Source organism: Shewanella sp. NFH-SH190041 (assembly GCF_024363255.1).
Classification (GTDB): Bacteria; Pseudomonadota; Gammaproteobacteria; order Enterobacterales; family Shewanellaceae; genus Shewanella.
The window spans coordinates 978,460-1,439,832 of record NZ_AP026070.1; the positions used below are offsets into that span (position 1 = coordinate 978,460).

The 461,373-nt window shown below is 47.1% G+C and carries 381 protein-coding genes, 4 tRNA genes, 4 pseudogenes, 2 riboswitches and 1 other annotated feature (2 of these 392 cut by a window edge); of the genes and pseudogenes, 220 read left to right on the forward strand and 169 right to left on the reverse strand.

Annotated features, from left to right (window positions below):
* The 15 genes from ftsH to nlpI all read left to right on the forward strand — a co-directional run.
* Positions 1 to 733, forward strand: the final stretch of a protein-coding gene (ftsH, locus tag NFHSH190041_RS04365) for an ATP-dependent zinc metalloprotease FtsH (RefSeq protein ID WP_261924081.1). Its footprint begins 1,250 nt before the window's first position; the window shows 733 of its 1,983 coding nt (coding positions 1,251-1,983); the start codon falls outside the window, past its left edge; the stop codon is at positions 731 to 733.
* A gap of 227 nt (positions 734 to 960) precedes the next feature.
* Positions 961 to 1,803 carry a dihydropteroate synthase gene (gene folP / locus NFHSH190041_RS04370; protein WP_261925036.1) on the forward strand — a complete coding sequence of 281 codons (843 nt, stop codon included), beginning with the start codon at positions 961 to 963 and terminating at the stop codon, positions 1,801 to 1,803.
* Between the two features lie 42 nt (positions 1,804 to 1,845).
* Positions 1,846 to 3,180 carry a phosphoglucosamine mutase gene (glmM, locus tag NFHSH190041_RS04375; protein WP_261924082.1) on the forward strand — a complete coding sequence of 445 codons (1,335 nt, stop codon included), beginning with the start codon at positions 1,846 to 1,848 and terminating at the stop codon, positions 3,178 to 3,180.
* A 196-nt stretch (positions 3,181 to 3,376) separates the two neighbouring features.
* Positions 3,377 to 4,159, forward strand: a complete 783-nt coding sequence (gene tpiA / locus NFHSH190041_RS04380) for a triose-phosphate isomerase (RefSeq protein WP_261924083.1) — start codon at positions 3,377 to 3,379, stop codon at positions 4,157 to 4,159.
* Position 4,160: 1 nt separating this feature from the next.
* The gene (gene secG, locus NFHSH190041_RS04385; protein WP_261924084.1) at positions 4,161 to 4,496 is read left to right on the forward strand and encodes a preprotein translocase subunit SecG; all 336 of its coding nucleotides are present in this window, start codon (positions 4,161 to 4,163) and stop codon (positions 4,494 to 4,496) included.
* A 10-nt stretch (positions 4,497 to 4,506) separates the two neighbouring features.
* Positions 4,507 to 4,593 (forward strand) — tRNA-Leu (locus NFHSH190041_RS04390).
* 89 nt (positions 4,594 to 4,682) lie between these two features.
* Positions 4,683 to 4,759: transfer RNA gene (locus tag NFHSH190041_RS04395), tRNA-Met, on the forward strand.
* A gap of 164 nt (positions 4,760 to 4,923) precedes the next feature.
* Positions 4,924 to 5,379, forward strand: coding sequence for a ribosome maturation factor RimP (gene rimP, locus NFHSH190041_RS04400; RefSeq protein ID WP_261924085.1), 456 nt, complete (start codon positions 4,924 to 4,926; stop codon positions 5,377 to 5,379).
* 27 nt (positions 5,380 to 5,406) lie between these two features.
* On the forward strand, positions 5,407 to 6,906 hold the full coding sequence (gene nusA / locus NFHSH190041_RS04405) for a transcription termination factor NusA (protein ID WP_261924086.1): 1,500 nt from the start codon (positions 5,407 to 5,409) through the stop codon (positions 6,904 to 6,906).
* Between the two features lie 24 nt (positions 6,907 to 6,930).
* Positions 6,931 to 9,582, forward strand: a complete 2,652-nt coding sequence (infB, locus tag NFHSH190041_RS04410; protein WP_261924087.1) for a translation initiation factor IF-2 — start codon at positions 6,931 to 6,933, stop codon at positions 9,580 to 9,582.
* A gap of 102 nt (positions 9,583 to 9,684) precedes the next feature.
* Positions 9,685 to 10,113, forward strand: coding sequence for a 30S ribosome-binding factor RbfA (gene rbfA, locus NFHSH190041_RS04415; protein ID WP_261924088.1), 429 nt, complete (start codon positions 9,685 to 9,687; stop codon positions 10,111 to 10,113).
* Positions 10,113 to 11,063: a tRNA pseudouridine(55) synthase TruB gene (gene truB / locus NFHSH190041_RS04420; protein ID WP_261924089.1), complete on the forward strand. Its 951-nt coding sequence runs from the start codon at positions 10,113 to 10,115 to the stop codon at positions 11,061 to 11,063. Before rbfA ends, truB begins: the two co-directional genes overlap by 1 nt.
* 101 nt (positions 11,064 to 11,164) lie before the next feature.
* Positions 11,165 to 11,434, forward strand: a complete 270-nt coding sequence (rpsO, locus tag NFHSH190041_RS04425; protein ID WP_261924090.1) for a 30S ribosomal protein S15 — start codon at positions 11,165 to 11,167, stop codon at positions 11,432 to 11,434.
* Between the two features lie 346 nt (positions 11,435 to 11,780).
* Complete coding sequence (gene pnp, locus NFHSH190041_RS04430; RefSeq protein ID WP_261924091.1) at positions 11,781 to 13,880, forward strand: polyribonucleotide nucleotidyltransferase; 2,100 nt, start codon at positions 11,781 to 11,783, stop codon at positions 13,878 to 13,880.
* Positions 13,881 to 14,103: 223 nt separating this feature from the next.
* Entirely contained in the window at positions 14,104 to 15,015 is a 912-nt protein-coding gene (gene nlpI, locus NFHSH190041_RS04435) for a lipoprotein NlpI (RefSeq protein ID WP_261924092.1), read from the forward strand.
* 181 nt (positions 15,016 to 15,196) lie between these two features.
* Here nlpI and NFHSH190041_RS04440 read toward each other — a convergent pair whose 3' ends face one another.
* The 7 genes from NFHSH190041_RS04440 to NFHSH190041_RS04470 all read right to left on the reverse strand — a co-directional run bounded on the left by NFHSH190041_RS04440 (position 15,197) and on the right by NFHSH190041_RS04470 (position 25,704).
* Positions 15,197 to 17,719 carry a cytochrome c3 family protein gene (locus tag NFHSH190041_RS04440; RefSeq protein ID WP_261924093.1) on the reverse strand — a complete coding sequence of 841 codons (2,523 nt, stop codon included), beginning with the start codon at positions 17,717 to 17,719 and terminating at the stop codon, positions 15,197 to 15,199.
* A gap of 360 nt (positions 17,720 to 18,079) precedes the next feature.
* Positions 18,080 to 19,345, reverse strand: coding sequence for an ATP-binding protein (locus tag NFHSH190041_RS04445; protein WP_261924094.1), 1,266 nt, complete (start codon positions 19,343 to 19,345; stop codon positions 18,080 to 18,082).
* A 108-nt stretch (positions 19,346 to 19,453) separates the two neighbouring features.
* Entirely contained in the window at positions 19,454 to 20,167 is a 714-nt protein-coding gene (locus tag NFHSH190041_RS04450) for a response regulator (RefSeq protein WP_261924095.1), read from the reverse strand.
* Positions 20,167 to 20,571, reverse strand: coding sequence for a DUF3019 domain-containing protein (locus tag NFHSH190041_RS04455; RefSeq protein WP_261924096.1), 405 nt, complete (start codon positions 20,569 to 20,571; stop codon positions 20,167 to 20,169). The genes NFHSH190041_RS04450 and NFHSH190041_RS04455 overlap by 1 nt, the downstream gene beginning before the upstream one ends.
* 29 nt (positions 20,572 to 20,600) lie before the next feature.
* On the reverse strand, positions 20,601 to 21,467 hold the full coding sequence (locus NFHSH190041_RS04460) for a MipA/OmpV family protein (protein WP_261924097.1): 867 nt from the start codon (positions 21,465 to 21,467) through the stop codon (positions 20,601 to 20,603).
* Positions 21,468 to 21,575: 108 nt separating this feature from the next.
* Complete coding sequence (glnD, locus tag NFHSH190041_RS04465) at positions 21,576 to 24,197, reverse strand: [protein-PII] uridylyltransferase (RefSeq protein ID WP_261924098.1); 2,622 nt, start codon at positions 24,195 to 24,197, stop codon at positions 21,576 to 21,578.
* A gap of 1,024 nt (positions 24,198 to 25,221) precedes the next feature.
* Positions 25,222 to 25,704, reverse strand: coding sequence for a YcxB family protein (locus tag NFHSH190041_RS04470; RefSeq protein WP_261924099.1), 483 nt, complete (start codon positions 25,702 to 25,704; stop codon positions 25,222 to 25,224).
* A 139-nt stretch (positions 25,705 to 25,843) separates the two neighbouring features.
* Here NFHSH190041_RS04470 and NFHSH190041_RS04475 point away from each other — a divergent pair, with 139 nt between their 5' ends.
* Entirely contained in the window at positions 25,844 to 26,575 is a 732-nt protein-coding gene (locus NFHSH190041_RS04475; RefSeq protein ID WP_261924100.1) for a pseudouridine synthase, read from the forward strand.
* A 178-nt stretch (positions 26,576 to 26,753) separates the two neighbouring features.
* On the opposite strand, the gene thiE is transcribed toward NFHSH190041_RS04475, so the two are convergent.
* The 19 genes from thiE to pepA all read right to left on the reverse strand — a co-directional run bounded on the left by thiE (position 26,754) and on the right by pepA (position 51,697).
* Entirely contained in the window at positions 26,754 to 27,407 is a 654-nt protein-coding gene (gene thiE / locus NFHSH190041_RS04480; protein WP_261924101.1) for a thiamine phosphate synthase, read from the reverse strand.
* Positions 27,404 to 28,351, reverse strand: a complete 948-nt coding sequence (thiM, locus tag NFHSH190041_RS04485; protein WP_261924102.1) for a hydroxyethylthiazole kinase — start codon at positions 28,349 to 28,351, stop codon at positions 27,404 to 27,406. The genes thiE and thiM overlap by 4 nt, the downstream gene beginning before the upstream one ends.
* The gene (locus NFHSH190041_RS04490) at positions 28,351 to 29,076 is read right to left on the reverse strand and encodes a TenA family protein (RefSeq protein WP_315972967.1); all 726 of its coding nucleotides are present in this window, start codon (positions 29,074 to 29,076) and stop codon (positions 28,351 to 28,353) included. Before NFHSH190041_RS04490 ends, thiM begins: the two co-directional genes overlap by 1 nt.
* Entirely contained in the window at positions 29,076 to 30,194 is a 1,119-nt protein-coding gene (locus NFHSH190041_RS04495) for an ABC transporter substrate-binding protein (protein ID WP_261924103.1), read from the reverse strand. The genes NFHSH190041_RS04490 and NFHSH190041_RS04495 overlap by 1 nt, the downstream gene beginning before the upstream one ends.
* A gap of 123 nt (positions 30,195 to 30,317) precedes the next feature.
* Positions 30,318 to 31,148: an ABC transporter permease gene (locus NFHSH190041_RS04500; RefSeq protein WP_261924104.1), complete on the reverse strand. Its 831-nt coding sequence runs from the start codon at positions 31,146 to 31,148 to the stop codon at positions 30,318 to 30,320.
* The gene (locus NFHSH190041_RS04505) at positions 31,141 to 31,899 is read right to left on the reverse strand and encodes an ABC transporter ATP-binding protein (protein ID WP_261924105.1); all 759 of its coding nucleotides are present in this window, start codon (positions 31,897 to 31,899) and stop codon (positions 31,141 to 31,143) included. The genes NFHSH190041_RS04500 and NFHSH190041_RS04505 overlap by 8 nt, the downstream gene beginning before the upstream one ends.
* Positions 31,896 to 32,720, reverse strand: a complete 825-nt coding sequence (gene thiD, locus NFHSH190041_RS04510; protein WP_261924106.1) for a bifunctional hydroxymethylpyrimidine kinase/phosphomethylpyrimidine kinase — start codon at positions 32,718 to 32,720, stop codon at positions 31,896 to 31,898. The genes NFHSH190041_RS04505 and thiD overlap by 4 nt, the downstream gene beginning before the upstream one ends.
* A 46-nt stretch (positions 32,721 to 32,766) precedes the next feature.
* A riboswitch (TPP riboswitch) is annotated at positions 32,767 to 32,864 on the reverse strand.
* A 304-nt stretch (positions 32,865 to 33,168) separates the two neighbouring features.
* Entirely contained in the window at positions 33,169 to 34,722 is a 1,554-nt protein-coding gene (locus NFHSH190041_RS04515; protein ID WP_261924107.1) for an MFS transporter, read from the reverse strand.
* 236 nt (positions 34,723 to 34,958) lie between these two features.
* Entirely contained in the window at positions 34,959 to 36,896 is a 1,938-nt protein-coding gene (locus tag NFHSH190041_RS04520; protein WP_261925038.1) for a BCCT family transporter, read from the reverse strand.
* A gap of 244 nt (positions 36,897 to 37,140) precedes the next feature.
* On the reverse strand, positions 37,141 to 37,695 hold the full coding sequence (locus tag NFHSH190041_RS04525; RefSeq protein ID WP_261924108.1) for a YbhB/YbcL family Raf kinase inhibitor-like protein: 555 nt from the start codon (positions 37,693 to 37,695) through the stop codon (positions 37,141 to 37,143).
* Positions 37,696 to 37,761: 66 nt separating this feature from the next.
* A complete protein-coding gene (locus tag NFHSH190041_RS04530; RefSeq protein WP_261924109.1) occupies positions 37,762 to 38,097 on the reverse strand; it encodes a hypothetical protein in 336 nt (111 codons plus the stop codon).
* Positions 38,098 to 38,212: 115 nt separating this feature from the next.
* The gene (locus NFHSH190041_RS04535) at positions 38,213 to 38,974 is read right to left on the reverse strand and encodes an IS5 family transposase (RefSeq protein ID WP_261922116.1); all 762 of its coding nucleotides are present in this window, start codon (positions 38,972 to 38,974) and stop codon (positions 38,213 to 38,215) included.
* Between the two features lie 192 nt (positions 38,975 to 39,166).
* Positions 39,167 to 40,561 carry a cytochrome-c peroxidase gene (locus NFHSH190041_RS04540; RefSeq protein WP_261924110.1) on the reverse strand — a complete coding sequence of 465 codons (1,395 nt, stop codon included), beginning with the start codon at positions 40,559 to 40,561 and terminating at the stop codon, positions 39,167 to 39,169.
* A 348-nt stretch (positions 40,562 to 40,909) separates the two neighbouring features.
* Positions 40,910 to 42,211, reverse strand: coding sequence for an NAD(P)/FAD-dependent oxidoreductase (locus NFHSH190041_RS04545; RefSeq protein ID WP_261924111.1), 1,302 nt, complete (start codon positions 42,209 to 42,211; stop codon positions 40,910 to 40,912).
* A gap of 644 nt (positions 42,212 to 42,855) precedes the next feature.
* A complete protein-coding gene (locus NFHSH190041_RS04550; RefSeq protein ID WP_261924112.1) occupies positions 42,856 to 45,735 on the reverse strand; it encodes a valine--tRNA ligase in 2,880 nt (959 codons plus the stop codon).
* 15 nt (positions 45,736 to 45,750) lie between these two features.
* Positions 45,751 to 46,215 (reverse strand): DNA polymerase III subunit chi, encoded by a 465-nt coding sequence (locus tag NFHSH190041_RS04555; RefSeq protein WP_261924113.1) that lies wholly within the window; start codon positions 46,213 to 46,215, stop codon positions 45,751 to 45,753.
* A gap of 204 nt (positions 46,216 to 46,419) precedes the next feature.
* A complete protein-coding gene (locus NFHSH190041_RS04560; RefSeq protein ID WP_261924114.1) occupies positions 46,420 to 47,937 on the reverse strand; it encodes a BCCT family transporter in 1,518 nt (505 codons plus the stop codon).
* 21 nt (positions 47,938 to 47,958) lie between these two features.
* Positions 47,959 to 49,950 carry a CocE/NonD family hydrolase gene (locus NFHSH190041_RS04565; RefSeq protein ID WP_261924115.1) on the reverse strand — a complete coding sequence of 664 codons (1,992 nt, stop codon included), beginning with the start codon at positions 49,948 to 49,950 and terminating at the stop codon, positions 47,959 to 47,961.
* Between the two features lie 238 nt (positions 49,951 to 50,188).
* A complete protein-coding gene (pepA, locus tag NFHSH190041_RS04570) occupies positions 50,189 to 51,697 on the reverse strand; it encodes a leucyl aminopeptidase (RefSeq protein WP_261924116.1) in 1,509 nt (502 codons plus the stop codon).
* Positions 51,698 to 52,066: 369 nt separating this feature from the next.
* On the opposite strand from pepA, the gene lptF reads away from it, so the two are divergent.
* From lptF to NFHSH190041_RS04585, 3 genes are all read left to right on the forward strand, one after another.
* A complete protein-coding gene (gene lptF, locus NFHSH190041_RS04575) occupies positions 52,067 to 53,179 on the forward strand; it encodes an LPS export ABC transporter permease LptF (RefSeq protein ID WP_261924117.1) in 1,113 nt (370 codons plus the stop codon).
* Positions 53,176 to 54,234 (forward strand): LPS export ABC transporter permease LptG, encoded by a 1,059-nt coding sequence (gene lptG / locus NFHSH190041_RS04580; RefSeq protein WP_261924118.1) that lies wholly within the window; start codon positions 53,176 to 53,178, stop codon positions 54,232 to 54,234. Before lptF ends, lptG begins: the two co-directional genes overlap by 4 nt.
* A 253-nt stretch (positions 54,235 to 54,487) precedes the next feature.
* Positions 54,488 to 55,438 (forward strand): hypothetical protein, encoded by a 951-nt coding sequence (locus tag NFHSH190041_RS04585; RefSeq protein WP_261924119.1) that lies wholly within the window; start codon positions 54,488 to 54,490, stop codon positions 55,436 to 55,438.
* A gap of 126 nt (positions 55,439 to 55,564) precedes the next feature.
* Here the strand turns inward: NFHSH190041_RS04585 and NFHSH190041_RS04590 are convergent, their stop codons facing one another.
* The 5 genes from NFHSH190041_RS04590 to NFHSH190041_RS04610 form a co-directional block, all read right to left on the reverse strand.
* Entirely contained in the window at positions 55,565 to 57,892 is a 2,328-nt protein-coding gene (locus NFHSH190041_RS04590) for a J domain-containing protein (RefSeq protein ID WP_261924120.1), read from the reverse strand.
* The gene (locus NFHSH190041_RS04595; RefSeq protein WP_261924121.1) at positions 57,889 to 58,656 is read right to left on the reverse strand and encodes a DUF1266 domain-containing protein; all 768 of its coding nucleotides are present in this window, start codon (positions 58,654 to 58,656) and stop codon (positions 57,889 to 57,891) included. Before NFHSH190041_RS04595 ends, NFHSH190041_RS04590 begins: the two co-directional genes overlap by 4 nt.
* A 22-nt stretch (positions 58,657 to 58,678) precedes the next feature.
* A complete protein-coding gene (locus tag NFHSH190041_RS04600) occupies positions 58,679 to 60,352 on the reverse strand; it encodes an Hsp70 family protein (protein WP_261924122.1) in 1,674 nt (557 codons plus the stop codon).
* Between the two features lie 719 nt (positions 60,353 to 61,071).
* Positions 61,072 to 63,297, reverse strand: coding sequence for a tetratricopeptide repeat protein (locus tag NFHSH190041_RS04605; protein WP_261924123.1), 2,226 nt, complete (start codon positions 63,295 to 63,297; stop codon positions 61,072 to 61,074).
* The gene (locus NFHSH190041_RS04610) at positions 63,294 to 64,061 is read right to left on the reverse strand and encodes a DUF1266 domain-containing protein (protein ID WP_261924124.1); all 768 of its coding nucleotides are present in this window, start codon (positions 64,059 to 64,061) and stop codon (positions 63,294 to 63,296) included. The genes NFHSH190041_RS04605 and NFHSH190041_RS04610 overlap by 4 nt, the downstream gene beginning before the upstream one ends.
* Positions 64,062 to 65,118: 1,057 nt before the next feature.
* Between NFHSH190041_RS04610 and NFHSH190041_RS04615 the strand changes: the two genes are divergently transcribed.
* The 3 genes from NFHSH190041_RS04615 (at position 65,119) to NFHSH190041_RS04625 (ending at position 67,487) form a co-directional block, all read left to right on the forward strand.
* The gene (locus NFHSH190041_RS04615) at positions 65,119 to 65,769 is read left to right on the forward strand and encodes an RNA ligase family protein (protein ID WP_261924125.1); all 651 of its coding nucleotides are present in this window, start codon (positions 65,119 to 65,121) and stop codon (positions 65,767 to 65,769) included.
* The gene (locus NFHSH190041_RS04620; protein ID WP_261924126.1) at positions 65,766 to 67,037 is read left to right on the forward strand and encodes an AAA family ATPase; all 1,272 of its coding nucleotides are present in this window, start codon (positions 65,766 to 65,768) and stop codon (positions 67,035 to 67,037) included. The genes NFHSH190041_RS04615 and NFHSH190041_RS04620 overlap by 4 nt, the downstream gene beginning before the upstream one ends.
* Before the next feature lie 108 nt (positions 67,038 to 67,145).
* Entirely contained in the window at positions 67,146 to 67,487 is a 342-nt protein-coding gene (locus tag NFHSH190041_RS04625) for a DsrE family protein (RefSeq protein ID WP_261924127.1), read from the forward strand.
* Between the two features lie 20 nt (positions 67,488 to 67,507).
* Here the strand turns inward: NFHSH190041_RS04625 and NFHSH190041_RS04630 are convergent, their stop codons facing one another.
* The 5 genes from NFHSH190041_RS04630 to NFHSH190041_RS04650 all read right to left on the reverse strand — a co-directional run bounded on the left by NFHSH190041_RS04630 (position 67,508) and on the right by NFHSH190041_RS04650 (position 71,023).
* Entirely contained in the window at positions 67,508 to 68,017 is a 510-nt protein-coding gene (locus NFHSH190041_RS04630; RefSeq protein ID WP_261924128.1) for an RDD family protein, read from the reverse strand.
* Positions 68,018 to 68,051: 34 nt separating this feature from the next.
* Positions 68,052 to 68,303, reverse strand: coding sequence for a DUF2960 domain-containing protein (locus NFHSH190041_RS04635; RefSeq protein ID WP_261924129.1), 252 nt, complete (start codon positions 68,301 to 68,303; stop codon positions 68,052 to 68,054).
* Between the two features lie 185 nt (positions 68,304 to 68,488).
* Positions 68,489 to 69,564, reverse strand: a protein-coding gene (locus NFHSH190041_RS04640) for an IS3 family transposase (protein WP_261921927.1) whose coding sequence is annotated in 2 segments (ribosomal slippage) — positions 68,489 to 69,312 and positions 69,312 to 69,564 — 1,077 coding nt in all. Because the reading frame shifts where the segments join, the coding sequence is not laid out codon by codon here.
* Between the two features lie 105 nt (positions 69,565 to 69,669).
* Positions 69,670 to 70,011 (reverse strand): GNAT family N-acetyltransferase, encoded by a 342-nt coding sequence (locus NFHSH190041_RS04645; RefSeq protein ID WP_261924130.1) that lies wholly within the window; start codon positions 70,009 to 70,011, stop codon positions 69,670 to 69,672.
* Positions 70,012 to 70,315: 304 nt separating this feature from the next.
* Positions 70,316 to 71,023 (reverse strand): hypothetical protein, encoded by a 708-nt coding sequence (locus NFHSH190041_RS04650; protein WP_261924131.1) that lies wholly within the window; start codon positions 71,021 to 71,023, stop codon positions 70,316 to 70,318.
* A gap of 135 nt (positions 71,024 to 71,158) precedes the next feature.
* Here NFHSH190041_RS04650 and NFHSH190041_RS04655 point away from each other — a divergent pair, with 135 nt between their 5' ends.
* Positions 71,159 to 71,713, forward strand: a complete 555-nt coding sequence (locus NFHSH190041_RS04655; protein WP_261924132.1) for a recombinase family protein — start codon at positions 71,159 to 71,161, stop codon at positions 71,711 to 71,713.
* Positions 71,714 to 72,243: 530 nt separating this feature from the next.
* Here NFHSH190041_RS04655 and NFHSH190041_RS04660 read toward each other — a convergent pair.
* The 8 genes from NFHSH190041_RS04660 to NFHSH190041_RS04695 form a co-directional block, all read right to left on the reverse strand.
* Positions 72,244 to 72,759: a hypothetical protein gene (locus tag NFHSH190041_RS04660; RefSeq protein WP_261924133.1), complete on the reverse strand. Its 516-nt coding sequence runs from the start codon at positions 72,757 to 72,759 to the stop codon at positions 72,244 to 72,246.
* Positions 72,749 to 73,252 (reverse strand): Mov34/MPN/PAD-1 family protein, encoded by a 504-nt coding sequence (locus tag NFHSH190041_RS04665; protein ID WP_261924134.1) that lies wholly within the window; start codon positions 73,250 to 73,252, stop codon positions 72,749 to 72,751. The genes NFHSH190041_RS04660 and NFHSH190041_RS04665 overlap by 11 nt, the downstream gene beginning before the upstream one ends.
* Complete coding sequence (locus NFHSH190041_RS04670) at positions 73,224 to 75,029, reverse strand: ThiF family adenylyltransferase (protein WP_261924135.1); 1,806 nt, start codon at positions 75,027 to 75,029, stop codon at positions 73,224 to 73,226. The genes NFHSH190041_RS04665 and NFHSH190041_RS04670 overlap by 29 nt, the downstream gene beginning before the upstream one ends.
* The gene (locus NFHSH190041_RS04675) at positions 75,007 to 76,212 is read right to left on the reverse strand and encodes a metallohydrolase (RefSeq protein ID WP_261924136.1); all 1,206 of its coding nucleotides are present in this window, start codon (positions 76,210 to 76,212) and stop codon (positions 75,007 to 75,009) included. Before NFHSH190041_RS04675 ends, NFHSH190041_RS04670 begins: the two co-directional genes overlap by 23 nt.
* An 888-nt stretch (positions 76,213 to 77,100) precedes the next feature.
* The gene (gene gmtX, locus NFHSH190041_RS04680) at positions 77,101 to 77,775 is read right to left on the reverse strand and encodes a gamma-mobile-trio protein GmtX (RefSeq protein ID WP_261924137.1); all 675 of its coding nucleotides are present in this window, start codon (positions 77,773 to 77,775) and stop codon (positions 77,101 to 77,103) included.
* On the reverse strand, positions 77,768 to 80,359 hold the full coding sequence (locus NFHSH190041_RS04685) for an integrase family protein (protein ID WP_261924138.1): 2,592 nt from the start codon (positions 80,357 to 80,359) through the stop codon (positions 77,768 to 77,770). Before NFHSH190041_RS04685 ends, gmtX begins: the two co-directional genes overlap by 8 nt.
* A 7-nt stretch (positions 80,360 to 80,366) precedes the next feature.
* Positions 80,367 to 81,830, reverse strand: a complete 1,464-nt coding sequence (gmtY, locus tag NFHSH190041_RS04690) for a gamma-mobile-trio recombinase GmtY (RefSeq protein ID WP_261924139.1) — start codon at positions 81,828 to 81,830, stop codon at positions 80,367 to 80,369.
* 232 nt (positions 81,831 to 82,062) lie between these two features.
* Positions 82,063 to 83,553, reverse strand: a complete 1,491-nt coding sequence (locus NFHSH190041_RS04695; RefSeq protein ID WP_410010850.1) for a carboxypeptidase M32 — start codon at positions 83,551 to 83,553, stop codon at positions 82,063 to 82,065.
* A 179-nt stretch (positions 83,554 to 83,732) separates the two neighbouring features.
* Between NFHSH190041_RS04695 and NFHSH190041_RS04700 the strand changes: the two genes are divergently transcribed.
* Positions 83,733 to 84,377 (forward strand): DUF2913 family protein, encoded by a 645-nt coding sequence (locus NFHSH190041_RS04700; protein ID WP_261924141.1) that lies wholly within the window; start codon positions 83,733 to 83,735, stop codon positions 84,375 to 84,377.
* A gap of 113 nt (positions 84,378 to 84,490) precedes the next feature.
* Here the strand turns inward: NFHSH190041_RS04700 and NFHSH190041_RS04705 are convergent, their stop codons facing one another.
* Entirely contained in the window at positions 84,491 to 85,786 is a 1,296-nt protein-coding gene (locus NFHSH190041_RS04705; protein ID WP_261924142.1) for a DEAD/DEAH box helicase, read from the reverse strand.
* A 287-nt stretch (positions 85,787 to 86,073) separates the two neighbouring features.
* On the opposite strand from NFHSH190041_RS04705, the gene NFHSH190041_RS04710 reads away from it, so the two are divergent.
* From NFHSH190041_RS04710 to NFHSH190041_RS04720, 3 genes are read left to right on the forward strand one after another with little or no spacing between them, the layout of a single operon-like run.
* Positions 86,074 to 87,138 (forward strand): ABC transporter substrate-binding protein, encoded by a 1,065-nt coding sequence (locus tag NFHSH190041_RS04710; RefSeq protein WP_261924143.1) that lies wholly within the window; start codon positions 86,074 to 86,076, stop codon positions 87,136 to 87,138.
* A 4-nt stretch (positions 87,139 to 87,142) separates the two neighbouring features.
* Positions 87,143 to 88,147 (forward strand): FecCD family ABC transporter permease, encoded by a 1,005-nt coding sequence (locus tag NFHSH190041_RS04715; protein ID WP_261924144.1) that lies wholly within the window; start codon positions 87,143 to 87,145, stop codon positions 88,145 to 88,147.
* On the forward strand, positions 88,135 to 88,884 hold the full coding sequence (locus NFHSH190041_RS04720; RefSeq protein WP_261924145.1) for an ABC transporter ATP-binding protein: 750 nt from the start codon (positions 88,135 to 88,137) through the stop codon (positions 88,882 to 88,884). Before NFHSH190041_RS04715 ends, NFHSH190041_RS04720 begins: the two co-directional genes overlap by 13 nt.
* Here the strand turns inward: NFHSH190041_RS04720 and NFHSH190041_RS04725 are convergent.
* The 8 genes from NFHSH190041_RS04725 to NFHSH190041_RS04760 all read right to left on the reverse strand — a co-directional run bounded on the left by NFHSH190041_RS04725 (position 88,881) and on the right by NFHSH190041_RS04760 (position 99,152).
* Positions 88,881 to 89,600, reverse strand: coding sequence for a substrate-binding domain-containing protein (locus NFHSH190041_RS04725; RefSeq protein ID WP_261924146.1), 720 nt, complete (start codon positions 89,598 to 89,600; stop codon positions 88,881 to 88,883). The two genes, NFHSH190041_RS04720 and NFHSH190041_RS04725, sit on opposite strands and share 4 nt — an antisense overlap.
* A gap of 256 nt (positions 89,601 to 89,856) precedes the next feature.
* Positions 89,857 to 91,125 carry an Nramp family divalent metal transporter gene (locus NFHSH190041_RS04730; protein WP_261924147.1) on the reverse strand — a complete coding sequence of 423 codons (1,269 nt, stop codon included), beginning with the start codon at positions 91,123 to 91,125 and terminating at the stop codon, positions 89,857 to 89,859.
* Between the two features lie 185 nt (positions 91,126 to 91,310).
* Positions 91,311 to 92,585, reverse strand: coding sequence for a permease (locus NFHSH190041_RS04735; protein ID WP_261924148.1), 1,275 nt, complete (start codon positions 92,583 to 92,585; stop codon positions 91,311 to 91,313).
* A gap of 125 nt (positions 92,586 to 92,710) precedes the next feature.
* Positions 92,711 to 95,848: a hypothetical protein gene (locus tag NFHSH190041_RS04740; protein WP_261924149.1), complete on the reverse strand. Its 3,138-nt coding sequence runs from the start codon at positions 95,846 to 95,848 to the stop codon at positions 92,711 to 92,713.
* A 63-nt stretch (positions 95,849 to 95,911) separates the two neighbouring features.
* Positions 95,912 to 96,502, reverse strand: a complete 591-nt coding sequence (gene lpoB / locus NFHSH190041_RS04745; RefSeq protein WP_261924150.1) for a penicillin-binding protein activator LpoB — start codon at positions 96,500 to 96,502, stop codon at positions 95,912 to 95,914.
* Positions 96,503 to 96,525: 23 nt separating this feature from the next.
* On the reverse strand, positions 96,526 to 97,911 hold the full coding sequence (locus NFHSH190041_RS04750) for a COG3014 family protein (protein ID WP_261924151.1): 1,386 nt from the start codon (positions 97,909 to 97,911) through the stop codon (positions 96,526 to 96,528).
* Between the two features lie 62 nt (positions 97,912 to 97,973).
* Entirely contained in the window at positions 97,974 to 98,189 is a 216-nt protein-coding gene (locus tag NFHSH190041_RS04755) for a SlyX family protein (RefSeq protein WP_261924152.1), read from the reverse strand.
* A gap of 3 nt (positions 98,190 to 98,192) precedes the next feature.
* Positions 98,193 to 99,152: a WD40 repeat domain-containing protein gene (locus NFHSH190041_RS04760; RefSeq protein WP_261924153.1), complete on the reverse strand. Its 960-nt coding sequence runs from the start codon at positions 99,150 to 99,152 to the stop codon at positions 98,193 to 98,195.
* Between the two features lie 232 nt (positions 99,153 to 99,384).
* Here NFHSH190041_RS04760 and fkpA point away from each other — a divergent pair, with 232 nt between their 5' ends.
* A complete protein-coding gene (gene fkpA / locus NFHSH190041_RS04765) occupies positions 99,385 to 100,191 on the forward strand; it encodes an FKBP-type peptidyl-prolyl cis-trans isomerase (protein WP_261924154.1) in 807 nt (268 codons plus the stop codon).
* 61 nt (positions 100,192 to 100,252) lie between these two features.
* Here the strand turns inward: fkpA and NFHSH190041_RS04770 are convergent, their stop codons facing one another.
* Entirely contained in the window at positions 100,253 to 101,227 is a 975-nt protein-coding gene (locus tag NFHSH190041_RS04770) for a CorA family divalent cation transporter (RefSeq protein ID WP_261924155.1), read from the reverse strand.
* A gap of 144 nt (positions 101,228 to 101,371) precedes the next feature.
* On the opposite strand from NFHSH190041_RS04770, the gene NFHSH190041_RS04775 reads away from it, so the two are divergent.
* Positions 101,372 to 101,743, forward strand: a complete 372-nt coding sequence (locus NFHSH190041_RS04775; protein WP_261924156.1) for a YacL family protein — start codon at positions 101,372 to 101,374, stop codon at positions 101,741 to 101,743.
* 46 nt (positions 101,744 to 101,789) lie between these two features.
* On the opposite strand, the gene NFHSH190041_RS04780 is transcribed toward NFHSH190041_RS04775, so the two are convergent.
* Positions 101,790 to 102,419: a response regulator gene (locus NFHSH190041_RS04780; protein WP_261924157.1), complete on the reverse strand. Its 630-nt coding sequence runs from the start codon at positions 102,417 to 102,419 to the stop codon at positions 101,790 to 101,792.
* Complete coding sequence (gene narQ / locus NFHSH190041_RS04785) at positions 102,412 to 104,121, reverse strand: nitrate/nitrite two-component system sensor histidine kinase NarQ (RefSeq protein ID WP_261924158.1); 1,710 nt, start codon at positions 104,119 to 104,121, stop codon at positions 102,412 to 102,414. Before narQ ends, NFHSH190041_RS04780 begins: the two co-directional genes overlap by 8 nt.
* Before the next feature lie 243 nt (positions 104,122 to 104,364).
* Between narQ and nrfA the strand changes: the two genes are divergently transcribed.
* Positions 104,365 to 105,765 carry an ammonia-forming nitrite reductase cytochrome c552 subunit gene (nrfA, locus tag NFHSH190041_RS04790; protein ID WP_261924159.1) on the forward strand — a complete coding sequence of 467 codons (1,401 nt, stop codon included), beginning with the start codon at positions 104,365 to 104,367 and terminating at the stop codon, positions 105,763 to 105,765.
* A 74-nt stretch (positions 105,766 to 105,839) separates the two neighbouring features.
* Here nrfA and NFHSH190041_RS04795 read toward each other — a convergent pair whose 3' ends face one another.
* On the reverse strand, positions 105,840 to 106,181 hold the full coding sequence (locus tag NFHSH190041_RS04795) for an FKBP-type peptidyl-prolyl cis-trans isomerase (RefSeq protein ID WP_261924160.1): 342 nt from the start codon (positions 106,179 to 106,181) through the stop codon (positions 105,840 to 105,842).
* Positions 106,182 to 106,570: 389 nt separating this feature from the next.
* Between NFHSH190041_RS04795 and glnK the strand changes: the two genes are divergently transcribed.
* The 4 genes from glnK (at position 106,571) to aroG (ending at position 110,944) form a co-directional block, all read left to right on the forward strand.
* Positions 106,571 to 106,909, forward strand: a complete 339-nt coding sequence (glnK, locus tag NFHSH190041_RS04800) for a P-II family nitrogen regulator (protein ID WP_261924161.1) — start codon at positions 106,571 to 106,573, stop codon at positions 106,907 to 106,909.
* A 12-nt stretch (positions 106,910 to 106,921) separates the two neighbouring features.
* Positions 106,922 to 108,172, forward strand: coding sequence for an ammonium transporter (locus NFHSH190041_RS04805; protein ID WP_261924162.1), 1,251 nt, complete (start codon positions 106,922 to 106,924; stop codon positions 108,170 to 108,172).
* 188 nt (positions 108,173 to 108,360) lie between these two features.
* On the forward strand, positions 108,361 to 109,698 hold the full coding sequence (locus NFHSH190041_RS04810; protein WP_261924163.1) for a tetratricopeptide repeat protein: 1,338 nt from the start codon (positions 108,361 to 108,363) through the stop codon (positions 109,696 to 109,698).
* A gap of 181 nt (positions 109,699 to 109,879) precedes the next feature.
* Complete coding sequence (gene aroG, locus NFHSH190041_RS04815; RefSeq protein WP_261924164.1) at positions 109,880 to 110,944, forward strand: 3-deoxy-7-phosphoheptulonate synthase AroG; 1,065 nt, start codon at positions 109,880 to 109,882, stop codon at positions 110,942 to 110,944.
* Positions 110,945 to 111,008: 64 nt separating this feature from the next.
* Here the strand turns inward: aroG and NFHSH190041_RS04820 are convergent, their stop codons facing one another.
* Entirely contained in the window at positions 111,009 to 111,185 is a 177-nt protein-coding gene (locus NFHSH190041_RS04820; RefSeq protein ID WP_261924165.1) for a hypothetical protein, read from the reverse strand.
* A 294-nt stretch (positions 111,186 to 111,479) separates the two neighbouring features.
* On the opposite strand from NFHSH190041_RS04820, the gene NFHSH190041_RS04825 reads away from it, so the two are divergent.
* Together NFHSH190041_RS04825 and NFHSH190041_RS04830 are read left to right on the forward strand one after the other, a co-directional pair.
* Entirely contained in the window at positions 111,480 to 113,264 is a 1,785-nt protein-coding gene (locus NFHSH190041_RS04825) for an ABCB family ABC transporter ATP-binding protein/permease (protein WP_261924166.1), read from the forward strand.
* A gap of 65 nt (positions 113,265 to 113,329) precedes the next feature.
* Positions 113,330 to 113,554, forward strand: a complete 225-nt coding sequence (locus tag NFHSH190041_RS04830; protein WP_261924167.1) for a hypothetical protein — start codon at positions 113,330 to 113,332, stop codon at positions 113,552 to 113,554.
* A 62-nt stretch (positions 113,555 to 113,616) separates the two neighbouring features.
* Here the strand turns inward: NFHSH190041_RS04830 and NFHSH190041_RS04835 are convergent, their stop codons facing one another.
* Positions 113,617 to 113,814, reverse strand: a complete 198-nt coding sequence (locus NFHSH190041_RS04835; RefSeq protein WP_261924168.1) for a hypothetical protein — start codon at positions 113,812 to 113,814, stop codon at positions 113,617 to 113,619.
* 360 nt (positions 113,815 to 114,174) lie between these two features.
* Here NFHSH190041_RS04835 and NFHSH190041_RS04840 point away from each other — a divergent pair, with 360 nt between their 5' ends.
* The 5 genes from NFHSH190041_RS04840 (at position 114,175) to NFHSH190041_RS04860 (ending at position 120,022) form a co-directional block, all read left to right on the forward strand.
* The gene (locus NFHSH190041_RS04840; RefSeq protein WP_261924169.1) at positions 114,175 to 114,918 is read left to right on the forward strand and encodes a ferredoxin--NADP reductase; all 744 of its coding nucleotides are present in this window, start codon (positions 114,175 to 114,177) and stop codon (positions 114,916 to 114,918) included.
* Between the two features lie 189 nt (positions 114,919 to 115,107).
* Complete coding sequence (locus NFHSH190041_RS04845; protein WP_410010851.1) at positions 115,108 to 116,127, forward strand: Fe(3+) ABC transporter substrate-binding protein; 1,020 nt, start codon at positions 115,108 to 115,110, stop codon at positions 116,125 to 116,127.
* Positions 116,128 to 116,262: 135 nt separating this feature from the next.
* The gene (locus tag NFHSH190041_RS04850; RefSeq protein ID WP_261924170.1) at positions 116,263 to 117,912 is read left to right on the forward strand and encodes an ABC transporter permease; all 1,650 of its coding nucleotides are present in this window, start codon (positions 116,263 to 116,265) and stop codon (positions 117,910 to 117,912) included.
* Positions 117,909 to 118,937 (forward strand): ABC transporter ATP-binding protein, encoded by a 1,029-nt coding sequence (locus NFHSH190041_RS04855; RefSeq protein ID WP_261924171.1) that lies wholly within the window; start codon positions 117,909 to 117,911, stop codon positions 118,935 to 118,937. The genes NFHSH190041_RS04850 and NFHSH190041_RS04855 overlap by 4 nt, the downstream gene beginning before the upstream one ends.
* A 149-nt stretch (positions 118,938 to 119,086) precedes the next feature.
* The gene (locus NFHSH190041_RS04860; protein WP_261924172.1) at positions 119,087 to 120,022 is read left to right on the forward strand and encodes a Dyp-type peroxidase; all 936 of its coding nucleotides are present in this window, start codon (positions 119,087 to 119,089) and stop codon (positions 120,020 to 120,022) included.
* Between the two features lie 70 nt (positions 120,023 to 120,092).
* Here NFHSH190041_RS04860 and argR read toward each other — a convergent pair whose 3' ends face one another.
* Entirely contained in the window at positions 120,093 to 120,563 is a 471-nt protein-coding gene (gene argR, locus NFHSH190041_RS04865) for a transcriptional regulator ArgR (protein WP_261924173.1), read from the reverse strand.
* A 296-nt stretch (positions 120,564 to 120,859) separates the two neighbouring features.
* Here argR and mdh point away from each other — a divergent pair, with 296 nt between their 5' ends.
* Positions 120,860 to 121,795 carry a malate dehydrogenase gene (gene mdh, locus NFHSH190041_RS04870; RefSeq protein WP_261924174.1) on the forward strand — a complete coding sequence of 312 codons (936 nt, stop codon included), beginning with the start codon at positions 120,860 to 120,862 and terminating at the stop codon, positions 121,793 to 121,795.
* A gap of 123 nt (positions 121,796 to 121,918) precedes the next feature.
* Here mdh and NFHSH190041_RS04875 read toward each other — a convergent pair whose 3' ends face one another.
* Positions 121,919 to 122,704 (reverse strand): SDR family NAD(P)-dependent oxidoreductase, encoded by a 786-nt coding sequence (locus NFHSH190041_RS04875; protein ID WP_261924175.1) that lies wholly within the window; start codon positions 122,702 to 122,704, stop codon positions 121,919 to 121,921.
* Positions 122,705 to 122,834: 130 nt separating this feature from the next.
* On the opposite strand from NFHSH190041_RS04875, the gene folX reads away from it, so the two are divergent.
* The 5 genes from folX to NFHSH190041_RS04905 all read left to right on the forward strand — a co-directional run bounded on the left by folX (position 122,835) and on the right by NFHSH190041_RS04905 (position 128,405).
* Positions 122,835 to 123,221, forward strand: a complete 387-nt coding sequence (gene folX, locus NFHSH190041_RS04880) for a dihydroneopterin triphosphate 2'-epimerase (protein ID WP_261924176.1) — start codon at positions 122,835 to 122,837, stop codon at positions 123,219 to 123,221.
* A 108-nt stretch (positions 123,222 to 123,329) separates the two neighbouring features.
* Positions 123,330 to 124,124, forward strand: a complete 795-nt coding sequence (folM, locus tag NFHSH190041_RS04885) for a dihydromonapterin reductase (RefSeq protein WP_261924177.1) — start codon at positions 123,330 to 123,332, stop codon at positions 124,122 to 124,124.
* Between the two features lie 167 nt (positions 124,125 to 124,291).
* Positions 124,292 to 125,590, forward strand: coding sequence for a PAS domain-containing methyl-accepting chemotaxis protein (locus NFHSH190041_RS19650; RefSeq protein WP_315972968.1), 1,299 nt, complete (start codon positions 124,292 to 124,294; stop codon positions 125,588 to 125,590).
* A 335-nt stretch (positions 125,591 to 125,925) separates the two neighbouring features.
* Positions 125,926 to 127,821, forward strand: coding sequence for a peptidase U32 family protein (locus NFHSH190041_RS04900; RefSeq protein WP_261924178.1), 1,896 nt, complete (start codon positions 125,926 to 125,928; stop codon positions 127,819 to 127,821).
* Between the two features lie 209 nt (positions 127,822 to 128,030).
* On the forward strand, positions 128,031 to 128,405 hold the full coding sequence (locus NFHSH190041_RS04905; RefSeq protein WP_261924179.1) for a PH domain-containing protein: 375 nt from the start codon (positions 128,031 to 128,033) through the stop codon (positions 128,403 to 128,405).
* 87 nt (positions 128,406 to 128,492) lie between these two features.
* On the opposite strand, the gene NFHSH190041_RS04910 is transcribed toward NFHSH190041_RS04905, so the two are convergent.
* From NFHSH190041_RS04910 to yjjX, 4 genes are all read right to left on the reverse strand, one after another.
* Positions 128,493 to 128,894 carry a SufE family protein gene (locus tag NFHSH190041_RS04910; RefSeq protein WP_261924180.1) on the reverse strand — a complete coding sequence of 134 codons (402 nt, stop codon included), beginning with the start codon at positions 128,892 to 128,894 and terminating at the stop codon, positions 128,493 to 128,495.
* Between the two features lie 44 nt (positions 128,895 to 128,938).
* Positions 128,939 to 130,150, reverse strand: coding sequence for an aminotransferase class V-fold PLP-dependent enzyme (locus tag NFHSH190041_RS04915; protein WP_261924181.1), 1,212 nt, complete (start codon positions 130,148 to 130,150; stop codon positions 128,939 to 128,941).
* Positions 130,151 to 130,338: 188 nt separating this feature from the next.
* Positions 130,339 to 130,881 carry a GNAT family N-acetyltransferase gene (locus tag NFHSH190041_RS04920; RefSeq protein ID WP_315972969.1) on the reverse strand — a complete coding sequence of 181 codons (543 nt, stop codon included), beginning with the start codon at positions 130,879 to 130,881 and terminating at the stop codon, positions 130,339 to 130,341.
* Between the two features lie 34 nt (positions 130,882 to 130,915).
* Positions 130,916 to 131,482: an inosine/xanthosine triphosphatase gene (gene yjjX / locus NFHSH190041_RS04925; RefSeq protein ID WP_261924182.1), complete on the reverse strand. Its 567-nt coding sequence runs from the start codon at positions 131,480 to 131,482 to the stop codon at positions 130,916 to 130,918.
* 313 nt (positions 131,483 to 131,795) lie between these two features.
* Between yjjX and NFHSH190041_RS04930 the strand changes: the two genes are divergently transcribed.
* The 4 genes from NFHSH190041_RS04930 to NFHSH190041_RS04945 all read left to right on the forward strand — a co-directional run bounded on the left by NFHSH190041_RS04930 (position 131,796) and on the right by NFHSH190041_RS04945 (position 139,292).
* Positions 131,796 to 134,348 carry an acylase gene (locus tag NFHSH190041_RS04930; RefSeq protein WP_261924183.1) on the forward strand — a complete coding sequence of 851 codons (2,553 nt, stop codon included), beginning with the start codon at positions 131,796 to 131,798 and terminating at the stop codon, positions 134,346 to 134,348.
* A 470-nt stretch (positions 134,349 to 134,818) separates the two neighbouring features.
* Positions 134,819 to 136,096, forward strand: coding sequence for an aromatic amino acid transport family protein (locus NFHSH190041_RS04935; RefSeq protein WP_261924184.1), 1,278 nt, complete (start codon positions 134,819 to 134,821; stop codon positions 136,094 to 136,096).
* 89 nt (positions 136,097 to 136,185) lie between these two features.
* A complete protein-coding gene (locus tag NFHSH190041_RS04940; protein ID WP_261924185.1) occupies positions 136,186 to 137,553 on the forward strand; it encodes an L-serine ammonia-lyase in 1,368 nt (455 codons plus the stop codon).
* Between the two features lie 431 nt (positions 137,554 to 137,984).
* On the forward strand, positions 137,985 to 139,292 hold the full coding sequence (locus NFHSH190041_RS04945; protein ID WP_410010865.1) for a dicarboxylate/amino acid:cation symporter: 1,308 nt from the start codon (positions 137,985 to 137,987) through the stop codon (positions 139,290 to 139,292).
* Positions 139,293 to 139,356: 64 nt separating this feature from the next.
* Here NFHSH190041_RS04945 and NFHSH190041_RS04950 read toward each other — a convergent pair whose 3' ends face one another.
* Both NFHSH190041_RS04950 and NFHSH190041_RS04955 read right to left on the reverse strand, forming a co-directional pair.
* Positions 139,357 to 139,770 (reverse strand): META domain-containing protein, encoded by a 414-nt coding sequence (locus tag NFHSH190041_RS04950; protein WP_261924186.1) that lies wholly within the window; start codon positions 139,768 to 139,770, stop codon positions 139,357 to 139,359.
* 121 nt (positions 139,771 to 139,891) lie between these two features.
* Positions 139,892 to 140,857 carry a GGDEF domain-containing protein gene (locus NFHSH190041_RS04955; protein WP_261924187.1) on the reverse strand — a complete coding sequence of 322 codons (966 nt, stop codon included), beginning with the start codon at positions 140,855 to 140,857 and terminating at the stop codon, positions 139,892 to 139,894.
* A 115-nt stretch (positions 140,858 to 140,972) separates the two neighbouring features.
* Here NFHSH190041_RS04955 and NFHSH190041_RS04960 point away from each other — a divergent pair, with 115 nt between their 5' ends.
* The 3 genes from NFHSH190041_RS04960 to NFHSH190041_RS04970 are packed head-to-tail and all read left to right on the forward strand — an operon-like array spanning position 140,973 to position 143,989.
* Entirely contained in the window at positions 140,973 to 141,512 is a 540-nt protein-coding gene (locus NFHSH190041_RS04960) for a GNAT family N-acetyltransferase (protein ID WP_261924188.1), read from the forward strand.
* Positions 141,513 to 141,551: 39 nt separating this feature from the next.
* Positions 141,552 to 143,621, forward strand: a complete 2,070-nt coding sequence (locus NFHSH190041_RS04965; RefSeq protein WP_261924189.1) for an EAL domain-containing protein — start codon at positions 141,552 to 141,554, stop codon at positions 143,619 to 143,621.
* A complete protein-coding gene (locus NFHSH190041_RS04970) occupies positions 143,621 to 143,989 on the forward strand; it encodes a hypothetical protein (protein ID WP_261924190.1) in 369 nt (122 codons plus the stop codon). Before NFHSH190041_RS04965 ends, NFHSH190041_RS04970 begins: the two co-directional genes overlap by 1 nt.
* A gap of 276 nt (positions 143,990 to 144,265) precedes the next feature.
* Here NFHSH190041_RS04970 and metK read toward each other — a convergent pair whose 3' ends face one another.
* The gene (gene metK / locus NFHSH190041_RS04975; protein WP_261924191.1) at positions 144,266 to 145,417 is read right to left on the reverse strand and encodes a methionine adenosyltransferase; all 1,152 of its coding nucleotides are present in this window, start codon (positions 145,415 to 145,417) and stop codon (positions 144,266 to 144,268) included.
* Positions 145,418 to 145,912: 495 nt separating this feature from the next.
* On the opposite strand from metK, the gene tkt reads away from it, so the two are divergent.
* The 10 genes from tkt to NFHSH190041_RS05030 all read left to right on the forward strand — a co-directional run bounded on the left by tkt (position 145,913) and on the right by NFHSH190041_RS05030 (position 159,318).
* On the forward strand, positions 145,913 to 147,910 hold the full coding sequence (tkt, locus tag NFHSH190041_RS04980) for a transketolase (RefSeq protein WP_261924192.1): 1,998 nt from the start codon (positions 145,913 to 145,915) through the stop codon (positions 147,908 to 147,910).
* Between the two features lie 174 nt (positions 147,911 to 148,084).
* Complete coding sequence (epd, locus tag NFHSH190041_RS04985) at positions 148,085 to 149,098, forward strand: erythrose-4-phosphate dehydrogenase (protein WP_261924193.1); 1,014 nt, start codon at positions 148,085 to 148,087, stop codon at positions 149,096 to 149,098.
* Between the two features lie 73 nt (positions 149,099 to 149,171).
* On the forward strand, positions 149,172 to 150,347 hold the full coding sequence (locus tag NFHSH190041_RS04990; protein WP_261924194.1) for a phosphoglycerate kinase: 1,176 nt from the start codon (positions 149,172 to 149,174) through the stop codon (positions 150,345 to 150,347).
* A 110-nt stretch (positions 150,348 to 150,457) separates the two neighbouring features.
* Positions 150,458 to 151,525, forward strand: coding sequence for a class II fructose-bisphosphate aldolase (fba, locus tag NFHSH190041_RS04995; protein WP_261924195.1), 1,068 nt, complete (start codon positions 150,458 to 150,460; stop codon positions 151,523 to 151,525).
* 297 nt (positions 151,526 to 151,822) lie between these two features.
* Entirely contained in the window at positions 151,823 to 152,569 is a 747-nt protein-coding gene (locus NFHSH190041_RS05000; RefSeq protein ID WP_410010866.1) for a YdiY family protein, read from the forward strand.
* Between the two features lie 247 nt (positions 152,570 to 152,816).
* Positions 152,817 to 154,289: a sodium:proton antiporter NhaD gene (nhaD, locus tag NFHSH190041_RS05005; RefSeq protein WP_261924197.1), complete on the forward strand. Its 1,473-nt coding sequence runs from the start codon at positions 152,817 to 152,819 to the stop codon at positions 154,287 to 154,289.
* 285 nt (positions 154,290 to 154,574) lie between these two features.
* A complete protein-coding gene (locus NFHSH190041_RS05010; protein ID WP_261924198.1) occupies positions 154,575 to 155,249 on the forward strand; it encodes a helix-turn-helix domain-containing protein in 675 nt (224 codons plus the stop codon).
* The gene (locus NFHSH190041_RS05015) at positions 155,242 to 155,775 is read left to right on the forward strand and encodes a hypothetical protein (protein WP_261924199.1); all 534 of its coding nucleotides are present in this window, start codon (positions 155,242 to 155,244) and stop codon (positions 155,773 to 155,775) included. Before NFHSH190041_RS05010 ends, NFHSH190041_RS05015 begins: the two co-directional genes overlap by 8 nt.
* Positions 155,776 to 155,961: 186 nt before the next feature.
* Positions 155,962 to 157,386 (forward strand): WGR domain-containing protein, encoded by a 1,425-nt coding sequence (locus tag NFHSH190041_RS05020; protein WP_261924200.1) that lies wholly within the window; start codon positions 155,962 to 155,964, stop codon positions 157,384 to 157,386.
* Between the two features lie 435 nt (positions 157,387 to 157,821).
* Positions 157,822 to 159,318, forward strand: a complete 1,497-nt coding sequence (locus NFHSH190041_RS05030; RefSeq protein ID WP_261924201.1) for a hypothetical protein — start codon at positions 157,822 to 157,824, stop codon at positions 159,316 to 159,318.
* Positions 159,319 to 159,334: 16 nt separating this feature from the next.
* On the opposite strand, the gene NFHSH190041_RS05035 is transcribed toward NFHSH190041_RS05030, so the two are convergent.
* From NFHSH190041_RS05035 to NFHSH190041_RS05060, 6 genes are all read right to left on the reverse strand, one after another.
* Positions 159,335 to 161,569, reverse strand: a complete 2,235-nt coding sequence (locus tag NFHSH190041_RS05035; RefSeq protein WP_261924202.1) for a PAS domain-containing protein — start codon at positions 161,567 to 161,569, stop codon at positions 159,335 to 159,337.
* 115 nt (positions 161,570 to 161,684) lie between these two features.
* The gene (locus NFHSH190041_RS05040) at positions 161,685 to 162,287 is read right to left on the reverse strand and encodes a TatD family nuclease-associated radical SAM protein (protein ID WP_261924203.1); all 603 of its coding nucleotides are present in this window, start codon (positions 162,285 to 162,287) and stop codon (positions 161,685 to 161,687) included.
* Between the two features lie 229 nt (positions 162,288 to 162,516).
* Entirely contained in the window at positions 162,517 to 165,675 is a 3,159-nt protein-coding gene (locus NFHSH190041_RS05045) for an efflux RND transporter permease subunit (protein WP_261924204.1), read from the reverse strand.
* A gap of 2 nt (positions 165,676 to 165,677) precedes the next feature.
* Entirely contained in the window at positions 165,678 to 166,892 is a 1,215-nt protein-coding gene (locus NFHSH190041_RS05050; protein WP_261924205.1) for an efflux RND transporter periplasmic adaptor subunit, read from the reverse strand.
* A gap of 222 nt (positions 166,893 to 167,114) precedes the next feature.
* Entirely contained in the window at positions 167,115 to 168,344 is a 1,230-nt protein-coding gene (gene srmB, locus NFHSH190041_RS05055) for an ATP-dependent RNA helicase SrmB (protein WP_261924206.1), read from the reverse strand.
* Between the two features lie 88 nt (positions 168,345 to 168,432).
* Positions 168,433 to 169,140 (reverse strand): tRNA1(Val) (adenine(37)-N6)-methyltransferase, encoded by a 708-nt coding sequence (locus tag NFHSH190041_RS05060; protein ID WP_261924207.1) that lies wholly within the window; start codon positions 169,138 to 169,140, stop codon positions 168,433 to 168,435.
* A gap of 477 nt (positions 169,141 to 169,617) precedes the next feature.
* Here NFHSH190041_RS05060 and brnQ point away from each other — a divergent pair, with 477 nt between their 5' ends.
* The 5 genes from brnQ (at position 169,618) to NFHSH190041_RS05085 (ending at position 175,130) form a co-directional block, all read left to right on the forward strand.
* A complete protein-coding gene (gene brnQ, locus NFHSH190041_RS05065) occupies positions 169,618 to 170,961 on the forward strand; it encodes a branched-chain amino acid transport system II carrier protein (protein ID WP_261924208.1) in 1,344 nt (447 codons plus the stop codon).
* Between the two features lie 172 nt (positions 170,962 to 171,133).
* Positions 171,134 to 172,012: a site-specific tyrosine recombinase XerD gene (gene xerD, locus NFHSH190041_RS05070; RefSeq protein ID WP_261925042.1), complete on the forward strand. Its 879-nt coding sequence runs from the start codon at positions 171,134 to 171,136 to the stop codon at positions 172,010 to 172,012.
* 132 nt (positions 172,013 to 172,144) lie between these two features.
* Positions 172,145 to 172,870 carry a bifunctional protein-disulfide isomerase/oxidoreductase DsbC gene (gene dsbC, locus NFHSH190041_RS05075; protein WP_261924209.1) on the forward strand — a complete coding sequence of 242 codons (726 nt, stop codon included), beginning with the start codon at positions 172,145 to 172,147 and terminating at the stop codon, positions 172,868 to 172,870.
* Between the two features lie 101 nt (positions 172,871 to 172,971).
* On the forward strand, positions 172,972 to 174,696 hold the full coding sequence (recJ, locus tag NFHSH190041_RS05080; protein ID WP_261924210.1) for a single-stranded-DNA-specific exonuclease RecJ: 1,725 nt from the start codon (positions 172,972 to 172,974) through the stop codon (positions 174,694 to 174,696).
* 182 nt (positions 174,697 to 174,878) lie between these two features.
* Positions 174,879 to 175,130, forward strand: a complete 252-nt coding sequence (locus NFHSH190041_RS05085) for a hypothetical protein (RefSeq protein WP_261924211.1) — start codon at positions 174,879 to 174,881, stop codon at positions 175,128 to 175,130.
* A gap of 13 nt (positions 175,131 to 175,143) precedes the next feature.
* Here the strand turns inward: NFHSH190041_RS05085 and NFHSH190041_RS05090 are convergent, their stop codons facing one another.
* Positions 175,144 to 176,043: a LysR family transcriptional regulator gene (locus NFHSH190041_RS05090; RefSeq protein ID WP_261924212.1), complete on the reverse strand. Its 900-nt coding sequence runs from the start codon at positions 176,041 to 176,043 to the stop codon at positions 175,144 to 175,146.
* A gap of 152 nt (positions 176,044 to 176,195) precedes the next feature.
* On the opposite strand from NFHSH190041_RS05090, the gene NFHSH190041_RS05095 reads away from it, so the two are divergent.
* Positions 176,196 to 176,630, forward strand: coding sequence for a carboxymuconolactone decarboxylase family protein (locus NFHSH190041_RS05095; RefSeq protein WP_261924213.1), 435 nt, complete (start codon positions 176,196 to 176,198; stop codon positions 176,628 to 176,630).
* Here the strand turns inward: NFHSH190041_RS05095 and NFHSH190041_RS05100 are convergent.
* Complete coding sequence (locus NFHSH190041_RS05100) at positions 176,627 to 177,772, reverse strand: putative sulfate/molybdate transporter (RefSeq protein WP_261925043.1); 1,146 nt, start codon at positions 177,770 to 177,772, stop codon at positions 176,627 to 176,629. The two genes, NFHSH190041_RS05095 and NFHSH190041_RS05100, sit on opposite strands and share 4 nt — an antisense overlap.
* 469 nt (positions 177,773 to 178,241) lie before the next feature.
* On the opposite strand from NFHSH190041_RS05100, the gene NFHSH190041_RS05105 reads away from it, so the two are divergent.
* From NFHSH190041_RS05105 to NFHSH190041_RS05150, 10 genes are all read left to right on the forward strand, one after another.
* Positions 178,242 to 179,210: a YbgA family protein gene (locus NFHSH190041_RS05105; RefSeq protein WP_261924214.1), complete on the forward strand. Its 969-nt coding sequence runs from the start codon at positions 178,242 to 178,244 to the stop codon at positions 179,208 to 179,210.
* Between the two features lie 21 nt (positions 179,211 to 179,231).
* Entirely contained in the window at positions 179,232 to 180,797 is a 1,566-nt protein-coding gene (phrB, locus tag NFHSH190041_RS05110) for a deoxyribodipyrimidine photo-lyase (RefSeq protein WP_261924215.1), read from the forward strand.
* A gap of 108 nt (positions 180,798 to 180,905) precedes the next feature.
* The gene (locus NFHSH190041_RS05115; RefSeq protein WP_261924216.1) at positions 180,906 to 181,637 is read left to right on the forward strand and encodes a nuclear transport factor 2 family protein; all 732 of its coding nucleotides are present in this window, start codon (positions 180,906 to 180,908) and stop codon (positions 181,635 to 181,637) included.
* Positions 181,634 to 182,449, forward strand: a complete 816-nt coding sequence (locus NFHSH190041_RS05120; RefSeq protein ID WP_261924217.1) for an SDR family NAD(P)-dependent oxidoreductase — start codon at positions 181,634 to 181,636, stop codon at positions 182,447 to 182,449. Before NFHSH190041_RS05115 ends, NFHSH190041_RS05120 begins: the two co-directional genes overlap by 4 nt.
* Positions 182,446 to 183,822 carry an NAD(P)/FAD-dependent oxidoreductase gene (locus NFHSH190041_RS05125; protein WP_261924218.1) on the forward strand — a complete coding sequence of 459 codons (1,377 nt, stop codon included), beginning with the start codon at positions 182,446 to 182,448 and terminating at the stop codon, positions 183,820 to 183,822. Before NFHSH190041_RS05120 ends, NFHSH190041_RS05125 begins: the two co-directional genes overlap by 4 nt.
* Positions 183,819 to 184,910, forward strand: a complete 1,092-nt coding sequence (locus NFHSH190041_RS05130) for a DUF1365 domain-containing protein (RefSeq protein ID WP_261924219.1) — start codon at positions 183,819 to 183,821, stop codon at positions 184,908 to 184,910. Before NFHSH190041_RS05125 ends, NFHSH190041_RS05130 begins: the two co-directional genes overlap by 4 nt.
* 220 nt (positions 184,911 to 185,130) lie before the next feature.
* A complete protein-coding gene (locus tag NFHSH190041_RS05135; protein WP_261924220.1) occupies positions 185,131 to 186,405 on the forward strand; it encodes an SAM-dependent methyltransferase in 1,275 nt (424 codons plus the stop codon).
* Positions 186,402 to 187,010, forward strand: coding sequence for a DUF2878 domain-containing protein (locus NFHSH190041_RS05140; protein ID WP_261924221.1), 609 nt, complete (start codon positions 186,402 to 186,404; stop codon positions 187,008 to 187,010). The genes NFHSH190041_RS05135 and NFHSH190041_RS05140 overlap by 4 nt, the downstream gene beginning before the upstream one ends.
* A 110-nt stretch (positions 187,011 to 187,120) precedes the next feature.
* Positions 187,121 to 187,585, forward strand: coding sequence for a chalcone isomerase family protein (locus NFHSH190041_RS05145; RefSeq protein WP_261924222.1), 465 nt, complete (start codon positions 187,121 to 187,123; stop codon positions 187,583 to 187,585).
* Between the two features lie 65 nt (positions 187,586 to 187,650).
* A complete protein-coding gene (locus NFHSH190041_RS05150; RefSeq protein WP_261924223.1) occupies positions 187,651 to 188,172 on the forward strand; it encodes a DUF3833 domain-containing protein in 522 nt (173 codons plus the stop codon).
* A gap of 112 nt (positions 188,173 to 188,284) precedes the next feature.
* On the opposite strand, the gene NFHSH190041_RS05155 is transcribed toward NFHSH190041_RS05150, so the two are convergent.
* Positions 188,285 to 188,629, reverse strand: a complete 345-nt coding sequence (locus NFHSH190041_RS05155; protein WP_261924224.1) for a DUF3634 family protein — start codon at positions 188,627 to 188,629, stop codon at positions 188,285 to 188,287.
* 798 nt (positions 188,630 to 189,427) lie between these two features.
* Between NFHSH190041_RS05155 and NFHSH190041_RS05160 the strand changes: the two genes are divergently transcribed.
* From NFHSH190041_RS05160 to gabD, 5 genes are all read left to right on the forward strand, one after another.
* Entirely contained in the window at positions 189,428 to 190,528 is a 1,101-nt protein-coding gene (locus NFHSH190041_RS05160) for a polyamine ABC transporter substrate-binding protein (protein ID WP_315972970.1), read from the forward strand.
* 104 nt (positions 190,529 to 190,632) lie between these two features.
* On the forward strand, positions 190,633 to 191,760 hold the full coding sequence (gene potA, locus NFHSH190041_RS05165) for a polyamine ABC transporter ATP-binding protein (RefSeq protein ID WP_261924225.1): 1,128 nt from the start codon (positions 190,633 to 190,635) through the stop codon (positions 191,758 to 191,760).
* Positions 191,761 to 191,765: 5 nt separating this feature from the next.
* A complete protein-coding gene (locus tag NFHSH190041_RS05170; RefSeq protein ID WP_261925045.1) occupies positions 191,766 to 192,686 on the forward strand; it encodes an ABC transporter permease subunit in 921 nt (306 codons plus the stop codon).
* Positions 192,686 to 193,501 carry an ABC transporter permease subunit gene (locus NFHSH190041_RS05175; protein ID WP_261924226.1) on the forward strand — a complete coding sequence of 272 codons (816 nt, stop codon included), beginning with the start codon at positions 192,686 to 192,688 and terminating at the stop codon, positions 193,499 to 193,501. Before NFHSH190041_RS05170 ends, NFHSH190041_RS05175 begins: the two co-directional genes overlap by 1 nt.
* Positions 193,502 to 193,688: 187 nt before the next feature.
* Positions 193,689 to 195,137 carry an NADP-dependent succinate-semialdehyde dehydrogenase gene (gabD, locus tag NFHSH190041_RS05180; protein ID WP_261924227.1) on the forward strand — a complete coding sequence of 483 codons (1,449 nt, stop codon included), beginning with the start codon at positions 193,689 to 193,691 and terminating at the stop codon, positions 195,135 to 195,137.
* Positions 195,138 to 195,208: 71 nt separating this feature from the next.
* On the opposite strand, the gene NFHSH190041_RS05185 is transcribed toward gabD, so the two are convergent.
* Both NFHSH190041_RS05185 and ric read right to left on the reverse strand, forming a co-directional pair.
* The gene (locus tag NFHSH190041_RS05185; RefSeq protein ID WP_261924228.1) at positions 195,209 to 196,228 is read right to left on the reverse strand and encodes a methyl-accepting chemotaxis protein; all 1,020 of its coding nucleotides are present in this window, start codon (positions 196,226 to 196,228) and stop codon (positions 195,209 to 195,211) included.
* A 627-nt stretch (positions 196,229 to 196,855) separates the two neighbouring features.
* On the reverse strand, positions 196,856 to 197,551 hold the full coding sequence (gene ric, locus NFHSH190041_RS05190) for an iron-sulfur cluster repair di-iron protein (RefSeq protein WP_261924229.1): 696 nt from the start codon (positions 197,549 to 197,551) through the stop codon (positions 196,856 to 196,858).
* Positions 197,552 to 198,037: 486 nt separating this feature from the next.
* Here ric and norR point away from each other — a divergent pair, with 486 nt between their 5' ends.
* The 3 genes from norR (at position 198,038) to NFHSH190041_RS05205 (ending at position 203,668) form a co-directional block, all read left to right on the forward strand.
* A complete protein-coding gene (gene norR, locus NFHSH190041_RS05195) occupies positions 198,038 to 199,567 on the forward strand; it encodes a nitric oxide reductase transcriptional regulator NorR (RefSeq protein WP_261924230.1) in 1,530 nt (509 codons plus the stop codon).
* 188 nt (positions 199,568 to 199,755) lie between these two features.
* On the forward strand, positions 199,756 to 202,014 hold the full coding sequence (locus NFHSH190041_RS05200; protein ID WP_261924231.1) for a nitric-oxide reductase large subunit: 2,259 nt from the start codon (positions 199,756 to 199,758) through the stop codon (positions 202,012 to 202,014).
* Positions 202,015 to 202,435: 421 nt separating this feature from the next.
* Positions 202,436 to 203,668: a dicarboxylate/amino acid:cation symporter gene (locus NFHSH190041_RS05205; RefSeq protein ID WP_261924232.1), complete on the forward strand. Its 1,233-nt coding sequence runs from the start codon at positions 202,436 to 202,438 to the stop codon at positions 203,666 to 203,668.
* A 76-nt stretch (positions 203,669 to 203,744) separates the two neighbouring features.
* On the opposite strand, the gene NFHSH190041_RS05210 is transcribed toward NFHSH190041_RS05205, so the two are convergent.
* The 3 genes from NFHSH190041_RS05210 to tsaA (NFHSH190041_RS05220) all read right to left on the reverse strand — a co-directional run bounded on the left by NFHSH190041_RS05210 (position 203,745) and on the right by tsaA (NFHSH190041_RS05220) (position 205,849).
* The gene (locus NFHSH190041_RS05210; protein WP_261924233.1) at positions 203,745 to 204,779 is read right to left on the reverse strand and encodes a hypothetical protein; all 1,035 of its coding nucleotides are present in this window, start codon (positions 204,777 to 204,779) and stop codon (positions 203,745 to 203,747) included.
* Between the two features lie 164 nt (positions 204,780 to 204,943).
* The gene (locus tag NFHSH190041_RS05215) at positions 204,944 to 205,282 is read right to left on the reverse strand and encodes a DUF1904 domain-containing protein (protein WP_261924234.1); all 339 of its coding nucleotides are present in this window, start codon (positions 205,280 to 205,282) and stop codon (positions 204,944 to 204,946) included.
* Positions 205,283 to 205,375: 93 nt separating this feature from the next.
* Positions 205,376 to 205,849 carry a tRNA (N6-threonylcarbamoyladenosine(37)-N6)-methyltransferase TrmO gene (gene tsaA, locus NFHSH190041_RS05220; RefSeq protein ID WP_261924235.1) on the reverse strand — a complete coding sequence of 158 codons (474 nt, stop codon included), beginning with the start codon at positions 205,847 to 205,849 and terminating at the stop codon, positions 205,376 to 205,378.
* Between the two features lie 434 nt (positions 205,850 to 206,283).
* Between tsaA (NFHSH190041_RS05220) and NFHSH190041_RS05225 the strand changes: the two genes are divergently transcribed.
* Entirely contained in the window at positions 206,284 to 207,045 is a 762-nt protein-coding gene (locus NFHSH190041_RS05225) for a phosphatase PAP2 family protein (RefSeq protein ID WP_261924236.1), read from the forward strand.
* Positions 207,046 to 207,312: 267 nt separating this feature from the next.
* Here NFHSH190041_RS05225 and NFHSH190041_RS05230 read toward each other — a convergent pair whose 3' ends face one another.
* Entirely contained in the window at positions 207,313 to 207,681 is a 369-nt protein-coding gene (locus NFHSH190041_RS05230; protein WP_261924237.1) for a hypothetical protein, read from the reverse strand.
* Between the two features lie 221 nt (positions 207,682 to 207,902).
* Positions 207,903 to 208,811: a DMT family transporter gene (locus tag NFHSH190041_RS05235; protein WP_261924238.1), complete on the reverse strand. Its 909-nt coding sequence runs from the start codon at positions 208,809 to 208,811 to the stop codon at positions 207,903 to 207,905.
* 457 nt (positions 208,812 to 209,268) lie between these two features.
* On the opposite strand from NFHSH190041_RS05235, the gene NFHSH190041_RS05240 reads away from it, so the two are divergent.
* Positions 209,269 to 211,503, forward strand: coding sequence for a TonB-dependent hemoglobin/transferrin/lactoferrin family receptor (locus NFHSH190041_RS05240; protein ID WP_261924239.1), 2,235 nt, complete (start codon positions 209,269 to 209,271; stop codon positions 211,501 to 211,503).
* A gap of 101 nt (positions 211,504 to 211,604) precedes the next feature.
* On the opposite strand, the gene NFHSH190041_RS05245 is transcribed toward NFHSH190041_RS05240, so the two are convergent.
* Positions 211,605 to 212,435 carry a CPBP family intramembrane glutamic endopeptidase gene (locus tag NFHSH190041_RS05245; RefSeq protein ID WP_261924240.1) on the reverse strand — a complete coding sequence of 277 codons (831 nt, stop codon included), beginning with the start codon at positions 212,433 to 212,435 and terminating at the stop codon, positions 211,605 to 211,607.
* Between the two features lie 223 nt (positions 212,436 to 212,658).
* Between NFHSH190041_RS05245 and NFHSH190041_RS05250 the strand changes: the two genes are divergently transcribed.
* Positions 212,659 to 213,543: an alanyl-tRNA editing protein gene (locus NFHSH190041_RS05250; RefSeq protein ID WP_261924241.1), complete on the forward strand. Its 885-nt coding sequence runs from the start codon at positions 212,659 to 212,661 to the stop codon at positions 213,541 to 213,543.
* A gap of 66 nt (positions 213,544 to 213,609) precedes the next feature.
* Here the strand turns inward: NFHSH190041_RS05250 and NFHSH190041_RS05255 are convergent, their stop codons facing one another.
* On the reverse strand, positions 213,610 to 213,798 hold the full coding sequence (locus tag NFHSH190041_RS05255; RefSeq protein ID WP_261924242.1) for a hypothetical protein: 189 nt from the start codon (positions 213,796 to 213,798) through the stop codon (positions 213,610 to 213,612).
* A gap of 211 nt (positions 213,799 to 214,009) precedes the next feature.
* On the opposite strand from NFHSH190041_RS05255, the pseudogene NFHSH190041_RS05260 reads away from it, so the two are divergent.
* Positions 214,010 to 215,392: pseudogene (locus NFHSH190041_RS05260) on the forward strand (aminotransferase class V-fold PLP-dependent enzyme).
* 99 nt (positions 215,393 to 215,491) lie between these two features.
* Here the strand turns inward: NFHSH190041_RS05260 and NFHSH190041_RS05265 are convergent.
* Both NFHSH190041_RS05265 and NFHSH190041_RS05270 read right to left on the reverse strand, forming a co-directional pair.
* The gene (locus tag NFHSH190041_RS05265) at positions 215,492 to 217,834 is read right to left on the reverse strand and encodes a putative bifunctional diguanylate cyclase/phosphodiesterase (RefSeq protein ID WP_261924243.1); all 2,343 of its coding nucleotides are present in this window, start codon (positions 217,832 to 217,834) and stop codon (positions 215,492 to 215,494) included.
* Between the two features lie 6 nt (positions 217,835 to 217,840).
* Positions 217,841 to 218,707 carry a transporter substrate-binding domain-containing protein gene (locus tag NFHSH190041_RS05270; protein WP_261924244.1) on the reverse strand — a complete coding sequence of 289 codons (867 nt, stop codon included), beginning with the start codon at positions 218,705 to 218,707 and terminating at the stop codon, positions 217,841 to 217,843.
* Between the two features lie 974 nt (positions 218,708 to 219,681).
* On the opposite strand from NFHSH190041_RS05270, the gene NFHSH190041_RS05275 reads away from it, so the two are divergent.
* Positions 219,682 to 220,805, forward strand: a protein-coding gene (locus tag NFHSH190041_RS05275) for an IS3 family transposase (protein ID WP_261921917.1) whose coding sequence is annotated in 2 segments (ribosomal slippage) — positions 219,682 to 219,934 and positions 219,934 to 220,805 — 1,125 coding nt in all. Because the reading frame shifts where the segments join, the coding sequence is not laid out codon by codon here.
* 155 nt (positions 220,806 to 220,960) lie between these two features.
* Here NFHSH190041_RS05275 and NFHSH190041_RS05280 read toward each other — a convergent pair.
* Positions 220,961 to 221,037 (reverse strand) — tRNA-Ile (locus tag NFHSH190041_RS05280).
* Between the two features lie 337 nt (positions 221,038 to 221,374).
* On the opposite strand from NFHSH190041_RS05280, the gene tpx reads away from it, so the two are divergent.
* Positions 221,375 to 221,875, forward strand: coding sequence for a thiol peroxidase (gene tpx / locus NFHSH190041_RS05285; protein ID WP_261924245.1), 501 nt, complete (start codon positions 221,375 to 221,377; stop codon positions 221,873 to 221,875).
* Positions 221,876 to 221,994: 119 nt separating this feature from the next.
* Here tpx and NFHSH190041_RS05290 read toward each other — a convergent pair whose 3' ends face one another.
* The 5 genes from NFHSH190041_RS05290 to rpsU all read right to left on the reverse strand — a co-directional run bounded on the left by NFHSH190041_RS05290 (position 221,995) and on the right by rpsU (position 228,468).
* On the reverse strand, positions 221,995 to 223,464 hold the full coding sequence (locus NFHSH190041_RS05290) for an MFS transporter (protein WP_261924246.1): 1,470 nt from the start codon (positions 223,462 to 223,464) through the stop codon (positions 221,995 to 221,997).
* A gap of 455 nt (positions 223,465 to 223,919) precedes the next feature.
* Entirely contained in the window at positions 223,920 to 225,764 is a 1,845-nt protein-coding gene (gene rpoD / locus NFHSH190041_RS05295) for an RNA polymerase sigma factor RpoD (RefSeq protein WP_261924247.1), read from the reverse strand.
* Between the two features lie 147 nt (positions 225,765 to 225,911).
* Positions 225,912 to 227,633, reverse strand: coding sequence for a DNA primase (gene dnaG / locus NFHSH190041_RS05300; RefSeq protein ID WP_261924248.1), 1,722 nt, complete (start codon positions 227,631 to 227,633; stop codon positions 225,912 to 225,914).
* 168 nt (positions 227,634 to 227,801) lie between these two features.
* Positions 227,802 to 228,245 (reverse strand): GatB/YqeY domain-containing protein, encoded by a 444-nt coding sequence (locus tag NFHSH190041_RS05305; RefSeq protein ID WP_261924249.1) that lies wholly within the window; start codon positions 228,243 to 228,245, stop codon positions 227,802 to 227,804.
* A gap of 7 nt (positions 228,246 to 228,252) precedes the next feature.
* Positions 228,253 to 228,468, reverse strand: a complete 216-nt coding sequence (gene rpsU / locus NFHSH190041_RS05310) for a 30S ribosomal protein S21 (RefSeq protein ID WP_006080725.1) — start codon at positions 228,466 to 228,468, stop codon at positions 228,253 to 228,255.
* A 323-nt stretch (positions 228,469 to 228,791) separates the two neighbouring features.
* On the opposite strand from rpsU, the gene tsaD reads away from it, so the two are divergent.
* Positions 228,792 to 229,805: a tRNA (adenosine(37)-N6)-threonylcarbamoyltransferase complex transferase subunit TsaD gene (gene tsaD / locus NFHSH190041_RS05315; RefSeq protein WP_261924250.1), complete on the forward strand. Its 1,014-nt coding sequence runs from the start codon at positions 228,792 to 228,794 to the stop codon at positions 229,803 to 229,805.
* Positions 229,806 to 230,205: 400 nt separating this feature from the next.
* A complete protein-coding gene (locus tag NFHSH190041_RS05320; RefSeq protein WP_261924251.1) occupies positions 230,206 to 231,162 on the forward strand; it encodes a Preprotein translocase subunit SecY in 957 nt (318 codons plus the stop codon).
* Between the two features lie 48 nt (positions 231,163 to 231,210).
* Here NFHSH190041_RS05320 and plsY read toward each other — a convergent pair whose 3' ends face one another.
* Positions 231,211 to 231,816, reverse strand: coding sequence for a glycerol-3-phosphate 1-O-acyltransferase PlsY (gene plsY, locus NFHSH190041_RS05325; protein ID WP_261925046.1), 606 nt, complete (start codon positions 231,814 to 231,816; stop codon positions 231,211 to 231,213).
* Positions 231,817 to 232,134: 318 nt separating this feature from the next.
* On the opposite strand from plsY, the gene folB reads away from it, so the two are divergent.
* From folB to NFHSH190041_RS05345, 4 genes are read left to right on the forward strand one after another with little or no spacing between them, the layout of a single operon-like run.
* A complete protein-coding gene (gene folB / locus NFHSH190041_RS05330) occupies positions 232,135 to 232,488 on the forward strand; it encodes a dihydroneopterin aldolase (protein WP_261924252.1) in 354 nt (117 codons plus the stop codon).
* 18 nt (positions 232,489 to 232,506) lie between these two features.
* A complete protein-coding gene (folK, locus tag NFHSH190041_RS05335; protein ID WP_261924253.1) occupies positions 232,507 to 233,001 on the forward strand; it encodes a 2-amino-4-hydroxy-6-hydroxymethyldihydropteridine diphosphokinase in 495 nt (164 codons plus the stop codon).
* A gap of 25 nt (positions 233,002 to 233,026) precedes the next feature.
* Positions 233,027 to 233,827 carry an undecaprenyl-diphosphate phosphatase gene (locus NFHSH190041_RS05340; protein ID WP_261924254.1) on the forward strand — a complete coding sequence of 267 codons (801 nt, stop codon included), beginning with the start codon at positions 233,027 to 233,029 and terminating at the stop codon, positions 233,825 to 233,827.
* A gap of 58 nt (positions 233,828 to 233,885) precedes the next feature.
* A complete protein-coding gene (locus NFHSH190041_RS05345) occupies positions 233,886 to 234,716 on the forward strand; it encodes an SAM-dependent methyltransferase (RefSeq protein WP_261924255.1) in 831 nt (276 codons plus the stop codon).
* A gap of 137 nt (positions 234,717 to 234,853) precedes the next feature.
* Here NFHSH190041_RS05345 and NFHSH190041_RS05350 read toward each other — a convergent pair whose 3' ends face one another.
* Together NFHSH190041_RS05350 and NFHSH190041_RS05355 are read right to left on the reverse strand one after the other, a co-directional pair.
* Positions 234,854 to 235,120 carry an Lpp/OprI family alanine-zipper lipoprotein gene (locus NFHSH190041_RS05350; protein WP_261924256.1) on the reverse strand — a complete coding sequence of 89 codons (267 nt, stop codon included), beginning with the start codon at positions 235,118 to 235,120 and terminating at the stop codon, positions 234,854 to 234,856.
* Between the two features lie 189 nt (positions 235,121 to 235,309).
* Positions 235,310 to 236,539 (reverse strand): multifunctional CCA addition/repair protein, encoded by a 1,230-nt coding sequence (locus tag NFHSH190041_RS05355; RefSeq protein WP_261924257.1) that lies wholly within the window; start codon positions 236,537 to 236,539, stop codon positions 235,310 to 235,312.
* A gap of 243 nt (positions 236,540 to 236,782) precedes the next feature.
* Here NFHSH190041_RS05355 and NFHSH190041_RS05360 point away from each other — a divergent pair, with 243 nt between their 5' ends.
* A complete protein-coding gene (locus tag NFHSH190041_RS05360; RefSeq protein WP_261924258.1) occupies positions 236,783 to 238,441 on the forward strand; it encodes an ExeA family protein in 1,659 nt (552 codons plus the stop codon).
* The gene (locus tag NFHSH190041_RS05365; RefSeq protein WP_261924259.1) at positions 238,441 to 239,409 is read left to right on the forward strand and encodes a general secretion pathway protein GspB; all 969 of its coding nucleotides are present in this window, start codon (positions 238,441 to 238,443) and stop codon (positions 239,407 to 239,409) included. Before NFHSH190041_RS05360 ends, NFHSH190041_RS05365 begins: the two co-directional genes overlap by 1 nt.
* 120 nt (positions 239,410 to 239,529) lie before the next feature.
* Here the strand turns inward: NFHSH190041_RS05365 and hemL are convergent, their stop codons facing one another.
* From hemL to NFHSH190041_RS05385, 4 genes are all read right to left on the reverse strand, one after another.
* Positions 239,530 to 240,822 carry a glutamate-1-semialdehyde 2,1-aminomutase gene (gene hemL, locus NFHSH190041_RS05370; protein ID WP_261924260.1) on the reverse strand — a complete coding sequence of 431 codons (1,293 nt, stop codon included), beginning with the start codon at positions 240,820 to 240,822 and terminating at the stop codon, positions 239,530 to 239,532.
* Between the two features lie 392 nt (positions 240,823 to 241,214).
* On the reverse strand, positions 241,215 to 242,144 hold the full coding sequence (rbsK, locus tag NFHSH190041_RS05375) for a ribokinase (protein ID WP_315972971.1): 930 nt from the start codon (positions 242,142 to 242,144) through the stop codon (positions 241,215 to 241,217).
* An 18-nt stretch (positions 242,145 to 242,162) separates the two neighbouring features.
* The gene (locus NFHSH190041_RS05380; protein WP_261924261.1) at positions 242,163 to 243,164 is read right to left on the reverse strand and encodes a GRP family sugar transporter; all 1,002 of its coding nucleotides are present in this window, start codon (positions 243,162 to 243,164) and stop codon (positions 242,163 to 242,165) included.
* A gap of 36 nt (positions 243,165 to 243,200) precedes the next feature.
* Entirely contained in the window at positions 243,201 to 244,400 is a 1,200-nt protein-coding gene (locus NFHSH190041_RS05385) for a PfkB family carbohydrate kinase (RefSeq protein WP_261924262.1), read from the reverse strand.
* 1,211 nt (positions 244,401 to 245,611) lie between these two features.
* Between NFHSH190041_RS05385 and NFHSH190041_RS05390 the strand changes: the two genes are divergently transcribed.
* Together NFHSH190041_RS05390 and erpA are read left to right on the forward strand one after the other, a co-directional pair.
* Positions 245,612 to 246,388 (forward strand): DUF6776 family protein, encoded by a 777-nt coding sequence (locus NFHSH190041_RS05390; RefSeq protein ID WP_261924263.1) that lies wholly within the window; start codon positions 245,612 to 245,614, stop codon positions 246,386 to 246,388.
* 20 nt (positions 246,389 to 246,408) lie between these two features.
* A complete protein-coding gene (erpA, locus tag NFHSH190041_RS05395) occupies positions 246,409 to 246,759 on the forward strand; it encodes an iron-sulfur cluster insertion protein ErpA (protein WP_261924264.1) in 351 nt (116 codons plus the stop codon).
* A 74-nt stretch (positions 246,760 to 246,833) separates the two neighbouring features.
* Here the strand turns inward: erpA and NFHSH190041_RS05400 are convergent, their stop codons facing one another.
* Entirely contained in the window at positions 246,834 to 247,214 is a 381-nt protein-coding gene (locus tag NFHSH190041_RS05400) for a DUF2750 domain-containing protein (protein WP_261924265.1), read from the reverse strand.
* 305 nt (positions 247,215 to 247,519) lie between these two features.
* Between NFHSH190041_RS05400 and NFHSH190041_RS05405 the strand changes: the two genes are divergently transcribed.
* On the forward strand, positions 247,520 to 249,847 hold the full coding sequence (locus NFHSH190041_RS05405) for a winged helix-turn-helix domain-containing protein (RefSeq protein WP_261924266.1): 2,328 nt from the start codon (positions 247,520 to 247,522) through the stop codon (positions 249,845 to 249,847).
* A 108-nt stretch (positions 249,848 to 249,955) separates the two neighbouring features.
* Here NFHSH190041_RS05405 and NFHSH190041_RS05410 read toward each other — a convergent pair whose 3' ends face one another.
* Both NFHSH190041_RS05410 and NFHSH190041_RS05415 read right to left on the reverse strand, forming a co-directional pair.
* Positions 249,956 to 251,062: an anhydro-N-acetylmuramic acid kinase gene (locus tag NFHSH190041_RS05410; protein WP_261924267.1), complete on the reverse strand. Its 1,107-nt coding sequence runs from the start codon at positions 251,060 to 251,062 to the stop codon at positions 249,956 to 249,958.
* 6 nt (positions 251,063 to 251,068) lie between these two features.
* Entirely contained in the window at positions 251,069 to 252,481 is a 1,413-nt protein-coding gene (locus NFHSH190041_RS05415; protein WP_261924268.1) for a peptidoglycan DD-metalloendopeptidase family protein, read from the reverse strand.
* 124 nt (positions 252,482 to 252,605) lie between these two features.
* Between NFHSH190041_RS05415 and tyrS the strand changes: the two genes are divergently transcribed.
* On the forward strand, positions 252,606 to 253,802 hold the full coding sequence (gene tyrS, locus NFHSH190041_RS05420) for a tyrosine--tRNA ligase (RefSeq protein ID WP_261924269.1): 1,197 nt from the start codon (positions 252,606 to 252,608) through the stop codon (positions 253,800 to 253,802).
* A 14-nt stretch (positions 253,803 to 253,816) separates the two neighbouring features.
* Here tyrS and NFHSH190041_RS05425 read toward each other — a convergent pair whose 3' ends face one another.
* The 7 genes from NFHSH190041_RS05425 to gltB all read right to left on the reverse strand — a co-directional run bounded on the left by NFHSH190041_RS05425 (position 253,817) and on the right by gltB (position 263,299).
* Entirely contained in the window at positions 253,817 to 254,236 is a 420-nt protein-coding gene (locus tag NFHSH190041_RS05425; protein WP_261924270.1) for a hypothetical protein, read from the reverse strand.
* A gap of 163 nt (positions 254,237 to 254,399) precedes the next feature.
* Positions 254,400 to 254,873: a nuclear transport factor 2 family protein gene (locus tag NFHSH190041_RS05430; RefSeq protein ID WP_410010867.1), complete on the reverse strand. Its 474-nt coding sequence runs from the start codon at positions 254,871 to 254,873 to the stop codon at positions 254,400 to 254,402.
* 94 nt (positions 254,874 to 254,967) lie between these two features.
* Positions 254,968 to 255,354, reverse strand: coding sequence for a DUF2721 domain-containing protein (locus NFHSH190041_RS05435; RefSeq protein ID WP_261924271.1), 387 nt, complete (start codon positions 255,352 to 255,354; stop codon positions 254,968 to 254,970).
* 22 nt (positions 255,355 to 255,376) lie between these two features.
* On the reverse strand, positions 255,377 to 256,345 hold the full coding sequence (locus NFHSH190041_RS05440; RefSeq protein WP_261924272.1) for a cobalamin biosynthesis protein: 969 nt from the start codon (positions 256,343 to 256,345) through the stop codon (positions 255,377 to 255,379).
* Between the two features lie 77 nt (positions 256,346 to 256,422).
* Positions 256,423 to 257,115 (reverse strand): 5'-methylthioadenosine/adenosylhomocysteine nucleosidase, encoded by a 693-nt coding sequence (locus tag NFHSH190041_RS05445; protein WP_261924273.1) that lies wholly within the window; start codon positions 257,113 to 257,115, stop codon positions 256,423 to 256,425.
* A gap of 264 nt (positions 257,116 to 257,379) precedes the next feature.
* Positions 257,380 to 258,846 (reverse strand): FAD-dependent oxidoreductase, encoded by a 1,467-nt coding sequence (locus tag NFHSH190041_RS05450; protein WP_261924274.1) that lies wholly within the window; start codon positions 258,844 to 258,846, stop codon positions 257,380 to 257,382.
* Positions 258,847 to 258,850: 4 nt separating this feature from the next.
* A complete protein-coding gene (gltB, locus tag NFHSH190041_RS05455; RefSeq protein WP_261924275.1) occupies positions 258,851 to 263,299 on the reverse strand; it encodes a glutamate synthase large subunit in 4,449 nt (1,482 codons plus the stop codon).
* A gap of 413 nt (positions 263,300 to 263,712) precedes the next feature.
* Here gltB and NFHSH190041_RS05460 point away from each other — a divergent pair, with 413 nt between their 5' ends.
* The 3 genes from NFHSH190041_RS05460 (at position 263,713) to oxyR (ending at position 266,625) form a co-directional block, all read left to right on the forward strand.
* Entirely contained in the window at positions 263,713 to 264,705 is a 993-nt protein-coding gene (locus NFHSH190041_RS05460) for a TIGR01212 family radical SAM protein (RefSeq protein WP_261924276.1), read from the forward strand.
* Positions 264,706 to 264,977: 272 nt separating this feature from the next.
* Complete coding sequence (locus tag NFHSH190041_RS05465) at positions 264,978 to 265,343, forward strand: Hpt domain-containing protein (RefSeq protein ID WP_261924277.1); 366 nt, start codon at positions 264,978 to 264,980, stop codon at positions 265,341 to 265,343.
* Between the two features lie 376 nt (positions 265,344 to 265,719).
* Complete coding sequence (oxyR, locus tag NFHSH190041_RS05470) at positions 265,720 to 266,625, forward strand: hydrogen peroxide-inducible genes transcriptional activator OxyR (RefSeq protein ID WP_261924278.1); 906 nt, start codon at positions 265,720 to 265,722, stop codon at positions 266,623 to 266,625.
* A gap of 262 nt (positions 266,626 to 266,887) precedes the next feature.
* Here the strand turns inward: oxyR and NFHSH190041_RS05475 are convergent, their stop codons facing one another.
* Positions 266,888 to 267,958 (reverse strand): adenylate/guanylate cyclase domain-containing protein, encoded by a 1,071-nt coding sequence (locus NFHSH190041_RS05475; RefSeq protein ID WP_261924279.1) that lies wholly within the window; start codon positions 267,956 to 267,958, stop codon positions 266,888 to 266,890.
* A gap of 222 nt (positions 267,959 to 268,180) precedes the next feature.
* Complete coding sequence (mutH, locus tag NFHSH190041_RS05480; RefSeq protein ID WP_261924280.1) at positions 268,181 to 268,849, reverse strand: DNA mismatch repair endonuclease MutH; 669 nt, start codon at positions 268,847 to 268,849, stop codon at positions 268,181 to 268,183.
* An 827-nt stretch (positions 268,850 to 269,676) separates the two neighbouring features.
* Here mutH and rppH point away from each other — a divergent pair.
* From rppH to NFHSH190041_RS05530, 10 genes are all read left to right on the forward strand, one after another.
* The gene (gene rppH, locus NFHSH190041_RS05485; RefSeq protein WP_261924281.1) at positions 269,677 to 270,195 is read left to right on the forward strand and encodes an RNA pyrophosphohydrolase; all 519 of its coding nucleotides are present in this window, start codon (positions 269,677 to 269,679) and stop codon (positions 270,193 to 270,195) included.
* A gap of 21 nt (positions 270,196 to 270,216) precedes the next feature.
* Positions 270,217 to 272,466, forward strand: a complete 2,250-nt coding sequence (gene ptsP, locus NFHSH190041_RS05490; protein ID WP_261924282.1) for a phosphoenolpyruvate--protein phosphotransferase — start codon at positions 270,217 to 270,219, stop codon at positions 272,464 to 272,466.
* A 71-nt stretch (positions 272,467 to 272,537) separates the two neighbouring features.
* Positions 272,538 to 273,338 carry a sulfite exporter TauE/SafE family protein gene (locus NFHSH190041_RS05495; RefSeq protein ID WP_261924283.1) on the forward strand — a complete coding sequence of 267 codons (801 nt, stop codon included), beginning with the start codon at positions 272,538 to 272,540 and terminating at the stop codon, positions 273,336 to 273,338.
* Between the two features lie 45 nt (positions 273,339 to 273,383).
* Entirely contained in the window at positions 273,384 to 274,190 is an 807-nt protein-coding gene (gene lgt / locus NFHSH190041_RS05500; protein WP_261924284.1) for a prolipoprotein diacylglyceryl transferase, read from the forward strand.
* Entirely contained in the window at positions 274,190 to 274,984 is a 795-nt protein-coding gene (gene thyA / locus NFHSH190041_RS05505; protein WP_261924285.1) for a thymidylate synthase, read from the forward strand. Before lgt ends, thyA begins: the two co-directional genes overlap by 1 nt.
* 121 nt (positions 274,985 to 275,105) lie before the next feature.
* Positions 275,106 to 276,281: a Na+/H+ antiporter NhaA gene (gene nhaA, locus NFHSH190041_RS05510; protein ID WP_261924286.1), complete on the forward strand. Its 1,176-nt coding sequence runs from the start codon at positions 275,106 to 275,108 to the stop codon at positions 276,279 to 276,281.
* On the forward strand, positions 276,278 to 276,661 hold the full coding sequence (locus NFHSH190041_RS05515; protein WP_261924287.1) for a hypothetical protein: 384 nt from the start codon (positions 276,278 to 276,280) through the stop codon (positions 276,659 to 276,661). Before nhaA ends, NFHSH190041_RS05515 begins: the two co-directional genes overlap by 4 nt.
* 68 nt (positions 276,662 to 276,729) lie before the next feature.
* Positions 276,730 to 277,638 carry a transcriptional activator NhaR gene (nhaR, locus tag NFHSH190041_RS05520; RefSeq protein WP_261924288.1) on the forward strand — a complete coding sequence of 303 codons (909 nt, stop codon included), beginning with the start codon at positions 276,730 to 276,732 and terminating at the stop codon, positions 277,636 to 277,638.
* Between the two features lie 59 nt (positions 277,639 to 277,697).
* On the forward strand, positions 277,698 to 277,937 hold the full coding sequence (locus tag NFHSH190041_RS05525) for a succinate dehydrogenase assembly factor 2 (RefSeq protein WP_261925049.1): 240 nt from the start codon (positions 277,698 to 277,700) through the stop codon (positions 277,935 to 277,937).
* A 58-nt stretch (positions 277,938 to 277,995) separates the two neighbouring features.
* Entirely contained in the window at positions 277,996 to 278,505 is a 510-nt protein-coding gene (locus NFHSH190041_RS05530; RefSeq protein WP_261924289.1) for a protein YgfX, read from the forward strand.
* A gap of 99 nt (positions 278,506 to 278,604) precedes the next feature.
* Here NFHSH190041_RS05530 and nadB read toward each other — a convergent pair whose 3' ends face one another.
* Positions 278,605 to 280,215 (reverse strand): L-aspartate oxidase, encoded by a 1,611-nt coding sequence (gene nadB, locus NFHSH190041_RS05535; protein WP_261924290.1) that lies wholly within the window; start codon positions 280,213 to 280,215, stop codon positions 278,605 to 278,607.
* 172 nt (positions 280,216 to 280,387) lie between these two features.
* Between nadB and rpoE the strand changes: the two genes are divergently transcribed.
* The 12 genes from rpoE (at position 280,388) to NFHSH190041_RS05595 (ending at position 291,068) form a co-directional block, all read left to right on the forward strand.
* Positions 280,388 to 280,966 (forward strand): RNA polymerase sigma factor RpoE, encoded by a 579-nt coding sequence (rpoE, locus tag NFHSH190041_RS05540; protein ID WP_261924291.1) that lies wholly within the window; start codon positions 280,388 to 280,390, stop codon positions 280,964 to 280,966.
* 18 nt (positions 280,967 to 280,984) lie between these two features.
* Positions 280,985 to 281,620 (forward strand): sigma-E factor negative regulatory protein, encoded by a 636-nt coding sequence (locus NFHSH190041_RS05545; RefSeq protein WP_261924292.1) that lies wholly within the window; start codon positions 280,985 to 280,987, stop codon positions 281,618 to 281,620.
* A 17-nt stretch (positions 281,621 to 281,637) separates the two neighbouring features.
* Entirely contained in the window at positions 281,638 to 282,570 is a 933-nt protein-coding gene (locus NFHSH190041_RS05550; protein WP_261924293.1) for a MucB/RseB C-terminal domain-containing protein, read from the forward strand.
* A 4-nt stretch (positions 282,571 to 282,574) separates the two neighbouring features.
* Complete coding sequence (locus NFHSH190041_RS05555; RefSeq protein WP_261924294.1) at positions 282,575 to 283,048, forward strand: SoxR reducing system RseC family protein; 474 nt, start codon at positions 282,575 to 282,577, stop codon at positions 283,046 to 283,048.
* Between the two features lie 316 nt (positions 283,049 to 283,364).
* A complete protein-coding gene (gene lepA / locus NFHSH190041_RS05560) occupies positions 283,365 to 285,161 on the forward strand; it encodes a translation elongation factor 4 (protein WP_261925050.1) in 1,797 nt (598 codons plus the stop codon).
* 153 nt (positions 285,162 to 285,314) lie between these two features.
* Positions 285,315 to 286,229, forward strand: coding sequence for a signal peptidase I (gene lepB / locus NFHSH190041_RS05565; RefSeq protein WP_261924295.1), 915 nt, complete (start codon positions 285,315 to 285,317; stop codon positions 286,227 to 286,229).
* Positions 286,230 to 286,234: 5 nt separating this feature from the next.
* Positions 286,235 to 286,915: a ribonuclease III gene (gene rnc, locus NFHSH190041_RS05570; protein WP_261924296.1), complete on the forward strand. Its 681-nt coding sequence runs from the start codon at positions 286,235 to 286,237 to the stop codon at positions 286,913 to 286,915.
* Positions 286,912 to 287,925: a GTPase Era gene (era, locus tag NFHSH190041_RS05575; protein WP_261924297.1), complete on the forward strand. Its 1,014-nt coding sequence runs from the start codon at positions 286,912 to 286,914 to the stop codon at positions 287,923 to 287,925. Before rnc ends, era begins: the two co-directional genes overlap by 4 nt.
* Before the next feature lie 13 nt (positions 287,926 to 287,938).
* Positions 287,939 to 288,625, forward strand: a complete 687-nt coding sequence (recO, locus tag NFHSH190041_RS05580; RefSeq protein ID WP_261925051.1) for a DNA repair protein RecO — start codon at positions 287,939 to 287,941, stop codon at positions 288,623 to 288,625.
* A gap of 95 nt (positions 288,626 to 288,720) precedes the next feature.
* On the forward strand, positions 288,721 to 289,458 hold the full coding sequence (gene pdxJ, locus NFHSH190041_RS05585; protein ID WP_261924298.1) for a pyridoxine 5'-phosphate synthase: 738 nt from the start codon (positions 288,721 to 288,723) through the stop codon (positions 289,456 to 289,458).
* Positions 289,459 to 289,653: 195 nt separating this feature from the next.
* Positions 289,654 to 290,031, forward strand: coding sequence for a holo-ACP synthase (acpS, locus tag NFHSH190041_RS05590; RefSeq protein WP_261924299.1), 378 nt, complete (start codon positions 289,654 to 289,656; stop codon positions 290,029 to 290,031).
* Positions 290,032 to 290,549: 518 nt separating this feature from the next.
* Positions 290,550 to 291,068 carry a DUF962 domain-containing protein gene (locus tag NFHSH190041_RS05595; protein ID WP_261924300.1) on the forward strand — a complete coding sequence of 173 codons (519 nt, stop codon included), beginning with the start codon at positions 290,550 to 290,552 and terminating at the stop codon, positions 291,066 to 291,068.
* Positions 291,069 to 291,202: 134 nt separating this feature from the next.
* Here the strand turns inward: NFHSH190041_RS05595 and NFHSH190041_RS05600 are convergent, their stop codons facing one another.
* Positions 291,203 to 292,489, reverse strand: coding sequence for an HlyC/CorC family transporter (locus tag NFHSH190041_RS05600; protein ID WP_261925052.1), 1,287 nt, complete (start codon positions 292,487 to 292,489; stop codon positions 291,203 to 291,205).
* Between the two features lie 106 nt (positions 292,490 to 292,595).
* A complete protein-coding gene (locus NFHSH190041_RS05605; protein WP_261924301.1) occupies positions 292,596 to 293,384 on the reverse strand; it encodes an inner membrane protein YpjD in 789 nt (262 codons plus the stop codon).
* Between the two features lie 261 nt (positions 293,385 to 293,645).
* Between NFHSH190041_RS05605 and ffh the strand changes: the two genes are divergently transcribed.
* The 8 genes from ffh to NFHSH190041_RS05645 all read left to right on the forward strand — a co-directional run bounded on the left by ffh (position 293,646) and on the right by NFHSH190041_RS05645 (position 300,380).
* Complete coding sequence (gene ffh / locus NFHSH190041_RS05610; RefSeq protein ID WP_261924302.1) at positions 293,646 to 295,019, forward strand: signal recognition particle protein; 1,374 nt, start codon at positions 293,646 to 293,648, stop codon at positions 295,017 to 295,019.
* 237 nt (positions 295,020 to 295,256) lie between these two features.
* Positions 295,257 to 295,508, forward strand: coding sequence for a 30S ribosomal protein S16 (gene rpsP, locus NFHSH190041_RS05615; RefSeq protein ID WP_261924303.1), 252 nt, complete (start codon positions 295,257 to 295,259; stop codon positions 295,506 to 295,508).
* 20 nt (positions 295,509 to 295,528) lie between these two features.
* Positions 295,529 to 296,059, forward strand: coding sequence for a ribosome maturation factor RimM (rimM, locus tag NFHSH190041_RS05620; protein WP_261924304.1), 531 nt, complete (start codon positions 295,529 to 295,531; stop codon positions 296,057 to 296,059).
* A 15-nt stretch (positions 296,060 to 296,074) separates the two neighbouring features.
* Positions 296,075 to 296,836 (forward strand): tRNA (guanosine(37)-N1)-methyltransferase TrmD, encoded by a 762-nt coding sequence (gene trmD / locus NFHSH190041_RS05625; protein WP_261924305.1) that lies wholly within the window; start codon positions 296,075 to 296,077, stop codon positions 296,834 to 296,836.
* A gap of 18 nt (positions 296,837 to 296,854) precedes the next feature.
* Positions 296,855 to 297,205: a 50S ribosomal protein L19 gene (gene rplS / locus NFHSH190041_RS05630; protein WP_261924306.1), complete on the forward strand. Its 351-nt coding sequence runs from the start codon at positions 296,855 to 296,857 to the stop codon at positions 297,203 to 297,205.
* Between the two features lie 425 nt (positions 297,206 to 297,630).
* A complete protein-coding gene (locus NFHSH190041_RS05635) occupies positions 297,631 to 298,722 on the forward strand; it encodes a 3-deoxy-7-phosphoheptulonate synthase (protein WP_261924307.1) in 1,092 nt (363 codons plus the stop codon).
* A 15-nt stretch (positions 298,723 to 298,737) separates the two neighbouring features.
* Positions 298,738 to 299,880 carry a bifunctional chorismate mutase/prephenate dehydrogenase gene (tyrA, locus tag NFHSH190041_RS05640; protein WP_261924308.1) on the forward strand — a complete coding sequence of 381 codons (1,143 nt, stop codon included), beginning with the start codon at positions 298,738 to 298,740 and terminating at the stop codon, positions 299,878 to 299,880.
* 167 nt (positions 299,881 to 300,047) lie between these two features.
* Entirely contained in the window at positions 300,048 to 300,380 is a 333-nt protein-coding gene (locus NFHSH190041_RS05645) for a hypothetical protein (RefSeq protein ID WP_261924309.1), read from the forward strand.
* A 121-nt stretch (positions 300,381 to 300,501) separates the two neighbouring features.
* On the opposite strand, the gene NFHSH190041_RS05650 is transcribed toward NFHSH190041_RS05645, so the two are convergent.
* Entirely contained in the window at positions 300,502 to 302,352 is a 1,851-nt protein-coding gene (locus NFHSH190041_RS05650) for a chorismate mutase (RefSeq protein WP_261924310.1), read from the reverse strand.
* Between the two features lie 270 nt (positions 302,353 to 302,622).
* A complete protein-coding gene (gene hpf / locus NFHSH190041_RS05655) occupies positions 302,623 to 302,976 on the reverse strand; it encodes a ribosome hibernation-promoting factor, HPF/YfiA family (protein ID WP_261924311.1) in 354 nt (117 codons plus the stop codon).
* A 310-nt stretch (positions 302,977 to 303,286) separates the two neighbouring features.
* Here hpf and NFHSH190041_RS05660 point away from each other — a divergent pair, with 310 nt between their 5' ends.
* A complete protein-coding gene (locus tag NFHSH190041_RS05660; protein ID WP_261924312.1) occupies positions 303,287 to 303,952 on the forward strand; it encodes a cytochrome b/b6 domain-containing protein in 666 nt (221 codons plus the stop codon).
* Positions 303,953 to 304,074: 122 nt separating this feature from the next.
* On the opposite strand, the gene NFHSH190041_RS05665 is transcribed toward NFHSH190041_RS05660, so the two are convergent.
* Positions 304,075 to 304,596, reverse strand: a complete 522-nt coding sequence (locus NFHSH190041_RS05665) for a c-type cytochrome (protein WP_410010852.1) — start codon at positions 304,594 to 304,596, stop codon at positions 304,075 to 304,077.
* A 119-nt stretch (positions 304,597 to 304,715) separates the two neighbouring features.
* Between NFHSH190041_RS05665 and trpR the strand changes: the two genes are divergently transcribed.
* Positions 304,716 to 304,991 carry a trp operon repressor gene (gene trpR, locus NFHSH190041_RS05670; RefSeq protein WP_261925054.1) on the forward strand — a complete coding sequence of 92 codons (276 nt, stop codon included), beginning with the start codon at positions 304,716 to 304,718 and terminating at the stop codon, positions 304,989 to 304,991.
* A gap of 7 nt (positions 304,992 to 304,998) precedes the next feature.
* Here the strand turns inward: trpR and NFHSH190041_RS05675 are convergent, their stop codons facing one another.
* Both NFHSH190041_RS05675 and slyD read right to left on the reverse strand, forming a co-directional pair.
* Positions 304,999 to 305,358, reverse strand: coding sequence for a hypothetical protein (locus NFHSH190041_RS05675; RefSeq protein WP_261925182.1), 360 nt, complete (start codon positions 305,356 to 305,358; stop codon positions 304,999 to 305,001).
* Between the two features lie 415 nt (positions 305,359 to 305,773).
* Complete coding sequence (slyD, locus tag NFHSH190041_RS05685; protein WP_261924313.1) at positions 305,774 to 306,358, reverse strand: peptidylprolyl isomerase; 585 nt, start codon at positions 306,356 to 306,358, stop codon at positions 305,774 to 305,776.
* Positions 306,359 to 306,818: 460 nt separating this feature from the next.
* Positions 306,819 to 306,940 (forward strand) — a sequence feature (Thr leader region).
* A gap of 31 nt (positions 306,941 to 306,971) precedes the next feature.
* On the opposite strand from slyD, the gene thrA reads away from it, so the two are divergent.
* From thrA to thrC, 3 genes are read left to right on the forward strand one after another with little or no spacing between them, the layout of a single operon-like run.
* Positions 306,972 to 309,632 carry a bifunctional aspartate kinase/homoserine dehydrogenase I gene (thrA, locus tag NFHSH190041_RS05690; RefSeq protein ID WP_261924314.1) on the forward strand — a complete coding sequence of 887 codons (2,661 nt, stop codon included), beginning with the start codon at positions 306,972 to 306,974 and terminating at the stop codon, positions 309,630 to 309,632.
* A complete protein-coding gene (gene thrB / locus NFHSH190041_RS05695) occupies positions 309,629 to 310,579 on the forward strand; it encodes a homoserine kinase (protein ID WP_261924315.1) in 951 nt (316 codons plus the stop codon). Before thrA ends, thrB begins: the two co-directional genes overlap by 4 nt.
* A 23-nt stretch (positions 310,580 to 310,602) precedes the next feature.
* On the forward strand, positions 310,603 to 311,910 hold the full coding sequence (thrC, locus tag NFHSH190041_RS05700; RefSeq protein WP_261924316.1) for a threonine synthase: 1,308 nt from the start codon (positions 310,603 to 310,605) through the stop codon (positions 311,908 to 311,910).
* 134 nt (positions 311,911 to 312,044) lie between these two features.
* On the opposite strand, the gene nfo is transcribed toward thrC, so the two are convergent.
* Entirely contained in the window at positions 312,045 to 312,926 is an 882-nt protein-coding gene (gene nfo, locus NFHSH190041_RS05705) for a deoxyribonuclease IV (RefSeq protein WP_410010853.1), read from the reverse strand.
* An 80-nt stretch (positions 312,927 to 313,006) separates the two neighbouring features.
* Between nfo and NFHSH190041_RS05710 the strand changes: the two genes are divergently transcribed.
* Both NFHSH190041_RS05710 and NFHSH190041_RS05715 read left to right on the forward strand, forming a co-directional pair.
* Positions 313,007 to 315,106, forward strand: coding sequence for an ATP-binding protein (locus NFHSH190041_RS05710; RefSeq protein ID WP_261924317.1), 2,100 nt, complete (start codon positions 313,007 to 313,009; stop codon positions 315,104 to 315,106).
* Positions 315,103 to 316,197 carry a response regulator transcription factor gene (locus NFHSH190041_RS05715; protein ID WP_261924318.1) on the forward strand — a complete coding sequence of 365 codons (1,095 nt, stop codon included), beginning with the start codon at positions 315,103 to 315,105 and terminating at the stop codon, positions 316,195 to 316,197. Before NFHSH190041_RS05710 ends, NFHSH190041_RS05715 begins: the two co-directional genes overlap by 4 nt.
* Positions 316,198 to 316,456: 259 nt before the next feature.
* On the opposite strand, the gene NFHSH190041_RS05720 is transcribed toward NFHSH190041_RS05715, so the two are convergent.
* The 3 genes from NFHSH190041_RS05720 to tal form a co-directional block, all read right to left on the reverse strand.
* Complete coding sequence (locus NFHSH190041_RS05720) at positions 316,457 to 316,639, reverse strand: DUF3545 family protein (RefSeq protein ID WP_261924319.1); 183 nt, start codon at positions 316,637 to 316,639, stop codon at positions 316,457 to 316,459.
* Between the two features lie 268 nt (positions 316,640 to 316,907).
* On the reverse strand, positions 316,908 to 318,545 hold the full coding sequence (gene pgi, locus NFHSH190041_RS05725; protein WP_261924320.1) for a glucose-6-phosphate isomerase: 1,638 nt from the start codon (positions 318,543 to 318,545) through the stop codon (positions 316,908 to 316,910).
* Between the two features lie 19 nt (positions 318,546 to 318,564).
* Positions 318,565 to 319,521: a transaldolase gene (gene tal / locus NFHSH190041_RS05730; RefSeq protein ID WP_261924321.1), complete on the reverse strand. Its 957-nt coding sequence runs from the start codon at positions 319,519 to 319,521 to the stop codon at positions 318,565 to 318,567.
* A gap of 967 nt (positions 319,522 to 320,488) precedes the next feature.
* Between tal and NFHSH190041_RS05735 the strand changes: the two genes are divergently transcribed.
* From NFHSH190041_RS05735 to NFHSH190041_RS05750, 3 genes are all read left to right on the forward strand, one after another.
* Positions 320,489 to 321,937 carry an alanine/glycine:cation symporter family protein gene (locus tag NFHSH190041_RS05735; protein WP_261924322.1) on the forward strand — a complete coding sequence of 483 codons (1,449 nt, stop codon included), beginning with the start codon at positions 320,489 to 320,491 and terminating at the stop codon, positions 321,935 to 321,937.
* A gap of 215 nt (positions 321,938 to 322,152) precedes the next feature.
* Positions 322,153 to 322,926, forward strand: coding sequence for a peroxide stress protein YaaA (gene yaaA / locus NFHSH190041_RS05740; RefSeq protein ID WP_261924323.1), 774 nt, complete (start codon positions 322,153 to 322,155; stop codon positions 322,924 to 322,926).
* Positions 322,927 to 324,191: 1,265 nt separating this feature from the next.
* Positions 324,192 to 324,488, forward strand: a complete 297-nt coding sequence (locus NFHSH190041_RS05750; protein ID WP_261924325.1) for an ArsR/SmtB family transcription factor — start codon at positions 324,192 to 324,194, stop codon at positions 324,486 to 324,488.
* Positions 324,489 to 324,749: 261 nt separating this feature from the next.
* Here the strand turns inward: NFHSH190041_RS05750 and NFHSH190041_RS05755 are convergent, their stop codons facing one another.
* Both NFHSH190041_RS05755 and rpsT read right to left on the reverse strand, forming a co-directional pair.
* Positions 324,750 to 325,634 carry an IS1595 family transposase gene (locus NFHSH190041_RS05755; RefSeq protein ID WP_261925010.1) on the reverse strand — a complete coding sequence of 295 codons (885 nt, stop codon included), beginning with the start codon at positions 325,632 to 325,634 and terminating at the stop codon, positions 324,750 to 324,752.
* A 201-nt stretch (positions 325,635 to 325,835) separates the two neighbouring features.
* The gene (rpsT, locus tag NFHSH190041_RS05760; RefSeq protein WP_261924326.1) at positions 325,836 to 326,102 is read right to left on the reverse strand and encodes a 30S ribosomal protein S20; all 267 of its coding nucleotides are present in this window, start codon (positions 326,100 to 326,102) and stop codon (positions 325,836 to 325,838) included.
* Between the two features lie 248 nt (positions 326,103 to 326,350).
* On the opposite strand from rpsT, the gene murJ reads away from it, so the two are divergent.
* The 7 genes from murJ to NFHSH190041_RS05795 all read left to right on the forward strand — a co-directional run bounded on the left by murJ (position 326,351) and on the right by NFHSH190041_RS05795 (position 334,718).
* On the forward strand, positions 326,351 to 327,919 hold the full coding sequence (gene murJ, locus NFHSH190041_RS05765) for a murein biosynthesis integral membrane protein MurJ (RefSeq protein WP_261924327.1): 1,569 nt from the start codon (positions 326,351 to 326,353) through the stop codon (positions 327,917 to 327,919).
* A 102-nt stretch (positions 327,920 to 328,021) separates the two neighbouring features.
* Positions 328,022 to 328,957 (forward strand): bifunctional riboflavin kinase/FAD synthetase, encoded by a 936-nt coding sequence (ribF, locus tag NFHSH190041_RS05770; RefSeq protein ID WP_261924328.1) that lies wholly within the window; start codon positions 328,022 to 328,024, stop codon positions 328,955 to 328,957.
* A gap of 39 nt (positions 328,958 to 328,996) precedes the next feature.
* Positions 328,997 to 331,819, forward strand: coding sequence for an isoleucine--tRNA ligase (ileS, locus tag NFHSH190041_RS05775; RefSeq protein WP_261924329.1), 2,823 nt, complete (start codon positions 328,997 to 328,999; stop codon positions 331,817 to 331,819).
* 28 nt (positions 331,820 to 331,847) lie between these two features.
* Positions 331,848 to 332,342, forward strand: coding sequence for a signal peptidase II (gene lspA, locus NFHSH190041_RS05780; RefSeq protein ID WP_261925056.1), 495 nt, complete (start codon positions 331,848 to 331,850; stop codon positions 332,340 to 332,342).
* A 35-nt stretch (positions 332,343 to 332,377) separates the two neighbouring features.
* Positions 332,378 to 332,797, forward strand: a complete 420-nt coding sequence (gene fkpB / locus NFHSH190041_RS05785) for an FKBP-type peptidyl-prolyl cis-trans isomerase (RefSeq protein ID WP_261924330.1) — start codon at positions 332,378 to 332,380, stop codon at positions 332,795 to 332,797.
* A gap of 38 nt (positions 332,798 to 332,835) precedes the next feature.
* Positions 332,836 to 333,765 (forward strand): 4-hydroxy-3-methylbut-2-enyl diphosphate reductase, encoded by a 930-nt coding sequence (gene ispH, locus NFHSH190041_RS05790; protein ID WP_261925057.1) that lies wholly within the window; start codon positions 332,836 to 332,838, stop codon positions 333,763 to 333,765.
* A 191-nt stretch (positions 333,766 to 333,956) separates the two neighbouring features.
* Positions 333,957 to 334,718 (forward strand): IS5 family transposase, encoded by a 762-nt coding sequence (locus NFHSH190041_RS05795; protein ID WP_261922116.1) that lies wholly within the window; start codon positions 333,957 to 333,959, stop codon positions 334,716 to 334,718.
* Between the two features lie 247 nt (positions 334,719 to 334,965).
* Here NFHSH190041_RS05795 and NFHSH190041_RS05800 read toward each other — a convergent pair.
* A pseudogene (locus NFHSH190041_RS05800) lies at positions 334,966 to 336,005 on the reverse strand (IS481 family transposase).
* 777 nt (positions 336,006 to 336,782) lie between these two features.
* On the opposite strand from NFHSH190041_RS05800, the gene pilV reads away from it, so the two are divergent.
* The 5 genes from pilV to NFHSH190041_RS05825 are packed head-to-tail and all read left to right on the forward strand — an operon-like array spanning position 336,783 to position 342,763.
* Positions 336,783 to 337,322, forward strand: a complete 540-nt coding sequence (pilV, locus tag NFHSH190041_RS05805; protein WP_261924331.1) for a type IV pilus modification protein PilV — start codon at positions 336,783 to 336,785, stop codon at positions 337,320 to 337,322.
* Between the two features lie 18 nt (positions 337,323 to 337,340).
* Positions 337,341 to 338,309, forward strand: a complete 969-nt coding sequence (locus NFHSH190041_RS05810) for a PilW family protein (RefSeq protein WP_261924332.1) — start codon at positions 337,341 to 337,343, stop codon at positions 338,307 to 338,309.
* 11 nt (positions 338,310 to 338,320) lie between these two features.
* Positions 338,321 to 338,752, forward strand: a complete 432-nt coding sequence (locus tag NFHSH190041_RS05815) for a pilus assembly PilX N-terminal domain-containing protein (RefSeq protein WP_261925058.1) — start codon at positions 338,321 to 338,323, stop codon at positions 338,750 to 338,752.
* A gap of 2 nt (positions 338,753 to 338,754) precedes the next feature.
* Positions 338,755 to 342,339 carry a pilus assembly protein gene (locus NFHSH190041_RS05820; protein WP_261924333.1) on the forward strand — a complete coding sequence of 1,195 codons (3,585 nt, stop codon included), beginning with the start codon at positions 338,755 to 338,757 and terminating at the stop codon, positions 342,337 to 342,339.
* A gap of 16 nt (positions 342,340 to 342,355) precedes the next feature.
* On the forward strand, positions 342,356 to 342,763 hold the full coding sequence (locus NFHSH190041_RS05825; protein ID WP_315972972.1) for a type IV pilin protein: 408 nt from the start codon (positions 342,356 to 342,358) through the stop codon (positions 342,761 to 342,763).
* 22 nt (positions 342,764 to 342,785) lie between these two features.
* On the opposite strand, the gene NFHSH190041_RS05830 is transcribed toward NFHSH190041_RS05825, so the two are convergent.
* Positions 342,786 to 343,310: a GspH/FimT family pseudopilin gene (locus NFHSH190041_RS05830; RefSeq protein WP_261924334.1), complete on the reverse strand. Its 525-nt coding sequence runs from the start codon at positions 343,308 to 343,310 to the stop codon at positions 342,786 to 342,788.
* Between the two features lie 82 nt (positions 343,311 to 343,392).
* Positions 343,393 to 343,902, reverse strand: coding sequence for a GspH/FimT family pseudopilin (locus NFHSH190041_RS05835; protein WP_261924335.1), 510 nt, complete (start codon positions 343,900 to 343,902; stop codon positions 343,393 to 343,395).
* 166 nt (positions 343,903 to 344,068) lie between these two features.
* On the opposite strand from NFHSH190041_RS05835, the gene NFHSH190041_RS05840 reads away from it, so the two are divergent.
* Positions 344,069 to 344,407 (forward strand): P-II family nitrogen regulator, encoded by a 339-nt coding sequence (locus tag NFHSH190041_RS05840; protein ID WP_261924336.1) that lies wholly within the window; start codon positions 344,069 to 344,071, stop codon positions 344,405 to 344,407.
* Between the two features lie 173 nt (positions 344,408 to 344,580).
* Here NFHSH190041_RS05840 and NFHSH190041_RS05845 read toward each other — a convergent pair whose 3' ends face one another.
* From NFHSH190041_RS05845 to NFHSH190041_RS05890, 10 genes are all read right to left on the reverse strand, one after another.
* On the reverse strand, positions 344,581 to 346,296 hold the full coding sequence (locus tag NFHSH190041_RS05845) for a proline--tRNA ligase (RefSeq protein ID WP_261924337.1): 1,716 nt from the start codon (positions 346,294 to 346,296) through the stop codon (positions 344,581 to 344,583).
* 80 nt (positions 346,297 to 346,376) lie between these two features.
* A complete protein-coding gene (locus NFHSH190041_RS05850; protein WP_261925060.1) occupies positions 346,377 to 347,012 on the reverse strand; it encodes an acyltransferase in 636 nt (211 codons plus the stop codon).
* Positions 347,013 to 347,102: 90 nt separating this feature from the next.
* On the reverse strand, positions 347,103 to 347,369 hold the full coding sequence (locus NFHSH190041_RS05855) for a DksA/TraR family C4-type zinc finger protein (RefSeq protein ID WP_261924338.1): 267 nt from the start codon (positions 347,367 to 347,369) through the stop codon (positions 347,103 to 347,105).
* A gap of 355 nt (positions 347,370 to 347,724) precedes the next feature.
* Positions 347,725 to 348,438 (reverse strand): tRNA (N6-threonylcarbamoyladenosine(37)-N6)-methyltransferase TrmO, encoded by a 714-nt coding sequence (gene tsaA / locus NFHSH190041_RS05860; RefSeq protein WP_261924339.1) that lies wholly within the window; start codon positions 348,436 to 348,438, stop codon positions 347,725 to 347,727.
* An 81-nt stretch (positions 348,439 to 348,519) separates the two neighbouring features.
* Complete coding sequence (gene rcsF, locus NFHSH190041_RS05865) at positions 348,520 to 348,879, reverse strand: Rcs stress response system protein RcsF (RefSeq protein ID WP_261924340.1); 360 nt, start codon at positions 348,877 to 348,879, stop codon at positions 348,520 to 348,522.
* 111 nt (positions 348,880 to 348,990) lie between these two features.
* Positions 348,991 to 350,256: an amidohydrolase family protein gene (locus NFHSH190041_RS05870; protein ID WP_261924341.1), complete on the reverse strand. Its 1,266-nt coding sequence runs from the start codon at positions 350,254 to 350,256 to the stop codon at positions 348,991 to 348,993.
* An 18-nt stretch (positions 350,257 to 350,274) separates the two neighbouring features.
* On the reverse strand, positions 350,275 to 351,774 hold the full coding sequence (locus NFHSH190041_RS05875; RefSeq protein WP_261924342.1) for an amidohydrolase: 1,500 nt from the start codon (positions 351,772 to 351,774) through the stop codon (positions 350,275 to 350,277).
* A gap of 74 nt (positions 351,775 to 351,848) precedes the next feature.
* The gene (locus NFHSH190041_RS05880; protein ID WP_261924343.1) at positions 351,849 to 352,739 is read right to left on the reverse strand and encodes an amidohydrolase family protein; all 891 of its coding nucleotides are present in this window, start codon (positions 352,737 to 352,739) and stop codon (positions 351,849 to 351,851) included.
* Positions 352,740 to 352,837: 98 nt separating this feature from the next.
* Positions 352,838 to 353,299: a hypothetical protein gene (locus tag NFHSH190041_RS05885; RefSeq protein ID WP_261924344.1), complete on the reverse strand. Its 462-nt coding sequence runs from the start codon at positions 353,297 to 353,299 to the stop codon at positions 352,838 to 352,840.
* Positions 353,300 to 353,510: 211 nt separating this feature from the next.
* Complete coding sequence (locus NFHSH190041_RS05890; protein ID WP_261924345.1) at positions 353,511 to 353,906, reverse strand: H-NS family nucleoid-associated regulatory protein; 396 nt, start codon at positions 353,904 to 353,906, stop codon at positions 353,511 to 353,513.
* 365 nt (positions 353,907 to 354,271) lie between these two features.
* Here NFHSH190041_RS05890 and NFHSH190041_RS05895 point away from each other — a divergent pair, with 365 nt between their 5' ends.
* The 5 genes from NFHSH190041_RS05895 (at position 354,272) to NFHSH190041_RS05915 (ending at position 359,308) form a co-directional block, all read left to right on the forward strand.
* Entirely contained in the window at positions 354,272 to 355,021 is a 750-nt protein-coding gene (locus NFHSH190041_RS05895; RefSeq protein ID WP_261924346.1) for an electron transfer flavoprotein subunit beta/FixA family protein, read from the forward strand.
* A complete protein-coding gene (locus NFHSH190041_RS05900) occupies positions 355,022 to 355,957 on the forward strand; it encodes an electron transfer flavoprotein subunit alpha/FixB family protein (protein WP_261924347.1) in 936 nt (311 codons plus the stop codon). It begins immediately after the preceding gene.
* Positions 355,958 to 356,036: 79 nt separating this feature from the next.
* Positions 356,037 to 356,232: riboswitch (Lysine riboswitch) on the forward strand.
* Positions 356,233 to 356,335: 103 nt separating this feature from the next.
* Complete coding sequence (locus NFHSH190041_RS05905; protein ID WP_261924348.1) at positions 356,336 to 357,895, forward strand: Na+/H+ antiporter NhaC family protein; 1,560 nt, start codon at positions 356,336 to 356,338, stop codon at positions 357,893 to 357,895.
* Between the two features lie 170 nt (positions 357,896 to 358,065).
* Positions 358,066 to 358,644: a thymidine kinase gene (locus tag NFHSH190041_RS05910; protein ID WP_261924349.1), complete on the forward strand. Its 579-nt coding sequence runs from the start codon at positions 358,066 to 358,068 to the stop codon at positions 358,642 to 358,644.
* A 205-nt stretch (positions 358,645 to 358,849) separates the two neighbouring features.
* Positions 358,850 to 359,308: a DUF1097 domain-containing protein gene (locus tag NFHSH190041_RS05915; protein ID WP_261924350.1), complete on the forward strand. Its 459-nt coding sequence runs from the start codon at positions 358,850 to 358,852 to the stop codon at positions 359,306 to 359,308.
* Positions 359,309 to 359,405: 97 nt separating this feature from the next.
* On the opposite strand, the gene NFHSH190041_RS05920 is transcribed toward NFHSH190041_RS05915, so the two are convergent.
* Positions 359,406 to 360,710, reverse strand: a complete 1,305-nt coding sequence (locus NFHSH190041_RS05920) for an amino acid permease (RefSeq protein WP_261924351.1) — start codon at positions 360,708 to 360,710, stop codon at positions 359,406 to 359,408.
* 281 nt (positions 360,711 to 360,991) lie between these two features.
* On the opposite strand from NFHSH190041_RS05920, the gene NFHSH190041_RS05925 reads away from it, so the two are divergent.
* The 3 genes from NFHSH190041_RS05925 to NFHSH190041_RS05935 all read left to right on the forward strand — a co-directional run bounded on the left by NFHSH190041_RS05925 (position 360,992) and on the right by NFHSH190041_RS05935 (position 363,578).
* Positions 360,992 to 361,372, forward strand: coding sequence for a Rid family detoxifying hydrolase (locus tag NFHSH190041_RS05925; protein WP_261924352.1), 381 nt, complete (start codon positions 360,992 to 360,994; stop codon positions 361,370 to 361,372).
* A gap of 194 nt (positions 361,373 to 361,566) precedes the next feature.
* Positions 361,567 to 362,841, forward strand: a complete 1,275-nt coding sequence (locus NFHSH190041_RS05930) for a serine dehydratase subunit alpha family protein (RefSeq protein WP_261924353.1) — start codon at positions 361,567 to 361,569, stop codon at positions 362,839 to 362,841.
* Between the two features lie 83 nt (positions 362,842 to 362,924).
* Positions 362,925 to 363,578 carry a transcriptional regulator gene (locus NFHSH190041_RS05935; RefSeq protein WP_261924354.1) on the forward strand — a complete coding sequence of 218 codons (654 nt, stop codon included), beginning with the start codon at positions 362,925 to 362,927 and terminating at the stop codon, positions 363,576 to 363,578.
* Here NFHSH190041_RS05935 and xseA read toward each other — a convergent pair whose 3' ends face one another.
* The gene (xseA, locus tag NFHSH190041_RS05940) at positions 363,579 to 364,916 is read right to left on the reverse strand and encodes an exodeoxyribonuclease VII large subunit (RefSeq protein ID WP_261924355.1); all 1,338 of its coding nucleotides are present in this window, start codon (positions 364,914 to 364,916) and stop codon (positions 363,579 to 363,581) included. It abuts the gene before it with no gap.
* A 120-nt stretch (positions 364,917 to 365,036) separates the two neighbouring features.
* On the opposite strand from xseA, the gene guaB reads away from it, so the two are divergent.
* The 6 genes and pseudogenes from guaB to NFHSH190041_RS05970 all read left to right on the forward strand — a co-directional run.
* The gene (guaB, locus tag NFHSH190041_RS05945; protein ID WP_261924356.1) at positions 365,037 to 366,509 is read left to right on the forward strand and encodes an IMP dehydrogenase; all 1,473 of its coding nucleotides are present in this window, start codon (positions 365,037 to 365,039) and stop codon (positions 366,507 to 366,509) included.
* 115 nt (positions 366,510 to 366,624) lie between these two features.
* Positions 366,625 to 368,202 carry a glutamine-hydrolyzing GMP synthase gene (gene guaA / locus NFHSH190041_RS05950; protein WP_261924357.1) on the forward strand — a complete coding sequence of 526 codons (1,578 nt, stop codon included), beginning with the start codon at positions 366,625 to 366,627 and terminating at the stop codon, positions 368,200 to 368,202.
* 307 nt (positions 368,203 to 368,509) lie between these two features.
* A pseudogene (locus NFHSH190041_RS05955) lies at positions 368,510 to 369,172 on the forward strand (tyrosine-type recombinase/integrase); the annotation flags it as partial.
* 169 nt (positions 369,173 to 369,341) lie between these two features.
* Positions 369,342 to 373,877 (forward strand): ATP-binding protein, encoded by a 4,536-nt coding sequence (locus tag NFHSH190041_RS05960; protein WP_261924358.1) that lies wholly within the window; start codon positions 369,342 to 369,344, stop codon positions 373,875 to 373,877.
* Positions 373,878 to 374,271: 394 nt separating this feature from the next.
* Positions 374,272 to 375,395 (forward strand): IS3 family transposase gene (locus NFHSH190041_RS05965; protein WP_261921917.1). Its coding sequence is split into 2 segments (ribosomal slippage): positions 374,272 to 374,524 and positions 374,524 to 375,395, totalling 1,125 coding nucleotides; the frame shifts between segments, so codons are not numbered across the junction.
* Between the two features lie 62 nt (positions 375,396 to 375,457).
* Positions 375,458 to 376,437, forward strand: a pseudogene (locus NFHSH190041_RS05970) (IS3 family transposase); the annotation flags it as partial.
* Between the two features lie 206 nt (positions 376,438 to 376,643).
* On the opposite strand, the gene NFHSH190041_RS05975 reads toward NFHSH190041_RS05970, so the two are convergent.
* Positions 376,644 to 377,561 (reverse strand): GGDEF domain-containing protein, encoded by a 918-nt coding sequence (locus tag NFHSH190041_RS05975; RefSeq protein ID WP_261924359.1) that lies wholly within the window; start codon positions 377,559 to 377,561, stop codon positions 376,644 to 376,646.
* Between the two features lie 148 nt (positions 377,562 to 377,709).
* On the opposite strand from NFHSH190041_RS05975, the gene tadA reads away from it, so the two are divergent.
* Positions 377,710 to 378,168 (forward strand): tRNA adenosine(34) deaminase TadA, encoded by a 459-nt coding sequence (gene tadA / locus NFHSH190041_RS05980; RefSeq protein WP_315972986.1) that lies wholly within the window; start codon positions 377,710 to 377,712, stop codon positions 378,166 to 378,168.
* A 364-nt stretch (positions 378,169 to 378,532) separates the two neighbouring features.
* On the opposite strand, the gene NFHSH190041_RS05985 is transcribed toward tadA, so the two are convergent.
* Together NFHSH190041_RS05985 and mltF are read right to left on the reverse strand one after the other, a co-directional pair.
* Positions 378,533 to 378,655, reverse strand: a complete 123-nt coding sequence (locus tag NFHSH190041_RS05985; protein WP_261924361.1) for a hypothetical protein — start codon at positions 378,653 to 378,655, stop codon at positions 378,533 to 378,535.
* A gap of 274 nt (positions 378,656 to 378,929) precedes the next feature.
* Positions 378,930 to 380,354 (reverse strand): membrane-bound lytic murein transglycosylase MltF, encoded by a 1,425-nt coding sequence (gene mltF, locus NFHSH190041_RS05990; RefSeq protein ID WP_261924362.1) that lies wholly within the window; start codon positions 380,352 to 380,354, stop codon positions 378,930 to 378,932.
* Between the two features lie 245 nt (positions 380,355 to 380,599).
* Here mltF and purL point away from each other — a divergent pair, with 245 nt between their 5' ends.
* The 7 genes from purL to cydX (NFHSH190041_RS06025) all read left to right on the forward strand — a co-directional run bounded on the left by purL (position 380,600) and on the right by cydX (NFHSH190041_RS06025) (position 392,030).
* Entirely contained in the window at positions 380,600 to 384,478 is a 3,879-nt protein-coding gene (gene purL / locus NFHSH190041_RS05995; RefSeq protein ID WP_261925061.1) for a phosphoribosylformylglycinamidine synthase, read from the forward strand.
* A gap of 1,425 nt (positions 384,479 to 385,903) precedes the next feature.
* Entirely contained in the window at positions 385,904 to 387,460 is a 1,557-nt protein-coding gene (locus NFHSH190041_RS06000; protein WP_261924363.1) for a cytochrome ubiquinol oxidase subunit I, read from the forward strand.
* A gap of 12 nt (positions 387,461 to 387,472) precedes the next feature.
* On the forward strand, positions 387,473 to 388,612 hold the full coding sequence (gene cydB, locus NFHSH190041_RS06005) for a cytochrome d ubiquinol oxidase subunit II (protein WP_261924364.1): 1,140 nt from the start codon (positions 387,473 to 387,475) through the stop codon (positions 388,610 to 388,612).
* Between the two features lie 18 nt (positions 388,613 to 388,630).
* On the forward strand, positions 388,631 to 388,747 hold the full coding sequence (gene cydX / locus NFHSH190041_RS06010) for a cytochrome bd-I oxidase subunit CydX (protein WP_261924365.1): 117 nt from the start codon (positions 388,631 to 388,633) through the stop codon (positions 388,745 to 388,747).
* 448 nt (positions 388,748 to 389,195) lie between these two features.
* On the forward strand, positions 389,196 to 390,752 hold the full coding sequence (locus NFHSH190041_RS06015) for a cytochrome ubiquinol oxidase subunit I (RefSeq protein ID WP_261924366.1): 1,557 nt from the start codon (positions 389,196 to 389,198) through the stop codon (positions 390,750 to 390,752).
* Between the two features lie 11 nt (positions 390,753 to 390,763).
* Positions 390,764 to 391,903, forward strand: a complete 1,140-nt coding sequence (cydB, locus tag NFHSH190041_RS06020) for a cytochrome d ubiquinol oxidase subunit II (RefSeq protein ID WP_261924367.1) — start codon at positions 390,764 to 390,766, stop codon at positions 391,901 to 391,903.
* Positions 391,904 to 391,922: 19 nt separating this feature from the next.
* Positions 391,923 to 392,030 carry a cytochrome bd-I oxidase subunit CydX gene (gene cydX, locus NFHSH190041_RS06025; RefSeq protein ID WP_261924368.1) on the forward strand — a complete coding sequence of 36 codons (108 nt, stop codon included), beginning with the start codon at positions 391,923 to 391,925 and terminating at the stop codon, positions 392,028 to 392,030.
* Positions 392,031 to 392,088: 58 nt separating this feature from the next.
* Here the strand turns inward: cydX (NFHSH190041_RS06025) and NFHSH190041_RS06030 are convergent, their stop codons facing one another.
* Positions 392,089 to 395,202: an efflux RND transporter permease subunit gene (locus tag NFHSH190041_RS06030; RefSeq protein ID WP_261924369.1), complete on the reverse strand. Its 3,114-nt coding sequence runs from the start codon at positions 395,200 to 395,202 to the stop codon at positions 392,089 to 392,091.
* Positions 395,199 to 396,317, reverse strand: a complete 1,119-nt coding sequence (locus NFHSH190041_RS06035; RefSeq protein WP_261924370.1) for an efflux RND transporter periplasmic adaptor subunit — start codon at positions 396,315 to 396,317, stop codon at positions 395,199 to 395,201. Before NFHSH190041_RS06035 ends, NFHSH190041_RS06030 begins: the two co-directional genes overlap by 4 nt.
* Positions 396,318 to 396,940: 623 nt before the next feature.
* Between NFHSH190041_RS06035 and NFHSH190041_RS06045 the strand changes: the two genes are divergently transcribed.
* Both NFHSH190041_RS06045 and NFHSH190041_RS06050 read left to right on the forward strand, forming a co-directional pair.
* Positions 396,941 to 397,096 carry a hypothetical protein gene (locus NFHSH190041_RS06045; RefSeq protein ID WP_261924371.1) on the forward strand — a complete coding sequence of 52 codons (156 nt, stop codon included), beginning with the start codon at positions 396,941 to 396,943 and terminating at the stop codon, positions 397,094 to 397,096.
* 61 nt (positions 397,097 to 397,157) lie between these two features.
* Positions 397,158 to 398,045, forward strand: coding sequence for an autotransporter outer membrane beta-barrel domain-containing protein (locus NFHSH190041_RS06050; protein WP_261924372.1), 888 nt, complete (start codon positions 397,158 to 397,160; stop codon positions 398,043 to 398,045).
* A 121-nt stretch (positions 398,046 to 398,166) separates the two neighbouring features.
* On the opposite strand, the gene NFHSH190041_RS06055 is transcribed toward NFHSH190041_RS06050, so the two are convergent.
* The 3 genes from NFHSH190041_RS06055 to NFHSH190041_RS06065 all read right to left on the reverse strand — a co-directional run bounded on the left by NFHSH190041_RS06055 (position 398,167) and on the right by NFHSH190041_RS06065 (position 401,792).
* On the reverse strand, positions 398,167 to 398,724 hold the full coding sequence (locus NFHSH190041_RS06055) for a chalcone isomerase family protein (protein ID WP_261924373.1): 558 nt from the start codon (positions 398,722 to 398,724) through the stop codon (positions 398,167 to 398,169).
* A gap of 40 nt (positions 398,725 to 398,764) precedes the next feature.
* The gene (locus NFHSH190041_RS06060) at positions 398,765 to 399,244 is read right to left on the reverse strand and encodes a DUF2947 domain-containing protein (protein WP_261924374.1); all 480 of its coding nucleotides are present in this window, start codon (positions 399,242 to 399,244) and stop codon (positions 398,765 to 398,767) included.
* An 85-nt stretch (positions 399,245 to 399,329) separates the two neighbouring features.
* Entirely contained in the window at positions 399,330 to 401,792 is a 2,463-nt protein-coding gene (locus NFHSH190041_RS06065) for a 6-hydroxymethylpterin diphosphokinase MptE-like protein (protein WP_261924375.1), read from the reverse strand.
* A 415-nt stretch (positions 401,793 to 402,207) separates the two neighbouring features.
* On the opposite strand from NFHSH190041_RS06065, the gene pseB reads away from it, so the two are divergent.
* The 15 genes from pseB (at position 402,208) to NFHSH190041_RS06145 (ending at position 416,375) form a co-directional block, all read left to right on the forward strand.
* Positions 402,208 to 403,203 (forward strand): UDP-N-acetylglucosamine 4,6-dehydratase (inverting), encoded by a 996-nt coding sequence (pseB, locus tag NFHSH190041_RS06070; RefSeq protein ID WP_261924376.1) that lies wholly within the window; start codon positions 402,208 to 402,210, stop codon positions 403,201 to 403,203.
* Positions 403,200 to 404,348, forward strand: a complete 1,149-nt coding sequence (gene pseC / locus NFHSH190041_RS06075; RefSeq protein ID WP_261924377.1) for a UDP-4-amino-4,6-dideoxy-N-acetyl-beta-L-altrosamine transaminase — start codon at positions 403,200 to 403,202, stop codon at positions 404,346 to 404,348. The genes pseB and pseC overlap by 4 nt, the downstream gene beginning before the upstream one ends.
* Positions 404,345 to 405,049, forward strand: coding sequence for a pseudaminic acid cytidylyltransferase (gene pseF / locus NFHSH190041_RS06080; RefSeq protein ID WP_261924378.1), 705 nt, complete (start codon positions 404,345 to 404,347; stop codon positions 405,047 to 405,049). The genes pseC and pseF overlap by 4 nt, the downstream gene beginning before the upstream one ends.
* Entirely contained in the window at positions 405,046 to 406,095 is a 1,050-nt protein-coding gene (gene pseG / locus NFHSH190041_RS06085; protein ID WP_261924379.1) for a UDP-2,4-diacetamido-2,4,6-trideoxy-beta-L-altropyranose hydrolase, read from the forward strand. Before pseF ends, pseG begins: the two co-directional genes overlap by 4 nt.
* Positions 406,096 to 407,145 (forward strand): pseudaminic acid synthase, encoded by a 1,050-nt coding sequence (pseI, locus tag NFHSH190041_RS06090; protein WP_261924380.1) that lies wholly within the window; start codon positions 406,096 to 406,098, stop codon positions 407,143 to 407,145.
* A complete protein-coding gene (locus NFHSH190041_RS06095) occupies positions 407,130 to 407,777 on the forward strand; it encodes a GNAT family N-acetyltransferase (RefSeq protein ID WP_261924381.1) in 648 nt (215 codons plus the stop codon). The genes pseI and NFHSH190041_RS06095 overlap by 16 nt, the downstream gene beginning before the upstream one ends.
* On the forward strand, positions 407,774 to 408,004 hold the full coding sequence (locus NFHSH190041_RS06100; protein ID WP_261924382.1) for an acyl carrier protein: 231 nt from the start codon (positions 407,774 to 407,776) through the stop codon (positions 408,002 to 408,004). The genes NFHSH190041_RS06095 and NFHSH190041_RS06100 overlap by 4 nt, the downstream gene beginning before the upstream one ends.
* Positions 408,004 to 408,753: an SDR family NAD(P)-dependent oxidoreductase gene (locus NFHSH190041_RS06105; protein ID WP_261924383.1), complete on the forward strand. Its 750-nt coding sequence runs from the start codon at positions 408,004 to 408,006 to the stop codon at positions 408,751 to 408,753. The genes NFHSH190041_RS06100 and NFHSH190041_RS06105 overlap by 1 nt, the downstream gene beginning before the upstream one ends.
* Positions 408,750 to 410,294 carry an AMP-binding protein gene (locus NFHSH190041_RS06110; RefSeq protein ID WP_261924384.1) on the forward strand — a complete coding sequence of 515 codons (1,545 nt, stop codon included), beginning with the start codon at positions 408,750 to 408,752 and terminating at the stop codon, positions 410,292 to 410,294. Before NFHSH190041_RS06105 ends, NFHSH190041_RS06110 begins: the two co-directional genes overlap by 4 nt.
* An 18-nt stretch (positions 410,295 to 410,312) precedes the next feature.
* Positions 410,313 to 411,467 carry an acyl-protein synthetase gene (locus tag NFHSH190041_RS06115; RefSeq protein WP_261924385.1) on the forward strand — a complete coding sequence of 385 codons (1,155 nt, stop codon included), beginning with the start codon at positions 410,313 to 410,315 and terminating at the stop codon, positions 411,465 to 411,467.
* Positions 411,446 to 412,891, forward strand: coding sequence for an acyl-CoA reductase (locus tag NFHSH190041_RS06120; RefSeq protein WP_261924386.1), 1,446 nt, complete (start codon positions 411,446 to 411,448; stop codon positions 412,889 to 412,891). Before NFHSH190041_RS06115 ends, NFHSH190041_RS06120 begins: the two co-directional genes overlap by 22 nt.
* A gap of 338 nt (positions 412,892 to 413,229) precedes the next feature.
* Positions 413,230 to 414,225 (forward strand): LicD family protein, encoded by a 996-nt coding sequence (locus NFHSH190041_RS06130; protein WP_261924387.1) that lies wholly within the window; start codon positions 413,230 to 413,232, stop codon positions 414,223 to 414,225.
* Positions 414,226 to 414,310: 85 nt separating this feature from the next.
* Entirely contained in the window at positions 414,311 to 415,069 is a 759-nt protein-coding gene (locus NFHSH190041_RS06135; RefSeq protein WP_261924388.1) for a class I SAM-dependent methyltransferase, read from the forward strand.
* A complete protein-coding gene (locus NFHSH190041_RS06140) occupies positions 415,066 to 415,662 on the forward strand; it encodes an HAD-IB family phosphatase (RefSeq protein ID WP_261924389.1) in 597 nt (198 codons plus the stop codon). The genes NFHSH190041_RS06135 and NFHSH190041_RS06140 overlap by 4 nt, the downstream gene beginning before the upstream one ends.
* Positions 415,638 to 416,375, forward strand: coding sequence for an NTP transferase domain-containing protein (locus tag NFHSH190041_RS06145; RefSeq protein ID WP_261924390.1), 738 nt, complete (start codon positions 415,638 to 415,640; stop codon positions 416,373 to 416,375). Before NFHSH190041_RS06140 ends, NFHSH190041_RS06145 begins: the two co-directional genes overlap by 25 nt.
* 93 nt (positions 416,376 to 416,468) lie before the next feature.
* Here the strand turns inward: NFHSH190041_RS06145 and NFHSH190041_RS06150 are convergent, their stop codons facing one another.
* On the reverse strand, positions 416,469 to 417,965 hold the full coding sequence (locus NFHSH190041_RS06150; protein WP_261924391.1) for an aldehyde dehydrogenase family protein: 1,497 nt from the start codon (positions 417,963 to 417,965) through the stop codon (positions 416,469 to 416,471).
* A 465-nt stretch (positions 417,966 to 418,430) separates the two neighbouring features.
* Here NFHSH190041_RS06150 and NFHSH190041_RS06155 point away from each other — a divergent pair, with 465 nt between their 5' ends.
* Entirely contained in the window at positions 418,431 to 419,528 is a 1,098-nt protein-coding gene (locus tag NFHSH190041_RS06155; RefSeq protein WP_261923720.1) for an ISAs1 family transposase, read from the forward strand.
* A gap of 107 nt (positions 419,529 to 419,635) precedes the next feature.
* Here the strand turns inward: NFHSH190041_RS06155 and NFHSH190041_RS06160 are convergent, their stop codons facing one another.
* The gene (locus NFHSH190041_RS06160) at positions 419,636 to 420,010 is read right to left on the reverse strand and encodes a hypothetical protein (protein ID WP_261924392.1); all 375 of its coding nucleotides are present in this window, start codon (positions 420,008 to 420,010) and stop codon (positions 419,636 to 419,638) included.
* A gap of 1,297 nt (positions 420,011 to 421,307) precedes the next feature.
* Here NFHSH190041_RS06160 and NFHSH190041_RS06165 point away from each other — a divergent pair.
* The 7 genes from NFHSH190041_RS06165 to NFHSH190041_RS06195 all read left to right on the forward strand — a co-directional run bounded on the left by NFHSH190041_RS06165 (position 421,308) and on the right by NFHSH190041_RS06195 (position 431,579).
* Complete coding sequence (locus tag NFHSH190041_RS06165; protein WP_261924393.1) at positions 421,308 to 421,505, forward strand: formate dehydrogenase; 198 nt, start codon at positions 421,308 to 421,310, stop codon at positions 421,503 to 421,505.
* A gap of 15 nt (positions 421,506 to 421,520) precedes the next feature.
* Positions 421,521 to 424,373 carry a formate dehydrogenase subunit alpha gene (locus NFHSH190041_RS06170; protein ID WP_261924394.1) on the forward strand — a complete coding sequence of 951 codons (2,853 nt, stop codon included), beginning with the start codon at positions 421,521 to 421,523 and terminating at the stop codon, positions 424,371 to 424,373.
* A gap of 26 nt (positions 424,374 to 424,399) precedes the next feature.
* The gene (fdh3B, locus tag NFHSH190041_RS06175; RefSeq protein ID WP_261924395.1) at positions 424,400 to 424,969 is read left to right on the forward strand and encodes a formate dehydrogenase FDH3 subunit beta; all 570 of its coding nucleotides are present in this window, start codon (positions 424,400 to 424,402) and stop codon (positions 424,967 to 424,969) included.
* A 298-nt stretch (positions 424,970 to 425,267) separates the two neighbouring features.
* On the forward strand, positions 425,268 to 426,248 hold the full coding sequence (locus NFHSH190041_RS06180; protein ID WP_261924396.1) for a formate dehydrogenase subunit gamma: 981 nt from the start codon (positions 425,268 to 425,270) through the stop codon (positions 426,246 to 426,248).
* A 580-nt stretch (positions 426,249 to 426,828) separates the two neighbouring features.
* The gene (locus tag NFHSH190041_RS06185; protein WP_261921717.1) at positions 426,829 to 427,779 is read left to right on the forward strand and encodes an IS30 family transposase; all 951 of its coding nucleotides are present in this window, start codon (positions 426,829 to 426,831) and stop codon (positions 427,777 to 427,779) included.
* Positions 427,780 to 428,187: 408 nt separating this feature from the next.
* Positions 428,188 to 429,771 carry a methyl-accepting chemotaxis protein gene (locus NFHSH190041_RS06190; protein ID WP_261924397.1) on the forward strand — a complete coding sequence of 528 codons (1,584 nt, stop codon included), beginning with the start codon at positions 428,188 to 428,190 and terminating at the stop codon, positions 429,769 to 429,771.
* A gap of 341 nt (positions 429,772 to 430,112) precedes the next feature.
* Positions 430,113 to 431,579 (forward strand): C69 family dipeptidase, encoded by a 1,467-nt coding sequence (locus NFHSH190041_RS06195; RefSeq protein WP_261924398.1) that lies wholly within the window; start codon positions 430,113 to 430,115, stop codon positions 431,577 to 431,579.
* Between the two features lie 195 nt (positions 431,580 to 431,774).
* Here NFHSH190041_RS06195 and NFHSH190041_RS06200 read toward each other — a convergent pair whose 3' ends face one another.
* Positions 431,775 to 433,406 carry a methyl-accepting chemotaxis protein gene (locus NFHSH190041_RS06200; protein ID WP_261924399.1) on the reverse strand — a complete coding sequence of 544 codons (1,632 nt, stop codon included), beginning with the start codon at positions 433,404 to 433,406 and terminating at the stop codon, positions 431,775 to 431,777.
* 1,160 nt (positions 433,407 to 434,566) lie between these two features.
* Complete coding sequence (locus NFHSH190041_RS06205) at positions 434,567 to 434,866, reverse strand: hypothetical protein (RefSeq protein WP_261924400.1); 300 nt, start codon at positions 434,864 to 434,866, stop codon at positions 434,567 to 434,569.
* Positions 434,867 to 434,904: 38 nt separating this feature from the next.
* Here NFHSH190041_RS06205 and NFHSH190041_RS06210 point away from each other — a divergent pair, with 38 nt between their 5' ends.
* Entirely contained in the window at positions 434,905 to 436,788 is a 1,884-nt protein-coding gene (locus tag NFHSH190041_RS06210) for a hypothetical protein (RefSeq protein WP_261924401.1), read from the forward strand.
* A 94-nt stretch (positions 436,789 to 436,882) separates the two neighbouring features.
* Here the strand turns inward: NFHSH190041_RS06210 and NFHSH190041_RS06215 are convergent, their stop codons facing one another.
* Positions 436,883 to 437,191 carry a DMT family transporter gene (locus tag NFHSH190041_RS06215; RefSeq protein WP_261925062.1) on the reverse strand — a complete coding sequence of 103 codons (309 nt, stop codon included), beginning with the start codon at positions 437,189 to 437,191 and terminating at the stop codon, positions 436,883 to 436,885.
* 713 nt (positions 437,192 to 437,904) lie between these two features.
* On the opposite strand from NFHSH190041_RS06215, the gene NFHSH190041_RS06220 reads away from it, so the two are divergent.
* The 4 genes from NFHSH190041_RS06220 to NFHSH190041_RS06235 all read left to right on the forward strand — a co-directional run bounded on the left by NFHSH190041_RS06220 (position 437,905) and on the right by NFHSH190041_RS06235 (position 443,929).
* The gene (locus NFHSH190041_RS06220) at positions 437,905 to 439,557 is read left to right on the forward strand and encodes a methyl-accepting chemotaxis protein (protein ID WP_261924402.1); all 1,653 of its coding nucleotides are present in this window, start codon (positions 437,905 to 437,907) and stop codon (positions 439,555 to 439,557) included.
* Between the two features lie 887 nt (positions 439,558 to 440,444).
* On the forward strand, positions 440,445 to 442,097 hold the full coding sequence (locus tag NFHSH190041_RS06225) for a methyl-accepting chemotaxis protein (RefSeq protein ID WP_261924403.1): 1,653 nt from the start codon (positions 440,445 to 440,447) through the stop codon (positions 442,095 to 442,097).
* A gap of 549 nt (positions 442,098 to 442,646) precedes the next feature.
* A complete protein-coding gene (locus NFHSH190041_RS06230) occupies positions 442,647 to 443,003 on the forward strand; it encodes an Arm DNA-binding domain-containing protein (RefSeq protein ID WP_261924404.1) in 357 nt (118 codons plus the stop codon).
* Positions 442,943 to 443,929: a tyrosine-type recombinase/integrase gene (locus NFHSH190041_RS06235; protein WP_261924405.1), complete on the forward strand. Its 987-nt coding sequence runs from the start codon at positions 442,943 to 442,945 to the stop codon at positions 443,927 to 443,929. Before NFHSH190041_RS06230 ends, NFHSH190041_RS06235 begins: the two co-directional genes overlap by 61 nt.
* A gap of 84 nt (positions 443,930 to 444,013) precedes the next feature.
* Here NFHSH190041_RS06235 and NFHSH190041_RS06240 read toward each other — a convergent pair whose 3' ends face one another.
* From NFHSH190041_RS06240 to NFHSH190041_RS06285, 10 genes are all read right to left on the reverse strand, one after another.
* On the reverse strand, positions 444,014 to 444,964 hold the full coding sequence (locus NFHSH190041_RS06240) for an IS30 family transposase (protein WP_261924406.1): 951 nt from the start codon (positions 444,962 to 444,964) through the stop codon (positions 444,014 to 444,016).
* A gap of 504 nt (positions 444,965 to 445,468) precedes the next feature.
* Positions 445,469 to 447,973, reverse strand: a complete 2,505-nt coding sequence (locus NFHSH190041_RS06245) for a DEAD/DEAH box helicase (protein ID WP_261924407.1) — start codon at positions 447,971 to 447,973, stop codon at positions 445,469 to 445,471.
* A gap of 14 nt (positions 447,974 to 447,987) precedes the next feature.
* Positions 447,988 to 448,914, reverse strand: coding sequence for a DUF1837 domain-containing protein (locus NFHSH190041_RS06250; protein ID WP_261924408.1), 927 nt, complete (start codon positions 448,912 to 448,914; stop codon positions 447,988 to 447,990).
* A 66-nt stretch (positions 448,915 to 448,980) separates the two neighbouring features.
* Complete coding sequence (locus NFHSH190041_RS06255; RefSeq protein ID WP_261924409.1) at positions 448,981 to 449,382, reverse strand: hypothetical protein; 402 nt, start codon at positions 449,380 to 449,382, stop codon at positions 448,981 to 448,983.
* A gap of 273 nt (positions 449,383 to 449,655) precedes the next feature.
* Positions 449,656 to 450,033, reverse strand: a complete 378-nt coding sequence (locus tag NFHSH190041_RS06260) for a hypothetical protein (RefSeq protein ID WP_261924410.1) — start codon at positions 450,031 to 450,033, stop codon at positions 449,656 to 449,658.
* Positions 450,030 to 450,494, reverse strand: coding sequence for a hypothetical protein (locus NFHSH190041_RS06265; RefSeq protein ID WP_261924411.1), 465 nt, complete (start codon positions 450,492 to 450,494; stop codon positions 450,030 to 450,032). Before NFHSH190041_RS06265 ends, NFHSH190041_RS06260 begins: the two co-directional genes overlap by 4 nt.
* Before the next feature lie 169 nt (positions 450,495 to 450,663).
* A tRNA-Arg gene (locus NFHSH190041_RS06270) sits at positions 450,664 to 450,739 on the reverse strand.
* A gap of 181 nt (positions 450,740 to 450,920) precedes the next feature.
* Positions 450,921 to 451,412 carry a hypothetical protein gene (locus tag NFHSH190041_RS06275; RefSeq protein ID WP_261924412.1) on the reverse strand — a complete coding sequence of 164 codons (492 nt, stop codon included), beginning with the start codon at positions 451,410 to 451,412 and terminating at the stop codon, positions 450,921 to 450,923.
* Between the two features lie 52 nt (positions 451,413 to 451,464).
* Positions 451,465 to 452,802, reverse strand: a complete 1,338-nt coding sequence (locus NFHSH190041_RS06280) for a 6-hydroxymethylpterin diphosphokinase MptE-like protein (RefSeq protein ID WP_261924413.1) — start codon at positions 452,800 to 452,802, stop codon at positions 451,465 to 451,467.
* 12 nt (positions 452,803 to 452,814) lie between these two features.
* Positions 452,815 to 454,104, reverse strand: coding sequence for a flagellar assembly protein FlgT (locus tag NFHSH190041_RS06285; RefSeq protein WP_261924414.1), 1,290 nt, complete (start codon positions 454,102 to 454,104; stop codon positions 452,815 to 452,817).
* Positions 454,105 to 454,557: 453 nt separating this feature from the next.
* Here NFHSH190041_RS06285 and NFHSH190041_RS06290 point away from each other — a divergent pair, with 453 nt between their 5' ends.
* The 3 genes from NFHSH190041_RS06290 (at position 454,558) to NFHSH190041_RS06300 (ending at position 456,385) form a co-directional block, all read left to right on the forward strand.
* Entirely contained in the window at positions 454,558 to 455,196 is a 639-nt protein-coding gene (locus NFHSH190041_RS06290; RefSeq protein ID WP_261924415.1) for a FlgO family outer membrane protein, read from the forward strand.
* A complete protein-coding gene (locus NFHSH190041_RS06295; protein WP_261924416.1) occupies positions 455,193 to 455,639 on the forward strand; it encodes an LPP20 family lipoprotein in 447 nt (148 codons plus the stop codon). Before NFHSH190041_RS06290 ends, NFHSH190041_RS06295 begins: the two co-directional genes overlap by 4 nt.
* Positions 455,640 to 456,133: 494 nt before the next feature.
* The gene (locus tag NFHSH190041_RS06300) at positions 456,134 to 456,385 is read left to right on the forward strand and encodes a GNAT family N-acetyltransferase (RefSeq protein WP_261924417.1); all 252 of its coding nucleotides are present in this window, start codon (positions 456,134 to 456,136) and stop codon (positions 456,383 to 456,385) included.
* Between the two features lie 124 nt (positions 456,386 to 456,509).
* On the opposite strand, the gene NFHSH190041_RS06305 is transcribed toward NFHSH190041_RS06300, so the two are convergent.
* Positions 456,510 to 457,460: an IS30 family transposase gene (locus tag NFHSH190041_RS06305; protein ID WP_261921717.1), complete on the reverse strand. Its 951-nt coding sequence runs from the start codon at positions 457,458 to 457,460 to the stop codon at positions 456,510 to 456,512.
* A 118-nt stretch (positions 457,461 to 457,578) separates the two neighbouring features.
* Between NFHSH190041_RS06305 and NFHSH190041_RS06310 the strand changes: the two genes are divergently transcribed.
* Complete coding sequence (locus NFHSH190041_RS06310; RefSeq protein WP_261924418.1) at positions 457,579 to 457,713, forward strand: hypothetical protein; 135 nt, start codon at positions 457,579 to 457,581, stop codon at positions 457,711 to 457,713.
* 185 nt (positions 457,714 to 457,898) lie between these two features.
* Here the strand turns inward: NFHSH190041_RS06310 and flgN are convergent, their stop codons facing one another.
* The 3 genes from flgN to flgA all read right to left on the reverse strand — a co-directional run bounded on the left by flgN (position 457,899) and on the right by flgA (position 459,419).
* A complete protein-coding gene (flgN, locus tag NFHSH190041_RS06315; protein ID WP_261924419.1) occupies positions 457,899 to 458,318 on the reverse strand; it encodes a flagellar export chaperone FlgN in 420 nt (139 codons plus the stop codon).
* A complete protein-coding gene (gene flgM / locus NFHSH190041_RS06320) occupies positions 458,318 to 458,641 on the reverse strand; it encodes a flagellar biosynthesis anti-sigma factor FlgM (protein WP_261924420.1) in 324 nt (107 codons plus the stop codon). Before flgM ends, flgN begins: the two co-directional genes overlap by 1 nt.
* A 76-nt stretch (positions 458,642 to 458,717) precedes the next feature.
* Positions 458,718 to 459,419 (reverse strand): flagellar basal body P-ring formation chaperone FlgA, encoded by a 702-nt coding sequence (flgA, locus tag NFHSH190041_RS06325; RefSeq protein WP_261924421.1) that lies wholly within the window; start codon positions 459,417 to 459,419, stop codon positions 458,718 to 458,720.
* A 197-nt stretch (positions 459,420 to 459,616) separates the two neighbouring features.
* Here flgA and NFHSH190041_RS06330 point away from each other — a divergent pair, with 197 nt between their 5' ends.
* Both NFHSH190041_RS06330 and NFHSH190041_RS06335 read left to right on the forward strand, forming a co-directional pair.
* A complete protein-coding gene (locus NFHSH190041_RS06330) occupies positions 459,617 to 460,537 on the forward strand; it encodes a chemotaxis protein CheV (RefSeq protein WP_261924422.1) in 921 nt (306 codons plus the stop codon).
* A 61-nt stretch (positions 460,538 to 460,598) separates the two neighbouring features.
* Positions 460,599 to 461,373, forward strand: the 5' portion of a protein-coding gene (locus tag NFHSH190041_RS06335; RefSeq protein WP_261924423.1) for a CheR family methyltransferase. The gene runs 59 nt beyond the window's last position; the window shows 775 of its 834 coding nt (coding positions 1-775); the start codon lies at positions 460,599 to 460,601; its stop codon lies off the right edge, out of view.

A 461,373-nucleotide genomic window follows, 5' to 3' on the forward strand; every position in this document is an offset into this window, starting at 1 on the left:
CAAACTGATGACGGCTTACCACGAAGCAGGTCACGCGATTGTGGGTTATCTGATGCCAGAACATGATCCTGTGCATAAAGTGACAATTATTCCTCGCGGCCGAGCCTTGGGGGTAACGTTCTTTTTGCCAGAAGCGGATGCCGTGAGTCAGAGTCGCCGGAAATTGGAGTGTCAGATTTCTGTTGCCTATGGTGGCCGGATGGCAGAAGAGCTTATTTTCGGTGAAGAAGCGGTATCTACCGGTGCATCACAGGATATCAAGTATGCGACATCCATTGCCCGTAATATGGTGACCCAATGGGGCTTCTCTGAAAGACTTGGACCTTTGTTGTACGCTGAAGAAGAAGGCGAGGTGTTTCTCGGTCGCTCTATGGCAAAATCAAAGCATATGTCAGATGAGACAGCTGCGATTATTGACTCTGAAATTAAGGTTATCATTGACCGCAACTATCAGCGCACTAAGCAGATCCTGACGGATAACATGGATATTCTGCATGCAATGAAAGATGCCTTGATGAAGTACGAAACCATTGATTCTCCTCAGATTAAAGATTTGATGGCGCGTCGTGATGTGCGTCCACCTGCAGATTGGCAGGATGACAACAACAATAGTAACCACAATGGTTCATCTCAAGGTGGTCAGCAGGATGTGACTGTTGAAGAAGCTGAAGTCGCGAATACTGATGTTCCTGAATCAGACATCAAAGCGCCGGGCGAAACGCCAGCAAAATAAGTATTGCGCTGGTGCCATAGCGTAGTCATTGAAAAGAAAACCCCGTAATGGGGTTTTCTTGTTTTTACCGTTTGGTGCCAATCGAGTTTTGTGGGATTGGTAAGATGCAATGTCAGTTGCGTCTTACTCAATTATCAGGAAAAGTGCTGCTCAAACGGGCGGATAAATTTATAGCGTTGTAGTGAGCTGATAAGCCATCACTGGAACGGGAGTGTAGGGTAATGAATATGTATCGATTAACCGCGCACGGTAAAACCTTGTTATTGGATAAACCTGTGGTGATGGGGATTTTAAATGTCACCCCGGATTCATTTTCTGATGGTGGGGATTTTGCTGCATTTGAAGCTGCTTGTCGGCATGCTGATGAAATGGTGGCTCAAGGCGCAGGTATTATTGATATTGGTGGTGAGTCAACTCGTCCTGGCGCCGCCGAAGTGAGTCTGAGTGAAGAGTTGGCCCGGGTTATCCCACTCGTTAAATACGTTGTCGCCAACCACGATGTGTGGATTTCTGTTGATACCAGTAAAGCTGAGGTGATGCGTCAAGCTGTGGCTGCCGGTGCGCATCTCATCAATGATGTGAGGGCATTGCAAGAGCCAGGAGCTTTACAGGCTGCAGCTGAATTGAATGTGCCGGTCTGCTTGATGCATATGCAGGGGCAACCGGATTCAATGCAAGCGGCGCCGCTATATAACAATGTACTGGATGAAGTTGAAGCGTTTTTACATGCTCGTGTTGAGGCTTGTATTGCAGCGGGTATTTCTCGAGAACACTTGCTACTGGATGTTGGTTTTGGCTTTGGTAAGACCTTGGAGCATAACTACCAGTTGTTAGCGAATTTGGATAGATTCCACCAAATGGCGCTGCCTTTGCTGATAGGATTGTCAAGAAAGAGTATGATCGGCAACTTACTGGGTCGTGCACCGAAAGATTGCCTCGCAGGCAGCTTGGCCGGTGCGATGCAGGCGTTGCAACTAGGAGCTCATATTATTCGGGTTCACGATGTGGCACAAACCTGCAATATGGTTGAAGTTTTTCAGGCCTGTAAGCAGCAGCGCCGCAATGATTAATGATACACACTATCACAAGCAGCAAGTGGTAAGGATTGAATAATGAGAAAGTTTTTTGGCACGGACGGCGTTCGGGGAAAAGTTGGCGCGGGTAAAATGACGCCAGAATTAGCATTGAAACTGGGTTGGGCCGCAGGCAGGGTGTTGAGTCGGGCCGGTACGCGTAAAGTTATCATCGGTAAAGATACCCGCATTTCCGGCTATCTGTTTGAGTCTGCCCTTGAAGCTGGTTTGTCTGCCGCGGGATTAAATGTGATGCTGATGGGACCAATGCCGACGCCGGCGGTTGCTTATTTGACTCGGACTTTCCGGGCTGAAGCTGGGGTGGTGATCAGTGCATCTCATAATCCTTATTATGATAATGGCATTAAGTTTTTCTCCACCGATGGCAGTAAGTTAGACGATGCTGTTGAATTAGCCATTGAAGCTGAATTGGAAAAACCGTTGACCTGTGTGGAATCCCAATTGTTGGGGAAAGTGTCTCGTATTGAGGATGCCGCTGGACGTTATATTGAGTATTGCAAGGGTAACTTCCCTGCGGATCAGACCCTTGAAGGCTTAAAAATTGTGGTGGATTGCGCCCATGGTGCAACTTATCACATTGCCCCGAGCGTATTTCGGGAATTGGGGGCTGAGGTTGTCGCCATTGGTGTTAAGCCCAATGGGATCAATATTAATGATAATGTTGGCGCCACATCTATGGGGGCCATCAGTGCTGCGGTAGTGGAGCACCAAGCTAATCTGGGTATTGCTCTGGATGGTGACGGCGATCGCATCATGATGGTGGATCGTCATGGCAATGTCGTTGATGGCGATCAAGTACTTTATATTCTGGCCTCTGATGCCCAGCAGCGCGGTCAGCTTAAAGGTGGTGTTGTGGGCACCTTGATGTCCAATTTGGGGTTGGAGCTGGCGCTGAACGCAAAAGGTATTCCATTTGCTCGCTCTAAAGTGGGCGATCGCTATGTGATGGAATTGCTGAAAGAAAAAGGCTGGCGTATTGGCGGCGAAAATTCTGGTCATATTTTGGACTTAGACCATGGCACAACCGGCGATGGGATCGTGGCTGGTATTTTGGTGCTGGCAGCTATGCAGCGGCAACAAAAAGTCTTTGAAGAGATGACCGCAGGGCTGACCATGTTCCCGCAAGTGCTTGTGAATGTCCGTTTTGAAGGACAGGATGATCCATTGCTGCATCCTGACGTGATTGCTGCGAAAGAGGCGGTGGAAGCCGAGTTGGGTGAAACTGGGCGTGTTTTACTGCGTAAATCAGGCACAGAGCCACTGCTGCGAGTAATGGTTGAAGGTGAAGATCGCGATACAGTGACTCAGCTAGCGAATCGAATTGCTGATGCCGTTCGCAGTGCAACAGCATAACGCGGCAATATGCTTGTGTGATGCTACGCGATATAACGGTGAGATTTTCGCCGTTATGTCGCGAAAGGCAATAAAAGCATTTCTCTCAGTATAAAAATCAAGCATTCTCGCGGTTTAGCATAAAAATAACGGTTTTTAGCCTTGTAACTTAGATCCCGGTTCGCTATTATTCACGCCGCTTTCAGAGGAGACAGAGATGGCACTCAGACGTCCAATGGTTGCTGGTAACTGGAAAATGAATGGTGATGCGCACTTGGCGCAGGAGCTATTTAAGAAATTCGCTACCAAGCTCCAAGATGATTCAGCAGAAGTGGTTTTATGTCCACCTTCAATATATCTGGAGAGTGTCAGGCAGTTGCTGGAAGCTAACAAGGAAGCCTTAAATGGTTGCCTCGTTAGAATGGGTGCTCAGAACCTGAGTCAGCATGATTTTGGTGCTTATACAGGTGAAGTATCTGGCAAAATGTTAAAAGATGCCGGATGCCGGTATGTGATTATCGGTCACTCAGAACGCCGCCGTATGTATGGTGAAACCAGCGATATTGTTGCTGAGAAGTTCGCTGCGGCACAAAAGCACGGCTTAACGCCAATACTGTGTGTTGGTGAGTCCGGTCCAGCGCGGGAAGCAAGACGTACCTTTGAGGTCATTGCTGAAGAGTTGGATGTGGTTATCGAGAAAAACGGCACCATGGCTTTTGATAATGCGATTATCGCTTACGAGCCATTATGGGCAGTAGGGACAGGTAAGAGCGCGACCCCAGAGCAGGCACAGGAAGTACACGCGTTTATACGCAAGCGTCTCTCTGAAGTGTCTCCATACATTGGAGAGAACATCAGGATTTTGTACGGTGGCAGTGTGACCCCGGGGAATGCAGCTGATTTGTTTGCTCAACCTGATGTTGATGGTGGACTGATAGGCGGAGCTAGCTTAAACTCTACCGAGTTTTTAAGTCTGTGTTCCATAGCGATGAGCGCGTAATATGTTTAATGTTCTGATAGTTGTTTACTTGCTGGTAGCGATCGCCTTAGTTGGCTTGATTTTGATTCAGCAAGGTAAAGGTGCTGACATGGGTGCTTCTTTTGGCGCCGGTGCATCAGGAACCTTATTCGGTTCAAGTGGTTCAGGTAACTTCCTGACTCGCAGCACTGCGATTCTGGCCATTGCGTTTTTTGTACTGAGTTTAGTTATTGGTAACTTGAGTGCAAACCACGTAAAACAAGCTGATTCGTGGAGCGATTTGGGCACATCCGTTGAGCAAGTGAAAGATCATGCGCCTCAACCAGCCCAACAGTCACAGGAAAAAATTCCAGACTGATAACGATTTTGCCGAGGTGGTGGAATTGGTAGACGCGCAGCCTTGAGGTGGCTGTGACCTAACGGTCGTGCGGGTTCAAGTCCCGCTCTCGGCACCAACCATAAAATCATTGAGCAGTTAATATACAGTTGACTTGCTTAGTGATTGCAAGTTTTGGCTAAAGCCAATATACTTGCTCCCAGTTGACGCGGGGTGGAGCAGCATGGTAGCTCGTCGGGCTCATAACCCGAAGGTCGTCGGTTCAAATCCGGCCCCCGCAACCAGCTCCCAGTTTCCAATCTTATATAGATTTGTTACTGTTCACAGGTTCTTAAATAATAGCCTCGTACTTACGGGGTTTTTTGTTATTTGGACTTTGACATTGGCCGTATTCAGGCGGCAGATTACTGGGGCTTTTATAGCCCTTTTTTGTTTTTTGGGGGTCAGCTTGGCAACATTGGAAAACAGACTGGCAGACATGCTCAAGTCACCGGTCGAAGGGCTGGGATACCAGCTTTGGGGCATCGAATACATTCAGGCCGGCAAGCATTCTACGCTGCGCATTTACATTGACAGTGAGAATGGGATCAATATTGAAGATTGTGCCGAAACCAGCCGTCAAGTCAGTGCTGTGCTTGATGTTGAAGATCCGATTTCCCACGAATTTACCCTTGAAGTTTCATCCCCTGGCGTAGACAGACCCCTGTTCACCTCTGAGCAGTATGCCCGCTATGTTGGTGAAGAAACCAAGGTTCAGTTGACTATGCCGGTAGATGGTAGTCGCAATATGAAAGGCACCATCGTCAAGGTTGAAGGACAAATGCTTACTTTGACAGTGGATGGTAAAGAAAAAATCGTTGCCATTGACAACATTCGCAAAGCCAATCTGATCGCGAAGTTTTGATGGTTTCAAGGTGAACGAGGCAAGACGATGAATAAAGAGATTCTGCTGGTCGCTGAAGCGGTATCCAACGAAAAAGCGGTACCGCGCGAAAAGATTTTTGAAGCGTTGGAATTTGCGCTGGCAACGGCAACTAAGAAAAAATACGAGGGTGACATCGATGTACGCGTCGCCATTGATCGTAAAACCGGTGATTATGATACTTTCCGCCGTTGGCAGGTTGTTGATGACAACGGTGAGCCACTGGAAAATCCATTTCGTGAGATCACGCTGGATGCTGCCCGTTATGACGAGCCAGAGATTCAGGTGGGTGAATATGTTGAAGATCAGATTGAGTCTGTAGTCTTTGATCGTATCACGACTCAAACCGCCAAGCAGGTTATCGTACAGAAAGTACGTGAAGCTGAACGTGCTCAGATTGTTGAGCAGTTCGAAGACAAAGAAGGCGAGCTGATCACCGGCGTAGTGAAGAAAAGTAACCGTGACAGTGTCGTGGTTGATCTGGGCAATAATGCCGATGGCGTATTGTACAAAGAAGATTTGATCAGCCGTGAAAGCTTCCGGCCAGGTGACCGCGTGCGTGCTCTGCTGTATGCTGTGCGTCCAGAAGCCCGCGGTGCTCAATTATTCCTGACCCGTACTAAGCCGGAAATGCTCATCGAGCTGTTCCGTGTTGAAGTACCAGAAATTGCCGATGAAATGATCCAGGTAATGGGTGCTGCCCGTGATCCTGGTAGCCGTGCCAAAATCGCCGTGAAATCTAACGACAAACGTATCGATCCTATCGGTGCTTGTGTGGGTATGCGTGGCGCACGGGTTCAGGCTGTTTCCAATGAATTAGGCGGTGAGCGTGTTGATATCGTGCTGTGGGATGACAATCCAGCTCAGTTCGTGATCAATGCCATGGCGCCGGCAGATGTGGCCTCTATCATCGTAGATGAAGATCACCACGCTATGGATATTGCCGTTGAGTCAGATTCATTGGCTCAGGCGATTGGTCGTAACGGCCAAAACGTACGTTTAGCCACTCAGCTGACTGGTTGGGAACTGAACGTAATGACAGTAGATGACATGAATGCTAAGCATCAGGCTGAAAGTGCCAAAGTAGTGGCTCTGTTCACTTCATCTCTGGATATTGACGACGATTTTGCTCAGGTACTGGCTGATGAAGGTTTCACTTCTTTGGAAGAGATCGCCTATGTACCTGCGTCTGAACTGCTGTCTATCAACGGTCTGGATGAAGAGACTGTTGAAGTATTGCGTGAACGCGCTAAAGCAGCAATTTCTACCCGTGCTCTGGCACAGGAAGAAGCTCTGGATGGGGTTAAACCAAGTCCTGAGTTGCTGGCGCTTGAGGGAGTTGAGCGACATTTAGCATTTACTCTGGCGAGTAAGGGCATTGTGACGCTTGAAGATTTAGCCGAACAAGGCATTGACGATTTGATCGAGATAGAAGAATTGACAGAAGAAAAAGCAGGTGAGCTGATTATGGCCGCCCGTAATATCTGTTGGTTCGGCGAAGAAGCATAGTCGATCAACAGGGGGATTTAACAGATGGCAGAAACTACGTTAGAAAAACTGGCCTCAGAAGTAGGCAAAGATGTTGATCGATTGATTGAGCAATTCTCTCAGGCTGGTATCTCAAAGTCCCAAAACGACAGTGTAACAGAGCTTGAGAAGCAAACCCTGCTCGAGTTTCTGAAAAAAAAGCACGGCGGTGACGCCGTGCCCACCAAAATGACACTTCAACGTAAAACTGTTTCCACACTGAGCGTAGCGAGTAGTGGCGGACAGTCTAAAGACGTTAAAGTGGAAGTGCGTAAAAAGCGCACTTTTGTAAAACGCGATGATGTGGCGATGAAGGCCGAAGCTGAAGCGAAAGCTAAAGCAGAAGCTGAAGCTAAAGCAGAAGCAGAAGCTAAGGCAGCAGCAGAAGCTAAGGCAGCAGCTGCCGCTAAGGCGGAAGCCCGTGCTAAAGCAGAGGCAGAAACCAAAGCCAAGGCAGAAGCCGCCACAAAAGCCAAAGCAGAGGCGCAAGCCAAAGCTAAGGCTCCTGAATCAGATGAAGCACGTGAGGCCCGTTTGGAAGCAGAACGTATCAAAGCAGCTCAGGCCGAAGTCCTGAAACGCAAGCAGGATGAAGAAGCAGCTAAAGCTGCTGAAATAGCCCGTAAGTTGGCTGAAGAAAATGAAAAACGCTGGGCGGAAGAAGAAAAGCGCCGCCAGGAAGCTGAAACCCGTGATGACCACCATATCACCACATCTAAAGTTGCTCGTGCAGCTGAAGATACTTCTGATATGGATGAGGAAAAGCGCGGTCGTCGCAGCCGTAACAAGAGCGGTGCGAAGAAGCGTGGCGGTAAAGATGCCCGTGACGGCCGTGAAAAGCATATGCGCGGCAAGGTTGCACCTAAGTCTATGGCCCATGGCTTTAACAAGCCTGTTGCCGCTGTGAACCGTGAAGTTCGTATCGGTGAAACCGTTACTGTTGCTGAACTGGCACAGAAAATGGCGGTTAAAGCGACCGAAATCATCAAGCAGATGATGAAGATGGGCTCCATGGTTACCATCAACCAAGTTCTGGATCAGGAAACTGCCCAGATGGTTGCGGAAGAAATGGGCCACAAGGTTATTCTGCTGCGTGAAAACGAGCTGGAAGAGCAAGTACTGGCAGACCGTGATGCAGACAAGCAGGTTGAGCCACGTGCTCCTGTTGTTACTATCATGGGTCACGTTGACCACGGTAAAACCTCTTTGCTGGACTATATCCGTCGCGCCAAAGTGGCTGCTGGAGAAGCCGGTGGTATTACCCAGCATATCGGTGCATACCATGTTGAAACAGACAACGGTATGATTACCTTCTTGGATACTCCTGGCCACGCTGCATTTACTGCAATGCGTGCCCGTGGTGCCAAGGCGACCGATATCGTGGTACTGGTTGTTGCTGCGGATGATGGTGTGATGCCTCAGACCATCGAAGCGATTCAGCACGCCAAGGCCGGTAACGTGCCTTTGATTGTTGCTGTGAACAAAATGGATAAGCCTGAAGCCGATCCTGACCGCGTGAAGACTGAGCTGTCTCAGCACGGCGTGATGTCTGAAGATTGGGGCGGCGACAACATGTTTGTTTACGTTTCAGCGAAGGCCGGTACCGGTGTTGATGAACTGCTGGAAGCTATTTTGCTGCAGTCTGAAGTACTGGAACTGAAAGCGGTACGTGATGGTATGGCATCCGGTGTTGTGGTTGAGTCCAAGCTAGATAAGGGCCGTGGTCCAGTCGCGACTGTACTGGTTCAGGAAGGTACCCTGCGTCAGGGCGATATCGTTCTGTGCGGTCTGGAGTACGGTAAAATCCGTGCGATGAAGGACGAAAACGGTCTACCTATCACTGAAGCGGGTCCTTCTATTCCGGTAGAAATCCTCGGTCTGTCTGGCGTACCGTCTGCCGGTGATGAAGCTACAGTGGTGCGTGACGAGCGTAAAGCCCGTGAAGTAGCACTGTACCGTCAGGGTAAATTCCGTGATGTGAAACTGGCCCGTCAGCAGAAAGCCAAGCTGGAAAACATGTTTGCAAACATGACTGAAGGCGAAGTAAATGAGCTGAACATTGTACTGAAAGCTGATGTACAGGGTTCTTTGGAAGCGATTGCTGACTCTTTGGCCAAATTGGCTACTGATGAAGTGAAAGTGAACATCATCGCTCGCGGTGTTGGCGCACTGACAGAAACTGATGCCACCTTGGCAGCTGCTTCTAACGCCATCATGGTTGGTTTTAACGTACGTGCCGACGCTCAGGCTCGTAAGACCATCGAAGCAGAAAGTGTTGATCTGCGCTACTACAGCGTAATCTACGATCTGATCGATGAAGTTAAGTCTGCTATGAGCGGTATGCTGGCCCCTGAATTCAAACAGGAAATCATTGGTCTGGCTGAAGTTCGCGATGTGTTCAAGTCACCTAAGCTGGGCGCAATTGCTGGCTGTATGGTTACCGAGGGTATTGTTAAGCGCAGCGCACCAATCCGCGTACTGCGTGAAAACGTGGTAATCTACGAAGGTGAACTGGAGTCTCTGCGTCGTTTCCGTGATGACGTGGCTGAAGTTCGCAACGGTATGGAATGTGGTATCGGCGTGAAGAACTACAACGACGTTCGTGTAGGCGATCAGATCGAAGTGTTCGAGACCGTAGAAGTCGCACGTACCCTGTAATTTAGAGTATTTGACAAGGGCGGCCGATATTGGCGCCCGGTGTTACTTCAGGAAAACCTGAGGTGGGCCGGGCGGTGATATGGCCGCCCTTTGGTAATTATTATGGCAAAAGAATTCAGTCGTACACGCCGCATCGGTCAGCAGCTGCAGCAAGAGCTGGCCATGGTGTTGATGCGTGAAATGAAAGATCCTCGTATTGGCATGGTGACAGTGAATGACGTTGAAGTGTCACGTGACCTGAGCTTCGCCAAGGTGTTTGTTACCTTCTTTGAAGACAATGCCGATGCGGTGGAAGAAAAACTGGCAGCGCTTATTGTTGCTGCGCCTTATATTCGTACATTGGTGGCTAGTCGTATGAAACTGCGGGTAATGCCTGAACTGCGATTTGTATACGACGCTTCTTTGGTAGAAGGTATGCGTATGTCTAATCTGGTTAGCCAAGTGATCAACTCTGATAAGGCCAAAGCGGAAAAGTTTGGTCATAGTGATGAGGCTGACGATAAGGCTGAGGACAACGGAGAGCAAGCCTGATGGCCCGCCGTCCAAGAGGGCGTCTGGTTGACGGTATTGTGCTGTTGGACAAACCGACCGGAGAAAGCTCCAACCATGTATTGCAGCGGGTAAAGCGGATTTATAACGCCGCCAAAGCTGGGCATACTGGTGCACTGGACCCACTGGCGACCGGTATGCTGCCAATCTGCTTGGGAGAGGCGACTAAGTTTTCGTCTCACCTGCTGGATGCCGATAAGCGTTATCTGGTGACGGCAAAGCTGGGCCAGCGCACAGATACCAGTGACAGTGATGGTGAAGTGGTGCAGACCCGCCCACTGACCTTTACTGAGCAGCAATTGATGGATGCACTGGATCACTTCCGTGGCGATACCATGCAGGTACCGTCCATGTACTCGGCGCTGAAATACCAAGGCCAGCCTTTGTATAAGTATGCCCGTGAAGGTAAAGAAGTCCCCCGTGAAGCCAGACCTATCACTGTTTTTGAGCTGAATTTTATCAAGCTTGAAAATGATGAGCTGACGCTGGATATCCATTGCTCCAAAGGCACCTATATCCGCACCATCATTGATGATTTGGGTGAGATGCTGGGCTGTGGCGCCCATGTGATTATGCTGCGCCGCACAGCCGTTGCCGGTTACCCCTATGACAAGATGGTGACATTGGCGCAGCTTGAAGCGCTGTTGGCGCAGGCCCAGGAGCAAGAGATTGCACCACGGGAATTGCTGGATCCACTGTTGCTGCCCATGGACACTGCGGTCAGTGATTTACCAGAAATTAATGTCCCAGACGTTTCAGCTCCTTATCTGATGCATGGTAACCCGGTACAGGTATCTGGCTTAAAGCCCGATACACTAGTGCGGATCACGTTGGGTGAGGCCCGCCGCTTTGTCGGTGTTGGCCAGATGAATGATGATGGTCTATTGGCTCCCAAGCGCCTTATTGTGCTGCAGGAACCTGCCCGGGACTGATGATTATGGTTGCGCCGGGCATGAGTTCTGGCTAAAATACCGCTCCCTTCGGCTGAGTTAGTGATCGGCTGAAGATAAACATTGATATCTTGGAGAGACTCATGTCACTAAGTACTGAAGCGAAAGCAAAAATCGTTGCCGAATTCGGCCGCGGTGAAAACGACACTGGTTCTACTGAAGTTCAGGTAGCTCTGCTGACTGCACAGATCAACCACCTGCAAGACCACTTCAAAGAGCACATCCACGATCACCACTCTCGTCGTGGTCTGCTGCGTATGGTTAGCGCTCGTCGTAAGCTGCTGGCTTACCTGAAGCGTACCGAGAACGAGCGTTATGTTGCTCTGATCCAGAAGCTGGGTCTGCGTCGCTAATTGCGTTTCGCTCCAAAAAGGAGGCTTCTGCCTCCTTTTTTGTTGTTTTAAGGCCACTGCTAATCGCGGTGGCCTTTTTTATTATTTCAATTTGAGCGATACCTCGGTGAAATGCCTAAAGTGCGATATTTCTGACCAGCGCTTACGGGTATATTGCAATTAACTGATATTATCTGTGCCCACGCTATCGGTTAATGCCGTCTGCACGCTATCGGTTAATGCCGTCTGATTGATACATAATTTAAAATAAGCGCTTGACTCATCCCCCGAACCCTTTATCTGCCGCGGAAAGTTGCAGTATACTTACGCGCGTAATTCAAGGTCATTAAATTAAGGAATGGGTCAAGTGAATCCAATTGTAAAGAGTTTTGAGTATGGTCAGCATACTGTCACCCTGGAAACAGGCGTAATTGCACGTCAAGCCGATGCTGCTGTTCTGGCTAGCATGGGCGATACCACTGTACTGGTTACTGTGGTTGGTAAAAAAGAAGCCGATCCAGGCCGTGACTTCTTCCCTCTGACTGTAAACTATCAGGAAAAAACTTACGCAGCTGGTAAGATCCCTGGTGGTTTCTTTAAGCGTGAAGGCCGTCCATCTGAAGACGAAACCCTGATTGCCCGTCTGATCGACCGTCCAATCCGTCCACTGTTCCCTGACGGCTTCACTAACGAAGTTCAGGTTATCATTACAGTGGTCTCAGTAGACCCTCAGATTGAGCCGGACATTGTTTCTATGATCGGTACCTCTGCTGCACTGGCGATTTCAGGTATTCCATTTAATGGCCCACTGGGCGCTGCCCGCGTTGGTTATATTAATGGTGAATATGCCCTGAACCCAAGTGTTAGCGAGCTGGTTGGCAGTGAGCTGAATCTGGTGGTTGCTGGTACTCAAGCTGCTGTTCTGATGGTGGAATCTGAAGCCAAAGCACTGCCAGAAGAAGTGATGCTGGGAGCAGTGGTATATGGCCATGAGCAGCAACAGGTTGTGGTTAATGCTATCAACGAGTTTGCCGCAGAAGCCGGTAAGCCACGTTGGAACTGGACTGCTCCTGAAAAGAACCAGACACTGGTTGAACAGATCAAGGAACTGGCTGAAGCTGGCATGACCGCAGCTTACCAGATCACCGCCAAGATGGAACGTCACGACGCAGTTAGCGACGTGAAAAAAGCTACTATCGAAAAACTGCTGGAAAGTAACCCAGAGCTGGATGTACGTGAAGCTTCTGATCTGCTGGGCAGCCTGGAAAAACAAGTTGTACGTAGCCGAATCATCGCTGGTATGCCACGTATCGATGGTCGTGAACCTGATATGGTGCGTGCGCTGAGTGTTATGGCTGGTGTACTGCCACGTACCCACGGTAGTGCGCTGTTTACCCGTGGTGAAACTCAGGCTCTGGTAACTTGTACTCTGGGTACTGAGCGTGATGCGCAGAAGATCGACTCTATCATGGGCGAGCGCACTAACCGCTTTATGCTGCACTATAACTTCCCACCATACTCTGTGGGTGAAACCGGTATGGTTGGCTCGCCTAAGCGCCGCGAAATCGGTCACGGTAAGCTAGCATGGCGTGGTATTCATGCGGTAATGCCATCTGCTGAAGAATTCCCATATTCTATCCGTGTAGTGTCTGAAATCACTGAATCTAACGGTTCTTCTTCTATGGCGTCTGTATGCGGTACTTCTCTGGCGCTGATGGATGCTGGTGTGCCTATCAAGACTTCTGTAGCAGGTATTGCTATGGGTCTGGTGAAAGAAGGCGATAACTTTGTGGTACTGTCTGACATTCTGGGTGATGAAGATCACCTGGGTGATATGGACTTTAAAGTTGCCGGTACCCGTGATGGTGTGACTGCACTGCAGATGGACATCAAGATCGAAGGTATCACCAAAGAGATCATGGAAATCGCACTGCAGCAAGCATACGGTGCCCGTGTACATATTTTGAATGTGATGGATCAAGCGATTGAAGCGCCACGTGATGAAATCTCTGATCACGCACCACGTATTACTACTATCAAGATCAACCCTGAGAAGATCCGTGATGTGATTGGTAAGGGCGGTGCAACGATTCGAGCGCTGACTGAAGAAACCGGCACCACCATTGAGTTGGAAGATGATGGTACTGTGAAGATTGCTTCTACCAACGGCGAAGCGACTAAAGAAGCTATCCGTCGTATCGAAGAAATCACCTCTGAAGTTGAAGTGGGTCGCATCTACAAGGGTAAGGTTATCCGTATCGTAGATTTCGGTGCTTTCGTGAACATCCTGCCAGGTAAAGACGGTCTGGTTCACATCTCTCAGATTTCTGAAGAGCGTGTGGCTAATGTATCTGACCACCTGCAACTGAACCAGGAAGTGGACGTTAAAGTGATGGAAGTGGACCGTCAAGGTCGCGTTCGTCTGTCCATCAAAGAAGCTAAGGCGAAAGAGCCTGCTGCTGAATAATCCGGCTTAATCCGGTAAAAAGGAGACCCCATGGGTCTCCTTTTTTGTTTTTTACGGCTCTGAATGCTGATTTTAAAGATGATTTTGCATTAACTGCTGATGGCACACTAGTTAGGGGGTTGCTATCATGATGGCTGTAACCGCAACAGCCTGAATATTGCAAACAGGCAAACAGATGTCCGGCGGAATATCTCCCGGCCGGCACCCATTCAAGGTGAACAGGATGAAGGTAAAGTTTCCCACCCTGCTGCCAGCATTGATGCTGGGTATGAGTGTATTAATAACCGGCTGTGCCAGCTCTCCAGAGCGGGCTGATATGCAGGGCAAGCTGGTTGTGACGCCAGTGGGACCTGAGTATAAAAATGAAGTGACGCTGGCCAAGCTCAATGAAATTCTTGGGGCAATGGAACTGACTAAGGATCAGCGGGCTCGATTCCTATATGAACGCGGCGTCGTATATGATGCTTTAGGGTTGCGATTATTGGCTCGAATTGATTTCCATCAAGCATTGAAAATTAATCCAAGACTGGCTGATGTTTATAACTTCATTGGTATTTATTACACCCAGGAAGGTGAATTTGAAAATGCCTATGAAGCGTTTGATGGCGTATTAGAATTGGCGCCTGATTATGATTACGCTTATCTGAATCGGGGAATTGCACTTTATTACGGGCAGCGAGATAAATTAGCACTAGCCGATTTGCGCAAATTTTACAGTTTGGATCCGAGTGATGGTTACCGGGCATTGTGGCTGTATCTGGCTGATGTGAAAGTGCATCCACAAACGGCATTGCAGACGTTGGCACAAAATAGTGAGCATCTAACAGCAGGGCAATGGCCTACTGAACTGGTTGATTTCTATTTGGGTCGGATCAGTAAAACCCAGTTGTTTGATGCTGCTAAAGTGGGTGTGCAATCAGAAGAAGCCTATGCCCAGCGTTTATGTGAGGCATATTTTTATCTGGCGAAGTGGGAAATGGCTCGCGGGCATGATCAGCAGGCGGCCAACTATCTCAGACTGGCATTGGCCACCAATATTTATGACTTTGTTGAGCACAGATATGCTCAGCTTGAGTTGCAAAAATTGGCTGAAAAGCAACAGGATGCTGAAAAATCAGCTGCGGCTAGTCATTAATGATGTCCGGGCGTTGTAAAATTTGCTTAGTGCCAATCTGGGTGAATGACAGTGGTAATGGACTGTCGTAGCTGCAATGCTGTGTTAGGTATACAAGTGTTTGATGACAGAAATCTGATAGCCCAATAGCACCTAGATTGAGCGGATAATGAACAGGGTGGCAGCGATGCTACCCGGTTTTTTATTGCTTGGAGACTGAAGGTGACTTGTCAGTGGTGGTTTGCTGTAACTGTTGTTGCAGTTTTTTTAACTGGGGAGTGCTAATTGTCCGAGGGGGCAAATTGTTAAGGTAATTCAGCGCCTGTTGGGCTTTGCCACTGCGCTGCAATGTCATCAGGTATACCAAGAGATATTGTGGTTGCTGTTTTGACAGTATGACAGCTTGTAATAACGCCTGTTCGGCCGTTTTCCAGTTCTGGTGGCGTACTGCCTGTAGTCCCGTGGCATAGTGCAGCGCGGCAGATTCAGGGTTGTGCTTTAACCCTTGGTGGAGGGTTTGGGCCGATAGTGCCAACTGTTCCTGATGACGATATAACTCTGCAAGATGGATATAACTGGCGGCAAAAAAGGGACCGATAAGAATGGCACTTTGTAGCGTGGTGATAGCCTGATCTATATGGCCATTGGCCAGTAATTGCCGCGCTTGATTAATTCGTCCTTCCGCACGCCAGGCAGACTGAGCATTAGCTTGCGCCAGCTCTTTTGCTGCCAGCGTTGCCTGCGGCGGCTGTAAAACCCGGGCCGCTGCGATGCGCACTGCAGTAATGGGATCTTGCAATAAAGGCGTGAGTAATTGTTGGCGAGCCTGAGCCGATAAGAGGCCACCTTGTGTTGCTGCTGCTTGACGCAGTAGCGGGTCGGGATCGTGTAGTAATGTTTGTAACCACTGGCCGTTGATACGGTTGTGGGTTTGGGGAAGTAACTCAAGGGCACTGGCCCGATTGATGGCCGGTAACTGGCTATCCATGATTATCTGGCGGTGCGCAGCGGGACTGATGGGCTGACCACTACGCAGTGTCAGCAGTAATTGCTCTGTTGCCGTCAGGCGGGCTCTTCCCGGGTAATATTGTGTAATTTTCTCAGCAAGCCACTGGGCGGACTGATAGTGACACTGCTGACAGGGATTGGGCAGATTCAATTGGGCTGTCAGTTCCGGCCGGGGGATCACAAAGCTGTGATCCCGTCTGTCATCAACCCCCATATAACGTCGTTGCGGCATATGACAGCTGACGCAGAGATTGGCGTCTGTGTCTGTCATCTCCTTGATATTGCCCTTATGTAGCAGATGAGGTGGTTGATTATATTCGGCGCTATGACATTGGAGGCACAAAGCATTACCTTCCACTTTGAGCTTCATGGTATGAGCCTGATGGCAATCGAGGCAATTGACCCCTGCTTGGGCCATCTTACTTTGCATAAATGAGCCATAGACATAAACCTCAGCATCAATCTGACCATCAGCAAAATAGAGTGGTGGGTTTGGCAGTCTGGGGCTGAACTGATCAAGAAATTGTTTATCAGGCCTGAAGCCGTCTTGCAGCGGTGCCCTGAGGGCATGGCAAGCAAAACAGGTCTGCATAAAACGGTTATCCCTCGGCGGCCCTTGCCAACGGGCAACACTATCACTGGGTTTACGCTGCCACTGGCCTTGATTGCTGTGACGCATAGGCTGATTTGCGGCACTGAAGTGAGTAGGATCTTGGCTGTGCTTGGTCAGATCCCCATGGCAGGAATAGCAGCCAACATTTATTCCCTGCCACTGGGTGGCAAAGCTGTCAGTGGCGGGCTGATAACGTTTTTGCAATGCGTCTGAGTGGCACTCAGCGCACATGCCATTCCAATTGTGAAGTGGTTGAAGCCAGTGCAGCCGGTCTGCGCGATCAATATTTTGCTCTGGGTAAAGTACAAACCAGCGCTGCCCGCCTTGTTCTTGGGGGCGGCTGTCCCACGCAAAGGGTAATACTTGAAATTGTCCCCGCTCGGTTTCGACCAGATACTGTTGTAGTGGATAAAAACCAAAGCTGTATTTGATGTGATAGTGTTGGGTGTCGGCGGTTGCCGCGGCATTAGCTGGGGGCGCTGTTGTATTTATTTGTAGGGGATCTTCTCGGGGAATGTTATGGCGGTCAGTATCAGTAGTCGTATCTCTGACAGTTGATAGTTTGCTGTCTCTCATATGTTGAGGGCTGGGCTCAATATTGGGCTGTGTTAATGCGGCCCAGAATTGTCCATTACGGCGAAAAAACTGCGCCTGCAAATCCCTATGCTGAGCTTGAGCATGATTGAAATCCCCCAGCACTGTCTGCGTATTTGCTTTGGCCATAGCGTGGGCATGATCCGATGCGAGCCAGTCATGGCTTTGCTGCTGGTGACACTGTTGACAGGGCGCTGCAGCGCGGTTTTGTTGGCCATAAGCGTTATTGGGCAATGATTGGTTTGTGGGAGCAACAGCTTGCTCTGCTGATTGTACCAGCGCGGTGAAAGCTAATTGAGATGGGGTTGTGGCCGTTTGTGATGAAAGCGAGGAGGAGTGCTGGACTCTGTGTGCTGTAACAGAATCAGTCGCGGCGGCACAAGTTGGCAGCAGTAACAGACTCAGTACGCTGATATAGCGTAATGGTTTCTGCTTTCTTCTGGTTTGTTGGACATTGGCTTGTTGATGACTTTGGCAAGCCGAAAAATGGGCCAGTATATTGGGCTGCATATCGGCCGATGCGGTTGTGCGTGAGTGGCTGTAAAGCGTAAACCGCCATTGAATCAGCAAACACTTTAACAATCGTGCAAGGTGAGCCACCTGATACCATCCTGGGCAGTCTGCTTGGCGATAAGACGCTTTTGCTAATGAGGCGCTTTAGGCTTAGCGGCATATAACAAGCAGACTATCATCCTGTTATATAAATGATTTTATGGTATCAGGCTTGGATAATATTTGCCCATATAAATCGGCACGTCGTTTTTGGCCAACCCCTTAGCTGAAGCATGGGGATAATACCGATTTGAATTTAAGCCATAGCGTGCAAAGCGGCATAAAACCCGTTTTGCACGCTACTGTGCGGTGGGGGTATCAGCTTTGAGTTTTAGGCCAGCAGAGAGAGAAGCAGGTATAACCGGGATGGCTAGTCAAGATAACCTTACCAGATTCCCGATCCATGATGCGGGTGATAATTGCCAATCCCAGCCCATAGCCTTTATCTTCATTGCGGTTATGTTTACTGCGGTAGTAAGGCTCAAAGATTTTTTCCTGCTCTTCAGCTGGGATCCCACGGCCATCATCAATCACCGACAGACTGATTTGCTCATCTGTTTCCTGCAGTTCAATACGAATATAGCTGGCCGCATAACGTTGGGCATTGGTGATCAGGTTCTGTAATGCTCGCTCAATCAGAGCCGGCTCTGTAGCTATAGTGACATCATCCCGGGGGGATTCAAACATCATGGGCAGCTCAGTCAGTGGTCTGAGCCGGTCAATAATCTGGCGGCTTAGTGCGACCAGATTGCATTGTTCCAGTACAATGCCGGTCTGGGCTGATTCTAAGCTGGCATAGGTGAGCATTTCTCCCAGCAGTGTATCAATTTCACTGACGTCTTCATGCATATCGGCCAGAAATAGCGCTCGCTGTTCATCAGATTTTTCCGGTTTGCAGTATGACGGCAGCAGTGCCAGAGCAAATTTCAGCCGGGCCAGTGGCGTACGGATCTCATGGGATACGGCGTTGGACAGGTGTTTTTGGTTATCGATCAGTTTACTGATCTGCTTGGCCATCTGGTTAAAGGTTCTGCCCAGTGACATGACCTGGGAGCTTTGGGGCAACCGGATACGGGTATCCCATTTTGCATCGCCAAATTCTGCGGCGGCTTTTTCCAGCTGTTTGATATCTCGGGATAATGGCCGGATCCACAATAAGATCACCAAGGCCAGTAACAGGTAAAATAAGAAGGTGAAAACCGCTTGCCAGCGGGATAGGGCTGGCAGATGAATTGGCCCAATCATCAATACTTGATTGCCCACTGCAATAAACTGGCGCTGGTTATTGTTTTCGCCCACCGTAGTGAGCACGTGTCCTGGGGTCAGTTTACTGCTGATGTTGAGTGCTACCGCCTGCTTATTGAGTAGTACCATGGGTTGGTGGGTATCTTGACTGGCTCGGTTAATATAATCAGCCCGCTGTGACTCGGGTAATTGGCTGATGACATTGGCCATTAATACTAAGGGCGCGTTTTCAGCTTCATGGCTACCAAAGCTGGTCTCCCACAGGCTTTCCAGTGTCCAGCCCAGTCCTAGAATGGTCAAGCTCATTAACAGATACAGGCTGATAAACAGGCGTTTCATATCAGAGGCTCTGTGTTAACTCGGTATGTGACCGAGAGATCAAAACGGCTAACGGGGCTGTGCAGCCCCGTTAGATGATATTGCTAATGCGACACTTGCCGCACCGGATTAATTGTTCCAAGCTTCTGGGGCAAACAGGTAACCCTGCCCCCAAACAGTTTTAATCCTAAATGGGGTTTCAATATTATCCCCCAGTTTTTTCCGCAGTCTTGAAATGCGCACATCGATTTTGCGATCTTTGCCATCAAAGTCGATATTGAGCAGATACTGATAGATAAATTGACGGCTTAACACCTGACCGGCTTGTGAGGCCAGCAGCCACAGCAGTTCAAACTCATGGCTGGTCAAATCGACTGTTTTCTCGCCCAAACGAATAGCCTGAGTGTGAGGGTCGATGCTTAGCTTACCAAAGTTCAGACAGTGGGATTCAGCCTGGATAGGCTTAGTGTGGCGGCGCAACAGGTTATTGATGCGGGCGACCAGCAATGCAGGATCAACTGGCTTAACCACATAATCATCTGCACCCAGCTCCAGTCCTTTAATCTGATCTTCATTGGTGCCCAGCGCACTCATCAGCAGGATAGGGCCGGCGAAATAATCAGGCAGCTTTTCGCACAGAGACAGGCCATCCATGCCAGGCAGCATGATGTCGAGCAAAATAATATCAGGCTTATAATTGATCAGGCGGGTTAATACTGTATCGCCGCGGCGTTCAACTTCTACATGCATTCCCTGCTCTTTGAGGTAGTCCACAATCAGATTGGACAGACGAATATCGTCTTCTACTAAAAGTACGCGATAGGGAGATTGAGGGGTGGTCATTAGAATAAACTCCAAGGGTTGCGATAGCGCCGGCGTGTCGGTGGTTCGCGCAATTGAGTCACCTGCAATTTCACTCGGGCTAAAGTTTGGTTGTTTTGTTTATCAACCATTACAAACTGAATGTCTTTACGTGTATCCACGTTCAATGTCAGTGAATGTACCTCTTTTGTGTCATTACACCAATCAGCAAACTGTGGTGTATCCGACAAAATGCAGATTAATTTATTTCCCGTCCCGCGCCAGTGCAGCTCAACATTCATATGACAGGGTTTTCCTTCGCCAGCAATACAGATCTGGGGAGAAATCTCCAAGGCAGCATCGGCATAAGCCGAGCCTATCCCAAGCAGACACAAATTACTGAATAAAGCCAACTGCGTCAGCCGGCGCTGAAGATAGGAACCCAAAAGGCCTCCCTTTAACGTTTTCACTGTCATTAAAACCTGTAGGCAGCACCCACAAAAAGGCTGTGGCTGTAGTCTTGTTTGAGCAGAGGGCTGTTCGCAATACCAGTGCCAAAGCGGGTATAGCGTCCGAGCAGCAGCATTTCCAGGTGCTCGGTCAGGGGATAACTGAAATTCAGTTCGACTGATCGGTTCCAGGTACTGCGGCCGTGGAAATGTTCACTCCAGTAAAGATTTTCACTGGGGCGGACGCCATAGTAGTAATTCACGACCTCGTGGCTTTTCCAATCCAGCGCCAGGGCAAGATCCACCTTTAACTTGCGTAACTGCCAGTTTGTGAACCATTTTATCTGGGCCTCACTGCCATGGTGCACCTTGAATAGATCGTGGGCAAGGGCTAAGCGGAAATTTCCTGCTTTAGTGTAGAAAAATCCTTCAATTCCACCCAGATAGGTAAAATTTCGGCCTTCTAATGACTGAATTTGCAGTGGTGTTTCAGGCGGCAAATGATACGGGTGGGGTAACTGCGTTGGTTGGCTTAATTGATAACCGGTGCCGGTGAAAATATTGGAGGGATCCCAGCGTTCAAACCAAGCTCTGTCGCTGCTGAAACTACCCATCAGATTAACACTGTAATGGGTTTGATCGGCGAGAGTGTAGCCCAGTAGGCCGTTATCAAAGAAAAACCTTTCCCCATAGTAGGCAATGCTAGGGATCAGATAAATCGGGATATCATCAAATTGATACAGGGGATTGCTTTTTTCCCCCCAGCCGGCTGCGATACCCAGTTGCCATTGGCCTACAGGGACGGTGGCCGGAGTGCGGCCAGATGACGCAGGTGCTGCCATTACCTGAAATGCCAGCAACCAGCCTGATACGAGTGCAATAAATTTTGACATGGTCAGATTAAAGGAAAACTACCGTTAACAAAGATGCCAGAGACTAGCATCTTATCGCGGGGGCCACAGCGTCTAAATAGATTGAGTTACAAAGTGTTACCTGTGTCACTAGTGCACTTGTCCCATCGAGTCTTTTAAAAGATGAGTCAATGTTTGACGTTCGCTGTCACTGAGGCTGGTGCCCTCACGGTTGGAAACGGAAAACACATTATCGGTTTTTTCACCGACAGTACTGATGCGCGCAGAGTGGATATTGAGCTCCATCGTTTTAAAAGCATCGGCGATGCGGCTCATAATTTGCGGGGTTTCTAGGGCGGAAATATTCAGCAGGGTGCGGCCGGGCAAACGGGTGTGAAGAAATTCCACATCCGGGCGGGAATCAAATACTGCGGTATGACGCTTTGCTTTGCGTCTGGCGGGGACAGGTTTACCCGCCAGTACCTGTTGCAGCCGACGAACGACCTGTTGCCTACGGGAGGCCGGTTGTAGCGGTTCGTCATTGTAATCGAGGATTTTCAGCGTCTCGACCACATAGCCATAACGGGTGACCGAAATTTGCGCCTGTTTCACGGATACCTTTAGCCCAGCGAGGGTGTTGAACAGAGAAACAAACAGGCCGGGTTTGTCTTGGGTATAAACAAACAGATCACTGCAGCCTTTATAAATTTCGCCATCGAGTAGCAATAGCGGGGTGGTTTGGCGATCCTGATGGTAATGGTAGATAGCTTGGGTGTAACGGGTGATATCGGTTGCATCAGCATTTGCAAAAAAAGACAGCGGCATCTGCTTCCAAAGCTGCTTGAGATCTTCGCTTGATAATTGAGGCAGCTGCTCGGCTAATAGGGCGGTGGCATCAGCTTTACGTTCGCGGATCAAGGATCTCAGTTCGAGCATATTTTCCAACCCGTTACGCAGTGCCCGGCGGCAGGCCTGAAATAGATCTTTTAGCAGCGTGGCACGCCAGTCATTCCACAAATTGTTATTGGTGGCCTGAATGTCTGCCACTGTCAGGCAATAGAGGAGTTCCAGTCGAGTCTCTGTTTTAACCTGGCGGGCAAAATTGCTGATCACTTCCGGGTTATAAATGTCCATCCGTTGCGCGGTGATGGACATCAGCAGATGATTCTCGACCAACCAGCTGATGGTTTTCTCTTGCGAGGTTTTCAGGTTGTGAAAGCGGGCAAAATGGGCAGCATCTACCGCGCCGAGTTTAGAGTGATCGCCCCCGCGACCTTTGGCCAGATCATGGAACAGTGCCGCAAATAACAAGGTATCTTTATTGTCCAGACTTCGGTACAGACTGCCGACATTGCGTAGTGACTCATCCTCCAGACCTTTGGCAAATTGATACAACTGTTTTAGCAGTCGATGGGTATGTTCATCGACCGTATAGGCATGGAAGAGATCAAACTGCATCTGGCCGACAATCTCTCTCCATTGGGGTAGGTAAGCGGCTAACAAGCCGTATTGATGCATCAGGGTAAAGGCTTTTCCCAGTCCATCAGGGTGACGAAATAGCGCCACAAATTCCTGGCGGCAATCCTGAAAATCCTGCAAATCTCCTAATAGTCGCCGCCGCACTTGGCGCACAAGGCGCAGGGTTTGTGGGGTGATGCCTTTGACCTGGTTATCGTGCTCTGCAATCAGACGAAACATCACCAGAATTTGGCGCCGATGGATAAAGACGTCATTGTCCCGGGCACGGATAAAGCCATCTTCCAGCTCAAATCTGTCATTTAACGGGGTGATGATCCCCGGGGTGTCGGTGGGCAGAATATTGCGGTCAAGATGCGCCATCAGCATCTGATTAAGCTCCCGTACTCGGCTGCTAGCGCGGTACAACTGACGCATCATCTTTTCAATGGCGGTATTATTCTGTCCACCAAAGCCCATGCGCCGGGCAACTTCAGACTGGTATTCGATAAGTAAACGGTTTTCCCCGCGACCTACCGCCATATGTAACGCCCAGCGAACCCGCCAGAGAAAATTTTGGCACTCCATTAACTCGGAGTATTCATCCGGGGTGAAAAACTCAAACCGTCTAAGGGTATTGCTATCGGCATTGCCAAACTCTTTGTTGGCGACCCATTGCAAGGTTTGAATATCCCGCAGCCCGCCTGGGCTGGTTTTTAAATTTGGCTCTAGGCTGTAGCCGCTGCCACTGGCTTTTTCGTGCCGCTGCTGCTGTTCAGCCCGTTTGGCGAGGAAAAACTCGGTACTGGAATAAATGGCATCACTGTGCAGCGCTTGAAGAATGTCATGACTGTGGTTTTGGGGGCCACACAGCGGGCGGATCTCCATCATGCTGGTGGCCTGAGCAATATCAGTGCGGCATAAAGCTAATGCCTGACTCATGGGTAATACGCCATGGCCGACGGCAATGCCGATATCCCATAGTTGGGTGATAAAGGCAGATAAGCGGTTTTCGAGTTCCGGGTTCAGCGCGCTGTGGTGTAGGATACAGATATCAATATCCGAAAAAGGATGTAAGGTTTGTCGACCATAGCCGCCGACGGCATTAAGTGAAAGATCTGGGTGTTGCAGTTGGTGCTGTTGCCAGAGTTGACGCAGCAAGGCATCAAAAAAATCACTGCGGGCCTGGAGAATATCGGCAATGGCGTAATGGGAAATATGGCTGTCTAGGTATTGGTTCTGTCCGCTGATGGCTTGTTTGATATCGGTCAGTTCCGTTAACGCCAGTGTGTCGATACCGCTAGACAGTACATTCATCTTAATCCCTGATGGCTGGCCCCAGTTGGGGCGGTATTTGTTACAGGTTATGGAAAAATGACAGTTAACTCAACCTGATTACTCGGTTGTACGGTTATTGGGGCGGATATTGCATTTCTGTGTAAAGGTTAATGCTCGTTCAGTGTGGAATTATCGGAATGTCGGCGTAATGTGTTATTGATTTAACACTTTAGAGGCCAGCAAAAGTATTTTATGTGATTCAGCTCTAAAATCTGTCATTTGTGTGATGCTTGTTGTGAGTCGATAAAGCATAGAGCTGATTTCTGTCAGGTAATTCACGGTCATTTTTTTACCATCGTGACCTAATTCTCAATATTTTGCCAAGTGTGAACTGTATCAATAATTTTGGGATGATTCTGTTTAAGTGTATGATATATATAACTTTAAATTTATTTAAGCATTTAATTGATAAGCTGATTTATATGTCAATAACTCTGTATATTAATGATTTTTAACGGATAATTATTTGCCTACAGCAGATTTTCAGGGCAAAGTCTGGCTCCATTCGAATGGCGTTGATTTTATCGTCTTCATTTCATAAAATTCGCCGCAGCTGCATAAAAATGTATAAGCCGTTTTAATTATTGATAATAGTTGTTTAGATAACTGCATAAATAAAAAGAATTTTTACGGACTTACTAACACTGGTGCGTGGGTTTTATGCAAAAATAGCACTGAATTAATATTTGTGTGTTGAGATGGGTATAAATGGAGTTTTTCTTGCCGGTATTGCGGCTGTTACAAGCCGATAAGCTTGATTTGCATACCCTGGCTCGATACCTGTCAGAGACAGCCGTGAAAGGCATTTAATTTACAAGTTTTGGTCCTGGTTAATTAACGCTTCACCACAGACCGCCGGCCGATGCCCCCCAGCGTCGGCTTTTTTATACCAGGCAGCCGTTGTTACTCAAGTTACTATCACTAAGATGCTACTCATCAAGATATTAACGTTGAGGAGTCAACGGCTGTCGATGCTTACCCACTGCTGCATAAGGTGACATTATTATTTTGGCTGTTGCGTCTTAGCTGAAATAAATTCATCCGCAGCGGGTGATAAGATGCGTCGGGAAATATAGCTACGCCCCTTACCTATGTGCAGTAGGTAGCCTTGGTCAGTCCGGCTGATATGATCAACTTGTTGCCAGGGAATCGTTTGGTTGACAAAAGCCGAGTGGATGCGCACGCCGTCGTTATCCATATCAAAATTTACTTCATGATTGGCGGCTTTACTCATCATTTGCCGCCATAGCCACCAAGGGCGGCGGAATTTTACGCTTAAGCCTTCAATGATGCCCAATCCTAAAAACAGATAGCCAATCAAGGCATCAGTCGGCAGTGCCTGCAGCGCAAAACCAATGACAACAAAACCGATAGCTTTCAGATAGGGTTTCCAGCCTTGATTTGGGGTAACCGATTGATCGAAACATTCTTCGTAATGGGAGCGGTCCAGCACAAAGGTGGTCTGGAATTGAAACACGTCACTCATATGGCAATACCGGGACAATTTTTTGGCAGTATATCGACTCCCGGGGGAAATAGGGAGCAGTGGCTGAGCCTTACGCTTGGTTTCATGTCCGCGCGTCGGGATAATACGACTGATACAAAATAGTGATGACGGGGATAAGGTGGAAACAAAACGCTCAAGGTTGGATAGATTGCTGGCAAAGACGCTGCAGATCCCTCGTAAACAGGTACGTCAGCTGCTATTGAGCGGCAGGGTGATGCTGGATGGCATACCCGCCAAGGATATGGATGTGCTGGTGGATGAGTTCAGCCAATTGACCTTTGATGGTGTTGCGCTGCGTGATGATGCGCCACGCTATGTGATGGTTAACAAACCCATCGGCGTTGTCTGTGCCACTAAAGATGATATTCATCCCACAGTGCTTGAGTTACTGCCCCAGGCTGAACGAGAGGGGCTACACATTGTGGGGCGGTTAGATCTTAATACGTCAGGCTTGGTGCTGCTGACCAATGACAGTCGTTGGTCCCGGGCATTAATGTTGCCTCAGGCCCATGTACCTAAAGAGTATTTAGTGACCTTAGCCAATCCATTGGATACAGATTATGCCCCGGCTTTTGCGAGCGGGTTTTATTTTCAATTTGAGGATATCACTACCGCGCCAGCACAGTTGGATATCCTCAGTGAGCGCCAGGCCAGAGTTGTGTTGACGGAGGGGAAATATCACCAAATTAAGCGCATGTTTGGCCGTTTTCGCAATCCGGTAATGGCATTACATCGCAGCCGGATTGGCGCTCTGCCATTAGATTCAGCGCTATCCAGTGGTCAATGGCGTCATTTGACCCCAGAAGAAGTGCAGTTGGCGTTGGGGATGGACGCTTCCTCACCTAAGTAAGGTGTGCTGGAGCGTTAAGCAGATTTTTTTGTGATATCAATGCCCTGAGGCGCTTTTGCTACATTGATATCACAGCTGCTTTGTTATCACCTTTGCACTGATTTGTGCTCAGTGCTTACATGATTCGCTTACCTACCTCACTTACATGATGTCAGTACTGTCAGCATGCTTGTTTTTATCAGCTAGTCGCACTGGATTGTATCTGTGCCAGCAGTGCAGCGGCGGCCTGTCGCGGGTTGACGGCATGGCAGATAGCAGACACCAATGCGATACCGGCGCAGCCGCAGGCAGCGACTACAGCAATATTGTCAGATTGAATGCCACCTATGGCAACCAGAGGCAGACGGGATTGGCTGACAGCATCTCGCAGGCCACTTAGGTGCCAGATATGCCGGGTATCGGTTTTGGTCGCACTGGCAAACACTGTGCTGATCCCCAGATAATCCAGTGGCAGAGCTTGGGCTGTGGCCAGCTGCGCCGGGCTTTCGACCGTTAGCCCAAGTATTTTATCCGGCCCCAGTAAGTTCCTCGCCATTGGCGCTGGCATATCCGATTGTCCTAAATGCAGGCCATCAGCGTTCACAGCCAGGGCGACATCCAGCCTGTCATTGATGATAAGTGGCACACCTGTGCCATGCAGTATCTTTTTTGCCAGCGCCGCCCGCGCAATAAAGGCGCGGATATCACCGTGTTTTTCCCGAATTTGCACCATGGTCACGCCGCCACTGACAGCCTGCTCAATGACCTTGGCTAATATGGCGTTATCTTGGTGTTCATCTGTGACAAGATATAGCTGGTAAGGGTTGTGACTGATGTTGTTAGCCGGGTTCATTGTGATGCTCCTGTGATAGCAGTTGTGATGCTCAGGCTATCGAGTGACAATTGCTGCAGCTTCAGCCGAGCCAGCATATCCGCAGGACTTAACTGATATAGGGTATCGAGCAAGCGTTGCTGAAAAGTTCCGGGCCCTGGGCAGTTTGTTCCTGCTAACTCACCGGCCACGCCCATAATTGCTGCGGCTGTTAACGCCGGACAAAGGCGGTGACTGTTATTTGTGTGATTGGCACTGAACGCGGCAAATGCGCCGGTCAGCGCACTGAGGGTGCAGCCCATACCTGTCACACTGGGCATAATGGCATCACCATTGCTGAGGCTAAAACATTGCGGGCCAATAATATAATCAGTCTCGCCTGAGATGGTGATAGTGCAGCCATAATGCGTCCTGAGGGTTAGGGCAGCATCTAGTGCGGCATCACTGCGATGGCAGCTGTCGACCCCTTTGCTACTGATCAAGGGGGGTCTCTGCGTCAGTTGGCTGGCTAAGGCGATAATCTCTGAATTATTAGCGCGGATAATAAAATCTTCTCCCAGTGGCGCGGCAATGTCACACAGGGTTATTGCGGCCTGAGTGCGTAAGTCACTGGCACCACAGCCGACAGGGTCCAGCACTAAGGGGCGATGTTTAGCCACTGCTTGCCTAGCGGCAAATATCATGCGTTCCAGCCAGAGTTGGTCCAAGGTGCCGATATTGATCACCAAGGCGCCACAGATAGCTAATAACTGACTCATCTCCCGGCGACTGTGGGCCATAATCGGGCTGGCTCCCAGAGCCAGCAGGGCATTGGCCGTATTGTTCATCACCACATAATTGGTGATATTCACCACCAATGGTTTTAGCGCGCGTAGCTGCAATAGCTGCTGGCCGATATCGTTAGCTATGTCAGATACATGTCCTTGAGTGTCACCATCAGGTTGAGATGTCTTTACGGTATCCATTACGCCGACTCCTGGGGTTTGTTATCTGGACGGGGATAGGTAGAAGGGGGAAGCTGCGTTAGTTGCTTAGCAGCATCCAGGCTCTGTTGCCAAAAGGCGGCTTCCATCCGGGTGGCGGTATGGAAAATGCGGCAGAGACTTTGGCCGCGCTCACTGTGCAGTGGTACATCGCTTAGGTAGCTATCTAGCAAGACTTTGCTTTGGCGAACATCCTGTTGAAAGGTTGCACCACAGTAGATATCTAACCAGTCCTGATAAGGGTGATCTCCGGATGTGGACTGCTCATGTAATGCCTGCCCGATTTCGCCATACCCTAGCCCACATGGCGCTTGCGCGACCATCAGTGCTAAACGATCGGCGGCCATGCCGGTATCAAGTACAAATCGGGTATAGGCAATAGTTCCCGGTGCTTCGCGCAATTGTTCTATCTGTTGCTGGGTCAGGCCTTGGGCGCGGCAGTAAGCCAAATGGTGGGCGATTTCTTGCTCTATCAGTCCACGCAGAGAAGGCAGGGCTTCCTGCATCTGTGCCAAGCTGGTGGACTTGTAGATCTGCAGGGCATAGGCGCGGGCATAGTGGAGTAAAAATAGATAATCCTGCTGTAAATAATCTAGATAAGCCTTAGTTGGTAGAGTGCCGTTACCAAGCTGGCAGATAAATTCATGTTGGGTATAAGCGGCCCAGTCATTGCCACAGGCTGTGATCAGATCCTGACTATTCATCATTACTGCTCCTGCAAAATATAATCATGGGCAGCAGGAACCTGGCTAATAATGCCGTGTTTGGCCATAAAGCGGGCGTAGTCGTTATAACGGGCCAGCGATACCGCGCCAGGCCGACGGGCAAAATGGCTTAAGGTATCTTGCCAGGCTTTATGGTTTAGCTCGGTATTGAGCGTATCTGGGGCATAACTTTGAAATAGCTGCCAGGCTTTTTCTGGATGATTGATGATAAATACCGTAGCTTGTTCCAAAGCTCGGTTAAAGCTGGCAATAACACTGGCAGGAAGCCCAGGTTTTTTGCCAACAAAAATCAGTTCTGAAAATGGGGGAATACCGTGCTCTTCAGGGTAAAAGGCATGGGCTGGATAGCCCTCTAATCGCAGTTGGTTTAACTCAAAGTTACGTTGGCCGCCCCAGATTGCATCCACCCTGCCCGAGGCCAGCGCTGCAGACAAGGCCCAGCCGACATTAACCGTTTTGACACTGCCGGGTGTCACGCCCGCACTTTGCAACATGGTATCGATACTGGCCTGCTCGTTACCGCTAATTGATACGCCGATGGTTTTGCCTGCCAGTTGAGACAAAGAGGTGATATTGGATTTATCCAGTACAATCAGCGCATTGAGTGGCGTTGAAATCAAGGTGCCGACCTGTTGCAATGGCAGGTGCTGAGCGGCGGCTTCAATCAAGGTGTTGGGATAACTAACCGCCAGATCCACTTTCCCGGCTGCCACCAGTTTATCTGGCACTGAGGGATCGGCCGGCTCACTGATATTGACTTTTAACCCCTGTTTGGCAAACAGTCCCAGTTGCTGGGCAATAATGATTGGGCCATGGTTAGGATTAATAAACCAGTCCAGCATTAGGCTGATAGGTTTGAGTTGCGTTGCTGTGCCTTGCTCATTAGCAGCCGTTGTTGGGGCTGTCTGGGAGGCTGCCAGCGCTGAGAGTGGTTGGAGGCTGCACAGTGACAGCGCCAGCAAGAGTGCTCGCCAATGGCGGTGATGCAGTTGTTGGCATTGTTGCGTCAAGGTGGTGACTAACCGAATAATGGCATGTGCGATCACTCTGTTGCTGAGAATAGCGCTGTTGGCGAAAAAGACACTGGGAGGATTATTCATTGTTTTTATCTCTACTGTTTTCCGTACTTTTATCTGTCGTTTTATCTGTATAAGTAAGCTTGTTATTGAGTATGGCCAAAGGCGGTTATCCGGCTCGCGTAGCTTGTTTTGTAACTCGAACAGTTATTTATCCGCCCAAGGGATCAAGCGGCGCAATAACAAGTCACTGCCGAAGTACAGCAGCACTGAGCACAGCGCTAAGATCACCAGTGCGGCAAACATTTCACTGACCTGCATTCTGGCGTTGGCTTGGAGCATCAGATACCCCAGCCCTTCACTGGAGCCGACCCATTCACCTGTAACAGCTCCGATAGGGGCGATAACCATGGCAATACGCACGCCAGAGGCCAGTGCTGGTAATGCTGCGGGCAGGCGAATATGCCATAACATCTGCCAGCGACTGGCGCCTAAAGTACGGGCCAGATCGACAAACCCTGTGGGGGTTTGGCGCAGGCCGTCATAGCAACAGGTGGTGACCGGGAAAAAGATGATAAGTGCCGTCATGACTACCTTGGAGGTCATGCCATAGCCCAGCCACAGCATCAAAAGTGGTGCGATAGCAAAAACCGGAATGGCCTGACTGGTGATTAATAGCGGCAGTAGCCAGCGGCGCAGCGGATTAAACAGTAGCATTTGTAGCGCAAAAACCAGCCCCATCAGCAGTCCGAGTATGACCCCGAATAACATCTCTAACCCGGTGATTTGGGTGTGGTGCCACAGTACCGCGGCGCGCAGCAGCAACTGACGGCCAACGTCTAACGGTCCGGGCAGAATAAAGGCCGGGAGTTTGAACAGCCATACGATGCCCTGCCATAGCAGCAGTAATATAACCACACTGATCACTGCCCGCCCTAAAGCGGCGAGGGGCAATTTACTCCGGCGCTTGCTGTCGGCTCCCACAGCGGTTTTGGCCGCGTTTGTCCCTTGAACCGGGTAACGTAAGGTGTCAGTCATGGGCCTGCTCCAACTGGGTGAGTAGTTGCTGTTGCAAGTTAGCTAGCGCAGCATCGAGCGGCCGAGGTGTCGCTGTGTTCGGCAGTGTGATGGGCGTCATTGTTGCCGGTCGTCCTGCCATCAGATACAAGTCATCTGCTAAGCGCAGTGCCTCTTGGGGATCATGGGTGATAAAGAGTACGGTTTTGCCCCGCAGCAGCGTTGCCGCTAATGCCTGCAGCTGGTGGCGGGTTACGGCATCCAGTGCGGAAAAGGGCTCATCCATCAGTACCACATCGCGATTTTGCAGCAGAGTGCGGACCAAGGCGACCCGTTGGCGCATTCCGCCGGAGAGCGCAGATGGTCTGGCATCGAGCACTTGGCCTAAGCCAACTTGTTGTAACAGCGCGGTGGCGCGTAGATATAACTGCTGAGTAGCTGCTTTATCACTTGGCTGAAACCGGCTGATAAGACAGGCATTATCCAGCACGCTAAGCCAGGGCAGCAGTAAATCCTGCTGCGCCATATAGGCGACCGGGCCGCATTGTGGCAGGCTGCCGCTGATAACTGGATGAGCGGCCGAGTCCGTTGTGCTGCTATCCAGTAAGCCAGCCAACAGGCGCAGTAAGGTCGTTTTACCACAGCCACTTTGCCCGACGATGGTGGTCCAGCAGCCTGCACGCAATTGAAAATTGAAGTTTTCCAGTAGCGCGGTGGCCTGCCCGGGAAACCGCAGTGTCAGATGGTCAAAAACAATCTCTGAACGGCTCATTGGCAGGTATCCTGGCGAAAGAAGTGATTTACTGGGCCGTGACCGGTACCAATCTGCAATTTGTCAGCAGCTTGAAGTGCGCCGGTGAGATAGTGTTTGGCGCTGGCGACAGCTGTCGTCATGGTTTGCCCTTGGGCCAAGAAAGACGCGATAGCCGCAGATAGGGTGCAGCCGGTGCCGTGGGTATTACGGGTGTTGATGCGCTGAGCTTCAAAGCATTGGATCTGCTGTGGCCCAATCAGCCAATCACAGCTTTGCTGACTGCTGGTGAGGTGACCGCCTTTAAGCAGTATATGGCCACAGTGCTGATCACCACAGTACTGCTGTAAGCGAAGGATAAATGTTTGCAGCTCCGCGTCTGTGCTGGGTTCATTGCCGCCCAGAATCGCAGCGGCTTCTGGCAGGTTAGGGGTAATGATATCGGCCAGAGGCAAGAGTTGCTGCTTGAGGGAATCAATTGCATCGGCAGCCAATAGGTGATCGCCACTGGTGGCTACCATCACGGGGTCAAGGACAATATGGGCTGGCTGATATTGGTGCAATTTGGCTGCAACCGTTGCGATCACATCTTTATCCGCCAGCATACCGATTTTTACGGCGATAACAGCTAGATCGCCAAAGATACTGTCAAGTTGGCGGCCGACAAAGTCAGCTGGCACGGGCATTACGGCATCAACGCCGCGGGTATTTTGTGCTGTGAGTGCCGTGATCACTGAGCAGGCGTAACCCCCTGTCGCAGAAATGGCTTTTATATCGGCTTGAATACCGGCACCACCACCACTGTCTGAGCCAGCAATGGTCAAGGTAATTGATGTAGTCAAAAAAGTGCTCCCATAAAATGGGCGCAGGGAGAAACAGGATGGAGGGACTCCAGGATGCTTAGTTCCCTACGCCAGTGTTAACTGGATCAGGTTCAACGGGTCCCGTAGTTACGGTCTCAGCCTAAGGCTCCCCGACTAAATCACATCAAACTGATGTGGCGGATACACCTTACTCCTGTGATCCATCTCAAGCAATATTTGCCGTCAGACAGTGGTGGTTTAACCAGCTGTCAAGTTCATCTGTAGCCTGAAAATGGGAGCTGTAACAGAAAACTCGCATAAAGAGATAAGCGTGGAGATGACTGCTGGAGTTTATGCTGGTGGCTTTGGTGCCCAAGAGTGCACTCTGAGCGCGATATGAGTGAAAAATGAAGGGCGAGTACAACTTGTTGAGGATAGCTGCCGGGCAGTATTGGCCGCCCGGCAAGATTTCAGTGGTGAGGGGGAATTATGCCGTTGCGGTTGAGGCCGGTGCTGCGCGCTGCAGAGTCAGCAGCCAGCGACCATAGAGGTAGATCCCAACTGCCGAAAGAGTGCCAATCGCGGCGATAATATACCAAGCCATGCCAATATCATGGGCTTGATAAAGGGTTTGAGTCAGCTGTTGGGCTGTTTGCCCGGTATAGCTGACCAAAGTCGTAAAGGCTTCGCCCTGAGGAATGGCCGCGACTTCTGTGGCGCTCATGCCCTCTTGCTCCAGCATTTGGCGGGAAAACTTCTCTTTCGAGGCATAAATTTCATATAACTTAGGGCCAAAATAGCCTTCTAGTCCCCAGCCTATGCCCTGGGGCAGCATCACAAAGCCCAGATACATGGCTTTTTTCCCCTCCGGGGCGATATTGCCCATAAACTCATTCTTTTTCGGTGAAATCATCATTTCCCCGAGGGAGAACATGGCAATTGCCAAGACCATCATCCAGGCGGCATTGGTGTAACCGATCAGCACAAAGGCAAGGATACTGAGCAGACACCCAGCTAACATCGCGGTGGTGATGCGGTATTTGGCCGTTAGCGCCGCAACCAGAAAACAACTGGTCATAATCATTCCGGCATTAAGGTTCAGCATGCCCTCTGGCATCACTTTAGTGCCGTCATTATTCAGCCCGAGCCAGAACTGTAAGATACCGTTGCTGGTGCCTTCTGGTCCAAACAAACTGGTGACAATCACACTGGTATCGACCCATTCGGCAATATGGATAGGTAACACATCAAACAGCGCATTAAACAGGAACCAGAAGCCGGAAAAGACCAGCATGTAATAGAGCACAATCGGCTTTTTCAGTTCATGCCAGGCATCTTTCCACAGGGTATCTTGCTGGATTTCTCCCGCTTTGATTTTTGCCGCACGGGCTAAGCGCTCATCTTTGCCCGGCTCTTTGTAGGCCAGCAAAAACAGGAAATTGAAGGAAATAATTGCAGCGCAGGCATAAAACACATTGTCCCATGACAACTGACGCATATGTACTGCAACCAACGGACCGAGAAAGCCGCCGATATTGACCACCTGATAGAATATCCCCCAGGCCATGGATGAGTTATCCCGCCTTGTTGCCAGCACTAAAGTGCCCTGAATACCGGGTTTAAAGATACCTGTGCCGGTTGCCAGTAACATGGCTCCCCAGAAAAAGCCCCAGAAACTGGGGAAAAAGGCCATACACAGATAACCGGCAATTTTGATAATGGTGGAGGCAAAAATGGTTTCTTTATAACCGACTCGATCTGAGATGCCGCCGGTAAAAACAGGCACAAATGTTTGTAGAATTGCCCAGCAAGAAATAATAATGCCGTAATCGGACAGGGTGATGCCTAAGCCGCCAGCGGACTCGGGCGCTTTGGCATAGAGTCCGGCACTGGCTTTAACACCGTAATAGGCGATACGCTCAACCAGTTCCATGCCGCCAACCAGCCAGAAGACATAACTAAAACTGGCGATGGAGGCCCACATCCCCAACTGTTTTACTTCGCGCAGATCATTTTCTGCACCGGGATTTTGCTTTGTCATAACCGTCCTTTGTTGTTGTTATTTTTCCGGGATGCCAACTGCAGTGGTGCAATCGGCGTATGCACTGTAACCGTTTGGGCATGAAAAACCAAAACGACCATGGTTAGATTTTGACCTTGATCAGGCGTTTGGCTGACTGACGGGATGGGACTGAAATAATCGGGAAATCATGAAAGTACGATGCCCGGCAGGGCTGTTATAGGCGCTGCCGGGCGTATGGATATTGACGGAATCTATCAGGAAGGTTTTACCTGATTGTCATTGATAACAAGTGCGTCGTTGTCAGCATCAGCCTCTTTTTCCCGCATTAAATCGTTAAACAGATAACGGGCTTCCTGCGCTTGTTCAGAGGCGGCCAGTTTACGTTCTTTGGCGGCAATGGCTTCGGCGGTCAGACGTTGCAGTTCCTCAATCATGTCATCTGGCGCATCACCCAGTTCAATCCCAGATTCACCCCGCGACAGTGCTTCTTTACGAATTTGTTTTTTCAGCGCCCAGATAGCGTTAAGGGCTTCTCGCTCTGCTTCTGCCGCTTCGATGGCGGTGTCACGGCGCTGTTCAAATTTTGCTAACGCTGTGCCTTCTCGGCTCCAAGGGTCCACTTCTGGCAAGTCTTCAATATTGATCACAGGGTCGATATAACCTTCCTGATGGGTCAGGTCGAGGTTAGCGGCTTTGACCCCGGAAATCATCAGCATTACGGCAATCACCAGTAGGGGTAAACCACCGACAATCGCGGCTGTCTGCAAGGTAGCCAGTCCCCCCATAAACATCAGCACTGAAGGCATAAAGGACAGGGCAAACGCCCAGAACAGCCGGTTCCACCGCAGCGGATCTTCTGTAACATTGTTTTGCACCACTGACGCCAGAATATAAGAAATGGAGTCAAAGGTGGTGGCGGTAAAGATCACGCATAACATGGTAAATACGGCGATAACGGCATAACTAAAGGGGAGTTGCTCTAGGATGGCAAAAATCGCGGTAGTAGGGCCTTTATCGGCCAGAATGCCGACCACATCCAGCTGACCGGATAATTGCAGTGACAAACCATAGTTACCAAGGATCATAAAGTAGAGGGCGCAGCCCAGTGAGCCGAAGAAAATCGAGCCGGTAACCATTTGCTTAATGGTGCGGCCGCGAGAAATTCTGGCGACAAATAGCCCCATGCTAGGGGCAAATACCAGCCACCAAGCCCAGTAAAAGATGGTCCAGTCCTGAGGGAAGTGGGTATCAGCAAAGGTGCCATAACCACCAAAGGGTTCTGCCCAAGTGGCCATAACAAAGAAGTTGGATAGCATGCGGCCGATGGAGTCTAAGCCAGTTTCTAACATAAAGATGGTGGGCCCGACGCAGAGGATAAAGGCCAGCAGGGCCAGTGCACTCCAGAAGTTAATATTGGACAGTACCTTAATGCCTTCATCCATGCCTTTATAGGATGAGTAGGCAAATAGCGCGGTACAGATCATCAATACGCCGATCTGAGTGGTGGTGGTGGAAGGAATACCGAACAGGTAGCTGATGCCTTCATTGATCAGCGGCGCAGCTAGCCCCAGTGTGGTAGCGGCCCCGCCAAGCAGACCGAAAATAAACAGTACATCGATAACTTTACCGGTTTTGCCATGGCTGCGAGCTTCACCGATAACCGGCATTAACGCGGCAGAGACTTTCAGTACCGGCTGTTTACGGACATAGAAGAAGTAAGCAATCGGCAGCGCCGGGATCAGATAAATTGACCAAGCGATAGGCCCCCAGTGGAAAATCCCGTAAGTGGCGGCCCAACGTACCGCCTCTTCACTGCCGGGCGCTAACTGGAAGGGGGGACTCATATAGTAGTAGGCCCATTCAATACAGCCCCAGTAGAGGATACTGGCACCAATGCCACCACAAAACAGCATGGCTGCCCAAGAGGCGGTGGCAAACTCTGGCTTTTCATCAGCATCGCCCAGTTTAATCTGGCCGATATCAGAAAAGACAATATAAATCATAAAGAAAAATGCACTGAGCCCCAAGGCAAGATAGGCAAAACCTAATTTATCCGTCATAAAGGCTTTAGCAACAGCAATCCAGTCTGCTCCCTCTGCTGGGAATAATGCTAAGGGAATAACGACTGCAAATAATAATCCCAAGGCGCCAAAAAAAGTTGGTTTATCTATTAATTCGAAGTGTTTTTTTATCATCGCTGCTTAATCCTATTCCACAGCTGGAAGGTTTTACTGTATAGGGAGAAAAGTTAGTGAGATGTCCTGTATACCGGAGATCTGTGACATAGTTAACTATTAAGAGGTATTTTTGTCGAATTAATTTTGCGCGTAACGAGTGGTTTGTGTGATGCGGGTCAAGTGGATGTAACAGTTTGTTTTGTTTGTGATTATTATGTTTGCAGCAACCATTGTGGCTGCTGCAAACCAGAGGCTAAGCTTAGCGAGCGTTAGTCGGTGCGGTGAGATCCGCTTTGGCTATCACATGTTGCAGAATATTATAGCCAGCCAGTGCTGGAGAGGCGTTGGCAGGTAATTTTATATCAGCAGTATTGAGTGCATACAGGGTGATTTTATATTGGTGTGGTTGAGCATGTGGTGGTGGGCAGGCACCGCCGAAGCCTTTAAAGCCAAAGTCATTGGTGACCATGGATGCACCTTTAGGCAAGTTTTTACCCCCAGTCACCCCGGCATTGGCTGCTAAATGACGGGCATTGGCTGGAATATTCACCACAACCCAGTGCCACCATCCGCTGCCGGTTGGTGCATCAGGATCATACATGGTCAGGGCGAAACTCTTGGTGCCTTGTGGTACATCACTCCATTTCAGTTCCGGTGAGACGTTTTGGCCGGTACAACCCCATTGGTTAAAAATCTGTTGATTTTCAAATGTTTTACCATTGGTAACTGTATTGCTATTTAGTGTCATCGCTTGACTAGCAAAGGCGGGTACCGTCAGCAGCAGGGCTGCTGCTAATGTTGTGAGTTTTTTCATGGCTCCTCTCTGAATATCATGTGATAAAAAAACAAGGCCACACAGGATGGCCGGGGAAAAATCAGATTATTTTTGCACTGGTAATTGCACTGGCCCTAAGCCAATGCGACATTTGGCAAAGCCTTGTTGCCAGCCATTGAGATAGTCGGTTTTACTGCCGGGGACTTTAGGCGCATCCACCCAACCTGTTTCGGGCGTTCCCTGATTCTGAAATGCGGCTTTACAGCCCATGGCTTGGCCATAGGTGCTCATATCCGGGTAGGTGGGTTGGGCATTGGCTGTGGTGGATACTTGTGGCAGCGGCGCTACAGGTGCGCTGGCAGTTGCCTGAGGGGCTGATTGACAGGCGCTGAGTAATAACGAGGCAGCCAGTGTCATACCGGCAAGAGGGATCAGTTTCATAGTCGCATCCAAACGGCGTATTTTTTTCTAGTGTAACGCCACTTTTGCGATAGAGATCAAAGATGAAAGGGATTTAATTGCTAGGGTCTGTTGACGTTTGCTGTTCATTTCTCACTCAGCAATACATCGGTAGCCACATAAGCATGAATGCCAGCGATACCATACTGGCATAATTCCGTTCCAACTTATCATAACGGCTTGAAATAGCACGATAATGCTTAATCCTAGCAAAGGCATTTTCCACCAAATGACGATACCTATATAAGCACCAATCCATTGTATCCTTACCAATATCTTGCCCGTAATTACGCCTAGCTATCACAGTTTTTCCTCCTTTGCGTTGAACAAAAACGCGGAAAGATTCACTGTCATATCCTTTATCGCATACAATAGTATCTATCTCCCCCAGTTGTTCTACGAGACTTTCTGCAAGAACAATGTCATTTCGCTGACCTTCTGATAAATCAAAACAAATGGGCAAACCTCCGCTATCGACAGCTAAGTGGATTTTTGTTGTATTCCCACCTCTGCTTTTACCTATTTGCTCAGAGAAATTTGTAGCAGCGCCTGTGCTGTGCTGATGTGCACGAATAATTGAGCCATCGAGGAACACCCATTCGAAGTCTGCCATTTTTGCTAACTGACTGAAAAGATGATTTAAAATACCTTTTTTAGACCAAAGGTTAAATCGTCTATATACTGAGCTCCATTCACCAAATCCCGGAGGTAAATCTCGCCAAGGGATCCCCGTTCTCATACGGAAAAGTATCCCTTCAAAGGTCATTCTATGTTCAGATTTATTGTAGATACGACCAGTACTTTTCATTATCTGTAGTAGCAGTTCCCATCTTATGTCAGTTAATATTGTTCTCGGCATGCTTTGGGGTTGTGGTTTGTTTTTGGCGAAAGAGATTATAACCCCTCTGCATGTTGCTCAAAAATCATCCTCGAAACGTCAACACGCCCTAGAAAAGCCCATACAACTCTTTCTAAATGTGATAACTGTCAGACCCTGATGGATGGTGATGATTTCAGCCAGACTGATACAGATCAGTCTGGCTTAGTTGATTTATAGCTGTTTACCCTGATATTGGCCGGTTAAGGTTTTCAGGAAAGCGGTGATATCAGCCACCTCGGTTGGTGTCAGGTTGACGCCTGACTGGTATTTTCCCATCTGTACGACGGCTTGATCTAGGGTTTTGGCACTGGCATCGTGGAAATATGGCTCAGTCAGTGCAACGTTACGCAGTGTTGGCACTTTGAATCTGTGCATATCTGCAGCGTTACCTGACACATTGAAACGGCCGTTATCCACTTGGGTTAGTTCAGTACGGGTAGCAAAATAGTCACCGTCAACCCCCATGATTTCAAAGGATTGCCCACCCATTGCCTGACCACTGTGGCAGGTATCACAGTGGTACTCTTTAAACAGAGCAAATCCGTGTTTTTCCTGCGCAGTCATGGCACTATCATCCCCTTTCAAATACAGGTCAAATCGGCTATTAGGGGTGGTCAGGGTCTTTTCAAACTCAGCAATGGCGTCAGTAATATTGTTGGCGGTAATGCCGTCCGGGTAGATATGGGCAAACGCATTGACCATAGTCCGGTCTGACTGCAGTTTATCTATAATCTGCTGCCAGTTATCACTGCCCATTTCTTTGGGGTTCATCGGTGGGCCACCGGCCTGGGCTTGCAGATCGGCAGCACGTCCATCCCAGAACTGATGAATATTAAATACTGCGTTGTATACGGTTGGGGCGTTAATTGGCCCTTTGTGACCGTGGATACCGGTAGAGGTGACCAAGTGATCAACCCCGCCGGTGTTCAGCCCGTGACAGGTCGAACAAGCTACGGTGTTGTCACCTGACAGTCGGGTGTCGTGATAGAGGACTTCGCCCAACTTGGCTTTAGCCGGATTGACGTGAAATACCGTCTGGATTGGCTGTACAAACTCATTTCTGTGAGCTGGAGCGGCGGCAGGGTTTGGGTAATGCTGCTCGCGGCTTTGTTTAATCCAACTTTGCATGATCTGCTGTTCCTGATCAGACAGGCTAGAGCGCCAGTGCAGAGCGGTAAAACGGTGTGGCGGCATGGAACCATCGCTAATCACTGCCTGCAGTTTTGCCAATGCGGTGATAGAAACGGGTTGATTATCGGCCATATCAGCCAATACTGGTTTTAAATCAAAGTGCTTCAGACCCAGTTTAACATCCAGCTCCATTAGCTGATGTACCCCGGGGACCGCGGCATAAAAAGGCATTGGCGTACCAGCACTGTGACAATACTGACAGCCATTGTCTGTCATTACCCGGTAAGCCTGTTTAGCCAGTGTTGAACCGTTGAATTGTTGCGGCATCTGTTCGGCGTGCAGATCGCGATCGAAATTATCAACCAGCGCCACAGTGCCTAAATACCCTGCGACCATGATAGCTGCGACCGAGAGTGCGACTTTTTTCTTGTTCACATATCCCCCTATTTTTTGCTGCAGTTTTGTACTGCGGTTTATGGCGGCGGACAATACGGACTTGTTAGGGGGGATTCAAAGGGGAAAAATCGCATCTAGCGATAGAGAAAACCGATAAAACAAAGGTAAAACAATTATATTTTTACCTGAACAAACAGTTAGGAAAAGTTTGTTGTGAAAATGTGTGAATTAACAGAAAAGTAATCTGCATATTTATTGTTATAGATCAATATATTCCAGATATAACACAGCACCTAAATAGGTGCTGTGGATCACATTTTTTACCTGGTGCCTCTGAGTTTCACCAAAGGCGGCAAGTCAGATTAAACAGCTCTGCTGATGGAGGTATTAATGCAGTTTCATTCTCGGTCTAACCACTTTCAGCAGTCGCTCGGCAATAAAGAGCGCAACGGTGCGACCCAGGCCATGAATGGCCATCTGATGCATCCGGTAGAGGGAGATATACATCAGGCGGGCGATCTTACCTTCAATAAACATGCTGTTTTTGCTCAGATTTCCCATCAGGCTACCTAAGGTGCTGTAACGGGACAGGTTAACCAGAGAGCCTTTATCATGGTAACGGTAGGCTGTTAGCGGTTTTCCGGCTAAATCAGCTGGCAGGTTACGCCCAAGTAGATTCGCCATTTGGTGAGCTGCTTGAGCACGGGGAGGTACCCAGCTGCCGTCTTCTTGTAAGAAGCCACAACAGTCGCCCAATACATAAATGTCGGGTTGATCTTTGCAACGTAACTGGGCGTCGACAATAACCTGATTAGCGCGGTTCAGTTCAATGCCTTTGATATGTTTGAGGTAATCCGGTGCTTTCACCCCAGCGGCCCATAGCATCATATCCGCTTTAATTTCTTTACCATCACTGGTGATAAACCCTTCTGCGGTAGCTTGGTTGATACGGGTATTTTCCATCACATCGACACCCAGCAGACTCAATTCCCGTCTAGCTGATGCGGCGAGTTTTTCAGGCAGGGCAGGCAAGATCCTTGGGCCGGCTTCAATCAGGGCAATTTTCAGTTTGTCACTGGTCATTTTACCCAGACCATAGCCTTTAAGCAGCTCAGCGACATGGTAAAGCTCTGCTGACAGTTCCACACCGGTTGCCCCTGCGCCGACAATCGCAATATGCAGACTATCTTTTTCATCAGATTGGTGCAGACGGGTGAAATTATCGAGTAGTTCCAGATGAAACTCTTGTGCTTGTGGGTGGGTATCCAAGAAGTGGCAGAACTCTTTTACCCCTGGGGTACCAAAGTCGTTGGTCACCGCGCCGACAGCCAGTACCAAACGGTCATACCCCAGCTTCTGCTCAGCACTTAGCAGGCGACCTTCGATATCATAACGGGGTGCCAGGGTGATGGTATGAGCCTCAGCATCTAAATCACAAAACTCACCTAATACAAATTGATAGCCGTGTTTCATGGCATGGGCGGAGTAGACAACACCATCGAGATCACAGTCTAGTGAGCCAGTGGCAACTTCATGTAACAGGGGTTTCCAGATATGGCTGCGGGACTTATCGACCAAGACAATTTCAGCTTTGCCTTTTTTGCCCAATTTATTACCAAGCTGCGCTGCCAGTTCCAGACCACCTGCGCCACCGCCAACAATTACAATCCGGGGTTTATGTGTTGTCATACTGCGGTTACTCCGCCTTGCTGCTAACTTTCTATAGCGTTAATACTGCCCCTAAATGTGAATTATGTCACGTCAATAATGCTGTATAAGGCGTTAATTTGATTAAAAATGGTTCATTGTCATGGCGAATGTTGAAATATCATGCTAGGCGGTATTTATTTTAATCAATCTTATGTGTTTGATAGGTGATTTACCGCATTTCACTTTGATGCTTGCAGTGATATTTGTCACGTTTTTGTGGGTGTTAGGGCTAAATCAATTCACAAAATTAACTTTTGTCCAGCTATCTGACCATCTTGTGCTCATATTAGGTTTTCGTTTTAGCGCCGGAATTGATTACCCCATTGGTAAGAGGCCATTGAAGACTGAGTGTGATTCGGGGGCATGCTGTTGGCATTAACTGGCATCTGTGTATGGCACTTGTGGCTTGCACTGAGGTCGGTGCTAATGATGGGCAAGTTATGGGTGAATTAGTTGTGCGCGAGTTAGTGATAAGCTTGGGGATGAATAGCAAGAAGCATAGGTAGTGATGGATAGATAGAATAACCCTTGCAACCCACGGTATTGGGTGGGAAATAAAAAGGGCTGCCTTACGGCAACCCTTATTTATCAGATGGCGGTATCGCTACCGCTAAACAAGCTGATTAGGCTTCCAGTTTAGCCAGTTCTGCCTTTTGTTCGTTTAGCTTATCCATATCGCGGGTAAAGTCGGCCAGTTTGGCACGCTCTTTTTCGATTACCGCAGCAGGGGCTTTGGCAACAAACCCTTCATTAGACAGCTTGCCTTCAATGCGCTTGGCATCTTGAGCCAGTTTTTCCAGCTGTTTGTCGATACGGGCCATTTCAGCGGCAACGTCAATCAGACCTGCCATTGGGATCAGCAGCTCCATTTCACCAACCAGCTGGGTGGTGGACATAGGTGCAGTTTCACCGTCAGCCAAAATGGTCATGGATTCAAGTTTGGCCAGTGTCTGGAAGAAGGCTTGGTTGGCTTCAATGCGTGCCTTGTCTTCAGTGCTGACATTACGCAGCAGGGCAGACAGAGGCTTGGATGGGGCAATGTTCAACTCGGCGCGGATATTACGTACCGCAACGATCACTTTTTTCACCCACTCCAGATCTTCCATTGCAGCGGCATCAACCTTGGCGGCATCAAACTCAGGGAAGCTCATCAGCATCAGAGTTTCGCCTTCCACGCCTGCCAGTGGCTTCACGCGGTGCCAGATGGTCTCAGTGATGTATGGCATCAATGGGTGCATCAGGCGCAGCAGTTGTTCCAGTACAGTCACCAGTGTATGGCGAGTGCCACGCAGCTGAGCTTCAGTGCCATTGTTCAGTACCGGCTTGGTCAGCTCCAGATACCAGTCACAGAACTGGTTCCAAGTGAACTCATAAAGGGTGTTGGCGGCCAGATCGAAACGGTAAGCTGAGATATGCTCATCGAAGGTTTTCACGGTTTCGTTGAACAGACCGATAATCCAGCGATCAGCCAGTGACAGCTCCATATCGCCGCCAGACTTTCCGTTTGGAGAATTAGGGCCACAGTCCTGCTCTTCAGTGTTCATCAACACATAGCGGGATGCATTCCACAGTTTGTTACAGAAGCTACGGTAACCGTCCAGACGCTTCATATCCCAGTTGATATCACGACCGGTAGAGGCCATGGCTGCCAGCGTAAAGCGCAGTGCATCGGTACCGTGAGCTTCAATGCCCTCGGCAAATTCTTTGCGGGTGCTCTTTTCAATCTTAGCGGCCAGTTGAGGCTGCATCATGTTGCCGGTGCGCTTGGTCACCAGGGACTCAAGATCAATACCGTCAATCATATCCAGTGGATCCAGTACGTTACCCTTGGACTTGGACATCTTATTGCCCTGTTCGTCACGGATAAGACCAGTCACATAAACCGTTTTGAATGGTACCTGTGGCTTGCCGTCATCATCTTTGATGAAGTGCATGGTCATCATGATCATCCGGGCAACCCAGAAGAAAATGATGTCAAAGCCGGTCACCAGCACATCGGTAGGATGGAAGGTTTTCAGCTCTTCAGTGTTTTCTGGCCAGCCCAGAGTAGAGAAGGTCCACAGTGCAGAAGAGAACCAGGTATCCAGAACGTCATCATCCTGACGCAGGGTTACATCGTTGCCAAGCTTGTGCTTGCTACGTACTTCAGCTTCATCACGGCCAACATACACCTTGCCGGTTTCGTCATACCAAGCTGGGATACGGTGACCCCACCACAGCTGACGGGAAATACACCAGTCCTGGATATCGCGCATCCAAGAGAAGTACATGTTTTCGTATTGCTGAGGTACAAACTTGATATCACCGTTTTCAACGGCTTCAATGGCGGTTTTGGCCAGTGGCTTAACGGACACATACCACTGATCAGTCAGCAGTGGTTCAATCACCACGCCAGAGCGGTCACCGTAAGGGACTTTCAGGCTGTGTGGCTCAATTTTTTCCAGCAGACCCAGGGTGTCAAATTCAGTAACCACAGCATCGCGGGCTTTGAATCTGTCCATGCCGGCATAACGCTCAGGCAGGCTGGCATCCAGTTCACTGTTCAAGGTGCCATCAGTGTTAACCACTTCAGCCACAGTGCGGATGGCGGCATCCTGAGTCAGAATGTTGAACATTGGCAGCGCGTGGCGCTTACCCACTTCATAGTCGTTAAAGTCGTGGGCTGGGGTGATTTTCACACAGCCGGTACCGAACGCCATATCAACATAATCGTCAGCCACTACTGGAATACGGCGGTTAACGATAGGCAGAATGATCTCTTTACCGATCAGTGACTGGTAGCGCTCATCATCAGGATGAACCGCTACTGCGCTGTCACCCAGCATGGTTTCTGGACGGGTGGTGGCAACAATCAGGTAATCTTTACCGTCAGCAGTCAGGGCGCCGTCAGCCAGTGGATAACGGAAATGCCACATATGGCCCTGTTTTTCTTTGTTTTCCACTTCCAGATCGGAAATTGCGGTGTGCAGCTTTGGATCCCAGTTCACCAAGCGCTTGCCGCGGTAGATCAGGTCATCTTCGTACAGACGAACGAAAACTTCTTGTACCGCTTTGGACAGACCCGCATCCATGGTGAAGCGTTCACGATCCCAATCGACAGATGCACCCAGACGGCGCATCTGACGGGTGATGGTACCGCCGGACTGTTCTTTCCACTCCCACACTTTATCCATAAAGGCATCGCGGCCCAGATCATGCCGGCCTTTGCCTTCTTCGGCTTCCAGTTTGCGCTCAACCAGCATCTGGGTAGCAATACCCGCGTGGTCAGTACCAACCTGCCACAGGGTGTTTTTGCCTTTCATGCGTTGGTAGCGGATCAGGGTATCCATAATGGTATCCTGGAACGCGTGGCCCATGTGCAGACTGCCGGTTACGTTCGGTGGCGGGATCATAATGCAGTAATTGCCGTTACTCTGGTCACCGCTTGGCTTGAAATAGCCTTTCTCTTCCCAAACTTGGTAGAGCGCCTGTTCAATAGACTGGGGATTGTATGTTTTTTCCATGGGAAATTACGTTTCTCAAACTGATTTAAGAGGCTCTGTTGCCAAATCCTGGGTGCTGAGAGGGATCCCAAGCGCCCGGTATTGCTTGTAGCGGTGTCGGGCGATGGCCTTCAGGTCATCATCACTGGCAACGAAATCGATAATGTGGTCAAAGTTTACCGCAAATGACGGGCTTTGGTCTGCAAGATTAATCAGTACTTGACGCAATTTATTCGGGCCAAGATTATCAAACCCAATCTCAACCGGTGCGCCGGTAGACGGGCCCTCGCCTTTGAGGTTATGGGGCACAAAGCTGTCCGCTTCAAACTGCCATAATTGCTCATCAATGGCGTAAGCCTGGGTTTTGTCATTGCAGTGGATATATACCTGAGCACCGTCGGCATAATGCAAGCGGGCCATTTGGCAGGCCGTCAATTGAACCTTTTCTGTAGCGTTTAGCACTGCATCGCGTTGGAGCAGATAGAAAATGGCCTGACTCATCGGCTGTTTTTGACCTTGTTATCCTTTGACATAAGGGCGGGATTTTACACCTTTTGTGGCAAGGTTAACAGAATAAGGCGCGTTCAGCTGCTGAAAGCATCTGAACGCGAGAGCTATGCACACAGAACCGGGTTTGAGGTGACCTGATATTTGATGGATTCATTTACATATTTCCAATTTAATCAATCTATTATTTTTATTATATTATTTGTCAATAGCTAAGGGGTTTTTTAGCCAATAAATTAATGTAAAACTGCAAGCTAGAGTAATTAATGCAGCCGGTAACCCTCCGAGATTAGAGAGTTGTTTAATGCCGGTGATGCCGACAGTACTGATCATAATCCAAGCGACTAAACCGATGAGGGTACCCCAGAGTATTTTTATGGGTAATGCCGTTCTTTCATCTGACTCTGAAGTAAAGTTTTTTGTGCATAAGTCACCAATGGCATCTGTACTGGAGTCAGCAGCGGTAACATAAGAGATAAATGCAATAAAAATTAAGAAAAATGAAGTAATACTACTCATAGGTAATTGCGCCATAATATAATAAAGTAGTTGTTCAATACCTTCATTATTTAAAACGCTATGTAAAGCATCATTAGAGATAACATCAAAATATATTGCCGTTCCGCCAAAGACAGATACCCAGAGTAATATAAATAAGCTTGGGAAAATGAGATTTATCTGAATAAATTCTTTTACCGTATACCCTCTGGCAATTTTACCAAGAAACATAGCTGTAATGGGCGCCCAGGCAAACCATACGGCCCAGTAAAAAACACTCCATGATTGTGGCCATGGGTCATCAGCAGCCTGACCTGTAAATAAGCTTAAGCGGAAAAAATTTTGTAAATATGCTCCTAAGCCTTCAGTACCAATTGATAATATATATATTGTCGGGCCGAATATGAGGACAAATATAAATAATGCAATTAACATCCAGAAGTTTGCTTTAGATAAGCGTGCAATCCCTTTATTTAAGCCACTGGCGGCTGAAAAAATAAAAGTGACTACAAGTATTAAAACAAAAGCGCCTAATGTGATTGCGTTTCTATCGATATTAATAAACTGGCTAACACCCCCTAATAGTGTTAGTGCACCTGTTCCTAATGATGATGCCATTCCAACAACCAAAGAATATAGGGCAAGTGCGTCAATAATATCAGAACATCTTGGTGTTAATACTTTACCAAATACGGGGTGTAGAGAACTGGAAATAGAAAAAGGTAATTTTAGATTATAAAATGTCAGGGCGAAAATCAGCGCCGGGACACAATAAATAGCATAAGGGGTTGGTCCCCAGTGTAAAAACATGGCTGAAAAGGCAAATAATGCCGCATTATCACTATCAGGTTCAATGCCTAAGCTTTCAGGCGGGTTATGTAAATGATAAATAGGTTCTGCTGTAGTCCAAAATAATACGCCAACTGCCAAGGTTGTACAGAGAACAATCATAAACCAGCGTGGTTTAGTGACTTTTGGGGTACTGTTTTTACCGCCAATACGAATATTGCCTAATCGAGAGAAGTAAGTGAAAATAATAAGCGCTAATAGATAAAAACTGCCGAGACTAAACAGCCAAGAAAATAACTCTAATACAGTGTTGTTTAATGATGTCGTTACATGGGTGAATTGTTTAATATCTATGACGCTAAGTAATAAGGCACCGATTAAAATAAAGAAAGTAGGAAAAAATACAAGTGGTCTTATATTTTTAAACATAGACTACTCCAATTGTTTTTATTATATATAATTTCTTTTTATAACTTCGTTAAATTCTTTTTTAAAGACAACTTCGTTATTATGTTTAGTAACCCAATATGCATTTATGTAAAAATTATTATGATCACAAGTCATGATATAATTCGCATTCAGACCTGTTCGCCATCCATCTCTCCCCATTTCCACATGCAGGGTAATATCATTTTTTGCGCTGTATGGATCTTGTGGATGAATTGATAAAAACTGATGAATATCAAACTGAACTTCACTTTGGGATGAGTTAAAAAATTGGCAACCAAAATCATCATATGTTTCGAGTGTTGTTATGCCAGTTTTATGATCTTTTTTTATGATTCTTTCGCTATTTGATGGCGTTCGTTGTTCTCCTGCAAACTGGATTGCGCGGTTGTAAGTGGGGATACGGTTAGTGGGGGTTTGGGTGGAATTTAGTGGGAGTGTAATTGAGCTAAGGGTAGGGTTTAATTTAAGTGTTGCATCATATTCACATGGCCAGGTTAATGGCCAATAGGCAGTAGATACCGCGATTCTAAGTTTATGGCCTTTAGGGATGATATAAGCGATATGATATAGCAGCACTTCAATCTGATATTCATAGTTTGGTTCTAAAACTTCAGGGAATTCGTGGCTATTGCGATGGGCTAAATTGAGTAGTCCGTGAGTGATCCGTGTCACCCCCCCACAAGGATGCACATCACAAATACGGATGATTAAATGGCCATTCGGGGCAGAGCTTGATAAAGCAAAATTAGCTTTTATTTGCCCTGCAATTGGTAATTCATCTTTTAACTTATCCGTTTCGAATACGACTGAACCTGCATCATCATGGCGTTGATCTGCAGACTGTTCCATTTCGAGTCGAATACCAACACACAGCCGACCGCTATCTAGACCGACATCTTGTGGTGAGTGGATTAAAATAGGGGCACTTTCTTTGGGCGTGGTTTGTAGCGATTTATCACTCAAATAATAGGTGAGATATTGTGTATTAGGTGATGGCCAAGTGGGTTCACTAACCCATTTCCCTGGTCGGATATTGTAATCTCGGCATGGCAGGACACTTTCCTGTAAGTAATATTGCAATTCTGGCTCACTATCGATGCCATTATCTATTTTTTTCAACCAACGATCCCACCATCGCACTGATTCTGCAACATAGTCCATTTGTGGATTTGGATAAGCAATATTGGGATATTTATGTGCCCAAGGGCCAATAAGTCCTTTTTTCGGGACAGTTAAATGACTGAGTAGTGTAAAAACGGTATTGCGATAGTTATCAGCCCAGCCGCCGATAGCGTACACGGGAATTTTGATTTTAGAATAGTCTTCGCATACTGAGCCATGCTTCCAATAATCATTACGGGTTTGGTTCGTTATCCATGGTGTGGCTAAAAAAGGCATGTGGTTGAGTCGGTTAAGCCAGATCGATTTCCATGTATCGCCAACCAGTTTAGGATCGGGACTGCGCGCTTGGGCATACGCCCAGAAAAAAGCGGCCCAATCCATATTGTCATTTAATAAACAACCACCTAAAAAGTGAATGTCATCACGAAAGCGATCATCGGTTGAGCATTGGGTAATAATGGCCTTAAGTGCGGGGGGATTCAGTGCTGCTATTTGTAGTGCGTTAAAGCCCCCCCAAGAAATACCAACCATACCGACGTTACCATCGCACCAGGGTTGCTTGGCAAGCCAATGAATTACGTCGTAGCCATCTTGTAACTCTTGGGCAGAATACTCATCTTCAAACAACCCCTCTGATTCACCACAGCCCCGTAAATCAACACGAATACACGCATAACCATGGGCAGCGGTTTCCGGCATCGTAATTTCATCACGGATGACGGTGCCGTCATTTTTGCGGTATGGTAAAAACTCTAAAATTGCAGGAACGGGATTCGTGTCGGCATCGCGGGGCATCCAGGCGCGAAATGCCAAACGGGTACCATCAGGGAGAGAAAGCCAAGCGTGGTGAATTTCTTTAACCGAATCCATTCGACAACCTTAACTATTATTTAAATTTTCAATTACAAACCTAACATCTAATGTGATATGAAAGTTTGACCTTGGTCATTAAAATAACCTATTTCATGACGTTGATGCCTTTGAAGGAATGGTTGATAGTCTTGCGCCGATGAGATTGTTTTGACCATTGGCGGCTCATATAGATAACACTTCGAAGACAATAAAAAAGCGAAGCCTAAGCTTCGCTTTTTTGGGTCTCCAAAGATGGTTACTCGTCGTTACCCGCACCGGCACGGTTAATCACGAACTGGGTCAGCAGGGGCACAGGACGGCCGGTTGATCCTTTATTTGCACCACTGTTCCACGCGGTACCCGCCACGTCCAAGTGAGCCCAGTTGTACTTCTTGGCAAAACGGGACAGGAAACAAGCTGCGGTAATGGCGCCTGCTGGACGACCGCCCAAGTTAGTCATATCGGCAAATGGGCTTTCCAGCATATCTTGGTACTCATCCCACAGTGGCATACGCCATGCGCGGTCACCAGACTGCTCACCGGCGTTAAGCAGTTCATGAGCCAGAGGATTATGGCCAGAGAACAGACCTGAAGCGTGTTTACCCAACGCGATCACACAGGCACCGGTTAAGGTGGCGGTATCGACAACCAGCTCAGGATCAAAGCGCTCGACATAGGTCAGCACATCACACAAAACCAGGCGGCCTTCAGCATCCGTGTTTAACACTTCAACAGTCTGACCAGACATAGTGGTGAGAATATCGCCCGGACGGTATGAATTGCCCGATGGCATATTTTCACAACCGGCGAGCACCCCAACCACATTAATAGGCAGATTCATTTCACAGATGGCACGCATGGTACCCAGAACGCCGGCAGCGCCGCCCATGTCATATTTCATCTCATCCATGGCTTCTCCGGGTTTTAGGGAGATACCGCCGGAATCGAAAGTCAGCCCTTTACCGACCAGTACAATCGGCTTTTCAGTGGTATTGACCGAGCCCTGATAATTCAGCACTGTCATAATGGATTCATTTGCACTGCCACGGCCAACAGCCAGATAGGCATTCATGCCCAGCTCAGCCATTTGTTCTTCACCGACAGTGGTGACTGTCAGTTTGTCAAATTGCTCGCCCATTTGGCGCGCCTGGGAAGCCAAGTAAGCAGGATTGCAGATGTTAGGTGGCATATTGGCCACATCACGACAAAGTTGCACACCCGCAGAAACGGCATTGCCATGCTCGATGGCACGCTCACCAACAGTTAATTCACGGCGAGTTGGGACATTGAAGACCAGTTTGCGCAGTGGGCGGCGGTATTCACCTTTGCGGCTTTTCAGTGCATCAAAGCTGTAGAGGCTGGCATTGGTGGTTTCGACGGCCTGGCGGACTTTCCAATAGGTGTCGCGGCTTTTGACGTGTAATTCGGTTAAGAAGCAGACGGCTTCCATGGAACCGGTTTCATTGAGGGTGTTGATAGTTTTGGCGATGATTTGCTTATATTGACGTTCATCCAGTTCGCGTTCTTTGCCACAACCTACCAGCAGTACGCGTTCGCTGAGAACATTGGGAACATGGTGCAGCAGTAGCATCTGACCGGGTTTCCCCTCTAAATCGCCCCGTCGCAGTAGATTGCTGATATACCCTTCGCTGATCTTATCCAGCTGCTCTGCAATTCCGGATAACCGCCGCGGTTCGTATACACCCACCACGATACAGGCTGAGCGTTGTTTCTCGGGGCTACCGCTCTTTACGCTAAACTCCATGAGCACTCCTAGATTCTTAAAGACAAATTTTTTTATTTATTGGATAATACCGCTTTGTGTCCAAATCTGGCACAGGGCAAGAGATATGCTGAGTTGTTTGCCTGAAAAACAGGCAGTGTGTGCAACGCGGCGGTATCCCATGGCAATGCGGGTTATCCATACCACTGTTCCCGACGGCAAGGGAGTCTTTGTCGGGCGGTGCCGACCCTGGTACTCCCAATGACTGCACTCCGAGATGCCATATGAATTGACAGACTTTATTTGCCCGTCAGCATGGGAGTTGGTCAGAAAACTATCAAAAGTAAACAGTTTACATGAAAGTCTGTCTGATACCAGCAAAAAGATAAGTTTAGATACCGGATTCAGCCTGTGATTGTATTTAGATATCTGATTCGAGAAGTTTTAAAGGCGCAAATCGCGGTACTTTTGGTACTGTTAACCATTTTTCTTAGCCAGCATTTTGTGCGAGTGTTGGCTGATGCCTCCGACGGTGACTTTCCCGGGTCACTGGTGTTGACCCTGTTGGGTCTAAATTTACCCAGTCTGACTGTACTGGTATTACCCCTCAGTCTTTTCCTTGGCATTCTGGTGGCCCATGGCCGCATGTACGCTGAAAATGAAATGGTGATTTTCCACGGTGTGGGGATCAGCGAATGGTATGTCACCCGAGTCACTTTGGTGCTGGCGGTGGTCAATATGATCATCACGGCTTGTCTTTCGCTCTATGTTGCGCCTTGGGCTGAAGAAACGCAAAACCAGGTACTGGAGCAGGCACAATCTGAAGCCGGTTTGGCCGCGTTGGTGCAGGGGCGTTTTCAGACCAGTCCTAATGGCCGCGCCGTATTGTTTGTGGAAAAAATCGGCAAAGATAACAGTTTGAGCAATGTGTTTGTTGCCCAAATGCCGGATCCCCATGATGAATCTGATGCGACTAATTTGGTGGTTGCCCGGAGCGGCAAAGTGGTGGAAGAAAGCTCAGGTAGTCAGCATCTGGTACTGAATGATGGTACTCGTTATCAGGTCACACCGATGAAACGTGATTATCAGGAGATCAATTTCGGCGGCTATGGCATGCAGATTAAAGAGCAGGAAGTGGATCAGCGCCGGCGGAAAATGTCAGCCCTGCCCATTGGCAAACTGATGCAGCTTGATACCCCGGAGGCTACGGCTGAATTTAACTGGCGTTTAGCGATTCCTTTGGCCATTCCATTAATGACCTTAATTGCAGTGCCATTGGCGCGGGTGAATGTTCGTCAAGGTAAGTTTGCCAAACTGCTACCGGCTATCTTGTTGTATCTAGGCTATTTCGGCTTGATGGTGGCGGGGCGCAAGGCGCTGGAGGATCAGGTGATACCCAGTTACTTCGGCATGTGGTGGATCCATATTATCGCCCTGATAATAGGTTTAATGCTGCTGGGTAAAGAGCGACCTATGGGGCTGAAGATATTTAGCTTCTTCAAACGTAAGAGGGCTGCACAGTGAAGATCCTTGACTGGTATATTGCTCGGGTGCTGTTGAGTACCTCTGCGCTGTGTCTGCTGGTGCTTACCGGGCTTTCTGGCATTATCAAGTGGGTGGATCAGCTGCGTCATGTGGGACGTGGTGCATACACCATGATGGATGCTGGCATTTATGTGCTATTTTTGATCCCCCGTGATGTGGAGATGTTTTTCCCCATGGCGGTATTGCTTGGGGCCTTGATCGGTATGGGGATGCTGGCATCCAATTCTGAATTGGTGGTGATGCAGGCCTCCGGTCTGTCCCGGCTGCAGATCACCATGTCAGCGATGAAAACTGCTGTACCTCTGATGCTGATGGTTATGGCATTAGGCGAGTGGGGTGCTCCAGTTGCTGAGCAAAAAGCCAATGATATGAAAGCAACCCTGATCTCTGGTGGTAGCATGATCCAGTCACACCGGGGCATTTGGGCTAAAGACGGTGATTTATTTGTCAATATTGGCGAAGTGGTGGACACCAATGTGCTGGCCAATGTTACCCAGTATAAGTTTGATGGTACCCGAGATTTAACCAATGTGATCCATGCGGATAAAGCGGTGTTTCAGCGGGGCTATTGGTTGATGACGGATGTGACCCGAACGGATTTGACCGCTGAGCGGGTGACACGCCATCATCTCAAACAGCTCGATTGGTACTCGACGTTGACGCCGGACAAGCTCAGTATTGTGTCGGTAAAACCCGAGGCATTGTCTATCGAAGGCTTGGTGGATTATCTCGAATACCTGAAAATTAATCATCAGGATCCCAGTCGTTATGAGTTGGCGCTGTGGCGTAAAATTATGCAGCCGGTCACCGTGGCCGTGATGATGTTAGTGGCCTTATCATTTGTATTTGGTCCGCTGCGCAGTGTGACCATGGGGGCGCGGGTGTTGTTAGGCGTTGTTGCTGGCTTTAGTTTCTATATTTCTAACCAAATCTTTGGCCCCATGAGTATGGTGTTTTCCTTGCCGCCAGCGGTAGGGGCTATCGCTCCGAGTTTACTGTTTACCGGTGTCGCACTGTATTTCATTCGTCGTTGACCAGACCACATTGGCCATACCAGCCATTTTGAGCTGAATAAAGCGCCCACTCGGGCGCTTTATTGCTGGTGAATTTGGGTTATCCATCACTTACTGACTCGATGAAAACTTGTTCCTACTTTTACGTCCTCAACCAGAAGTGCACTTAATCAGAACATAATTCAATGTGAGTTAGCTGATGCTGCAGTCACTTCCTTTAAGGTCACTTTTCTTAAGGTCACTTCCTTTAAAGTTACAGTCCCTTGGAAATATTATGTTAAAACGAATACTGTCATTATTACCTTTGGCCATATTGGCCGGGTTATTATATTTTCCAGCATCGCTGTGTCTGGCGCAGCAAGATGACCCTTGTCGTGGTGAGGCACTAAAGCAGGCGAGAGCCACAGCCAAGACAGCTTATGATCATCATGATATTGCCGGGGCTATTACGCGACTCAATGGCGCATTAAAAAAATGCACTTTGCAGGGTATGCATCAGCAGTCAGACGCCGGTTTACAACAAGGATTGTGGTTAATTAGCGATTTGATGTTTTACCAGCATAAAGCCGGAGATCAACTTGGCTGTTTAACCTTGGGGGATGAGGTATTTAATACTTGGTTGATCAGTGAACCCGATCGCTATGGCGCCAAAGTAACCCGGGCGTTAGAGGCGAATATTCGTCAGTGCCAAGACAAGTTAGCGCAGGAGTATCCAGCTCCAACCCAGTGTCCGGTTAAAGGCTATGAGGCGATGTGGGCGATTCCCGAGCGGTGGAAAAAACAAGATGACTTGCTGTATGAAGTAGCTTGTATCGGTTTTGTCGCTAATACCCCTCAACTGTTTAGTGATATGCGTGATGGGCCTAAATTTCAAAGCGAAGGAATGAAGGGTATTGCTCGTTTTAATCTGCTCTATAGTGAGCAACTCCAAGGTGAAATGACTGAGGCGGTACAAACAAAGTTTGCTGCAGGGGAAAAGGTGTTGCGCCCCGACTATCGGATTGACCCTTTATATGTTCAGCAACAGGGTCAGCTATGGGGCGGTGAGTGGTGTTATCGGCCGCAACAGGTTGGCTTTGGGGCGAAGGCGGGAGATATATTTATCAATCTTGATGCCTTTGGTTGCCCAAGTGGTAGCGCATCACTGACTTATCGTTTGCTGTTGTCACTGCATTATCCGTTTAACCTCACGCTTCAGCGGGGAGATATCTTTGCGCGGCATTAAAGCTAGCTGGGTTAGTTAGGTTAAAAAAACCGCGTCAGTCAGGATGTCGACGCGGTCTTCAGTGAGCTCAAGCTAGTTTAAGTAGTGTCAGTTAGCTTAAATCGAGTGAGATTTGGCCGCTTGGGTTTAATCTGCTCGGTCTTTTTCTTTCTGCCAAAAACGGCCCAAGAAGTTAGAGAAGATGGGGCGATGTACCATTTCAATTACACCGCCATTACGGAGCCGTTCTAGTGCGGCTTTAGCCTCAGTATTGCCATTATCAATGGCTTTTTGGTACCAGTACTCGGCTAGTTTCTCATCCACCTCGGTACCGCATCCTTGCTGATATATTTGTGCTAGTTCAAATTGGGCATCTGCCCAGTCTTGGTCAGCGGCTGCCTGATATAACGTCAAGGCCCGTTGCAGATCCTGCGCGACGCCTAAGCCGTTTTTAAAGATACCGGCTAATTTATACTGAGCTGCGATATAGCCTTGCGTGGCCGATTCTTCGAACCAATGTCTGGCGATGACATAATCTTCTGCAACAAAATCACCATTGCAGTACATGATGGCTAAGTTATATTGCGCAATCATATCACCCTGCTCAGCAGCCAGCTGGTATAGCTCAAATGCTTTACCTTTGTGTACCATCACGCCCCAGCCATGATCACACATATAACCGGCATTAAGCTGACTGATGGCATGACCTTGCTCTGCAGCCTTTGAAAACCAATTGAAGGCTGCGGTTAAGTTTTTTTTGACACCATTGCCATCTCGGTAAGCGATACCCAACTCAGCTTGAGCCTCTGGATGTCCATTTTCGGCTGCTGTTAGATACCATTGATTTGCCATATATTCTTGCCGGCATGCCCTACCATATCGATACTGTATATCCGCCAGTTTTTGGGTGTATTCTGCTTTTTTATTGGGTTGGCGAAGATAACAGAGATAAGCCTGATATTGATTGTGTTCCTGTTGGAAATAATCACCTATGGCTGCCAGCGGCTGATTGCTGTCTGGGATCATGTCATATTGCTGTAGAGCGTTTATCCACTCCTGTGGCATATTAGGATAGCGACGTAGCAGTTGTATCCACTGACTCTGATCCAGTGCTTCAATCCGCTCCTGAGTCGGCATTAACAGGATGCGCTTTTCTAGTACATCAATAATCTCCGGGTTTGTATTCAGGTACTCTAAAATATATTTTAACTGGGCACTGGCCAGAGTACACCAACGCTGCCAATCGGGATGCCTTAGCTTTTCATCAATATTTTGTTGCTCTAGAATGCTGAGAATGTGGCGGATTTGCGATACTGTGCCCAGTTGTTCGATAAGATTATGGCTGAACATTAATTCAGGCAGACTGGCAGGAGAAAGCAATTTTGCATCTATTTGGTTCAGGGTTATTAGCGGATTACCCAGTAGCTCCAGATAAAGTAGCTGTAATTGAGTATCATCTGCTGCAGGTTTCAGTTGTCGCTGCAGACGCCAGTATGCCGCACGTTTTCGTTGCCAGTGCTGAACCACTAATGCCATTGCCAGTGCCAGAAGTGGATCTTGTTTAAGGTTTGCCTGTATTACCAGCTGGGCAACGCTGGCATATTCAAATTGTGCCTGCAGTTTATCGAGACAGAGGTTGACGTCATAATACCAGCCTTTTTGCTGACACAATTGCGCCAGCATACGCCAGATTTGGGGAATATATTCTTCTTGAGCTGCAAAACTAGCATCCAGTATTTGACGCAACACGGCGTCCGGACATTGTCCAATGGCACTATATAGGCGTAACATACTGATACGATAGGTTTCACAGTCCACTTCTGGTAAAGGGGCCCGCAGCAGCTGGCGCAGCGCATTAGTATCCCGGAAACTCAGTGCCCGAGCTAATGGTACCAAATGTTGTTGTATTGATTTTTGTTCGCTATCCGTCATGGTGCTGAGCACGGCAGGTTCCATCAGACAGTCTTGTTGGGTCAACTGATACAGGTAGTCACCTAAATTTTCAGTGTCCGGTTGCTGACGAAAGCCATCCCATTCAAAGGTTTGCCATAGCAGTTCGTACACTTCCCCTATCATCCAGTCGCTGCAGGGGAGCATGGTATCCAGTACTTGACGGAAAATAATCTGTTGGCGGTTTAATGAGACCAGCGGATATTGTTCTACCCAGCGTTGCCATTGCGCTATATCAAAGCGGGTGACAGGATTATCTAGCAAGGTTTCTAGCTCTATGATCAGTGGATCCTTGTCAGTGTTTTCCTCCGCACGATCCGTTACCGGCCCATTTGTTGCTGTTGTAGTCGCCTCTTCATCGGGTTGGGCTGCCAGTTTCAAGGCGGTTTCATAGGCGAGGCGTAGTGCCTGAAATGCCTGAGGATCCTCTTCCGGATGTGTGGTTTTCAGTTGTTGGCGGTATGCCGTTTTAATTGCCTGGGTATCTTTGGTCGGAGCCAGTTGCAAGGTGTGCCAAATTGTCATGCCGCGTCTTCCTGGTTAAAAAGTTCAGACAGTGAAATAGGCACAGCTAATTCAGGTAGTGGTGTGTGCCAATCGAGTTGATTGAATAGGGGTTGGTAGGGAAGTAAATCTTGATAGAATTCATCGTATTCATAGCCCAGCCCCTGATTGAGTAATTTATCTCCCCAGTTTTCCAATGGTCCTTGACGAGTTTTATTGCCGAATAGCCAATAGTTACGGCCTAAAATACTGGCTGCTAGATATTGTTCCCAACTGTGGTAAAAATATTGTGCTCGTTGTGCGGTTAGATTTAATAGAAAACAGGTTTCATCATGAGTTAATTGCTCACAGAAATAACAAGCACGGATTAAATATCCAGCCCGACTGTAATCCCATGCCCGAATCCCACCCAACCCACAGTGGTGATAGAGTAGATCGGCAAATTGTGCCGTAGTACGTATTTTGTCATCTTGCTGATCATCAATATATTCCTGCCATTGATCCGATCCGGCAAAATGGATGAAATCTAGCTCTGATAGCAGTGAATCCCCATGAACTTCTGCATGGATTAATCGCATGATCGTATGGAGAAACTCTTCCCGGCTGGATATTCCCCAGCCATTGTTCAGGTCATTGAGCCAGTCAGCTTTGTCTGGATGGTCTTTGCGTAGCCCCAAGGCCATAAAATCGTAAACATCATCATCGACGATACTTTGTGAAGTGGTCAGCGCCATCCACCATTGGCAATGGGGCAGGCTGGTATCAAATTGGTTATATTTTTGCATAGTACTTTTTGTGTTGGATAAATCAGAAATTGTCTGACAGAGCGGCGTCAATTTGCTGCCGAGTCTTATTGATCAGTTGAATATCTTGGCTGATGAGCGCCTGATTAAATGACAGGATTAGTTGACTCAGATAGTCTCGTTCATCACCGAGTGCCTGTTCATACAGACGGTTGAGCTTTTCGTTAAAGGCGATATTTTCCAGTTGATCCCTTGGATGGGTTTTTAGGCGGCTGAGCTTGTCCAAGCTTTGTTGTTTTTCGCTGTCTGTCATGCCATTGGGGTGCTGGACAATCACCTTGGTTGTGGTTTGATTGGTTGAGACCACGGTAACATTGACTTCCAGCAGGCCATTAATGTCATAGCTAAAACGCACATCAATGGCCTCATAACCAGCCTTGCCAGCGGGGACATCAATGCTGAAACTATCGATAAGAATATTGTGGGTTACCCAGAAGGATTCTCCTTGGAATACAGCAATATTGATGCGGCGCTGGTCATCATGGGTGGTATAAAAACGCTCCTCTCGGGAGCAGGGGATCACGGTATTACGTTCAATAATGGGACTAAACAGGCCGGACTGAGTATCACTGACGGTCTCAATCCCTAAGCTGTAAGGACAGACATCGGTCAAAATCACCTCTTCGATGGATTTATCCCGCAGACGACAAGCCGCCTGCACCGCCGCGCCCATGGCAACCACCAGATCTGGATCCAGTGTTTGTTTGATAAAGCGGCCAAACAGCCGGGTCGCCATCTGGTGAATGTCTTTTAGCCGGGTTGCACCGCCGACAAAAATGATGTCATCAATTTCATCAATGCTAATACGGGCATCTTTCAGTGCCTGTTTTATGGGCTTAGCAATGCGGGTCATTACTGGTTGCCAGATTTTCCCCAGTTCATCATTATCGAAACTCAGCTGGCAGGAAAATGGTGCTGGCAACTGCACATCCAATTGAGTATGTCGCTGTTTTTTACCTTGCTCACAAGCGGCCGCAATGATGGCTTGCTCTGCCAGTACTGTCTCTTCGCGATTTAATTCGAGTTTGCTGTAGACGGCATCCATTAAAGCTGCGGTGAGATCCTCTCCACCCAAGAAGTTATCGCCGGTGGATGCATGTACTTCGATAAAGGTATCGGCTTGTTCAACAATGGTGACATCAAAGGTGCCGCCGCCAAGGTCAAAGATCAGATAGCGTTTATTGGCACTGCTGTCGTTAATGCCATACGCCAGACTGGCGGCGGTAGGTTCATTGATAAGACGTACCGCATTGAGTCCGGCAAGTTCAGCACTGTGACGCACTTCTTTACGTTGATGATCATTAAAATAGGCTGGCACGGAAATGACCACATCGCGGATAGGCTGCTGTAGATGTGTTTCAGCATCCTCCTTTAATGACTTAAGTATCAAGGCACAGAGCTCTGTTGGGCTGTAATCCTGCCCGGCCAGAGGGTATTTTTTATCTGTACCTAAATACCGTTTGAAAGTTGCAACTGTGTCTGCCGGATAGGTCACCAAACGGCTATGGGCGGGCTCGCCGACTAAAATGGTTTGATCCGCGGCAATACTGACAACAGAAGGCGTGAGATATTGATGGTAGATATTGGGGATCAATTCTGCTGCACCATTACGGTAAACGGCAATAGCACTGTTTGTTGTACCTAAATCAATACCGATAGCGAAAGCATCTTGTTGCAATGTGGTTATCCTGAAGGGGAAATTGCCAGTATATTCCCGTTATTCAGCAAGGCTAAAGCAGGATATTATTATAAGAATGCGTTTGCTGATTTACTGGGCATTAAGTTAATTAAATATCATGGAATTGATTGTTTGTTATTGCTTAAAGGCTATCAATTTATCATTGGTGGCTGGCTAAGTTGAGCTTGCTAAAACGTGAACTGACTATTTTGTTTTTATTTTAATAATGGCAAACTTTGCTGGTCTAGTGCTTTATTACTATCCTGATTTGTTGTGTGTAACCTCTTTTATCTCTCTTACTTATTTTTGTTATATATAATTGATTTTATGTGGTTTGCAGATTCAGGATTTGTTTTTAATTGCCTATTTTTAGGTAAATAATAACACTATGATTTGTCTGGTTAATTAAGTTTTTAGTTAAATTGAATGCTTTTAAAAGCATAAATCTTATACTTTGCCGCAAAACTGATAGTTGTCTCATTAATTGACACTGATGCTAACGCAATGACCATTTTAGGAATATCACTTGAAATGTTTTATCTTTAGTTGAAAAAATAAATCTTTATATAAATCCTACCAATTGTTGCAAAAAGCAGCTTGAATGGTCAGTAGAATGCTCGCAAAGTGATGTGGCAAACGTTATTAACACTATGGTATGCCATGTCCACTCAAAATAAGCTTAGAATCATACCGGCAGTTCAGGAGAGCTGCCGGTGATATTAATGCCGATGCATAATCTTATTCAGTATCTTAAATACTTTGGGTTTATTGCTTGTCGTGGGGGGTGGAATTGTGATTTTGGCCAGTAACTGTAATTCAGTCACAGCATCCTCACAGCCTTGGGCAGCGGCTTGTTGATACCAGTGCCGGGCTAATATTTCATCAGTTTCAATACCTTGTCCGTAATGATATAGCTGACCAAGCATAAACTGCGCGGAACGATGTTGTTGGGCGGCAGATTGCTCATACCAGTGCAGAGCCTGCCGGTCATCCCGTAAGACATATTCTCCCTTGTGGTACATATTGGCTAGGTAATACTGTCCCAGTCGGTGCCCGGCCTTAGCGGCTTGTAGATAATATTTAAATGCTTTTTGCAGATCCTGTGGCGTGCCTTGGGCCTGCTCAAATTGTCTGCCGGCATGGACCATAGCATCAATGTTGCCTTGCGCTGCGGCTTGGGTATACCAGTTTAGTGCCTGAGCGTCATCTTGTTCGACATCTTTGCCCTGGTGATAACGACAGGCCATTTCATACTGCGCGTCAGCGTGACCATTTTCTGCTGCTAATATGAGCCAATTGACTGCATCTTGGGGGGTATCGCTGTGTTGTGCGCAGTTGTATTGATATAACGCCAGTTTCTGCCGGATTTCCGGCGTTTTGCGGGGTTCTTTGATATACCAGCAGTAGCCTGTGCGCTCATCATGATGTTGATAGTAAAAATCACCGATAGCGGCAAAGGGTTGATGACAGTCGGGGAGTATTTTTTGTTGTTTTAATGCCGCCAACCATTCTGATGGTAATGCCGGGTAGCGGTATACCAATTGTAGCCATTGCCCCTTGGTCAAGGTAGCAATTAAATCTGCTGTGGGGGCAAGAGATAGTTGTCCTTCTAACAGGGCAATAATTTGCGGGGATGCATTAAGATAATCCAGCAATTGTTGTAACTGTAAATGTGCCAGTTGAAACCAAATCCGGGTGCCCTTGGTACTGTAATTGCCGATAGTTGCTGCAATGACCTGTTCAATATGATCTATGGTGTCTTGAGTGGCGGAGATAATCTGGCGAATATGAGCAACCGTACCCTGTTGTGAAATAAGGTGGATGCTCAGCATTTGCTCAGTCATACCTTGAGGCGATAGTCGTTGCTCATCGATCTGGATATGGGGTAACAAGCCTTGGCCAAGTAAATCTTGATATAGCAGGTTAAGCTCCGCTTCATCATGGTCTTTTTCAGCTGGGATAAGGCGACGCTCATGGCGCCAATAGGCTAGTGGCTTGGGGTCCCAGCGTTGTACCAGATGGGCCAGTGCTAATGCTAGCTGGGGGTCTTCACTGAGATTCCATTGCATGAGTAAAGTCGCAACGGTATTGAATTCATTTAAAGATAACAGCCTATCGATACAGGCATAAAAGGAAATATGCCACTGCTGTTGCAGACAGGCATAAGTCAATTGCTGCCACGTTTCGATGCTGACCCCATCATCATTGGCTAGTAGCTCGGTCACCATAGGTAAAAACAAGTTTGCGGGCCAGTGATTAGCCGCAGAATAAAGCCTAAGCAGATTGGCTTGCAGTGTGCGACTAAGGTTAACGGGCATAACGTGATGTTGCCGCAGTAATTGTCTCAGACTCGCGATGTCTTGATCATGTAAGGCTCGTGATAAAGGGGTGAGCACTGACAGCAGGGCATATTGCTCAATATGACTCATCTGGGGCAGTGAAGCGATATCGACTAGAGCGACTTGTCGTCTTAGCTGTTGCAGGCTTGGGTTTTTATTATCGTTTTGCCCGTGTGTTTGGCTGCGCCAATCACAGGTTTGCGTCAAAATGTCATATATGTCACCAATCAACCAATGGTTGTATGGTGCTAGGCTGTTAATCAATTGCTGAGTAATGACCTGCTGGCGAAGGGGGGAAACTAATTGATATTGTTCACGCCAACGCTGCCATACTGCGGGGTTACAGCGTCTGGCTGGATCTTGCAAAATGATATTGGCTTTAAAAACGAGCGGATCCTGTCGTAAGGTCAGGGGAGCCTCTATCGAAGTTTGGCTATCTGCTTGTTGTAGTGCCTGTTTCAATGCAGTTTCGTATGCATATCCCAGCCGCTGCAGTATGGCAGAATTATTCTCTGATGGCGTATGTTTTAATCGTTCACAGTAAGCTGATTTGATTGCCCGAATATCTGTGGTCGGTTCCAGTTGCAGTGTTTGCCAGATACTCATGCAGCACGTCTCGGCATTAATAGGGTGGATAGGGATTCAGGCATGGTCAGATCTGGCAGAGGGGTGTGCCAATCTAATTGCCGGAAGAACTCCTGATATGGTGCTAAATCGCGGTAATAGGTGTCATATTCATAATCAATTCCGCGGTTGAGTAATTTATACCCCCAATCTGCCAGTTTTCCGTTGCGGGTTTTATTGTTAAATAGCCAGAAATTACGGCCTAAAATGCCGCATTTGAGATATTGCTGCCAATTGCTGTAATGACGTTGAGCCTGACGGGCCGCAAGGTTGAGCATGTAGCAGGCTTCATCTTGGGAAAAATGTTCACAATAGTAACCGGCGCGGATCAGAAATCCTGCTCGGGTATAATCCCAGCCTTTTAAACCGCCAATACCGCAGTGGTGGTAAAGAATGTCGACAAACTGCGCCCGAGTCAGCTCAATATCATCGGTAATATTACGGATAAAACTATGCCATTGAGAAGGAGAGGCAAAATGTTTTAAATCTAACTCTGTCATCAATTCTTCACCATGGATCTCTCCTTTGATCAAGCGCATGATCATCACCAGAAAATCTGCTCTATCTTCAATTCCCCAGCCATTTTGTAGTCCCTGCTGCCATTCTTCGATATCTGGATTATCTTTGCGTAAACCAAGCGAAAAAAAATCATAGATATTGGCATTAGTAATAGTATGAGGGGCACTTAATGCCATCCACCATTGGCAATGCGATAAACTTTGATCATAAAGATATTGATTCTGCATAAATAATAGCTGATATATAAAAAATAATGGTAAGCAGCATCTAGCTTAAGTTAGTGAATCCATCGAGATGTTTGCTTCCTTGCAGGAGATTAAGTCACAACCGCTCTGAGTGGATAAAACATGAACATTAATCGATAACACGATACTCACGTAATAGGGTAATACTCATAAACCATATGTTGAGTGGAGAACGTTTCCGTCTTTCTGCCTTGGCTTAAATAAATTTGCTTACGCGTTTTTAAGCTTGGAATATTCAACAATACGGTGTGCCGCGATAGTTGTTTTCATGTTTGAGTAAACTGTTATCCAACAGATAAATTGATTCCTAAGCTTATTATTGACGACCAATATTCAGTCATTCTGAAACAGAGATGAAATGACTATGGAGTTAATCACACTGTGTCAATAGATAGCCTAAATTATGAGCTTGCGTTTGATGTTTTACGTTAATTATCTGTTTTTTAAATATTTCAAAGCTATTAATTTAGTTGCTTTGTTTAAATGCCTATTGTCTGCCGCTTGTGGGCTAAGCGGTGAACCCAGGTTAGTAAAGGGGACAGTACAGCGTTATCCCGTTGAGGTATGCAATTAACATTTATCCTTGATAGGTCTTTCCTATATCGATAGTACGAATCTGATAGTGCGGATAACAACGGATATTCTGAGTCGCTAATGAATCAGTGAGCATAGGTTATATCTACTATTTTATGACCTCGATAATAATACTTGTATGAGGAAAGTATTTTAATTGAACGATGGTGGCGATTTTTCAAGCTGATATTGGCAATCGGTGATTTTAATGTTTTTTTCAAACATAACGTTATCCCCTCTATTTAATAACATAGGCTATTAAATTCGTTGGAGTAGGCAACAAGTTTCAGCAATAAAAGCAATATACATTTATGTTACTGCGCAGTAGTATTGGCGATAATTTGATTTAGAGGCTGAAAGCGCTACTTTCGGTTGAGTTATGTAATTTGTTCTGTGTGTCTTGAGATTGTGAGTGACCTGTTTATTTAGGCGGGCTGCGCACACCCTAAAAATATCACTGGAACAAATGATGTCTATCACAAAATTTAAATATCCTCGCACAGTGCATTTACCTTGGTCAGCGGGTGTTGATGCTGACGATATCCGCTGTATCGATACTCGACAATTTATTGGCCGAGAAGTTGTTATTACTGAAAAAATGGATGGTGAAAATAGCAGCCTGTATCGCCATGGTTGCCATGCCCGTTCACTTGATAGCGTTAACCATCCGTCCCGGGATTGGCTGAAACAGTTTCATGCCGCTATCGCCGCTGATATTCCTCCACAATGGCGTATTTGTGGTGAAAACCTGTATGCCAGACACGCGTTGGCGTATACCCGTTTACAAAGTTATTTTTACGGTTTTTCTATTTGGGATGAGCAAAATATTTGCTTAAGTTGGGATGACACTCAGCTGTGGTTTTCGCTATTGGGCATTGTCTCACCTCGGGTGTTATATCGAGGCCCGTGGGATGAAAAATTTATCCGCACTTTGACAATAGATACCCGCCAGATGGAAGGTTATGTTGTACGCTTGGCCGATGCCTTTCACTATGATGCGTTTGCTGTATCTGTCGCAAAATGGGTGCGGGCCGGCCATGTACAAACAGGTAAGCACTGGATGTATGCTGAAGTGGTCGCCAATGGCTTAGCGCCGGTTACGCAGGAGGCGCAATGAAGACTTGGTTAATGGGTCTTGCTTGTGATGCGACCCCTTCCATGGCGCAGTGTTGCGCCCAGTTAGCGCCCATCATTCCTCAATTATCGGATTTGGCCGGTATTGCTCAGGATAGCCGATGGCACGGGGAAGGTGACGTGATGCGTCATAGTGCGATGGTAATGGATGCCTTGTATGGGTTATTGGCCGGTCCGGCTGCGCATATACGAGGAGCACGGCGTCAGGCATTGATTCTGGCGGCGGCGCTGCACGATATTGGTAAACTCACCTGTAGTAAGAGGGTGTTGCGAGACGGCATAGCTTATATTGTCAGTCCCGGTCATGAAGCGGCTGGGCGCAATTTACTGGCTTTTTTACTGCCTGAGTTACCCTTGTCCTTTGACGTTATTTGGTCAGTCCTCGGATTGGTGGGAGAGCATCATCAGCCCAAATTATTGGTGATAAAAAATAAAAATCGCGGCGAATATTTAGCGCTGTCACGCCGGGTCGATACTGAGTTGCTTTATTGGTTAGAGCAGGCTGATATGCGCGGGCGAATTTGTGCGGATTTACCCGCACAGTTAAGCCTGTTAGATGAATTTGAACTGTTCGCCCGGGAATACGGGGTATGGGGGCATGCCTTTACCCCTACAGTACTTCAGCAGCCATTACAGCGGGAGAACGACGCTGCGCAGCAATATGTGTGGGCGAGAGGCATTCGCTGGTTACAGCAAGACAGTATCAGCCTTGCCGAAGAGGCTTTGGCGCGCGGATACCAGCATAAAACTCATCATGCCAGATTGGTCATCCTTTGTGGTCCCAGTGGCGTGGGTAAATCCAGTTTTGTCGCGCAGCACTACCGGGATTGGCAGGTAATATCCCTTGATGCCATCCGCGAAGAGTTATTTACCGATCGTCAGTTACAGCAACACAATCGGCAAGTACTGAATGTGGCTCGGACGCGTTTAAAGCAAGGTTTGCGCTGTGGGGCTGATATGGTGTGGGATGCAACATCTCTGCGGCAAGATTTTCGTCAGCAGCTGATAAGCCTGGCGGAGGATTATCATGCTTTAGTGACTCTTGTGGTATTTATTGCGCCTCGAAGCCGGGTATTGCAGCGTAATCGGCAGCGCCGAGTTGCGGTTCCTCAAGCTGTGATGCTGCAACAGTTCGCCCGTTATGAATTCCCACAGGTAGATGAAACGCACTGTTATCAGGTATGGGATGAGCAAGGCCAATTGTGCTGGCAAAGCGGTTATTTTGTCCCTGCAGAGATGGCTGAAATCTAATGCGATGATGAATTAAATGACAGTGAGCCCTTTTTGTTAGCCAAGTGGCATTCTCTGTTTTCATATCCCTATATGGTGGCAAGAATTATTGTCAGATGGGGACAAGATATGCTGAAGATAATTCTGCATGTGAATGAAAGCAGCCAATGGCATAGAGCTATCAATAATATCAATAACTTATTAAAGGTGGCGGCAACGATAGAAATAGAGCTGCTGGTGCATGATGAGGCTATTGAACATTTATTAAAGGCAACCTTGGCACAGAATACAGATGCTGACGTGTTACAAAGGCTGATCCTGCAGGGCGGTTGTGTGGCAGTTTGCCATAACACCATGATGAAAAAGGGACTGGTTGCTGGAGATCTATATGATGCTGCAGTAGTAGTGCCAGCCGGTGTGTATGAGCTGGCACTGAAACAACAACAGGGATTTGCCTATATCAAGCCTTAAATGAATGGGGCTGTATTAACTTAGGCACCATGCCAGTTTCGCAGCTGATTCGCTGCTTGAGAAAGTACCACCACCTCTGAGCGAGTCATGCTGTCTTGCAGTGCTAGCTTATCTCTGGCCAGTAAAATAGCCAGATTACCCAACCCCAGCAGGGACCAGACAATTCTGGCATAGGCGGTGATCAGGCTAAGGTTACGGCCATCGGGATGTTGTACCTTCAGACGCCAAGCACGCATGCCCAGTGTTTGCCCGCCACGACTCCAGAACAAGGCATAAAAGCTGGCCACACAGATTACGAGGTAAAGCTGGTATAAGCCGTGGTAGAGCGGGTTGCGATTGAGCAGATCGGATAGATGTCCGTAGCCTTGCATATCAATCAAACCACTGCCTGCCAGTAGGGCAAATAGGCCAAAGCCTAAGGTGCCACAAAAGACATACACGGCAATCGCCAGCAATAAGTCATACACCATAGCCCCGAGACGGCGGAAAAATCCTGCCCGGGGGAAGTTAGCGTGCTCTGGATTATACATAGTGTCGTCCCTGTAATATGCGGCCAAGGCCCGTTTAGGCGTCCTGCTCATCCCTGACAAAATGGATATTGGTCAGGCCCATTCTGGCAAATTCGTTGGTACGAAAATCTCTTACGGCTTTACTGCCCTTAGAGGTCATAGCAACTTGTTGCTCCATCGCGAGAAAACGATCCAGATTTATGCCTTCTGCTGCCGCGGCTGCTTCATACATATCATGGTATTTGTCGTAGGCGAAGTTAATGACTTTTTCTTCGCCTTTGAAGGTATAGGCCACCTGACGTGCCATTGGTGCTCCTTAACGGAATGAGGAAATTGACGGGCAGTATACCTGAAATTGCATTTGGGATCGGCTCGGGTTTGTTTCTGTTAGGGGGAATATCATGTAGCTGGAGTTATCACAGTAGCTACTCAAGCATTTGGTTGTGTTGCTATGGTAGTCCTCCCTTTTTTAACCGCAGTTTAAAGTAGAGGCTAAGCAGCCATCAGTGGTGGCCTGCCATTGTTTGCTTTGTGTGGTCGTTCATGATTGTAAAACCAAAGCCACTTTGTTGCGTAGTCTTGTACCTCGTCTATTGAGTCGAAAAGATGCTTGCTGACCCAACTGTATCGAATTGTTTTGTTGTGCCTTTCTATGTAAGCGTTCTGCTGGGGCTTACCTGGCTGAATATATTCAATCCGAATGTTGTGTCGCTTAGCCCAATTGACAAACTCACCGCTAATGAACTCAGGCCCATTATCACAACGGATAATTGAAGGCTTTGGCCGCTGCTCCAAGAGTTGATTTAGCGTCCTAATAACTCGTAATGCTGGCAATGACAATCCCGCTTCAATCGCCAAACCTTCACGATGATAATCATCGATAACGTTGAATAAGCGGTAGCGTCGGCCATCGGCTAATTGATCATGCATGAAATCTACAGACCAAACTTGATTCGGCCGCACGGGTTCTTTTAGAGGCTCTGGGGCATGGCGTTTTAGCCGTCGTTTGGGGCGAATACGCAGGTTTAACGCCAACTCGCAATAAATACGATATACGCGTTTGTGGTTCCAGAGTTTGCCTTTCACATTGCGCAGGTAATCAAAGCACAGACCAAAGCCCCAGTCATTTTCATCTGTCGTCAGCTGGATAAGCCAATCGGCAATATCCGCATTTTCATCTCGAAGGACTGATTGGTAGCGGTAGCAACTTTCACTGACACTGAAAATGCGACACGCCATTCGAATACTGATGTCTGAAGCCGCCACAGACTGCTGAGCAAGCACTCGCCGCTCACTGGGCTTCACCACTTTTTTGCCATGGCTTCCTGAATGATTTCGGCTTTGAGGCGTTCTTCTGCATACATTTTCTTGAGCCGCCGGTTTTCGTCCTCAAGCTCTTTCATGCGTGCCATGAGTGACGCATCCATGCCACCATATTTTGCACGCCATTTGTAAAAGGTCGCACTGCTCATGCCATGCTCACGACAAAGCTCTGGAACGGGCGTTCCTGCTTCAGCTTGCTTGAGGATGTTAATTATCTGACTGTCTGTGTATCGCGATGTTTTCATGTCGAATCTCCTACGTTTTACCTTACGAGAAAATTCTACTTTTGGCTGCTGTTATTTTTCGGGGGGACTACCCTATGGCGAAACCCGTGTTGAGCCCAGTAACTATCAGCCCCCTGTACCGCCACCAAAGAGAGCGTGGGCAGTGCCAATTGATAGGCTTGTATGATTTAATTGCTTCAGCATGGCTTGACCGGCTCCTAGTCCCTGAGCCTGGGGAGCCAATGCCATATCGTGGAGGTAGAGGGTATCAGGCTGAGAGATTTGTGTTGGGAGTTGTTGATTTAACGCCGGTGGAGCACCACGCCAAGGGTGTGCCAGACAGTAACCCACAACCCGATGATGGTATTCACTGATAAAACAGGTTGAGGGAGAAAGATGCCATTTGCTTTGCATAACACTTAAGGGTTCAGGGTCAAAAGCGTGGTAACAGGCTTCTTGTATGGCCATGATTGCGGGCCAATCACGGTGTTCTACCGCTCTAATTAACATAATGACTTAGCTAAAGGTGCTTTAGTTACAAAGCTTACCATTATAGCGATGTTACGAAACAAAAGCAGCGTGCTCACTGGTAAGCTATTGAGTTTGATGTAATTTGTTTCACTTTGTGAGGGTCGCAGCTATGGATGAGGCGCGAATGTCGCTACAAGCAATGTATATATTTATAGCACTAAAAATACTAATAATATAAAGTATTGTTTTAATTTGTTAAAATATCATAAAGATATAGTACACATCTATAAATATACTAAAACTACCTTTTAAATCTCTTCCTCAGAGAATTATAACTGCATGCTTGTAGCCTACCCAATCCATGTTCTTCTCGATTATTATTAAGGCACTCTAATCGTTCAAGAAAATCATTATAAGCACTATTGTAATTCATAGGTGACTGCTTATCCAAATACTCATTCAAGATCGAATCTAACAACTCCCCAACTTTTAAATTGATCTTGGAATTGTAGTTACCACTAAATGCATGCCGTGGTAAAAGTGATTTCTTTTCACAACCATTTTCTAAATACAACTTTATCCATCGAGTCAAAGTTCTCCAATTTGGCGGACGATCATCCATGATTTCTAGTGACCTCTTTTCAATATAAGGTTCTAACTGTTTTGCGGTGAATGCAGGTATCCTTTCATCAATAACACCTTTCACGTAGGAGTATCTCCTTTCTAACTGTTCAAACGCTTGAGTTGTTGTCGATTTCTTGGCAATTATTTTATGTTTATCCAATGACACGCCGACAAGGCATTGTGGTAATTCATTTCGTGTCATTACCTTTAACTTTCCTTTCTCCAAAAGTATCTCAACGTCTTTCTTTGTAAAGGAAAATATAGATTTATTATCAATATCTTGGAGTGCTATATCTTCATGCCCATGACCAATCACTTGAAAGAATGCTTTCTTTTCTCCCACCATAATTTTAACGAGAACAAGATCGGGGTCTTGAAAATTCATACATCCTCCTATACTCAAATAGAGCATACCCTAACTGAACGACAAGAAAATCTTCGAAGTCTGTTCATTTAGGGTGGTTAATCTGATAAATCAACACTATATTCAATAAGTCTAGAACCTAAATGAGCAAGTGCCATGGCAAAGGTGGGATATGCCCGTGTATCGACGCAAGACCAATCACTAGAGCTCCAAATTCGGATATTGAAAGATGCTGGGTGTCGGAAGATTTTTTCTGACACAGCACCAGGTAGCGACACTCGCAGAAAGGGACTCAACGACTTAAAGCAATATCTTCGTGCTGGAGACACGCTGCTCGTTACCCGTATTGACCGAATCGCCAGATCAGTCTTAGACCTTCAGCAGTTAGTTGTTTATCTCAAGGAGCAAGAAATCGAACTGAGAGCGACCGAACAACCAATTTCCACTGATTCTGCCGCCGGGAAAGCGTTTCTAGATATGCTAGGAGTATTCGCTGAATTTGAGCTCAACATACGGAAGGAAAGACAGTTAGAGGGCATCGCTGCCGCTAAAGCGGCGGGTAAATACAAAGGTCGCAAACCCACAGCTACTCCTATCAAAAACCAGATTATTGTTATGCACCAAAACCATGAGTCGATTTCGAATATAGCTAAGCATTGCAACGTTTCACGAAATACCGTTTACAAAATCATTCGTGAGCAGTTTAAATAGCCTTTGGACAAAAACGGGTTAGGGTTGGTGCTCTAAGATGTCCACTTCGGATATGTTGAATTAGGGGAAAAGAAAGGCTTAAAAGTGTCTACAGAGTAGGTGGCTATCACTTTGGAGGAGATATGACTTTTTATAGCGGTGCAGATGCCCCCCAAAAAATAACAAAGACCAACTTGAGGCTGCCTTTCGGGGTTAGGTTAACGGCGGTAAGTTTAGTCAGCTTTTACCGCCGCGCACGGAGGTGGTGGAGTTTATTACATGATTTTCCTTTTTGTAGCAGCGCAGGTGCCGATTCACACCCAATAAATAGGCAACTCTCACCAAGGAGTTCCTAATGACCTCATGACCTTGGCGACTGCCTCTAACTGCTCCGGCTCTTCCGCTATAACCTCTAATGGTGTCTGTCATCACTCTCACCCCAAGAATCTTCGATAGTTTGTAATACCAAATGAAAAGTGTGTTGAAGTCCTCCATCTTGACGTATTTCTCGAACGTAGTTATCGGGGTTATGGTGAGATTACTACTGAAGTTTACGAACCTTGTGTTTGCCGGCTTGGTTTAGCCTTTACCGAGCTGGATACCTGCCCTTCAAACTTCTTCAAAAAGCCATCTACATTCAGCCCTGCAAAGAAAGATAGGGCATATAACAACTTCTCTGGGTGCTCAACTGAAGTCGAACCTACCGCGAAAAGACCCGCAGAGATAACCAGGTAAGTGACGTAACCCATCAGGCCGGATGCAAATGGCCGGAATAGATACCAAACAACCCATACCGCATCCCATTGCTTTCTGACGCTGTAATTCAGATACACAGCTCGCAAGCAATAGAGAACACCTCCTGTAGTTGCAACCAAAACACATCCAATAACTTGCTTACTCGACACAGCCCAAGGAGGAACAGCGTTAGTAGCAGTCATATACCAATACCCTATAGGTGCCATTAGTAGCATAAGAAGATAGGCACCGACAGCGATAGCACTGCATAAGCATTTTCCTGTGTAGGTTTTAGATTGTGCTGGCTGTTCTTGTTGGGTTTCACTTTGCATTAAATCGATATTCCTTTTTACCGTCTGTTAAAGCGACATAGCTTTGTTCGATCCCCGTGGTTCCAAGAATAAGCATGATGAAGTAATTAAGCTGATGCTCAGAGTCTAGAAAGGTGCTTCGAATCGCTTGGGTATCATCCCAAGAAGGTGTTGGGTTACCACAAGGGTGAGTATGCCAATCACCAAGGTAGTGAAGCCCGTTTTTGAAGTGCTTTTGTATTGTCTTATTGGCTTCCCGCTTATTCCAGGAAAAGCCAAAGCGAGATCTCTTGTCAGCTCTGCTAGGGGAGGAAGCCGATAAGACCGTCACCACTCCTGTGCATATTTTCCCAAAAAGAAAGCCACCTGCCTCAGTTTTATTCCCAGTTTGCTTGTACTTATACAGTTCAGCAATGGCGTTTTCCGAAAATTGCACCGATAGACCCGTAAAAGATAGGGAGGTGAACTCAATCGGCGCAGTCTGACTAGACGACTTTAAGGATTTTTGAGCCATCTCCTATCTCTCCATACTTTTGTTCCCAGCCTTGATTCCATTCGCCATCTAATGATTGCAGAAGCTTCTTACTTCCAATCCATACTCGATAGCTGTCATCCTGAATTCCCTCACAAGCAAGCTCAGTGACAGTCTCTACTATCATGCTATGCCCGAAGCTAAGCTCTACGCCGCCGTATGGCTGGAATACACCACCGCAGAAATGCGTTTCCTTGATGGTTCGATGCTCAAACTTGGCACAACTCTCCAGTAGCCTTCCGGTATTATCAAATAGAGAGCCATAGCTAAAGCCCCCCGCCTTGTTTACATAGCAATGGGTAGCTACAGCATGTGGTTCAGTGAAACAGAAAACAACACTGCACAATAGACTACTGTCTTCTATCATCCCATGTATGGCCTTATCTGATGCCCACTCTGCTGTTGCGCTAATGACCAAATCACATTTCGTTGTTAGTGCTTCTACAGCCTTATCGTCAACGAACCATTCACGACTCCCTGCGTATAAAACATCGACCCAAGGGTAGTTCCTCTGAATATGATTCTTGCATGCTTCAGCCTTATTGGTGCCTACGTAGTTCATACCAAGAAGGTGTCTGCCGACATTGGCTGCCTCAAGTGATTCTCCATCGCACAACACAAATTTACTGAACCCAGCTTTAATTAGTAGGGGGAGTAGACTCGAACCGATAGAACCAAGCCCGATAATGCCAATGGTAGTTCCACTGGTTGTTCGGATAGATGGGTTTGAGTCTCTACCTAGAACCCATGATGGGTCTCTGCGCTCTACCTCCATTCCACGGATACCCACCTGTGCGCACCTGGCTTCAAGGTTTCGAAAATGGATACGATCATCCCTAAAGCCGTTACCTGCTTTTACTGGTGGCAGATAGCGCTGTCCGGCATTACCTCTTGTGTTGATCCCGCTCAAACATCTCATCGCAGTGATGATTGCTCCATTGGGGGTGTTGGTCTGCACTAGGAATGCTGGGTTTAGGCGATTGGAACTTAAGATATATGAGATTGCAGTAATCGCTTCGGTGTAATCGGCACACTGGGTTTTCAGTATCGATAAAATCTCGCCAAGTGTCTTGGGGTACTCCGATGGTTTCCAAGCTTCATGCAAATTAATAAGGAACGTGGTAGAGCAGAGCTTTCGGCTCGGTTTCAGACCAATGTTAGTTAGCCAGCCCTTAAGCTCATCTTCAGTATCAGCAAATATGACACCTTTGGAGCTGTCATACGCTACATGGATCTGTCGAGATGTAACGTTTTTGACCTTACATATACTGGTCGCTTTCTTTTCTTTTAGTGGGGACGTAAAAGAGCGCCCCCAGTAGCTAAGCATACCAGCACTGAAGTCCTCATCGAGTTCACCGGAGATTGTTTGTTCCAGCAACGAGTGACTGTGATTGATTAGGTGCTCGACGTATGTAATGTCTTGCGGGTCAAAGGTAACCTCTTCACCCCATACGCATAGCCTCCCTTGCTCCTCAATGTGAGGGTACTTTAAGACCTCCAGTTTAGGGTGAGTGAAGATGTGAGGGACGCTGAAAGGGAAAGTAGATCGTGCCGCCACAATCAATTGAATTGCCTTGCTGCTATCAGGGTGTCTGATATCAGTTTGGATGCGCCAATTGGCTGTATACAGGCTTGAGGAAATCCCCAAGTTCTGCACTTCACTTTCAGATAGTCGCTTAGCCGAATACCTGTCAGAAAGGAACTCACCTAACACTTCAATTGAAGCTGACCGACAATTAGGCATAGGTGCTTTTTCCACCCTTCTTAACCGCATCTGGATTGGCAACTTTAGAAAAGTCACGCTTTTCAGCTTTCGTCACCTTCTTCGGCCTGCCCGTTGAGAAGGTAATCATGAGTGAATTAGGATTCCCTTCATCATCAACCCCCTCTTCAGCCACGGCATAAAACTTATACCCATCATTATCCTTTAGGATCTTCTCGTACTCATCTCTTGCAAGCTGCGAAGGAGGAGTCTTCTCCCCGAACTCTTGACTACTGCAAAGAACTACTGCGTTCTTGTTTGCCTTGCTTAAAGCTGCGTGTGCAGACTTGTTCAGCTTAGGATCATCGCAATTAGATTCGCTGTCATTGGATAGTGAGCGCCAAGAGCAATGATGTGGAGCCAAAAGAACATCGTATGCAAGCTCGTTCAGTTGACCAGCAGCCTCGAGTTTGTCATGAAGCACTTCCCAGCACTTAACTTCAGCATCTCCGCCAATGAGAAATGAGTGAGTATAGGACACATCGTATCCGTAATTTGCGTCGTAGATGGCATTACTTAAATCGAAGCGGATGATTGCACTGGAGTTGTTCTTTGAAAGCTCTTCTTCGTCTTCTGCCACCTCTTGCTTGTCAGCAGGCGCAAGCAAGAATGCATTGAGAGAGCCGTCATCTATGCCGGACATACGGGCGAATGAAGTGAATAGATCGGCAACAATATGTGGGATATCATCAGTTTTGCCATCTTCATCTGATGAAAGGAGAATGATGCGGTTACCTGCACCGCCAATATACCCGCCATCCCGATAGAGTTGAACTCGACGCTTAGCTTCTCTATTGAATACTTTGGCATCGTCACAAAGAGGGTTGTTGCCATTTGCTCCTTTTGCTGTTGCTCGACGAAATACACGAGGTGATGACCAAATTTCGTTGATGATAATTTTATTGGATTTATCACTCCAGTCTTCCGGATCACCAGTATGGAACATGGTGTTAAATCCGGTTATGTGGTCTGCGTCTGGGTGAGTAAGAACAAACACATCCACATAAGGGCGACCATCTTCGTCAGTGTTCAAGCGCTCTCTCAGGCGCTCTTCTAAGTAGTTGTAGCTAGAGCCTGATCTCCTATAGCAGTCAATCAAGATCTTTTTTTTATTTTTGGTGGTGATTAGGGTCATGTCACCGTTGCCAACGGGAAAAACCTCTATTGATGGTGCTGTCATAAATGTGCTCCATAAAGAAGATGAGAGAAGAATGAATACGTCGTTTGATATGCATATCAGACCATTAGAAAAAGTGAAATACAACTCTTGACAAATACTGATTTAAGGATGTTTTTTTGTTTTTAATCAGCAACTTACGAGGCAGTAAGCCGTAATGAGTTTCCCAGCCTGATAGGTGTAATGGTGTTAGCTAAAGAAGTTGATTTGTTGATGCAGGGGGATGAAAAGCGAAAAACGTGACCCACCTCACACATAAGATTTGCGGTTTGGTTGGAATTTATTAATAGGTATCTGAGAGCACTGCTATGCAGTGCAGGTGCCTATTCACATCCAATAAATAGGCAACTCTCACCGCGGAATTCCTAACAGGCATTACAACGAGGGGTGTGGAAACGACAGTAACGGATATTTGTATTACGAGACTGCTCGTTTATCTGAATGATGAGATGTGTCGTTATCTCGCTATACCAGCAACATGAATAGAAGAAATATTATCACTAACACGTTGGATAACTGACAGTTTTATGATTGTAATCAATATTTCCGTGAACTGTGTTGAGAAGGTGGCAGGCGCAATTCCTGTTTTATCCGATTTAACGGGATAACCGGTTCATGTAAGTAACTTTGGGGCACTTCTGAGTCTCTAAGTGCCATCTGTGAAGGTACGGGACAGAAATGTGTCAGAGCGGATCGTCCTGGCACGAGTTGGTAAAACTAAGCAGCCATTGTAGGGTAAGAGCACAATCCTTTTAGTCCATCAAAATTGTTGAAACACTAAAGAAAGTACTCTTTGCTTAAACTTACCCAGACGGAGTTTATCGGTACCACGTTCAATTGGTTCGGGAGTACTGTTGAGCTCGGGTAAAATGAATGTGTTTTGGTGAGAATTCAAGATCCTTGCTTTTCGAGAAGTTTATTCAATACATGCACATAGCCTCTGCGGTAGATCTCGTGCCCATATTTGTCTTTCACCTGCCCTGTTGGCGTTACAACCCATTCCATTGCCAGGATTTTTTCATCCGAAATGGCATCTCGAATAGCTTCTAATTCTAACGGAGTCATTGCGCTATTTTGATGCTGTTTTTCACTGTCTAAGTGAGTATGAGATTGATTTATTGGCTGTGTTCTGTCGATAACGATATCGGCGTTTGCTTTGAGTACATTAAGTTGATCGCGGTATTTGTTTCGCTCTGCAATCAAAGAGCCGACTACGGCACGGATCACGGGATCATCAATGGAATCGAGTATGTGCTGATCATTGCTGTTTAAAAGTTGCTTTTGCCTAACCGAGAGAGGCTTCTTACGCGTAGTTCCACTATACGCGGCCCAGGCATCTATCAATTGCTGAAAATGCTTACCTGTTCGATTACGGATGGTCTGAGTTGAGGGGCCACCTTGAGCTTTAGACAACCTACCAATAGTCACGATGGAAAAGTCTAACGGTTCGATTTGGCTCTGCTCAGCAAGTACGGCGCTAAGTGTCCTCAATGCCGACTCTGTGCGCGTTGTTGCTTGTGAGCACAACTCTTCAAGAACAATGTCCGGATGGATGAGTTCAGCCATTATCGTCTAATCCCTTCGTATTTTTTCCCGTTAAATCGGCAAGCCTTAGAATATTGATGCCCGTTTTAGTTTCAATGCCTTTTACTCCAGCCTCGAGTAGCCCTGCATCTTTCAGATATGCCTCCGTGTCTAAATAACCTGCAATTCGAGCCATTGCGCTGTATCTATCCTGTTCACCAGTGGCGTTGAGCATCGCATTGACCATGGCATTGCCAGCCAACAACTGGGTTTCATCATCAAGTTGCAGTAAAAACGGCATATAACCCGATTTCATCAGCATATTGTTGAGCTTGTCACTGCGGTGAGCAATGGCGGTGGTTTTCCTGAGGTCGTCACGTAAATCTGTATAGAGTTCCGCATCATCACAAATCTGAATCAGCTGCCTAAATTCGGACTCGGTATCCAAAAAACTAAAGAATGGCGAAATATCTTCTGGTGAGCCCAATGCTACTACTTTGTCTTTGGCATCCCCCACCTCTCGCTGCTCTTCCAATGCCAATACTTTCCGGATGATCTGAAAGCACGCGACGAGATCTTTACAATATTCATCGGCATCGCTTTGTTGCCTTTCAAGGCGGCGCTCAAGCACATGCAAATATTGGTATTTAGTGAATGCTTGTCCATTAATTTCACAAAAATATTCTTCATCAAGTAGCAAGGATTGCTGCTGTTCGAGCTCTGCTGCTATTTTGGCTGACTCTGAGGCGTGATAGCTAAGGTTATTGAAATGCGCAGTTAACGCAGGTAGATAGCGTAAGTCTGTGATGAACCAACGGCAGCGAACACAGTTTTCTAGGCCATGTGGTACCGGACCATAAAGATCCGCTTGATTTCGATTAGCTCGCTTTAGCCGCTCTCCGCCATTCCAACAACCAGGGATTGGGGTGTTCTCAGCTGAGGGTTGGGTATTGCCACCGGCTAAGCAGATCCCGATGGCTTTTTCTTGCCAACCTGCGGGGTTGCGAACCCGAAAAATATTCTTCAACGCTTCCAAATCCTGATATGACGTCTGTAGCCCTATCGCTTCAATTGATTGAGTGGCAAGGAATGTTTGTAAACTCTGTTGATCTTTTTCGGTAATCTTGTCCTCGGCCTGTTTCATCTTTCTAGCCATCATCACAGCACTAACTTTGGTGTAATGCAGTGTCATAATAAGACGACTATGTCCCACCAAAAGCTTTGAAAGAATGGGCGTTGGGATCTCGCCTTCGAGGGTATAACAGGTGATGAGCGAAACGCGCAGCGAATGAAGTGGAAATAGTGCCTTACGTGGATTCTTCGGATCAACAAAATGCACTTTGCCACCATCCGTTAAGGTGTGACCGGCTTTATAAACATCCTCTTCTAGCTTTCTGAGCAATTCAAGCCAGAGGGTACTGATAAACCCTGCTGTCAGGGGAAATGCTCTTTCTCGCTCAATTGGAGCGGATGCATTGCGAAAAAGAAAACAAATATTACCAATCTCATCTCGCTGCGTTGTCGATTTGGTGCTGCCAAAGTGCTTGTAATCTAAATCATAGATTGAAGTCTGCTTGGTGATTGGATTGTACTTTTCTTGCCAATTGCGTAATTTTTCAAGCCAATACAGTACATCTTCATTCTGCCAAGGGATGACGTAACCTCGCGTGATTTCATCTTTGTTTCTATCGGCCGTTTTATTAGTATTGATGTACAAACCCGTCATGATATCACCGATGTCCGGCGTGACGATTCTGTGCATTGCACCTTTCCGCCATGGCCGTTTTTCATTGCCTTGAACAAAATCGTGTTTCTTGTTGGGCACCCATTGGCTACGCTCGTATCGCCAAGTATCCGCTTCGCCAGAATCTAACATTCGAACTTGATACGTCCTCAGTGGCAATTGCAGCTTCACAAAGAGCATCATGGCTCGCACTGGTGACCAAATCAAATGAAGCGATTCTCCCGCTTTGTAATGCTTTAAAACGCCATTGACTCGCATTGAACGATCTTTATCAAGCTTGAACTCACGCCAAACACAATCGTGATCACTTGGGTCGATCATCGCTTTATCGACAATAAACCAATCTCTAGTATGTCTGCCGTTAAGCAAAAAAGCATCGGATTGTTCGATTGCCCAACACCAATCTGAAAAGTCTCCTCTTAAATCAGGACAAATTATTTTTCGCAGTTTTTTGATGTAGTAAAACGGCAGAGTGTTGTAAACCGTTTCTTGATTGTTGATTGGATTGCTTTCTTTGCGGAACGGATTTTTAAACATCGGCACTGGTTCATCATTATCATCCGGCTGGGAATAATATGTCTCCAGTACCCAGTCGATAAATGTGCAAACCTCATTGTTTTGCCTAACTCGGTAACTCTCTGATAAATCAATTTTTGATAGAAATTTATTGTAGTCCTGTGCGCCCATATCAAATAGCTCAACAGGGTCTGTAATGAATTGAGGCACTAAATACTCTTCCAGAAAACGGGTTAATGCATTCCGTTTATGGTCAATGCCGTATTTCTTTCCGTGCAACCATGTTGCCGCCAATTCACGCCAGGTCTCCCAACCAGAGCCATTATTTTGCGTGAACCAAGCAAATTCATAATCGGTTGATCTCATCCATCACCTATCGAAATTTTGGGTATTTGCCCGCGAACAAACCATCAGGGTCGATATCTTCAAACCCCGCTTTCATGATCTCTTGCCAACTCAGTTCGACATCTTGTCGAAATATCGTATGTTCTTGCCTATCTAAGCGGGTCATTGCCTCTTCACACGCTTCTGTGACATCACGAATGCCTGGCTGTGTATAGACCGATTGCGATAACAGTGAAGCGTGATGAAGTGCTTTTTTGATCAGTAATGGATCAACTTTCGCATTCGATAACCGGCGTCCATATGCATGCCGGTGGGCATGTGGCGAACGGCCAGTTGGTTTAGAAACGGCTTGCTGTATTCGCGTCATCGCCGCTTTATAACTTTGATTAAACGCATTCAGCGTAAGTGACTGGCCGAGATGATGTTTTGAAAAACTAACAAATGCATACGGATGCGTTCGCTCTAATGGAAGTAAGAACAGCAAATATTTCCGCCATAGCTTTGCAAACAGCTCACCATAATAAGCTGGAAACCAATGCAGATGAATGAAATTATCACTGTCATCTACCACTCTGGTTTTCCAACCAATTCGCGCCGTGCCTGTTAGCTTATTGCGTGGTTTAAGATGATATTTCTCAGCTAAATACACCGCTCTTGTTGTCTGTCGCTTTCGACCTCGCCAGTTGTTTGGTGCTTTCCCATCTTCTGGGTGATAGAGCCTTACAATCACGCTGTTGATGTTTTCAGGATCATGAAAAACGTCATCAACCCACAAATGCAACGCATCGCTTTCTCTCACGCCAGCGCCATGCATCAATAACAAAATCAATTGGTCTCGTACTGCAACTCGCACATCTCTCGCAGAGCCAACACCATCGATAAAGAAAGACTTAAACAAATTTTCGGGAAAGGAAATGGCGTCACCATCGACTTTCAGTACATCTTGTTTTCCGCGCACTTTTCTGACTTTTTTGAGCATATCTGTCAGTGCGTTATTTTTGATGTGACCAAGAAAATTATGCTGATTTTTTTTAAACCAAGCGGCGTAATTCAGACGTTCTTGATGACTTGTGGCTTGCTCAAATGGGTTGATGCTTTGGCTTTGGTTGTGGATCACCAACCAGTCGGTTAAACCGTTCAGTGATGAAAGAAGCTGATTCACGTTAGAGACTGATCGCGGCAACCAATAAAGCTGTGATGGGTCACTCCCATCCTTACCTATGGTTCCTGTCGATAGCTTTTGAACAAACGACAGAAATAATTTGCTGGGCTCTGAAAACAACCCTTTGTTCGCTTCCATATATTCGAGAAGCAACTGACAAGAGAACACGACACGGTTCATCCAAGGAAGACTATTTCGGTGAGATTGACTGATGACGTAATCAAGTAGAGGTTCAAATACCCCTTGATGCGTCAACAAAACGGGAACTTCAAGAACGGTGCCTGAATGATCCGTTTTGATTTGAGCGGTGACTTTTACGATCCCAACCATAAATCTACTTTGAACAAATCAGTTTTAGTAGTTTTAGTACAATGAACGCTATAAATCTAATAAAAAAAGCCAGAGTAAGAAACTAACCTCACTCTGGCTCATAGCTACATATAGTATAGTTTTATCTGCTATAGATATAACTTATGGGTTCAGCGACAGCGAATTAAGGGTAAACAAAGGCGGGATAACCGCTGGCAGTCGATTTACCACCAAGGGTTATCCCTATATTGCGTTAAGCGTAACGTCGCGCCAGATGGGCCAGCAGGCTGTCGGCGGACAGTGCCTTGCCAGTAGCGGATAAGATTAATGCCTCTGTGCTCATCAAACTGGCGTGTTGCCAGATCCTGCGCTGCAGAAAAGCAAAGATGTCATTGATTTGCCCCTGTGCCAGCAGGGTATCCATATTGCCCAGCTGTTGTTCCAGTGCATCTCGCAATTGGGCGGCAATCATGGCCCCCAGAGTGTAACTTGGGAAATAGCCTAGCTCGCCCACGGTCCAGTGGATGTCTTGCATGCAGCCATCTTTATCATTGCCCAATGTACTGACGCCTAACATTTGGCTCATATTGGCATGCCAGAATTCAGGTAATTCGGCCACTGTCAGGTTTCCTGTCACCAGAGCCTGCTCGGCTTGGTAACGTAGCAGGATGTGACATGGGTAGGTCACTTCATCGGCATCAACCCGGATAAGTCCCGGGGTCACCCGACTAAAGCCATGTTGCAGTTGCTCTAGGGTAAAATGGGTTCCAAGGTGCTGGTTTATCAGGGGATGTAGCTGCTGTAAAAAGCCGTGACTACGACCCAGTTGCATTTCAAAAAACAAGCTTTGACTTTCATGGACCGCCATAGAACGTGCCATGCCGGCCGGTTGGCCCTGCCATGTTAGCGGTAGCCCTTGCTCATATCTGGCATGGCCAGTTTCATGTATGGTGCTCATTAACGCAGCACTGAAATCTGATTCATCATAGCGGGTGGTAATGCGGGTATCACCCGCGGCACCGCAGGAAAATGGATGGGAACTGCTATCCAGCCTTCCCTGATTAAAGTCAAACCCCAGCAGTGTCATTACCTGACGGGATAATTGCTGCTGTGCTTGAGCTGGATAGTGACCATTAAGATGTACGGGCTGCTCATTGACCTGTTTTTGCTGAACCTGTTGGATAAGACCCGGTAATTGTTGTCGCAATGGGCTAAATAGCGCATCGAGCTTGGCGCTGGTCATGCCGGGTTCAAATTTATCCAGTAAGGTGTCATAGGGGGCTATGCCCAGCGCTTGACTGCGGATCTCTGCTTCTTGGCGTACTAAGGCGATTACCTTTTCTAAATTGGGGCGAAAACCGGCCCAGTCATTATTTTGCCGTTGCGTGCGCCAGGCATGTTCACAGGCCAGCGCCGCACGGGTTTTGGTTTCGACCAGTTCAGCGGGGATCAATGTTGCCTGCTGCACTGTTCGAGTCATTTCCGTTAGATTGGCTCGTTGATTATCGGTGAGGGGCTCATCAGTGGCGGCGTTGATGGCTTCATTTAACCAAGGTGCCGTGCGCAGTTGATGAATATGACCACTGAGGCTGGCCATCGCTTCAGCCCGCTGTTGACTGCCTGCTGGTGGCATCATGGTGGCCATATCCCAGTCACCCAGGGTATTGAAGTGTTCAAAATGGCTGATAGTGGCAAAATGCGCACTTAAACGAGCGTATTGTGTGGTTGTTGTCATGGCTAACATCCTGAAAAACTAGCTAAATCGATATGATATTGTCCGCAGCCGTTGTGGCATGAGCGCCAGTGTAGCACAGGGACAGCTCTGGCAAATGTGTGCTGAATTGCTCCCCATGGTTGTAAGTGCTGACAGTTTTTTAACTGATAGGGTAAAATCACCCTCCCTGTGTAACGTCCTGACATTTTATGACATACAAGCAAGCGATATTATTAATGGCCCGCGAAGGCTTAGACGCCCTGGCGCAATCTGCGTTGGCCCGTAAACAGCCTACTCCTGCCCAGGAAAGTCACTTTTTGTGTAACTGGATGGCCGATGCACTAAAAAAGAAAACTTACCCTAAATTTCTGGCCGCTGATTTAACTGCTTGGGTGCGCGATGGCCGAAGTTTGGGCGCCGGTGCGCAGTTAAAACAATTGCTGCAGCGCATTGTTTATCAGTACGGTCAACTGGAAGGGGACAATGTGGCGCTGGGGCTGGCATTGCGTGGGTGGCTGGAACAATTGAGCGCAGATGAAGTGTTGGTGATCACTGATACGCCAGTAACGGCCAAATTAAAGCTGGATAATGATGGTTTGCCCAGCGTTATTATTTCTGCGCCGGAATTTGCCCAGTCGCTGGCGGGGGATGAACTGGTTAAGCCGCTGACACTGCATATCCGTGCCGATGAGCCTATGCTGGCTGAGACGGCGTTGTCCAGTGGTTTATTGCTCAGCCAAGGGGATAAGAAAGCCAGTTTGATCAAACACCATAAGGCTTATCGACTGTATCCCGGCAATGAACTGCCGAGTTTGGCGCTGTTGATCCCCGCGCAGGTTATGCCAAGCTGTTGATAATGCATCAAGAGCATATCTTTTTCTCTGCATAAGCAGATACAAAAATGCCTCCGTGATGGAGGCATTTTTATGACTAAACTTGGCAGTTACTTACGGCAGAAAAGGTGGCGTTACTTCAGTTTTTTCGGTTTGATACCGCTTGAGCCAACTTTCACTTTGACCCGGCGGCCAGACATGCTCTTTTCTGCAGAGATCTGGGCAACGGCTTCATCATCACGCAGTTTTTTGCTGAAGCGACGGCGTTGCAGGTGTTTTAGCAAGGACTCGCGGCGGGATACTTCATAACCCGGTACGGTAATGCGTTTGATACGCTGGCCGATCAGCTTTTCAATATCAGCCAGCATGCGTTCTTCTTCCCGGCTAACAAATGAGATAGCGACCCCGGATTTCCCGGCCCGGCCAGTACGGCCAATACGGTGAATATAATCTTCAGCTAAAAATGGCAGGTCGTAGTTCACCACGTATTCCAGTGCTGGAATATCCAGCCCTCGGGCGGCAACTTCAGTGGAAACCAGTACTCTGAGTTTGCCGTCAACAAAGTCTTTCAGTGCCCGGCGACGACTGCCATGGGCTTTTTCACTGTGGATTACCCCGGTAGGAATACCGTCCATATTCAGCTCTTTGGCCAGCTGTTCACAGTCTTCCCGTGTAGCGGAAAACACCAGTACTTGATGCCAGTTTTTACGACCGATCAGCTCTGACAGCAGTTCACGCTTGCGGCGCTGCTCCACCGGATAAATTACCTGGCTAACTGTGCTTGCGGCAGTGTTGTGTTTATCTGCCGTAATCATTTGGTAGCCGGGCATGATCTCATCAGCCAGTTTACGTACACCGCCAGAGAAAGTGGCAGAGAACATCAGTGTCTGGCGCTGCTTATTACATACCTGCAGTACCCGTTGGATGTCTTTGATAAAACCCATATCCAGCATACGGTCAGCTTCATCCAATACCAGATATTCAATTTCTGACAGGCTCAGGTTACAGGCTTGCAGCTGCTCAAGTAGACGGCCTGGGGTTGCAACCAGAAAGTCGGTTCCCTGTTTTAGCTTACGGGCTTGAGATTCAGCACTTTTACCACCTGTCATCAAACGGACATTGATTTTCAGGTATTTGCTGTATGCCTTAAGGTTATTAGCGATCTGCTCTGCCAACTCCCGAGTTGGGGTCAGGATCAGTGCCCGTGCCCGGCCGCTGGTGAGCGGCTTGGGTTGATCATGCATTTTCTGCAGGATAGGCAGGGAGAAGGCTGCAGTTTTCCCTGTGCCGGTCTGGGCGCTGGCCAGGACATCCTGACCCCGGCGAACAGCCGGAATTGCCTGGCGCTGAATAGGCGTCAGGGTAGTGTAGCCGCAGTCAGATACGGCATTGAGTATCTCTGGGGCAAAACTGAAGGATTCAAAGTTCATCTACTTATCCCATTATTACGAAAATGGTGGCAAAAATAGCCCAAGGTGAGGGCGGGCGCGGAGTATAGCAAATTTCTGCTGTGATACGTACCACTGATGTACTTTTTAACCAGTGATGATGGCGATTGACATCATCAGTTTGAATTTAGTTGTTTGTCGAGCCAAGTATTATCGCGATATGACAGAGCTTGATAACGATATGATTAGGGAAGATGAGTATTTTCTTGTCAGCCGCTAACATCGATATATAATTAAGTATATATCGAAAACTTCATGTTCGCTTTATCATGTCCAATATCAAAACATTTTCTGCCGCTGTATTTTTGTTCATCGGCTTGCTAAGTCATAGTGCTATGGCATCTCAGCAGGTAACCGATCAACTTGGGCGCAGCGTTATCTTGCCAGACCATATCAGCCGAGTTGCTGTTTTACAGCATCAAACCCTTAATATTCTGAATCAATTGAATGCTCTAAATGATGTTGTTGCGATTCAATCCAGCTGGAAAAAATCTCTTGGCGCTCATTATGTGAGATTGGCCCCTCAATTAGCCTCCTTACCCATGCCTGGTGACTTAACCCAAGTGAATATTGAGAGTTTATTGGCGACTCAACCTCAGGTTGTTTTTGTGGCCAATTATGCGCCTCAAGAAATGATCGAGCAGATTGAAAAAGAGGGCGTGCCTGTTATTGCTATTTCACTGCGACAGGCTCCGACTAGTGAGAAGAGTAAACTTAATCCAACCCTGAGAGATGATAAGTCAGCTTATGATAATGGTTTAAAAGAAGGTATTCGGCTGATTGCGCAAATCGTTAATAAAAAAGCAGAAGGCGAAGAACTTATAAAGGCTACGTTTGCGAATCAACATTTGATTCAGCAACGCTTAGCCAACATTCCTGCTCAGGAAAGGGTACGGGTTTATTTGGCGAATCCAGATTTATATACCTATGGGAAGGGCAAATATACTGGTGTGATGATGGAAAGATCTGGTGCATATAATGTCGCAGCAGCAGATTTAAAAGGGTATCAATCCGTTTCAATAGAACAAATATTAGCATGGGACCCTAAGACTATTTTTGTTCAAAATCGCTTTCCCAAAGTCGTTTCTACAATAAAAGCCGATCCTAACTGGCAATGGATCAGCGCGGTTAAAAATCAGAATATATATCTTATGCCCGAGTACGCGAAAGCCTGGGGTTATCCTATGCCGGAAGCAATTGCCCTAGGTGAATTATGGATGGCTAAAACGCTATATCCTGCTCAGTTTGAAGATATTGATTTAGATAAAAAAGTTCATGATTACTATCAGCATTTTTATCGTGTGGCATATCAAGAAAATAAATTAAACGATTAGTGTTATGTTAAGTTCATTTTCTTCTTTTAAAATGATTAATATCGTATTGATTATAATAATGATATTAATCATTTTATTTTCCTTGACTTTGGGGCAATATCCTATTTCATATAGTCAGTTGGCTTTATATGGGATAGGTAAACAGTCTCTTTCTCCGCTAGATGAACATATTATTTGGTCAATTCGATTGCCACGAATTATTATGGCATTAGGGGTTGGCGGGGCACTTGCCTATTGTGGTACAATCTTACAAGGGGTGTTTCATAATCCTTTAGTTGATCCCCATATTATTGGTGTTACTTCAGGTGCTGCTTTTGGTGGAACGTTAGCTATTTTATTAGGTTTTTCTACCTTTGGCTTAATGAGTTCGACATTTTTCTTTGGGCTTTTAGCATTAGTTGTTATTTATATTTTAGCGGAAGTATTAGGTAAGAATGATCGTTTAATGCTTATTTTACTCGGCATTGTGTTGAGTGGCGTATTTGCTGCATTGGTAAATTTAATTCAATATCTTGCTGATACAGAAGAAAAATTACCTAGTATTATTTTTTGGCTTCTAGGCAGTTTTTCGACTGTAAATTGGCATAAGGTTGGTTTAATGTGGTTTCCATTATGTATTGTGGGAAGTGTTCTTTACCGCTTACGTTGGCGAATCAATATTTTATCTCTTGGCGATTTAGAAGCTAATGCCTTGGGTATTAATGTTTCAACACTGCGTTATTGTATCTTATTATTAACAGCAATTATTATTGCTGCGCAAGTTGCTGTAAGTGGTAGCATTGGGTGGATTGGTTTAGTTGTCCCTCACCTGGCCAGAACTCTTGTTGGTGCGGATCACCGCAGGTTATTACCAACCGCATTTATTTTGGGTGCAATCATCATGATGATTGTGGATGATATTGCGCGTACATTGAGTCAAGCAGAAATTCCTTTAGGAATAATAACCGCATTATTTGGTGCGCCGCTTTTTATTATATTGCTGGCGAAAGAACGGGCATGGAAGAAATGATAATGCTATCGGTAAAGAATCTCGTTTTTGGCCATAATACTTCATTATGTACGCCAATTTCGTTTGAGCTTGCTCAAGGCTGTGTATTAGCTGTTCTTGGCGCTAATGGGCGAGGCAAAACGACATTATTACACACTTTACTTGGTTCTCTCTCGCCCCAGTCTGGTGAGCTCTATTACCATGCAAAGTTGGGTTATGTACCTCAAAGTTGCCAGTTGAATTTTGCTTATACAGCATTAGATGTCGTATTGATGGGGTTGGCTCAAACCATAGGGCTGTTTTTTCATCCTAGCAAGTCTGATGAGGATAGGGCCTATTATTTATTGCAGCAATTTGGAATTGAATCACTCAGCACGAAAATATTTAATCAGCTATCGGGTGGGCAACAGCAGTTAGTATTATTAGCTAGAGCATTAATTGCTGATGCTGAAATAATATTATTAGATGAACCAACATCAGCTTTAGATTTTTCTAATCAGAAAAAGGTTTTACAATGTATTTTAAGGTTAGCTAAACAAGAGGATAAGTGCATTATTTTTACCACTCATGATCCATATCATGCGCAGTTAGTTGCTGATGATTGTTTGCTTTTATTACCAGAAAAACAATGGGCATTCTCACCCAAAGATGAGATCCTTAATGAGCAGATGTTACATAATCTCTATGGCGTGCCATTGAAAAAATTTGACATTTCTTCAAGCCAGAAAGCAATTTTACCGCTTTTTGATATCCACTAGAGAAGTGTTTTATAACCATATAACGTGAAGATCTCTTGGCATTGGGTGGAGCACAAATAATCTACAATGGGTGCAATCATTTTTTGTTGGTAAGCTAACCCATAAATAATATCGATATTGTCTTTGTCAGGGATGGATATGCTAGTTAGCGCTGAATGTTGGGCAATGATATTACGGTAGTGATTATAACCAATGAAAATATCCGCATAATTGTTCTCTAATAGCCAAGTTGCCGCTATATGATCAGGCGGAATTGCTATGGTGTTTATTCCTCCAACAAGGGGTAATACCCTATGTTTAAGTTTGTTCCCTAATCCTTGTTGTTGCTGTTCTATTTTGTCAAATAACTGCCAAGTATAATCGCCAGAGGGATCTGTTATAGGAGTAGAGGTTGCAATTCTTAATGTTGAATGCTGCAAGTAACTTAACCAATTGACTTCTTGTTCAAAATATTGCTTTTTAATTGTAAGACATAAACTATTACGGGTTAAATCTCTGTAATAGGAGAAAATTCCTTTGTTAATTATTCTTCTACAGTGTGCTTGATTGGCTGATAAGAATAAATCACAAGGGGCTCCTTGTTCGATTTTTTCTCGTAATAATCCTGCTGGACCAAAATGTAAGATAATTGATTTTTGTGAAATAGCTTCTAAGCTAGGCGCTATTTCTGTTAATACGCTTTTTAAGCTACCTGCAGCATAAATTATAATTGGCATAAATGCTTAAATTTAAATGATGATTTTAATCATATCCTAAAGTCATCCAGAAATACTACCAGTTACTGATTTTTAAATGTAAGTCAATACTCAATACCATGTACTTGTAATGTTTTTATATTTTTTTTACTTGTTACGCTACTGAATATATTATTCATTAAAACAGGCTATGAAAATGAGATGATTCTTTAGATGAATAGAACAAGCCATCAGAATATTCTGATGGCTTGGTAATACGAAAGGCTTTTATTGATACTTAATGTGCTATTAAGCTGTAGAGCAGATAAGCGTTAAGCGCCAAAACCAGTACTACGATTACCTGACCTAAGCGTTGCATCCATACTGGGTTGTGGAATTTCCCCATCAGGTCTTTGTTAGCGGTGAACATTAATAGTGGAATTAACGCCAGTGCAATACCAAAGCTCAATACAACCTGACTCATCACCAGAATTTCTGTGGTATTGAGTCCGAGGGCGATAACCACAAATGCTGGTGCCATGGTGATGGTACGGCGTAGCCACAATGGAATGGCAAAGCGGACAAATCCTTGCATTACCACCTGACCGGCGAGCGTACCAACCACGGAGCTCGAAATCCCAGAGGCAATTAGTGAGATACCGAATAGTAGTGCTGCACTGTGCCCAAGCAGAGGTGTCAGGGTCATATAAGCGGTTTCAATTTCAGCCACATGTTGATTGCCGGAGTAATGAAATACCGCAGCTGCCATGGCAATAATGGCGATATTAACAAAGCCTGCGACAGTCATGGCTAAAATGACATCGGTACGGGTTGAGCGCAGACGTTGATGGGTGCTAGCCCGGGTCTTTTCGCCAAATAGGGCTGAGTGCAAGTAAATGACATGGGGCATCACTGTCGCCCCTAAGATACCGGCTGCTAAGTAAATTTGTTGCGGATTACTGAACCCCGGGATCAACATACCCTGCATAAAATCGGTGGCAGCAGGTTTAGCCATATACAGTTCAGCAATATAGATACCGGCGACCAGCAGCAATAATGCACCGATGATCAATTCCAGAGGCTTTTGGCCTTTCCGACTAAACAGTAAAATCCCCATGGTTAATACTGCAGTGATCCCCGCCCCTTCCAGCAACGAGACACCAAATAACAACTGGAAGCCCACCGCAGCGCCGATAAATTCAGCCAAATCAGTTGCCATGGCAATGACTTCAGCTTGTAACCAGTAAGGCACCACCGCCCAGCGGGGAAGACGGTCACGCAGATGCTCTGCCAAGTTTTTACCGGTGACAATACCAAGTTTGGCAGAGAGGTACTGGATAACCATGGCCATCAGGTTGGCCCAGAGCACAACCCAGAGCAGTTTGTAACCGAAACTGGAACCCGCTTCGATATTGGTGGCGAAGTTACCGGGATCGATATAACCGATGGCGGCGATAAAAGCAGGACCCAGAAGCAGTAGCTTGTGTTTCAGCTGAGTGATGCGTGGTGCGGGAGTGGCGTCGGGTGATTGCGAAACCGGTACTGTCTGCTGGGTTAAAGTCGCCATAACGTATGTATCCTGAAGTATCAATTGAGCCAGTCTATTTTAAATCTAAATGAGAATCAATATCATTTAGATGATTCGATAGATCAACTCGTTCGCTTTTTCAGATACACCCACTGAGAGTGGCACAATACCGGTATGCTATTCATTGTAAGGCCTTACGTTTCACGTGCCGACTATATTTGCTGTTACATCGTCATGGTGTTGCCATTTACTTGGCGGCCCAGGCGGTAGTACCAAAGTGACAATGGGATGAAAATCAGATTCATCAAGGTGGTTATATTCCAGCCAAATCCAGCTTGATGCAGAGTATGCAGACTTTCTCGCGATAGCTGCCAGCCAAACGCCCAACATAGCCAGTCAATTAACAATCCTGTCAGTAAGATGGCAATAAAGAGTAGGGCCACCATCCAGCGCGCGGGTGTTTTGCCGTAATAATTGCGATACACCCGGGTCATCGGGATGGTTAGCACATCAGCCAGAATAAAGCCCATCACGCCACCAAAGGAGATGCCCCCGTGCCACAGTGCGGCCGCTAACAGTAGATTACCGACAGAGCAGACATAGGCCAGTACCGCCACCGCAATACCGATCACCACATCCAGTGCTGAATGCAAGGCCGCTGGCAGTTGACTGTTATTGCCAATAAATAATTCCCGCCACCAGTTATCCGGCATCAGGGCTATCAGGAGGGATGAAATCACCACTCCGATGAGGATCTCTTTGCCAATCATGGCGATATCCATTTGGAAAAAACCGGCACTGCGGCGAACCTTGGCCATCAACGGGCTGGGCGTTGAGCTGGTTGCTGGCGACGGTGATGCAGAGGATTGCGCTGCATGATTGCTGTCATGCCTCATCGGCATTGCCATATCGCAATGCTCTGGCATAGACGGTGATGTCGATGACATCGCTGACATATCCATGCCGCAGTCCATGGTTGTCGCTTCCTGTGTATGATGCATCGGCATATCACAATGAACGGCTTGAGGTGGCGTATTGTCAGCCAGTTTGGCTCGCAGGGCTCGCTCCTGGGCGGCAGGATAAGCTTTAAACAGCAGTGCCACCAGAATAATCAAGATGATGCCGCCGGTGATCTCTCCCCAAAGAAACTGCCATCCCAGCAGAGAAACCAGCACAATAAACATTTCCAGAATTAGGTTCGTACTGGCAACCAGAAATGCCATGGCATTGGCCAAACTGGCTTTTTTAATCAGCAGGGTTCTTGAAAGAGAGGCTGCGGCATAAGAGCAAGAAGAAGAGACCATGCCCAGTAGCGTGGTCAGCAGTAGGCTTTTAGGCGTGGTGCGTCCGAGGTGGTGTACCACAGTATCGACCGGCAAAATATGACGCAAAACGGATGAAAGCATTAGCCCAAACGCTAGTGGCCAGTAGATTTGCCACACCATACCGGTAAAGGTGTCAGCAATATGCAGCACAGATTGCAGTAGATCAGTTGCCACATTTCCCCCTTATTTATACCACCCCGGCATGAGCTTGCCTGGCGGTGTTCAATCTTTTAAGAGGTATCCTATGCCTGCCCTTTAGCCTACTCAACTAAATTAACATGCCTTAAATTTAATCTGATTCAGTCATTTATTTCACTTTGTTGTAAAGCCGGAATGGCAGGAGCAAACGCTTGGCGCAGCAACAGACACTGTTGAATCCAAGTGATATGGGCACTGACAGCTTGATACAGGGGAGGCGGTAAAGGCTGGCGCTGCAGTTGCTGCAGTTGGTACAGCCCGAGATGACTGCAGTTCGCTGGTGTTAATCCTGCGGCAATATCCAGCGGTAAATTAACTTGGTCGGTTTGCGCTGATGCGTGTTTTGCGTTATGGCCGCTAAGAGCCGCTATACGCATATCACTGCTGGCGGCACTGAGTAACTGTTGCTCTGGTGGATACAGATTAGCCGCAACGGCTTGCCGAAGTGATGGCGACATAGTTGACAGTTGGGCCAGTAGCTCACGCTTTATTTTGGCACTGGGGATGACGGCCTGTAATACCTTTTGTTGTTGCAGGCTAAGTGGGTGATCGCCATAGCGGCGAATAAGCTTGTCCACTGCGGGGTAGTCAAATCGTTTCAGTTGCTGCAGTACGGCAAAACGTTGTGCTGCAGACAAGCGTGGCAAGTGTTGACTGCCGACAGGGCGGGCTAACAGACTGGCCAGATGCGCCAGTTCTCCAGGTCGGTTTGCTAAGGTGATATAGGTATTGAGCCAGGCTTGTTGTAACTGGGGCTGAGCTGAGGTTTCCATCGCCCGCTGTAAGCAAAGTTCTGCTAATGCTGTCATCGCATGGGCAGCATCACTGCCATGGTGGGGCTGGGTAGCCGCCAAGAGTTGATACAGGGTGGTGATTTGTCGAGTTAACAGGGCCGTTAAGGCGGGGTCGGTTATCTGTGGCGCATTGACCAGTAAGGCGGCTAGATAGTGTTTAGCCGGATAATGGCCATCGAGGACATTATGCCACAGGCTGCGCCATAGCTGTTGCGCGACCTTGGGATCACTAAACTGGCCTAAACGGTTAAAACTACGCCCGAGAGAATGTTTATCCGGTATGACACGGATATCACTATTATCGGTTAAATCCGGCCAGATAAAGTCTGGGCAGAGCCGGTTTTTGGCGGCCTGTACTTGGGTTTGCGCACCATTAAGTGCTACGTCTATGTGCCGATTGAGGTGAATGCCAGCTCTGTCTGTCACAAATAAGCCGATAGACAAGGGCTGTCGGCGCAATGCTTGGTCGTTCTCTGGTTGCTGCGTGATGGTGAGTTTTGTGATTACGCCGCCCTCACATTGCAGCGATGCCTGGATAATACTGCGCCCCTGACGGTAAACGGCATCTTGTAGCCAAGGGCGAATATCCCGGCTCGTTGCTTTTTTTGCCGCTTGGATAAAGTCAGTATTGCTACTGGTTTGCCCGGTACCGCGGGCAAGATAGTATTGCAGCGTCTGGTTTAGCCCTTGCGTACCAAGTTGCGATAACAAGTGTTTAAGCGCCATGGCCGGTGAGTGCTGCATCATGCTGCCGCTATCAGGCAGGGTATATGTTGGCATGACTGCCGTTTGCAATACCCAGTCGTTGTCAGTTTTTGTGTTGATGTCAGTATCAGAGGCTTTCTGGGCCTGGCTATTCATGTCCCTACTTGCCACGATAGCAGCGCTGTTATTGATGTTATTTGTGCTTGTGTTTGTACTTGTATTTGTGTCGATATCAATCTTTAGCGCTTGGGCGGCATGCTGAGGGCGGTGCAGGTGGTTTTTATCTGAAGCGGGTTCCACCGCTTGCTGCGCCAGATTAAGGGCGAGCGCCTTGCTAAGCGGGGCATCGAGCCATTGGCTGTAGGCTCCGGTGGGGGTGGTTAGCTGTCCAAACCATTGACGTAACAATGCCGTATCTCGCTTGAGTAGTCCGTCGCGGTAGAGTCTGGTTGCATCAGTGTCAGGCCGGGCGTCTTTGGACGTGTTGTTAGCAGGCGCTGGCAGTGATAAAGCGCTGACCCCAGCTGTGGATAGGGTGCCAAGATGCCAGTTAGCCGGTAGCAATATTTGGTCGTATTTGCCAAAAGGTAAAGGCTGTTGCAAACGCATTTGTAGCTGCTGAATACGTTTGGCACTTTGTTGCAGTAATAAGCGGTTCCAAGTGGGGGCTTCTGTGGGAACAGGCGCTTTTGGTGCCAGTGGGGGCGACGTTGTTAATCCGCTTTCTAAGCTTGAGTCAGTCTCAGGTTGTTTCGAGGTCGCTGTGGCATTGGTATTGGTAACCTCTGGCTCAGATATAACAGTGCTAGTTACATCAGCAGTTATTTGCTGCTGATGTAAAGCAGGTTTAGCTGTTGCTGGTATTGGCAATAATCGATGGGCATCACTTGCCGTGAGATATAGGCCCAATTGAGGCTGCGTATTCAGGGCACTGCGAACAAAGGGCCCAGTATAGAGGCTTAGTCCTGCTGGCGGCAGACTCGCAGCGCTGAAACTGTGGCACTGTTGTTGGAGCTGGGTCTGAGGCTGAGACGTCATTTGAGATTGCGACTGGGGCGCGGAAAGTGAACAGGATGTTGGTGTGGAAATACTGATCACTTGCCAGTTAGCTGGCGCGGTAACATCCAGCTGAAAAGCGGCACGTAGCCCAGGGCTGTCAAATAAAGGTAAAAAGTTACCGGCTCCAGTGGGCCGAAATTTTGGATAGAGATAATGGTGCTGATCTCGGGGATCAGTGATGATATTTAGCCCCGGCTGCTGTTTACGGTAATGGCCTTTAAATAACAAGCTGACATTATTACTCCCTCGTGTCAGTAAGGCGGCAGGCAAAGTCAGTTGTCGGCCATCGTAATCCGGATACAGGGCTGCGCCATTAATACTGACTTGGCGAATTTGCATCTTGCCTAAGTCCAATTGTAGCGACTGCGGGGGGCGTTTTAGGTTAAAGCGAATTGTTGCCTTACCATCAAACCCGCTGGTACTGAGCGTTAGACGATAATGGTAGCGAATATCACTCAGTAACATTGCGCGCTGGCGAGCCTGTATCTGTATGGCGTCGGTGGCGGTTTTATCTGTTTCTTCTTTTTGCAGCTGGTGGCGATTATGCTGCAAAACCCCATTTTGTGTGGTTGGGGCGCAGCCAGATAGTAACAAGGTTGTCAGTAGCGCCAGCATAGCTGTTATGGCGGACACGTGAGGGTAAAAGAAGTAAGACAAAACAGAATAACGCAGTGATGACATAGAGATATAGCCGGCCGGGTAGGCTTACCGGGGTTTTAAACCCGGTAAGAAAATGCAGTGAGATTATAGCCCGAGGAAGGCTTTGGATTTGACTTTACGGATCTCTTTTTCGTCTGACCATTCGATCAATCCGGTATCGAGATCCATCAGTCGCATGGTCATTTTGTAATACACATCCTTGGTGCCGCCAGCTTGTTTAACAATGCTGGATAGATTGCCATACAGCATATATTGTGCCCCGATTTGGCGGCCGAAGCGAATCGCAGTGGAAGGATCGACCATGCCGGAATTGTGCTGATAATCCAGTTGCTTGCGCACAGCATCAACGCGGGTCATATCGATAAAGCGGAATTTGCCGGAACGTAATAGTTTGGTGCTGATGGAATCCGTTACTGACTCAGTATCAATGTGCTCAGAGGTTTTGTTTTTAATACCGTCAACAAAGATGACAGGTCGCTGGGCACTGAGGCTCTGTACCGGTGGAAATTCCAACATACTGTCAACCATTTTGGCCGTAATGGCTTGCAGATCGGCTGAGCCGAAGTGTTCGTTGACTGTCTCGACCTCGTTGGCATCTCCGTATTCCACTTTAGACTGACAGGCGGTAAGTCCGATGACCGCGGTCAAGACAAAAATCAGTTTAGCGTGTTTCATTTTTGTTTTCCGTTAATTAACAATCAGATGATTATTGAATAAAAATGGGTGTAATTGCCAGTGTTCATCGCCCAGACCAAGGTGGTTTTCCCCGGACTGACAGTAATGGTCTGTGCCTGTTGTCGGGTAAATTGCACTTGGTACTGTCCCGGAGGTAAAGATTGCTCAGCAATACCCACTTGTCTTGGCAAACTGAGCCAACTGCGGCGGTCCGCCTGCTCCGAGACGAGGTTAGCAATTTGACTTGCCACAGCCAATAAATCGGTTTGCCGGGCAGATTGTTGATTGATTTGTGCTTTAGCATAGGCCCGTGAGGCTTGGCGCAGCCAAATAGCGGGCAGTTGTTCCCGTAAGGCTGTTATTGCCAATGGCGCCAGATCCACCAGTGGTGCGAGCACTAACGGTTGAGGTAATCCGCTCACCTGTGGTAAAGGGGCTGGAGTCAAAGGTGTGGCATAGGTAGGCAGAGCAATACTTTGCCAGTAGTTATCCACCCTAAAAGGAACAGTAAAGGCTTGCTTAGCCGGGATAAATCCTTGCTCGTACAGCATGATCAGATGACCATTTTTATGTCGGGGCGGTTGGTGTTGAAGATAGTTTGCCGCTGTTGGCCACAGAGATTGCCACTGGCGGTACTCTGGCATTCCCAATTGTTGCGCCAGTTGCAGTAATGCCCGCTGTAAAAAGGCATTATCCGGTGAGAGTCTGATGGCCTTGCGATAGTCGATAAAGGCATCATTGGGTTGGTTGGCCAGCGCATAGATAAGTCCTGTTAGGGTATAGCTATAGGCATTAAGTAAATTATTGCGCTCATCGCTGGCCTCAGTCAGTCGGGCAAGCTGGGCATTAACCTGGCCATTATTTATATCCTGCGCTGGTTGAGAATTGGCATACCGTTCGGCGGTCAGTGCTTGCAACTCTCCTGCGCGACGCACTTCCACTAAGGCGCCAGGCATATCCTTGTCAAAGAGATAATTTAACGCTTGATACTGGTGCAGCATAATGCGTTCAAATGGATTGCCGTGGTAGGGAATGGCGTTGTCGTTGAGCAATACTGCACCTGAATTTGCCCCCAGCGCAGAGAGGCTGATATAGGCCCTACCATCCTCACGTTGGTAATCAGCAATCGCCTGATTAAAGAGACGCTTGCTATGTTGAAAATCACCAGCGATTTGAACGCTGCGACCTGCCTCCTGCGCATAAAGCAGCGCATCATTACCATTGAGACCCGCACTTAGGCGTGGCACAGCCTGTTGTGGTGCAGGGCTGTCTAATAAGGGGCGAATATCGGCCATCTGGCGAGGATAACTGGTAAACAGACTGCTCCCCGCACAACCAGATAAAAATATTGTGGTCAGTAAGAAGAAAAACCAGAAAGAAAAGCCGAATAAATGGTGGTGTCTGCGCATGGGGTCCTTATGCGTTACTTCTGTCCTCAATCCGGCCAATATAATGGTTTTTAACCTTGGGGTTAATAGTGAGGAGGGGGTGTTTCTTCTGCTTGGGTGGCAATATTGCTTGGTTCCATCGCCAACAGTTTATCGACAATCAGCTGCATCTGGTATTGCTGCCGCGCAACCAAGTCATTGAGTTTAATCACTTCCTGATTCAGTTCTTCAATGGTGGCATCCTGGAAGGCAATTTTGGTTTCCAGCTCATCAATTTGGGATTGTAATGCGTTATTCATCCTTTACCTCTTCGCGGATGGCAGCGGCCAAGTTTCCAGCAAGCCATTGCTGCTGATGCTGATAACTCGGTCCGGGGCAGATTTGGCAACAGAGTATACAACGGCGCTATTGATTTGCCCCCTTTTCGTTACCTTCGCCTGCCAACTGGCCACTTTTTTACCATTTTGACTATGCCAGAGGATGATTTCCCGGCTCGGTGTCCCGGTTAACAGTCGGGCGCCATCATCAATAAAGCGGGCGCAGGAGAAGATTTGTTGTCGCACCGGAATGTGCAGTTGACTGATCGTATGGCCGGAGCGGTTATCGATAATCAGGGCCGTATTCATGCTGTTGGCGGCAAAACTAAAGTGGGCATTGTTGCTGATGGCAAGGCGACTGATGCGAGAGCCAAGTTGCCAGGTGTGTAATGCTTGGCTGGTATCCGTTTGCCAAAGCCATACCTGACCATCTTGACTACCACTGAGAGCGAGACGGCCATCGGGGCTGAGCGCAACGGCGCTGATGCTATCACTGTGACGGTTGAAAGTGCGAAATGCCTTTTGTCCCGGTGTGATAAACAGGACCTGGCCATCGGGTAATCCGGTTAACAAGCTACCGTTGTTGGCGAGGGATAAGGTCTGTGATCTGGCTGGTAAGATCCACTGTTCAACCATGCGCCGATCATCCAATTGCCATAGTGTGATGTTATTGCGACTTATGCCTGCGCCATACTGGCCATTGGCAGAAATGCTGACATTTAGGGCGGCTGCTTTAGGCGCACTGAGGGAGGAGGCTACGGTACGGGATAATAATTGGGATTGCAGTGATATGCCCTTTGCTGTGCTGAGGAGTGCTTGAGTACCGTTATCGTTGAGGCTGGCAGCATAAAGTGGCTGACTGGTTAACGATACGCTGTTGATCGATGAGGGGCGGCAGGCAGTCAGTGCCAGCGTTGAAAAAAGCATCAGTTGTAACATTTTCATCTTTGCCTCCGAACTTTCACGAAATCCCGCGGTCAGTGGATAGCGGCCGCAGAAAAAGTGCGGCATGATGAACAGAATGTCATTGGTATAACAGGGTTAACTAGTATAAAGTGACATCCGGTTGTGTCAGGTCAAAATGCTGTTGGTATGGACGCCACTTACGTATTTTGAGGTGGCATGCACACCCTATTATTGATTATTTTAACGGCAAACGGATGCTGAGGAAGCGTTAATGAAAGCGATTTATAAATTATCACTGGTTGCTCTGGCGGTAGTTGGATTGGCAGGCTGTAATCAGGAGAAGGCAGAAGCACAGCAGGCTCAAGCACCTGCGGCTCAAGTGCAGACTGGCGCACAACAAAAAGGCGCATTGGCAACCCAGGAGCAGAAAGAATCATACAGCATCGGTGCTTCGCTGGGTGACTATATGGCCAACTATATTGCCGAGCAGGAATCTCTGGGCATGCCAGTTGACAAAAAACTAATTGTTCAAGGCTTTACCGATGGTTTGGCCCAGGAACTGCTGCTGAACAAAGATGAAATGCAATCTGTGCTGCAGAATATGGATAAAACCCTGAACGAGAAGCGTATGGCTCAGGCTCAGGAGTTGGCGAAAAAGACCATGGATGAAGGTAAAAAATTCATGGCAGAAAATGCCCAAAAACCTGGCGTAAAAACCACTAAATCAGGTCTACAGTATCAGGTAATCACTGAAGGTAAAGGGCCTAAGCCAAAAGCAACCGATACCGTGATTGTTGATTATAGCGGGACTTTGGTTGATGGCACCGAGTTTGATAGCTCTTACAAGCGTGGCGAGAGCATCACTTTCCCATTGGATCGCGTTATCCCAGGCTGGACTGAGGGCCTGCAGCTGATGCCTGTGGGTTCTAAGTTTAAGTTTGTGATTCCACCAAAACTGGCTTATGGCGACCGTGATACCGGCTCTATTCCTGCCAACTCAACACTGGTATTTGAAGTTGAGCTGAAAGGGATTGAACCTGCTCACCATGCTGATGCAGCTAAACCAGCCACAAAATAAAAGCTGAGTTGTGATCAAAAAAGGCGCTGAAAGCGCCTTTTTTTGTGGGGGCTTAACACCATTAACGTCGTAACCAACGGAAGCGGTACAACAATAAAATTTGTATCAGCAGTAATCCACCGAGCCCGAGACAGAAATAGGCGAATGCTTTGGGATCGTTGACGCCAGGAATACCGCCGATATTGACACCCAGCAGCCCGGTAAGAAATCCCAGTGGCAGAAAAATACTGGTGATAAGCGACAGTAGATACAATCGCTGATTAAGTTGCTCTGTTTGTCGGCTAGCCAGCTCTTCATGGGTGACAATTGCCCGATCCCGAATCGCATCTAAATCTTCAATCACCCGCTGCAGCGTACTGTAGATTTCATGCATATGTATTTTTTCCTCTGCTGACATCAAGCAGGGGGTGTCGACTACCTTCATAAAGGCTTCTTTCTGTGGCAATAGATGTCGACGTAAGGCGATGGCTCGTCGTCTCAACTCAGCTAGCCCAGATCTGGCTTGGGACGGCGTATCATGCTGTAGCACCATGTCTTCTAGATCTGCTAATTGATCTTCTAATGCATCAATCAGTTCAAGTTTGTTGAGCGTTAGGCGGCGACACAATTCTAAGACGAAACTCCCCGGTTTGGTGGGGCCTTGCCCTTTGATAAGGAGATTGGCCATATCGCCAATAGCATTAAGTTGCCGATCGCTGGTGGTGATGATGCGATGGTTATCAGCGTAGATGCGCAGGGCGATCATGTCTTGGGCTGGACTTTCCTGTTCCAGATTAATACTGCTTAAAGTCATCATCAGTCGTTCTGGGGAAATATCCACCCGGGGACGCGGGGTTGGTGTCAGAAGAGCCTGTACATCGAGTTGTGGTAAATCTGCATTATTCACCCATTGACGGGCGATGGGATTTTGGTAATTCATATGCAGCCAGAGAATTCCCTGGCCAGGTTGCCATTGTTGCACCTGCTCTTCAGTCAGTTCCGTTACTGTGCCCTGCTGTGTATCCAAGAGTAAACTGAGTAAAAAGCCGTTTGGCATAGCTATCTCACTGTCATTATAAAGTTTGTTAGGGTAACGCCCCAACTTAGTCTCTTTCAAGAAAATCTTATGTTGCTCACCGTAGGCGGCGCGGTAGGGTTACGGTAGAATTGCAACAATCAGCTAACTGTAGAGAGATAACCGATGGAATATGAGTTTCGCCGTAATTCCCTTGATGGCACCGTGCTGGCTCTGTTCAGTATGGATCATGAAGTGATCGGCCGCTGGCTGACTGAAGAGTTGGGACAGAACACGACTGCGATTGCTGAGCTGCTGGATGTGATTGCCGCGTTACAACAGAATCGGCGCAGCCAGTTTCGACTGGTTGGGCGGGATTTGACCTTGGAGTTGGATACTGAGCAGGCTTGGATCCGGGCCAATGTGCTGGGATATGAACAGGATTTCGAGTTAGAAGAGGCGATGTCGCTGTATGACTGTGAGTCTGAAGCGGGATGTGGCCTAGAGGATTTTGAGCAGGTACTGCTTAGCTGGCAAGATTTTTTGGCAGGCCGTTAATAGAGAGGGCCGCAAGGAGCGGCCCTGTTATGTTGAATTTTTTTGATTAGTGGTTTAAATACCTGACGGCCATTTCAGTACGGGACTTGGCATTGGCTTTACGCAGCAGGTTTTTGACATGGACTTTAACTGTCCCTTCACTGATGTGCAGTTCTTCGGATATGGACCTGTTGCTCATTCCTTCTGCTAAATGTTGCAGGATCTGCAGCTCCCTTGGCGTCAGGCTGTCAATCCAATCTTGTTGTTCGGAATTATTGTTTAACTCAAACAGGTAATCGGCCACATCATCGCTGACGACCCTATGTCCCTGCATGGCATTTTTCAGCTGCTCCAGCAGCAAATCTGGTTCGGTATCTTTTAACAGATAACCGTCGGCACCTGCACGCATTAATCGAATAACATCCTGTTTGGCATCTGACACAGTTAGGATCACGATTCGGGAGGTAACACTCTCTTGTCGTAAAGCTGTCAGGGTATCCAAGCCCGTCATGCCCTTCATATTCAAGTCAAGCAGTACTATATCCGGTTCATCTGTACTTACTGCTGATAATGCGTCCAGCCCATTTCCGGCCTCCCCGAATAAAGTGAAATCTTCATCGGAGGCAATTAGCTGACATATCCCCCGCCGCAGCAGGGGATGATCGTCAACAACTAGTACGGAATAAGGCTTACTCATATGATGAGATCTCCTGAGGTGGAAAACGGAGACATACTGTAGTGCCTCCTTTGTTATTGCTGGTAAATTCTACTTCACCGGCCAATTTTGCAGCACGCTCGTGCATAATGCCGATACCAAAATGCTGCTCCCGCTCTTTGAGGTGGGTCAGGCCGATACCATCATCACTGATGGTGATCTCTAGCATGCCATCATCTGCGCTATAACAGCAAATGCTAATATGACTAGCTTTGGCATGTTTGATGGCATTTAGTGTTGCTTCACGGGTTAATTGCAGAATATGTATATGCTGATTAGCCCCTAATTGCTGTGATGGTAGGCGGTAATCTAAGGTGATTTCTGCCTGACTCTGCGCCCGTAATGGGGTGAGCATCCCCTCCAATGCGCCGCTCAGATTAGGTTCTTTGATGGTTAAGCGGAAAGTTGATAACAGCTCCCGCAGTTGCAGATAAGCTGTGTTAATTCCCTCGTTAATTTCATTGAGCTGTTGTTCAACGGTTGCTTTGTCATGGCCTTTGGTAATGGCTTTGCGTAGGAGGCTGATTTGGATTTTTAGAAAAGAGAGTACTTGTCCCAGAGAATCGTGCAATTCGCGGGCAATAATGCTGCGTTCTTCCATCAATGCTAATTGCTGTCGCTGTTCTACGGCATTGTGGATCAAAATTGAGCGAGCCAACATCATGGCATAATTATTTAATAGCGCTTGGTTGGGGCTGTGATGATCAATGATGTCTAAAAATCCCAGCTCAGTGCTGTCAAATTTCAGTGGATAACGGTAATCAACCTGGGCTGATGCAGGCCAGCCAGCTTCATCGGTAACAATATCTTCGCTGCCATCATCATATTTCAGCACCAAACGAATATGTTGCAGTTGCTGGTGTTGACGTAACTCGCTCAGGGCATCAGCTAAGGTAAGATGATCAACTGGCCGAGTGTGTAGTATGACCAGACTTTGATAAAGAAAACTCAGTTCATTGTGCGCTTGAGTCAGTGCTTGGGTTTTTTCTGCCACCTGATGTTCCAGATTATGGTACAGAGCCGATAATTCCCGGGCTGTTCCTTGTAGTGCATCACTCAGTGCCGTCAGTTCAATATATTCCGTTTTCGGCATCGCCAGTTCAAATTGCCCCCGGGAGATTGATTGGGCTGAGCGCATCATCTGTTGCAGCGGCATGACGACACGTTTGCGGGTATAGCGCACTGCAATCAGTGCGACCACGAGCATCAGTCCTAGGCCGATAAGTTGACTGACGGCCAGAATTTTTAATTTAAACTCAGCATGGTGTTCCATTTCTCTAACAAGCAAATCTATGGTACTGACAAAATTTTTCAGCGATGCGGCATATTCGCGGGCGTTTTCATGCTCAATATACCCTTTCATGATTTGCCACTTTTTTTCCACTAAATGGTATTGATCGGATAGGGCTTTGGGCGCTGACCAAGACACAGCATGTTCTAACTCAGGGGAATAGAGCGTTTGTTCAAATTGTTGTACTTTTTGTTGGGTTTCTGGACTACCTGAGTTGGCAAAAAACATTAAGCGATAGCTTTGCATCCGCAGTGAGCCGGATGCATTGATGGCTCGGGCATCACCCAAGCTGTAAGCCAGATTGGCAATGGCAAAAGTTGCTAGCCCGCTGGAAAGCAAGATGAGCACCAGCATTACCCCTAAAATGGTAGAAGTTAGACTGCCTTGTTTCATGGGTTACCTTTTATTTACGGATTAGCATACAGCTTGTTTCTATCCGGCTAATTATATTAGAAAACGCTTCATTACATTCACAAAAAATCCAAAACGTGATCCGACACTTGACGAGATATTGATCTGGCGCAAATTCCATCATGGTTATCTCTATGTAGGTATATTTTTGTTGTGTTTGTCTCTTTAACGTTAGTGCTGCAGGGTCGTGTTGCACCAAACAATAATACAAAACACGGAGATGAAATGATGAGAACGTTAGCAGGTAAAAGCATTGCAATTAGTGCACTTTTTGCCGCCGGATTTATGGCCGCAGGCGTGATGGCTAGTGACCAAACTGAGCCTCGCAATGAAGTGTATAAAGATAGATTTAAAAATCAGTATGCAAGTTGGCACGATACGGCCAAAAGTGAAGAGATCACCGATGTGCTAGCGCAGGATCCAAACTTGGTGATCCTGTGGGCGGGTTACGGCTTTGCTAAAGATTACAATAAAGCACGTGGTCATATGTATGCGGTAACTGATGTCCGCCATACCCTGCGTACCGGTGCGCCGAAAAGCGCAACCGATGGGCCGATGCCGATGGCATGCTGGAGCTGTAAGAGCCCAGATGTCCCGCGGATGATAGAAGAACAGGGCGAAGATGGTTATTTCAGTGGCAAATGGAGTAAAGGCGGCGCTGAAATCGTCAATACCATAGGCTGCAGTGACTGCCATGAAAAAGGTTCGCCTAAATTACGAATTTCTCGACCATTTGCTGAACGTGCATTGGATAGTATTGGCCGGCCGTTTGATGAAGCATCCCGTAAAGATAAACAGTCTATGGTCTGTGCCCAGTGCCATGTGGAATATTATTTTGAGAAAAATGATGCCCATAAAGGTTGGGTAAAATTCCCGTGGGATCAGGGGGTCACTGTTGAAAATATGGAGGCTTACTATGACGCCTTACAGTTCGCTGACTGGACCCATGCTTTGTCAAAAGCACCGATGCTCAAAGCTCAGCACCCTGGTTATGAAACTTGGATGCAGGGCGTACATGGCAAGAATAATGTCAGTTGTACTGACTGTCATATGCCAAGGGTGACCAATGATAAGGGACGTAAATATACCGATCATAAAGTGGGTAACCCCTTTGACCGTTTCGATGAGACCTGTGGTCGCTGTCATACCCAAGATAAAGATTTTATTCTGGCCATTACCCAAGACCGGCAGCAGAAAGTTAAAGCACTGCAGCTAAAAGCGGAAAAACAATTGGTTCAAGCGCACTTTGAAGCGGCAGCTGCTTGGCAGGCTGGTGCGACAGACGCGGAAATGGCTGCTGTATTGACGAATATCCGTCATGCTCAATGGCGCTGGGATTATGCGATTGCATCCCATGGTGTGGCAGCCCATGCGCCGGAAGAAGCGTTGCGAATTTTAGGGTCTGCGGTTGATAAAGCGGCTGATGCCCGAGTGCAACTGGCGCAGATTTTGGCGCGCCATGGTGTGACTCAGCCAGTCAGTATTCCAGATATTTCTACCAAAGCGAAAGCTCAGACGGTACTTGGTATGGATATGGAGAAAATGCGGGCAGAAAAAGCCCAATTTATTAAAAATGTGGTTCCCGAGTGGGAGAAGCAAGCTCAGCAGCGGGAAGCCGCATACTAACTTCTGATACTGATCCCCAACTCAGCATCATTTGCCCCATCTGCGGATGGGGCTTTTTTATGCTTGCGCCGGGATTACTCGTCGCGGGTTAACACTTCCAGCAGTTCAATTTCGAATACCAGATCAGAGTTAGCCGGGATTTTATCGCCAATTTGACGCTCGCCATAGGCTAAATGTGCAGGTACCGTCAGCTTACGCTTGCCACCAACCTGCATGCCCATAATGCCCTGATCCCAGCCTTTGATAACCCGACCTGTGCCAATGACAACTTGCAGTGCGCGGCCGCGGTCGTAGGATGAGTCAAATTGGGTGCCGTCGGTCAGGCAACCACGGTAATTTACGGTGATCAGTGCGCCTTTTACTGCAGCCTTGCCTTCGCCAACAGTTAAATCTTCAATAATCAGTTCCTGAGTCATGCTATTTATCTCGGGTAAGAAAAAGTGCCGCAGTGTATCACGAAGCCTGCATTTGCGCCCAGTGAGGCTCAGCGGTGTTATTTATCCTCGCGATTTGAGCGCAGTAAGCCATTGTGTTTTTTCGGTCTTAATCTGTCTTTGCTAACGCTTATTTTTGTCACTGTTTTAGGTGAAATACTGAGCCTTAGTAGTGTGCGCAGGGGTCGCCTGCGATGCTCTCAGTGCTAAAACGCTGGTGCAGAGCCGGTTATTTTTGCACCAAGATGGTGCTTGATAATAACCCGTTATAACTTTTGTGATTATTAAGTTGTTGAAAATTAGTTAGTTATATACCTGGCCTGATGTTTGTAACGCTATGACGGACAGGGATAACAGCACAGGGAGAGAGGATGAAACTGGTTAGCGCAATTATTAAACCGTTCAAGTTGGATGATGTCCGTGAAGCGATTGCCGGAGTGGGCATTGAGGGGATGACTGTCACTGAAGTTAAAGGATTTGGGCGTCAAAAGGGTCATACCGAGTTATATCGGGGCGCCGAATATCAGGTGGACTTTTTACCTAAGGTGAAGTTAGAAGTCGCGACCCGAGATGAAAATCTTGAGCATCTGTTGGAAGTGATCACCCAGGCGGCCCGCACTGGCAAAATTGGCGACGGTAAAATTTTTGTCCGGGAGTTAGAGCAGGCTATCCGTATCCGAACCGGTGAGACAGACACAGAAGCATTATAAGGGAGCAGACAGATGGACGCGTTAACGCAATTGGGCCTGACGGTCACGGAATTAAGATTTGCCTTGGATACATTTTATTTTCTTTTGTCCGGGGCGCTGGTGATGTGGATGGCGGCAGGATTTGCCATGTTGGAAGCTGGGCTGGTGCGCTCAAAAAACACGACGGAAATCCTCACTAAGAATATCTGCCTTTACTCTATTGCCTGCATTATGTATCTGCTGGTGGGTTACCACATTATGTATGTCGATAATGCTGAAGCGGGTTGGCTACCGAATTTTGGCACGCTAATCGGTACCCAGGCGGCAGATGCGGATCATGCGATTGAGTCTGACTTTTTCTTCCAGGTGGTTTTTGTGGCAACGGCGATGTCGATTGTCTCCGGTGCGGTGGCAGAGCGGATGAAATTGTGGGCTTTTTTACTCTTTACCGTGGTGCTGACCGGGGTGATTTATCCGGTGGAAGGTTACTGGACTTGGGGTGGCGGTTTTCTGGCTGAGGCAGGTTTTGTCGACTTTGCTGGCAGTGGCATTGTGCATATGGCTGGCGCCAGTGCGGCGATTGCCGGGGTCCTTTTGCTCGGGGCAAGAAAAGGCAAATATGGACCTAAAGGACAGATTAATCCCATTCCCGGCTCTAACTTACCCTTAGCAACTTTGGGTACCTTTATTTTGTGGATGGGCTGGTTCGGCTTTAACGGTGGGTCTCAATTGTTGGTCTCTGATGCTGATAATGCTTCTGCGGTGGCGAAGATTTTTGTTAATACCAATTCCGCTGCCGCTTTTGGCGCCGTGGCCGCATTACTGGTGTGTCGATTTATCTGGAAAAAGGCTGATCTGACCATGATCCTCAATGGCGCGCTGGCCGGGCTGGTGGCGATTACGGCCGATCCTTTATCACCGTCGTTGGCGATGGCTGCTGTAGTGGGCACGGTTGCCGGAGGATTGGTGGTGTTTTCGATAGTGGCACTGGATAGAGCACGGATTGATGATCCTGTTGGGGCGATTTCAGTCCACGGTGTAGTGGGCTTTTTCGGCTTGATGTTAGTTCCCTTGTCGAATGGGGAGGCCAGTTTTGCGGCGCAGCTGCTTGGCGCTGGCGTCATTTTTGCCTGGGTATTTGTCGCCTCGCTGTTGGTGTGGGCGGTGCTGAAAATGACCATGGGCATCCGGGTATCAGAGGAAGAGGAATATCAGGGCATGGATGTTTCTGACTGTGGCATTGATGCGTATCCCGAGTTTGTTTCTGTGAAAAGTACCACTTGATGGCCCCAGCACGACAATAACAACCACAGCCATGATGTGTTATAGGCCGGGACGGCATCACTGTTCCGGCCTTTGTTTTGTGCTGCTTGCGCGCAGTATTTCCTCCTGTGCTTAACTCAATATTGGGTTAAGCGAATTGAGCTAAGAGACGCTTCGAGTTCAGAGCTGCACGAAGCGACGGGGGAAAGATGAATAGCAATGGCATTGTTAGCAAGTCCTGTCGTTTGTCAGTTATAACTGTGGCGTTACTTTGGCTTTGTGGCTGTCAGACATTGCCTGAGCGCGGCCCGCAGCAGATTAACCATCTGTTTTATGATGAAAGATTTTTGGCCGTCGAGCTGCCGGTGGCTCCTGACACTATGTTGGCCTTGCCTGAAGCTGCACAGCAGTTGGTTCGTCAGGCATATCATCGGGACTTGGAATTATCTCGCCTGACTCACAGCGGTCGATTCAGTGGCCGGCACAGTAATGACGCGCATATCTGGTTAGGACGGTATATCAATGCCGTATCTCGTAACCAAGCCGTTTATTCTTCTGCTCTTTCAGCCCCATCTGAGCCACATAGCCGAGCAGATCATCGAGGTGTTGCCTCTGATACCCAGGTGCCTGAGGAAGTGGCATTTCGTTACCGAGATAATCTGACTCAAGGCGCGGCGCAAACATTTGCCAGCCGGGAAGGTAATTGCCTTTCTCTGGTGCTGATGACGGCCGCATTGGCACAAACCTTGGGGGTGAAGGTCACTTTTCAGCAATTGGATATTGAACCGACTTGGGATAGAGCCGGGACATTTTATTTAATTAATGGCCATATCAATATCAAACTGTTGCCTCCTAAGCGCCATGATGTGATTTCGCTGAGTCAATCTAGTGTCTTGGTGGATTTTCTGCCCCAGCGGGCGATTCGCGGTTACCGACGACGGGAAATTGATTTAGCGACGGTTTCGGCCATGTTTTATAACAATTTAGCGGCTGAGGCACTGGTGGCGGGACAATTGGATAATGCTTATGTGTTGGTTAAACGCAGTCTGTTTTATCAGGCGGATTTTGTCCCCGGGCTTAATACACTAGGGGTGATATACCGCCGCGCAGGAATGGATACGGCCGCGGAGCAGGTTTACCGGCATGTACTGGATTTTGCCCCGCAATCTCTGAATGTTCTAAGTAATCTGGCGTTATTGTTGTCAGCGCAAAATCGCTTGAGTCAATGGGCTGAAGTGCACCGCACACTTGAGCTTATCCGGTTGAAAAACCCCTTTTATTACTATGATATGGCACAGTTGGCTTATCGCGAGCAGCGTTACCGCAAAGCGCAGACCCTGTATCGGCGAGCTATTGCGCTGGCGGACTACCGGGCTGAGTTTTTCTTTGGGTTGGCGCAAACGTATTGGCAATTGCAACAGCCGGAAAAGGCGCGTAGTCAGATGAAAAAAGCGCTGTCTTTAAGTCAAGACCCGCATCAACGCCAACAGTATCAATCTAAGCTAAGGGCGATAGATAAAGTGATGACTGCCACAGGGGCAAGCTGAATATATTTATTGCTTATAATGTATTTGTTATTTATTTAATTAAAAACAAATAGTTAAACTTGTTTTGTTGATATTTTACCAACTTAATTGCATTGTCAGGGTGGGGTGGTTAAATTAACAGCAAATAGTGTGAGTAATAGCATGACTGACAGCAGATAAATGCAATGGAGACGCATAGAGCATGACTTACCAGAATGACGATGTACGGATTAATCAGGTCAAAGAATTATTGCCGCCGGTGGCGATTTTAGAGCGATTTCCAGCCTCGAAGGCAGCATCTGCCACTGTGTATAACAGTCGTCAGGCTATTCATAATCTGTTAACCCATGTTGATGACCGACTGTTGGTGGTGATTGGCCCTTGTTCAATTCATGATCCTGACGCAGCGCTGGAATATGGTCAGAAACTCTTGGCTTTGCGCCAACGCTACCAAGATCAATTGGAGGTGGTGATGCGGGTCTATTTTGAAAAACCCCGTACCACGGTTGGCTGGAAAGGGTTGATTAATGATCCATATTTGGATGGCAGTTATCAGCTCAATGATGGGCTGCGCCGGGCGAGAAGTTTGCTGCTGGCATTGAATGACAGTGGATTGCCTACCGCTGGCGAGTTTCTTGACATGATCACGCCCCAGTATCTGGCTGACTTAATGTGCTGGGGAGCGATAGGGGCGCGCACGACAGAATCTCAGGTTCATCGGGAGTTGGCATCCGGTCTGTCGTGTCCAGTGGGATTTAAAAATGGCACCGATGGCACTATCAAGATAGCTATCGATGCGATTGGTGCCGCGTCGGCACCACATCATTTTTTGTCAGTGACCAAGTATGGTCATTCAGCCATTGTTTCCACCTTGGGAAATCCGGACTGTCACATCATCTTGCGTGGCGGTCGGCAACCTAATTACCACAGTGATGATATCGCCAAAGTCTGTGCTGAGCTGCAACAGGCTGACTTGACGGCGAATATTATGATTGATTTCAGCCATGCCAATAGTTGTAAAGATTACCAACGCCAAATGCTGGTGGCCGCAGATGTGGCTGGTCAGATTGCTGCCGGGGAGCAGTCTATTTTTGGTGTGATGGTGGAAAGCCATTTGGTTGCCGGGCGACAGGAACTGACCACAGGACAGGCGCTGAATTATGGTCAGAGTATTACTGATGCCTGTATTGGTTGGGAAGATACCGAAGTGTTGCTGGCACAGCTTAATGACAGTGTATTGGCGAGGCGTGCAGGCAAGTCTTGTTAAGGTTAACTGGGGATGCAGTGCGTCCTGCACTGCATAATCATGTCACAGCCCTGTGAGATTAAAACTATTTGTTTGACTGATTAGCGAGGTACTCATTGGCTTTGGCAAGGCTGCCAAAAGAGGCGATCAAGTTGCTTTTTCCTTTTTCCCGGATTTCCGGGTTGTCCGATTCAATCATCATCCAAACCCAAGTTTTGATCAGTGGTAATGGCGGGTATTGAACATTTGTAGAATCCAGCATAAATCATCCTTCAAATCGTTGATTGTAATCAATTTTTAATTTTTATTGCCGTCTATGTAGCAAGGTGTTGACGGCGTGAGCAAAGGGTATCAGATTCTTTGCGAAGGGATAATAGCCTGTGATGTAAATATTTCTACCCGATAGGAACCTACATTGTAAACCACTGAGGTAAAGGGTCATAAAGAAGTTAAAAATCAAAGGTAAAGAGTTGTTTTTAGCCATTTCTACCAGACGATGTTTGTCATAATAAAAATGCTGAATTGACAGCAATATCACATTTCTGGGGTGAAGATTATGCGTCCTTCCCGTTACCTTGATGTGCCTGCCGATAAGATCCATTGGCAGGTGCTTGGGTTGTTATGGCCTTATCTGTTGGAATTTCGTTATCGGGTTGCTTTGGCGCTGGGGTGCCTTATCGCCGCAAAATTAGCCGCCATTGCCATGCCGTTTGTGTTGAAAGATTTGGTGGATACCCTTGATAGCAGTAAGACACCTGCGGCGTTGGCTGTGCCGGTGGCACTGGTGCTCGCCTATGGAGGCTTACGCTTTTTATCCGTCATTATTGGTGAAGTGCGCGATACCTTGTTTGGCCGGGTGACAGAGCGGGCGATTCGGCGGTTGGGGTTAACCGTGTTTACCCATTTGCATCGGCTAGATTTGGCTTTTCATCTTGAGCGACAGACTGGCGGGCTGTCCCGAGATATTGAACGTGGTATTTCCGGTGTGTCGTTTCTGATGCGCTTTATGGTGTTCAATATTGGCCCGACTTTGCTGGAAATTGCCTTGGTGGTGGGCATTTTTGGCGTGAACTATGGTTGGCCATTTGCTTTAGTCACCTTAGTTGCTGTGCTGGCTTATGGCACTTTTTCTGTTATCGCCACTGAATGGCGCACCGGTTATGTGCGTGATGCGGCGCTGGCGGATTCCACTACGAATACCCGGGCGATAGATAGCTTACTGAATTATGAAACGGTCAAGTATTTCAATAATGAAGCTTATGAACAGCAGCGTTACGATGAGGCGTTGGCGCAGTGGGAAAAGGCTAAGCGTAATAACCGATTATCTTTGTTTGCGCTTAACGCCGGTCAAGCACTGATTATTGCTTCGGCTATGACCGCCATGATTGGGTTGGCGGCTTATTACGTGGTTAACGGCCAGATGACTCTGGGAGATTTTGTGCTGGTTAATGCCTTTATGATGCAGCTGTTTATGCCGCTAAATTTTTTGGGATTTGTCTACCGAGAAATACGCGGCGCACTGGCCAATATCGAACGGATGTTTTCTCTGTTGGATGTTAGGCCCGCTATTGTTGATCTTCCTACCCCCTTGATTTGTCCGGATGGGCCGGGAGAGATTGTATTTGATCGTGTGAGCTTTTGTTATGGTCAGCGGCAGGTGCTAGATCGCGTCAGTTTTACTGTCTCTCCCGGGGAAACGCTTGCTGTGGTTGGGGATAGCGGAGGTGGCAAGTCGACGCTACTCAAGTTGCTGCTGCGTTTTTATGAAGTGGGTAGCGGGCGTATTTTACTTGATGGGGTCGATATACGGCATGTATCCCAACAACAACTGCGTCGTCAGATCGCTGTGGTGCCACAAGATACTGTATTGTTTAATGATACCTTGGCAAACAATATTCGTTATGGCCGCCCTGATGCGTCGGATATAGCCATTGAGCATGCGCTGAATCTGGCACAATTGCAGCACTTTGTTACCCGTTTGCCCGAGGGGTTGGAAACCAAAGTCGGTGAGCGGGGAATGAAGCTCTCCGGAGGGGAAAAACAGCGGGTGGCAATTGCGAGGGCAATATTGAAAGGTGCGCCAATTTTGCTATTTGATGAGGCTACTTCGTCCCTTGATAGCCGGGCAGAGCAGGCTATTTTAACCGCAGTTAAAGCCGCAACGGCTGGACATACAGCATTGATGATTGCCCATCGTCTATCAACGGTAGTGGATGCTGACCGAATTTTAGTGCTCAAAGATGGCCAAATTGCTGAGCAAGGAGATCATTGCAGTCTGTTGGCGCAACGGGGGCATTATTACCATCTGTGGCAGCTACAGCAGCATAGGCGTGATGAGTGAGCCTTTGTTACTAAGATATATTCAGATCAGGTTCAGCTGGTGTTCGCTACAGTGAGCTTAGCTTAGTGAAACAGGGAATGGATACCATGCTATTGGATGTTGCGATTGAAGGTGGTGATAGGCTTGGGCAGTTTGATTGGTGCCAAATTAGTCAGACATTGGCGCAGCGCGGCTTGAGTCATCAGGCGCTGGAAAATGTGTATGCGCAATTGCAGGCTGATATCAGAGTCTCTACCCGAGGACTAACATTGGCAAAGTGTGAGCAGCAAGCGGCAGTGAATAAATGCTGACAACATCATCGGGATAGGCATTCCCGCCGGGAAGTCATCGCTAACCGGCGGGAGGGTGATGTTTACAGGTGAAGCTTACCTGCTTGCCAAGCATCACAAGTCAGGGGTGACGGTGGCGCTGGGGTAAAAGCAGGCTTTAGACGGATAATTTTTCCATCACGGTAGCAAAGCATTTCTCCTTCCAACTCAGTGAAACGCAGACAGGTCCGGCAACTGGCACCGGCTGATTGGCATAACGACGTGGATTGAATGCTATTCATTTCTCATTGCACCTTTTGTAGGGACAGTGTTACTCGCAAAATACCTTTTTTTGTGAGCTGACTCATGAAAACGGGGTGATAATATCCATGCTGCTGTGCAAATTCAAATCAATTTCATCACTTTATTTGAATTAACTCACATTGTTTTATTAATGTTTTTTGCATGTTTATTTATGTGTAATTTTCGTGTTTTTATATTGTAAATTTTAGTCTGGTTGTTTTTTCATCGTCATTGTTTTGCTACGCGGTGAAAATATGGCTGTAAAGTTCCATGGTCAGAAAACCCATATTTAAATGGGGTGTTTGTCTGGCTGATAAAGGCATATGCTGGCAGGTAACAATGACTTAATTGGGGGTTATATGTGGACAACCGGAACTGTAATTGAGCGGATTGATTGGAATGACAGACTCTTTTCTCTGCGAATTAAATCCGAACTGGCACCTTTTAAAGCCGGGCAGTTTATTAAGCTCAGTCAGGTGCAAGGGGATAAACGTATTGCTCGGGCTTACTCTCTGGTCAATGCGCCTGGCGCGCCTTGGCAAGAGGTGTTGGCCGTGACGGTAGAAGAGGGGCAACTCTCACCAGCACTGCATGAGTTGGCTGTTGGTGACAGTATCGATATTACCCCCAGTGCCAATGGCTTTATGACACTGGATGAATTACCAGAGAATATGGGACGACATCTTTGGTTGCTGGCCACCGGTACTGCAATCGGGCCTTTTATTTCAATGTTGGAAACGCCAGCACCTTGGCAAAGGTTTGAACAGATTGTGCTGGTTTATGGTGTGCGTTTGGCTGAAGATTTAGCCTATTGGACTCGGCTAGAGGAGCTAGCGGCGCTTTATCCAGGTCAATTGGTGCTGGTTCCTTGTGTAACGCGAGAGGCCGTTAAAGGGGCTCTTGGTTGTCGTATTCCAGCTGGCTTAGCTGATGGCAGTATCGAGCAACAGGCTGGGATTAACATCAATGCCCAGGATGCTCAGGTGATGCTGTGTGGTAACCCGGAGATGGTGGCTGATGCGTTGATTGAACTACAGGGGCGGGGCTTGGTGAAGAACCTACGCCGGACACCGGGTCAGATTACCATGGAGAAATACTGGTAACGCTTCACAGAGAGTGTTTGGCTTAGTTCAAGTTACATCACGCTAGGGGTGACTATCTTTTTGTCAGTAACACCTTATATGTTAATCAATTGTTGAACACCTGATTGCCTTTCTGTATCCTGCTTTGATTGAGAACGATTATCATTGTCCCCGGGTTGCTGTCGCGCCGCCCGGTTACAGGAGCAGGGAATGAGCAGAGCAAGAACATTGATCATGGCAGGGGCTTTCTTCCTCGCCGGTGGGGTATCGCTGATAGCACAGGCTACTGAGAAGGTAACAGTATATTCGTATCGGCAGCCATTTTTGATTGAGCCTCTGTTGCAGGATTTTACGGATAAAACCGGCATTGATGTTGAACTGGTCTTTGCCAAAAAAGGCCTCACTCAGCGCCTCGCCCGTGAAGGGCGGCTATCGCCGGCGGATCTGGTGCTGACATCGGATTTTTCCCGTTTGATGACATTGGTTGAGCGGGATTTGACCTCGCCGGTTAATAGCTCTGTGTTACAGCAAAATATTCCGGTGCAATTTCGGGCTGGGGATAATCAATGGTTTGCTTTAACAATGCGGGTTCGTAATATCTACTCTTCCAAAACACGGCTGGGGAAACTGGCGATCAATTATGAAGATTTAGCTAACCCAGAATACAAGGGCAAGATCTGCAGTCGCAGTGGTAAGCATCCTTATAATATCGCTTTAGTAGCCTCTATGATTGCCCACCATGGTGAAGCGGAAACCAAAACTTGGCTCACTGGGCTCAAAGCCAATCTGGCGCGCCGTCCTCAAGGTAATGACCGCGCTCAGGTTAAGGCCGTCGAGCAAGGATTATGTGATTTGGCATTGGGTAACAGTTATTACCTTGGCAAGATGATTAATAATCCTAAGCAGCGAGCTTGGGCCGATGCTGTTGAAATTAACTTTCCTAATCAAACTGGCCGTGGTGCCCATATCAATGTATCAGGGATGGCGTTAACCAAATATGCTCCCAATCGCCCAGCTGCGGTGAAGCTGATGGAGTATCTTGCATCTGATCGTGCGCAGCAGCGTTATGCTGAAGCGAATTATGAATACCCGGTTAAACCTGGTGTGACAGAATCTGCGTTGGTCGCATCCTGGGGCGCGTTTCGTCCAGACAATTTACCTATTCAGGCACTTGCGGATTATCACAAGGCGGCGGTGCGCCTGCTTGATGAAGTCCGTTTTGATCTCTAAATGCGCTGCATTGAAGGTGCATCAACATGTTGGTATAAGCGTATTCGTGCAGCCGGTTATTGATGTACCGGGCGTTCGTGATGGTATCAGCCTTATTGCGGGGCTGATGGCGCAATATCACAACGGAGCAGATCTGTGATCCCCGCATTGCCTCGGCGTTGGTCGCTACTTAGCTTTGGGCTGGCACTTTTATTATTGCTGCCGGCGTTTGCGTTATTGGGGCAGGCGCTATTGGGACAGGCCGAGCTTGGTCGCGATAATGTCTTTGCTCACCTATTAGCGACAGTGCTGCCCAGTTATATTGCTAATACTCTATTGTTGATGTTACTGGTGTGTATTGGGGCGTTGTTGTTGGCCATTCCAGCCGCTTGGCTAGTTGCTCGCTGTGACTTTCCCGGGCGAGGTCTATTTCAATGGGGGCTCTTGTTACCACTGGCCATGCCGGGGTATCTGGTTGCTTACGTTTATACCGATATGCTCGATTATGCCGGGCCGGTGCAACAATGGCTGCGAGCCATGTTCCATTGGCAGTCTGCTGACGATTACGTTTTCCCTTCCGTGCGCTCCTTGGGTGGGGCTGCTTTTATGCTGGCGCTGGTGTTGTTTCCATATATTTATCTTTTGGGGCGCACCGCATTTATGGAACAATCGCTCAATTTGTTGCAGGCGACTCGGGTGATGGGGTGTCGCCCTTGGCAAAGTTTTTGGCGTTTTAGTCTTCCAATGGCAAGACCCGCATTGGCGGTGGGCGTGGCATTAGTTGCAATGGAGACGGCTGCCGATTTTGCCACTGTCAGTTATTTTGCTGTACCTACCTTAACTACAGCTGTGTATGACACTTGGCTGGAATATGGCAGTTTAACTGCTGCGGCCCGTTTGTCCTTGATTATGCTGCTGGTGATTTTTGTCTTGATTGGCTCTGAGCGCTACGCCAGGCGTCGGCAGCAGCTATTTCAGAAACCCGCTGCGACCCCATTGCCCCGTTATATGTTGCAGGGGCATTTGGCATTATTGGCCAGTGGTTACTGCGCGTTATTGCTGCTACTCGCCTTTGGATTGCCGTTTATGGCGCTGCTGCGTTATGTCTGGCTATATTGGGGCGAAACCCAAATGATGCAGTTTTTTCACTATGGGTTGAATAGCCTATTGCTCGCGCTTGGTGTCAGTGTTTTGTGTATCGTTATGGCATTAGCGTTACTGTTTATTCGTCGCGTTAGCCCCAGAGTCGAGGACCAATTGCCAGTGCAGTTAGCTGCAACGGGGTATGCCCTTCCAGGAACCGTGCTGGCCATCGGGGTGCTAGTGCCTTTAACCCTGACTGATTTTGCTGTTAATGATTTGGCTGATTGGTTGGACGTAAGGGGACCGGGCTTGGTGTTGAGCGGTTCGATTCTGGCGCTGATTTTTGCGTTTTGTGTGCGCTTTTCTGCCATCGCCATCGGCAGTGTGGAGAGCAGTTATCGCCGCATCGCCCCATCATTGGATATGGCGGCTTTAACCTTGGGGCTGCGACCGGCAGCGCTATTTTTTCAGGTGCATTTACCTTTGCTGTGGCGGGGCATTTTTGCGGGCATGCTGTTGGTTTTTATTGAGGCGATGAAAGAATTACCTGCAGCGCTGTTACTGCGGCCGGTGGGGTATGAAAATCTGGCCACCTATGTATATCAGTTTGTCTCTGATGAGCAGCTGGAGCTGGGGGCCGTTGCGGCAGTTGTTATTGTGCTGTTGGGGCTGGTGCCTTTGGTGTATCTCAACCATTCTCTGGAGCGAAGCGAACATTCATGATGGCACTGTCGATTAGTGGCGTAAGCTGTGAATATCAAGGTTTTTCGGTACTCAAACGGTTAGATCTTGAGGTTAAACGTGGCGATATTCTCGCACTGTTAGGCCCCAGTGGGTGTGGCAAAACGACTTTATTGCGGGTGATTGCTGGGCTGCAGTCTATCAGTGGCGGACAAGTCGATATCCTTGGGCACTGTGTTGATGACGGTACACAGTGGCTACCCAGTGAACAGCGTGGCATTGGCATGATTTTTCAAGATTATGCGCTTTTTCCACATCTGGATGTGGCGGAGAACATTCTGTTTGGGGTGAGGAATGTGGGCAAGGCTGAGCGGCAGAGGTTACTGGATGAGATGCTGGCACTGGTGAAATTAACCGGTCTAGCCGACCGTTATCCCCATGAGTTATCGGGTGGGCAGCAGCAGCGAGTTGCGATTGCCCGGGCGTTAGCGTATCAACCGAAACTCTTGTTATTAGATGAGCCTTTTTCCAACATTGATGCTCAGGTGCGCACTGAGCTGATCCAGGAACTGCGTGAGATCCTGATCCGTCGTGGTATTACGGCGGTGTTTGTGACCCATAGCAAGGATGAAGCCTTTGTATTTGCCGATAAGTTGGCGCTGTTTAAAGACGGACGCATTGTGCAGCAGGGCAGTGCGGAGAACTTATATTGGCAACCTGCAGAAAAATATGTCGCAGACTTCTTGGGGAGTGGAAATTATATGCCGGTTCAGGTGCGGGATAGTTTCCACGTTGATACTCCGCTAGGCCCTTTGGTGAGCACCAGTGCCTTACCCCATCCGGCCGCATACAGTGGTGAGCTTTTGCTGCGGCCTCAGCAACTAAAGTTGGAGCCGTCTGAGCAGGGCGTTGGCGTGATCCGGCAAAGGCGCTTTCTTGGGAACGTGTGCCACTATCAAGTTGAGATTGATGCACTCTTGTTGGAAGTGCGTAGCCAATTAACCCAATTGTTGCCAGGGCAGAAAGTGATGTTACGCACCGATGCTCATCCCTTAGTGATTTTTTGACAGGAATATGCCGTGTTGTAACTTGATTTTGCTAACCTGTGGATATGTATCACACTTTTTCATCTTAATGTGCTGTCTGTTTCAATATTGCGGTAAAGTTGCCTCTTAATGTTACTGAAGATAATGTAATGCACAAAGGTGAGACAAAAATGGAAAATCAGGTTATGTCACGGGAACAGCTAGGAATTTGCGCCGAAGGAAATTTGCACAGTGTTTACCTGATGTTGAATGCCAATGATGGGGTAGAACAGCAGCTTCGACCCAGTATCGCCAATATTGCTCATTATATTCATGAATTAACGGATCAGTATGCTGACTGTGCCTTTAATGGTTTTGTTGCCGTAGGTGCGAATTACTGGGATACGCTGTATCCGGCGTCTCGTCCGGCAAAGCTGAAGCCCTTTCCGGCAATGGAAGCCGGTAACCGTGATGCACCTGCACTGGAGCACGATCTGTTTGTCCATCTGCGGGCAGATCGATTAGATGTGCTGCACCTGGTAGCTAGTGATGTTTGCTGCATGTTGGAAGATTTAACTGAGCTGGTGGATGAAGAGCGGGGATTCCGCTTTATGGATAGCCGGGATTTAACCGGCTTTGTGGATGGCACGGAAAACCCTAAAGGGCTGCAGCGTCAGGCGGTTGCTTTAGTCGGGGATGAGGATAATGCCTTTGCCGGTGGCAGTTATATTCATGTACAGAAATATGCTCATAACCTGACAAAATGGCAGCGTCTAGCTGTAAAAAAACAAGAAGATATTATTGGGCGTACTAAGCAGGATAATATTGAATATGCCTCTGAAGATAAGCCATTAACCAGTCATATAAAGCGGGTGAACCTGAAAGATGAGCAGGGGAACGCAATGGAGATTTTGCGTCAGAGCATGCCTTATGGCTCAGTTAAGCAACAGGGGTTGATGTTTATTGCAACTTGTCGGACACCAGAGCATTTTGAAAAAATGCTGCAATCTATGGTTCATGGCGATGGGGAAGGAAACCATGATCATCTGATGCACTTTACCAAAGCGATGACCGGCTCATCCTTTTTTGCACCATCGTTAGATTATCTGCTCAAATACGCGGAATAATGTTTCTTTAGATGATAAAAAACGCCCCAAACGGCTTATCAGTTTGGGGCGTTTTGCTATTTGTTGCGAATTAATCATTGTAGTTAAACAGATTTTTTACGGTTTCTAATGTGTCTTCAATATCATCAATATTAGACGGACAGATGAAAATTGTATCATCACCGGCAATGGTGCCTAAAATGCCTTCCGGTTTACCAATAGAGTCTAATAGGCGGGCAATTAATTGTGCGGCTCCTGGACTGGTTCTAACCACAATCATGGTTTGGTTATGGTCAACGTCAATAACCAAATTTTTGACCGGACTGCTTGCTGTGGGAACGCCTAGCTCGGCGGGCAGGCAATAAACCATTTCCTGTTTGGCATTGCGGGTACGCACTGCGCCAAACTTGCTCAGCATGCGGGAAACTTTTGATTGGTTAATATTGCTGAACCCTTCTGCCTGTAGAGCATTGACGATCTCGCTTTGAGAGCCAAATCGCTCCTCTTTTAGCAGGGCTTTAAATACTTTGATGAGTTCATCTTGGTTTTTGCTACTGGCCATAACTGTCTTTTTGTTATTCATATAAACAGATTTATTGTGAATATTTTCAGCAATAGTGTCAATGTGATAGCAGTTACAGTGAATAAAAATTCATTCTAAATATAGCTGATCATTTAGTTCTCCGGATGTTAGAGAATATAGATAAATTTTTGTGTTAATAAAAATTAAAAATACAGGGTGTTTGGTGAAAAATTGGTGTGTTTGATTGAAATTTTTGTGTTGCTGCAGTAATGTCAGCGTCAGGAAATTAGATGTATATCACATATATCAATAATGGAATATAGACGGAGATAACGATGAAAGTTGCTGTTCTAGGTGCTGCTGGTGGTATTGGTCAGGCGTTGGCATTGTTGTTGAAAGCCCAATTGCCTGCTGGCTCACAGTTATCGCTCTATGATATCGCGCCCGTGACTCCAGGAGTGGCGGTGGATTTGAGCCATATTCCGACTAACGTTGAGGTGAAAGGATTTGCCGGGGAAGACCCAAGCTCTGCTTTGGATGGGGCTGATATTGTGCTGATTTCAGCCGGTGTCGCCAGAAAGCCGGGGATGGATCGTAGTGATCTGTTCAATATTAATGCTGGGATTGTTCGTAACTTGATTGAAAAAGTTGCCAAAGTTTGCCCTAAGGCACTGATTGGTGTTATCACTAACCCGGTGAATACAACCGTTGCGATTGCAGCTGAAGTGTTGAAGCAGGCTGGTGTTTACGATCCTAAGCGTTTATTTGGTGTCACGACTCTGGATGTTATCCGCTCAGAAACCTTTATTGCGCAGGCCAAAGGGTTGAAAGTAGAGGATGTACAGGTCAATGTGATCGGCGGTCACAGTGGCGTGACAATTTTGCCACTGCTGTCTCAGGTTAACGGCGTGACTTTCACTGATGATGAAATTGCGGCGTTGACTCACAGGATCCAAAATGCGGGCACAGAAGTGGTTGAAGCAAAAGCCGGTGGTGGGTCAGCTACCTTGTCTATGGGGCAGGCGGCATTCCGATTCTGTATGTCTTTAGTTCGTGGCTTGCAGGGGCAGACTAATGTGGTTGAATGCGCCTATGTCGATGGTGGCAGTGAGCATGCTCAATTCTTTGCTCAACCTGTGTTGCTGGGGCGAAATGGGGTTGAAAAAGTGCTGCCCTATAGGGCATTGAGTGAGTTTGAAACCCAGGCCAGAGATAGCATGTTAGATACCTTAACAGGAGATATCCAATTAGGCACTGACTTCATGAAATAGTGTCAAGTACAGTGACGATTTCAGCCTATTGTTAAGAACATAAAGGCTGATGTAAGGGGCACAAGGTTAAGGAAAAGCGAAGATGCTTGTCATATTCGCTTTTTTCTTGTCTGGGATTGAAGGTTACCAAGGTATCGATTCTCCCTGCCAGTCTAAAAAAGGGAGAGGAGCGTCAGTTAAGGGACTATGGTGCAGGGGGGCGAGGAATTGACAAAGATGTTGAGCCGTTTGCGCAGTTGTGCGTAATTGCTGCGAGACAATATTGTGCTGAAACGGTTTAGATAATTTGGTATCTACCGTGCCAGGATGGTAGGCCAGCATTCTGAGCCCAGGCCAGTGATGAGCGTATTCGATGGCGGCCGTTTTTATTAGCATATTTAAAGCCGCTTTACTGGCTCGATAGCTATACCAACCACCTAGGTGGTTATCAGTAATACTACCAACTCTGGCGGTTAAAATGGCAATAGCAGCACGTGGGGTAAGAAGCCATGGCAGCTGTTGCAGGCACAGCGCCGGTATCACGCTATTGGCATAAAAAAGCTTGTTCAGATTGTCGGCGGATAAGTGCTCCAATCGTTTTTCTGCCATTGTATCTTGGCCTTGGAGTATGCCAGTACAGATGATGGCGCGATCAAATAAGCCATGTGTTTGGCATTGCTGCAAAGCAGTCGCAAGTTCAGAGGCTTGCCAGTTACATTTGATACTGTGTATTCGACGATTAAGGGCGAGCGGTTGGGGCAAAGGTGTGTGACTTAGGGTGGTAATGTTGATATTGGGATATTGCAGATATTGTTGGCAAAGTGCCTGACCAATTCCCCCGGCTGCACCGATAATCAACACTTGGTTTAGCTTTGTATTAGGCGATGCTAAGTGGTTGTCTGTAGAGTGGTTATATGTCACATTTGCCATGAGTATTCCCTGAGCCTTGTTGCTTTAATAGCAATACGTGAGCAGACGGTCACAGGGATCGGTTTGAAAGCTGTGCAGATTGACTGGCATTACAGGGATAAGTATTCATCAGCGTTACAGGGGAGCAAATATGCTATTTAGTCAAGCCATTATTAATGTTACGAATCTACGGCTGAGAACATATATTGGTTTTAATCCGGAGGAGCAGCGTAAGCAGCAGGATGTGGTCATTAATATGGAAATACATTATCCGGCGGTCAAATCGTTTGCTTCTGATGATGTGGCGGATGCGTTGAATTACAAAGTCATTACCAAAAAAGTGATTCAGCATGTTGAAGAAGGCCGCTTTCAGTTACTGGAACGTTTAGTCGCTGATGTACTGAATATTTGCATGGAGCATCCCAGTGTGACTCTGGCGCGGGTAACCATAGATAAGCCTCATGCCCTCAGGTTTGCTGACTCAGTCTCCCTGACTTTAGAAAGCCGACGTGAATGCAATACTAACGACAAGGAATAACGCAATCGCGTATTAATAACATGGGTTCAAAGCAAAAGTTGAATATTGATTAGTTGGGGACTCAGGGGCATTGACATGAATCGCCTGGCTAATTTCAAGGATGAATAAATGACAGCGGATAATCAGTTAACTCACCCAGTATTGATTACTGGGGTTGGGCGCAGAGCCGGTTTTTTCCTTGCTCGTACCATGCTAGAGACCGGGCAAGCTGTTATCGGTACTTATCGTTCCCAACGGGCTGAAATAGAGCAGTTGCTAGCGATGGGGGCACATCTTTATCCAGTGGATTTTTGTTGTCAGTCGCAAGTTGAACAATTTATTGCGGTAATACAACGAGATGTCCCCGTGCTCAGGGCTATTATCCATAATGCATCACAGTGGTTACCTGATGATGTTGCTCTTTCTCACCACGAAATTATGCAGCAGATGATGCAAATCCATGTCAATGTGCCCTATCAAATTAATATGGCGTTAGCGGAAAAATTGATGGCCAGAGCAGATTTCTTTACTCATTCAGCGCCAAATAGTGTTACCTATCGTGGTGAAGTCCCTGATTCTGCAGCAATTGGTTGCGCTGATATTATTCATATCAGTGATTTTATTGTCAGCAAAGGCAGTCAAAAACATATTGCTTACGCTGCCAGTAAAGCTGCGCTGGATAATTTGACCTTGTCTTTTGCCGCGCAGTTGGCACCCAGTGTGAAAGTGAACAGTATTGCGCCGGCGTTATTGCGTTTTAATGATGGTGATACAGAAGCTTATCGACAAAAAGCTCTGCAAAAGGCGCTATTACCTAAAGAAGGATCGTTTGACGAGTTATTCGCCATGGTGCAGTTGCTAATGGAGAGCCGTTATATCACCGGCCGGGTGATGCCGCTGGATGGCGGACGACATCTTAAATAACTACAGCGAAAGTTTGATTGCCGGTTGAAAATATCTTAATTCCCCTGTGCACTGAAAAATCCCTGCTATCCTAGATTTACAGGATAAAGACAGCGTCAGCAGTTACATGCGGCGTGTTGTAGCTGGCAGGGAGTTCACCTGTTGGCAAATCAAAACAGGGTCAGTGCATGTTTAATTTCAATTCCAAACATCAACAGTCAGTCGATGAAAGCCTACTGCAGAGTGAGTCAATCATTCATTCCATTAAAGAGAGTGTGGCGACAATTGAATTTATGCCTGATGGCACTATTTTGGACGCCAACAGTCTGTTTCTTGGCGCTGTAGGCTATTCGCTGGAGGAGGTAAAAGGTAAACATCATAGAATGTTTTGCCCTCCTGAAGTCATTAACAGTGCGCAGTATCGCACGTTCTGGAGCGAACTGGCCCAGGGAAAAGCTTTTTCCGGGGTATTTTTGCGCAAAAATAAAGCTGGGGATGAAATGTGGCTACAAGCGACCTATTTCCCCATCAAAGTGAAAGGTGTTGTTACTAAGGTAATGAAAATTGCTGCAGATATTACCGAGCAGAAACACCACTCTGACAGTCAGGCAGCCATTTTTACCGCGTTAGATAGATCCCAAGCCATTATCGAATTTACCCCAGAGGGCATCATTCTCAATGCCAATGTTAATTTTCTTAATACCGTGGGCTACACCAAAGAGCAGATTGTAGGTAAACACCATAAAATATTTTGCGATGAGCAGTTTTATATTGATAACCCTACTTTTTGGGCGGAGCTTGCCAGTGGACAACCTAAAAGTGGGATGTTTCAGCGTCGCGGAGCCACAGGTCAAATCATTTGGCTGGAGGCAACCTATAATCCCATTCAGAGTGAGTCTGGCAAGATAGTTAAAGTGATTAAGTTTGCCTCTGATATTACTGACCGAGTGATGCAGGATATTGCTGTGCGTGAGGCGGCGGATGTGGCTTACTCCACTTCGGAGGAAACTGCAAAAATTGCGATGCAGGGAGCAGGCCTACTGCACTCCAGTGTGGAAACATCCAATATTATTGCTGAACAGGTGAATAAAACAACAGAATCTATTAATTTGCTTAACGAACAGTCAAAAAGTATTGAGGCAATTGTGTCAACGATCAGTTCAATTGCAGAGCAGACTAATTTATTGGCATTGAATGCTGCAATTGAAGCCGCCAGAGCCGGAGATCAAGGCCGCGGGTTCGCCGTAGTAGCAGATGAAGTTCGTCAATTGGCTGCCAGAACCAGCCAATCTACCGATGAAATTGCCACTGTTGTGGCAGAAAACCGCAATCTTACCACTGGTGCCACGGCGATGATGAACGAAGTCGCTCAAACCGCTGAAAACGGTAAACAGCAAATTGCCGAGGTGACCACTGTGATGGATGAGATCCGTAAAGGGGCTGAAAATGTGTCATCCACAGTATCTGGATTATCATCAACTGGTTGACATAACTGATTGCAACTGAATGTGAACTATCACAACAAGACACGATTAGTCGCTAAATAGGCTCTTGATAAAATTTCGTTAACTAAGAGATATGCCCTTTGGCCCGCCGCGCCTTTATCCGAGCCGGCGGGTCTTTTATTTTTTACGTTATGCTTTGCAATCAGTGGCTTGGGGTTGCCTGGGGTTGCTTGGTTGTGAGATTCATGTTCATGAGGACTTTGGTTTAGGAATCCATCTTAGAAGCGATTACTGCTTTGGCATTTTCTGTTACCCGATCACCGCAAAATGGTACAATTCACGGTTTGGTTCAGTACCGATAACCTTTGAGCGTGATTATGTCCGGGGCTTTTGTGTCTACTTCAGAAAATCTTTCCCATCTTTCCAATCGGTTGGAGCTGTTGGCTCCGGCTAAAAATGCAGATTTCGGTATCGAAGCCATTAAGCACGGTGCTGATGCGGTCTACATTGGGGGGCCAGCATTCGGCGCTCGAGCTGCCGCTGGTAACAGTATTGAAGATATTGCTCGGCTGTGTTGTTTTGCCCATCAATATCATGCTCAAGTGTTTGTGGCTCTGAATACCATTTTATCTGATGCGGAGTTAGCAGAAGCTGAAGCGCTGATATGGCAGATTTATCAAGCTGGTGCTGATGCCCTGATTGTTCAGGATATGGGAATTTTGTCCCTTAATCTCCCCCCCATTGCTCTGCATGCCAGTACTCAGATGGATAACCGAGATGCGGAGAAAGTGGCCTTTTTACAGCAGGTTGGTTTTACCCAGGTGGTATTGGCGCGGGAATTGTCTTTAGAGCAGATCCAACAAATCGCGCAACAAACTAATGTGCAGATTGAATTTTTTATTCATGGCGCATTATGTGTTAGCTACAGTGGTCAGTGTTATATCAGTCATGCCTTTACCCGCCGCAGTGCCAACCGGGGAGAATGCTCCCAGATGTGTCGCTTGCCTTGTAATTTAAAAACCCGCCATGGGGAGTCAGTAGCAGAAAATGCACATCTGTTGTCTTTGAAAGACAATAATCAGACTGAGAACCTGGAAGCATTAATTGATGCGGGAGTGCGCTCATTTAAGATTGAAGGTCGACTCAAAGATCTGAGCTATGTCAAAAATGTTACGGCCCATTATCGCCGGGAGTTGGATGCCATTATTGCTCGTCGACCAGAGCTTTATGCGTCATCCCATGGGCGGGTTGAAACCGGCTTTAGTGCTGATCCGGATAAAAGTTTTAACCGAGGTAAAACAGATTATTTTGTGCAGACCCGTCACCGAGATGTGGGAAATTTCAGTACACCGAAATATCTGGGGCAATCTGTTGGCCGGGTAATGAGTGTAGGGCGAGATTTTATCGATGTTCAATCTGATGCTGTGTTTGCCAATGGTGATGGGTTATGTTATTTCGCCCCTAGCCGGGCAATACAGCTGCAAAGTGATGATATGTTGCGTGGTATGCGCATTAACCGCGCTGATGGTTTGCGACTGTATCCGGCACAGATGCCCAAGGATCTACAACTGGGCTGTGAATTGTTCCGTAACCATGATAAGGCATTTGAAGATTTATTGGGGCGGGAGTCGGCTAAGCGGCGGTTAGCGGTGACTATGCATCTTTCCGACACTGATGATGGTGTGTGTTTGACCGTTAAGGATACATTTGGCTTTAGTGCTCAAGCGCAAATTAGCTGTGATAAAACGCCAGCTAATGATAGGCAGAAAACTGAAGCAAGCATACGTAAACAGTTGGCAAAACTCGGCAGTACTGATTTTGTTGCAACAGATATTGAGATTGCGACGGTGCAGCTATGGTTTATTCCTGCTGGGGCATTAAATGGGTTACGTCGTGAGGCGATTGATGCGCTTAATGCAGCTCGATTGGTAGGTTATCAGCGTCCTGCGCCGGGTCAATATCATGCTGATGCTCGTTATCCGGCTAAGCATCTTAGCTATCTAGGCAATGTTGCGAATCAGGCCGCGAAAGCATTTTATCTGCGTCATGGTGTGATGCAGGTAGAAGAGGCATTCGAACTTAATCGGGTTAAGGAAGATGTGCCATTGATGACGACAAAACACTGTTTACGCTACAGCTTTAATTTGTGCCCGAAACAACGTCCTGAATTAAAAGCTGAGCCTATGGTACTGGAAATGGGAGGGGATACTCTCAAACTGGTATTTGATTGCCATACATGTGAAATGATGGTGGTTGGACATAGCAAGCAGTAAGCCTTATTCACTCACTGAGCTAAATTGACGGTTTAACCTGTGATTATAGTGGCGCAGGTTAATCGTCTCGGGCAATCAATTTGCCCCTAAATAGCCGCGATTTTAATCGCGGTATTTTTTGCCGGATATGATCGACCAAAGCGTAGTTAGTGAGTTTATTGCGATACACTGTCTCTTCGTTATCGCTAAGCATATCGGCAGGAGAAGATATGGGATTATTGGATGCCCTGATGGGCAATGCTTCTGAAGTGGATTTAATTGAACTACAGCAGGAATTAGAGCCAATCCTAGCAAATGATGAAGAGTTAGCCTTAGCATATAAACTCATCCGGGATATGTTTGTGTTTACTAACAAACGGCTTATTTTGATTGATAAACAGGGCGTGACTGGGAAAAAAGTCACCTATCAGTCGATTCCCTATAAATCCATTACCTATTTTGAAGTGGAAACTGCCGGTCGGTTTGATTTAGATGCAGAGTTGAAACTGTATCTTTCCGGCCAGAGCCAACCGTTAGTAAAAGAATTAAAACGGGGCACAGATGTGGTGGGAATACAACGGACCATCGCAAATTTTGCGCTGTAGTTTGCTTAGCTGTGTAACGCTAGTTTGGTCTTTACCCACCCCTGCGGGTTATGCTCAGTGCTGCAGGGGTGGGTTTGTGTTAGTCGGTTAATTGCCTGTCAGCATTTTGGCGGCCATTGCCGTTAAGCCACCGGTTCGAGAGGGGCTTAGCTGCCCGGCTAAGCCCAGTGCTGCAAAATATGTTTGGGTATCAAATCCGGCAATTTCCGCTTCTGTTTTGCCTTGCAATTGGGCTAGCAATAGACCCGCAAGCCCTTTAACGATACGGGCATCACTGTCTATCAGCCAGTAATGGTGGTTATCAATACAATGATGGTACAGCCAAGCTTGGCTTTCACAGCCATTAACCTTAGCGTTGTCCTGTTTCCATTCATCCGCTAACTGGGGAATATGTTTGGCCAATAACATAATTTGGCGGTATTTCTCTTGCCAGTTATTGGCTGTGATAATGGCTTGGTGGGCACTGTGTATTGGTGCCATGTCAAACATAAATAAAGCTGGTGGTGGCAATAAAGCAGTCATGGTATGTGGTATCAACTGAGTAAATCAATGACCCCTTTCAGGGCAGTAATAAAGGTATCAATATCTTGGCGTCGAGTATAAATCCCCACCGACGCGCGGCAACAACCTGTGATATTCAAGCTGTTCATCAGCGGTTGGGCGCAATGGTGCCCACAACGTATCGCGATGCCCTGTTGGTCCAGCAATATGCCAACATCTTGATGATGCTCGCCCTTTAGATTAAACGCCACGGCGCCAGTATTATCGGGGTGGGCAGCATATAGGGTAATTTGTGGTACGCTTTGCAGCTGTTGTTGCAGATAGTTAAAAACCTCCTGTTCCTGCAACTTGGCCGTGGCGGGCAGGGCCATGATAAAGTCGATTGCCGCGCCGAGCCCGATAACTTCGGCAATCGGCGGTGTACCGGCTTCAAGCCGATTGGGTAACGCGCCATAAGTGGAGCCACTGAAGCTAACTGTTTCAATCATTTCGCCGCCTGTCATCAGGGGCTGTAATTTATCCAAATAAGCGTAATGTCCCCAAAGCACCCCAACACCGGTCGGGCCATACATTTTATGACCAGAAAAGGCATAAAAATCACAACCTAGCGCCTGTACATCCACTGAGAGATGGGCAATAGCCTGTGCGCCGTCCACCGCAAGCAACGCGTTATGTTGATGGACTAACGCTGCCAAGACGGCAATATCATTAACTGTACCGAGCACGTTGGATACATGACTGATAGCAACCAATTTTACCGGGTGGTTGACCAGTAGATGTGTAAGCTCTGTGTAATCTAATCTGCCTTGGGGTGTCAATCCAATCGGCATTACCTTTGCGCCAGTGCGTTTGGCCAGTTCCTGCCAAGGGACAATATTAGCGTGGTGGGCTGCGCTATCGACCAAAATCACATCGTTATTAGCCAGCATGCCACTTAGCCCCTGGGCAAGCAGATTTAGGCTATGCGTGGTACCTGAGGTATAGATAATTTCTTCTGCGCGCGGTGCATTAATAAAGTTCGCGATCTTATGGCGCACCGCTTCATAAGCAGTTGTTGCTCTGGCCGACAGTTGATGAGCTCCTCGGTGTACGTTGGCATTATTGCTACGGTAATAATGATCCATGGCCTGCAAAACGGACTCTGGCTTCTGGCTGGTAGCTGCGGTATCCAGATAGCACAGCGGGTAGCCATTAAGGCTCTGTTGCAGGGTCGGGAAAAGGGAAGTTAGTGGGGCATTTATCACTGTCGGCGGTACCGGTTAATATCAAAGCGCAGCGATCTTGTGGGATTTACGGACACATTGCAAGTCCAGTCCGGTTTGAGTGTCATGGTTGCCGTGGCCGCAGGAGATACTGGTCTCTCTTTACCATGGCAATATAACTATTTCTGCGCGGTGGGTAGCAGATGAGATTTGAGATATGTGCGAACAGATTATGGTGTTAGCGTCAATAACATTGGTAGTTCGCAGGCATCATGGCCTGTATGACCCAGGGGAGCGGGTAAATGTTGAAACCCTAATGATAAATAGAGTTTCAGCGCGCCTTTTAGGGGCGCGGTGGTTTCCAGATAACAGTAGCGGTATCCCCGCTGGCGGGCAAAAGTCAGGGCATGCTGAACGAGTAATTTCCCTATTGCTTTGCCGCGTAGCGTGGGCAAAAAATACATTTTCTGTAACTCACAGTAGCCTGACTTGGTATCAACCCCAGCTAAGGGCGCGATTCCCGCGCCACCCAGAATATGTCCATTGAGACAAATAACCCAGTAACAGGCATCAGGTGATGGGTAACAGGCATTGAGGTTATCTAAATTGGGGTCTGCCACACCATAGCCTTTGGCTGCACTGAGGCCAAATTCACTCGATACCGTGCGGATCACTTCCGCCATCGCCGCATTATCATTTGCTGTCAGGCACCGTAACAGATATCCCCCCGGCAATATTATCGGTTTGACTGGATTGACTGGGTTAGCGTCCATTTGTCTCTCCTGTTGGGGCTGTGTGGATGATGGGTCAGCGCTGCGGCGGTGAGGGTAATTCTCCCCGGTATAATCCCGGATGTAGCAGTGGTGCCATGGCCAATAAAATAGCTTGGGTATAAATGCTGGCCCGGCTCGCCTCCCCCCGGGTTAGCAGACCAATGGCACCACCGGCCTGTTTAATATTATGGGTGTGAAATAGTCTATCCATCACAGCTCCTAATTCCTCACCATTGAGCAAATCGTCAAATACTTGCTGTGGCAGGGGCAGGTTAGCACTGCGGCCGACACTACGTCGACCATCGGCATCGGCCAAAGCTATATAGGCAAAAGTCGCCGGCCCATCGGCAAAATTATCAACGCCGCCTTCCATCGTCAGATAATAATCTGCTGCTTGCTGTGCACAGCAATAATCCAGTCGGTTAAGGGCCCCCTGACGGGTTTTCTCTTCCGTGAGTGGTTGAGCAGGGACGCCAGAAGGAGCATTGATACCATGACAGATCAAAATAGCGTGGGGAAAATATTGTGCCATGGCATCTCTTGCAGCCTGAATTTTTACCGGGTTTTGTGATCCGACCAGTAGGTTGATTGTGTTGTTCATATTGGATTCTTTCTTTTTGATAGTGGACGGGTAGGTAAAAGGTTGTTCTAATGTTTTTGTAGTGTAATGGATGCGTTTTTTTTTAGTAAAGTTAATAACTTTAATCAATACACTGCATTTTGCATCAACAGCTTTGCTGTTGCGTTCGGGTAACCGACATGACGTTATTCCGATTGCTCCCCAGATTTGGCGTATGGCGGACTGGCAGATAGGGGTTAAAGCCTATTTATCTCAATACTCGCTATCCCACGACGGGTATGCAATTACGGGCAGTCGGAATAGTGACGTTACACCAATAAAGAGATAATAAAAAATGGAATTCAACAAACTCAAGTTGGCAATGGGGATTGCCATAACCTCTATGCTTGCTGCCTGTGGCAGTGATTCAGACTCTACGCCCCCCACGCCAGTCAACCAATTAACCACATTTGCCCCGGATGGACTGTTACAGGCTGATATCCGACGTACCACCTATGGCGTCCCTCATATTAAAGCGAACAACTTAGAAAGCCTGGCATTTGGTAGCAGCTATGCACAGGCACAAGATAATCTTTGTATTTTGGCCGATGGCTTTGTTAAAGCTAACTCCCAACGCTCCCAGTATTTTGGTCCCCATACATTGGATTTCACCACGGGACTACCTGCTCAAGCTGATAATGCTAATATCATCTCTGATTTTGCTTATAAGGCCCTGAAAATCAGGGAACTTGCAGAGCAGAAATTACCATTAATGAGTGAAAATTCCCGGGCAATGATCTCAGGGTTTGTTCACGGTTATAATCAATATCTGGCGGATATCACAGCAGCGAAAGCGGAAAATCCAGATCCATTCTGTGCCGGTAAGCCTTGGGTGCAGCCAATTACAGACGTCGATTATCTCACTTATGTTTTTTCCATTACCGTATTGCCCGGTGCTGCCAATTTCCTCGATCTGATCTTTTTTGCCAATCCTGGAGATGGGGATGAGTATCTGCCGCGTCCTGTGGCAGTGGTGCCCCAGCAGGCTGATTTTGTTGCCCAGTTAGCTAAGTCACTAAAGGCGGGTATGGCATCATTGACCACGCCAGAGCCTAATCAGAGTGAGCTTGGCTCGAATGGTTGGGGGCTGGGGCGGGATAAAACCGAAAATGGTCGAGGTATGGTGTTGGGTAACCCGCATTTCCCCCACACCGGCAATTTACGTTTCTGGCAGTCCCATACTCAAATTCCTGGCCACATTAATATGATGGGGGGATCGTTAGTCGGTATGCCCGGGTTGGTAAATATCGGCTTTAATGAAGCATTAGCCTGGACCCATACCTTCTCAACTGCGGAGCATTTTGTGGTGTACCAGCTGACTTTGGACAGTACGGACAGGATGCGTTATCTGGTGGATGGCAAAGCACATCACATCACCAAAGAGAGGGTAACGGTGAATGTGAATATGGGTAATAACACCATAGTGCCATTTGAAAAAGATATTTACCTGACCAATAACGGGCCAATGATGGAAGCTCCGCCAGCAAAGGCACCATTTGGCTGGGATGATAGCCATGCCTTTATGGTACAGGACGTCAATATGGGCAATATGGATCCCTTGGATCACTGGTTGGCCATGAATCGGGCAACAGATTTGGCGTCATTTAAACAGACCTTCGTGGACTATGACGGCATGATTTTCAATAACACCATGTATGCTGATAAGGCCGGGAATACTTTTTATATTGATGACTCAGCCGTGCCTGGGCTATCTGATGCTGCAGTTGTATTGCTACGTACCTCTCCTGAGTTGAAAGCCCTGCGAGAACAAGCTGGCTTTACAATTTTACCGGGAGACACGGCGCTATTTAATTTTGATGGTGCCACTCCCCATAACTTAGTGCCTAAGCTTGAGCGCAGTGACTTTGTGCAAAACTCTAATGATTCTTTCTGGTCTACTAACTTGGCACAGCCGCTGAGCTATTACTCACCCATGTATGGTGAAGAAGCCGGTCAGCTTAGTCTGCGCACGCGACTGGGGTTGAAGATGATGGAAGATGCCGCAGGCAGTGATAAGAAGTTCAATTTAGATGAGCTGTCAGCCATGCTGACCAATAACCGGGTATTACTGCCAGAGTTAGTACTGACTGACTTATTGTCTCAGTGTCATGCCCAGGGAAGTGAGCCGGTACAGATCAGCGATAGCAAGAGTATTGATATCACAGGGGCATGCATCGCACTACAACAGTGGAATGGTGCGCAGCATAATCACAGTATCGGTGGGGCGTTGATCCGTGAGTTTGCCCTCCTGTTTGATGAAAAGACTATGTTTGTGGTGCCGTTCGATCCTGCTAATGCGGCGACAACGCCTCATACCCTTAATCCTGATGGCAGTGCGCTAGTAGCTTTGGCTCGCGCTTATGCCAACTTAACGGAAGCCGGATTTAGTGCTGATGCGCCACTGGGGGATGTGCAGTTTGTTGAGCGCTCAAGGCCCGAGGGCACAGCTTCAGGGCATAAGTTGCCTTGGCCTGGCAGTCACCATGAAGAAGGCGGCTTTAATGTTTATGCTACCTGGCTTTCCGGTGATGACACCTTAATCCCGCAGCATACTTACCCAAGCAGCTTAGATGTCGTGGACAACAAGCCATTGGCGTCTGGTCTTACGGCCGAAGGCTATCCGATCCGTTATGGTTCTAGCTGGATGTTTGTGGTGGGCTTTACTGATACTGGGCCTAAAGCGGAGGGGATTTTGACATACTCTCAGAGTACTAACCCGTGGCGGCCAGAATTTACCGATCAGTCTGAATTCTATTCCGAGTATGGTAAGTTGCGGCCTTTGTTGTATACCGAAGATGAGATTACGGCTGGGCAAATTTCACACATGATGCTGGAAAAACAGCAGTAAGATAAGCTTTGTCGGTATTAAAAATCCCCGTTCTGAAAAGATGGGGATTTTTTTACATTTGTTTTTCATTAGGTCGGAGAGTGAGCTAGTTACATCCTGTTTTCATTTCTATCTCTCATTAACACCTTATAACGTGACTAATATCACGTTAATTTTCGCCTTTGTTTATTGTTGTCACAAAAAACAAAATTAATCGATCTGTATCACGTTTTATCTCAGGTTGATTTAATCCGAAAGTTTTATAAAAAAACGCCTTGGTGAATAAGATGTATCAATAGTGGTGATATTATGATTGTTTGTGTTTGTGGATTGATATTTCTTACTGCGAAATAATAGATCCCGATCCCAATATCAGTTGATTCTTAAATTCCTTTACCGAATATAGGGATAGATCAACTTTTCATCTTGCTAAATCCTTATCCTTGTCGCCGAAATCAATTATTGCTGGCGACAGCGTTAAGGTAACTTTTATGCAAAATAAAGCTATCAATTTACAGGACAGCAAAGCGGCAAAGAACGCTAAATTGCCCTGGACTTCCCAGGATACTACCTGGATGTTAAGTCTATTCGGTACCGCTGTGGGTGCCGGTATTTTGTTTTTGCCAATTAACGCCGGTATGGGTGGCTTCTGGCCGCTGGTGGTCATGGCACTGATCATTGGCCCGATGACTTATCTGGCTCACCGGGGGCTGTCCCGTTTCGTTTGTACTTCCCGTATTGAAGGCAGCGACATTACTCAGGTGGTGGAAGAGCACTTTGGTAAAGGTGCTGGTAAAGCCATCACAGTGTTATATTTCTGTGCTATTTACCCAATCGTACTGATTTACGGCGTCAGTATTACCAATGTGGTAGACAGCTTCATAGTTAACCAGTTGCATTTTGCACAAGTACCACGCTGGTTACTGTCTGGTATTTTGATTATCGGTATGATGTCTGTGATGGTCGCCGGTAAGAACCTGATGCTGAAGGTCACTCAGTTGCTGGTTTACCCATTGGTGATTATTTTGGCGTTCTTGGCGCTGTATATGGTACCGCACTGGAAAATTGATGCCCTGCTGACCTTACCTTCTGGTGGTGAGTTTATCGGAACGATCTGGCTGACGATTCCAGTACTGATTTTTGCCTTCAACCACTCGCCAGCGATCTCCCAGTTTGCGGTATCCCTGAAGCGTGAGCATGGTGAAAATGCGTCTCGTAAGGCTGATGTGATTTTACGTAACACCTCTATGATGCTGGTTGGCTTCGTGATGCTGTTCGTATTCTCTTGTGTGCTGTCACTGTCTCCAGCTCAGCTGGCAGAGGCTAAAGCGCAGAACTTACCGATTCTGTCTTACCTGGCAAACGTATATGACAGTGCCTTTATCACTTACTTTGCACCATTTATTGCTTTCATCGCCATTGTGTCTTCTTTCTTCGGCCATTACATGGGCGCCAGTGAAGGGATGCGCGGTATCATTACTAAGCAGATGGAATCCGCTGGTAAAGAGATTGATGACAAGAAACTGAATAAAGGTATTCTGGCTTTCATGTTCATCACTATCTGGGGTGTTGCGATTATCGACCCAAGTGTGCTGACCATGATTGAAGCTCTGGGTGGTCCAATTATTGCCGCCATCCTGTATCTGATGCCAATGTATGCGGTTTATAAAGTTGATGCACTGAAAGCGTATCGCGGCCGTATTAGCAATATCTTTGTCATCATCGCCGGTCTGGCATCCATGACAGCAATTTTGTACGGCATGCTGTAAGTATTAGAGCAAGTGATTTACCAGATTTAACAGTTCCTAAGGATCGGGTTGTTTAATCCGATCCTTTATTATTTTTCGGGATGACATTTATGTTTAGTGCATTTGATATTTTTAAGATTGGCGTCGGCCCTTCCAGCTCCCATACTGTGGGACCGATGAAAGCTGCCAAAGAATTTATTGATGATCTGCGCAGCCAAGGAACACTGCGGGATATCACCCGAATCACCGTAGACGTATACGGGTCTTTATCGCTGACGGGTAAAGGACACCATACCGATATCGCCATCATTATGGGGTTGGGGGGAAATAGCCCTGAAACCGTTGATATTGAAGCAATTCCTGAGTTTATTCAGCGAGTGGAACAGACCGGCCGCCTGCCGGTAGGGCTGCATTGCCATACCGTAGATTTTCCTCTGGGTGCCTTGGTCTTTCACCCAGAAGCTCTGCCTTTGCATGAAAATGGCATGAAGATCCATGCCTGGATTGGTGAACAGTTGGCATACAGTAAAACCTACTACTCCATCGGGGGGGGATTTATTGTTGATGAAGAGCATTTTGGTAAAGAAGATGAGACAGAGTTGGCTGTCGCATATCCATTTCATAATGCCGAAGAATTGCTGTCCCAGTGTAAAGAGCATGGTCTGAGCATCAGCAAGTTGATGCTGGAAAATGAAAAGGCTTTCCGCAGTGAAGAGGAAATTTACTCAGGTTTTGGCCGGGTATGGAAAGTGATGCTTGAAGGGATTGAGCGTGGTTGCCATACCGAAGGTATTTTGGCCGGTCCTTTGAAAGTGCCGCGTCGTGCGCCAGCGCTTTATCGCCAGTTGGTGACCGGTGAACGTCTGTCTTCAGATCCTATGGTCATTATTGATTGGGTCAATATGTTTGCCTTAGCGGTGAGCGAAGAAAATGCCGCAGGTGGCCGGGTTGTCACTTCGCCAACCAATGGTGCCGCAGGCATTATTCCAGCAGTATTGGCGTATTTTGATAAATTTATCCACAGTGTGGGCCAGAAGGAATGCACTAAGTTTTATCTGGCGGCTGCGGCCATTGGGTCGTTGTATAAGCGCAATGCCTCAATCTCAGGTGCTGAAGTCGGTTGTCAGGGCGAAGTGGGCGTTGCTTGCTCCATGGCGGCGGCTGGTTTGGCGGAGCTAATGGGAGCAAGTCCTGCTCAGGTATGTATTGCTGCTGAAATTGGTATGGAACACAACCTAGGGCTGACCTGTGATCCAGTGGCCGGTCAGGTGCAGGTGCCTTGTATTGAACGTAATGCTATTGCGGCGGTAAAAGCAGTTAACTCTGCCCGGATGGCGATGCGTCGTAACAGTGAGCCGACTGTAAGTCTGGATAAAGTCATTGCCACCATGTATGAGACAGGTAAGGACATGCTACCGAAATACCGGGAGACCAGTCAGGGTGGCCTGGCGATTAAGGTACTAAACGTGTGCGATTGATCGCCTAATTTATGATGAAAAGCCTGGCCGTGTTGCTGGGCTTTTTTATGGGAGTGAAGCTTTAAAATTCAGTCTGGACTTATCTGGTTTGATCTGTCGCACTGGTAGTCAAATAGAGAAATAGGGTTGGATATGGCGCAAAAGGTGATAAAACGACCTTTCATGTCGCATTAATTTTAATGAATCATCAAAAAAACAGGCAATAATTTCAATATTCTATTGGCATATCTGGATTCATAGCCTCTGTGATCCGAATCAGACGGTGCAGATAAAGCATTATGCTAGACTGTCGCACCCGCAGATTATGCTGCGGTTGAGATAAGCCGGCACAGTTCGGTCTGCGATGTGGTACTCACCAAGGATGGGGTGAACCTCCTTTCAATAAATGAAATCAGGGTAAAATGATGAAGAAAACCTCCTTCCTCTCCCGGATGTTGGCACCACTTGGCCGACTCTGGAAACTTTGGATGTCAATTCCGCTTTGGCTGCAGATTCTTGTCGGTATGGTACTGGGGATAGGTGCCGGACTGGCATTGGGCGATCAGGCTACTTATTTAAAACCTATTGGCACTTTGTTCGTTAATACCATCAAAATGTTGATTGTGCCGCTGGTCTTCTGCTCTTTGATTGTTGGGGTAACCTCAATGCAGGATACCGCCAGAATGGGGCGTATCGGCTTTAAATCATTTGGCTTCTATCTGGGCACGACCTCCATTGCGATTTCAGTGGGGTTGCTGGTTGGCTACATTATGAAGCCAGGTGCCGGGGTGCACATTACGGCTGAACACGCCGTTGCCAAGGTGCAACAAGCGCCATCGGTAATGGATACATTAATCAATATTGTCCCTACAAACCCTGTGGCCGCATTGGCGAATGGCCAAATCCTGCAAGTAATTGTATTTGCAGTGGCGCTGGGCATTGCTTTGGTGTTGATTGGCGACCATGGTAAGCCTGCGGTACGACTGTTTGAGAGTTTGGCTGAGGCCATGTACAAGCTGACGGATATGGTGATGAAAGGTGCACCATATGGGGTTTTTGGTCTGATGGCTTGGGTGGCTGGTGAATATGGCATTGAAATGTTGATGCCGTTAATTAAAGTGATCATTGCTGTCTATATCGGTTGTATCCTGCATGTGGTGGGTTTTTACAGCTTGATTCTGAAGGTGTTTGCTGGACTGTGTCCGCTGCAGTTTTTTAAGGGGATCAGCAATGCAATGGCTGTGGCATTTACCACCTCAAGCTCAGCAGGTTCTTTGCCTGCCAGTATGAAGTGTGCCAGTGAGTATCTGGGCGTTAACAAGAAGATTTCCAGTTTCGTACTGCCCTTAGGCACCACGATTAATATGGATGGTACGGCCTTATACCAAGGGGTGACTGCCTTATTTGTGGCTCAGGCATTTGGGATTGATTTAACTTGGGTAGATTACCTGACCATTATTTTAACCGCGACTTTGGCTTCTATTGGTACAGCTGGTGTGCCGGGGGCGGGTTTGGTCATGTTGACTCTGGTGCTGACGACGGTCGGATTGCCATTGGAAGGGGTCGCCTTGATTGCTGGTATTGACCGTATCTTGGATATGGCTCGCACCGTGGTGAATGTGTCTGGTGATTTAGTGGCAACAACCGTGATTGCTAAATCAGAAAATGAACTGGATGAAGAGCACTACAATGCAGATATGGAGCAGAGTGTATTGATTGCTGAGCAGAATGAAGCGGCAGAAAACAGCGCTGCTGGGTAAGATAATATAGGATAACATAATAAAAAACCGCCTGAGGGCGGTTTTTTTATTACTGAAATAAGCGTTAAAGTTTGGTCAGCGTCAGCAGCACTTTACCATTTTCCCCTTTCAGCTCCAGAATACCTTGATTCATTTGCGCTGTTTGCACCATAGGCATTGCCTGGTTGACCATTTGCTCTTGAGCCATCAGAGCGTCAACGCAGGCTTTCATTGTTGTGCCACCTGGATTTAGGGTAAGTTTGTCACCTTGTAAACTGTATTGGCCGAAGAAGTTATTACAGCTATTGTTGCCTGATAATTTACCATCGGCGGCAAAGTTCAGTTCAGCAGGACTGTAATCAACGGTTGGTTGTCCCATTACGGACTCAATTTTCCAGTTACCAACCAATTGCAGTGGCGCAGAGGGAGATTGTTGAGCACTTTGACAACCGGCCAGCGCAGCCAGCATAGTGCCGACCAGTAAGGTTTTTTTAATCATGTCTGGGTTCCAAAAATACTTCGATGGCATAGTGTGACAAGTTTGCTGATAAAGCAAAAGCGGATTTTTCTATAATTAATCACTCTGTTACCACATTTTTGATGCACATTTTGCTAGCTGGTTAACCCTGTTTTGCCAGTGTTGCTATAGGTTTATGCCGCAAGGGATGGCTGGAGAGTTGTTGTTTCACTTCAGCCATGACGTCAGTGAGGCGGGTCTGGCTACCTGGTTGAAAATAATGGCTGGCACAGTTGAGTGCTAAGCCTTCTTCCAGCGCATCGAGCTGACGTTTAATTCGGCTGAGCATAATGTTGAGATCAGACTCGGCATAGACAAAGGCTAATACGATAAATTGTTGGGGCGAGTCGTGCGCTACGATATCGGCAGCCCGAACTGCACTTTGTAGTAGGTTTCCCAGTAGTGCATGATGACGGTCACTGATATTATCACTGGGCAGTAATTCAAACATCATCACACCGGCATTAGCCCCAAAACGCCGCCCCAAACTTAATTGGCGTGGTGCCATCATAATAAAACCATAGTGATTGAGCATGCCGGTTTTGGCTTCTCGCATTGATAGCGCCTCAATGCGGTGGCTTTGGCACAGTAGAGATAAGTCCTGTTGCAAAAGTAGCTGGAAAGGTTCAATCATCTCCGCTGTCATTCCGGTATCGTCATTGATTTCCGGTTGTAGTACGCAGAGAAAACCAAAATGTTCACCATCAGGCCAAATCAGTGGCCGAACAATTAACGGTATTGCTTCTTGATTAGGTGTCACGTCCGTTTCTTGAGTTAACTGCGGTGCTGCATAACGAACTGGATTTGCATGTGGAAATTGCTGTTGTATCTGGCGCATGATGGGATTGTTTGCTGCTAGCAATGTACCGGCTGTGTAGCACTGCGATGATCCATCAGGGGGCGTTACTATGATTTCATTCCCTTGTGATGTGGTTTGTATCACCAGCACATCACGGGCGTGGAAATAACGTTTCAGCAGGGCGCACTGATTGACCCAGCGAACCAGATCTAACTGAATATGGGTGTATTCCAGTACGCTGATCCCGGTATTGATAGTATCTGGCAGCATAGTGAATCCCTACATGGCTGAAAGGTTTCACTAAGTGTGGGTGGGGGGGCTGATTTTCGCAAATAGCGGTAACAAGCTTGTTATAATTGCTGCTTTAATTCAGCGGATACACTGTGTGATAGAAATTTCAGCTGCGCAAACGCATGATATTGCGGCGCTTGTTGCCCTTGAGAAAACTTACCTTAATGATGAATTGTCGTCTGGCAGCGAAATGTTAGAAGGGGCGGCGTTGTCTCGCCAAGATTTCGAGCAATTGATACGTCAGGGACTGATTGCGGTAGCGCGTGATACCAGGTGTACAACCCCTTTGGCAATTATTGGTTATGCCGTCACTGGGCCATGGCAATTTTTCCAGCAGTGGCCACTTTATCGCAGAGCACTACAGCATAGCCATCAAGCTGGGATCCGTAGCGATAATAGTTGTCAATATGGTCCTGTGTGGGTCAATGAACAGTATCGGCGGCAGGGAATATGTCGAGCATTGCAGCAGTGGTTGGCTAGCCAGTTACGGGGCCGGTATCAGAGTATGCTGACGTTGATCGCTGAGGCGAATGAAGGGTCTTTTATTGCTCATACCCGCCACGGTGATATGCAAGTGATTGATTTTATGGATTATGAAGATAGGGGTTATTATTTGCTGCAGTATCGAATGTAATCCCAGTGTGGGAGGGTAAAACGCTATAGCTAAGGCTTGTTGGTTGTTTTTATTTTGGTTTCTCGGGCGTATGATATTATTTTTCTCTCCCAGACCATCATCATGCGAGCTTATGTGCAACTCAGTGGCAACCGCTTTTTTCTGGCTGCCAGAGAATCGTTTGTCGCCCTGCTGCCGTTTATTTTAATTAGCTCCAGTGTTGCACTGCTGCAGGTTTTATTGCAGCAGTGTTTCCCGGCATTGCAGGGGAGTACTTTTGCCCAGGAATTGGACAGTTTTAGTCTGACATTGTCCATGTTGTTTCCTCTGCTAGCGATGGTGTCCTTGTCCATCCATTTTGGTAAATATCTGAGTCTTTCCGGGCTGACTGTTGTGACACTGTCGCTGATGGTGTTATTGGCTATCCATGCCCATATTCATCCTGACAGTAGTTTTGCCGATTATGCCCGGGAAGTGATTAACGATCCTAAAGCGATACTGTTACCCGTTGCGGCTGCTTATATATTGCATTGGCTTCAGGCGGCTAAGTGGCTAAAGTTGCCGGGAAACCATGGTCTGAATGCCTATCTGGCTGAGCATTTGGATTTGTTGCTGCCAACGGTTGTGGGCTTTATCTTATTAATGGCTGTCACCATTCTATGTGCTTGGGTGGCGGATGCCGGAGAAGCGTTATTTCGCTTGTTTTTGTCTCACCTTGGTGCGGCCGGTCAGTTGCTCTGTATGGGTTTGCTACGAGGGCTGCTGTGGAGTGTCGGGATCCATGGCGACAGTGTGTATATGCTATTTCCTAAAGTGATAGAACAGATGCCTCAGGTTGCAACCGGGCTGAATAACCGCAATCTAGTCGATCTGTTTGCCGGTATCGGTGGCAGTGGTGCAACCCTGTCACTGCTGCTGGCGATTTTCTGGCGGGGACGGGGACATGGGCTTCGAGTTGCCCGGGTATCACTGCCATTTTCAATTTTTAATATCAATGAGCCATTATTATATGGCTTACCTGTGGCCTTTAACCCCAGATTATTGTTGCCGTTTCTGTTGTTACCTTGTCTGAATATGCTGTTGGTGTATGCCGCGTTGTCATTTGGCTGGTTGCAGTTTAATGGGCAGGCTTTTCCTTGGGTGACGCCCCCCTTACTGAATGCCTGGATCAGTAGCCAAAGCATCGGGGTTGTTGCATTCCAAGCCGGTCTAATTTTATTAGGCGTGTTGGTGTATGCGCCATTTATCCGTTATGCCAATTGGCAGGATGACTGGGGACAAGGTGCCGATTATTTGGCCACCAGGCTGGGTTTAAAAGCGGATATGGCTCGTCAGTCAGAAGCGGGCTATTTTGCCGCGCAGTCGGTGTCATTACAGCAGGCTGATGACAGCAGTAAAATTATCGAGCGGGTATTGGCGGGTGAATTGCAGGTACATTATCAGCCAAAACTGGCACTGGATAATGGTCATGTGGTGGGATTTGAAGCGTTATTGCGGCTAAAAGAACCCGATGGCCGTATGAGTGGGCCATTTTTTATCGATACGTTTCAACAAGCCGGTTATGCCTTTATTTTGGATCGGTTTGTGATTGAAACTGTTGCTGGGGCGCTACAACAGTGGCAAAAGCAGCAGTTTTATCCCACGGTATCCATCAACCTAGATCCTCACAGTTTACTGGGAGAACAAGTATTACCCTGGTTGGAAAGCCAACTGGGGGCAATGGCGAAACAGGTGGAAATTGAGATTTTGGAAACTGCCTTTATTGGTGATGTGGCCAAAGTTAACGCCAATATTGACCGGTTGCGTGCGCTTGGTTTTCGTTTTTTACTGGATGATTTCGGCACCGGTTATTCCAGTTTAGGGTTACTGACCAAAATTCATCTTGATGGGGTTAAATTAGATCGCAGCATTTTAACCCGCATCAGTGAGGATAAAGGTGGGTTACTGTATCGGCAAATATGTAGTTTGTGTCTTAGCCAAGGTTTGGCTTTGGTGGCCGAAGGGGTGGAAACAGAAACTGAGGAGCAGTTTGTCCGGGGTGCTGGCGTTGATGTGGTGCAGGGGTGGCGTTATGCCAAGGCCATGCCTGCAGAAGATGCACGAACTTATATGTTAAACAGGAATGGCTAATGAAACCAAGTTCTGCCAGTGAGTTGCTGGCGCCTTATCAATCACTGCAACTATCTGCCTGGGATAATCTCCGTTTAGCCGCCAGTGTGCTCAGTCTTGCCGGGCTGTCTTACCAGACAATGCAGGTGGTGGTGAGTCATGCCGCGAGTACTGATGAGGCGATGCCACAAAAGCCTCGATATTGGCTTAAATGTGGTGATGAATTGCTAGATTGTGGCCGCATTAATGATTATGCCGCCAGTATGGCATGGCTGACATCGACGCCAACGTTGAGTGAGTGCCAGCAGCTTGCGGTCAGTGTCTTGGATCTGGAGCGAATCGCGTTATTGTGTATGCAGAGCGCTCATTTTGATCATTGTGCTTTTTAAATATGGCTCTGGGGGGCGTTTTAAGCGCTGCAGTTTTGATGGTGTGAGATTGAGCGTGGGTGACGCAAGCTTGGGTAAAAATAGCGAGAAAAGCGTGTCTATGATGGCTGGTTACTGCGACTTAAATAGGCGGATAAAGATGTCTAACAGATTAATTTGTTGATAGATAATATCTGATATGTTCCCAAGTCAATCTGTCAGTGACCTGAGCAATAAAAAAACCGCCTTAAAGGCGGCTTTTTTATTAATGCGGTCGATATGACCGCAATTAATGCATTACAGACCGGCGTCAGCGCGCAGTGCTTCAGCTTTGTCAGTGCGTTCCCATGGGAACTCATCACGACCGAAGTGACCGTAAGCGGCGGTAGCCTGATAGATTGGGCGAGCCAGATCCAGCATTTCACGCAGGCCGTATGGACGCAGGTCGAAGTGACGACGAACCAGATCAACCAGCAGAGCTTCAGCAACTTTAGCAGTGCCGAAGGTTTCAACACTGATAGAGGTTGGCTCAGCCACACCAATAGCGTAAGACACTTGGATTTCACAACGCTCAGCCAGACCAGCAGCAACGATGTTCTTCGCTACATAACGGGCAGCGTAAGCCGCACTACGGTCAACTTTTGATGGGTCTTTACCAGAGAAAGCACCACCACCGTGACGTGCCATACCACCGTAAGTATCTACGATGATCTTACGGCCAGTCAGACCACAGTCACCCATAGGACCGCCGATAACGAAACGGCCAGTTGGGTTGATAAAGAATTTAGTTTCTTTATTCAGCCACTGAGAAGGCAGAACAGGTTTGATGATGGTTTCCATCACGCCTTCAACCAGATCTTTTTGGCTGATTTCTTCACTGTGCTGAGTAGACAGTACCACAGCATCAATGCCAGTGACTTTGCCATCTTCATAGGCGAAAGTTACCTGGGATTTTGCATCTGGACGCAGCCAAGGCAGGATGCCTTCTTTACGTACTTCAGATTGACGCTTCACCAGTGCGTGAGCATAGGTGATAGGTGCTGGCATCAGCACGTCAGTTTCGTTGCTGGCGTAACCGAACATCAGACCTTGGTCACCGGCACCCTGTTCTTTAGGGTCAGCACGGTCAACACCTTGGTTGATGTCTGGAGATTGCTTGCCAATAGCGCTCAGTACGGCGCATGAGTTGGCATCAAAGCCCATATCGGAATGGATATAACCAATTTCGCGAATGGTTTTACGGGTCAGTTCTTCAATATCAACCCATGCAGTGGTGGTTACTTCGCCACCAACCATCACCATACCGGTCTTTACATAGGTTTCACAGGCTACGCGGGCCTTAGGGTCTTGAGCCAGAATCGCGTCCAATACTGCATCAGAAATTTGGTCAGCGATTTTATCTGGATGTCCTTCTGAGACAGACTCAGAGGTAAACAAGTGCTTTGCCATATCGGGAAAAATCTCGTTTTGAATGTAAAAATCTGTGTGGACATCTACCTATAAACGTGTAGATGCATCTCCATCTAGACGGCTATTCTAGTTTAATTCCTGCCGGTAATCATCCCCCGAATATTAATTTTCCCTGAGATTGTGACCTACCGGGAATTTTCACTGTGAAAGCTAATTTGTTTATTCCTTATTTATTAATGCCTTAACTGGATTTTAGGTGAGTGAGCTGGGTGTGTTAATCCGTAACAGTGGAAATACGGCTGGCAATATTTGTTGGCAGAAAAAATTCACACTTGGACGGGCAAAGGGTTAATGCGACGCAATTTAATTTGCGTCTGGCTGTATACATGGGAGAAAATACGCGACCACATCAGGACAGTCCCAGCAGGGACATCTATGGAGCACCATCTCATTTTGCAGGTATTGTTGTGGCGGCGAACAGGACGCACGGCCGGACAAAATGAAATGGTGTTTCAACAATAAGCAGGAGAGAGCATGTCTTCCCGTAAAGTACTCGCTAACGCTATCCGTGTGTTAAGTATGGATGCCGTTCAAAAAGCCAACTCAGGACACCCTGGCGCACCTATGGGTATGGCGGATATTGCCGAAGTTCTTTGGCGTGATCATCTGAAACATAACCCAGTTAACCCACAATGGGCCGACCGTGACCGGTTTATCCTGTCAAATGGCCATGGCTCAATGCTGATTTACTCCCTGCTGCACCTGACAGGTTATGACCTGTCCATTGACGATTTGAAAAACTTCCGTCAGCTGCACTCCAAAACCCCAGGCCACCCAGAATACGGTTATGCCCCAGGTGTCGAAACCACAACTGGCCCACTGGGTCAGGGCATCACCAATGGTGTTGGTATGGCGCTGGCAGAAAAAGTGCTGGGCGCTCAATTTAACCGTGACGGTCATAATGTGGTGGATCACCATACTTATGTCTTTATGGGCGACGGTTGTTTGATGGAAGGGGTTTCCCATGAGGCCTGCTCTTTGGCGGGTACCTTGGGGCTGGGCAAACTGATCGCGTTTTGGGATGACAATGGCATCTCTATTGACGGTCATGTTGAAGGTTGGTTCAGCGATGATACTCCAGGCCGCTTTGAGGCGTATGGCTGGCATGTGATCCGTGATGTTGACGGTCATGACGCGGATGCAATCAATGCTGCCATTATTGCCGCGAAGGCGGAAACCAATAAGCCAACATTGATCTGTACCAAGACTATTATCGGTTTTGGCTCACCAAACAAATCTGGCAGTCATGACTGCCATGGTGCGCCACTGGGTGATGCGGAAATTGCTGCAGCTCGTGAGTTCCTTGGTTGGAGTCAAGGGCCATTTGATATCCCTGCTGATATTTATGCGCAATGGGATGCCAAAGCTGCAGGCCAGCAGGCTGAAACTGCTTGGGACAGCAAATTTGCGGCTTACGCGGCAGCATACCCTGAGTTGGCCGCTGAGTTAAAACGCCGTCTGAGCGGTGAGCTGCCAGCTGACTTTGCTGTAAAAGCACAAGCTTACATCGAAGATTTGCAGGCAAACCCTGCGAATATCGCGTCACGTAAGGCATCGCAAAATGCACTGGGTGCATTTGGTAAACTGCTGCCAGAGTTTTTAGGTGGTAGTGCGGATTTGGCGCCATCTAACCTGACTATGTATGCTGATTCTAAGTCTATTACGCCGGAAGATGCGTCAGGAAACTACCTGCACTATGGTGTACGTGAATTTGGTATGACTGCCATCATTAATGGTATCGCTCTGCACGGTGGTTTTGTACCTTATGGTGCAACCTTCCTGATGTTTATGGAATATGCCCGCAATGCGATGCGTATGGCGGCATTGATGAAGGTGCAGAATATCCAAGTCTATACCCATGACTCTATCGGTCTGGGTGAAGATGGTCCGACTCACCAGCCAGTCGAGCAGATTGCATCGCTGCGTCTGACACCGAATATGAGCACGTGGCGTCCATGTGATCAGGTTGAGTCTGCTATCGCTTGGAAGTTTGCCATTGAGCGTAAAGATGGTCCGACAGCGCTGATCTTCTCCCGTCAGAATCTGACTCAGATGCCACGCAGTGCTGAGCAGTTGGCTGCAGTAGAGAAAGGTGGTTATATCCTGGTGGATTGTGACGGTACCCCAGAAGCCATCATTATCGCCACTGGCTCAGAAGTTGAACTGGCAGTAAAAGCTCAGGCTGAACTGACTGCGGCTGGTCGTCGGGTGCGGGTAGTGTCTATGCCATCAACCGATCGCTTTGATCTGCAAGATGCAGCTTATAAAGAAGCGGTATTGCCAGTAGCCGTGACTGCCCGGGTAGCCGTGGAAGCCGGTATTGCTGATTATTGGTACAAGTATGTGGGACTGAACGGCCGTATTATCGGTATGACCAGCTTTGGTGAATCTGCGCCAGCCGGTCAGCTGTTTGAAATGTTTGGCTTTACCGTTAACCATGTCGTTGATGCAACAAAGAGCGTTTTGGCTTGAGTTAACAATTCAACTAAGTAGTTGATGATGCAAATGCTAATCTGTGTTGAAATAGCGCACGGATAACATCAGGCGGCTTACCCTGACTTGTCGGGGTAAGCCGTTGTTGCATTAATACCCTGTGAATAACCAGATACGGGGGCTGTGTTCACAGGAAGGGGGCATAACAGCAAGATGATTCGGGTTGCAATTAATGGTTACGGTCGTATAGGCCGGGCGGTACTCAGGGCGTTATATGAGTCGCAGCGCCGACACCAAATTCAGATTGTTGCCATCAATGAACTGGCCAGCCCAGATGCCATAGCCCACTTAACTCGCTACGACACCACTCATGGGCGTTTTCACTTGCCGGTCAGCCTGACTCAGGGGGGGCTGCAGGTAGGGCAAGACAGTATCGCCTTGCTGCATGAAGCCGATGCTTCAGCGCTTCCCTGGGATAAATACCGGGTGGATATTGTGCTGGAATGTACCGGGATATTAACCGACAGAGCCCAGTGCAGTGCACATTTAACCGCGGGTGCGCGCAAAGTGCTTATCAGCCACCCCGCTTCTGCTGATGTCGATGCCACCATTGTTTATGGCGTTAACCATTCATCCCTTCTTGCTCACCATACCCTTGTTTCCAATGCTTCCTGTACCACCAATTGCCTTGTGCCCGTTATTGATGTGCTCGACAGAGCTTTTGGGGTGAAAAGCGGCGCCATTACCACCATACATGCGGCCATGAACGATCAGCCGGTGATTGATGCTTTTCACGATGACTTGCGCCGTACCCGGGCAGCAGGGCAGTCAATTATTCCTGTGGATACCAAGCTGGCACGGGGTATTGAGCGCATTTTGCCCCATATGCGCAATAAATTTGAAGCCATTTCGGTGCGGGTACCGACAGTGAATGTCACCGCGATTGATTTGTCTGTCACCTTGGATGCAAGAGTCGATATCGACACGGTAAACCGTGAATTAAAAGCCCAGGCCAGCGGCCGCTATGCCGGCATAGTGGCCTACACACAGGCGCCTTTGGTGTCTTGTGATTTCAACCATGATCCCCACTCTTGCACTGTTGATGCGACCCAGACCCGGGTCAGTGATGGCCATTTGGCTAAGCTGCTGCTCTGGTGCGATAACGAATGGGGCTTTGCCAACCGGATGTTGGATACCGCACTGGCTATGAGCCAGGCCGGAGAATAAAACAATTTTTTCAGAGCTGCCGCGGCGGCTCTTTAAGTTAATTTTGTATTTACCATTTAAGGAAGTAGCTGTTATGGCAATTATCAAAATGTCTGATCTGGATCTGCAAGGTAAGCGCGTACTTATCCGTGAAGATCTTAATGTACCGGTAAAAGACGGTGTGGTGACTAGTGATGCACGTCTGCGTGCTTCATTACCCACTATCCGTTTGGCGTTGGAGAAAGGCGCGGCAGTGATGGTGATGTCCCACTTGGGACGACCAACTGAAGGCGAATTTAATGCTGAATTTTCTTTGCAACCTGTGGTGAATTATCTGGCTCAGGCATTGGACTGCCCTGTTCGTCTGGCGACAGATTATCTTGATGGGGTTGAGGTTGCTCCCGGTGAAGTGGTGGTGTTTGAAAACGTTCGCTTCAACAAAGGCGAGAAGAAAAATGATGAAGCACTAGCTAAGAAAATGGCGGCGCTGTGTGATGTCTATGTGATGGATGCTTTTGGTACCGCTCACCGCGCCCAAGCATCTACCCATGGTGTGGGGATGTTTGCGCCCGTGGCCTGTGCCGGCCCTTTGTTGGCAGCAGAGCTGGACGCACTGGGCAAAGCTATGGATAATCCCGCCCGTCCGCTGGTTGCTATTGTTGGTGGCTCTAAGGTATCGACCAAACTGACGGTACTGGAAAGCTTGTCTGGTATTGTGGATCAGTTGGTTGTGGGTGGCGGTATTGCTAACACCTTTATTGCTGCGGCCGGTCATCAGGTGGGTAAATCCCTTTATGAAGCTGACCTTATCGATGAAGCTAAGCGTCTGGTAGACAATGCCCAGCGTCGTGGTGCGGATATCCCGGTACCCACTGATGTTGTTGTTGGTAAGGAATTTAGTGCTGATGCCGTTGCCACACTTAAGCCTGTGGCTGACGTTGCTGCCGATGATATGATTTTTGATATTGGCCCGGACAGCGCCAATGTGCTGGCAGAGATCATTGCCAAAGCAGGCACCATCGTCTGGAATGGCCCGGTTGGGGTATTTGAATTTGATCAATTTGGTGATGGCACCAAGCGCATTGCCCAAGCGATTGCAGATGCCAATGCATTTTCTATTGCCGGCGGTGGTGATACGCTAGCCGCTGTAGATAAGTATGATATTGCAGAGAAAATTTCTTATATCTCTACTGGCGGCGGAGCATTCTTAGAGTTCCTGGAAGGTAAGGAGCTGCCTGCGGTAGCCATGTTACAGGCCCGCGGTGAATAACCCCTGCTACTTGAAACAATAATAAGGGCCGGCCATTGAGCCGGCCTATTGATGGATTGATGAATTTAAAATGGTGATAAACCTATCACCTCACTTATTTGGAGCAGAAAATGGCCTTAATTTCCCTACGACAACTGTTGGATCATGCCGCAGAGCATGGCTATGGTGTACCGGCATTTAACGTCAATAACTTAGAGCAGATGCGTGCCATTATGCAGGCCGCTGAAGCGACTGACAGCCCGGTTATCGTACAGGCATCAGCCGGTGCCCGTAAGTACGCCCGTCCACAGTTTTTGAAGTATTTGATGACAGCGGCGCTGGAGCAGTATCCAGATATCCCTGTCTGTATTCACCAAGATCACGGGACTCACCCTGATGTGTGCCAGCGTTCAATCCAGCTGGGCATGAGTTCAGTGATGATGGATGGCTCGCTGATGGCAGACGGTAAAACGCCGGCTTCTTATGATTACAACGTTGATGTTACCCGTAAGACAGTTGCGTTTGCCCATGCTTGTGGGGTATCCGTTGAAGGTGAAATCGGCTGCTTGGGCAGCCTTGAAACCGGTAAGGCCGGTGAAGAAGATGGTATTGGTGCTGAAGGTACACTGAGCCATGATCAGATGCTGACCAGCCCAGAAGAAGCGGCCCGCTTTGTGGCGGATACCCATGTGGATGCATTAGCGATTGCTATCGGTACCAGCCATGGTGCTTACAAGTTCAGCCGCAAGCCTACCGGCGATGTGCTGCGTATTGACCGCATTAAAGAAATCCATGCCCGTATTCCTAATACCCACTTAGTGATGCATGGCAGCTCTTCTGTGCCGCAGGAGTGGCTGAAAATCATTAACCAATATGGTGGTGATATTCCAGAAACCTATGGTGTGCCGCTGGAAGAGATCGTTGAAGGCATTAAGCACGGGGTGCGCAAGGTTAATATCGATACCGACCTACGTTTGGCCTCCACTGGGGCGATTCGCCAGTTTCTGGCCGAGCACCCAAGTGAGTTTGATCCGCGCAAATTCCTGAAGGCATCTATGGATGCGATGGCGGGGATCTGTACCGAGCGTTATGATGCATTTGGCTGCGCGGGGATGGGGTCAAAAATCAAGCCTCTGTCACTGCAGGCCATGTATAAGCGTTATCAGACCGGTGAGCTGGATCCTCAGATCAACTACTGATGCAATGTTGAGGCTGAAACGGTACCTACAGTTACAGCCTTTAATATGATTAAAAAAGCCCGCTGATGCGGGTTTTTTATTGCTTTAAATTCAGGCTGTTTAAGGAAAGCATAGTGGTTTCAACACATCATTATTGTCCTGCAGGCTATACAGAACCGTGTTGCTAATGTTGATGTAATTTGTTGAATTAATGTGCTGTGTTGGTTTTAATGGCTGCCATTGATAGCAAAGGACATGGTGATATTGATGCAATGGATAAGCGGGAATAGAGGGCCGGGACAGTCGGTTTTTGGGGCGATGTTATTGGGCGTGAGTGGATTAGGGCTGCTATCCGGCGGTGCGATAGCTGCTGATGATTTTGTACCAGGCGATAAGATTTTTAGTGGTGATGCTGAATTGGGCGGTACGCTGACCACAGGGAATAGCAAGAGTGCTTCGATAAAGGGCCGATTGGATATGAAGCATGAGTTAGGGCAGTGGGAAAATAAATACTTGCTTGAAGCCCTATACAGTGAAAATGATGATGGTGACAGTGAAGATAGTACGGTGACGCAAACCTATCAGGCCGGTATTCAAGGAAATTATCGTTTTGATCCCCGCCGCTATTTGTTTGCTAACGGCAATTATTTCCGTGACCCTTCTACCGGCTATAACTACACAGTGACCACAGCATTGGGATATGGTCATCGGTTGCATCACAGTGATAATGCTTTTATTGATGTGGAAATTGGCCCAGGTTATCAATATCAGCGGCTGATTGGGGCCGAAGCGGCAACGAGCGGCGTGAACTCAGAGGACAGCTTAGTGTTACACAGCGTGCTGGCAATGGAATACCAGATTGCTGAAGGATCGGTTTTAAAGCAGAAATTTACTGCAGATTACGGCGATAAAATTTTAGCGCGTTCTGAAAGTGCGATTACCGCGCGGATTATCGGGGCGTTGCGGATGAAGTTTGCCGTGACCGTCAGGTATGACGATCAACCGTTGGCGGGTAAAAAAAGTACTGATACGGAAACGACTATGACGCTGTTGTATGGGTTCTAACTGTTTTTAGTGGAAAATCGGTGCCTTGATTCGGTGCTTTGATAAGGAATAAGAGTTCAGCGTTTTTTATCAATGTAACATGTTGATACTCTTGTTGCTGCACACCTGTTTTAATAGCGTAAATATAAGGTAATTATTAATTATTTTTAACTTAATGATGTTCATCACCCTGTCCCCGGTCATGTTTGTTGCGGGGTTACTGTGGTAGCGTGACGCCCCTGATTTAAAGGGGGAGTCCCACAAGTTTATGAACTTAGCTGTTTTTTCGTCCGCCCGCCCTCGGGCTGGACGTATGCTGGCGTTTCTCGCTGCACTAATCTCATTATGCTGTCTGCCGGGCACTGCCTTGGCAGCAGAACACACTCCAGTCAATATGACGGCTATGCCAGCGGGTATTATCGCCCTTGCACTGTTTGTGCTGGCCTATGTGATGGTGATTGGCGAAGAAAAGCTGCATATCCAGAAGTCTAAGCCGGTACTGCTGGCTGCTGGCCTTATCTGGGGTCTGATCGGCCTGACTTACAGCGGTATTAATCAGTCTGAAATGGCTGAAGCGGCTTTTCGTCACAACCTGTTAGAGTATGCCGAGCTGTTTTTGTTCCTGATGGTGGCGATGACCTATATCAATGCCATGGAAGAGCGCGGCCTGTTTGATGCGTTACGCGGCTGGATCATTAACCGGGGACTGACTCTACGTCAGGTATTCTGGCTGACCGGTTTTATGGCTTTTTTCATTTCGCCTGTGGCAGATAACCTGACAACAGCGCTATTGATGTGTGCCGTGGTGATGAAAGTGGGTAAAGGTTACCCCAAATTTATTGCCATGGCCTGTATCAATATTGTGGTTGCGGCTAATGCGGGTGGTGCCTTCAGTCCATTTGGTGATATCACCACACTGATGGTATGGCAAAAAGGTGTGGTGCAGTTTGGTCAGTTCTTTGACCTGTTTGTACCATCCCTGCTGAACTTTGCCGTGCCGGCATTCATTATGAGTTTGTTTATTGGCAGCCATAAACCTCAGGCTGAAAATGAACAGATCTTTATGAAGCGTGGTGCGCGTCGTATCGTTGTGCTATTCCTGCTGACTATCTGCTGTGCCGTATTGGCTCACTCTGTACTGGGTATGCCACCGGTACTGGGGATGATGTTTGGTCTGGGTCTGCTGCAGTTTTTCGGTTTCTACCTGCGCCGCAGCTTTGATAAGGCTCGTGATCAACAGTTGGCTACGGCTCAGGCGCAAGGGAATAATACCTTGGTCGCTGAGCTGCAATCCCGTCAACCATTCAATATTTTCAGCCGCATAGCCTTAGTGGAATGGGATACCATGCTGTTCTTCTACGGGGTGATGTTGTGTGTTGGTGGTCTTGGCTTTATGGGCTATCTGGCTGTGGTTTCACACGTGATGTATGAGCACTGGAATATCACTTGTGCTAACGTGGTTGTCGGTGTGTTGTCCTCTGTGATTGATAATATTCCGGTGATGTTTGCTATTTTGACCATGGATCCTGTGATGAGTCACGGCCAATGGCTGCTGGTGACCATGACTGCAGGTGTCGGTGGTAGTCTGTTATCTATCGGTAGTGCTGCGGGTGTGGCATTGATGGGGCAGGCCAGAGGGGTATATACCTTTGCCTCGCATCTGAAATGGACGCCTGCGATTGCTTTGGGCTATATCGTCAGTATCTTGGCGCATATGTGGATGAATGCCAGTCTGTTTTAAGTCCTTCTCATCAGACCAGTAAGAGATTATCTGCTGTTTAACTTGATGAGATAAAAGGATTTATTTCAAGCTGGGGGCTAATGCCTGTGATTTTCAGGTGATTTGACCCCCAGCTTGATGATTTTTGCAAACCTGTTCACGCTTCCGGCGTTTATTGCCCAGTCTTTTTTTACCTGCCGTTATACTAGGCATCTATCATCTATTCAGAGAATTCAACAAATGCAACTCGGGGGCTGTTGGTTAAACAGCGAACGTCAAATTTTGATTACGCAGTCCACAGGAGAGGTGTTTGAGCTGACTGCGGACGAATTTACTATCCTGCGTCTTTTGGTCGACCATCAGGAAAAAGTGGTTTCTAAAGCACTCTTGCTGCGGGAACTGACAGGTCACGCCAATGCTGAACTTGAATTAGTCGATATTATTTACAATCTCCGTAGTTATTTAGGAACTGAATATGCGGGGCTCATTGAAACTGTGGCTGATCAGGGCTATATCCTGCATACTCGGATTAAGCGACACTCTAGACCATTGAGTGATAGTCCCTTTAAGACGATGTCAGTGCTGGTATACAGTTTCCTTACCGGTGTTATTTTATTGCTGATGTTCTGGATTTACTCTGAAGTTGACCACCCTTATTGCATTGACAGTTATTTTGCAGAACAAGTGCCGGTTGGCAATGGGCATGCGGTGGAGTTTTCCTATTACCCTATTGATTACCATCAGAAAAAAATACTCAAACCTCAGATGGAACATTTTGTCAGGCAGTTAAAAGCCTGTCAGTTTGTGCCTTGGGATACGGTTTCTCTTTCGGTATCTGTCGACGGCATGCTTACCAATATTATGCTGCTAAAACAAACGGATAAACGGCCTAAACTTGACAATATTAAGCTGTTTCAAAAAGGGGTGGAGTTAGATTTTATTAACCCTGTTTGGCTCAAAGAGGTAGGTGTCTGTGGTTAGCGGGAGACTGACGTTTGGCCGCCGGGTAAAACTTTGGCCAATTATGATGATGGTGGTGGTAATCGCTGCCGGTATTATTGCCTTAAATAGCTTGGTTAAGGCTAAAGATGAATTGCACCTGAGCTGTGAAGCCCGTTTTTATAAGCCATTTTTGACTGGAGATGTTCCCCGAAAAGTTTCTCTCGATGTGCTCAGTAAAGATAAAAAAGTGGTTATCCGGTATAACTATTTTGTCGGTGATAACCCTGCGGGAAGCATTGAGCTTGTAGGTAAATTGCTGCAGTTGGAAGTGGCCACCATGAGTTATAAGATGAAAATTACTCAGGGAACGGTGAAAAATAATATTGAAAGTGAAAAGTTACCTATTCATTTACAGCAAGTATTAGATAGTGGCGGACAAATTTTTGCTAATGGCGGTGGGTTTGATTTGACCTTGAAAATGTCTGAAATGGATATTGATAAAGGTTACGCCGTGGTACGGTTTGATCCAGGTAACAATATTTGGGCTTGTCGTATCAATCCGTAAAAACTCGGTTTATATTGTCGGTTAATTAAGTTATTGCTTAATTGTAAGTGTAATTAAATGCACAGCTGATATTAAATAAATACTTAAGAATCAAAATATTAAGTCGCTTTAATTTTTAGCGTACTAAGAATTAAAACATATTTATTATTTGATCTTTTTGTATTTATTTTTATTGGTTTATTTTGTATGAGTAAAGAAATATATCTGGAACTGTCAGAAGATAATGGCAGCAGCCACAAGTTTTATAAAATTCTGATCAGTGACTGTGATGTGACAATTGAATATGGCCGTATTGGTAACCCGGGCCGCAGTAGCACTAAAACATTTTCCACTCTTAATGAAGCTGAAATTTATGCCAATAAACAGGCCAATGCCAAAAAGCGTAAAGGCTATGAAGATGCGGTGCAAGGGCAGCGTGCTGCTAGACCAATTCGCGCGGTAGCTCAACGACCTACCCAAAGCGCTGCCACATCAGGTCGCCGCACTAAGCCAAAACAATCTGCCCCTGTCATTGCCCAATATCATACTGAGATTACTGCATTTGGTATTTTTGTCGATCAGCAGCACATCTATATTGGTGATGAAACTGGACGGGTGAGTGTGCTGGATCATGATTATCACTTACTGCGGGAATATCAACTGCCTTCTGGGACCAAGTGTATTGTGGCGGATGGTGCGAACGTGTTTGCTGGTACCAATCAGGGTCAGGTATATGAAATTACAGGTAAAATAGCTCGATTAGCCTATGACTGCCCCGGTAATGCGGCTATCTATTGGATGGATTTGTGTGATGGGGTACTGGCGGTATCTGATAATGAAGGTGGCCTGTTTGTCTATGACTATGAAGGGGAGCCACTGTTTCATAAATCCACTAACAATGGCAGTGCGTGGCTGGTGCGGGTGGATGAGAGCAGTATCTATCACGGTGGTCAGCATCTGGCGCGTTATGCGATGGATGGCTCTCAACTGTGGCAGAGCGATATTCGCGGCATTCTATTTGGCTATCAGACCGAAACCTGTATTTATGCGGCCGCTCGCGGGCATGTGGCCATGGTGGATAAAGTACATGGCTCTGTTGTGCGTAAATACCCAGTAGATTGGGCACCGAGCAACTGTACCAGCCAAGATGGTATGCAGGTGTTTGCTCAAGAAAACCGTAATCTGGTGGCGTGGAAAAAATCGGGCGAAAAACTGTTTGAATTGGCATCACCAAACTCTGGTATGAGTATGCAGTATTTTGCGGAAAAACTGTTTGTGGTGGGAAATACCGGTCTGGCTGTGGTGGATGTCAGTGAGGCCAGTATCGCGGCAGCCCAAGATAACCAGTTACCTGAGGTAAAAACCTTCCGCGCATCAAGGCAGGCTTTGCCCGAGGTGGACAGTACCGCGTTGGAACTTGCCGCCGGTTCTGAGCAAGGCATAGAGTTAGTCTGTATTCGGGACGGTAGCCATTTGCGGGTGAGGGTCGTGACCCCGGGTTATGATCACGCAATGAATTGCCAATTCCCGAAAAACTTGCGGGTAGAGGGACGACGTTTCTTGGCCGAGCGGGTTGAGCTGAGCCGAAGTGGCACTTTCTATCGTATTAGCGGCAATATTTTTGCCCTGTAAGCTGTACTTGGATGGCAGTCGGCAACATGTCGGTTGCCTTAATCATCCCTTGAACGTGAATCAGTCGTTTTACGTCTAAGTTGGAACTTGTTTTTGCCGGAACAATCTACACTGATATTTGACTAGGGTTGTTGATCTTGTCAGTTTGTTTTTGCAGCAATTTGAGTTGTTTTTATACAAGGCAGAGGCTTTGATATGTAGTTGTGCTACTTGATAAGCCGATATCGCAGTAGAAAGACATCTCAAACGCTGCCCGAAGGGTTCGGCTAAAAGCGTTTTTTGCTTAGCATGCTATACGGTAAACCACTTACCGCGATTAACACGCTTTATCTCGAACAAAATTTAACTATGAAAAGTCAACAGACCCTAGCTTCATGAAAACCTGACCGTTATTGTTTATGAAGCGGCCCCAGTTCTGTATAGGATCCCCTCATTTTGTCCAGCGTTGAATTGAAACAGGAAGAAGCCCTGTCCATCAAAGTTACTCATCTTATCCGCTCCGGCACAGATTGCCGGGTCGATCTGTATTTTTCTCTGCCAAATGAACTTGGGATCAATCCTAAAAGTTTTGATGAACAGGAGTATTTTCACAGTGGGATCACCGGTCGCCGCTCTTATTATTCAGGTGGGCTGCATGTTCCCTTGGTTCAAGGGCGCTTTGTTAGCCTGAATAAACGCACTATTGAGGAGTTTCGGTTGTATTTGAACCTCTTTGCTTATCAGTTTGCGGTCGCGGTGGAAAATGATGCCAAGGAGCTTAAACATCTGACTGATGCTGAGACTTTTTATCCTTCGGTGATGGAATTGGCACGGCAAACGGAGCAGACTCTAAAGCGTTTTCGCCGTAATGAGCCGGCGGATGAAAAGTGGAAGTCCTATTTTGAAAATGCCGATAACTATCTGTCTTGGTTCTGTGAGCAACAGCTCCTTAAGTTGATGTCCAGTCGCCCCCGCTCCAGTGGTTACGGAGAGATGCGCGATGCGATTTTTCAGCTGTGTCGCAATGAAGCCCAATATCGAGCTGACCGGCATTATAACTCTAATGGGACAGTGCAAGATGCTAACCGTATTTCTAATAAGATGTTACTACTACGCCGTTTAATCCAACGCGGGGTGGTATTAAAAGAAGAGCAGAAAAGCTTAGGTACAGGGTTAAAAAAAGCTACTACAGGATTGGCAACCGGATTGGTGATGTTGGTGGTTTCAGCGTTAATTCTGAAGGCGCGGGGTTTTCTCAGCGGGCTGACAATTGCCATGTTGTTTTCCATTGCGGTGATTTATGCTTTTCGGGAAATTTTTAAAGATGATATCCGCAATGCCATGTGGCGAAGATTGCAGCGTGGGCGGCCCAAATGGAGCCGGTTGCTGCGGGATACGACCAGTGGACAAGTTATTGGTAAACAATTAGTTTGGCTGGATTTTATGCGTAAGCAGGATTTACCTGCTGCGGTTGATAGCATTTTGAAAAGTCGCCATCGGCAGAATAAAGTGGATGCGGAAATTCTGCACTATGGTGTCAGTACCCGGGCTTTTAAAGAGGGATTTTTAGCGGGTTACGATATTTTGCAGGAGCAAGTCAGTTTTTCTTTAGTGCCTTTTGCTCGTTATCTGGAACGTGGTAAAGCTAAGGTATATCAAGAAAAAGACAGTAAGGTCAGTTATGAGTCGGTGGAGCGGCGTTATCAGGTTAATGTTGTGATTGCAGTGCGTAAGGGGCGAACTGCAGCAAAATACGCCAGATACAAAATTATTATGAACCGGTCCAACATTGTTGAGATCACCCGCAGTGGCGTGCCGGATGATATTCCAGCATTGGATTATCCGCCGGTTGCCGCCAGTCTTAATCCTGGTTCCTTATCTGCTGAGCGGGTTGCTGCAGAAGACAGTGATAAGGAAAAGGTGGCGCCAATGATTGACCATCCACAGCCATAGCGTAATTCCCGCCTCCTCACCCAGCATGCATATCTGGCCGGGTATAGGCCTGGCAGATATTTTGCTCTTTACTCTGCCTGGCGCGTCTAAGCGCCACCTCTGCATGGCGCAGTAACTGCTCTAGTGACTGTTGAGGCCGATTGGCCGCAATACCGATGCAGACCCCTTCAGCGAGCCCTTTATCCGTTAATCTATCTAATATTTCTCGCGCATAGTCATGGGCTTTGGCTGCAGCTGTGTCTGGCATAACGGCGATCAGTTTGCCGATTTGCCAACGTGAAAGTTGCACATGGCGCGGCAGTTCCCGCAGTAGTTGAATTTCGACCTGCTGTTGTTGCTGCTCCAACTTATCGATGTCACTGAGATGGCTGAGCATGCCTGCTGGAGAGATATCCAGTAGCAGTAAACAGGCTCTATTCCGTTGCGCCACTGACAGGGCGTTGAAATAGTGTTCCAGATTGGTCAGATCCAGCAATACCGTACTGCGATGGGGTTGCTCTCCCGTATGGTTGATTAACGCGCGAGGGCTGGCCTGACATAATCGGCAGCAAACATATTCAAGTTCCCCTTCAGGCGTGAAGGTCGTTGTCATATTGGCTTGTAAGCCATGGCTGTCCTGCCCAAGGTGGCTCAGATTGACTTGCCCTTGCCAGTGTCCCTGACTGTTTAGTTGCTCGCAGATACGTTGCCATTGCCCGTGAGAATTATCCAGCAAGTCAGCTAATGGGGTGCCAGAAATGGCCTCTAGCTGCAGCAATTGTTGGAACTGACGGTTGAATTTGATAATGCGACTGTCGGCCGTGGTCAATGCTATGGCCTGATCTGTTTCTGCGAGTAGGCGGTAAAGGTTAGCTTCATTTCTGGTTTGAGTGAGCTCAGTGATATTGTCGATATTAATTAATAGGTAATGGCTGCGTTGATCCGGTAGCAATAATTTACGAATACGGATTCTGATGGTACCATCTTGCTGACTAAGCTCAATTTCGCCCTGCCAGTACCCGGTAGCATCCAGCAGGGAGGCAATATCGGAATATCTACGATGTTCCAGTTGCAATGCCCATTGTAAACTGCGGTCTTCCAAGTCATTTTCACTCAGGTGTAGCGCTTGGGCTGCAGCCTGATTGGCGCGAATAATCCGGCCCGTGTCACCGGTTATCATCCACCCAGCATCAGTATTGAATAACCCCTGACTTAACTCGATACTCAACTGTCGTGAGCGTTGCTCCAGTCGATATAAATGGCTGAGGACAATTGCAATTCCCGCAAGTAGTGTTATTAAGAGCGCCCCGGTGATCAGGATTTGCCGCCAATGAGTAAAGCGGGCGCTGATATCCTGATTGGCAATATAACTGAGCAGATAATATTCCCGCTTCGTTTCATACTGGGTGGCCAGCTCGACTTTCAAGTAAACATAGGTGGCATGTTCATCATGGTATTGGCCAAAATGACTCTGACTCATTTTTTGCCATAGTGTTGGGTGGGTTTGGCCGATGGATTCGCCGTGGCTGTCGGGTAAATGTAACAATGTATCTGATACGTTGCCCTCATACAGCAAGCCTTGCGAGCCCAGCACAATTAACGGGTTATTGATGCCAGTAAATGCCGGTGTGATACTGGCTATGCTACGGCTGATGGAGTTGTAAGTGACCAGATAGCCATTGATCCCCTGGTGACTGTTATCCAGCCAAGCCAGCTGGTACATGTAAGGTTCTAACTTACCATTTATGGTGATAAATTCGATGGGTGAGGTATAGATCTCCCCTTGTCCCATGGTGCGATTATTGCCAAGTAATGAGGCGGGCAAGCGACTGGTACCGAAAATATCACTGGTGGCAAATACCAGTTTGCCCTCCGGGTTATACAGGGCGATACCGATAAGATCTGTCATATTTTGTTCTAAATTGTGCCAGTGATCTTGCACCAGTTGTTGGGTAGCCGCATTGGGACGGGCTAAGTATTGCCGTAATAGTTCACCTCGGGCAAAGGTGCGGGTACGGAATTTAGCAAAGGTCACTTTGTCTGTTAACAGGGTACCCAGGGTCTGCAGTTCACCATATCGTTGCGTTGCCCATTCCTGCTGTAACCGCTGCTCACCTATGGTCAGGACGATGTTGGTCAGGAGCACTGCAGCCAGTAGCAGCATGCCTAATTGACTGCTGATCCCCAACAGTCGCTGGCGGGACCAGTGGGTACCTTGTGCCGGGATCAGCAGGGGGTGATGTGGTGTATTTCCCAGAATTTTTTTCAGCATTTTTTGTTATAACAGCAGGGGATTGACAGCATGTTAACACGAAATAATTTACTGTCAGCAGTCTGTTACAACAATTCACTACCGATCACGATATTATCCGGTAGCCGGCGATGTATCAGGCCAGTGTACCTAAGCTCCGGAGTTTGAAACGACAGCCCGACTGTTCGACGATGTTGCGACAGGCAGCAATATCAACGCCATCTAGACCATCAATCGCGGAGACATATACCTGATTGATATAAAATGGCGCCTGACGGATAAAGTCATTCACCGCTTGCCAGGAATCTCTCAATCTTGGCTGGCAATGGCGTCGATATAACGTTTCTGTGTGGGCATTAAGTGAGACAGATAGACTGTCTACAGACTGACTTAATAGGGGCAGAATATTGCGGCGATGAAATAGATTGCCTAACCCATCGGTATTGACCCTCACTCTTCCGCCCCGGCGTTTGATCTCTGCGGCAACGGTTAGCAAGGTAGGTAAATTGAGTGTGGGTTCACCATAGCCACAAAAAACGTATTCCTTAAATGCAGTGACATCACCAAGTAGTGGGATCAACATTTCAGCATCGGGTTGCTGGTGAAGTGCCAGTTGATAGTACCGGATTGCTGTGGAGCCTGATTGTTTGGGGCAGAATTGACAGCGCAGGGTACAACGGCCAGTAATGTTTAAGTAACGGTTTTGACCAATATCATAAACCAGTGTATCAGGGGTCATCGGTAAAGCCTGTTAAGCGATTATTGTTATATTTCTGCAGTGTAAACGCTTGTTATTTATGCTGCCGGTGGACAGATCGCAAAATGGGTTAATTTATCAGCAATATCAGCAAGTTTAGAAAAACCCCTGATTATTCAGTGGATGAATCATACAAACAGGCCGGGTTGTCGCCCGGCCTGTTGATAGATTTACCATGTGTTGCTTTGCTTTTTTAGTCTCGCAGAGTAATTCAACTACGATGCGGCGTAGTATCAGATACCTGCTGTTGACGACCATGCCAATACCAGTGCCAAACTTTGCTGCCGGTGCGGCGGATATCTTCCAGTACGAGATACAGTACCGGTACCAGAATCAAAGTCACCAGAGTTGAGAACAGAATGCCGAAGGCCAGTGAGGTGGCCATTGGGATCACAATTTGTGCCTGCAGGCTTTTCTCCATAATGATGGGAATGAGGCCAGCAAAGGTGGTCATGGAGGTGAGAATAATGGCTCTGAATCTGTGACAGCCTGCCTCAATGACCGCGTCAGCGGTTTTCTGTCCTTCCTGTCGCGCACGATTCACAAAATCGACCAAGATCAGCGAGTCATTCACAACGACCCCGGCCAGCGCGACAATGCCGCACAGACTGAGCACATTCAGTGACAGCCCGAGAATAAAGTGGCCAATCAATGCGCCAATCATGCCGAAGGGAATAATGGACATGATGATCAGCGGCTGACTATAGGATTTCAGTGGAATAGCCATGAGGGCGTAGATGGCAAACAGAGTAAAAATAAATCCCTGCATCAGGCTGAGCAGCGCGCTTTGCTCATCTTGGCTAGCACCATCCAGTTCAGTACTGATGGCCGGGAACTGCTGTTTAAGCTGTGGCAAGTAAGCTTGCTGGATTTCCCGTACCACTTTTGCCGGTTCAGCTTTGTCTTTGTTTACCTCGGCAGTCACTGTAATGGCCCGTTGCCCGCCTACCCGGGTGATGGCTGAGTAGGAGTCTCCTAACTCAATATCGGCAACATTATGAAAAGGCAAAGCAATACCGGATGGGGTGCGGATCATCATATTTTCCAGATGCCCTATGGTGCGGCGCTGCTCTAGCGGATAGCGCACCATCACTTTGATCTCTTCTTTGTTGCGCAGGATACGTTGGGCTTCATAGCCATAGAAACCGTAACGAACCTGTCGGGCTAAATCGGAGAGGGTCAGCCCCAGTGCCTCTGCTTCCGGGCGGATCTGTAGGCTGATCTCCTGGGTGCCGGAAGAGAAGTTATCGGCAATATCATATACCCCTTGGTAGCCGGCCAGTTTTTGCTTCAATGCATCGGCTGCTTGCTCCAGCGCAGCCAGATCATTTGATTGCAGGCGAAACGCTATATCACTGCCATTATCGCCGGTCGCGGCGTTCATATTGATGGCTTTGACGCCGGGTAACGGCGGCAGTTCCGCGCGCCAAGCATCAGCGATCGCGACACCATCAATTTCACGCTCTTCACCTTTGGACAGCTCGGCAAAAATAAAGGCCTCGGTTTGGGAGCTCATATTAATAAAGCTGTGTTTTACCATGGGCTCACCATATTCATCGGCCATGGCCTCATTCATGCGGTATAGCGCATCTTCAATGCCTTGTATGGTGCTGAGGGTATTGAGCTCTGAGCTACCCGGCTCCATCTCCAGTTGTACCTGAATAAAATCTGATGGCAGATCGGGGAAAAATACCCAGCGCACTTTGCCGCTTAGTACTAAGGCAAAGGAGAGAATTAATACCCCGATAAAGGTGGCTAGCACGTTATAGCGCTGGCGCAGGGCAAACTGTAAAAAGCGGCGATAATCTTGCTGGATAAAACGCTGTACAGCGGCATTGAATTTGTCTTTGCGACGGCCAAGCCAGTTTCGTGGCGCGCCCGTTGGACGCATTTTCATATGGGCCAAGTGGGCGGGCAGGATCAGTTTGGACTCGACCAGAGAAAACAGCAGACACAACACCACCACAGCCCCAATGGATTGCCAGATAATCCCTTGGGGGCCGGAAACCATCAGCATGGGCATAAAGGCTGCAACCGTGGTTAACACCCCAAAGGTGGCGGGCATGGCCACTTTTTTTGCCCCGCGGATAACATTGTCCAGCGAATGGCCTTTGCGCTCCATTTCACTGTAGGCACTTTCGCCGATCACAATGGCATCATCCACCACAATGCCGAGTACTAAGATAAAGGCAAATAACGTCAATAGGTTGATAGTGAGCCCTATGGGCTCCAACGGCATTACCAAAAGCGTGCCAAGGAAACAGACGGGCAGTCCCATCATGACCCAGAAGGCTAATTTGAGGTTCAGAAATAGCGCCAGAATAAAAAATACCAGCATGGCCCCAGTAAACATATTGGACAGCATCATATTGAGCCGACCTTCCAAGTAGTGGGTCATATCGCCCCAGCTATCGAGTTTGACCGAGTCAGGCAATGTCAGGCTGCGTTTGGCGACGTATTCTTTCACTTGGGATGAAATCGCCAGGGCGTTTTGATCATCTACGCTTTTAATTTCAATAATGGCGGCGGGCTTGCCATTAAAGCGGGTATATTCCAGCCGCTCTTCAAATCCATCTTTAATAACGGCAACTTGAGGCAGCATAATCCGGCTGCCATCGGGACGGGTGCTGACAACAATATTGGCAAAGTCATCCCCGGTGTAGGCCTGCCCTTTGGTGCGTAGCAGAATATCACCGTCTCTGGCACGAATAGCCCCTCCGGGAAGATCCAGTGACGATGCCTGAACGGCTTGGGCAACTTGAGCAAAGGTGAGGCCATATTCCCGCAGTTTACTTTCCGATAGCTCAATGCCGATTTCATAATCCCGTACCCCGACAACTTCTGCCCGGGTAATGGCGGGTAATTGGGTAATTTCATCACGGATGGTTTTGGCAAACTCTTTCATTTCCATCAGCGTCATATCGCCGTAAACCGATAACCACAGTACGCTTTGCTGCGGTTTTATCTGATAAATATCCGGTTTTTCAATATTGGCGGGAAAGGTGGATATGGCATCTAGCCGCAGTTTTACTTCATCAAGCACATCGAGCGGATCATAACTTTCATCCACTTCTATGGTGACATTGCCATAACCGTCGGAGGCCACAGAGGTCAGCTTGCTGATGCCATTGACATCCTCCACGGCCTCTTCAATTTTAATAGTGATGCCTTCTTCGATCTCTTGTGGTGCTGCACCGGGGTAAGCAACAGAAATGCGCAGTAAATTAAGCTCGAAGCGGGGAAAAATTTCCTTATTGATGGTTATGGCGCTAAATAGCCCACCAAGTAGCAGAATGATCATCAGCAGATTGGCCGCCACATTATTGCGGGCAAACCAGGCGATGATGCCTTTTTGGGTATCAAACTGCATGATTACTCCTGTGGCTCAGCGGCGGCCAGATGGCCTGAAGGCTGGATCGGGGCATCTTGCATGCCGGAATGGTCCTTTTCGCCGACAATGGCCACTTGTTGGCCATTATTGAGATTGGTCGAGGTGGTATAGGAGATCCGCTCCCCCGGGCGAATGCTGTCCTGAATATAGATATGCTCCATATCGGTACGCACCACATTGACGGGGCGGATTTCAATGCGGTTATCTGCTGTCACTAACATGACTTTGCCGTTGCGGACTAAGTGGCGTGGAAGTTTGACGATATTTTCCAATGTCTTGCCACGGATAACGGCATTAACAAAGGTACCGAATTTCAGCGGTAATCCTTGGGCGGCATCTGGCTGTCTGCGGTAGGGGTCGTGGATTTGTGCAACCAGATAGACCATGCGGTTATCGGGGTCGATAACCCCTTCACTGCGGATAATCTGGCCGTCCCAACTGACTTTTTGGCCTGCCAGATCTGTACTTAATGCCACTCGGGTATCAGGTCGCTCAAGGGATTCGAGATAGGCGAGATCGCCATTGGCAATAGGCAAGCGGATTTCAGCTGTATCGGTACTGTAAAGCTCGCCCAGTTGAGTGCCTAACGTGACATATTGCCCCAGATCCGCATTGCGCGTGCGCACTAAACCATCAAATGGGGCGCGGATCACTGTCCGTTGTAGATTGCGCTTAGCTCTATCCAGTGCCGCTTCGGCATATGCAACATTGGCCTGTTCTTTCTGAAGTTGGGGTTTGCGCAAGCCCAACTGTGGGGCAACACCGCTATCGAAATCGCGAAATTCAATTTTAGCCACTTCACCCCGGGCGATCTCTTCTTCCAGCGCGGCCCTGGCTTGGGCTAGATTCGCCTCTGCTTGGGCTAAATCCGCCTGATAATCAGAGGGCTCTATCATGGCCAGTTGTTGGCCTTTGACCACCATACCGCCGGTGACAAACTCTGGCGCTATGGTCAGAATACGCCCGTTAACTTCAGCCACCAGTTGGGTTTTATGTTTGGGGTTGACCACACCATATGAGGGCAGATCTAAGGAGACCTTTGCAGGAATTGCCTCTCGGGCATCCACCAGTGACAGCGGTTGAGCATCGGGCTTTTTTTCCGGCTGTTTTTTTGTGGCCATCAGCGCGGCGGCTAGCACAATAAACAGCAGGATAATAAGCAGCGGAGACAATCTCCTGAGTAGCGTTTTTAGCATAACGGTCGCGGATCCATGCGCAGCAAATAAGGTAATGCTGTTTACGTTAGCAGAGGTACAGGCGGTGATGAATCATTTGTTGTAAACAAAATGTTTCTGCTCCGGCCTTGATAGGCGATAGCTGGCAATATCAGTTAAAAGGTTGATGAGGATAATAAAACAGGCTGCACCAATATTATTGAGCAGCCTGTTATTTATTGATCATTTCTCAGTGAGTAAGGATTATTTTTTGGCGTTCTTTTTCGCGCGTTTTACTGCCGCTTTGGCTTTTGCCTTAGGCTTTTTCTTGGTCGGTACTTTAGCTTCTTTATGCTTAGGGCGCAGACCTTCAATTACCCGGCGCTTGAGTGGCTGCTCAATGTAACGCTCAATCTTACCGAGAATACGCATATCATGGGCTTCGACCAGTGAAATTGCCGTGCCTTTATTGCCGGCGCGGCCGGTGCGACCAATTCGGTGCACATAGACATCCGCCGAGTGTGGCATATCAAAGTTGATCACATGGCTGATATCGTCGATATCAATACCACGGGCTGCTACGTCGGTGGCCAGCAGAACTTTTACTTCCCCTTTGGTAAAGCGCCCCAGTGCCTGGAAGCGACGTTTTTGCTCCATATCGCCGCGCAGGAAGGCTGCGGGGATACCGGCTTGTTGCAGCACGCCTTCCAGTGAGGCAACGACGTCACGGGTTTTACAAAATACGATGGTGCGGGTGGCATCTTCACGGCTTAACAAGTTACACAGCAGCGCCAGTTTATGTTCACGGTTATCGGCCAGGTGCACCCACTGATGGATTTTGGCTTTTTCGCTGCGCGGCAGTTCTTCTGCTTCTACCCGAATTGGGTCGGTCAGCAGTTCGCTGGCAAATTTTTTCACCCCATAGCCTTCCAGGGTGGCTGAAAACAGCATGTTCTGTTTGCGGCCCTGGGCTTCGATGGCCAGTGTTTGTACCACTTGGCTAAAGCCCATATCCAGCATGCGGTCAGCTTCATCGATAATCAGCACTTCGACTGCGGTAGCATCGAATTTCTTTTTATCCAGGTATTCCACCAAGCGGCCCGGCGTTGCAACCAGCAGATCGATATTTCCAGCTAATGCTTCTTCTTGCGGGGCGTAAGGTACACCACCGGTAATAATGCCAATATCTAGCTCAAGTCCGGTGGCCAAATGGCAGGCATAACGGTGGATCTGACTGGCCAGCTCTCGAGTCGGGGTCAGGATCAGTACCCGAGCTTGACCCGGATGACGGCGTGGAAAGTCAATCAGGTGCTGCAGCGCAGGCAGCAGGAAGCTGGCGGTCTTACCTGTGCCAGTCGGTGCACTGGCCAAAATATCCCGCTGCTCTAATGCCATTGGCAGAGTCTGTTTCTGAATGGTGGTTGGGGTGGTGTGCCCCATGGCTTTTAATGACTCCAGCAGGCTGTGGTCAAGGTCGAAATCTTCAAATTGCATCTGCAGCATCTCTTAATTTAACGGGCGCCATTATATCGGCTGTTGGTGTGAACACCAATGAAGTCGGCAAATTGTGCCATTTCAGTGCTCAGAGGTTGAGGTAGAAATCCCGGGTCAGGGAGATCATTTGTTCGCTGTATTGGTTATTTCGCTCGCGGATCACCAATTGTTCTGTCTGACATTCGGGTATGGGCTGGCGCCCCAACAGCAGTAATACCCGATTAGCCGCTTTTCCTTGTACTGATATCAATTCGCACCGGCGGATTAGGTGCAAATTTGGCTGAGTTGTCAGTGCGCTGCGAAAGGCGCTGAGACTTTGAGTCGGCAGGATCAGGCTGGCTTGACCTTTGTTGCTAAGTAGACGGCTGATGGCCTCAAGTAGCTCAGTAAACCCCAGTGTATCAGTATGACGTGCCATTGCCCGGCCAGTTTTGACCGATTTAGGGCCGGTTTCAAAATAGGGCGGATTACAGATGATGTGATCCGCTAAGGCATTATGCGGCAAAACAAATTGCTGTATTGCTTGATGATGTAATTGCAGCCTAGCAGCCCAAGGGGAGGCGGCAAAGTTGGCTTGGCAAGCTTTCGCGGCAGTGTCATCAATTTCAATGGCGCTGATATGAGCTTGGCTCCGCTGGGCGGCCATCAGACTGAGCAGTCCGCTACCTGCACCAATGTCAAGAATTGTGCCGGCATCAGTGAGCGGCGCCCATGCTCCGAGTATCACGCCGTCTGTGCTGACCGGCATGCCGCAGCCAAAATCCTCAATATGAAATTGTTTGAATGTAAACGCCATTACTGCCGCCGCTGAAAAATGAACGGCGGATTTTAGCCACATGTGCCAATAAGTACCAGTCTATTTTCTGTCACATAGTGAACTTAAGTGTTGGAGGTAAGTGATTTCCAGTGGGAAGGCATAAAATATCTATTAAATGTTATCAGTGTTTTTATTTTGATTTTATTTGGTTGCGTAAAAAATGTATCTTTCGAAATATCAGGTGCAATGCTTGTGTTGTTAGGTTTGTTTTGATAAATGTGACCCGGTTGGAAATCGTTTTAAGTACGCTTTTTCGACTAGCAGGAAGCGAATTATGGGGTTGGACGGCATATTTTGATTTTTAAAATGTAAATTTGCGCAAAAACTCTCCGAGGATGGTCTGAAATTAAGTGTAATTTGGTGTAATTATAAGTTTACAGTCAGTTGTTTAACTGGCTAGATGGCTGGTCAATGTGATGCCAATCACTTAAGTTTGTTAAAAATCAAAATAATAAAATGGGGATAATTGTGCAGAATAAGCAGATGACAATTGGAGATACGGTTGGCCTTGGGTTTATGACCTTTGCCTTCTTTTTAGGGGCAGGGAACCTGATTTTCCCTCCTTTCGCCGGTAACCTTGCTGGCGACAATATGCTACCGGCCATGATTGGCTTTTTGTTGACAGCGGTAGGAATGCCATTAATAGGTTTAATTGCGGTGGCCAAGTCCAATGGCAAAGTGATGGGACTACTGCCTGCCGCTGTTGCCACTGTACTGGCGGTGGTAATTTATCTGATTATCGGCCCGGTATTTGCCGCCCCGCGTACTGGCCTAGTGGCTTACGAAATTGGCGCTAAGCCATTTATTACCCATGTTGATGCTGTGATTCAATTGGGCAGCTTGTCGCTAAACCTGCCACAGCTTATTTATACCTTTGGTTTTTTTGTTATCACCATGCTGGTGTCACTCTATCCGGGAAAGTTGCTCGACAGTGTTGGTAAGGTATTGACGCCCGTATTGATTTTCCTGCTGGTGGGATTAGCCGTATCAGTGTTTATTTTACCGGGCGCTGAGATTGGTGCGCCTCAGGGAGAGTATGCCCAATATCCATTGAGCAAAGGGATTATGGAAGGCTATAACACCATGGATACCTTAGCATCACTGATTTTCGGTATGTTGATCATCGATATTTTGCGTAAAAAAGGTATTACTGAACCTAAGTTGCAGACCCGTTATTTGGTGCGCGCCGCCCTGATTGCTGCCGGTGGCTTAGCCTTTGTGTATTTGTCACTGTTTTACTTGGGGGCAACGGCCGGCGATATAGCCAAAGGGGTGGATAATGGTGGTGAATTACTAACCCGTTATGTCACTGCTGAATTTGGGCCAGTTGGCGTAGTGCTGTTGGCCAGTGTAGTGACATTAGCCTGTTTGACGACGGCGGTTGGTCTGGTCAGTGCTTGCTCTGAATACTTCAATGAACTGTTGCCGAAAATCAGTTACCGTACTTGGGTGGTCTCGCTGAGCTTGGTGTGTGCCGTTGTTGCTAACGTAGGATTGAGTCAGCTTATCCAGATCAGCATTCCGGTATTGGTGACCATTTATCCGGTTGCCATTGCTTTGGTACTGGTCACTTTCCTTACCAGCTTGTTTGCTCGCCCAGCATTGTCACACCGTGTAGTGTTGAGTGTTGCCTTAGTATTTGGGGTGATTGATGGCTTGAAAGCGGCTGGCGTCAATATGTCTGCATTTGATTTTCTGCCACTGCATGCCGAAGGAATGGCGTGGGTATTGCCAACAGTGATCACCGTGGTGGTCTGTTTGTTAGTGAAAAAGGGCCCGCAGCAGCCACAGTCAGCCTGATTGTTCTGGTATTTTTGAGCTTAACAGAGATAATAAAAACGGCGCACAGAGCGCCGTTTTTATTTGCAACCATATCAAATGGATAGTTCCCGTGGCACAAAATAATGCACTGAGCCAGAAAACCGCAGCTTTGGTCGAGCAGGCCGATACAGGCTTAACTCAGGCAGGCCTGATGCTGATTGATGGCTTTTTAGATGAACTCTGGTCTACCAGCGGACTGAGTGATAACACCTTATCTGCATATCGTTCGGATCTGCGTTATCTGACGCTGTTTTTGGCCAGTCATCAAACCCCCTTAGCTAAGGCGCTAAAAGCTGATGTGCGTGCGTATTTAGAGTGGCGTCAGCAGGCCGGTTTTGCCAAATCCAGTAGCGCCAGAGTATTGAGTGCACTAAAGCGTTTTTATGGTTATTTGTTGGCAAAATCCCTGATTAATCATGATCCTTGTGCTGAGCTTAAATCGGTTAAAGTGGGGCAGAGGCTTCCGGAGACCCTATCCGAGCATGATGTGGAGCGATTACTGGCCGAGCCGGATACCGAAGATACGCTGGAGTGTCGCGATCAGGCCATGTTAGAGCTCCTGTATGCCACCGGGCTGCGGGTGACTGAACTGGTGCGTTTAACCATGGATCAGATCAGTTTGCGCCAAGGGGTTGTGCGGGTTGTTGGGAAAGGGGGAAAAGAGCGCTTAGTACCTATGGGCGAAGTCGCTATGGCGGCGTTAGCGCGGTATTTATCCCATGCCCGTACATTACTGTTGGGGGCATCTCAGAGTGATATTGTGTTTCCCTCTAGCCGGGGGCAGATGATGACCCGGCAGACTTTTTGGCATCGAATCAAGCTCTATGCCCGCCGGGCTAATGTTCACCCTGAGTTATCTCCGCATACATTGCGGCACGCATTTGCCACCCATTTACTTAATCATGGGGCGGACTTACGTGTGGTTCAGTTGTTGCTGGGCCATAGTTCACTCTCAACCACGCAGATTTATACCCATGTGGCAAAACTGCGGTTGGCTCAGTTACATCAAGCGCACCATCCCCGCGGCTAAAAGGTAAATTTTTTTACGCTTTAGCCGATACACATTCTCACAGGGGGCAGGTTGCTTTTCTGTTGATCTGCCTGTAACTTTTCTGCCCCATGTGGGTCTTATATAACGACCCTGACAGAGAAAGGACAATACATGACATTTACCCGTGCGATTTCATTAACTGCCGCTTTGATGCTCAGCCCTATGTTGGTGAAGGCTGCAGAGCTTCCCAATGCCGCGGCCATTAAACAAAAGCTCAGTGATAACCTCGGGCTTGAAGTGGTTGAAGTGCAAAAGGCGCCACTTGATGGGCTGTATCAGGCCATTACTGACCGTGGGGTGATTTATGTCAGCAAAGATGGCTCAAAGCTGTTTCACGGTAATATCTATGATATGGACCAGGGAATGACCAACCTGACTGAAGCGGCATTGGCCGGTCCACGCAAAGAGATGATCAAGCCTTTTGAAAAAGACATGATCGTTTATAAAGCGAAAAATCAAAAACATGTGGTGACAATCTTTACTGATGTGTCCTGTGGTTATTGCCGTAAGCTGCATAACCAGATGGACCAATATAATGATTTAGGCATTACTGTGCGTTATCTGGCATTCCCGCGCCAGGGAGTGCCATCGGCTAATGCTGATGATATGCGCTCAATCTGGTGTGCAAAAAATCCACTGCAGGCGATGAATGATGCCCAAAATGGGAAAAGTGTGCCGCTGGTTAAGTGTGATGCCAAGATTGCTGAGCAGTATAAGCTTGGTGGCACTATCGGGGTTTCTGGCACACCGGCAATTGTACTGGAAGATGGCAGTTTAGTACCTGGTTATCAGCCACCGGCCGATTTGTTGCGAACCCTTGAATCCCGCGGCGAATAACACGCTGGACGATATGACCAATCGGCAAAAAAGGTGAGCTAGCAGCTCACCTTTTTGTTATCTTGACGCCATCTATTTCTGCTTAAAGGGTTTGAGCTGTTTTGATCCAACATATTGTCCGCCGTCCTCATGTGGATGACAGTCACCTTTCTGCGGCGCTGCCGCCGCTATTACGCCAACTCTATGCCCGACGTGGGGTTTCCCCTGAAGAATGCCATCTGGAGCTCTCCGCGTTATTGCGGCCTGATGCTATGGCAGGGCTGACTCAGGCTGCGGTCATTATTGCTGATGCGATGGCCGCAGAGCAGTCCTTGCTGATCGTGGGGGATTTTGATGCCGATGGCGCAACCAGTACTTCAGTTTGCTTGTTGGCCTTACGAATGATGGGCGCTGGCAAGGTGGATTATCTGATCCCTAACCGGTTTGACTATGGCTATGGTTTGAGCCCGGAAATCGTTGCCGTTGCGGCCAGTCGCGGCGCCGATGTTTTAATCACCGTGGATAATGGCATTTCATCTATCGACGGGGTTGCCGCTGCCCAAGCCGCTGGCATGAAGGTTGTGGTAACCGATCACCATTTACCTGGGCAAGAGTTGCCTAAAGCTGATGCAATCGTCAACCCTAATCAGCCCGGGTGTCACTTCGCCAGTAAGTCCATAGCCGGGGTTGGGGTAGCATTTTATCTTATGTCGGCGCTGCGGGCTGAATTGCGCCAGCGGGATTGGTTTTCTAAACAGCAGTTGGTGTTACCTAATTTAGCGGAGCTACTGGATATTGTGGCATTGGGCACCGTGGCTGATGTAGTGGCACTGGATAGCAATAACCGCATTATGGTTTCAGCAGGGCTGAAACGGGTTCGGGCTGGCCGCTGCCGCGTGGGGATCACCGCATTGCTGGAAGTTGCTCGCCGCTCGCCTGAGCGGATGGTTGCTGCTGATTTTGGTTTTGCTGTGGGCCCGAGACTTAACGCGGCCGGACGGCTGGATGAAATGGCTCTGGGGGTAGAAACCCTCTTGTGTGAGGATATCTATCAAGCGCGGCGTATGGCGGCTGAACTTGATGGCCTCAATGCCGAGCGGCGGGAGCTGGAAAACGGTATGCAGCAAGAAGCCCTGAAGCACTTATCGGCGGTGGCATTAGATGAAGCCAGTTTACCTTGGGGGATTGCGCTGTTTCAGCAAGATTGGCATCAAGGGGTGATTGGGATTTTGGCTTCGCGCATTAAAGACAGGTATCACCGGCCTGTGATTGCCTTTGCGGATGCCGGAGATGGCATGATTAAAGGCTCTGCCCGCTCCATAAAAGGGCTGCATATGCGTGATACGCTGGAGCTTATCAACAGTCGTTATCCCAGCATGATAGTGAAATTTGGTGGCCATGCCATGGCTGCGGGACTGACTATTGCCGCGCAGCGTTATAGTGAATTTGCCGCGGCATTTGATTCTGCGGTACACGAATTATTAGAGCCTGAGCAATTGCAGGGGGAAATATTCAGTGATGGTGAGCTGTTGCCGGAGCAGATGACCCTGGAAATTGCCCAGATGTTGCGGGAAGGCGGGCCTTGGGGACAGGGTTTTGAAGAGCCGGTATTTGATGGCTGTTTTAACCTTATTCAGCAGCGGATTGTGGGAGAAAAACACCTGAAAATGGTGGTGGAGTCTCCCTGTGGCCGGGTGATGTTGGATGCGATCGCCTTTAATGTGGATCTCAATCAATGGCCTGATGCGTCAGTGAAGCAGGTTCAGTTGGTGTATAAGCTGGATGTTAACGAGTTTAGGGGAAATCAATCGGTGCAGTTGTTGGTAGAGCAGTTAGCCCCCTGCTGAGCGGATGCCATCTACTTAACACGGGGTAAATGCAGAGATAATTGTGCAAGCAATGGAACGATTATCCCAGTCTTAATAGACACTAAACAATGCCAGCAATTTGGTCGGTACCTGACCACTCGCAAAATGCATGTCATGGGCTATCCTTAAAGTTTACACTTTAATTTATAAGGATAATTTTTATGGCGTTGCGGGCATTTTTCAGTTTAGCGCTGGTGCTTGTTTTGTTAGGTATGGCCATCAGTGCCAGCCGGGGGCTAAATTCTGTGTCCGTTGAGCATTGCTATGACGTGGTTGCCCATAACCAGAAAGTTTTAGGTAATCTGGCACCTGTTTATCCAGCAATGATGGCCCGTTGTAAAGTGGCTTCTGATAGTGAACGGGCATGCCAGATGGCTGCGGATAGTCATCTGGCGCTGACACAATGTAGCTGATGGAGGCAGCAGATTAGTGTGCGGCTTTCAGCTGCTCGACCATAAAGTCAATAAATGCCCTGAGTAGCGGCTTGGGGTATTTCCCTCCCGGATAAACGGCGTAAATTTCGCCACTGCCATCTTCATATTGTGACACCTGCCATTCTGGCAGACAGATTACCAATTTACCGGCTTTGACCAAGTCTTGCGTCATCCAGCTGGAAAGTAGCAGCAGACCTGCCCCATGTTCAGCTGCCCGCAGAAGTGGTGTGCCGCCTTTGGAGCTGAGATTTCCCTGTACTGGAATGCGGTGATGGGTTCGTCCACGGCTGAAATGCCAGTAATTACGCTGGCGGTCTTGGCTTAATAACAGACAGTTATGTTGGCTAACCTCTTCTGGTGTCTGCGGCATTCCATAGTGGGTAAGGTAATCCGGCGCGGCATAGAGCTGTGTGCGATTAGGCATAAGATGTCTTGCGCGCAAACCACTGTCTGCTGGCCGGCCTATGCGGATTGCCAGATCAATTTTTTCCCGGGTGAGATCCACCATACGGTTATCCAGATTAATTTCAATATTGGCATTGGGATAGCGCTGCAGAAAAGGCGCCAGCATTGGGCTGATGATTTGGGAGCCGAAGCTTTCAAATACGGAAATCCGTAAAGTTCCACTGATTTCCCGGCTATTTTGTCGTAGCGCTGCCACCAGATTATCCGCATCTTCCAGCAGTAAACTGGCTTGTTCGACAAAATGTTCGCCTTCTTCCGTTAAGCGCAGTTGTCGGGTGCTGCGGTGTAATAATGTCACCCCGAGCTGATGTTCCAGGTTATCAATACTGCGGGCAACGGAAGAAGGCGCCATATGCAGCACAATACCGGCTTTAGAAAAGCTGCCACTGGCCAGTACCTGCAGCAGAATACGAATTAACTCAAGCATGAATGAATTCTCCCTCATTTAGGGTTTATTTTTGCAATTTATGCAAAGTTGTTAAGCATGCAGATTGGATTCTCACCCGGCTGGGATTGTTTCACAATGAAAACATCAAAGGCCTGGGATGACCGGACCGTGAAACTATGAGGATCCAACTTATGAGTAAACGTATCAATATTGCCACAGTACAGGGAAAAGCAATTCAGGCTATGATGGGGCTAGAGACCTATTTGGCAGGGACAACCTTGACTGCTGGCATGAAAGAGTTAATAAAAGTCCGGGCATCTATGATCAATAAATGTGCCTATTGCATCCAAATGCATACGACTCAGGCATTAGAGCAAGGAGAGGATCAGCAGCGGCTATTTGCGCTGGCCGCTTGGCAGGAATCACCATTGTTCACTGATATTGAACGGGCCGTTCTGGCATTAACCGATGAAATTACATTGATTTCAGTAGAAGGGGTGACCGATGAGGTTTATCAAAATGCCCTTTCCTGTTTGGGAGAAAAGGGCATTGCGGAAGTGATTATGCAAGCGGTCACTATTAATGCCTGGAACCGCATAGCCTTATCACTAAAAATGGTCCATTAACTGGCTGGCCGCAGCTGTATAGCGGCTTTCCGGCCGTATTCCAGCACAATACCAACCACCAGACCCACGGCAACATTGACACTGATGCTGACCAAAGCGGTAGCTAGAATGACAAAGATACAGTATGGGCGGCCATCAAGCAGACGTTTTGACCATGCCAGTTGTGCTCCCGCTGTTGCCAGCAGACTGCCCAGTACCGCCATAGGGATCATTTCCAGCCATTGGCTGACGGTGTGGCCCCAGCACAGCGCGATTAATAGGCAACTGGTGCCGAATAATGCTGGGGTTCGCCAGGTTCTGGCGCCAAAGTGAGTTTGTACCGCCATGCCGCCTGCGCCATGGCACATTGCTGCTGACCCTAATGGTGCCAGCAGCAGATTTGCCAGCCCTGAGGTAATGGCAAACCGTTTGGGAGAAAAGCGAGCTGCATCCTCCGGGAAGGTTTCTTTGGCCAGTAGTGAAGCGGCAATAATGGCGTTGGTCAGTGTCATGGCTAATTGGGGTAGCACTAGGGTACCGGTTGCATGTAACCAGTCACTTGGCGCAGGCCAGCTTAAGTGAAAACCGCTTTGGGCCAGAGAGGTATCAATCCCTACTGCACCACCAGTATAAGCTTGCCAAATCATCCCCAGTGCGAGCACAGAAGGTACCATCAGGTATTTTAGTGGTAGCCAGCGACTGACAAATAGCAGCAGTAGCGCAGACAGCCCAAGCCACAGGGTATTGTCCATCATACCGTAGCCTAACCAGATCAATTTCAACCCGATAGCCAGTTGGATACCGACGCTGACAGCTTGGCTTACCTGACGAGCCAGCCACTGAATAGTACCACTGAAGGCTAAGATCAACATAATCAGCCCCATAATCATGGCACTTGCCTGCATCATGCCTGGGCTTAGCCCTATGCTGATCACCAAGGCGGTAATGACTTTCATTGGCTGGGTAGCGACTGGCCGACGATAAACAATGGCAGTTAGTAGAGCGAACAGGCCAAAGCTGAGGAAAATCCCCGGTGCTGAAAATTGGTTTAGCGCAATAAGACCCAGCGCGAGGGGCAGGAAGGTGCCGAGATCGGCAAAAGCGCCGCTAATATCACCCAAGAGTCGATGGAACTGGGTAAAGCGGTGAGAATTGAAAAGCATAAAGGTTGCCTGGTAGAAGAAAATACTGCGGTAATAGCGATAAAGATGATGAAAACGCAATTTTAGTGCCATTTTTTTTATAAAAATACCGATTTTTCCGAGTTAAAATCCACAATAACAACCAGGGAATTGGACAGAGTGACCCATAAGCGATTATTTACCTGCAACTTTGTCCCAACCTAGCGTGAGGTAATGACCCATTTATAATGATTTTGTGACGTTTCGATGGGCATTAAAGGCAGTTTTTTATCACCGGCTAACTCAGGCGCTGCTTAGGGCTTGCTGCAGCCTCTTGCCGTTAGCTAATTGAGCTGATCCCGGGTGACGTTCTGCTTAATCGTCGGGCTGGATAGGTATCGGCATATTGACTTGGGAAAAATTTGGTTTTTTTGATGAAAAATGGCTGTACTTCCTGCTGATCCCTGTACAGGATTAAACCGTATTGGGTACATATACAGGGAGAGATAATATGTACAGTTTTGACCCGCAACGCATTCAACTTGGTATTAGTGCTTGTTTACTTGGTCAGGAAGTTAGATTTGACGGTGGCCATAAACGCTCAGTGTACTGCAGTAAAGAGTTAAAACCCTTCTTTGATTTTCAACCTATTTGCCCGGAAATGGCCATTGGCATGGGGGCGCCTCGAAAAAGTATTCGCCTGGTTAAACATGAAGATATGCTGCGATTGCAAAGTGCCGATGCCAGTATTGATGTGACTGAGCAAATGCAGCAGTTTAATCGTCAGACATTGCCGCAATTAGGCCATCTCAGCGGCTATTTACTGTGTGCTAAATCCCCGACATGTGGCATGGAGCGGGTTTTGGAATATAAACCTGGTACCAACAATGCCACTAAATCCGGTATAGGCGCTTTTGCCCGAGAACTCATGGCCCATTATCCGGAGTTGCCGGTGGAAGAATCCGGCCGCCTGCATGATATGGTGATCCGAGAGAATTTTTTTACCCGGGTGTATGCCTACCATGATTGGCAAAAACTCCGGGCCAGCGGGCTGAACAAGCATAAAGTCGTGACTTTTCATGCCAGATACAAATATCTGCTGATGGCTCATAGCCAAACTATATATCGAGAACTGGGTCCCTATGTGGCGGATATGGGCAGTGATGACGCTATTGCATTTGAACAACAGGCGCAGCAATATTTTGCCCGCTTTATGGCAGCACTGAAATGCCATGCCAGTCGGCGTAACCACACCAGTACCTTGCAGCATATTCAGGGGTATTTTAAAAAGGTGCTTTCCAAGTCCCAAAAGGCTGAGCTGACTGAAGCCATTTTGGCTTATCGAGAAGGCCTGCAACCTCTCTTGGTGCCAATTACGCTGATCAATCACTATTTGCGTGAATACCCGACTCCCTATATTGAAGAGCAGGTTTACCTTAATCCTCACCCTCAAGCACTGCGCCTAAGATACGGTTATTAAATAGTGAAAGGGACCGGCACTATGGATAATGAGCAGGTGAGCTCTGAAAGTATGGATACCGGCGGTTGCCATGCGCGGCCTAATGCCTTGCTTTGGCTGCGGCAAGATTTACGTTTACATGATAACCCTGCGCTGCACTTGGCTTGTGATTATGCCCGCAAGCACAATGGCTGCGTATCCGCCCTGTATATCGCTACCCCTCGACAATGGCAAATACATGATGTTGCACCGATTCAGCTGGATTTGATTGAGCGGCAACTCAATGGGTTGGCGGCGCAATTAGCGACTTTAGGTATTCGTCTTACTTTGTTGCAGTGCGATGATTTTGCCGCTGTGCCGGCATTACTGACTGACTTTTGTCGCCAGCAACAAATTGCTGTGGTGTTCGGACAGTTGGACCCAGAGTGGAATGAGTGTCAACGGGACGCTGCGGTCAAACAGATGCTGACACAACAAGGTATGAGTATACATTTGTCTCAGGGGCATTGTGTGTTAGCTCCGGGTACAGTGCTTAATCAAAGCGGTCAGATGTATCGGGTATTTACGCCCTTTTCCCGGGCCTGGCGCCGGCAGGTTCAGCAGGTCATGACGCCATACTCGTTAGGTGGTCGGTTACCGTTATTGGGGCTGCCAGCACCAGTTGCTGCGCCATTGGCGTTGTCTTCTCCTTTGCAATTACCCGGTGATAAAGGTGATAGCAGCCATTGGGCCGTGGGTGAATCGGCCGCACGGCACCAGCTTGAGCGTTTTTTAATGGATAAGTTAAGCCATTATGCCCATAACCGAGACTTTCCTGCTTACCATGGCACGGCGCAAATTTCCCCCTATTTGGCTATTGGTATGTTGAGCCCAGCTCAATGTTTGGCTGCGACGCTTGCTGTCAGTCCTGATGCCTTAATTGAGCCATCCAGTGCCGGTTACTCTTGGGTTACCGAGCTATGTTGGCGAGAGTTTTACCGTCATTTGCTGGTGGCATTTCCTCGCTTGAGTCGGGGGCAAAACTTTAACCCGAAAGCGAATGGTATCCGCTGGCGTAACAATGTGGATGATTTCAAACGCTGGTGTCGAGCAGAGACGGGTTACCCCATTGTTGATGCTGCAATGACGCAACTTTACCGTACGGGGTGGATGCACAACCGCTTACGTATGGTGGTGGCCAGTTTTCTCACCAAGCATTTGTTGATTGATTGGCGTTGGGGAGAGGCTTACTTTCGCCGGCAGTTAATTGATGGTGATTTAGCTGCCAATAATGGTGGCTGGCAATGGGCTGCAGGTACCGGCTGTGATGCCCAACCCTATTTTCGAATCTTTAACCCTATGAGTCAGAGTGAAAAATTTGATCCTGATGGGCATTTTATCCGTAACTATTTGCCGCAGTTGGAACAGTGCACCAATAAGGCATTGCACCATGCCAATGTACATCAAAGTCAGCAAGCCGATTTATTTAGCGGTGAGATACATAAAGCGCTGGATACCGACAATAAAGAAACTGGCATGTCATATCCGCGGCCGATAGTTGATCATCAGCACGCCAGACAACGGGCATTGACGGCGTATTCAGTAATGAAACAGGTTAAATCGGCTTAGTTGCGTCGATGGGGTTGGGTGTAAAGCAGATGGCTTTACGTATCAGGCTAACTCATTTATGAGGTCACTCACTAACTCAGTAACAGCCATATCGGATAGGGAGGGTAAATGATGACAGCGCCCAAAAATCATGACAGTTGCACAGAGAGTGGTCGGGCTGAACATTGCCATTCTACGCGACCGTTTGATGTCAACGAGGTGAGCCCAGAAATGGACTTTGCCAGGCTGATACGACGCTACGCGCCATTAGCCTCTCAGCCTACGTCTATGGCGGGGCATGGTCAGGCTAATGGTGCCAAAGCCAGCCATGTTAAGGACGATACTGAAGTGAATTGGACTGGATACCGTGCTGATACCGCCGATATTGATGGTGCGAGTATGCTGGCCGAGCGTTTTATTCAGCTCTACCAGGTGATGGATCATGAGTACCTGCAGCAGAGCGATCTAGCCCTGTTGCAACAGGTTTACCATGCTAAGGTGGTTTTTACCGACCCGTTACACACCATCGAATCGCGTAATGCTTTGCTGCAGTACCTACAAGGCATGTATGTCAACGTTATTCACTTGGCATTTGATATTCACCAAGTCATTTATCAAGGTGAGCAAATTTGCTTGCAATGGCATATGCAATTTGCTCACAAGCGCTTGAATTCAGGAAAATTGATTACTGTGCCGGGAATGAGTTGGTTAGGCCATAACGGTAATGAGTTCGCGGATGAGCCAAGCAAATGGCAGATAACGGCACACAGGGATTATTTTGATGTCGGTGCTTTGTTATATGAGCATGTTCCCCTACTTGGCGGGGCAATAAGGACATTAAAGCGGCGTATGGCAATATGAATGAAGCAACAAATATAAGTAAAAGGGTACTTATCACCGGCGCCAGTTCGGGTATCGGGGCGCAGTTAGCAAAAGATTATCTTGCCGATGGCTGGACAGTTTATGGTTGTGGTCGCAGTTCTGCCCGTCTGATGGCGATAACCGGTATTGAGCCGTTGGTATTTGATATTACGGTGCGAGAGGGCGTACAAAGTGCCGGTCGGCGACTTGCCAATCTGTTACAGAAGCAGCCTTTGGATATGATTATTCTTAATGCAGGGGATTGTGAATACATTGATGATCCACTGGCATTTGATGACAAGTTGTTCGAGCGGGTGATCCGCACCAATCTGATTGCCACAGGTTATTGTCTCAATGCGTTTTTGCCGTTGATCAGTCCTCAAGGACAACTGGCGTTGATGAGTTCCAGTGCTGCTTACCTGCCATTACCTAGGGCCGAGGCCTATGGAGCATCAAAAGCTGGGCTAAATTATTTGGCGCGTACCTTGGCGGTGAGCTTTGGGGCGAAAGCAGATACAGCGGCTATATCCGTAAGTCTTATTTGTCCAGGTTTTGTCGCTACAGCATTAACGGCAAAAAATGATTTTCCCATGCCCATGTGTCTGAGTGTGGAGCAGGCATCCGCTTATATTCAGGCGGGGTTAGCTGCTCGACAGGCTGAAATTCATTTTCCCCGCCGCTTTACTTTCGCCTTAAAACTCCTGGCATTGTTACCCGCAGGTTTATGGCGTTATTTGGCGGGAAGGGCATTGGTCAATACCTCAGGCCATGCAGGTCGGCAGGTGAAAAATAACAAGGATGTGACCCAATGAAGCATATAGCCATTATTGGTAGCGGTATTGCCGGGCTGACTTGTGCCCATTTGCTCAGTAAGCATCACCGGGTGACAGTATTTGAAGCTAATGATTATATTGGCGGCCATACCGCAACGGTGGATATTGAACTCAATGGCCGGCAATGGGCCATTGACACCGGATTTATTGTTTTCAATGATCGAACCTATCCCAATTTTCTGAACCTGATGAAAGGCATTGATATCACCCCGATGCCAACTCAGATGAGTTTCAGCGTGCAGAATCTTAATTCTGGACTGGAATACAACGGCCATGGTTTTTTTAGTCTGTTTGCGCAAAAACGCAATTGGCTGCGTCCCGCATTTTGGCGTTTTTTAGCTGAGATAGTTCGATTTAACCATAAGGCGAATGGGTTGTATCAAGATGAGCGTGAACACGGTGTTGTCATGGATGCCGATTACACCTTAGGCCAGTTCTTGCATGATGCCGGTTTTTCTCGCTTTTTTGCTGAGCACTATATTTTGCCTATGGGGGCAGCGATATGGTCTGCCAGTTTAGATGATATGCAGGCATTCCCGTTGGCGTTTTTTATCCGTTTTTTCCACCACCATGGCTTATTGAATATCACTAACCGCCCCCAATGGTATGTGCTTAATGGTGGCTCGCGCAGCTATATTCCAGGGCTGATAGCCCCCTTTAAAGAGCAGATCCGCTTAAATACTCAAGTACTGGGGATCCGCCGCTTGCAAGATGGTGTTGAGGTGCGAAGTCGATTTGGTGTTGAAAAGTTTGATGATGTGGTACTGGCTTGTCACAGTGATCAAGCATTAGAAATGCTGACCGATGCCAGTGACCATGAACGCAGTATTTTAGGCGCCATGACTTATCAGGATAATGAGGTTGTGTTGCATACTGACCGCGGCATGCTGCCACAGCGCCGGGCGGCTTGGGCCAGCTGGAATTATCGTCTTGACGGTGATAGCAGCCGTCTCGCCTGTGTGACTTACAATATGAATATTCTGCAGCGATTGCCTGCACAGGCTCCGACTTTCTGTGTCACTTTGAATCAGACTGATGCAATTAAACCAGATGCAATATTAAGGTGCTTTACCTATGCCCATCCGGTATTTACTCGAGCAAGTCAGATTGCCCAGTTGCGCCGAAATGAAATTTGCGGTCAGCAACATACTTATTTTGCGGGTGCTTATTGGCATAACGGTTTTCATGAAGATGGCGTCAAAAGCGCGCTTGAGGTGTGTCGCAAATTTAATCTGGAGCTGGATGCTGAAGGGCGCGTTTGTGAGCTGACATCTCAGGGCCAGCTCAGTGGGGAGGAGAATCTGTCTGAGCCCCAGCAAGCATCAAAACATGATGGGAAAACGGCGGCATGAAGGTTGCGGATGTGCCTCCTCGCTGTGGCATTTATACCGGTAGCGTACATCATCTTCGCCGCCGACCTAAAAAGCATAGTTTCAGTTATCCTTTGGCCATGATGCTACTCGATCTGGATGAAGTGTCTGGGTTGGAAAACGTTTCTTGGGGCTTTTCTTGCCGCCATTGGGCACCGATGCAGTTTTGCGCAGCAGATTATCTTGCGGTGGTTGTCCGGAATAAAAATTTATGTACTAACCAATCATCTCGAGTCGACACACATGCGCTTACAGACGAGTATCCACGAAAAGTAAAGACTGACTTACTTCATAGTGCTTCCTCTGATATTAACCGATTACAGGCAACCGATGGGGATGATATCAAAGCATTAAAGCGACGGGTGTTGGATAAAGTCAGGCAGTTGGGCGGTAGCCAGCGGTGTGAGCGGGTATGTTTTGCTGGGCAGGTACGCCATTTCGGCATTTATTTCAGTCCTGTGAATTTCTTTTTCTGTTATGCCAATTCAGCGGGCGCCAATGGGGAGAGACATGAGGATATCACCCACTGCCAGCCGGTATATCTATTGGCTGAGGTGAGCAATACCCCCTGGAATGAACGTCATTATTATTTAGTCCCACTACAGGATACTGAGATGCTGCAGGATAAGCGTTTTCATGTATCGCCATTTATGGATCTCAACATGCGTTATCTCTGGCAAGTTGCCGCGCCGGGAGCGCAATTACGTATCGGTATTGCCAATTACCCTAAGTGCTCGGATTCTGCTGGTGGCAGAAGTGATAACAGGCGTACCGATGCTAACAACGTTGAGCTAGGCATTCAAGCAAGGGATGGTCGTGCTACAGCTGAAACGGCAGCGGCTAGTTGCGCGCCGCCACATTTAGCAGCGCTTGAGCAGGAGCCTAAAGCTGTGTTTCAGGCTGAGGTGAACTTGGCTTATCGGCCATTTGATCGCGTAGGGGTTCGCATGTTGCTGCGCCGATTTCCTTTGATGACGGTCAATATTGTGCTGGGGATCTATTGGCAGGCAGTTAGGCTATGGCTTAAAGGCATTCCTTTCATTTCCCATCCGGGGCGTTCGTCTCAATGATATAAGCCCGCATACCGTGACGCGAATCGGAGTCAGTAAATAGAAAATTGCGCTGAAATATCGCAGCAGCCTTGATCCGTATTTCTCTGTTAAGGGTATTGTCATTTCACTGCCGTAGCCATTATTCATTGACCTTGATGTGATGATTAGTAAAAGGGCTGCACACATTGGATTTGACCGCGTTTGGGATAGCAAAGCCACAATAACAAGGAGTTTGATTATGGAGAGCACTGTCACCGCTTTGCCTGATAACGGCAACCGTTGGCACCGACTGGCACGGCGCACTTTATTGACTGCATTAACGCAGTTGAAGTTTGGCCAGCTGACCTTGCAAGAAGGTGAAGTGTATCAGGTGTTTGGTGATGTAGATGCTCCCCTGAAAGCCCGCGTGATTGTGCACGATACTGCTTTTTACAGCAAAATATTAGTGGGCGGATCGATTGGAGCGGCCGAAGCCTATATCGATGGGTTGTGGGACAGTGACGATTTATCCTCTGTGGTACAAGTGTTCGCAGCTAATTTATCTTTGCTTGACGGTATCGAGCGTAAGTTAGGCTGGTTGACGTCAATTGCGGATGTGATTAGCCACCGCCTTAGACGTAACTCCAGCCAAGGTGCGAAGCGTAATATTTTGGCCCATTACGATTTAGGTAATGAGTTTTACCAACTATTTCTCGACCGAGACATGCTGTATTCCAGTGCGGTTTTTGCTGGCAATAATAACGCTTATCACCAATTAGGCGCCGACGATTTGGCTCAGGCGCAGCAGCAAAAAATGCACGCCGTATGTGAGCAGCTTGATTTACAGCCTGGCCAGACCCTACTGGAGATTGGCACAGGTTGGGGGGCGCTGGCCATTTATGCCGCCAGTCATTATGGCGTTCATGTTACTACCACAACGATCTCAGATGCTCAGTATCAGTATGCCAGTGAACGTATTGCTGCCGCTGGGCTGACAGATAAAATTACGCTGCTAAAACAGGACTACCGTTTGCTGCGGGGGCAATATGATCGGATTGTCTCGATTGAAATGATTGAAGCTGTGGGGCATGAGTACTTGCCCGGCTTTTTCCGTCAGCTTAACACGCTATTAAAAACTGATGGTCGTCTGTTGTTGCAGGCGATTACCATTGCTGATCAACGCTATGATCAATATCGCCGGGGGGTGGATTTTATCCAGAAGTATATTTTCCCTGGCGGTTGTCTCCCCTCTATCAGCCGCATGAGCCAACTATTGACGGCACAAACAGATATGGGCATTTGGTCTGTTAAGGATCTGGGGCTGGATTATGCCCGCACATTAAAATGTTGGCATGACAGATTTATTGCAATGCTCCCTCAAGTGCGACAGTTGGGGTATAGCGATGAGTTTATCCGGATGTGGCGCTTTTACCTCAGTTACTGTGAAGGGGGCTTTTTGGCAGGCACAACCAGCACTGTACACTTGGTGGCCGTTAAACCTGGTTATCGACAATCACAGGCAATCGCGCAATGACGGTTAGCGACCGCAGTTTTGTTCTGCTCAATGCCATTATGTTTCAGCTGGCCTGGTGGACGCTGGTATTGTGGGGGAATAGTGCGCTTTGGTTTGGTGTATCACTCTTGGTTGTTCATTTTTTGTTGTCACCGCAACGCCGGGCTGATGTTAAATTGTTATTGGGTGTCACCTTGATGGGGGCCGCCGTAGATTTTTGCCTTATCTGGCTGGATGTATTGCGTTTTACCGATCTACCCTGGTGGTTATTAGCGTTGTGGATGCATTTTAGTCTCACCTTTAATGCCAGTTTACAGTTTTTACAGCGTTGGCCGCTTTGGAGTCATATGCTGCTCGGGGCAATCTTTGGCAGTGGTAGTTATCTCGCCGGGGCAACACTGGGCGCGGTGATACTGCCTTTAGGGGCGGGTTTTAGTGTTATCGCTTTGGCCTTGTGTTGGGCGCTCTTATTGCCAGCTGGTGTGCGCATCGCGGCGTTATCCCGATATGATGTTCATTTGGATGGGGCTGATGGGCGGTATGATTTTCACCAGATTCAGGCAAATTCATCTCAGTATAAACCGCAACACAAACACCGCCAGCAAGATGGTGCGGGGCAATCATGACTCCCAAGCTGCTGGTTATATTTATAATCTTGTGGATTGGATTCAACGTTTCTACTGTTCAAGCCTTACCAGATCCTCAAAATAATCGATCTCAACAATTCGCTATAACAGTGTCAGCCCAAGCTAAAGCGGGTATCGCTCAATGGTCGCAATGGCAGCAAGTGGGCCATGGGACGATGCAGTGGCTATGGTGGACCTTGTATCAGGCCCGGCTATTAACCCCGGATGGCCAGTATATGCCCGGGCGTTATCCGCTGGCATTATCACTGCAGTATCAGCGAGCGATTAAGGCTAATGATCTTGTTCGCGCTACAGTTGAGCAATGGCAGCAACTTGGTTTTGCCGATAAAAATATTGCTATCTGGCAGCAGCAGTTACAGGGATTGTGGCCGGATGTACGTGAGGGTGACAGGTTAACTTTTGTGGCCATGAATACTGATGTTGGCGCGTTTTTTTATAATGGCCAGCTGTTACAGAAATTGAATACACCGGAGTTTGCCGCTGCTTTTGTGGCAATTTGGTTGGCACCGGAAAGCCGTGAACCTCGTTTACGTCAGGCATTGATGGGGCGCTGAAATGAGCTTGAATATTCAAATTCTAGCTTTAGGAGTGCAAAGGTTAATTATGGCAGGGAGGTCATATGAAAAAATTAATCAGCATGTTATGCCTGTTACTGCTGGTGGGGTGTAGTGCCGCAATTGAGGATTATCGGGGGACAGGTCCGGAATTACGTCTGGAGCAGTTTTTTGATGGCAAGCTTAAGGCCGAAGGCATGGTGCAGGATTTTCGCGGAAAAGTATTGCGCCGCTTTACGGTGGACATGCAGGCCAGTTGGCATAATGGCCAGTTGACGCTGGATGAAGACTTTCTTTATGACGATGGTGAAACTCAAAAGCGTATTTGGTATATCAAGACGTCAGGTCCGGGGCGATATCAGGGCAGGGCGGCAGATATTCTTGGTATTGCGCAGGGACAAGCCCTTGGCAGTGCGCTGCATTGGCAGTACGACATGATGTTGCCACTGGGCTCCAGCCATTATCGGGTCAGTTTCGATGATTGGATGTTTCTGATTGATAATAATACCTTGCTTAATCGCAGTGATATCAACAAATTCGGTCTGACGGTTGCCGAAGTGACACTTGTGATACGCAAGTTACCATAGCGCTGAGCTTTACTACTTATGCCTTAACCCTTTAACCGTGTGATTCCGCCTTAGACATCATGCTCTATCTTTCTGCGGTGTCAGTATGTTGTGCTCAAACATCGCTACTGTATTAACTGGAAATTTTGCCTGATTCTATCTGTTTTTTCTCATAATACTCAAAAGGGAACAGATTGCGGATCCGCTGACTGAGGTGATCTCCGCTATTGGCACTGATATGCAGACGAACATGACCTTTTCTTTCTGCCCTCAGGGTGCAGGTGAGCTTCTCTTTTTTGGCGAGGGTGCGAATATCCCGCTCAAATTTCTCCTGAATTTTGCCACTGTGACTGATGAGCTTGCCATCGCGAAATTTCATTTCCAGTAGTGTGCGGCCCGATTTAGCTGCGAAAATCAGTTTGTAAATAATAACTACCCCTACCAGTAGGAACAGTAGTTTCAGTGCATTTTCTACCATAATCTCTCCTAGAAAAGAGTCCTATCATCAGCATCTGTAGGTTTATATGTTTGGTGACAGCTTTATGGGCATATTAGCCAGAGCACCGTCAGCAATCGGTTATCGCAAATGTGATATCGCCTCACCATGTCAACGGCTTGATGCGTCACTATGGCGCGTCACTGGCGCTTAGCGCGACCCCATAACAAGTTATCAGATTATCACAGCGTTGCAGCAGGCTGCATGATCCAGTTAACAAACACTGCGTCAGTATTGCGCAGGGATGACGGAATCTTCATTAGGGGCTTACTGTCTGTTTTTAATAAACTATTTATATATAAACACTTAGTGTTATTACCTTGAACTTGGGTGCAGGATGCTACTGGTTGAACTTTGCGACAACTTGTTGGTCTTAGCTGAGCTTTATTGTCCTAGCCTGTATCGGCTGATGGCTTTGCTCTGATGTCTCTATATTGAGGTTTCGACTTTATTAACCCAGCATGGCAGTCCCTGCGCTGTGAGCTGTTATCCGCGAGATAATTGATAAATGGTACTAGCTTAGGCGTTACTGTTTGGCGGGGGAATGCTTGCAGAGGGGCGAGTGTGGCAAGATTTGAAGCGTCAGTTAGTCCCTGAGGATGGAAGAAAGCAGACAGAAATAAGGTTTTTATGGCTTAGTGGGGTAAAAGTATGGTTTTTTACTGTGATTTTTGTCCCGTTGCAGCTGACATTTTCCCAAGGCATGATACATTACGCCGCCAATAATTTTACCGGCGCTGAACGTTTACCAGGCCGGTCGCTTCCTGTGAGGAGAACGCCTTGAAGCTGATTAACAAGTTTGTCCTGCTGACCCTGGTTACCGCAGGTCTGCTCACCAGTACGCTGGCTCGGGCAGAAGAGGTGGTCAGGGTATATAACTGGTCCGATTATATTGCCCCTAAGGTACTGGAAAATTTCGAAAAAGAAACTGGTATCCATGTGGTTTATGATGTGTTTGACTCGAATGAAGTCTTAGAGGCTAAACTGCTGTCCGGCCGCAGCGGCTATGATGTGGTGGTACCAACTAACCATTTTATGGCGAAGCAAATCCAGGCTGGTGCATTCCAGAAGCTGGATAAAAACAAGTTACCGAATTTAAAAAATCTGGATCCTAAGTTGATGAAACAGCTTGATAAAGTGGATCCAGGTAATCAATACAGCGTGCCTTATCTGTGGGGAACCACAGGCATTGGTTACAATGTTGACAAGGTGAAGGCCATTTTAGGGGATAATGCCCCGGTGGATTCCATGGCGCTGATTTTCGATCCTAAGTATGCCAAGCCCTTGGCTGAATGCGGCATCTCATTCCTTGACTCCCCTGATGAGATGATCCCCCATGCCTTGCAATATCTGGGATTAAACCCGAACTCGACGAAACGGGCTGACTATAAGAAAGCCGGCGAGCTGTTGTCAAAAGTGCGGCCGTATATCCGCTATTTCCACTCTTCCCGTTTTATTTCCGATCTGGCTAACGGTGATATCTGTGTCGCATTCGGTTTCTCCGGGGACATTTTCCAGGCCGCGCAGCGCGCTAAAGAAGCGAAAAACGGTCAGCATATTAAGTACAGTATTCCAAAAGAAGGCGCTAACCTTTGGTTTGATATGCTGGCGATTCCAGCTGATGCCGCCAATGTGGATAACGCCCATAAGTTTATTAACTATTTGCTGCGTCCGGATGTGATTGCCCAGATCTCTGATTATGTGGCTTACGCGAATCCGAACCTGCCGGCGCAGAAGTTGTTGGAACCTGAGATCCGTAATAATGCGGAAATTTATCCACCAAAAGAAGTGATGGATAAGCTGTTTTTAAATGATGTACGTCCACTGAAGGCGCAACGGGATATGACCCGGGTCTGGACTAAGGTCATTTCTGGCCGCTAATACGGAGCCGGCTGCCTAGGGCAGGCCTTAGGCAGCCGGTATGCATGATTGTGATTTGAACGCCGGCGCTGCTGGCGTTGATGTTTTTTGGGTTGGAGATTTATATGAGCGCGACTGCTGTGACCAGCAACAACTCAAACGCCCGGGATGTACTGCTCAAGATTGAGCGGGTGAGTAAAATTTTTGATGGTGTGCGTGCTGTAGATGAAGTGTCATTGACCATTGAGCGGGGAGAAATTTTTGCCTTACTTGGCGGGTCAGGGTCTGGCAAGACCACGCTATTACGGATGCTGGCGGGGTTTGAAACTCCGAGCGAAGGCCGAATTTTCCTCGATGGCCAAGACATTACTGATTTGCCGCCTTATGAGCGTCCCATCAATATGATGTTCCAGTCCTATGCTTTGTTCCCCCATATGACAGTTGAGCAGAATATTGCGTTCGGGCTGAAACAGGACCGGCTGGCAAAAGCGGAAATCACTGCTCGAGTGGCAGAAATGCTGAAGCTGGTGCGTATGGAGCAGTATGCCAAACGTAAGCCGCATCAATTATCCGGTGGTCAGCGTCAGCGGGTCGCCTTGGCGCGCTCTTTAGCTAAGCGGCCTAAGTTATTGTTGTTGGATGAGCCGATGGGCGCGCTGGATAAAAAACTGCGTACCCAGATGCAGCTGGAAGTGGTGGAAATTTTAGAGCGAGTTGGTGTGACCTGTGTGATGGTGACCCATGATCAGGAAGAAGCCATGACCATGGCTGGTCGCATGTCCATCATGAGTGAAGGCTGGGTGGTGCAGACAGGAACGCCGATGGATATCTATGAGGCGCCTAACAGTCGTATGGTGGCGGAGTTTATCGGCTCGGTAAACCTGTTTGAAGGTGAAATCGTTGAAGATAAAGCTGATCACGCCATTATCCAGTCGCCAACACTGCCTCAGTCGTTCTGTATTGGCCATGGTATTGCGACCAATGTTGAAGACAAGCATGTGTGGTTGGCTGTGCGGCCGGAGCGTACTTTAATCAGCCGTGCTCAGCCACAGCAGGAATATAACTGGGCTTGCGGCGTAGTGCATGATATTGCCTATTTAGGCGGGATCTCTGTGTATTACATCAAGCTGGAAAATGGCCAGATTGTACAGAGCTCTATGACTAACCGTGAGCGCGGTGCAGACCATCCGACTTGGGATGATGCGGTCTTTGTCAGCTGGGAGGCCACCAGTGGCGTGGTGCTGAGAACATGATGGCAATGAAACAGTGGTTACAGCGCAAAGGGCAGTTGAAACTGCCTTGGTTTAAAGGGCGGTACCTGACGTTGGGTATCCCTTACCTATGGCTGGTGCTGTTTTTTGCCCTGCCATTTGCCATTGTACTGAAGATCAGTTTTTCGTCGGCGGCTATTGCTATTCCGCCTTATGATCCGACCTTCAGTTATAGCGATGAAGTGCTTCAGGTCTTTATTAATCTGGGAAATTATTTGCTATTGGCAGATGATCCTCTGTATTACAGTGCCTATTTAAGCTCACTGAAAATGGCGGCTATCTCTACCGTGTTGTGCTTGATGATTGGCTACCCCATGGCTTATGCCATTGCCAAAGCACCGAAGCACCGTCAGCCATTACTGCTGATGTTAGTAATGCTGCCCAGTTGGACCTCATTTTTGATCCGTATCTATGCCTGGATGGGACTACTGTCCAATACAGGTTTGATTAACCATGTGCTTTTATATCTTGGGGTGATAAAGGAGCCGCTGCAGATCCTCAATACCAATATCGCTGTGTATATCGGTATTGTGTACGCTTACCTGCCGTTTATGATTTTGCCGCTTTATTCCACATTGTCGAAGATGGATGGTTCTTTACTTGAAGCCGCAGCTGATCTCGGTGCCCGTAAGTTGCAGGCATTCTGGCAAGTGACCTGGCCGCTGTCTCGGGGTGGGGTGATTGCAGGCTGTATGTTGGTGTTTATCCCGGCGGTGGGAGAGTTTGTGATCCCTGAGCTGTTGGGGGGACCTGATTCGCTGATGATAGGTAAAGTGCTGTGGCAGGAGTTTTTCAATAACCGTGATTGGCCGATGGCTTCTGCGTTGGCCATGGTAATGCTGCTGTTATTGATTATCCCCATTACTTTATTCCACCGGGCTCAGGCTCGCGCCATGGAGAATAACTGATGCCGATCCCTGCGAAAAAACCTGATTACTCCACTGTGATGCTGTGGCTGGGGTTGGCATTTCTGTATGCACCGCTGTTTATTTTGATTTTTTACTCATTTAACGCTTCTAAACTGGTGACAGTATGGGGTGGGTTCTCTGCTAAGTGGTATGTGGAGCTGTTTAAAGATGAGCAAATTCTTAATGCGGTGTGGACCAGTTTGACCATTGCCTTTTTCTCCGCCTCAATGGCAGTCGTATTAGGCACCATGGCGGCATTTGTGATGACTCGCTTTAAGCGTTCTTGGCTGCGGATGTCACTGTCTAACATGGTGACGGCACCTTTGGTGATGCCAGATGTGATTATTGGTTTAGCTTTGCTACTCCTATTTGTGCATATGGCTGATAGTTTTGGCTGGCCAGCAGAGCGGGGCCGGTTGACTATCTGGATTGCCCATTCCACTTTCTGCGCGGCTTATGTGGCTGTAGTGGTGTCATCTCGGCTGCGAGAGTTGGATAAATCCATTGAGGAAGCTGCGTTGGATTTGGGCGCGACACCACTGAAAACCTTCTTTCTGATCACTGTGCCTATGATTGCGCCGGCCTTAATGGCTGGTTGGTTGTTATCCTTCAGTTTATCACTGGATGATTTGGTGATTGCCAGCTTTACCTCTGGTCCGGGGGCGACGACTTTACCTATGGTGGTCTTTAGCTCGGTACGAATGGGGGTATCGCCTAAAATTAATGCTCTAGCAACATTGATTATCCTTGCGGTGTCTTTGTTAGCCTTTATTGCTTGGTTTATTGCCCGGCGCAGTGAAGCCAGAAGCCGTTAATTGGTATTTATATACAAAACAGGCCGCCTTTGGGCGGCCTGTTTGTTTTTGCTGTTTTATATTGATGCGAAATTGCAATGGTTGTGAAAAGGTGGCGTCAGGCTTAATGCTATTATGCCTGTAACGGCGCAGAATAGGGCGAACTGACGTGTTACAGTGTCAGCTATCCTGAAGTAAGGACTTTATTATGCAATTGAATCACACAGAACTCTTTCGGCAACAGGCTCTAATTAATGGCCACTGGTGCGATGCACTGGGCGGACTCCAGAGTAAAATTCTTAACCCAGCCACAGGAGCAGTACTGGGTTTTGTGCCATTAATGGGCCATGAAGAGACCCGTCGGGCCATTGATAGTGCCAATGCCGCATTGCCAGCTTGGCGCAGTAAAACCGCGGCAGAGCGCAGTGCTATTTTACAGCGTTGGTTTGAACTGATGCTGACCCACAAAGCGGATTTGGCCGCCATAATGACGGCAGAGCAGGGGAAGCCCCTGAGTGAAGCCGCTGGCGAAGTGAGTTATGCCGCCTCATTTGTGCAATGGTTTGCAGAAGAAGCAAAACGAATTTATGGCGATACCATTCCCGGCCATCAGGCAGATAAACGGCTGTTAGTGATTAAGCAAGGGATTGGCGTTTGTGCGGCGATTACCCCTTGGAACTTCCCGGCGGCGATGATTACGCGCAAAGTAGCACCTGCACTGGCTGCTGGTTGTACCATGGTGGTGAAACCAGCGCCTCAAACGCCATTTACGGCATTGGCACTGGCTCAGTTGGCCTTGATGGCCGGCGTACCTGCTGGCGTGTTGAATGTGGTTACAGGAGATGCGGTGCAGATTGGCAATGAGCTGTGTGGTAACCCTGTGGTGCGCAAACTCTCCTTTACCGGCTCCACCGGCGTCGGGGCCCATCTGATGAGTAATTGTGCACCCTATATTAAAAAATTGTCGCTGGAACTGGGGGGCAATGCTCCTTTTATCGTGTTTGATGATGCTGATCTGGATGCCGCGGTGCAGGGCGCCATGATTGCTAAATTCCGTAATAATGGTCAAACCTGTGTTTGTGCCAACCGTATTTATGTCCATGACAGTGTGTACGATGAGTTTGCCATGCGCTTGGCTGCAGCAGTGTCGGCCTTGCAGGTCGGGGATGGTACGGCTGCGGACGTAACGACAGGTCCTTTAATCAATCAGGCTGCTCTGGGCAAGGTTGAGGAGCATATTCGCGATGCTAAAGCAGGCGGCGCAACAGTGATATGCGGGGGTAAGCGTCATGCACTAGGAGGTTACTTCTTCGAGCCTACCGTCCTGACTGAGGTGACGGCAACCATGAAGATCACTCGAGAAGAAACTTTTGGCCCGGTGGCTGCGCTTATTCGTTTTCATGATACTGAAGAGGTGGTGACGGCTGCGAATGATACTGAGTTTGGTCTGGCGGCTTATTTTTATAGTCGGGATTTATCCCGTGTTTGGCATGTGAGTGAGGCCTTGGAATACGGTATGGTTGGGGTTAATACTGGGTTGATTTCCAATGAAGTTGCACCATTTGGTGGCGTAAAGGCATCAGGATTAGGTCGAGAGGGTTCTAAATACGGTATTGAAGAGTATCTGGAGCTTAAATATATTTGTATGTCGATATAGTAAATGACTTAAAATTAGGGAGGTAACTTATATTACCTCTCTAATTATTATGGTTTTTATAATGACTACATTTATAAGATAAACAATGAGAGTTTATTTTCTAATTTTTCATTCGCTTCGGTTAAGGCTATGCTGCTATTTTGAATTTGGTGGCTAATATTTTCAATAAAGTCTTTTGATTCTTTAATCTCTTTCATTGATTGGTTGATAATATTAATTTGATTTAAAATTTCTGATAAATCTCTGCCATCATTATTATCTGATTTAATATGATTTAGGACATTATCAATTGAAATAACGGCAATATTGACGGCATCCGTTGATGATTGATAATCGCTTGAAATGTCCATTAATTCTAATTTTTGCTGACTTAAATCGGCATTAATGGTGTCAACTGAGTCTGAAATAATCTCTACGATATTAGTAATATCACTTAAACTAGTTTGTGTGGACAATGCTAATTGTCTTACTTCTTCTGCAACTACAGCAAAACCTTTTCCCTGTTCACCCGCCCTTGCGGCTTCGATAGCGGCATTAAGGGATAGTAGATTGGTTTGGTCCGCAATCGATTTTATCACAGTAACAAATTTTTTAATTGAAATGGCCATATCTTGTAATTTGTTGAAAGATATATGCATTTTTTCAACATTCTCAATGTACTGATTTAATTTTTGCAGTGATGACGCATTATTTTCATTGAGTTGTTCTAGTTCAGTTTTGATTTCTTCTGTGGAATCAGCGCTCTTTTTTAGCCGATTAAAGGTAGATTCTGATAATTTCTCAAAGTTGGTGAGATTTGCAATGGTACTATCATATTCTTTACCATGGAACTTTAGGTTTGTATTAATGGTATTTACATCCATATGGAGGTTGTCAGCAATTTTAATACTCGCCTTAGATGACGTTTTAATCGTGTGTAGAGTATCAGTAATACGGATTCTGAATGACTCAACAACCGAAAGAAAGTCTGTCATTTCTTTATTCATGCTGGTATTGATGTCATTTTTTATACTGAGGTTATTATTTTCAAAATTATTTAAATACTGTTTTATCCTTGCAAATGAATCCACTCCCCATTTTTTCTCATCCATATCATGGATGATTATCGTTATAATAAGGAGTAGTTGTAGGATAATAGAAATATGATGTTCTGTGAATAACATAACATTAACGAGCAGGATAATAATTGCTAGCCAATGGGTTGTGCGCATTCTAAAGAAAAGAGACTTAAACATAATAAAGTATTGTTGAATTTATAGTGAGCTAGTGAGTAAATTTAGTATCTTTATACGAGATACGATCTCACAAAATTCCTTAAGTGAGATCGTATAACATTATTTCAATATTATCTTTTGGTTTTTATTTTTCTAATACAAAATCCGGAATACAGAGTGAACATGAATACTGCTAACATGATGCAAAATAGTCTAACCCAATCTTGACCATTATCTAGCCTTTGTAGAATAAAGTTAAAGCCACTAATAGCCCATACGACAAAAGCCAGTAGGTATAGTGTATATTCCAAAAAAATATTAATTTTTCTGCTCATTAAGAATAAACTAAATGGAACAATACAGCAGATAATTGTCGCGAGATAATGAGCACTTCGTAAATAATGTGCACCAATTAGTAAAAATGATATTAAAACGATTAAAAAACGCCACCACATAAACAATCCTTATTACAATTAGTTGATGAAGTTTTGTAGCATACCAAAATTAGTTATTTTGTAATGAGATCGCTTTTGGAAATAAAATATTATTTTCTATGTGGACATGTTTATGTGTGTTAGCTTCAAAATCCGCTAAGGTGGCATAACATACTTTCCATGTAGTACAGGCATAATCTGGAGCTTGATAATTATCAGTGATATTACTAAGGTTTTTTAAAATATTACCTACAACATCATGTTCTGATTCCATAGCAAATATTGGCTTTTCAATATTTTCACAGCATCCGGTTGCTTTTAATCCATTTTCCAGTGTGATGATACCAGGAAATAATACTTGTTCTTCTTTATCTAAATGGTGAACTAAATCATTACGTAATTCATAAATACAAGCTGCGACCTCATTAATCACTGTGTGTCTTGCGCCATGCGCTTTTACCATTTTTTGGGCATATTCCACTAAAAGTGGTAGTTTTTCTCTAGTATAGATATGGTGTTTTTCAATGATATAGTCAATTAGATCCGCTGACGTCATATTAGCAAGCGCATTTTCTTGAACACCTTCATTTTGCAAACGCTCTAAGGCAGCTAATACAACGGTTTCGTTTGCAGCAGCTCTCTCAATGGCTGATTTTAATGTTCGTTGGCCGCCACAGCAAAAATCAATTTTGTTTTCTGTGAAAATATGAGCGGTGCGATAGTCTTTTGCAACTATATCCCCAACTTTAGCTCCAAGAATACTCATTTTACACTCCTAATTTATAAGTCAGTCAAACAATCTTGCTAATGCAATTAATTTAAAAATTAAGATGGATAAAAACAAGTAAAAATAAGTTTATTTGTATGGTGTCAAATTGACAATAATATTGTCATTTCAATATATCCAAATGACAATAATAAGGATAATAATTAATTGATTTAAAATTAAAATGCCATTTTTTCTACTTTATTTTATTAAGTATTTTATTGATAATACAGATGATATTAATAGAATTACGCTATAAATTTTGAGTGAAATTGTAGAGAAATTCTACACAGGATGTGTGTTGGCTATATGTTGTCATAAAGCGGCTTTGATGGTTGTTGTTATGTTATAATGACACTTATTTCCCGCGGAAAGAAACAATTTGAATTAAAAATAAACAATATTTTAATATTGTACCTAGTTCGACCAAGGTTTGTCTCTGCTCCCTGTTTATCTAAAATTTTACCAATTGATGGAGGAATAAGTATGTTGCTTGCAAGTGATCTGTCTCAACTAGCAATCAACCTAAATCAAGAGGCGTCATGTAAAGATAGATTTAGACGAATGCTAAGTTTGTTGCGGGACTTACTAGAGTGTGATGCATCAGCATTGATGATTTTTAAAGATCAGCAGTTTATCCCTTTAGCAATGTGTGGATTAGCGGAAGATGTTGTTGGCCGTCACTTTTGTATCGCTGAACATCCTAGGTTAAAAGCGATTGCTTTAGCTGATGATATTGTCCGTTTCCCTGCAAATTCTACTTTGCCAGATCCATTTGATGGGTTGATTCCCAATGAGACTGGAAAGCTCTATATTCATGGCTGTATTGGTTTTCCTTTACGGATAAACCAGCAATTGATTGGTGCTTTAACGATTGATAGTTTTAATGCAGATGCATTTTCTCGATTTACTGATAATACGCTAAGAACCATTTCATCGATTACAGCCGCGGCTTTGTATAATGCGCTATTAATTGAGCGGCTAGAAAGTAAACTTGCTAATGGCGATGCTGAAAATGTTTTTGAGAATATGATTACATCCGATACTGAGATTATTGGAGAAAGTCAGCAAATCAGAGCGTTAAAGTCAGAAATCATGGCCGTATCGGCGTGTGAGTTAAACGTGTTGATACTGGGAGAAACCGGTGTAGGTAAAGAATTAGTCGCTAAAGCTATTCATGGATCCTCAACGAGAAAAGATAAGCCACTGATTTATCTAAATTGTGCTGCTTTACCTGAGTCAGTTGCTGAGAGTGAGCTATTTGGTCATATTAAGGGGGCTTTTACTGGTGCAATCAATAATCGACAGGGAAAATTTGAGTTAGCTGATACCGGCACATTGTTTTTAGATGAAATCGGTGAATTACCGCTCAATTTACAAGCTAAATTATTGCGAGTCATTCAGTATGGCGATTTACAGCGGGTTGGTGATGATAAAAACTTAAAAGTTGATGTAAGAATTATTGCGGCAACGAATAAGGATTTGCTTACCGAAGTTAATGAAAATCGATTTAGAGCTGATTTGTATCATAGATTGAGTGTTTTTCCTATTATGGTTCCACCATTACGGGAACGGGGTGATGATGTTATTTTATTAGCCGGATATTTTATTGAAAAGATTAGAATTAAATTGGGTATATCCCATATAAAATTATCATCTACATCGTTAAAAAGCATTATGCATAATGATTGGTTAGGTAATGTAAGGGAATTGGAAAATGCAATATATCGCGCGGCCATTATGGCCAAATCTGAAGCCAGTTCAAATATTGTTACTATTGAAATAAAGCACTTTAATAAGATGTTTCCTTGTCATAAAGAGCTTGATTCAACGATGGATAGCGTTATGGCCGCTTGGAGTGGTGAGCCGTTACGTGAAGCGACAGATAATTTTCAGAAAAATATACTGCATGAGGTATTACAAATAAATAAAAATAATTGGTCGGCAACGGCCAGGGATTTAGGCATGAATAGTGGTAATCTGCATCGATTAGCGAAAAGATTAAATATCAAATGATAATTTAATTTAGACAATGATTTAACGATATTATTCAGTGTCATAATGACACTATGTTGTTTTTTAGAGGTATTTCAGATTGATTTCCCGGTATACAGAAAAAATATAAGCTATTGTTATTTAAAGAAAATCTTTTTGGCATGCAAATTGTATCTGTGACGATACAATTCGGTTTTAGATTTCTTTTAATGACTAAACAAAAACGACTATTTGGGATATTGATTTTAGTTTGCCTAATTTCATTCACTGTTTTATTGAGTTTGGGCAGTCAAATTTATCGCGAAGCTCCCCCGATACCTACTCGGGTTGTTGATGTTTCCGGTAACCTGATTTTTAATCATGATGATATCTACCAGGGCGAGATGGTTTGGCGCTCTATGGGTGGACACCAATTAGGTTCCATATGGGGCCATGGTGCTTATGTTGCACCTGATTGGACGGCAGATTGGTTACACAGGATCAGTCAGGCAATGTTACATGGGATGGCCAAACAGCAGTTTGGCCTTGAATATGATGCATTGACTTCACCACAGCAGGCTTTATTAGAAAAAGCCCTGCAGCAAGAGTTAAAAACCAATACTTTTGACCCTGATACCGGCACGATTACAGTGTCAGTATTGCGGGGACAGGCGATTAAAGCATTACAGCAACATTATGAAAAACTATTCGGTAATGATCCGTCGTTGCATCAATTGCGTGACGATTATGCCATGAAGGACAATACAGTTGCTGCTGCCGAACACCGTAAACTCTTACCAGCGTTTTTCTTCTGGAGTGCTTGGGCTGCAGTCACCCAGCGTCCGGGGGAAAATTATACCTATACCAATAATTGGCCCTATGATCCTGTTATTGGCAATGTGCCGACGCCGGATAATGTGATTTGGTCCATTATGAGTGTGGTGGTATTACTGGCTGGTATTGGTGCATTGACTTGGTACTATGCCTCACAGAAACATGAACCTTTACCTCAGCCACCTGCAGAGGACCCACTGTTTGGTGGTAAGTTAACGCCATCACAAAAGGCGGTTGGTAAATATTTCCTTACCGCAATAGGCTTGTTTCTGCTGCAAATTGTGCTTGGCGGCGTTACTGCGCATTATGCCGTTGAAGGCCAAGCCTTTTATGGTATTCCTCTCGCTAAAATTCTGCCTTATTCCTTAACCCGGACTTGGCATACGCAACTGGCGGTATTCTGGATTGCAACCATCTGGCTGGCGACCGGGTTATTTATTGCCTCATCTTTATCTGGCCATGAACCTAAATATCAGAAATTGGGCGTTAATGTGCTCTGGGTGGCTTTGCTGATCGTTGTATTGGGTTCTATGGCGGGGGAATGGTTTGCAGTACAGCAGTATTTCAATCTTGATTTGAGCTATTTTATCGGCCATCAAGGACAGGAATATATCGATTTGGGCCGTATTTGGCAGATCCTGCTGTTTGCTGGATTATTAATTTGGCTAACGTTGGTAACCCGAGCAATTAAACCTATCTTAGGTAAGCAGACCGAAATGTCACCGGTTATTTGGGTGCTTTATGCCTCTTGTGTGGCAATTGGGCTGTTTTACGGTGTGGGATTATTCCAAGGTAAGCATACTAACCTGGCAATGGCGGAATACTGGCGTTGGTGGGTGGTGCACCTTTGGGTTGAAGGTTTCTTTGAAACCTTTGCGACAGCGGTTATTTCCTTGATGTTTGTCCGTTTGCAATTGGTTCGGGCGAAAATAGCTAACTTAGCCGTGGTATTTACTACGATTGTCTTTTTGACTGGTGGTTTGATTGGTACTTTACATCATTTGTATTTTACTGGTACGCCAACATCGGTAATTGCTTGGGGAGCGGTATTCTCCGCCCTTGAAGTGGTTCCTTTGGCATTGATTGGTTTTGAAGCGGTAGACAGTTATCGGATGCGAAACCATACCCATTGGATGAAGCGTTATAAGTGGGCGATCTTATTTTTTGTCGCCACGGCATTTTGGAACTTAGTTGGTGCAGGGGTGCTGGGCTTTTTGATTAATCCGCCGATTTCGCTGTATTTTATTCAGGGACTGAATACAACCGCAACCCACGCCCACGGTGCTTTTATGGGGGTATATGGGATGTTGGGGATCGGTTTGATGCTGGCTTGTTTACGGGGATTGACTGGCAAAAATAATACGATGTGGAATGATAAATTATTACAGTATGCTTTTTGGCTGTTGAATATCGGCTTGGGGCTGATGATTTTTGTTTCACTGTTGCCAGTAGGATTGGTGCAGTTCTTTGAAGTATTGCAACATGGTTACTGGTTTGCTCGGTCACCGGCTGTAATACATAGTCAGTTGATAAGTGATTTAACTTGGTTACGGATGCCCGGGGATATTGTTTTTGCTTGTGGTGGTCTCTGTGTGGCGCTGTTTTTATGCCGTCTGGTACAAGGCGTGTTGAAAAGTCGGCAGGTTGCACACTAAATTTATCTTATTCGTCATGTAGCACATTTGAGCGGGTATCATTGATATCCGCTTTTTTGTCGCCGGTATTTGACTCATTGGGTAATGAAAGTGAGGTGTGAAACGCTATGGCGATGAATCTATCTTGAGGATATGAATATGCCTGCAGGAGCGGGTTGCCTGTGGCATAGCACCATTTATTAGTAATCACTGCATAAACTGCACTTTTTAGCCTACTTTGACATGTGCTTTTGTGGATAATTGAATTTACGCGCTGGATTTTTATATAACGAATTATTGTTTAGTGTGTTTTTTAATGCTTTGTTTGTTTTATGCGCTCAATAGATAATATTTCACACTTACCATGCTAGGAACTGTGATACCTTAGCGGTCATTGATTCAAGCGACACCTTTAGATCGCAGTGACAAGACCGGAGCATTTGTGGAAAAGCAGCGCAGCATATTTAAGAACATAGGGGTACAGGTGGTGATTGCCATGATCATCGGTGCCTTGGTTGGAGCTGGCATGGGAAAAGATGCCGCCATATTTGAGCCCCTGGGCACCATTTTTATCAATTTGGTGAAAATGTTGGTGATCCCGCTGGTGCTGGTGTCCATTGTGTCAGGTGCTGCTAGCCTGGGTGATAGCCCTTCTGCCGGTAAAATAGGTATCGGGACATTTGCCTTCTTTATTGTCACATCTGGTATTGCTGTGTCTATGGCATTGCTGATGGGGAACTTCTTTCAGCCGGGCGCCGGAGTAGACTTTACCGCGCATGCGGGGCATCTGAGCCAAGTGACCGCTGAGCAAGGGAAGATGCCCAGCATGATAGAAACTATCGTCGGTATGATCCCCACCAATGTGTTTGAGTCCCTCAATGGTGGCAATATTTTGCAAATTTTGGTGTTCAGCATCTTTTTTGGTATTGCCTTGACCAAGGTTAAGGGCGAGGGTGCTAAGCCGATTATCAGTGGACTGAATACGGTAGTGGATGCCTTTGTATGGATGATCAACTGTGTGATGATCATTGCGCCAATCGGGGTGTTTGGTCTGATGGCGAACTCTGTCGGTACCTTTGGCTTCCAAGCATTGGAAGTGGTGCTGAAACTGTTTATCGTCTTTGTGGTAGCGATTTTAATTTACGGTTTTATCTTCTTCCCACTGATGGTGAAGTTATTTTCTAAGGTGTCTGCTCGCCAGTTTATTTCGGCGATGAAAAAGCCCCAGGTAATGGCGTTATCAACGTCATCATCTATGGCCGCGTTACCTGTCAATATGGAAACCTGTGAAGAAGAGTTAGGCGTATCAAAAGCAACGGCTGCATTTGTACTGCCGTTGGGTGCAACGATTAATATGAGTGGTAACGCCATTTATTACGGCCTAGTGGCGACGTTCTTTGCTCAGATGTATCACATTGATCTTGGTATGGCTGCTTATGTCGCGATTATCTTTACCTCTACTTTGGGTGCGATTGGCCAAGCGGGTGTACCAGGACCTTCTTTCCTTGTGGTTGCTGTGTTACTCGCAGCAGGGATCCCGATTGATGGTTTGCCACTGTTGTTCGCGCTGGACCGTGTATTTGACATGATCCGTACCTCGCTGAATATCACAGGTGATGCGGCTTGCGCTGTGATTATGGATAGATTTAGTCCGAAAGCGACCCAATCATTGTGATAACCTCGGGCGGTATTACAGTGTAATAAAAAGGGCAACCTAAACAGGTTGACCTTTTTGTTATGTCGTTGGATTGTCAGATTGTTGGTGCCAGAAAAATAGTGCCCCCCTGGGGCGCACTGAGTTCGATGGTTTCTGTATTCATGCCTGATACCCAACTACCTGCCAGTTGACCATGGGAGAGGTTTTGCCATATTCGCCCATGTTGATGTGTAATGGAACGGCGGGGTGTAAATGGCTTATCTTCAGCGATAAAGGCATAGTCATGGGCAAACATGGCAAAGATGTCAGCCACTCCCTCTTTAAAGTAAGTTCTCAGTAAGTGAGCATCATTTTTTAGCCATACTGCGGCTTGGCGCATTGCCAACTCATGCCCTGATAGTGGGGCTTCCAGTGCTTTGAGTTTCTTTTGTAGTTTATTGCGGGCAATAATGCGTTCGCGTTTATCTTTTGGCAGCGGGGTAAATTTAGCGTTCAGTGCAGCCTTTGCTTTCGCTATTTCTTCTTCATCGCGCATATTATTGACCATAGGGATTGCGGGGGACTGGTATAAAAAGTGATTTTGGTACAGTAGCTCAGGTCTTTTCCCGTTAGCGTTGCCTTGATATAGGCTTGCTTCGAGTACGACATGCAGATGACGTTTCGATATCGTTAGGCTGTATTCAGGCGAGAGCAATACGGCGATCTCGCCGGGCTGGAGTCCGATACCGCGGATACCTTTTTTCGGTGTTTCTTTCCATACTGTCACTGGTCTGCCAGTTAAGTCCGGAATATTGTCCAGCAGGATATGATACTGGTGCTTGTAGGCACGGTGTAGGGCATCAGGTCCAAGCTTTTCCCTTAACTGTAAAATGGTCTGTTCTGCATTATTGGCATTATAGGCATTGACACCAGCATCAACTAAAGCACCGACCAGTGCGCCTAATGCGCCAGCGCCGACAACTTGGTTTTGCTGCTGTTCAAATTGGGCATCAAGATCTGGCGCAGATAGATCGGCGATAACACGGGTTTGTTGCAGGTAATTGGTGTCTGGCTGGCGTAGATCGCTGCGATAGGTGGTTGCACAACCGCTGACCATCACCAACACTGAAATCATGAGTAAAAAACGCATATTTTAGTCCTTTAAAACATTAGCTTATTCTTTGAATTTTTATGCGCAGACAGCGTATTACCGAGTTGTATGAAAGTAAATAAATAGTTGCATTTGTGCGGCGGGCGGAGAAAGGTGGCTAATGCCACCTTGCGTATAGTATGACTAAACTTATTTGTTAACAGTTAGCCGTAGTGACGGCCATTGTCATAGTAATCAGAGGGGGTCAGTTTAGTGAAAATAACGGCCACGTCTTGCTCTGGTTTTTCCATCACATCACGCACTAGCTGAGTTACCCGGCGGGCAATCTCATCCTGAACGTCTTGCCCCCGGTCAAAATACAGCACTTCGACAAAGGGATAAGCTGCAAAATCCTCTCCCTCAGCGAAAAACTGGGCAGGAATATGCTCAATGGTAAAGTGAGCCCGTGGGCTGTTCATCAACTCTGCCAGTGCATCAACTAAGGGTGTTGATACCTGTTTGACCTGTTGGGCATCAATGGCCCGGAAACGAAAATGAGGCATGGTAATTCTCCAATTATCACCGGGGCATTTGTAAAGAGTGTGGGAGTCATAACCCGTAAACCCCGGTAGGTGGGATGACAGTTGAACGGGAGTTTACCCGAATCTGTCATCGGACAGCGTGGTTTTTGGATCCATTCCTTGTTGATACCAACCATCTCGAGTATTCGGGATGTTATCAAATGCTTGAATATAAGGTTTGATATCGATAATCGGGGTGTTGTTGAGCATATCTATCCCATGGACATAGATAACATTGTCTTCAATGCGATCGATGGCGACAATGCTCAGACCAATAGGATTTGGGCGTTTAGGGGAGCGGGTGGCAAAAATTCCCCGTTTTACTGTGTCTAGAAACGGTTTTACCATCAGTTCGCCAGGCTGGCTTTGGTGCAGATGAAACAGTACATAAATATGGGAAAATCCGGCTAGATCTGTTAACCCTTGAACATATTCCGGATCGATAACCAAGCGACCGGTATTACTGGCAACGCCAGCACCCTGAATGGGCATACTGGCGATGCTGTCATAAGCGGTTTCTGCGTGACCTATGGCGGTAAATTGGATCATGTTAGGCGCTCTGGCAAAAACCGTTACTCTAACGGATTAGCTCATCTGGGTCTGGCTATCGGCCACATTTTCTGAATTTTCATGCATCTATAGCTAAAACTACCTTACGGTATGGGCCAATAGGTGTATTGATTTGAGGCCGTTAGACCAACTAAATGAATAAGTTACAGAATTATGCTCTTTTATGCATGATGGCTGATAATACGGAGATCGCATGAATGAGTGAGGTTGACTCTAGGCTCTCCAGTGTTAGCTCATTTGCATTAACGCTATCCTCATATTAACCATTTTATTGTAAAGCGATGAAATAGAATGGGCAGTATTTGGACAAAACAAAGATTAACAAATGTTTACTTTGGCTGATTGGCTGCTGAAAATACGTCATTGTGTGCCAGAATATCGCCATTTACTGAATCATCTAATCGGGGACGATTTTGCAAGCTTCATCCAAGAATTTTATTTTGGCGGCCTTTTGGGTTCTGTTACTGCTGATGCCACTGGCACTGTTACTTAGCCACAGTCAGCTGTTTCCCATGCTGGATCTAAAAGGGGATATTGCCCAGATTTTTTACGGTATCACTATGACGGGCACCACCCCTTGGGGGATTGGCTTTATTCTGGTGGTCCTGGCAATTTGTTTGCGTCTGTTACCCCGTCGCTTGTTTGTGCAATTATTTCTTGCGGTTGCGATTAGCCAAAGTGCAGGTTTGGTGCTGAACCATGCGGTGAAACCTCTGTTTCATGAAGCTAGACCCAATATTCAGTGGCTGGCCGGGTATATGCAGATTAATAAAGGGTATTTTTATTCGCAGGATAAGCCCCAGCGTCAACGTATGATGCGTGAGGCGATTAATGTCAATGCGAGGACACTGCCGATGTCCAAAGCCATTGCCAACCATTGGGTGCGCGAGGTGAGTTACTCTTTCCCTTCTGGTCATACTCAATTTGCCGTGTCATTTGCTTTGATTGTCAGTTTTTATCTGCTGAGTGCCGGCATTGTCTCTATGCCACTACTGATGTTGGGCTGGGCCTTATTGATGGGGTTGAGCCGGATGTTTTTGGGATTACATTGGGCTCAGGATGTGCTGGCCTCAACGCTGGTTGGCGGCATACTCGCTTGGATCACTTTGGTATTGGTTCAGACGCTGTCGCCCAAATTATTGGATAAAGTGCCGTCACTTAATCAGAGTAAGTAATTCAGGTTTAGTATTGTCATAGGCCAAATAAAGACAAGCAGACTGCGTATTGGGCAGTCTGCTTTTTATATGCCATTAACAGCTCAACAAAGCGAAAAACCTGTTTAGCCAACCACTATGGACAGAATTTGGCGTGCTTGGCGCCTGTCGGTTTATTGCTACTATCAGTTAATCAGGTAGTGCAATACATATTAACGCCTCGGCTTTGTATAAAGCTCCCTCAAATCGCCGCCAAAATAAACTTGAAGGCTCAGCAGAGCTTAGCAATCAACGGGACGCCTGAGATACGGCTTCATAGCCGCGATAGGCTTGACTGCCCTGTTTGGCTACCCCGGTGCCGGTTTCTCCCCAATGGCCCTCTGGCATCTGTTGTTTTTCTTCCCAGGTGTACCAATGATGGCCAGTTTTATCCTGATACCATTCTTCTCTGAGGGACAGATAGTAGGGTTGCTCCCCTGGCAGATGGACAGGTTGGCCGGATGAGCGGGTATGCACCAACACGGCACCTGCGGGGATAATATGCAGAAAATGGTGACTCAATTTCTGGGAAGAGGTTTGGCTGGTTGCCCCGGCCTGAGAAGATATCATCAGTGTAGTGGCCAATATGCTACCGGCCAGTAATGCAAATTTCATCATAAAGCCCCTGTCTGTTGCCCGCCAAAGAATAATGTGGTGAAAATTTCACCTGCATTCAACATGCAGTGTCTGCGGTCTGATTGCAAGTTTCAACTTGGCTGAGGGAAAAATGCCCTTTAGGGGCTGACAAGGGGGTAAATCATACTGGTATTTTCTTTGCTACCGTCTGGGACGGTTTGGCGGTGGTGATTTTATTCGTCATTAGAGCTATCCGAGCATGGTTATTTGGCGGCTTTGATCCGTCTGTGGCTGGCACTGTGATACAGCAGCAATCCGGCTAGAACCAAGGCAGCCCCAAAGGCCAGCTGCCAGTTGAGTGGTTCATGGTTGAGCCAACCACCGAGTAAAATAGCAAAGGCCGGGGTGATCAGGGTGACTAAGGTAACCGTGCTGGCTTTAAGGTATTTCAGAATATAGAAGTAAGCGACAGAGGCGATAAGTGAGCCAAAGATGCCGAGATAGATCACTGCGGTGATGGACTTATCACTCCAGTGTTGCACCGGCACAGTACCATCAAATATCAGCCACGCGGCAAAAAATACTGGTAAAGACATGCCCAGTGAACCAACTGTGGTTGCCAACGGGTGAATATTGACCCGCACCGTTTTGACTAACACCGCACTGAGACTAAATAGAAACACCGCCCCTAACATCAACATAATGCCAAGGCCTATATGTTGGCCCCGGGTCATCTTATCTGCACACACAATACCTAGGCCGATAAATGCCACCAGAAAACCGGTGATTTGCCGGCGGTTAAAGCCAGGTTCGTCCAGAATACGCCTGGCGAGCAGCCCGGAAATAATCGGTGCCAATCCGAAAATCAATGACATGGTTCCTGATGCGAGATAGCGGGCAGCGAAGTAACTCAGCAGCATGCCACCCACAAGACCTATGGTGGAATAGCCATACAGTGTCAGTGCTGCACGGTAGAGCGGTAACCGAATACGCATCACGGTTAGCAATATTACCCCCAGTAGCCAGCCAATAGCCATGCGCAGCAGTACGGCCATGGTGGGGTGGATTGTTTCGCTGCTCCAGACAATCCCCAGCGGTGTGGTGGACCAGATGGCCACTCCCAACAAGAAAGCAAAGGGGACGGCGCGGGGAATAGACCCAGTATCCGGCATGATATTTCCTTGTGAATATAATGGTGACGTGATGGCTGACAGTCTGAACCGAGAGTGGCAAGGCGCGATTGCCAAGCATGATTTTTTATTAGCATCAGGTTCTGCTGCAGTGTAAGTGAAGCGCCCGATAGGGAAAACATCTTATTGTCATGCTGTGAAGCGTTAGCGATTTTTTCACCGCTGGAGATGAGGGAATGCTGGATATTAACGCCGGAGAAACATGGTGTTACTGTTTTTTGTTTAACTGTATCAATTGCATCAACTGGCCATTCTGAGTCCGTTGCTGTCACTGAGTTTGCTGTTAGTACAAAAGCGTGACCTAGTTTCAACAATTGTTATTTTTATCGGTATATCAGAGCATAATGGAGAGCTGGATTATAGTTTCCCCCTAATTTGAACGATAAGCTTACGCGCAATTTTCGGATAAGAATTATTCTCATTTTTTAGAGGGTGACTGATGAAGTTATTGCGTGTAAGCGTGCTGGCGATGGCGGTAAGTACAGCGTTGATGGCTCAGGCCAATGCTCAGCCTGTACAGGAAAAACCGGAAGTTATCGTCGTCTCCGGCTCACGGATGGAGCAAAAAATTGAGCAGGTCGCGGGGTCGATTCTCGTGATCGATGAGGATGCTATCAGCCGCAGCATGAGCAATGATTTTGGCAGCTTGTTCCGTAACGAGTCCGCTATCGGCGTTAAAGGCGGCGCCGGTAAACCGACTGCTGTGACCATTCGAGGCATCGGTGGTAACCGGGTGATGATGGTGAAAGACGGGGTGCGGGTCAATAACCAATATGCGTCTCCCTTAGGGCCTGGTGCAGAAGGTACTGGCCGGGGATTAACTGAAGTGCAGAGCCTGAAACAAATCGAAGTGGTTAAGGCGGCTGCCTCTACCATGTATGGTTCTGATGCTTTAGGTGGTGTGGTGGTAATGCGCACCAAGGATGCGGCTGATTACCTGTTGGGTGAAGACTATTATGTTTCGGTTAATGCTGGATATGCTGGCATTAATAACGAATACGCGGCCGGTTTTACCAGTGCTGCGGCATATCATGATTTTGAAAATCTGCTGACGTACCAGCACCGTGATGGCGAAGAGTTGCCTAATTTTTATGATGATCAACCGGACAGCGATCTAAAACAGGACAGTGTGCTGTTTAAGAGTAAGTATCTGTTTAATGAACATACCTCTGTGCAGTTGACGTTGGACTATCTTGAGCAGACCCTCAAACGCTGGGAATATGAGTTTGATAAGCAAGGTAAATTAGATGAGGGTATTGATACTGTCAGGGATACTGAAGTCATCAATGGGGCCTTGCAGTTGGTCTCAAGCAAACCAACTTATATCCACGATATTCTGACGGTTACAGCTTACTTTGGTCATACGGAACAGTTAGAACACCGGGATATGTTCGATAAAGGCTCAAAATGGAAGCCGGTAGCATACAGCCTCGGGGAAATCCGTGATTACCATTTTGAAGATCAGCGTATTGGTCTGAACTCAACGTTTAGTAAATATGTCGGTGGCGCTGATTATGGCCATCAAATTACCTATGGCCTTGACTACGAGTTTTCTACCATGTCCCGTCACCGGGAAGTGGAGGACATCAGAAACGGTAAAATAACGAATCCATTTACCTTTGCGGATACAGATAGCCAACGCTTGGGTATTTTTGTGCAAGATGATGTGACGTTACTTAATGGCGAGTTAAATCTGATTGCGGGTCTACGTTACGACTATTTCACTAATACTCCGGATAAAGCACAGGCTAAAGCCGGATTGAAAGACCGTTACGATGAAGCCAACTTTGAACCCATGAATGACAGTTTCTGGTCTCCTAAATTGGGTTTGGTGTATCGGCTGACAGATTCAGTCAGTCTCTATGGGCAGTATGCATACGGTTATAAAATGCCGACTCCGGATCAAAAATGGGGTGAGCTGGAAGTTGATGCCGGTGGTATGACGGATGTGTTTATCCAAGCCAATTATGATCTGAAATCTGAGCAGTCCCATACTTGGGAGGCCGGGGTGCGTGGAAGCCACAGCAATACTCAGTATGAAATGACGGCATTCTATACGCTGGCAAAAGATTTTATTGATTGGCAATACATCAGCTTTAAGCCAGGTATGCCTATGGAGTTTAAGTATCAGTACTTTAACCGCGATGAAGTTAAGCTCTATGGGGCTGAGGCGCAAGTTAATCACTGGCTGACGGATAATGTGGAATTGTGGGGCAATATTTCTTACACCCATGGCACTGATGAAATGGGGGAAAATCTTAATAGCGTCAGCCCGCTGAAGGGCAATGCTGGGGTTAACTGGTATCAAGATATTGCCGGTATGGAAGCTGAATTTGGCGCGGTAGTTCGTTGGGCCGACCATATGGATCGCACCTTTGATATCGATTTAGCAGAAGAAGATATCTGTATGATGGGGCAGTGTATTCCTAAAGAGGTGTTCAATGAGGTATATAACACCAGTGGCTATGCGGTATTTGATCTGACTGTGGGGTTACGTATCAATGACCATTGGAATCTGAGAGCTGGGGTTTATAACCTCTTGGATAAAAAGTATGTGGACTACGCCGATGTTGCTGGTCAATCAGCCTTCTTGATGTCTTCTATGGGAGTTGATTATGACGATTACACTCAGCCGGGCCGTTATGCCAATGTCAGTGTGAACTTTACTTTCTAACTCGATAAAGTAAAGGAATGAAATAATAACCGGTGTGCTTAAGGGACACCGGTTTTTTTATGGCAAATCCATTTGCTTTGAGTATTGGGTGAATGAATCTGTTATCTAGCCAACATGGGATAAGTAAAAAACAGCAGGTGAATAAGATTAAATGCAAAGTGCAACACAATAGCGACCCAGAGTCGGCCACTGGCATAAAAAGCTAAGCCATAAACCAGCCCTGCTAAGGTTGCCAATACCACCATGACACCACCTCCCGCAAGGTGAGCAACACCAAACAGCACGGCGGCAATGATCAATCCGGCAGCGTTACCGAACAATCGGCTAAACCATTGTTGGAGTAGCCCACGAAATAATGCTTCTTCAGTGACGCAGGTAATGAGCAGATTATTTAGCGCAAAGAGCCAGACCCATTGGGGTAGAGACCACTCCGGTTTTACTGCGCCAAGTAGCCAAGCTAGCAAAATGATACCTCCCAGCGCGGGAATGGTTGCGAGCAGCAATCGGGGTTTTACTGGGCCGCCTGGGCCAGAAAGTTGTGGCCAAGCCATCAACAGGGCAAAAAAGATCAGTGCCCGATCAAAATTTAAGTACATAGAAAAGCTGCTGCTGAGCGGCCCGCTATGTACTGCTTGCAGGACCAAGGGATTATTAAACCCTGGCGCTTGATGCAGTAATAGCGGCACTAGCCATAACAGCAGTAACAGCCAGCCTAAATGCAGAAGCTTGCCCTTAAGGCGAGGAAGTAGCATCGCTAATGCCAGCCCCAGCAGGGCATAAATCAGTGCCATGGGGGACATAACACCCACAACCAGCGCTGACATCGCGGTCAGCCAAAGCCAAAATAGTGCTGCGCCTTGCCAGCGATACAGGCCGCAAATCACGGCCAGTGCCAAAGGGATAAAACACAGTGCTTGATAATCGAGGGTCACACTGGCTCCTGATAAGATGGGAAACATTCACCGTTTATGTTGCTGTGATTATTTTATCGTACTTATTTTACGGTATTTATTTTATCGCTGTTACTTTCACTCGGGCGTAATAACTCATATTGAAAGGTGAGTCGAAGGTAATCTTGTTGCTCTGGTGTTGATGTTTGTACGTCGCGACAAACAGGTATAATGCCGCATCTCTTTATTATAAAACTATTTGGTTATGACCCTACAAACAGATATCACGCCAACCAAGGTCAGTTTTCCTGCCGGTACCGTTAGCCAGCAAAGCGAAGTGATTTGGTGTCAACATACTACCGATGCTTGTTTGGTGGTGACTGAGCAAACGCCATTTCATCCAGTTTCCCATATTTGGCCGGATCACCCGGCAGATCGCGGTACGCTTTGTCTTGATAATACTCACAGCTGGCCGGTAGCAGACTGTGTCATTGGGGCTTGGGATTGCGAGCAGCGCCGTCTTTACTGGGGCGGGGATATTCCGGTAAAGCGGGATACGCCTAACTGGCATTTTGTGGTGGTTCATTGTTTACCGTTATCGGCTGTACTGCAATGCGGGCAAAGGGTCACGCTGATGGTAGACCGGGCGTACCAAAACAGATTGAGCCGGGCCCATTCTGGTGCTCATCTGGCAGCATTGGCGCTTAACAGAGTGCTACAACAACAGGGCTATTGGCGCAAAGATGCCAGTCGTTTAGATGCGTTGGGACAGATAGATTTTCATAGCTATGCCGAGCAGCGCAGTGAGGTGGGTGAAGATCGTTGTCTTGACAGTTATCGCATGGGGAAGACGCTACGTAAACGTGGATTTAACAGTGCTGAATTTATTGCGGCACTGCCGCAGGTTTGTGAGCTGGTCAATACTCAACTGGCACTGTGGCTGGAGCAAGGCAGTGCTATCTCATTGCAATGTGATGGCCCCTATTTGACCGATTCCCGTTACTGGCAATGCCAACTGGATAGTGAGTTGGCAGTGATACCTTGTGGCGGCACCCATATTGACAGTCTGTCGGCGTTAGGTAGTTTGACCATCAGTCTGGCATTAACTGATTGTGGTGATGTAGAGATGACAACATATACTCAGGCGTGATACCACGACATATCGCCAAGATCCGCAGAGCGGCTTTTTTGTCTCAATTTCATTTGCTCCACACCTTTATTCCATGCCTATATCGATAGCAGAAAATAGTAAAACCTGATTCAAGCCGATAGGGTGATTGTGGTCTGGTTGACGGTCTGATTTATAGCTTTCAACAGGCGCATTATTCCCATTTAGTGGTGGGCTTACAGTGGGACAACTTGGTACTTTTTTCTGACATATTGGTGTTTTTTTGACACTTTTCATGTGTGATCTCACAAATTATTTCTTTTATTTATCCATAGCTTATAAGTGAGTGTGACAGATTGTGGCGCATATCACGAAACCGCGGCAGAAAGCAGGATAGCAGACAATTAGTGGGTATATTTGACACGCCCTTTAACAGAAGGTTGCTGTTTTGCTTTAACTCTGTATGGCGAAACAGCCCCTTTGCGCAATGGATTAACACGAGAATAATATGGACCACAATCAACATGTCCCTGCCGATCTCACCCGGCGCCGTTTTTTGAAATTTTCTACCGGTGTTGCCGCCGCGGGCGTGGGTAGCGCGCTGCTGCCGATGACTGCCTTAGCCGCTGATATCCCACCACTGGAACAGTATCGCACCAGCCCTGCCGATCGGCGTTTTTGGCGCAAAGTACGGGATGAGTTTGTACTCAGTGAACGGGAAACTTATATGAATATCGGTACCACAGGATCGATTCCGGAGCGGGTATTGGAAAATTATGAGGATAATAACGAGTATATTAGTAAGCACCCTTGGAATTCACAGGTTTCTACCATTGAGCTGGCTAAGCAGGTTGCCCCCAGTTTTGGTGCTTTGCCCCATGAGCTGATCCTGAGCCGCAATACTACAGATGGTATGTGTACCATTTTGCACGGGCTGCAATTTGAAGCCGGTGATGTGATTCTGACCACCAATCAAGAGCATTTTGGCGGGTTGACGCCGATGACTGTCGTGAGTCAGCGTTATGATGTGGAATTAGTACAACTGCAATGACCGGTATTTACTGGAGAAGAAGCTGTATCAGAAGATGACTATGTCGAGTTATTTGCTGATGCGGTCGCAGAATATGGCAGCCGGGTACGCCTACTCTGCTTCTCGCATATTCCTTATACAACGGGCGTATGTTTACCTGCGCGGCGTATTTGCCGTGAGGTAGCAATACCGAATGCTATTCCAACCTTGATTGATGGGGCCCATACCCCGGGGATGCTCAATTTAGATTTCCACGATCTGGATTGTGATTTTTATGCCGGCTCTGGTCATAAATGGCAATGTGGCCCCGGAGCGACCGGTATTTTATATGTGCGGGATAATGCTGAGCGACTAAAGCAATTTTGGTATGACAGACCTAATCCTCTGTGGCTGGTGAATTCTTCTTATCCTGGCAATGTGCTGCATGACCGGCTGCAGTATGTGGGGCAGGATAACTATCCGGCTAAACAGGCGCTGGTGGAATGCTGCGAGATGTGGGATGCCATTGGCCGTGACCGTATTGAAGCACGTATTCTTGACCTCAGTGCATTATGTAAAGATGAATTGGCTAAACGTCTGCCCCATGCCAGCTTTTATGCGCCGAATATTCGTAGTTTGTCTTGCGGCCTAAGTACTGTAAACCCCTTTGATGATAAACATGATATTGAGCTGTTAACGCTATTTCGGGATAGATTGCGTGAGGAATACGGCTTTATTGTTCGCACCACTTCGTTTTATCTGACAGATACCGATTGGGATAAAACCCATGCTATTCGTATTTCAACGCACCTGTTCCACAGTGAGCGTGAAGTACGCTCACTGGTAAAAGCCATGGCACGGTTGTACCGGGCAATGCGTTAAACGCTACTGCATCTTTCTGTTTTGGCCGAGGTCGCCTCGGCCATATCTCTTTATGTCAAACATGCAGATAAACTGCTTATTCTTTAGTTACTAGAGCCGCTAGGCCAATGCCTTTGGCTGCGAGGATAACGTGGGTTGTTGTCGCTGTAATTTCTCGGTTAATGCCTTAGCCGTGAGCGGGCGGCTAAATAGATAGCCTTGCCCATATTCGCAGCCGTGTTGAGCAAGAAAGGCCGCCTCATGGGGTACTTCAATACCTTCAGCTACCACCTTGAGGCCAAGCGCTTTTGCCATCGCTAAAATGGCGGTGACCAGGGATTTATCGGCCTCATTTTTTGCCATTCTATTGATGAAACTGCGATCAATTTTTAATTTAGAGAAGGCAAACTTTTGCAGGTAGCTCAGGGCAGAATAGCCTGTGCCAAAATCATCGATAGACAAGCCCACGCCTAGCTGTTTGAGGTAACTGAGGGTGGCCATGAGGGTGTCATCTTGATCGATCAGTAAGCTTTCCGTGACTTCAATATTCAGTCGTTGTGCCGGCAGACCTGTAATAGCCAACACTTCCAAAATACGGTGCTGCAATTTTTCACAGTATCTGAATTGCACACTGGAAAAGTTGACGGCCAGGGTAAAGGGCCCCAATGCTTGCCATTGAGCGGCCTGTTGACATGCTTGTTCAAACACTTGATCGCCCAATTTATGGATTAAGCCATTTTTCTCCGCCAATGGGATAAATTCATCCGGCGGAATAAACCCAAGCTCATCATCAAACCAGCGCAGCAGGGCTTCTGCGCCGATAATTTTTTGACTGCTTAAGTCCACGATAGGCTGATAAAAAACCTGAATTTGTTCAGTACCAATGGCCTGATGTAAGCGCACATCTAATGCAAGCTTGCGCTGGGTATCATGATTCATGCTGATATCGTACCAGCAATATCCATTGCGGCCGGATTCCTTGGCTCGGTACAGTGCAGTGTCGGCATTTTTAAGCAAATGGAATACGTCATTGCCATCTTTGGGGTACATGGCGAGACCAATACTGGTGGAGACGAAAAACTCTTGATCACCAATGTGAAATGGGCGTTCAAAGAGGTGGAGTATATCTTCGGCCAGTTGGGTAGCATTGGTGTGGTTTTTGATATCGGGAATAATCACCAGAAACTCATCACCCCCAAAGCGGGCCACGGTATCTGTCCGGCGAATAGCACTTTGCAGCCGCCCACCGGTATCTATCAATAAACGGTCGCCAGCCTGATGCCCAACCGTATCATTGATTTGTTTGAAGTTATCCAAATCCAGAAACATCACCATAATATGTTCACGGTTTTGCTGAGCTTGCTGTAATGCGGCCTCTAACCTTGCTATGCCATCGCTGCGGTTAGACAGACCGGTAAGATCATCATGGGTGGCCTGAAATGCCAGTTTTTGCTCTGAACTGCGACGTTTATTGATCTCTTCTTTAAGCCGAGCATTTTTGTCGGTTAATGCTTGTTGCTGCTCAGCGGATACAGCGATTTGAGTCTGCAAAATCAAATTGGTGTTATTGATCCGCATCAGGTAAATCAAACCGATTAATACTGGTAGCGCGAGCAACGAAATCCCGGCAATAAACCAGGCTGAGGTGAAAATATCTTGTTCATCAAGGGGCTCAAACCAGCTGATTAAGGTAAAAGGGGTACCAGTGACAGCCTGCTCTAAAAAAATTTTATTGCTGTTATGGTATTTGCTGACATGATTGTTCCCAGCTGTTGGAGCCGGGCTAAGGGAGTTCCAGACCAAAATATCGCCCACAGGTGTTTTTAGCTTTAAACAGCTGCGGTTAATTTCATGTTCTTGGGTGGAGAGTTGGTGTACCAACACATCATTATTGATTTCCGCAGCCAGTACCGCTACAGGTTGATCCTGATGATAAATGGTATGAAGCAGGGTAATTAACGGGGCTTGCTGCGTTGCCGTGACCACTATTCGGCTATCAATATTTGCCATGGTGGCAATGGGAAGTTTTGTCAGGTCATACGCTTTGCCTGGGTGAGTATCAGCTATCTGTTGGTGGTCAAAGCCTGTGATAACAATGCGGCGATAGATGGGGTGATCATCAATTTTCTTGCTCTGCAAAAATTGCCACAGTGTTTGTTTGAGCTGCAGTAGGCTCGATCCCAATCCGTATTCCATCGACATACCGGCCGCTAAATTGGAAAAGTAAGTATTTGTGGCGCGATTGGTGGTCAGGTTGGTGAGGTTTTCCTGACTGACATCAAAAAACAGACTGAGGTTATCTGTGTAATTGCGTACTTTTAGCGTTAAGGAATGACTCTGGGATGCCTGCAGCCGGCTTTGCCCTAAATTGGTGACGGTAAGGATCAGCATCAAATAAGCTGTTAGCAGTAGCCCAGCGATAATTATCGCAGTGCGGCTGTTAAACCATTTCTTGAATTTCATAGTGTGTTATTGGGCGCTAGTTGCTGAGGCAAAGTATGTCGGGTAGTAATAGAACACACCGGGATAATATTTGCTCACCAGCTTGTTATATTCGCTATTGGCTTTTATCTCTGCCAAATATTGATTAAATGCTTGCCGTAATTGGGGGGCGTTTTTTCGAAAGCCGACAGCCATTTTTTGCTGCTCAGATACCGGACCGATGACTTTCACTTCTGCAGGCCATTTTTGCAGCGCAATTAATGTATCGGGAACATCAAGTAGCGTTGTTTCTGCTTCATCATTAAGTACTGCAGGTACCATTTCATTAAGCTTCATCTGCTGCGGCGGCAAAATAATACGCGCGCCAGTGGCTTGGAGATTGTACAGATCCGGATCAAGGCAAGATTGCCGCTTAGCTAAAACTTCGCGTCCTCGCATTAGCTTTTTGACGGCAATAATATCTTCAATCACATCACCTGAGGGGCTGATGGGTGACATGTTGGAATGGCGTTTAGCAACTAACCATACTGCAGAGGGAAAATAATCATGGGAAAAAGAGATAATTTTTTCTCGCCATGGCAGTTGAGTGAGACCATGGGCCATCAAGTCCCCCTCTATGGCACGGTGCTTGCCAAAAATAATTTTGCCATCGATAAACCGGGTGTTTTGCCCAGTTAGCTTACCCACGGCATCCTCCCACGAGGCAGGAACAAAACGGTAACTTAGCCCTAAATAGCGGGCGAACCCCTGTATTAACTCGACATCTAACCCGCGGTAGATAATGTGTCCGTTTTCTTGGTATTGGGTGACAAAATTGGCATAGGGCACACCGATATGGCGTAGTACACCATCGGCCATAATGTCAGGCAGGTCCCGCGCTTGTGTCTGTGGCATAAAAAGAGAAAGCAACAATGTAACTAGCCAGATAGTGAGGTATCTGCATATTCCGCCAGTTCTCATTGTTGGTACTATTCTTGTCATGTGATGACGGCGTTAAATTTGGATTTTTGCAGTATACCTATAGGATGCTGCTTCACAATGGTGAAAGATAATTTTTCACACTAAATGAGACCTGCCATTGTATAAATGATGAAAACGTCCCCTATATTATTGTCTATTTAATTCATTAGCTTAAAAGTTTAATAATTTGAACTTGGTTATTATTTTGGCAATATAGTGCCAGTGAAAAATGAACGGATTGGCCACTTTAACCTTGTGATAAAACGCTATTGAGACTTATTAGGTGATAGAAATCAATGCTAAGTAAGCTATATGCCGGATTTGTATCAATAGTTTGCTATTTCTATTTATGACTGTCTGATTTTTATTGACAGAAATAGTAGACAGCGTGAATTTGAGCTAGTTGCAGAGTGGGTAGCACTGTTGTTGAACGTTGTGAACAGGTGATCCTTACCGTTCTAGGTAAGTGGTTAAATCCATTAGGCCAATTTTACTTGACCACTACAAACCGACCAAGGTAGAGACTGTTGCTGCGTTGGAGTGATTTACTAGAAAACTCAATTATCTTGGACATATATCGCATCTCCCAGATCACTTTGAATAGGTGATTTTAAATTCAAATTGCACTTATGTAGAATGAGAGGGTTGAAAACATAACCCTCTACTGGGAAAGGAAATTGTTCGGAAGGAGCCGAAAAATGAGAGATACAAATGTCGACAACTGTGTCGGTAATATCAAGTTAGAGGTTGACATAACGTCTACCTTTTCACTGGCGGCGCAGCAAAACGCTTACCCTGTTTTAAAGTCGATCTGTATCAGTTATCCGAAGAGAAATGGCTCCAATTTTTAAGACAGTGATTAAGAGCAAATAATCTGCTTTAATTGTAAACAACAAAAGGAGCAGAGCATGAGCAAAAAAAGGAAAAATCACTCGCCGACATTCAAGGCTAAAGTTGCACTCGCTGCGGCCAAGGGAAACAAGACGCTGGCTCAACTTTCTTCTGAATTTGGTATCCATCAATCCCAGATTGGCAAATGGAAGCAGGAGCTTCTAGATAATGCCTCGACCCTGTTTGAAAGCAAGGCTGACAAGGCTAAAAAGAACGAAGTCGACTGTGAAAAACTCCATGCAAAAATCGGTCAACTGACCATGGAAAATGATTTTTTAGCCAAAGTGCTCGGTCGTTAACGAGAGCACAACGGAAAAATAAAGTCGACCGTAAGGATAAATTGCCCGTTTTACACCAGTGTCGTTTGTTGGGTATTAGCCGCTCTAGCGCCTATTACGAGCCTGCTCCGTTTTCAGCAGAGCAGCTTGAAATCATGCGCCGGATAGATCAAATTCATCTGAAACACCCGTTTTATGGCAGCCGTAAAATCACGCTGGAACTTTGTGCCAGTGGCTTTCATGTCAACCGTAAACGGGTGCAGAGACTGATGCGTTTAATGGACATTGTGCCTCTGTACCCAAAGAAGCAAACATCTCGGCCCAATCAGGCTCATACCATTTATCCGTACTTACTGCGTGAGCTGAGTATTGAGCGGGCAGATCAGGTCTGGGCCACGGATATCACCTATATTCCGATGGAAAAAGGGTTTGCTTATCTGATCGCCATCATCGACTGGCATAGCCGAAAAGTGCTGGCATGGCGCATGTCCAATACCATGGATACACAGTTTTGTCTTGATGCACTCGATGAGGCATTGGCCAAATACGGTAAGCCTGAGATTTTCAATACCGATCAGGGTAGTCAGTTTACCAGTGATGCGTTTACCGGCAGGCTGAAAGAAATGGATATCAGGATTAGCATGGATGGCAAGGGGCGTTGGGTAGATAATGTGTTTATTGAGCGACTCTGGCGGAGCTTGAAATATGAGGAGGTGTATATCAAAGCTTATGGCACTATTACAGAGGCAGAACTTGCTATTGGTGAATATTTCGTGTTCTATAACGAACAGAGATTTCATCAGGGACTGAATAATCACACACCTGATCAAGTCTATTTCGCTAAAAAGAAGTTTGCCGCTTAACCAAACAGATTATTTCTCTTAAAAGATGAAAAATCTGTCTAACCAATTGGGTCCAGCTTAGTTTACGGGGTGGATTTATCAGCAGAGCTTAGGCCGATATGGTCAGGGCTAGAAAGAACAAAGGCCCGTAGATTTCTCTACGGGCCTTCTGAAAATGGTGGCCCTTCACGGACTTGAACCGTGGACCTAACGATTATGAGTCGTGTGCTCTAACCAACTGAGCTAAAGGGCCGACTTAAGGTAGTCGTCACCACCGAAAGCGAGAGGGAGTATATAAATTTTATGTGTGCTTGTCACCCGTGAGTGGGTAAGAATTTATGAAAATGGGTTTGTTTGGTTATCTGTTAGCCAATATAAACTTAAATGAGCAAAATCAAAGGCATTGAATTGATTTATCGGCCATAAATTGAGGCTGAATTGCTTTAGTTTCTCGACCTATTAGTCGGTTTGGTATTGTGTATGTCCTCATATTTACATTTTTCGATTGTATTAATGTTTAAAACCGGCTGTTCTTCATGGTTTAAAGGGGCTATAACCATAAAGCCATTTTTTAACTAAAGGACAGTGTTATGTCGCAGGTGACTTTTCGTGGGACCCCAATCAATGTATTAGGTCATTTCCCTCAGGTTGGCGAGCAAGCGCCTGACTTTACATTGACAAGTACGGCACTTGGCCCCATTTCATTGGCTGACTTTGCGGGAAAAAAATTGGTACTGAGTATATTTCCTAGTATTGATACTGGCGTTTGTGCCCAGAGTGTTCGGGCGTTTAACAGTAAAATTGCCGGTATGGATAATGGCTATGTGTTAGCGGTATCGGCTGATTTACCTTTCGCTGCAAGTCGTTTTTGTGAGTTGGAGGGGATTGAGAAGGTACAGCATGCCTCTGTCTTCAGATCGCCAACATTTGCACAAGACTATGGTGTTGCTATCGCAGATGGCCCTATTGCGGGATTAACCGCTCGGGCGGTGATTTGTATTGATGAGCAGCAGAATGTGATTTATAGCGAATTGGTGTCAGAGACGGCCAATGAACCTGACTATGATGCTGCCCTTGCCGCATTTAATTGATTGCTGTTGTAGGCTTGTTGGCGGCTCTGTAACTCCCGAGATTGTCTTATAAGCACAAAGCTTCATTGCCTGGCGCAAAAATCCATACAATAGAGTATGGATTTTTGCGTTATAGAGGACTATAGATTTTCGATGTTTTGGCCGCTGGTTTCAAAGCGATAGTGATGTGTCACCCAAGCGCCAAGCAATGATGTGAAGATGAGCGCAATAAGTACCGGAGATACCCCAAATATATTCATCAGGATTGGGAATAAAAATGCGGTGGTGATGGCTCCGACCTTCCCGATTGATGCCGAAAAGCCAGCCCCTTTGGCTCTGATACAGATAGGGAATACTTCACCGGATATCAAATAGGTTTGGGAGTTAGGACCAAAGTTATTCATAAAGTTAAATAACATAAAACCAGCAAATAACAGATATAGATGAGCACTACCCGTTGAGTAAGTCGAAATAACAGCCAGTAATAATCCAACAGCACACCCGATGAAACCATAGATTTGTAATTTCATACGGCCAATTTTATCAGAGTAAATAATTGCAAATATCACTCCGACAATAAGTAATGCATCAATTAACGCAGTCCCTTTTGCTGAGTAAATTATCTGATTAATTGTTGCATCAAGTGAATTATGGTCAGTGCTACTTTGCGGCAAAATTGTTGCTAAAATAACCGGGGTAAAAATACCAATACCATAAGTGCCTAAATCCTGGATAAACCAGGGCAGGGAAGCTAATAAAGTTTTCGGGCGATATTTTTTGCTAAAGAGCTTTTTATATCCCTCTCGCCACCCCATATCCGGTTTTTCTGCCGTTTTATCTATTTTAATTACTAATGGATTTTGTGATGTACGTTTTAATAACGTTCGCAGTGCATGGGTGGCTTCAATTTCTTTATTTTGATTCATTAGCCAATGGGCACTTTCAGGAATAGAGCACCGGGCAATAGTGATAATAATGGCAGGTAAAATTGCAATGGCATACATGATACGCCAAGCATCAATATCATCAATATTGGTCAGTACCACAATACCAACGAGGATCCCTAAAAACACGCCGATGGATTGGAATGCAAACGCGCCCAGAACCAACTTGCCGCGCTTATTGGTCGGAATATTCTCTGAGATCATCAAGTGGGCAGTGGGGTAATCACAACCTAAGGCAAGCCCAACGCCGAAGTTAAAGCAAATAGTCCAGTAGACAGACGGACTTAATGCCAGTCCAATCAAACAGAGCGTAAACAGCAGCATGGCAACGATGAACATGCGTTTGCGGCCATACATATCTGCTAAGCCACCCAGCACGCTGGCACCAATTAAAATACCAAATAAGATGGAAGAGCTCATCAATCCTTTTTGTAGTGAGGACAGTTGAAATTGTATAGTAATCAGAGGTAATGTTAACCCCATCATAAAAACAACCATACCTTCAAAGAATTTGCCTGAAGTCGCAAGTAACCAAATACGCCATTGCACTTTGGTCATTGGCGGGTAAGAGGTTGCTGTACCGTTACTCCAGGTGGGTATTTCATCGATATAATTTTGAATACTTTTGCCCGAATGAGAATCAATCGCTTCTTGATTTTGCATCATATACAGCTGGTAAGATAAGCTTAAATTTATGGGGCTATTAAATAGTAATTGGTTAAAGGTCGTCAATGGGTTTATTGTTTTTCCTCATCTTTAATTTAGATTATTTGTTGTCAAAATAAGTAACTAAATCGAGGGTGTTTATATTTTTGATTATATAAAACAATACCTTAAGACTATGTCTTGATTAAGATTTCATTTGTCATATTTTTAACGATGACATTAAGTGTGGTGAATAATTATCTAGCATATCATTAACCATAACTTTTATTATTTTATAAATCACGTGATTATTTAAATTGAACATGTGGATATCTATGAATATTATTCCAATAATGAATAATTACTCAAGTATAATTTCAATATTGTGGTTAATGGTTAGGCGTAGTGTCGCATTTAAGCTGAAATAAGCTTAAAAAAAAGCCTGCATTAAGCAGGCTTTTTTACGCGATAAAATACTATTCGTCCAAGAATGACTTCAGAATTTCAGAGCGAGAAGGGTGACGTAGCTTACGCAGTGCCTTGGCTTCAATCTGACGGATACGCTCACGGGTCACGTCAAACTGTTTACCCACTTCTTCCAGCGTGTGGTCGGTATTCATATCGATACCAAAACGCATCCGCAGTACTTTAGCCTCACGGGCGGTTAGCCCTGCCAGTACTTCATGGGTCGCGTTCTTCAGGCTTTCGCTGGTTGCGCTATCCAGTGGCAGTTCGAGGGTGGTATCCTCGATAAAGTCACCCAGATGCGAATCTTCATCATCACCGATAGGGGTTTCCATGGAGATTGGCTCTTTGGCGATCTTCAGTACCTTGCGGATCTTGTCTTCTGGCATCATCATGCGTTCAGCCAGCTCTTCCGGTGAAGGTTCGCGTCCCATTTCCTGTAGCATTTGGCGAGAAATACGGTTCAGCTTGTTGATAGTTTCAATCATATGTACTGGAATACGGATAGTACGGGCTTGGTCCGCAATAGAGCGGGTGATAGCCTGACGGATCCACCAAGTTGCATAGGTTGAGAACTTATAACCACGGCGATATTCAAACTTATCTACCGCTTTCATCAGACCGATGTTACCTTCCTGGATCAGATCCAGGAATTGCAGACCACGGTTGGTGTATTTCTTGGCGATAGAAATAACCAGACGTAAGTTAGCTTCAACCATCTCTTTCTTCGCACGGCGAGCTTTGGCTTCACCAATGCTCATGCGGCGGTTGATGTCTTTGATTGAGGCGATAGACAAACCGGTTTCAGCTTCGATTGCCTGCAGTTTGCTCCGGCAGCGCAGTACGTCTTCCTCAACCATTTTCAGGCCTTCGGAGTAAGACTTGCCACCGTTCATTTCAGTGTTAAACCATTCGATGCTGCTTTCGTTGTTAGTGAAAATCTTAACGAAGTTTTTCTTCGGCATTTTCGCTTGTTCAACACACAGCTTCATGATCAGACGTTCCTGAACACGAACCCGATCCATCATTTCCCGCATGCTTTTAACCAGACGGTCAAATTGCTTAGGGATCAGGCGGAACTCTTTGAAAATTTCACCAATTTCGAACAGAGCACGGATAGACTCAGGGTGATCACGCCCTTTGTCATCGATGGTTTTCAGAGCACTTTCATACGCGGTGCGCAGTTGGGTGAAGCGTTCACGAGCTTCCTCAGGATCCGGTCCCTTGGCGCTGTCATCGTCATCATCGTCGTCATCGTCGTCATCATCGTCATCGTCTTCTTCATCGTTCAGATCATCGTCTGACAATTCAGAGCCAATGTGTGTGGCGCTCGGACCCATGTCTTCTTCATCAGGATTGACAAATCCAGAGATAATATCAGACAGACGCAGTTCTTCAGCTTCGAACTGATCGTATTGTTCCAGGATCATGGCAATGGCTTGTGGGTATTCAGCCACAGAGCTCTGTACCGTATTGATCCCGTCTTCGATACGTTTGGCGATTACGATTTCGCCTTCACGGGTCAGCAGCTCCACAGTGCCCATTTCGCGCATGTACATACGCACAGGGTCAGTGGTACGGCCCAGCTCACTTTCTACGGTAGCCAGGGCTGCAGCTGCCTCTTCCGCTGCATCTTCATCTGTGTTGTCTTCCGACATCATCATGTCATCGGCGTCCGGTGCTTCTTCAAACACGCGAATACCCATGTCATTTATCATCTGGATAATATCTTCGATCTGATCAGAATCGACCATATCAGCAGGTAAGTGGTCGTTCACTTCTGCATAGGTTAGATAACCTTGCTCTTTACCTTTGGCGAGCAACAGTTTGAGTTGCGACTGCGGAGTTTGATCCATAGATATCATCCAAGTTGGGTAACTGTTTACTTACAACGATAGGCAAGCAATCCGGCAGATGCCTATTCTATTTGCTGTGCAAATCGTCAATTATACCGGGGTGGGCAGCCCTGTACCAGCCCTGAAAAGGTGCTGGGGGCAAGTATTTTAATCCCGGCTTTTCATCACTGCCAGCAGCTTTTGCAGCTGGATTTTTTCTTCCCTACTGTGGTGCTGTTTCAGACTGAGCTCCTGATATCTTTGCTCGATATACTGGTTAGTTAACCATACCAGGGCTTTTCTGAACTCCAGCGCCAGATTCTCATCAGCCACCTGGTGCTCCCACTGAGCCAGTTTTTTCAGGGCAGGCCATTGGGCGTGCTCTCTGAAGTGTTCCAGAATTTGGGCTGTATTGAATCTTTGGTTTCGGGTCATTTCCAGCAGATGGTTAAGTAGGCTAATGCCATTCATCTGCAGGTGGGCTAGCGCCGGTTGTAGTGGCAGACCAAAGCCAAGGCTTGGGTGCTGCACCAGCAATGCCACCGCCAAGCGTAGTGGCGTTCCCCGTCCTTTTAGCCCTTTAGGGGCAGTATGGGGAACTCTCGCCTGGGTTTTAAAAAATTTGTGTTTCAAATCATCAATGCTGACCATTCTCAATTTGTGAGACAGTTTCTCCAGCAGCAGATCACGTAACAGAGTATCCTGAATTTTTTCAATATGAACAATAGCTTGTTGTGCAAGTTCACTGTCATTGCCCTGATGTCGCTGTGACAGGGTCTCGAAGAAAAAATCTTCCAGTTTTTTTGCCTGTTCAATCAGTTTCTCAAAGGCTTGCTGGCCGATTTTACGGATCAGGGAATCAGGATCTTCTCCCTGAGGCAAAAAGATAAAGCGCACTTGATCCTGTGGTTTTAACAGGGGTAGTGCGGTCTCTAGCGCCCGCCAAGCAGCTTCAAAGCCGGCATTATCACCGTCATAACAGCAGATGACTTCTTTGGCATTACGCAGCAGTAGCTGAAATTGTTCAGCTGTAGTGGAGGTCCCCAGTGATGCCACCGCATAATCCACCCCAAACTGGGCTAGCGCGACCACATCCATATAGCCTTCCACAATCAGTACCCGCTGGGGATCGCGATAGTTCTGTTTTAGCTCATACAGACCATAAAGCTCTGAGCCTTTGTGGAAAATGGGGGTCTCCGGTGAGTTGAGGTACTTAGGTGTGCCATCGCCGAGCACCCGGCCACCAAAGCCAACTACGCGTCCGCGTCGATCGCGGATAGGAAACATCAGCCGGTCACGGAATCTGTCGTAGCGGCTACCGCCATCTTTGGCGATCAGCATGCCGCCAGTGAGCAGTTTATCCTGGGCATCTGGGTTATTGCGGTAGCGGCTCAGCAGGCCATCCCAGCCATCTGGCGCAAAGCCAATGCCAAACTGCTTGACGATAGTGTCACTCAACCCGCGTAGGGCAAGATAATCCAACACTTTTTGTCGGTCAGCATGGCTACGCAGTTGGTTTTGGTAGAAGTTATTGGCTTCTTCCATCAACTGATACAGATCCCGGCTGAGGCCATCATCACGGCGTTTGCCACCTTGCTCTCTGGGGACGTCGAGCCCCAGTTGTCCGGCGAGATCTTCAATGGCGTCGACAAATTCTAACCTGTCATACTCCATCAAAAAATCGATAGCATTACCGTGGGCGCCACAGCCAAAACAGTGATAAAACTGCTTATCGCGGCTGACGGTGAAAGAAGGTGATTTTTCACTGTGAAACGGACAGCAAGCTGAATGGTTTTTACCGGCTTTTTTTAGCGGCACCCGGCGATCGATCAGCTCGACAATATCTGTGCGGGCTATCAATTCATTAATGAAATCGCGGGGTATGGCCATACAGGTGTGTTTTACTCGCTATCCGAAACTGTGTTTGTCACTGTGTTGCCTGTATAGCGGGGGATTCTGGATAAAACCCTCTGCTATATAAGCAATGGTGTATTAACTTGCTGGATGAAAACAAACAAGCCGCGCAATCGCACGGCTTGTTCATACACTGAGTCGCTATTATTGCAGTTTGGCGCGGATTTGGGCACCGATGGCTCCCATATCTGCCCGCCCTTGCACTTTGCTCTTCAGTGCTCCCATTACTTTGCCCATATCCGCCATGGAGGATGCACCAACTTCTGTAATTGTCGCATCAATAATGGCTGAGACTTCCTCTGCAGTGAGAGGTTTTGGCAAGAAAAATTCAATAACTTGAATCTCTTCTGCTTCTTTCTCGGCCAACTCGCTGCGTCCGGCTGCTTCATATTGAGCAATGGAATCGCGGCGCTGTTTCACCATTTTGGTTAAGACCGCTATGGCCTGGTCATCAGTCAGAGTTTCGCGGGTATCCACTTCGATCTGCTTGATAGCGGCCAGTGCCATACGAATCGTTCCTAGTCGCACTTTTTCTTTGGCGACCAGAGCCGCTTTCATCTCGGCTTTTAGCTGATCAACTAGGCTCATAATGGGATTAGTATAAACGTACGCGACGTGCGTTTTCGCGAGAAAGCTTCTTAGCCAGACGCTTTACTGCAGCAGCTTTTGCACGCTTACGAGCAGTAGTTGGTTTCTCGTAGAATTCACGAGCACGAACGTCAGCCAGAATACCAGCTTTTTCACAAGAGCGCTTGAAACGACGCAGAGCTACGTCGAATGGTTCATTTTCACGTACTTTAATAATTGGCATACGCCATCACCCCTTAGGTGTAAGTTTGTATTGGCTTGGAATTCCCCATCACCCGACAGGACCCCTTGACCAAGTGTGTTTAAAATGGTGCGAAATTTTATACTGAATTGACCATCAATGTAAACCCCCGTGACCGGGTGTAAAACAAAGCAGTAAAAGTGCATTTTTACCGGGTATAACAGTATGATTTCGGCGTGGGAGTATAGCCTCAGGCAGGGGAAAAAGCCTACTTTTTTCTTTCTTCAGCCCAAGTCTCGGGCTGGTGAAATTCACCCGTGGCAGGTAGAATTGGCGACTATTTGTAACGGTAATGATGAGACACAATGCGGGTAATTGGTATTGAAACATCCTGTGATGAAACCGGGATCGCCATTTATGACGACAAAGCGGGGCTGATGTCCCATGCGTTATACAGTCAGGTAAAACTGCACGCGGATTATGGTGGCGTAGTGCCTGAGCTGGCCTCCCGTGATCATGTCCGTAAAATTGTGCCGCTTATTCGGCAAGCACTGGCTGAAGCCGGTACTGATATCAGTGAGATCGACGGTGTGGCCTACACTAAGGGGCCGGGTCTTATCGGTGCATTATTGGTGGGGGCCTGTGTCGGCCGTTCGCTGGCTTATGCTTGGGGCGTACCTGCTGTGGGGGTACACCATATGGAAGGGCATCTGTTGGCGCCTATGTTGGAAGAGGATGTGCCAGAATTTCCTTTTATCGCCCTGTTAGTTTCAGGTGGTCATACCTTACTGGTTGATGTGCAGGGGATTGGCCAATATCAGGTGCTCGGGGAATCGATTGATGATGCCGCTGGTGAGGCGTTTGATAAAACCGCCAAACTTATGGGGCTGGATTATCCCGGTGGCCCAAGATTATCTAAGCTGGCCGCCAAGGGCTTGCCTGGACAATATAAGTTTCCGCGCCCAATGACAGACCGTCCTGGTCTGGACTTTAGTTTTTCCGGTTTGAAAACATTTGCCGCCAATACCATTGCAGCTGAGCCGGATGATGAGCAGACCCGAGCCAATATTGCCCGTGCCTTTGAAGAGGCGGTTGTGGATACGCTGGCGATTAAATGCCGTCGGGCCTTGAAGCAAACCGGTTATAAGCGCTTGGTGATTGCCGGTGGTGTTAGTGCTAACCAGCGTTTGCGAGCAGGGCTTGCTGAGCTCATGACCGGCTTGGGGGGGCAAGTTTATTATCCCCGTGGTGAATTTTGCACTGATAATGGTGCCATGATTGCTTATGCTGGTTTGCAGCGTTTAAAAGCAGGTCAAATTGAGCCGTTAGCGGTTAAAGGTCAGCCAAGATGGCCATTGGATACATTGGAACCAGTATAACCTTATGACAAAAGGTATATTTATACCGATTTGACAGCATAAAAAATCCAGCGAGTGCTGGATTTTTTTATGTCCAAGAGACTCTATTCCCAATTGATCTTCGTATTATGTTTTGGGGCTTGCTATTGGAGTTTGTTGTGAGCGTTAAGCATTATTACTGAATTATCACGTAGCCGACCTTTCATTCGTAAAGATAGATATTTATGCAGCATTTTGTGGTAAATCGCTGTATTTAACAGCAAACACATCATTGAAATGCATAATTTGTAACATTTTTATCCAGCTTTGCGGTATTCTCCCGGCCTTTTCTTGTCTATCCGTTTTCGGGTGTTTTCTGATAAAGGTTTCTATGTATTATCAGCACACTATGGGGCTTCGGTATCCCAAAGGGCCATTTTATATGGCCACTATTACTGCTCTAACTGGGGCATCAATTCTGGCCTCCATCATTTTTTCTCTTTTGTTATTTTTGTCTATTGATGATGACCTCACCATGAAATGGTTGTTTGGGGCGTTAGCGGTGATTTTTGAGGTGGGCAAATTTTATGCGTGGTATGAGTTTGGTGAACGAAAAGCCCATCGTAATTACACAGGTGCTTTATCTGCTTTGTTGTTTTATTCGATTTTGGCCTTGATCTCTATTGGGGGCAGTATCGGTGGGATCAACTGTGCGACGAATTCTGCGCAGGAACATGTTGATATCGAGCAGGCAAAAGTGAATGACTACAACCGTCAGATAGCCGCGATTGATAAGCAGATTGCCCTGAATAATCTGGCTGCACAGAAGTATATTGAGATGGAACGTATTATCTCTGGGGTGACGCGGATCCAAGCGGAAAATAAACATTTGCGTGAAGAGCAGCAAAAATTAGCCATGGAACGTGACAGTTTACCTCCTGTTGCTCAGGGCTCTGTGATTGGGTTAATTGACTCTCTGGCAAAAATTTTATCGATAAGTAGTCAGACCGCCCAGTTAGGACTGGTGGTTTTCTTGTCGGTATTATTGGATTTTCTATCAGCATTTTTTGTTGGGACTGTTGGTGAGGAGTTCCGTTTCCGTCATTGGTTTATTGTGCGCCAGGCGGAAAAAAAGGCTGAGGCGGAACAAGCTCAGCATAATGCTAACGTGGCGGAGTCACAGTTAATGTCACCTGCTGTGATGGAAATATCCATGGAACAAAAAGTGGCTCAAGCTTTGATGGATGGCCAAATTGGCTGTACTAAGAAAGCTGTTGCTAAACATTTTATGTTGCACAGCGATGAAGTTGAGCGCGCATTTTCGTTATTACTTGAGAATGGATATATTGGCCGCAAGGCGAATAATCATTATTATCTATTGGAAGATATGCCCAGTTAATTTCTTAAGTTTATCCTCCTTAGCTTAATCAATTAGGCCGATACTCTCTTAGGTATTGGTCTGATTGCTTTTGGGGTGTTTGAGTTTGCCCTTGAGGGTAAATCTCGGCTCACAGCCCCGGGCTAAACGGATAATATTATCTTTGTGACGGATGATTATCAGTGTTGAAAGCATGGCAACTGGCAAGGTAAATCTATCATCCAGATACCAAGTATATAAGGGTGCCAGCAGCGCGGTTAAAATGGCCGCCAGTGATGAGTAGCGGGTAATCACAACCAGCAATAGCCAACTGCCGATCAGCGCTAGGGCTAAATCATCGCCAATAGGCGCCATCGCGCCAAACGCAGTAGCGACGCCTTTTCCGCCTTTAAAATCAAAAAAGACTGGATAAATGTGGCCAAGACAGGCTGCAATTGCAATCACCCCGAGCCAAATAGCACTGATCCCCATCAGGTAGGCCAGATAAGCAGGCGCTGCACCTTTAAGCATGTCAAAAAATAGCACCATAAAGGCTGCAAATGGGCCGCCAATTCTAAGGACATTGGTGGCGCCAGGATTGCCGGACCCTTCGGTTCTGGGGTCTGGTAGACGGCGGATGCGGCACACCAGTACCGCACTGGAGACTGACCCGGCCAGGTAGGCCGCCATTATCATCAAAACAGTCAGTGCAGGTTCGCTCAAATTGGTTTCCTTCGTTTTTCTGGGGTATTATCGGCGCCCATAACTATTCGTGACCCTCCCAAGCTCGCGCCGATGGATAGATTGCCGATCGCGTCGCGGATCCCTGCTCAGGAACTGGTGGTAAAACAACCAAGGCGTATCCTATCAGGGATGGAATTGAACACAAAGGGGCTCTCCCGTTAAAAAGGAGTGTTTGGGCGTTAGGTCATATATGGGAAAGGCCAGAATTGTAACCTTTTTTTACCCGGTAGCTTGTCTGACCTCCCAATGGCATTTGTTTGGAGTCTTGTGATGGATAAGGTACTGATACGTGGGCTGCGTATCGACACAGTGATTGGCATTTATGAGTGGGAAAAACAGATCCACCAAACACTGGAAATTGATCTGGATATGGGCTGGGATAATCGGCTTCCTGCTGCAAATGACGATTACCGTCATGCTCTGTGCTATGAAACCGTATCAAAACGCTTGACCGCACTGGTGCAAGCGCAACCAATTGAATTGATTGAAACCGTAGCTGAGCAGATTGCTGACTGTTTGCTGAGTGAATTTGCCGTGCCATGGGTGCGGGTACAGGTGATGAAACCTGGCGCTGTGCCTCAGGCACAAGCCGTTGGGGTTGAGATTGAACGCGGACACAGGTAGCAGGGCAAACATAGTATTATGGCAACGATTTATATTTCCCTTGGCAGTAATATTGCGCCGCAGCACAATTTGTCCGCCGGACTGCAGGATCTCACTACTTGTTTTGGGCCTTTGACCCTCTCTTCTGTATATGAAAGTGAAGCGGTTGGGTTTGATGGTAGTAATTTTCTTAATATGGTGGCTGTTGCCCAAACAGATATGCCGGTTGCTGCAGTCGTCGCTGAATTGAAGCGTATTGAGCTGGCAAATGGGCGCACGCCTGCATCACGTAAATTTGCCCCACGGACCTTGGATCTGGATTTGTTGCTGTATGACGATATGGTCTGTCAGCTACCCGTAGTATTGCCGCGGGCTGAAATCACTGAAAATGCTTTTGTACTTTGGCCACTGGCAGAGGTGGCTCCTGAGCGTAAACATCCTGTGGTACAGCAGACCTATGCTCAGCTGTGGCAGCACTATAACCGGGCACAGAAACTCTGGCCTGTAGATATGACTTTACTGGAACAATACTAATAATCATTTTAAAAAAGGAACTTTTATGGACACACTGCAGGTGGTGCTGCTGGCGTTTATTCAGGGCTTGACTGAATTTTTACCCATTTCCAGCTCAGCACATCTGATTTTACCGGCGCAGCTATTTGGTTGGCAGGATCAGGGCTTGTCATTTGATGTGGCAGTACATATTGGCTCACTGCTGGCGGTAATGCTCTATTTTCGTACCGAAATTATCACCATGCTTAAAGCATGGTTGAGCCATGTGACCGGAGGCCCGGCTACCCCAGATAGCCGTTTGGCTTGGTGGATTATTCTGGCCACACTGCCCGCTGTGGTGTTTGGTTTTATGGTTAAAGATATTGTTGAGCAGTATTTGCGCGGCCCAGGGGTGATAGCCATCACCACTGTGGTGTTTGGCCTGTTGTTGTGGCTAGGGGATAAAATGGCCCGCTGTGAGCTGAATGAATATCAGGCGGGGTGGAAAAAGGCTTTGTTGATTGGGCTGGCTCAGGCGCTGGCGTTGATTCCTGGGACATCCCGCAGTGGTGTGACGATGACGGCCGCACTGATGTTGGGATTGAGTCGCCAGGCGGCAGCTCGATTTTCTTTTTTAATGTCGATTCCGGTTATTCTTGGAGCGGCGATTTTGATGGGAAAAGACATTGTGACCGAAGGGCACAGTGTTGATTGGTCGGCGATGGGGCTGGGTGTAGTGCTGTCCTTTGTTGCCGCCTATGGCTGTATCCATTTCTTTTTAAAAATTATCAGCCGGATGGGGATGATGCCATTTGTTATCTACCGTCTGGCGCTGGGTATTTTTCTGTGTGGTTTTATTTATCTGTAACCACAGCAGAATTCATTACAACCCCGGCAATGCCGGGGTTATTTTTTGGAACTGACTTATGACGATTTCTTTACAGTGTCCTATCTGCAGCCAAGCGTTGACACAGTATCAAACCAGCCGGGACTTACACTGCAGTAATAAGCATACGTTTGCTTTTGCTGCCCAAGACGGGGAGCAGGGTTACTGGGTATTTGGTCGGCAGAAAAAGGTGCAGAGTCTATCCCGGGCACAAATGCGCGCCAGAATGTTTTTACTGGCCTCTGGCGTGGTGACGCCATTGGTTGATGCCATCGCCGGACAACTGAATGACTATTTTGCTGCAGCAGAGCAATTAAACTGGTTAGATTATGAATGTGGCGATGGCTTTTATCTTAAGGCATTAACAGCGGCTATTCATCATCCTCAATTACAGCGTTATGGTTTTGATGAGGCTGAGAACGCATTGTTTGCTGCCGCTAAAGCTGGCCATGCAAATTGGTTGGGACAGAGTAGCAGCAAGCGTCTGCCTTTTGCTGATCAGCAGTTTGATTTACTGACAGTTATTGATAAGCCATTAAAAGGTAAAGAATACCTGCGGGTATTAAAAACAGATGGTTTGGCAGTATTGGTGCTACCTGGGCCGCGTCATTTGTGGCAGCTGCGGGAGCAAATTTACCCTGGGCTGACAGAAAAGCCTTTTGCGCATAATCTGCCTAAGGCATTGCAAGTCGAAACTATCAGTGAGATTACTTGGCAAAGTGCAGTCAGTGGTGAGCAAGCCCTGACATTGCTGGAAATGACCCCTTATGCTTGGCGCGCCAATGATAAGTTAAAAGCGAGTATTGCGGCCAATGATATTGTGGCCTTGGAGCTAGATTACCGTTTGGTGATTGCTAAGCGGGCGGAGTGAAGCGTATCGGCTGGCGAGTTGCAGCAACAAAGAGATGGTAGCGTCAGATAACTATTTTGAGCTTCGTTAGCCTTGCATGAGTGCTTATACCGCAGGGAGTGTATCGGCAATACCAAAGTATTGCCGATACCATCACATTACTTCTTGTAGTGAGAAGCCATGTTATCGATGCGGTCATTGGCGCGTTTGGCTTCAGCCTGTGCGTCCATTGCGGCAGCTTTAGCAGCTTGAGCATCAGCTGATACTTTGCCTTGCTCAGTTTGCAGAGAGCTAACTTGAGCAGACAGTTGATCAACTTTATTGCCCAGGTTAGTTACGCTCTGTTGCAGAGCAGTAGTGTTAGCACAACCACCCAGCATTGCAGTCATCGCGATACCAGCAACCAGCATTAATTTCTTGTTCATGAGTAATCCCTTAAAAGAGTTTGGATTAAAAGGTGCAGTCTTTATACCCGACTACATCCGGCCAATTATGTCATAGCCAGTTTATTTTGCTACGAAAAATCATTGAGTCCATGAAAACCTTAACGATTTTTCACACTGCTATAAGATAGTTGTGGATTAAAGTTGTTGATTTTTACAGTTATTTAACATTTATTGGCCGCGATGGGAGCGTAGTTGGGTTAATTTCACTGCTCGCTGTTTGTGTAATTGCTCACGGATTGCACTGCCCTGAAACCCCGCAGCAAGGATCGCTTTGACATCCACTGCCGCTGCAGCGGCCGCGCACTGACGCAAGTAATCACCTTGGGGATAGTCATGGTGCTCAAAACCTGTGCGGCCACGCATATCCGCCTCGCATACCAAAATGAGTTTTTCCAACCGCTCGGGCTTACGCCAGATATCTGCTTTATCAAATTGCTTTAAAAGTGTTTTGCTTTTCAGTTCAAACGCATTATGTAGATTCTGATGCAGATCGCTTACCAATAGCGCCAGATCGCGCATCTCGGATGGTACCCGTAGACGTTGGCAGAGTTCGCGGATCGGTTTTAGTCCCGCCTGACCGTGGCCATAATGTTTTGGCAGTAGCTCAACAGGGGTTAACGCCTTGCCTAAATCATGCAACAAAGCGGCAAAACGGACACTGTTATCATCACTAAGCCGACAGGCTTGTTGTAAAACCATCATGGTGTGGATACCGGTATCTATTTCCGGGTGCCACTGGGCTGGCTGGGGAACACCGAATAGGGCATCAATTTCGGGCAATAGTACCGCTAATGCGCCGCATTGACGTAGAACGTCAAAAAAGACCCAGGGCTGATCAGTGGCCAGTGCGCGGTCAATCTCTTGCCAGACCCGCTCTGGCGTCAGGGCGGCCAGTTCTCCACTGGCCGTGATTTGCTGCATTAAGGCTAAGGTTTGCGGTGCGATGGTAAAGCCCTGAGGCGCAAAACGGGCAGCGAAACGGGCAACTCGCAGTACTCGTAGCGGATCTTCGACAAAAGCCGAGGACACGTGGCGTAAAATACGCTGAGTCAAATCGGCTTGCCCATCATAAGGGTCATGTAAGTTCCCTTCCGAATCTTGGGCGATGGCGTTGATGGTCAGATCCCGGCGCATAAGGTCCTGCTCTAAGGTCACATCTGGCGCGGCATGACACACAAAGCCACCATAACCAGCCCCCGTTTTGCGCTCGGTGCGGGCCAGGGCATGTTCAGCCTTGGTTTTCGGGTGAAGAAATACCGGGAAATCCCGCCCCACCTGTTCATAACCCATTGCCAGCATCTGCTCCGGGGTTGCGCCTACAACCATATAATCTTTGTCTTTGATGGGCAGTCCCAGCAGTTGGTCGCGGACAGCGCCGCCGACAAGATAAATTTGCACCTGTCAGTATCCTTTAATGTATATCAATTCGCAGAAATCAAGGGTCTGCGGTTAAATTAGCAATAGCATACCATTGACCTCGCTAAAGCCTATGGTTATTGCTTGGTATTTCCTTGATGGAAGATATCGCGTTGATGTGCAGAAAAATAACGTAAATGCTGTGATTTCAGGCAGCTGGGTTTTGACATCGAGCAGCCGGCGCTATAACTTGAGCACAACTTTATCTGCCGATGATTGATGGGTATGTACAAAGCTTTTTATGGGTTGCAGGACAACCCTTTTTCCATTGTTCCTAATCCCCATTATCTGTTTCTCAGTGACAGGCACAGGGAAGCACTGGCACATCTGACTTATGGTTTAAAAGAGACCGGGGGATTTGTGTTGTTAACCGGTGAAGTGGGTACCGGTAAAACAACCATCAGCCGAGCGTTACTGGGAAGTATGTCCCAGAACACCAATACGCCTTTTATTCTTAATCCATCCCTCAGCGCCATTGAATTGATGGCCGCGATGTGTGATCAGCTAAAAATTCCCTATAGCAAAGACAGTTCACTTAAACAGTTTAATGATTTATTGACCCAGTATTTGATCAGTAGCCATCAACTGGGTCGGCGCACAGTGTTGATTATTGATGAAGCTCAGCACCTAAAGCCTGAAGTGTTGGAGCAGTTACGGCTGCTGACTAATCTAGAAACTGATACTGAAAAATTGCTGCAGATTATTCTGATTGGTCAGCCAGAGTTGCAGGAATTATTAAAGCAGCAAGAGCTGCGGCAGTTAGCTCAGCGGATTACCGCCCGTTATCACCTGTTGCCATTAAATGGTGATGAGGTGGGGTTGTATGTTGAGCATCGACTGCAAGTTGCCGGTCGCAGCGATCCTTTATTTACCACAAAAGCGATCGCACAGTTACAACAAATGTCCGGTGGGATCCCACGGGTGATAAACCTGATTTGTGAGCGTGCTTTGATGGCAGGCTATGCCCATAGCCGAGTGCCTATCGATCAGCAGATGGTGCAGGAGGCTGCAATTGAGGTATTAGGCTTGACGCCACCTCGAGGGCGGCACTGGTGGCCGCTAGCTGGCGTCGGAGGTTTGGCTTTTGTGCTGGCGTTTACGCTGGTGTGGCAATTGTTGCCTCATCCCAGCGCAACATCTGTGGCGGAAGTTGCACCGCATCAAGCTCCGAGTAATGCTCAAGTCTCGGCTGAACGCGGCATTGTCTCTGGTGCAGGAGCGCACAGTGTCGGGCACGAAACGGCATTATATTTACCCCATGAGAATGTGGCTAGGCGACAGTTGGAACAGGCTATGGCAACGGCTCAGCCACTGGACACTGCCTTTAATATTTTATTGGGCCTGTGGCACAAGTCTCCCTATGAGGGCATGACGCCGTGTCAGTCAGCGAAGGCACAGGGGTTAGCTTGCTATCAGCAGCAGGGGAATTGGCAAAGTATTATACGTTTGAATTACCCCGCGGTAGTGTATCTGGAGGGGCAGGGTGGCCGAGATGTGTATGCGGCATTAGTGGCGCTTAAGCATGATCGTGCGCTATTGCAATTTGGTGAGCAGCAGTTTTGGGTAAGCCGAGATTGGTTTGAACAGCATTTTAGCGGTGTATTTGAAATTCTCTGGCAGCCAGAGCCTGGCAATGATAGGCCGATTGGTCCTGAGTCTGCGCCAGCGCGGGTGCAGTGGCTGGAAGACGCCTTGGCACGGGTAGATAATAATGAGCCACGTCGAGTGAGTGGGTTTGACTCTCAATTGTCGCAGCGGTTAATGGCATTTCAGCGTCAGCACGGGTTGAGTCATGACGGCATTGCGGGCAAACAAACATTGCAGCAATTGGCGCTGTATTTTAGTGAGCAAGGCCCGAGGTTAACCGCGGCGGAGTATTTTTAATGTCGATTTTATTGGATGCGCTCAGCCGTAAAACACAAAGTCAGGATAAGTTGGCCGGGCAAGGTTATGCTGAGACACCAAAACGCATGGTGACAGGTCTGGATGAAGGCCGCCGTTATACCGGGTTACGGCTTGGCGCAGCCCTTGGTATGGGGGCTTTATTGGGTGCATTGGCGGCTTGGGGTATCACAGTGTGGTTTTCTGCAACGACACCACCTATTGCGGAGCGTGATGCATTTCTGGCAAATAACGTCTCGGTCTTACCGTCACAAAAACATGATGTTAAGCAAGAAAGTGCGTTTTCTCCTGATGAGATTATGTTGGCAGGTAAAGTGGCGCTGCCCGTGGCGCAACCCCGGCCGGTGATGACGTCAGAGAAGCACCGTCAGTCAGGTAATGAGCACATAACAGATAATGCCAGTCACGGAATGGATTTAGCCATTGTGCATCAGGATAAACAGGTGTCAGACGGGGAGAAAACACATCAGGCCTCAGAGCCTTTAGTGTTGGGAGCGACCAGTGATTTATCTGCCGCTCAGTTAGATACCCTGGCTAAAGCGCGAGGCACGGCTGTTGAAGGTATGCCAGTGCTGGGGGCGGATAAGCCTAAACATCAGGATCAGCGGGCATTGGTGGCTGAATTTCAAAAAGCACTGAAAGAAGTGGAATATCAGCACGCTTTGGATCAACCGGTGAGCCCTGATGGCATGGAGCCGGTTGTGATGCCCAAAGCAGATGGATTGCCGAAACTGACTCAGCTACCGCCGGTACTGCGCCGACAGGTGCCGAAGTTTACTATTATTGCTCATGTCTATGCCAGCTCACCGAAAAACCGCTGGTTGAATGTTGATGGGCAGGAAGTGCAGCAGGGCGATACCATTGCCGGTAAATTGAAAATTGTGGAGATTCGCCCCCGGGATGTGGTGCTCGCCATGGACAATACCCGGTTTACGGTTCCAGCGATTTAGTGCTTACTGGTGGCATATAGCGAGTAATCGCTGAATTGTTACAGTGCATAAAAAGAATGCATAAAAAAGGACGCCTCTAGGCGTCCTTTTTGTGTCTTGCGACAGGCAAATCGGTTGAGATTAGGCTTCAGCTGCCATGCGGGCCAGTACGCGGTCAGCGGCATCCAATGTGGCCTGCAGCTCAGCATCCCCGTGAGCCATAGACAGGAAACCTGCCTCATAGGCACTTGGTGCCAGGTAAATACCTTCATCCAGCATGCCGTGATAGAAGGCGCGGAAGTGTTCCATGTTGCACTGGGTAACCTGTTCAAAACGGGTAACTTGTGGCGCATCGGTAAAGAAGTAACCGAACATCCCACCAACATAGTTAACGGCCATTGGAATGCCATGCTTATCTGCTGCGGCTTTAAAGCCTTCGGCGATGCGGCGGGTTTTGTCTGCCAGTGCGTCGTACAGGCCGGGCTCACACAATGCTTCCATTTGTGCCAGACCTGCTGACATGGCAATTGGGTTACCAGACAGGGTACCGGCTTGATAAACCGGGCCGGTCGGGGCGATATATTGCATGATATCTTTACGGCCGCCAAATGCACCAACTGGCATTCCGCCGCCAATCACCTTACCTAACGTGGTCAGATCCGGGGTCACGCCGTAGTAGCCTTGGGCACCGCTTTGGGAAACGCGGAAACCTGTCATGACTTCATCAATGATCATCAAGGCGCCATATTGATCACACAGTGCGCGCAGTCCCTCAAGGAAACCAGGAACAGGTGGAATACAGTTCATGTTGCCAGCAACAGGCTCAAGAATGATACAGGCAATCTCTTCTGGATACTGTTCAAACATGGCTTTGACTGAGTCCAGATCGTTATACACTGCAGTCAGAGTGTGTTTAGCAAAGTCTTCAGGAATACCTGGTGAGCTTGGCTGACCAAGGGTCAGAGCGCCAGAACCGGCTTTCACCAACAGACAGTCAGCGTGGCCATGGTAGCAGCCTTCAAACTTCATGATTTTGTCACGATGAGTGAAGCCGCGAGCCAGACGAATCGCACTCATGGTCGCTTCTGTGCCAGAGCTGACCATACGAACCTGCTCAATAGATGGCACCATGGCAATGACTTTTTCAGCCATTTTCACTTCCAGCTCGGTTGGCGCGCCGAAAGACAGGCCGTTCTGAGCAGCGTCCAATACTGCCTGACGGATTTTAGGGTGGTTGTGGCCGAGGATCATCGGTCCCCAAGAACCGACATAGTCGATGTACTTTTGACCATCGGCATCAAAGATATATGCACCATCGGCTTTTTCAATAAAGCGTGGTGAACCGCCTACACCATTGAATGCACGTACCGGGGAGTTCACACCACCGGGAATAGTCTTTTTTGCCTGTTCAAACAGCGCTTCAGAACGGGTCATCTTTAGTCCTTTGTTGTCAGTTGCCGCAATGATTGCGGGCTCTTATTGGTCGGTCTCCCGCCATGGCCGGAGACCTGAAAAAACAGTGGTGCAGCAAGTTGAGATACCTTGCTGCACCCGGCAACAATTGTGCTGTGGTCAGCATTAATGTCAATGGTTTGGATCACAAGATGTTGCAAAAATCAGCCCGCGATATGAGGAAGCTTTATTGTCTGCTTAATCAAGTGCCAATGGTGGATTGGCAGGGAAAATTTATTAGGTGGTAGTTAGAAACTGCTGAGAGAAAAACTGTGTCGTGATGATATTAGCTGCAATGCTCTAGCAAGCGTTGAGATGTGCCTGGAACGGCGGGAAAAAAACCGGCCGGGTAATCACCCCGGCCGGAAAATGGCTTATTTCAGTTCCAGTTCAACAATGGCATCCAGCTCATGACGGTATGGAATTGAAGTTTGGGCACCCATGCGGGTAACGGAAATCGCACTGGCGCGGTGAGCAAATACCACAGCATCTTCCATGCTCTGGCCTTCACTTAGGGCAACCAGTAAGGCACCATTAAAAGTATCACCGGCGGCGGTGGTGTCGGTAGCATCTACCCGGAAGCCGGGGATCAAGGTACCCTGACCATTGCGGTACAGGAAGGCACCTTGGCTGCCCATGGTGATAATCACTTCTTTAACACCCTTTTCGATAAAGTGCTGACAAGCGACAGTCGCAGAAGCTTCATCTGTGACTTTAATGCCGGTTAGTACTTCTGCTTCGGTTTCATTTGGGGTAATCAGATCCAATTTCGCCAGCAAGCTATCAGGCAGTGGTCGAGCTGGTGCAGGGTTTAATACCACTTTGGCATGGTTTTCCCGGGCAATATCAACTGCACGTTCCACCCCATCGAGCGGCGTTTCCAATTGCAGCAGCAGGTAATCAGCTTTGGCGATAGTATCTTGCTTATTATCCACCACTTCAGCGGTCAGTTTATTGTTGGCATTAGGTGAAATTGCGATGCAGTTACCGCCATTATCATCCACCAAGATCAACGCAATACCGGTATTGTGGTTTTCACACAGGGTGATGTGTTCGATATTAATGCCATCGGCTTCAAATGCGATCAGAGCGTCGCGGGCAAAGCCGTCATCGCCCATGCAGGAGATAAAGTCTACCTGAGCGCCCAAACGGCCTGCGGCAACAGCTTGGTTGGCGCCTTTGCCGCCGCGCGCTAACACGTGACGGTGACCCATGACGGTTTCGCCTTTGGTTGGCAGTCGTGGTGCCTGAACGGTATGGTCCTGATTGACACTGCCAAGAACAACAATATTTTTTATGCTCATGGGAATACTCCTCAAAAATTAATGGTTGGCGGCAATAATCAGCACGATGCCCAAGATGTAAGAGGCAAATACCAGTGTCAGTAACTTATTGGTGCCTTGCGGCGCTTTAGCAAATTCGCGCCAGATAAACACACCCCAGAAGACTGCGATCATGGTTGCGCCTTGTCCCAGACCATAGGACACAGCATAACCCGCCACACCGGAAGCCAGAATGCTGAAGGACATACCCACTGACCAGATAATGCCGCCAAGAATACCTATGCCGTGCTCTTTCAGTGATCCTTTGAAATAGTCACTGCCGTTAACTTTCGGCCCAGCGATAGGTTTTTTCATTACCAGGGTGTTCCAGATAAAGTTGGACAGGAATACGCCCACGCTGAAACACACTAATGCAGAATAAGGAGACAGTTTGCCGGCAACAGGGTTGGCGAAATCATCGGCCATGGATGCAGCAACAAAGCGGAAGAACCAGCCCATGATAAGACCCGCTGCAATGGCAGTGAGCATACCTTTAATCTTGTTGGCATTTTCGCCTTGCTGAATGCGGCTGTAAGCCAGAGCCGTTAAAATGATGGCCAAAGTCACGCAGGCCACGCCACCAAACAGTATTTGAGGGTTACCTTGCGGTACTGCCACATAGTTGGTGATAACCCCCAGTACCAGCGCCAGACCTACCCCAATTGGGAAAGCAACGGCCATACCGGCTAAATCAATCGCGGCAACCAGCAGGATGTTGGATAGGTTAAAGATAATGCCGCCCAGCAATGCTGAACCGATATAACTCATGTCAGCTTGTTGCATGTCCAGCATAAAGGGACGCCCTGCGCTGCCCATACTGCCTGCGGTGAAAGCCAGTACAAGGGAGAACAACAAAATACCTATGGTGTAATCCCAGTAGAATAATTGAAACGGCCAGCGTTTACCGTCCACCAGTTTGGTGGTATTGGCCCAAGAACCCCAGCAAATCATGGTAATAAAGCACATGATGATGGCGGTAGAATAAGATTCAACTAAATACATAAATAACTCCGAAAGAACTCGGAACGGTCACGGTATTCAATCACTGCGTTTAAATTGATTGAATAGCTCGACCAGATCCTTAGTGGGCATACTTGATGCCCCTTTGCGTTCTATTTTTAATAATGCAAAGTCACAGGCGAATCGGATAGCCTGTGTCATGTTTTGCCGGTTAGCCAGACAGGCCGCCAGTGCACCGGTGAATGCATCACCGATACCTGTGGTATCTATTACTGCTGACCGGTAGCTGGGAAATACTTGGTATTCCCCTCCATCAAACCATAAATATGTTTTGTCCATCATTGGGATGATGACGTGCTTAACCCCCTTAGATGTGATGATCGCGGCGGCCTGTTTGGCACTGTCGAGATCTGTGATAGGCATGTCTGCCAAGGCTTCGGCTTCCAGTACACCCGGGGTAAGAATGTCAATAAATGACAAAATATCCCGGACCTGTGGTGTATAGGGAGACGGATGGAGCATGACGGTTTTACCGAATTGATGTGCTTTTTGTACGGCAAAACGGGTGATGTCAAAATTGTTTTCCAGTTGCGTTAGAAAAATATCGGCATCCTGGATATGGTGCAGTTCCTGCAAAATTTCAGTTTGGTTGATGTGACTATTGGCCCCGGGGTTACAGCAAATCATGCTGTCTCCATTCGGGTTGCTCAGTACCACGGCATGGCCGGTCTGATGCTGGGGATCTTCCCAAACTGTTAATGAAGCGATATCGGTACTATGAAGATATTGTTTGGCGCGTTGGCCAAATTCATCCTGGCCGACTTTGGTGCAGAAATGTACTTCGGGACAAATTTTCGCGGCGGCGGCGGCTTGATTAGCCCCTTTGCCTCCAGGACAAAAAAAAGTGTGGGAGGAATGTACTGTCTGACCAATTTGAGGAAACAGATCAATATCAAGCACGATATCGATATTAAATGATCCCAATACATATACGCTGCCATGATTTGGTATTAGTTCAGCAGTGGATGTATGAGGGAGTTCGACTGTGGTTGCAAGGTGAGAAAATAATTCTTTACCGAATAAGGTTTTTTCAGGTGATTTAGCCAATTTGGCTCCGCCGTGAAATAAAACACATTTTCCGGCATCAGCCAGTGTTTTCAGATCGCTGCGAATCGTACGGGATGACACATTAAATTGGCTGGCCAATTCTTTTACCGTCACCCGATGCTTATTCAGGATCAACAATCTGATATTTTGCTGTCGAATTGCTTTCATCATTATTGTTGCTATCCACTTTGGTCTGATAATAACGGCCGGTGGGCATAGATAATGAAATGGGCATCAGATATCAACCGTAAAAATGGAAGCGGCTTTTCCTAATTTGATCAAGATCACATAAAGCATCAGTACTACGCGCATTATTTATCATTGTGTTAACATTTGTCTCGCGGGTGAATTTTGCACTGAAAGGTTTGTTATGCTGCAATGGTTGATGTGTTGGGTAATACTACTAAATTCGGTGGATATTAAAGAGATATTTGCTGTTGCTACGCTAATAAATATATTGCTACATAAGTAAAATATGTTTAATTAGTATTTTTTGATTGGTTTATATTTCACTGAGTCATAGTTTTAACTTGTTAGTTTTAAGCTTGAATTCGCGAGTCTATAAAGATAGTTAATTATTTGAATATGACTGTTTAATCGTAAATTAATTTTATAAATGGATATAAATATCGATAGAGATAAATTCATAACACAAGATGGTAGGAGTCTTTTATCTATGAGTCACTTTCTATATTTAGTTGCCAACTAGGCAGCTAATCAACATTTGCGCGGTAAATCTGTCTTGCCTCTGGGTATTGACTATATCGTTATCAAGGGTAAGGAATATGATTATTGTTTTAGCACTAAAGCTAACTTGTGTTAGTACAATAGTACTTATTTATATTTTAAAATTGATACAGTGGATGATAGTTATTGATAATACCGACATTGGGTTGCTTTGTACCTAATATTCTGATTGTTAAAAGTGTATTGCCATCACGGCAGAGGATAAAAGCGTTATTGGCTCTACGATTTGCGTCCTCGGCATGTTGTGACGAGGTTCTTTAAGCTGCTGTATTTGTATTTTTCATCATAGTCAGAAGGGCGCTAAAAAGGGCTGAATTGATGGAGAACTTGTTGCTATCGCCTTGATGCGTTACCACGGCGCTTTACTGGCAGTCTACTGACAGTATTTGTCGTGTAAAATCGGTTTATTAAAACAGAAATGCTAGTGCGTTTCTCTGTAACACCGTAGAATCCGTTCCCCTACGTTTGTATTGTTCCCTCGGCAGTTTTTGTGGTTTTTTGCACCAGGTAAGCTGGCGCTTAAATAAAGCGAGTTGACACGATGACAGCAATTTTAGGTCGTGCCGCTTAACTTTTACTGTTTACTATGGGATAGCAGTACAAGATAGAGAAGTGTTCACTGATAAGGAAACTTGATGTTGAGAGTTAACCGTTGGCTCAGTCGACTGTACGGATCCGAGCGCCGCTACCGAGCGTCCAACACTTATCTGGTGTTATTGACCCTGGTCGCCTTTATTCTCGGGATTTTAGCGTATCATACTTGGTTAGATTGGCGCCCCATGTCACCAGATAACCAGCAGCAATTGATTGATTCATTGCAGGCTGATTTGCAGGATAGGGCTGGTGAACTGGCCAGTCGAAATTTGGAACTGGAAGTGGCTAAAAATGCCAACAGCGATATGAAAAAGCTATTTGCTGAGCAATTGCAGCGGGAGAAAAAATTGCAGCGGGAGCTGACATTTTACCGCAGTGTGATGGCGCCTGAGCATGCCGCAGCTGGCGTTGCCATTAATGGAGTTGAGTTGATGCCTGGGTTGCTGAAGGGCCAACAACGAATTGAACTGGTGTTGATGCAACTTGATAAGCGCAAAGAACCGATTAAAGGTCGAGTTGATATCCGCTTAATTGGCAGTCGACATAATAAGGTTAAGACGTTGTCCTTGGAGAAATTAACGGATCAGGAACTGAAATTCAGTTTCCGTTATTTCCAGATGCTTGACAGTGAATTTACCTTGCCAAAAGACTTTAAGTTGGCCCGGGTTGATGTCAAAGTGATTGTACCTGCCACCCGGTGGAATGAAGGCGCGGAATCACAGCAGACGTTTAGTGTGCCGGCCATAACAGCTGGTGGACAGGAACCGCGGGTAATACTTGAACAAAATGGTCAGGTAACAGATAATCCCGCACAATAAACCGATGTATAGAGGTAGCAATGACTGAACAAGCTGATGCAGCAATGCCAATCCGTTTTACCGATGCGGCTGCAGCGAAAGTAAAAAGCCTGTTGGAAGAAGAGCAAAATGATGCCCTGAAACTGCGAGTTTATGTAACAGGGGGTGGCTGCTCAGGTTTCCAGTACGGTTTTACTTTTGATGAGAAAGTAAATGAAGGCGATTTTACTGTTGAGAAACAGGGCGTACAACTGGTGGTTGATCCCATGAGCCTGCAATATCTAGTCGGTGGTGAGGTGGATTACACTTCAGGGCTGGAAGGGTCACGTTTCTTTGTGAAAAATCCTAATGCCACGACCACTTGTGGCTGCGGTGCCAGTTTCTCTGTTTAAGCTTGCATCCGCTACCAGCAATATGCAAAAAAGCCGCCCTCAGAGGCGGCTTTTTAATGAGTGTTTTTGTATGATTAATGGCGTTTTTGCGCCACTAAACGGGATTCCAATTCATGTGGTGGGATCACGACACCCAGATCGCCTTCCACAGGGAATACTGCAACAAACAGTTCATCGTCTTCCATACCTGGCACCCAGCGAGATAACCAGTCTTTAAGTGGAATAGACAGTGGTTCACAGTCTTGCCAATCATCCACAGCCCAAGCTGCAGCAGCATCTTCACTAGGCCACATTGGAATGCAGTCTTCTTCTTCGGTGGTCAGCATAACGCAACCATCGGTATCCTGCAGGGTCCAGATTTCTTCTTCCGCTTTCACGGCGGCAACCAGGTGATCATAACGGGCTTCTGGGGTCATTGCTGACAGCTCGGACAGGGATTTTTGCGTTTTACTCATGGGAATTCTCTTACCTGACAACAACAGCCCGGTAGGCTGTTTCAATTGGGGCGAGAGCATATCCTATTGCGGGGAAAACACCAAACCTCAGCAATGTTTTGTGCATCAGTTGGTTCCTGTGGATGGAAGAGCAATAAATTGTTGTGAAGTCGTTTCTGTGTATTTTTCTTCTCTATTTATTCTCTATCTATTTGTAAATTAATTGTTTATCATTTGCGCTGTTTTGTTCGAAACCATCATTGACACAGAGATGCGAGGCGGGGATATAACTTGTTGCAAGCGAAAATAATGCACAGGATGGCGTTATGGCACAAGCAGATATGAGTGTGGGATATGGCTTTAAGCTGGCAGATTGTCGGGTAGATAGGGCGGATAATACTCTGTGTTTTACCGGGGAAGATAAAATCTCGCTGCAGCCAAAGTTTATTGATGTGCTGACCGTATTAGCTGAGCGTTATCCCGAGGTTGTCACCCGCGAGGTTCTGATTGATAAAATCTGGGATGGCAATACCTATGTTGGCAGCAGAGCACTGACCAACGCCATTTGGCACTTACGTCAGCAATTAGCTCGGCTTGATGACGATACTGTGATTGATACAGTGCGTAAAACCGGGTATCGACTGCTGATTAAGCCGGAATTTGATTATCCCGTGTCGTCTGGTGCTGGGCAAACAGATACTAACCTTGTCGATAATGATCATGCTGATAGTACCGGTAATCGCTTACCCCAACGCAAATCTTTAGTGATGGTTGTTGGGATTGCCAGTGTGCTGTTAGCACTGGTGTTTATGGCCGGAATATTGATGTGGCATGCACAACATGAGGATCATGAGGGGCATACCAGTAGTCGCTATCTCACTCGGGAAGATGGCTCAGAGCGTTATCCGTCAGTGTCTCCCGATGGCCGCTATTTAGTGTATGGCGCATCGAGTCAGGGCAGAGGTTACAGCTTGTTTCTAAAACCTCTAGATAACCCTGCAGCGATTTCTCGGCGTCTTACCGGCCCGGATATTAATGCCACCCGTGCCATTTGGCATCCTGATGGTAAACGTTTGTTTTTTAGTGCTCGTCGCCCTGAAGATAATCAGCTTTTTATTCATGAAATGACGTTGGACTCAGGGCAGATAACTTATCTTCAGGCCAGTCATTCCAGCCGTACAGCCATTGATTTATCTCCTGATGGTCGTTATCTGAGCATGATTTACCGTATGCCATCAGATGATGGGGATGAAGTCTATACCTTGGACTTAACGGTTACTGATAGCGCGCCGGTAAAACTCAGTTGTATGGATGGTTGCAGCGGGAATGCCAGGGATTTGGCTTACAGTCCTGATGGGCAATATCTGGCGATTGCTAGGCGTCAGAGCAATATTACCGAAGATATTTTTTTATATGATTTGACCAGTGGTAAGCAGACCCGTCTGACCGAAGGGATGGAAGATATTCGCGGGTTAAGCTGGCATCCCGATGGCCGTTATCTGGTGTTCGGGTTAGAAAGCTCTGGGCGGCGGCGGGGTTACCGTCTGGATGTGACATCCGGTGTGTTGGTGGATCTTGCTGTGCCTGGGCTTAGCTATCCTCAATTTGTTCCGGGGACTCATCAGGTGGTTTATAACCACTATGCCCGCCAATATGATATTGCTTACCTTGATTTAGCAAGGCAAACCCCTCAAACCCCTTTCCCGCTATTGTACTCTGGCCATAGTCAACGTTTACCCGATTATTCTGCGGCCAGTGGTCGGGTGGTATATATCTCCAATGAAACCGGCGCGAACGAGGTATGGACAGCTGATCGTCATGGTCGCAATCGTATTCAGCATACCCAGATGCAAGGTCGAGCGCTTTATCCTCGTTGGTCCGCTGATGGCCGTAAAATAGCCTTTATTGCTCCGGATGAAATGGATGAAGGGAATCAAATCTATGTACTGGATTTGGATACTGGGGCTCTGGCGGTATTACCTTCCCCCTATCGTAACCATTCACGGGTTTTCTGGGGGCCAGATGACAGTTATGTTTTTTCTACGGTAGGTGATGATCTGATCGGTTTTTCTGTCACTGGTGGCCCACTGTTGCAGCTCCCTCGGATCCGGGTTGATCGTGGTCAGATGCTGGATTCACAGCAATTAGTATACAGTCGCAAAGATCGCCCCGGACTTTGGTTACTTAATCTCGCGGCATATATCATGGATGCCAATGCACGAAGGGTGGCAGCTAAAGGGGCATCCTCCGAGAGTGAGTACATACTGAAAACAATGCAGGCTGCCAGTGTGCAGTTACCGGTTGACATAACAACATCGCCCCTACCTGAGCCTAGTGCGTTACTGCGTGGCCGTAGCCGTGATAATAGTACTGACTGGGGTCATGCACCAAAAGATGTGCTGTTAGCGGATAAACGGAATTGGGTGGTTACGGATGAAGGGGTTTATTTTAAGCAGCGGGTACTGCCAGATGAGTTTATGTTGAGTCGGTTAATGTCTGATGGCACGGTGGAGCGAATTTTACGGGTGCCATCTTCATATCTCAGTACTTTTGGTACGCTGGCATATATTCCGGGGCTGCAGCGATTGCTGATGACGCAGACACAATATCCGCAGCGGGACATTCTGTTACTGGAGCATCCGCGGCTGCAATAGCACGGATGTGTGCGGACCTGGTACAGATGATTGCATTATTACGAGATGTAACCGACCTTGCGTGAAATCGGTTTCATCTCGCGATATGGCATTGTTATTCCCCCGATACTATACCGCTGGGAAGTGGGCTCCGAGTATGGCCTGACGACTCGCGCCAGTCACAGCGGGTAAATTGGCCGGTAGGCGTTGATTAAAACGCATCGCCAACCATGCAAAAGCAATCCCCTCCACCCATTTAGGGTCAACCCCCAAGGCTGCGGTAGTCGCAATATGATATTCAGGTAAACGTTGGCGCAGTCGGGCAAGTAAGGTCAAATTCATCGCGCCACCGCCACAGACATAGAGTTCCCCGGCGGGCGACAGAGCCAATACTTCTGCCGCAATGCTGGCACAGGTTAAATCCAGTAAGGTTGATTGAATATCTTCGTCACGCAATTGGCCGAAGTGCGCCAGTTGCTGCTCAAGCCAAACATGGTTGAACATCTCTTTGCCGGTACTTTTTGGGTATGCCTCGGCAAAATATGGGTGTGACAGCATCTGATCCAGTAATGCCTGATTAGTTGCACCACTGGCAGCCCAGCGTCCTTCGTGGTCGAAAGATTGCCGTTGGCATTGTTGCATCCAATAATCAATTAAGGTGTTACCTGGCCCGGTATCAAAGCCCACGACTTTGGTTTCATCTCCCGGTAGGTAAGTAATATTGCTGATCCCGCCAATATTAAGAATGATGCGCTGGTGGCCGGGCTTAGCAAAAACTTCTTGGTGGAAGGCGGGAACCAGTGGCGCACCTTGCCCGCCGAGTGCCACATCTTTACGACGAAAATCAGCAATAACATCAATGCCGGTATTCACCGCAATGGTGTTGGGATCGCCTATTTGTAGGGTAAATCCGGTATCTAAACTCGGCATATGGCGTATTGTCTGGCCGTGGCTGCCGATAGCTAATACTTGCGCGGGAGATATACCCGCTTTTGCAAGCAGCTGGTTTACCGCATCGGCAAACAGCAGACCGACGGTTCGATCTAAACGACCAAGCCGGTTGATTTCATCTGAGCCGGGCTGACATAGACGCTGTAGCCCTTTAAACAGATGGGATGGCATTGCCTGGCTATGGCTGGCAATTAAGTGAGGCTGTCCTGCGCCAAAGTCCACTAATACGGCATCGACACCATCCATGCTGGTGCCGGACATCAAACCGATATACAGTGCGGTCATTCTAGGTTAACTCTCCTGGGCATATTGCAGCTTTTTAAAGGCAGCCAGTTTGGTCATCAATGTCTGGCTCAGTTCGGTAAATGCGGCTCGCTCTTGTTTGGCAATAGGATCTGCTTTAGGCAGCTTAACCGTACGGGGGTTACGGTGAACTCCGTTGACAATAAATTCATAATGCAGGTGAGCGCCGGTCACTCGGCCGGTTTTACCCAAGGTACCAATAATCTGACCCTGTTTCACATACTGGCCGGTTTTCACTTTGCGTTTGGTCAGGTGCAGATATTTGGTGGTATAAGTGTCATTGTGTTTGATAAACACATAGTTGCCATTGTATTGGTTGTAGCTTGAGGCGATCACCCGCCCAGCCCCCGCCGCTTTAATCGGAGTACCAATGGCGGCAACATAATCCACGCCACGGTGTGCCTTTATTTGCCCTGTGACAGGATGTAGGCGGCGAGGATTAAAATTGGAGCTGACATATTTAAAATCAACCGGCGATTTCAAAAAGGCTTTGCGCATACTGCGGCCATCTTCTGAGTAGTATTGGCCATCTTTGTATCGCACTGCAGTAAAACGCTCTCCCTGATTAATAAACTCTGCTGCCAGAATATCCCCTGATTGCAGGTATTCTCCATCGGCATATTCGTCATCAAATACTAAGGCAAAACTGTCGCCTTGACGTAGATCTAAAGCAAAATCGATATCCCAACCAAAAATGGTGGCTAACTCCATAATCTGGGCTGGGGCGAGTCCTGCTTTGACTGCGGCATTCCAAAAATTGGTGTGTATGGTGGCGGCAACCAATTTTTGCCGCAGCTCAACGGTTTTACTGGTTTTGTGCTCGACCAGTCCCGCTGGAGTGGCTTTAACAATCAGGGTATCAATGGCATTGAGTTTAAATGACATACCGGCAAATTTGCCCTGAGGCGTGGTTAACAGCACCAGTGTTTGGCCGGGGCGCAGCTTTTTTGCTTGGGCGCCAGCCAGTGGTAATTGGCTGACTTGATGAACATCTTGCGGGGTAAGTCCCGCCCGTTGAAATAATGCTGCCAGGGTATCGCCGGATTTGACTGTGACTGTCTCTTGGCGTAAGTCCTGGGCTGGGGTATCGGAGCCAGAGACTGACTGACCAAATTGTACTTGACTGGCATTGGGCATGGTTGACAGCAGCGGTTTAGCACTCACTGGTGGGCGAGGGTTACCTTCTCCCGGTGCCAGAGGTGTTCTGAAAGCCAGCGGTAGTTCAATGTGGTTTTGCGGGGATTGGGGGGCATCGAGCCGGGCACTGGCTTTGATATGGCGTGATGCCTGGGCATTTTCCAGCGGGATCACTACCACTACGAGGGTAAACAGTAGGATCGCCCCGAGCAGCACTTGGTGTAATTTTGGCAATAAATTGAACAGTGTAAAAACTTTTCCCATCGACCCTGATACCGAAATGTTTAACCGACCATACTCCCTTTAGTGTACACACTTTCAATTGTGGGGGCTAACAAGTAACATAAGTCACTTTCTTTTCTTTGGGCTCTTAGGGGTAACTGCCGAGATGGCTGATTTAGACCAGGTATTAGCAGAAATTAAACGTGGTACCGACGAGATTTTACTCGAATCGGATCTGCTGGAAAAACTGAAAGAGGGACGTCCTCTGCGGGTTAAATTGGGGGCTGATCCTACCGCACCGGATATCCACTTGGGTCATACAGTTATTCTCAATAAACTGCGTGCATTTCAGGAATTGGGTCATGAAGTGATTTTCCTTATCGGTGATTTCACCGGTATGGTTGGCGACCCAAGCGGCAAAAATAGCACTCGTCCGCCACTGACACGTGAGCAGGTGCTGGCCAATGCTGAAACCTACAAAGAGCAGGTGTATAAAATTTTAGATCCGGCCAAAACCCGGATTGAGTTTAACTCCAGCTGGTTGGAGCAACTGGGCGCTGCCGGTATGATCCGCCTAGCTTCCCAGCAGACTGTGGCCCGGATGATGGAGCGTGATGACTTTAAAAAACGCTTTGGTTCAGGTCAGTCAATTGCGATTCATGAATTTATGTATCCACTGTTGCAGGGTTATGATTCTGTGGCGTTGGAAGCCGATGTTGAGCTGGGTGGTACCGATCAGAAGTTTAACCTGCTGATGGGCCGTGAGCTGCAAAAAGCTGCCGGGCAAAAACCACAAACAGTGATTATGATGCCACTGTTGGAAGGCTTGGACGGCGTGAAAAAAATGTCCAAATCTGCCCATAACTACATTGGCGTCAGTGAAGCACCAGATGAGATGTTCGGTAAAATCATGTCTATCTCTGATGAGCTGATGTGGCGTTACTATGAACTGCTGTCTTTCCGTCCGCTGGCTGAAGTTGCTCAGTTAAAAGCTGAGGTAGAAAACGGTGCGAACCCTCGGGACACCAAGATTCTGCTGGCTAAGGAAATTATTGCCCGTTTCCATGATGACGCTGCGGCTGAAAAAGCCCACCAGAACTTTATTGCCCGTTTCCAAAAAGGCGCAATCCCTGATGATATCGAGGAAGTAACCTTGGTTGCAGGTGAGGGAATGGCTATTGCTAATCTACTCAAAGAAGCGGGGTTAGTTGGATCAACCTCTGATGCGATGCGTATGATTAAGCAAGGCGCTGTGAAGATGGATAGCGAGAAGGTTGAAGATACCAAGCTAGTACTGAATGCCGGTGTATCTGCGGTATTCCAGGTTGGTAAGCGTAAGTTTGCCAAGGTAACGCTGGCTTAATTTGCCATATCACTTTATTGCTGTGGGTTAGCCTGTGGTAATGATTCACAAGGGTCAGTACTGAAGTACTGGCCCTTTTCACATCTCCAACTTAGTTTAGCGCCATTGATCTGCCACTGGCCGTTGTGTTTATTCATGGAGACAACCAGCAGCAATTGCGGGTGGTTGGCATAGGCCTGACTTTGACTATAGGTAACGACGCCATCACCTTGATGTACGACTTGGGTGACAGTAAAACTCTGTCCGGCATAACGTTGACTGATGGTATCAGGCAGTTGAGTCCATTGCCGTAACTCTTGCTGGGCGGTGAGAAGTTCATGATTAAAATGACGGATGGGCTGCTGGGCATATGACAGTACCATAGGTAGGTTGTCAGCATTGGCTAGTGGGCTCAGAGCCAGCCCCAGTAATATCATCCAAACCGCTTTTTTCATCTTATCCCCGACACAGTTTCCAGCAGAACAGATGAATGCTATTACTGCTGACAGCCTTATGCTTACCCGATTTTTGACCTATCTTGGCGGCAGTAGTTTCCTGCAGGGTAAAAAAATCTGTCAGTCTAAAAGATGAATGGCGTATGTATTTGTTTCTAATAATTTATTGCATAGCAAGTTGATCTGACATGGTTTGATAGTCAATTAAGTCAATGTGCTCTTTGACTCGCTTGCGGGCCATATCCAGTGACAAGGTCGTCACGCCCGGGACAGCAATTTCAATTATTTTGCCAGGCTTACCAAATTGTTCTCCTGGGCCTTTTAAGTGATAACTGCCAATCATGACCACAAATGAGCCGGAGTTATACATGTGCTCCAGATTAAAATCATATTCCAGCACGCCTCGATGCGCTCGGCGCATAAAGCTCAGAATATGACGTTCACCTTTGTATTTACGTCCGGCTGTACGGTCGTAAAACACAGATTCGCGGTCGTAAAATTGCTCAAGTTTCGAGTAGTCATGTTCAGTTAGCGCCTGCATATAGCGCATCGCCAATTGCTGAGGCGCTGGCATATCGCCGGGGTTAGCCCATAAGGGAAAAGCGAGGAAGGCAAGCAAAATACAGATATACCGCAACGTCAATGTCTCGTCAGTCAAGGTTCCATGGGAAAAGGGGCTGTGCCCCGATGGTCGAATAATGCCTGCTGGATGGATCAGGATCAAGCCCGAGTTATTGACTCATTTCCTGCAGGTGAATATTCAGGGCGTCGACGGAAATACGGATTTCTATCACGGATAGCACCAGAGAATAGAGCAGCAGTAACAGGCTGAGCGCAAAAATCCCTGAACCGGTCTTATTGAAGCCAAGATAAATTAGAATCATACACAACACACATAGGGCAAAGCTGATAACCCCCGCCTCCTGCATACGGCGAATAATGCTAATCCGCTGCCGCAGGTTTTTAATCTGCGCCTGTTTAATCGGACGAGTGTCACTGCTTAAATTGCGGATTAATGCGGCCAGAGCAAAAAAACGGTTGGTATAAGCCAGCAACAAAAGAGAAATGGCCGGAAATAGCAATGCCGGAGTGGTTAAAGAGATGGTTTGTTCAAACACAAGAATATCCTTTGTAATCGATTCAGGGCGCGAAGGTAATTTTAATTAGCGGTAATAGCAAAAGAAAACTGCCACAAATCAGATAGCCAGTGTGGCATAAGTGCAACATACGGTTGATATCCGCCGTAGTTGGCATCACCGCAGGCCCCGTTTTTGGCCGTTGTAACCTTTGTCTGGCATATTGCACAGGTCCACCTAATTCCCGTTGTAACAAACGACTGCCTAATTGCAGTAGGCCTAGGCGATAATGTAAGTCGCGTCTTAGGGCAAAAGGGTGATAGTAGCCTGATATCGGTCCTTGAAATGCCAACAGGCATTGCCAGATACGGCCGGGAAGCAGCATGAGCAAATTATTCACGCGATGGACGGGCGCGGCAAAATAACGGTAAGGCGGATAGTCGGTCGGCCAACTGAGAGCCAGTTGATTAATCATACGTACCAAAAGCGCCGCGGCAGGGCCAATCAGGGTATAAAACAGTAAAGGGGCAATTAAACCAGAGACAGGAATCGTGAGCAGAGATTCTATGGTGGTTTTACTGATCCCGGTAGCTGAGAGCTTATCGGTTTCGGTTAGTGACATGGGGCTGAGCTGTTGCCGAGCGCGGCTGAGATCCTGCATTTGCATGCTCAGTACTATGTTTCGGCCTCGATGTAAGACCTGCTGGTCGTTAAAGCATAGATACAGCATGACCAGATGGAAAAACCAAGGAAATTCTGCCAGCAATGGAATAAAACTGACCACGGCCCAGAAAGGTAAAATCAGGAGCAGCAATGCCAGTATACCGGCGGTGAGTTGTTGAATTGCGCTGCGTTCAGGGTGGCAAACTTTTACTGCCATACGTTTGGCGAGCCAGCTTAAGCCTTGTAGTGGGTCCCAGTGTTGCGGTAATGGCGCTAATCGTGCCAGCAACAATGCTAGTAGCACTAAGGCAAAGCCTTCCAGTAGCGGGCCGTCGCGGGTAATAAGCTGATGAAAAAATGCCGCATCCATGGGCCAAAGTTCCTATTTGCTCGGGGAAAATCTGTACCGCGATGATTTTTAAACATGGCGGTACAGCAGCGCTGAACTTAGAGTTTAGTCAGCAGAGCCATCACCATCAGGGCTGAGTGGTGACCGGCTTTAACAATATAGCTGTCAAAATCAACAGGAGAGTCATTGTTGGCATTGTCAGACAACGAGCGGATCACCACAAATGGTACGCCAAACTGATGACAGACTTGGGCAATCGCTGCCCCTTCCATTTCACAGGCGGCCATGGTTGGGAAATGCTTCAGCATGACAGCGGTACGCTCTGGATCACAGATAAAGCTGTCACCGGTGCAGATAAGCCCTTCTACTGCCTTTACTTCACCCAGATCCGCAATGGCACTGTTCGCTGCTGCAATCAACTTGGGATCAGCAATAAAAGCAGCTGGTTGTTGTGCCATTTGACCAATCTCATAACCAAACGCGGTGACATCGACATCGTGATGACGTACTTCGCTGGAAATAACGATATCACCGATGGCCAGGGTATCGACAAAGCCACCCGCACTGCCGGTGTTAATCACCGCATCAGGCTGAAACTTTTCAATCAACAATGTTGTTGCCACACTGGCGGCCACTTTACCTATACCTGAACGGGTGACAACCACATCTTTGCCATTCAGTTGTCCGCTGACAAATTCAATACCCGCAATGGTTTGTGTTTCTGGTGATGCCATCGCAGCGATCAGATGGACAACTTCCGGCTCCATGGCGCCGATAATACCGATTTTCATGACAGACCTTTGTAAAAGATAAGAAAGTAAAATTGGCGCTCACTATAGCACAGGCCAGCATGATTGCAGCGGCCGCCCCGGCTGTTTGCCAATAAATCATCCGCCTTTTTTGGGGCGTGCGCGATAGTAAAGTCGTGGCAGTGGTGATGCGCTCACGCACATCTTTTGTCCTAGTCATTTCTGGGGCAATCGTCAGGATCAAGGAGTGGGGCGGCGGTACTCTTTGTGATGCATTCCTTGCTTAGCCGCCCGGCTTATAGGGAGTTAAGTGGTCGGGCTGGTGGCCTTCTGTTGCCGTGCTGAAGTGGTGTTAGGGGGTTCACTTTGAGCCAGATAGTCCAGTATGCCGCCAGCAGCATCGCGTCCTTGCGCGATGGCGGTAACCACTAAATCTGAGCCTCTGACTATGTCTCCCCCAGCAAAGACTTTGGGATTGGTGGTTTGCAGTGTTATATCGTCAGTTGAGGCCATAACTCGACCAGCAGCATCTAACTGGATACCAAACTCTTTTAGCCAAGGCGCTGGATTAGGCTGAAAACCAAAGGCAACAATAACAGCATCGGCCTTAAGCTGTTGCTCACTGTCTGCTATTGGCTCAGGTCGACAGCGGCCTGAATTATCAGGCTTACCCAACGCCGTGCGGCAACAGGTGAGACCTATAACCTGACCCGCATTATCGCTATCAATAGCCAGTGGCTGACGGTTAAACAGAAACTGCACCCCCTCCTCTTTGGCATTAGCCACTTCTCGGCGAGAGCCGGGCATATTGGCTTCATCCCTGCGGTATACACAAGTGACGGAGGCTGCATTTTGGCGCACTGCGGTGCGAACACAGTCCATTGCCGTGTCTCCGCCGCCGAGTACCACGACGTGTTTTCCGGCCATGGACAGATAAGGCGTATCAGCACTGTTACTACCCATTAAGCGGTGGGTATTGCCAATGAGATAGGGGAGGGCTTGAATCACCCCGACAGCCGCTTCGCCGGGTAGACTGGCAGGGATGGCAGCATAAGTGCCCATGCCCAGAAAAACGGCGTCATATTCTGCCAATATGTCAGCAAAAGCGAGGTCGCGGCCAATATCGACATTCAGACGGAATTCAATTCCCATCCCTTCCAGCAGAGCTCGGCGGGTGGCGATAACATGTTTATCCAGTTTAAAGGCGGGAATGCCGTAAGTGAGCAGGCCACCAATTTGTGGGTATTTATCATATACCACGGGACGGATCCCATTACGGGCCAAAATATCTGCACATCCCAGGCCAGCGGGCCCGGCACCTATGATGGCCACTTTTTCTTTTCTTGGCGCCACAGCGGATAGATCCGGTTGCCAGCCTCGGGCGATGGCGGTATCTGTGATGTATTTTTCCACATTGCCAATGGTGACTGCGCCAAATTCATCATTTAGGGTACAGGCGCCTTCACATAACCTGTCTTGAGGGCAAACTCTGCCACAGATCTCCGGCAGCGTGTTCGTGGCATGGACCAGTTCTGCCGCTTCCATGATCCGATCCTGCTTAATCAGCTGCAGCCAGTTAGGAATATAATTGTGCAGCGGACATTTCCATTCACAGTAAGGGTTGCCGCAGTCAAGGCAACGATCAGCTTGCTGGCGTACTTGTTCGGCCTCATAGGGGCGGTAGATCTCAATAAACTGACTTTTCCGCCGTTTGGCTGGATGTTTGGCCGGATCTTCACGCTGTAAGGTAAGAAACTGAAAGTCGTTTGCCATGGCCTTATCCTCCGTTGATCGCTAATACTTGTCCACTTTGCCCGTGCTTCAGTAGATCTGCCATGGCCAGATGTTTGGGTTTGACCAATACAAAACAATCTAACCAGTTGTCAAAGTCACTGAGCAACATGGCGGCATGCTCACTGCCGGTATGGCGGGCATGGGCCTCAATCAATCCTTTAAGATGGGACTGGTGAATAGGGTTCTCTAACTGATGCGCCGCAACCAGTTCAGGATTTAGGCGTTTATGAAACTCACCAAACTGGTCAAATACATAGGCAAATCCCCCTGTCATGCCGGCGCCAAAGTTGACTCCGGTTTTACCCAACACAGTAACAATACCGCCAGTCATATATTCACAACCGTTATCTCCCACTCCCTCAACAACGGCGATAGCACCTGAATTTCGCACGGCAAAACGCTCTCCGGCTTGCCCGGCAGCAAACAAATGCCCGCCGGTAGCACCATAAAGACAGGTATTACCGATAATGGCAGAACGTTCGGTTTTAAAGTGGCTGCCAAGGGGAGGGTGTAGCACTAGTTGGCCGCCAGACATCCCTTTACCGACATAATCATTGGCATCGCCAATCAGCGTCAGCGCCATTCCTGGGCTATTCCACACACCAAAGCTTTGTCCGGCTGTTCCCTGAAAGGTGAGCGCTAAAGGTTGATGACATCCTTTGACCCCATGGTGGCGGGCAATATAACCAGCCAGCGCCGCCCCGACAGAGCGGTCGGTATTATTAATTTTAAACTGGGCACTTAGCCCGAGATCTTGCTCAATAGCTTGTTGGCAATGGCTAAGTAGCGTCTGATTTAACCGTCCAGGATCTGCTGGAGTATTACATTCTTGCCAGCGGTTGGTGCTGTGCGCGTGTACTGGCGGTGTCTCTAATAGAGCTGATAAGTCCAGTCCCTGCTGTTTATCGGTTTCTCCGGGCAGGGTATCGAGTAGATCTGTGCGGCCGATCAACTGCTCAAAATGATGGATGCCCAGCTTGGCCATCCATTCGCGCACATCTTGGGCAACAAACTCAAAGTAAGCCATCACCTGTTCTGGCTTGCCGTGAAAGTGCTGTTGGCGCAAAGTTTCATGTTGAGTGGCTACGCCGGTGGCGCAGTTATTGAGATGACAAATCCGCAGGTATTTGCAACCAAGGGCAATCATGGGCACAGTGCCAAAGCCGAAGCTCTCGGCCCCCAGTAAAGCTGCTTTAATTACATCCAAGCCGGTTTTTAATCCGCCATCAGCTTGCAAGCGAATTTTATGGCGTAGACCATTGCGGATTAGCGCCTGATGTACTTCGGCTAATCCCAGCTCCCAAGGGCTGCCGGCATATTTTACTGAAGTCAGTGGACTGGCACCGGTTCCGCCATCATAACCAGATACTGTGATCATATCGGCATAGGCTTTGGCTACCCCGGTGGCAATGGTGCCAATGCCCGGCTCAGAGACGAGTTTGACAGAAACCATTGCGGTGGGATTGATCTGCTTGAGATCGAAAATCAGCTGAGCTAAATCCTCAATGGAATAAATGTCATGGTGTGGTGGTGGCGAAATCAATGTCACCCCGGGGCGGGCATAGCGTAGCGCGGCAATATCCACACTGACTTTGTCCCCAGGTAACTGTCCGCCTTCACCGGGTTTTGCCCCTTGGGCAATTTTTATCTGCAAAACATCGGCATTAATCAGGTAGTGGGCGGTGACCCCAAAGCGGCCGGAGGCGATCTGTTTAATGGCTGAGTTACGCAGTGTATTAAAACGGCGAGGATCTTCCCCCCCTTCACCAGAGTTGGAGCGTCCACCCAGTCGATTCATGGCAATAGCCAGTGCTTCATGGGCCTCTGGACTTAATGCCCCGATACTCATGGCGGCAGTATCAAAACGCGGATAAAGGGATTGTGCCGCTTCAATACTGTCCAGCGGCAGTGGTGTATCGGCGAGGGATAGCGTTAATAAATCCCGCAGTGTGGCTACGGGGCGCTGATCAACTCGCTGAGCAAAGCGGCGGTATGCCTGATAATCATGTTGGCGCAATGCTTGTTGTAGTTCGCTGACTACATCTGGATTAAAACAGTGGTATTCACCGCGAGCGACATATTTTAGTAACCCGCCCTGGGGGAGCGGTTTATGGGGGGCAAAGGCTTGCTGATGCAGTTTGGCTTGATCCGCTGCCAGTTGGGTAAATCCGGCGCCTTGAATACGGCTGATAACCCCATTGAAGCACAGTTTAATCACATCATCGGCCAGTCCCACTGCTTCAAATTGTTGGCTGCAACGATACGAGCCGACGGTACTGATGCCCATTTTGGACATAATTTTGCGTAGTCCCTTATCAATCCCCTGACGGTAATTGAGCATCAATGTGCGGGTATCATTCAATTGTTGTTGCTGCGCCAGTGCCGCGATGGACTCATATACCAGATAGGGATAGATAGCGGTGGCACCAAATCCCAGTAATACGGCAAAGTGGTGTGGATCTCGGGCTGAGCCGGTTTCAACAATGATATTTGTGTCACAGCGTAGGCTCTTATCCACCAGACGTTGTTGGACAGCGCCAACGGCCATGGCGGCCGGGATTAACTGGGTGTTAGCGGTGATTAGTCGGTCAGACAGGATCAGCAGTGTCGTGCCGGTACGAGCCAGTTTTTCCGCTTCATCGGTGATGCGGGCAATGGCGCAGGCTAGCCCTTCATCAGGTCGGTAACTGAGTTGTAGGGTGTCGGCGCGATAGTTGGTTTTATCCAGTGTCATCAACTGACTAAAATCACTGAATAGTAACACTGGGGATTCAAACATGACCCGGTAGGCGTTACCTGTGGTTTCGTTGAACAGGTTTTGCTCACGACCGATACAGGTGGTGAGTGACATCACATGTTTTTCTCGCAGCGGATCGATGGCCGGGTTGGTGACCTGGGCAAACTTTTGCCGGAAATAATCATACAAACTGCGAGTGTGGCGAGATAACACTGCCATTGGCGTGTCATCTCCCATGGAGCCGGTTGCCTCTTCTCCCTTACTGGCTAATACCCAAATGATTTGCTCCAGTTCTTCACGGCTATAACCAAACAGCTTTTGAAATTGCAGCAGTGCTTGGGGTGAGAACTCACTGTTGCCGTGCTGCGCTGACGGTACCTGGCTTGCTGGCGTGAGGGTTTGAGAGTTTTTAGCCATCCATTGCTTATAGGGATGACGGCGCTTGAGATCATTATCAATTTCAAATGACTGATACAGTCGACCATCTAAGGTATCGAGAACCAGTAATTCACCTGGGCCAACGCGGCCTTTTTCGATCACTTCATCCGGGCCATAATCCCAGATGCCGATTTCTGAGGCGAGGGTGAGGATCCTGTCTTTAGTGATGACATAACGGGAAGGGCGCAGCCCATTGCGGTCCACCGCGCAGGCGGCATGGCGTCCATTGGTCATCACAATCCCCGCCGGGCCATCCCAAGGTTCCATATGCATGGAGTTAAAATCATAAAAGGCTTTAAGATCATCATCCATTTCTGGATTGCTTTGCCATGCTGGCGGGATCAATAGTCGCATGGCTCGGTAGAGATCCATGCCCCCAGATAACAGCATTTCTAGCATATTGTCCAAGGAAGATGAGTCTGAGCCGCTTTCGTTGACAAAGGGAGCCGCCTGCTGCAGGTCTGGCAACAGTGGGGAGTTGAATTTGTATGCTCTGGCTCTTGCCCATTGGCGGTTGCCGGTAATGGTATTAATTTCGCCATTATGGGCTAGATAACGAAATGGTTGGGCTAAAGGCCATTTGGGTGAAGTATTCGTCGAAAAACGCTGGTGAAACAGACAGATGGAACTTTGTAAACGAATATCTGCTAAGTCGAGATAAAAGGTCGGCAGGGTCGCAGGCATCATCAAGCCTTTATAGACAATCACCTGACCGGATAGGCTGGCAACATAAAAGTCCTTATCTTCAGTGAGTTGCTGCTCCAGCCGACGTCTGGCCATATATAAGCGGCGTTCTAAATCTTTTTCTCGCCAGCCAATCGGAGAGTTGATCAGTACTTGGTATATACGGGGCAGTGTGTGACGGCCAATGGGCCCAAGGGCATCGGGATTGATAGGAACTTTACGCCACCCTGCAATGCTGAGGGTTTCTTTTTCCAGTTCTTGTGCCAAGAGTTGTTGGGCATGTTCGGCTTTTGTGTCATCTTGGCTGAGAAATAACATGCCAACGGCAAATTTACGGCTCAGATGCCAGTCATTTTCTGCCGCAATGGCGGTAAAAAATTTAACTGGCAGTTGCATCAGTAGGCCACAGCCATCACCGGTTTCACCGTCAGCTGCGATACCGCCCCGGTGTTTCATTCGATCTAAACCATGGATAGCGGTACGAACAATGCGGTGACTGGGCTCACCGTCCATTTGGGCGATCAGGCCAAACCCACAGTTATCCCGTTCAAAACTAGGATGATACAGACTCATTGGACACCTCCCTGACAAAATCCCGTCCCTATGGTTCAGAGACCATGCTTTGATACCACCTGAGGGAGCCTATTGACGCTTGCTATCGTTAGCGTCCGAGCCCATCAAATTATCCATTGCTCAATAAAACGTCAATTTAAAAATGATATTAAGTCATATTTTTTCACTTTTTATATAGATTGTTGGCTGGGTTTTACTAATGGTTTTGATTTTATCTATATGATAAATATAGATTATATTACTCATGATGATAATTTTACTTTGTTTATAAAGTCATAAAATATGCATTTTTACCCAATCGTGGTATTGGTGATGTTTGTGACAAAAAGGTAAAACTTGCAGGTTGACCATGACGTATTGCGCTGCATTTTTTAAAATACCCCCCATTTTCTTCTGTCTGGCGGGATGTCGCTGTGGGACTAGATCAATACGTCAATACATTCGGGGCCGTGTGCAAAGCTAAATACGGTGCTCGGGTAAAGAAACTGACCATAGATGCCAAATTTACCTGTCCTAACCGGGATGGCACCCTAGGGCGCGGTGGTTGCACTTTTTGCAATGTGGCTTCTTTTAGTCATGAGATGGGCTCACCTTTGACCATTTCACAGCAGTTAGCCCAAGGCAAGGCTAGTTTGCAGGATAAACGTGCCCGTAAAGTCGGCAGTGCTAAAGGAATTTCAGATAAATATATTGCTTACTTTCAAGCGTATACCAGTACATATGATGAATATCAGTTGCTGAAACAACGCTATGATGAAGCCATAATGGACGCGGATATTGTCGGGTTAAGTGTAGGGACCCGACCTGATTGTGTTCCGGATACTGTGCTGGATTTACTGCTGGATTATCAGCAGCAAGGGTTGGATGTTTGGTTGGAACTGGGACTGCAGACGGCTAATGATGTAACCTTGAAACGCATTAATCGTGGCCATGATTTTGCGGTTTATTTAGATACGGTTACCCGTGCAAGGCGGCGTGGGTTGAAAGTCTGTACTCACCTTATTCTTGGCTTGCCAGGTGAAGAGCACAGCGATTATATGCACACGTTAGATAAGGTGCTGCAAGCTGGGGTTGACGGGTTGAAAATTCATCCACTTCATGTGGTAGAGGGCAGTACTATGGCAAAAGCTCTGCGGGCTGGGCGGATGTCGCTACTGACGCTGGAGGATTATGCGACCAGTGTTGGCGAGATGATTCGAACCATTCCTGCAGAGGTGATCCTCCACCGCGTAACAGCCTATGCGAAAAAACCTATGTTGCTGGGGCCGGATTGGTGCCAGTTTCGTTGGAATGGGCTGGTGGCGATTGTGGATAATTTGCGCCAGTTTGGGGGGCAGGGGTGTCATACGGCGCGGCCATTTATAACGGATTGCAACCTTGATAGTGAGATTTGTTCGCAGAAATAAACAACTGCATCTGCCTATGGCTATATGAGTAAAAAATCCCAACAGTAAAAGTTATTAAAGTGTTAAGTTTTATTAAGTTTGTCTGAGTAGGGTTGTAACCAGTTGCGCAGCAGCGTTTAGTCGGTATGATGAGCGGTATTCATCGACTATCTGTTTTTTATTGTGATATCTGAATAAGCCGTCTGATGTTTATGTGAGGGATATATTCCTAACTTACGGTTTTTATTCAGATAAGTGCATTGGCTGATTTACCGTATTTGAGGGGGCCATCAATGGCAACAACTAAACTGGACAATATTCTCGATCTGAACACCTTGGAGCAATACTGCAGTGCTATCGGTGCCGGTACCTTGCTTAAAAGTGTAGTGTTATTTGAACAGTTGATGCCGGAATATGTTGCTAATTTGGTTAAGGCAGATGCTGCAGGGGAAAAAGATACCTTGTGCGCAGAGGCACATAAATTTAAAGGTGCGGCAGGCTCTGTGGGGCTAAAACGGATCCAGCAGCATGCTCAGTTATTGCAGCATGGCGAAGCTTCTGATTGGCAAGAGATGCATGGGCGCTGGCTTAGTGTGATTGTGGAGCACGCCCAGTCTGATTTGGCCATGTTGAAAGATTACTTGGAAGCTAAGATCTAGTAACTGTCTATTTACCGTAACTGGTTTGCTGGCTGAGCAGTAAGCTGTAATAAATGGCGCTGTGCCTATTTAGGCGCAAGCGTCATTTTTTATTTGTACAGCTTGTCATGCTGGTGATGAGTTAATCTATTGGCGGCATGAGCTTGCTGTAAACCTGCAATCACTATGATGTATTAGCCACTGTGGTCATCGTCAGTGATGATGGCGGTAAAACTGGTTTTAATTTGTACAACTGTTCGGTTTTTACCATTAGGCTGACCGAATTGTCCGATAAGAGTCACATTCCTATTGCCTAGAGCGCTTTGCGGTAAAGTGAAATATGGTAGAGTGCATACAGCAAAAAATTCGGTACTAAATGAGCAAGGCAATCGAATAAATGAAACATTTACCGAGTCTGAAAAACCTTTTTTACCTGGTTAATCTGCATCAAGAACAGAATTTTAACCGGGCTGCTAAGGTTTGTCATGTCAGTCAATCAACCCTGTCCAGTGGGATTCAGAATCTGGAAGAGCAGCTGGGACACCAGCTTATTGAGCGGGATCATAAATCATTTATGTTTACTGCTATCGGCGAAGAAGTGGTACTGCGTTCACGTAAACTGCTGACCGACGTTGATGATTTGGTGGAGTTGGTACGGAACCAGGGCGAGCCGATGACAGGCGAAATCCGTTTGGGTTGTATTCCTACCATTGCGCCGTTTCTGCTAAGCCGGGTGGTGCGCCATTGTCAGAGTCATTTTCCTAATTTGACGCTGTTATTAAAAGAAGATACAACAGATCGTTTGCTTGAGGCCTTAGGTAAAGGTGAGTTGGATCTGTTGCTATTAGCACTACCTGTTGACACCCGTGGTTATCACAGTATGAAAGTTGGGCTCGATCCTTTCAAAATGGTGGTGCACAAAGATCTTCAGGGGGCATTTGTTGAGCCTGTGGATTATCAGATGTTGCCCGATGAGAGTATTTTCTTGTTGCAGAATGAGCACTGTATTACCGGGCATGCCATTAGTGCTTGTCAGTTACGTGACAGTGCGAAAGTGAATCCATTTGCTGCCACCAGTTTGCATACCTTGGTGCAGATGGTAAACAGTAAGCTGGGTACTACCTTCTTACCGCAGATGGCGATTGATGCCGGGATCTTAAAAGACACTGATCTGAAAGTGATTAACCCGCCGGGAGAAGCCCCTTATCGGGATATTGGTTTGGTCTGGCGTCAAACTACTAGCCGTATTTCCACTTTCCGTACCTTAGGGTTGGAAATTGAGAAGTTATTGCAGGAAAAATAACCTGCCACTTTGTCGTTGCTAAAAAACCTCCTGCGGGAGGTTTTTTTGTTTTTACGCACTGAAGAAGAACCGGGAACAATGTACTTTATTTTGTGTGGCATTGTTTTACATTGCATACTACTAACGTGGTTAGCGGACTTTATTTCAGGTGCGCAGGTACTCAGCTAAAACAGCTGGACAGCCAAACCGTGGACATCAAATGGCTATAAATAGTTGGGTTGAGATTGTGGGTGGATGACAGTTAGTGAGGATGCTGATGCAATCAGAGTTTGGGGGATACGCCGTAGACAATGGTGGAATGTTGTTTACCTTTGAGCTTGACCGGTCCCAAATTATGCAAATCATAACGACTGTCACTGCTATCGAGTCGAGCCGCTAGATTACCTGAGATCAGCATGCGTTGGCCGAGTGGATTACACTGGTCTTGTAGTCTTGCCAAGGTGTTGAGCACATCGGAGAAGAAACTGATTTCCTGCTTGTGTACGCCAACCACCGCAGCAACAACCTGACCACAGTGCGCCGCCGCTTTGAATTTGGGTACAAAGCCATAATGCTCTTCAAAGTATTGGCGTTGCCAATTTAATTGTTGACTGAATTCAAAGTAAATGTTCATACACCTATCATGAACAATACCTTCTTCTAGTGGCCAGTGGATCAGCACCGCATCGCCCATATAACGGTAAATTTCCGCTTCATTATTGGATACCGTATCGGCCAATAAACTAAAACTGTCTTGAATTAGGCGGCTAAAGCGGTAGTCACCTAAAGACTCAGCATGGGTCGTCGACGCCACCATATCCAGATATAGAAATAAACGCTGTTCATATCTTGGCTTGTGGTATTTCCCCATACCAATATTCATCAGTACTCTGGGGCCAACCAATAACCCCATTTGCTCAATAAACGCGAGCCCAACCCGCACTACCACCAAGTAAACGATTAACGCCTGAAATGAGGGGGTATAGAGAATGTGGACAGTGAGCATTTGCCTGAGGGTCGCCATATGATTTTCAATGGCCCACATATTCAAAAACTGGGTGATATAGGCCAGTGTTGTGGCCCCAAGCAGCAAAAACAGCCCTTTGAATATCACAGAGAAAACATAAGGAAGTCGGTTAATCGCTGAGAAGTCGGCGATAAGGTTGGATAACCAATGCAGACTGCCGAAGATGATCCCCATATAGATAGCCAGAGTGGCCAGATCTCCTGAGCCAACGGCCCATTGGGGAAGATCCGGTGTCTGCGCGTAGCGGAAAAATACAAAGGCGGCCATGGAGGCCGTCCACGCTAGGATGGCAAACACCAGTTTTTTGGCCTGACGACTCGCTCTCACTGACTACTATTTACTCTGGAGGTGAAGCTGCTGCGAAGAGCAGTTAGTGTATTAATATCCCGATGTCTTTTCCAGCCGGTATTGTGATCTGTGTCAAGGTAAAGGCAGATGAAGTGCCGATTTTTGCATAATTTACCGGATTCTATGCCCAGAGCCATCAAAATCCGATGAAAATGCCGGAATAATTGAAAAACCAACAAAAAGATCTGTTAAAGCTGTGAGTTAGCCAAAGGTTTTTGCCAAAATAGCGGCCGTAAATTGGGTTTTTAAATAAAAGCCTCTGGGGTTGGTAAGTCGGATACTGCCATCGGCAGCAATACATTCAGTCAGCACTCGGCTGTTAGCCGCTTTGGGACGAAGTTGTAAGACCTCGCCATGTCTGGCGGTGATTTTGTCTACTTGACCTGTCGCTATCATCTCCATTAATTCTTCCCAATCCTGTTGTAGTAGGGACAATTCCTGCGCATCAGGTTGCCATAAAATCCCTGTGCCGATACAACGCTGTGCAATGGGGATGTGTCGCTCTCCCTGCACTGGGATCCAGAGTACCCGTTGTAATTTGTGATACACCAAACTTTGTTGCCATTGCATGCCCTGAATATTGGTGAGTGGTGTGACGCAGACATAAGTGGTTTCTAATGGTTTTCCCCGGCTATCGATGGGGATGGTTTTTAGCTCTACGCCTAGATGTAAAAAATCCTGCTCCGGTCTGGAGCCTGCCGTCGCCCCCAGTTCCAGTTCCAACAATTGCCCTATCCAGCCTTTATCGCGCCGAAGATCCTTTGGCACCGATAGTTGATGGGATTGTGCTAATTGGCCTAATGTCACTCCGGCAATGGCATCGACCCGCTGCATCAGTTCTTCTAGGCTGGCTGGCGGTGAAATGGCCATAGTGTTTCCTTATGCTTTGTTTCTGTTTGTATGATCCGGTCAACATCATGTTTCCGGCGGTGTTTGGAATTATATCAGTTGGGCGCTGATATGGTGTTTATCCTGTTTATGGAGATAAAGTGGGAAATAGATAGGAATAAATTGCGTCAAGTTAGGCGATGAAAAAATAGCATGGTGGGTATGCTATTGCCGGTTGGTTAAAAAATAACCGCAAAATATGTATTAATCTAACGAGTGGCGTATTTTTTTTAAGTATTTGAATATAAACAATATAAATTTAAATTCATATTGATGTATCTGCAATAAAAACAGTTACGCGCTGATTTCCCCTACCTTCCGCACATAGTTATCCACAGAATTATGGGATAACTGTATGGTGTTAATCACATTTTAGCTGGCTGATTTTTCTGTGTTGTTATAGAGACCGCGGATTTTTTGTGCCATCAGGCTTGACAATGTGAATAAGTGTTGGGCAGAGACAAATAAAAAGGCATGGGTGAAAATTTATGCTTTTTGTTCTGCTTGTCGCCATATTAAGTTGAGTTTAATAAATATATTAATATAAATCAGTATCTTGCTCGTTGTTTGGCTTAAGTCACATTTTTTGCTTATCTGATTGAATGGCTGAAAAATACCATTGTTGTTGAGTTGCAAACAGAGTTATCCACAGATTTTGTGGATAATAATGACGAACATTGCCCTTTGCTTGTTGATAAGCCTAGTTTGGAAATAGCTTTATCCAAAAATCCGTTAAAAATAGAGGTTTGCTGCTATTGCTCCTTTGTGAAACAATCGGGGCATTAAAATTTGTGTACTTTGGAGTCCATGTGATTGATAGCGACGGCTTTCGCGCAAATGTGGGCATCATCATCTGTAATAAATTCGGTCAGGTCATGTGGGCCCGACGTTTCGGACAACATTCATGGCAATTCCCCCAAGGCGGAGTTGATGACGGCGAAACGCCAGAACAAGCTATGTATCGAGAGCTTTATGAGGAAGTTGGGTTGAAGCCGGAACATGTGCAGATCCTGACCTCAACCCGCTCTTGGTTGCGTTATCGTTTGCCTAAGCGTTTGGTGCGTCAGGACAGTAAACCAGTCTGCATCGGTCAGAAGCAAAAGTGGTTTTTATTACAGTTGAAAAGCCAGGATCAGGCCATTGATTTAACCCTGTCTGGACATCCGGAATTTGATGACTGGCGTTGGGTCAGTTATTGGTATCCGGTGCGTCAGGTAGTGTCATTCAAACGGGATGTGTACCGTAAAGTGATGAAAGAGTTTGCCGCCACGGCACTGCCATTTCAGGTGCGGGAAAATCACCGACGGCGAACTAAACAACGTAACTGATTTCAAAAGGGGATTGAAACAGTGTTAACTACGCTCAGGGATATTACACAGGCCGTGGCCGGTGCGGCCAGTCTAGAGGAGGCGTTAACACTGTTGGTTCGCCGGACCAACGCGGCGATGCAGACCCATTGCTGCTCTGTTTATCTGTTGGAGCAAGGGAAACTACTCCTGTCGGCTACAGATGGGTTAGCCAAATCTGCTGTAGGACAGGTGACCATATCATTAGGCGAGGGGCTGGTTGGTACAGTCGCCCAGCGCGGTGAATTACTCAATTTAGCTCAGGCGCAGTCTCACCCCCGCTTTAAAGTCTGTCCGGAAGTGGCAGAAGACGCATTTCAGGCCTTTTTGGCCGCCCCTATTATCTATCAGCAAAGATTACTTGGCGTGATCCTCGTGCAGCAGGAAGCGGCGCGCCAATTTAGTGAAGGGGAAGAAGCCTTTTTACTGACGCTAGCGGCCCAGTTAGCCATGGCGATTAATAATGTGCGCCGTAAGCGAGCACTTCCACATCCAGGGCAGCAGAGTGTGTTTCGTGGCACCTGTGCCAGTCGCGGAATTGCCATTGCTAAGGGATTGGTGCTGGGCGGGGAAATTTCGCTAGAACAAGCGCAGCAGCGTTGTGATGATATTACCGCAGAGCTGATGCGGCTCGAACAGGCGCTTAGCCGCAGTAAGGCGGCGCTAACCGCGCTATTACAGCGATTTGAACATAATGCTGATGATGAGGTCAGTAATATTGTTTCGGCGCTGATTATGCTGTTGGATGAGCAAAGTCTGGGCGGCGAGTATCTGCAAGAAGTACAGGCCGGGTGGCAAGCCGAGTCTGCGGTGAGTCGTGTTTCTATGCGTTATATCGCCCAGTTTGCGGCGATGGATGATGCGTATCTTAAAGAGCGGGCGCGGGATATTCGTGAACTGGGTCAACGGGTGCTGCGCCAGTTGATTGAACCGGGGAAAGTGCGCTTAGCACCGGATAAGCCGGTAATTTTAATTGCCAGGGAAGTGGATATTGGACTCTTAGTTGAGTTTCCGCAGCAAAAATTGGCAGGCATTGTCACTGAGTTAGGCGGCGTGAATGCTCATGTGGCGATTGTGGCTCGGGCTTTGGGGATCCCGGCACTGACAGGGGTTGAGGCGGTGCTAGACGGGCTGGAGCCTGACACGTTAGAGCAGGTCGAGCTGGTGCTAAATGCCAGCCGAGGGCAGTTACTGATCGGGCCTTCCGCGGTCGTATTGCGAGAATACCGCGCCTTATTGGAGTCGGAAAAGGCGCTGGCTCGGCGTTATGCTGCAGAATTGACCTTACCGGCAGAAACATTGGATAAGCAGCGTATTCATTTGCATCTTAATGCCGGACTGATCAGTGGTATGGAGAATACCATTGCTGACGGGGCCGATGGTATCGGACTGTACCGGACGGAAATTCCCTTTATGCTGGAGCAGCGTTTTCCCAGCGAATCTGAACAGGTCAAAGTCTATCGTCAAGTACGCCGGGCGGTCGGTAGCCGACCGGTTGTGATGCGTACTTTGGATATTGGCGGCGATAAACCCTTGCCTTACTTCCCCATCAAGGAGGAAAATCCGTTCTTGGGGTGGCGTGGGATCCGGCTGTCATTAGATCATCCGGAATTATTCCTGGTACAGCTGCGGGCGATGATGCGGGCATTTTCCAGTGGCGGTAAGCTGTCGGTGCTTTTCCCTATGGTAAGCTCGGTGGCTGAAATTGATATGGCGCTGTGTTACTTCAATCAAGCTTTTGCTGAAGTAAAAGCTGAATTGGATGGTCAGCTATCTCGTCCCCGGGTTGGAATTATGCTCGAGGTGCCGGCATTGTTATATCAACTGCGTGAAGTGGCACTGCGGGTGGACTTTGTGTCAGTCGGTACCAATGATTTGACCCAATATCTGCTGGCGGTAGATCGCAATAACCCCAGTGTCAGCAGTCTGTTTGACAGTTTTCATCCCGCATTACTACGGGCGCTCCAGCGTGCCCGGTTTGACTGTGGACAATATGGATTGGATGTCAGTGTTTGCGGTGAGCTGGCCGGGGAACCCATGGGGGCACTGTTATTAGTGGCGATGGGGTATAGCCAATTAAGTATGAACCAGGACAGTTTGGCACGCATCAACTATCTGCTGCGACGGGTTTCTTGTGGTGAGCTGAGTAACTTGCTTGATATTGCTTTAGAGCAAGATGATGCCCAGGATGTTCGTGAGATTGTGCGGGAATATCTCGACTCTCGGCACTTATTAACGCTGGTTAATCAATAAGAACTGCCACTTAGGCAGATGATGACACCCAGAGCTTCAGTGTTATTTATGGGTGTAATTAAGGGATCGCCGTGGAAAATATTATCTGGGTGTTCAGCCTATGTCTGGGCCTTGGCGCGTTTGTCGGCTTTATGGCTGGTTTGCTGGGGATTGGCGGGGGGCTGATTATTGTACCTGCGTTGCTGTACCTATTACCTAAAGCTGGTATTACGGTTGCCCAACTCCCTCATATTGCGATTGCGACCTCCTTGGCAGCAATTATTCTCACTTCTTTTTCTTCCACCCGCGCACACCACAAACGTCAAAATATTGATTGGCATATTTTGCTGCGTATGTTGCCGGGCATTTTATGCGGGGCGCTGCTGTCTGGCTTTGTTGCTGAGCTGATTCCTGCCACCAGATTACAACAGGCTTTTGCTGTATTTGTGATGTTAATGGCGGTGCAGATGACTTTCCCGTTTCGGCCTGATGCGGGGCGCGCATTGCCGGGTAATATCGTCTTGTTTGCCATTACGCTGCTTATCGCTATGATAGCCGGCCTGATGGGGATTGGTGGCGGGGTACTTTTGGTGCCGTTTCTGAGTTGGTGCGGAATGCAGATGCGTTTTGCCGTCGGGGTATCTTCTGCGGTGGGGCTGTTTATCGCCTTGAGCGGCAGTCTCGGGTATATTGTTGCCGGTTGGGCCGTTCCCGGGTTACCCGTGGGGACGTTAGGGTATGTCTATCTGCCTGCGCTGGCTGGGATTGTGATGACATCAGTGTGGGCTGCGCCTTGGGGCGTTAAGGCGGCGAGTACCTGGCCAACGCCGGTGCTGAAAAAGATTTTTGCTTTGTTGTTATTGGTGATTGGCCTGAAGCTGATGCTGGGCTGATTGTGGTGTTAAATTACCCGTTTTACGGGTTTGGTTGGAAGTTTTATGGCGTTGACATATCCCCATATTGACCCGATTATCGTGTCATTCGGGCCTTTTCATATTTTTGGTGAAAGCTTTGAGCCAGCACTACGCTGGTATGGCTTTATGTATCTGGTGGGATTTGTAGCCGCAATGTGGCTGTTAAACCGCTATGCCGACCGTTCGAAGGGGCTTTGGAATCGGGATCAGGTCTCTGATCTGCTGTTTTATGCCTTTCTTGGGGTGATCCTCGGGGGTCGTATTGGTTATGTGCTGTTTTATAACTTTGATCTTTTCTTGGCTAACCCACTGTATCTGTTCAAAATCACCGAAGGTGGCATGTCGTTCCACGGTGGTATGATTGGTGTGATTTTGGCCATGTGGTACATTGCCCGCAAACAAGGTCGTACTTTTTTCCAGGTGGCGGATATGGTCGCACCTGTGGTACCGATTGGTTTGGGTGCTGGCCGGATCGGCAACTTTATCAATGGTGAGCTGTGGGGACGCGTGACTGATGTGCCTTGGGCCATGGTGTTTCCTAGTGGTGGGCCTTATCCACGTCATCCCTCTCAATTGTATGAATTTGCATTGGAAGGTGTGGCGCTGTTCATTTTATTGAACTGGTACAAGCGTAAGCCGCATCAGGCCGGTGCCGTGTCCGGTATGTTCTTGGTCGGTTACGGAATTTTCCGTTGCTTGGTGGAGACAGTGCGCCAGCCTGATGCTCAGGTCGGTTTCTTCCTGAGCTATGTAACAATGGGACAGATTTTATCAATCCCTATGATTTTGTTTGGTTTATATTTAATTTTTCGGAAGCAGGGTAATAACTGATGCAACAATATTTGGACTTAATGCAGCACATTCTTGATAACGGCACTGAGAAATCAGACCGGACCGGGACAGGTACCCGCTCTGTGTTTGGCCATCAGATGCGGTTTGATTTGAATGAAGGCTTTCCTTTGGTGACCACCAAGAAATGCCATCTGCGTTCCATCATTCATGAGTTGCTTTGGTTTTTGAAAGGCGAGACCAATATCAAGTATCTGCATGATAACAATGTCAGTATTTGGGATGAGTGGGCTGATGAAAATGGTGATTTGGGCCCAGTATATGGCGCGCAATGGCGCAGTTGGCCAACCCAGTCTGGCGACGCTATTGACCAGATAAGCCAGGTGATCGAGCAGATAAAAACGCAGCCAGACTCCCGTCGTTTGATTGTGTCAGCCTGGAATGTGGGTGAATTGGATAAGATGGCTTTGGCACCTTGCCATGCATTTTTCCAGTTCTATGTGGCCGACGGGAAATTGTCTTGTCAGCTGTATCAGCGCAGTTGTGATGTGTTTTTAGGACTGCCATTCAATATTGCTAGTTACGCCTTACTGACCATGATGGTGGCGCAACAGTGTGATTTAGCACTGGGTGATTTTGTTTGGACTGGCGGTGATACTCATCTGTATTCCAACCATATGGAACAGACTGCGCTGCAATTGAGCCGTGAGCCTAAAGCATTACCTAAGATGACGATTCTGCGTAAACCTGAATCGATTTTTGACTATAAATTTGAAGATTTTGAGTTGACTGGATACGAGCCTCATCCCCACATTAAGGCACCAGTCGCTATCTGATCTCAGCAGGTTTCAGGGATGAACACCTCGGAAATTCCGATGTTTGAGGTAGAAACTTGCGATTTTTTAAAGAAATTGAATTTGGCTAGACTCATCACATTGTGATTTTTCGGAGTAGGTTATGGAAAGGGCGATTAGAAATTTTTTAAGTCAGGAGTCGGCGGGGGGCATTTTACTGCTGATTGCAGTAGCATTTGCCATGCTGATGGCAAACTCCCCGTTATCCGGTCTGTATGAAGGATTTCTTGATACGCCTATGCAGGTGCGCCTAGGCGCCTTGGATATTCACAAGCCCTTATTGCTGTGGATTAATGATGGTTTGATGGCGATTTTCTTCTTGCTGATTGGCCTAGAGGTGAAGCGTGAATTGCTGGAAGGGGCTCTTTCCAGTGTCGCGAAAGCCTCTTTACCTACCATCGCTGCGGTTGGTGGCATGCTGGTCCCTGCGGCGTTTTATCTGCTGTTCAATATGGATGATCCTGTGACCCGCGCGGGTTGGGCAATTCCTGCCGCAACAGATATTGCCTTTGCATTAGGGATTATGGCGCTGTTGGGAAGCCGGGTGCCGGTGGCGCTGAAAGTATTTTTGCTGGCGCTTGCCATTATTGATGACTTGGGCGTGATTGTGATTATTGCCCTGTTTTATAGCAGTGATCTTTCCATGCTCAGTTTGGCTATTGCTGCTGTTGCTGTGTCAGGTTTATTTATTATGAACCGCCGCGGTATTACCGCACTTGCCCCATACGCTGTGATTGGCACCATTCTTTGGGTTGCGGTATTGAAATCTGGGGTGCACGCCACCTTAGCCGGCGTCATTATCGCTTTTGCTATCCCGCTGCGAGGGAAAGATGGCAGCTCGCCTTCAGAGAGTCTTGAGCACAGTCTGCATCCTTGGAGCACCTTTATGATCCTGCCTATCTTTGCATTTGCCAACGCAGGGGTGCCGCTTGGGAATATGAGTCTAGATACGTTGTTTTCGCCAGTGCCACTGGGGATCGCAACAGGTTTGCTGCTGGGTAAACCTATTGGCGTAATGCTGTTTAGTTATTTAGCGGTGAAGCTTAAGTTGGCTGAGTTGCCGGCCGGGATAAGCTGGCGGCATATTTTCCCAGTGGCAGTGATGTGCGGGATTGGTTTTACTATGTCGATGTTTATTGCTTCTCTGGCATTTGAACACGGCAGTAATAGCTATGGTGATCTGTCGCGACTGGGGATCCTTATGGGGTCTATGTTGGCCGCGGTAATCGGTTACCTGTGGTTGTCAAAAGTGCTACCGGAACAAGGAGAAAAAGAATGAAAAAACAACTTTTAGCTGTCACTTGCCTGGTGGGTTTTTCAGCGTTTGCTCAGGCAGATCCTCTCGCTGAATGTATTAAGGATGCCCGTACTCCGGTTTGCCAAGCTTATCTTGATGGTGTGGTGGATGGCGCACTAATGTACAAGCCTACTGCTGCAGGGGCGCGGTTGGAGACCAATGGTTATGAATCCCGTGCATTGAAATACCGTGGTGGTAAGCGTTATCAGGAAGCTAACCGTATGTTCTGTGCTGATCGTTTACCGGATCGTGATGCGCTGGTCTTAGGTGTCACTGAGGCATTCAGTAGTGGTGAAATTCGTGATCGCGCAGCATTGGAACAAGCTGTAAAAGAGCTGTTGCACTGCCAGCGATTGAATTAATGCGAATTCGCTGTGGATTGGATAGACTGTAAACCGCTCATTTGAGCGGTTTTTTTATGGATAACCCCATGTCTCATCTCAACTATAACCACCTGTATTATTTTTGGATGGTCAAGCGTAAAGGCTCTGTCGTTAAGGCGGCTGATGCCTTGTGTCTGACGCCGCAGACAGTGACTGGCCAGATTAGGGCGTTGGAAGGGCGACTCAATGGCGAACTGTTTACCCGGGTTGGCCGTAATCTAGAGGCGACAGAGCTGGGGCAGCTGGTCTTTCGGTATGCAGATAAGATGTTTAACCTGAGTTACGAGCTAATGGATATCCTCAATTATCAGCAAGATGAATCGGTATTGTTTGAAGTGGGGATTGCTGATGCGCTGTCTAAAACCCTGTCCAGTCGTATTTTGTTGGCAGGTTTTCCCGATGATGGCAGTTTACATCTAGCATGCTATGAAGCGACCCATGAATTACTGATGAGTCGTTTACGGGAGCACAAATTGGATATGATTTTATCTGATTGTGCTGGCGGTTCGTTGCAGTATCCTGAAATCTTGTCGAAAAAATTGGGTGAATGTGGGATAGGTTTTTTTGCCGCCGGAGAAGTCCCTGGAGAGTTTCCCGCTTGCCTAGAGCAGGTGCCTTTGCTTATTCCTGGAAAGCGTACGTCTATGGGGCAGCAGTTACATCGCTGGTTTGATGATAATGGCTTAAATGTGCGGATCTTAGGAGAGTTTGATGACTCAGCCATGATGAAGGCTTTCGGTTTTTTCCGGCAGGGGATTTTTGTGGCACCATCGATTTATAAACAAGATATCTTTGATCAAAATATTTCCCTCATTGGGGAGACCCATGAGGTGCGGCAGGAATATCATGTGATGTTTGCTGAGCGTATGATCCAGCATCCCGCATTAAAGCGGTTGCTCGCGACAGATTTTAGTGATTTGTTTGCAGGTAAAGACCCGGGGATCGCCGGGCTATAGCAGAATAAATTGGCCACAGGGCCATGAAGAAAAGCAAGGAGTTGACTGTGTCTGAGCTGATGAGTTTGTCCCGGGTAAAATGGGCTTGTCGAAGAGGTATGCTCGAGTTAGATGTGTTGTTTGAGCCTTTTGTTAACCAGCACTATACAGGCTTAAATGAGCAGGATAAAGCCTGTTTTGTCCGTTTACTGTCCTGTGAGGACCCAGAATTATTTGCCTGGTTTATGGGTCATGAAACTTGTCCGGATGCGGAGCTGGCGCAGATGGTGATTAAAGTGCGTGGTCGTGACGCAGCTTAATGATATTCCGTTGGGACGATATCGCGCCTGAGTATTGGGGCAAGAGGAGTTTTTGTTGATGACATCAACGAAAACTTCATCAGGCCGGGCACTGTCGTTAAGTTCGGGGCGCTGTTTTTATCTTCGGGCATCAGCTTATCAATATAGAACGTTGGTCTTGCTGTATTTGCTGGGGGCCATGATAGTGATATTACTGTGCCCGACTGACGTTGCTTTTATCTCCTCAGAGACCCTGACCGGGATATTGTGGCTGTTTGGCTTATGTTGGACATCTGTGTTGATCTGGCAGTGGGTTGCTTTACGGCATTGGCAGCACAGTATCACTTTGCTAGCGAGGCAAAAGCACGATAGTCAACCTCGGTTTTTACTTGATGGCATTGAAATGCAGTGTCACAAAACAAGCCGAGTGCTGCCTTGGTGTTCGCTACTATATTATCAGCAATATGATTTGCCCCAAGGTGAGCACATGGACTCTGGCAGAAAAAAGGTATTGTTAGTGTTTGCGGATATGCTCAGTGAGGACGATTATCGTTATTTATGTCGGTGGTTGCTGGACTCTGCACGTTAAAACAATTGGCATAACAGTATGAATAACTGTAATGAAAAACGGCGCAATAGTGCGCCGTTTTTTTGTTGCCTGGCCTTGAGCGGCACATGAGCAAGCCGATTAGTTTGGCTGCAGAATCGTTGGCTGAGGGTTATCCAGCTTTTCAGGATAATCCAGCGTGCAATGCAACCCGCGGCTTTCTTTGCGAGCCATGGCACAGCGGATAATCAATTCGGCAACTTGTACCAAGTTACGCAGTTCCAGTAGGTTGTTGCTCACACGGAAATTAGAGTAGTACTCATCAATTTCTTGTTGCAGCATCTGTACCCGGCGCAGCGCGCGCTCCAGCCGTTTGTCAGTACGGACAATCCCTACATAGTCCCACATAAAGAGGCGCAGTTCATGCCAGTTGTGGGCAATCACCACTTCTTCATCTGAGTTACAGACCTGGCTTTCATCCCAGTGTGGTAATGGACCAGGTAGCGGGATTTTTTCCAGTTGACTGCTGATATCTTCTGCCGCAGCACGGGCAAACACCAAACACTCAAGCAGCGAATTGCTGGCCAAGCGGTTGGCGCCGTGCAAGCCGGTGTACGCCACTTCACCGATAGCATATAAGCCGTTTAAGTCGGTTTGGCCATGCAGATCTGTCATTACCCCACCACAGGTATAGTGGGCTGCCGGTACCACAGGGATAGGCTCTTTAGCCATATCAATCCCTAGGGCGAGACAACGTTGATAAATAGTGGGGAAATGTTTAACGATAAATTCTTTCGGCTTATGACTGATGTCTAAGAAGACACAGTCGGCTCCGAGGCGTTTCATTTCAAAGTCGATGGCGCGGGCAACAATATCCCGTGGTGCCAGTTCAGCACGTTCATCAAATTCAGGCATAAAACGGGTACCGTCCGGACGCTTGAGATAAGCGCCTTCACCACGCAGGGCTTCGGTCAACAGGAAGTTGCGAGCTTCAGGGTGATACAGACAGGTGGGATGAAACTGATTAAATTCCATATTGGCGACGCGACATCCTGCACGCCACGCCATGGCAATACCATCGCCGCTGGCAATATCCGGGTTGGAGGTATACTGATACACCTTAGAGCTACCGCCTGTGGCCAGCACCACAAACCGAGCGCGGATAGTTTCTACATGTTCTTGCTGTCGGTTCCAGACATAAGCACCAATAACGCGGTTACCGCTACGGCCCAGTTTACGGGTCGTAATCAGGTCGATGGCATTATAGCGCTCGAGCACGGTGATATTGGGATGGTGTAGAACGCGGTCTTGCAGGGTGAGTTGGACTTCTTTGCCGGTAGCATCTGCAGCGTGGAAAATCCGTCTGTGGCTGTGGCCACCTTCCCGGGTCAGGTGATATGGCGCATTGGCTTGATCCTGACTGTTTTCCTCTTTATCAAAGGCAACGCCGGAATCAATTAGCCACTGCATGGCTGCCCGGGCATTGGTGGCGGTAAAGGTGACGGCGGTTTCGTCACACAGTCCAGCTCCAGCGACCAAGGTATCGGCGACATGGGAAGCGATAGTATCTTCATCTTCCTTGTAAACCGAGGCGATGCCGCCTTGAGCGTAGTAAGTGGAGCCTTCTGACAAAGGTCCTTTGGAGAGAAGAATAATCTTGGCATTATCGGCCAGCTGCAGTGCCAGTGTCAGACCAGCGGCACCACCACCGATAACCAGAATATCAGATTGGTGTTCAACTGCTTGTTTCATCGGGTATCATGATTGGTCTGAAGGTTCGACCATGGTAAACCATCTTTTCTATTTCGAACGTGATCTTTTTTTTAAGAACCAGAACTTTTTCTCGGAACTTGAGTCTACATAGAGTAAGAATGATTCGAGCGACTGAAAAATCAGTAAGTTATATTGGGAGAAGTCGGCTCGGATGAGTGGACAAATAAGTGATCAGCAACTCGTTGAACGGGTTCAGCATGGCGATAAAAATGCATTTAACCTGCTGGTACATAAATATCAGGGGAAGGTGATCAACCTTATCGCGAGGTATGTCAGAAATCAGGCTGATGTAGCCGATGTCGCTCAGGAAGCGTTTATCAAAGCTTACCGGGCGTTGCCAAATTTTCGGGGTGAAAGTGCGTTTTACACTTGGCTGTATCGCATTGCGGTTAATACTGCGAAAAATTATTTGGTATCACAGGGACGTCGGGCACCGGCTAATGATATCGATGTCGATGATGCTGAGTATTACGACGGCTCAGATGCGCTAAAGGAGTTTGATTCTCCTGAGCGATTGATGCTGTCAGATGAAATTAAAGCGGTGGTGTTTGAAACCCTTGAAACATTACCGGAAGAATTACGGATGGCAATTTCCCTACGGGAACTCGATGGAATGAGCTACGAGGATATTGCTAATGTGATGGAATGCCCGGTCGGTACCGTGAGGTCTCGGATTTTTCGCGCCCGGGAAGCCATTGATAAAAAGCTCCAGCCGCTGCTGGAAAATTGATAGTGAGACAGGTGAAAAATGGATAAATTAGGTCAGGAGTGGGTCTCTGCCGCCGTCGATGGCGAGGTTGACGCTCAGGCTATGGCAGACTTGTCTGCTGATACCGGTTCCCACGATAAATGGCGCAATTACCATATGATTGGTGATGCCATGCGAGGTGAATTACCCGGTACGCTCAATTTGGATCTGTCAGCGCGTATTGCAGCAGCGATTGAAGATGAACCTGCTATTGTGGCGCCGAAGCGTCCAGTTCAAGCTAATGATATACCGCAGGTAGAGCAGCGTGTACAGAATGTTACTGCGGCAAAATCCAAAGTTGTCCCGCTGTTTAAACAGTTTGGTCAATATGCGATAGCGGCCAGTGTGGCCTTGGTTGCTGTGGTGGGGGTACAGAATTATACCCAGCCGGCAACAGGCGATACGGCGCCCATGCCGGTACTGTCAACCCGACCATTGCTGGGGACTGCATCGCCGGTGAGTTTGCAAACGGCACCATTGCAGCAGGCACAATCTCAAGGCGTGAGTAATGAGCAGGTTTATGAGCAGCGTCGTCGGCTGAATAATTATATTCAGGATCATATGCTGCAACAGAGATTGAACAGCAATACAGTTTTGGAAGACAATCAGTTGGTCAGTCCTGAAACCGGTCGCTGATTGCACGAGGAATAAGTTTGCGTCTCATCCTTCTGGCCCTGTTGGCCGTTGTTTTTCCTGCCATGGCGCAGGAGGAGTTGTCCGCAAAAGCTTGGCTTGAACATATGAGCCAAGCGTTGCAGCAAAAACAATTCAAAGTTTCTATGATCCACCTGCAGGCGGATCATATTCGTCCCTTGGTTTATCTCCATGGTAAGGTGGATGGCCAAGATGTCGCCTTTCTTGAAGATCTGAATGGCCCACCGAAAAATGCAGTACGTATCGGCCATACTGTTACTTTCCTTGAACATGATCAGCCAGCTTATAGTGTCCGTTCCGACCGGATCCAGGGCGTTTGGCCCCCGGCTCTTGCGGGGAATATCACTGCATTAGAATCCGGATATGAATTTGTTCTGGGCGGTCGCAGTCGAATTGCTGGCCGACCTGGTCAAATGGTGCGGATTATGCCTAAAGATGGCTCCCGTTATATCCATCAGGTATGGATAGATATGGAGAGCTTTTTGCCTCTGAAATATGATCTGCTGACCCAGGACAAACAGTTAATTGAGCAGGTGATGGCTGTTGAGTTAGTGGTGTTACCTGAAGCGCCCGCGCTGTTAAAAGAGGCCTTGCACCAAGATTGGCCTGCGGTAATGAATACCGCTGAGCGTGGCGATGGTCGTAATTGGCATTTCAGCTGGTTGCCTGATGGTTTTAAAGTGACGGTGCGGGATCATCATCGCCTTATCGGTAGTCATGAAGCCGTGGAGTATGTGGCGCTCAGTGATGGTTTGGCAAATGCCTCAGTGTATATTGCCCGGGCATCGGATACACCGCTGCCAGAAGAAGTGATTACTCGCAATGGGTTATCATTGGTAACAGAAATTAACGGTAACGCTGAAATTGTGGTAATGGGAAAACTGCCACCGGAAACACTGCGACGGATCGCCCGCAGTTTAAGGTTGGATTAACGCTATGATGGAGCAGGTTGCCCGAGTTATTGAGCAAGACGACAGCGGTTGGGTGATGGTTGAAGTAGAAATGAAAAGTGCCTGCAGCCACTGCGCCAGCAGTGAAACCTGTGGGAGCGGGGCTATTGCTAAGGCATTTTCACCTAAGGTTCAGCGTTTTGCGTTACCCACATCCCGCCCTTGTCAGCCTGGTGATTTACTCAAACTGGGATTGCCTGAGTCTGTGTTACTGAAGGCGGCAGCGTTAGTGTATTTGTTACCGGTAGCTGGGTTATTGCTGGGTGGTTTAATCGGCCAAATGTTGCTAAATAATTTGGGTTTATCTCAAGATTGGATGGTGATGTTAGTGGCCTTTGCCGGCGCACTTGGCTGTTGGGGTATCGGGCGGCGCCGGGCGAAATTGCTGGAGCAGGGAGCGCAGCCAGTTATCCTGTCTTACTTAGGCAGTCAATTATCCTCATCCTCTGGCGGTGCCTGACGTCGATGTCGCCAGTCTCTCCTGTTGCTTGTTCATTTAATTGTGCCTGTTGATGTGGGTTACAGCACTGTGACAAGCGGTGGCAAATGTGATTGGTATTGCCCCCCTAATCAGGTACAATTTCGCACCTTTAACGCGTATCCGTTTAATTTACCTTAGTCATTGCAGCACTGTACAACAGGTGCGAAATAGAGTGGATTACAGTCAAGGTACTGAATCACAATAGAAATCCTGTTAGATACTGTGCTTCTCAGTCAGTGAGTAAGCAATCAGTCAGAAAACCCGAGGGGTTTTAACATTGAGTGAAAAGAAGTCCATGATTAATAAAAATATTCGCAACTTTTCAGTTATTGCGCATATTGACCACGGCAAATCCACTTTGTCCGACCGTCTTATCCAGGTATGTGGCGGCCTTACCGACCGTGAAATGGCTGAACAGGTGCTGGACTCGATGGATCTGGAACGTGAGCGTGGTATTACCATTAAAGCCCAGAGTGTGACTTTGGACTATCAAGCCAAAAATGGCGAAACCTACCAGCTGAACTTTATTGATACGCCGGGACACGTGGATTTCTCCTATGAAGTATCCCGTTCTCTGGCGGCCTGTGAAGGCGCGTTGCTGGTTGTCGATGCGGGTCAAGGGGTTGAAGCCCAGACCTTGGCAAACTGCTATACCGCGCTGGATATGGATCTGGAAGTGGTGCCAGTACTGAACAAAATCGACTTGCCTCAAGCTGAGCCTGAGCGAGTTGCCACTGAAATTGAAGATATTGTTGGCATTGAAGCCCATGATGCGGTGCGCTGCTCGGCTAAAACCGGCGTGGGTATCGACGATGTGCTGGAAACTATTGTGGCTCAGATCCCGCCACCAGAAGGGGATACTGAAGCGCCATTGCAGGCACTGATCATTGACTCTTGGTTTGACTCCTACCTTGGGGTTGTGTCTTTAGTCCGGATCAAAAACGGCAGCCTGAAAAAAGGCGACAAGTTTAAAGTGATGAGCACAGGTCAAACCTACAATGCTGATCGCGTCGGTATTTTTACGCCTAAGCGTAAGGATAAAGATGAACTGAAAACTGGCGAAGTAGGTTATGTGATTGCCGGTATTAAGGAAATTCATGGAGCGCCAGTAGGGGATACCTTGACCCATGCGAAAAATGGTGCCGAGAAGCCACTGCCAGGATTCCAGAAAGCCAAACCTCAGGTATATGCCGGGGTGTTTACCATCTCAACGGATGATTATGAAAACTTCCGTGATGCGCTGAATAAACTGAGCTTGAACGATGCTTCCTTGCAGTTTGAGCCTGAAACCTCTTCAGCACTGGGTTTTGGTTTCCGTATTGGCTATTTGGGCCTGCTGCATATGGAAATTATTCAGGAGCGTCTGGAGCGGGAATATAACCTGGATCTCATCACTACTGCGCCAACGGTGGAATACGAAGTGGTGCTGACTAATGGCGAAACCGTTTATGTGGATAACCCATCGGATCTGCCGGCTCTGAATAATATTGCCGAAATGCGTGAGCCGATTGTGGAAGCCAACATTCTGGTACCAAAGGATTATCTGGGTAACGTTATCACGTTATGTGTGGAAAAACGTGGTATTCAAAAGAATATGGTGTACCACGGTAACCAAGTGGCATTGACCTATGATATTCCAGCCGCAGAAGTGGTAATGGACTTCTTTGACCGGTTGAAATCAACCAGCCGGGGTTATGCGTCATTGGAGTATAACTTTGTCCGCTTTGAGCCTGCAGATATGGTACGTTTGGATGTGTTGATCAACGGGGATCGCGTTGATGCACTGGCGATGATTATTCACCGCTCTAATATCCGTCACAAAGGTATTGCTCTGGTTGAAAAGATGAAAGAGCTTATTCCGCGGCAGATGTTTGATATTGCTATTCAGGCAGCAGTGGGCAGTCAGATTATTGCTCGCTCTACCGTAAAAGCCTTGCGTAAGGACGTTACCGCGAAATGTTATGGTGGTGACGTATCCCGTAAGAAGAAACTGCTGCAAAAGCAGAAAGAGGGTAAAAAACGTATGAAACAACTGGGTAACGTAGAGGTGCCACAAGAGGCATTCTTGGCGGTACTAAAGTTGAATGATTAAGGTTTTTTTCCAATGTCGCGCCGCTTGAAGCGGCGCTTTAGTTAGTTTGACTTATCGCGTTAAAACACCGCTTTAGGATAACTAACTAAAGCCGATTTCTATGGTCAGGGTGACCACTTTTTATCCGGATAGACGGCAGGAGTTTACAACAATATGGCAGCCTATTTTTCTCTCATTCTGGTGCTGGCGACACTGGCAACCGGGCTTATCTGGTTGTATGACATTATTTTTCTTGCTCCCAAGCGGCGTGAGAAACTGGCGCTGGCTCAGGCAAGTGGGGATCTGACGCAGGATGCCAAAGAAAGCATTATGCGGGAATCTGTTGTGGTGGAAACCGCTCACTCAGTCTTCCCTGTGATTGCTTTTGTATTGGTGCTGCGCTCATTTATTTATGAGCCATTTCAAATTCCTTCCGGTTCAATGATGCCTACTCTACTGGTGGGTGACTTTATCTTGGTGGAGAAGTTCAGTTATGGATTGCGTGACCCAGTATGGCGTCACAAATTGGTGGAAACCGGTGAGCCAGCCCGTGGTGATGTAGTGGTGTTTAAGTATCCGGAAGATCCTCGGGTCGACTATATCAAACGTGTGGTAGGCCTACCGGGCGACAAGATTATTTATCGTAATAAACAACTGTGGATCCAGCCTAAATGTACCGCGGATGAGAAAACCTGCCCAGGCCCGCAATTGGTACCGCGCACTGAAGTTAACAGTGGGGAGTTTTTCCAAGATGGCGTGCCGTTACTGCGTTATCAAGAGCAGTTAGGGAAAGTGACCCATGACATTCTTATTAACCCGGCCCGGCCAGAGATGAGCCGTTATTACTACCACGAAGGAACATTGCCTATCGGTGAGTGGATTGTGCCTCAGGGGGAATATTTTGTTATGGGTGATAACCGGGATAATAGCCGTGACAGTCGTTTCTGGGGCTTTGTGCCGGAAGCGAACCTGGTGGGTAAAGCCGTGGCAATCTGGATCAGTTTTGAATTTGACCGCAGCCCATCCGATTGGTTGCCTACCTGGATCCCAACCGGGGTGAGATTCAATCGGATCGGCGCAATACAGTAATCAGTATGGAACCAATCAAGAATTTGAAGCGGCTGTGCCGCACTCTGGGTTATGAATTCACTAAAGTGGAGTTACTGACTCAGGCGTTGACCCACAGAAGTGCGGCCAATAAACACAATGAGCGTCTGGAGTTTTTGGGAGATTCAATCCTCTCCATCGTGATTTCTGACGCCCTATATCACCAGTTTCCGAAAGCCACTGAAGGTGATTTAAGCCGGATGCGGGCGACCTTGGTGCGGGGTGATACTTTGGCGATTATCGCTCAAGAATTTAAATTGGGTGAGTATCTGCTGCTAGGGCCAGGTGAACTGAAAAGTGGCGGTCATCGTCGTGAATCAATTTTGGCCGATGCGGTAGAAGCGATTATCGGTGCTATCTATCTGGACTCTGATTTAGAGTGTTGCCGTAAACTGCTATTGCAGTGGTATGAGACCCGGTTGAAAGAAATTCAGCCCGGCATTAACCAGAAAGATGCGAAAACCCTGTTGCAGGAACACCTGCAGGGCTTCAAAAAACCACTGCCAGAGTATCAGGTAGTTAAGGTGGAAGGTGAAGCCCATGATCAAACCTTTACTGTAGAGTGCCGGGTTAAAGATCTGTCCCAGTCTGTTGTTGGTGTGGGCAGTTCCCGCCGTAAGGCTGAGCAGATGGCTGCCGCCCAGGTACTGGAGTTACTGAAGAAATGAGTGAAAAAGACTTGCCTGAGCATCCAAATGCCCCGACCCAAGTGAATGAGCCGTCGCTGGATGAATTGCTGGCAAGGATGAATCAGGGCAGCCATTCCGGGCCACAGTATGATGTTACCTACTGTGGCATGGTCGCCATTGTTGGTCGGCCGAATGTGGGTAAATCAACCCTGCTGAACCGTCTGCTGGGGCAGAAAGTCAGTATTACTTCCCGTAAGCCGCAGACTACCCGTCATCGTATTATGGGGATCCATACTGAAGGGCCTAGCCAGATTGTGTTCATTGATACACCTGGTTTGCATATTGATGAAAAGCGGGCAATCAACCGGCTGATGAACCGTGCGGCAGCCAGCTCCTTGGCTGATGTGTCTATGGTGGTATTTGTGGTTGACGGCATGAATTGGACTGCCGACGATGATATGGTGCTGACCAAGCTGAGCCGCGGTGGCGAAGAACGTAAAATTGTACTGGCTATCAATAAGGTTGATCACATTAAGGATAAAGCGGCATTGTTTCCGTATTTAGAGGAAATGGCCAAGAAGTATCCTTTTGATGAGATCCTGCCGATTTCTGCCAAGCAGGGCACGAATGTGCAGCGCATTTTAGATTTGGCGACAGAAAGCCTGCCTGAATGTCCGTTTTACTTCCCAGATGATTATGTCACTGACCGTTCGCAGCGCTTTATGGCTTCTGAAATTGTGCGTGAAAAGCTGATGCGTTTCCTCGGCGATGAACTGCCCTATGATGCAACAGTGGAAATTGAGCAGTTTAAGATGATGGAAAACGGTGTTTACCAGATCAATGCTCTGATTCTTGTTGAACGCAGTGGTCAAAAACGCATGGTGATTGGTAATAAAGGCGAACGGATCCGCACTATTGCTACTGAAGCCCGTAAAGACATGGAAAAATTGTTTGATAACAAAGTATTCCTTGAAGTCTGGGTGAAGGTGAAATCCGGCTGGGCCGATGACGAGCGCGCGTTGCGCAGTCTGGGTTACGGCGAAGATTGATCCGGCGGTACTGATGGAGCGGGGCTATGTGCTGCATCACCGGCCATACCGTGAAGCCAGTGTGATTGCCAATCTGCTGGTTGATGGTATAGGGCGGGTGGACGCTGTGGTGCGTCTTGGTAGTGGCCGCCGCTCACTTAAAAGTATCCTGCAGCCATTTCAGCCATTGATCTTTGTGGTCAGTGGACGACATGAGCTAAAAAGTCTGAGCCAGGTAGAAGCCATGGCTCCGGCTATTCCCTTAACCGGCCACAGCTTGTACGCCGGTTTCTACCTTAATGAAATCCTGATGCGTATTATCCACCATGGTGGTGATGCGTTATTTTTCCCCTATCACCAAACCTTAATGGCTTTGGCTGATACATTTGCTGAAACGCCATTGCGATATTTTGAGTTATCGTTGCTCGAAGAATTAGGGGCGATGCCGTCACTAATACAGGATGGCCATGGTAATGCTCTGACTGCTGAGCTGCGCTATCAGCTATTAGCTGAACAAGGATTTTGGCCTGTGGTTGATCATGTTTCCCGGGCATTTCATTATCCAGGGCAGAGCTTGATTAATCTCTGTCATCGTTGTTTAACCGCCGATGACCTCCCTGTGGCCAAGCGACTGATGCGACAATTGTTGCAGCCATTGCTGGGCGATAAACCGCTTCGTAGTCGCCAGCTTTTTATGGCGCAACAAGATACTCAGTGCTGATTTTTTGCACGCCTTCATACCTTTCTGCTGTATTTTCCGTACAATAATCCGGTTCTTATCTTCGCTATTACCCGATTTTCCACAAGGAGAGACTGATGACCGGGATTTTGCTGGGCGTTAACATCGATCATATTGCAACTTTACGGCAGGCCAGGGGGACGGATTATCCGGATCCGATTCATGCCGCCGCTGTTGCGGAGCACGCTGGGGCTGATGGCATTACAGTGCATTTGCGGGAAGACCGGCGTCATATTATCGACCGGGATATTTATCTGTTAGCCAAAACACTAAAAACTCGGATGAATTTTGAATGTGCTATCACAGAAGAAATGCTGACCATTGCCTGTGATATTCAGCCTGCTTATGTCTGTCTGGTGCCGGAAAAACGTCAGGAGCTGACCACAGAAGGCGGATTGGATGTTGCTGGTCAGCAGAATAAGGTGCGGGATGCTGTTAGCCGCTTATCCGCTGTTGGTATTCAGGTTTCTCTGTTTATTGATGCCGATAAAGTGCAGATTGATGCGGCACTTGCCTGCGGTGCGCCTGTCATTGAGATCCATACCGGCGGTTACGCTGATGCTAAGAGTGTTGATATTGAGGCACGCGAGTTGCGGCGGATCCAAGCTATGGCGGCATATGCTCATCAACAGGGACTCATTGTCAATGCCGGACATGGACTGCACTATCACAATGTGAAGGCAATTGCGGCAATTCCAGAGCTCTATGAACTGAATATTGGCCATGCCATTATCGCTCGGGCTGCTATCGATGGGTTAGATACAGCGGTGCGGGATATGAAAACGTTAATGCAGCAAGGGCGGCGTGGTTGTTAATGACAAGTGGCCGTTGAGTTTTTAAGCTCGTTTTGCTACCTGATAAGCCGATAACGCATTAGAAGGGAGGCATAAACGCTGGGCAAAGGATTTGGTGAAATCTGGTTTATGCTTTGTTTTGAGTAAAATTCAATCGCAAAAGGTCAACAGACTCTGGCGTATAATGATTATCTTTCTGCAATTGGTTTAGAAGTTATGGCAATCATAGGTTTAGGTACAGATATTGTTGAAATTGCCCGTATTGAACGACAGTTGGCGCATAGCGACCGATTAGCAAAACGCGTTTTGACCGATGATGAGTGGCAGCAGTTCTGTGCTACTAGCCAGCCAGCCCGTTTTTTAGCAAAACGTTTTGCCGCAAAAGAAGCTGCTGCTAAGGCACTTGGCTCTGGTATTGGCCGGGGCATTTCCTTTCAGCATTTTCATATCAGCAATAATGATTGGGGGGCACCTAAGCTGAGCTTTTCCGGTGGTGCAGCCGAGCGTTTGGAGTTGCTCGGGGGCTATCTTGGCCATATCACGATTGCTGATGAGCAGCACTATGCTGTAGCTACGGTGATTATTGAGTCTTAATTGTGTGACCTTAGTTCAAGCTTCATGGTTACAGCCATTGGTTTGGTTACTCTGATAAGGCGTTATTTTAAAAAGGTTCACCGGCACTGTCGGTGAACCTTTTTTACAAGATGACTTAACCCGCATCAATCCCATAGCAAACTTTCTTCTGCTTTTAGTTCTTTTATACCTGCGGCTTGGTTATCCGTGTCGTTCTGGTTGGGCTGATATCTGGGATAGCCATTTTGTACTTATGCGCGTCATCGTCTGACGAACACTTCATTTGCGATAATGGCCTCGTTTAAATATCAGCGGTGGCAGATTGGTAATCGCTTTGATACGGTAACACTGACGTGTCGCTGTGCATAAAGCGTGTTTCATTGCTGAACGAGTTGGAATTTACGATATGTGACCCTATTCATTTGTTCAGGCAGATTAAGGCATTACACGATAAAAATAATGGATAACAGGCAATAGCAAGAGTTTGTTTACGACGGTCGTAGCTTAAAACGAAGGATATTTGATACAGGAGGTAAAAGATGAAGTCTGTGGTGGAGCAATTGGCCCGTTATCAGAGTGTGCACTTAGACCGGCGAAATGTTATCACGCATATTATAGGTATTCCGCTGATTATCTGGTCATTGTATTTGTTATTATCCATGGTGTCTTTGCTTACGCCTTGGGGAGGGATCAATCTGGCATTACTGCTGACTATAATAGTTCAGGGGTATTATTTGCTGCTGCACCCGGGCTTGGCAATTGGCGTACTACTGTTTATTTTACCCGTGCTCTACAGTACCGCGATATTAGCGCATTGGCCGGGTGCTATTTGGCTTGCTGTTGTTATTTTTGTGCTTGGCTGGTTATTTCAACTTGTTGGCCATTTTTATGAGCAGGCTAAACCGGCTTTTATTGATGATATAAAGCAGCTGTTTATCGGGCCATTATTTTTAGTCGCAGAACTGTATTTTGCATTGGGATGGTGTACCTCTTTGCAACACGCTATACAGCCATTAGCCAGAACTTACCGTCAACAGCTTAATGCCACTGATATGTAATAAGCATTATTGATTAATTGGTTATGGCAGGCATTGAGAAAGATGTCAGCAAAGTAAGTTATTGCTTACTTCGCTTTATAAGCAGTATATATAGCTCTGAGATAATGAAATACCATTTGTTTGCTAGCTTAGTGTTAGGCAGAGGCTTCTTGCCGCACTTGACGGTAAAACGCAGGCATAATCCTAACGGTTTTGATCATATGACCACTGACTTCCACCACTTCTAGAGGATAACCGGCTAACCGCAGGCTAGTACTGGCTGAAGGAATTTCTTCCAAATATTCTAGGATAAGGCCATTAAGGGTTTTAGGGCCGTCAATGGGAAAATGCCAGTCCATTTCTTTATTGAGATCGCGGATATTGACGCTGGCCTCAACCAGATAACTGCCATCTTGCTGGGGAATAATGCCTTCACAGGCCGTGGGGAATGTGGAAGTGGTAAAGTCACCGACAATTTCTTCCAGAATATCTTCTAGAGTGACCAGTCCCTGCATATCACCATATTCATCGACTACCAGTGCGATCCGCTCTTTATTTTGTTTGAAATTACTCAATTGAACATTCAGGGGCGTACCTTCTGGCACGTAGTAAATTTCTTTTACCGCCCGTAGCAGGGAGGATTTACTGAATTGATTTTTTGATTGTAAACGTAGTGCATCACGCAGATGAATAAAACCAACGGTATCATCAATGTTATCCCGGTAAACCAGCACCCGGGTATGCGGGCTTTGGATCACCTGGCGATTGATGGTTTTAAAATCGTCATTGACGTTAATGGCATAAATATCAGCCCGAGGCACCATAATATCTTCCACTGTGACCTTTTCTAGATCCAAAACTGACAGCAGCATTTCTTGGTGATTTTGTGGGATAAGCGCCCCCGCTTCATTAACAACGGTACGTAATTCTTCTTGGCTTAGGGCATCATTGGCACTAACGGTATGGATCCCCAATAATCGCAGAAATGCAGATGTGATTAGATTGGTGATTTTCACCAGTGGGCTAAGTAATTTGAGTAATAAACGCAGTAGTAGACTGGATGGGAATGCGACTCGCTCTGGATGTAGAGCTGCGATGGTTTTGGGGGTCACCTCAGCAAATACCAGTACTAATAGGGTTAATACGCCGGTAGCGATAGCCACCCCGAGATCACCAAAGAGTCGCATGCCTAAAATAGTGGCAATGGCGGAGGCAAGGATATTAACCAAATTATTGCCGATAAGAATAAGCCCTATCAGCCGATCGGGACGTTCTAATAATTGTCTGGCGCGAATGGCGCCTTTATGTCCCTGATTAGCAAGATGTCTAAGCCGGTAGCGGTTTAGACTCATCATGGCGGTTTCAGAGCCGGAGAAGTAGGCTGAAATTAACAGCAGTATGGCGAGGATGATCAGTAAAGTGGCGGTGGAGATCTCTTCCACTAATTGTGACTCCATTCGGACTGATAAACTTAACAAATACCGGCTAAGCCAGCAGGTGTCAAGTCAGTGGGCAAAACCGGCAGGTTGCGACCTGCCGGCAGCGCTGTTAGCCGATGATCAACTCTTTGACAATGCGCGCCCCAAAATAAGCCAGTGACAGTAATACCGCCCCTGTTAAGGTGTAGATTACGGCCGTACGAATTTTGCAGCCAACGCGGTAATGCTGCCATAGCATCGCGACATAAACGGCCCAGGCAACGATGGAGAGAATCGCCTTATGGCCTTTTCCTTCACCGAACATATCTTCAAGGAAAATAAACCCTGTTGCGAGGGACAAACTGAGTAAGGCAACACCAATAATCACCAAGTGATAGAGTTGTTTTTCTACTGTCAGTAATGGCGGCATGGATGGGCTAAAAACCAATTGCTTGTTTTTCAGCCTTTTTTGGATTAATGCCAGCTGGATGGCATAGAGCGCCGCAATCATCAGTGCACTGTATGCCATCAGTGACAACACCACATGCACCAAGACTTCCGGATGGTTTTCAAAATGCAGAATAAATTTCGGCGGGACTAGCCACAGCAGTGCGACAGACAGTATCGAGCAGGCATAGACGACCGGAACGACAACGATCACCTTTAGCCGGAACATCAGCAGGGTAAAGCAGCAGGCGATAATCCAGTTTACCAGTGATATCACATTGGTAAGGCTGAAGTTTTGGCCGTAAGGGGTATAAAAGGCCTGATACAGGGCCAGGGCATGAAATACCACAGCCACCGCCGCGACAGCAGCCACCACCGGCCGGTTGGGACCATCAGCATGGAACAGGCGACTGGTCACCAGTACCAATGCGATGCAGTAGAAAATCATGGCTGAGGCAGAATAAATGACCATGGAATGTAAACCTATCTTCTCAGTTGAGTAGTGGACACAAGATGAGTAAATGACATTAATGGCGGTAGGATAACATGAGCATTTACTTTTTGGGCAGTGATACAGGTGGCAATTTTCAGCAGAATCTCGCCTGTATCAGGGTTTTATCCCAATCTATCCCGTTGAAGGTTTCCCTGTGACGGTCAGGCAGTAGCTAATTATATCCGCCTCGCTATAATACAGGCCAATTATTGAAAAGCTTACAAGGTATTGCACAGGAAGATGTTTGAGAACCTCACAGACAGGCTGTCGCGGACACTGAAAAATATCAGTGGCCGTGGCCGGTTAACTGAAGACAATATTAAGGAAACGCTGCGTGAAGTTCGGATGGCGCTGCTTGAGGCTGACGTTGCGCTTCCTGTGGTACGTGAATTTGTCAATGCCGTAAAAGAACGGGCTGTAGGGCAGGAAGTGACCAAGAGCCTCAGTCCGGGACAGGTCTTTATTAAGATTGTCCAAAGTGAGCTTGAAAAGGCCATAGGCGAGTCCAATGAAGCACTGGATTTAGCTGCGCAGCCTCCTGCGGTAATTATGATGGCGGGTCTGCAGGGTGCAGGTAAAACCACTTCTGTAGCGAAATTGGCCAAGTTCTTAACCGAACGCCAGAAAAAATCGGTACTTGTCGTGAGTGCTGACGTTTATCGTCCTGCCGCGATTAAGCAGCTGGAGACGTTGGCGCAGGAAGTCAGTGTGGAGTTTTTCCCCTCTGATGTGAGCCAAAAGCCGATTGATATTGCCACAGCCGCTATTGCGCACGCCAAGCTGAAATTTATCGATGTCGTTATTCTTGATACCGCCGGCCGTCTGCATGTTGACGAAGCCATGATGGATGAAATCAAGGATCTGCATGCAGCAGCAGCACCGGTTGAAACACTGTTTGTGGTTGATGCCATGACAGGTCAGGATGCGGCCAATACAGCGAAAGCATTCAATGAGGCTTTGCCTCTGACCGGTGTCGTACTGACCAAAGTCGATGGTGATGCCCGTGGTGGTGCGGCGCTGTCTATTCGTCATATCACCGGCAAGCCGATTAAATTTTTAGGTGTAGGTGAAAAAACTGATGCGCTGGAGCCATTCCACCCAGACCGAGTGGCTTCCCGAATTCTGGGCATGGGTGATGTACTGTCTCTGATCGAGCAAGTTGAGCGCGGCGTTGACAAAGACAAAGCCATGAAATTGGCTTCTAAAGTTAAATCCGGCGGTAATTTCGATCTGGAGGACTTTAAAGAACAGCTGCAACAGATGAAAAACATGGGCGGTATGATGGGGATGCTGGAAAAGCTACCCGGTATCGGCCAGTTGCCGCCGGATGCTATGGCGCAGATCCAAAACGGCAAAATGACTGGGCAGATGGAAGCCATTATTAATTCCATGACGCCAGCTGAGCGTCGCAACCCGGATATTATCAAAGGCTCACGTAAGCGCCGTATCGCGGCGGGTTCTGGTACTCAAATCCAAGATGTTAATCGTCTGCTGAAACAGTTTACTCAGATGCAGAAGATGATGAAGAAGATGTCTGGTAAAGGCGGCATGCAGAAGATGATGCGTGGTATGCGCGGCATGATGCCTCCTGGGATGAAATTCCCTGGCCGGTAATTTATTTTTCGCTATTTTTCACTGCAAGGTACTTGATTTTAAGGGCTTTGCAGTATGATATCGGCAAGATTGACCGAACAAGTTATCACCGGGCGCTGTAAAATTCGACAGTCTCGGTTGCATTAGCTGAAAAGTCAGGTAAAATCTTCCGGCTTTCTATGCTGGAACTCTATTGCGAACACGGGGTTCCAGTTTTTATTTTTGCTTCAATGCAAATCATTAGAGGATTGAAAACGCATGGTTACCATTCGTTTAGCTCGTGGTGGCGCTAAAAAGCGTCCTTTCTACAACATCGTAGTTGCTGACAGCCGCAACGCCCGTGACGGTCGTTTCATCGAACGCATCGGTTTCTTCAACCCACTGGCTCGTGGTCAGGAAGAGACTCTGCGTCTGGATCTGGACCGTATTGAGCACTGGGTTGCCAACGGTGCAGCAACTACTGATCGTGTAGCAAAACTGATCAAAGACGCTCGTAAAGCAGCTGCTTAATAGCGTAAAGGTATAGCTTGATGAGCAGTAACCAACAGCCTGTAGTTCTGGGCAAAATTGGCTCCAGCTACGGCGTTAAAGGTTGGATGAAGATCACCGCTTATACCGAATCATTGGAAGGTATTTTTGACTATGCTCCCTGGTTGATCAACGAACAGGGAAAATGGCGTGAAATCAACGTAAAGCAGTGGCGTTTTCATGGTAAGGCAGTGATTGCCGAGCTGGAAGGCGTGACTGACCGGGATCAGGCTCAGGCGCTTGCAAACTGTGAGATTGCCATCCTCCCCGGGCAGATGGATGCACTGCCAGCAGACGAGTTCTACTGGCGTGATCTTATTGGCTGTGCGGTGGTGAACACTAAAGGCTATAACATGGGCAGTGTTGATCAGATTCTGGAAACAGGGTCTAACGATGTGCTGATGGTTAAAGCCAATGCCAAAGATGCCTTTGGCAAAGGGGAACGTTTGATTCCCTTTGTTACCGGACAATTCATCCTTGAGGTGGATTTGCAGGCCAAACAGATTTTAGTGGATTGGGATCCGGACTTTTAAGTCGAGGTACAACATATGTGGTTAGGGGTTGTTACCCTGTTTCCCGAGATGTTTCGTGCCATTAGCGATTTCGGAGTTACGGGTCGGGCCGTGAAAAACGGTCTGCTGGAGTTGCAAACGTGGAATCCGCGTGATTTCACCTATGATCGACACAATACTGTGGATGACCGGCCTTATGGTGGTGGTCCCGGGATGTTGATGATGGTGCAACCTTTACGTGATGCTATCCATGCTGCCAAAGCGGCAGCAGGTGACGGCGCGAAAGTGATTTATCTGTCTCCTCAGGGGCGCAAGCTGACTCAGCGTGGCGCCGGTGAGCTGGCAAAATCACAGAAACTGATTTTGGTGTGTGGTCGCTACGAAGGTATTGACGAGCGCATCATTCAGACTGAAGTGGACGAAGAGTGGTCGGTAGGTGATTACGTGCTTTCGGGCGGCGAATTACCCGCAATGACCCTTATCGATGCGGTGTCCAGACTGGTTCCCGGCGTGCTGGGAAAACAGGCTAGTGCAGAGCAGGATTCCTTCTCTGATGGTTTACTGGATTGTCCCCACTACACGCGTCCGGAGTGCCTGGATGGGCATGATGTACCAGATGTGCTGCTGAGCGGCAACCACGAAGAAATTAGACGCTGGCGTCTGAAGCAGAGTCTGGGTAGGACATTGCTGCGGCGGCCAGAATTATTTGAAAATCTAGCTCTGACTGACGAACAAAAAAGACTGTTAGCTCAGTTCGTCACTGAAAGTGACGAGTCGGCCAAGTCGAAGCTCAGTTAAATCTAGAACGGAGTATTTATGAACAACATCATTAAGATGCTCAACGATGAGCAAATGAAAAAAGACGTACCAGCGTTCGGTGCTGGTGATACTGTTATCGTACAGGTACGTGTTAAAGAAGGTGAAAAAGAGCGTCTGCAGGCGTTTGAAGGTGTGGTTATCGCTAAGCGTAACCGTGGTCTGCACTCTGCTTTCACTGTTCGTAAGATCTCTAATGGCGAAGGTGTTGAGCGTTCTTTCCAGACTCACAGCCCAGCTATCGCCGGTATTGAAGTGAAGCGTCGTGGCCGCGTTCGTCGCGCCAAGCTGTACTATCTACGTGAGCGTTCAGGTAAGTCTGCACGTATCCGTGAAAAGCTGGCTAAGTAATCACTTAGTTCGCTGTACAAATAAGACGTTAAGTGTTCGCACGAAGACCCGCCCATGTGGCGGGTTTTTGTTTATCTGCTTCATGGTCAACCTGCGAACTTAAGTTCTTTGCATGTCATCTGGACTGGAGCGGCATATTATCGGGGCGACATTGGGAGGCGTCACATTATTTCAGCTAAGTTGGCTAGCACACTAAATACTTCTAGATGAATGATGGCTACATAAGGTTTCTATCATTTATCAAATTTTATGCCCTGAGGATTAACTAAGATTGTGGCATGAATGAAAAAAGGTTTGATATTGGGGTTGGTTTAATATTAATGTAATGGCGTAACGTTACAGTGGTGCGATGGTGCTGCTTATACGTTTGGGGCCGGCCGAGGAATTGCCTCGGGCGTAAAGACATCTTTAGTTAGGTTACTGTTATGGCGAAAGAAACATTAAACAACCTTCATATTTGCGCGGAAAAAGTACTGATTACCCCAGATGAGTTGAAGATCGCATTGCCCATGTCTGCAAAGGCGACAGCGTTTGTACGTCGAGCTCGCCAAACCGTTGCTGATATTGTCCATAAACGGGACCATCGCCTGTTAGTGGTCGCCGGTCCCTGCTCTATTCATGATCTTGTAGCAGCAAAGCAGTATGCGCGGCAGTTGAAACAGCTGCATGATGAATTAAACCAGTCATTTTATATTTTGATGCGGGTCTATTTTGAGAAGCCCAGAACTACCGTAGGGTGGAAAGGGATGATCAATGATCCAGATATGGATGGCTCGTTTGATGTGGAAAAAGGGTTAAAACAGGCTCGTGAGTTGATGCTGTATCTGGCTGAGCTGGAGTTGCCGGTGGCGACTGAAGCATTAGATCCTATCAGCCCTCAATATTTATCAGAGTTAGTTAGCTGGGCTGCAATTGGTGCACGCACGACTGAGTCTCAGACGCATAGGGAGATGGCTTCGGGCCTGTCGATGCCGGTAGGGTTTAAAAATGGAACGGATGGTAAATTAGCAGTGGCGATCAATGCATTGCAGGCGGCTGCCAGTGGCCACAGTTTTATGGGCATCAATACTCAGGGGCAAGTGGCATTATTGCAAACGAAGGGAAATCCGGATGGCCATGTCATTTTGCGTGGTGGGATAGAGCCTAATTATGATGCCCAAAGTATTGCTAGTGCGGAGCAACAATTACACGATGCTGGCTTGAATGCCAGATTAGTGGTGGATTGTAGTCATGGTAATTCGGCAAAAGATCATCGGCGTCAGTTGCCCGTATTTCGGGAGATGATGGCGCAGATTGCTGCTGGGAATTGCTCAGTTATCGGACTGATGTTGGAAAGTCACCTCAATGAAGGACAGCAAGGGACGGATAAACCATTAGCTTCTTTAGCCTATGGTGTATCTGTGACTGATGCTTGTATCAATTGGGTCGATACTGAACAGTTGCTGCGCGATGGAGCGGCACAATTGGCTTCAGTTTTACCTGGTCGCTTTGCTATGCTGAAAGCTGCAAATAGCTGATTTCACGGTGCCTTTATGACAGAAAAATATTCGCAAGAGCTGACGCAGTTGCGCGGCAGTATCGATAAAGTCGATCAAGCACTACTAGGGCTTATCCGTGAACGGCTGGATTTAGTCGCTCGGGTTGGCGCGGTAAAACATCAGGCCGGGTTACCCATTTATGATCCGCAGCGTGAAGCCAGTATGCTGGCTCGCCGACGGGAAGAGGCAACAGCATTAGGTATTTCCCCTCAGTTGATTGAAGATATATTGCGGCGCTTGATGCGTGAGTCTTACCTTAATGAAAAAGATGTTGGTTTTAAACAGATAAATCCAGCTTTGGGGCCGGTGGTGATTATTGGTGGGCAGGGAGCCTTAGGGCAATTATTTGCTCAGATGCTGTTATTGTCCGGGTATCAGGTTCGTCTACTGGATAAAGATGATTGGCATAATGCTGACGCCTTGTTGGCGGGGGCTGGTTTGGTGTTGATCAGTGTCCCTATCAGTATTACTTGCGATCTTATCCGGACCCGTTTGGGGAATTTGCCAGCAGATTGTATTTTAGCGGATCTTACCTCTGTGAAAGCCGAGCCATTGGCAGCCATGTTGGCAGCCCATCAAGGCCCTGTCGTAGGGTTACATCCTATGTTTGGCCCAGATGTTGGCAGTTTTGCGAAACAGGTGGTAGTGGTGTGCCATGGCCGGGAACCTGCGCAATATCAGTGGCTGTTGGATCAGATGGTGATATGGGGTGCAAGCTTAGTGGATGCTGCGGCTGACCGTCATGATAATGCGATGCAATTGGTCCAAGCCATGCGACATTTTTCGACCTTTGTTTATGGGCTTAATCTTTGTCGGGAGCAAGCTGATTTATCTCATTTGCTGACATTTAGCTCGCCAATTTACCGTTTAGAGCTCGCCATGGTAGGGCGTTTATTTGCCCAGAGTCCAGAGTTGTATGCGGATATTATTTTTGCTCAGCAGGATAGTTTGGATGTGATTAGTCGTTATCTGGATAACTATCGGCAGGCTTTAGAGCTACTTCAGCAGGGAGACCGAGCCGGCTTTATTCAGTGGTTTGAGGATGTATCGAGTTGGTTTGGCAGTTTTGCTCCTCAGTTTAGGGAAGAGAGCCGAACCATGTTGCAGTCGGTCAATGATATGAAATCATCGGCTTGAGGAGCGGACATTATTAGTTTTTGATTTGCGGTCTATTTCAGTTTTTAACCTTGGTATCGCATTGGGATATTGCACTCTGGCTGAAGCGAACGTATTGTTAATACATAAAGGGCATAACTGTCATAACATGCGGTTCTCTCCATGAGAAACAGATGAGCGGAGGAGCTATGGATTTGAGTTCCACAGGAAATATGCTGCCCGAAGATGTCAGTCCGGCACACTTGATGTATGGCATGATGTCAGCATTTGCATTAGCGTTTATTCCCGTGCTGCTAGCACTGGTGATTAATTTCTCTCAGCACGGTAGTGGCGCTGTGATGCGTAGCCATATTAAATGGCAACGTTGGTCTATGTTGGTATTTTTATCTCTCAGTATTCTGGCTTGGTTGTTACCTCAGGGGTGGATGGGGCTGGGAGTCTTTGGCGTTGCGGTAGTTTGGTTTGTTCACCGAATCATCAAAGGCTGGATGGCATTGGCTGATGGTATCTGTATGGCTTAATATTTCCGTTAAAAAAGGCGCCGATTGGCGCCTTTTTTATGTCGGTTATCCCGTCCTGAAATAGGTTGATACTTGTTTTCCCATTCAAACTGCAACGGCATTGTAACAAGCTGGTGTTGGCTCAGCGGTATAGCTTGCTGATCTGTTGTCGATGCTGTTGTTGCGGCTGACAGGGGATTATCAGCCCATTAGCGCTAAGCTCTTTTGGCAGTAATGGACTGTCTTTAGGGGCTTTGACAATGACTGGACAGGGTAATGTTGTCTGTAATCGTTGCAGTTGAATAATATCCAGCACTTTTTTACCGCTACGGGTTTCATCGCCTGCTTCACATAGGACAATACTTTGATTGCCTGCTTGCCGAAGTGTATCAAGGGATTGGGTTAATGCAGCAATACTTGCATCTGGATGACGCTCCAGTATTACTGGCAGAGTTTGAGCCCCAGCACAGTTGAGCAATTCATTATCAAACATGGCTGAGCCAGTAAGATAAAGCATTTCAGCAGGCAATGGCTGGCTAAGAGAATCCACTGAGCAAAGGGCGGCGATAGGCGCAAGTTGGCTGTCAGTTAATTGTTGTGCCAAGGTGGCGCTCAGATCGGCTGCAGGGACAATTACGCCCTGGAATCCTTGCTCTCGTAGCGTCTTGAACCAATTGAGTTGCGCATCATGCTGCTGTAGCTGATGCAATTCAGCTAAGGCAACCGGGTGATCTTGACCTAAGGTGAGATGCTGAGTTTGAATTTGAACCGGTGCCGTTGTCATTTGACCATCGGTTTTGGAGGTATCCGGCTCTATTAATAATTGCTTTTGACTTAACTGTGTTGGTGCAACAGTCTCACAAGGATAACAGCCTAATACTTTGATAAAGCGGGTTAAATTGGCCAGTTCACTGAGTACATCTCGCATATTGACCGCATCAATATTGGCATCTATATCCAAATAGAACATTTCTTCCCAAGGGGTACCGGCAATGGGGCGAGATTCTAGTTTGGTCATATTGAGTTGATATTTTTTTAATACCAGCAGCGCATCAACTAAGGCACCAGGTTTATGGCCTGTGGCCATAATCAAGGTTGTTTTAGCCGGTACCTGCTCAGGGACATGGATTGCCTTACGGGCGACGACAATAAAACGACTCTGATTAATCTGCTGATTGGCCAGATTATCTTTCAGTACCTCCAGCCCATATAACGCACCGCCTTGAGCACTGCCGATGGCCGCAATATCCATACGCTCATTTTGCATGACGGCTTCCATCGCTGCAGCACTGGAAGCGCAATAGGCTAATGCCAGCTCAGGTTGCTGGCTTAAATAACGGCTGCATTGGCTGATAGGTTGAGGATGGGCATATAACTTAGTGATATGGCTAAGTTGTGTTCCGGGTTTGCCCAATAGGCAGTGGCCAACATCAATGGTTGTTTCACCAACAATAGCCAGCCGGGTATGTTGCAATAGATCATAAACTTCATTAATCGAGCCGGATGAGGTGTTTTCTATCGGTAAAAAACCAAAGTCAGCATGGCCAGACTCTACCGAGCGGATAATATCATCAAAGCTCTTACAGCCTAGCTCCACCATAGAAAATTGGCGCCGCTGACAGTAACGGCTGGCAGCAAGATGAGAATAGGAGCCTTTAGCGCCAAGGTAGGCGATACAGTATTGCTGTTTGTCCGTATCAGGATTGGCCTGTTGCTGTAAAAATGCCTGCTGATTTAATACCGAATCTTCAATAATGGTCTGATACAGGCTAAGCACAAAATGGGCATCTAACCCTTGTTCTCGCCCCTGGCTCACCAGTCTCGCTAAAAGCTCTTTTTCCCGCTCGGTATCTCGGATAGGGCGGATATCAATCGCTTTGCTGCGGGCGACATCCAATGCCAGCGTCCGGCGCTTGGCCAGCAGTGCCAGCATATCTTTATCTACTTGGCTGATGGCGGTGCGGAGCTGGCTTAACGCCGGTGGTTTTTCCATAGTAACCTCGGGAATATCATAAAAAAGCCTCCTTAAGTGGAGGCTGGTTTTACTTTCTTCAGGATAAGCCTAAACCGCCTCAATCAACGCAGAGGCTAAAAAAGAAAGTAAATGAAAGCATGTGATCTTTATTCATAGCCTCAAAAGGTAAGGGGTGAGACTGGTAGTGTCAATGAAAATTCGGGGATGACTGCTGGTGCTTATTCTTAAAGTTAAAACCATAAAGCACGCATAATGCGTGCTTTATTACCCCGAGATAACACACTGGTATTATGCCAGGCTTTCCTGTTGCTCAATCTCTTCTGAGTCAGTTTCAGGATGCTCTGGTTTATCTGCAAAACGTTTAGCTTCATCTTTATGGGCTAAGCGGTTTAATTGCTTTTCCAGTTTCTGCCCCATGGCATTGATGGCGTTATACAGGTTTTCGTGTTTGGCTTGAGCAAATAATTCCCCCTGAGGCACTTTGACACTGGCTTCAATTTTGAACAGAGGTTTTTCTTCGCTGATAATGACGTGGGGATTAATCAGATGTATATCATAGCGTTCGAGTTTTGCCAGACGGCTTTCAACACGTTCGCGAATGGGTGCGGTAACTTCAAGGTGCTTACTGGTGATCTTTAGCATATAGAGGACCTTCTGTTGTTTCCCTGAATTCAGACTAACAAGAATTGCTCAGTAAGTCGTGATTTAGATCGCAATAATTTGCCAATGTTACACTGTGTGAAGATAATTTGGGCACTTGGCATAATTTTGCTCAAAAGGTTGTTTTTTGCTTGTTATTGTGTGAAGGCAACGTCATATTTGATGGGATGAGCTGTCGCAGCTTTAGTGTCAATTCATGTAAATTCGATTATTTTCTCGCTCCCCATCCATTAAAATTCGCAGTAATAATTTGCCTGTTATCTGTTGTAGACTCATTAAATAAGGATGATTTATGGGCCGTAACGTTAAGGTGTGGGATATCCCGACTCGCATATTTCACTGGCTAATGGTTGTGCTATTGGCATTACTTTGGTGGAGTGCTGAGCAGGGCGAAATGGAATGGCACATGATATCGGCTTATGTGTTGGCCGGTTTATTATTGTTTCGTATTATTTGGGGCGTTTGGGGCAGCCAAACCGCGCGATTTACTGATTTTGTTGTCAGTCCTGCTAATGTGTGGCGATACACTAAAACATTACCCCGTCAGGGGATTATACCGCATCATGGGCATAATCCATTGGGTGGCTATATGGTGATAGTGTTGCTGTTGGTTATGACTACGCAGTTTACGACCGGTTTATTTGCCACAGACGATATTTTTACCGAAGGGCCGTTATATGCCTGGGTGAGTTCCGATACGTCAGCAATATTAACTTGGTTGCACAAAAATAATTTCAATCTGATTTTATTCTTAGCCAGCGTGCATGTGTTAGCTGTATTGGTACATGTAGGTAAAGGCGATAAATTACTGCCTGCGATGGTAACAGGTTACCGTCGAGATGGTTGTGCAAGACAGCTATTTTTTAAATCACTTTGGCAGGCTGCTTTATTATTTGGCTTAATTGCTGTGGGTCTTGGCTATTACTTAATTTGGCCTTTGATACTTCAGTTAGTTTAAGCGGTGAAAATAATTGAATGACGTCGAGTTTGACCGATATTGATTGAGTGTGTGCGATAACACAGCATCAGGCAATCCCTGTTTGTATTGGGATTGCCTGTTGAATGACCTAACTGTGATAATCAGTCTTTTTTAAATTGGTTATGGCAACTTTTACAGTTTTTAGCGGTAGTGCCAAAGGCTTTTTTGATTGCTTTTTTATTGCCTTGAGTTGCAACTTGGGCAAGTTCAGCGCTATCAAGTTGGAATTGTTTCATTTTATTGTCAAATTCTCCACGATTTTGCCAAATATTAGCCTTGGCATCAGAGTCTTTGGCTGAATTAGGAATAAAACCTTCTAACGGCAGTTTAGATAGGGCTGCAACATTGGCGGCGCGCATAGCAAATACATTGGCATCAAAAGGTGTTTTGCCTTTCATCATATCGCCCATATCGGCGAAATTATGATAAATCAGGCTAAAAGCCGCCTGACGATAGTCAATGGCATCATCAATATCTTTAAAGTCACGAGCCTGAACCACAGGGCTTATCCCTGCCGCGATGAGTATGGATAACAGGATTTTTTTCATTGTTATTCTCACAGTGGTTGGATGATTAATGAACGCATGTATCTTACCTGTAGCGTTTTGTGAAATAACAGTCATTATTTGTCAATAAATGTATTTGCTTGCTTTATCTTTTGCTTAACCATGACACTGCATTGGCGTGTGCCGCTGAAACCGATAAAATAATGCAGTTTAATTTCGAAGTGAGATAAGTGATTATGCGGGCTGGCTGGGATTTAGTTTTGGATAAAGTGTTGAGTCATCCGCAATTGGATGAACTGGAATGCCTGTTTCAACTGTTGCTGACAGAAGATGAGCGCAGTGCTGTTGCCGGTAGATTGAAGGTGTTTCAGTTGTTGTTGGAAGGGCAGATGAGTCAGCGGCAGATCGCCAGCGAGTATGAGGTCAGTATTGCAACCATTACCCGCTGTTCTAATTACCTGAAGAATATGTCTGCTGAGCGCCGGGCTGCCATTACAGCACTTATTCTGTAACCGAGCTTTAATAATGGGTATGACGACGAAATTGCTGTCGGCTTAACCAAATACGCAGGGCATAACACAATAATGCAATGGCAGTTATTTGTAGCCAAGTTTGATGGCTGAGTTTGAGAGTAAACAGAGCGATCCCAAAATACAGATAGGGCAAGAATTCATACAGCCCTTTTGGTAGACCACAGCGACGACGCGTTAAGGGATCTGTTCGTCGATTAGCTGAGCGTAGAATCAGAATATAACTGGCAATAATGAAAATGAGTAACGCGAAAGCCAGAGCGATAGGAGCCTGTAAGCTCAGTAAACAGATGATGCTCAGCACCAGATAAGCATAGGGTAGCGTTTCATATAAAGGACGGTTGATCATAACCTCACCTATTGGCGTAGCAAAAATATTATGTTTCTTAGGGGCTGTTGACCTTTTAAGTTTGTTTTTGCAGCGATTTGAGGATGCTTTATACAAGGCAGAGGGTTTGATAGGTAGTTGCGCTACCTGATAAGCCGATAACGCAGTAGAAAGGAGCCTCAAACGCTGCCCAAAGGGTTCGGCTAAAAGCGTTTTACTCTTTGTTGAGCGGTTCTTGCTTAGAATAACTAGGCGACAAACCACTCGCCGCGATTAAAACGCTTTTATCTCGAACAAAATTTAATCATGAAAGGTCAACAGACCCTAGCATAGATAATTTTTGTACTTAAAAAGATAGGGTTAAGCCATTTCTCATGCCTTGGTTGTAATAAAAAACGCGCCGAGTGGCGCGTTTTTCTGACAAGCTTAGCTGGGATTAGTGGCAGCCACAGCCACCTTTTTCTTCCCCGCCACAGCAGCTGCCTTTTTCTTCGCCGCAGCAACCGCCTTCTTCACCTTCGCCGCCACAGCAACCGCCATGATCGCCGCAGCCACCGTGGGCATGCAGGTGACCGTGAGCAATTTCTTCTTCAGTTGCTTCACGGACGTCAACCACTTCAACGTGGAATACCAAGGCTTGGCCAGCCATTGGGTGGTTACCGTCAACGATAACAGTGTCATCTTTTACTTCAGTAACCTGAACTGGACGTTGACCCATTTCAGTTTCAGCAATAAAACGCATACCTGGAACGATATCTTCGATATCGCCAAATGCACTCAGGGGAACTTCCTGACGCAGACCGTCATGGTATGGGCCATAGGCGTCTTCAGCTTCAACGGTTACATCGATGATATCGCCGGCAGATTTGCCTTCCAGTGCGTTTTCCAGACCTGGGATCAGGTTGTTGGCACCATGCAGGTAAGCCATTGGCTGCATATCAAAAGAGCTTTCCAGCACCTCGCCTTGTTGGTTGCTCAGGCGGTAATGGATGCTTGGAACAGTGTGTTGAGAGATTTTCATTGATGTCTCCAATCTGAATTTGCGCGGCATCATACCCCGTATTGCACACCTTGGCGATGGCCATTCTCACCTTCTGTTAAATAATGCACAGCTTTTAACCTTTGCCTTGGATAGCGGTTATATATTCGCCCTTGCGATAAAAAAACAGTGCAGCACCGCAGGAAGGGAAAATAGGCATTGGTAATAGGATGTTTTGTTGGGTAAGGATAAAAACAGACCGATGAGTTTTACTGCTGAAAGTTTATATGTAATCGCACAACAATAAGTGGGAAAACGGTGTTTTTAGTGTCAGGTTAAATATTATCCATATTCCGGGTTGACAAGATTGATTGTTTCACGCGATTCTGTAGAGGTATTTTTAGTTGCTGCTCCAATTGCTGACAGTAGTTAGCTGTTGGAATAGTGAATTTGTTGTAGTAGGCAACAGTTTATACCACAGGGTTTATTATGTTCCGTCAGTCAATTTGTGTGATTACCACCATGACTACCACCACTATTACCAGAGTGGGGGCGGGCTGATTTTACCCTGAAAAACGAATTTAACAAAAAGCCCGCTCCCTCCAAGGAGCGGGCTTTTTGTTACTTGGCGTGGGGCGTAATAGGGAGATATTCAATGAAAGTGATGAAATTTGGCGGCTCTTCACTGGCCAATGCAGATCGTTTTGTCGCTGTGGCAGGATTGATAGCTAAGCAAGCAGCACAACAACCTGTGGCTGTGGTGCTGTCAGCGCCCGCAGGTGTTACCAATATTTTGATTGATCTATTACAGCAAGCCTGTGAGGGACAGGATGTCAACGCTCCACTGACGCAATTGGGCGAATTATTTATGGGGCTAGCCCAGCCGCTGACCGCTGATTTGAACGCTGTCAGCCCCGCTGACAGTCGTGGCAGAAATGCGACTGAAGACTATGTTGCAGAAAAAAGCAGTTACCTTAGTGAGGGGCGGTTAGCATTATGGCATCAGGCCGTTGCTCAGCAGGTCAGTCGCTGGCAAGCGCTGCTGACAGGTTGTGCACTGCTTAATGCATGTCCTGATGAAGTCTATGCCAAAGTGGTCACTGCCGCAGAAGGGTTGTCAGTCGCGTTGATGGCGCAGTTGTTGCTGTCTCAACAGGAATTGCAGGAGCAGACAGTGGATGGCAGTAGCAGGTTAGTCGCCGCTAACAGCACTGATGCGCAGGCATCTGACTCTCTATCAGTGGGGATTTTATCGCCCGTGCAAGTATTGCGGGCAACAGGCTCGGTCAGAGAGGCGGTGGTGGATATTCCTGCTAGTCGTCAAGCGATGGCTGATATTGCCTTAGATGATCATCAAATATGGTTAATGCCAGGATTTAGCGCGGGGAATGAATCCGCTGAAGTGATGTGTCTGGGGCGAAATGGTTCTGATTATTCTGCTGCCGTACTTGCGGCTTGCTTAGCCGCTGAACGTTGTGAAATTTGGACTGATGTTGATGGGGTATTTAATACCGATCCCCGTTTAGTGGCTGATGCCAGATTGCTCGATAGTCTGAGTTATCAGGAGGCCATGGAACTGTCTTATTTCGGTGCTAAGGTGTTGCATCCAAAAACCATTGCGCCCATTGCCCAGTACCAGATTCCCTGTGTGATAAAAAATACTTTTAATCCTGCCGCACCCGGTACGCGGATTTGTCATGCACCGATGTTGGACAGTCAAGCTGCCGCTGATCCGCAAGCATCATCTGTTCGGCGAGAAGATCGGGTCAAAGCCATTTCTAATTTGGATAACCAGACCATGTTCGCGGTATCAGGTCCTGGTATGAAGGGGATGGTAGGGATGGCCAGTCGGGTATTAGGAGCCATTGCCCGCATTGGGGTATCAGTGTCTCTTATTACTCAGAGTTCATCGGAATACAGCATTAGTTTCTGTGTCGCATCGGCTAATGCCAAGCGGGTTGCCCGTTCTTTGCAACAGGAATTTGAGCTGGAATTAAGTTCAGAATTGTTAGAGCCGCTGCAGATGCAACATCAGCTCGCCATTGTTTCTCTGATAGGTGACGGTATGAAAACCCATAAAGGGGTTGCCGCAGGCTTTTTTCAAGCGTTAGCCCAAGCTGGCGCGAATATTGTTGCCTTGGCTCAGGGCTCGTCTGAGCGCTCGATTTCCGCTGTGATCCATCAACGCCGGGTACCTCGTGCAATTCGTGCCTGTCATCAGAAATTTTTTGATGTGCAGCGTTATCTGGATATTTTTCTGGTGGGGTGTGGCAATGTTGGTGCCGGGCTGTTGGCGCAGATCCATCAGCAACAAGCGATTTTGCAGCAGGAGCATATTAGTCTGCGCGTTTGTGGCTTAGCTAATTCTAAAACCATGTTACTCGATGATGAGGGTATCGAGCTGGATAACTGGCGTGATGCCCTTGGCCACTGTCAGCAGCCGGTATGTTTAGACACATTGTTGGCATTTGTAAAATCCCGTCAATTACTTAACCCTGTACTGGTAGATTGCACTTCAGATGAACACTTGGCGGGTCGGTATGTGGATATTTTTTCCGCCGGGCTTCATGTGGTCACGCCGAATAAAAAAGCCAATACCCGCGATTATGATTATTACCAAGCGCTGCGGCGCACCGCACTGCAGCACAGACGTCGGTTTTTATATGAAACAACAGTCGGCGCTGGGCTACCAGTGATTGAAAATCTGCAAAAGCTGCTGTTATCCGGTGATCGACTACAGCGTTTCAGTGGCATTTTATCCGGCTCTCTATCCTACATTTTCGGCATGCTTGAGCAGGGCATGACCTTGTCAGCAGCAACCGCGGTAGCAAGGGAGAAATGCTTTACTGAGCCTGATCCCCGCGATGATCTCAGCGGGATGGATGTGGCAAGAAAAGTGCTGATCTTGGCCCGTGAAGCGGGGATGGCTTTGGAACTTGAAGATATTCAGGTGGATGCCGTGTTGCCGCCACAGTTTGATGCCGGTGGAAACGTGGATGAATTTATGGCTCGGCTCGCACAAGCGGATGATTGGATGGCACAAAAGGTGGCGGCCGCTGCGGCCGAAGGCAAGGTGTTACGCTATGTGGGTGAAATCGATGAGCAAGGAGGGCGAGTCACTATGGCAGCTGTCGGGCCAGATGATCCACTCTTTACTGTGCGCGGTGGGGAAAATGCGTTGGCATTTTATAGCCGTTATTATCAGCCCGTACCATTTGTGCTGCGCGGGTATGGCGCAGGGACGGCGGTAACCGCTGCGGGGACTTTTGCAGATGTACTGCGGACATTAAATTGGGAGCGGGAGGTGAGTCTGTGAGTGTAGAAGTTTATGCCCCAGCATCCATGGGCAATATCAGTGTTGGATTTGATTTGCTGGGGGCGGCTTTAGCGCCGCTTAATGGCGAGTTATTGGGCGATAAAGTGCGAGCTGAGCGTTGTGCTACCGGACTACATTTGACGGTCAGCGGCCCCTATGCTGAGCGACTACCAAGTGCTGTGGAAGACAATATTGTTTGGCAATGTGCTGCTTTTTTCCTGCAGCAACAAGGAATTCAGGCTGGCGTACGGCTACATCTGGATAAACAATTACCGGTCGGCAGTGGGCTTGGCTCTAGCGCCAGCTCTGTGGTTGCAGCATTATCGGCAATGAATCAATTGTTTGGTGAACCCTTAGCGCCACAGGCATTGTTACACTTGATGGGGCGGTTTGAGGGTCAGATCAGTGGCGCTGTCCATTACGATAATGTGGCGCCTTGTTTTCTTGGTGGCATGCAGTTAATGCTACCTCAAGCTTCCCATCATGCTCAGCCACAGCGGTTATGCGAGCCGTTACCTTTATTTAAACATTGGTACTGGGTCGTGGCTTATTCCGGACTATCACTCTCCACGGCCAAGATGCGGGCATTATTGCCGCAAGGTTATGATCGGACGACCTGTATTGAGTTTGGTCGTTATCTGGCAGGGTTTATTCATGCTTGTTACCGTGGGGATGAAGAACTGGCGTTGACTTGCCTGAAAGATGTGTTGGCTGAGCCTTATCGGGCTGATGCCATTCCTGGTTTTACTGGCGCTAAAGCCGCGTTATCTGCTTTAGGCGTTGATGTTTGCGGCATCTCAGGTAGTGGGCCGACACTTTTTGCCATATGCCGTGATGAAGCTCAGGCGGAGCAGGCGGCAGATTGGCTGGGTAAGCATTATCTGCAGTCAGAAGGCGGCTTTGTCCGTATCTGTCAATTGGATCATCAGGGCGCCAGAGTGGTGTGATGGTAATAAAAGAAGGATAAATCATGCAGTTGTATAACTTAGCACAGCCATCACAACAGGTTAGTTTTTCTCAGGCCGTAATGTTGGGATTAGGCCAAGGCCGGGGGTTGTTTTTTCCCAGTGCCATTCCGGTGGTCGCAGATATTCATGCGTTGCTGGCAATGCCGTTCGTGGCGCGAAGTCAGGAAATCATTCATCTGTGGCTTGGGGATGAAATTCCTCGACATATCACTGATGCATGGGTTGCTGAGGCATTTAACTTTCCGTTGCCGCTAGTGGCGGTTGATCCCCAGCGTTGGGCTCTGGAGCTGTTTCATGGCCCGACCTTGGCATTTAAAGATTTTGGTGCTCGCTTTATGGCGCGATGTATTGATTATTTGGCCGGGAAACAGGCGGATGGTCAAGCTCAGGCACCATTAACCATTCTGACGGCGACCTCTGGAGATACCGGTGCTGCAGTTGCTGATGCCTTTTACGGGCTGGAACAGGTACAGGTTGTGGTGCTTTATCCTCAAGGGAAAATCAGTGCGCTACAAGAGAAAATGTTCGCCACCCTTGATGGAAATATCCATGCACTGGCCGTTGACGGGGATTTTGATGCTTGTCAGGCGCTGGTGAAACAGGCTTTTGATGATGACGGGCTACGCGAAGATATTGCACTTAATTCGGCGAACTCAATTAACATTAGTCGGCTGCTGGCTCAGATTTGTTATTACTTTGAGGCCGTTGCTGCACTTCGAGCTCTGCATCCGGACCAAGAGACCGTTATTGCTGTGCCAAGCGGTAATTTTGGCAACCTGACAGCTGGTTTACTTGCCCGGGTTATGGGGTTACCGGTGACACGTTTTATTGCTGCCACCAATAGCAATGATACGGTACCGCGCTTTTTAGCCGATGGTCATTGGCAGGTGCATCCGACCCAGGCCACGATGTCAAATGCCATGGATGTTGCTGATCCCAGTAACTGGCCCCGGGCCGCCACACTTTTAGCCTCAAATGCGGGTGCAATGTTGTCAGCCTGTAGTCTGACAGAAGCAGCAACTCGCGAAGCGATGCAGCAATTGCTGAGTGTTGGATATCAGTCTGAGCCCCATGGTGCAATAGCCGCGGCGGCATTATCTCAGTCGTTGACGAAAAATGAACGCGGGATCTTTTTGGCGACGGCTCATCCAGCCAAATTTAAGGATGTGGTAGACCGTGAGCTGGCACTGAATTTACCTTTGCCGCCGGCGCTGCAGCAGGTTGCAGATAAACCGCTACTTTCAACGCCCTTAGCTGCTGATTACCCCGCGCTGAAGAAAATATTACAGAGTTTACATGGGGTTCAGTGAGGCGCACTGTTGTGGACTTTGGTGGTGATATAAGCCATTTGGCTAGGTCTGATTAATCAGTGAGCAGTTTAAGGCTTAAGATGGAGTCTGATGAAACGTAGCATTTGAGTCAGACCCATCAGAGTTTACTGTGATTAAACGGCTTGAACTGTTGTTGCCCACTGGCGTAGCGTCGCAATTTCTTCTGGCCAAATTTCCGGGCGAATAGTTTCCAGTATGAGGGGGATGCCCCGGCTCCAAGGTTGACTAACAATATAAGCGAAGCCGTGATGCCCAATCTCGCCTACACCGATACTGTCATGTCTGTCGACACGACTATTAAGGGGATTTTTACTGTCGTTAAGATGCATACCTTTTAGGTATTGCAGCCCGACTGTGCGATCAAACTGTTGAAAACTGGCCTGACAGGCTGCCTCTGAACGCAGATCATAGCCTGCTGTGAACATATGACAGGTATCTAGGCATACGCCCACCCGACTTTTATCTTCCACACCATCAATAATTTGGGCCAATTGTTCAAAGCTATGTCCCAGATTTGAGCCTTGTCCGGCGGTATTTTCTATGACTGCGGTGACGCCTTGTGTTTCAGCCAATGCCAGATTAATGGAGTCACTGATGCGTTGTAGACAGTCATCAATACTGATTTTTTTCAGATGACTACCCGGATGGAAATTTAGCAATGTCAGACCAAGTTGCTCACAACGTTGCATTTCAGCAATAAAGGCGCGACGCGACTTTTCTAACCCAGTTGTTTCTGGATGGCCAAGATTTATCAGATAGCTGTCATGGGGCAGAATTTGTGCTGCATTAAAACCATATTGATCACAGGCTTGTTGAAAAGCCGCTATTTCACTTGCTTGCAATGGCGCATGCTCCCAACGGCGCTGATTGCGGGTAAATAGCGCAAAAGCTGTGGCACCTATATTGGCTGCGTTTTTTGGCGCATTGGCAATACCGCCTGCAGCACTGACATGGGCGCCGAGATAAAGTGGCATTGTGGTGTGATTGACACTCATATAAAGATGTCTTGCTCCCTTTGACAGGTGATTGATATCTATCGCAACTACTGGGCATCGCACCGTGACTGAGTTGGACTATGCTTAAGTTCGAAGCATTGATTGACGGAACTTATGGAATGGACTCTAACGCTTTTCAGGCTGTAGCTCAATCGGCCGATTATGACCCTTTTGCCCGAGTATTAGCTGAATTGGGGCAACTACAAGCTAAATTTATTCAGGGTGAAGATGTATTACTTCCTATCTGCCGTACATTAGGGGAATTAAGTGGTGCCTCAGCTGTTGTGTTAGTGCAGGCAGGTCAAGTCGCTGATGAAGAAATGCCTGAGTCTGCGGCTTGCTGGTGTCAGGACCCTGTACGTTATATTCCTTTGTGGAAAGAGCTCAGACAGTGGCCTTTTGCCCATCAACAGCCGTTGGTGCACTGCTGGGGGGCGTATGTTGTGTGGCCTGCAGGTGAGCAGAATATGATGATTTTTTTCCGCGATGTGACCGATGGTTGGCTGGAATTTTTGATGGAGCAGTCTGCTTTGTTATCCGATATTACCATGGGCATGTTGTTACCTCAGACTCAGCAGTGGCGCCAGGTCAATACTAGTTCTCAATTGTCTGGCTACGATACTCAGATGTTTCGCTCAGTGGTGAGTAATAGTGAAGACCTGATTCTGGTATTGAGCCGAGACAGCGAATCAGATACCCGCACCAATATCATTTATGCCAATGCAGCCTCTACTGCCATTACGCTGTTTCCCCGTAGTCAACTTCTTGGTCGTTCAGTTCAGAGTCTCTTTGCCGACAGCCCAGATGCTGGAGTGGAGCAGTTGGCCTTGCTCGAGGCGATTGCCGGTAACCGGGAATATGATGGTGAGATTTGGGTTACCCGGGCGGATGGTGAACGGGCACTACTGCATATTCATATGGTGGAGTTAGAGCAGCAGGAGCAGGGGCGGTTATTTGCTTTGGTTGGGCGTGATCGAACCGAGCAGAAAAAAATGCAGTTAGTGATGGCTCGAACCCAGAAAATGCAGGCTATTGGTCAGTTGGTTGGCGGGATTGCACATGATTTCAATAATATCCTTGGTGTGCTGAAAGGCAATATGGAGCTGATGCAGCTGAAAAACCGAGATGACAAATTGGAGAAATACCTGGATACCGCATTTAAAGCTTGTCAACGCGGGACTGATTTAACTCGTCGTTTGTTGCAGTTCTCCCGTCAAGAGCAGTTCAATGCTTGCAACTGTGATGTGAATGAAATTATTGGCGGACTGGAGGATCTGTTCTCTAAGTCTCTGACGAGTAGTATTAATCTGACTGCTGATTTGGCGTCAGCGTTACCACCAATTTGGGTGGACCGGGGAGATTTTGAGGATGCGCTGTTGAACCTTGCCATTAATGCTAGGGATGCGATGGAAGGGGAAGGGGAGTTGATTATTCGTACTGGCGCGGAGCAAATGAGCGGGGTATTGCCTGGCGCTGGCGGTAATACTGTCATGGAAAAAGGGCTCTATGTGTGGATTTCCATCATTGATAATGGCAGTGGCATTCCTCCCCATTTACTGGAAAAAATCTATGAGCCTTTTTTTTCCACCAAAGACAAAAGTAAAGGCACTGGCTTGGGCTTAGCTATGGTTTATGGTTTTGTTAAGCGTTCCAATGGTTATATGAGCGTACTCAGTACGGGGCCTTGTGGTACTGAGTTTCGGCTTTGGTTTCCCGTATCCAAAAACGACCAGCCTGCAACGACCAAGGTTCACCCGCAGCGTCAGAGCCGTCAGGTTAAAGTCGCGGAGAAAAAGAAAGCCATAGTGGTGGATGATGAAATAGAGTTATTGGATGTATTGGGCGATTTTTGCGAGATATTGGGGATTGAGGTGGAAGCATATAGTGATCCCCGTGAAGTCAGTGCTCGCTATGCCAGTGGTGGCTGTGATGCCGATATTCTCATTACCGATGTACTTATGCCTGGGGGGATTAATGGCTATGAGTTAGCCAATATTTTACAGGCAAGTAATAAGGATATAAAAGTCATGCTTATTTCCGGATTTATTCACGATATTGGCATCAGTAAGCAGGAGGAGATGCCTTACCAGGTGTTGAATAAGCCGTTTGATTTACCCAGTTTTACCCAAGCACTAATGCAAACAGGGATTCAGTTTAATGAAAAAGAGGGAACGCAATGAGCCAGCAAAGTGTATGGATTGTCGATGATGATAGTGATTATTGCCAGTTGATCAGGGAGGTGTTGAGTGATGATTATGATGTCTCCGTCTATCCGGATGCCAGACAATATCAAGATGCGTTATTTGATGCTCATCCAGATGTGATTTTGATGGATATAAATCTGCCAGATGTGGATGGTATTAGCCTTTGCCAAGAGTTGATTAGTAATGGGACTAATAGCTCGGTGATGTTTGTCTCAGGGATGGATACCTTAGATGAAAGGCTACGGGCATATGAAGCCGGTGGGGTGGACTTTATTGCGAAACCATTTGAGCTTAAAGAGTTGGTGGCTAAAACCAATGCAGTAGCAGGATATCAGGCGCGAAAACGCATGTTGATGCAGTCAGAAAGTATGTCGCGGGATATGGCTTTTCAGTCGATGACGGAGTCATCCCAATATGGCAGTGTGATGCAGTTTTTTCGCCAATGTTTTCTTTGCAGCAGTTATGAGGAGTTAGCAAAAGCGTTTTTCGATCTAATGGAGCAGCTTAATCTAAATACTTGTTTGAAATTCCGTTTACAGGAACCTCTGTATTTTGTACCGGAAAATGCGGCGATTAGCCCGATTGAGTCTAATATCTTTGATTTACTCGATACCCGTGGGCGTTTGTATGATTTTGGTTCGCGGACTATTTGTAATGACAAACATGTCTCATTTCTAATTAAAAATATGCCGCTTGATGATGAGGTGCTCTATGGCCGGCTACGCGATGTGATTGCTGTTGTGGTTGAAGGGCTAGAAGCGCGAGTGCTTGATATTCAGCATCAGCAGACCTTGCAGATGGTTATTGATCGTATTCAGAATCTGCTGGAAGGAATTAAAGGGTCGATTGAAGAAAATGATAAGCGGTTTAGCTCGGCGCTGACCAATATCACTACAGATATCCGCACCAGCTTTCATGTGTTGGATATGACATTGGAGCAAGAAGAGTATTTTTCATCGCTTGTAGAGCGGCACCTTAAAGAAGCAAACTCAGCTGGGGATGCATTTGTTCGTTTGCAGCGTTCGTTGAACTCGGTTATGGCAGAGGTGAATCGAGGTAATCAATGAGCGAAATTGCGTTAGTGTGAAGCTGATACTGTGACGCACTAGGCTGTGAATAGGTGTGAGCTTTAGCCTGTATGCTTATCAATCGGTCACTAAAAAGCCCCGTTATCCTGATGGAACGGGGCCTTTATTATTTGCCTATCACCTAGTGTTATTTCTCAACCTAAGCTGGTTTGACATAGCGGACCATCGGATGATGGGGGTATGTCTGTCTGCAGCCAAAGTTAATAACGATTACACGTGGCAACTAGCGTTATGGAGGTTATAAAATACTGTCGATATCGTAATCTAAACTGCCATCAATATCCTGCAGCTCTTTAAGTAGCCGCTTTTTATCGTTGAGAGCTTCAATTTCACGCCATTTGCGTTTTTTCCCTGAGCTTCTGCTGCGGGAAGGTTTTTCGACGACCGAATCCAGTGCACTACCATAATCCAATCGATCCATGGCGACCTCCTGTGTGTTTTATGTCTTGTCAGCATTGTTGATACCATAATCCACAAAAATGATGCAATAAAAATGTTTCATAAAAGTTAAATTTTAAGGTTTTGAGCACAAAATCTTATGCTGAGCTGTATAGGAATGTCAGAGGAATATCGTGTTTCTTGGGCGTTGATGGCCAGCGGGGGGAAGTTATTTAAAATAAATTTTTATGCAAGCGCCATTAAAATGGTAATAAAAAAGCCGGCAATGCCGGCTTTTTTCGAGGAGTCGTCTAGATATTACCTTTGCGGAACAGATTAATCAGCCCATTGCTGGAGGCATCAAGTTCAGTGGCATCCTGCGGTGCAGCCAAGCGAGCTAATACATCATTACCTAGTGTCTTACCCAGCTCAACGCCCCACTGATCAAAGGAGTTGATATCCCAAATTGCACCTTGAACAAAGGTGCGGTGTTCATACAGTGCAATCAGTGCCCCTAAAGTTGCCGGGGTGAGCTTATCCATCAAAATGGTATTACTCGGTTTATTGCCAGTCATAACTTTATGTTTGGCAATCAGCTCCTTATCTTTGGCATCCAAGGTCGATGAGGATAATTCTGCCAGGGCTTCAGACAAGGTTCGACCTTGCATGAGGGCTTGAGTTTGACCAAAACAGTTGGAAGCCAGTTGGGCATGATGCTCACCCAGAGGATTATGGCTTTGCAGCGGCAGAATAAAATCTGCTGGGATCAGTGCCGTTCCTTGGTGGATCAACTGATGATAGGCATGCTGACCATTAGTGCCCTCTCCACCCCATATGACAGGTCCAGTGGCGTAATCCACATCCTCACCAGCCAAGGTGACATGTTTACCATTACTTTCCATATCCAATTGCTGGAAATAGGCTGGTAGACCACGCAAGTAGTGATCGTAAGTCAGTACCACATGGGACTGAGCCTGATGGAAGTTGCTGTACAGTACTGACAGCAGCCCCATAATAACAGGCATATTGGCATTGAGTGGAGCAGAGGCAAAGTGGTTATCCATGTTTCTGGCACCTTGCAACAAGGCGCGGAAATTATCCATGCCAATCATCACTGCAATAGGTAACCCAATGGCAGACCACAGCGAATAGCGACCACCAACCCAGTCCCACATTGGGAAAATATTAGCGGCATCAATACCAAATTCTGTTGCTTTAACCACATTAGATGTTACAGCCACAAAATGTTTGGCGATGTCTTGCTGACTGCCACCGGCACGGATAAACCAATCTTTGGCACTGAGAGTATTAGTCAGGGTTTCTTGGGTACCGAATGATTTGGATGACATGATAAACAGAGTTGTTTCATGATCCAATTTAGCCAGTTTTTCGCTAATGGCTGTGCCATCAACATTAGCCACATAATGGCAGCGCAGATGCTCTGTCCAGTATGGCTTTAATGCTTCGGAGACAATTTTGGGCCCTAAAAAAGAGCCGCCGATACCGATACTGACAACATCTGTAATGGTTTTACCGGTATATCCCTGCCAGCGCCCTTCTCGTAATGCACCAACAAATTCTGCCATTTTTGCCAAAGTTTGTTGTACTTCAGGTACCACATTAACGCCATCGACACGAATGTCTGCGCTAGCTTCGGCTCGCAGAGCGGTATGCAATACCGCTCTGTGTTCCGTAGTGTTGATAATCTCACCTTGGAACATGGCCTTTACTTTATTGCTTAAACCGGTTTCTTCAGCCAGTTGTAGCAATAGAGACCAAGTTTTGTCATCTACTCGGTTTTTAGAATAATCAAGAAATAACCCTGCGGCCTGCAGTGACATGTCATCAAAACGGCCCGGATGTTGTGCAAACAGTTCACGCATATGCGCAACCTGTTGGCTGTGTTCAGCCAAAGCTTGCCAAGCTTTGGTTTGCGTCAGTAACGGCATATTTGCTCTCCTTCAGCAATTACTTCTGCAGACGAGTTTGCAGCATAGCTTCAAGTTTGCCCTGATCAATTGCAAAGTTGCGAATACCTTCGGCCAATTTTTCAACGGCCATTGCATCTTGGTTCAGTTCCCAACGGAATTCAGCTTCGCTCATCATGGCGCCTGGTGCAGTCACAGTGTGGTTATTGACCAGTTTTGCCGTTACTGCTGTGGTGCTATTGGCTAATTCTTCCAACAAAGATGGGCCAATGGTTAAGCGATCGCAGCCGGCCAGTTCCAAGATTTCGCCGGTATTACGGAAGCTGGCTCCCATAACAACAGTTTTATAACCATGCTGTTTGTAGTAGTTATAGATTTCGGTAACTGAAATTACACCTGGATCTTGCTCCGCAGTGTAATCGGTACCTGTGTCTTTTTTATACCAGTCTAAGATACGACCAACGAAAGGTGAGATCAGGTAAACACCGGCCTCTGCACAGGCTCTGGCTTGGGCGAAGCTGAACAGCAGGGTCAGGTTACAGTTGATACCTTCTAGTTCCAGTTCTCGAGCCGCGCAGATACCTTCCCAAGTTGATGCCAGTTTGATCAGAATACGTGATTTATCAATACCAGCTTCTTGATACAGACGTACCAGTTTATGGGCCTTGGCAATGGAACCTTGCTGATCGAATGATAGACGGGCATCGACTTCGGTAGAAATGCGGCCAGGAATAGTTTTCAGAATTTCAACACCGATATTGACGGCTAATTTGTCCCCCGCATCTTCAATTTGCTGAGCCAGATCTTGGCTTTGAGATTTTGCCCAGTTAATTGCATCATCAATTAAGCCTGTATATTCGGGAATTTGGGCGGCTTTTAACACCAGAGACGGGTTGGTCGTAGCATCTTCCGGCGCATAGCGTTTGATTGCTTCAATATCACCGGTATCCGCAACAATAGTCGTCAGGGATTTCAGTTGCTCTAAGGTATTGGCCATGGAAAAATATCCTTCTCTGTTACTGCATGATTTCAAAGAAAAGCTGACCCGTGGTCAGGCGATTCCTGTCTTACTTTTCAACCACAACTGAAAGTAAACAACAAAGAGTTGATGACTCAAGCATGGCAAGATATTCAGTGTGGTCATCTGGTTAAGCCGCTAAAGGCTTATTACTCCGAGGCGTACAGTGTAAACTTTGCAATGGGAAATGGGCAGGATAATTTTGTTAATTTAATCGGCTTTTACTCGTTATGCTGAATTTGCTTTTTTTTTGGTAAAAAACTTACTAAATCATGGTGGATGTCGCACAGTAAAAACAGTTATTTCTGATGTGGTTAGCTCTAATCTAGTGGCCAGGAAATGCTGCTCATATCATGCGGGAGTGTCTGAGTTGAATTGCGCTGATTTCTGACCATAATTCGGACCACGGATATAAGACCATTAAGTTATATCGCTATTCTGTGATATAATCTGCAGCTCTATCGCATAATGCTGGAAGAATTTGCAGCTAATGCCATGATTTCATGGGTTGTTCATGAAATATCTACGATTAAGCGAGGTAAAGGCTATCCTGATTGCGTATTTGCTGAAATATTGAGGTGATTGTTGTATTTTGGCGCGCAAGGTCATTAAGTTTTACCTGAACTGCTAGTCAACTGTTACTAAATTCATGTATTTATAACGTGTGATTTTTGAAAAAATGCACCCTATGGTGTTTTTTTGTGTAACTTTTATGTCTGTTAAATGGTTAATTGCGAGATGGATCACGCGGATTTTTAAAATCCATGTGCTATTTTGCTCTACCGAATGCGGCACCCTTACCACAGTTATTGGTACGGCAGGATAAATTCGAAAAGAAAACGCCGCCATTCACGCTTTTTTAACAGGAAGGATTTCATTCATTTCAAACTTTTATCAGGTCAGTAATGATTCGCTAAAGGTTTGTGACGGGAAGAAGTAAAACGATATGTTAGAGACAACAGTTAATTTCCTGAACGCATTGCTATGGGGTAAGTTACTGGTTTATGGCCTAGTTGGGGCCGGACTGTACTTCACCATCAGATTGGCGTTCATCCAGTTAACCTATTTTAAGCATTCCATCAAAGTGATGACCATGAGTCGTCAGGGATGTGAGAGTGGCTTGTCCTCTTTCCAGGTTTTCTGTACCAGTATGGCGGCTCGAGTGGGTGCGGGTAATATGGCTGGTGTGGCCGTGGCGATTGGTGCTGGTGGCCCTGGTGCGGTGTTTTGGATGTGGCTAATCGCCATGTTAGGTATGGCGACTGCGATGGTTGAATCTACCTTAGCCCAAGTGTACAAAACGCGCGATCATGATAATCAGTTCCGTGGTGGTCCTGCTTATTACATGGAAAAAGGGTTAGGGCAGCGTTGGATGGGAATGTTGTTTTCAGTATTCCTGATCATCGCATTTGGATTGGTCTTTAACGCAGTACAAGCGAACACTATCACAGGTGCTATGGACGTTGTCTTCAGTGTTAGTCCACTGTATATGGGCATTTTCCTTGTCATTACTTCGGCATTTGTCATTGTCGGCGGTTTACGCAAAGTCGCTAAAGTCTCCGAAATCGTCGTTCCGATTATGGCTGTAGCTTATATTTTGATTGCATTTGTGATTGTTGCGTCAAATATTGAGCAGCTGCCAGGCATCTTAATGCTGATTATTAAAAGTGCATTTGGCTGGCAGGAAGTGGCTGCCGGTGGTGTGGCTTATACTGTGGCGCAGGCGATGCAGTCAGGTATTGCTCGAGGCCTATTTTCAAACGAAGCTGGTATGGGCTCTGCTGCCAACGTTGCTGCCAGTGCTTCCCCAAATCCGAATCACCCCGCATCTCAGGGTTTTGTTCAGATGATCGGCGTGTTTTCTGACACTATTGTTATCTGTACGGCCACTGCGGCGATCATTTTACTGTCTGGTGATGTGACATCTGGCAGTGATGGTATCAAGATGACGATCAGTGCTATGACTGGACATGTTGGTACTTGGGGCGGTGCATTTGTGGCAATTGCTATTCTGCTATTCTGCTTTACCTCGATTATTGCTAATTACTCGTATGCTGAAACAAACGTACTGTTTTTGTCTGGTAACAGCCGTAAAGTTTTGCCGCTGTTCCGCGTATGTGTATTGGGCATGGTGATGTTTGGCGCCGTTGCCAAGATTGATTTGGTATGGAATCTGGCCGACGTATCTATGGGGCTTATGGCAACAGTGAATATTATTGCCTTAGTGCTGTTGTCCGGTTTAGCGATTCGGGTTATCAATGATTACCGGGATCAAATTAAAGCCGGTAAGGTACCTGAGTTTGATCGCAGTAAGTTTCCTGAATTGCAGGAGCAGGTTAGTGAAGATATCTGGCCGGATTTAAGCCCTAATGAGGCTGAGCAGATTAAATCTTAATATTGGTGCATAGCCAATAACGGTTGAGACAATCTTAAAAACTACGCTATTTGGCGTGGTTTTTTTTATATCGATCAGTATGATATTTGTTATTAACACCGCGTTTATCTGCAAATGAAAAATGCTGATATAGCGTTATATCCCCAGAGATGAGTAGCTAGTGGTATAGGGATATTGACGCCGATTCATTGTATTAATATCAAGGAGATTGGAGCATGTTGATCGTGATTTCACCGGCTAAAACGTTGGATTATGAGCATCCTGCTGGAACTGAGCAGTTTTCGCTACCGACATTATTGGAACAAAGTCAGGTATTGATAGATGTTTGTCGAACTATGACTCCTGCTCAGATCGCTTCGTTGATGAAAGTTAGCGATAAAATTGCTGGATTAAATGCGGCTCGTTTTGCCCAGTGGCAAGCAGAGTTTACCCCAGAGAATGCTAAACAGGCGATATACGCTTTTCGTGGTGATGTGTACACAGGGTTAGATGCTGACTCGATGGAGGCTGTACAGTTGTCCTATGCACAGCAACATCTACGCATCCTATCCGGGCTATATGGTTTATTAAAGCCGTTGGATCTAATGCAGCCATATCGCTTGGAGATGGGGACAAGCTTGGCAAATCCAAGGGGGAAAAACTTATATATGTTCTGGGGCGATATCATTACTGATGCGATTAATGATGCCTTAGCGCAGCAGGGAGATGATATTTTAGTTAACTTGGCATCTAATGAATATTTTAAAGCAGTGAAGCCGAGCAAGATCCAGGGCCAAATTATTTCCCCTATTTTTAAAGATTATAAAAATGGGCAATATAAAGTCATCAGTTTCTATGCTAAAAAAGCGCGTGGTTTGATGAGTCGATACATCATTGATAATCATATCAAAACAGTGGATGAATTAACTCAGTTTGATGTTGATGGTTATTATTACAGCCCCGAGTTATCTACATCTGCAGCGCCATTGTTTTTGCGTGATGGGCAATAACAAGGCTTCATTGTTATGACTATGACTCACGGATGAGCAATATTGCTGAGGCGATTCTTCAATGTATGACTTGCATTTAATAGTTACAGCATGTGTGTTATGAGCTGAGTGTATTGTACATAAATTGAGATGTTTGTTGTCTTTATGCTTCATCTCAGAGCTTCTATGCCCATGCTCAAGGGGGAGGATAACCGAAATGGGACGATATAAGAACCAATCTTCTTTATAGGTTTCGTTATCTTAGCGGTTAATTTTGTTAGCAATGATCAAGCATCATCTAGATGTTTTTGACTTAACTCATAGTGAATTTGCTCAATTTTAGCCACGAGAGAGTGATTGCAACACTGACAGCATATCAATGATTTCTCTGTTTTCTTCCGTCAAGTCCTTAGGGGCTGTTGACGTTTCGTGATTAAATTTTGTTCGAGATAAAGCGTTTTAATCGCGGCGAGTGGTTTGCCGCCTAGTTATTCTAAGCAAGAACCGCTCAACAAAGCGTAAAACGCTTTTGGCCGAACCCTGCGGGCAGCGTTTGAGGCTCCTTTCTACTGCGTTATCGGCTTATCAGGTGGCGCAACTACCTATCAAAGCCTCTGCCTGGTATAAAGCATCCTCAAATCGCTGCAAAAACAAACTTGAAAGGTCAACAGACCCTAGACATTATCAAGTGAACATGTGACTTAGGTAAATACTTCTGAGCTGGCTCAGCCCCAGAGTTGGAGCAAATGTTGTTTCATTACCCTGTGCATGTCATTGAGCACAATTACGCACCTAATACTGGTGATTCTCTTTATATCAGGGTTCTAGAGCCTTTAAATGCTCAAATGCTGGTCGTAAGTCGGTATTAAGCTGTGCAAAAGCATAACAGACGCGCTGATAACGTAAGGGTTCTCTTGCTTGCCGACGGCATGCTTTAGTTTGTCGGTGATCTAGGTTGCTCAATCCTATTGCATTGAGGTTTTATGTTGGTGATGCGGCTTTTTATTTGACTGCGGTTAGAAACCATTACCATGAGCGAGTAGTAATCGCTTTGCTACATTTTGATTTTTAAAAGAGGCATTTTCTTATTAGGCAAAGGAGAGCAGGTAGGATAGCAGTCAAATTAAGCGGCTGAATATGTTAGTTTTCATCAGAATTAATGAATAGTTTTACATACATCCCATTTTTAAAAACAATCTAGTAAAAAGTGTGGTTTATGTCCCGACTCAATCTGTAAGGCGGGGCTATATTAGGTTCGGGGTTTGTATTAGGAGAAATAGCTCGTCATGAATATCGAATTAATGCAACAACGAGCAGATCACGCTGTCGTACTTTTAAAAGCGCTAGCCAATGAGCGCCGTTTATTTATTTTGTGTTACCTGCTAAATGAAGGTGAGATGTGCGTTGGAGAGATGAATAAAAAACTGGGTTTAAGCCAGTCCGCGTTATCTCAGCACTTAGCTTGGTTACGTAAAGATAATTTAGTTACGACTCGCAAGGAAGCTCAAACTGTTTACTATTCACTGAAAAGTGAAGAGGTAAAAGCTGTCATTCAATTACTGCATGATATGTACAGTCGTTAACTTTGTATATATTTGCAACTCAGAAACTTGGTCGTCATTACTGGTTTGTTTTATTGAATGGTGGGTACTGTAGCGGCAATGATTGGGCTTAAACTGTGTGGGCGAGTCTGATAAATTATCTTTTTGGTATTTGTTTAGTTTGCAGTAAGTACTGTTTGAAGCATTTATCGGTTGATATCATTTGTCGCCGGTAAATGCTTTTGTATTTAAAATAAATAGAATAGTTAAAAGACAATAATGTTACATGCCTATGCACTTTGCTCAGCATGAGTTCATAGGTGAATGAAAAATAGCTATATTTAACAGCCGCATAGGAATTTGTTTTTCTATTCTTCTGCGATTAAAACGATAAATGAACTCATTGAGGTATTCCTGTACATATTTTTTGGATATTCCGTGGAATGTGCCCTGAATAAATGTTTTCAGGTTGCTAATGGCGATATGTACCCACGGGAGCCACTCATCAACCAATTCTTTCGGCGTCACTCTGGCTTCGTGATGCTGGGTTTTATCAATGATAGTCAATGCACGTAGCCCATCTGAGCGAACATATTGATTGGGGAGAATATGCGCTTGCACAAATTGCTCGACACTTTGGTGGCTGATACGGTTAACAGCCTGCATGGCAATATAGCCGGCTCGTTCACCTTGGGTTTCAACGGCCACAATTATCGGTGTTTTCCCTGCCGCGCCTCGACCACGTTTACCTTTTTGTTTGCCGCCAACCAAGCAATCATCCAATTCTATGTTGCCAGATAACCAATACAGTCTGTCTCTGTGCCCCATTGCGATACGCAATTTTTTCAGTATCAACCTTGCCGTTCGCCAGTTAACTTCAATGAGCTTTTTGAGCCGTAATGCTGATATTCCGCCTTTGTCTGACCCTATAAAATAAATGGCCGTAAACCATTTAGACAGCGGGATATGCGTGCCGTGAAACAGCGTGTCAGATGTCACGGATGTTTGCTTATGGCACTGACAGCATTCATAAAGCTCACGGGTATGGATTTGATAGGCTTGACGATGACCACATTTAGGGCAGATAAATCCATCCGGCCATCGCTGCATTTTCAGGTAATCAAGACAGGCATTTTCTGAATGAAATTGACGTTGCCAATCTATAAAGCTCATTTCTGACATGTTCATCATAAAACCCTCCACAAGAAGCGATTTATGGTTCTATATTACGCCCAAACTGACCGAGGTGCATAGGCATGTAATGTTATTGATAACTAAGCTAATTATCCCGGTAGTTTTGTTGTTTTGACAACTATTAATATTGAACTGACTAAGTTGAAGATATAAAAAAACCGGCGAATGCCGGTTTTTTTTATCTGTCGATAAGAATTAAGCAACCAGTGCTTTGATCTTAGCGTTCAGACGAGCCTTATGACGGGCAGCCTTGTTCTTGTGGATCAGGCCTTTAGTTGCCATACGGTCAACGATTGGTTGTGCAGCAGCGAAAGCTTCAACAGCAGCAGCGTGATCGCCAGCTTTGATAGCAGCGATAACTTTTTTAACGTAGGTACGCAGCATAGAACGACGGCTTGCGTTGTGCTGACGACGCTTTTCAGATTGAAGCGCGCGCTTCTTTGCAGTCTTGCTATTAGCCAAGGTGCAACTCCTAAAAATGGGTTTAATACTTTCAAAGGCCGAGGAATATGCCTGTACTTTGCCATTTTGTCAATGGCAATGATTGAATATCCATCATAAAGACAAATTAATTCAACCTGACTTGGCTATCCCCAACCCAACTCATGTAAAATGTGGCGTAATTCTATCAGTAAAAATAGCGGTATGACAGGACTGGATTGAATTTTTGCAGCCCTGCACAAATTCTTTTCGGCCTATTTGGGGGTCTTTTGAGTAAAAAACTACTGAGGTCTGGCTTGATTGTTAGTGCCATGACCTTGATTTCACGTGTCCTCGGTTTGGTGCGGGATGTGGTGATAGCCAATTTGATGGGGGCCGGCAGCAGTGCCGATGTATTCTTTTTTGCCAATAAAATCCCCAATTTTCTTCGTCGCCTATTTGCCGAAGGTGCGTTTGCTCAAGCATTTGTACCGGTACTCACAGAATACCAAGAAAAAGAATCTCCGGATGCGACACGTGAGCTGCTATCGAAAGTGTGCGGTACGCTTGGGGTGTTGGTGACAGTCGTCACCTTAGTCGGTGTTATTGCTTCCCCTGTGCTGGCTGCGTTGTTTGGTACTGGGTGGTTTGTCGCTTGGTTACATGGTGAGCCTGCCGGCGCTAAATTTGAATTGGCGGCCATGGTATTGAAAATTACTTTTCCTTACCTGTGGTTTATTACTTTTACGGCATTGGCGGGCTCGGTACTCAATACTCGGGGACGTTTTGCGGTATCAGCCTTTACGCCAGTTTTTCTTAATGTCGCGATTATTGCTGCTGCAATTTACCTTGCGCCGGGGATGACTCAGCCTGAAATTGGCTTAGGGATTGGTGTCTTTGTTGGTGGATTGGTGCAGTTTCTGTTCCAAATCCCATTTTTACTGCGGGAGAATGCACTCGTTAAGCCCAGTTGGGGCTGGCATCATCCCGGAGTCGTTAAAATCCGAACCCTGATGTTGCCGGCTCTATTTGGGGTATCTGTTTCACAGATAAATCTTTTGCTTGATACTTTTATTGCCAGTTTTCTGATGACGGGGTCAATTAGCTGGCTGTATTATTCTGATCGTTTGCTGGAATTTCCCTTGGGATTGTTTGGTATTGCCATTGCTACGGTGATCTTACCTGCACTGTCGAAAAAGCATGTGAATGCGCACAGTGAGGGCTTTTCCCAAACGATGGACTGGGGGGTTCGGGCTATTTTGCTACTGGGACTGCCAGCGATGTTGGGCTTAATTGTATTGGCTCAACCCATGTTGATGGTGCTGTTTATGCGCGGTGCTTTCAGCCTCAATGATGTGCAAATGGCATCTTACTCTTTGATGGCTTATGGCAGCGGCCTGCTGAGTTTTATGATGGTAAAAGTCTTGGCGCCGGGCTATTACTCCAGGCAAGACACCAAAACGCCGGTAAGGTATGGCATTGTCGCGATGTTGAGCAATATGGTCTTCAACCTGATTTTTGCGATTCCGTTCGGTTATGTTGGCTTAGCGATTGCGACTTCGCTGTCTGCGTTGTTAAACGGCACTATGTTATATCGAGGTTTGAAAGCCAAAGGGGTCTATCAATTCAGCCGTTATACTTGGGTCTTTTTTGCTAAAGTCCTCGTGTCAGCCTTGGTGATGGTTGGTGTGTTGGTTTGGTTACTGCCTTCGCAACAGAGTTGGATGGCTTGGCATATTGGTGAACGGGGTTGGCATTTGGTGCGGTTGATTTGCGCCGGAACGATTAGCTATCTGTTGATGCTGTTATTGTTGGGTATCCGGCCATGGAAAATGAAAGCCAAATCTAGCGCAGTGTGACAGTGGTTTCACTCTGGGGTTGAGTTAGCCGCCAAACTCGCATCTTGGGCGGGCTTGGGTATATAATCCCACGATTTCCGTCTGGCAGTCGTTGAAAGTAAAATGGAACTCATTCGCGGTATTTATAATATTCTGCCAGCACACCATGGTTGTGTGCTGACAATCGGCAATTTTGATGGGGTTCACCGAGGTCATGCTGAGGTTATCACCAGATTGCTGGCGAAGGCCAAGCAATATAAATTGCCTGCGACTGTCATGCTGTTTGAACCCCAACCACAGGAATTGTTTCGGGGCTGTGATGCCCCGGCTAGGCTCAGCTTGCTGCGGGATAAATTGATGCTGCTTGAAGAGCTTGGCGTTGATCGCGTGGTATGTGTTAACTTTAACCACAAATTTGCTGATATTCCTGCAGATGATTTTATCAATGAGTTGCTGGTAAAGCGCTTGGGCGTCAAATATCTAGTGGTTGGGGATGATTTCTGTTTTGGCCGCGGCCGCAAAGGCAATTTTGCTATGTTGCAGCAGGCTGGTGAACGGCAGGGATTTGCGGTGGAAAATACCCGTAGTTTTCTGCTCGGCGATCACCGGGTCAGTTCCACGGCAGTACGTCAGCAGTTGGCATTGGGACATTTAGAACAGGCTCGGCGGCTCTTGGGGCATCCATACACGATTAGTGGCCGAGTAGCCCATGGACAGAAAATCGGGCGGACGATAGGATTTCCCACGGCAAATGTGGCGCTCAAGCGTAATGTTGTGCCGGTTCGGGGGGTTTTTGCTGTTCGGGTATATTGGTCGGACAGTGACATATATGAAGGGGTTGCCAATATTGGCTTTCGCCCCACAGTGCAGGGACAAATCTGCCAATTAGAGGTTCATCTGTTTGATTTTGATGGTGACCTTTATGGCAAACATGTTGAAGTGGAACTGGTGGCAAAAATCCGTGATGAGCAGCCATTCCAATCTCTGGATGCACTGAAACAACAAATCTTGAAAGATGTGAATGAAGCGAAAGCTTTGTTCAGCAACGATGCAAGCTGATCAGCAGGCTATTCCTGTTGAATTAATGGTATAGGATCAATGAGCGACTATAAATCTACTCTGAATTTGCCGGAAACTGAGTTTCCGATGCGAGGCAATCTGGCCAACCGTGAGCCGGAAATGTTGAAACGCTGGACACAGGATGGCCTGTATCAACAAATCCGTGAAAGCCGTACCGGTGCCAAGCCTTTTATCCTGCATGATGGCCCACCATACGCCAACGGCAGTATTCACATTGGTCACTCTGTAAACAAGATCCTGAAAGATATTATTATCAAGTCTAAAACCCTGTCTGGCTTTGATGCGCCATATGTACCAGGGTGGGACTGTCATGGTTTGCCAATTGAACTGAAAGTGGAACAGAAAGTTGGCAAACCGGGCCAGAAGATTTCTGCGGCGGAATTCCGTGAAGAATGCCGCAAATATGCCCGTACCCAAGTTGAAGGTCAGCGTGATGACTTTATTCGTTTAGGGGTATTGGGTGATTGGAATAAGCCTTATCTGACCATGGATTTTGGCACTGAAGCCAATATCATTCGTTCACTGTCTAAAGTGATCGAAAATGGTCACCTGCATAAAGGTGTGAAGCCAGTACATTGGTGTACTGACTGTGGCTCTGCATTGGCTGAGGCCGAAGTAGAATATGAAGATAAAACCTCTCCAGCCATTGATGTTGCATTCACTGCCGTTGATAGTGCTGCCATTGCAGCAAAATTTGGGGTAGAGAATTATACCGCGCCAGTTGCCATGGTGATTTGGACAACTACGCCATGGACACTGCCAGCGAACCGTGCGTTATCTATCGCACCTGAGTTGGATTATGTGTTGGTTGAGTACCAGCAGGATGGTCAGACCCGTGCGCTGATCTTAGCTGATGTGCTTCATGAAGCCGCCATGCAGCGTTATGGGATTGAAGCTTTCACTGTGCTGGGTCGTGTGCAAGGTCAGGCATTGGAACTGACCCGTTATCAGCATCCATTCTATGCCTTCGATGTACCGGCGATTTTGGGTGATCATGTGACCACAGATGCTGGTACTGGTGTGGTACATACTGCGCCTGGTCATGGTCAGGACGACTTTGTCGTTGGTCAGAAATATGGCATTGAAGTGGCAAACCCTGTTGGGGATAACGGCGTATATAAGCCAGATACCGAGTTTTTTGCCGGTATGCATGTCTTTAAAGCCAATGATGCCGTAGTTGAAAAACTGAAAGAAACCGGCTCGTTGATGCACTTTGAGGCATATCGTCACAGTTATCCTCACTGCTGGCGTCATAAAACCCCGATTATTTTCCGTGCCACACCACAGTGGTTTATTTCCATGGATAATAAAGGGCTACGCAGCCAAGCTCTAACTGAAATCGAGCAGACTCAGTGGATCCCTGAATGGGGCGAGAGCCGTATTGAGAAAATGGTAGCAAACCGCCCTGATTGGTGTATTTCCCGTCAGCGGACTTGGGGTGTACCAATTGCGCTGTTTGTTAACCGTGAAACTGAAGAATTGCATCCAGACAGCGTGTCTCTGATGCAACGTGTGGCTAACAAGGTTGAGCAGCACGGTATTCAGGCTTGGTGGGATCTGGATGAAAAAGAGCTGCTGGGTGACGAAGCGGATCAGTACCGTAAAGTAACCGATACCCTAGATGTGTGGTATGACTCAGGCTCTACCTTTGCCTCTGTGGTGGCTGCTCGTCCTGAATTCCACGGCGCAGATATCGATCTGTATCTGGAAGGTTCAGATCAACACCGTGGTTGGTTTATGTCATCTTTGATGATTTCTACTGCGATGAATGGCAAAGCGCCGTACAAGCAGGTACTGACCCATGGTTTCACCGTTGATGGCAAGGGCCGTAAGATGTCCAAGTCTATTGGTAATGTGATTGCACCGCAGCAGGTAACCAACAAGTTGGGTGCTGACATTCTGCGTCTGTGGGTTGCTGCTACCGATTACAGTGGTGAAATGACGGTATCTGATGAAATTCTGAACCGTAGCGCTGATGCATACCGCCGTATCCGTAACACTTGTCGTTTCCTATTGGCTAACCTCAGTGGTTTCAACCCTGAGACCGATATGATCGCTGTGGAAGACATGGTGGCGTTAGATCGCTGGGTTGTACGCCGCGCCGCTGCGCTGCAGCAAGAACTGCTGGCTGCTTACGATAAGTATCACTTCCATATTGTGACCCAGAAGCTGATGCAGTTCTGCTCCGTTGAGTTGGGTGCCTTCTATCTGGATATCATTAAAGACCGCCAGTACACCGCTAAGCGTGAAGGTCACGCTCGTCGTAGCTGTCAGTCTGCTCTGTATCTGATTTCTGAAGCTATGGTTCGTTGGATTGCGCCAATTCTGAGCTTTACTGCTGATGAAATCTGGCAGCTGTTGCCAGGCAAGCGTGATGCTTATGTCTTCACTCAAAACTGGTATGACGGTCTGCAAGCGGTAACATTGGCTGATGATCTGAGTGATGACTACTGGCAGCAACTGCTGACTGTCCGCACTGAAGTGAACAAGGTGATTGAACAAGCCCGTCGTGATAAGCGCATTGGTGGTTCTTTGGAAGCTGAAGTGACCCTGTTTGCTGATGATGCGCTGGCAGCGGAATTGGCCAAAATTGGTGATGAACTGCGCTTTGTACTGCTGACCTCAAAAGTGACTGTATTGCCATTGGCTGATGCACCTGCTGATGCGGTAGAGACTGAGCTGGCATCATTGAAACTGGCGATTGCCAAGAGCGAGGCGCAAAAGTGTGAGCGTTGCTGGCACTATCGTGAAGAAGTCGGCACCATCGAAGCCCATCCAACGCTGTGTCAGCGCTGTGTGACCAACATTGAAGGCGACGGTGAAGCCCGTCAATTTGCCTGATTAAGGAACACACCTGATGGCCGCAGAAATGGATAAAGGCCCGGTAAACTGGCGCAACAGTGGGTTGCGCTGGTATTGGGTGGTGTTGGTGGTCTTTTTTGCCGATCAGTGGTCCAAACAATGGGTCCTGACGCACTTTGACCTATATGAGTCAGTAAAACTGTTGCCGTTTTTCAGTTTTACCTATGTACGCAATTATGGGGCAGCCTTTAGCTTCCTTAGTGACGCTGGGGGCTGGCAACGCTGGTTGTTTACCGCTATTGCGGTTGGTTTCAGTGTGGTGCTGACGTTATGGCTGTACCGGCAAAAAAGCAGTGAGTGGCGCCTTAATCTGGCGTATACGCTGATTATAGGCGGTGCACTGGGCAATTTGATTGATCGGTTAATGCATGGTTTTGTGGTTGATTTTCTTGATTTTTATTGGAAAGCCAGCCACTACCCAGCATTCAATATTGCTGACTCAGCCATTTGTATTGGTGCTGCGCTGATCATTTGGGATGCGTTTCGCAGTAAAAAACACTGAACCAGCCCTTAGGACACGTGTTAAAGGAGTAACCCATGTCGATGCGTGCATTATTGTGTCATATGGATATTGTACTGTCTGACGGTTCAACCGCAGACAGTACCAGGACATCCGGTAAACCGGCTCGGCTAAATTTGGGTGATGGAAGCCTGAGTGCGGCATTTGAGGCCGAAGTCGCTGCACTGCAGCCCGGAGACAAACACAGGTTTACCTTATCAGCTGCGGATGCGTTTGGTGAGGTGAACCCAGATGCTATTCATCATTTGGATCGGACCCGCTTTGATGCGGCAATCGAGTTAACCCCCGGTGTTATCATCAGTTTTACTGCGCCCAATGGCGCAGAAGTGCCGGGGATTATTCGTGATGTTGCCGGTGATTCTGTTACGGTGGATTTAAATCATCCGTTGGCTGGACATCAGGTAACTTTTGAACTTGAAGTGATGCAGGAACTTTGATTATGCCAAACTCCTCCCCAATCCCTTCTGCTGGCAGTTTGAATATTCTGCTGGCCAACCCCCGTGGTTTTTGTGCCGGGGTGGATCGGGCTATCAGTATCGTTGAACGTGCGTTGGAATTGTTTTCACCGCCAATTTATGTCCGCCATGAAGTGGTACATAACCGCTATGTGGTGCAGAACTTAAAAGATCGTGGTGCCGTTTTTGTCGAAGAACTGGATCAGGTACCGGATAACAGTATTGTGATTTTTAGTGCTCATGGGGTGCCGCAGTCGGTACGTGCGGAAGCCAAACTGCGTGGTTTAAAGGTCTTTGATGCCACTTGTCCACTGGTGACCAAGGTACATTTGCAGGTTACCCGTGCCAGTCGCAAAGGGGTTGAGTGCATTTTGATTGGTCACGCAGGTCATCCTGAGGTCGTCGGTACCATGGGACAATATGATAACGCCGCTGGCGGTGTTTATCTGGTTGAATCCCCGGAAGATGTGGCGGCGTTGCAGGTTAAGGACCCTCAGAATCTATGCTTTGTGACCCAGACTACGCTGTCGGTGGACGATACCTTAGATGTGATTGCTGCATTGCAGGCGAAATTTCCGGATATTGAAGGGCCGCGTAAAGATGATATCTGTTATGCGACCCAAAACCGTCAGGATGCTGTGCGTAAGCTGGCCTCTCAGGTTGAACTCCTGATTGTGGTGGGCTCTAAGAATAGCTCTAATTCAAACCGTTTACGTGAGCTGGCAGAAAAAGCCGGTACTCAGGCGTATTTGGTTGATAATAAAGATGATGTGCAGTCAGCTTGGTTTAACGGCGTGACTGAGGTTGCAGTCACGGCGGGGGCCTCTGCGCCAGAAGTATTAGTGCAGCAAGTCGTTGAAGCCATTGCGGAGCGAGCACCGAGTGTGGTGACTGAAGTCGCTGGCCGCGAGGAAGATGTGGTCTTTGCTGTTCCTGCAGAACTGCGTTGATTTTGCAGTGAGTTTTGTAATGCATTAATAAAAAAGAGGCGTTAAGCCTCTTTTTTTATTTCTATCATTTTTAGTTAGGAAAATATCTGCGAGCAATAACTAGGGCGTGTTGACGTTTCGAGGATGATTTTTGAGCAACATGCAGAGGGGTTATAATCTCTTTCGCCAAAAACAAACCACAACCCCAAAGCATGCCGAGAACAATATTAACTGACATAAGATGGGAACTGCTACTACAGATAATGAAAAGTACTGGTCGTATCTACAATAAATCTGAACATAGAATGACCTTTGAAGGGATACTTTTCCGTATGAGAACGGGGATCCCTTGGCGAGATTTACCTCCGGGATTTGGTGAATGGAGCTCAGTATATAGACGATTTAACCTTTGGTCTAAAAAAGGTATTTTAAATCATCTTTTCAGTCAGTTAGCAAAAATGGCAGACTTCGAATGGGTGTTCCTCGATGGCTCAATTATTCGTGCACATCAGCACAGCACAGGCGCTGCTACAAATTTCTCTGAGCAAATAGGTAAAAGCAGAGGTGGGAATACAACAAAAATCCACTTAGCTGTCGATAGCGGAGGTTTGCCCATTTGTTTTGATTTATCAGAAGGTCAGCGAAATGACATTGTTCTTGCAGAAAGTCTCGTAGAACAACTGGGGGAGATAGATACTATTGTATGCGATAAAGGATATGACAGTGAATCTTTCCGCGTTTTTGTTCAACGCAAAGGAGGAAAAACTGTGATAGCTAGGCGTAATTACGGGCAAGATATTGGTAAGGATACAATGGATTGGTGCTTATATAGGTATCGTCATTTGGTGGAAAATGCCTTTGCTAGGATTAAGCATTATCGTGCTATTTCAAGCCGTTATGATAAGTTGGAACGGAATTATGCCAGTATGGTATCGCTGGCATTCATGCTTATGTGGCTACCGATGTATTGCTGAGTGAGAAATGAACAGCAAACGTCAACAGACCCTAGGGTCTGTTGACGTTTCAAGTTGTTTTTGCAGCGATTTGAGGATGCTTTATACAAGGCAGAGGCTTTGATAGGTAGTTGCGCTACCTGATAAGCTGATAACGCAGTAGAAAGGCGCCTCAAACGCTGCCCGCAGGGTTCGGCTAAAAGCGTTTTACTTGTAGTGGTTCAGACCTGATCTGACAGTTACCCGTTTTTTAGTGGTGCCTGTCAGATTAAATTTGGGCTAATTTCTTCTCTGCCCAAATCGATTTCCCATCAATTAATGTATCCATTGGGGTTCGACCGCAGCACATTTTTCCTTGATGAGTTCGCTCATTGTTGTAATACATGAGCCATTCGTCCAGATCTTTCTGAAGCGCCTCAAGTGAGTCGTAGAGGTTTTTACGGAATGTGACCTGATAAAACTCATTCAGTATCGTCTTGTGGAAGCGCTCGCAGATGCCATTTGTTTGCGGGTGGCGCGCTTTCGTTTTTGTATGATCGATGTCGTTGATTGCAAGGTAAAGTTGGTAATCGTGCTGCTCGACTTTACCGCAGTATTCAGTGCCTCTATCGGTCAGGATGCGGAGCATAGGTAACGATTGCTCTACGAAGAAAGGCAGTACCCTATCGTTCAGTAAATCGGCTGAAGTAATTGGCGTTTTGGTGGTATATAACTTGGCAAAAGCGACTTTACTGTAGGTATCAACAAACGTCTGCTGATAGATCCTGCCAACTCCCTTTAAACAGCCAACATAGAAGGTGTCTTGAGACCCCAGATAGCCAGGATGATGGGTTTCTATCTCGCCACAAACCTCGTCATCAAGTTTCTTTTTCTCAAGCGCTGAGACCTGCTCATCTGAGAGAATGATACCTTCTGCTTCTACCTTGGCTTCCAGTGCCCGTAAACGCTTTTTGAAGTTCTCGAGTCCATGCCGTAACCAGATTGACCTAACACCACTGGCAGAGACAAATATGCCCTTTTTACGAAGTTCATTGCTGGTGCGCGTTTGGCCGTGGGCCGGATACTCAATCGCATAATCGGTGACAGCTTTTTCCACCTGTTCATCGACACGATTCTTGTGATTAGGGACTCGCCGAGAGCGATTGATTAAGGCATCAATCCCCCTTCTTCAACGAGCTCCTGATAACGATAAAACGTATCTCGGGATACGCCCATGACCTTACAGGCTTTAGACACATTACCGAGTTCTTGAGCAAGATTGAGTAATCCAGTTTTGTGTTTAATGATTGGATTGTTAGTATCGAACATAGAGAGTTACCTTTGGTTTTGAACAAAGATTCGACACCTTTATCAAAACGGGTAACTCTCTACTTTTCAAGAAGCAGTGTCAGATCTAGTCGGAACTAATACATTTTACTCTTTGTTGAGCGGTTCTTGCTTAGAATAACTAGGCGACAAACCACTCGCCGCGATTAAAACGCTTTTATCTCGAACAAAATTTAATCACGAAACGTCAACAGACCCTAGGGGCGATTGTATGATTGAGTTGTATTGATGGGTTGCTAAAAATTCATCATGTCCGTTGTCTTTTCTCTTTGTTTCAGTATTGCTCCAAATCCCTCTCCGGTTTTATCTCTCCAATCATCTTCAGTATGAAATAGATATTGCCTGCAATATCTTGAGTGGCTCAGAAATACTTCCCTATTTTCAGTGACCAATCCTTTTGCTATTCCTCTTTATGATATATCCCCCGAGATATCAGCTGTTAATTTAATCTAACTGAAGGCGCGTAGTCGTTCATTGTCTGGGTTGTTAGCTTATATGCCTTGGCGGAGAGAGGCGTATTTGAGCGGTATGCGTTTGTCAGGCTTTTACGACACAAACTCAGTGGGATTTCATTAGTTTGTAATTGGTTGGTGACTTTTAATGACTGAATGATGCATTTTTTGCGTTTTTTAGATGTGATTGTTACTGGATGTCTTGGCATAGCTCATATACTATTTGTTCAATCTAACCTACCGAATTAAAAAGGATTTTTGTCGATAATTTCGTCAAAAAAACGGCAATGTCAGGAGAATTGACACTATGGGCCGCCAGGGAACAGGTTTTTCATTAATCGAAGTTATGGTTGCTCTGGTGATCCTGACAGTGGGCTTGATTGGCGTGTTCAATTTGCACTTAGTGGCTAAACAGGGCAGTTATGAATCATTCCAACAGACATTAGCCGCGCATTATGCTGCTGATATTGTTAGTCGTATGCGACTTAACTCCTCTGAACTGAGTCAATATGGTGGCAATTATCAGGGCGGGTTAGTTATGCCGGCTAAGTCCTGTGATGCCAATAATCGTTGCTTGAATGCAGAAACCCGAGTGTGGGATTTGTATCAGTGGGAGCAGCAATTTCGGGGGGGAGCAGAGGTGTCCGCAAGCCGTCAACTGGGCGGGCTGGACAATGCAACGGGCTGTATTCAGATTGGCACTAATGGTGACGTGTCTGTTGTGATGAGTTGGCGGGGGATCCGCTCTATCAGTGATGGTGCAGCCAATGCTAACGCGTTTGTTCGCCAATGTGGTAGTGCGGATAAACGGCGCCGGATTTATTTGCTGGAAACGGTGATCCAGTAGAATTAAGGATGATGTGTTATGTATCAGCAGTTAGCGAAAGAGCAGGGATTGTCGCTGGTCGAGCTGATGGTTGCTATGGTGATTGGCTTATTTTTGACGCTGGGTGTGTTTTCCATGTTCAGCATGTCTGCCGGCAATGTCACTACAACCAGTCAATTCAATCAACTGCAGGAAAATGGTCGGATTGCGTTAGCACTGATGGAACCTGATTTGAGTCAGTTAGGGTTCTTTGGCGATATCACTGGGACTGAATTAATTCCCGGACAAAATACCCGCATATTGAAGCTATTAACAACAAATGACTGTGTCGGTGATGGGCTGAATAATGCTTCTTTGCCCAACACTTCAGCTGCCCACTTTCGTCGACTGTGGGGGTATCAACAGGGGGATAGCATTGCGCTTAAATGCCTCACCAACGTGATCCCTGATTCTGATGTTCTGCAAATTAAACGGCTGCTGGGGCCCGAGGTTACCGGGGCGCTAGAGGCAAATCGCTATTATCTTGGTACCACTGCCAATGAAGCGGTATTTTTTACGGGTGATCAACCTTTGCCGGCTATGGTCAATGGTCGTTATTGGGAATATCAACACCATGTTTATTACCTTAGGAATGACAGTGATGGTATTCCCACTCTTAGGCGTAAAACCTTAACGGCGAATGGCATGACCAATGATGAGCAGTTGGTTTCCGGGGTTGAAGATATGCAGATCTTGTATGGCTTTGATAGTGATGGGGATGATACCGCAGACAGTTTTATGCCATCTCAAAATGTGACAACCCTAATGTGGGATAATGAATTATTCCAACGTCTGGTGGCGTTAAGGGTATTTCTGCTCATTCGGGCGTTAGAGCCGGATCCTGCCTTTACGAATAACAGTGTTTATCAACTTGGAGATAAACAGATTGCGGCGAAAAAGGATCATTACCGCCGTAAAGTAGTGAGCGGCACCATAGTGCTGGAAAACCCTGTACTGATGAGGAATTAATCATGAAAAACCTGCAAGGACAGCAGGGAATGGTACTGTTTTTTGCCTTAATCGTGCTGTTAATGATGACAGTTATCGGTGTCGCATTGGCGGTTAACTCAGGTCAGTCTCTACGAATGGCGGGGGCTGGTTCTGAGCGGGTACAGGCGTTAGCAGCAGCCCAAGGCGCGCAGAGTAAAGTTGTGAATGCTCAGCAAGGCAGTAAGTTAGCCAATATTACGGCGACCCATACGATTGCTGATAATCAGTTTAATGTGACTAATACGCTCACCCCATTGGCTGGTGATGATGTTAATTGTCAGCGCAGTGCTGATGCCAGCAGCGCTAATTTGATCAGCTGTCGCCGGGTAGAAATCAGCAGTGAAGCTGTATTTGGTCGGGAGGATATGGGCCGATTAACAGTGGTCACGGGCGTTGAACAGCAGGTTTTGACAGGAAGTTGATTATGTTGATAAAGAAATTAACCGCATGGTTACTGTCAGCCAGTGTGATGCTGATAGGCAATACCTATGCTGATGATACAGAGTTGTATGTCTTTGAGTCATCCGCTCGAGCGGGGGCTCGCCCCCAGGTGCTAATTATCTTTGATAATTCTGGCAGTATGAAAGAACGGGAAACCGGGGCCGAATCTGGTTATGATCCTACTATTGAGTACCCTGCGGTAGGAGGCACAAACGCATTTCAAAAACGTATGATTTATTTCACCAAAGGTGGAGTGGATAATACCTCAATGCCGGTACCGGATTCCTCATCAGAAGCTCGTCGATTTTTAAATGATATTAATGGCTGTGAGACGGCAAAACATTATTTAAAAACCTATGGTTTTTTTACTGGTTTTTTTCGGGAGTATCGTTTTAAAGGGCAAAATGGTGCTTGGTTAGAAGTGCCAGATAACAGTGGGGCGGATATCCAAACGATAGATTGCTTTAACGATATTGTTAATAAATATTGGCAAAATGCGCCGGGGCAGCCAACAGGGTTTCCAGTTGATGGCTTGGGTGATAAACAAAATCCACGTCCTTACAATCTTATTGATAACTCCAGCACGCAGAATGAAATAGATGCCGCGGTGGAAGCCGCAAAGCAAACTGGGTTTGGCACAGGTCAATCGCTCACGTTATACACGGATAATTATTTACGTTGGTACCATGGGCCGAAGGAGAGCGTTGAGCAAACGCGGTTGCAGATTGCTAAACAGGTGATCAGCAATACCGTTATTACTACGCCAACGGTGGATTTTGGTGTCGCAGTTTTTAATATAAATTATCCTGGAGACTCTTCTCATGGCGGGCGGATTATCTCTGGAATCAAGCAAATGACGGATGATAATAAGGCGAATCTACTTCAGACTATTAATAATTTAGACCCTAAGACAAATACGCCATTATGTGAAACACTCTATGAAGCCAAGCAATATTTTTCTGGTAGTGACTTAATTTATGGCGATAAAGATAAAAAACCTAGTGGATATGATTACAAAGCTAATCGTCCCCCAAGAGATACAACTATTGAGAATAATAAAAAATATCTCTCTCCTTTCAAGGCATGCCAGAATCAAGCCTTTGTTATTTATATTACTGATGGAGTACCAACAGAAGATAAAAATGCCAATAGCAAAGTTTTAAATTTACCAGGTGTCGATGATAGAGTGTTTGAATGGGATATCATCGTTGAAGATGATGGCGATACAGAAACACAATCCTATAAAAGTTATTTACCAAATTTAGCCGAGTGGATGTTTAAGCATGATGTTAACAGCAACTTGCCGGATAAACAGACAGTAAAAACTTTCACTATTGGCTTCAGTGCGGGGGCTAAAGATGCTGCACCTGTATTGAGTGCTGCAGCTAAGCGGGGCGGTGGACAATATTTCGCTGCCAGTGATGCAGCGCAGTTACAGTCAGCTTTGCAACAGGTCTTCAGTCAAATTCTTGAAGTCAATGCCAGTTTTACCTCCCCCTCTATTGCCAGCAATAATTTTGATCGCACTCAGACTTTTGATGCAGTTTATTACGCCATGTTTTTGCCTAATAAAGGGCCTCGCTGGATGGGAAATTTGAAAAAATTCAAGGTGACAGGCAGCGGGGATATCAGAGATAAAAAGAATAAAGATACGATTGGCATCGATGGTAATTTATCTTCTTCAGCTTGCTCTTATTGGACAGCTGATGCTGTCTGTGCTTCTGCCAGTGATGGGGGGGATGGCAATGATGTCACTATTGGTGGCGTGTCAGAAATGCTGCGGCAAACGTCGTCACGAAAGGTGCTGAGTGATTTCGCTGGAAATGGCGCGGATCTCGCTGTTTTTTCAGTTGCAAATGCAATTGCCCGGGCTGGAAATGAAACGCGGTTAGCTGAACATATGCGGGTCGATAAAACCCAGTTAGCAGGGTTATTTGATTGGGCAAAAGGCATCGATGTTGATGATGATGACGCTGATGGCAGTACAACAGATCCACGCTGGGACATTATTGGCGATCCGCTCCATTCAAAACCTTTAGCAGTCAACCTAGGTACAGTGCAATCCCCGGATATTCGAGTGTTGATGGGGACTAACCATGGTCAGTTACATATGTTTAAGGATGCTGGTAACACGGTGTCAGAATCTTGGGCCTTTTTGCCTTATGAGTTATTGCCTAATTTAACCGAGTTAAAAGCGAATGTGCCAACCGGGGTGCATTCGGTATACGGGATAGATAGCTCACCAATTGCGTATGTGGAAACCACAGCGCAACAGGTCAAAAAAGCCTGGGTTTTTGTGGGGATGCGCAGGGGAGGGAGCGCTTATTATGCACTGGATATTACCCAGCCCGATCACCCTAAGTTTATGTGGCGTATTGGTGCTGATTCACTGGGAATGGCTGAGATGGGCCAAAGTTGGGCTGAACCTGTGATTACCCGGATCCCCGGATGGCCGGTCGGTAATACTGATGCGGCATCGGCCAAACCTGTACTGATTTTTGGCGCGGGATATGTGCCAGCGACTAAAGATGGCGCTGAAGTGGGCGCTGTTGATAGTAAGGGGCGCGGCGTCTTTATTGTCGATGCTGAAACCGGGGTGCTAGTGCACAAGTTTGATCCTGATGGCGGTACTAAGGCAACACAATTGCCGCAAATCAGTGACAGTATCCCCAATGCCGTTGCCATTTTAGACAGTAATAACGACAGACTAATCGATCGCATCTATGCCACTGATACAGGCGGAAACGTGTGGCGGATAGATTTGCCGGGGGCCGATCCTGATAGCCGTGATATCCCTTGGACCGCTTATAAATTTGCGGCGCTTGGTGGTGATACTCAGCAGACGGATAGACGTTTTTTTGCCGAGCCGGTAGTGGCTCAGACCATGTTTAGTAACATCAGTATTACTGAGCACAGTGATGGCAGTACCACCAAGGCGTATCAAAATATCCCCTATGATGCGGTTGCTATTGCCAGCGGACATCGACCTCACCCGACAGACAAACTCAGGCAGGATAAGTTGTATTTACTGCAGGATAGGAATGTTGTGACACGCTCATATTCCAGCGCTGATCGCCCCACGCCTCTGACACAAGGGACGTTATACGATATCACGGCTAATTCACCTGATAGTGAAACTGACAATATTACGTTTGGCCAGCAGCGTGGCTGGTATTACCAACTTGGTGCCAAGGGGGAAAAAAGCCTTGCTAGTGCGGCTATTATCCAAGGACGGGTATATTTTACCTCTTATGTTCCAGGTGATACATCAGCAGCTAATTCCTGTTTAGTTGCCGGACAGGGGCGAATGTATGCGTTTGATTTACATAGAGGTACACGTAGCTATACCCAAGAATATCTGGAGCTTGGTGAACGAGTGCCGGATACGCCACAATTAGTCGTTCCGCCAAATGGTACAGATCCCAGTTATATGTATTTGATTGGTATTGGTAATGCGGCTAATCACATGACTCCTGTCACCCCGCCATCCGGCTGCCCGCCCGGTGACACTAAATGTGTCGGCGGTGGATTAAGGGCAAACCGTATTTTTTATCATATTGCTGAATAGATAAGGATGTTATCCCATGGCTGAGGTGAACATGTCGCGCTGCCAGCGAGGTTTTACTCTGATAGAGCTGATGATTGTTGTGGTGATTATCGGGATTTTGGCATCTATCGCTTATCCGTCATACCAAAGCTATGTTGCCCGGGCGGCCCGAGCTGACGCATTAGCCGCTATGATGAAGATAGCGAATCTGCAGGAGCAGTATTATTTAGATAACCGGCAATATAGCAGTAATATGACATTGTTAGGATTAGCAGCCGATCCCTTTATTCCTGAGCAGGGTAATTACACCATTGATGCTGTGGCTTCGGGAGCCGGCTATACCATTACTGCAACAGCGACCGGGGCTCAGGCTGGCCGAGATGCCCAGTGCTCACCCTTGACTCTCAGTGCGACAGGGACAAAAAATAAACCGGCCTGTTGGTAATCTCGTCGTTGAACTCTGTTATTTATCCTGCTGGGCAGGCACTTTGCTGGATAGGCGGATTAATGGTTCCACCAGATGTAATGGTAATAGTGGCGGCATAGTTGCTTTGCGGGGCGCAAAGAGTAAAGGTAGTATCACCGCTTTGTCCCAAGGGTTTACCTTGAGCATTAAAGCTAATTGCTGCTGGGAAAATCAGTCGGTCTTTAACATCAAAAGTTGTGATGTGTTGAATAATAGTGTCCGCTCTGCTGCCCGCACTATCCAGCTTATGGATAACACCATTGTCGGTAAAAATCGTAGCAGTATTGTGCCAATCTTTGCCACAAAGGCTGCCAGATAAAGGGCACAAAGTTACTCTGCTGTGGTAACTCATGGCCTGATTACGGGCCAAGCTGATGGCTTGGTGCAGTTGGGATGCTGCCGCATCGATTCTGCTTTGTGCTTGGTTTGACTGCATTGAGGGGAGGGTGACGGCTAACAGAATTAAAATAATGGCCGTTATAACAGCCAGCTCGACTAGGGTTAGCCCGGATTGACGAAACGACATTGGTATCCTTACCGCATAAAATTTCAGCTGAAATATGGTTGAATTATACTAAAAACAGCTTTGTGATATAGACCCTAGGGTGTTATTGGCAGGCTATCTCTTTGTCTTGTGATAGGCGTATTCTGCCAGCATTACTGATAATCACTGCACGTGAATAAGGGCTATCGGCACTGCCGGGGCAGTATCTCAAGGTGCCATTGGTTCCTGATGCGAGTCCGGTTGGTAAAAAGCGGATCGCACTGCGACTATAGCTGACAGTATCTTCATGATGAAAGGCCTCAAGCTGGAATAGTATTTTATCATCGGTCTCGAATTTGCCATATTCGCCATTATCGATAAAAACAGTTAACCCTTGCTGCCATTGATTGATACAGAGGTTATTGTTCAAAGGACAAACGGTAATACGGGCACCATAACTAATGGCATGGCTGCGGGCAAATAACAGATGCTGCTGAATTTTTTGTATATTGCTGTCGGCGCGAAAATGGCGGTAACTGTCGGCCAGGCTGGGAACGCCCACCCCCAGTAAAATAGCGGCGATCAGCAGGGTAATAATCAGCTCCACGAGGGAGAAACCTGTAGCGTGTGTCATGCGCTCATCCTTGAGGATTGTGCTTGCCCGGTAGGCGAATATTTTTAAGTTTAGTTCAGCTTCATTCCCCCGTAACACTGCGAAATTTTTCTATAAAAAGTTATCATCGTGATAAGCTTTATGCCGGTATCCCTATAAATAGACTGTCTGTGTTGAGGAGTAATTGATGAAGAAGGTCGAGGCCATTATCAAGCCATTTAAGTTGGATGATGTGCGTGAGTCACTAGCCGAAATTGGTATCACAGGCATGACCGTCTCTGAGGTAAAAGGATTTGGCCGTCAAAAAGGGCATACGGAGCTATACCGTGGGGCTGAATATATGGTGGACTTTTTACCTAAAGTAAAAATTGAGTTGGTTATTCAGGATGAATTACTGGAGCAGGCGCTAGAAGTGATAGTTGATACTGCCAGAACCGGCAAAATTGGTGATGGTAAAATTTTTGTCACCGATATTGAGCGGGTGATCCGTATTCGTACTGGGGAAGAAAACGAAGACGCGGTATAAATTTGACTGCGCCGTGATACGCTTTATAGACATATCTTGGCTAACGAAGTGTGTTGAAAATGTTTGTGAAAACAAAAATCCGATGGCGGGCCATCGGATTTTTTTATGTTGTCAGCCTCACCCTATCAATGACTAAGGGTAAGGCTGAATAGTGAAACGCAACTTAGTTTCACTTAGGCTTGAATATTGGCTTTGATAAAGTCAACAATCTGATCGAAAGGCACTTCCTGCTTTTCACCGGTGCGGCGGTTTTTGTATTCAAATACGCCAGCATCGATATTACGGTCACCGATAACGATAGTGTGTGGCAGACCAATCAGTTCCATATCAGCAAACATCACGCCTGGACGCTCTTTACGATCATCAAACAGCACTTCTACACCGGCGGCGGTCAGATCGGCATACAGCTTCTCTGCAATTTCAGTGACGCGGTGAGACTTGTGCATATTCATTGGCAGAATACCCACTTGGAATGGCGCAATAGCGGCTGGCCAGATAATACCGCGGTCATCGTGGTTTTGCTCAATTGCAGCGGCTACGATACGGCTAACACCCACACCATAACAGCCCATGATCAGAGTTTGTGCTTTGCCGTTTTCATCCAGAACAGTGGCATTCATGGCTTTGGAATAAGCTGTGCCTAACTGGAAGATATGACCCACTTCAATCCCGCGAGCAAAAGCATAGGTGCCTTTGCCATCAGGTGTGGTTTCACCTTCCACTACGTTACGAATATCAGCGGCTTGAGCCAGTGGCAGATCACGCTCCCAGTTTACGCCAAACAGGTGCTTATCATCTTCATTGGCACCAACCACAAAATCACTCATTACGGCAACGCTGTGATCGATAAATACTGGAATATTCAGACCAACAGGGCCCAGAGAGCCAGTACCTGCACCCAGTACAGCGCGGATTTCGTCTTCAGAAGCAAATTCCAGTGGTGCGGCAACCAGTTCCAGCTTATCAGCTTTGACTTCGTTCAGCTCGTGATCGCCACGGACAACCAAGGCAACCAGTGGAGCTTCTTCAGTGGCACCACGAACAATCAGAGTTTTGGCAGTTTTCTTGATATCCAGACCAAATTGCTCAACCAATTCAGCGATGGTTTTAGCATTTGGCGTATCAACTTTACGTATTTCTTCTGTTGCTGCCTGACGGGTTTCAGTCGGTAGTGGCGCTTCGGCTTTTTCAATGTTGGCGGCGTAATCACTGCCAGTAGAATAAGCAATTAAATCTTCGCCGCTGCCAGCCAGTACGTGGAACTCGTGTGACAGAGAGCCACCGATAGAGCCAGTGTCGGCCAGTACAGGGCGGAAAGCCAGACCCATACGGTTCATGATGTTGCAGTAAGCATCGTACATGGCGTGATAAGTTTCGTTCAGGGTTTCCTGATCCAGATGGAAAGAGTAAGCATCTTTCATCAGGAATTCGCGAGAGCGCATCACACCGAAGCGAGGACGAACTTCATCACGGAATTTGGTCTGAATTTGATACAGGTTCAGTGGCAGCTGCTTGTAAGAGCTAACTTCTTTACGAACCAAATCAGTAATCACTTCTTCGTGGGTTGGACCCAGTACGAAATCACGGTTGTTGCGATCGGTAAAACGCAGCAGTTCAGGGCCAAATTTGTCCCAACGGCCGGTTTCTACCCACAGATCACCTGGCTGTACCATTGGCATCAGGATTTCGCAGGCACCGGCTTTGTTCATTTCTTCGCGCACAATGGCTTCTACTTTGCGCAGTACCCGCAGACCTGTCGGCAGGTAGCTGTATAGGCCTGAAGCGTTGCGGCGGATCATGCCGGCACGCAGCATAAGCTGGTGGCTGACAACTTCTGCGTTGGCAGGGGTTTCTTTCTGTGTTGATAGCAGGTATTTGCTGACTCGCATTACCGTAAAGTCCAAAAATGAAATTGAATGGGCGCCATTTTATCACTTGGCTGACACTTGTCACCTGTGGTGGAACATCTTTATCCTGCCTGAAATAGGGCAAGTTCAGGTTTTTGGCGTCGATCACCAATAATTTTGGCCGGGTTGCCCGCTACTATGGCCCAATCAGGAACATCTTTGGTGACGATAGCGCCCATGCCAATCACGGCGTGATCGCCCACTTTGACACCATCAACAATCCCTGCCTGTGCTCCAATCCAAACATCCTTACCAATAATCACCCCTTTTGACTGTGATTTTTGTTTATAAATAGGGTGGTTAGGCGCCATACCATGGTTAAAGGCATAGATAGTGACATTATTGGCAATTCGGCTTTGATCGCCGATAACAATGCCTTTGCTGCCGCCATCTAAAGAACAATTGTGATTGATAGCCACTTCATTACCCAATGTAATGGGGCCATGCAGAAAACAACCTGCAGCAATCATGCACTGATCACCGATATGAATATCCCGCCCCGGCTCAGCAAACAATTCCGTTTCCGGGGCAATAAAACAACGCTGGCCAAATGAAACCGTTTCTAATTGACTAAACTCTGCCTGAATAGCTTCCTGCCAGGGTAGAGCCCACGTTAAGTGTTTTTCTTTTAGGGAAAAATATAACCAGGGCATCCAAGAGAGACGTTTTTTATGCTGTGTTCGGTAATCCGGTGACATGGGGGGTAATTTTATGGGGGACACAAAGCCGTTATTTTACCTGCCGGGATCCGCGGGGTAAATGTTAGGTGGGTGAGATGAAGTATCCAATTAGCGCAATTGGCTGTCTTTGCTGCCGCGCCGATTCATCAGCGCGTGGCGCATTTGATGTTGATCCGCCTCCTGCTGACAAGCAACACAGAGTTTGACTCCACCAATGGCTAGCTGTCTAGCCACCGGAATAGGCTCATCGCATTCTAGGCAATGGCTTAAACTCTCCCCCTGAGGCAATCTTGAACGAGCCTGCAGTACGGCATCATCAATATCTGAATCTATCTGCTCTTGTACCGCACCATCTTTTGCCCAACCTGATGCCATTTTCGATCTCCTTGTCCTGTCGATTACGGCCTAAATTATACTGCTAAGCGCGGTGCTGATAACGATACCCACCTGTAAAGCTGTTTTTACTTGCGGCAATAATGACCTTAGGTATATGGCGCGAGGGTGATAACCGGTAAAACAAAGATGTGACTGAATCGGGGGGCTGAAAGGGTGAATTCTCACCGTTTAGTATATTGGTGATATAGCGTTTGGAGCCGCGTTGCATGTTTGCTTAATGCGTCAGTTATCAGTTTGATCATTTTGGCGCTATCTCTATATCAAACACCCTATCTAATATAAGAAATTAGAGAGGGTGCCATATAGAGAAAACGCAGATATTAGCTCACTGGTTTTAGTTCACTTTTTTAAGTTCAATAACCTGAGCTTTACCGTCATCAATACGCCAGAAAATATCCAGATCATACAGGGCAACCTGATAGAGCTTGGGATCTTGCTTGGCTTTTTTATACGCGGGGCGTGGGTCTTGCGCCAGTACGGTACGGATCAATGATTCCAGATCGGGGCTTTGCTCTCTGGCACTAAAGTGAGCGATTTGTGCCACAGCTTGAGGGCTAAATTGTACATCAATTAGCTCAGGGGCTTCGTGGGCCATGCCGCCTTGGGCATCTGCGATAGCATCTGAAAATGGAATATAGGGTTTGATATCAATAATTGGCGTGCCATCAAGCAGATCCATACCTGAAATTTCCAGACAGACTTTGCCTTTGCGCTTCACAATGCCATGAAGCCTTACCACGCTTTGTCCAATCCCGTTGGGACGGAATGTGGAGCGTGTGGCAAATACGCCCAGTTTTTCATTCCCGCCTAGCCGAGGTGGACGCACAGTGGTTTTCCAGCCCTGGGCCAGATTTTCATGGAAACAGAACAATAGCCAAATATGGCTATATTGTGTCAGGCCACGCACGGCATCCATATGGTTAAATTCTGGGGTTAGCTCAACATAACCCCTGGCATCGGCCAGTCCGGGCTGTCTTGGAATACCGAATTTCTGTTTATAAGGAGTGCGGCAGAGCGCGACTGCTTGGATTTGGCTGGAAAAACTCATGGATTAGATCTTGTTGGTCAAAGAAAAAGAATCAGCCCCTGTCGCGATTTGCCGCATACAGGGGCGCGAAGCAGATTGGTATTAATTAGCTTGCATGACGATGGCTTGGCCAATGCAGACGGCACGGGTCAGACAGCCACCCTCAGGATCTTGATAAGTCACGCAGTTATTTAAGATAACAGCATTACCGCCTTTGTTGGCGGCAGCGAGTCGTAAACGGGTTCGGGCGTCACTCAGTGAGGCTGGTGGATTATCTGCATAGACTTGGCAAGATTCGCCATCAACCAACCCCAGTGGATTAAAAGGTCGTGGTGGGTCCTGATTTTTTTGTACTAGCAGTACTTGGCCTGCTTTAAAGTAATCGGCCACATTGTCAAGGTTAAGATTGGTATTGACACTGTAGTGACTGGCGCAGCCGGATAACATGCTGCTAAGCAACATTGTCAGGATAAGGCTCCCGACTTTTAGAGGAAAAGCATTCATAAGCACCGGTCTTACATTGAACACGGCGCAAAACAAATTGCGCCGCTGAAGATAATTGTGTTTGAAATTCTATCGCTTCAGGTACTTTTGATAAAGCTGTCTGTGGCGATTATTCAAATCCACTTGCCGGCCATCGATAAACAAGGCTGTGACCCTGTTGGTTAACGGATCGAACAAATCTCCTTCACTGACTACTAAAGATGCCCGATAACCCGGGGCGATGGCTCCCATGTCATTGATGCCAAGTAATTGCGCCGGGGTTAAGGTAAGGGCCTTGAGCGCCGCTTGATAACTCAGGCCATAAGCGATACTTTGCCCACCGGTAAAAGGCAAATTGCGACTGTTCCAATCTTCTGGTTGGGCGAGGGCAAACGGAAGCTTGGCTGCGGCCAGTTTTGCCGGGATAGAAAAGGGCAAATCAATCGGTTCATCATCCCGTCGTGGCAGGCTAAATACATGGGGATAGATAATTGTGGCCTTGATACGCTTGAGCGCTGCTGCCATTTGCCAAGCGTCATAGCCACCGACGATCACCGGGCCGAGTTCAAACTGTTTAGCAAACTGAATAATCTGCTCTAATTGCTGCTTACTATCGGCGTGGATAAAGAGTTTAGCGCTGCCATCAAATAACCCCGCCATCGCTTGCCAGCGTAAAGTTTGCGGCTCGGTGGCTGTTATTTTACCCGCTTGATTGAAATGTCTGGCTTGGATAAAGGTCTGGATAATGTCATCCACTTGCTGCTGTTGACTCGCAACCGCCTTTTTCTCCGTCTTATGCCGATGAGGTTTCGGATTATCGGGCCAGACTAAATGCAAGGCGGTTGGTGTTGCCACAATGGCATCATCAATAGTCCAGCTATCGAGATTCACTAAAATGGATTGTCCGGTCAGTCCTTTTCCCCTCGGGGTGATTTGCGCATGGCTGATGCCATTAACTCTCACGGTTGGAATAAGCTCAGAGTCTGGATTGAAGGCCGTTGCTGCAACGAGGTCTGGATTATGCCGCCCGGTTTCTGCTTTATCTACTGTTGCGCGCACCATTTCAATTTCGTTCAGCCCCAATGTGGTATTCAGTGCAATTAAACCAGGATAGAGCTGTTTGCCGCTTAAATCATGGACGATGGCATTGCGGTGCTGCAAATTGCGGCCGACCTGATCTATTACTCCGTTAATGAGCAACACGTCGGTGTCGAATTTCGTCCCTGCGATTACTGTGTGCACAGTAGCATTTTTCAATAAAATAGCCTGTTGTTGCGCAGGCGCAGGGATCATGTCGTGTGCCAGGGCCACCGGGGATATAAGCAATAGAAAGAGTTGGCAGAGTAATCGGGTCATTGCGGGTGTCTCCAGTCATTAATGCCAAGCATCATAATGGGTATCACATTGCCAACGAGGCTCTGTTGGTCGGTTATCTGTTTCTCCATCTCGGCGGTTTTGCGGGCTGGCCAGGATTTTTTGGATCAGTGCTTGCCGTTCTTTTATCAGAGCCATTGTTTCTTGTTGGTTTGCCTTGCGATCAAAATACTGCCGGCCATCGACCCAGACAGAGAGGGTTTTGCTATAAACCGACAGGGGAGATTGATCCCACAGCACTAAGTCCGCTTGTTTGCCGATTTCGATAGAGCCAACCTGCGCCTCGATACCCAGTTGCTTGGCCGGATTGATAGTGATCATCGCCAATGCATCTTGCGGCGACATATCACAATACATCATGGATTTTGCGGCTTCCTGATTTAGGCGCCGCTGCATTTCGTCATCATCAGAGTTGATGCTGGTGAGCACGCCATGTCGCTGCATGAGGCAGGTGTTTTGTGGAATGGCATCGTATACTTCAAATTTGTAAGCCCACCAATCTGAAAAGGTCGATGCGCCAGCCCCATGGGCGGCCAACTCTTGCGCTACCTTATAGCCTTCCAGTACATGGGTGAAGGTACTGACTTGGATATTGAATGATTGCGCCAGTTTTAAAAACATCAAAATTTCAGATTGCACGTATGAGTGAATATGGATATCGCGCTGGTTCTGCAAGATTTCGCCCAGTGCCTGTAGCCGGTAATTCAGTTTAGGGCTAGCCTGGAATTGTTGCTGTTGTGGGGACAGCGTTTGGTATGTTTGCCAGCGCTGAAGATAGTCCTGAGCTTGGGTAAAGGCATGGCGGAAGGTGGCTTCAACACCCATTCGGGTTTGTGGAAAGCGCCGAGTGTATTTATCTCCCCAATTACTCTGTTTGACATTTTCACCTAGGGCAAATTTGATTGTCCCCGGTGCGTTGGCAAATTTGAGCCCGGAGGCGTTTTCTCCCCAACGTAGTTTGATTAGCTGTGCTTGTCCCCCGATAGGGTTCGCACTGCCATGCAGTAATTGCGCTGTGGTCACGCCGCCCGCTAATGAGCGGTAAATGGCGATATCATCTGGGTTAATCACATCGCCGATTTTCACTTCGGCACTGATGGCATCAGAGCCTTCATTAACGCCACCATTGATTGCGATATGGCTATGCTCGTCAATGAAACCTGGGGTGAGGTGTTGCCCCTTGGCATCAATTTGTACAAAGCCGGTCGGGGTTCTGAGTTGCTGGCCTATTTGCGTAATTTTTCCTTGTTCAATAATGACATCCGTATTGGGCAGAATTCCTTTCGTACTGCTAGTCCAGACGGTGGCATTACGGATATGTAGTTGTTGCTGCATGGGTAGAGACTGGCGGCCAAAGGCCACGTTAGGCTGGGTAAGGCGTCCAGCATATACAGGTTCAAAGTTTGATATTTTGGTTGGGGTGTCAGGGATGTTTTTATGGGCACTGTGGGAGAGCCGTTTAGCGGTAATGCCTGCTTTAGTGCCATGACTTGTGATCATCTGACCATGTAAGCTGTGATTGTGATGATCAAACCAGAGTGTAAAGCGGCTTATCCCGGGATAAGCTGGTGTTGCTAATGGGGCACTGAAACTGAATTTATCGCCACTAACAGTTTGCTATGTGACCTTAATAGGCCTTGGTGACTGCGGCGTTTGAGTGTCGGTATTGTGGAATGTGAGTGTCGAGCTGATTTCGCTACGCTGTTTATTGGTTTCCAAACGGAGAAACACAGCTTTCCCGTTAGGAAGCATAAGTTGGTAATGCCGGTTTTATTGGTGATGACAGACGGGATCAGTTCGTGTTGATTACCTTGAAGCCATACTTGGTGAATTTGACCATTGGTAAAAATATCGCCTTTTACCACGATAAAATCTGCCATCATGCCGGGTTTAAGTTGGCCTGCTATATCACTAATGCCAGCAATTTTTGCCGCTTCTGTCGTGAGTGCCGCTAGGGCCGTATCTTTGGCTAAACCATGGGAAATGGCCTGGCGTAACCGGGGAATAAATTGCTTTGCGTCAATATCATGCAGTGTTAATGCAAAAGGTATCCCTGCAGCAGATAGACTGGCAGCGTTGCCTGGCGCGCGCTCCCAATGTCTCATTTTGGCCAAAGAAAGGGCATTTTCATTGGCTGAATCACTGACATTGGGTGCTTTAGGGTAATTTAAAGGAATAATAACAGGATGTTGCAATTTTTTTAGTTCAGATATTCTGGCATATTCTCTACCGTTACCTAAGAGTGCTCCCGATAATTGCAATTCATTTAGTAAATGTCCTGCCCTTAATTGATCATTAAGATTATCTGTGGCGAATAAATAGTGCTGATTGGGATTGATTAAGTTAGTCAGCGCTTGATCCATCACAGGTTTTTCTGACACTAAGTTAAAGTTTTTTTTATTTTTATTGCTTTGATACCAACGGACATCTGCAATCGTTTGTCTGATTAATGCCATACTGCCCATCAAAGAGCGGGGATATTCCATAACAGAATCGCCTTTATGGAATGAGATAAAATGCTGAGTGTGACTTTTGTATATGATTTGATTCGATGGTAAATCGGCTAATGATAATGTAACACCTCGACCTCGAAATATGCCATTGAGCCTACTACTTTGTACCGAGGTAAAGCCATTTGATAACCATTTTTTTGCTGTTTTGTTATCTTTGTTTGCGAAATTAACCCAATTTTTTCCGCATGTATGGCAGTGTTTTTAGCTTTTGCTCCGGTACGAGGATATTCATAAACGGGTTTCTCTACGGTAAATTCTTCTGCGGTAAACTTGATACCATAGTCAGTAAAAGGATCTATAAAACCTGGGTATAAGGTGTAGCCATTTAGATTGATTACTTTGGCTGAGCTAGGCAGTTTTTCTTTATCCAGAATAGCTTTAATCTTGTTTCCCTGAATTAATAACCCCGCATTGTGAATTTCTTTTCCTGGGGCAACAACTAATGTTGCACCTGTGATTGCTATTGCAGTATCGGGATGGGTATCGCGCTGGAGTGGTTCGGAAGCCATCACGGATGAACAAATAAAGCAGAACGCAGGTGATAGCGAGGATATTAAGGGATTAAGCATATAGAGTGCACTGTTTTCACGGCCTTTAATATGCCTAAATATTAATCAAATAAAATGTAAAAACCAAGTTAAAACTGTGACTTGTATATTTAAAAAGAAAAAGCCCATAGATATTAACTATGGGCTTTTTTTGAAACGAAAGTGGTTTCAGCTATTAGATCAGGAAATCGTCCATTGAACGGCCTTGATCCAATTCATGCTTGAATACTTTTGGCATACGGCCTTGACCAGTCCAAGTAACAGTTTCACCATTAACTTCAATTTGATATTTAGCTGGACGAGGAGCGCGCTTTTTAGGAGCTGCTTTTGCAGCACCAGCAACACCTAAATCATCCAGTGATAAACCTACTTCAGCCATTTGCTTACGAATTTCTTCGATTTTAGCAATACGCTCGGCCATAACAGCCTCTTCTTCTTCAACTACAGCTTCACGCTCTTCAATGATTTTTTCCAGCTTCGCTGCTAAATCACGCAGTTCTTCCAGAGACAGTTCTTTTACAGCCGCTTTAAAACGACGGGCGTGAGTCAATACTTCGAGGAATTCGCTCATAACTATTTTCGTTCCAAGTTAATTTAAAACAATCTTACGATATACGTCTGGATAAATAATAGAAACTAATATCCATTGAAGCAAATAAAAAATTCTCTTCAGAGGCTATTTTTTACAAATATTAATATTTTTTTTGTGTCAAAAAGTTCCCTGAATACAAAATTTGTTCATTTTTATGCCAATGGCACTGAGCATATTTAAACGCATTATTATGACGGTTGATTTTCACCGGGATAATTTAGGAATAATATAACCGGAGAAATCTTGGTTCTAGTTGACGTAAACGTTAACAGTAAGTAACATTCTCGTGACTTGACGCCCGCGTTATCGGGCGTTTTGCCTGAATCACATAGTAGGAAATGCACATGAAAATATTGGTGCCGGTGAAACGAGTTGTTGATGCCAATGTCAAAGTTCGAGCTAAATCCGATCATTCTGATGTGGATACTGCGAATTTAAAAATGGCATTGAACCCTTTTTGTGAAATAGCAGTAGAGGAAGCGGTTCGACTGAAAGAGGCGGGGATTGCTTCTGAAGTAGTGGTTGTGACTGTGGGCGATAAAGCGGCTCAAGAGCAATTACGTACAGCATTGGCTCTTGGTGCTGACCGAGCAATTCTGGTCGAGGCCGCTGCTAATTTAGTGCCTTTATCTATCGCGAAATTAATCAAAGCAGTTTGGGATAGCGAACAGGCTGGGTTAGTCATTCTTGGCAAACAATCAATCGATGGTGATAACAATCAGACCGGACAGATGTTGGCGGCACTGATGGATGCACCCCAAGCGACGTTTGCATCCAATCTCTTAGTTTATGGTGATACCTTAACTGCCCAACGGGAAATTGATGGTGGGTTGCAGACCCTTAAGATGCCTCTGCCTGCGGTTGTGACAGCTGATCTTCGCTTGAATGAGCCCCGTTATGCCAAACTGCCCGATATCATGAAATCCAAACGCAAACCGTTAACTGTGGTTAGCCCGGATGAACTGGGTGTCACCTTGAAGTCCCATATTGAAATATTGACAGTGACGCCTCCGGCAGAACGGCAGGCCGGGATTATGTTGGATTCTGTTGCTGCATTGGTGGATAAACTTGAGCACGAAGCAAAGGTGATTTAAATGACAGTATTAATCATTGCGGAGCACGATAACCAGCAACTGAAACCTGATACCGCCAAGGTTATCACTGCAGCTAAACAACTTGGGGATGATATTCATATTCTAGTGGCTGGTAATGACTGCCAGTCAGTAGCAACTGAGGCTGCAACCCTTGATGGTGTAACTCGGGTGCTATTAGCGGATAACCCGGCATATGGCGCACAACTGGCTGAAAATATGGCCAAACTGATAGTGGATATCAGCACTGATTACACTCATATCTTGGCTGGCGCGGGTAGTCAGGGCAAAGATATTCTTCCTCGCGTCGCAGCGTTATTGGATGTCGCGCAGCTTTCAGATGTTGTCGCCATTGATGATTTTGACACCTTTGTCCGACCTATTTATGCCGGAAATGCACTGGCAAAAGTGAAAAGCTTAGATGCTATTAAAGTCATTACGGTGCGCAGTAGTGTCTTTGATGCGGTAGGTCGCACAGGGCAAGCCGAAATTGTATCGTTAGAAACCGTTTATCCTGCTAAAACCGAATTAGTTTCCCAAACTTTGACGGTATCTGAACGGCCTGAGTTAGGCAGTGCCGCTATTGTGGTATCCGGTGGCCGCGGAATGGGTAGTGGGGAAAATTTTGCACTACTTGAAACCTTGGCAGATAAATTAGGGGCTGCGGTTGGGGCGTCTCGGGCTGCTGTCGATGCTGGATTTGTGCCTAATGATCTGCAGGTTGGGCAGACGGGAAAAATTGTTGCGCCCGATCTTTATATCGCCGTGGGTATTTCAGGTGCTATTCAACATTTAGCTGGCATGAAAGATGCAAAAGTGATTGTTGCAATTAATAAAGATCCCGATGCACCAATCTTTCAGGTTGCTGATTATGGTCTGACCATTGACCTATTTGATGCAGTGCCTGCCCTGACTGGCTTGATAAAATCTGTGAACTAGGTCACGATAAGCGGTTTTGGGGTTAGCTATTTCCCGGCCGCTTGTGATTTGATGTTACACACGCCTTAGAAAAGGCGTTCTTAGAAGTAGAGGAGCATCAAATATCAGTATCGTTCCCTGGGGTGATGCCAATGAGGGGCGGGAAAGGATTTGGTGCCGAAGTAAGGCGTTGATCAAGACCCTTTGCTGGGGCTGTTTCCGAATAGGGGCAGCACTGCCATAGTATTCTCCGTCAGGATGATGGGAAACAGTTGCTATGGAGCGCTACTGATAGGACAGGTGTTCATAAACCCCGTGCAATTCTTGCGCGGCGGCTTCTTATTCCCACCAGTTCAGTCGGCCTCCATTCGTATTTCAACACGAAGAAAATATAATAATATGACCGTTATAAGTTACGCCGATTCGGCTCTATCTTTGCTGCCACCTGTGGTAGCTATTGTGCTTGCGGTATTTACCCGAAGAGTATTGTTGTCGCTTGGTCTTGGTATTTTAGTTGGCAGTTTATTGCTAACTGATTTCTCTATTACCCATACTGCCAGTTATTTATCTGTCAAAGTTGAACATTTATTCTGGAAAGAGGGTGCGGCAAATACTTGGAATTTATATATCCTTGGCTTCTTGATTTTATTAGGAATTATCACAGCGCTCATCACTGTGAGCGGCTCAGCCAGGGCCTTTGCTGAATGGGCAAGACAGCATATCCGTAATAAGCGTGATGCGAAAATTCTGACTATTTTCTTGGGCTGTGTTGTTTTTATCGATGATTATTTTAATTCATTAGTTGTTGGTAGCATTTCTCGCCCATTGACTGATCGCTATTATATTTCACGGGCAAAGTTAGCTTATTTGCTTGATTCTACTGCGGCGCCTGTTTGTGTTATTTCTCCGGTTTCTAGTTGGGGTGCTTATATTATTGCGCTGATTGGCGGTATTTTAGCGACCCATGGGTTTTCTGATCAGGGGCACTTAAGTGTGTTTCTGGAAATGATCCCGATGAACTTCTATGCCATTTTTGCGTTGCTGTTACTGATTTGCGTGGCGTTATTTGGTCTGGATGTTGGCTCGATGCGCACCCATGAATTAAATGCTCAGCGCGGAGAATTGTGGGATGAGTCAAAAGGAAATCCGCCTGGAGCTAGCGCAGAATTACCTGAAGCTGAAACCGGTAAAATTCTGGGATTATTCCTGCCTATTGGCACCTTGGTGGTGGCCACTGTCTATTTTATGATTTCCAGTGGCGCGGCGGCGCTAGCCGAAGCGGGTCATGGGTTCAATATCATTAAAGCGTTTGAAAACACCGATGTGAGTTCATCACTGTTTTTTGGTGCCCTGATTGGTTTGGCCGTTACTTTGGTGCTGGTCATTAAGCAGCAGGTTGAACTCAGCATGATTATTAAAGCCATCACTACCGGAGCGAAATCCATGTTACCGGCCATTTGGATTTTGCTGTTTGCGTGGACGATCGCTGCGGTGATTGGTCAGATGGAAACCGGTAAATTTATGGCATCACTGGCTTCTGGCAATATCCCCTTTGCTTTATTGCCTGCGGTGATGTTTATTTTGGCGGGCTTAACGGCATTTGCTACCGGTACCAGCTGGGGAACATTTGGCATTATGTTGCCGATTGCTGCTGATATGGCGATGGGCAGCCACAGTGCTATGATGCTGCCAATGCTCGCATCTGTCTTGTCTGGTGCAGTATTTGGCGATCACTGTTCCCCCATTTCTGATACTACGATTTTGTCTTCCACTGGCGCAGGCTGTCACCATATTGACCATGTGATGACTCAGTTACCTTATGCCTTGATTGTGGCGGTGATTAGCTTGGTTGGTTACACAGTAATGGGCTATACCGAGTCCGTTGCCGCGGGCTTGATTACCTGCAGTATTTTATTTGTTCTCAGTGTGATGTATTTAAAAATTAAAGCCCGGGCTTAATCCGGTTACTGGGCGGCTTGTTTCAACTGTCACGACCGCACAGTTACAGTTATAGTTAGCGCAGCTTTGGCTGCGCTTTTTTTATCTGGCTATTAATAGGTAAACCTAATGTTATCCCCCTTAGGGCAGTGGTAGAATAGCGACATATTATTGGGCTTTGGGTGTGTATTTTGGCGCAACTTTATTTTTATTATTCGGCGATGAACGCCGGTAAATCCACCTCTTTACTGCAGTCTTCTTATAACTATCGTGAACGGGGTATGAATACCCTGGTAATGACGGCTTCGATTGATGACAGATATGGCGTGGGTAAAGTCGCCTCCCGTATCGGTATAGAATCTGATGCCCAGGTATTTTCTGCCGCCGATGATTTGAACCGGTTGATTACTGATGTGCAGGCTCAGCAGCCGCTACATTGTGTGCTGGTGGATGAGTGTCAATTCCTCAGCAAAGAGCAGGTTAAGCAGTTGGCTTATGTAGTGGATAAAATGGATATCCCGGTACTTTGTTACGGTTTACGGACGGATTTTCAGGGAGAGCTATTTTCCGGCAGCCAATACTTGTTAGCTTGGGCTGACAAACTGGTTGAATTAAAAACCATTTGTCATTGTGGTCGCAAGGCTAACATGGTGCTGCGTTTGGATGGTAATGGCAAGCCAATCAAAGAAGGTGAGCAGGTGGCTATTGGTGGTAATGAAAGTTACGAGTCGGTCTGTCGTAAACATTTTCGCGAAGCAATTTGGGAATAAGTCTCGGCGCTTTGCGTAAGTGATACCAAGATTAAAAAGAGGCTTAACGCCTCTTTTTTGTGCCATGGCGTTAAAGAAATGGGCGAGTTTTTCCCATGAGTAGGGGGATGAATTGATGCGCTTGATTAGCCTTGTATGAATTTCACTTGGCAAGCCAAATTATTTCGTTAGACTGGCGGCAAATTTTAACACTGATGGGGAAAACATGTCTGTTCTGCTGGCAATTGCACTGACCACCGGATTATTGTCCGGTATCTGGGGGTGGCTGTCTGTGATTTTTGGGCTGCTGACTTGGGCTGGATTTTTAGGTTGCACCACATATTTTGCCTCACCAATAGAAGGGCTTAAAGGACTAGGGATCAGTATCTGTACTAACTTATCCGGGGTATTTTGGGCCATGGTGATCATTAAGCTGACAGACATGGGGCATATGGCAGTACTGGGATATATCGTCACTGGTATTGTGGCGACCATGATGTGTGTTCAAGCGAAAAAAGCTTGGCTGAGTTTTATTCCCGGCACCTTTATCGGTTGTTGTGCCACTTTTGCCGCTAATGGTCATTGGCAGGCGGTGATCCCGGCGCTCATTGTGGGCGCTGTATTTGGTTATCTGATGAAAGCATCTGGGTTGTGGCTGTATCATCGCATGACACCTGCGGCATAAATTTTATATGACATAAATAAAAACCCCCGGTTTATTCTGGGGGTTTTGTTTATGTGTCGCACAGATCAGCCGTTGATACTGCTGTGCGCTAACTCGTTTAGCTAAACGCTAGGAATGGTGAGATACACAGCAGCAGACCGGTAGCGATAATAATATACAGGCCTGCACCTTTATATTTGTGCAGCATAGGTACGCGGTATACCAGGTAAGCAGGGATCAGACAGCCAACCAGACCGAAAATCGGGCTACAAATGGAGGTGAAGCTCAGTACCGGTGCGTTCAGTACAATGGCACTCCAAGACAGCAGGATAGTGAAGATCATAATGCCGTAACCTACCAGCTTGGCATTAATACGGTTTTCCGGCAGGAAACGACGTAATACGTTCATGGTGATACCTTGGCAAGCCTCACGGAAGCCCAGATAGACACCGAAGTAAGCCGTCATTACCGCGAAGATATTCAGGGTCAGACTGAGGAGTTTCAGTGTATTACCTGGTACGCCTTGGGCAACCATGGCCAGGGCGGAGATATTCTCTTCAGAAGCTTTTACCGCCTGCTCATGCCCCATCGCCAGCGTAAAGGATACGGCGTAGAAGAACACCACAACAAACAAGATACCGAAGGCGATATTCATGGCACGCATAGCTTTAAAGCGGGCCACTTCAATGGATTTCTCCCGGCTGCGATAAGAAATCACCATTGGACTTAAACTCTGAATAAACAGAATTGAGGTCAGGGTAAATGGCAGCATAACAATGGCATCTTTAATCCAATCACCAGTAGCTGGGATAGTACCAATATTGGCTGCATCCCACTTATCAATCATCATTGTCCCTAGCAAGGCAACTACCCCGAGTTTGGTCAGCACCATCAGGGTAGAAATCTTAAATAGGATGTTTTCACCACGTGATGCCAAGGCAACTAGCAGACAGATCAGTACCAAACCGTAGAAGGGGTTTTCTGACAGCAGCGTTTTAGTTACGCCGAAGCTTTGTAAGAAGGAAGCACTGTCATTGGTGATGGCGGTAGAGTATACAAATACCCAGATCACCAACATCACGAAGTACAGTAAGCCGAGGAAGATCCCCCAGTTTTTACCGAGATAGCCAGAGATCACGCTGGGGTAATCCTGACACTTTTTAGATTCTGCCAGCGTGTTAATAAACAGACGCTGGAACATATACATGGCAGGGTAGCCGATGACAGCGGACAGCAGGAAGACCCACAGTCCCATTAATCCCACCTGTACCGGCAGGAACACAATGCCGGCGCCGATGGCCATACCAATACTCATGATGATCCAGCCCCAGTCGGTACTGTCGAAGCGGGTGGCTTCTTTCCAGGCCGATTTGTCTGAGGGCGTTACACCGCTCCATTCTGTTGTCGCTATTTCGGGTTTCATGCATCAACCTTTTTATTATCGAAATAATTAATTAGGGTTAGTCGTTGTATTTTTTTGCAAATATATTTGAGGACTTAAATTGCTGCAATTAAAATCATTTTGTAGATGTAAATAGCGGGAGATGGCTCACAAATGTACAATAAATGCGAGTTTTGCGGAAATAAACAGCATTTTAACGAGACTGACATTAAAATTTAGTTGCAAAAAAAACTAGATATGCAAATAATGTTGAACATAGATATACGGTAAAACGAAAAAAAATTTGCATAAAGAGGACGATTATGAAACAGACAATCAATGCAGCTAAGGCACCAGAAGCTATTGGCCCATATTCACACGGTACCAGTTTTGGTGATCTGGTATTCACTTCCGGTCAATTACCAGTATGTCGTGAAAAAGGCGGCGTAGTGGCTGGCGGTATCGCTGAGCAGTCCCGTCAGTCTCTGCTGAACCTGCAATATGTACTGGAAGCCGGTGGCGCATCACTGGATACCGTACTGAAGACCACCTGCTTCCTGTCACAGATCGGTGATTTTGCTGCGTTTAACGAAGTGTATAAAGAGTTTTTCAAAACCGACTGCCCAGCCCGTAGCTGCTTTGCCGTGAAAGATCTGCCAATGGGCGTGCTGATTGAAGTTGAAGCGATTGCTCACAAAGCCTAATTGCAGGCAACCATCCGGGGCCTGATATCAGGCCCCACTATTTACAGGACTGTAAACCATCTACCGCTATCATCAGCCCCGCTAGGATGCCGCGGGCAATAGTGGTGTTCCTCCCTGCGACCTGTTTGTTACTCACCTTTTTTGTAGCCCGGGCCGAACAGGGGGCATTATGTACCCTACAGAGGCTAAATCCCGTGAAACAAGAATGGCAGCAGTATATTGATATCATTAACCAAGTTGTAAAACCTGCACTGGGCTGCACTGAACCTATCGCCGCCGCCTATGCTTCAGCCGTCGCCGCAGATACCTTAGGCTCTGAGCCTGAATCACTGGAAGTGCTGGTGTCGGATAACCTGTATAAGAACTCCATGGGCGTCTATGTGCCAGGCACTGGAAAAGTCGGTTTAGCGATTGCGGCTGCGGCTGGCGCTTTGGCTGGTGACAGTGATGCGGGCTTGGAAGTGTTGGCCAGTATCTCCCCTGAGCAGGTTGCTCGGGCACAACAGATGATCGATGCTGGGCAGGTTACGGTACGTCGCACAGAAACTGATGAATTTATTTATTGCTGTGTGATCGCCCGCGGCGCAGGCCATGAGGCTGTGGTGCGTATTAGTGGTGGTCATACTCTGGTGGTAGAAAAGCTGCTTGATGGAAAGCAGGTATTTGCTGCTGAGCCTAACGCAAAAGCCGCAACGGGTTCTATCTGTGATGGGGTGGATATCAGCATCGCATCTATTTATGACTTTGCCACGCAAGTGGACTTTGAGCGTATCCGTTTTATCCTCAAAGCATCTGATTTAAATACCCGCTTATCCGATGAAGGCATGGCCCGTGCTTATGGTTTGGAAGTGGGCCGCACGATGAAAAAAAGCATTGATGACGGCATGTTAGCTGAGGACTTGCTCAATAAGATTGTTATGTGTACCGCGGCGGCATCCGATGCTCGGATGGGGGGCGCGACATTACCGGCCATGAGTAATTTTGGCAGTGGTAATCAGGGGATTGCCGCGACTATTCCTGTGGTGATCACGGCCCAGCGTTATCAATGTGATGAAGAAACTCTTGCTCGCGCGCTGATTATGAGCCATTTGGGGGCAATTTATATCAAGTCCTATTACCCACCACTGTCTGCATTTTGTGGCAATACAGTGACCAGTGCCGCAGCCGCCATGGCCATGGTCTATTTGGCAGGCGGGAGTTTTGAACAGTCCTGTTTTGCGATTCAAAATGTGCTCAGTGACAGTGCCGGCATGGTGTGTGATGGGGCAAAAGCATCCTGTGCCATGAAAGTGAGTACGTCATCCTGCGCGGCGGTGCGGTCCTTTTTGATGGCACTTAATCGTCATGCTGTCTCCAATCAGGGCATTATTGCCCGGGATGTGGAGCAGACTATCCGTAATATTGGCCAAATGGTCAGCCATGGTATGACATCTACCGACAGTACCATTATCAATATTATGTCGGCTTGATAACTTACCGTATCAGCTTGTTATTTTTACCCTAGGTCAACTCCTGCACCGGTCCCACTGCCGGTGCAGACAATGGAGGTTAAGTGAAACTGCAGGAACTGAGTCAGAGCGATTTCGATATTTTAAAAGCCATGGAAAATGTGGTGGATGGGATTGCCGCCATGTACGGTGAACATACCGAGGTAGTGCTGCACAGTTTAGATGCCCGAGACCCATCAGTGATTAAAATTGCCAATGGCCATATTACGGGCCGTACGGTTGGGGCTCCGATTACCAACCTGGCCATGCTGAAGTTAAAAACCGGTCAGGATATCTCTGCCCCTTATCTGACCAAATGCGCCAATGGTAAAACCCTGCGTTCTTTAACGACGGTGATCCGCAACGCTCAAAACCGGGCGATTGCGCTTTTGTGTATCAATTGCAATATGGATGCGCCGCTGCAGGATGTGCTTCGCAGCATGTTGCCGGATAATATGATCACCGCTGAGTTGACGCAGCCGCCAGAAGTGTTTGCCCGTAATGTTGATGAAGCGCTGCACTCTAGCATTGATGGTATTGCCGCCGAAGTGCGCCGCAATGCTGATATTGCGCCATCCAAGAAAAACCGTGAGATTGTCACCCAGCTATTTGATTTAGGGGTGTTTGAACTGAAAGACAGTGCTCAGGTAGTGGCCAACCGGTTAGATATCTCGGTTCATTCGGTATACCGCTACCTGAGGGAACTGAAAACGCTTTGATTATTCAGTGCTGATGACGGTCGATATCACTGAGCCCTGTTTCAGTCGGGTATGCAGGGTATCGCCGTTATTGAGTTCAGCACTGTTATCGATAACCCGACCCTTATCATCTGTGGTGATACTGTAGCCCCGGCTTAATGTTGCCAATGGGCTGACATTTTCCAGCAGGTGGGCACAATGCCCTAAATCACCGCGGGCTTGTTTCAATTTATCATCCAGTGCCTGATGCAGCCCCGCCGCTAAATATTCTAACCGGTTTTGTGCCATAGCCAGTTTATGTGCTGGGGTTTGTTGAGTCAGCCTGGCGGCAAGCGCAGTTTGTCTATTGGCCGCCTGATGCAGCTGCCGCGCCATAGCGGCACTGAGTTTTAGTTGCATCTCGTCAAATCGCTGGGCTAATTGCTCCAAGGTTCGCACTGGATCTTGCTGGCTAAGACGATGCGCGAGCAGAGTATGGCGGCGTTGCAGTTTTAGCTGGCAATGATCCCAGCTGTGCTTGAGTCGTCCCTCTAGTGCGGTTAATTGTTGCAACCGGCCGGCTTTATCTCGGGAAAGTAACTCAGCGCCTGCCGATGGGGTCGGGGCGCGCAGATCCGCAACATAATCAGCAATGGTGGTATCAACTTCGTGGCCGACCGCGCTGACGACTGGCAGTGCACTGTTATAAATAGCATGGGCGAGAGACTCATGGTTAAAACACCAAAGATCTTCCAGTGAGCCGCCGCCTCGGGTTAGCAGCAAGACATCCACTTCTAAACGGCGATTGGCTAGCGTAATTGCTTGGATGAGGCTATCAGTTGCAGCGGTCCCTTGTACCTGAGAAGGATAAATTATCACTTCTAGGGCGGGGTCTCGCCGGGCTAAAACATGCAATACATCACGAATGGCGGCGCCGGTGGGGGAGGTGATAACCCCGATGCGGCGGATATTGTCCGGCAGTGGCCGTTTTGTTTCCAGTGCAAAGAGCCCTTCAGCGGCGAGTTTCATTTTCAGGGCTTCAAACTCTTGTGCGAGCAGACCATCACCGGCAGGCAGCATGGCATCGATTAATAGCTGATAGTCACCTCTGGGTTCATAGACACTGATGTTGCCACGTACTAACACCTGCATGCCATTGGTTGGGCGAAAGGTGACGGCTTGATTGCGGCCTTTGAACATGGCACAGCGAATTTGTGATTGTGTGTCTTTTAAGGTGAGATACCAATGGCCTGAGCCGGGGGCGGCAAAGTTAGATATTTCACCGCTAAGCCATATCCTGCTTAAATTTCCTTCAAGTAGCTGTCTGACTTCACCGTTCAGTTTTGATACAGAATAGATATTATTTTTAGGGATTTGCATGGCATTTACCGGCTAATGCAGATTTTTTTATATTTTCCATTTACCAGCACGAATGTGCAAGGTATAATCCCGCCGCAATATTTCACCTTCAAAAAATCCATGTATATGGGGAATGTTGCTATGTTACGTTTGAAAAAAGAAGCTCTTACCTTTGACGATGTGTTACTCGTCCCTGCCCACTCTACCGTTCTCCCTAATACCGCAAATCTGAAAACTCGACTGACCAAAACCATCGAGCTGAATATTCCCCTTGTTTCTGCCGCCATGGATACGGTAACTGAAGCGCGTCTGGCCATTGCAATGGCACAGGAAGGCGGCTTAGGTTTTATTCACAAGAATATGAGCATCGAAGAGCAAGCCGAACAGGTTCGCTTGGTGAAAAGCTATGAGGCCGGCATTGTTGCCCAGCCTGTAACCGTTACCCCAGAAACCACTTTGACTCAGGTGCGTGAATTGACCGCAAAAAATGGTTTTGCGGGTTATCCAGTGATTAACGCCGCCCATGAGCTGGTGGGGATTATCACCGGTCGTGATGTGCGTTTTGTGACTGACTGGAGCAAAAAAGTTGAAGAAGTGATGACGCCTAAAACCCGTCTGGTCACTGTTAACGAAGGTGCGACCCGCGAAGAAGTGCAGACCTTGATGCACGCTAATCGTATTGAAAAAATTCTGATTGTTGATGATAACTTCAAACTGAAGGGACTGATCACAGTTAAGGATTTTGAAAAGGCTGAGCGTAAGCCTAATGCATGTAAAGATGAGTTTGGTCGTCTGCGTGTTGGTGGCGCTGTGGGTGCCGGTCCTGGTAATGAAGAGCGTGTTGATGCCTTGGTAAAAGCTGGTGTTGACGTGCTGCTGATTGACTCTTCTCACGGTCATTCTGAAGGTGTACTGCAGCGCATTCGTGAAACCCGCGCTAAGTACCCAGATCTGCAAATCGTTGGCGGTAATGTGGCAACTCCTGAAGGTGCCTTGGCACTGGTGGATGCCGGTGTGAATGCCGTGAAAGTAGGTATTGGCCCTGGCTCTATCTGTACTACCCGTATTGTGACCGGTGTGGGTGTGCCACAAATTACTGCTGTCGCTGATGCAGTTGAAGCGCTGCAGGCGCTGGATGTTCCTGTGATTGCTGATGGTGGCATCCGCTACTCAGGCGATTTGGCAAAAGCTCTGGCTGCAGGTGCCGCTTGTATTATGGCAGGCTCCATGTTTGCCGGTACTGATGAAGCGCCTGGTGAAGTAGAGCTGTATCAGGGACGTGCTTACAAATCTTACCGTGGTATGGGCTCACTGGGGGCAATGTCCCAGACTCAGGGCTCTTCTGACCGTTATTTCCAAAGCGATAACGCTGCCGACAAACTGGTACCTGAGGGTATTGAAGGCCGCGTACCTTACAAAGGCAAACTGAAAGAGATCATTCACCAGCACATGGGCGGCCTGCGCTCCTGTATGGGTCTGACCGGTTGTGCCACTATCCATGAGCTGAATACTAAGGCTGAGTTTGTGAAAGTGACTGCTGCTGGCATGGGTGAGTCCCATGTTCACGATGTGACTATTACTAAAGAAGCGCCAAATTACCGCAGCCGCGGATAACAGATTTGGGGGTGGCCATGTGTCGCCCCCTTTCTTAACTAATGCAATAAAAATACCTGCCTGTACTTAGCGATGGCGTGGGTATAACACACTATTTTTGATGAAGGTTTCCCCCATGAACAATATTCATGAGCATAAGATACTCATCCTAGATTTCGGCTCTCAGTACACCCAGCTGATTGCCCGCCGGATCCGTGAAATCGGCGTTTACTGCGAACTGTGGGCTTGGGATGTGAGCGAAGCTCAGATCCGTGAGTTTGCCCCAAGCGGTATTATTCTGGCCGGTGGCCCTGAGAGTGTGACTGAAGCAAACTCTCCTCGCGCGCCAGAGTACGTCTTTACTGCTGGTGTGCCGGTACTGGGCATTTGTTACGGCATGCAGACCATGTCTGAACAGCTGGGTGGTAAAGTGATTAAAGGTGTGGGCGAAGGTGAATTTGGTTATGCCCAGGTTGAAGTGTTAACAGACTCAGCTTTGCTGCGCTGCATTGAAGATGGGCTGAGTGAAGCTGGCAACCCGCTACTGGATGTGTGGATGAGTCACGGTGATAAAGTGGCTGAAATTCCTGCAGGCTTTGTGCAAGTTGCCAAAACTGAAACCTGCCCATTTGCTGCCATGGCCAATGAAGAGAAAGGGTTTTATGGTGTGCAGTTCCATCCGGAAGTGACCCATACCCGTCAGGGCCAACGCATGCTAGAGCATTTTGTACTGGACGTATGTCAGTGTGATGCCAAGTGGCAACCTGCGTCCATTATTGAAGATGCCGTTGCCCGAATTAAGGCTCAGGTAGGGGATCAGGAAGTGATCCTAGGGCTGTCCGGCGGGGTGGATTCCTCCGTCACCGCCATGTTGCTGCACCGTGCTATCGGCGACAAACTGACTTGTGTGTTTGTGGATAACGGTCTGCTGCGCCTGAATGAAGCGGAGCAGGTGATGGACATGTTCGGTAACCATTTCGGGCTGAATATTGTGCATGTAGATGCTGAAAATCGTTTCTTGGATGCCCTGCAAGGTGAAAATGATCCTGAGGCCAAGCGTAAAATTATCGGCCGCGTCTTTGTGGAAATTTTTGATGAAGAAGCTTCCAAGCGAGTTAATGCCAAGTGGCTGGCACAAGGGACTATTTATCCTGATGTGATCGAGTCGGCGGGCTCTGCGACGGGTAAAGCCCATGTGATTAAATCACACCATAATGTTGGCGGTCTGCCAGACGATATGGAGCTGGGGCTGGTTGAGCCGCTGCGCGAGCTGTTTAAAGATGAAGTACGTAAAATTGGTTTAGAACTGGGTCTGCCATATGACATGTTGTATCGTCATCCATTTCCTGGACCGGGTTTGGGCGTACGCGTGCTGGGCGAAGTGAAAAAAGAGTATTGTGATTTGCTGCGCCGCGCCGATGCCATCTTTATTGAAGAGTTGCACAAGGCTGACTTATACCACAAGGTTTCTCAGGCATTTACAGTGTTCCTGCCAGTACGCTCTGTGGGCGTGATGGGCGATGGCCGTAAGTATGACTGGGTTGTGTCGCTGCGCGCGGTTGAAACCATCGACTTTATGACGGCTCATTGGGCGCATCTGCCTTATGATTTCCTCGGCCGGGTATCTAACCGTATCATCAATGAAATTGATGGTATTTCCCGTGTTGTTTACGATATTTCAGGTAAGCCACCTGCAACAATTGAATGGGAATAATCTTCCATTAGGAAGTGTCTGGCACTAACAGGCAATACATAGCACCTAAGTCCGCGTAATTGCGGACTTTTTTTGTTTTTAGCTTGGCAGTATTTGGCAATGTCTGGCAACGCCGAGCACGGTTTGACCGTGGTATTTTGATGGGTATGATTTATCGGTAATACCATGGATTATGCCCGATACCATGCTGAGTATTTTTAGTAGTGCATGGTATTAACTTTTCATATCTATCTGTTTATTAATGATTAATTTCTAGTTTTTGATAGGTTTTTCAGCATGGTATCAAAGAACAACTATAGGCCGAAACATGCTCACCGATACCAAGCTTCGCAATCTCAAACCGAGAGATAAACTTTATAAAGTAAATGACCGTGACGGCCTATACGTAGCCGTTACAGCAGCAGACTCTGTCTCTTTCCGATACAACTATTCAATCAATGGAAGACAAGAAACCATTACGTTTGGCAGATATGGCGTTGGAGGAATTACCTTAGCAGAAGCTCGTGAACGTCTTCATGAAGCAAAGAGAATGGTCGTAGATGGGAAATCTCCTGCCAAAGAAAAGGCTCGTGCGAAAGCCAGAACGAAAGGGGCCGAGACGTTTGGTGCATGGGCACAAAAATGGCTACGGGGCTACCAGATGGCCGACTCCACACGAGATATGCGTCGGTCTGTCTATGCACGAGAGCTGGAGGGAAAATTTGGTAATCAGAAACTCACAGAGATCACTCATGAAGATCTTAGAGCTCTGACTGACTCGATTGTGGATCGAGGCGCACCAGCCACAGCTGTACATACGCGTGAGATTGTACTCCAGGTGTATCGCTGGGCGATTGAGCGTGGCCAAAAAGTTGAGAATCCTGCTGACTTGGTCAGGCCTGCAAGCATTGCCCGATTTGAACCAAGAGATCGCACGCTAACACCTGGCGAGATTGGGCTTATGTACCGCTATATGGAAAAGGTCGGTACAAAGAAATGGCTCCAATTTTTAAGACAGTGATTAATGAATGTGCTTACATTCAAAACTCAGTCGATACATTCAAAATTTCTGTGATAAATTAGTTGGTTATATGGGTGGTAATTAGTGACTGGCTAGCTAGTCAGGTGATGGTTCAGCTAGGTGATGAGGGGATATAGACTTGTTAAAAGTTGATACTCAGCAATTTATTGAAGTGTCGGATATTGAGGAGGAAATTTCTCAACGCTCGCAAGTTACAGTTATAGATAGTGGCACTCAGGTGCTTCCTTACCAGTCTTTAAGTCCAGAGCAGTTTGAGTGCCTGCTTTGGGATCTATTTCGGAGTGGGTATGAATGTGAATTAGGGCATGATTACACACGCTTAATGTTAACTGGTGCCGATCAAGGCCGTGATGTTTGGCTTACTTACCAAGAACTTCCGGTTGGTCTAGTACAATGCAAACGCTATGCAGGTAAGTTCTCACGTAGTGAAGCATTAAAAGAGATCATAAAATTCTTACTCCACGCTGACTTGAATCATCGTTTACTCCCCGAACCCCAGAACTTCACGTTTTACCTTTCACTGAGTACTGATCCAAAAGGTGAGGTTGATGAATTTTTTAACACTCCCAAGTCATGGCTTTCAGAGAATTTAGCTGAAATCGAGAGTGTGGCCCAAGTTGTCATAGGTAGTTACGCTTCATTTCAAAACGTTGAGCTTAGCTGTGCAATGCCTTTGTTAGTCAAAAGACTGCAAGAATTGAACTACAAGCTTATTAGGCCACACGAGCTGAATAGAGCTTTAGCTATTCATTCAGATGTTAGAGACCGACATTTTCGTATTCCTCGCTCATCGTTAGATACTCTCGAATTGAGGGAAGCAAAATCAATAACCGATGCCGATCTTGCCCAAGCTAGTCGGCAGCTTATCTGCTGGCAGAAAACCATTGAAAATCGATTCATTGAACGACCGGATTTGGGGCATTTACTGAAGTTAGTTGAATCCAAAGATAGTGGTTGTTATCTGTTAACGGGGGTTGCTGGAGCTGGAAAATCGTCACTGCTATCTGCGCTTTATGAGAAGTTAAGTAATTTAGAATACTCTGTGCTCGCCATTAAAGCCGATGAACTGGATGCTAGCATCAATGACCTATCTGATTTGTCAAAGAGTTTGAAGCTAAGCGGTCATCTGACTGATGTACTTCTCAATATGTTACATACCAAGCCACTGGTGCTAATAATTGATCAGATGGATGCAATCAGCGAGGTTATGGATCAGAGTTCAAGTCGTTTCAGGGTAATTGTAGACCTTATACTTTCCCTTAAAAGTAGGTTTGAAAGTCTGAAGCTCAGTAACAAAAATCCCATACACATTATCGCCTCATCACGTCCCTTTGAAGCTAGTTTTGATACTAGATTTACCATGCTTGAAGCAAAGCATGTTGAGTTATCTTTACCAAGTAAAGAGTCAGTTGAAGAGTTTTTGGCTGACATTGGGATCAGTAGTGCATCTGTTCCTGACAGCATGTATCCGGCGATCCAAGTTCCATTTGCTCTAAATCTTTATGTTAGTTTGATCAAAGCTGGTGACTCCCCTTCGGGAATTACTTCAAGGAACTTGTTGCAGCGGTGGTTGGAAAAAAAGCTGACAGACAGAGTTCGTAGAAATGAACAAGTGGAGTTCTTAAAGCTTTTAGCCCAAGACATGGTAAAACATGAAGTTCTGAGGCGTCCTATAAACGCATATGAGTTTGATTTTGGGCACATAATTGCAGTTTTAGAAGCCGCGGGTATCTTGGTAAGGTACGAAACGAATATAGGATTCAGCCACCAAGCTTGGTTAGATGACTTTCAAGCCCAGAGCTTCAGAACTTCACTAAGTTTATGTGATTTCGTGTATCGAAAACAGAATGGGCTTTTTTCCAGAAGCACGATTTTACGTGGGATAGAGTACCTCAGAGAAAATGATCCTCATGAGTATCAGTCGGCACTCCATGAGTTATTGTTTGAAGGACGTTCACGGCGCCATATCTTACACCTGCTAGTTGACGTTATTGCTATAGCACCAAGTCCCGATTTTGATGATGTTGAACGTATCCAGCGTTTGATCAAAGAGGACTCCCATCTGGCTAAGCGTGTATTTTCAAAGATCGCAGCAAACTGGGATCACTGGCGTGATCTTTTAGTTCAAATTCTCCCTGAGCTAATGGCTGTTAGTGCTCATCGTGAAGGTGTAATGCAATGGCTTGCCAAAGAAGCACTGCATGATGAGATACATGTAGTATCTCTGATTAATAGGCTTTGGTCAGACAAAGTATTTGATGAGTTGAGTTTTTGGGTGTTGTATCGAGCTGAAGCTTCGTCTCAAGATGCTTTGGACCTCGTAGGTAATCTATTGAAAAGAATTGAGATTAACGAATCTCTTATAAGTAGATATGTTTCAGCACTATCAAAGACTGGGCGTATTGAACAAGCTTTGCCCATTCTTATTGGCTGGCTGAACTCTGTAGCTCTCGATAAAGTTTTTGATAAAAGACTATATGGTCTTAATAAACTAGCTTTACATCACTCGCTAGATTACGTCAAAGCAATCCTTCCCTGGGCCCAGAGTACTCTTGAAAAAGAAGATATTAACATGGACCCGGGTAGAGCATTTCGGCGAAGCATTCGTCAATACGATCTATCTGATAATGATTATGTGCTTGGATCTCTTTGCACAGCATTACTCACAGCCGCGAAAGAATCTCCAGCTGAGTTGCTTGTTTTCATCCGTCCCTTTTTGAATACACGTAGAGAAGATATTCAAGTCATGCTTGCAATGTCTCTGGCTGAAAATGGAGCTTTTTTTGCGCAAGAGATATACAACTTTTTGCTAGAAGATGATGACCGTCTTCAGCTTGGGCATGGTCACTTTTATGATGCGGAGAATGTTGGATACACAGTATGCGGAAGTTGCACGATGCAACTCGTTGAGTCAGCCGCTGGTTTTTGGGAGCAAGAGCAGGTTGCCAATATCAGAGATTCAATAGAAAGATTTAGTTCTCATCAACCTTATCACGGTGCATCCCCGAATGAGCGACGTCTATGCATAGGTTACAGCGATGAGTATCGACTAAAACTATTAGCCCGGTTACCTCAAGAAGTCCTATCACCAAGAAGAAGAAGGCAAGTATCGGAAAGAAATTGTCGTTTTGAACCTGCCATTGGTCAAAAGCCAAGTAGTGGAGGCATGGCCTCAATGGTTCGTTCACCAATGTCTTCTGAACAAATGATTAAAGCCAAAGATAAAGATATTCTCAATATGCTTAGTCAGGCAGCGAAGTTGGAGGAATCCAAAGATACAAGTCGCCGCTGGCGCTTTGGTGATGTTGAACTCTCAAGATCATTTGGCTCATTCGCAGCTAGTTGCCCTCAAAGGGCAATACACCTTATGTCGGACGAGTTTCAGGCAACAAAGCATGAATATGCAGCTTCTGAAGCGGTCGAGAGTCTGGTTAAATCTGGAAATATTTCACTTGTGGGGTTAAGAGAGATTATCTCCAAACTAAACCAGCGAGGTTTTAATTCTAGGGAATGGATAATGGGGATTGCGAGAGCTTTTGACGAACTCGCGATAAAGGAATCAGGGCTAGATGACCAAGACATCAAGATGCTTGTTGGATTTATAAGCTCCGCTCTTGATGTTGGGCATGACCAAGATGAGGACCTTTTGGGCGACGAACCTAAAGAACCTCTACTATTCGGAGGTTATGGCGGTGTTAGAGCAGTTCCTGGGGGGAACTACACTATCATGGCTGCAGTTCATCACGGTTTAGTTTGTAGAGACAAGCCGAATTGCAATGCCTGGGCCGATTTTTTGATATATTTCTTGGGCATATCAAAAGATCTGGCAACTTGGAAGTCGCTTTTGATTTTCCATACAAGAAGCCTCCGTTGGGCAGAAAGACATAAGTGTAATGAGCTGTTTGGTTTGCTGCTCAAAGAGAATCCCCACACGCTCTCTTCACCTTCATGTGCTGCTGCGGTATGGGAGTTATCGGATGTCTTAGAGCCGATTATCTTACTTCAGATAATACAGTTTTGGTTATCTACGGACTCTCCGGCACTTATTCAGGTTGCTGGTGAATTTACGACAGGGTTAAGGATACTTGGTAACGTAAACCAAGATATAGATGACATCTGGAATAGTCGTTTCGAGGGCGGTGACCTGAACTTCAAACGCGGCGTCGTCTACGCGGCGAGCAGTGGTTGGTATGAAGCGGGGCAAATCAGAGGTAAATCCCATAAGGTACTCATGTCTTGTTTGGAAGGGGGAGCTGACGGACTCGGCAGCGCACTAAATTCACTTTTTGGGTTTGGAAAACCGATGCCCAATGATGAACTTACTCATGAAGTCATTAATTGGCTTGCAAGAATGCCGAATGTAATAGCTGAACTTGATGGATACCGCCTAATAAGTTCTCTGACTAATTTGAACTTGCCTCCAAGCCAGCAGTTGTCGTTACTCAAAGTCGCTCGTAGCTTGGTTGATATGCAGTTATCAGATGACAAAGAGAATTCTCAGTTTGAGCAAAGTGAAGAATTGGTACAGCTGTCTGTGACACTTCAACGAAGTTCTGGTGCGGTGAAAGAAGGAGCTATGCAACTCTATGAGATATTGCTTGATATAGGTAACTATAGAGCAGAAGAGGCCGCTGATAAGTCCTTGAGGGAGTAGGGTGACGACTACCTGCATAATTTTTTATAGCTGACAAAGCTTGTGTATTGATGTGTTAACCATCGTGCTAGCGGAGTAATCGTAAGTATTTGTGTGGTTGCGTCCTACTTTTATTTCAATACGAAGCTATTCACTTTTATCCTTGTGGTTTGCAAGAGAAAACACATTTTTGCTAAGCAGTTTACCTTGGTGTTACCAACGCCAAAAGGCGGGCAAGATAGGTGAAGTAGGCCCACCAACAAGTTGATGGTTCCTACTTAACTGTCACCTTATTCGCACTTCGTGCTCAACGGAATCCTGCTCTGCGAGTCCACTCAGAAATGGCTCCAATTTTTAAGACAGTGATTAAGAGCAAATAATCTGCTTTAATTGTAAACAACAAAAGGAGCAGAGCATGAGCAAAAAAAGGAAAAATCACTCGCCGACATTCAAGGCTAAAGTTGCACTCGCTGCGGCCAAGGGAAACAAGACGCTGGCTCAACTTTCTTCTGAATTTGGTATCCATCAATCCCAGATTGGCAAATGGAAGCAGGAGCTTCTAGATAATGCCTCGACCCTGTTTGAAAGCAAGGCTGACAAGGCTAAAAAGAACGAAGTCGACTGTGAAAAACTCCATGCAAAAATCGGTCAACTGACCATGGAAAATGATTTTTTAGCCAAAGTGCTCGGTCGTTAACGAGAGCACAACGGAAAAATAAAGTCGACCGTAAGGATAAATTGCCCGTTTTACACCAGTGTCGTTTGTTGGGTATTAGCCGCTCTAGCGCCTATTACGAGCCTGCTCCGTTTTCAGCAGAGCAGCTTGAAATCATGCGCCGGATAGATCAAATTCATCTGAAACACCCGTTTTATGGCAGCCGTAAAATCACGCTGGAACTTTGTGCCAGTGGCTTTCATGTCAACCGTAAACGGGTGCAGAGACTGATGCGTTTAATGGACATTGTGCCTCTGTACCCAAAGAAGCAAACATCTCGGCCCAATCAGGCTCATACCATTTATCCGTACTTACTGCGTGAGCTGAGTATTGAGCGGGCAGATCAGGTCTGGGCCACGGATATCACCTATATTCCGATGGAAAAAGGGTTTGCTTATCTGATCGCCATCATCGACTGGCATAGCCGAAAAGTGCTGGCATGGCGCATGTCCAATACCATGGATACACAGTTTTGTCTTGATGCACTCGATGAGGCATTGGCCAAATACGGTAAGCCTGAGATTTTCAATACCGATCAGGGTAGTCAGTTTACCAGTGATGCGTTTACCGGCAGGCTGAAAGAAATGGATATCAGGATTAGCATGGATGGCAAGGGGCGTTGGGTAGATAATGTGTTTATTGAGCGACTCTGGCGGAGCTTGAAATATGAGGAGGTGTATATCAAAGCTTATGGCACTATTACAGAGGCAGAACTTGCTATTGGTGAATATTTCGTGTTCTATAACGAACAGAGATTTCATCAGGGACTGAATAATCACACACCTGATCAAGTCTATTTCGCTAAAAAGAAGTTTGCCGCTTAACCAAACAGATTATTTCTCTTAAAAGATGAAAAATCTGTCTAACCAATTGGGTTCAGCTTAGCATGAGCAGTGCGACCTTTTACAAATGGCGTGCAAAATATGGTGGCATGGATGCGTCACTCATGGCACGCATGAAAGAGCTTGAGGACGAAAACCGGCGGCTCAAGAAAATGTATGCAGAAGAACGCCTCAAAGCCGAAATCATTCAGGAAGCCATGGCAAAAAAGTGGTGAAGCCCAGTGAGCGGCGAGTGCTTGCTCAGCAGTCTGTGGCGGCTTCAGACATCAGTATTCGAATGGCGTGTCGCATTTTCAGTGTCAGTGAAAGTTGCTACCGCTACCAATCAGTCCTTCGAGATGAAAATGCGGATATTGCCGATTGGCTTATCCAGCTGACGACAGATGAAAATGACTGGGGCTTTGGTCTGTGCTTTGATTACCTGCGCAATGTGAAAGGCAAACTCTGGAACCACAAACGCGTATATCGTATTTATTGCGAGTTGGCGTTAAACCTGCGTATTCGCCCCAAACGACGGCTAAAACGCCATGCCCCAGAGCCTCTAAAAGAACCCGTGCGGCCGAATCAAGTTTGGTCTGTAGATTTCATGCATGATCAATTAGCCGATGGCCGACGCTACCGCTTATTCAACGTTATCGATGATTATCATCGTGAAGGTTTGGCGATTGAAGCGGGATTGTCATTGCCAGCATTACGAGTTATTAGGACGCTAAATCAACTCTTGGAGCAGCGGCCAAAGCCTTCAATTATCCGTTGTGATAATGGGCCTGAGTTCATTAGCGGTGAGTTTGTCAATTGGGCTAAGCGACACAACATTCGGATTGAATATATTCAGCCAGGTAAGCCCCAGCAGAACGCTTACATAGAAAGGCACAACAAAACAATTCGATACAGTTGGGTCAGCAAGCATCTTTTCGACTCAATAGACGAGGTACAAGACTACGCAACAAAGTGGCTTTGGTTTTACAATCATGAACGACCACACAAAGCAAACAATGGCAGGCCACCACTGATGGCTGCTTAGCCTCTACTTTAAACTGCGGTTAAAAAAGGGAGGACTACCATGGTACCGCAAACCAGTTCAAATCTAACTTGCTGTAATAAAAGGTGGCTTTCCTCTTATTGATGTTAGAGTGGGAATAAGCTAGGGCTGATTGCCAATATAGCTGAATGTAAAAAATGGGCCTGATGGCCCATTTTTTATGGCAGTAATTTGCCATTAAAAAACATTTATTTGATGCCCCCAGCAATTGATTGCATTGCGGCTGACTCTTGAGTCTGAACATCTTGTGCCAAACAGACCTGATTGCCGCCCTGGGCTTTTGCCTGTTTGAGGGCCCGGGTAGCTTCGCTGACGGCCTGTTGTCTACCTCCTGCTTGGCTGGCATATTGGGCAATACCAATACTCACAGTGAGTCGCAGGTGTTTACCTGCAAAATGAAAATAGTGATCAGCGATCAAAAGCCTTAAATGTTCTGCCTTCACTCTGGCGGTATTGAGGTCGGCGCCGCCCAGCTCTAGGGCAAATTCATCTCCCCCCCAGCGGATCACCCGGTCGTGTTTACGGATCACTGAGCCAATTAATTCAGCCAGTTTAACCAGCTGATAGTCACCACAAGGCAGACCTTGTGATGCCAGTAACTCGGCATAGTCATCCACCCCAATTAATAGCAGTGATACCCGATCACTGTGGGGATGCTGTTGGCGCTGTTGATAGAAGTTACGCCGATTGGCTAAACCGGCCAAAGGGGCGCCTAGGGCGAGATCACTGAGCAGTTCGGTTTGTTCAGTTAATTGCTTTAATAGTCGGTACAATCCTAGGCCGCAGGCCAGCGTACCCGCGGTTAGTAGTAAGTCTTCACTTAATTGATAGATAGGATGTTCTAAGTTGAAAAACTCATCATTGATATTAAAAACTGTGCCCAGATACAAACAGGTGGTACCCGAAAGTAACCAAGGGTAAATGGTGGGATATTTACGTAACTGTTCAACATAAATCATCAGAAACAGCCATACGGGTAGCCGGACTAATTCCACCCATAACTCGGCATAGTTGAGATACTCCAGCAATCGGGTACTACTTAGTAGCACCAGCAGATCGGCGATGGACAACAGGATAATACTGGTTTGCCATAAATAGCGGCGCATACAATTCCTTCCGGGAAACCGTGCATAAAGCTTAGTCAAACAGGGTGCGCTTGCCAGTTGAGTTCCCCTTGACGTTTCCTGATATACTGCGCGGCCGTAATAGAAAAGGAGATGACGCTTGTCACAATCAGCACAAGATCAGAAGTGGATGGCGATGGCTCTGGCGATGGCTGAGAAAGCAGAGCAGCATGGTGAGGTGCCGGTAGGCGCTGTGTTGGTGCGTGATGATGAACTGATCGCGGCCGGATTCAATTTCAGTATAGGGCTGCATGATCCCAGTGCTCATGCCGAAATGCAGTGTCTGCGTCAGGCCGGTAAAATTCTGCAAAATTATCGGATGTTAGATACTACTTTATATGTGACGTTGGAGCCTTGTGCCATGTGCGCCGGAGCCATGGTTCATAGTCGTATTAAGCGCGTGGTGTTTGGGGCTCGGGATGCTAAAACCGGCGCTGCTGGTTCTGTGGTGGATTTATTACGTCATCCTGCGTTTAATCACCAATTGGATGTCACTGAAGGGGTGTTGGAAAGCCAATGCAGTACCATGTTAAGTGATTTTTTCCGTCGGCGCCGAGCCGAAAAAAAAACAGCAAAAGCAGGTGGCTAAAGCATTGCTGGCTCAGCAGGTTAATGCGGAAAATGCACCGCTGGGTAATAAGAAAAAAAGTAAACCGTAATACCGTTGGTTTGCTGTGGCGGCGAATAAACGGGGCGAGTAACCGCTTTAATTTATTCTGGCTGTGGAAGATGTATTGTTTGCGATTGAAACCATACCGGTTATCAATGAGGTAAGGTTTTATTTAGAGTCGTTGATTAGTGCAAATTTGTCCGCTGCCATGGGTGTTGGCTGAATGGTGACATTCGATACTCGGGTTTGATGATTAGGTAAGTTGCCGCATCTGAATAAGTCGAAAAAGCGTGATAGCCGGCGGCCTTAATCATACCGCAACCGCCGGAATAGGGTGTTTTAGTTAGTCCAGAAACTGAATAAACGTGAAAAACTGCTTTTGCCGATGCAGGATCCGCCGGCGCTGTACTTTGATGGTATTGCGGCGCCGGGCTGCGGCATTGTTGTTGAGTTTCCTTTTCATCATGCTGTCCTTGTTATCCTTACATTCCTTCAGCGGGTCATAGAGACATTTACTACCAATAAGATATGCTCGCCGAGATGTGATTTCAGTATATTGTCGCTGCGATTACGCTGCGCAACGCAGGTGATGTGGTAGTGCTTGTTGACGTTAGCATAGTGGGCTGGGAAAAAAAGCGTCTGGCTGGCAGTTTTAGTCAAATTGTTGTGCTTTTGATTGTCGAGGCTCACAGAAATGCCTACAGCATTTATCTGGCTGAGTTGCTTTCAGGGGGTATCTTTCAGTCATTAGGCTGGGCCGGTTGCACTTGAATGGCATCTTGCTGCTCGGCTAACTGCGCGCCTTCTTGCTGACTACGCAGATTTTGCTCCTGCTTATCCAACCACACTAAGGTATCGTAATAACGGCGGATATTGTCTACGTAATGCACAGCTTCACTGCCACGGGCATAGCCATAACGGGTACGGCTGTAGTATTTGCGTTTTTGCAGTAAAGGCAATACTTGTTTGACATCCCCCCAGGCACTGGGGTTCATACCCGTGGACTCGGTCAGTTTACGGGCATCTTCCACATGCCCCATGCCGACATTATAGGATGCCAAGGCAAACCACATTCGTTGGCTGCTGGGGATGGAGTCTGGCAGGCGGTCTAAAATATTTTGCAGATATTTGGCCCCGCCACGGATACTTTGCTGGGCATCTAGCCGATTGCGGATCCCCATCTGTTTGGCCGTTGGGAGAGTGAGCATCATCATCCCTCTGACGCCTGTGGGCGAGCGTGCTCTGGGATTCCAGTGAGACTCTTGATAGCTGGTCGCAGCCAGTTTGCGCCAGTCCAGTTCTCCGGCATATTGTTCAAACCAGTTACGGTATTTGGGCAGGATATTTTCCACTGCGCGGATAAAGGCGCGGGTATCGACATAATCAAAGCGCTGTACATGACCGAAATATTTCTCGCTAAGCTGCGCTAGCGTACCTTCTCGCAATTGAATATTCCAAAATGCCAGTAACTGGCTCATCAGTTTGTCACTGTGTTTGGCTGGTAATAGCCAGACAACATTTTGATCTTCTGCGAGGGTTTCTCCCACCCTAAGTTCAGGTAAAAATCGCCGGTTTATTTGCAAACTGGTTGAGTCGGAAACCGTGTAGTCGAGGGTTTTAGCGGCGATCATCTCCAGCAGTTCTTCATTATCTTTATCATTGATTTGTTGCCAATGCAGGTTGGGATAACGCCGCTGCAGCGCTGCCAGGGTATCCACAAAAGCTGAGTCGGCCATAACAGCTAAGGTGCCGGGGAGCTGATTAAGATTATCAGGCGGACTGTTACCTTCTCGATAGACCAGTACTTGATCGACCTGATATAGCGGGGGGCCTAAACGATATTGTTGTCGTCTGGCCTCTGTGTCGGTAATGCCCGCAGCAATCAGGTCGATTTCATCTTGTTCAAGCGCCCGATATAGAGCCGCAATACTGTGATACGGCTGCATTTTTAGTGGTTTGTGTAGGTATTTGGCAAAGCGATCTGCCATCTCATAGTCAAACCCGCTTAATCCTTGGTCGCTGCTGACATATATTTGCGGTCCATAGAGGGTGCCGACCCGTAACACACTGTGCTCGGGTGGGGATGGTGATTCAATCTGTTTCGGTTCACATGCCGTTAACGTTGTGCTCAGTAACAGGGCAGTGAAAAAGCCGTATAAATTCATACTCTCCATAATGGGGCAGTGGCGTAAAAAAGCAATATAAGCGGATAAAACCCACGGCAGATTTTATTACCACTGTGAGGTATGATCGTTTTTTTAAAGGGAAAATGTTTTCTTGGCAGCAATGCGGCAATTGTGGTTTTATGCCGGTTTCACCCGGGGTAAGTGGATGATTTGTGCAGGCCATTTTCTTATAATACCGCCTCCTCTTACCCTGTAACCAAATTATAATAAGGTGAATACAAGTGATGGAGATTATGCGCGGTGCCCCGGCACTTTCTGCGTTTAAACTGCGGCTTTTGCAGCAGGCCTGTGAGCAGGCAGCCTTACCGGTTAAAGAGATTTATGCGCAGTACATACATCTGGCCGAATTACGGGAGGCGTTAGATGATGATGAATCTTCCCGGCTGGAAAAACTCCTCACCTATGGCCCTGCCATGGCATCCCACTCTCCCTGCGGTATCCTACTCTTCGTCACTCCCCGCCCCGGCACCATCTCTCCTTGGTCTTCTAAAGCAACTGATATCGCCCACAATTGTGGCTTGAATAAAGTACAACGTCTGGAGCGCGGCATTGCCTATTATGTGCAAGGTGATTTAACGGATAGCCAGTTATCTGGGGTTAAAGCCCTTATCCATGATCGTATGACAGAAACGGTTATGGGGTCATTACAGCAAGCCGAAGTACTGTTTTCCCATACTGAGCCGGGTCAACTTCGCAGCGTGAATATTTTGGGTGAAGGACGCCGGGCACTAGTCACTGCCAATACAGAAATGGGTTTGGCACTGGCAGAAGATGAAATCGACTATCTGGTTGAGAATTTTATCCGCCTGGGGCGTAACCCCAATGACATTGAACTGATGATGTTTGCTCAGGCCAACTCAGAGCATTGTCGCCATAAGATCTTTAACGCTGATTGGACTATTGACGGCGAAGTGCAGCCTAAGTCGCTATTCAAAATGATCAAAAATACCTTTGAAACCACACCAGATCACGTGTTGTCTGCCTATAAAGATAACGCTGCGGTGATGGAAGGTTCAATAGCGGGTCGTTTCTTCCCAGACGTCGACGGTGTTTACCGTTACCACACAGAGCCTATGCATATACTGATGAAGGTGGAAACCCATAACCACCCCACAGCCATCAGTCCATATCCTGGCGCCGCGACCGGCAGTGGCGGTGAAATTCGTGATGAAGGTGCAACCGGACGTGGCTCCAAGCCCAAAGCGGGCCTGACAGGTTTTTCAGTATCCAATCTTAAGCTCCCCGGCTTTGTGCAGCCATGGGAAGGGGATTATGGCAAGCCTGAGCGTATTGTGTCTGCGCTGGATATTATGCTGGATGGCCCGCTGGGCGGCGCAGCCTTTAACAATGAATTTGGCCGTCCTGCACTTTTGGGGTATTTCCGTACCTATGAGCAGCAGGTCGTCAGCCACAATGGCGTAGAAGTGCGTGGTTATCACAAGCCGATTATGCTGGCCGGTGGTCTGGGCAATATCCGTGAAGACCACGTACAAAAGGGCGAAATCACCATAGGTGCCAAGCTGATTGTACTGGGTGGCCCTGCCATGAACATAGGTCTGGGCGGCGGCGCGGCGTCCTCTATGGCGTCCGGCCAGTCCAGTGAAGATCTGGATTTTGCCTCAGTGCAGCGGGAAAATCCTGAGATGGAGCGCCGTTGTCAGGAAGTGATCGACCGCTGCTGGCAGATGGGCGATGACAACCCAATTCAGTTTATCCACGACGTCGGCGCCGGAGGCTTGTCCAATGCCTTGCCTGAGCTGGTAAGCGATGGCGGCCGTGGCGGTAAGTTTGAATTACGCAAGGTGCTGACAGACGAGCCGGGCATGAGCCCGTTGGAGATCTGGTGCAACGAGTCGCAGGAACGTTATGTGCTGTCAGTAGCGGCTGAAGATCTGGATACCTTTGCCGCCATCTGTGAGCGTGAGCGTGCGCCATTCGCGGTAGTGGGTGAAGCCACTGAGCAGGAGCACCTGCTGCTAAGTGATGAGAATTTTGACAATCAACCTATCGATTTGCCATTGGAAGTGCTGCTGGGCAAAGCGCCCAAGATGAGTCGTGAAGCCCAGACGCTGAAGGCTGAAGGCAAGGCGCTGGATACGGCTGCGATTAACGTGAAAGAAGCGGTCTCACGGGTACTGAGTTTGCCGACTGTGGCCGACAAAACCTTCCTTATCACCATTGGTGACCGTACGGTAACCGGTCTGGTTAACCGTGATCAGATGGTGGGGCCATGGCAGGTACCTGTAGCAGATTGTGCTGTCACTGCGGCCAGTTTTGACTCCTACGCCGGTGAAGCCATGGCCATGGGTGAGCGCACGCCGTTGGCACTGCTGGATTTTGGCGCTTCTGCCCGTATGGCGGTGGCAGAGTCCATTATGAATATTGCCGGCGCTGATATTGGCGATATGAAGCGTATCAAGCTGTCTGCCAACTGGATGGCGGCCGCTGGTCACCCGGGTGAAGATGCCGGTCTGTATGAGGCAGTTAAAGCTGTGGGTGAAGAGCTGTGTCCTGAGCTTGGTCTGACGATTCCTGTGGGCAAGGACTCCATGTCCATGAAAACCGCCTGGCAGGATAACGGTGAAGATAAGAGCGTTACCGCGCCGCTCTCTTTGGTGATCTCTGCTTTTGGTGTGGTGCGTGATATTCGCAACACTGTGACTCCTGAGCTGCGCTCAGATAAAGGTGCGACTGCACTATTGCTGGTGGATCTTGCCGATGGCAAGCAGCGGCTGGGGGGCTCTTGTTTGGCGCAAGTGTATGGAGAGCTCGGTGATTGCGCGCCGGATCTGGACCAGCCCGCCAATCTGAAAGGCTTCTTTGATGTGATCCAACAGCTGGTGGCTGATAAGCAAGTGATTGCTTACCACGATCGCAGTGATGGTGGTTTATTCACGACTTTGGTTGAGATGGCATTTGCCGGTAATACCGGTTTGAATATCAATCTGGGAGGCATTGAAGGGGATGATATTGCCCGTCTATTTAACGAAGAATTAGGCGGTGTATTGCAAATTTCTGCCCTGGATGCCCAAGAGATTATCAGTCGCTTTGAAGATGTCGGGGTTAATTGTCATCTGATTGGTAATCTAGCTGGTGATATGCAGTTGTCTGTATATGATGGCGAACGTGAAGTGCTGAGCGAATCGTTGACTGATCTACGTAAGCTGTGGTCTGAGACCACTTACCGTATGCAGGCGATGCGTGATAACCCAGAGTGCGCCAAAGAGGAACTTGCGCTTAAGCTGGATATCAATAACCTCGGTCTGACAGTGGATCTCAGCTATGACCCGGCTGAAGACGTGGCCGCACCTTATATCCTTAAGGGCGCTGCGCCGAAAATGGCGATTTTGCGCGAGCAGGGGGTGAACTCTCATCTGGAGATGGCGGCAGCATTTGACCGTGCAGGTTTTGAATCTCGCGATGTACATATGTCGGATATTCTCTCTGGTCGCGTCAGCCTGGAGGGCTTCCAGGGGCTGGTGGCCTGTGGTGGCTTCTCTTACGGTGACGTACTGGGCGCAGGTGAAGGCTGGGCCAAATCAATTCTGTTTAATGAACTGGCTCGTCAGGAGTTCAGTCGTTTCTTCGAGCGCGGCGACAGCTTTGCGCTGGGGGTATGTAACGGCTGTCAGATGCTGTCCAACCTCAAGTCCATTATTCCCGGCACTGAGCACTGGCCACACTTTGTGCGCAATCGCTCTGAGCGCTTTGAAGCCCGCTTCTCTTTGGTAGCGGTGCAGCAGAGTCCATCGCTGTTTTTCGACGGCATGGCGGGTTCACGCATGCCAATCGCCGTCTCTCATGGTGAGGGTAGGGCAGAGTTTGCCTCTCCCGAGGCGCTGGCTGCAGCAGAGGCTTCCGGCACTGTGTCGCTGCGTTATGTGGATGGGCATGGCAAAGTGGCTGAGCAGTACCCGCTGAACCCCAATGGTTCGCCAAACGGTATTACCGGTATCACTACCCTAGATGGCCGTGTCACTTTGATGATGCCGCATCCTGAGCGGGTTTTCCGTACTGTGGCTAATTCTTGGCACCCAGATGCATGGGGAGAAGACAGTCCTTGGATGCGTATGTTCCGTAATGCCAGAGTGAAGCTCAAATAAGCTTGCTGCTGGTGGCGGGTTTGTTCTCACTGATTATTGGGTAATGTTGTCACATGCCAGCGCCGCTTGATAGGTGGCTGACGCTGACCTCAAGTTGAACAGTGCAGAAGCATCAATGGTTAAGCGCTAATGCTTCCTGTCGTTAAACAGTACATGATAGAAAAAAGCAGCCTTAAGGCTGCTTTTTTTATATCAATTTAGCCTTATATGCCGCATAGCCATTATCGATAATGGCGCCTGTGGTTATGCGTTATTCATTATTCGGTAAATTAGCTGATGATTATCAATATTAAGGGTTGGGAGGGTAAAATTTTATTCAGCCATGGGATTGATGGTGATGCTATGCGGGAAAGCCAGGCTATATGGGCAATTAGTATATCAGCAAACAATAAAGTAATGTAATTGTTGTCTTGATGTGAAAATGGCGTCTTAGTAAATAAAAGTTTGCTTTGTAGCAGATTTTAACTGCGAGAAATTCATAAGAAAACGCCCCAGCCATTTTCTGGCTAGGGCGCTGTTTTGTGTTAACAAAACTGAGATCTGTTTACTGTTTAACAGGTCATTCAGAACCCTTTTGCAGCGTAAAGCTCTGCAAAAACGGGCTTGTACAGGTTAACCAGACGTTCAAATAATTTTTTCATTTCAATAATCTCCACACAAATTTAGGTATTGGTGCGCGGAGGAGGCTGACCTTATTTTTTAGGTCGACCAAAGCGTCTCCTTAACACGGGGCGCATGGTAAATCTAAGCTCCAGTCTCATCAAACGAGAAAAAATGCTTTTAATCATTAGAAAAACTAATCAACTTTTGCTGATTTTTGGCTTTTATTTGCTCTCTATTTATAATTAATTGTTATTTATTAATGGTTTAATTAGTTTAATTGAATTGGCTGAGATAAATATCACTAGTGCTTAATTGTATTTTTATCGTTAAAAAGTGTTTTTTAGTGGCTTTTTAATGAGTTTTGATTGAAATAGTCAAAATGATACATTTTATTCAGCTTTAAAAATTCCCCTATCACGATTTAGTTATGACAGCAATAGTCTTGCGGGTTGGATTGTGCGCCGGTTGGCAAAACGAGGGGTTGGTTGTCAGTGTTGATTGATTTGCATCAAATTATGATGGTATAAATTCAAGGTGAAAATAAAATTAAATTCTATACATGAGTATGATATTTAAGGATATTTTCCAATCTCTGTACAAAAAATGGTTGTTTGTGGTGTTGCTCGTCTGAAAATGTGATCCTGTTAATAAGTTACAGGATAAGGCTGGATTTTAGGCCTTATCTTTCAGTTGAAGCATCAGTGCTGATAAAAATGGTGTATTTACCCGGGTAACGGGTGAGTGCGATAAAAATATTAACCAACTTACAAAGGTCGATGGCGGTGTGAGCACGGCATCATTGCACCAAGTAAGGAGAGACTGATGATTGTTGAAGAGGTTGTAGAGCTTTCACGCTTGCAGTTTGCGCTGACAGCCATGTATCACTTCTTGTTTGTTCCTCTCACCCTAGGTATGGCATTTCTGCTGGCTATCATGGAGTCACTTTATGTGATGACGGATAAACAGATTTATAAAGATATGACCAAATTCTGGGGCAAGCTTTTTGGTATCAACTTTGCCCTGGGGGTCACCACGGGGTTGGCAATGGAATTCCAGTTCGGTACCAACTGGTCTTATTATTCCCACTATGTTGGGGATATTTTTGGTGCGCCGTTGGCCATTGAGGGCCTGATGGCATTCTTCCTTGAATCTACCATGGTGGGGATGTTCTTCTTCGGCTGGGACAGGTTCAGTAAACGTCAGCATTTGGCTGTGACTTGGCTGGTTGCGCTGGGGACAAACCTGTCCGCATTGTGGATCCTGGTTGCTAATGGCTGGATGCAAAACCCGGTGGGCAGTGTGTTTAACTATGAAACCATGCGCATGGAAATGACCAGTTTTGCTGAAGTGCTGTTTAACCCAGTGGCTCAGGTCAAATTTGTCCATACCGTGGCATCTGGTTACGTAACCGGAGCCATGTTTATTCTGGCGATCAGCTCTTACTACATTTTGAAAAAGCGTGATCTGCCCTTTGCTCGCCGTTCATTTGCGATTGCTGCGAGCTTTGGCATGGCATCGATTCTGTCTGTTATTGTGCTGGGTGATGAGTCAGGTTATGAAACCGGTGAAGTGCAGAAAGTGAAACTGGCGGCCATTGAGGCTGAGTGGCATACCGAGCCTGCGCCAGCGGCATTTACGGCTTTTGGTTTCCCGAATGATGAAACCATGGAAACCGATTACGCCATTAAAATCCCTTATGTGATGGGGATTATCGCTACGCGTTCCTTGGATGAGCAGGTCACCGGGATCCGTGATTTGATTGTGGAGCACGAAGCCCGCATCCGTAATGGTATGCAAGCTTATGGCATGTTGCAGCAACTGCGAAGTGGTAATAAAGATCCTGAGTTGATTGCTGCATTTGAGGCCGCCAAAGTGGATCTAGGTTATGGCCTGCTGCTCAAGCCTTTTACTGACAAAGTTGTGGATGCGACTGAAGCACAAATCAAAGCGGCAGCCCGTTCTTCCATTCCTTCTGTCGCTCCTGTGTTCTTCAGTTTCCGCATCATGGTGGGGCTGGGCTTTGTGATGTTGTTTGTGTTTGCTGCAGCTTTCTGGCAAAGCACTCGTCATCAAATTGATGAGAAACCTTGGGTACTGAAAGCGGCACTTTATAGTTTGCCACTGCCTTGGATTGCCATCGAATGTGGTTGGTTTGTGGCGGAATATGGCCGTCAGCCTTGGACTATCTCTGAGATGTTGCCAACTTACATGTCCGCTTCGAGCCTGACGACGACCGATATCTGGTTCAGTATTTTGACTATTACCGCGTTTTATACCGTGCTTTTGGTCATTGAAGTGTTCCTGATGCTGAAGTTTGCCCGTCTTGGGCCAAGCAGCCTGAAAACCGGGCGTTACCATTTTGAAAAATTGGAAGCTTGATAGGGGAATACCATGTTTGACTATGAAATGCTGAGATTTATCTGGTGGGCGTTAGTCGGCGTGCTGTTTATCGGCTTCGCAGTCACCGATGGTTTTGATATGGGGGTTGGGGCCTTGCTGCCAATCCTTGGTCGAGACGATACCGAGCGTCGGGTGATGATCAATACCGTCGCTCCGCACTGGGATGGTAATCAGGTCTGGTTGATCACAGCTGGTGGCGCGCTGTTTGCTGCTTGGCCTATGGTGTATGCCGTCTCTTTTTCCGGCTTCTATGTTGCAATGATGCTGGTGCTGTTTGCCCTGTTTCTGCGGCCGGTTGGGTTTGATTACCGCTCTAAAATTGAAGACCCCAAATGGCGTAGTACTTGGGACAAGGCGCTGTTTATCGGCAGTTTTGTTCCACCACTGATTATCGGGGTTGCTTTTGGTAATCTGCTACAAGGGGTGCCATTCCATTTTGATGAATACCTGCGGGCATACTATCAGGGCAACTTGTTTGGATTGCTGAACCCTTACGGTCTGTTGGCCGGATTAGTGTCGGTATCCATGTTTATGATGCAGGGCGCCTGTTGGTTGCAGATGAAAACTGAAGGTGAGTTGCGTGCTCGTGCGGCGAAAGCGGCGCAGTTTACTGCGTTGGCCCTGGTTGTATTGTTCGCCATCGCAGGCATCTGGTTGGCCAAAGGTATCGATGGTTATGTGATCACTTCGTTTATCGATACCTCCGCACCTTCTAACCCAGTGGGTAAAACGGTGGAACTGATCACAGGTGCTTGGCTGGATAATTATGACAAGTACCCGCTCACTATGCTGTTTCCCCTGTTGGGCTTGTTAATGCCGCTGTTGGTTATCCTTGCTAGCCGCTTACAGCGCTCAGGGTTTGCCTTTGCATTTAGCTCGTTGGCGATAGCTGGTGTTATTTTGACCTGTGGCGCAGCAATGTTCCCCTTTGTGATGCCATCCTCACTGGATCCGAATGTGAGCTTGACCATGTGGGATGCCACAGCAAGTAAGACCAGTCTCACAGTAATGACCTGGGCCGCCATCATATTTGTACCAATTGTGCTCAGCTACACCATCTGGACTTATATCAAAATGTATGGCCGATTGAACCGTCAGTACATTGAAGACAATAAAACGTCACTCTACTGAGATAAGGAGCCCTGAATTATGTGGTATTTCGCTTGGATCTTAGGTGTTTTGTTGGCATGTTCTTTCGGTATTATCAATGCCTTATGGTTAGAAAATACTGAAAATATGGATAGAAAACATCAAGATGTAGAATAGCTTTATATTTGATAGTCAAACCCCGCGAAATGCGGGGTTTTTTATTGGTTAAAATTTGTTTTTTGATTAACGTGATTTAACCAAATTCAAGCGCTTGCACTTATTTAAAGTGATCTTTGTCACACTTCATTTTTGTGATCAGTGTGACAATTTGTATCTGGTGATTTTCAATGATTTGCTGATGTACTGCCGGTAGCTGACTCCCCCAAAAGCCGGTACTGAAATGCTGCACGATAAGAAAACGGGAGTTTATTTGTGTTACGCGCGCGTGCGCTATGTATGTGCGTAACACAAGAAGGCTCATTTTTTCAATAGTCTGTATTTTCCATATCTGACAGTCCTGGAATCCCATCGGCGGCACCTGGCCCGCCGTTATACGTTGTTCCCCGTTTCCCCGGTTGCAAGTCCCGGATGACGGGGAATAAAGGCACTTTGAATGGAGTTGAAAATGATCCTAGATCAGGTTGTTGAGCTGTCGCGTCTGCAGTTTGCGTTGACCGCCATGTACCACTTCTTGTTTGTTCCCCTGACATTGGGACTGGTTTTTTTGCTGGCCATTATGGAATCCGTTTATGTGATGACCGGCAAGCAGATTTATAAAGATATGACCAAGTTCTGGGGCAAGCTGTTTGGTATTAACTTTGCCCTTGGCGTGACCACAGGTCTGGCCATGGAATTTCAGTTCGGGACCAACTGGTCCTATTACTCCCAATATGTGGGCGATATTTTCGGGGCGCCACTGGCGATTGAAGCGCTGATGGCCTTCTTCCTGGAATCTACCATGGTGGGGATGTTTTTCTTCGGTTGGGACAAGATGTCCAAACGTCAGCACCTTGCTGTAACTTGGTTGGTTGCTGTTGGTACTAACTTATCTGCCTTGTGGATCTTAGTCGCTAATGGTTGGATGCAAAACCCAGTGGGCGCAGTGTTCAATTTTGAAACCATGCGCATGGAAATGGCCAGCTTTGCTGATGTGGTGCTGAACCCAGTTGCCCAAGTGAAGTTTGTGCATACCGTTGCATCCGGCTATGTGACCGGTGCGGTATTTGTCTTAGCGATCAGTTCCTTCTACCTGCTGAAAAAGCGCGATGTCGAATTTGCCCGTCGCTCATTTGCCATTGCGGCTGCATTTGGTATTGCCGCGATTATCGCTACCATTGTGCTGGGTGATGAGTCCGGCTTTGAAGTGGGTAAAGTTCAGCCGGCTAAATTGGCTGCGATGGAAGCGGAATGGAATACTGAACCTGCTCCTGCTGCCATGACAGTATTTGGCTTCCCTGATGATCAAACCATGACCACCAATATGGCGGTTAAAGTGCCATATGTGATGGGTTTAATTGCAACTCGTAGCTTGGATACTCAGGTGGAAGGTATTAAACAGCTGATTGCCCAGAACGAGCAGCGTATTCGCCGCGGTATGGTGGCCTATGGTCTGCTGGAAAAACTGCGTGCGGGTAATGCGACCCCTGAACTGAAAGCTCAGTTTGATGCGGTTAAGCAGGATCTTGGTTTTGGTCTGTTGCTGAAGGCGTATACCGATAAAGTGGTTGATGCGACTGATGCGCAGATTAAAGCAGCCGCTCGTGCTTCTATCCCAAATGTTGCGCCAATGTACTGGAGTTTCCGTGTGATGGTGGGTGCCGGTATGGCGCTGCTGGTGATTCTGGCTGCCGCAATGGCTGCCAGCTTGATGCCTAAACTGCAGCGTAATCCTTGGCTGCTCAAAGCACTGATTTTCTCTCTGCCACTACCTTGGTTGGCGATTGAAGCCGGTTGGTTTGTGGCCGAATATGGCCGTCAGCCTTGGACCATCACTGATGTGCTGCCGACTGTGGTATCCGCTTCCGGCCTTAGCGTCGGCGAGTTGTGGACCAGTATCGCTGCCATTACTGCCTTCTACACAGTGTTCTTAGTGGTTGAGCTGTTCCTGATGATCAAGTTCGCCCGGATTGGCCCTAGCAGCCTGAAAACCGGTCGTTACCACTTTGAAAAACTGTCTGCCTGAGGCGTACTGAAATGATTGATTATGAAGTACTAAGATTTATCTGGTGGGTGCTGATAGGCGTCCTGTTTGTAGGTTTTGCCGTGACAGATGGCTTTGATATGGGGGTAGGTTCACTACTGCCATTTCTGGGCAAAGATGATACGGATCGCCGGGTGATGATTAACTCGATTGCCCCCCACTGGGACGGTAACCAAGTTTGGCTTATCACTGCTGGTGGTGCGCTGTTTGCGGCTTGGCCGACTGTATACGCGGTGTCTTTTTCCGGTTTTTATCTGGCGATGATCATCGTGCTGTTGGCGTTGTATTTACGGCCAGTAGGGTTTGATTACCGTTCAAAAATTGATAATCCAACTTGGCGTAAGGCTTGGGACTGGGCACTGTTCTGTGGCGGCTTTATTCCTCCGCTGATTATCGGTGTTGCTTTCGGTAACTTACTGCAAGGTGTGCCATTTGATTTTGACGCCATGTTGCGCGTCAGCTATCACGGTAACCTGTTTGGCTTGCTGAACCCATTTGGTTTGTTGTCCGGCATCATGTGTGTGGTGATGTTTATGATGCAGGGTGCGGCTTGGTTGCAGATGAAAACCGAAGATGAAATGCGTGCCAAGGCGATGAAGACAGCTCAGCTGACGTCTCTGCTGCTGTTTGCACTGTTCATTATTGCCGGTATTTGGCTGTTTAAAGGTATCGATGGCTACATGGTGACTTCTGTGATGGATCACAATGCGCTGTCTGATCCAACCCACAAAACTGTTGCGGTACATGCCGGTGCTTGGATGCATAACTTCCGGGATTATCCAGCCACGATGATTTTCCCTGTGCTGGGACTGATTATGCCGCTTTTGGTATTTATCTGTAGTCGTCTGCGTCGCTCAGGTTTTGCTTTCCTGTTTAGCTCTCTGGCGGTAGCCGGTGTGATTGTGAATGCCGGTGTGATGATGTTCCCATTTGTGATGCCATCATCCATTGCACCTAATGACAGTCTGACCATGTGGGATGCAACAGCCAGTAAGTTCACGCTAGAAGTGATGACAGTGGTTGCCGTGGTTCTAGTACCTGTTGTACTGGCTTACACTTGCTGGACTTACTACAAGATGTACGGCCGGATTAACCGCAACTTCATCAATGATAATCAGACTTCACTGTACTGATTGATAAAGGATTGACACTATGTGGTATTTACTTTGGGCTGTGGGTATTTTGTTAGCCTGCAATCTGGGCATTGTTAATGCCCTGAGAATTGATGCGGCTGAAAATAACAGCGCTGACGCTAAATAATTTTCGTTGAGGGAAGCTAAAAAGCACGCAGTTTCTGCGTGCTTTTTTTATGCCTGTGTTATTTGATAGATAGGGACGCGGCACTGGACTGATAGGCTGTTGTTTGTCTGGCGCTGTTGCGTTCTTCAGGCGGCCGGGTACACCAGAGTTTGAACATCACTGGCACCCAAATCAGGGAGATAAAAGTTGTTAACGCCGTACCGCCAGCGATGGCGATAGCAAAGGGTGGCCAGAAACCACCACCGGCGATAATAAGAGGCAAAAAGCCGCCAACAGTGGTGATGGTGGTGGAGCCGATATGGCGGCCGCAACTGCTGACCGCTGTCATAATCTCATTAATACTGCTGTGGCGGGGAGCAGGATGCTGTTGCAGCTCCGCCAAGATCACAATGGCGGCATTGATCGCCAGTCCCATCAGCCCCAACAAACCAATAATCACTGTAAAGCCAAACGGATAACCGAATAGGTAAACCACCAGGAGTCCTAATCCGGCACTTTGTAGCGCACTGAGCAGAATAATAGCTGTCAGACGAAAGGAGTTGAAAGAGAGGACTAAAGTGGCCAGTAACGCAGTGATCACCAGTACCAGATTAGAAAGCAAATTGCCCACGGCTTCATTGCGTTTAGCGCTTTCGCCTCCCAACTCGAGCTGGTATCCATCAGGTAGCGGCAGGGCCGCCAGTTGTGAGGAAACACTGGCTAGTACTGCCGCTGGCAGTACCCCGGTATTGAGATAGGCTTCAATGGTATTGACTCGCTGGCCATCACGGCGGGGGATGGCGCCTTGGCTGATACTGACTTGGCTGCTGGCCAGTGCCGATAGTGGCAGCAATTCTCCGCTGCTTGTGGTGAGCATCAAATCACTTAGCCCAGCTTCACTTCGCTGCAGCGCTTGATCCAGCCGGACTCTGACCGGCAGATTTTCTGTCTGCTCAATCACGCTGCCACCGGTAATGCCTGTGGTGGCCGCTTGTAGCTGGGCGGCAATATCCGACAGGCTCAGTCCGCTGATTAAACCGGCATCTTCATTTATCTGATACCAGAGTTTGGGGGCACCAGCGGTTAAGGTTGCCCGGGTATGTCTGACATCGGCATTGGCGTGCAGTATCCCCCGCACCGCTTCGCCTAGCCGCTTAAGCTCAGTTAAATCTGGCCCAAACAGGCGAATTTCCACCGGCGCATTAAATGGGGGACCTTGTTCCAGTTTGCGTACTAGAATCTGCGCTGCCGGGAAATCCTGATCCAATTGCTGTTGTAGTGCAGGAATAAGCTTATTGGCAGTGACAAAATCGCGGGTTTTCACCATCCCTTGCGCATAATGGCTGGCACCTTGTTGCCTTTGGATAATGTTGTAGTAAAACGATGGCGCATTACCGCCAATGACCCAGTCATTGCTGACAATACCATCTGTGTCTGCCAACTGCTGTTGCAGGCGCTGAACCAGCCTAGTGGTATGCGCCAGGCTGGACTGAGGTGGCAGGTAGACTTCAATTTGAAACATATCCCGATCTGACGGAGGAAAAAATTGCTCCGTTAATTGGCCTGCAGCGATAAAGCCGAGCAGAGGGAACAGTCCCAGCCCTAAGGCTGCGGTGACAGGTCTTTGCAGGGCAAAGGACAGGGAGCGGCGAAAAGCGAGGCTTAATGCTGGCAGGGTGATGCCACTGTGATACCAGTGGTTATCGGTTGCGGCGGTGGAAAATCGCCCCGCGAGCCCAGCGATTAAGGTATGGGAGATAAGGTAAGAGCCCAGCAGGGCAAAAATCACTGAGATGGCGATGCCGCCGACGAACTCGCCTGCTGAGCCGGGCATCAAGACGATAGGGGCAAAGGCCAGCATGGTTGTGAGGGTGGAGCCAGCCAGGGGAAGCCATAAATGTTGCAAGGTGCGGCGTACAGCACTGATGGCATCGAGCCCTTCTTTACGGCGCTGGGCAATGGCATCAACAATAACAATGGCATTATCTACCATGATGCCTAAGGCGACCACCAATCCGGTGACGGACATTTGATGAATGGGCAGCCCAGTAAATTTCATACAGGCCAACGTAAATAGCGCGGTGAGTGGTAGGGACAGGGCAACAATTAGGGCGTTTCTCAGCCCCAGCGTCAGCATCAGTACCAGTAGGATCAGCACAAAGCCAAGTAGTAGGCTGCTGATAAGCTCGGACAATCTGGTTGAGGTGTAACTTTCCTGCTCAAAGAGCCAGTTAACCCTGACTTCTGAGGGCAAGGTGCGTTGGAAGGCATCGACTTTATTGCGTACCTGCGCCAGCCAGTGATCCACCCTGACGGTATTGAGCATACGCACGCCAAGCATCACAGCATCTCGGCCGTTGACTATCGCCTTGGTATAACCTGGGGTTTTGATCTGGCGGCGGACATCGGCAATGTCCCCGAGGCGGATAAGTTGACCATGTGGGCTGACTTTTAAGGGGACAGCGCGGATGCGGTCGAGGGAGTCTAGCTCGCCAGACACCTCAACAATGGCTCGAAAAGTGGCATTATTCAGTTCTCCGGCGGAAATTTTACTGTCAGCTCGGCTAAGAATCGCAGCAATGTCTGCTGGAGACAATTGCAGTTGACTGATGGCATCCGTATTGAGTTCCACCAGAATTTCTTCTGTTGGTGCGCCAAACAGGGCGGCAAAATCGGTTCCCGGCAATTGGCGCAGCTGGCTTTGCAACTCTTTGGCATAGCGGTGAAGCACTTCAGTGGGGATCGGTGAGTCAGCCTGCCATTCCAATGCGAGGATGGCAGTATTCGCATAGCCAGACTGATCATTGAGGCTGCTATTTCGCGCCGCCTGTGGCAGCAGTGATTGACTGTCACTGATAAAGTCCCGCGCTCGGGACCAAACGGGATCCGGCTCGAGTACTTCGTCTTTGAGCTCTAGTTGGATAACTGAAATTCCTGGCCGGGAGGTGGACTGCAGCACTTTAACTTCTTCCATCCGTCTGAGTTGCTGCTCCAGCACTTCGGTCACCAGTACCTCTACCCGTTGGGCTGATGCGCCGGGATAGTGGCTAACAACCGAAGCAAAGCGGTTAGTAATATGGGGGTCTTCCATCCGAGGCAGGCTATGGATCGCACCAAGGCCGGCAACCAGTAACAGTGCGATCAGCAGGCTGGCTAAACGGCCATTTTCAACCAGTGCACGCACGGCCGTCATTGCGTGGCTCCCGGGGTATGACCTGCAATGGCTTCGGTTGCGGGCAGAACTGTTTGTCCGGCGACCAGTTTATGCAGTCCGTGGCGAACATAGCGTTGATGGTTATTGAGGTTGCCACTGATAAAGGCACGTTGTTCATCGGTATAGAGAATATCGACATCGCGCCGCTCTAGGGTATAGCCCTGTTCATCGGGGCGGAGTAACAACAGATTCCAGCGGCCGCGAATGCCGTCGGTTAGTGCAGAGACAGGAACCCAGAAGCCGGATTGTGCAACCTTCTGGCGAAAGGCGAAACGAGCGATTTCACCATTGAAAATGCCCGCATCAGTGGGCAGGCGAAGGCGTAAATTAACGGTGCGGGTAAGCGGATCGATTGCACTGCTGATCCCGGCTAAGGTGGCATTGAGTTGCTGCTGCCCCACTGTCAGTGGCAGCGTTTGCCCAGGCGTTAGTGTGCGGGCCACATCGGCCGGCACGCCGATATGGGCTTGGGGGTTGTTGTCTTGTACCAAGGTGAAGATGGCGCTACCAGCATTGATAACTTCCCCTAAACTGTGGTGCCTCTGGGCTAAGGTGCCTGCAAATGGCGCGGTCAGAACAGATTTTTCCAGTTTCAGTTCAGTGGTTCGGCGGGAAGCTTGTAGCCGTTGTTTATCGGCCAACAAACTGAGCCGGCGTCCCTGAAGCTCATCTAATTGCTGATCAGACAGGTAACTTTTTTCTCCCAATGTCTGGCTGCGGCTGAGGGTACGCATGGCCAGATCTAAATCCACTTGATTCTGGGCCAGGGCGGCTGTTATCTGGGCAAGTTCCGCTTGCAGCAGCGCGGTATCAAGGCGTGCCAGTACTTGTCCTTCGCTAACACTGTCGCCACTGTCTGCGGGCAGCTGATTTAATTTTCCCCCCAACTCAAAGCTGACCGCTGTGGTATTACCCGCTCGGACACTGCCGGAAAAATGGCGCAGTTGCTGGTAATGATCCTGTTCAGCCAAGGATGCAACACTGACGGTTTGGGGGCGGGGTGGCGTTGGCTGAGACTGACTGTCTGGCTGGCAAGCAAGCAGCAGGGGTAACAGGAGGGCTGGCAGCAATCGATGGCTGGGGGCTGGCAACATGGGTATCAGTCCTGAAGGTGTGTGTCTACGGGTGTTTTGAACAAAAAAACAGTTAAAAATCCGTTAAATAAATGTAAGCAGTTTATGTTGACTGGGCTAGACTGTCTAGTCTAATTTATAGCCACTTTCTGTAGATGGATGCCTTATGTCAGTGGATGATTCCCCTGCAGCCAGAATCGATAGCGCTGCTCATTCGACCTTAGATGCCCAGTTGGACGCAGCTGAAATGACATCCCCGCGCCCTGTGGCCACCTTGTCACCACCGACGGAGAAGGGAGCTTATTTTCAATGCCGCCATGGCTCTTTTTGCCGAACATGGTCTTGCTTGGGTCTGTTGACCTTTCAAGTTTTTTTTTGCAGCGATTTGAGGGGGCTTTATACAAGGCAGAGGCTTTGAAATGCACTACCTGATAAGCCGATAACGCAGTAGAAAGCATCCTCAAACGTTGCCCGACGGGTTCGGCTAAAAGCGTTTTACGCTTTGTTGAGCGGTTCTGGCTTAGCATAACTAGGCGGCAAACCATTCGCCGTGATTAAAACGCTTTTATCTCGAATAAAATTTAACTACTAAAGGTCAACAGACCCTAGGGCATTATCGTTTCCCCTGTTGCCATGACAGTGCCGTGCGCCTGTGCTTGATGCTGTTTGGTGAGTTGCGTCTTCGCCTTGAGCTTGGTCTGGATGACAAGGGGTTACAGCGAAAACGCGATGGCTATGTAGCAGAGACTGTGCGGCTATTTTTAACCGGGCACAAAGTCAGCAACACAGTGGCTGATTAGGTTGTATCATATTGTTTCTATTACTGACTGGGGTAATAAGTCCCCACAAGCTGGAGGCACAATGCAACAAGCATACAGGCTCTTTTCCACAGTGACTTTTGGCGGGGCGTTGATGATTATCTCTGCGCTGATGCCGGCACAGGCGGCAAAACCTGCGCATATCAAGCCCTTTTCGCTGGAGGTATCCCACATTAATACTGCCAAGGCGTCATTGCCCGGGGATAATAGTTTGAACCGGCAAAGTTGGAGTGTTAATGCGGGTATTGCGTTTCCTTTGCCCGGTGGTGCTGGTGGACGCTTGTCTCTGGAGGCGGCCAGATTGGATTATCAGTTGGGAGAGCCGATGGCCTACGGCGGGGGCTGGGATAATATCCAGCGCTATCGCGCCAGTTTAGGGGTGTTTTATCGGCTAACCCCCCATTGGATGCTGATGGTCACGCCTAAGTTGCAATATGCGTGGGCTCAGGGGGCTTCGGGTCATGATAGTCAGGGATATGGTTTATCGGCTGCGGCCATGTACCAATTTGACTCAGGCAATGTTTTGGGGCTCGGGGCGGCTTATCTTAATGATATCGGGCAAGTGAGAACCATTCCCTATTTAGCCATAAAGTGGCAGCTCAGTGACCGCTTGGCGTTAGCCAACCCGTTTCGTGCCGGGTTCAGTGGCCCGGCCGGTTTAGAGCTTAGGTATCGTTTGACGCCTGCTTGGCAGTTTGGGATTGGCAGCTCCCGTCGGGTACAGCACTTTTTAACTGCGATGGGCCCACAGCAAGAGGCAGAAATTGAAGAGTGGGTCGGTTTTGCTCGCGCCAGCTGGCAAGTGCAGCAGAATATCGCGGTGAATTTTTATGGTGGGTACTATTTTGGCTCCAGTTTGAATCTACCTGATACGAGTGTTGATATTGACGGTCATGCGGCGATGGCTGTCGCGGTGAAATTCAGTTTTTAATCTGCAGCAGAGTTACGCCCTTATGGGCATATCAATACAAAACGGCCGCAGTGGGCATACCTGCTGCGGCCGTTGTTGTTATCGCTTAAGCGGAATATGGGCTGGGCTTTAAGTCATCCAACTATTCGCCCAGCATAGCGTCTTTTAAGCTATCTTGCGCAGGGGCATGACCCAGCCAGATTTTCAACAGTGCTGCGCGAAATGCTTCGCCTTGGATAGTGCTCAGCAATTGATTGTTTTTGTAGCAGCTGACACTGTCTTTAGTGGTCATAAAGGTGAACTGATCGCCTTTATTGATTGGGGCATTAAACAGTCCCATAAATTGACTTATCTGACCGGCGATTGCTTGAATATTATCGTCGGTGGCTAATTCAAATCCCTCAGTAATGGTATCACGCATTTTCTCTGCGGTGATCAGGCCTGAGGTGATATTTAAACGCACCAGTGCTGATGGTTGCGCCAGCACTTGTTGTAGATCATGGGCCTGCTGCGGCAGATATAAACTACCAACATACAAATCCATAAAAAACTTACTGCGCACGCCAGCACCGTTCAGGGTTAGCTGTTGATGATCCATGGCAATAGAGCCGGGCAGAGTAATGCCTGCAACTTCAGTGGCCAGACTCTGGGCAGAAAACAGCAGCGCTGAGATCAGCGTAAGAGAGCGGAGGGACTTCATAAAACCTCGTTGAATTATCGTTTTTGTTGGTATGTCAGGCTCAGCGGCGTGCACCCATATTGAATTGGCCACATTGTTCAAACATCACAGCCTGTTTGCTATCAGCACTGATCAGTAGTGGACCGTCATCGAAAAACAGGAAGCATTTCCAGTTACGGACGAACACATCCCAGCGGGTTTCAATGACCTGATATTTTTCGTAGCAGAAATAGACCACGGTTTCGGCTGGCCACTGGATAAATTCACCCATCTCAGGCGGTAGCGTATTATCTTCGCTGTCCCAAGCGCCTTGCCAACATTCGCGCTTGCTCCATGCTTTGGGATTGGCGGCCCAATCACCCTTGGTGAATCTGTCCGGTGTAGTGCTTTTATCACTGATCAACCGGGTCCAGATCTGCATGGCACTTTTTTCCGTTAACGGTTTGATGGCCTGTTTGTCATCATCTGTTACCGGCAGATCTTTATGGTTGAAAATCCACTTGCGTTTGTATTGTTCAAGGGGGATATAGGTATGGCTCAAGCCAAGCTCTCCTGACAGGGGCAAAAAGTTGCCCGCATTATACTGACGGAATCTGTATTACTCCATCTCAAGATGCGTGGCCGATTTATGATGAGCGGGCTAAGGCTTGCTCTAATTGGGTCAGTTGTCTGGCGGCCAGCAGATTGTCCGGGTTAACCTCCACGGCCTGTTGGTACATTTCTTTCGCCTGTTGATAATGGCCTTGCTGTAACAAAATATCGGCCAGTTTGGTCCACCCTTGGCTATCACAGGGCACTTTTTGCAAGTATTGCTGCCAGCAATTGATCGCATCATCCAAACGTTGTTGCAAGGTATAGAGCTTGGCCAGCTGGGGGGCATATTCGTCACTGTAGGGCAACAGTGCTTCCAGTGCAGTGGTTGCTGTATCAACTTGTGCCGTTTTGAGACTAATCAATACCTGCTGGCGAATATCGGCCTCTTGTTGCAGGTGCTGGGGCATACTGTGGATTGCCTGATGGGATTCAAAATCCTTGCCTTCGAGCTGATAAAGGTAGCTCTTAGCTCTAAACCCCAGTTGTTTTGCTTTATCTGATGGTGGCAGGGCAGCGAATGCCGCCACCATCTGTGCCAGTCCTTGGGTATGGCCAATCAGGTGCAGATATTCGAGCTTTTCTTCTGCGGCCAGTAAATCCCACTGTTTTAATGGCCGGTTATTGCGGGTCATGACCGGTACTTGCATTGTTTGGCGATAGGCCTGTAATAAACGGCTGATAATCTGGGCTTCACCAAAGGTGAGACTTGTGGCTAACGTTGGGTGACGCTGCAACAGAATATCAATTCGCCCGGATTGCTGGTGACGTTGCCATTGTTTTGCCAGTAGGGACAGATTGGGATATGGGCGGTTTTCTTCCTGGCGAGATGTTATTTGCCGTAAGGTTTCATCCAACAGATTAATAAGACTATGGCATGATTCTGACATGGCCTGGTAATACTGGCGGGACATGTTACATACCTGATTTTGTTGCCAAGTATCACTCTCTCGGGTGGAAAGGAATTTGCTGAATTGGTGATAACCATAAAATTTTATCAATTTTAATTGAGCTGGAAATTGTTGATCTAGCTGCTGTTGTAAGCGTGCTAATGCGTCTGCATGACCCACAGCATCATCGGATAAATCCAATGCGATTTGTGCTTGAGTAAAGATTGTTTGTAATGCTTTTTGGCAATCTCGGCAGTGTTGAGCGAGCTGGTGTAAATGGCGGCCATGGTGCTTACCGGAGATTGCCGCAGGATATCGTTGTCTTAGTTTGCCCAGTAATTCATATTTATCTGGCAGTGATGCAAGTTTTAGTGCGGTAGGCTCTATAAAAGCAACCCCTTTTATTTTGGCGCCATGTAATGACAGACTTATCACATCCGTATCGGGTAATGCTTTGATTTGTTGTTCTAGTGAGGTAATGGCAGCAGATAACTGTACGGTTGTTTCTGCCTGTTGTGCATTATTGGTCGGGACCCAAATGCCAATTTTACTGATAAAGGGACCAAGTCGCCCCTCTAAACTGCCACTGGCATGGGATACTCCGGTGGGGGACCAACACATATCAACCCCAAGTAGCAATATCCTTCCTGCTCCGAGTGTCGCTGCTAGCTGAACGGCACTATTACTGACGGTAGGTCCAGTAATTCCCATATTATTTTCCGTGCGCCAAGGTAGCTGCTGACCGGTATAGAAATGGCTGCCTTGCCATTGACCGAGCAAAGCCGGGTGAGCATGGTCGGCATTGATTAGGATGGTTTCTAGGGGGAGGTTAAGAATTGCTTTACTCGTCGCAAAACTTACTTGTTGCGGATCGACTGTGACCACAAAATCAATGTGTATGCCAGCATGGTGTAATTGTTCTGCGGCGCGGGAAACACTGATAATGATCAACTCATCCTGATGTTGTTTCACCCAATCAATATGTTTATCTAAAGATGGTCCCCCACCAATGACTAGACAATCGGCACCTAAGGTCAGATGACGGAGTAATTCGGCCGGATAAATGTTATCGCAAGCATTAAACAATTGCTGCTGAATAAAACTATCCCCGTTAATATTGGCCTGTAGATTGAATGCTGCTTGTTCAACTTCCAGTTGTACTTGTTGTTTCAGTAGGCGGTAATTCTGGGTATAGGCGTGTTTAGCCCCAAGAGACAGATAGAGCTGATAACGGTTTTTGAGAAAAAACAGCTCATATTGGGGTTGAGTGAGTATCTGAGCCAGTTGATTAAAGGAAATGATATCCATAGCACTGGCATATGCTGGCTCAATATCAATATTTAATGCATCTAATACCTCATCCAATTCGACAAACAAATAATGACTGCCAGCCGGGAGTGGATGACTCATCACATAATTGGCCAGCAGTCCAGAATCCATTCCTACAATAATATGTAACTGATCTGTGTCGGTTAGTTTTTTATATTCAGTATCGTAATATTCAGTGGATTTTTTTTGGGTAAATTGTTCTCGATTAATAGTCGGGAAATAAGTTTCATTAAAGGAGCTAATGGCAAATTGCAGGGCAGTTGGCTGATCCTGTGACATATTCAAACTCCTTTATGATGACGCTGTAAATGATATCAATGTGACTGCTGTCAGTCGCAGAAATAACGGGCTTGGCCAGCATAGGATTATTTCTGCCTTAGTTTCTGCTTAAGTTTGCGGGTAAATTACTATCTGGTTGATGCATCCCAATCAGAACACCGTCATATATTACTGCGCAGTTTTATCATCCCTGAACTTATCCTCAACCATGCTAGATAAATAACGTTAGATAAATTAATTCCATCTATTCATAGCATTATAGGCAATGATTTTTTGCCTGTGGGGGATGTCATGCAAAAGAATTAATATCGCTTTTCCGCGCTATCAAAACCGGCTCTATGGCTTGGCACGCACTATGCTTCGATTTGTTGACCGAAACATTTTTGACAGTCAACTGATAAATGGGTGGCGCAATATGTTTGATGATAAATCGATTTTAATTACCGGCGGAACAGGATCATTTGGGCATAAATATACTCAGGTTTTGCTGCAGAAATATCATCCTAAACGGGTCATTATTTTCTCCCGTGATGAATTAAAGCAATTTGAAATGCAGCAGAAATTCAATGCGCCCTGTATGCGGTATTTTATCGGTGATGTCCGGGATGGTGAGCGGTTATTGCAGGCATTTTCCGGAGTAGATTATGTCATCCATGCGGCGGCCATCAAACAGGTGCCAGCCGCGGAATATAATCCGATGGAATGCATTAAAACCAATATTAATGGGGCGGAAAATGTGATCCGCGCAGCCATTGCCAATAAGGTGCAAAAGGTGATTGCGCTGTCCACGGATAAAGCGGCTAATCCGATTAATCTGTATGGTGCCACCAAACTGGCATCCGATAAGTTGTTTGTTGCCGCCAATAATATGGTGGGACCTGGGCAGACCCGCTTTGCCGCTGTGCGCTATGGCAATGTTGTCGGCAGCCGGGGCAGTGTGGTGCCGTTTTTCCAGTCCTTGATTGCCAATGGGGCGGAAAGCCTGCCGATTACCCATCCTGAGATGACCCGTTTTTGGATCACCTTGCAACAGGGGGTGGACTTTGTGCTGAAAAATTTTGCCAGGATGCAAGGCGGTGAGATTTTTATCCCTAAGATCCCCTCGGTCAAAATTATCGAGCTTGCCAAGGCTTATGCTCCTTCTCTTCGCCATGAGGTTATCGGGATCCGCCCCGGGGAAAAAATGCATGAGATCATGTGCCCGGCAGATGATGCTCACCACACCATTGAGTTTGATGATCATTTTGTTATTACCCCCAGTATCCGCTTTTTTGGGCGGGAAACGGATTTTTATACCAATGCGTTGGGTGAACAAGGCCGGCCAGTCGCTGAAGGCTTTGAATATCACTCCGGCACTAACCCTGAGTTTCTCAGTGACCATGAAATGCGCCAGCAGGAGTCCGGATTATGATCCCTTATGGCCGCCAGAGTATCAGCCAAGGTGATATTGATGCGGTCACCCGAGTGCTGAACTCACCCTGGTTGACGCAAGGACCTGTGGTGCCGCAATTTGAAACCAGTGTCGCCGCGGCCTGTGGCGCTGAATATGCAGTGGCTTGCAATAGTGCCACCAGCGCGTTGCATCTGGCCTGTTTAGCCCTGGGTGTTGGTCCGGGGGACTGGGTTTGGACTTCTCCTATCACCTTTGTGGCGTCAGCTAACTGTGGCCTGTATTGCGGTGCACAGGTGGATTTTGTCGATGTGGATCCGGCCAGTGGCAATCTGTGTCCCTTAGCATTAGCAGATAAGCTGGTGGAGGCGGCAAAAACCGGCACCTTGCCCAAGGTGATTATTGCGGTGCATTTGTGCGGTCATAGCTGTGATATGCAGGCGCTGGCTCACTTGACCCGACGGTACGGTATCTCCCTGATTGAAGATGCTAGTCATGGCATTGGCGGGCACTATAAGCAGCAGGCGATTGGCAGTTGTTATTACAGCGATATTACCGTGTTCAGTTTTCATCCTGTGAAAATTATCACGGCCGCGGAAGGCGGCATGGCGACCACCAATAATGCCGCGCTGGCAAAAACCATGTCACAGCTGCGCAGCCACGGTATCACAAAGCTTTCTGATGAGATGAACCGTCCAGATGAAGGGGATTGGTATTACGAGCAGCAGGCACTGGGGTTTAACTACCGCATGACTGAATTACAAGGCGCTTTAGGGCTGAGTCAGTTAGAACGGTTGACGGAATTTGTCCAGCAACGCAACGCGCTGGCTGAGGTTTACCATCAGCGTTTGTCCCAGTTACCACTGCAGTGGGTTGACCCTTTGGCAGGCAGTGTCAGTGCCCGCCATCTGCAGATGTTACGGCTTGATGATCCCACGTTGCGCCGTGCACTGTTTGACCGACTGAGGGGGCAGGATATTCAGGTTCATGTACATTATTATCCTGTCTATTTGCAACCTTACTATCAGCAACTGGGGTTTATGCCGGGCCATTGCCCCAACAGTGAAGATTTTTATCGTCGTATTCTGACCTTACCCTTGTTTCCTGATATGACAACCAGTCAACAAAACTGGGTTTGTGAAGCATTGGAGGCGGCACTGATATGACGCTTGCCATTATTCCTGCCCGCGGGGGCAGCCAACGCATTGCCAATAAAAATATCCGCGCTTTTCTGGGACGGCCGCTGCTGGCTTACAGCATTGATGCGGCTTGGAAGTGCGGCTTGTTTGAGCGAGTGATTGTCAGTACCGACAGTGACGAGATCGCTGCCATCGCTCGTGATTGGGGGGCAGAGGTGCCGTTTATGCGTCCGGCGGCATTGGCTGATGGCATGACAGGTACAACTGCGGTAATGCGCCATGCCTTGAGTGTCTTGGCCCAAACCGGGCCGTTACCATCATTAAGCTGCTGTCTATATGCCACGGCACCCTTGTTGCAAATTGCCGATTTACGGCTGGCTGGTTTACAGCTGCAGGCTGCGCCAGAGGTCGATTTTATCTTTGCTGCGACGGAATACGATTTTGCCGTACAGCGGGGATTGATCACAGATGAACAAGGAGGCGTCCAGCCAAGAGAGGCTGAGTTTATTGGTTGCCGCTCGCAGGATTTGCCACAGGTTTATCATGATGCAGGACAATTTTATTGGGGCCGCAGCCGGGCATTTTTGGCTGATGATGCTGCTGTTTTTGGCCCGGCATCCAGGCTCTACCTGCTGCCCAGGCGTCACGTGGTCGATATTGATACTGAAGCGGATTGGCAAGAGGCTGAGATCCGCGCTCAGATACTCAGACAACAGGGGGTGATGTGAATCTGGTTTTCAGGGTTGATGCCGGCATGCATACCGGGCATGGCCATGTAATGCGCTGCCTGACATTAGCTGGTGCCATGCAGCAGCGGGGTATTCCGGCGCGACATATTACCTTTTTATGCCGGGCACTGCCGGGGCATGCTGGTGACACTATTGCCGCCGCCGGTTACCGGGTGATCTGGTTAGCACAGGGCATTGATGATGAAGCGCTAGATGCCGCTGCATCCTGCCAGGCTTGGACCAATTTCAGCCAGGCAAAAATGGATTTACTGGTGGTGGATAATTATCGGCTTGGGCGAGAGTACTGTCGTGCCATGCGCCGCTGTAGCCGGTATCTGATGGTGATTGATGATTTAGCCGATCGGGATCATGACTGTGATCTGTTGCTGGATCAAAATCTGCTGCCGGGATTTCGTCAGCGTTACCTCAACCGGGTTCCCACTTCAACCCAATTACTGCTTGGGCCGGAATATCTTTTGCTGCGCCCGGAATTTGATCAGTGCCAGACGCTGCCCCGCGACAGTATTTTAGTCAGCTTTGGTGGCGGCGATACTCTGGCGTTGTCATGCCTTGCCGCGCGGGCCTTTCAGCGGCTTAATCCTCCCGATTTGACCTTGAATGTGGTTGTCGGTGGCGCGGCCGGACTGGATATCGGCAATGCCAAGCAGGTGTTTGCTCCGGACCCGCGCATTGTCTGGCATCACAACTGCCGCAATATGGCGCAGTTAATGTCCCGGGCGGTGATGGCTGTCGGTGCGGGTGGCACCAGCCATTGGGAGCGGCTCAGTATGGCGCTGCCTGCACTGGTCACTGTGGTGGCGGATAACCAGAAACAGACCACAGAATTACTGGCCAGGCAGGGTATGTGCGTCAGTCTGGGGGGCGTGGAGTCTGTTTCAGAAGCCGCCCTGGCCGATGCCATGGGGGCATTGCTGGCTGACCGGGCTAGTCGTGAAGCCATGGCCGAGCGAGCCAAGGCGATGATGCCAGCCAGACCCGGACGAGACCGGGTCGCTGGCGCCATGATGAGTTTACTGGGGGGATAAATGCAGCCATTTTCCATTGCTGGCCACCACGTCGGGCCAGAACATCCGGTACTGGTGATCGCTGAGTTGTCCGGTAATCATCATCAAAGTTTGGCGACGGCAAAAGCCATGATCAAAGCCGCGGCTGATGCCGGGGTACAGGCGATTAAGTTGCAGACTTACACCCCAGACACCATGACATTGGATATCAACCGGGATGAATTTCTTATCCGGGATGCAGATAACCTGTGGCAGGGAAAAAGCTTGTATCAACTGTATGCTGAAGCCATGACGCCCTGGGAGTGGCATCAGCCCTTATTTGATTATGCCCGCAGTTTAGGTTTACTGGCCTTCAGTACCCCTTTTGATGCTAGCGCCGTAGCGCTACTGGAGTCCCTTGAGGTGCCTTGCTACAAAATTGCTTCATTTGAAAATACCGATCATGCCCTGTTGGCGGCGGTCGCCAGTACCGGGAAGCCTGTGTTGCTGTCAACTGGCATGGCGACAGTGGCTGAGCTGGCGGACAGTGTGGCGGTATTGCGACGCCATGGGTGTGAGCAGTTGCTGCTACTAAAATGCACCAGCCATTATCCGGCAGACCCGGTTGATGCCAATTTGTTGACCTTACCCCATCTTCAATCCCTGTTTAACTGTCCGGTAGGGTTATCCGATCACACCTTAGGAATTGGGGTTGCGGTTGCCGCCGTGGCCCATGGTGCGTGTGTGGTGGAAAAACATTTTGTACTGGATCGCGCAGCTGGTGGCATCGACAGTGAGTTTTCGCTGCAACCGGATGAGTTTGCCACTTTGGTCACAGAAACAGAACGGGCACGACTGGCGTTGGGGGGCATTCGTTATGGCTGCAGTGAGCGGGAACAAGCATCGCGTAAATTCCGCCGCTCTTTGTATATCAGTGCTGATTTACAGCAGGGACAGTTGCTCAGTGCTGACAATGTGCGCGCAGTGCGACCAGGACTGGGGTTGCCGGTGAAATATTTGCCGCAGTTGCTGGGACGGCCGGTGCAGCGTGATGTCTGTGCGGGCACGCCGCTGCAATGGGAGTTGATTTGATTCGCGGGCCAATAAGCGGTCAGGCCGCAGAGAATTTACTGCCCGGACAAAGCTGCGAGGTTGGTGGCATCCGGGTACGCAGTTTTGGCACTGCAGGTGATGGCGTTGGGGGGTATGGCGTGGTGTTGTTGCCAGTCATGGCGCGGGATTTACCCCAACTGCGTCGCTGGCGCAACAGTGATGATATCCGGTTGCAAATGGTGGATACCGGGCATATTGGTGCCCATCAACAAAGGTGTTGGTTTGAACATTGCCGCGAGCAAGGCGGTCAGCGCCATTGGGTACTGCGGGCGCAGCGCCAGCGTGCTGGGTATGTCAATTTGAAATCCCCAGAGCCAGCGGTATTGACAGGTCAAAGCCGGGTGGATACCGGATTGTATGTGGCGCCTTCTGCGGTGCGCCATCCTATGCTGGCGTTATCTGCGGCCTTGTGTCAGTTAGATTATGCCTTTGAGCTGCAGGGAGTACAGTCGGTTTGCACTCAAGTGCGGCAGGATAATCATGCTGCATTGGGGCTGGATCAGTATCTGGGGTATCGGCAGGTTGGCCGCAGTGACGGTTTCATCCGCTTGGAGCTCAGTGATGAAAATTACCGGGTGGCAAGGGACAGATTGAGGAGATTTTATCGATGAAAACACTGGAGCAGATTTTTGCTGTTGCCCTCGGGCTGGATGAGCAGCAGATCCATGATGATTTGGGCTATAACACCATTGCCCAGTGGGACAGTGTGGCCCATATGGGGTTGGTGGCCATGTTGGAAGATCACTTCGGGGTACTGCTCAGTGCCAATGACATTATTGATATGAGCTCAGTGGCTCAGGCGCGGACAATTCTGCGTCGCAACGGCGCGCAACTCTAGTGTTGTTTAATCCGTCGCTGGACGGTAAACAGATCCTGCTCACCGGGGCGACAGGCGGCATTGGTCGGGCTATCGCCCGTACGCTGGCCTCGCTGGGGGCCGGGCTATGGCTCAACGGCCGGGATGAGCAAGCCCTATTGGGGGTGGCCGATGAGCTGGCTGCAGAGTTTAGTCTCAGTCCCAAAATCGTGGCGTTTGATGTTACGGATGCCAATGCGGTGCAGGTGGGGTTCAGTCAGATTTTTTCCCAAGGCGGGCTTGATGTACTGATTAATAATGCCGGCGTTATGTTGCCATCATTGCTGGGCATGGTGCGGGATGATGAGTTAGAGCAAACATTTGCCTGTAACAGTTTTGCTGTGCTGCATTGTTGTCAGTATGCCGCCAGATTAATGCAACGCCGAGGCGGTGGCTGCATTATCAATATGACCTCAGTGCTGGCCGCCAAAGGGGCTGCGGGGCAGAGTGTGTATGCGGGTAGCAAAGCGGCAGTGTGCGGTTTTACCAAGTCGCTGGCTAAGGAGCTAGCCGGCGATAATATCCGCGTTAATGCGGTAGCGCCGGGCATGATAGCAACGCCCATGTTAGAGGCGCTTTCCAGTGAAGTGTATCAACAAACCCTGGATGGGATTGCTTTGGGGCGCATTGGTCAGCCAGACGATGTGGCTGCACTGGTGGCGTTTTTGGTATCCGATCTGGCTGGTTATATCACGGGGCAGGTTATTGATATTGATGGAGGCATGTTGTGACGCAGGCGTTTATCAATAACAGGTTACTGGCCGCATTTTGCCCGGATAATCGGGCGCCTTTTTGGTGGGATAAGCAATCTGGCTGGCTCAGCTACGCCACGGCTGCGGCTGAAATCACGGCATTGCAGCAGCATTATACTAAGCCGCGACAACTGATCTATTTCCCCTTTGCCAATAGTCGGGCTCATGTGCTGCAGTATTTGGCGGCGCTGGGGACAGGCCAAGTGCTGATGTTAGCCGACCCGGCATGGTCTGTATCTCAACATCAGCAAAATTGCACCCGCTTTGCCGTGGATGCCTGGGTGGATGATACCGGCCAATTACAATATGGCCGTTATGGCTGCGAGGGAGAGTTACCGGATAAGGCGGGGGCTGAACAAGATGCGATCCATAACCAGTCCTTAGCTAGTGCTGCTATTGTAGCCGGTTCAACGCAACAAAATGTTGCTAAGCAAGCTTGTGACGAACACGCTCAGACCCATGCGCCACTACACCCGCAGTTGACCCTATTATTGCCCACCTCAGGCAGTACTGGCAGTCATAAGTGGGTGCGGTTATCGGCTGCGAATATAACCAGTAATGCTGAGGCCATTGCCGCTTATCTGACCTTAACCGCTGCGGATCGCGCCATTACTTCACTGCCTTTTTTCTATGCCTATGGCTTGTCGGTATTACACAGTCAGCTAATTGTTGGTGGGGCGATGGTGCATTGCCGGGCAACTATGCTGCAGCCAGCGTTCTGGCAATGTATGCGACAACATAATGTCTCCCATTTGGCCGGGGTACCATTTTCATTTCAAATGATGCTACGCGCCGGGTTTGAGCGGGCCGATTATCCCGCACTGCGGGTGCTGACGCAGGCTGGTGGCAGATTGGTTCCTGAATTAGTGCGTCATTTTGCCACTGAAGCACTGCAACTGCAGCAGCGCTTTTTTGTGATGTACGGTCAGACAGAGGCTGCGCCGCGTATGGCTTGGCTGGCGGAGCATGAAGCGGTGGATTACCCCGATGCCATTGGCCGCGCGCTGGCGGGTGGGGTGTTTATTTTGCGTGCTCTCGGTGCAGCTGACCATGGGGTTGATGATGTGGCCGATGATCTTAGCCGGGGGGAGCTTGTTTACCGAGGCCCTAATGTGATGATGGGCTATGCCAACGACAGAGCGATGCTGGCTCGTGGTAATGATTGTTCAGAGTTACTTACTGGGGATTTAGCGCGGCGGGATGGCCAAGGGCGTTATTACCTTTGTGGGCGAATAAGCCGTTTTATCAAACTTTACGGTCGGCGCATTAATTTGGTGGATGTGGAAGCCTTTTTACACCGGGAGGGGCACACTAGTGCATGCCTTGCCAATGACGAGTTACTGGAGGTTGCATTGGAGGCTCCGGCCGTGTTGGCCCAGGTGCAAAAAAGCCTTTGCCGTTGGTTATCTTTGCCTCCAGGTGCGGTTCGTTTACATCAACTGACCGCATTGCCTCGTACCGCCAGTATGAAGGTGGATTATCCCGCGTTAACCCGGCAGTTAAGCCGCGGTGCATCTTAGGGGAGGGCAGACAGCACTATGTCACAGTCACCCCAGAGTGTAGCGCCAATGATAACCTCAACGACGCCAGCTGATACTGACTCTACAGATGATATTGAGTCATCTTGGTCTATGCCTGATGCATTTGGGCTTGGTCAGCAGGATAAAGCTGCGCGGCTATTAGCGCGACTTAACCGCCTGACGGTACACCATGCCAACAATTGCCCTCCTTACCGGCAATTGTTGCAAGCATTTACGCTGTCACCATCCAACACGGGCTACCAGTCGAGCAATGATTACAGTCAATTGCCTTATGTGGCATCTGGACTATTTAAAGCCGTAAGGTTACTCAGTGTTGCCGAAGCCGATGTGCTGCGGGTAATGCGCTCTTCAGGTACGGGGGGGCAGGCATCACAGATAATACTCGACCGACAGACAGCTGCGGCTCAGAGCCAAGCATTGGTGACAATAATGCAGTCATTTCTAGGGCCGGATCGTTTGCCTATGCTGCTATTTGAGCCCCCGGGATATGTCCATAGTCATGGCCGTTTCAGTGCCCGTGGTGCAGGCGTGCTGGGTATGGGGCTATTGGGGCGAGATCATCATTATGCGCTTAATGAGGATATGAGTCTGAACTGGGCGGTGATCAATCGTTTTACCGATCGCTATGCCGGGCAAAGAACGCTGCTTTTTGGCCTCACTTTTGTTATCTGGCAGCAGGTTTTGCAAGTTTTAGCCAATCAACCGCGAACGTTAGCACTGGATGGCGGCATTTTAGTGCATGGCGGCGGCTGGAAAAAACTGCAGCATCAGGCGGTGGACAATCAGGCATTTAATCAGGTGTGTGCTGAACAGCTCGGTATCACCCAGGTGCATAACTATTACGGCATGATGGAGCAGGCAGGCTCAGTGTTTGTTAGCTGTGCCCAAGGGCATTTTCATGCGCCGCTGTGCAGTGATGTACTGGTGCGTCATCCCATTACTTTGATGCCACAGCCTGAGGGGGAAGCTGGGCTGCTACAGGTGCTGTCAGCCTTGCCGCTGAGCTACCCGGGACACAGTATTTTGACTGAGGACTTAGGGATATTACTGGGAGAGGATGATTGTCCCTGTGGCAGGCGCGGGCGTTATTTTACTGTGCTGGGACGGCAACAGGGTTCGGAGGTGAAAGGATGCAGCGATACATTTTCTTAGCCGCTAGCGATAGTCAACCTGTGGGGTATGGTGTGATGGCTGCTTGGGCACCAAATGATCTGCCAAATGTTGAACCGGGTGTTAAGCCTAGGAGTGAACTGGATTTTAAGCTTGAAGGCGGAGCACGCTTAGACCAAAACTTCAGTTTGCATAAGCGTCAGAGCCAGAGCCAGAAGCAGAGCCAAGATAAGCCGCTTTATGAATCTGTTGATGAAGACATTGCCGCGCCACATGATTGGCAGCAAGTCCCCGAGGTTGAACAGGTCTTGCCCGGCACAGACTGGCAAGATTTTACCCCTTCACCATTGCCTGCCTTTGCACCTGAGATCCTGAGTTTTCTGGCGCATTTGTCCCAGCGATTAATACAGGCCGGTACACAACAGCCGGATTTGGCGGCATTGGGGTTTTTATTGCGTCCAGCACAGTTAGCTGCTCAGCAGCAACGCCTTGGAAATAATCATGCTCTTGGCTTGGTATTTCACTTGGTGCCTTCCAATGTGCCGGTAGTGGCATTTTATTCTTGGGCGATTGCACTGTTGCTGGGCAATGCCAATGTGGTGCGTTTGTCCTCCAAGCGTAGTGAGACACAACAGCAGATCCTAGCCATAGTGCAGCAACTACTGACGCAGCGCCGTTGGCAGGATATTGCCCGGCGTAACCGTTTTATCCGCTATCGTCACTCAGATGATAGTGCGAATGACAGCACAACTAGTCACGATGAAGTGACCGCGTGGTTTAGTGCCCGCTGCCGCTTACGGGTGATTTGGGGCGGTGATAATACGGTTGGTGCGGTGCGGGCAGTGCCCTTAGCCCCCCGTGCAGCTGAACTGGTGTTTGCCGATCGGCAATCAATCGCTGTGTTAGATAGCCGTTGGTTACGCTTGTGTTGTTCGGCGCAGTTAGCTGCCATCGCGGCCGGTTTACAACAAGATTGCTGTCGCTTCAATCAGCAAGCTTGTTCATCCCCCACCGGATTTATCTGGTTGGGGCAGCCAGAGCCTGAGCTACGTAAACAATTATTGCAGATGATTTTTGCTCCCTTTGCTCACGATGCAGCCGCAGTGATGCAGCGTTTAGTCGGCTTGCAGCAGTATTTATGTTTATCTGCTGCACCTATTCATGTAGAGCAGTTGGCTGGGGTCAATATTGTTCAGCCGGGTAATGGGCCGTTATTACAGCATGCTGGTGGCGGGGTAATTGCCGAGTGGGTACTTGATGATGCCCAGTGCCTCTTGGATATGCCGTGGGATATACAGACTTGTGTATTAGCCGGGGATGCATCATTACGCCAATTGCTATTGGCGCAGTGTGGAAGGTTGCAGTTGGATAGGGTGGTTCGGCCGGGACAGGCGTTGGCACTGGACTGGTATTGGGATGGCATGGATTTACCCGCCCGGTTCAGCCGCAGTGCCAGACAAGGGTAAGGCTCTAGGGTCTGCTGACGTTTCGTGATTGAATTTTGTTCGAGATAAAAGCGTTTTAATCGCGGCGAGTGGTTTGCCGCCTAGTTATTCTAAGCAAGAACCGCTCAACAAAGAGTAAAACGCTTTTAGCTGAACCCATCGGGCAGCGTTTGAGGCTCCTTTCTACTGCGTTATCGGCTTATCAGGTAGCGCACTAGCAAAGCCTCTGCCTTGTATAAAGAATCCTCAAATCGCTGCAAAAACAAACTTGAAAGGTCAACAGACCCTAGCAAGAAAGAGCAGTATTTTTCATCTGGCCCAAACCGGAATGAGTGCCAAAACGACAGGAGTGAAACACAGTGCAAGGGAGTGCAAAACAGACCCGTTTGGAGAGCTTGGCCGCTGTCGGACCGGGGCAGAGTCACCCGCAACAGTATGTCCTGTTTGGATGTGGCAGTGGCGGGAAAACGGCCTTAGCTCGATTACAACGCGAAGGGGTGGCGGTCACAGCTCTATGTGATAACGATGCATCCCTGTGGGGACAGGAATATCAAGGCTTGCCGATTATGGCGCCGGCGGTATTACTTGGTAGTGAAACAGCCATTGCCAGCACCGCTGTGCCGACTTTAGTGGCAGGCCGGCACATTCACTGGCTGATTGCCAGTGGTTATTCCCCGGCGATAGTGCAGCAGTTACAGCAGGCCGGCGTGTCAACTGATGCTATCTGCGTCTTACCTCAGCATTATTTAAAGTCATTTAATTTTTCCTATGCGCCGGCACGGATGCTGGCCGAAAACTTGCTTCTGTCTTGCTGTCACTATTTTGACCGACAACAACTGATGTATTGGCTGGATTTTGGCACCTTGCTGGGATTGGTGCGAGATGGGGAGCTGATCCCTTGGGATTCAGATTTGGACTGTGCTATGCCCAAAGAGGATTTTGACCGTTTGTGTCAGCAGTTGCCTAAGTTGACAGCAGTTTTATCCCGGGCGTTAGGGCGGGAGGTTACCGCTCGACTGATTGATGGGCAATTTGTGGCTCCCAGTCGGGTGCTGTTGACGGTGACATTGGTGGAGGCTGAATTGAATATGGATATTTTTTGTCGGGTATTTCCAAAAGATAAGGATGCTTTACCTACGACAATCGCCTTAGAAGATACCGCTGATACTGATTGTGAAATCGAAATAATGTCCCGGCGGGTACCGGCTCAGGCCGCGTTTTTTCACCATGCCGAGCCGCTCTATTGGCGGGGCAGGCGTTTACACATCCCCGCCGGATTTGAACCGTACCTGAGCCATGTTTATGGACCTGATTGGCGTGTAGCGAACCGTAACTGGACCTTGCATACCCAGTAAGACAGTGGAGCCAGCTGCGAGTAGTGCTGGCATAACAAGCGCTGAGCCAAATCGCGCATTGATAATGTGAAGACGGAGACCCCTTATGACTCGATTACTGGTGGATGCACAGGACAGCCGACACAGTCTGGATAAAGCGGCAGTACGGCAGTTTTTTGATATCCGCGCCAATAAAGCCGCCACCCTGGGGTTAGACCGGGCGGTGATTTATCAGGATAAACATCCTGAGTTAGCCCAAGCGCGGGATAAGGCGGAAAAGCAGCGTCTAAGACCATATTTGGCCCTGGCCGCGGATGACAGAGTACTGGATATCGGCTGCGGTACTGGCCGCTGGGCTGATGAAGTGCTACCCCAATGCGGGACATATCTTGGGGTGGATATCTGTGATGGTTTTATCCAGTTGGCGCGGGAGCGATTTGCCCATTGTAGCCATGCCTGTTTTTGCCAACTGGGGGCGGAAGATGTCGGTTTATTACCGGCAGGGCCTGAAGAGCAATTCCAGTTAGTGCTGTCCATGGGGGTGATGATTTACCTCAATGATGCGGAGCTGCAGCGGTATTTAGATGGCTTATGTCGTTTAGTCGCGCCGGGCGGGCGGGTTATTTTCCGTGAGCCGGTCGGGCTAGATAAGAAGCTGGTACTGAGTGAGCATTATTCAGCTGAAATGGGTCAGGATTATCACGCTATTTACCGCACTGAGGCTGAATTGCAGCAGTATTTTGTCGCATCACTGGCTCGCTGCGGTTTTCGCTGCCGTGCCAGCGGCAATATGTTTGATGACAAGCTGAATAACCGTCAAGAAACCGGGCAGCAATTCTATCTGTTTGTACGGGAAGGCGCATGAAAACGGCATTTTGCTTTGACTTAGATGGCACTGTCACCACCACGGAAATTTTGCCCTGTATCGCCTCTGAGTTGGATATTGCCGAGGAGATGGCGGTACTCACCCAAGCCACCATGGATGGACTGATTGATTTTCGGGCATCATTTCGGCTGCGGGTGAGGCTGCTTGCCACAATTGCTCCGGGGCGGGTGCGGGATATTGTTGCTCAGGTGCCACTGGATCCTCATATCAGTGATTTTATCCGTCGCCGGACTGACTGTTTTGTGGTGTCGGGCAATCTGGCGCAGTGGATCAGCCCGATTATTGAGCAGTTGGATTGTGGCAGTTTTGCATCTCAAGCCGGAGATGGTGAAGGCGGACTGCAGCTTGAACATATCCTGGATAAGGGCGCAGCGCTTGATTGTTTGCGGCAACAGGGATTTGAACGCATTGTGGCGGTGGGGGATGGCATGAATGATTGCGCCATGTTTGACCGGGCTGACATCGCCATCGCCTATGGTGGCGTGCATGCTCCGGTTGCGGGGTTAACCGCGCGGGCCGATTATCTGGTAAATAACGGGAGGAAGCTGTGTCAATTGTTACAAATGCTGTAATAGCAGCCGCAGGTATGGGCTCGCGCATTGGGCTGGGAATGCCCAAGTGTATGATTGAAATCCAAGGGGTTACCTTACTGAGCCGGATGTTAGCTGCTCTGGTTGGGCAGGTCGAGCATGTTTTCCTGGTGGTGGGATATCGGGAAAATCTGGTGGCTGAATATTGTCGCCGCCATCATCCTGAGGTGATTTTGGTGCGTAATCCTGATTTTGCCACTACCAATACCGCCGCCAGTTATGGCATCGCGGCACGCTATTTACAGGGTAAGACACTGTTTATTGACGGCGATTTAATTGTTAATCCGGCATCATTGGCAGCTTTTCTACAGCAGGCTGAGGATTGCCCACTGCTGGTGGGGATCACCCCGGCCAGTTCAGATAATGCCGTGCTGGTGAGTCACCAAGGCGATACGATCACCGGCTTTACGGCGCAGCAGGGTGAGTCGGCGGCATATGAATGGGCCAATTTATTTGTTGGTGATGGGCGGGTATTTGAGTCTGCTGACGGTTTTGTTTACGAGTCGCTCAATGCCTTTTTGCCTGCGCGCTGCGCGGCGGTGGAATTATGTGAAATTGATACTCAGGCTGACTATCAGCGGGCTTGTGCTTTTGTGCAGACCCTAGATTATTGGCAGCATCAGCAAACGATTGCCAACAGTCCAGTAGCATCAAGAGAGAAAGATGGTATTACGTCAGATGTGAGTTGTATCTGAATTTTGGGGCGAGATTTGAGGAAGATAATACGCTCGTATTATAAAGCCGGACAGTATTGAGTCCGGCTTTTTTGTGGCTATAGGGCGATAGCGTTAGAACATGCCAGTTGTGGTATCGGTATAAGAAGAGATGATGTTTTTGGTATGGCGGTAAGCATTTAGCATCATCATATGGGTTTCACGACCGAATCCGGATTTTTTGTAACCGCCGAAAGAAGCATGGGCTGGGTACATATGGTAGCAGTTGACCCATACCCGGCCAGCTTCAATACCGCGGGATACACGGTGAACCTGGTGAACATCACGGGACCAGACACCGGAGCCCAGTCCGTACATGGTGTCATTGGCGATTTCCAGTGCCTCAGCCTCATCTTTAAAGGTGGTCACAGCCAGTACCGGGCCAAAGATCTCTTCTTGGAAGATACGCATCTTATTGTGGCCTTTGAAGATGGTGGGTTGGATATAGAAACCATCTGGGAAGGTCTGGTTATCATAAGCGGCGCCACCAATCAGGCACTGTGCGCCTTCTTCTTTACCAATAGCGATGTATTTCAGAATTTTTTCTTTCTGATCAATCGAGCATTGCGCGCCCATTTTGGTAGCGGGATCCAGAGGGTTTTCTTCTGTAATAGCTTTGACCCGTTCCAGCACCCGTTCCATAAAGGGCTCATAAATGGACTCTTGGATCAGCGCCCGAGATGGGCAACTGCAAACTTCACCTGAGTTAAAGGCGAACATTACTAACCCTTCGATAGCCTTGTCAAAGAAGGCATCGTCGGCAGACATAATAGATTCAAAGAAGATATTAGGGGACTTGCCACCCAATTCCATAGTTGATGGGATCAGGGTTTCAGCTGCATAACGCAAAATAGTCTGGCCAGTGGTGGTTTCACCGGTGAAGCTGACTTTGGCAATGCCAGGGTGAGTGACCAGATATTGGCCCAGTTTAGCCCCTGAGCCATTGACGATATTTACCACGCCTTTAGGCAAAATATCGGCAATGGTCTGCATCAGTAAAAGTACAGACATGGGAGTCGCACGGGCAGGTTTCAGAACCACACAGTTACCGACTGCAATGGCAGGCGCGATTTTCCATGCGGCCATTAACAGTGGGAAGTTCCAAGGAATGATCTGGGCAATTACCCCCAGTGGCTCATGGATTTCTTGGGTGACAGTATTGGCATCTAGATCGGCAATATTGCCAGATTCTGCCCGGATCACAGAGGCAAAATAGCGGAAGTGGTCAACCACTAAAGGCAGATCGGCATGCAGGGTTTCTCGGACAGCTTTACCATTATCCAAGGTTTCGGCCACCGCCAGCGCTTCAAGATTTTTTTCAATGGCATCAGCGATGTGGTTGAGCATGGCGCTTCGTTCAGCGACTGAGGTGTGTTTGAAGTTTTCAAACGCTTCCTGGGCTTTGCTGACGGCCATATCGATATCGGCTTCGCTGGAATAAGGTACACGGGTTAAGAATTTGCCATCGACCGGGGAGTAATTATCAAAATATTCATTATTTAGTGGGGCAACCCACTCTCCGCCGATAAAGTTTTCAAATTGTGTCTGATACTCGGGTCTGGTAAAAATCATTTTTACACTCCTTAACTGGTTTCAGAAAAAACACAAAAGAGACTGATAAAAAGCTTCAAGAGTGTTGCGTTTCTATTGTGGTAAAAATGTGATCTTAATCAGATTTAATCATTAAATTTTGCGATGGCAATAATTTGTAAATTCGATAAATTCTTGCTAGGAAGTGGTTCTTCTGTTCCGTATTACTCTCTATGTATAGAGGTATAACAGCAGAATAAACTGATGCGAGGTTGATTGTTACTATTTAGCTAAACATTAGTATAAATAATAAATCATTTACCCGTGAATAGTGCTGATTTGTGTAGTGGTGATGGATTTGCAGTTATCCAATAGTAGTTTAAATGTCATCTATTAAGATGGGGTAGGTATTGAGATAATAAGAGGGTTATTACCGAAGCAGGGCGGGATCGCACTTTATTAAAAAATATGATCAAATAGCGGCGTCTTTTATTATTGGTCATTGCTATGGACTTGTTTGAACACCTCTCCGTCGTTACCGAAACACGCTCTGACATTAATCGTCGGCACGATCTTATTGATGTCATCTTTCTTGTTATTAGTGCCATTGCCTCAGGAGCTGAGGGTTGGCGCGATATTCAAGAGTTTGGGGACAATAAAATTGATTGGTTAAAGCAGTACCGTTTGTATGAATCAGGTGTTCCCCGCCGGCACACGATTGCGCGCATCTTGCGCGCTATTGAAGTCGAATCACTGCTGTTAGCCCTATTAAGCTGGGCCAATGAGCATCGTTACCATTCTGGTAAGCCACTGATTGCACTGGATGGCAAGGTACTTCGAGGGGCTTATCGTAATAACCCCAAGCAAGCATTGCAGCTTGTTACTGCATACGACTGTGAGAACGGACTCGTTCTCAGCCAGCGGCCGACAGCCAATAAAAACGGTGAAATCAAAGTTGTACGACAGATGCTCAAAGTCCTTGATATCAAAGGTGCCGTCATCACTATGGATGCACTCCATTGCCAGCGTGAAACGCTTGAGTTAATCAGCAGTAAGAAAGCTCATGTCGTTGTTCAAGTTAAGAAAAATCAACCTCTACTGCATAAATTTATTCGTTCTCAATTCCAAACTCTGTGTGATGCCAATAAGGAAAAGGTCATTACTGAAGTTATTCAGCAAGCTCATGGGCGTACAGAAGCACGTTACGTCTTTCAGTTAAAGGCTAAGCTCACCCCGGAGTTAATAGAGAAATGGCCGACCATCCGCAGTTTCATTGCGGTGGAGCGCCATCGTACTCAAGATGGTAAAACCTCAATCGATACCAGCTTCTACGTCAGCTCTTTATCACCAAAACATAAGCTTTTAGGACACTATATTCGTCAACACTGGCGTATTGAAAATAGTCAACATTACATCCTTGATGTTGTTTTTAAAGAGGATGCTTCGCGCATTGCAATGGGTGATGCCGTTGAAAATATGGCGCTATTTCGCCGGTTTGTGATGAACCTGTTGCAGCAGTGCCATTGTGATGCACCAAGCCAACGAAATAAGATAAAAAAGGCGGGCTGGAATGATGATTATCGTTCAAAGGTCTTCTTTGGATAAAAAGTCATCGAAGTATGCTCTCGCCCTGATTACCGAAGCTAACTATGAATTGGCGATGGTCACAATCGTTACTTCTTATGGTCACTCCGGTAATAGAGGGGGATTAATTATAGTTCTGGCGTCATAGTCATTATGCCCAAACGTTTTTTACCCATATGAATCGTACAACGAGTTTCTAGGAACATACCAGGTTTAGCGCATTCCAAAGTGACTAATTGATCTTGATAGATCCCCTGTAATTGGCCAGATTCATCTTTATGAAGAGGTCCTTTTAAAACAATTTCATCATTGATATACAGGGTGACATCATTTTTAACCTCAGTAGAGAAAATGCCTGGGGTATAGTGTTTTTCAATGCGAGCACTGACGTGATAACTGTCCAAGACCTTGGTATTATTACCATAATCAACTTTGTAGTTATAAGCTGATGCACAGCTGGATAATAAAACTACAGAAGATAATAGTGTGATAGTTTTTTTCATTCGATCATTCTCAATGGTGCTTTGTTAGTCAATCACGGGGTGATGTGATGTTATCGATTATTTAGTGATTATCGTGTTATTAAGGTAAGGTTTAGATGCTTGCGTAACCTAATATCACAATTTGTTGGATAAATAAGCGCTATAACTAGAAGTGGGCTTGATAAGATTATATCAACAACACAAAATAATATTTTCAGTAATCTAAATAAGTTAGCATATTTTTTAATTTTCGTCAGTAGCTTAATTTATTCAGATTTGAGTTTTATGAAAATGAATAATGAGTATCAAATAGCGTCGTTATTTTCTCTCTGCATATGTTAACTATTCCTGCTAATTATTTTATTGAATATTAATCTATTAGTGTAAAAATGTTTTGACGATGGCGAAAAGGATTTTACTATCATCATGCGTCGTTGATAAAAAACGCAATTTAAAACTCGGTCTTATCAAGCTGTACTAAAGGCGATTTGTTGTAGATTAGGCTATTTTAAGCTGAATATGGGCTAATGTAGATAGGCAATAAAGCCTGAGATGTATAAAAATGCTGCTGTAAAATTAGGGATGGAAAGTATCTGGTATGTCGTCAAAAGATAGGCTTCAGTGTTCATTCTTTATTTGCTAACTTGTCGCGACTAACTAAATTAACGATGAAGAGATTATGGTCGTTGCTGTGATGATTCATTGAGGGCTGAATTGGGTATGACCAAGCTGATTATTGCTGCTTTTTTCAAAAAGCTTGGGTTCGTTTTTTTATTTGCCGTTTTTTTGCTTAGATAAGCTGACTGAATCCTTAATAGCGTATATCACTTATCTCAAATTACTTAATGTGATTTGCATTTCACCGCCTTATTCGCTAATAGCTTTGCGCGCTATTCCTACTATCAACCAAGTTAAGTTATTTCCGTTAGTATCAATCTTCAAAGATCGATAGGCATGTTTGTCTCTTGCGCGTTGCCAACAGTTGTAGACGAGTTATCTCACGTTAGCAGTCTGTTTGTTTTATGGTCAAACAGGATAAATAAAAACCGGACTAATTCTCAATTGCGACATCTGCCAGCTAGTGTGATTTTTTAATGTGATCAAGATAACGTTTTTGCGGTGAATAAATGCTTGAGTCACTAAAAACCGGAGCTGGATCAATGTTTGTTGAGCCGTCACTTATATAGTGAGCCGCGAATTGTATCAATTATTATCAATTCACCCTTGATTATTCCTTAATCGACACTGCCAACAGCATTGCTGTCGGTAGGGTTTTCTTTGTGCCGGATTATTCCGCGCTTATCAATCAGGAGATGTCATGAAAAAGCAACAGCCAGATCTGGACCGCAGATCTTTGCTTAAAGCTTTGGCCATGGGCAGTGCCGCCGGTGTTGCCATTGCAGCAGCGACAACAGGTACCGCACAGGCGGCTGAATCAAAAGCCACGGCCGAGTCCCAAGACGGCTATCACGAAACAGCGCATATCCGCGCTTATTACAATACTCTGCGTGACTAATTCAGGAATACAGCGATGAAGTTAACTCGCACATCTGAGATCGCTAAATCAAGCGATAAACCGGCGCTGGGGATCAGCCGCCGTCAATTTATGAAGCATGCTGGTCTGGCAACAGGCGGTATTGCAGCTGCATCCTTAATGGGCAGTGGCATGATGCGTCGCGCCGAAGCCGCTGAAGTACCATACGATGCCCCTGTCGAAGTTAAGCGCACCATCTGTAGTGCCTGTGCGGTAGGTTGTGGTCTGTATGCTGAAGTACAAAACGGCGTTTGGACTGGCCAAGAGCCAGCATTTGATCACCCATTCAATGCCGGTGGTCACTGTGCCAAAGGTGCAGCGTTGCGTGAACACGGCCACGGTGAAAAGCGGGTGAAATACCCAATGAAGCTGGTGAATGGCCAGTGGAAACGCTTGAGCTGGGATCAGGCCATCAATGAAGTGGGCGATAAGATGCTGGCAGTTCGTCAAGCGTCTGGTCCAGACTCTGTTTACTTTATGGGTAGTGCTAAGTTTTCTAACGAAGGCTGTTATGGCTACCGTAAATTCGCGGCAATGTGGGGCACCAACAACGTCGACCACTCTGCTCGTATTTGTCACTCTACCACTGTAGCCGGTGTGGCCAACACCTGGGGCTATGGTGCGCAAACCAACTCTTTTAACGATATTCAAAACGCTAACGCCATTTTCTTTATCGGTTCTAACCCGGCGGAAGCACACCCGGTTGCCATGCACCACATTATGCTGGCCAAAGAGCGCAACCAGGCCAAGATTATCGTGGTAGACCCACGCCGTACTCGCACAGTGGCCCATGCTGATCTGCACTGTACTATTCGTCCAGGTACTGATATTCCGTTTATTTACGGCATGCTGTGGCACATCTTTGAAAACGGCTGGGAAGATAAGACCTTTATCCAGCAGCGCGTATTCGCGATGGATGAAATCCGTGCCGAAGTGAAAAAGTATCCGCCAAAAGAAGTGGCGAATATCACAGGTTGCTCTGAAGAGTACATCTATCAGGCTGCCAAAATGATGGCAGAAAACCGCCCTGGCACTGTGGTGTGGTGTATGGGTGGTACCCAGCACCATATCGGTAACTCTAACACCCGTGCTTACTGTATCCTGCAGCTGGCACTGGGCAATATGGGTGTTTCCGGTGGTGGTACCAATATTTTCCGTGGGCACGATAACGTACAGGGTGCGACCGATATTGGTCTGCTAAACGATACGCTGCCGGGTTACTACGGCCTGACCACTGGCTCTTGGAAGCACTGGAGCAACGTGTGGCAGCTGGATTATGACTGGGTGAAGAGCCGTTTTGACCAAGGCACTTATCTGGGCCGTACGCCAATGACCACCCCGGGTATTCCTTGCTCGCGCTGGCATGATGGTGTGCTGATGGAGAAATCTGAGCTGGCACAGCGTGATAATGTGCGCATGGCGTTCTTCTGGGGTCAGTCAGTGAATACTGAAACCCGTCAGGATCACGTTCGTACTGCGTTGGATAAGATGGACACCATCGTGGTGGTTGACCCATTCCCAACCCTGGCATCTGTACTGTCTCATCGCAAAGATGGCGTGTATCTGCTGCCAGCCTGTACCCAGTTTGAATCCCGTGGTTCCCTGTCTAACTCTGGTCGCTCTATTCAGTGGCGTGAGCAGGTAATCGAGCCGCTGTTTGAGTCTAAAAATGACCTTGAGATCATGTATCTGCTGGCCAAGAAAGCCGGTTTTGCCGAGCAATGGGCGAAACGTTGGCAGGTGACTGACAATATGCCGCTGATCGAAGATGTGACCCGTGAGCTGAACCGTGGTATGTGGACCATCGGTATGACAGGTCAGAGCCCTGAGCGTCTCAAAGCCCACAATAAAAACTGGGGCACATTCAGCTTTAAGACGCTGGAAGCCGCCGGTGGCCCATGTAAGGGTGAAACCTATGGTTTGCCATGGCCATGTTGGGGTACACCGGAAGCGAAGCATCCAGGGACCCAAATTCTGTACCGTACTGACCGTGAAGTGAAAAACGGCGGCGGTAACTTCCGCGCCCGTTATGGTGTGGAATATCAGGGACACAATCTGCTGGCTGAAGGCTCTTACTCTAAGGGCTGTGAGCTGGAAGATGGTTACCCAGAATTCTCCGATAAACTGCTCAAGCAATTGGGCTGGTGGAATGAGCTGACTGCGGCTGAACAAGCTGCTGCAGAGGGCAAAAACTGGAAGACAGATTTGTCTGGTGGCATTGTGCGTGTGGCCATCAAGCACGGCTGTATTCCATTTGGTAATGCCAAGGCCCGTTGTATTGTTTGGACCTTCCCTGACAAGCTGCCAATTCACCGCGAGCCGCTATATACCCCTCGCCGTGATCTGGTTGCCAAGTACCCAACCTTTGATGATATGCGGGTGAACCGCCTGCCAACCCTGTTTAAGTCAATTCAGGAACAGGATTTGTCTGGCAAGTATCCGTTGGTGATCAGCTCCGGCCGTCTGGTGGAGTACGAAGGTGGTGGTGAAGAAGCCCGTTCCAACCCATGGCTGGCTGAACTGCAACAGGAAATGTTTGTGGAAATTAACCCGGCAGATGCCGCTGATCGCGGTCTGCAGGATGGTGAAATGGTCTGGCTGGAAGGCGCCGAAGGCGGCCGCGTGAAAGTGATGGCCATGGTAACCACCCGGGTACCGAAAGGGGTGACCTGGATGCCATTCCACTTTGCCGGTGTGATGCACGGTGAAAGTTTGGCCTCTAAGTATCCTGAAGGTACTGTGCCGTTCGTTCTGGGTGAGTCCTGTAACACAGCGCTGACCTATGGTTATGACCCAGTGACTCAGATGCAGGAAACCAAAACCTCTCTGTGTCAAATCAGCAAAGCCTAAGTGCAGTTATCAGGAGACATGCCAACATGGCAACTTTAAAATTTTTATGTGATACCAAACGCTGCATTGAATGTAACGGCTGTGTCACTGCCTGTAAAAACGAAAACGCCTCAGCCGTTCACTGGGGTATCCAGCGTCGCCGCGTGGTGACCATTAATGATGGTCAGCCCGGTGAAGCCTCAATCTCTGTGGCTTGTATGCACTGTGCGGATGCACCTTGCATGAAAGTATGTCCAGCAAATTGCTTCTACAAAACAGAAGATGGCTTGACTCTGCATAATAAGGATCTGTGTATTGGCTGTGGTTACTGCCTGTATGCCTGTCCTTTCGGTGCGCCACAGTTCCCGAAAACCGGTGCCTTCGGTACCCGCGGCAAGATGGATAAATGTACCTTCTGTGCCGGTGGTCCGGAAAAAGATCACTCTGAAGCTGAGCTGAAAAAGTACGGTGCTAACCGTCTAGCAGAAGGCAAGCTGCCAATGTGCGCTGAATTGTGTGCCACTAAGGCGCTGCTGGCAGGTGATGCTGAAGTGATCTCGACCATTTACCGTCAACGTGTGGCCTACCGTGGTGCGCCAAACGCCGGCTGGAAATAAGGTATCGAACTTAAGCACACAGTAGTGCTGAAAAGATTCTGGCTCAATAGCTACAGTGCTGTTGAGCCGGACAAGTCTGCTTTTTACTGTAAAGTGCGGCTGTCTTAACCGTATCTCGCTTGTGGCTGTTCTGATGGTGAGTTGTGGGTTGCTGACCATTGGGGGGATGCAGCGTCATGATCAGGACATTGCTCTTGGGTGGGATGTGTAAGGCACGATGAGGCAGATTTTCAGCGCTAGCCGTGTGCGGGCAAAACGCATTGATCACAGCCCGGTGGGCTGTGACAGAGGATATCCCATGAACAAATTGTTCAAACTGCTTGGTTTGACCATGGCGCTGTTTTTTGCCGCCATGAGTTTTGCCAATGCTGCTGAACCTGCGCCGACCGGTGAGCCAGGCAATGCCCAGTTATGGGCTGAGCTGCATGCCGGCGCGACAGGTTTTACTGTATCCCAGAGTGAATTTCATAAGCAGCCGATTAATGTTTATGATCTTCACGTTCTGGACTTCAGAGCACACTGGTTGGCCCCAGGGTTAGTATTGGCACTGTTTGGTATGATTACCCTGTTTATCGTCTTTATTAAGATAAACGGTATCTCCAAGGTGCATAACGGTTTTTCTGGCAAGATGGTTTACCGTTGGTCTAAGGCTGATCTGTTCAGTCACTGGCTGGGTGCGATTCCTTGCTTACTACTGATCCTGACCGGTCTGGTGATTTTGGCTGGGCGTTTCTTCGTCAAGCCTTATCTGGATCAAGGGGTATGGGGCTCACTGGTGTATGCCGCCAAGTTCACCCATAACACAGTTGCGCTGCCATTTTTCTTTGGTTGGGCGCTGATGACACTGCGCTGGGCGAAAAAACAGCTGCCAAAATCATATGATCTGAAATGGTTTATGATGGCTGGCGGTTACATTAATTTCGGGCCGTTCAAAGGTAAGCACCCAGACTCTGGCTTTGCTAATGCCGGTGAAAAACTCTGGTTCTGGACCTTTGCATTGTTTGGGCTGGTGATTGCTGTGACCGGCATGATTCTGCTGTTCCCGAACCTGCTGCACCCAAGCCGGACTGTGAGTCTGTATGCTCTGATCCTGCATGGCATCAGTGCCATTATTCTGTGTGCCTTTGCTGTGGTGCATATCTTTATGGCTACGGCTATGTCTGAAGGCGGTATGGAATGTATGTTGTCTGGCTACTGTGATGAAAACTGGGCCACGCAGCACCACAACCTGTGGTTTGATGAAATTAAAGCCAATGGTACGCTGAAATACCGAGAGTAATCAGTTTTTGTAACTTGAACGATTCATTATCTCGTTGTCAGTGTGTTGGCGAAAGCCAATGCCAGTTTGTTAACTAAGACTAGTGAATAGGCAGGATCTGCATGCAACATGCAGATCCTTTTTTATTGGCTGTGATACGTGGCGGTATAAGGCTGACTGACAAGATCACCAGCTTGAATGACGAGAAGAGGAGTTAGGTGACGAACACATTTAGTAAACTGATCCGGCTAGAAAGTTGGGTGTTTTTATCGGCTGGCTCAGCATATTTTTGTCGGGCTCTGATTTGCCACCTCCGATTGGTTTTTATCAGGTGGTATTATTAACGGCTTTATTAGCATTGGTACAGCGTCGATACTTGATGTTTTTATTGCCGCGATTAGTATAGGGCGGTTTTTTCTTACTAATACTGGACTGTTTTTAGCTGTTGGCTTATTGCTTGGTTTGATAACCGGAGTGTTAGGGCAATATGAGTCAGCTTGAATTCAGATAATAAGTGCACCACTCATGGTTAAACGGTAAGAAGAGATCAACTGCCTGTAGGTGGTACTCTATCGTCGCCAAACAAATAGAAGTCATTACCATGAGTTACAAGCAGTTGATCGAAGGGCAACGATACCAGATCGAAGCCTACCTACGCGAGGGCTTCAGCTATCGAGCAATCGGCAAACGCTTAAAAGTGAGCCACAGCACGGTGAGTAGAGAGGTTCGTCGTAACCGTATTCGTGACAATCATTATTTGCCTGAAGTTGCACAGGCCAAGACAGTTAAGCGCCGCTGCCAGGCTGCCAAAAATCGAGTGTCTGTAACGACCGTCACTTTCGTTGAGTTCGGACTGAAGCAAAAGTGGAGTCCAGAACAAATCGCGGGCGTAGGTCAACTTATCGGTTACCCTGTCAGTCATGCATGGATTTATGGCTTTGTTCAGCAGGACAAGCAGCGTGGCGGAAAGCTCTATAAAGCGCTGAGACGCGGTCATCGTAAATACCGCAAAGGCTGTCGTGCGAAACGGGTTATCATTCCAAATCGCATAGGTATTGAACACCGGCCGGCAGTTGTCGACGAAAAAGCACGATTAGGTGATTGGGAAGCCGATACGGTGTTGGGAAAACAAGGCACTGGCGCTATAGTCAGTTTGGTTGAACGCAAAAGCAAACTGTATCTAATCCGTAAAGTGCCCGCCAAAAGCGCAGCCGATGTGAGCCGAGCCATGATAGGCATGCTTTGGCGGTATCGCAGTCACGTTCACACTATCACAGCGGACAATGGCAGCGAGTTCTGTGACCATCAAAAGGTTGCACAAGCACTGAAGGTAGATATCTATTTCGCCAACCCATACTCATCATGGGAACGTGGGTTGAATGAGAATTTCAATGGTCTGTTGCGGCAGTATATCCGCAAGGGAACTGATTTACGCACGGTAACGGATAAGCAAATTGCTGACATCGAACGAGCACTTAACTCACGTCCGAGAAAGTGCCTTGGTTTCAAACAGCCTGCTGTAGTATTCGATGAATTACGAAAAGCAGCTTAATGAAGCGAGTGGTGCACTTCGGGGTTGAATGCGCGAGTATCACAATGGGTAATTTGGCTTGGGGTTATCGTATCCGTGAGTACAATTTATGGGATATTATTTGGCTTGGTTAATCAATGGTTGGTAAATCGAAATAGTAATCGTATAGATAAAGATATGTTTTAGTACGTATATGTATTATTACCACTGATGAAACACGCAATTTAGTATCTTATTTTATTGACCTTATTTTGATTATATGCATATAGGTTGTATTTTGTTCTAGCAATAAATATGTTGCTTAATAATTGTACGTATACTTGTCGTTTAGTTATCTTCAAAATGGATAAGAGTATATATAATATAATTTATGTTATAGTAACAAACTATATTATTGAAAGTTATTAATTTTCTTATTCAGGCTTATTGATGATTAAAAATACCAAGACCAGTTTGCTGATGGCTTTTCCAGCAATGCTAGCCAGTATATTAATGATTGTAATTGGAGTGTACGCTTATACTGCATTTAACAAGATGGATGCGACTACGAAGCAATTAGTGAATAATAGTGAGGTTGCAGATGTCTTCAGTCATACTCGTAAGGAATTTTTTCAGCTTAGGCTTGGTACGTTAAAACATAATGAAAAAGAAATTCAAAAACGTAAACGCGTTATCAGCAAAGCATTGTCTGAATTAAATAGTCTTGATATTAGTTTTCTTGATGATAAGCAAAGTATTATCTCCAGTTTGCTGCCGGATATTGATCGATATATTGCAATGTATCGGGAAGAAGAACGTTTAGCTCTGTCAACCAATACCATTGGAGAGGTAACTGCGGAGCGAAATTTATTCGGCAAAAAAATTAGTGGCAGAATTACGCAACTGGTATTGGCGGTAAATAATCACAGTCATCATTTAGGCAGTCAGACAACAGACTCTATTCACCAAGTAAAAATTAATATTATTACGCTTATTATCATAGCAACACTGCTGTCAGTGATGACTGCATTATGGATGAGTAAACGGTTACTGCATATTATTAATCGAGTAAAGTGTGTGATGGAAAAGCTTGCCCGGGGTGAGTTAACTGAGCAAACTAACATTGATGGCAGTAATGAACTTTATGCACTTGCGGCAGATATTGATAAAGTTATCGTATATATGCGGCGTATGATGTCAGATATCAGCAATGCAACCGCTCAGATGGCCTCACAAATTAGTCAGTTAAATAATCAGTCCAATGCCAATTCTAGAGCACTGGAAGCGCATACTGTTGAAACTGATCAAGTTGCTGCGGCAATGTCGCAGATGAATGCTGCGACTCACAATGTTGCCCGTGATGCGAATACCTCAGCGCAATATACTCAACGAGCTAATGAACAGGCCCAACGTTCAAGGGAATCCGTGGAGCAAGCAACGAATACCGTTGCCGCTTTGGTTCGAGAGGTGGATTCTGCAGCGGCAACGATTGCTCATATTAACCAAGATACCCAGCAGATCGCTTCTATTTTGGGGGTCATTGGTGATATTGCTGAACAGACTAATTTGTTGGCATTGAATGCGGCCATAGAAGCAGCAAGAGCTGGGGAACAGGGACGAGGGTTTGCTGTTGTGGCTGATGAGGTGCGGGCGCTGGCAGGCAGAACTCAGGCTTACACATCAGAAATTGATACTATGTTGTCACAACTGCGTCGAGGTGCTGATAGTGCTGTATCTGCCATGGAGAATACTCGACAGAGTTGTCAGGAGGCGGCTAAAACGACCTCAGTCGTCACAGAGACGCTGGCTGAACTGAATAACTCTGTATTTGATATAAATGGATTGAGTAATCAAATTGCGGCGGCTGTAGATGAGCAGAGTGCAGTATCTGAAGAGGTGAATTGTAATTTGTCTCGCATCCGGGAGATGGTTAATGAGTTTAGTGACAGTAGCCAGATCACATTAGCCAGTACTTGTTCATTGGCTGAGACCAGGGAGCAACTTTCTTCAATGGTTTCCCATTTTAAACTGTAAAAAATTTTTATTTATCTACCGACATTTTTGTCGGTAGATAAACGCTAACGCTATTCTTAATAAGATAATTTAATACTGGCATTATAAATAAATTCTATAGTGGTAAGGTTCATTATAAAGCGATAGTCGCGTTCTACGGTATTACAGTTTTTATTAATTTATATCTGAGTAAAAAAGTAACACGTATACTATTTATTATGAATATAGCGATTGATTTATGAATTCATTATATCTATAGAGTGAAAAACTATTAATATCTCTAATGTGTTTCAGTTCACAATTTAATCGTTGCACATAAAATATGCTTTTTTACACCAAGACATATTTTATCTACCCTCACTATGAAATTATCAGTTATTGCATCTTTGCTTTCTATTTTATATTTGCCTGCAGTATTTTCTTGCACAACTATTCTCGTTGGTGATAAAGCAACAGCGGATGGCAGTTATATTATTGCGCGTAATGCTGATCACAGTGCGTTGACTAATCAGCATTATTTCCATCATCCTCGAATTGATAATGCTTCCGGGAAATTTAAATCTAGCTTTAATGATTTCACTTATCCGGTCCCTAAAACCAGTTTGGCTTATGACAGTTTTGCTAAAGCAATGACTCATGATCATTCTTGGGGCTCTGCAGGCTTTAACGAAGCCGGCGTTGGGATGACTGCCACTGAAACTATTTTCAATAATCCAGCGGTATTGAAAATTGACCCCTATGTCGAGAATACCGGTATTAATGAAGATTCGATTATCAATGTGATTTTACCTAGAGCTAAAACAGCCAAAGAAGGTGTAGAAATTCTGGGTAAGATTATTGAAGATCGCGGTGCAGCTGAAGGGTTTGGTGTTGCTTTTGTTGATCCGGATGGGATTTGGTACTTAGAGACAGCCAGCGGACATCAGTGGATGGCCACTAAATTAAATAGTGAGGATTGTTTTGTCTCTGCAAACCAAGGGCGATTGCAGCAATATGATCCCAAAGACACGGCTCACTATTTGGCAAGTCCTGATCTTATCCGTTTTGCCGAGCAACATGGATTATATAATCCACAGCAGGATGGCGTATTTGATTTTCATAAAGTCTACTCTAAAGATGATAAAACAGATGTGAGATATAATTATCCACGAGTATTACGTCTACAGCATCAATACAATCCTCACTTAACCACAGTGTTGAGCGAACCAATGGCATTTCCGGTATTTACTAAACCGGAGAAGTTATTGACTGTGGATGATATTAAAGCAGGGTTAAGAGATCATTATCAGGGCACTAAAGATGATCCTTATGCAGAAAAAGATCCTTATGCACCTAAACGGCCTATTTCTGTATTCCGTACCTATGAATCGAATATTTTACAGGTAAGACCGGAATTACCTCAGGCGATTGGTGAGGTGACTTATATTGGTTGGGGAATGACAGCGCTGACACCTTATATTCCATTTTATGAAGGTGCGAAAATTCCACATATCTTCCGTGAGGGGGGCAATAGTGCGGATGAACACTCAGCCTTCTGGCAATTACGTACTGTGCAGACGTTGGCCATGGTAGATTACAAGCAATTTGCGCCAATTGTGCAGTCTGCTTATCAAAAAATGGAGCAAGAGCAGGCGCAGTTGATGCATAAAACTGAGCAGGAATATTTAGCACTTTATAAGAAAGATCCAAAAGCTGCCCAGAAATTGCTGGATGATTTTGAAATCACTATTGCCAACCAGACCATGGCAACAGCGAAAAAGCTACAACTGGAATTAATTACCAAGCTGACAGCAGATATTGATCATAAATATCATTTTGCCGGTGCATAGTCGGTTAGTGTAAGCAGATAAAAGCCCCGATATGATGGGGCTTTTATCTGAACTCTACGGGCAGCGTTTGAGGATGCTGTCTACTGTGTTATCGGTTTATCCGGTAGTGCGACTACCTATCAAAGACCCGGCCTTGTATAAAGCACTCTCAAATCGCGGCAAAAACAAACTCGCAAGGTCAGTAGCCCCTCGGGCTCAGGCCAGTCTGAAATTGGCCATGGCTTGCTGTAATGAGCCCGCAATCTCGGTCAGTTCATGGCAAGCTTTGACGGTTTGTTGCGAGCCTTTTGCAACAGTTTGCGATGCTGTATGAATATTACTGATATTACGATTTAATTCTTCAGCAACACAATCTTGTTGATTACAGGCACTGGCAATCTGGATACCTGTATCAGTTACCTCAGTTATCCCTTGCTGAATACTTAAAATTAAACTTTGCGCTTGGTGAGCCTGTTCAACACATTGTTGAATACTGACACGACAATGATCGGTGGCATCTTTTGTGTCTTGGCTACTTTGCTGCAGTTTTTCAATGATTGAGGTGATTTCCCCGGTTGATTCATGGGTACGTCCAGCCAGTGTCCGCACTTCATCGGCCACCACGGCAAATCCCCTGCCTGACTCGCCGGCGCGGGCCGCTTCAATGGCTGCATTTAGCGCTAGTAGGTTAGTTTGCTCAGCAATGCCGCGGATTACATCGACAACAACATCAATTTGCTTTGATTGATGTGCGAGTTCATCCACTTTATTACCTGTTTGGCTGATGACTGATGCGACCTCACCAATCGCTGCGACCATGGATTCAATGTACTTGACACCCTGATAGGATTGGCTATTGACCTGTTCAGTCTGCTCTGCTGAAGTATCTGTGTTACGGGCAACATCACTGACGGCATTTTTCATTTCGGCCATTGCAGTAGCAATGTGTTGTAATTGAGCCTGTTGTTGTTGCATATCATTAGCAGAATGTCCGGAAATATTCGCAACAGAAGAAACGGAATGGTTCAATTGCGATACTGCGCCATTAATATTATTCACCAATTTACGCAGGTTATTGCGCATAGTATCTGTGGCATCAGCGAGTTGACCTAACTCATCATCACCAATTAAATGACGGTTCAGTTGTTCTGTTAGATCGCCCTGGGAAATTGAATTGGCTTGGGATACGACTTGACGCAGTGGTTGGCAGATTAAGCGGGTCAGTACAAGGGTAATAATTACCATTAATACGAGTACTATGCCATTAAGTGAAACCGAGTAATCATCCACTTTGGTTAGTGTAGATAAGATAGTGTCACGGTTGTTATCCAGCTTAGTATTAAGTTGGTTTACTAGGACTGTAACTGTGTGTTCAATATCGTGGAAACGTTTGCGAGAGTTACTGAGATAAAGGTAGGCATCATCTGTTTGCCCCTGATGAATAGAGGAAACCACGTTTTGGCTGACAGATTTATATTTTTCCCATAAGTCAGCAAGATGGTTGTAATCGTCAAGCTCTTGCTGCCCGGTGATAATTTGACTGTAGGCCTGGAGTTTTTGACTTATATCACTGATGTAACGATCAATTTTTGTGATGCGATAATTAATATTGGCATTATTTTTTTCCACGAGTAAAACATATTGTGCCCGTCGCAGCAGGGCAATTTCGTCACGGATTGCATCGACTTGTTTTACTGCAGGCAAGGTTTGATCAGTGAAATTGATTAATTCTCCGTGGATAAAACCAAGAGATGCGTATACAAAACATCCAAAAAAAATATTGATTACAGCAATGATGCCAAATGCTGCAGCAATTTTTGTCCGGATAGACAGGTTTTTAAAAAACATGGGGAACCTAAATATAATGACAAACAGCGAGGGTATAAGGTGCGCTGCAAACCCGGCAATTATATGGAGATTATTTGGCAGGTAAATAAGATGTAGTGTTAAAATGCAACATATATATCTTTAGGGTTATATCAATCTAATTAAAAATTTATTTTTGTTTTGTTTTGATGAATTTAGCTTGGCAAATTTAAATAATAAATGACCAGATGTAATGTTGATATTGCATTTAATTGGCGTATTTCTGTTTGAAATGTGATTGATAGTATTGGCTTTAGCACTGTTGAGGGATAAATAATATACGATCAATCAAGTAATATGGGCTTTATTTGTTCGCGTTTGTTGTTTTTATATACAGATTATTTTTATCTTTGATACTAAGAATGTTGATAATAACGCATAACTAAATTAGTGAATGATTAATAAATCAAAACTATAGCACTAAAACATATAATTATGCACTTATTATGACTGGTGGCTATCGGTATTGAATATATGAAATACAACATCTGACAAATGACATATCTATTAAATTAATGCATATGCTTATATGGTGAATTGCAGGCTGGTTTTTATTTGATGTACAAAATCGCCCTTCATACTGTTTAGTCAGTTTGATTTTTCGCTGTCTAACTTCTTTTGGTCCAACCTCCCTTGACCTTGTGTCCTTGCGCATAGCTTTACTTCGGTATCGATAGTCTTAGCGAATTTTGAATAACTTGCAGCAATCTCACTTTGGTAATGTTCTAGACAAAAGGACCTATGTAACAAGTAAAACAGGTGTGTTTGTATCAATAAGCTGTTGTATTAGGCGGGGAAAAGAATTGACTAAGTGGACTTTATGGGTCGTGCCAATGTGTTTTTTAAAGATACTTCACACTTGATTTGTTATTAATTTATTGTTTTTTAAAGGTATTTAGTTAAATATTAACTAATGTCAATTTTTTATTCATCCATGATTTACACTTGTATCTTTTTTGGCTAATATCGCCGCCTTTATTTTTGAGTCAGAGTGTAATTAATGCGATTTTTATTTCTGGTATCAGCTCTTTTATTAGCAGGCTGTGGTGGCGGTGAAGGTGGAGCAGCCACTACTGGCAGCGTTGATTCACACTCTGACGCCGCAACTGGTACAAACAGACAGTTGCCAAAGCCCAATATTGTTACGCCCAAACCTGATGTGACTGAGCCTGATGGGCGTTATCCTCCGGTGGTTCCTGTCCCAGATGTTGGCATGCCTGCTGTGCCGACAAATCCTGAACAGCCACAGCCACAGCCACAGCCACAGCCACAGCCACAGCCACAGCCACAGCCTGAGCCACAGCCACAGCCTGAGCCACAGCCACAGCCTGAGCTACGGCCAGAACCACAGCCTGAGCCACAACCAGAACCTGAGCCAGAACCACAGCCTGAGCCACAACCAGAACCTGACCCTGAGCCAGAACCAGCACCTGTTCTGCCACCAGAAACCTTTGCAGCTCAGACCCCTGAAGATCTGCAATTGCTGAGCCATCCCGCGAGCAGTGTGATGCTGACCGGGAGCCTCTTTAACCACACCCGTGACGATCTTAGCCGTAGGATCCGTGGTGAGTTGGTATTAACGGATGATTATGGCCCTGGAGATTCATTAAGTTTTCGGGCGGTGTTTGATAACGACCGAGATAACTTTAATTCTCGGGTACAGTATCACTGTCAGTGGTTGCGTGAGGCGGCAAATCCAGCAGATAACCAAGTGTTATCAAATCGCTGTAATTATACCTTGCAAGGTGATGAGCATTTACAGCCATTGCTGATTAATGTTCGCTATGCCTATCAAGACAAAGGTATTGCAATACAGCAATATCGCTACAGTAAGCGGATGTTGATTGATCATAAGCATAATGAACAGGGCCGTTTAAATTTATATGCTGATCATTCTGTTACTGTCAGTCTGAATCGGGATGAAAATGGCCGGGCTTATGTTGCCCGGGAGCTGACCGCGGCGTTTTCCCATCAGATTGCCAAGATTGAAATGAATTTCCATGCTTTTGCTCAGTTAAGTCTGGATGGCAAGCTGTTTACTTGGGGACGTAAAGACTACATCGGGTCTGATGCATTTTTACAGCAGCTCAGTGACCATACATTTAGCGATGTAGTACCCAGTTTATCGGCTTTTGCCGCCTTGGATGATCAGGGACGGGTATTTGTATTGGGAGCGCTGGGAAACTTTATCGATGTGCAATTGCAGGGCGATGAAGAATATGACCAGATCGCTGGTAATCGCCATGGGATTGCACTGAAAACTGTATCGGGCAAAGTGTGTTTGGTGACGGATACCATGACATTGGCGGACTTCTCCGGTACTTGTAAGGCGCTGAAAATTGGTGATGGCAAAATCAGTAAATTTATTGGACTGGATCAGGATCATCAGAGTTTTGTGGTACTGACAGATAAGGGTGAATTATTGGAATGGGGACGAACTAGCCATGAATATTTTGTGTATCGGGATACTTTGTCACCACAAGTGAAAGCAAAGACCCGCTTTAACTGGGATATGTACCATGGCGTATTACGTGACAGTAAGGATGATTCCCCCATTGAAACCTTTAAAGATGTTATAGCCACAGAGGGTGCTTATGCGCTGCTGACTAATGACGATACAGTGATTACCTGGGGCAGTCCGGCTTATGGTGGTGATAAAACGTATAGCTATGCCGGTTTTAATGACACTCATAATCGAGTAGATAAAAACTATAAGTTAAATATTCCCCTCGAACATGTGAAAAAAATGGTGGCGGATGATGGTGCCTTTGCTGCCTTAACGGAAGGGGGAGATGTGATCACCTGGGGCAGTGTGTTCAGTGGTGGAAATACCTATTCCAATGAGCTGGCAAGTGTACGCCATGAATTAAGCGATATCTTAGATATTCAAGCCGGCGGTGATGTATTTTCTGTGATTAAAAACAATGGTAAGACATTTTCTTGGAAAGGTATTTGGCATTTGGGTATGGATACCCCAAATGGTTCAGCGCCTTCTACGCGATACTATGCTTATGACTCAGCAGATAATGCGCAAAATCATGGCTGGGTAATGGGTAATAATGTTAAATATCCTCGAAATCTTTCAGCATTCATCTCTAATGGCACAGCATTTATGGCGGCATCCAGTCATGATGATAATACCGACGTTAGCAGTTGGGGTTATCAAGTTGCAGGTGGAGGGGTAACAAGCAAGTCTAGCAATATCATGGGTAATGTTACGCAAGTATTTAAAGATACCCATGGTTTTACCATGGTGACAGACCGTGGCGATGTGTATTTGCTAGATGGCAATGAACGTGGTGCATTAGTTGAACTCACCCTAGATAAGATTGCTTCAGCAGTGGTTAAAACCCGATTACAGTAACAGCTTGCGTGTACAAGCTAACGACGACTCGCTCAGCGTTGATATCCGCTGGGCGTTTTATTATCGGCAGTTCACAGCGTGTGCCTGATGAATATCAATACCTGACGGTTTTGGCGTAGACATTAATCATCATCACGCTGGCGAGTATCAATACCGTCCCGATAATAGCGGCAAGATCCGGTAATTGGCGATAGAGTATTGCGCTGATCACGGTGACCAGAAGGATACCTATACCGGCCCATATTATGTAAGCAGCCCCTAATGACAGAAAATAAAAGGCAATGCAGTAGTCAATAATACTGACAGTACTTGGCATACTGTGACTAACAACATGTGACACTTTTAGGGGCAGTATTGCCATCACCTCGGTAGCAATGGCTATTGCCAGATACCAATATCCCATCTCTCCATCCTGTGCTGTTAAGTTCCTCATGGCGGATTGCGCTAATCAGACTGATTTGTCACATCTTTTTTGTCTTGTTGTCGCCGCTTTTATCAAAGCCTCTGCCTTGTATAAAGCATCCTCAAATCGCTGCAAAAACAAACTTGAAAGGTCAACAGACTCTAGTGAAAGGATAAAGGGACTTAAGAATGTAAGGTTGCTTAGTTAAATAAAGTGATGTTTATTTAATCAATTAATCAGTTTTAGTTAATGCTTAATTTGTCGACAAGAGAGTGAAAAATCAATAATTGAGTTTTTTGCATGAAAGGTGTTTTTTTAACCGCATTTTAGTTTGTCGGCTGACGTGTATACAATTTGTTCATTGGGTTAAGCATAAAAACCATTGTGAATTAGAGTGTTGCGGATACATTCTCAGAGAATATTAATATTTAGAAAATAAATTATTTTTCTCAGTTAGTTTAATCAAAATTAAAGTCACTGGTGTGTGGTTAAAGATTTTTAATATAACTTTGTTAATAATTGATAAATTATTATCAGTTTAATAAGGTAATAGGTAATTACCCCTAGATAGCAGATAAACTTATTCGGTATTTCATGGTCTAACGAGAAGTTTCATTTTATCTCCTTTAGATTCATTGCTTTAATTGGCTGTTGTCACAGGTTCATAAGTTAAAACAATGGGGTTGGTTTAAAGTTTTGCGATAAGGATTTTTATGTTTTTAAGACATTTGACAATAGGGAAGAAGCTGGCAATGGCTTTTTCCTTAATGGGACTGATTTTGCTGTTTATGGGTATATCGTCTTTGTATCTTTTTCATACGATGAATTACCAAGTCCTTGATATTACTGACTCTACCATCCCCAGTATGAATATGGCGAATGGCATCCGTGATGAAGTCGCGGATTTTCGTCGTTATGAACTTGGTTATTTTTTGATTAAAGATGATCCTGTGACTAAAGCAAATTACCGCAGTGTGATGGATCAAAAACAGAGTAAGTTAGAAGGCTTAATCAATAGTTATGGCAAAACGCTTTACGATCCGCAGGAAACAGAAACTTATAATGCCATCGTAAATAATTGGGGCGATTATTACAGTTTCCATAATCAGGTGTTTGATTTATTAGAGCAGGGAAAAAGAGAACAAGCACAGAAACTCTTTTTAACTGAGGGGCCTAAAAAGTTTAGTATTATTATGGCCGATGCGAAAAAACTGGTGCAGATAAATAACGGATTTGCTAATGATGGCAAACGTTTATCTGAAAACAGTTATCACACAGCTAGAGTCAGTATTGTTATTATTACGCTGATTGCATTGATGATGGTGATTATGCTGGCCAGTATTTTAACCCGCCAGATCCGTGACCCATTAATCATGTTAGTGGGGCAGGCGCGTTCAATTACCCAAGGTAAACTGGGGCGTAGCGAACTGTGCGAATGGCTGGATAATGACAAAATCAACCATGATGAGATTGGCGCCCTGGCCAAGGCTGTGCGGGATATGAAAAATGGCCTGCGGGAACTTGTGGCCGAAATTACCTCCTCGGTATCGCAGTTAAGTTCTGCTGTAGAAGAAATGAGTGCCATTTCAGAACAGTCTGCCCAGGGCATGAGTCAGCAACAGAGTGAAATTGATCAGGTTGCAACAGCGATGAACCAGATGCAGTCAACCTTGGGTGAGGTGGCTCGTAATACCACGGAAGCGGCTAATGCAGCCAACCATGCTCGTAGTGCAGCTGAACACGGTAATGATATTGTGCAAAATACCGTGACCAGTATTGATGCCGTAGCAGATAAGCTGGATATCGCTTCTGGCGTGGTACAACAATTAGAGCAGGACAGCCACAATATCAGTATGGTGCTGGATGTGATCCGTGGCATTGCGGATCAGACTAACTTGCTGGCGCTTAATGCTGCTATCGAAGCTGCCCGAGCCGGTGAGCAGGGTCGAGGGTTTGCTGTGGTCTCTGATGAAGTGCGTACATTGGCACAGCGGACGCAGGATTCAACTGAAGAGATCAGCAAAACCATTGAAATGCTGCAAAGTCGTACCGCGCAGGCCGATGAGGCAATGCAGGTCAGCCGCAATCAGATGCAGAGCTCATTAGAGTTAGCGGGTAAGGCCGGGGAAAGTATTGTCAGCATCAATACTGCTGTAAATACGATTACAGACATGAATAATCAAATTGCCAGTGCGACAGAAGAGCAAAATGTGGTTGCGGATGAGCTTAACCGCAATATTACCACTATTCAGGGTGTGGCAGATGATAATGCTCAAGGTGCGCGTCACACTGCGACTACCTGCCATGATCTAAATAGATTGGCCACTGAGTTGCTGGAAACCACTCGTAGGTTTGAACTCGATTAATTGTCACGGCAATCGACATTGTTAGGATGTCAGTGGTTAGCAAAAACCCGGCTTAGGCCGGGTTTTTGCTATGGTTAAGAAATGGGTATTTTGTTTATTAATGTTTCATTTTTGAGCAGAAAAATACGATATTATTTATGATGGATTATTAGCTAACTCAGAATATGCAAAGTATCAAATATCATTTTGAATAAAATATAAATCTGCTCTTCAAATTATAAATTGAAGTCACTTTTATTCATTATATAAATTAATAATGATTTTCATTGTTTGTAAAATTGATATCAATATCAACATAGCCGTGTTGCTACGTCCTAAGCTGGCTATAACGCCTGATTATCGCGTTGATTCACTTTTCGTAGATGGTGAAATTCATTGTCAACCGTCAGCATCTTTCCATTAAGCTTGCTGAGGCTGTAAATTGTTATATGGTAAAAACAATCAGTTATAGCTGTTCATCGTCTCAATCAACTACTGCTATTACAGATCCTAATGTGAAGCGTATTAAAACCTCGCGGTAGTGCAGTAATCCACAATAATAAACCTGTCATACATTCGTTAATATTTAGCGATCTCGTTACATTTTAACAAGCAACCTCAAATTCTGCCTAATAATTTAGCTGGTGATGCAAAATTAATCGGAAAAACTTTTTGAAGTGTAAATTTAACTTTCACTGTGGGCATCTTTATATTGTCATGTTATTTTAATTGAAAGTTAATGTGCTGTTTATTGGGCTTAAATCAAATTCCATGGCGTCAGATAATCGTATCTCCCATATTTTTTGAACAACATAGTATATTTTCTTCATTTAATAGTTAATGAAGTGTTGCTGTTATTTAAACGCTAAATGATCAATTGGTTTTAATAGTTCGCGATAAGGTTTTTTATGTTTTTACGACATTTAACGATAGGGAAAAAGTTGATATTAGCTTTTTCATTAATGGGCCTCATTTTGCTTTTTATGGGAATGTCCTCATGGTATTTATTTTATAAAGTCAATGAAGAAGTTGTTGATATAACCGATTTAACTATTCCAAGTATTAATATCGCGAATGGCATTAGAGATGATATTGCTGACTTTCGTCGTTATGAATTAGGTTATTTTTTAACTGAGAATGTGCCTTCTGCTCATGCTAATTATCAAAGTGTTTTAGTGCAGAAAGAAATAAAACTGAGAGAGCGTATCAGTAGTTATCGTCAGATGCTATATGATGCGTCAGAAGCTGATATTTATAATGCGATCATCAAGCATTGGGATATTTATTATCGCTTACATCAGCAAGTTTTTGCCTTGATAGAGCAGGGGCACAGGGATCAGGCGTTAACGCTCTTTTTAGAACAAGGTCCTCAAAAATTCAGCGTTATCATGACGGATGCGACAAAATTAGTAAAATTGAATTATGATTTTGCCAATGAGAGTAAGCAGATATCACAGGAAAGTTATGATTCTGCCAAGCTTGGTATTATCGTGATGACGTTACTGGCATTAATGATGGTTGTGTTGTTAGCCGGGATTTTAACGCGTCAAATATGTAATCCCTTAATTATGTTGGTGAATCAAGCTCAATCGATTACTCAGGGAAAATTGGGACGAAGTGAACTATGTGATTGGCTGGATAATGACAGAATCAATCACGACGAGATTGGGGCATTGGCTAAAGCGGTAAGGGACATGAAATATGGGCTGCGGGATTTAGTTGCAGAAATTGCTGCTTCAGTTGTGCAGTTAAGTGCGGCTGTTGAAGAAATGAGCGCGATATCAGAACAGTCAGCTCATGGTATTACCGAGCAACAGTGTGAAATTGAGCATGTGGCGACTGCGATGACACAAATGCAGTCAACCTTGGGTGAGGTGGCGCGTAATACAACAGAAGCCGCCACGGCGGCTAATCAGGCTAGAACGGCCGTAGAGCAGGGAACCGAGGTGGTGCAAGAGACGGTTAGCAGTATTGATGCCGTCGCAAATAAGTTGGATATTGCCTCAGATGTGGTACAGCAACTGGAACAAGACAGCACCAATATCAGTATGGTGTTGGATGTTATTCGTGGGATTGCTGATCAGACTAATCTGTTAGCGCTGAATGCGGCGATTGAGGCTGCACGTGCTGGTGAACAGGGGCGGGGATTTGCGGTGGTCTCTGATGAGGTGAGAACGCTGGCACAACGGACGCAAGATTCCACTAAAGAGATCAGTCAAACCATCGAACTGCTACAAAGTCGCACCGCCCAAGCCGATGAAGCCATGCAAAATAGTCGGCAACAGATGGAGAGTTCATTAGCATTGGCCGGTAAAGCTGGTGAAAGTATTGTCAGTATCAATACCGCGGTTAATACCATCAATGATATGAATAATCAGATTGCCAGTGCTACAGAAGAGCAGAATATGGTTGCTGATGAGTTAAATCGGAATATGACGGCCATCCAAGGGGTGGCTGATGATAATGCTCAAGGGGCAAGACACACTGCTGCGACCTGTCATGATCTAAATCGACTGGCCACTGAGTTGCTGGAAACCACCCGTAGGTTTGAACTCGATTAATTGTCACGGCAATCGACATTTTTCAGGATGCCAGCATTTGATAGAAAACCCCGGCTTAAGCCGGGTTTTTCTTAATATGTCTCATAATACTAAAACTTGGTGTTTTATTTTTTTGGGCTTCTGAACCTTCCCTAGAGAGGAATTTTCGTCGGTTGGTTCCGGCTTCATATCTGTCAATTCCCTGTCCCTGTGATGCTCACAGAAAACTAACGGAAAATAGCTGGAGAGTCCAGATTGTCACTGGAGTGGCCAAAACGCTGAATTTAAAAAAGTGCTAAAGGGTGTGGTCGTTATGATGCAGAATGGAATTTTAGCGGTGGACTATTGAAATATCACAATAAAAGCTGGTCTCCCCACAGGAGCTATTTTTGACATTAACTGAAAATAACTGAATTTTACGAATCATTATAAATCAATAGGTTGAAAGATTATTTAGTGTTTTGACTTTATTTAACCGAACTTACGCTATTTTAACTCCGGGGGCGGCACATAGGCGGCACCAGATTTGAGGCTAAGTTCATATGAATACTGAAAATACCTTCACAAAACGTGCTCTCGAAGGCAGCAAAAATCACCGAAAAAAGGTACAGAATCGCTGATTTTGGCCACAGAGAGTCAGTAAATGGCCTGATTCTGGAAGTTTTGCCCTCGGGTAAAAAAGTTTTTCGCTTTCGCGGCAAGCACTTAGGAAAAGACACCTCAGTGACCATAGGCGAGTTCCCGGCAATTACCATAGAACAAGCCCGCAGGCGGGCAAAGCAAATCGCCTCAGACTTTGCCGAAAGCACCATAACGAGACAAAAAAAGCGGCTAAACAGGAGCTTGTACGTCAGGCACTGTTGTCGATGTTGGTACAGGAGCTGTTTGATGCCTGGGTGCTGGAGTTTGAACTCAAAATCAAGATAGGTGAGCGGCGGCCTAAGTCATTACAGGATGCCCGTTCAACCTGGAGAAATCATCTACAGGCTGCAATAGGTCATTTGCAGGTGGATACCATTGATAGTGTGCAGGCTGAAACCCTGTTGAAGCGCATTTTAATCAAGACCTCAGTCTCAGTGCGTAACAAGTGCCTGACACTGCTCAAATCCATGTATGGGGAGCAGGAAGTAAATCCCTTTACCAAAGTCAAAAAGCTGGCAGAAACCAAACGTGAACGCATTCTCAGTAAAGATGAAGTCAGAAGCCTGATTGAAAGTCTGAACGAAGAGCCGCAAATCTACCAGGACATCATCACGCTGTTGCTGCTGACAGGTCAGCGCAAGTACTGTGTGTTGAGTATGGAATGGCGGGAGATAGATCATCAGCGCGGGATCTGGTTAATCCCCACAACCAAGATGAAAGCAAAGAAAGCTCATGCTGTGCCGTTAACGGTTGAGGCTATGGAGATCCTTAAACGCAGGAGCACAGAGGCTGCGGCAGGTCAGAAATTCGTGTTTCCGTCCCTGGGTAGCAAAACAGGCCATGTAACCGAGAAGTCTGCCAAGGGCAGTTTCTGGTATCGCATAACTGAAAGGGCGGGGCTTCGTGGTGAAGGCAAAGGGGAGAGCGTCACTATCCATGATCTTAGGCGAACCATTGCCAGTTGGAGTGTAATGCGCGGTGGTAACATTCAAACCACCAGTAAACTTTTGGGACACAGTGACATCAGTATCACGGCCAGTACCTATGCTCATCTGGATATCGAGCAAGTAAGGGCTGAACTAGGGATTACTACGGCAGCTTTGCTGGGTAGGAATGTAAAGGTGGAAGAAAGCAGGGTAGAGAGACTGGTCAAAGAGATAGAGCAACTCTCGCCAGAGGAGAGGCGAGAGTTGATGCTCAGTATCCTATAAATACAAGAGCCCATTTGATTATATTGTATGGCTAGTATTTTAAATGTCTCGCGAATTCAACCTCGAAGTGCACCACTCGCTTCATTAAGCTGCTTTTCGTAATTCATCGAATACTGCAGCAGGTTGTTTGAAACCAAGGCTCTTCCTTGGGCGTAAGTTAAGTGCTCGTTCAATGTCAGCAATTTGCTTATCCGTTACCGTGCGTAAATCAGTTCCCTTGCGGATATACTGCCGCAACAGACCGTTGAAATTCTCATTCAACCCACGTTCCCATGATGAATATGGGTTGGCGAAATAGATATCTGCCTTCAGTGCTTGTGCAACCTTTTGATGGTCACAGAACTCGCTGCCATTGTCTGCCGTGATGGTATGAACATGACGACGATACTGCCACAACATACCTATCATCGCCCGGCTCACATCGGCTGCGCTTTTGGCGGGCACTTTACGGATTAGGTAGAGTTTGCTTTTGCGTTCAACCAAACTGACTATGGCACCAGAGCCTTGTTTTCCCAACACCGTATCGGCTTCCCAATCACCTAATCGTGCTATTTCGTCGACAATTGCCGGACGATGCTCAATGCCTATGCGATTTGGAATGATAACCCGTTTCGCATGGCAGCCTTTGCGATACTTACGGTGACTGTGTCTCAGTGCTTTATAGAGCTTGCCGCCATGCTGCTTATCCTGCTGAATAAAACCATAAATCCATGCATGACTGACATAGCAACCGATGCGTTGACCTACACCAGCGATTTGTTCAGGACTCCACTTTTGCTTCAGTCCGAACTCAACGAAAGTGACAGTTTTTTCAGACACTCGATTTTTGGCAGCCTGGCAGCGGCGCTTAACTGTCTTGGCCTGTGCAACTTCAGGTAAATAATGATTGTCACGAATACGGTTGCGACGAACCTCTCTACTCACCGTGCTGTGGCTCACTTTTAAGCGTTTGCCGATTGCTCGATAGCTGAAGCCCTCGCGTAAGTAGGCTTCGATTTGGTATCGTTGCCCTTCGTTCAACTGCTTGTAACTCATGGTAATGACTTCTATTTGTTTGGCGACAATAGAGTACCACCTACAGGCAGTTGATCTCTTCTCACCGTTTAACCATGAGTGGTGCACTTATTATCTGAATTCAAGCTCAGTGTTAAAACAAATTAGAAGGTATCATATTCTTCTTTATTTATGCTAATTATGAATCCAGACACTGCTATTATGTTTTTTGTGTTTATAATGATATCTGTTTTTATTTTGATTCGAGATATAATCATAATGTCTAACTGCGACATTGGTTTATATTGTGATGAATAACGGTGATTATGCGCTGCCAACTATTTTTTAGAGTCTATTGGATTTGGTTGAATAAAGGTTTGCAAATTATATGCTTTTAAGGTTATTGAAAAAACTCGGTTGAGTTTTAAGTGATAACATTCAACTCTTGTCTATAACACGGCAAGAGTTGAATGTTATGTTGTGTAAATGGTGTTTCTTAATTTAACTACTGCAATAATTACTTGGAGTTATTTGATTTATATGCTCCTATGTCGGAATAATTCCTTGCATTGATTGTATCTCCTGTTTACAAAGGCTAGGGATGTTCAGCTTGCTTACATCTAGTAGTTTGATTTTAGAATAGTAATCATCGAGGTCATTTGTCTTAGGGATTATATTTCTAACTTTTAATAGATGAAGTGCTGTAAATCTAGAAAGCCCCGTCGCCATGATGTTTAATGCGTCTTTATTGCATGTTCCGAATTCTAGGTATATATGATATGGTTCAAGTTCTACATCAATGATTTTTCGTTCTATCATTACATACTTTAAAATATCATTATATGCAGAGAAGTATTTAACTAACTTGAATCTAATTTCGTTATCCAAAACATCTAAATATTCTCTGATTATTTCAGATGTCTTCATTTCTATATTTTTTGATTTGACGTAGCTAACTCTCGAATGTAATATCTCGCTAAGAGATTTACCCCATGCCCAATTATAAGCTAAGCTGTTTATCAAGTTTATATAAGGTTCGCTGAACTCTAGATTGAAACAGCTATTAAATAGTCCAATGGCTTTTTTCATCTTTATGTTTGCGCCTGATGTGTGTGGATTGATTAGTAAATAGTTATCTAGACTTGCATTTTTTGAAATGACGTCAAATAGTCGTTGTAGATAATCTGGACGAATACTTTTGTGTTTTTCAATAATAGACTGGGGGAGCTGTGTTTTAATGCTTGAAATTGCTTCTAGAGTTTTATCAAGTGACTCTGAATTTTCAGTATTTCTATATGATTCAATCTCTATACCGCTGTCAGAGTAATGATAATCCTGAAATATTTTAACAAGTGCAACTTCTGCATCATTAACAAATTTTTTAGAGATTGTATCATTGAGTAGGTCTTGTATTAATTTTCCACCATCATTCATAATGCTGCTTATTGCAGATGTGATTTCTTGGAGTTTTTCTCCCTCATATGAATTCGTATCCCATGAGCCTGGCCTAATGCACCAAATGTTACCGTGGAATTCTTTTAGTAACCTACCTGCACGCCCAGACAAGTTCAGGAAGTTGGCTCTTGACATTGGCGATGTTCCTGACATCGGGTTCTCAATGATGATGTGTTTAGCGGGTAAGTTTACCCCTTGTAATAGAGTGCTGGTACAGCAAATAAACTTAATCTGCTCACTTTTGAAGAGGTTTTCAACACCAGTTCTTACTATTGATGGCATTTTGCCATAATGAAAACCAACCCCTGACTTTAGGCAGTTAATTAATGGATAATCAGGGTGAATTTCTTTTGCAATGAAGTCAATGAAGATTTCTATATCTTTGGTTATAGTAAAATCATTGACACAGTTTCTTACCTCGGCTGCAACCTTTTCAGCATCAGCAGGGCCATTAGAAAAAATTATGACAGACTCTTTATTTTTGGAAATGGAATATGCCAATTTCGCTCTTTGGGCTGCTTTGTTATTTCTAAGTTTGAAATCTAGCTTTCGGATTCCCAGAGGCAGTTTTTTATTTTCTTCCAATAGTTCGAATTTTGCTTCTCTTGGACTTCTATGCACCTCATCTATAAGAATTATATTTTGTGCTACTGGTGATATGGTTTCAGTGAAAAACTTCCCATTGTCGAGTTTGTTAAATATGTTTAGGAAGTAACCGGGGTTTTTAATCAACGGACTTGCAAACAGAATTTCTGCATGAGGATTGCTTTTGATTAAAAAGTCAATCGCACTTTGGAGTAGTATCCCTCTGTTACCATTCTGAATTTCATGAGCCTCATCAACAATTAAAGATGTAATGGTTGGGGTATTATCTTTTTGTTCGAACAAAAAGTTCATAAGTCGCTCTTGGGTGAGGACATAAATCACACCAAGCTTTGCCTTTTCTTTTGATATCGGGAAAGGCGCTGTTCTAATTATAACATCGTCAAGATCGTATTTTCTTAACGCCTCTCTTATTCTATTTGATACTTCGCTGATAAGGGCTCTCGTAGGAACAATGTACACAATGCATTGGTTGTTATTCTTTTGTATTTTATTTACAAGGTTTAGGCTTAGTACAAAAGATTTCCCCGCAGAAGTAGGCGCAGATATGCTCAGAGTTTTTTCATTGTTTAAAGAAGAAAAGAAGTTATATTGAAAGTCTGTTAGTTTTATTGCCTCATCATTTATAAAAATCGAATTCTCAATTTCTCGGCTAAGGCATTCGAGTTTTAAGTAGCTAGATTTATTTTTGTTATTATAATCAAATCTCTGCTGAAGTAGTTGCCTGGCAGGAAAATTTCCAAGTCGTGACATAATGACTTCTGCGAAGTTGAGGAGGTTATCTTTATTAACTCCTCCTAATTCAATTAGTCTAGTTATTATTTCATACGACAATGTTTTGTCTTCGGCTGAATCTGATAGTGATAATATTGAGGCGTATCCCATCAACTGGTTTTTTTCTTTTTCGCTGAGTATTAGTTCTTCGCTTGTGGATATACCGGGAAGTTGAGTCAGGGTGCTACTAATCTTTAGCTTTTCTATGATGTTCTTCATATTTACCACTATAATCAGTCTAATGCAGCATTGAAGGCATTTCGAAATTCTACTACAGACGGGAAAGGCAGAAATATAACATCTAATACAAGATGTTTTTTATCGAAATTGTCAAGCTTCTTCTGTAGTAAATTTGTTAATTTTGGTGCGTTTGTTAAAAGCTCAGTCTCAAATGTTTCCTGGATCTCTCTATGCTGAAGTGATGCTGTATTTGCATAACCTCCATAATCATATCCAATTAAGCATGCATGATTGATCCTTACATTTGGACCAGGGTTTCCATTTATGAATAGATTAGATATTTCCTTTTTAACTTCTTCGTCTGCATATTTAAAATGCTTGGTAACCATCGTGAACTCATGTTGGTACATTTTAATATCATGGAAATCACTTATACTTTTTAGTGCTGATGTCATTGCGTCTGCAGCATTTTTATATAGTTTTGACTCGCCAAAATAGAAGTCAACCATGTCTAACTCAGAATTCCATCTTGCGTGAATACCATCTGAACCTTTTACTTCGTCCTTATGGTTTGTTTTTAACTCCATTTTAGATACCATTTGTGGAGCTTCGAGAACAGCTTCTAGTAAAAAGTAGAGTAACGTTTCTCCTGCTTCACCAGTTTTGTCCGGAGAATCATCAGTAACTTCTGGATGTCTAAATAGTTTTCTAGCTTCTTTGGTTAATATGGCTGACTGTTTATTAGATAGGTTATCTTCTCTATTCCTTGCTGATAGGCAGTAATCAATGATATACCCATAAAGAGTGTCTGCTAATGCATTAACCATTGGCATTTTGTTACCATCGAATTTCAGATGGTGAAGCCTAATTGTCGTTTCAACGCCAGTGATTGAAAGGTTATGCTCAACAATATTGATGCAGTTTGAGAAGTCAGGTCGCTCAACTGATATCTTGTTAGCGATGTCTTTTACTAATTTCATAGACTGTTGTTCTGGGTTTGTAGTTAACGATTGGGGTATTATGCAATGAACATGGATAAGGATTTGTTATTTATAATCTTTCAGTATGCTAATTGCATGATTCATCATTTTTTCTAATCCAACATCGGATTTTTTTAAGTAGTCAATATCGGTTTTATCTGGATTCTCCCAGTGTTTCCCTTTTATAAAACATTTTTCAGCAAGTTTATTGACGTTAAGCACTTCAAGGGATAGACCTAACTCCGTCCAAAGCATCGATAATTCTTCCTCTGTCCCGACGTCCCTCGTTCCCGTTTGTTCTCGTTTTTTAAGATAAAGAGCTGTTTTTCGAGAGGCTATGACTACACGTTTTAAAGCTTCAATAGATTCTTTTTTTCGTTCTTCCTTTGCTCTTTTTAGATTTGATATCCAGCTACTACAATGCTTGATTAGCTCCCATAAGGAGATTGTTGTTACTAGTTCGATCATAGAATTGCCCTTTGACTCATTGTTTTACCCGAAGACGCTACCGCCCCTGAATTATGGGTTCCAGCGTCCCTGCTGCCCTGAATGGGGTAAATTTTGGCTGTTCTTACGAAAGGTACACGGGACATTATCACGTTATAAGAGGTTGTTATGTAAGACATCTTCCACTTTTTTCACGTACAGGCTTATTCGCTCAATGATATGGTGAATCCGTGTATTGGTGGTTATAACTGCTATATCAAATTGCAGATGTTAGATAAGTCCACTCCTGTACACTTATTGACAGTACTCCAAGGAAAGGCGGTTAGAGCTTGGAGCGTGACTCATGCTTTGAACGGAAAGTGTCCATTCATGGACTCTGGTGACGATTTCGATTCCCAATCTTACGATACCCTTCAACCGGGTTAGCTGCTCATCGCCATAACGGTTGGTCTTGGCTTCCGGGATTTCCCCGGATTGATTCGGGAATTGCGGGGGCACTTCCCGGAGTGCTTGCTGGTTCATTTCTGGATTGTTGAGAGGCGCTTCCGGGATATTCTTGGAATCATGCTGAATCAGGTTGGTAGTGTTATCCTGCATTTCCGTGAGCAGATTGCCGGATTTCCCGGATAATCCTGAATCACTTTCGGGATTCTCATGTCCGGTTTCTGTCATTGTTTTTTCGCACTCTGGCGCGGCATGTGCCGGGGATTCCTGTTGTCCTCTAGTCGTATAGTCTGGTCGTTGCGTTTGCAGAATACGCCGCCCAGTTGTTGAAACTGGCGTATGCCCCAACAGGTTGCCCATGCACGAACTTGTTTGGTTAACTCTTTTGTTTCGTTGCCATAACGGTCTTCATTGTTTTCTTCGCCATCAATATGCTTGGTAATATAAACAGTCGAAGCGCCCTTGTCTGGGGCGATAAGCTTTATCGTGAACCAGTACTTTGCGGCTCTCGGTTCGTTACCATCTTCTACAAAGCAGTAGTGGCGTAAGGTATTGAACAGAGCGATTTCATTGAACGTTTGCTGGATGTGGGGAGTTTTGTAAGCACTGTCTCCAGACGTCTCCTGTAGCTTTTGCCCATTCTCTGAAGAGGAGTTTTCGTTGGTTGGTTCCGGCTTTATATCGGTCAATTCCCTGTCTCTGTGACGCTCACAGAAAACTAACGGAAAACAGCTGGATAGTCCAGATTGTCACTGGAGTGGCCAAAACGCTGACTTTAAAAAAGTGCTAAAAGGATGTGGTCGTTATGATGCAGAATGAGATTTTAGCGGTGGGCTATTGAAATATCACAATAAAAGCTGGTCTCCCCACAGGGACTCGAACCCCGATCGGCCGCTTAGGAGGCGGCTGCTCTATCCTGTTGAGCTATAGGGAGACGTGGTTGATTATACTGTTTTTCTTGCCGATGAAAAGCGTTGAAATTTAAGTGTTTAATTAATGTTCACTGCTGAATGTTTTCTCGTCTTTAAAGGCTGTTTTTTATCCATTCATATCAGGGGTGGACTCCAGCACTTGTTTTGAGCATTTGCTTTGAACATTTGTTTTGAGCATGACCATTAGGATTGCCCCGCTTCAGTGGCAGTGAGTAGCGGCGCTAATTCATATTCCAATGTGTCGGCTAATGATAACCAGTCTTGCCGCTGTTGCGCGGCCAGCATCTGCTGAAATAACACCAGCCGCTGGTTAATCTGTTGATGTTGCAGGCTGTTGGCTGTTTGGCCGTATTGCTGCGTCATCATATCTAGCAGTGTTTGATAGCCTGCATTTCCCCGTGCTTCACGACTGCAACGAAAATCACACACCACTTGCTTGAGTAAGGCGGTCAGTGCTGTTGTCTCTGAGGTTTTTCTCACGGTGCTCTTGTTGTCCACCACTTCTGAGTTTGTCAAAGTCGCTTTTGTTGTGGTGGCAGTATCAGTATGTGGGGCGCTGTTATTGCCGTTATCTGTGTTGCTATTTGGCGGGGTGAAAGCGCTGGGCTTAGGTATGGGCATGGCATACTCCGGATACAGTATTGGTGGGGTAAAGTGCATGATTAATGGTGTCATTATTGGTTACTTCATCAGTGGTTGTTCAAGCCTTGCTTGTGCGTTTTGCTGATTAGGGTGTTGCTACGCTTGGCGCCTGCATATTGTCTGCCACTAATACTTGGCTCAGGGGGCGATAATGGCTCCCTAAAATATCGGCGCCGCTAAGCTGACTGCGGAAAAATGAGACGTGTTGCTGACCGGCAATAAAATGTTCCAATGCCCGCAGATATCCCCGTAGATTTAACGCACTGTGCAGGCGAGCGCCTTTGCCGTCGGTCACACAATGGCGTGATGCCGATGGCGCGCGGCATAGTACGCCGGGCTGCCAATAGGCATGGGCTTTATTGCCGGGATAGCCAAAGTCAGCGCCGCAGAAGGTGATCTGTTTTGCCCCCAGGCGCACTGCCAGATGGGTGGCAGGGTGCAATACGCTGCCACTGGTAAATAGTCTTGGTTTTGGCAGCTTAGCGGCCAGTGGGGTATCCCGTGGTAAATCGGTATAGGCATTAAATTTGGGCCCTTGCCATTGTTGTATCACCGCAGGTTGGGTGCGGGGAAAATACACCAGCGCTTGCTGTTGGCTTTGCGCCGCATCGATAACTTGCGGAGTGATCAGTTCATCTAAAGTCACTACGATGTCCGGCATCACACCTGCCTGATGTAGCCCTTTTACTGCGGTATCTACGGCGATAAGTAAGGGGCGTTGCTGCCGGGGCTGGGCGGATAAACGTGCTAATGCGGGATAATCCTGCTCTAGACTCGGCCCGGAGGCGATAACTATGGCGCTGCGGCAAGGGTAGTGTTGCGCCATGGCTGATATATCGGCGTCTTGTTGTAATTGCGCCAGGTTTTCTTCTTGTCGCGCGGTATATTGCCCGGCTCGCTGTTGCCGTAACTGGTTTACATGGCTGCGGTTGAGTTCATAGAGCAGTAAATCCCTCACTCTGGCATAAGCCGGCCCGCATAGCGCCATATCAGCACTGAGTGCCACCCAGGGATCGACCGGATAATGAAATTGTGGCGCGCTGTGCAGTAATACTCGCTGATGGCTTAGCCATTGACGCTGATCGGTATAGTGCAGCAGCAGGGCAAACAGCGGTAAATCTAACAGATGAACATGCAGCTGCGCGGTGTGGTGGCTGAGTAGATGCAGGGGCACATCTCCCATGCCAACGCCGTAAATTTGCACATCCGGGGCAAACTCTGGCAGATGGCGGCACAGCATAGCGGCTTCTGCCTGGCGGTTATGGCGGCTGCTAAGTTGTAAGCCATTAACACTGATGGTTTGCTCATGGCCCTGCACCATACAAGCGGCTAAGTGGCGAATATCTGTGGCGGTTAATTGTGTGGCTAATGCTGGCCAGCGCTGGGCGATAACCGCAAGGTTTTGTTGCAGTAATGCGGACATAAACCATCCTGTTTATTCTTTGGTGACAATATCATTCAGTTGCAGTGCCAGTCGGCTGGCAGGCCCATTTAGGGTGGCAGAAGCGCTGGTTTCACTGAGTTGCTCTACGGTAACACTGGTGCCAGCCGCGTGGGCTTGAGTGCGAATTTGCGACAGCCGGTCACGCACACTTTGTTTTTGAATTAACGTCAGAGTATCGCCGGTTTTAAGGCCGTTTTTACGCCCCAGATTGACCACAATGTGCTGTTCGGCCATTGCGATTATTTGCCCCAGCACAGGGCGACATAGCAGTGCGGTATCAATATCTTTGGCGGCATTACCGAGCAGTTTATCGATGCTGCGACCGTAATCGGACAGCCAAAATCTGTCACTGTCTGGGGCAATGTGCTGCGTTGGGGAGAAAGGCCAGTCAGCGGTGAGTTGGTAATGTTCCTGCCACAGCATTTCGCCACTGATACCGTGATAGAGCGATAGGTGAAGGCGAAAAATTCGCTGATTGCCTGCACTAAACCAACTTAGCCAGCTGCTGGCACTGGGTTGCAGGGAGATATCTTCAATGACTGGTAATAGCAGGTATTGGCTATCCGTATTGTTCAGCAGCCAAGTGGGCAGGCGATAACTGCGCCTGTCTGTAAGGTTGATTTCAGTATCCAGATAATCTTGTGCGTGCAGGTGGCTAAAGGCGGTGCGTGATAGGGTATCCAATTGGCGTGCTAAGCGGCGGGATAAGGCTGGCCCGAGTCCTGCTAGCCGCCCTTGATTTAGCTGGCGGCGGTCTTTAATGGCAGTGGCGGGAATAAATATCGCCGCTTTTATATTTTGGTTGACGCATTGGGCAGTGCTGTTATCTGTGACCGCAATTTGCAGATGCACATTGAGGGTATTGCCGGAAATTGTCTCGCTGATAAGCTTGATATTTGATGCCGACCAGTCCCGGGTGATAGCCAGATTGTCACTGATAAGTTGGCCATTGCTGATCTGTTGCTGGCTTTGGATACTGACGCCAGTTTGTAAGGTGGCATAATTAATGGCCTGACTGATGGCTTCATTGCGGGCGCGGTCAATATCCTCATTGATGATTTCGGCGCTGCCATGGGCATCAAGCCAAGCGGCATGGGCAGGCATCAGCAGGGTTATCAGAACGAGCAACAGTAAACACAGGTAGTGGCTGCGGTTTTGCCCTTGCTCTTGCTCTTGGCTTTGGTTTGGGCGACCTAGTCGTTTAACCCTACCTAGCGCTATCCCCATTAATCGTCCGGTAGGGCTTTTGGGGGATGCAATTTGCTGATTGGCACTGTCCATGTTGATGATCCCACTGCTTGACTCTTAGCGCTATAAATTAGCGCAATAAAATGGTTGCCGCTGGCGGCAGTGGATTTGTATTCATATTCTGTGCCAGTGGCTAAGTTATGTTATCGGTGTTGTTGTGTTACCGCTGCTGTGGTCGCTACTTTCAGGGTCTGCATCATCTTCCTAAGTGTTCTTCTTTTTCTGACCTACATCTGACTTGTGCTTGGCTTGATTTAGCGCGGCGCATCAATCATCCCACTTTTTTGCTTGCTCCAACCTCTGCGGGAGGGGATAGGGCTTAGGTGATGACATTGAGGGATAGGGGGGCGTCATCTGTGTTGGTTCAGTATGTAATCGGCGTGTTTACACAAGCGGATATCAAATTACTGGGCTATTAAGCTTTGTCGTATTAAGCCGATAACAGGACATATTCGGGTTAACGCCATTTTGTGGCAGGCAAATAAGATGAAAAACACCCAAAAATGGATAGCGAGCATGGTGTTGGTCGTGGCCGCAGGTGTAACGCCGCACCTTTATGCCATAGATAAGCCCGCGCTGGTATCGGCCGCAGGATTGCCGCCAACAGCAGCGGTGAATCATCTGGCCAGTAAAATTGTGGCAGAGCTACAGCAACAAAACGATGGTATCCGCTCCGATCAGCCCTTGGTGGTGACAACGCCGGTTATGGCCGGAGATATGCACAGTACTAATGCGTTATCGGTGCAGTTACAACAGGGGTTGATTGCTGCGCTGCATGCCCGCCGCTTTAATGTGGTGGATATTAATGTGGGGCAGGGCCTGAAGATAAGTGATAGTGGTAACCGGATTTTAAGCCGGGATTGGCGGCAATTATCTGCCTCTGTGCCGGTAAAATATGCCCTAGTGGCAACCCTGAGCCAAGATCGACAAGGGGTGGTGATTAATAGCCGGATTGTACAGTTGATTAATAAGCGGGTTGTTGCCGCATCACAAGCTTTTGCTGGGTATCAGTCCCTGGGTGCCTATTTGTCTGCGGCAGAAAATGTCATATCACAGCACGGCATGTTGCACCGTTATAGTCAGGGCGGTCATGGAGCGGTAGCGGTATTGGGAGAAAGACAATGAAATGGATAGTGATAGTGTTTGGCTTCATATTGGCAGGCTGCGCCGATGGTGACAGGTATGTGCAGTGGGAAAGCAAGCCGCCGGCCGTGTTTCCTAAGTTAACCGCCATTGGTTATGCCCCGCTGACCGGACAACCGGCAGAGAGCCAGGCAGAAAAAGTCTTGATGGCGATGCAGGCATCAAAAATTGCGGCCTACCGGGAGCTGGCAGAGCAGGTTTACGGCCAACAGCTCAGTGCTGATAGCGCTGTCTCTCAATGGTTATTGCAAGATGAGCAGATCACCGCATCGGTACAGGGGATTATCCGTGGGGCTCGCGTGGTAAAAAGCTATCCAGCAGGAGAGCATTACGTGACTGAACTTGAGTTGGACTTTGCTCGAGTCTGGCATTTGTACCAGCAGCAAAACCGGCCCCAGCAGGTGCAGTCAATTACCTATTTTTGAGTCTGCCCTGACAGTGTTGTTTCTATCTGTATTGCGGTTGTTTTAATGGTAACTCCATTGTTAAGGCTGGCTTTATGTATGGTCGTGTGACCCATCTGGTCCTTATTATCCATCTCTTTTTTCCCTTTCCCGTCGGCGATATTTTTATCTGGCATATGGTATGGCATTTTATCAGTGGCAGTCGGCTGGATATCTTTGCACATTAATGAAGACGTGTTTTTCTAGGGTAACTCAGTTCACTAAAGGCATGATTACTGCCATTAACGTTGCGGCAAAATGCTGACAGTGTGTGATGTGAGTGTGTGATGTGATGGATACTCGGCAGATACAAAGATAAAACCTTTAGGCAGCAAGATGGAAAGATAATAGCCAGTACTAATAAAACTTTTCCATGCACTCAAGGGGCATTACCAAAGCCGACTTCACCCAAACAAGCCTTTTCTGCAACTGATTTAGCTGAGCTGCCTTATCAAGGTCATGCTGTTATCACGGTTGTGAATTATGGCCCTCAATACCAACACGCTTTTAAAACGCTGAATGTTGAATGGATAAGCCAGCAGTGGCAGCTTGAAGCACCTGATTACCATGCATTGGATAACCCCGATACTTATATTCTTGCCCCTGGCGGCGCCATTTTGATGGTGTTAGCTGATGATAAACCAATAGGCTGCTGTGCATTAGTCAAGATGGATAACAGCAGTTTTGAGCTGGCTAAAATGGCGGTTCAATTGGCTTATCAAGGATAAGGCATTGGTTATTTGCTGGGGCAACGCATCATTGCCCGGGCAAAATCAATGGGCGCTAAACGTCTTTATCTGGAAAGTAATACTGTGTTCGCGCATTCAACCCCGAAGTGCACCACTCGCTTCATTAAGCTGCTTTTCGTAATTCATCGAATACTACAGCAGGCTGTTTGAAACCAAGGCACTTTCTCGGACGTGAGTTAAGTGCTCGTTCGATGTCAGCAATTTGCTTATCCGTTACCGTGCGTAAATCAGTTCCCTTGCGGATATACTGCCGCAACAGACCATTGAAATTCTCATTCAACCCACGTTCCCATGATGAGTATGGGTTGGCGAAATAGATATCTACCTTCAGTGCTTGTGCAACCTTTTGATGGTCACAGAACTCGCTGCCATTGTCCGCTGTGATAGTGTGAACGTGACTGCGATACCGCCAAAGCATGCCTATCATGGCTCGGCTCACATCGGCTGCGCTTTTGGCGGGCACTTTACGGATTAGATACAGTTTGCTTTTGCGTTCAACCAAACTGACTATAGCGCCAGTGCCTTGTTTTCCCAACACCGTATCGGCTTCCCAATCACCTAATCGTGCTTTTTCGTCGACAACTGCCGGCCGGTGTTCAATACCTATGCGATTTGGAATGATAACCCGTTTCGCACGACAGCCTTTGCGGTATTTACGATGACCGCGTCTCAGCGCTTTATAGAGCTTTCCGCCACGCTGCTTGTCCTGCTGAACAAAGCCATAAATCCATGCATGACTGACAGGGTAACCGATAAGTTGACCTACGCCCGCGATTTGTTCTGGACTCCACTTTTGCTTCAGTCCGAACTCAACGAAAGTGACGGTCGTTACAGACACTCGATTTTTGGCAGCCTGGCAGCGGCGCTTAACTGTCTTGGCCTGTGCAACTTCAGGCAAATAATGATTGTCACGAATACGGTTACGACGAACCTCTCTACTCACCGTGCTGTGGCTCACTTTTAAGCGTTTGCCGATTGCTCGATAGCTGAAGCCCTCGCGTAGGTAGGCTTCGATCTGGTATCGTTGCCCTTCGATCAACTGCTTGTAACTCATGGTAATGACTTCTATTTGTTTGGCGACGATAGAGTACCACCTACAGGCAGTTGATCTCTTCTTACCGTTTAACCATGAGTGGTGCACTTATTATCTGAATTCAAGGTTGACTCCGGCAATGAAGCTGTATCAGAAATTAGGTTTTCAGCCGGTGGTAGGTAAAGCATCACCTTATGCTCGCTTCGCTGCAATATTCAAATGGCCTTGGTATTACCCTAAGGTCAACAGTCCCTTGGTTGGCTCAAGCGGTTAATTCTTAATTTGGGCTTTGGGGAGGGTAAATATGGTGTCATTGACGTGATGGGAATATGGGGCGTTTTTGCGTGGATGAGTCGTTTACTCACGATGTTTGGTGAGCGGGTTATCTGATGCTCCGGCCGCTTAGCCGTTGAAGACACTGAGCGTGCAGGGGGAGAAGTAAGATAGTGCTTGTGAGCTTCAGGCCTTGAGATTATTACCTAACGTAGCAATGCTAGAGGTATTGCCCTGCTGATCATAGGTCAGGCTATTTGCATTTCGGCTTAGCTGTAGTGCCTGTGATAGCCGATTGAGACTGGCAAGATTAAGATCGATTAGTTTGGCATTGGTATCATTGAGTTGCTGGCATTGCGCCAATTGGGATTGAATTTGCGCCACTTCATTGTGGTGTTGACTCGCGAGTAGGGCCGTATCTGGGTGCGCCGCCAATAGCTGATCAGTTTTTTGTAGTGCACTGAGCAAGGCATTTTTCTGCTCAGCCAGCGAAAGAAGTTGCTCTGCTGCTTGGGTGGTCAGCGCATCACGCTCCTGCATGATCACATCTTGCAGTGCCGTGAGATGGGTTTGCTGTTGAGTGAGCAGTTCTGTCAGGCTGTTCATCAGTCTTTATGGAGTTCCTGTAGTTCTTTTTCGAAGCTAACGATATTGGCCGCCAGTTTTTCTGGGTCGACTTTATAACGTCCTTCGGCTATCGCCAGTTTTATATCGGCCACTTTTTTCTGATCAATTTCTGGCAGGCCAGCCATTTTACCCTGCGCTGCTTTGAGCTGTTGTGCTTGAGGGGTGAAACTGACAGAGTCAGATTTTGCGGGCGCATTATTTTGCGTAGCCTGGGCCGGTTTATCTGTTTTGTGTTGGGGCGTAACTGTGACCTGTGGCCGGCTGTTTGCCGCATTGTTCAATTTAGTGCTGTCAATTGCCATAATTGGCTCCCGGATTGGTAAAATAGTTTTCGTTGCCATTCACATCGGCAGGCAATAAATAAACTTTAGAATTTTTTTACATGCCGACCTCAACTATGCCGATAGCGGTAATAGTAGCAGTAATTTTCTTGTTTGAACTCATGTTCTTAATCTCAATTTGTTCGCCAATACGGCCATTGTTTAATGCGATGCCTTGGGTTTTTATGGTTAATTGACCACTGCGGGCATAGATTGCAACCGCATCACCTTTACAGATAAAGCACAGATTATCCTGGTACAGAGGATGTCCTTGGGCGGTACGCCTTGTTGTTTTCGTCCCTATTACCTCACTGATATGCGCAAATTGTCCGCCGCGAAGTTGCGTTTGTGGCAGCCATGATTGACTGACATCTTTTTCTGTGAGGTATTCCCCATCAGTTAATTGTCTGGCGGCAACGACAACCGGCAATAATATATCGACCCGGACAGGTAAAAAACGTTGCCAGAGAATACGGTTTTGTTGGTTACGACAGCGGATTTTTACCGTATTGGTTTGTTTGATTGCTCGGTTAGTGGCTAATGAGGCTTCTAGCTTCCCCTCACATCCGGGAGGTGTATTGCCTGGCTGAAACGGTGTTACATGCAAGCGCACTTTTGCCCCATCGGCAGCATTTAATTTTGCTGCGACAGTGGACTTTGCCAGTTTGTATAGTGTGTTGTTGGCTGTTAAGTGAGTATTTTGTGCTGCGTTAGTTGAAAAAATGCTCAGATAAAATGCCAAAAGGGAAATTAGTTTCATATTCATATTGAACGGGCTAGCTTGTCACCTTGTATTCCACCTATACTTCCCCGAAAGGAATGCTGTATGCCGGGACGGATGTATTACATACCTGTCAGTTAGTTGGCGTTATCCGTGCCCGAGAAGGAGTTTTGCAAGTTTTATGCCCATGTACATTATTTGGGCAATACATAGATAAAGACTGCTAGGGCGAAGTTATGGCAAGTATTCTTGAGTCGGTTAACCAACGCACACAGCTGGTGGGTCAAAATAGACTGGAGCTGTTGTTGTTCAGGCTTAACGGACGTCAGCGTTTCGGGATTAATGTTTTTAAAGTCAAAGAAGTTCTACAGTGCCCCCCTTTGACCACCCTACCTAAACTCAGCCCTTATGTCCGCGGAATTGCCCATGTTAGGGGACAGACCATTTCAGTGATTGATTTGTCTGTCGCGACCGGTGGACCTCGGGTTGAGAACACAGATAACTGTTTTATCATTATTTCGGAATATAACCGAAGTGTGCAGGGGTTCTTGGTTAATGCTGTCGAACGTATTATCAATATGAACTGGGATGCCATTATGCCACCTCCAAAAGGGGCTGGTCGGTTCTCTTATTTAACTGCAGTAACTGAAATTGAAGGTGAACTGGTTGAAATTCTGGATGTGGAAAAAATCCTGGATGAAATTTCACCGGTGAAAACTGAACTCAGTGATGAAGCACGGGAAAAGCTTACCGTGACCGCAGAGCAATCATTCCACATTATGGTGATTGATGACTCAGCTGTGGCACGGAAACAGATTATCCGCTCGCTTGCACCGCTTGGATTAAAGATTGATACCGCCAAAGATGGTGGTGAAGCATTGCGGATGTTGAAACATTTTGCTGAAGAATATGGCAATGTGGCCGATGAGATCCCATTGATAATCTCTGATATCGAAATGCCGGAAATGGATGGTTATACCCTGACAGCGGAGATCCGTAATGATCCTCGGCTGAAGGACATCAAAGTGGTACTGCATACTTCGCTGAGCGGGGTATTTAACCAAGCCATGGTAGAAAAAGTTGGGGCGGATGACTTTATTGCTAAATTCAGTCCTGATGAATTAGCTGCCACAGTGAATAAACACTTAAGCATCTAAATTATTTGACTGGCAAAGCCATTCAGCGTTTTTACGCGGGTGTGATTAATAGGAAAGAAGCGTGCCTAATAAGACTCTTGCTGAATCTGACTACAGTCAATTCAAGCAATTCTTGGAACAACACAGTGGTATCGTTCTGGGCGACAATAAACAGTATCTTGTCCGCAGCAGATTGGCACCCTTAATGGGCAAATATGATTTGCCCAGCTTATCAGCTGTCATTCAGCAGTCGATGAAACCGATGGAGCGCCAATTACGCTCTGAGGTGATTGATGCAATGACCACTAATGAAACTCTGTGGTTCAGGGATAGATATCCTTTTGAACTGCTCGGCAGTGAATTGCTGGCAGAGTTTGCTCATCTGGGGCGACCTATCAAAATATGGTCAGCCGCCTGTTCTTCTGGCCAAGAGCCTTACTCTTTGGCAATGACAGTGTTGGAAACCCAACAGAAAAAACCGGGTAGTTTGCCCGCGGGCGTGACTATTTTAGCCACGGATTTATCCCCGACTATGTTAGAGCGGTGTCGTGCAGCTGAGTACGATAATCTGGCATTAGGACGTGGCTTATCAGAAGAGCGTAAACGACAGTTTTTTGAACCTATGCCCTCGGGCACGATGCGGGTAAGAGATAATGTCAAACGTATGGTGACTTTCCGCGCGCACAATCTACTGGAAAGTTATGCCGCGTTAGGCAAGTTTGACATTATTTTCTGCCGTAATGTGCTTATCTATTTTGCGCCTGAGGCAAAAGCAAAGATCCTGCGGCAATTTGCTGCCGCGCTCAATCCTGGCGGTATTCTGTTCCTTGGGGCCTCTGAGTCTTTGGCCGGGCTAA

Coding starts and splice junctions, on each gene's coding strand:
- NFHSH190041_RS06135 (WP_261924388.1), top strand. CDS start 414,311: ATGACTCGATTACTGGTGGATGCACAGGACAGCCGACACAGTCTGGAT.
- NFHSH190041_RS05870 (WP_261924341.1), bottom strand. CDS start 350,256: ATGACCCGATTACTCTGCCAACTCTTTCTATTGCTTATATCCCCGGTG.
- NFHSH190041_RS05855 (WP_261924338.1), bottom strand. CDS start 347,369: ATGGCATCAGGTTGGGCAAAAGATGGTGCGGTACAAGAGCAGATAGAT.
- NFHSH190041_RS04835 (WP_261924168.1), bottom strand. CDS start 113,814: ATGAATAGCATTCAATCCACGTCGTTATGCCAATCAGCCGGTGCCAGT.
- NFHSH190041_RS05385 (WP_261924262.1), bottom strand. CDS start 244,400: ATGATGAAAGCAATTCGACAGCAAAATATCAGATTGTTGATCCTGAAT.
- NFHSH190041_RS05525 (WP_261925049.1), top strand. CDS start 277,698: ATGAGTTTGTCCCGGGTAAAATGGGCTTGTCGAAGAGGTATGCTCGAG.
- thiM (WP_261924102.1), bottom strand. CDS start 28,351: ATGGATACCGTAAAGACATCTCAACCTGATGGTGACACTCAAGGACAT.
- NFHSH190041_RS04625 (WP_261924127.1), top strand. CDS start 67,146: ATGCTGAAGATAATTCTGCATGTGAATGAAAGCAGCCAATGGCATAGA.
- NFHSH190041_RS06285 (WP_261924414.1), bottom strand. CDS start 454,104: ATGGACAGTGCCAATCAGCAAATTGCATCCCCCAAAAGCCCTACCGGA.
- NFHSH190041_RS05830 (WP_261924334.1), bottom strand. CDS start 343,310: ATGTCGTTTCGTCAATCCGGGCTAACCCTAGTCGAGCTGGCTGTTATA.
- NFHSH190041_RS05440 (WP_261924272.1), bottom strand. CDS start 256,345: ATGGATGCGGCATTTTTTCATCAGCTTATTACCCGCGACGGCCCGCTA.
- NFHSH190041_RS04755 (WP_261924152.1), bottom strand. CDS start 98,189: ATGAATAACGCATTACAATCCCAAATTGATGAGCTGGAAACCAAAATT.
- ffh (WP_261924302.1), top strand. CDS start 293,646: ATGTTTGAGAACCTCACAGACAGGCTGTCGCGGACACTGAAAAATATC.
- lgt (WP_261924284.1), top strand. CDS start 273,384: ATGGCGTTGACATATCCCCATATTGACCCGATTATCGTGTCATTCGGG.
- NFHSH190041_RS04705 (WP_261924142.1), bottom strand. CDS start 85,786: ATGAACTTTGAATCCTTCAGTTTTGCCCCAGAGATACTCAATGCCGTA.
- NFHSH190041_RS06050 (WP_261924372.1), top strand. CDS start 397,158: ATGCAACAAGCATACAGGCTCTTTTCCACAGTGACTTTTGGCGGGGCG.
- NFHSH190041_RS04445 (WP_261924094.1), bottom strand. CDS start 19,345: ATGAAACGCCTGTTTATCAGCCTGTATCTGTTAATGAGCTTGACCATT.
- NFHSH190041_RS06165 (WP_261924393.1), top strand. CDS start 421,308: ATGAAAAAGCAACAGCCAGATCTGGACCGCAGATCTTTGCTTAAAGCT.
- NFHSH190041_RS05250 (WP_261924241.1), top strand. CDS start 212,659: ATGACCCTACAAACAGATATCACGCCAACCAAGGTCAGTTTTCCTGCC.
- NFHSH190041_RS04560 (WP_261924114.1), bottom strand. CDS start 47,937: ATGTTTAAAAATATAAGACCACTTGTATTTTTTCCTACTTTCTTTATT.
- NFHSH190041_RS04805 (WP_261924162.1), top strand. CDS start 106,922: ATGGACGCGTTAACGCAATTGGGCCTGACGGTCACGGAATTAAGATTT.
- gabD (WP_261924227.1), top strand. CDS start 193,689: ATGCAATTGAATCACACAGAACTCTTTCGGCAACAGGCTCTAATTAAT.
- hpf (WP_261924311.1), bottom strand. CDS start 302,976: ATGCTAAAGATCACCAGTAAGCACCTTGAAGTTACCGCACCCATTCGC.
- NFHSH190041_RS06290 (WP_261924415.1), top strand. CDS start 454,558: ATGAAAAACACCCAAAAATGGATAGCGAGCATGGTGTTGGTCGTGGCC.
- NFHSH190041_RS04845 (WP_410010851.1), top strand. CDS start 115,108: ATGAGCAGAGCAAGAACATTGATCATGGCAGGGGCTTTCTTCCTCGCC.
- NFHSH190041_RS04860 (WP_261924172.1), top strand. CDS start 119,087: ATGGAAAATCAGGTTATGTCACGGGAACAGCTAGGAATTTGCGCCGAA.
- potA (WP_261924225.1), top strand. CDS start 190,633: ATGAGCGCGACTGCTGTGACCAGCAACAACTCAAACGCCCGGGATGTA.
- NFHSH190041_RS06015 (WP_261924366.1), top strand. CDS start 389,196: ATGATCCTAGATCAGGTTGTTGAGCTGTCGCGTCTGCAGTTTGCGTTG.
- NFHSH190041_RS04665 (WP_261924134.1), bottom strand. CDS start 73,252: ATGGCTCAAAAATCCTTAAAGTCGTCTAGTCAGACTGCGCCGATTGAG.
- pseC (WP_261924377.1), top strand. CDS start 403,200: ATGATCCCTTATGGCCGCCAGAGTATCAGCCAAGGTGATATTGATGCG.
- tpx (WP_261924245.1), top strand. CDS start 221,375: ATGTCGCAGGTGACTTTTCGTGGGACCCCAATCAATGTATTAGGTCAT.
- NFHSH190041_RS04920 (WP_315972969.1), bottom strand. CDS start 130,881: ATGGACGCTAACCCAGTCAATCCAGTCAAACCGATAATATTGCCGGGG.
- pepA (WP_261924116.1), bottom strand. CDS start 51,697: ATGGAGTTTAGCGTAAAGAGCGGTAGCCCCGAGAAACAACGCTCAGCC.
- NFHSH190041_RS04500 (WP_261924104.1), bottom strand. CDS start 31,148: ATGACTGACACCTTACGTTACCCGGTTCAAGGGACAAACGCGGCCAAA.
- nusA (WP_261924086.1), top strand. CDS start 5,407: ATGAATAAAGAGATTCTGCTGGTCGCTGAAGCGGTATCCAACGAAAAA.
- NFHSH190041_RS06180 (WP_261924396.1), top strand. CDS start 425,268: ATGAACAAATTGTTCAAACTGCTTGGTTTGACCATGGCGCTGTTTTTT.
- NFHSH190041_RS05040 (WP_261924203.1), bottom strand. CDS start 162,287: ATGACCCCTGATACACTGGTTTATGATATTGGTCAAAACCGTTACTTA.
- NFHSH190041_RS05200 (WP_261924231.1), top strand. CDS start 199,756: ATGACTAAACAAAAACGACTATTTGGGATATTGATTTTAGTTTGCCTA.
- NFHSH190041_RS05880 (WP_261924343.1), bottom strand. CDS start 352,739: ATGGGCAGTATGGCATTAATCAGACAAACGATTGCAGATGTCCGTTGG.
- NFHSH190041_RS05115 (WP_261924216.1), top strand. CDS start 180,906: ATGATGACAGCGCCCAAAAATCATGACAGTTGCACAGAGAGTGGTCGG.
- NFHSH190041_RS05845 (WP_261924337.1), bottom strand. CDS start 346,296: ATGCGAGTCAGCAAATACCTGCTATCAACACAGAAAGAAACCCCTGCC.
- NFHSH190041_RS04825 (WP_261924166.1), top strand. CDS start 111,480: ATGCGTCCTTCCCGTTACCTTGATGTGCCTGCCGATAAGATCCATTGG.
- flgN (WP_261924419.1), bottom strand. CDS start 458,318: ATGAACAGCCTGACAGAACTGCTCACTCAACAGCAAACCCATCTCACG.
- NFHSH190041_RS06100 (WP_261924382.1), top strand. CDS start 407,774: ATGAAAACACTGGAGCAGATTTTTGCTGTTGCCCTCGGGCTGGATGAG.
- brnQ (WP_261924208.1), top strand. CDS start 169,618: ATGGGGATAATTGTGCAGAATAAGCAGATGACAATTGGAGATACGGTT.
- NFHSH190041_RS05890 (WP_261924345.1), bottom strand. CDS start 353,906: ATGAGCGAATTCCTCGAAGTATTGACTCACGCCCGTCGTTTTAAAGCG.
- NFHSH190041_RS05545 (WP_261924292.1), top strand. CDS start 280,985: ATGGATAAATTAGGTCAGGAGTGGGTCTCTGCCGCCGTCGATGGCGAG.
- NFHSH190041_RS05915 (WP_261924350.1), top strand. CDS start 358,850: ATGTCTGTTCTGCTGGCAATTGCACTGACCACCGGATTATTGTCCGGT.
- pgi (WP_261924320.1), bottom strand. CDS start 318,545: ATGCCGTTACTGACGCAAACCAAAGCTTGGCAAGCTTTGGCTGAACAC.
- phrB (WP_261924215.1), top strand. CDS start 179,232: ATGGATAATGAGCAGGTGAGCTCTGAAAGTATGGATACCGGCGGTTGC.
- NFHSH190041_RS04950 (WP_261924186.1), bottom strand. CDS start 139,770: ATGATTAAAAAAACCTTACTGGTCGGCACTATGCTGGCTGCGCTGGCC.
- NFHSH190041_RS04605 (WP_261924123.1), bottom strand. CDS start 63,297: ATGAGTATCTGGCAAACACTGCAACTGGAACCGACCACAGATATTCGG.
- NFHSH190041_RS06330 (WP_261924422.1), top strand. CDS start 459,617: ATGGCAAGTATTCTTGAGTCGGTTAACCAACGCACACAGCTGGTGGGT.
- tpiA (WP_261924083.1), top strand. CDS start 3,377: ATGGCACTCAGACGTCCAATGGTTGCTGGTAACTGGAAAATGAATGGT.
- rnc (WP_261924296.1), top strand. CDS start 286,235: ATGGAACCAATCAAGAATTTGAAGCGGCTGTGCCGCACTCTGGGTTAT.
- NFHSH190041_RS06170 (WP_261924394.1), top strand. CDS start 421,521: ATGAAGTTAACTCGCACATCTGAGATCGCTAAATCAAGCGATAAACCG.
- glmM (WP_261924082.1), top strand. CDS start 1,846: ATGAGAAAGTTTTTTGGCACGGACGGCGTTCGGGGAAAAGTTGGCGCG.
- rcsF (WP_261924340.1), bottom strand. CDS start 348,879: ATGTTGCTTAGCAGCATGTTATCCGGCTGCGCCAGTCACTACAGTGTC.
- NFHSH190041_RS06065 (WP_261924375.1), bottom strand. CDS start 401,792: ATGTCACAGGATCAGCCAACTGCCCTGCAATTTGCCATTAGCTCCTTT.
- NFHSH190041_RS06275 (WP_261924412.1), bottom strand. CDS start 451,412: ATGACACCATTAATCATGCACTTTACCCCACCAATACTGTATCCGGAG.
- NFHSH190041_RS05230 (WP_261924237.1), bottom strand. CDS start 207,681: ATGATGAAATTTGCATTACTGGCCGGTAGCATATTGGCCACTACACTG.
- argR (WP_261924173.1), bottom strand. CDS start 120,563: ATGGCCAGTAGCAAAAACCAAGATGAACTCATCAAAGTATTTAAAGCC.
- NFHSH190041_RS05450 (WP_261924274.1), bottom strand. CDS start 258,846: ATGGCAAACGACTTTCAGTTTCTTACCTTACAGCGTGAAGATCCGGCC.
- NFHSH190041_RS04530 (WP_261924109.1), bottom strand. CDS start 38,097: ATGAAACTGATCCCTCTTGCCGGTATGACACTGGCTGCCTCGTTATTA.
- NFHSH190041_RS04440 (WP_261924093.1), bottom strand. CDS start 17,719: ATGCAGCCCAATATACTGGCCCATTTTTCGGCTTGCCAAAGTCATCAA.
- hemL (WP_261924260.1), bottom strand. CDS start 240,822: ATGACCCGTTCTGAAGCGCTGTTTGAACAGGCAAAAAAGACTATTCCC.
- gltB (WP_261924275.1), bottom strand. CDS start 263,299: ATGAGTCTGTATCATCCTAGTTTTGAACGGGATAACTGTGGGTTTGGC.
- NFHSH190041_RS04970 (WP_261924190.1), top strand. CDS start 143,621: ATGAAACCAAGTTCTGCCAGTGAGTTGCTGGCGCCTTATCAATCACTG.
- NFHSH190041_RS05380 (WP_261924261.1), bottom strand. CDS start 243,164: ATGTATTTAGTTGAATCTTATTCTACCGCCATCATCATGTGCTTTATT.
- erpA (WP_261924264.1), top strand. CDS start 246,409: ATGACTGAACAAGCTGATGCAGCAATGCCAATCCGTTTTACCGATGCG.
- NFHSH190041_RS04990 (WP_261924194.1), top strand. CDS start 149,172: ATGGCAATTATCAAAATGTCTGATCTGGATCTGCAAGGTAAGCGCGTA.
- NFHSH190041_RS05850 (WP_261925060.1), bottom strand. CDS start 347,012: ATGTCACCGGATTACCGAACACAGCATAAAAAACGTCTCTCTTGGATG.
- folM (WP_261924177.1), top strand. CDS start 123,330: ATGACAGCGGATAATCAGTTAACTCACCCAGTATTGATTACTGGGGTT.
- NFHSH190041_RS04750 (WP_261924151.1), bottom strand. CDS start 97,911: ATGCGCAGACACCACCATTTATTCGGCTTTTCTTTCTGGTTTTTCTTC.
- dsbC (WP_261924209.1), top strand. CDS start 172,145: ATGACATTTACCCGTGCGATTTCATTAACTGCCGCTTTGATGCTCAGC.
- cydX (WP_261924368.1), top strand. CDS start 391,923: ATGTGGTATTTACTTTGGGCTGTGGGTATTTTGTTAGCCTGCAATCTG.
- NFHSH190041_RS05710 (WP_261924317.1), top strand. CDS start 313,007: ATGCTTAAGTTCGAAGCATTGATTGACGGAACTTATGGAATGGACTCT.
- aroG (WP_261924164.1), top strand. CDS start 109,880: ATGACTTACCAGAATGACGATGTACGGATTAATCAGGTCAAAGAATTA.
- NFHSH190041_RS04930 (WP_261924183.1), top strand. CDS start 131,796: ATGGAATTCAACAAACTCAAGTTGGCAATGGGGATTGCCATAACCTCT.
- thyA (WP_261924285.1), top strand. CDS start 274,190: ATGCAACAATATTTGGACTTAATGCAGCACATTCTTGATAACGGCACT.
- NFHSH190041_RS04545 (WP_261924111.1), bottom strand. CDS start 42,211: ATGACAACACATAAACCCCGGATTGTAATTGTTGGCGGTGGCGCAGGT.
- NFHSH190041_RS05170 (WP_261925045.1), top strand. CDS start 191,766: ATGAAACAGTGGTTACAGCGCAAAGGGCAGTTGAAACTGCCTTGGTTT.
- pilV (WP_261924331.1), top strand. CDS start 336,783: ATGGGCCGCCAGGGAACAGGTTTTTCATTAATCGAAGTTATGGTTGCT.
- folB (WP_261924252.1), top strand. CDS start 232,135: ATGGATAAGGTACTGATACGTGGGCTGCGTATCGACACAGTGATTGGC.
- NFHSH190041_RS04615 (WP_261924125.1), top strand. CDS start 65,119: ATGATGTCTATCACAAAATTTAAATATCCTCGCACAGTGCATTTACCT.
- yjjX (WP_261924182.1), bottom strand. CDS start 131,482: ATGAACAACACAATCAACCTACTGGTCGGATCACAAAACCCGGTAAAA.
- NFHSH190041_RS05175 (WP_261924226.1), top strand. CDS start 192,686: ATGCCGATCCCTGCGAAAAAACCTGATTACTCCACTGTGATGCTGTGG.
- pseI (WP_261924380.1), top strand. CDS start 406,096: ATGCAGCCATTTTCCATTGCTGGCCACCACGTCGGGCCAGAACATCCG.
- NFHSH190041_RS05650 (WP_261924310.1), bottom strand. CDS start 302,352: ATGGAAAAACCACCGGCGTTAAGCCAGCTCCGCACCGCCATCAGCCAA.
- mltF (WP_261924362.1), bottom strand. CDS start 380,354: ATGAATTTATACGGCTTTTTCACTGCCCTGTTACTGAGCACAACGTTA.
- lspA (WP_261925056.1), top strand. CDS start 331,848: ATGGATAAAGGCCCGGTAAACTGGCGCAACAGTGGGTTGCGCTGGTAT.
- NFHSH190041_RS04660 (WP_261924133.1), bottom strand. CDS start 72,759: ATGCAAAGTGAAACCCAACAAGAACAGCCAGCACAATCTAAAACCTAC.
- NFHSH190041_RS06115 (WP_261924385.1), top strand. CDS start 410,313: ATGTCACAGTCACCCCAGAGTGTAGCGCCAATGATAACCTCAACGACG.
- truB (WP_261924089.1), top strand. CDS start 10,113: ATGGCCCGCCGTCCAAGAGGGCGTCTGGTTGACGGTATTGTGCTGTTG.
- pdxJ (WP_261924298.1), top strand. CDS start 288,721: ATGACCGGGATTTTGCTGGGCGTTAACATCGATCATATTGCAACTTTA.
- NFHSH190041_RS06240 (WP_261924406.1), bottom strand. CDS start 444,964: ATGAGTTACAAGCAGTTGAACGAAGGGCAACGATACCAAATCGAAGCC.
- rpsU (WP_006080725.1), bottom strand. CDS start 228,468: ATGCCAATTATTAAAGTACGTGAAAATGAACCATTCGACGTAGCTCTG.
- NFHSH190041_RS04910 (WP_261924180.1), bottom strand. CDS start 128,894: ATGTTTGACATGGCACCAATACACAGTGCCCACCAAGCCATTATCACA.
- NFHSH190041_RS05840 (WP_261924336.1), top strand. CDS start 344,069: ATGAAGAAGGTCGAGGCCATTATCAAGCCATTTAAGTTGGATGATGTG.
- NFHSH190041_RS04820 (WP_261924165.1), bottom strand. CDS start 111,185: ATGCTGGATTCTACAAATGTTCAATACCCGCCATTACCACTGATCAAA.
- NFHSH190041_RS06250 (WP_261924408.1), bottom strand. CDS start 448,914: ATGAAATTAGTAAAAGACATCGCTAACAAGATATCAGTTGAGCGACCT.
- rpsP (WP_261924303.1), top strand. CDS start 295,257: ATGGTTACCATTCGTTTAGCTCGTGGTGGCGCTAAAAAGCGTCCTTTC.
- NFHSH190041_RS04685 (WP_261924138.1), bottom strand. CDS start 80,359: ATGAGATCAACCGATTATGAATTTGCTTGGTTCACGCAAAATAATGGC.
- glnK (WP_261924161.1), top strand. CDS start 106,571: ATGAAACTGGTTAGCGCAATTATTAAACCGTTCAAGTTGGATGATGTC.
- NFHSH190041_RS06160 (WP_261924392.1), bottom strand. CDS start 420,010: ATGAAAAAAACTATCACACTATTATCTTCTGTAGTTTTATTATCCAGC.
- NFHSH190041_RS05085 (WP_261924211.1), top strand. CDS start 174,879: ATGGCGTTGCGGGCATTTTTCAGTTTAGCGCTGGTGCTTGTTTTGTTA.
- NFHSH190041_RS05140 (WP_261924221.1), top strand. CDS start 186,402: ATGACGGTTAGCGACCGCAGTTTTGTTCTGCTCAATGCCATTATGTTT.
- tsaA (WP_261924235.1), bottom strand. CDS start 205,849: ATGATCCAATTTACCGCCATAGGTCACGCAGAAACCGCTTATGACAGC.
- NFHSH190041_RS05050 (WP_261924205.1), bottom strand. CDS start 166,892: ATGCTAAAAACGCTACTCAGGAGATTGTCTCCGCTGCTTATTATCCTG.
- thrC (WP_261924316.1), top strand. CDS start 310,603: ATGCAGTTGTATAACTTAGCACAGCCATCACAACAGGTTAGTTTTTCT.
- gmtX (WP_261924137.1), bottom strand. CDS start 77,775: ATGGCTGAACTCATCCATCCGGACATTGTTCTTGAAGAGTTGTGCTCA.
- guaA (WP_261924357.1), top strand. CDS start 366,625: ATGAACAATATTCATGAGCATAAGATACTCATCCTAGATTTCGGCTCT.
- NFHSH190041_RS04470 (WP_261924099.1), bottom strand. CDS start 25,704: ATGAGTGACGTGTTTCAATTCCAGACCACCTTTGTGCTGGACCGCTCC.
- fba (WP_261924195.1), top strand. CDS start 150,458: ATGGCCTTAATTTCCCTACGACAACTGTTGGATCATGCCGCAGAGCAT.
- NFHSH190041_RS05605 (WP_261924301.1), bottom strand. CDS start 293,384: ATGGTCATTTATTCTGCCTCAGCCATGATTTTCTACTGCATCGCATTG.
- NFHSH190041_RS05410 (WP_261924267.1), bottom strand. CDS start 251,062: ATGACCGCACTGTATATCGGTTTGATGTCCGGCACCAGCATGGATGGT.
- NFHSH190041_RS05900 (WP_261924347.1), top strand. CDS start 355,022: ATGACAGTATTAATCATTGCGGAGCACGATAACCAGCAACTGAAACCT.
- NFHSH190041_RS05735 (WP_261924322.1), top strand. CDS start 320,489: ATGTTAGAGACAACAGTTAATTTCCTGAACGCATTGCTATGGGGTAAG.
- nlpI (WP_261924092.1), top strand. CDS start 14,104: ATGAAGGTAAAGTTTCCCACCCTGCTGCCAGCATTGATGCTGGGTATG.
- NFHSH190041_RS04610 (WP_261924124.1), bottom strand. CDS start 64,061: ATGCAGAATCAATATCTTTATGATCAAAGTTTATCGCATTGCCAATGG.
- NFHSH190041_RS05020 (WP_261924200.1), top strand. CDS start 155,962: ATGAGTAAAGAAATATATCTGGAACTGTCAGAAGATAATGGCAGCAGC.
- NFHSH190041_RS05215 (WP_261924234.1), bottom strand. CDS start 205,282: ATGCCTCATTTTCGTTTCCGGGCCATTGATGCCCAACAGGTCAAACAG.
- narQ (WP_261924158.1), bottom strand. CDS start 104,121: ATGAAACAAGGCAGTCTAACTTCTACCATTTTAGGGGTAATGCTGGTG.
- NFHSH190041_RS05820 (WP_261924333.1), top strand. CDS start 338,755: ATGTTGATAAAGAAATTAACCGCATGGTTACTGTCAGCCAGTGTGATG.
- mdh (WP_261924174.1), top strand. CDS start 120,860: ATGAAAGTTGCTGTTCTAGGTGCTGCTGGTGGTATTGGTCAGGCGTTG.
- folP (WP_261925036.1), top strand. CDS start 961: ATGTATCGATTAACCGCGCACGGTAAAACCTTGTTATTGGATAAACCT.
- acpS (WP_261924299.1), top strand. CDS start 289,654: ATGGCAATCATAGGTTTAGGTACAGATATTGTTGAAATTGCCCGTATT.
- fkpB (WP_261924330.1), top strand. CDS start 332,378: ATGTCGATGCGTGCATTATTGTGTCATATGGATATTGTACTGTCTGAC.
- NFHSH190041_RS04715 (WP_261924144.1), top strand. CDS start 87,143: ATGTTAAGTTCATTTTCTTCTTTTAAAATGATTAATATCGTATTGATT.
- NFHSH190041_RS04585 (WP_261924119.1), top strand. CDS start 54,488: ATGTTAAAACGAATACTGTCATTATTACCTTTGGCCATATTGGCCGGG.
- folX (WP_261924176.1), top strand. CDS start 122,835: ATGCTATTTAGTCAAGCCATTATTAATGTTACGAATCTACGGCTGAGA.
- rimM (WP_261924304.1), top strand. CDS start 295,529: ATGAGCAGTAACCAACAGCCTGTAGTTCTGGGCAAAATTGGCTCCAGC.
- NFHSH190041_RS05715 (WP_261924318.1), top strand. CDS start 315,103: ATGAGCCAGCAAAGTGTATGGATTGTCGATGATGATAGTGATTATTGC.
- rpoD (WP_261924247.1), bottom strand. CDS start 225,764: ATGGATCAAACTCCGCAGTCGCAACTCAAACTGTTGCTCGCCAAAGGT.
- NFHSH190041_RS05035 (WP_261924202.1), bottom strand. CDS start 161,569: ATGCTGAAAAAAATTCTGGGAAATACACCACATCACCCCCTGCTGATC.
- NFHSH190041_RS05635 (WP_261924307.1), top strand. CDS start 297,631: ATGGCGAAAGAAACATTAAACAACCTTCATATTTGCGCGGAAAAAGTA.
- NFHSH190041_RS04450 (WP_261924095.1), bottom strand. CDS start 20,167: ATGACCACCCCTCAATCTCCCTATCGCGTACTTTTAGTAGAAGACGAT.
- NFHSH190041_RS05905 (WP_261924348.1), top strand. CDS start 356,336: ATGACCGTTATAAGTTACGCCGATTCGGCTCTATCTTTGCTGCCACCT.
- rplS (WP_261924306.1), top strand. CDS start 296,855: ATGAACAACATCATTAAGATGCTCAACGATGAGCAAATGAAAAAAGAC.
- ribF (WP_261924328.1), top strand. CDS start 328,022: ATGGAACTCATTCGCGGTATTTATAATATTCTGCCAGCACACCATGGT.
- NFHSH190041_RS04525 (WP_261924108.1), bottom strand. CDS start 37,695: ATGAAAAAACTCACAACATTAGCAGCAGCCCTGCTGCTGACGGTACCC.
- NFHSH190041_RS05665 (WP_410010852.1), bottom strand. CDS start 304,596: ATGACTGTTATTTCACAAAACGCTACAGGTAAGATACATGCGTTCATT.
- NFHSH190041_RS05835 (WP_261924335.1), bottom strand. CDS start 343,902: ATGACACACGCTACAGGTTTCTCCCTCGTGGAGCTGATTATTACCCTG.
- NFHSH190041_RS06305 (WP_261921717.1), bottom strand. CDS start 457,460: ATGAGTTACAAGCAGTTGATCGAAGGGCAACGATACCAGATCGAAGCC.
- tal (WP_261924321.1), bottom strand. CDS start 319,521: ATGGCCAATACCTTAGAGCAACTGAAATCCCTGACGACTATTGTTGCG.
- slyD (WP_261924313.1), bottom strand. CDS start 306,358: ATGAAAATCTCTCAACACACTGTTCCAAGCATCCATTACCGCCTGAGC.
- NFHSH190041_RS04535 (WP_261922116.1), bottom strand. CDS start 38,974: ATGCCGAGAACAATATTAACTGACATAAGATGGGAACTGCTACTACAG.
- NFHSH190041_RS05530 (WP_261924289.1), top strand. CDS start 277,996: ATGACATCAACGAAAACTTCATCAGGCCGGGCACTGTCGTTAAGTTCG.
- NFHSH190041_RS05095 (WP_261924213.1), top strand. CDS start 176,196: ATGAGTAAACGTATCAATATTGCCACAGTACAGGGAAAAGCAATTCAG.
- rpoE (WP_261924291.1), top strand. CDS start 280,388: ATGAGTGGACAAATAAGTGATCAGCAACTCGTTGAACGGGTTCAGCAT.
- cydB (WP_261924367.1), top strand. CDS start 390,764: ATGATTGATTATGAAGTACTAAGATTTATCTGGTGGGTGCTGATAGGC.
- NFHSH190041_RS06260 (WP_261924410.1), bottom strand. CDS start 450,033: ATGACAGAAACCGGACATGAGAATCCCGAAAGTGATTCAGGATTATCC.
- NFHSH190041_RS06295 (WP_261924416.1), top strand. CDS start 455,193: ATGAAATGGATAGTGATAGTGTTTGGCTTCATATTGGCAGGCTGCGCC.
- NFHSH190041_RS06030 (WP_261924369.1), bottom strand. CDS start 395,202: ATGACGGCCGTGCGTGCACTGGTTGAAAATGGCCGTTTAGCCAGCCTG.
- NFHSH190041_RS04505 (WP_261924105.1), bottom strand. CDS start 31,899: ATGAGCCGTTCAGAGATTGTTTTTGACCATCTGACACTGCGGTTTCCC.
- folK (WP_261924253.1), top strand. CDS start 232,507: ATGGCAACGATTTATATTTCCCTTGGCAGTAATATTGCGCCGCAGCAC.
- xerD (WP_261925042.1), top strand. CDS start 171,134: ATGCTGATTGATGGCTTTTTAGATGAACTCTGGTCTACCAGCGGACTG.
- NFHSH190041_RS06190 (WP_261924397.1), top strand. CDS start 428,188: ATGATTAAAAATACCAAGACCAGTTTGCTGATGGCTTTTCCAGCAATG.
- tsaD (WP_261924250.1), top strand. CDS start 228,792: ATGCGGGTAATTGGTATTGAAACATCCTGTGATGAAACCGGGATCGCC.
- dnaG (WP_261924248.1), bottom strand. CDS start 227,633: ATGGCCATACCCCGCGATTTCATTAATGAATTGATAGCCCGCACAGAT.
- NFHSH190041_RS04645 (WP_261924130.1), bottom strand. CDS start 70,011: ATGGCCATACAAGAAGCCTGTTACCACGCTTTTGACCCTGAACCCTTA.
- trmD (WP_261924305.1), top strand. CDS start 296,075: ATGTGGTTAGGGGTTGTTACCCTGTTTCCCGAGATGTTTCGTGCCATT.
- NFHSH190041_RS04795 (WP_261924160.1), bottom strand. CDS start 106,181: ATGACTCAGGAACTGATTATTGAAGATTTAACTGTTGGCGAAGGCAAG.
- NFHSH190041_RS05100 (WP_261925043.1), bottom strand. CDS start 177,772: ATGCTTTTCAATTCTCACCGCTTTACCCAGTTCCATCGACTCTTGGGT.
- NFHSH190041_RS06185 (WP_261921717.1), top strand. CDS start 426,829: ATGAGTTACAAGCAGTTGATCGAAGGGCAACGATACCAGATCGAAGCC.
- NFHSH190041_RS04710 (WP_261924143.1), top strand. CDS start 86,074: ATGTCCAATATCAAAACATTTTCTGCCGCTGTATTTTTGTTCATCGGC.
- NFHSH190041_RS05185 (WP_261924228.1), bottom strand. CDS start 196,228: ATGGATGAGAAAAAATGGGGAGTGGATTCATTTGCAAGGATAAAACAG.
- NFHSH190041_RS04900 (WP_261924178.1), top strand. CDS start 125,926: ATGTCCGGGGCTTTTGTGTCTACTTCAGAAAATCTTTCCCATCTTTCC.
- NFHSH190041_RS04620 (WP_261924126.1), top strand. CDS start 65,766: ATGAAGACTTGGTTAATGGGTCTTGCTTGTGATGCGACCCCTTCCATG.
- lepB (WP_261924295.1), top strand. CDS start 285,315: ATGGCAGCCTATTTTTCTCTCATTCTGGTGCTGGCGACACTGGCAACC.
- NFHSH190041_RS04495 (WP_261924103.1), bottom strand. CDS start 30,194: ATGAATAATCCTCCCAGTGTCTTTTTCGCCAACAGCGCTATTCTCAGC.
- NFHSH190041_RS05925 (WP_261924352.1), top strand. CDS start 360,992: ATGAAACAGACAATCAATGCAGCTAAGGCACCAGAAGCTATTGGCCCA.
- ric (WP_261924229.1), bottom strand. CDS start 197,551: ATGAGTATTCTTGGAGCTAAAGTTGGGGATATAGTTGCAAAAGACTAT.
- NFHSH190041_RS04875 (WP_261924175.1), bottom strand. CDS start 122,704: ATGGCAAATGTGACATATAACCACTCTACAGACAACCACTTAGCATCG.
- thiE (WP_261924101.1), bottom strand. CDS start 27,407: ATGAACCCGGCTAACAACATCAGTCACAACCCTTACCAGCTATATCTT.
- NFHSH190041_RS06140 (WP_261924389.1), top strand. CDS start 415,066: ATGAAAACGGCATTTTGCTTTGACTTAGATGGCACTGTCACCACCACG.
- NFHSH190041_RS04945 (WP_410010865.1), top strand. CDS start 137,985: ATGTTGGCACCACTTGGCCGACTCTGGAAACTTTGGATGTCAATTCCG.
- NFHSH190041_RS04595 (WP_261924121.1), bottom strand. CDS start 58,656: ATGCAAAAATATAACCAATTTGATACCAGCCTGCCCCATTGCCAATGG.
- nadB (WP_261924290.1), bottom strand. CDS start 280,215: ATGAAACAAGCAGTTGAACACCAATCTGATATTCTGGTTATCGGTGGT.
- norR (WP_261924230.1), top strand. CDS start 198,038: ATGTTGCTTGCAAGTGATCTGTCTCAACTAGCAATCAACCTAAATCAA.
- NFHSH190041_RS04935 (WP_261924184.1), top strand. CDS start 134,819: ATGCAAAATAAAGCTATCAATTTACAGGACAGCAAAGCGGCAAAGAAC.
- rbfA (WP_261924088.1), top strand. CDS start 9,685: ATGGCAAAAGAATTCAGTCGTACACGCCGCATCGGTCAGCAGCTGCAG.
- NFHSH190041_RS04720 (WP_261924145.1), top strand. CDS start 88,135: ATGGAAGAAATGATAATGCTATCGGTAAAGAATCTCGTTTTTGGCCAT.
- plsY (WP_261925046.1), bottom strand. CDS start 231,816: ATGATAATGGCGGCCTACCTGGCCGGGTCAGTCTCCAGTGCGGTACTG.
- metK (WP_261924191.1), bottom strand. CDS start 145,417: ATGGCAAAGCACTTGTTTACCTCTGAGTCTGTCTCAGAAGGACATCCA.
- NFHSH190041_RS05365 (WP_261924259.1), top strand. CDS start 238,441: ATGTCGATTTTATTGGATGCGCTCAGCCGTAAAACACAAAGTCAGGAT.
- NFHSH190041_RS04675 (WP_261924136.1), bottom strand. CDS start 76,212: ATGACAGCACCATCAATAGAGGTTTTTCCCGTTGGCAACGGTGACATG.
- tkt (WP_261924192.1), top strand. CDS start 145,913: ATGTCTTCCCGTAAAGTACTCGCTAACGCTATCCGTGTGTTAAGTATG.
- NFHSH190041_RS04780 (WP_261924157.1), bottom strand. CDS start 102,419: ATGAGTAAGCCTTATTCCGTACTAGTTGTTGACGATCATCCCCTGCTG.
- NFHSH190041_RS05305 (WP_261924249.1), bottom strand. CDS start 228,245: ATGAGCCTAGTTGATCAGCTAAAAGCCGAGATGAAAGCGGCTCTGGTC.
- ileS (WP_261924329.1), top strand. CDS start 328,997: ATGAGCGACTATAAATCTACTCTGAATTTGCCGGAAACTGAGTTTCCG.
- NFHSH190041_RS04760 (WP_261924153.1), bottom strand. CDS start 99,152: ATGAAAATGTTACAACTGATGCTTTTTTCAACGCTGGCACTGACTGCC.
- NFHSH190041_RS05405 (WP_261924266.1), top strand. CDS start 247,520: ATGGCACAAGCAGATATGAGTGTGGGATATGGCTTTAAGCTGGCAGAT.
- oxyR (WP_261924278.1), top strand. CDS start 265,720: ATGAAACATTTACCGAGTCTGAAAAACCTTTTTTACCTGGTTAATCTG.
- NFHSH190041_RS05985 (WP_261924361.1), bottom strand. CDS start 378,655: ATGATGAAAAGGAAACTCAACAACAATGCCGCAGCCCGGCGCCGCAAT.
- NFHSH190041_RS05155 (WP_261924224.1), bottom strand. CDS start 188,629: ATGGTAGAAAATGCACTGAAACTACTGTTCCTACTGGTAGGGGTAGTT.
- NFHSH190041_RS05445 (WP_261924273.1), bottom strand. CDS start 257,115: ATGAAAATCGGTATTATCGGCGCCATGGAGCCGGAAGTTGTCCATCTG.
- NFHSH190041_RS05400 (WP_261924265.1), bottom strand. CDS start 247,214: ATGAGTAAAACGCAAAAATCCCTGTCCGAGCTGTCAGCAATGACCCCA.
- NFHSH190041_RS05750 (WP_261924325.1), top strand. CDS start 324,192: ATGAATATCGAATTAATGCAACAACGAGCAGATCACGCTGTCGTACTT.
- NFHSH190041_RS05340 (WP_261924254.1), top strand. CDS start 233,027: ATGGACACACTGCAGGTGGTGCTGCTGGCGTTTATTCAGGGCTTGACT.
- NFHSH190041_RS04700 (WP_261924141.1), top strand. CDS start 83,733: ATGACATACAAGCAAGCGATATTATTAATGGCCCGCGAAGGCTTAGAC.
- NFHSH190041_RS05350 (WP_261924256.1), bottom strand. CDS start 235,120: ATGAACAAGAAATTAATGCTGGTTGCTGGTATCGCGATGACTGCAATG.
- NFHSH190041_RS05465 (WP_261924277.1), top strand. CDS start 264,978: ATGGCAACAACTAAACTGGACAATATTCTCGATCTGAACACCTTGGAG.
- NFHSH190041_RS05920 (WP_261924351.1), bottom strand. CDS start 360,710: ATGAAACCCGAAATAGCGACAACAGAATGGAGCGGTGTAACGCCCTCA.
- NFHSH190041_RS05235 (WP_261924238.1), bottom strand. CDS start 208,811: ATGCCGGATACTGGGTCTATTCCCCGCGCCGTCCCCTTTGCTTTCTTG.
- NFHSH190041_RS05660 (WP_261924312.1), top strand. CDS start 303,287: ATGGGCCGTAACGTTAAGGTGTGGGATATCCCGACTCGCATATTTCAC.
- NFHSH190041_RS04730 (WP_261924147.1), bottom strand. CDS start 91,125: ATGGCGACTTTAACCCAGCAGACAGTACCGGTTTCGCAATCACCCGAC.
- NFHSH190041_RS06280 (WP_261924413.1), bottom strand. CDS start 452,802: ATGTCCGCATTACTGCAACAAAACCTTGCGGTTATCGCCCAGCGCTGG.
- NFHSH190041_RS06220 (WP_261924402.1), top strand. CDS start 437,905: ATGTTTTTAAGACATTTGACAATAGGGAAGAAGCTGGCAATGGCTTTT.
- NFHSH190041_RS04490 (WP_315972967.1), bottom strand. CDS start 29,076: ATGATGAATAGTCAGGATCTGATCACAGCCTGTGGCAATGACTGGGCC.
- NFHSH190041_RS06150 (WP_261924391.1), bottom strand. CDS start 417,965: ATGATTTTTACCAGACCCGAGTATCAGACACAATTTGAAAACTTTATC.
- NFHSH190041_RS06245 (WP_261924407.1), bottom strand. CDS start 447,973: ATGAAGAACATCATAGAAAAGCTAAAGATTAGTAGCACCCTGACTCAA.
- NFHSH190041_RS04905 (WP_261924179.1), top strand. CDS start 128,031: ATGGGATTATTGGATGCCCTGATGGGCAATGCTTCTGAAGTGGATTTA.
- NFHSH190041_RS06155 (WP_261923720.1), top strand. CDS start 418,431: ATGGACTTGTTTGAACACCTCTCCGTCGTTACCGAAACACGCTCTGAC.
- rbsK (WP_315972971.1), bottom strand. CDS start 242,144: ATGAGCATAAAAAATATTGTTGTTCTTGGCAGTGTCAATCAGGACCAT.
- nhaR (WP_261924288.1), top strand. CDS start 276,730: ATGTCTCATCTCAACTATAACCACCTGTATTATTTTTGGATGGTCAAG.
- NFHSH190041_RS05105 (WP_261924214.1), top strand. CDS start 178,242: ATGTACAGTTTTGACCCGCAACGCATTCAACTTGGTATTAGTGCTTGT.
- NFHSH190041_RS04590 (WP_261924120.1), bottom strand. CDS start 57,892: ATGACAATTTGGCACACCTTGCAACTGGCTCCGACCAAAGATACCCAG.
- secG (WP_261924084.1), top strand. CDS start 4,161: ATGTTTAATGTTCTGATAGTTGTTTACTTGCTGGTAGCGATCGCCTTA.
- nhaD (WP_261924197.1), top strand. CDS start 152,817: ATGAACTTAGCTGTTTTTTCGTCCGCCCGCCCTCGGGCTGGACGTATG.
- NFHSH190041_RS05210 (WP_261924233.1), bottom strand. CDS start 204,779: ATGCGTTTTTTACTCATGATTTCAGTGTTGGTGATGGTCAGCGGTTGT.
- NFHSH190041_RS04565 (WP_261924115.1), bottom strand. CDS start 49,950: ATGGATTCGGTTAAAGAAATTCACCACGCTTGGCTTTCTCTCCCTGAT.
- NFHSH190041_RS05255 (WP_261924242.1), bottom strand. CDS start 213,798: ATGAAAAGTGTCAAAAAAACACCAATATGTCAGAAAAAAGTACCAAGT.
- NFHSH190041_RS04555 (WP_261924113.1), bottom strand. CDS start 46,215: ATGAGTCAGGCCATTTTCTATCTGCTCCAACGCGATGCAGTGCTAAAC.
- NFHSH190041_RS05825 (WP_315972972.1), top strand. CDS start 342,356: ATGGCTGAGGTGAACATGTCGCGCTGCCAGCGAGGTTTTACTCTGATA.
- mutH (WP_261924280.1), bottom strand. CDS start 268,849: ATGGCCATTTCACCGCCAGCCAGCCTAGAAGAACTGATGCAGCGGGTC.
- NFHSH190041_RS05755 (WP_261925010.1), bottom strand. CDS start 325,634: ATGAACATGTCAGAAATGAGCTTTATAGATTGGCAACGTCAATTTCAT.
- NFHSH190041_RS05000 (WP_410010866.1), top strand. CDS start 151,823: ATGTTATTGGGCGTGAGTGGATTAGGGCTGCTATCCGGCGGTGCGATA.
- pseF (WP_261924378.1), top strand. CDS start 404,345: ATGACGCTTGCCATTATTCCTGCCCGCGGGGGCAGCCAACGCATTGCC.
- NFHSH190041_RS05130 (WP_261924219.1), top strand. CDS start 183,819: ATGAAGGTTGCGGATGTGCCTCCTCGCTGTGGCATTTATACCGGTAGC.
- NFHSH190041_RS04725 (WP_261924146.1), bottom strand. CDS start 89,600: ATGCCAATTATAATTTATGCTGCAGGTAGCTTAAAAAGCGTATTAACA.
- NFHSH190041_RS06215 (WP_261925062.1), bottom strand. CDS start 437,191: ATGGGATATTGGTATCTGGCAATAGCCATTGCTACCGAGGTGATGGCA.
- NFHSH190041_RS04775 (WP_261924156.1), top strand. CDS start 101,372: ATGGAATATGAGTTTCGCCGTAATTCCCTTGATGGCACCGTGCTGGCT.
- NFHSH190041_RS04695 (WP_410010850.1), bottom strand. CDS start 83,553: ATGTTAGCCATGACAACAACCACACAATACGCTCGTTTAAGTGCGCAT.
- trpR (WP_261925054.1), top strand. CDS start 304,716: ATGCGGGCTGGCTGGGATTTAGTTTTGGATAAAGTGTTGAGTCATCCG.
- NFHSH190041_RS05345 (WP_261924255.1), top strand. CDS start 233,886: ATGACGATTTCTTTACAGTGTCCTATCTGCAGCCAAGCGTTGACACAG.
- gmtY (WP_261924139.1), bottom strand. CDS start 81,830: ATGGTTGGGATCGTAAAAGTCACCGCTCAAATCAAAACGGATCATTCA.
- purL (WP_261925061.1), top strand. CDS start 380,600: ATGGAGATTATGCGCGGTGCCCCGGCACTTTCTGCGTTTAAACTGCGG.
- NFHSH190041_RS04955 (WP_261924187.1), bottom strand. CDS start 140,857: ATGCTGCCAGATACTATCAATACCGGGATCAGCGTACTGGAATACACC.
- NFHSH190041_RS05555 (WP_261924294.1), top strand. CDS start 282,575: ATGATGGAGCAGGTTGCCCGAGTTATTGAGCAAGACGACAGCGGTTGG.
- NFHSH190041_RS06055 (WP_261924373.1), bottom strand. CDS start 398,724: ATGAAGTCCCTCCGCTCTCTTACGCTGATCTCAGCGCTGCTGTTTTCT.
- NFHSH190041_RS05720 (WP_261924319.1), bottom strand. CDS start 316,639: ATGGATCGATTGGATTATGGTAGTGCACTGGATTCGGTCGTCGAAAAA.
- NFHSH190041_RS05975 (WP_261924359.1), bottom strand. CDS start 377,561: ATGCGCCGCTATTTATGGCAAACCAGTATTATCCTGTTGTCCATCGCC.
- NFHSH190041_RS05240 (WP_261924239.1), top strand. CDS start 209,269: ATGAAGTTATTGCGTGTAAGCGTGCTGGCGATGGCGGTAAGTACAGCG.
- NFHSH190041_RS05060 (WP_261924207.1), bottom strand. CDS start 169,140: ATGGCGTTTACATTCAAACAATTTCATATTGAGGATTTTGGCTGCGGC.
- NFHSH190041_RS05135 (WP_261924220.1), top strand. CDS start 185,131: ATGGAGAGCACTGTCACCGCTTTGCCTGATAACGGCAACCGTTGGCAC.
- NFHSH190041_RS06200 (WP_261924399.1), bottom strand. CDS start 433,406: ATGTTTTTTAAAAACCTGTCTATCCGGACAAAAATTGCTGCAGCATTT.
- NFHSH190041_RS05320 (WP_261924251.1), top strand. CDS start 230,206: ATGGCCACTATTACTGCTCTAACTGGGGCATCAATTCTGGCCTCCATC.
- NFHSH190041_RS05810 (WP_261924332.1), top strand. CDS start 337,341: ATGTATCAGCAGTTAGCGAAAGAGCAGGGATTGTCGCTGGTCGAGCTG.
- NFHSH190041_RS04655 (WP_261924132.1), top strand. CDS start 71,159: ATGGCAAAGGTGGGATATGCCCGTGTATCGACGCAAGACCAATCACTA.
- tadA (WP_315972986.1), top strand. CDS start 377,710: ATGGCGATGGCTCTGGCGATGGCTGAGAAAGCAGAGCAGCATGGTGAG.
- NFHSH190041_RS05515 (WP_261924287.1), top strand. CDS start 276,278: ATGAAAAAACAACTTTTAGCTGTCACTTGCCTGGTGGGTTTTTCAGCG.
- flgM (WP_261924420.1), bottom strand. CDS start 458,641: ATGGCAATTGACAGCACTAAATTGAACAATGCGGCAAACAGCCGGCCA.
- NFHSH190041_RS05290 (WP_261924246.1), bottom strand. CDS start 223,464: ATGATGCAAAATCAAGAAGCGATTGATTCTCATTCGGGCAAAAGTATT.
- NFHSH190041_RS04840 (WP_261924169.1), top strand. CDS start 114,175: ATGTGGACAACCGGAACTGTAATTGAGCGGATTGATTGGAATGACAGA.
- tsaA (WP_261924339.1), bottom strand. CDS start 348,438: ATGAGTTTTTCCAGCCAAATCCAAGCAGTCGCGCTCTGCCGCACTCCT.
- NFHSH190041_RS06000 (WP_261924363.1), top strand. CDS start 385,904: ATGATTGTTGAAGAGGTTGTAGAGCTTTCACGCTTGCAGTTTGCGCTG.
- era (WP_261924297.1), top strand. CDS start 286,912: ATGAGTGAAAAAGACTTGCCTGAGCATCCAAATGCCCCGACCCAAGTG.
- flgA (WP_261924421.1), bottom strand. CDS start 459,419: ATGAAACTAATTTCCCTTTTGGCATTTTATCTGAGCATTTTTTCAACT.
- NFHSH190041_RS05120 (WP_261924217.1), top strand. CDS start 181,634: ATGAATGAAGCAACAAATATAAGTAAAAGGGTACTTATCACCGGCGCC.
- NFHSH190041_RS06095 (WP_261924381.1), top strand. CDS start 407,130: ATGGGAGTTGATTTGATTCGCGGGCCAATAAGCGGTCAGGCCGCAGAG.
- NFHSH190041_RS06195 (WP_261924398.1), top strand. CDS start 430,113: ATGAAATTATCAGTTATTGCATCTTTGCTTTCTATTTTATATTTGCCT.
- NFHSH190041_RS04635 (WP_261924129.1), bottom strand. CDS start 68,303: ATGGCACGTCAGGTGGCCTATACCTTCAAAGGCGAAGAAAAAGTCATT.
- NFHSH190041_RS04550 (WP_261924112.1), bottom strand. CDS start 45,735: ATGGAAAAAACATACAATCCCCAGTCTATTGAACAGGCGCTCTACCAA.
- NFHSH190041_RS04740 (WP_261924149.1), bottom strand. CDS start 95,848: ATGTCATCACTGCGTTATTCTGTTTTGTCTTACTTCTTTTACCCTCAC.
- NFHSH190041_RS04460 (WP_261924097.1), bottom strand. CDS start 21,467: ATGTCAAAATTTATTGCACTCGTATCAGGCTGGTTGCTGGCATTTCAG.
- NFHSH190041_RS19650 (WP_315972968.1), top strand. CDS start 124,292: ATGTTTAATTTCAATTCCAAACATCAACAGTCAGTCGATGAAAGCCTA.
- NFHSH190041_RS04515 (WP_261924107.1), bottom strand. CDS start 34,722: ATGACAAAGCAAAATCCCGGTGCAGAAAATGATCTGCGCGAAGTAAAA.
- cydX (WP_261924365.1), top strand. CDS start 388,631: ATGTGGTATTTCGCTTGGATCTTAGGTGTTTTGTTGGCATGTTCTTTC.
- NFHSH190041_RS04650 (WP_261924131.1), bottom strand. CDS start 71,023: ATGAATTTTCAAGACCCCGATCTTGTTCTCGTTAAAATTATGGTGGGA.
- nhaA (WP_261924286.1), top strand. CDS start 275,106: ATGGAAAGGGCGATTAGAAATTTTTTAAGTCAGGAGTCGGCGGGGGGC.
- NFHSH190041_RS05425 (WP_261924270.1), bottom strand. CDS start 254,236: ATGAAAAAAGCGGTTTGGATGATATTACTGGGGCTGGCTCTGAGCCCA.
- NFHSH190041_RS05415 (WP_261924268.1), bottom strand. CDS start 252,481: ATGGGAAAAGTTTTTACACTGTTCAATTTATTGCCAAAATTACACCAA.
- epd (WP_261924193.1), top strand. CDS start 148,085: ATGATTCGGGTTGCAATTAATGGTTACGGTCGTATAGGCCGGGCGGTA.
- NFHSH190041_RS06235 (WP_261924405.1), top strand. CDS start 442,943: ATGTTGGTACAGGAGCTGTTTGATGCCTGGGTGCTGGAGTTTGAACTC.
- NFHSH190041_RS05675 (WP_261925182.1), bottom strand. CDS start 305,358: ATGATCAACCGTCCTTTATATGAAACGCTACCCTATGCTTATCTGGTG.
- srmB (WP_261924206.1), bottom strand. CDS start 168,344: ATGCAATTTGAAGATTTCGACCTTGACCACAGCCTGCTGGAGTCATTA.
- tyrS (WP_261924269.1), top strand. CDS start 252,606: ATGGCTGATTTAGACCAGGTATTAGCAGAAATTAAACGTGGTACCGAC.
- NFHSH190041_RS04940 (WP_261924185.1), top strand. CDS start 136,186: ATGTTTAGTGCATTTGATATTTTTAAGATTGGCGTCGGCCCTTCCAGC.
- fdh3B (WP_261924395.1), top strand. CDS start 424,400: ATGGCAACTTTAAAATTTTTATGTGATACCAAACGCTGCATTGAATGT.
- yaaA (WP_261924323.1), top strand. CDS start 322,153: ATGTTGATCGTGATTTCACCGGCTAAAACGTTGGATTATGAGCATCCT.
- tyrA (WP_261924308.1), top strand. CDS start 298,738: ATGACAGAAAAATATTCGCAAGAGCTGACGCAGTTGCGCGGCAGTATC.
- NFHSH190041_RS05265 (WP_261924243.1), bottom strand. CDS start 217,834: ATGAAATTCAAGAAATGGTTTAACAGCCGCACTGCGATAATTATCGCT.
- NFHSH190041_RS06255 (WP_261924409.1), bottom strand. CDS start 449,382: ATGATCGAACTAGTAACAACAATCTCCTTATGGGAGCTAATCAAGCAT.
- thrA (WP_261924314.1), top strand. CDS start 306,972: ATGAAAGTGATGAAATTTGGCGGCTCTTCACTGGCCAATGCAGATCGT.
- NFHSH190041_RS06120 (WP_261924386.1), top strand. CDS start 411,446: ATGCAGCGATACATTTTCTTAGCCGCTAGCGATAGTCAACCTGTGGGG.
- infB (WP_261924087.1), top strand. CDS start 6,931: ATGGCAGAAACTACGTTAGAAAAACTGGCCTCAGAAGTAGGCAAAGAT.
- NFHSH190041_RS04855 (WP_261924171.1), top strand. CDS start 117,909: ATGATGGCACTGTCGATTAGTGGCGTAAGCTGTGAATATCAAGGTTTT.
- NFHSH190041_RS04810 (WP_261924163.1), top strand. CDS start 108,361: ATGAATAGCAATGGCATTGTTAGCAAGTCCTGTCGTTTGTCAGTTATA.
- nfo (WP_410010853.1), bottom strand. CDS start 312,926: ATGAGTGTCAATCACACCACAATGCCACTTTATCTCGGCGCCCATGTC.
- NFHSH190041_RS05270 (WP_261924244.1), bottom strand. CDS start 218,707: ATGCCACAGACACAAGCGCGGGACCTGCCTGACATTATGGCCGATGGT.
- NFHSH190041_RS05875 (WP_261924342.1), bottom strand. CDS start 351,774: ATGATCACAAGTCATGGCACTAAAGCAGGCATTACCGCTAAACGGCTC.
- lpoB (WP_261924150.1), bottom strand. CDS start 96,502: ATGAAACACGCTAAACTGATTTTTGTCTTGACCGCGGTCATCGGACTT.
- NFHSH190041_RS06310 (WP_261924418.1), top strand. CDS start 457,579: ATGAAGCTGTATCAGAAATTAGGTTTTCAGCCGGTGGTAGGTAAAGCA.
- guaB (WP_261924356.1), top strand. CDS start 365,037: ATGTTACGTTTGAAAAAAGAAGCTCTTACCTTTGACGATGTGTTACTC.
- NFHSH190041_RS05390 (WP_261924263.1), top strand. CDS start 245,612: ATGTTGAGAGTTAACCGTTGGCTCAGTCGACTGTACGGATCCGAGCGC.
- pseB (WP_261924376.1), top strand. CDS start 402,208: ATGTTTGATGATAAATCGATTTTAATTACCGGCGGAACAGGATCATTT.
- NFHSH190041_RS04770 (WP_261924155.1), bottom strand. CDS start 101,227: ATGCCAAACGGCTTTTTACTCAGTTTACTCTTGGATACACAGCAGGGC.
- fkpA (WP_261924154.1), top strand. CDS start 99,385: ATGAAAGCGATTTATAAATTATCACTGGTTGCTCTGGCGGTAGTTGGA.
- NFHSH190041_RS05045 (WP_261924204.1), bottom strand. CDS start 165,675: ATGCAGTTTGATACCCAAAAAGGCATCATCGCCTGGTTTGCCCGCAAT.
- rpsO (WP_261924090.1), top strand. CDS start 11,165: ATGTCACTAAGTACTGAAGCGAAAGCAAAAATCGTTGCCGAATTCGGC.
- NFHSH190041_RS05090 (WP_261924212.1), bottom strand. CDS start 176,043: ATGCTTGAGTTAATTCGTATTCTGCTGCAGGTACTGGCCAGTGGCAGC.
- NFHSH190041_RS05125 (WP_261924218.1), top strand. CDS start 182,446: ATGAAGCATATAGCCATTATTGGTAGCGGTATTGCCGGGCTGACTTGT.
- NFHSH190041_RS05895 (WP_261924346.1), top strand. CDS start 354,272: ATGAAAATATTGGTGCCGGTGAAACGAGTTGTTGATGCCAATGTCAAA.
- NFHSH190041_RS05595 (WP_261924300.1), top strand. CDS start 290,550: ATGAAGTCTGTGGTGGAGCAATTGGCCCGTTATCAGAGTGTGCACTTA.
- NFHSH190041_RS05645 (WP_261924309.1), top strand. CDS start 300,048: ATGGATTTGAGTTCCACAGGAAATATGCTGCCCGAAGATGTCAGTCCG.
- xseA (WP_261924355.1), bottom strand. CDS start 364,916: ATGCAAATCCCTAAAAATAATATCTATTCTGTATCAAAACTGAACGGT.
- recO (WP_261925051.1), top strand. CDS start 287,939: ATGGAGCGGGGCTATGTGCTGCATCACCGGCCATACCGTGAAGCCAGT.
- NFHSH190041_RS06035 (WP_261924370.1), bottom strand. CDS start 396,317: ATGTTGCCAGCCCCCAGCCATCGATTGCTGCCAGCCCTCCTGTTACCC.
- glnD (WP_261924098.1), bottom strand. CDS start 24,197: ATGAATGTACTGTCTAGCGGTATCGACACACTGGCGTTAACGGAACTG.
- NFHSH190041_RS06225 (WP_261924403.1), top strand. CDS start 440,445: ATGTTTTTACGACATTTAACGATAGGGAAAAAGTTGATATTAGCTTTT.
- NFHSH190041_RS05795 (WP_261922116.1), top strand. CDS start 333,957: ATGCCGAGAACAATATTAACTGACATAAGATGGGAACTGCTACTACAG.
- NFHSH190041_RS05150 (WP_261924223.1), top strand. CDS start 187,651: ATGAAAAAATTAATCAGCATGTTATGCCTGTTACTGCTGGTGGGGTGT.
- NFHSH190041_RS05360 (WP_261924258.1), top strand. CDS start 236,783: ATGTACAAAGCTTTTTATGGGTTGCAGGACAACCCTTTTTCCATTGTT.
- NFHSH190041_RS04630 (WP_261924128.1), bottom strand. CDS start 68,017: ATGTATAATCCAGAGCACGCTAACTTCCCCCGGGCAGGATTTTTCCGC.
- lepA (WP_261925050.1), top strand. CDS start 283,365: ATGATTAATAAAAATATTCGCAACTTTTCAGTTATTGCGCATATTGAC.
- cydB (WP_261924364.1), top strand. CDS start 387,473: ATGTTTGACTATGAAATGCTGAGATTTATCTGGTGGGCGTTAGTCGGC.
- nrfA (WP_261924159.1), top strand. CDS start 104,365: ATGATGAGAACGTTAGCAGGTAAAAGCATTGCAATTAGTGCACTTTTT.